The 335,895-nt window shown below is 55.5% G+C and carries 239 protein-coding genes, 3 tRNA genes and 2 pseudogenes; 102 read left to right on the top strand and 142 right to left on the bottom strand.

The window, feature by feature from the left end:
• Nucleotides 1-332: 332 nt before the first annotated feature.
• The 3 genes from Poly41_RS22085 to Poly41_RS22095 are packed head-to-tail and all read left to right on the top strand — an operon-like array spanning nucleotide 333 to nucleotide 5,323.
• Nucleotides 333-2,537 carry an HAD-IIB family hydrolase gene (locus Poly41_RS22085; protein ID WP_146528992.1) on the top strand — a complete coding sequence of 735 codons (2,205 nt, stop codon included), beginning with the start codon at nucleotides 333-335 and terminating at the stop codon, nucleotides 2,535-2,537.
• The gene (locus Poly41_RS22090) at nucleotides 2,518-4,524 is read left to right on the top strand and encodes an alpha-amylase family glycosyl hydrolase (protein ID WP_146528994.1); all 2,007 of its coding nucleotides are present in this window, start codon (nucleotides 2,518-2,520) and stop codon (nucleotides 4,522-4,524) included. The genes Poly41_RS22085 and Poly41_RS22090 overlap by 20 nt, the downstream gene beginning before the upstream one ends.
• Before the next feature lie 4 nt (nucleotides 4,525-4,528).
• Nucleotides 4,529-5,323, top strand: a complete 795-nt coding sequence (locus Poly41_RS22095) for an HAD-IIB family hydrolase (protein ID WP_146528996.1) — start codon at nucleotides 4,529-4,531, stop codon at nucleotides 5,321-5,323.
• Nucleotides 5,324-5,921: 598 nt separating this feature from the next.
• Here the strand turns inward: Poly41_RS22095 and Poly41_RS22100 are convergent.
• The gene (locus Poly41_RS22100; RefSeq protein ID WP_146528997.1) at nucleotides 5,922-7,799 is read right to left on the bottom strand and encodes a glycoside hydrolase family 3 protein; all 1,878 of its coding nucleotides are present in this window, start codon (nucleotides 7,797-7,799) and stop codon (nucleotides 5,922-5,924) included.
• An 844-nt stretch (nucleotides 7,800-8,643) separates the two neighbouring features.
• Between Poly41_RS22100 and Poly41_RS22105 the strand changes: the two genes are divergently transcribed.
• The 3 genes from Poly41_RS22105 to Poly41_RS35750 all read left to right on the top strand — a co-directional run bounded on the left by Poly41_RS22105 (nucleotide 8,644) and on the right by Poly41_RS35750 (nucleotide 14,690).
• Nucleotides 8,644-11,976: a DUF7133 domain-containing protein gene (locus Poly41_RS22105; protein ID WP_456237825.1), complete on the top strand. Its 3,333-nt coding sequence runs from the start codon at nucleotides 8,644-8,646 to the stop codon at nucleotides 11,974-11,976.
• A gap of 107 nt (nucleotides 11,977-12,083) precedes the next feature.
• A complete protein-coding gene (locus Poly41_RS22110) occupies nucleotides 12,084-13,763 on the top strand; it encodes a U32 family peptidase (protein ID WP_197231518.1) in 1,680 nt (559 codons plus the stop codon).
• 750 nt (nucleotides 13,764-14,513) lie between these two features.
• Entirely contained in the window at nucleotides 14,514-14,690 is a 177-nt protein-coding gene (locus Poly41_RS35750; protein WP_390621469.1) for a transposase, read from the top strand.
• A gap of 30 nt (nucleotides 14,691-14,720) precedes the next feature.
• Here Poly41_RS35750 and Poly41_RS22120 read toward each other — a convergent pair whose 3' ends face one another.
• A complete protein-coding gene (locus Poly41_RS22120) occupies nucleotides 14,721-15,761 on the bottom strand; it encodes a hypothetical protein (protein WP_146529003.1) in 1,041 nt (346 codons plus the stop codon).
• 877 nt (nucleotides 15,762-16,638) lie between these two features.
• On the opposite strand from Poly41_RS22120, the gene Poly41_RS22125 reads away from it, so the two are divergent.
• From Poly41_RS22125 to Poly41_RS22150, 6 genes are all read left to right on the top strand, one after another.
• A complete protein-coding gene (locus tag Poly41_RS22125) occupies nucleotides 16,639-20,130 on the top strand; it encodes a TIGR04086 family membrane protein (protein WP_146529005.1) in 3,492 nt (1,163 codons plus the stop codon).
• Nucleotides 20,127-27,113 (top strand): hypothetical protein, encoded by a 6,987-nt coding sequence (locus Poly41_RS22130; protein WP_146529007.1) that lies wholly within the window; start codon nucleotides 20,127-20,129, stop codon nucleotides 27,111-27,113. Before Poly41_RS22125 ends, Poly41_RS22130 begins: the two co-directional genes overlap by 4 nt.
• 58 nt (nucleotides 27,114-27,171) lie before the next feature.
• The gene (locus Poly41_RS22135; RefSeq protein ID WP_146529009.1) at nucleotides 27,172-28,632 is read left to right on the top strand and encodes an FAD-binding oxidoreductase; all 1,461 of its coding nucleotides are present in this window, start codon (nucleotides 27,172-27,174) and stop codon (nucleotides 28,630-28,632) included.
• Nucleotides 28,625-29,746, top strand: coding sequence for an FAD-binding protein (locus Poly41_RS22140; protein ID WP_146529011.1), 1,122 nt, complete (start codon nucleotides 28,625-28,627; stop codon nucleotides 29,744-29,746). Before Poly41_RS22135 ends, Poly41_RS22140 begins: the two co-directional genes overlap by 8 nt.
• Nucleotides 29,736-31,013, top strand: coding sequence for a glycolate oxidase subunit GlcF (glcF, locus tag Poly41_RS22145; protein WP_146529013.1), 1,278 nt, complete (start codon nucleotides 29,736-29,738; stop codon nucleotides 31,011-31,013). Before Poly41_RS22140 ends, glcF begins: the two co-directional genes overlap by 11 nt.
• A gap of 127 nt (nucleotides 31,014-31,140) precedes the next feature.
• On the top strand, nucleotides 31,141-32,064 hold the full coding sequence (locus Poly41_RS22150; RefSeq protein ID WP_146529015.1) for an SMP-30/gluconolactonase/LRE family protein: 924 nt from the start codon (nucleotides 31,141-31,143) through the stop codon (nucleotides 32,062-32,064).
• A 40-nt stretch (nucleotides 32,065-32,104) separates the two neighbouring features.
• Here Poly41_RS22150 and Poly41_RS22155 read toward each other — a convergent pair whose 3' ends face one another.
• The 4 genes from Poly41_RS22155 to Poly41_RS22170 form a co-directional block, all read right to left on the bottom strand.
• Nucleotides 32,105-32,998, bottom strand: a complete 894-nt coding sequence (locus Poly41_RS22155; protein WP_146529018.1) for a hypothetical protein — start codon at nucleotides 32,996-32,998, stop codon at nucleotides 32,105-32,107.
• A gap of 88 nt (nucleotides 32,999-33,086) precedes the next feature.
• Nucleotides 33,087-34,895 carry a family 16 glycoside hydrolase gene (locus Poly41_RS22160; RefSeq protein WP_197231521.1) on the bottom strand — a complete coding sequence of 603 codons (1,809 nt, stop codon included), beginning with the start codon at nucleotides 34,893-34,895 and terminating at the stop codon, nucleotides 33,087-33,089.
• A 47-nt stretch (nucleotides 34,896-34,942) separates the two neighbouring features.
• Nucleotides 34,943-37,063: a HEAT repeat domain-containing protein gene (locus tag Poly41_RS22165; protein WP_197231522.1), complete on the bottom strand. Its 2,121-nt coding sequence runs from the start codon at nucleotides 37,061-37,063 to the stop codon at nucleotides 34,943-34,945.
• A 114-nt stretch (nucleotides 37,064-37,177) separates the two neighbouring features.
• Nucleotides 37,178-38,467 (bottom strand): Gfo/Idh/MocA family protein, encoded by a 1,290-nt coding sequence (locus Poly41_RS22170; RefSeq protein WP_146529024.1) that lies wholly within the window; start codon nucleotides 38,465-38,467, stop codon nucleotides 37,178-37,180.
• A 313-nt stretch (nucleotides 38,468-38,780) separates the two neighbouring features.
• Between Poly41_RS22170 and Poly41_RS22175 the strand changes: the two genes are divergently transcribed.
• Nucleotides 38,781-40,511 (top strand): B12-binding domain-containing radical SAM protein, encoded by a 1,731-nt coding sequence (locus Poly41_RS22175; RefSeq protein ID WP_146529026.1) that lies wholly within the window; start codon nucleotides 38,781-38,783, stop codon nucleotides 40,509-40,511.
• Between the two features lie 135 nt (nucleotides 40,512-40,646).
• On the opposite strand, the gene lpdA is transcribed toward Poly41_RS22175, so the two are convergent.
• The 6 genes from lpdA to rpsR form a co-directional block, all read right to left on the bottom strand.
• Nucleotides 40,647-42,089, bottom strand: a complete 1,443-nt coding sequence (gene lpdA / locus Poly41_RS22180) for a dihydrolipoyl dehydrogenase (protein ID WP_146529028.1) — start codon at nucleotides 42,087-42,089, stop codon at nucleotides 40,647-40,649.
• A gap of 95 nt (nucleotides 42,090-42,184) precedes the next feature.
• Nucleotides 42,185-42,793, bottom strand: coding sequence for a 30S ribosomal protein S4 (gene rpsD / locus Poly41_RS22185; protein WP_146529030.1), 609 nt, complete (start codon nucleotides 42,791-42,793; stop codon nucleotides 42,185-42,187).
• A 190-nt stretch (nucleotides 42,794-42,983) separates the two neighbouring features.
• Complete coding sequence (locus Poly41_RS22190) at nucleotides 42,984-44,792, bottom strand: ATP-binding cassette domain-containing protein (protein WP_146529032.1); 1,809 nt, start codon at nucleotides 44,790-44,792, stop codon at nucleotides 42,984-42,986.
• A gap of 95 nt (nucleotides 44,793-44,887) precedes the next feature.
• Nucleotides 44,888-46,645: an ABC transporter permease gene (locus tag Poly41_RS22195; protein WP_146529034.1), complete on the bottom strand. Its 1,758-nt coding sequence runs from the start codon at nucleotides 46,643-46,645 to the stop codon at nucleotides 44,888-44,890.
• Nucleotides 46,646-46,780: 135 nt separating this feature from the next.
• Complete coding sequence (locus Poly41_RS22200) at nucleotides 46,781-47,224, bottom strand: acyl-CoA thioesterase (protein WP_146529036.1); 444 nt, start codon at nucleotides 47,222-47,224, stop codon at nucleotides 46,781-46,783.
• 216 nt (nucleotides 47,225-47,440) lie between these two features.
• Nucleotides 47,441-47,719: a 30S ribosomal protein S18 gene (gene rpsR / locus Poly41_RS35010; RefSeq protein ID WP_231615850.1), complete on the bottom strand. Its 279-nt coding sequence runs from the start codon at nucleotides 47,717-47,719 to the stop codon at nucleotides 47,441-47,443.
• 524 nt (nucleotides 47,720-48,243) lie between these two features.
• Here rpsR and fusA point away from each other — a divergent pair.
• Together fusA and Poly41_RS22215 are read left to right on the top strand one after the other, a co-directional pair.
• The gene (gene fusA, locus Poly41_RS22210) at nucleotides 48,244-50,331 is read left to right on the top strand and encodes an elongation factor G (RefSeq protein WP_146529038.1); all 2,088 of its coding nucleotides are present in this window, start codon (nucleotides 48,244-48,246) and stop codon (nucleotides 50,329-50,331) included.
• A 617-nt stretch (nucleotides 50,332-50,948) separates the two neighbouring features.
• Nucleotides 50,949-52,739, top strand: a complete 1,791-nt coding sequence (locus tag Poly41_RS22215) for a hybrid sensor histidine kinase/response regulator (protein ID WP_146529040.1) — start codon at nucleotides 50,949-50,951, stop codon at nucleotides 52,737-52,739.
• 46 nt (nucleotides 52,740-52,785) lie between these two features.
• Here Poly41_RS22215 and Poly41_RS22220 read toward each other — a convergent pair whose 3' ends face one another.
• From Poly41_RS22220 to Poly41_RS22235, 4 genes are all read right to left on the bottom strand, one after another.
• Entirely contained in the window at nucleotides 52,786-53,685 is a 900-nt protein-coding gene (locus Poly41_RS22220; protein WP_231615851.1) for a tetratricopeptide repeat protein, read from the bottom strand.
• Nucleotides 53,686-53,738: 53 nt separating this feature from the next.
• Nucleotides 53,739-53,984, bottom strand: coding sequence for a hypothetical protein (locus tag Poly41_RS22225; RefSeq protein WP_146529042.1), 246 nt, complete (start codon nucleotides 53,982-53,984; stop codon nucleotides 53,739-53,741).
• A gap of 23 nt (nucleotides 53,985-54,007) precedes the next feature.
• A complete protein-coding gene (locus Poly41_RS22230) occupies nucleotides 54,008-54,829 on the bottom strand; it encodes a sugar phosphate isomerase/epimerase family protein (protein WP_146529044.1) in 822 nt (273 codons plus the stop codon).
• 157 nt (nucleotides 54,830-54,986) lie between these two features.
• On the bottom strand, nucleotides 54,987-60,128 hold the full coding sequence (locus Poly41_RS22235; protein WP_146529046.1) for an Ig-like domain-containing protein: 5,142 nt from the start codon (nucleotides 60,126-60,128) through the stop codon (nucleotides 54,987-54,989).
• Nucleotides 60,129-60,856: 728 nt separating this feature from the next.
• Between Poly41_RS22235 and Poly41_RS22240 the strand changes: the two genes are divergently transcribed.
• From Poly41_RS22240 to Poly41_RS22270, 7 genes are all read left to right on the top strand, one after another.
• Nucleotides 60,857-62,335: a hypothetical protein gene (locus tag Poly41_RS22240; RefSeq protein WP_146529048.1), complete on the top strand. Its 1,479-nt coding sequence runs from the start codon at nucleotides 60,857-60,859 to the stop codon at nucleotides 62,333-62,335.
• Nucleotides 62,336-62,413: 78 nt separating this feature from the next.
• Nucleotides 62,414-63,445 carry a hypothetical protein gene (locus tag Poly41_RS22245; RefSeq protein ID WP_146529049.1) on the top strand — a complete coding sequence of 344 codons (1,032 nt, stop codon included), beginning with the start codon at nucleotides 62,414-62,416 and terminating at the stop codon, nucleotides 63,443-63,445.
• 147 nt (nucleotides 63,446-63,592) lie between these two features.
• Complete coding sequence (gene obgE, locus Poly41_RS22250; protein WP_146529051.1) at nucleotides 63,593-64,753, top strand: GTPase ObgE; 1,161 nt, start codon at nucleotides 63,593-63,595, stop codon at nucleotides 64,751-64,753.
• Complete coding sequence (locus Poly41_RS22255) at nucleotides 64,750-65,586, top strand: type III pantothenate kinase (RefSeq protein WP_146529053.1); 837 nt, start codon at nucleotides 64,750-64,752, stop codon at nucleotides 65,584-65,586. Before obgE ends, Poly41_RS22255 begins: the two co-directional genes overlap by 4 nt.
• A gap of 144 nt (nucleotides 65,587-65,730) precedes the next feature.
• Complete coding sequence (locus Poly41_RS35015; protein WP_231615852.1) at nucleotides 65,731-67,119, top strand: hypothetical protein; 1,389 nt, start codon at nucleotides 65,731-65,733, stop codon at nucleotides 67,117-67,119.
• 153 nt (nucleotides 67,120-67,272) lie between these two features.
• Nucleotides 67,273-68,292 carry a D-2-hydroxyacid dehydrogenase gene (locus tag Poly41_RS22265; protein ID WP_146529055.1) on the top strand — a complete coding sequence of 340 codons (1,020 nt, stop codon included), beginning with the start codon at nucleotides 67,273-67,275 and terminating at the stop codon, nucleotides 68,290-68,292.
• Between the two features lie 38 nt (nucleotides 68,293-68,330).
• Nucleotides 68,331-68,531: a hypothetical protein gene (locus Poly41_RS22270; protein ID WP_146529057.1), complete on the top strand. Its 201-nt coding sequence runs from the start codon at nucleotides 68,331-68,333 to the stop codon at nucleotides 68,529-68,531.
• Nucleotides 68,532-68,700: 169 nt separating this feature from the next.
• On the opposite strand, the gene Poly41_RS22275 is transcribed toward Poly41_RS22270, so the two are convergent.
• A complete protein-coding gene (locus Poly41_RS22275; protein ID WP_146529059.1) occupies nucleotides 68,701-70,077 on the bottom strand; it encodes a mandelate racemase/muconate lactonizing enzyme family protein in 1,377 nt (458 codons plus the stop codon).
• Nucleotides 70,078-70,137: 60 nt separating this feature from the next.
• A complete protein-coding gene (locus tag Poly41_RS22280; RefSeq protein ID WP_146529061.1) occupies nucleotides 70,138-70,770 on the bottom strand; it encodes a response regulator in 633 nt (210 codons plus the stop codon).
• A 602-nt stretch (nucleotides 70,771-71,372) separates the two neighbouring features.
• On the opposite strand from Poly41_RS22280, the gene Poly41_RS22285 reads away from it, so the two are divergent.
• The gene (locus Poly41_RS22285) at nucleotides 71,373-72,575 is read left to right on the top strand and encodes an LptF/LptG family permease (protein ID WP_231615853.1); all 1,203 of its coding nucleotides are present in this window, start codon (nucleotides 71,373-71,375) and stop codon (nucleotides 72,573-72,575) included.
• Here Poly41_RS22285 and Poly41_RS22290 read toward each other — a convergent pair.
• The 4 genes from Poly41_RS22290 to Poly41_RS22305 form a co-directional block, all read right to left on the bottom strand.
• A complete protein-coding gene (locus Poly41_RS22290) occupies nucleotides 72,562-75,210 on the bottom strand; it encodes a serine/threonine-protein kinase (protein ID WP_146529063.1) in 2,649 nt (882 codons plus the stop codon). The genes Poly41_RS22285 and Poly41_RS22290 overlap by 14 nt on opposite strands.
• Nucleotides 75,211-75,325: 115 nt before the next feature.
• A complete protein-coding gene (locus tag Poly41_RS22295) occupies nucleotides 75,326-75,955 on the bottom strand; it encodes an ECF-type sigma factor (protein WP_146529065.1) in 630 nt (209 codons plus the stop codon).
• Between the two features lie 2 nt (nucleotides 75,956-75,957).
• Nucleotides 75,958-76,947 (bottom strand): CAF17-like 4Fe-4S cluster assembly/insertion protein YgfZ, encoded by a 990-nt coding sequence (gene ygfZ, locus Poly41_RS22300; RefSeq protein WP_146529066.1) that lies wholly within the window; start codon nucleotides 76,945-76,947, stop codon nucleotides 75,958-75,960.
• Between the two features lie 64 nt (nucleotides 76,948-77,011).
• On the bottom strand, nucleotides 77,012-79,456 hold the full coding sequence (locus tag Poly41_RS22305) for an HzsA-related protein (protein ID WP_146529069.1): 2,445 nt from the start codon (nucleotides 79,454-79,456) through the stop codon (nucleotides 77,012-77,014).
• A 294-nt stretch (nucleotides 79,457-79,750) separates the two neighbouring features.
• Here Poly41_RS22305 and Poly41_RS22310 point away from each other — a divergent pair, with 294 nt between their 5' ends.
• Complete coding sequence (locus Poly41_RS22310; protein ID WP_146529071.1) at nucleotides 79,751-80,857, top strand: PHP domain-containing protein; 1,107 nt, start codon at nucleotides 79,751-79,753, stop codon at nucleotides 80,855-80,857.
• A gap of 312 nt (nucleotides 80,858-81,169) precedes the next feature.
• Nucleotides 81,170-81,529, top strand: a complete 360-nt coding sequence (locus Poly41_RS22315) for a response regulator (RefSeq protein ID WP_231615854.1) — start codon at nucleotides 81,170-81,172, stop codon at nucleotides 81,527-81,529.
• Between the two features lie 199 nt (nucleotides 81,530-81,728).
• On the opposite strand, the gene amrA is transcribed toward Poly41_RS22315, so the two are convergent.
• A complete protein-coding gene (gene amrA / locus Poly41_RS22320; RefSeq protein ID WP_146529075.1) occupies nucleotides 81,729-82,385 on the bottom strand; it encodes an AmmeMemoRadiSam system protein A in 657 nt (218 codons plus the stop codon).
• Nucleotides 82,386-83,289: 904 nt separating this feature from the next.
• Between amrA and tnpC the strand changes: the two genes are divergently transcribed.
• Nucleotides 83,290-84,729, top strand: coding sequence for an IS66 family transposase (tnpC, locus tag Poly41_RS22325; RefSeq protein WP_197231524.1), 1,440 nt, complete (start codon nucleotides 83,290-83,292; stop codon nucleotides 84,727-84,729).
• A gap of 182 nt (nucleotides 84,730-84,911) precedes the next feature.
• On the top strand, nucleotides 84,912-85,166 hold the full coding sequence (locus Poly41_RS22330) for a hypothetical protein (RefSeq protein ID WP_146529079.1): 255 nt from the start codon (nucleotides 84,912-84,914) through the stop codon (nucleotides 85,164-85,166).
• An 823-nt stretch (nucleotides 85,167-85,989) separates the two neighbouring features.
• Here the strand turns inward: Poly41_RS22330 and Poly41_RS22335 are convergent.
• The 3 genes from Poly41_RS22335 to Poly41_RS22345 all read right to left on the bottom strand — a co-directional run bounded on the left by Poly41_RS22335 (nucleotide 85,990) and on the right by Poly41_RS22345 (nucleotide 89,301).
• Nucleotides 85,990-86,640 carry a PEP-CTERM sorting domain-containing protein gene (locus tag Poly41_RS22335; protein ID WP_146529081.1) on the bottom strand — a complete coding sequence of 217 codons (651 nt, stop codon included), beginning with the start codon at nucleotides 86,638-86,640 and terminating at the stop codon, nucleotides 85,990-85,992.
• A gap of 69 nt (nucleotides 86,641-86,709) precedes the next feature.
• A complete protein-coding gene (locus tag Poly41_RS22340) occupies nucleotides 86,710-87,075 on the bottom strand; it encodes a hypothetical protein (protein WP_146529083.1) in 366 nt (121 codons plus the stop codon).
• A gap of 1,188 nt (nucleotides 87,076-88,263) precedes the next feature.
• On the bottom strand, nucleotides 88,264-89,301 hold the full coding sequence (locus Poly41_RS22345) for a PEP-CTERM sorting domain-containing protein (RefSeq protein WP_146529085.1): 1,038 nt from the start codon (nucleotides 89,299-89,301) through the stop codon (nucleotides 88,264-88,266).
• 771 nt (nucleotides 89,302-90,072) lie between these two features.
• Between Poly41_RS22345 and Poly41_RS22350 the strand changes: the two genes are divergently transcribed.
• The 9 genes and pseudogenes from Poly41_RS22350 to Poly41_RS35020 form a co-directional block, all read left to right on the top strand.
• Nucleotides 90,073-90,981 (top strand): hypothetical protein, encoded by a 909-nt coding sequence (locus tag Poly41_RS22350; RefSeq protein ID WP_146529087.1) that lies wholly within the window; start codon nucleotides 90,073-90,075, stop codon nucleotides 90,979-90,981.
• 183 nt (nucleotides 90,982-91,164) lie between these two features.
• Nucleotides 91,165-91,413 carry a helix-turn-helix transcriptional regulator gene (locus Poly41_RS22355; protein ID WP_146529089.1) on the top strand — a complete coding sequence of 83 codons (249 nt, stop codon included), beginning with the start codon at nucleotides 91,165-91,167 and terminating at the stop codon, nucleotides 91,411-91,413.
• The gene (locus Poly41_RS22360; protein ID WP_146529091.1) at nucleotides 91,410-91,883 is read left to right on the top strand and encodes a hypothetical protein; all 474 of its coding nucleotides are present in this window, start codon (nucleotides 91,410-91,412) and stop codon (nucleotides 91,881-91,883) included. Before Poly41_RS22355 ends, Poly41_RS22360 begins: the two co-directional genes overlap by 4 nt.
• Nucleotides 91,867-92,436 (top strand): DUF669 domain-containing protein, encoded by a 570-nt coding sequence (locus Poly41_RS22365; RefSeq protein ID WP_146529093.1) that lies wholly within the window; start codon nucleotides 91,867-91,869, stop codon nucleotides 92,434-92,436. Before Poly41_RS22360 ends, Poly41_RS22365 begins: the two co-directional genes overlap by 17 nt.
• Nucleotides 92,433-93,404, top strand: coding sequence for a DNA primase (locus Poly41_RS22370; protein WP_231615855.1), 972 nt, complete (start codon nucleotides 92,433-92,435; stop codon nucleotides 93,402-93,404). Before Poly41_RS22365 ends, Poly41_RS22370 begins: the two co-directional genes overlap by 4 nt.
• Nucleotides 93,401-94,318 (top strand): DnaB-like helicase C-terminal domain-containing protein, encoded by a 918-nt coding sequence (locus Poly41_RS22375; RefSeq protein ID WP_146529095.1) that lies wholly within the window; start codon nucleotides 93,401-93,403, stop codon nucleotides 94,316-94,318. The genes Poly41_RS22370 and Poly41_RS22375 overlap by 4 nt, the downstream gene beginning before the upstream one ends.
• A complete protein-coding gene (locus tag Poly41_RS22380) occupies nucleotides 94,315-94,644 on the top strand; it encodes a helix-turn-helix domain-containing protein (RefSeq protein ID WP_146529097.1) in 330 nt (109 codons plus the stop codon). Before Poly41_RS22375 ends, Poly41_RS22380 begins: the two co-directional genes overlap by 4 nt.
• A gap of 187 nt (nucleotides 94,645-94,831) precedes the next feature.
• Nucleotides 94,832-95,083 carry a hypothetical protein gene (locus Poly41_RS22385; RefSeq protein WP_146529099.1) on the top strand — a complete coding sequence of 84 codons (252 nt, stop codon included), beginning with the start codon at nucleotides 94,832-94,834 and terminating at the stop codon, nucleotides 95,081-95,083.
• Between the two features lie 832 nt (nucleotides 95,084-95,915).
• Nucleotides 95,916-96,425, top strand: a pseudogene (locus Poly41_RS35020) (tyrosine-type recombinase/integrase); the annotation flags it as partial.
• A 270-nt stretch (nucleotides 96,426-96,695) separates the two neighbouring features.
• Here Poly41_RS35020 and Poly41_RS22395 read toward each other — a convergent pair.
• The 5 genes from Poly41_RS22395 to aroH form a co-directional block, all read right to left on the bottom strand.
• Nucleotides 96,696-96,769: transfer RNA gene (locus Poly41_RS22395), tRNA-Pro, on the bottom strand.
• 57 nt (nucleotides 96,770-96,826) lie between these two features.
• On the bottom strand, nucleotides 96,827-97,195 hold the full coding sequence (locus tag Poly41_RS22400) for a hypothetical protein (RefSeq protein WP_146529101.1): 369 nt from the start codon (nucleotides 97,193-97,195) through the stop codon (nucleotides 96,827-96,829).
• Between the two features lie 73 nt (nucleotides 97,196-97,268).
• Nucleotides 97,269-99,131 carry a sigma 54-interacting transcriptional regulator gene (locus tag Poly41_RS22405; protein WP_146529103.1) on the bottom strand — a complete coding sequence of 621 codons (1,863 nt, stop codon included), beginning with the start codon at nucleotides 99,129-99,131 and terminating at the stop codon, nucleotides 97,269-97,271.
• 190 nt (nucleotides 99,132-99,321) lie between these two features.
• The gene (locus Poly41_RS22410) at nucleotides 99,322-100,278 is read right to left on the bottom strand and encodes a hypothetical protein (protein ID WP_146529105.1); all 957 of its coding nucleotides are present in this window, start codon (nucleotides 100,276-100,278) and stop codon (nucleotides 99,322-99,324) included.
• A 3-nt stretch (nucleotides 100,279-100,281) separates the two neighbouring features.
• The gene (gene aroH, locus Poly41_RS22415; RefSeq protein ID WP_146529107.1) at nucleotides 100,282-100,707 is read right to left on the bottom strand and encodes a chorismate mutase; all 426 of its coding nucleotides are present in this window, start codon (nucleotides 100,705-100,707) and stop codon (nucleotides 100,282-100,284) included.
• Nucleotides 100,708-100,856: 149 nt separating this feature from the next.
• On the opposite strand from aroH, the gene Poly41_RS22420 reads away from it, so the two are divergent.
• Entirely contained in the window at nucleotides 100,857-101,108 is a 252-nt protein-coding gene (locus Poly41_RS22420; protein WP_146529109.1) for a hypothetical protein, read from the top strand.
• Between the two features lie 66 nt (nucleotides 101,109-101,174).
• Here the strand turns inward: Poly41_RS22420 and Poly41_RS22425 are convergent, their stop codons facing one another.
• The 14 genes from Poly41_RS22425 to Poly41_RS22490 all read right to left on the bottom strand — a co-directional run bounded on the left by Poly41_RS22425 (nucleotide 101,175) and on the right by Poly41_RS22490 (nucleotide 122,684).
• Complete coding sequence (locus tag Poly41_RS22425; protein ID WP_146529112.1) at nucleotides 101,175-101,687, bottom strand: hypothetical protein; 513 nt, start codon at nucleotides 101,685-101,687, stop codon at nucleotides 101,175-101,177.
• A 12-nt stretch (nucleotides 101,688-101,699) separates the two neighbouring features.
• Entirely contained in the window at nucleotides 101,700-103,748 is a 2,049-nt protein-coding gene (locus tag Poly41_RS22430; RefSeq protein ID WP_146529114.1) for a PulJ/GspJ family protein, read from the bottom strand.
• Nucleotides 103,749-103,762: 14 nt separating this feature from the next.
• Nucleotides 103,763-109,399, bottom strand: coding sequence for a hypothetical protein (locus tag Poly41_RS22435; RefSeq protein ID WP_231615856.1), 5,637 nt, complete (start codon nucleotides 109,397-109,399; stop codon nucleotides 103,763-103,765).
• An 80-nt stretch (nucleotides 109,400-109,479) separates the two neighbouring features.
• A complete protein-coding gene (locus tag Poly41_RS22440) occupies nucleotides 109,480-110,715 on the bottom strand; it encodes a hypothetical protein (RefSeq protein ID WP_146529116.1) in 1,236 nt (411 codons plus the stop codon).
• Complete coding sequence (locus tag Poly41_RS22445; RefSeq protein ID WP_231615857.1) at nucleotides 110,715-111,980, bottom strand: pilus assembly FimT family protein; 1,266 nt, start codon at nucleotides 111,978-111,980, stop codon at nucleotides 110,715-110,717. Before Poly41_RS22445 ends, Poly41_RS22440 begins: the two co-directional genes overlap by 1 nt.
• Entirely contained in the window at nucleotides 111,977-113,296 is a 1,320-nt protein-coding gene (locus tag Poly41_RS22450) for a type II secretion system protein (protein WP_231615858.1), read from the bottom strand. The genes Poly41_RS22445 and Poly41_RS22450 overlap by 4 nt, the downstream gene beginning before the upstream one ends.
• Nucleotides 113,293-114,435 (bottom strand): type II secretion system protein, encoded by a 1,143-nt coding sequence (locus tag Poly41_RS22455; protein WP_146529118.1) that lies wholly within the window; start codon nucleotides 114,433-114,435, stop codon nucleotides 113,293-113,295. The genes Poly41_RS22450 and Poly41_RS22455 overlap by 4 nt, the downstream gene beginning before the upstream one ends.
• A gap of 76 nt (nucleotides 114,436-114,511) precedes the next feature.
• Nucleotides 114,512-115,051 (bottom strand): Uma2 family endonuclease, encoded by a 540-nt coding sequence (locus tag Poly41_RS22460; RefSeq protein WP_146529119.1) that lies wholly within the window; start codon nucleotides 115,049-115,051, stop codon nucleotides 114,512-114,514.
• Nucleotides 115,052-115,197: 146 nt separating this feature from the next.
• The gene (locus Poly41_RS22465; protein ID WP_146529121.1) at nucleotides 115,198-116,634 is read right to left on the bottom strand and encodes a type II secretion system F family protein; all 1,437 of its coding nucleotides are present in this window, start codon (nucleotides 116,632-116,634) and stop codon (nucleotides 115,198-115,200) included.
• A gap of 81 nt (nucleotides 116,635-116,715) precedes the next feature.
• Nucleotides 116,716-117,072 carry a four helix bundle protein gene (locus tag Poly41_RS22470; RefSeq protein ID WP_146529123.1) on the bottom strand — a complete coding sequence of 119 codons (357 nt, stop codon included), beginning with the start codon at nucleotides 117,070-117,072 and terminating at the stop codon, nucleotides 116,716-116,718.
• A gap of 51 nt (nucleotides 117,073-117,123) precedes the next feature.
• A complete protein-coding gene (locus Poly41_RS22475; RefSeq protein ID WP_146529125.1) occupies nucleotides 117,124-118,842 on the bottom strand; it encodes a GspE/PulE family protein in 1,719 nt (572 codons plus the stop codon).
• A gap of 1 nt (nucleotide 118,843) precedes the next feature.
• Nucleotides 118,844-119,956, bottom strand: a complete 1,113-nt coding sequence (locus tag Poly41_RS22480; RefSeq protein WP_146529128.1) for a type IV pilus twitching motility protein PilT — start codon at nucleotides 119,954-119,956, stop codon at nucleotides 118,844-118,846.
• A gap of 332 nt (nucleotides 119,957-120,288) precedes the next feature.
• Nucleotides 120,289-122,049 (bottom strand): GspE/PulE family protein, encoded by a 1,761-nt coding sequence (locus Poly41_RS22485; RefSeq protein WP_146529130.1) that lies wholly within the window; start codon nucleotides 122,047-122,049, stop codon nucleotides 120,289-120,291.
• A gap of 176 nt (nucleotides 122,050-122,225) precedes the next feature.
• The gene (locus tag Poly41_RS22490; RefSeq protein WP_146529132.1) at nucleotides 122,226-122,684 is read right to left on the bottom strand and encodes a hypothetical protein; all 459 of its coding nucleotides are present in this window, start codon (nucleotides 122,682-122,684) and stop codon (nucleotides 122,226-122,228) included.
• Nucleotides 122,685-122,951: 267 nt separating this feature from the next.
• Between Poly41_RS22490 and Poly41_RS22495 the strand changes: the two genes are divergently transcribed.
• Both Poly41_RS22495 and Poly41_RS22500 read left to right on the top strand, forming a co-directional pair.
• Complete coding sequence (locus Poly41_RS22495) at nucleotides 122,952-123,485, top strand: hypothetical protein (RefSeq protein WP_146529134.1); 534 nt, start codon at nucleotides 122,952-122,954, stop codon at nucleotides 123,483-123,485.
• 5 nt (nucleotides 123,486-123,490) lie between these two features.
• Entirely contained in the window at nucleotides 123,491-125,221 is a 1,731-nt protein-coding gene (locus Poly41_RS22500; protein WP_146529136.1) for a DEAD/DEAH box helicase, read from the top strand.
• Between the two features lie 191 nt (nucleotides 125,222-125,412).
• Here the strand turns inward: Poly41_RS22500 and Poly41_RS22505 are convergent, their stop codons facing one another.
• Entirely contained in the window at nucleotides 125,413-128,049 is a 2,637-nt protein-coding gene (locus tag Poly41_RS22505; RefSeq protein WP_146529138.1) for a protein kinase domain-containing protein, read from the bottom strand.
• Between the two features lie 306 nt (nucleotides 128,050-128,355).
• Between Poly41_RS22505 and hemC the strand changes: the two genes are divergently transcribed.
• Nucleotides 128,356-129,336 carry a hydroxymethylbilane synthase gene (gene hemC / locus Poly41_RS22510; protein WP_315853742.1) on the top strand — a complete coding sequence of 327 codons (981 nt, stop codon included), beginning with the start codon at nucleotides 128,356-128,358 and terminating at the stop codon, nucleotides 129,334-129,336.
• A 3-nt stretch (nucleotides 129,337-129,339) separates the two neighbouring features.
• Here hemC and hrpB read toward each other — a convergent pair whose 3' ends face one another.
• Both hrpB and Poly41_RS22520 read right to left on the bottom strand, forming a co-directional pair.
• Nucleotides 129,340-131,946 carry an ATP-dependent helicase HrpB gene (hrpB, locus tag Poly41_RS22515; protein WP_146529140.1) on the bottom strand — a complete coding sequence of 869 codons (2,607 nt, stop codon included), beginning with the start codon at nucleotides 131,944-131,946 and terminating at the stop codon, nucleotides 129,340-129,342.
• Nucleotides 131,909-132,433, bottom strand: a complete 525-nt coding sequence (locus tag Poly41_RS22520; protein ID WP_231615859.1) for a DinB family protein — start codon at nucleotides 132,431-132,433, stop codon at nucleotides 131,909-131,911. The genes hrpB and Poly41_RS22520 overlap by 38 nt, the downstream gene beginning before the upstream one ends.
• Before the next feature lie 155 nt (nucleotides 132,434-132,588).
• Here Poly41_RS22520 and Poly41_RS22525 point away from each other — a divergent pair, with 155 nt between their 5' ends.
• A complete protein-coding gene (locus tag Poly41_RS22525) occupies nucleotides 132,589-133,962 on the top strand; it encodes an MFS transporter (RefSeq protein ID WP_146529142.1) in 1,374 nt (457 codons plus the stop codon).
• Here the strand turns inward: Poly41_RS22525 and Poly41_RS22530 are convergent.
• Complete coding sequence (locus Poly41_RS22530; RefSeq protein ID WP_146529144.1) at nucleotides 133,944-134,906, bottom strand: sugar phosphate isomerase/epimerase family protein; 963 nt, start codon at nucleotides 134,904-134,906, stop codon at nucleotides 133,944-133,946. The two genes, Poly41_RS22525 and Poly41_RS22530, sit on opposite strands and share 19 nt — an antisense overlap.
• Before the next feature lie 239 nt (nucleotides 134,907-135,145).
• Here Poly41_RS22530 and Poly41_RS22535 point away from each other — a divergent pair, with 239 nt between their 5' ends.
• Both Poly41_RS22535 and fliG read left to right on the top strand, forming a co-directional pair.
• Nucleotides 135,146-136,579: a vWA domain-containing protein gene (locus Poly41_RS22535; RefSeq protein WP_146529146.1), complete on the top strand. Its 1,434-nt coding sequence runs from the start codon at nucleotides 135,146-135,148 to the stop codon at nucleotides 136,577-136,579.
• Between the two features lie 132 nt (nucleotides 136,580-136,711).
• Nucleotides 136,712-137,731 carry a flagellar motor switch protein FliG gene (gene fliG, locus Poly41_RS22540; protein ID WP_261344907.1) on the top strand — a complete coding sequence of 340 codons (1,020 nt, stop codon included), beginning with the start codon at nucleotides 136,712-136,714 and terminating at the stop codon, nucleotides 137,729-137,731.
• 94 nt (nucleotides 137,732-137,825) lie between these two features.
• Here the strand turns inward: fliG and ppdK are convergent, their stop codons facing one another.
• From ppdK to Poly41_RS22580, 8 genes are all read right to left on the bottom strand, one after another.
• Nucleotides 137,826-140,483: a pyruvate, phosphate dikinase gene (ppdK, locus tag Poly41_RS22545; protein WP_146529149.1), complete on the bottom strand. Its 2,658-nt coding sequence runs from the start codon at nucleotides 140,481-140,483 to the stop codon at nucleotides 137,826-137,828.
• A 369-nt stretch (nucleotides 140,484-140,852) separates the two neighbouring features.
• A tRNA-Leu gene (locus Poly41_RS22550) sits at nucleotides 140,853-140,936 on the bottom strand.
• Nucleotides 140,937-141,022: 86 nt separating this feature from the next.
• Nucleotides 141,023-141,568, bottom strand: a complete 546-nt coding sequence (rplI, locus tag Poly41_RS22555; RefSeq protein ID WP_146529151.1) for a 50S ribosomal protein L9 — start codon at nucleotides 141,566-141,568, stop codon at nucleotides 141,023-141,025.
• 45 nt (nucleotides 141,569-141,613) lie between these two features.
• On the bottom strand, nucleotides 141,614-142,132 hold the full coding sequence (ssb, locus tag Poly41_RS22560) for a single-stranded DNA-binding protein (RefSeq protein WP_146529153.1): 519 nt from the start codon (nucleotides 142,130-142,132) through the stop codon (nucleotides 141,614-141,616).
• A 62-nt stretch (nucleotides 142,133-142,194) separates the two neighbouring features.
• Nucleotides 142,195-142,638 (bottom strand): 30S ribosomal protein S6, encoded by a 444-nt coding sequence (gene rpsF, locus Poly41_RS22565; RefSeq protein WP_146529155.1) that lies wholly within the window; start codon nucleotides 142,636-142,638, stop codon nucleotides 142,195-142,197.
• 137 nt (nucleotides 142,639-142,775) lie between these two features.
• On the bottom strand, nucleotides 142,776-143,345 hold the full coding sequence (gene pth / locus Poly41_RS22570; protein WP_146529157.1) for an aminoacyl-tRNA hydrolase: 570 nt from the start codon (nucleotides 143,343-143,345) through the stop codon (nucleotides 142,776-142,778).
• Between the two features lie 8 nt (nucleotides 143,346-143,353).
• Entirely contained in the window at nucleotides 143,354-143,983 is a 630-nt protein-coding gene (locus Poly41_RS22575) for a 50S ribosomal protein L25 (RefSeq protein WP_146529159.1), read from the bottom strand.
• Between the two features lie 291 nt (nucleotides 143,984-144,274).
• The gene (locus tag Poly41_RS22580; protein ID WP_146529161.1) at nucleotides 144,275-145,486 is read right to left on the bottom strand and encodes a methyltransferase domain-containing protein; all 1,212 of its coding nucleotides are present in this window, start codon (nucleotides 145,484-145,486) and stop codon (nucleotides 144,275-144,277) included.
• 150 nt (nucleotides 145,487-145,636) lie between these two features.
• Here Poly41_RS22580 and Poly41_RS22585 point away from each other — a divergent pair, with 150 nt between their 5' ends.
• Nucleotides 145,637-146,461: a DUF6690 family protein gene (locus Poly41_RS22585; RefSeq protein ID WP_231615861.1), complete on the top strand. Its 825-nt coding sequence runs from the start codon at nucleotides 145,637-145,639 to the stop codon at nucleotides 146,459-146,461.
• A gap of 57 nt (nucleotides 146,462-146,518) precedes the next feature.
• Here Poly41_RS22585 and Poly41_RS22590 read toward each other — a convergent pair whose 3' ends face one another.
• The 7 genes from Poly41_RS22590 to Poly41_RS22620 form a co-directional block, all read right to left on the bottom strand.
• Nucleotides 146,519-146,974 carry a response regulator gene (locus Poly41_RS22590; RefSeq protein ID WP_146529163.1) on the bottom strand — a complete coding sequence of 152 codons (456 nt, stop codon included), beginning with the start codon at nucleotides 146,972-146,974 and terminating at the stop codon, nucleotides 146,519-146,521.
• A 30-nt stretch (nucleotides 146,975-147,004) separates the two neighbouring features.
• The gene (locus Poly41_RS22595; protein ID WP_146529165.1) at nucleotides 147,005-148,252 is read right to left on the bottom strand and encodes a serine hydroxymethyltransferase; all 1,248 of its coding nucleotides are present in this window, start codon (nucleotides 148,250-148,252) and stop codon (nucleotides 147,005-147,007) included.
• A gap of 183 nt (nucleotides 148,253-148,435) precedes the next feature.
• Nucleotides 148,436-148,924 (bottom strand): DUF4430 domain-containing protein, encoded by a 489-nt coding sequence (locus Poly41_RS22600; RefSeq protein WP_197231525.1) that lies wholly within the window; start codon nucleotides 148,922-148,924, stop codon nucleotides 148,436-148,438.
• A gap of 86 nt (nucleotides 148,925-149,010) precedes the next feature.
• Nucleotides 149,011-151,506, bottom strand: coding sequence for a multiheme c-type cytochrome (locus Poly41_RS22605; RefSeq protein WP_197231526.1), 2,496 nt, complete (start codon nucleotides 151,504-151,506; stop codon nucleotides 149,011-149,013).
• Between the two features lie 400 nt (nucleotides 151,507-151,906).
• A complete protein-coding gene (locus Poly41_RS22610) occupies nucleotides 151,907-153,376 on the bottom strand; it encodes a GumC domain-containing protein (protein ID WP_197231527.1) in 1,470 nt (489 codons plus the stop codon).
• Between the two features lie 163 nt (nucleotides 153,377-153,539).
• Nucleotides 153,540-153,770, bottom strand: coding sequence for a hypothetical protein (locus tag Poly41_RS22615; RefSeq protein WP_231615862.1), 231 nt, complete (start codon nucleotides 153,768-153,770; stop codon nucleotides 153,540-153,542).
• Between the two features lie 71 nt (nucleotides 153,771-153,841).
• On the bottom strand, nucleotides 153,842-154,282 hold the full coding sequence (locus Poly41_RS22620; protein WP_146529169.1) for an HU family DNA-binding protein: 441 nt from the start codon (nucleotides 154,280-154,282) through the stop codon (nucleotides 153,842-153,844).
• A 377-nt stretch (nucleotides 154,283-154,659) separates the two neighbouring features.
• On the opposite strand from Poly41_RS22620, the gene Poly41_RS22625 reads away from it, so the two are divergent.
• From Poly41_RS22625 to Poly41_RS22635, 3 genes are all read left to right on the top strand, one after another.
• Nucleotides 154,660-156,018 (top strand): TlpA disulfide reductase family protein, encoded by a 1,359-nt coding sequence (locus Poly41_RS22625; protein ID WP_146529171.1) that lies wholly within the window; start codon nucleotides 154,660-154,662, stop codon nucleotides 156,016-156,018.
• Between the two features lie 114 nt (nucleotides 156,019-156,132).
• A complete protein-coding gene (locus tag Poly41_RS34255; protein ID WP_197231528.1) occupies nucleotides 156,133-156,678 on the top strand; it encodes a hypothetical protein in 546 nt (181 codons plus the stop codon).
• A 7-nt stretch (nucleotides 156,679-156,685) separates the two neighbouring features.
• Nucleotides 156,686-157,213: a hypothetical protein gene (locus Poly41_RS22635; RefSeq protein ID WP_146529173.1), complete on the top strand. Its 528-nt coding sequence runs from the start codon at nucleotides 156,686-156,688 to the stop codon at nucleotides 157,211-157,213.
• A gap of 679 nt (nucleotides 157,214-157,892) precedes the next feature.
• Here the strand turns inward: Poly41_RS22635 and Poly41_RS22640 are convergent.
• The 8 genes from Poly41_RS22640 to Poly41_RS22675 all read right to left on the bottom strand — a co-directional run bounded on the left by Poly41_RS22640 (nucleotide 157,893) and on the right by Poly41_RS22675 (nucleotide 167,074).
• Nucleotides 157,893-158,192, bottom strand: coding sequence for a hypothetical protein (locus tag Poly41_RS22640; protein ID WP_146529175.1), 300 nt, complete (start codon nucleotides 158,190-158,192; stop codon nucleotides 157,893-157,895).
• A gap of 13 nt (nucleotides 158,193-158,205) precedes the next feature.
• Complete coding sequence (locus Poly41_RS22645) at nucleotides 158,206-159,387, bottom strand: DinB family protein (RefSeq protein WP_146529177.1); 1,182 nt, start codon at nucleotides 159,385-159,387, stop codon at nucleotides 158,206-158,208.
• Between the two features lie 37 nt (nucleotides 159,388-159,424).
• The gene (locus Poly41_RS22650; protein WP_146529179.1) at nucleotides 159,425-162,742 is read right to left on the bottom strand and encodes a UTP--glucose-1-phosphate uridylyltransferase; all 3,318 of its coding nucleotides are present in this window, start codon (nucleotides 162,740-162,742) and stop codon (nucleotides 159,425-159,427) included.
• A complete protein-coding gene (locus Poly41_RS22655) occupies nucleotides 162,739-163,596 on the bottom strand; it encodes a sugar phosphate nucleotidyltransferase (protein WP_146529181.1) in 858 nt (285 codons plus the stop codon). Before Poly41_RS22655 ends, Poly41_RS22650 begins: the two co-directional genes overlap by 4 nt.
• Nucleotides 163,597-163,688: 92 nt before the next feature.
• Nucleotides 163,689-164,315: a LutC/YkgG family protein gene (locus tag Poly41_RS22660; protein ID WP_146529183.1), complete on the bottom strand. Its 627-nt coding sequence runs from the start codon at nucleotides 164,313-164,315 to the stop codon at nucleotides 163,689-163,691.
• Between the two features lie 5 nt (nucleotides 164,316-164,320).
• On the bottom strand, nucleotides 164,321-165,703 hold the full coding sequence (locus Poly41_RS22665; RefSeq protein WP_146529185.1) for a lactate utilization protein B: 1,383 nt from the start codon (nucleotides 165,701-165,703) through the stop codon (nucleotides 164,321-164,323).
• A 15-nt stretch (nucleotides 165,704-165,718) separates the two neighbouring features.
• Nucleotides 165,719-166,498, bottom strand: a complete 780-nt coding sequence (locus Poly41_RS22670) for a (Fe-S)-binding protein (RefSeq protein ID WP_146529187.1) — start codon at nucleotides 166,496-166,498, stop codon at nucleotides 165,719-165,721.
• Between the two features lie 144 nt (nucleotides 166,499-166,642).
• Entirely contained in the window at nucleotides 166,643-167,074 is a 432-nt protein-coding gene (locus tag Poly41_RS22675; protein WP_197231530.1) for a DUF4332 domain-containing protein, read from the bottom strand.
• 570 nt (nucleotides 167,075-167,644) lie between these two features.
• Between Poly41_RS22675 and Poly41_RS22680 the strand changes: the two genes are divergently transcribed.
• From Poly41_RS22680 to Poly41_RS22690, 3 genes are read left to right on the top strand one after another with little or no spacing between them, the layout of a single operon-like run.
• Nucleotides 167,645-169,456, top strand: coding sequence for an ExeA family protein (locus tag Poly41_RS22680; protein ID WP_146529191.1), 1,812 nt, complete (start codon nucleotides 167,645-167,647; stop codon nucleotides 169,454-169,456).
• A 9-nt stretch (nucleotides 169,457-169,465) separates the two neighbouring features.
• Nucleotides 169,466-169,930, top strand: a complete 465-nt coding sequence (locus Poly41_RS22685; protein WP_146529192.1) for a hypothetical protein — start codon at nucleotides 169,466-169,468, stop codon at nucleotides 169,928-169,930.
• Nucleotides 169,931-169,969: 39 nt separating this feature from the next.
• Entirely contained in the window at nucleotides 169,970-170,740 is a 771-nt protein-coding gene (locus Poly41_RS22690; RefSeq protein ID WP_146529194.1) for a polyprenol monophosphomannose synthase, read from the top strand.
• A gap of 172 nt (nucleotides 170,741-170,912) precedes the next feature.
• On the opposite strand, the gene Poly41_RS22695 is transcribed toward Poly41_RS22690, so the two are convergent.
• Together Poly41_RS22695 and Poly41_RS22700 are read right to left on the bottom strand one after the other, a co-directional pair.
• Nucleotides 170,913-171,179, bottom strand: a complete 267-nt coding sequence (locus Poly41_RS22695; RefSeq protein WP_146529196.1) for an acylphosphatase — start codon at nucleotides 171,177-171,179, stop codon at nucleotides 170,913-170,915.
• A gap of 28 nt (nucleotides 171,180-171,207) precedes the next feature.
• Nucleotides 171,208-172,977: a SpoIIE family protein phosphatase gene (locus Poly41_RS22700; protein ID WP_146529198.1), complete on the bottom strand. Its 1,770-nt coding sequence runs from the start codon at nucleotides 172,975-172,977 to the stop codon at nucleotides 171,208-171,210.
• 147 nt (nucleotides 172,978-173,124) lie between these two features.
• On the opposite strand from Poly41_RS22700, the gene Poly41_RS22705 reads away from it, so the two are divergent.
• A tRNA-Gln gene (locus Poly41_RS22705) sits at nucleotides 173,125-173,196 on the top strand.
• Here Poly41_RS22705 and Poly41_RS22710 read toward each other — a convergent pair.
• The 10 genes from Poly41_RS22710 to Poly41_RS22755 form a co-directional block, all read right to left on the bottom strand.
• Nucleotides 173,178-174,464 carry a tyrosine-type recombinase/integrase gene (locus Poly41_RS22710; RefSeq protein ID WP_146529200.1) on the bottom strand — a complete coding sequence of 429 codons (1,287 nt, stop codon included), beginning with the start codon at nucleotides 174,462-174,464 and terminating at the stop codon, nucleotides 173,178-173,180. The two genes, Poly41_RS22705 and Poly41_RS22710, sit on opposite strands and share 19 nt — an antisense overlap.
• A gap of 42 nt (nucleotides 174,465-174,506) precedes the next feature.
• Nucleotides 174,507-174,719 carry a helix-turn-helix domain-containing protein gene (locus Poly41_RS22715; RefSeq protein WP_146529202.1) on the bottom strand — a complete coding sequence of 71 codons (213 nt, stop codon included), beginning with the start codon at nucleotides 174,717-174,719 and terminating at the stop codon, nucleotides 174,507-174,509.
• A gap of 446 nt (nucleotides 174,720-175,165) precedes the next feature.
• Nucleotides 175,166-175,693 carry a hypothetical protein gene (locus Poly41_RS22720; RefSeq protein WP_146529204.1) on the bottom strand — a complete coding sequence of 176 codons (528 nt, stop codon included), beginning with the start codon at nucleotides 175,691-175,693 and terminating at the stop codon, nucleotides 175,166-175,168.
• Between the two features lie 136 nt (nucleotides 175,694-175,829).
• Nucleotides 175,830-176,042 (bottom strand): helix-turn-helix transcriptional regulator, encoded by a 213-nt coding sequence (locus Poly41_RS22725; protein ID WP_146529206.1) that lies wholly within the window; start codon nucleotides 176,040-176,042, stop codon nucleotides 175,830-175,832.
• Between the two features lie 117 nt (nucleotides 176,043-176,159).
• Entirely contained in the window at nucleotides 176,160-178,502 is a 2,343-nt protein-coding gene (locus Poly41_RS22730) for a DNA polymerase (protein ID WP_197231531.1), read from the bottom strand.
• Nucleotides 178,503-178,628: 126 nt separating this feature from the next.
• Nucleotides 178,629-180,527 carry a bifunctional DNA primase/polymerase gene (locus tag Poly41_RS22735; RefSeq protein WP_197231532.1) on the bottom strand — a complete coding sequence of 633 codons (1,899 nt, stop codon included), beginning with the start codon at nucleotides 180,525-180,527 and terminating at the stop codon, nucleotides 178,629-178,631.
• Between the two features lie 87 nt (nucleotides 180,528-180,614).
• Nucleotides 180,615-180,974: a hypothetical protein gene (locus Poly41_RS22740; RefSeq protein WP_146529212.1), complete on the bottom strand. Its 360-nt coding sequence runs from the start codon at nucleotides 180,972-180,974 to the stop codon at nucleotides 180,615-180,617.
• A gap of 1,247 nt (nucleotides 180,975-182,221) precedes the next feature.
• Nucleotides 182,222-182,593, bottom strand: coding sequence for a transposase (locus tag Poly41_RS35755; RefSeq protein ID WP_146529424.1), 372 nt, complete (start codon nucleotides 182,591-182,593; stop codon nucleotides 182,222-182,224).
• 55 nt (nucleotides 182,594-182,648) lie between these two features.
• Nucleotides 182,649-183,596 (bottom strand): hypothetical protein, encoded by a 948-nt coding sequence (locus Poly41_RS22750; protein WP_146529214.1) that lies wholly within the window; start codon nucleotides 183,594-183,596, stop codon nucleotides 182,649-182,651.
• Nucleotides 183,597-183,989: 393 nt separating this feature from the next.
• Complete coding sequence (locus tag Poly41_RS22755; protein WP_146529216.1) at nucleotides 183,990-184,277, bottom strand: hypothetical protein; 288 nt, start codon at nucleotides 184,275-184,277, stop codon at nucleotides 183,990-183,992.
• A gap of 328 nt (nucleotides 184,278-184,605) precedes the next feature.
• On the opposite strand from Poly41_RS22755, the gene Poly41_RS22760 reads away from it, so the two are divergent.
• From Poly41_RS22760 to Poly41_RS22810, 11 genes are all read left to right on the top strand, one after another.
• A complete protein-coding gene (locus Poly41_RS22760; protein ID WP_146529217.1) occupies nucleotides 184,606-184,974 on the top strand; it encodes a hypothetical protein in 369 nt (122 codons plus the stop codon).
• A complete protein-coding gene (locus Poly41_RS22765; protein ID WP_146529219.1) occupies nucleotides 184,971-185,168 on the top strand; it encodes a DUF2997 domain-containing protein in 198 nt (65 codons plus the stop codon). Before Poly41_RS22760 ends, Poly41_RS22765 begins: the two co-directional genes overlap by 4 nt.
• Before the next feature lie 61 nt (nucleotides 185,169-185,229).
• Nucleotides 185,230-186,717 (top strand): AAA family ATPase, encoded by a 1,488-nt coding sequence (locus tag Poly41_RS22770; RefSeq protein ID WP_146529221.1) that lies wholly within the window; start codon nucleotides 185,230-185,232, stop codon nucleotides 186,715-186,717.
• A gap of 121 nt (nucleotides 186,718-186,838) precedes the next feature.
• A complete protein-coding gene (locus Poly41_RS22775; protein WP_146529223.1) occupies nucleotides 186,839-187,057 on the top strand; it encodes a hypothetical protein in 219 nt (72 codons plus the stop codon).
• The gene (locus tag Poly41_RS22780) at nucleotides 186,975-187,433 is read left to right on the top strand and encodes a hypothetical protein (protein WP_231615863.1); all 459 of its coding nucleotides are present in this window, start codon (nucleotides 186,975-186,977) and stop codon (nucleotides 187,431-187,433) included. Before Poly41_RS22775 ends, Poly41_RS22780 begins: the two co-directional genes overlap by 83 nt.
• Nucleotides 187,434-187,557: 124 nt before the next feature.
• Nucleotides 187,558-188,526, top strand: a complete 969-nt coding sequence (locus Poly41_RS22785) for a hypothetical protein (protein WP_146529225.1) — start codon at nucleotides 187,558-187,560, stop codon at nucleotides 188,524-188,526.
• An 11-nt stretch (nucleotides 188,527-188,537) separates the two neighbouring features.
• Entirely contained in the window at nucleotides 188,538-188,786 is a 249-nt protein-coding gene (locus Poly41_RS22790; protein WP_146529226.1) for a hypothetical protein, read from the top strand.
• A gap of 98 nt (nucleotides 188,787-188,884) precedes the next feature.
• On the top strand, nucleotides 188,885-189,091 hold the full coding sequence (locus Poly41_RS22795; RefSeq protein WP_146529228.1) for a hypothetical protein: 207 nt from the start codon (nucleotides 188,885-188,887) through the stop codon (nucleotides 189,089-189,091).
• A 150-nt stretch (nucleotides 189,092-189,241) separates the two neighbouring features.
• On the top strand, nucleotides 189,242-189,937 hold the full coding sequence (locus tag Poly41_RS22800; protein ID WP_146529230.1) for an MPN domain-containing protein: 696 nt from the start codon (nucleotides 189,242-189,244) through the stop codon (nucleotides 189,935-189,937).
• A complete protein-coding gene (locus Poly41_RS22805) occupies nucleotides 189,934-190,497 on the top strand; it encodes a ThiF family adenylyltransferase (RefSeq protein WP_231615864.1) in 564 nt (187 codons plus the stop codon). Before Poly41_RS22800 ends, Poly41_RS22805 begins: the two co-directional genes overlap by 4 nt.
• A gap of 135 nt (nucleotides 190,498-190,632) precedes the next feature.
• Nucleotides 190,633-191,100 (top strand): hypothetical protein, encoded by a 468-nt coding sequence (locus tag Poly41_RS22810; RefSeq protein ID WP_146529232.1) that lies wholly within the window; start codon nucleotides 190,633-190,635, stop codon nucleotides 191,098-191,100.
• Nucleotides 191,101-191,860: 760 nt separating this feature from the next.
• On the opposite strand, the gene Poly41_RS22815 is transcribed toward Poly41_RS22810, so the two are convergent.
• The 7 genes from Poly41_RS22815 to Poly41_RS22840 form a co-directional block, all read right to left on the bottom strand.
• The gene (locus tag Poly41_RS22815) at nucleotides 191,861-193,498 is read right to left on the bottom strand and encodes an arylsulfatase (RefSeq protein ID WP_197231533.1); all 1,638 of its coding nucleotides are present in this window, start codon (nucleotides 193,496-193,498) and stop codon (nucleotides 191,861-191,863) included.
• Nucleotides 193,499-194,105: 607 nt separating this feature from the next.
• Nucleotides 194,106-194,795: a zinc metallopeptidase gene (locus tag Poly41_RS22820; protein ID WP_146529234.1), complete on the bottom strand. Its 690-nt coding sequence runs from the start codon at nucleotides 194,793-194,795 to the stop codon at nucleotides 194,106-194,108.
• Nucleotides 194,796-194,906: 111 nt separating this feature from the next.
• On the bottom strand, nucleotides 194,907-196,058 hold the full coding sequence (locus Poly41_RS22825) for a DUF937 domain-containing protein (RefSeq protein ID WP_146529236.1): 1,152 nt from the start codon (nucleotides 196,056-196,058) through the stop codon (nucleotides 194,907-194,909).
• Nucleotides 196,059-196,176: 118 nt separating this feature from the next.
• A complete protein-coding gene (locus Poly41_RS34260) occupies nucleotides 196,177-196,347 on the bottom strand; it encodes a hypothetical protein (protein ID WP_197231534.1) in 171 nt (56 codons plus the stop codon).
• Nucleotides 196,348-196,518: 171 nt separating this feature from the next.
• Complete coding sequence (locus Poly41_RS22830; protein WP_197231535.1) at nucleotides 196,519-197,520, bottom strand: PDZ domain-containing protein; 1,002 nt, start codon at nucleotides 197,518-197,520, stop codon at nucleotides 196,519-196,521.
• 205 nt (nucleotides 197,521-197,725) lie between these two features.
• On the bottom strand, nucleotides 197,726-198,061 hold the full coding sequence (locus Poly41_RS22835; RefSeq protein WP_261344908.1) for a tellurite resistance TerB family protein: 336 nt from the start codon (nucleotides 198,059-198,061) through the stop codon (nucleotides 197,726-197,728).
• A gap of 365 nt (nucleotides 198,062-198,426) precedes the next feature.
• Nucleotides 198,427-198,780, bottom strand: a complete 354-nt coding sequence (locus Poly41_RS22840; protein WP_197231536.1) for a neutral zinc metallopeptidase — start codon at nucleotides 198,778-198,780, stop codon at nucleotides 198,427-198,429.
• Nucleotides 198,781-198,908: 128 nt separating this feature from the next.
• Between Poly41_RS22840 and Poly41_RS22845 the strand changes: the two genes are divergently transcribed.
• Together Poly41_RS22845 and Poly41_RS22850 are read left to right on the top strand one after the other, a co-directional pair.
• Complete coding sequence (locus Poly41_RS22845; RefSeq protein WP_231615865.1) at nucleotides 198,909-200,060, top strand: mechanosensitive ion channel family protein; 1,152 nt, start codon at nucleotides 198,909-198,911, stop codon at nucleotides 200,058-200,060.
• A 143-nt stretch (nucleotides 200,061-200,203) separates the two neighbouring features.
• Complete coding sequence (locus Poly41_RS22850; RefSeq protein ID WP_146529244.1) at nucleotides 200,204-200,407, top strand: LapA family protein; 204 nt, start codon at nucleotides 200,204-200,206, stop codon at nucleotides 200,405-200,407.
• A 106-nt stretch (nucleotides 200,408-200,513) separates the two neighbouring features.
• On the opposite strand, the gene Poly41_RS22855 is transcribed toward Poly41_RS22850, so the two are convergent.
• The 6 genes from Poly41_RS22855 to Poly41_RS22880 form a co-directional block, all read right to left on the bottom strand.
• On the bottom strand, nucleotides 200,514-201,872 hold the full coding sequence (locus Poly41_RS22855; protein ID WP_146529246.1) for an urea ABC transporter substrate-binding protein: 1,359 nt from the start codon (nucleotides 201,870-201,872) through the stop codon (nucleotides 200,514-200,516).
• 37 nt (nucleotides 201,873-201,909) lie between these two features.
• Entirely contained in the window at nucleotides 201,910-203,271 is a 1,362-nt protein-coding gene (locus tag Poly41_RS22860; protein WP_146529248.1) for an ABC transporter substrate-binding protein, read from the bottom strand.
• 8 nt (nucleotides 203,272-203,279) lie between these two features.
• The gene (locus Poly41_RS22865) at nucleotides 203,280-204,068 is read right to left on the bottom strand and encodes a bestrophin-like domain (RefSeq protein ID WP_146529250.1); all 789 of its coding nucleotides are present in this window, start codon (nucleotides 204,066-204,068) and stop codon (nucleotides 203,280-203,282) included.
• 2 nt (nucleotides 204,069-204,070) lie between these two features.
• Nucleotides 204,071-205,414, bottom strand: a complete 1,344-nt coding sequence (gene pstS, locus Poly41_RS22870) for a phosphate ABC transporter substrate-binding protein PstS (RefSeq protein WP_146529252.1) — start codon at nucleotides 205,412-205,414, stop codon at nucleotides 204,071-204,073.
• A 120-nt stretch (nucleotides 205,415-205,534) separates the two neighbouring features.
• Nucleotides 205,535-206,224, bottom strand: a complete 690-nt coding sequence (locus Poly41_RS22875) for an AIM24 family protein (RefSeq protein WP_146529254.1) — start codon at nucleotides 206,222-206,224, stop codon at nucleotides 205,535-205,537.
• A gap of 192 nt (nucleotides 206,225-206,416) precedes the next feature.
• Complete coding sequence (locus Poly41_RS22880; RefSeq protein ID WP_146529256.1) at nucleotides 206,417-207,019, bottom strand: hypothetical protein; 603 nt, start codon at nucleotides 207,017-207,019, stop codon at nucleotides 206,417-206,419.
• 1,327 nt (nucleotides 207,020-208,346) lie between these two features.
• On the opposite strand from Poly41_RS22880, the gene Poly41_RS22885 reads away from it, so the two are divergent.
• The 6 genes and pseudogenes from Poly41_RS22885 to Poly41_RS35025 all read left to right on the top strand — a co-directional run bounded on the left by Poly41_RS22885 (nucleotide 208,347) and on the right by Poly41_RS35025 (nucleotide 216,102).
• Nucleotides 208,347-210,773, top strand: a complete 2,427-nt coding sequence (locus Poly41_RS22885; RefSeq protein WP_146529258.1) for a carboxylesterase family protein — start codon at nucleotides 208,347-208,349, stop codon at nucleotides 210,771-210,773.
• A 17-nt stretch (nucleotides 210,774-210,790) separates the two neighbouring features.
• Nucleotides 210,791-212,224: a hypothetical protein gene (locus Poly41_RS22890; RefSeq protein ID WP_146529261.1), complete on the top strand. Its 1,434-nt coding sequence runs from the start codon at nucleotides 210,791-210,793 to the stop codon at nucleotides 212,222-212,224.
• A 2-nt stretch (nucleotides 212,225-212,226) separates the two neighbouring features.
• Nucleotides 212,227-214,671 (top strand): alpha/beta hydrolase fold domain-containing protein, encoded by a 2,445-nt coding sequence (locus tag Poly41_RS22895; RefSeq protein WP_197231537.1) that lies wholly within the window; start codon nucleotides 212,227-212,229, stop codon nucleotides 214,669-214,671.
• Between the two features lie 322 nt (nucleotides 214,672-214,993).
• On the top strand, nucleotides 214,994-215,794 hold the full coding sequence (locus Poly41_RS22900; protein WP_146529264.1) for an IS110 family transposase: 801 nt from the start codon (nucleotides 214,994-214,996) through the stop codon (nucleotides 215,792-215,794).
• A pseudogene (locus tag Poly41_RS35760) lies at nucleotides 215,791-215,874 on the top strand (hypothetical protein); the annotation flags it as partial. The gene Poly41_RS22900 and the pseudogene Poly41_RS35760, both read left to right, overlap by 4 nt.
• A gap of 45 nt (nucleotides 215,875-215,919) precedes the next feature.
• Nucleotides 215,920-216,102 carry a hypothetical protein gene (locus Poly41_RS35025; RefSeq protein WP_231615867.1) on the top strand — a complete coding sequence of 61 codons (183 nt, stop codon included), beginning with the start codon at nucleotides 215,920-215,922 and terminating at the stop codon, nucleotides 216,100-216,102.
• 1,619 nt (nucleotides 216,103-217,721) lie between these two features.
• Here the strand turns inward: Poly41_RS35025 and Poly41_RS22910 are convergent.
• The 9 genes from Poly41_RS22910 to Poly41_RS22950 all read right to left on the bottom strand — a co-directional run bounded on the left by Poly41_RS22910 (nucleotide 217,722) and on the right by Poly41_RS22950 (nucleotide 238,068).
• Nucleotides 217,722-221,792 (bottom strand): serine/threonine-protein kinase, encoded by a 4,071-nt coding sequence (locus tag Poly41_RS22910; protein WP_146529269.1) that lies wholly within the window; start codon nucleotides 221,790-221,792, stop codon nucleotides 217,722-217,724.
• Between the two features lie 46 nt (nucleotides 221,793-221,838).
• Nucleotides 221,839-225,522 (bottom strand): serine/threonine-protein kinase, encoded by a 3,684-nt coding sequence (locus Poly41_RS22915; protein ID WP_146529271.1) that lies wholly within the window; start codon nucleotides 225,520-225,522, stop codon nucleotides 221,839-221,841.
• A 279-nt stretch (nucleotides 225,523-225,801) separates the two neighbouring features.
• Complete coding sequence (locus tag Poly41_RS22920) at nucleotides 225,802-229,080, bottom strand: LamG-like jellyroll fold domain-containing protein (protein WP_146529273.1); 3,279 nt, start codon at nucleotides 229,078-229,080, stop codon at nucleotides 225,802-225,804.
• A 291-nt stretch (nucleotides 229,081-229,371) separates the two neighbouring features.
• Nucleotides 229,372-229,938 carry an ECF-type sigma factor gene (locus Poly41_RS22925; protein ID WP_146529275.1) on the bottom strand — a complete coding sequence of 189 codons (567 nt, stop codon included), beginning with the start codon at nucleotides 229,936-229,938 and terminating at the stop codon, nucleotides 229,372-229,374.
• A gap of 844 nt (nucleotides 229,939-230,782) precedes the next feature.
• A complete protein-coding gene (locus Poly41_RS22930) occupies nucleotides 230,783-231,115 on the bottom strand; it encodes a hypothetical protein (protein ID WP_146529277.1) in 333 nt (110 codons plus the stop codon).
• Between the two features lie 383 nt (nucleotides 231,116-231,498).
• A complete protein-coding gene (locus Poly41_RS22935) occupies nucleotides 231,499-231,726 on the bottom strand; it encodes a hypothetical protein (RefSeq protein ID WP_146529278.1) in 228 nt (75 codons plus the stop codon).
• Nucleotides 231,727-232,545: 819 nt separating this feature from the next.
• On the bottom strand, nucleotides 232,546-232,923 hold the full coding sequence (locus Poly41_RS22940; RefSeq protein WP_146529280.1) for a hypothetical protein: 378 nt from the start codon (nucleotides 232,921-232,923) through the stop codon (nucleotides 232,546-232,548).
• A gap of 699 nt (nucleotides 232,924-233,622) precedes the next feature.
• Nucleotides 233,623-237,654, bottom strand: a complete 4,032-nt coding sequence (locus tag Poly41_RS22945; protein ID WP_146529282.1) for a M56 family metallopeptidase — start codon at nucleotides 237,652-237,654, stop codon at nucleotides 233,623-233,625.
• Between the two features lie 9 nt (nucleotides 237,655-237,663).
• On the bottom strand, nucleotides 237,664-238,068 hold the full coding sequence (locus tag Poly41_RS22950) for a BlaI/MecI/CopY family transcriptional regulator (protein ID WP_146529284.1): 405 nt from the start codon (nucleotides 238,066-238,068) through the stop codon (nucleotides 237,664-237,666).
• Between the two features lie 433 nt (nucleotides 238,069-238,501).
• Between Poly41_RS22950 and Poly41_RS22955 the strand changes: the two genes are divergently transcribed.
• A complete protein-coding gene (locus Poly41_RS22955) occupies nucleotides 238,502-239,923 on the top strand; it encodes an IS4 family transposase (RefSeq protein WP_146529287.1) in 1,422 nt (473 codons plus the stop codon).
• Here Poly41_RS22955 and Poly41_RS34265 read toward each other — a convergent pair.
• A complete protein-coding gene (locus Poly41_RS34265) occupies nucleotides 239,901-240,074 on the bottom strand; it encodes a hypothetical protein (protein ID WP_197231538.1) in 174 nt (57 codons plus the stop codon). The genes Poly41_RS22955 and Poly41_RS34265 overlap by 23 nt on opposite strands.
• 126 nt (nucleotides 240,075-240,200) lie before the next feature.
• Between Poly41_RS34265 and Poly41_RS22960 the strand changes: the two genes are divergently transcribed.
• The 4 genes from Poly41_RS22960 (at nucleotide 240,201) to Poly41_RS22975 (ending at nucleotide 241,935) form a co-directional block, all read left to right on the top strand.
• The gene (locus Poly41_RS22960) at nucleotides 240,201-240,455 is read left to right on the top strand and encodes a hypothetical protein (RefSeq protein ID WP_146529289.1); all 255 of its coding nucleotides are present in this window, start codon (nucleotides 240,201-240,203) and stop codon (nucleotides 240,453-240,455) included.
• A 57-nt stretch (nucleotides 240,456-240,512) separates the two neighbouring features.
• Nucleotides 240,513-241,190, top strand: a complete 678-nt coding sequence (locus Poly41_RS22965; protein WP_146529291.1) for an FG-GAP-like repeat-containing protein — start codon at nucleotides 240,513-240,515, stop codon at nucleotides 241,188-241,190.
• A gap of 84 nt (nucleotides 241,191-241,274) precedes the next feature.
• The gene (locus tag Poly41_RS35765) at nucleotides 241,275-241,607 is read left to right on the top strand and encodes an FG-GAP repeat domain-containing protein (protein ID WP_390621474.1); all 333 of its coding nucleotides are present in this window, start codon (nucleotides 241,275-241,277) and stop codon (nucleotides 241,605-241,607) included.
• The gene (locus tag Poly41_RS22975) at nucleotides 241,516-241,935 is read left to right on the top strand and encodes a hypothetical protein (protein WP_197231539.1); all 420 of its coding nucleotides are present in this window, start codon (nucleotides 241,516-241,518) and stop codon (nucleotides 241,933-241,935) included. Before Poly41_RS35765 ends, Poly41_RS22975 begins: the two co-directional genes overlap by 92 nt.
• Here the strand turns inward: Poly41_RS22975 and Poly41_RS22980 are convergent.
• The 5 genes from Poly41_RS22980 to Poly41_RS23000 form a co-directional block, all read right to left on the bottom strand.
• Entirely contained in the window at nucleotides 241,922-249,034 is a 7,113-nt protein-coding gene (locus Poly41_RS22980; RefSeq protein ID WP_197231540.1) for an FG-GAP-like repeat-containing protein, read from the bottom strand. The two genes, Poly41_RS22975 and Poly41_RS22980, sit on opposite strands and share 14 nt — an antisense overlap.
• Before the next feature lie 376 nt (nucleotides 249,035-249,410).
• Nucleotides 249,411-250,589: a TIGR03032 family protein gene (locus Poly41_RS22985; protein WP_146529299.1), complete on the bottom strand. Its 1,179-nt coding sequence runs from the start codon at nucleotides 250,587-250,589 to the stop codon at nucleotides 249,411-249,413.
• 695 nt (nucleotides 250,590-251,284) lie between these two features.
• A complete protein-coding gene (locus Poly41_RS22990) occupies nucleotides 251,285-251,614 on the bottom strand; it encodes a sensor histidine kinase (RefSeq protein WP_146529301.1) in 330 nt (109 codons plus the stop codon).
• Between the two features lie 5 nt (nucleotides 251,615-251,619).
• Nucleotides 251,620-251,805 (bottom strand): PAS domain-containing protein, encoded by a 186-nt coding sequence (locus Poly41_RS22995; protein WP_146529302.1) that lies wholly within the window; start codon nucleotides 251,803-251,805, stop codon nucleotides 251,620-251,622.
• Between the two features lie 465 nt (nucleotides 251,806-252,270).
• Nucleotides 252,271-252,885 (bottom strand): ECF-type sigma factor, encoded by a 615-nt coding sequence (locus tag Poly41_RS23000; protein ID WP_146529304.1) that lies wholly within the window; start codon nucleotides 252,883-252,885, stop codon nucleotides 252,271-252,273.
• Nucleotides 252,886-253,152: 267 nt separating this feature from the next.
• Between Poly41_RS23000 and Poly41_RS23005 the strand changes: the two genes are divergently transcribed.
• From Poly41_RS23005 to Poly41_RS23015, 3 genes are all read left to right on the top strand, one after another.
• A complete protein-coding gene (locus Poly41_RS23005; protein ID WP_197231541.1) occupies nucleotides 253,153-258,801 on the top strand; it encodes a protein kinase domain-containing protein in 5,649 nt (1,882 codons plus the stop codon).
• 86 nt (nucleotides 258,802-258,887) lie between these two features.
• Complete coding sequence (locus Poly41_RS23010; protein ID WP_197231542.1) at nucleotides 258,888-260,045, top strand: formylglycine-generating enzyme family protein; 1,158 nt, start codon at nucleotides 258,888-258,890, stop codon at nucleotides 260,043-260,045.
• 55 nt (nucleotides 260,046-260,100) lie between these two features.
• Complete coding sequence (locus Poly41_RS23015; protein WP_146529310.1) at nucleotides 260,101-260,706, top strand: hypothetical protein; 606 nt, start codon at nucleotides 260,101-260,103, stop codon at nucleotides 260,704-260,706.
• Here the strand turns inward: Poly41_RS23015 and Poly41_RS23020 are convergent.
• From Poly41_RS23020 to Poly41_RS23060, 10 genes are all read right to left on the bottom strand, one after another.
• Nucleotides 260,644-262,104 carry an IS110 family transposase gene (locus tag Poly41_RS23020; protein ID WP_197231543.1) on the bottom strand — a complete coding sequence of 487 codons (1,461 nt, stop codon included), beginning with the start codon at nucleotides 262,102-262,104 and terminating at the stop codon, nucleotides 260,644-260,646. The two genes, Poly41_RS23015 and Poly41_RS23020, sit on opposite strands and share 63 nt — an antisense overlap.
• Before the next feature lie 656 nt (nucleotides 262,105-262,760).
• Nucleotides 262,761-263,180: a hypothetical protein gene (locus Poly41_RS23025; protein ID WP_146529314.1), complete on the bottom strand. Its 420-nt coding sequence runs from the start codon at nucleotides 263,178-263,180 to the stop codon at nucleotides 262,761-262,763.
• A gap of 464 nt (nucleotides 263,181-263,644) precedes the next feature.
• A complete protein-coding gene (locus Poly41_RS23030) occupies nucleotides 263,645-264,004 on the bottom strand; it encodes a hypothetical protein (protein ID WP_146529316.1) in 360 nt (119 codons plus the stop codon).
• A 417-nt stretch (nucleotides 264,005-264,421) separates the two neighbouring features.
• Nucleotides 264,422-265,732 carry a tyrosine-type recombinase/integrase gene (locus Poly41_RS23035; RefSeq protein ID WP_146529318.1) on the bottom strand — a complete coding sequence of 437 codons (1,311 nt, stop codon included), beginning with the start codon at nucleotides 265,730-265,732 and terminating at the stop codon, nucleotides 264,422-264,424.
• Nucleotides 265,733-266,076: 344 nt separating this feature from the next.
• Nucleotides 266,077-266,328, bottom strand: coding sequence for a hypothetical protein (locus Poly41_RS23040; protein WP_146529320.1), 252 nt, complete (start codon nucleotides 266,326-266,328; stop codon nucleotides 266,077-266,079).
• Between the two features lie 505 nt (nucleotides 266,329-266,833).
• Nucleotides 266,834-267,976 carry a DnaB-like helicase C-terminal domain-containing protein gene (locus Poly41_RS23045; protein WP_197231544.1) on the bottom strand — a complete coding sequence of 381 codons (1,143 nt, stop codon included), beginning with the start codon at nucleotides 267,974-267,976 and terminating at the stop codon, nucleotides 266,834-266,836.
• Nucleotides 267,977-268,254: 278 nt separating this feature from the next.
• Nucleotides 268,255-268,548 (bottom strand): helix-turn-helix domain-containing protein, encoded by a 294-nt coding sequence (locus tag Poly41_RS23050; RefSeq protein ID WP_231615868.1) that lies wholly within the window; start codon nucleotides 268,546-268,548, stop codon nucleotides 268,255-268,257.
• Complete coding sequence (locus Poly41_RS23055) at nucleotides 268,541-269,167, bottom strand: hypothetical protein (protein ID WP_146529324.1); 627 nt, start codon at nucleotides 269,165-269,167, stop codon at nucleotides 268,541-268,543. Before Poly41_RS23055 ends, Poly41_RS23050 begins: the two co-directional genes overlap by 8 nt.
• Nucleotides 269,167-269,337 (bottom strand): hypothetical protein, encoded by a 171-nt coding sequence (locus tag Poly41_RS34270; protein ID WP_197231545.1) that lies wholly within the window; start codon nucleotides 269,335-269,337, stop codon nucleotides 269,167-269,169. The genes Poly41_RS23055 and Poly41_RS34270 overlap by 1 nt, the downstream gene beginning before the upstream one ends.
• Nucleotides 269,338-269,413: 76 nt before the next feature.
• Complete coding sequence (locus tag Poly41_RS23060) at nucleotides 269,414-270,106, bottom strand: hypothetical protein (RefSeq protein ID WP_146529326.1); 693 nt, start codon at nucleotides 270,104-270,106, stop codon at nucleotides 269,414-269,416.
• A gap of 317 nt (nucleotides 270,107-270,423) precedes the next feature.
• Between Poly41_RS23060 and Poly41_RS23065 the strand changes: the two genes are divergently transcribed.
• Both Poly41_RS23065 and Poly41_RS23070 read left to right on the top strand, forming a co-directional pair.
• Nucleotides 270,424-271,149 (top strand): ion transporter, encoded by a 726-nt coding sequence (locus tag Poly41_RS23065; RefSeq protein WP_146529328.1) that lies wholly within the window; start codon nucleotides 270,424-270,426, stop codon nucleotides 271,147-271,149.
• A gap of 1,746 nt (nucleotides 271,150-272,895) precedes the next feature.
• A complete protein-coding gene (locus Poly41_RS23070; protein ID WP_146529330.1) occupies nucleotides 272,896-273,828 on the top strand; it encodes a GumC domain-containing protein in 933 nt (310 codons plus the stop codon).
• 390 nt (nucleotides 273,829-274,218) lie between these two features.
• Here the strand turns inward: Poly41_RS23070 and Poly41_RS34275 are convergent, their stop codons facing one another.
• From Poly41_RS34275 to Poly41_RS23080, 3 genes are read right to left on the bottom strand one after another with little or no spacing between them, the layout of a single operon-like run.
• A complete protein-coding gene (locus Poly41_RS34275; protein ID WP_197231546.1) occupies nucleotides 274,219-274,359 on the bottom strand; it encodes a hypothetical protein in 141 nt (46 codons plus the stop codon).
• A 46-nt stretch (nucleotides 274,360-274,405) separates the two neighbouring features.
• Complete coding sequence (locus tag Poly41_RS23075; protein WP_146529332.1) at nucleotides 274,406-274,846, bottom strand: hypothetical protein; 441 nt, start codon at nucleotides 274,844-274,846, stop codon at nucleotides 274,406-274,408.
• 57 nt (nucleotides 274,847-274,903) lie between these two features.
• Nucleotides 274,904-275,383: a thioredoxin domain-containing protein gene (locus tag Poly41_RS23080; protein WP_146529334.1), complete on the bottom strand. Its 480-nt coding sequence runs from the start codon at nucleotides 275,381-275,383 to the stop codon at nucleotides 274,904-274,906.
• A 390-nt stretch (nucleotides 275,384-275,773) separates the two neighbouring features.
• Here Poly41_RS23080 and Poly41_RS23085 point away from each other — a divergent pair, with 390 nt between their 5' ends.
• The 6 genes from Poly41_RS23085 to Poly41_RS35770 all read left to right on the top strand — a co-directional run bounded on the left by Poly41_RS23085 (nucleotide 275,774) and on the right by Poly41_RS35770 (nucleotide 293,949).
• A complete protein-coding gene (locus Poly41_RS23085; RefSeq protein ID WP_146529336.1) occupies nucleotides 275,774-276,334 on the top strand; it encodes an ECF-type sigma factor in 561 nt (186 codons plus the stop codon).
• A gap of 90 nt (nucleotides 276,335-276,424) precedes the next feature.
• A complete protein-coding gene (locus Poly41_RS23090; RefSeq protein WP_146529338.1) occupies nucleotides 276,425-279,607 on the top strand; it encodes a serine/threonine-protein kinase in 3,183 nt (1,060 codons plus the stop codon).
• Nucleotides 279,608-279,989: 382 nt separating this feature from the next.
• Entirely contained in the window at nucleotides 279,990-281,219 is a 1,230-nt protein-coding gene (locus Poly41_RS23095) for a hypothetical protein (protein WP_146529340.1), read from the top strand.
• Between the two features lie 520 nt (nucleotides 281,220-281,739).
• Nucleotides 281,740-282,894: a TIGR03032 family protein gene (locus tag Poly41_RS23100; RefSeq protein WP_146529342.1), complete on the top strand. Its 1,155-nt coding sequence runs from the start codon at nucleotides 281,740-281,742 to the stop codon at nucleotides 282,892-282,894.
• Between the two features lie 161 nt (nucleotides 282,895-283,055).
• Nucleotides 283,056-293,417 carry an Ig-like domain-containing protein gene (locus Poly41_RS35450; protein WP_146529344.1) on the top strand — a complete coding sequence of 3,454 codons (10,362 nt, stop codon included), beginning with the start codon at nucleotides 283,056-283,058 and terminating at the stop codon, nucleotides 293,415-293,417.
• Between the two features lie 367 nt (nucleotides 293,418-293,784).
• Nucleotides 293,785-293,949 carry a DUF6597 domain-containing transcriptional factor gene (locus Poly41_RS35770; protein WP_390621472.1) on the top strand — a complete coding sequence of 55 codons (165 nt, stop codon included), beginning with the start codon at nucleotides 293,785-293,787 and terminating at the stop codon, nucleotides 293,947-293,949.
• Here the strand turns inward: Poly41_RS35770 and Poly41_RS23110 are convergent.
• From Poly41_RS23110 to Poly41_RS23155, 8 genes are all read right to left on the bottom strand, one after another.
• A complete protein-coding gene (locus Poly41_RS23110) occupies nucleotides 293,912-294,688 on the bottom strand; it encodes a PQQ-binding-like beta-propeller repeat protein (RefSeq protein WP_146529346.1) in 777 nt (258 codons plus the stop codon). The genes Poly41_RS35770 and Poly41_RS23110 overlap by 38 nt on opposite strands.
• On the bottom strand, nucleotides 294,689-294,925 hold the full coding sequence (locus tag Poly41_RS23115) for a metallophosphoesterase family protein (protein WP_146529348.1): 237 nt from the start codon (nucleotides 294,923-294,925) through the stop codon (nucleotides 294,689-294,691).
• 28 nt (nucleotides 294,926-294,953) lie between these two features.
• A complete protein-coding gene (locus Poly41_RS23120) occupies nucleotides 294,954-295,514 on the bottom strand; it encodes a prolyl hydroxylase family protein (RefSeq protein ID WP_146529350.1) in 561 nt (186 codons plus the stop codon).
• A gap of 779 nt (nucleotides 295,515-296,293) precedes the next feature.
• Complete coding sequence (locus tag Poly41_RS23130; RefSeq protein ID WP_146529352.1) at nucleotides 296,294-297,127, bottom strand: anti-sigma factor domain-containing protein; 834 nt, start codon at nucleotides 297,125-297,127, stop codon at nucleotides 296,294-296,296.
• Nucleotides 297,124-297,708, bottom strand: coding sequence for a sigma-70 family RNA polymerase sigma factor (locus tag Poly41_RS23135; protein WP_197231548.1), 585 nt, complete (start codon nucleotides 297,706-297,708; stop codon nucleotides 297,124-297,126). Before Poly41_RS23135 ends, Poly41_RS23130 begins: the two co-directional genes overlap by 4 nt.
• 154 nt (nucleotides 297,709-297,862) lie before the next feature.
• Entirely contained in the window at nucleotides 297,863-299,008 is a 1,146-nt protein-coding gene (locus Poly41_RS35945; protein ID WP_231615869.1) for a fasciclin domain-containing protein, read from the bottom strand.
• A gap of 411 nt (nucleotides 299,009-299,419) precedes the next feature.
• Complete coding sequence (locus Poly41_RS23150) at nucleotides 299,420-301,546, bottom strand: prenyltransferase/squalene oxidase repeat-containing protein (RefSeq protein WP_146529358.1); 2,127 nt, start codon at nucleotides 301,544-301,546, stop codon at nucleotides 299,420-299,422.
• 459 nt (nucleotides 301,547-302,005) lie between these two features.
• Nucleotides 302,006-302,947: a hypothetical protein gene (locus Poly41_RS23155; RefSeq protein ID WP_261344909.1), complete on the bottom strand. Its 942-nt coding sequence runs from the start codon at nucleotides 302,945-302,947 to the stop codon at nucleotides 302,006-302,008.
• Between Poly41_RS23155 and Poly41_RS23160 the strand changes: the two genes are divergently transcribed.
• The gene (locus Poly41_RS23160; RefSeq protein WP_146529362.1) at nucleotides 302,947-303,891 is read left to right on the top strand and encodes a hypothetical protein; all 945 of its coding nucleotides are present in this window, start codon (nucleotides 302,947-302,949) and stop codon (nucleotides 303,889-303,891) included. The genes Poly41_RS23155 and Poly41_RS23160 overlap by 1 nt on opposite strands.
• A 173-nt stretch (nucleotides 303,892-304,064) precedes the next feature.
• Here Poly41_RS23160 and Poly41_RS23165 read toward each other — a convergent pair whose 3' ends face one another.
• The 4 genes from Poly41_RS23165 to Poly41_RS34280 all read right to left on the bottom strand — a co-directional run bounded on the left by Poly41_RS23165 (nucleotide 304,065) and on the right by Poly41_RS34280 (nucleotide 308,371).
• A complete protein-coding gene (locus Poly41_RS23165) occupies nucleotides 304,065-304,400 on the bottom strand; it encodes a hypothetical protein (RefSeq protein WP_146529364.1) in 336 nt (111 codons plus the stop codon).
• On the bottom strand, nucleotides 304,401-306,395 hold the full coding sequence (locus tag Poly41_RS23170) for an acetyl-CoA carboxylase biotin carboxylase subunit (protein ID WP_146529365.1): 1,995 nt from the start codon (nucleotides 306,393-306,395) through the stop codon (nucleotides 304,401-304,403).
• 141 nt (nucleotides 306,396-306,536) lie between these two features.
• Nucleotides 306,537-308,069, bottom strand: a complete 1,533-nt coding sequence (locus Poly41_RS23175; RefSeq protein ID WP_146529367.1) for an acyl-CoA carboxylase subunit beta — start codon at nucleotides 308,067-308,069, stop codon at nucleotides 306,537-306,539.
• Between the two features lie 143 nt (nucleotides 308,070-308,212).
• A complete protein-coding gene (locus Poly41_RS34280) occupies nucleotides 308,213-308,371 on the bottom strand; it encodes a hypothetical protein (protein WP_197231549.1) in 159 nt (52 codons plus the stop codon).
• A 338-nt stretch (nucleotides 308,372-308,709) separates the two neighbouring features.
• Here Poly41_RS34280 and Poly41_RS23180 point away from each other — a divergent pair, with 338 nt between their 5' ends.
• Complete coding sequence (locus Poly41_RS23180; RefSeq protein ID WP_146529368.1) at nucleotides 308,710-312,744, top strand: outer membrane protein assembly factor BamB family protein; 4,035 nt, start codon at nucleotides 308,710-308,712, stop codon at nucleotides 312,742-312,744.
• Nucleotides 312,745-312,765: 21 nt separating this feature from the next.
• Nucleotides 312,766-313,740, top strand: coding sequence for a hypothetical protein (locus Poly41_RS23185; protein WP_146529371.1), 975 nt, complete (start codon nucleotides 312,766-312,768; stop codon nucleotides 313,738-313,740).
• Between the two features lie 132 nt (nucleotides 313,741-313,872).
• On the opposite strand, the gene Poly41_RS23190 is transcribed toward Poly41_RS23185, so the two are convergent.
• Complete coding sequence (locus Poly41_RS23190; RefSeq protein WP_197231550.1) at nucleotides 313,873-315,255, bottom strand: carboxypeptidase-like regulatory domain-containing protein; 1,383 nt, start codon at nucleotides 315,253-315,255, stop codon at nucleotides 313,873-313,875.
• Between the two features lie 294 nt (nucleotides 315,256-315,549).
• On the opposite strand from Poly41_RS23190, the gene Poly41_RS23195 reads away from it, so the two are divergent.
• A complete protein-coding gene (locus Poly41_RS23195) occupies nucleotides 315,550-316,560 on the top strand; it encodes a hypothetical protein (protein WP_146529375.1) in 1,011 nt (336 codons plus the stop codon).
• Here Poly41_RS23195 and Poly41_RS23200 read toward each other — a convergent pair.
• A complete protein-coding gene (locus Poly41_RS23200) occupies nucleotides 316,557-316,826 on the bottom strand; it encodes a hypothetical protein (RefSeq protein WP_146529377.1) in 270 nt (89 codons plus the stop codon). The genes Poly41_RS23195 and Poly41_RS23200 overlap by 4 nt on opposite strands.
• A gap of 201 nt (nucleotides 316,827-317,027) precedes the next feature.
• On the opposite strand from Poly41_RS23200, the gene Poly41_RS23205 reads away from it, so the two are divergent.
• From Poly41_RS23205 to Poly41_RS23225, 6 genes are all read left to right on the top strand, one after another.
• Nucleotides 317,028-317,915: a hypothetical protein gene (locus Poly41_RS23205; RefSeq protein WP_146529379.1), complete on the top strand. Its 888-nt coding sequence runs from the start codon at nucleotides 317,028-317,030 to the stop codon at nucleotides 317,913-317,915.
• Nucleotides 317,916-318,420: 505 nt separating this feature from the next.
• Nucleotides 318,421-319,884, top strand: a complete 1,464-nt coding sequence (locus tag Poly41_RS23210; RefSeq protein WP_146529380.1) for a sulfatase family protein — start codon at nucleotides 318,421-318,423, stop codon at nucleotides 319,882-319,884.
• A 22-nt stretch (nucleotides 319,885-319,906) separates the two neighbouring features.
• Entirely contained in the window at nucleotides 319,907-321,079 is a 1,173-nt protein-coding gene (locus Poly41_RS23215; RefSeq protein WP_231615870.1) for a DUF1553 domain-containing protein, read from the top strand.
• Nucleotides 321,063-321,242 carry a hypothetical protein gene (locus Poly41_RS34285; RefSeq protein WP_197231552.1) on the top strand — a complete coding sequence of 60 codons (180 nt, stop codon included), beginning with the start codon at nucleotides 321,063-321,065 and terminating at the stop codon, nucleotides 321,240-321,242. The genes Poly41_RS23215 and Poly41_RS34285 overlap by 17 nt, the downstream gene beginning before the upstream one ends.
• Nucleotides 321,243-321,244: 2 nt before the next feature.
• Nucleotides 321,245-322,576 carry a DUF1501 domain-containing protein gene (locus Poly41_RS23220; RefSeq protein ID WP_146529382.1) on the top strand — a complete coding sequence of 444 codons (1,332 nt, stop codon included), beginning with the start codon at nucleotides 321,245-321,247 and terminating at the stop codon, nucleotides 322,574-322,576.
• Nucleotides 322,577-322,720: 144 nt separating this feature from the next.
• Nucleotides 322,721-322,933 (top strand): ASPIC/UnbV domain-containing protein, encoded by a 213-nt coding sequence (locus Poly41_RS23225; RefSeq protein WP_146529384.1) that lies wholly within the window; start codon nucleotides 322,721-322,723, stop codon nucleotides 322,931-322,933.
• 135 nt (nucleotides 322,934-323,068) lie between these two features.
• On the opposite strand, the gene Poly41_RS23230 is transcribed toward Poly41_RS23225, so the two are convergent.
• Complete coding sequence (locus Poly41_RS23230) at nucleotides 323,069-323,749, bottom strand: MOSC domain-containing protein (protein WP_146529386.1); 681 nt, start codon at nucleotides 323,747-323,749, stop codon at nucleotides 323,069-323,071.
• Between the two features lie 486 nt (nucleotides 323,750-324,235).
• Between Poly41_RS23230 and Poly41_RS23235 the strand changes: the two genes are divergently transcribed.
• Nucleotides 324,236-325,798, top strand: a complete 1,563-nt coding sequence (locus Poly41_RS23235) for a sulfatase family protein (RefSeq protein ID WP_146529388.1) — start codon at nucleotides 324,236-324,238, stop codon at nucleotides 325,796-325,798.
• Between the two features lie 1,105 nt (nucleotides 325,799-326,903).
• On the opposite strand, the gene Poly41_RS23245 is transcribed toward Poly41_RS23235, so the two are convergent.
• Nucleotides 326,904-328,346: an arylsulfatase gene (locus Poly41_RS23245; protein ID WP_231615871.1), complete on the bottom strand. Its 1,443-nt coding sequence runs from the start codon at nucleotides 328,344-328,346 to the stop codon at nucleotides 326,904-326,906.
• A gap of 526 nt (nucleotides 328,347-328,872) precedes the next feature.
• Between Poly41_RS23245 and ric the strand changes: the two genes are divergently transcribed.
• The 5 genes from ric to Poly41_RS23270 all read left to right on the top strand — a co-directional run bounded on the left by ric (nucleotide 328,873) and on the right by Poly41_RS23270 (nucleotide 333,938).
• Nucleotides 328,873-329,595 carry an iron-sulfur cluster repair di-iron protein gene (gene ric / locus Poly41_RS23250; RefSeq protein WP_146529390.1) on the top strand — a complete coding sequence of 241 codons (723 nt, stop codon included), beginning with the start codon at nucleotides 328,873-328,875 and terminating at the stop codon, nucleotides 329,593-329,595.
• 5 nt (nucleotides 329,596-329,600) lie between these two features.
• Entirely contained in the window at nucleotides 329,601-330,353 is a 753-nt protein-coding gene (locus tag Poly41_RS23255; protein ID WP_146529393.1) for a YwiC-like family protein, read from the top strand.
• 286 nt (nucleotides 330,354-330,639) lie between these two features.
• Nucleotides 330,640-331,077 carry an RrF2 family transcriptional regulator gene (locus Poly41_RS23260; RefSeq protein WP_197231553.1) on the top strand — a complete coding sequence of 146 codons (438 nt, stop codon included), beginning with the start codon at nucleotides 330,640-330,642 and terminating at the stop codon, nucleotides 331,075-331,077.
• Nucleotides 331,078-331,446: 369 nt separating this feature from the next.
• Complete coding sequence (locus Poly41_RS23265) at nucleotides 331,447-333,159, top strand: acyltransferase family protein (RefSeq protein ID WP_146529397.1); 1,713 nt, start codon at nucleotides 331,447-331,449, stop codon at nucleotides 333,157-333,159.
• Nucleotides 333,160-333,311: 152 nt separating this feature from the next.
• Nucleotides 333,312-333,938: a hypothetical protein gene (locus tag Poly41_RS23270; RefSeq protein ID WP_146529399.1), complete on the top strand. Its 627-nt coding sequence runs from the start codon at nucleotides 333,312-333,314 to the stop codon at nucleotides 333,936-333,938.
• A gap of 150 nt (nucleotides 333,939-334,088) precedes the next feature.
• Here Poly41_RS23270 and Poly41_RS23275 read toward each other — a convergent pair whose 3' ends face one another.
• Nucleotides 334,089-335,720, bottom strand: coding sequence for a TlpA family protein disulfide reductase (locus Poly41_RS23275; protein ID WP_146529401.1), 1,632 nt, complete (start codon nucleotides 335,718-335,720; stop codon nucleotides 334,089-334,091).
• Nucleotides 335,721-335,895: the final 175 nt, after the last annotated feature.

Genomic DNA, 335,895 nt, shown 5'->3' on the forward strand with positions numbered 1-335,895 from the left:
GCTGTGTTGGTGATAGTCCAGTCCGACGTGATAGGTTATTTTCGACATTGCTCGTTGCTCCGAGTGAAATCAGGGGAAGTTAGATATCACTTGGTTTTACTCTGCAGCGAGCATTTCATCCCCATCTACCTGAATGTGAAAAGGGGGCGGGTAGCCAACGTGCGAAGCACGCTGCGCTGTTTCTGGTTTTTGGTGCCTGACACTCCTTTCGATCCTGTGCACAAAAGGTACCGGACACTTATTTTTCGCTCCGTCCTTAGCAGGCAAACAGCCTGAATTCCAAATTTAACTGCCACAGGCGAAAGCCTGAACTCCAACGCTACGATACGAGCATGAGTAACATCCAAAAGACCCTCGAGGCGAAGAATAAACGGTTTGGACTTCTTGATCGTGAGGACGGTCTTAAGATCACACTGATCAGTTTGCATGGTTTGATTCGTGCCAAAGATGCCGAGCTTGGACGCGATGCGGACACGGGGGGCCAGATCACCTATGTGTTGGAACTGGCTCGTGAGCTGGCCTCGCAGCCTCATGTGCGCGAAGTCGAATTGTTGACGCGCCAGATCATCGATTCCAAAATCTCGAGCGATTATGCACGGCTTGAGGAACCGCTGAGTGAGAACGCCAAGATCGTCCGTATTCCGTTTGGTCCGAAACGCTACTTGAAGAAGGAGGCGCTTTGGCCCTACATCGAACTCTTTATCGATCAAGCCCTGATGCATTTTCGCCGTACGGGCATTCCGGACATCTTGCACGGCCATTATGCCGACGCCGGGTTGGCAGGGTCTCAATTGTCGCGATTGTTGCACGTTCCGTTTATTTTTACGGGCCATTCGCTCGGTCGAGTCAAGCGGCAACGGTTATCGATTGGCAAGAACAATTTGGAGTCACTCGACCGGCGCTACAAGTTCACGCTGCGAACCGAGGCCGAAGAGATTGCCTTGGAAACGGCGTCGATGGTGGTGACGAGCACGTCGCAAGAAGTCCATCAGCAGTACGAACTCTACGACCATTATGTACCGGAGCGGATGGAAGTGATTCCGCCGGGCGTGGATCTATCGCGGTTTTCCCCGGCGGGTGACGATTGGCAGCGACCGAAGATCGCGGACGCACTGGATCCCTTTCTGCGTGATCCAGACAAGCCGATGGTCTTGACGATGGCGCGGCCGGACGAGCGAAAGAACTTGGCAAAGTTGGTTGAAGTCTACGGCGAAAGCGAGCAGCTTCAGCAGTTAGCGAACTTGGTGCTTGTGATGGGGACGCGCCAGGACATCCGTGAATTGCCCAAGGCTCAACAACGCATCATCAACGATGTGCTGCACCTGATCGACAAGTACGACTTGTACGGAAAAGTTGCCTACCCCAAGATGCACACGCCGAGTGATGTCCCCGACTTGTATCGTTTGGCAGCCAAGGGAAAGGGGGTCTTTATCAACCCCGCGTTGACGGAACCGTTCGGCTTGACACTTTTAGAAGCGGGTGCAACGGGGCTTCCGATTGTGGCGACCAACGATGGTGGGCCTCGTGACATTATCGCCAATTGCGACAATGGGCTACTGATCGATCCGCTCGACAGTGAGATGATCGAAAAGGCGCTGCTGCGAACCTTGACGGAACCGGATCAGTGGCAAGCGTGGTCCTCCGCCGGCATCCACGGGACTCGCGAGCATTACTCTTGGAGCCATCATGCCAAACGGTACCTCCGCGACCTCGACGACATCCTTGAACATGCATCGGTCCCCGCCTTGGTCAGCGCGCCGCGGGCAAGACGATTGCCTGAATTTGATCGCTTGATTGTCACCGATTTGGATAACACCTTGACGGGCGATAATGATGCGCTGGCGGAATTTGCCAGAATCTTGGATGACAACGATCACATCGGTTTTGCGATCGCGACCGGACGTCGGCTCGACAGCGCCTTAGAGTTGATTGGCGAACTCGGCTTGCCTCGACCGGACGTGATCGACACCGACGCAGGAACGCAATTGCACTATGGTGACAAATTGACGCCTGACCGCAGTTGGCAGAAGCAGATTGGGTACGCCTGGAAACCGGCGGAGATTCATGCAGCGCTCGACAACCTGCCCGGCTTCTTTTTGCAGGAAGACCAACATCAATCGGAATTCAAAATCAGCTACGAGATTGATACCGAGATTGCTCCCAGCACGACTCGCATCAAGAAACAGCTGCGCGAGGCGGGTTTACGTGCTAAGGTTATTTTGTCGCTCGGAATGTATTTGGACATCATTCCGGTTCGGGGCGGCAGCGAGATGGCAATCCGGCATTTGATGTGGAAATGGGGTTTTTCGACCGAAAACGTGTTGGTCGCTGGCGACAGCGGCAATGACGCGGGGATGCTACTCGGGCGAACGCTTGGCGTGGTCGTTGGAAACTACAGCCCCGAATTGGATCGACTTCGCAATCATCCGCGGATTTATTTCGCCGAGCAACCTCATGCTCGCGGGATCATCGAAGGCATCAACTACTACCATTTCTTAGACAACATCGTCATTCCCAATGATCAGATCGAACCTTAGTGGACTGCGCGGCGGTAACCTTTCGGCCGACCAACGCGAACGGGTCTACCAGGCGGATCTGACACTCAAGCGACTTGCGCCGCGATTGCAAGTGTTCTGGGAACAGATGTCCGTCGATCCCCAATTGCAGCACGAATTTGAAGTGCGATTGGATGAACATTGGTACGATTTGTTCGGGCTGCTCTACGACCTGTATGGCGCACGCTACGACTTCTTCTACCATCTTGAACAGATTCTGATCACCGCTGCGCTGGCATGGGTCAACCGCCCCGATGACTTGCGAGAACTCGATCAGCATCGCATGAATGACCCCGATTGGTTTGCCTCGCAAAAGATTGTGGGAGGAGCGTTGTATGTTGATTTGTTTAGCGAAAATCTTGGCAAGCTATGTGATTCGATCGACTACTTCAAAGAACTTGGCTTAACCTACTTGCATCTGATGCCGCTGTTTGCGGTCAGACCCGGTGACAATGATGGTGGCTACGCGATCAGCAATTACCGCAGTGTGGATCCGCGTTTGGGGACGATCGACGATTTGCGTACCTTGGCGACTCGGCTTCGCGAAGCGGGAATCGTGTTGGTTTTGGATTTCGTTTTCAATCACACCTCGGACGACCATCAATGGGCCCAATTGGCTCAATCGGGAGATTTGGAATACCAGAATTTCTATTACATCTACCCTGACCGGACGATGCCGGATCAGTATGAACGAACGCTGCGCGAAATCTTTCCGACCGTTCGCCGTGGCAATTTCACATGGCATGACGGAATGCAGCAATGGGTTTGGACGACGTTCAACAACTTTCAATGGGATTTGAACTACACCAACCCAGCGGTGTTTCGTGCGATGGCCGAGGAAATGTTCTTCATTGCCAGCACGGGGGTGGATATCCTACGGCTTGATGCCGTTGCGTTCGTATGGAAGCGGATGGGAACGAATTGCGAGAATTTGCCCGAAGCGCACCAGTTGATTCAAGCGTTCAATCGCTTAGCCAAAATAGCAACCCCCAGTTTGATCTTTAAGTCCGAAGCGATTGTGCATCCGGACGATGTCGTGAAGTACATCAGCCCGCGGGAATGCCAAATCTCGTACAATCCCACGCTGATGGCATTGTTGTGGGAATCGCTTGCGACACGCAACGTCACGCTGCTGTCGCGATCACTCAGTCATCGTCATTCCTTGCCGCCCCATACGTCATGGGTGAATTACCTTCGTTGTCACGACGACATCGGATGGACGTTTGATGATGCGGACGCAGCGGCATTGGGGATCAACGCCTACGATCATCGTCAATTCTTGAATCGGTTTTATACGGGCCAATACGAAGGATCGTTTGCGCGTGGCGTTCCCTTTCAAGAGAATGCAGCGACGGGCGATATGCGGATCGCGGGAACGTTGGCTTCGTTGGCCGGATTGGAGTTGGCGATTGAACAAGGTGACGAGGAAGAGAAGGAACTCTCGATTCGACGGATGCTGTTGTTGCAAGGCATTGCCCTAAGCATCGGCGGGATTCCGCTGTTGTACCTTGGTGAAGAATGGGGCATGTTGAATGACTATGACTTTGTCAAAGACCCCGCCAAGGCGGGTGACACGCGTTGGATCCATCGGCCAAAGATGAAGTGGGAGTTTTTGCAGGAACTTGATGACACCATTGGACCGGGTGGCGGATCGATTCGCCGACGGATCTTTCGTTCCCTGCAAAACTTAATTGCTGTTCGCAAAAACCAGCAAGCACTTTCAGGTCAAAAGATGGATTTGGTGCATACGGGCAATCCGCACTTGTTAAGCTTCGTCCGAATTTTCGAAAGCTACCGACTGATTGTGTTGGCGAATTTTTCAGATCAGCCGCAATCGGTGGACGGCAATCGATTGCGGACGGTTGGACTCGGGCGATTTTTTAAGGACGTGTTGACGGGCCAGGAATTCGGCACCAGCGAAGATATCGAATTGAGCGCCTACGAATTCTTGTGGCTGCTACGGATTTGATCTCATGATGTTGAAAGTACTTGCGACCGACCTCGACGGGACCTTGATTCCGCTTGACGGAAATCCCGACAATCCGCCCGACCTGAAACGGCTCGAGCAGTTTCTTGCCCAGCATCACCTCGAACTGTTGTTTGTGACCGGTCGGCATTTCCAATCGGTTCAAGACGCGATCGGACAACATGGATTGCCCCAGCCGGATTGGATGATTTGCGATGTCGGGACCACGTTGATGCACCGAGAAGATGGCCAGCCCCTGAAGGTCGTCCAGGCTTACCATGACCAGCTTGCTGGGCGAATCGAGTCGTTACCGATCGCAGAGTTGTCCGATCGGTTGAAGGGCGTCGCCGGGCTCCGCAAACAGGAACTCGAAAAACAGGGCCCGTTCAAGCTCAGCTATTACACCGATGCCGCTCGAATCGAAGCCATCGCCGAGGAAATTCAGTTGCGATTGGAAGCCTGGTCGGCGCCCTATTCCATCATTTCAAGCGTTGATCCTTTCAACAACGATGGATTGGTCGATCTCTTGCCATCCGGCGTATCGAAGGCCTTCGCGCTTTCCTGGTGGGCCGATCACACTCAGATCACTCACGATGCGATCCTCTTCGCCGGGGACTCAGGCAATGATTTAGCGGCGTTGACAGCTGGCTATCGAACGATCGTGGTTAGCAACGCCGCGGATGCGTTGATTCGCCAAGTGAGCGAATCGCACCGGATCGCCGATTGGGATGCCCGACTGTTCGTCGCGACGAAACAAGCCACCAGCGGCGTGCTGGAAGGGCTTCGTCACTTTGTGCGTTAGGCTGGGCTGCTGTCCGCATTTTCGCTTACCGGCGGTGAGTTGACACGCGCCCCGGCTACCCTCTTTGACCACCTGGGCCGTGCGAAAAACAACTTGGGTATCGGAGAAGTGGCGTAAGCTCTCAGCTAGCGATATTGGTAACGCAAGCTGGAAACTCTCGCTACTTATCTACTCACGTCCCTCGCGAACTCTCCCTCGCTGCGCTCGACCCCTCCCGCTGCGCAGGGCACACCACCCCTCTCCCTCGCTGCGCTCGACCTCTCCCAAAGGGCGAGGTACACCACCGTTCTCCCAAATGGAGAGGCAAACCACCCCTCTCCCTCGCTGCGCTCGACCTCTCCCAAAGGGCGAGGTACACCACCGTTCTCCCCAAATGGAGAGGCAAGCCACCCCTCCCGCGAGCGGGAGGGGTCGAGCGAAGCGAGGGGGAGGGCCCAGAACGCGTGGCCAACTTTTCGATACGTCTTAACACCGATTCGTCAGGCCACTCAGTCCATTCGCAAGCATCCTTGTGACACGCAGATCGAGTCATCCCGCTCGGTGTTAGCAAGGCAGTTTCGCAACTTATATATCGAACGTCCCCACCGCACCTAGCGCATCACTCGTACGTTAGTCCAAATCCGAACGGGTACAGCGGTGCTGCGTCATCGTCGTCCAAGTTCAGGGGAAGCTGAGCGACGCTTTTCGGCCATGAGAAAGAGAGCTTTCCGGTCGGTTTGAAGTCACCGAACAAAACATCTGCAACGCCTTGACCTTCCGAACCTGGCAACCATGCGGCGATCAGTGCCGTTGAGGAATCCAGCATGTCGCCAAGGATAACCGGGCGTCCGCTCAACAAGACAACGACCAACGGGATGTTGGCTTCTTTCATGTTTGCCAGCGTCTGCAATTGTTCGGCATCCAGGCTCAATTCGATGCTGTCGCCCATGAATTCGGCGTACGGTTTCTCTCCAATCACGACGACGCCGACATCTGCGTTCTCAGCACCGCTGCCGTCTGCGGAATAGGTGACGTGGGTGTCTTGCGAAACGGTTTGCTTGATGGCATCAAGCAGGGTGGTCCCGCCGGGGACGTGATTCCCCATGGACCCTTGCCAATCGGTGGTCCATCCGCCGCATTGCATGCCAAGGTCGTTCCCGCCGACGCCAGCAACATGAATTCGCTGGGTCGATTTCGAGAGGGGCAAGATACCATGATCATTCTTCAGCAGCACCAGCGATTCGCGGACGGCTTGTCGAGCAACGGCACGATGCGGGTCGGATCCAACGGTGTCGTGCAGCGTACGATCGGCGAGTGGCGAACGATCCTTGTCCATCAAACCCATCGCGTATTTGACTCTTAAAATTCGAATGACGGCATCGTCGATCCGCGACAGGGGGACCCTGCCCTCGCGAACCAATTCGGGCAACATTCGGCAATAGTCTTGGTATTTGTCCGTTAACATCACCATGTCGATACCAGCATTGATGGCCAGTTCGATGCACGTTTTGTAGTCAGGGTTCTTTGGATCTGGAGCCAATTGGTCGATCGCGTTGTAGTCCGAGATCAGAAATCCGTTGAACCCGAGTTCGGTTTTCAATAAATCCGTCAACAGGTCTTTCCGGCCTGTGCATTTCTGTCCGTTCCAGCTGCTGTAAGACGGCATCACGGTTGCGACACCTTCACGCAGCGTAGTGAGGTAGCCAGGCAAGTGGACTCGTCGAAGCGTTTCTTCATCACATCGCGTATCGCCTTGGTCCATCCCAAGTTTGCCGTCTCGCTCGGCGCTTCGGTAAGCGGTGCCGCCATCGCCGATGAAGTGCTTCGCACAGGCGGCAACCGACAACGGATCGGAGAGCGATCCACCCTGCAGCCCTCGCGTCGAAGCTGCCCCTAACACTTTAACCACATCGGGGCTTTCCGAGAAACCCTCGTAGGTACGCCCCCATCGTTCATCGCGTGGCACGGCAACACAGGGAGCAAAGTCCCAATTGATGCCCGTTGCACGAACCTCCTTGGCGGTCACGCGGGAAATCTGCTCGACCAGTTGCGAGTTCCGTGTGCATCCCAAGCCGATGTTGTGGGGAAAGATCACGGCACCGGGGATGTTGTTATGACCGTGTACTGCATCGACGCCGTAAAGCAGTGGAATGCCCAACCGAGTTTTCAACGCTTCACGCTGGTAGCCATCGACCATATCGGTCCATCCCTCGAGCGTGTACTTTGCCTTGTCTTTCGGGCCTGACCCGCCACCGCTCAGTAGCGAACCGAGGAAATACTTGCCGATGTCCGAAGGCTCTTTCAAGAACGCCTGGTCCGGTTGGCACATTTGCCCCACCTTCTCCTCCAGCGTCATTTCCGACACGACCTTCTTTGCTTGCACATCGAACGCCAGAAACAGCTCTTGTCCTTCGTCAGCCGTGGCGATGGACGCGAGCGGGATCGAGACAAAAAAAATAGCCGCAGCGAATTGGCGGAGAGTCAAATGGTTGCTCATCGAGTAGCCTTATGGGGGAGGGTGAAGACGGGCCGTAAGAAGCATTTTAGGCTTTGAGCTGCGAGGATGTCCATCAGCCCGGAGGGTTCGTATCCCAAAGCATTTGTTTTTCAGCGATACACAAGTGGTTCTGTCGATACGCTGGAGTCGTCGCCTTTAGACGCTGGAGTCGTCGCCTTTAGGCGATTGCGATTGGGGCTGCTTGCTTTGTCGGGCGGCTAAAGCCTGAACTCCAAACGACGTGCGCTGCGCCCGCACCCCTGGCACCCCTGCCTTCAAAAAATCGCTATTGCATCGGATTTGGGACACGCACTACGCTGCGCGGTGTTTTCTGAAATTCCGTTCCCCCCGAGTAGATGAAATTGCCATGGATGGCTCCCCAAAAACGTGCTGGCGATCGACCCGGTATCTATCCGCTGCCTTACTTTTTGCCTTGCTGGGTTTACCCAATGGCATCGCCAGCGGCGACGAAGCCCAGTGGATTTGGTCGACAAACACCACCGTCGACACTGCCATTCCGGTGGGTGAAAACTGCTTTTTCCGCAAGCCGATCAACCTGAAAGTTCGGGCACAGGGCCATATCGAAATTGCGGCCGACGACGAATATGAGCTTTTCGTTAACGGTCGACGAATCGGAGAAGGGAAATCGTCTCGTCAAATGGATGAGTACGAGATTACCGATCAATTGGAGGTTGGCCGCAATGTGGTTGCGATTCGCGTTGCCAACACGCATGGCGCTCAATCGGCATTGGCGGCTCGTGTTTCAGTGCTGCCCGAGGGCTCCGATCAGTGGTACACGTTCAGTACCGACCCGTCGTGGAAGACCAGCAGCGAAGAGGATTCGATGTGGGAAACGACGCTCTACAACGATCGGCTTTGGGGAACCGCTTCGTCGTTCGGCAAGCTCGGTGACACGTCGCCTTGGGATCACGACGAGGACGTTGAAGTTGCCGCCCAAACCGATCAGCGCGAGCGGTTCCAGATACAACGCGGTTTCGGTGTGCAACGCGTTCTGAAGGACGAAGAAGTTGGCTCGGTGATCGCGATGACGTTCAACGAATTCGGCCACTTGATTGTTTCGAAAGAAAACGGCCCGCTGCTGCTTGTGTTTGATCGCGACGAAGATGGTATCCCCGAACAGGTGCGAACGTATTGCGACAAGGTCAAGTCCTGCCAAGGCATTTTGGCGTTGAACGGCGATGTCTTCGTCACCGGCGAAGGTCCCGATGGAGTTGCGTTGTACAAATTGACCGATGCCGACCGAAACGGGACGCTGGAAAAGATCAAGACGATCGTTCGGTTCAAAGGGACAAGCAAAGAGTACGGGCCTCACGGTCTGACGCTTGGACCCGATGGGATGATCTACGTCACGCTCGGCAACCAAGTTCAAGTCTTGGGCAAGACCGGGGCTGGCGAGACGCTTCGCGACTACTACGAAGGTGACTTACTACAACGATACGAGGACCCAAGTGGTCAATCCGCGGGCGTCAAAGCTCCGGGCGGAACGATCATCCGTACGACAACCGACGGATCGGTTGTCGAACGAGTCGCGGGGGGACTTCGCAATGCTTACGACATGGTGTTTCATCCCTCGGGCCGTCTATTTGTCCACGACTCGGATATGGAATCCGACGCCGGCACGCCTTGGTATCGACCGACGGCACTGTTGGATGTGACCGAGGGCGCGGAATTTGGATGGCGTAGTGGATGGGCGAAATGGCCAGAACACTACATGGATCGATTGCCGAATCTACTCGATACGGGGCGAGCGAGTCCGACAGGGGCCACTTGTTACGAACACTATATGTTCCCGGTCCGCTACCAAAACACGATGTTCTTCGCGGATTGGGCCGGCGGACGTATCTTGAATGTGCGGTTGAAAGAACGCAGCGCAGGCTACATCGCCGATAGCGAGGTGTTTTTGAAGGGGCAACCCCTGAACGTGACCGACTTGGAAGTCGGACCGGACGGGGCGTTGTACTTTGCGACGGGCGGACGTGGCACCTCGGGCGGCGTCTATCGAGTCGTTTACAAGGGAGAAATTCCTGATCGCATGAAGAATCTGGGGACGGGTATTGCTGCGGCGGTGCGCCAGCCTCAACTGAATTCGGCCTGGACCCGGCAAGCGTTGGCGTCCATCAAGCGAGAACTTGGCAACGAGTGGGCTTCACTCGTCGCTGGCGTTGCCTACAGTGAGGACAATCCATCAAACTACCGTGTCCGGGCGCTCGATTTGATGGAATTGTACGGTCCGGTGCCGAGCGAAGAGCTGATCATCGAGCTGAGTCGTGCACCGAGTGAAGCGGTTCGCGCCCGAGCCGCCACCGCAATGGGGCTGCACCCCGGTAAGCATACCGCACAACGGCTGACGGAACTGTTGGTGGACCCGAGCGCTCAAGTGCAACGTTCGGCGTGTGAGGCGATGTTGCGCAGCGACAAGCTGCCGGAAACCGTGGATCCCGTTCTCGAGTTGCTGGCGTCCGAAGACAGGACCTTGGCCTTTGTCGCTCGACGAGTCCTCGAACGAATGCACTTGCACCTTTGGCGTGAAGAGGTGTTGGCGTCCACCGACACGCGGATCGCATTACAAGGGATGTTGGCGTTGATGAATTCGGATCCGACCGAGGCCAACGCGCTTCGCGTGGTTGCGAAGATCAGCGATATGATGACCGACTTTCTCAGCGATGCGGACTTCGTTGACACGCTGCGTGTGTGTCAGGTGGCACTCGACCGTGGTAAGGTCAAGCCAGAAAAGTTGACGGCGCTGAGAGATCAAATCGCCGAGGAGTTTCCTGCTGGTGAAAATCGGATGAACCATGAGTTGATCCGCCTAGCCGCCTACTTGCAAGCAAACCAGGTTGCGGATCGGGCGCTTGACTTTATTGAATCCGACGCGCCGTTGGCGGACCGTTCCCTGGTCGCAATGTGTTTGCAGTTCTTCGCAAACAATTGGAGTGCTGAGCAGCGATTCCGAATCTTAAAGTACTACGAAAACACGGCGACCGCGTCGACTCAAGGCTCCCTGTCGATGTACTTGGTTGACGTCACCAAGGATTTCGCGAAGTCGCTTTCGGATGAAGACGTTCACGCGATCTTGGAACAAGGCTCGGTTTGGCGAAACGCAGCGCTGGCGGCAATCTACAAATTGCCCCGTCCCGTCGATGCCGAGACGGCCAACCTGCTGATCGAATTGGACAAGAAATTGGTTGATGATCCTCAACGTGGCGATGTGGAGCGTCGGCTGCGAACGGGCATCACGGCCATGTTATCGACCTCGAAAGAGCCTGCCTCGGGCGAATACTTGCGGGCGACTTGGCGCAGCGAGCCGGAACGAAGGGCGATCATTGCCATGGCCTTGGCTCAAGCTCCCGAAGGTGACAACTGGGACTACTTGGTCCGTAGTTTGAACATCTTGGAAGGGGATGCTGCGTCGGAAGTGGTCGGAGCGCTTCAGGGCGTAGCGATCGCAACGGACGACCCGATGGCGATCCGCCAACTCATTTTGCTGGGCGTGCGTGCTCAATCGAGTGGGAAGCCGTTTGAGGATGTCGAACAACTTCTTGAGCATTGGACGGGGATGCAACGTCCCGAAGGGGCGAAGTTGTCCATGGCACCGTGGCAGAAATGGTATGCCAAAACTTACCCAGATCGTCCCGACGCGGTGTTGCCCAAGTCCGACGAATCGCGATGGGATCTGGAGCAACTGGTTCAGTATCTCGAAGGCGATCGAGGGCGAGTGGGGAATCCCGATCTTGGACACCACGTGTTTGCGAAAGCTCGTTGTGAACAGTGTCACCGCAGCGGTGTGGATGGTCAATCAGTGGGTCCCGATTTGACATCCATCGCTCGCCACTTCAGCAAACGCGAGATCGTCGAATCCATTCTCTACCCAGGTCACTTGGTCAACGAGAAGTTTAGCAGCAAGAAGGTGATGATGCTTGATGGCAACACCTACGTCGGCTTGGTGACCACCGAGAGCGACGGTTCGGTGCGGGTCCGTGACAGCAGCAATCGCATCGCGCGGGCGGAAGAACGCCAAATTGACCAGATTTTGCCGAGCAGTTCGAGTATCATGCCGAGCGGCTTGTTGGACGATTTGAGCATGCAAGAGATTAGTGATTTGATGAGCTATCTCGGCGTGGTTCAGCCGGTCGAGGTTGCATCGCGACCCGAGTAGGGGCGTTGGCGATCGATACAGCAAACGCCTGAGAGAGCACATTCCCCTTCCTTCGCCGACCTGCCACAATGGGGGCGGGTCGAGTCCGGTGTCGTGGGAACAGGAAGGTGTCCGGTTTGCTGAAGTCCGAATTGTTGATGCCGGCGGGTTCGCTGGAAAGACTTAAAGTTGCCGTGCTCTACGGCGCCGATGCGGTCTACTTGGGGACTCCGGATATGAGTCTGCGGACCAAATCCGATTTTGGGCTCGAAGAGGTCCTCGAGGGCGTTCGTTTTGCACACCAGCACAACGTTCGGGTCTATCTGACGTTGAACCTGTTTGCACACAACAAGGATGTCGAAAAGCTCGATGCGTTTGTGGACACGGTGCGGAAGGTTCAGCCCGATGGATTGATCATCGCGGATCCGGGCGTGTTTCAGTACGTACGAGACCGAGCTCCCGAGATCCCTCTACACGTGTCGACGCAGGCGAATGTTTGTTCGTCACTGGGTGTTCGTTTTTGGCACTCGCAAGGTGCCCAGCTTGTTGTTTTGGCGAGAGAAGTTTCCTTTGAGGAACTCTCGGAGATTCGACAAGATTGCCCCGAAGTCAAGCTCGAGGCGTTCGTTCACGGTGCGATGTGCATGACGTATTCGGGGCGATGCTTGCTGTCCAACTTCATGTGCGAGCGTGGGGCGAACCAAGGGAATTGCGCCAACAGTTGTCGTTGGAATTACAAGCTGCACCTGAAATTGAAAGACGGAACCATCAAGGATCTGGTGATCGATGATTCGAACCGCGAGATGTTCGAATTCTTGCTCGAAGAAGGGGTTCGACCGGGTGAGTTGATGCCGATTGTCGAGGATGAGCGAGGTTCCTACATCCTCAATAGCAAAGATCTCTGTCTGCTGCCGAAGTTGGATCAGTATTTGAAGCTAGGCATTGATTCGTTGAAGGTCGAAGGACGTAACAAGAGCATGTACTACGTTGCGGTGGTCGCGCGCGCCTATCGGATGGCGATCGATGCGTGGCAGCGAGATCCCGACCATTGGAGTCCCGATCCCTTCATGGCGGAATTGGAACGCGTCCCCAGTCGCGGATACACCTTGGCGTTCCATCACGGCCGGCTCACGAATCTCGCACACGGCTATCAACACACCGGGCAAGTCGCGGATGCGGAGTTCGCGGGATACGTCGTGGACCAACAAGAGGATGCGTTGATTATCGATGTCCGCAATCGCTTGGATGCAGGCGACGTGTTGGAGTTCGTACCACCCAGGTCGGAAGTGCCGGTTCGATTGCGTTTGTATGCGTTTGAAATTGTCGGGCGCCAGCAAACGCAAGAGGTCGTCCATGCCGGCCAAGGTTTACGATTGCGGGTCCCGTTGACTCGATTTGATCACGAGGATCGATCGACCCTTCGACAGCGATTGCCGGTGCTTACGGTCATTCGCAAGGAGAAGCCGCTGACCGAGGCAGAGCACGCGCGAGTGAAGTTGGACCGCGACGCGCGACGATTGGAAGCGGCAGAGCGGACCGATGGGAAGGATTCCGCCGAGCAAGACCGTTCACGCTACGCGTTGCACCAAATCCAGCTGCGGTCCGCGTTGGCAAAACAGGCGGAACGAGCCGAGCCGAAGTTTATTCGGCAGGGAAACCCGGGTTGTTGTGGTAAGGGCTGCAACGGATGCTTGGTGTTTTGGCACGATCCGGCGTATGCCAAGGGGCGAGAGTTGATGCAGCAGCAAAAGTTCGGCGAGCGTTTAAAGACAAAGGCGATTCGGCTCGGGGATTCGGAGCGGGGCTAGTGCGTTGTCCAGATAAAAAATTAGGATGAGACCGGACGGCTCGCGCCGTTCCGCTACAAGTTTTAGCGGTATTGGGCGCGAGCCCTCCGGTCCCTCGAACCCTAATGTTTTTGCTCCTCGGACGAATAAGTGGGTGAAAACCACCGAGAATTTGGCACTCGGGATCGGTGATTTGGAGTGCCTTTGCCGGTGCTCAAACACTCGCTCGGCGCTCCGCGGAAGGGGCTCATCCATACCATTTGGCTCTCCCACGCAATGGGTGGGTAGCTTTTTGCCATCTTCATTCCGATCCCCCGGTTTTTTAAGGCATTTCAGGGCAGAAAGAAGGTGTTCAGCGTCATTCCATCTCGAAGCCCAAAAAGAAACCCCGGAAAGACACGCTCGTTCGACCCTTTCCCAGCGAGAAACTCTGGCTCATCCGGCGGAAGCGTGCGCAGGAGGTTTTCGAGGCATCTCTCCGGTGTCCAATCATTGCTGGTAGCAGCTATTTTCACTTGTTTTATCGTGCAGTTTCCGGGAGAAACGGAGTGGAGCTCTGCAGAGGTGCAACTTGACAAGGGATATCCCGGTCGACGGTGCGCCAAGGGTGCTACCGGTTCCCTGCGGACGACCGTCCGTCGGGGACTCTTTTCTAAGACATCATTGGACACCGGAGCCATACCTCCAAAAAAACCTCGAGTCTGGGTTCCGCGCGCTTCCGTCGGATGAGCCGAAACTCTCCCCTTCCTGGCCCAGTTATCTCTCGGTAGGTTGCTCCGCAGCAGAGCCTGCCTCCCGTTTGACTGGGCAATCCTCAATAGGAAGGAGAACAGACATCCAATAGTTTGCAGTGACATGTGGCAGGCGTACTTGAAAGTGATTGCCAAGAAGGTCCCTCACGCGATTCGTATCCTGGACCGTTTTCACGTCATGCATCGGCAGGCGTGAAGAATCCGGGCTCGGTGCCAAACTGCTCGTTCATTGAGAGGCAATGGGATCAGCGGGCTTTGTATCGCACCGAATCAACAAGGCACCCTCGTCGTGCAATCGCTCGACGTTCTTTTCGAAGGTTGTGAACCAAGTCATCTTCTGCGCAGTTTGTTGCCACTGGATGTTGGCGACCTGCATGGAGGATTCGACCACAGCAAGGCGATTCTTGGCTTGTTTGAATGCAGTCAAGGGTTTGGGGCCTGGGCCCGTTAAAAATGCTTGCAGCTTGTTGCGTTCGATGCTCAGCGTGTTCAGATTTCGGCTCAACTGGTTGGCTTGTTTGTTCAAATAGAGCTGGCGGCTTTCCAGCCGGCTTAACGAAAACTGTTCCCGGGTCCCGCCGACGGCCTCGCAGGACCATTCCCCGCTGACGAAGAGCGATTCGGGGTCGTCGCTTTTTTCGAGTTGCAATTCCAACACCATTCCAATCGCTTCATCCAAGGTGATTCGCGTAACTTGATCGAACGATAGCTCGCCCGAAGTCGGAAACAACTGGATGGTGCTGGGACCATTCTTGATCGAGTCGACGTAGAATTTTCCGTTTGGGTTCACGTTGGGAACCGGGACAAGCCATTTGGAGGTTTGCAGACTGATTGCTAACGAAACAAGCTCTCCTGGCGAGTCGGATTCGGAAGACGGCGATTTCGGCTTTGCACCGATAAACGAATCAACGTCGAACCGTTCCTGGGCGGGGCGGTTGGCTTCGTTTTGCTGGGGGGGGTGCGCTGCGGTGCTCGAATCGATCCCTTCCGTTTTTTCCACAAAAGGCTGCGGCGGATCCAAGTTCTTTCCACCCCACAGGGGACGGGTCGGTGTTGCGGGAACCGATGGCGGCGCAAGGGTCACTGCGGGTTGGGTGTTAAGACGGGAAAGGGCAGGCGGTGAGGCATGAGTCTCGACGGCGGGCGGGAGCGGAACGGCAACCTTTTGAGGCTCCCTGCCAATGTACTTCGCAATCAATTCTGGATTCCGATAGATCAGCAGGGCTGGAATCGCCAAAATCAGTGGCGGCAAAGCGACTTGGAGCACCGTCCCAAGTGGGCTTGGTTGGCGTTTTTTCGATGGCTTTCGCGACTGGACCTGCGCGGGATTGACGAGTGGGGGACTGCTGCTGGGCGGCATGGAATCCGATCTATGAAGTCGATCGACCATCGAATCCGTCATCGCCTACGAGTGCAAGGAAGGTAGAATCCAAAAAACAAGGTGAGAGAGCGTTCTCTTACTCGCTCACTGCATCCATCCCTAAGAACCTATCCGAAAACGGTCTGACCCTCTCTTGGTCTGAGCGTATGGATAGCGATTCCATTGGAAAACAACGAGTTTTTGAGCAATCGAAACGTCGGTCGACAAAGGGTCAGACCCCTTTCCGGATAGTTTCTAAGCCATGCACTAGATTAGCACCTTGTGATTGCGTTCTCTACCCGCAAAATCGGGTTGGCGTGGCAAGCGGATTCTCAGAGCCGGGCGATGGCGCAAGAGCTTGAATCAGGATGTCGGTGGGAAAAGGGGATCCGCCCTGAACGCTTGCGCTCTTCTTTCGGCGTCGGGATCGACCCATCCGATCTTAGCGATCGTAGTGATTCTGTCTCTTTTTCCTTTGTTTCCACATATTCGTTGACAATTACGCTCTGATCGGCGCGGCAATTCCTTTTGCCGGTTACGGAGCCTGCGTAGACTGTAGGGTAGGGCGACCTGGATCGGTCGCCGCGCGTCGCTGAATTGGCTCGTCTCGTCTCATCCAACGCGCGTTTAGCGCTCATTTGGCTCCAAATCCCTGGTTCACATTGTGGTTCGAACGCACTGCAAATCGACGGTTTCCAGCACACCACGATGCCAGGGTGCATCTTGGCGCTGCAGGATCGGCTTCGTCGCAGGAGTCGTTGGGGGCATTGTTTTTGGGATCGGCATGGCTGCGATCCGGCCCGGCGTGGCTCAAGAGCTGGGGACGTACCCTCCGCGGTCGATGATTGGTCCGGACGCTTCCTCGGGGAAACCCAATCCCGACAAGCTGCGGATCGAAGGCTTCTTTTTCCTCGATCGATCTGGCACGCCCGTTTTGATGCCGGGGGTGTCTTACGAGGAATTTGACCGCTTGAAGAACCTGGAAGCGGGTATTGATTCTCGTAGCGACGTCTTCGATTTTCAGTCGCTTGAGATTATAGGGACGGCATCCGAAGGCAGAGCGGAGTTGAAGGTCGTGATCCGGTTGACGATCGATTCGACCGGTGGCCGGACCGTTGCAATCCCGTTGGGGATGCAGAACTTCCACCCGCTTGGGCCACCCGATGTGACAGGGCTCGACGATTTTCACATGGCTGGATCGGGAAGCGATTCGGGCCATCGCTTGTTGGTGAATACGAAACAGCGTCATGAAGCCGTCGTGACAATGAACGTTGCGGCGCGGGTCGAGCCTGGCCCACCGAGTTCGTTGGAATTTCGTCTTCCCGATGTGCCCTCGCAAGTTCGTATCGCCACGGATGAAAACGCTGTCACGGGCGAGATTGTTGGACGAGGCGATGAAGTGATCCAATCGACCGGTGATGCGGACAAACCCTCGGCGTTTTTGATTGAGAGCGGTGGTGGTACCTTCACGTTGCGGTGGGGAAAACTCGATCGGGATGGCGACAATTCGCCTCAGCTTGAGATTGACAATAGTAGCATTGTGTTGCAGTGGGATTCACCCCAAGATCAACCGATGGTTTCCTGTCAGATGATTGTTCGAAACGCTCGGGGTGTGGTGGACAAGGTCAAGCTGAGACTCCCTAAGAATTCGTCCTTGTTTGGGACCCCGACGCTCGGCACGAGCGAACAGGAAGTTGAGATGATTGGTCCGACGCCTTCGCCGGAGGGCGACACGATTGAGGTTCGGATCCCTGAGATCCCCGAACGACAACAGCGCGTCGATTTGCGATTGACTCTTCAAATGAACATCGACCAACCCTCGGCGGTAACGCCGATGGTGTTTCGTGTTCCTGAGGTGATCGGTGCCCTTCGGCAACGGGGCGAGATCCAGGTCATGACCGGAGACGATTATCGGTTGCGCTGGCGATCACGGCCTTGGGTGCAGAGCACGTTGGCTCAGCCGGACGACGAGAGCGGTCGATCCTACTTTTTTCGCTACGACCGTGCATCCTTTGACCTGCCGATGTGGTTGGCTACGACACGCCGCCAATTACGAGTCGCGACCGAAGCCGAGATTTCGTTGCATGATACCATCGCTCGGATCGACTATCGGATCTTACCGAGTGGGCGTGCAACCGACGGCACCGTTTTAAAGGTGGATTTTGGCGATTGGCGTTTGCGGTCGATCGAAAATTCTGATTCGGCTCAGCGGATCGAAGCGGTTCAGAACGGATCCTATTACGAAATCTATCTCGAATCGCTGGCCGGCGGTGATCCTGCGCCCATCCGGATGATCGGGGAACACGACCTTGGCCATAGCGACAACCGCAGCGTTTCGTTTGAATTGCCTCGAATCACCGAAATCGAAGACACGATGCTGGTCCAATCGGCCAACGTCTCGATTGCCAACCGGGGGCGGTCGCTTTTGGTTGTCGATTTGGAGGCATCGCAAAACGTGGACCGCTCGATCCTTTCCGAAACCTCCACGATTGGTGAATCGAGCCGGACACGTTATCGCGTGATTCCGCCTGATGCGTCAGGCAAGTTGGTGGGCCGAATCGTCGAACAGTCGCCCAGCATCACGATTGCCGGCAATGCCGCGATCGAAGTCGATCAAGAGAATTTGCGTGCGACACTAGATTGGACCGTCACCTCCTCGCTGGATTTGGAGGGGCGATTGCCGATTCAAATTCCGTCACTGAGTCCGTTACCGAAAAATTCGGACGTCTCACTTGCGGCGCAGCCGTTTCGACAACCAAGTCGGACATTGGATTTGGCGGAAGTCGATTCGATCAACGAGCAAAGCACGCGAGTCGGTGCGGGTGAGCAGGGGCAAGCCGGCGACTTGGAGGGTTTAGCGGAAGCGATGAGTCCAGCGGCGCCCGATGTCGAAACGGAGTTTCCGGCCCAATGGACGGTGTCCGTCAACAGTCTTCAAGCGGTATTGGAGCCCGTTGAGGGTGATCGTTATGTGTTGATCTCGGACCAGTTGGCGAGCGGTTCGATGTCGGTTCAATGGAACTTGATTCGGCCGCTTCGTCGCGATGTGCCACCGAGCGAAAAACGGCAGGCCGATTCGTCGAACGGCGAGGTCACCAGCGGCGACCTTGTTGACGAGGATTTGGCAAGTGGCACGACATCGATCGACCAATTGGAGACGATCACCATCCCACGCCCGGTTGCGGTTGATACAACATTTCGCGGAACCATGCGGGTTTCCTTACAAGGAGATCTTGATACGGAGCTGTTTTCCACCGATGCATCCGCGGAAAACATGATGGTGTTTGACGCCTTGCCGCGAGAACCGATCCGGTTACGCGTTCGTTCTCGAGAAGCCCAAGACCAGAATCTGTTTGTCTCCAAAGCGGTGCTCCGATCGGCCGTCGGCTACGCCACGCGAATGGAACAATTGTTAGCAGAGGTTCAGGGTGGCCGCGAATTGCGGATTGGCCTGCCGGTGGGTGATTTTGCGATTTCAGCGGAAGCGTTTGTTGACGCGCGTCCGGCAGTCGTTCGCCGCGATCGAACGACATTGGTGATCAGTTTGCCCGACGAAACAGGGACGCACTCGGTCGATTTGCGAGTCTGGCTGCCGATGGTGCTATCGCCGATGGCGGGCCGCGTGGAACCCGCTTTGACGCTTCCATTGGGGGTGGGAAGCGTCTATTGGGAGATTGCGTCCCCCGAGAGCAGTCATGTGATTTGGGCGTCGCCTGCGCTCGGACGATCGATGGCGTGGCGCTATGATCGTTGGCGTTTGTACCGTGAACCCACCCGCGCACCGCAATGGTTAGCCGATTGGGTGGGCGAGAATCAATGGGTGGAGATTCCAGAAGGCAATCGCTACCTGTACCTAGGATCGGACGTGCGGTCTTTTCAGGCGGTGCTGGTGTCGCGTTCGGTTTTATGGGCCGCGACCGCATCGATCGTTTTGTTCCTCGCCGTTTTGTTGACGTTTTTTCCCCAATCTCGACATCCCTTGACGGTGGTCGTCGCCGCAGTCCTGTTCGTTGGCATGTTGCTCGTTGCCCCCGATGCTGCGGTGTTGGCTGGACAGATCGGTATGATCGCGTTAGCCCTCGTTGCGATCATGCTTGCGATACGCAGCTTAATCCAAACCGGTGACCAGCACAGCGCGCTGTCATCACGCCCGCGTGGGCGTCGCAGTGATTTTTCGAATCGTCCGAGCCAAGAAGGCCCCGCGTCGGCAAGCAAGTCGTTGTCGGCAACGCGCTCGATAGCTGGATCGTCTCGGGTCAACAAGGTGTCGCCGTGAGTCGAAGGGACCGGACGGTTCGAATCGCGGTGAACCCGATTGGCCGCAGGGTGTGCGCGATCGTCTTGCTGATGTTGACCACTGCGCTGGGTGGTTTGCCGAATCGGAGCGCCGTCGCTGCCACTCAAGAGGCCACGGCTACGGAAGAGGCCGCTGCGACTGAAGAGGCCGCTGCTACCGAACAGGCCGCTGCGACCGAACAGGCCAGTGCTACCGAAGAGGCGGAGCTCGCGTTACCGACCCGGTTGCCCGATGGTCGTCGTTTTCGGCCACTGGCTTTGTACCATTCACAGTTGGTCGAATTGGTCCCGCGAACGTTCCAGCCGATTTCGATCACACGATTGCGAGCCGCGTTGGAAATCGCTGGTAGCTTGATTCCGGATGAGAATGCCACTCGCGTTCGCAGTTCACTTTACGTCGTTCAGCTTGTTGACGATACGTTGATCAGCGAGCGGTCGAGGTTGGAGATCGAATCGGATGTCGAAGGTCCTGCACGGGTGAATCTCGGCCCCGTCAATATGGCAATCCGATCCGCGGTTGGAGCTGTGCGTCCCACGCTGTCGGAGTCGATTCCTCGCTTGCAGTCCGATGACGGGAATCTGGTCGCCGTGGTCGATGGTGACACGCAAATTCCGTTTGCCTGGAGTTTGAAGAGCCAAACACAAGGTTTGTCCAAGCAATTCGATTTGCGAATTCCGGTGTCGCCACAGACACGTTTTGTGCTGCAGGTGCCTGGGGCGGTCTATGTCGAATCACTGCATGGCGTGTTGAGGCGGTCACCGGGGCCGCCACCGGAAATTGAGAATCCAAGCCGGTCCAGCGATTTGGTGTACTACGTATTGGATGCAGGCGGGCTCGATCACGTGACGTTGAGGACGCGACGTCAAGACGACACGGATCGCCCGTTGCCGACGTTGGTTCGTAGCAGTTCCACGCGATACGACTTGTACACGACGCACTTGGCTTGGACCTACCAAGTCTCACTACAGTTACGTTCGTTTGAATCTTTGCCGACGATGTTGATTGGCGGAAGCACGGTCACCTCGATCAAGGTGAATTCCGAAGAGACCGCGTTTTCTTCTGTTCCTATCTCCGACGGGGTCGAACGGATTGAGGTGGACGCAGAACGCGACGTTTCACTGAGTGATCTTGCACTGACGACGATGACGATTTCGGGTCAATCGGTTTGGCAAGCTGAGAACGGATGGTGCAATCTTCCGAAGCCACAATTGTTGATCGACTCGATTGTGTCAACGGAAGTCACCAGCTCCGTGCAATTGACCTGTATCACACCGCTGCGGGTTTTGCAGTGGCAGTTGCCTGAGGGTTGGGCGGTGCAAAGTGAATACGCGACCAGTGAGCAGAGTCGCACGTTGAGCGCAACAGGGCCGCCGATGTTGTCGGTCGTGGATCGTCCGTCACCGCCGTTTGAGGAATCTCCATTGACGGGCCAGCCGAGAACTGGCGATGAGATGCGTTTGCCCGTTTGGTCGCGAGTTCGTGTGGCAGAGGAATCGCCGCTACGTGAAGCGACCACAACGTTGCGGATGACGCTAAACGATGCGGTGGTTTCGGCGACAGCCGATTTGCGAGTTCGCTTGGATCCCCAGCGTATCGAGCCGGTTCGATTGCAGATGCAAGAAGGTTGGTCGATTCGGTCGATTACGTTGCCCGTTTCTGGACGCACGATTGAAACGCCCTCCATTGATCCGGCCAGTGGTCAGTTTCTTGTGTGGCCGGAGGCGTCGGACGTGTCGGATTCCGAACTATGGATTCGTGCAAGCGGCCAACGTCGGACGCGACCACGGCTCGGTCAAAACGATGCGGATGTGACGATTCCTGCTGCCTGGTTTTTGCGATATGTCGATGTGGAAGCCGATTTTTTTGCCTCGTTTGTCCCCCCGAGCGATCTGGATTGGTCGAGTCAGGTCTCGTTATTACCTCAACGCATCCGTCGCCAGGACATCCCCCAACGCTATCTTGAATTTTTTGATTCGCCGGACGACAAAACTCTCTATCTACGTAGTGAAACGGGGCAAACGCCGGCGCTGACCCTGCAACCGCCGAGTGTCGCGTTCGATGTAGCGTTGACCTTGTCAATGCGTATCGAAGGAAGCGAAGTGGATGAACAGTTGGTGATCGAGACCTCATCGACCAATCAGTCGCCTCCTCGAATCTTGGTGCAAACGGGGCCTGCCCTTGGTCGACCGGCATTGCATTGGAGCCTTCACCCGATCGACGGCGACGTTGCGATCAGCGTGCCTCGATCTGATGTGCGTCTGGAGAATCCAACGCAGGAAGGGGTTTATGACCTTGATCTTTCAGACACCAATCTTCGCGGTTATCGATTGATTGGCCGACGACACTTTGACAGTGTCGATGAATTGCCGATTCGTTTGCCCTTTGTTTCGAATGCAACGTCGCAATCTGCTGAGGCTTTTATTGGTGAGGGATTGACGGTCAAGCGTTGCGACCCGTCCGTGCTGCGAGTTCCTGCGGACCCCAGTTTCCGTTTCGATGATCGCTCGGTTCCCACTCCGATTCCGATGGCGCCGGCTGAGTCGTTTCGTCCACCCTCGTCGGTGGAAATCGATTCGATGGAGGCTACGGTTGTTCGCCGCGATGATCTCGTCGATCCCGTGATGAAGACGTTGACACGGCTACGCTATGATGCCGTGGATCAACCTTCGGTGGTGATAGCCGAAGCAGCCGCGAATCCGAATGTCAACTTGGTTTGGCGGCAGTGGGTGTCGCTCGTTGCGTCGAATCACGGGATCGATCGCATCGAAACGCTGCTGGACGTTTCCACGGAAGAGCCAATTTTGGTCCGCGCGGAACCCGATATGCGGCTCGCCTCCGTTGAACGCAATGGGGTGAGAATCGAGACGGCGTCCCCCTTTCCTGGTCCGCTCAGCGTCGCGCCGAGTGGTCGAGGAACGGTGGATCGAATCCGAATCATATGGACGCGGCAAGACATTCACGATCGTTGGTGGCGTCATTGTACGATTCCTCGTGTCGACGTGAACGCGGTGGTGATGCGCTCGGACTATCGAGTCAGTGCATCGTCCGATTCGTTCCTACCTTTGACTCTTTGGCCTGATTTGAGCGCCACCGACGGCACGGTGCCGATCGTTCCTGGTGATCAAGTGTGGTTGGTGCGACGCAACAATGCACTTGCGTTGGGGTCACTCATCGCGATCGTGGTTTTCGCCGGTTCTTGGTGGATCGCTCGTTACTCCCTTGTCGCGGTATTGCTGCTTGTGGTTGGGATGTCGGTCTTCGTGCTGTTGTGGTGGTCTTGGAACTCGGTCATCATCGGTTGGCTGCTGATTCCCGCAGTGGTCGCAGGATTGCTTGTCAGCAGCCTCGATTGGAAACGGGTGTTGCGGCGTCGTTGGCAGGAACCCTCGGACAACGCGGACAGTCTGTCGTTAGCCAACGAGGATTCGATGAGTTACGGTGGTTCGACCGTCCTTCGCGGTTTGTTGATCCTGTCGGCGTTGTATGGCGGACGGTTCGCAACCGGTAACCGTGTGGCCATCGCGCAGGAAAACGCGGCAACGATGGCTCCCAGGTCTGTCACCGGATTGGAAACACCGAACCAGCGCAATGGCGGTGCCGCGACGGATCTCAATGAGAGCGACCGCCTAATCGATCTGCTGCTGCCGGTCGACAGCGATGGCAACCGGGTCGGAGATAAAGTTTACATACCGGGCGATTTGAAAACTCGTTTGCTTGCGAGCGAGTCGACAACCGAGCCAGCGGACGCGCGTTTTGAGTCGGCTCAGTATCAATTGCAAATCAATGCGAATGATGATACCTCGCGTCCCTATACGCCGCTGATCGAAGCGGAGTATGTCGTCTACACCGACCGCGAAACCGATCGCGTCCGTTTGCCGATTGCGCCCCAAGCGATCCGTCGAATCGAATGGGTTCAAGACGATCAAGATCGGATCGCTCAGCACGTCGCAGAGTCGCTGACCCATGTCGTTGTCAACACGCCCACCGCGAGACGATTCCGGTTCAGAATCACGATGATTCCCGTTTTTACGATCGTCGACAACAAGATGCGTTTTTCGATGGCGGTCCCACCCATTGCTTCGTCTCGATTGACGGTCGAGGGCAGCGGCAGCATCGACCAAGTTCGTGTCTTGCAATGTGCCGGTCAGTTGGTTGGCCAACGACAATTGCAGATCTGGTCCGCAGATCTTGGGCCGATCACCCAATTGAGCGTTGAGGTGGAAACCCACCATGCGGACACGGCGGTCAATGCACGACCACTTCGCAGACGGTATTGGATCCATGCTGGGACGCAAGCGACGACCGTGGAGTGTCAAGTGGAGCCGACGGACTCGGTTGCGATGGGCGATACCGTTTCGGTGACGATTCGTGATTCGGGGATGCCAACGGTTGTTTCACCCAGTTGGCAGATTGAACAGACCCTGTTGCTAAGTCCAACACGTCGTGAAGTGACGGTGGCAGCCTTGGTGGATAAACCTGGCCCGATTCAGCTGATTTGGACGTTGGCGTCGCGGTTGAGTGACCCCGATTTGGTTGAAGACGCGGTCGCGATGGTCATCCCCGACGTCGTTGAATCGAACACCACCGAGATCGAGCCCGCTTGGATCGCGATTGATCATGACAGCAGCATCCGTGTGTCGCCTGTGACACGCGAGCCTTTGGAAGCCTTGACCGATGATCAGTTTCTGGCTGCCTGGACAGGGTTTCGTGGTCAAAAGCCAAATCGTACGTTTGTGGCGATTGGCCAATTGCCATCGCTTCAATTGGTCCGTATTCCCATCCGAGCGGCGACGATTCGACAGGCCCATCAGGTTCATGTCGGCGCCGAGTTGATGGAGATTCGTTATCAAGCCGATATCACGCAACCGGCCCCATCAAGCGAGCGATGGATACTGTCGTTGCCGCAGGGCGTTTCGCTGCGGACGCTGCGTATCGACGATCAAATGGTTCAACCACGGCCGATTCAATCGGGGGACGTGACCGAAGTGTTGCTGAGCGATTTGTCGGACCTCAATGTCACACGCATTGAAGCGATCGCCGTGGCAAAGTTGCAATCTCAAGGTTCGTTTGGACTGCCGCGACTGCGTTTGACGCCCAACGCGGCCACGTTCGATCGATATGATTTAACGCGTGATCAGGGCGTCGATGTCACGATGATTGCGGAGTTGCCCGAAACGATTAACGAAATCGCGACGGATGAAAGCCTTGACCATCTCGCGCGTGGTTGGGTCCCCGTGATGGCTTGCGAATTTAATTCTGAATTGACGGATGCTGGTAATCAGGTTCCGGTGGTTGCTTTTCAAGTGGCGGAGCGTCCCATCCGATTTGCTGCGGATCAGTTGATCGCGCTGTCGTGGAGCGACGGTCGATGGAGCATGAAGACGGCCGTCCGTTTTGGTCCTGGCAAGCTACCCGATTACGTTGATTTGCAAGTACCGACACGTTGGTGCGAGCAATTGGAGGTCAGCCCAGCGGTACGATGGTCGCGTCAACCGGCTAGCGATCTATCGATGCAGCTGGTGCGCATTTCGTGCGACGAACATGTTCGTCAAAATCGGATGATTTCCCTGCGCGGCACGTTGTTGGCGTCCGATAAGACACGCGTCAGCGTACCCCCCGTGACGGTTTTGGGTGACGGCAGGCGAACGATCCACGTTTCGGTGCCCAGCCGATTAACGACCGATCCGATTCGTTGGCGATCCAATTCCGTCCGTGCAACCAAACTGCCCCAAGCGTGGAGATCCCAGATCGAGACGGCAAACCCGAGGGTTAGTTTTTCGGTCGCGCAACCGGGGTGGTCGATCGACCTTGCACCCTTGCAGCAGCAAAACGTCGTCGCCAAAGCACTGGCGGCGGATACCCGTGTCTTCCCCAATCGCGAGCAGGTGTTGGTGATGACACGTTGGGATCTGATCCCTGGGACGCTCGATTCGGTCAACATCGCCCTGCCTGGCGGAGCCCGATGCGTCGCGGCTTGGACGGCGAACCAAGCCGTGTTGCCCAGCTCGCTTTCCCCACAAGAGTCGGCCGAGGCCGCACTTCAACCCGCCAACGTGATCCGCTTACCCCTTTCGCTCAGTCGTTTGTCCCAAGCGGTTGAGATCTTGGTCGAAGTGCCGACGCAAACGGCGCAGCGTGGCGATTATCTTCCCAGGCTGTTGCAGATCCCGGTATCACAACGATGGCTGTCGATTTACACGTTGTCCGAGGAACCGAATGCTCGTCACACGCAGACGCTCACGGCGACATCCCAAGACAGCTCGCTTGCTCGCAAACTCGATCAGCGTAGCCTTCAACTTGCGAGGTCGGTGGCGGAAATGATCGACAGTTCTAGCGATATCTTGGCCGAGCGACCTACAGCGGAAGTCAGTGTGTGGCTGCGACCGATGGTGGCTCGCTTTGAAGACGTCGCGGTCGAAGCCGGGCATCGAGTGGATTGGAGCAATGTCTCCGCTTTGCAGACGGATGCGCTTGAGGACAAGGTACAAACAGAGGGAAGCACGGAGGCAGGAAGCACGGACGAGGTGTCGCAAGTCTCGCTGGCGGAAACAGACGACGCGAGTTGGACTCGGATGGAGCAAGCGATGTTGGTTCACGTCCGCCGCTACTGTTGCGAGCAACCGAGGCCAGCTTTCATTGTCTCGAGCACATCGAACCTCGAAGGCTACCAGCTTGATCGAATCGAACTGGTTTCCGACACCACAAAACCTGCGGCCGTTTTGTTGGCTGACCGCAGCGAATCGAAACTTCGTTCGATGATTCTCTACTCCATCACGCTGATGGGTGCAGCGGCGGTTATGTTGATTCTTTGGCCCTTCCGCCACATTTTTGACACGATTGCGGCGCACCCCGCATTTTGGCTTGTCTTGATCTCACTCGGCGGTTTCTTTGTCGCCCCGGTCTCGGTTGCCGCCAGTCTTTTGTTGGTCGCCATCTCCTTGCCTGTTTTCCCGAGAAAATAGGTCGATTAGCTGAACAGCGCCTTTCGGAAACGGACGCTCGGCGTGCTACAATCGGAGCATGTCAAAAGTCGGATCCCCCATCGATAAGCTGAAGACGCTTTCAAAACTGATTCCGAGTGACCGCTATGCGAGTAGCGTTGCCTTTCAAGCGGCGTTTGAGTCGGATGGATTGACCGCGTTCTCGCAGCGTCCCTTGGCGGTCGTGATACCTGAAACGATCGAAGAAGTGGTTGCGATCGTGCGTTGGTGCCGCGATCACGAGGTCCCGTTTGTCGCACGCGGTAGCGGCACGAGTTTGTCAGGTGGATCCCTGCCAATTGCTGATGGAATCGTGATCGCTCTGAACCGGATCAACCACATCCTCTCGCTTGATCCACAGCAACGTACGGCGGTGGTGGAGCCGGGGGTCATCAACATCAAGGTCAGCCAACGGTCCAGCCCGCACGGCCTGACTTTTGCCCCCGATCCATCGAGCCAAACGGTTTGTACGATCGGCGGGAATTTGGCTTTCAACGCTGGCGGTGCCCATTGTCTAAAATACGGTATGACCTCGAACCACGTCCTCGGTTTGAAGGCGGTGCTCGGCAATGGGGAAACGGTCGAATTTGGGTCGCAGAGTTGCGAATCGATTGAACCCGATTACAGCGGGCTGTTCTGTGGCAGCGAGGGAGTGTTTGGCATCGCCACGGAGATCACCCTGCGGTTGCAAGCCAAGCCCGAGTGCTTTCATACCGTGTTGGTCGGTTACCAGTCCTTGTCGGTGGCTGGGGATGCCGTTTCGGCTGTGATCGAATCGGGGCTGCTCCCCGGTGCGATGGAAATCATGGACGCTTTGTCGATCGAGGCAGTTGAGGCCGCGGTCGGTTGCGGATATCCCAAAGGCTGCGAAGCCGTCCTGATCGTCGAATTGGAGGGGCCGCGCGAACGCGTCGAATTTGAAAAGCATCAATTGGACGCCGTGCTGCGCAAAACGCAATCCTTCTCGATTCATGTCGCCGAGACCGAAGCAGAGCGGCTCCGGATTTGGAAAGGGCGAAAGGCGGCCTTTTCGGCGGCCGGCCGGATCAGTCCCGATTTTTTGGTCCAAGATGGGGTCGTTCCGCGCAAACGGCTCGGGGAAGCCTTGACTCGCATCCAACAGATTTCTCGTGAAAGTGGCATTCGGGTTGCAAATGTCTTTCATGCTGGCGATGGCAATCTGCATCCCATGATTCTGTATGACGGAAACCGTGAAGGCGAGCTGCATCGAGCCGAACAGGTTTGCAGCCGGATCATTCGTGTTTGCATCGAAATGGGCGGATCGGTGACGGGGGAACACGGAATTGGGATGGAGAAACGCGAGTACCTTCCTGAAATGTTTGATCCGCCGACGATGGCCTTGTTCCATCGCATCCGAGAGGCGTTTGATCCGCAACAGATTGCCAATCGAGGTAAAATGTTCCCCGATGCCGAGGCGCCGTCCTTGTCGATGCGCGGTTTGCATCCGCTTGAGAAACAAGGATTGATCTCACGTGAATGACTCTAACCTTGTCTATCCAAAATCGCTTGATGAATCTGTCGCGGCATTGCGAGAGTCCCCGAACGCTCGCGTGGTTGGCAATCAAACAAAACCACCTCTTTGCGGAAATCGGTACGCCGGCGCTGGCGGACCGAAAATCTCGTTATCCAAATTGACTGGGGTGACGCAGTACGAACCGTCGGAGTACACCTTTACGGCGTTGGCAGGGACAACGCTCGCAGAATTGGTGGACGTTCTCGGCGAGCAGCGACAGTATCTGCCCTTTGACCCTATGCTGGTTTCCGCCGGTGCGACCATCGGGGGAACGATTGCAGCGGGGATGGCCGGACCCGGCCGGTTTCGCTACGGAGGAATTCGTGACTTTCTGTTGGGCGTGACACTCATCCTCGGCAACGGGGACGTCGTCAAAGTGGGTGGCAAGGTCGTGAAAAATGCTGCCGGTTTTGACGTTCCAAAGTTTCTGATCAATAGTCTGGGACGCTTTGGAGCGATGGTTGACGTGACGTTCAAGGTCTTCCCGAAGCCCCTCTCGCTGCACACGTATGCGATCGAGTGCCAATCGAGTGCCGATGCATCGAACAAGATCGCCGTCGCGGCATCAAGTCGATGGGAATTGGATGCGATTGATTATCGTGCGGACGACAAACGTTTGTACCTGCGGCAGCAAGGTCCCGATGAGGTGAACGAAGCGATTGCGATTGACATGCAATCAAAACTCGGCAGCATGAGCCGTTTGGGTGCGGAACAAGCAACGGCATTCTGGTCGGGAATCACCGAGTTGAGTTGGCAATCGGTGGATTCGATCGTCGCGAAAGTACCGACGACGCCAAGGCAGCTTGAATGCTTGTGCGAAACGCTTCGACGGATCGATGGCGTGAGTGTCCATCTGAGTGTCGCGGGTTCGGTCGCTTGGGTTGCGGCGCAGGACGTATCCTTGCTCATGGCGATTCAATCGTCGCTGATCGCAACCGATCATTCCGGTTTGCTGGTCCGCGGAAACATCGAAGGCATGACGGCGGAACGATGCTACATGAATCGAAAACCGCAAGGGTCGATCGAGCAATCGTTGTTGGCGGCGTTTGGCATGTTGAAAGTAGGAAACGATGCAACATAGGATCCCCGCTGGAAAGCATGGCCCGATCAGCGACGAGATGACGGCAGCGGTCAGCACGTGTGTGCACTGCGGTTTTTGTCTGGCGGCTTGTCCGACGTACGAGCAATTGGGCCAAGAACCCGATTCGCCTCGTGGACGGATCGTTTTGATGAAAGAGGTGCTCGAAGGGGAGTTGTCGATTGCGGATGCTTCGGACCATCTTGATCGATGTCTCGGTTGTTTGGCTTGTGAACCAGCGTGTCCATCGGGAGTCCTGTACCGCAATTTGATCAGCCCCTTTCGTTCCTGTGTCGAGCCCGAGCGAAAGCGAACGTGGATCGAGCGATTGTCGCGTGCGATGACTCAAGCGACCTTGCCCTATCCGACGCGATTCCGAATCGCGGCCAACCTTGGGCGTCTTGCCCGGCCGCTGGCGCCCATGATGCCAACATCCATTGCGTCGATGTTGCGGCTGCTGCCCAAACGATTGCCGAAGCGACAGTCCTGGGCCGCCGTCACACCAGCGTTGGGGAAACGGACGGCTCGCGTTGCCTTGTTGACCGGTTGTGCGCAATCGGTCTTAGATCCCGACATCAACACGGCCACGATCGACGTGTTGACGCGTTCGGGGATCGAGGTGTGTATCCCGCACGGTCAAGGATGTTGTGGGGCGCTAAGTTGGCACGTCGGAAACGGCCCTCAGGCTCAAAGGTTTGCGAGGGTCAACCTGGAAGCGTTTCCTGAAGGAGTGGATGCGATCGTGACGAATGCAGCCGGTTGCGGTTCAGGAATGAAAGAGTATCCCTTAATCTTGAAGGGGACGCAGTACGAGGAACTTGCGCGCTCGTTTTCCGCCAAGGTGATGGACGTTTCGGTGGCGCTTACCAAACTCGGCCGGGTGCCGCCATTTCCGCAACAACGGTTGCCGGTTCGGATTGCGTACCACGACGCCTGCCACTTGTCCAATGCGCAGGGGGTGGTTGAAGAACCTCGCGAACTGCTGCGGAGGATTCCGGGCGTTGAAGTGTTGGAAATTCCCGAGGGACATTCTTGTTGTGGGTCGGCTGGAACGTACAATGTCGATCAGCCTGAAATCGCAGCAGCGCTGGGCGATCAAAAGGTGTCCCACGCGATGAGTGTCCATCCCGATTTGATTGCAACTGGCAACATTGGCTGCTTGACCCAATTGTCGAAGCATTTGGAACAGCGGGGCGGTTCGATTCCCGTCCGGCACACCATCCAGGTGTTAAGGGATGCCTATCTTGATCGTCCGTTACGCAGCCCTTGATGCGGGTCCGCGTCTTTCGCATACGAAGGACACGGTTCGCGCTGCTTCGGAGGTTCTGCTATATTTTGTCGTTGTCCTCAGCCCGTTCGTTGGCACTTCATCCTTGCTGTTCCTTGGTGGAAATCTCATGCGTCGACCTTTCGTTCTTTCCGCACAGCTTCTTGTCTGCTCCATCGTTGCTGGGATCACTCCATCGGGATTCGCCCAGGATTCGGCATCGAGTGGTTTGATTGCTCCCGGCGCAACACCCGTACGGCTTGCCGATGGATTTAAGTTCACCGAGGGGCCAGCCTGTGACGCAGAGGGTAATGTCTTTTTTACCGACCAGCCCAACGACCGCATTCTGAAATGGTCGATCGATGGCGAATTGACAACGTTTATGCAGCCATGTGGCCGATCAAACGGCTTGTGTTTTGATGGGAAAGGGAACCTGTGGGCGTGTGCGGATGCGAAGAATGAATTGTGGTGCATCGCTGCGGACCAAACCGTGGAAGTGATTGTCAAGGATTACCACGGTAAGCTGCTAAACGCCCCAAACGATCTTTGGATTCATCCCGCCGGCGGGATCTATTTTTCGGATCCGTTCTACAAGCGTGGCTATTGGAACCGCGGTCCTAGCGAACAAGACGTCGAAGCGGTTTACTATCTGGCACCGGATCATCAGAGCTTGGTACGCGTTGCAGAGGACCTCAAAAGGCCCAACGGGCTGATTGGGACGTCCGATGGAAAGACGTTGTATGTGGCAGACATCGGAGCGAAAAAAACGTACCGCTACACGATTGAAGAAGAAGGAACGTTAACGAACAAACAGCTGTTTTGCGAGCTTGGCTCGGATGGCATGACGATCGACAACCAAGGCAATGTTTATCTGACCGGGAAGGGAGTCACGGTTTTTGATCCGGATGGCAAGCAGATCGAGCATATCGATATCGATGAAGGTTGGACGGCAAACGTTTGCTTTGGAGGCAAGAATAGAAAGACGCTTTTCGTTACTGCAAGTGATTCGCTCTACGGTCTCGAAATGTCGGTCCAAGGTGTCGACAGCCAATAGCGACTTTTGGCGGTCACGACTCCGCTGGTGGACCATGCTGCTAGCGGTACTGCTCGTGGCAAGCATCACAGCTTTGTGTGACGGCACCGACTTCGTTTCCAAGCTCGTAGGATCCCCGGTCGATCGCCTCCGCGACGGCGACGGCGGCTCGAGTCATGTTGAGACTCAAGGCGGCGTAGTCGGGGTCATCGGCCTCATCGAGGCCTTCCCGTGTGAGGACTTTCCCGACCATTGCCAGTAACTGCGCGTTTCGGCGTATGTGTTCGGCGTTTTGCTCAGCCGATGCTACGTCGCGACTTGCCGATTTCAGTTTTTCGGCTAACTGTTCTGCGTACTGCATCAGCGGCGATCGATCGACGACCATGGACCAATCGGTTTCCGGATCCGAGGCTCGGCTAGCGAGACCGGAACCGGCAACAAGGTCTTGCAGGTCCGCTTTCCGCATCTTGGCCTCATTGTAGACTTGCGTCGAACCCGCTTTGCAATTGAAAGCGGTACGCGCGATCAAGTCGCGAGCCGTGGCGGCTTGATCTTTCCAGCGAACGTCACCCGAGTATTCATCAATGACGGCGAACAAAGTCGCCAGAATCGATAGATCCAATCGAGCGTCCTGGAAGCCGCCACCATTGAAGGCTCCGGGGGTCGTGACGACGGAGTCGAAGTGCAGTTTCAGCCGTTTCACTTCATCTTCAATCGATGCCGCCGAGAGGATCGTATTCCAACCGAATGCACCGTTGGGGTCATCGCTGGGTACGCTGTTGTTCGGCTGGACGGACGCTTCCGCCGCGTCCTGCGAGGATTGGCGAACACTCGACCATGTCGGCCGCTGTCCCCGCAAGGCTTCCTCCAGCGAAGGAAAGAAGACTCCCTGAGTATCGGTCGCATCAAAGGTTGGGGGTTTTGCTCGACGTTCCTGGGCACTTGTGGTTGCCATCAAAAGCAATGCCAGACAAATCGGAAGCAAACGCCATTGGTCGTCGATCCTCATGTGCAACCCGAATTCGCTCTGCCGTTGAGATAACCTATTTGATCGGACGAACTTTGATATTGCGATACTCAACCACGTTACCATGATCTTGTAGCGCGATGTGCCCCTTCGTCGGCTTACCAAAATTCGGCATCTTGCCGAATTTGCTGGCGGCGACTCGTTGGTTCCAATCGTCACTGCCTTTGACGAACTCGTAATACTTGACGCCATTCATGTAGGTTTCACTTTTCTCGGGAGTGATCACCACGCGAAGATGATTCCACTCTCCCACAGGCTTGGTGGCATCCCCATCCGACTTGTACAACTGGTACAGCCATCCGGCTTTCTGAGGATCATGGCCATCTTGGTTGTCTTGGACTTGGATTTCGGGACCCGTCATCCATGGTTTCGCTTCGGTTTCCGTGACATGGAACATCAAGCCACTATTTCCGCCTTTTGAAATGTTGTACTCGAGTGACAATTCAAATGCTTCATACTGTTCATGGGTGACAATGTCGCCAGCTCCTTTTTCCGCTCGAACCATGGCACCGTCCACGACCTTCCAGCCCTTGCCAACGGAATCCTCTTGATAGCCTTTCCAAGCTTCCATCGATTCGCCGTCAAACAGCAGCTGCCACCCGTCGGCCTGCTCTTGGGCGGTCAAGGTATTAGGTTGTGAATCCGCAGCGGTGCTGATGAAAACAAACGTCCCCTTTTTGTTGCCAACCATGACATCCGGGATTTGGTCGTTATTCAAGTCGGTGGCGGCAACTTGAGTTCCAACTCCTGAATCATCATCGATTTGGTGAGGCACAAACTTGGCGCCCCCGTCGTCATCGCGAACCAATTCGAACCAATAGACGACGGCGGGAGCATTGGCTTCCACATCGCCGGTTGGCCCATGAGCCCAGAAGCGTTTTCCGGTCAAGACATCATCAAGTCCGTCGCCGTTCATATCGATCAATTGCAAAGCATGCAATTGGCTGATACGAAGCTCATCACGGCTGGAGTCCGGATCGGGCGTCAAGATCGTTTGCTGTTGAAATTTAATTTCTCCATCCGCTTCGCGAGTCTGCTTGTACCACACCAAGCCATAGAGGTGGCAGTGCCATGAGGTCACGACGTCATTGAGCCCATCACCATCGACGTCGTAAGCCAGCATTTGAGCGGCGGCTTCCGCGAACGGAAACGGATGCCAAATCCAAGTGGTGCTGGAGCTGAAATCCGCCGGCTGTTGCCACCAACCGGCGGCTTCCAAGATGTCAGTGCGTCCATCGCCGTCGATATCACCGATTCCCACGCCATGGGTGTATCGTTGGTAGCCGCGATGATCACTGACGGGGTGAAAGACCCAAGCCTTGTCGGGTTTGTTGGGATCCCAAGTTCCGTAGCCCAGGAAACCATCGATATTGTAAACCAAGTCGGGTCGATGATCGCCATTGACATCCCCCCACACCTGGGACTCATTGCCAACGTTTTTGAGGGCGTCGTGAGTCTTCCAATGGCCTTCTTTTCCCTTAGGATTTTCGCACCACCATGCATCCTTGCCGGGCCAGGGAACATACAAAATATCGTCCCAACCATCACCATTGAAATCGCCGGTGTAGGTTAAGAAATTATCCGAGTAACCTTTGGGGTCAAACGTCTCGGGGGTTCGCACTTCATGACGTTTTTCAAACGAGGGTCCTTCATACCAGTAAGGCCCCGACACGACATCTTTAATGCCGTCTTGATTGAAGTCGCCATAGTAGGCCCCTTCACAATGAAACGCTTCGGTGAGAGTCAATTTTTTATAGGTCGTTTCCGCCGTGGCGACATTGCTAAGCAACATGACTCCGAAAGACACGAAAAATAGAAGTCGCATGGGTGAAGTACCTCGATTGAGTTTTGGATGGCTAGACAGACGTTGTGTCATTCAGGAAGGGGCAGCACGATGGCGGAGTTTTCCTGGAAGACCGCGTCACCTTCTTTGTCGTTGATCTTGTATTGTACCTGCAGCAGCTTTTTGAGTCCCGGAGCGGGATCACCGCCGAAGGCCTTGTTGTACGATTCCGAGGGCAAGGCGATCACCGTGAAATCGCCGGCCGCTTTTTGGAGGATCTTCGTGACGTCTTTTTGTTGGTCACCCGCTCCGTAAATGGCTTCGACGATTTGGACCTTCATCGGTTCTTTGCCAAGTTGTTTCAGCAGCGATACCACTTCGTCCGAGCCACCAAGCTTCCTGGCGACCATCATCGCCGTGTTAGCGGCTTTGTCCTTCAAGGAAGGTGTTTCACCGATTTGCACCGCCAACTGCAACATTTCGAGGTTCGGATACCGCTGCACCGCTTCCAAAACCAGCTCCTTCTCTGCATCACGGTCTGCGGCCTCGAAGGCTTCACGTGCCATCGCGACTCGCTGGCTGTCTTCCATCAAAAATTGACGCACCAACCGCAGATGGCCGCGAAGCGCTCGGATGCGATACGGATGATTGGGCTGTTTCGCCAACTCGATCAACACGGGGCCTGCGTCGATGGTCATCCACTCACCAAGCAAGCGAGTGGCGATATCTTGAAGCTGAGCGTTGTCGCTGTTAGCTGCATTGCCGACGAGGTCTAGTGCTTTGGTACCGCCCATCGCAGCCAGCACTTCAAGCAGCGATCCTTTTGTGTCAAGGGAAGCGTCGTTCATTGCCTCGCCAAGCTTTGCTGCGCAGGCTTCGCGGTCCCCCATCCGCACACAGGCCGCCCGAAGGGCGCTCTGTGCCGGTTCGGCGTCTGACGCATTCTTAGGATGGTTGACGCGGTCGATCAGTACCGAGAGATCATCCAGTTCGGCCACTTGGCCCAACGCGGTCAATGCCGCCTCACGAGTCGCTGCATCGGAGGCGTCGACTGCCTTCAAGAGTGCTGGGACGGCGGCAATCCGCCGCATGCCGACCAAGTCGATCAGGACGCGTCGCGCGGCTCCATCGGCTTGGTCCAATCGAACGACAATCTCGTCGTCGACGTCACGACCAGCCAGCTTTGCGAGGGCCGTTTTGGCAGCGGTCGCCACTTCGCTATCTTCATCCGTTGCCGACTGAAGCAAACCATTGACGCAGGTGACGTCGCCAATGCTTTGTAAGGCTCGAATTGCAGCGACACGCACATTGGCCTCACCTTCGGCTGCGACCTGAGTCATCGCAGGAAGCACGGAGGCATCGCCTCGATCGGCCATCGCCAAAATCAGCAGCTCTTTGCGATACGCATCGACTTGGTCGAGTGCTTCGACGAGCCCTGCGGTCACGCCTTCCCCCGACAATTCGCGAGCCGTTGTCAGGCCAATTCCGAGCATCACGCGATCATCGGATTGGAGTTGTTCGATCAGCAGTTCAAGCCCATCGGCGTGCCGGGCCAAAATCGCACCACGCGTGGCTTCAACAATCCGTGGCTTGGGAAGGTCGGCTTGACGGATGGCATCGTACAGTTCGATCGCATTTTCGGCGTCGCCGTCTGCGACGGCGGCTTCCGCACACAGAATCAATCCCTCGGCCGCAGCGGATCTTAGCGCGGCCGTGTTTTCGTCCTCGATCGTTTTGCGAAGCGTTGTGACCACCTGCTCACCACCGATCTTTCCGAGTGCGACCGCAGCGGAGGTTGCCACCCCTTCGTCATCGTTAGCGAGTTGCTGGGTTAATCCGTCCACCGCATCCGGACTCTTGCGTACGCCAATCGAATTGATCACTCCCACCAACGTTCGGCCCTCGGTGGTTTCGAGTGCATCGATAAGAGCGGCGTCGGCGCTCGTGTCCGTAATGGCTTCGAGTGCAATGCGTGCCCACGAAGTCAATTCGGGATCAGCAAGCAGTTTGGACAATTCGGGCACCGCGGCGCCCGATCCCCAGACCGCCAATTTCTTGCACGTGATTGCTTTTTCCGCCTTGGGGGCGTCGGAGGCGAGGATGTCGATCAACGGCTGTTCGGCTTCATCCGCATGCAAAGGCATGGGGGCGATCGAGAGTGAGGTTGCAAGCATCGCAAAACAAATCAATGCAAGTCGCATTCGAAACATCAGGGGTGATCCTTGGTTGGGTGGGATTTGGGCCGGACGGAGCGGTAGAGATCGGGTCAGGGTGAAGTGGTTTTTGGGGGGGGGAACTCCCAAACGACGCATCCGCGATGCGGATCAAATACGCCAAGGTTCTCGCAGTGCTTCGCTGCGCAACCGATTCGCTTCCGCATCGTCGGTGAATTCATTCGTGACCGGGTCAAAGTGGACGGTACGATTCAGAAACGCAGCGATGTTTGCGGCATGACACGTGATGTGCGAATAGCAGGCTGCTTCGGCGTTGGCCTTCGGCTGGCTGCGAGTTTTGACACAATCGAGGAAATCACGCACGTGGAAGGTCGCTGGATAGCCACCGATTTCTTCGACTTTGCGCCCGGCGAGCAACTCAGGGGAACTGAGCACAAACTTCCCGCTGTCGCCTGTTTCGATCCATCCCTCGTCACCTTCAAATCGCACGGGGCACGATCCGAGTGGCAACCAGCCATCGTTGCGAATGATCAACTTCACGTCATCGGCATAGGTCGCGACCAATTCGCCTTTGTCGTCCGGCGGGTCATATTGGATCGGCGCGGTGCTGTCCGCGTTGGCTGCCCATTGACACAAGTCGACACAATGCGATCCCCATTCGAGCACACCGCCTCCGACCATGCCGCCACCCTTTTCAAAGTTAAATCCATCAAGCAGCTTCTCGTTGTAAGGTCGCCAAGCCGCGGGGCCGAGGTACATGTCCCAATCGACGACATCCTTTGGCGGTTCGGCTTCGGCTGCCACCCACCCGCTCATCTGTGTCTTCATGCCCGCAGGATGGGCGTAGATGGTGCGAAGTTTTCCCAGCCGTCCGGTTCGGGCCAGCTCACAGGCAAATGCAAAGTGTGGCAAATTGCGTCGCTGGGTCCCCGCTTGGAAGACGCGACCGGTGCGCCGCATGGTGTCGGCAAGAAGCAAGCTTTGGGAAATGTTCTTGGTACACGGTTTCTCGCAGTACATGTCCTTGCCAGCACGGGCTGCATAGCTCGCCGCCGTGCAGTGCCAATTCGGCCCGGTCGCGATCAGCACCGCGTCGATGTCGTCGCGTGTCAGCAATTCGCGAAAATCGCGATAGGTGTCGCAATCCTTGTTGTCATACTTGATGTCTGCCAGATTCTTGATCGCGTTCCGTTGCTTCTCTTTGATGTCACAGACTGCGACAAATTGTACGTCCGCTTGCTCCAAGAAGCATCCAAGGTCATAGGTGCCGCGGCGACCGATCCCGATGCCGCCGACCACAACCCGGTCGCTCGGAACCACGGATTTGCCAAGACCCAGTGCCGTGGAGGAAACGATCGTCGGAATTGCCATTGCGGACGTGGCGGTGGCCGCGGTTTTCAAGAATTGCCGACGTTTCAGTGAAGTGGGCTTGGCAGACATGCGAATTTTCTCCATAGGAGTGTATGAACGGGTCGTGTCGTGATCGTCAGAAATGGGTCGGGAGGGGGGCAAAGCGGTTCGGCGTTGAAAAGCCGATCCACTTTGCGTTGCGTGGGGCATTCGTGCACCGCACGGGACGCTCCATTCTGCAGTCGATCATCATGACCGCGAGCGCTAAAAGGTGGGAGGTGGGACTTGAACACGCCCTATTGTGCTCGCCAACGCGAGAAAATGCAACCATCCAAGTGGCGTCAAAAGTGGGTACAATCAGCTCGTTGCGCCCCAAGATGCTAAAAGAAAACGGAAAAGCGAAATGTCCGAGATGACGAAACAAGCCACGCAACCTGCGGTTCAGCCAAAGCACCCGCTCGGATCGGATGCACGTGTGCTATTGACGAGTGTATTCGGGCCTTACGCCGTCGATGATGGTGCGGGCAGCCGCTTGATCAATCCGATGGAACTGTATCACAACCAAGTCACACGAGTGCAGCAAGCCTATTCGTTGCGCACGTTTCAGCGATCGTGGGGTTTGATGTTGATCCAGGTGAACTTGAAAGCACCTTGCACGCTGTTGGATTTTCCGTCGGAGAAACGGTTCCTTGAAGAGATCAAGAACAACCGTTATGACGTGGTCGGTATCAGTTCGATCCAAACCAATTTGATCAAAGTCCGCAAAATGTGTCGGTTGATCCGCAAGCATTTGCCCGACGCTCAAATCATCATCGGCGGCCACATCGCCAACTTTCCTGAGCTAAGAGATTTCTGCGATTTCGATCATGTCGTCCGAGGCGATGGCGTTTGTTGGATGCGAGATTATCTGTCGCAGGACACCACCGAGCCGCTCAAGCACCCGCAAGTGATCGCGAACATTGGCAGTCGGATCATGGGAGTCAACTTGAAAAATCACCCTGGCGATATCGCGGCGACGCTGATTCCGTCAGCCGGTTGTCCGATGGGCTGCAATTTCTGCTCCACTTCCGCGATGTTTGGTGGTAAGGGCAAATACGTTAAGTTTTTCGAATCCGGCGAGCAATTGTTTCAGATCATGTGCCAGCTGGAGAAGAATCTGAACACGTCCGCGTTCTTTGTGATGGACGAGAACTTCTTGGTCGATAAGAAACGCGCCCTCGGATTGCTCGAGTTGATGGAGCAGCACAACAAGCCATGGTCGTTATACCTGTTCAGTAGCGCGAATGTGTTGCAGCAGTACACGATGGAGCAGCTCGTTGCACTCGGGGTTTCCTGGGTATGGATGGGGCTCGAAGGCAAAGGTTCTCAATACACAAAATTGGCGGGCACCGACACCCTTTCATTGGTGCGTCAGTTGCAATCCCATGGCATCCGTGTGCTCGGTTCGAGCATCATTGGGCTCGAAGAGCATACGCCCGAGAACATCGGCGAAGCGATTGATCACGCCGTTCTTCACAACAGCGAGTTCCATCAATTCATGTTGTACACGCCGATTCCTGGAACGCCGCTGTTTGCGGAGCACGAGGCGGCGGGAACGCTGTTGGACCGTCGCGAGATCTCCATTCCCGACATTCACGGTCAATTGAGATTCAACTTTCATCACCCCCATATCAAGGATGGGCAAGAAACGGAATTCTTGTTGCAGGCGTTTCATCGTGATTTCGAAGTCAACGGCCCCAGTGTGATTCGAATTGTGCGGACGAATTTGCGGGCTTGGAAGCGGTATCGAGATCACGCAGACAAGCGGATTCGTGAGAGATTTGCCCATGAATCCAAGAGCTTGCCGATCGGCTATGCAGGGGTGTTATGGGCGACTCGGCGTGCTTATCAAGATGACCCGGTGTTGGCAGCCGAGTGTTCGAAGCTGCTCGGCGAAATGCACGAGATGTTCGGTTTGAAATCACGATTGGCTGCGCCGATCGCAGGCCGCTATTTGTATCGCAAGCTGCGACAAGAGCAGCAGCGGTTGGAAGACGGATGGACGTACGAGCCACCCGTGTTTTACGAAAAGAATTCGAAGGCTGGCCCGGACGATGCGCTACTTGTCGAAGGAGCGGCGGCAGCGGCGTCTTAGAGTAGTTGCTTGTGGACCGTCAAGGTTATAACTGCGAGTTGGGACGTAGTGGACTTCGCCAGAAGTCCCTAAGAACACTCGAGTTACGGATTTCTGGCGAAATCCACTACCCTAAAATTAAATGATGACGGTCCACTAGGCCGACGGCGATGGTTTTTTTCGCGGTTTGAAGATCTCGGTGGCGGTGCCAAAATAGACCTCGCCAGCGTTCATTAGCGTCTCGCTAAGCGTCGGGTGTGGATGGATGCTATCGGTGATGTCATGCATCTCACAGCCCATTTCGATCGCTAAAACCGCCTCGGCGATCAATTCGCCAGCACCGGTACCGACGATTCCGCATCCGATCACACGATGCGTTTCGGGGTCAACCAGCCATTTGGTCAAGCCGTCCGTGATTCCAAGCGCTTGCGCCCGACCGCTGGCGGCCCACGGGTATGCTTCCACTTGGTATTCGACCCCAGCCTTCTTGGCATCGGTTTCAGTCAACCCCGCCCATGCAATTTCAGGATCGGTGAAGACGACTGCCGGGATCGCGACCTTATCAAACGCAGAGGCTTTCCCTGCGATCACTTCGGCCGCCACGCGGCCTTCGTGGGTCGCTTTGTGGGCCAACATGGGGTCACCGGCGACATCGCCGATCGCAAAGATGTGCGGGTCGGCCGTTCGCTGCTGTGTATCGGTGACGACAAACCCCCGCTCGTTAATGATGCATTTGGTGTTTTCCAGTCCAAGCCCTCGCGTGACCGGACGACGTCCGATGCTGACCAGCACGCGGTCAAACTGCTCGTGCCCGAAGTGCTTGGGACCTTCGAATGTGACTTCGATGCGATCATCGACCTCCGTCAACGAACCGACTTTTGTGCCGACCAGCACGCGTCCTTCACAGAGTTTGTCAATCCGTTTCGCAAGTGGTTTGACAAGGTCCGCATCGGCGCCGGGCAACAACCGATCCGCCATCTCCACCACCGTGACCTTGGTGCCGAAGCTGGCGTACACATTCAGCATTTCCAAACCAATGTACCCACCGCCGACGATCAGCAGTTTTTCAGGGATGTCGGGCAGCGACAAGGCGCCCGTACTGTCCATCACCCGATCGCTGCCGATATCGAATGCGGGGGGAATGGCGGGAACGCTCCCCGTCGCGAGAATGCACTGGTCAAACGTCAGCGTCCCGCCTTCGGGAATCGATTCATGGTCCCCTTCGAGCCGTAGGGTGGTCGAATCGATAAACGAACCTCGAGCCTGGATGATCGTCACGTTTCGGCGTTTCGCCAATTGGCCAAGCCCACCGGTCAACGTTGCAATCACCTGGTCTTTGCGGGCCCGGACCTTGTCGATGCTGACATTGGGTCGTTCGCCGTAATCGACTCCCCAATCTTGCCGCAGTTCTTCCACATCGCTGATGATTTTCGCGACGTGCAGCAGTGCTTTACTGGGGATGCATCCTCGCAACAAGCAAGTGCCACCGAGTCGCGTTTCCGATTCGACGATCGTGACTTCAAGACCTTCATCGGCCGCCAAGAATGCGGCTGCGTACCCGCCTGGGCCGCCACCGAGAACAACAAGTGGAGAGTGCATCAGGGAAGAACCGTAAATCGAGGGGCTGTTCGTTCCAAACAAAACGATTGGCCGCCAAGGCAGCCAATCGTGAACAAAACATCAAATTCAAGCGTTTAGCGAGACAAGAATTCGACGACCGCATTCGCATCAACCGGCAAGCTGATGTCGCTGGCGCCGGGCAATCCAAGCACGGTGGCTTTCAGGTTTTCGCTATCGAACGTCACCCAGTCAAGTGCGTCGGGCGATGCGTTCGAGATCACACCACGATAGAGGTTCTTCAAGTTCTCGCGGCCGCGGACTTCGACGATGTCGCCTGGGCGAAGCAAGTAGCTTGGCTTGGTGACCTTCACGCCATTGACCCGAAAGTGGCCGTGGGTGATGCCCTGGCGGGCTTGTGGCCGTGTCTTGGTGAATCCAACGCGGCGGACGACATTATCAAGGCGGCGCTCACACATCAACAGCAGCAACTCAGCCGTGTTGCCTTGTTTGCGGCCGACGGCGTCAAAGTAACGGCGTAATTGGCGCTCCCCCAAACCGTAATAGTGCTTGATCTTCTGTTTTTCCATCAACGCCATCCCGTAGTTACTTGGGCGGCGTCCTCGGACGTGCATCCCCGGCGGGGTGTTGCGACGGTCGAGTGCTCGGGCGGCACCGGCTGTTTCGTAAATCAGCGTGCCAAGTCGACGATTGATTCGTGCCTTCGGTCCAGTGTATCGGGCCATTTGAGAGTTCCTTTGAGTGCAGCGTTACGATCGAACGCCACGAGCCTTGTCGCGTGATCCGCTTTCGGACGGTTGCCTGAGGAGGCAAACATACGTCCACCGGTCTGGCTACAGAGCAGACCGGCCGTTCACGCATCGAATTTTGGAAGCCCGATAATGTCGCGATAATCTCGCGTGTTGGCAAGAGGTGCTAAGCCCGACTGTGGCGGTAAGGGTTGAAAAGCAGGTAATTCATATGCCGGTACAAATCACTGCTGTTCAGCAGCTCTGCGTGCTTACCTTCCCCCGCGATCCTCGATCCGTTCAGTAGCACGACGCGGTCAGCCATACGCAAGGTTTGCAGCCGCTTGGGCAACATCACGACCAAGGTTCCGTTTTCCGACAACTTTTTTAAACATGCTAAACAAGGGTCCTCGGGCAAATGCTCAGCCGGGGGGGCCGGTTCCATCGCGATCAGTACCGAGGGGCGGTGAAGCATTGCACGGGCAATTCCAATCGCATAGGTCGTTTCGGCTGGTAATTGCGTGTCACCAATCGTCATGTAGGTGTTCAGCCCCTCCGGCAACCGTTGCAATCGATCGTAAACATCGAGCCGTTCGAGCACGTTGACCAAGTCGGAATTGTTGATGCTGGCATCGCCGCCACGAATATTTTCTTCGATCGTGCCATCCCACAACGGCCCCGACGGCTCGACCCACATGACGTGCCTCGCCAATGCTTGTGGATGCACATCCACCAGCGGGATGCCATCGATCGAGACTTGGCCGTTCGTCGGCCGGCCAAATCCCATAATCAACTCGGTGAGCGCTCTCGTGGAAACCGATTCGGTCCCCAGCATCGCGACGAAGCTCTTCGGATGCAGCTTCAAGCTGAGGTTCTGCAAAATGGGCTTGCCGGTCGAGTCTTTCAGTGTCACATCGTCGATGCTGACCGAATCACGCAGCCCCGCCAAGCCAACTCGCTGCTCGCTGGGTGGGGCATCGTCGTTGCGGCGCAGGTACATGTAAATCGCATCGCTTGAGTCGCCGCTAAGTCTCAATTGTGTTGACAGTTTTGCCAGGCGGTCGGCGCTGGTCACCGCAGCGACAAGCGACAGCCCTAACACGAGCGCGGACGGAACACTTAGCCCGGTGTCACCGACCAGCAGATTTCCACCAAGGCCAAGAACCAAGACGGCGATGGCGACCGACGTGGCCAGGAACAGCAGCGGCCACAATCGGCCACGACGAGCTTCTTCAACCCCGAGTCGGCGGTACAGCGAATCGAGTTCGGTTTCAAAGGCACGATCCGCCAAGCCTTGGGTTTGTAGGCGCGCGAGCAGCGGAGCTTGGCCGACGATCTCTGCCATCCGGCGGCGAGAACGAGGCACTTCCCAATCGGAAACCTCTTTACCCTCCGCGTGTCGCAGCCAATGGTACAGCCACCAAAGCAAGACGCCGCTGATCACTGCCAGCAATGCCAACCAGACGTTTACGAGTAAAGCTAACACGACCGAACTGATCAGCATCAGGACGCTGCGTGGGATTGCCCGATACCACATCGACAGCCCCTTTTGGATCGATGGCAAATGGCTGCCAAGCAGTTGTTCGGCTCGAACATATTGGGCAGCGGCCCCTTCGATTTCCGCTCGCTTCAGACTTTGGCGAAGCACCTTACGGTGAAGCGCCTTGACGATATTGCGGGCACGAGAATCCGCATTACGGCGGAGCATCCAAATTGCCAGGGAAAACAGCGTTGCAATCAAAAACGTCACCGCCACCAATTCGGTCAATTGCAGTAGCGGTCGCTGAGCCACAAAACGCTCGGGTAGCAGTAGCGTCAAGTGCGATCCCAAGCGGACGCGGGTTTCATCGAGCCCACTTAAATTCAGCAACGTTGCGATCAATCCGACAAGCAGAATCAAGACCGGAACGATCAAGCCAGCCAACGCTGCCCACAGGTACGTTGTCCACACGCCACTCGCTTCAGGTTCGCTTCGGGGTGCGGCAAGTCGGCTCATCGGTCAAATCTCGTTGGCAAATCAGGGGGCAGAGGCGGCAAACAGGTTTCAGCTATCCGCTTTCCATTGCGTGCTGGCCAATCGCTAACCGTTTCCTATGCCAAATCGCGGTCTTCGAACAGCAGCATGGCAAGCATCCATATCGCGAAGGCGAAACATAAAAGATAGTTGAAAGCGCCGGCCAAGTAGATCGGTGGAATCGGATTTCCGGCATCTACGGCCGATTGGACGTTAAAAACGTTCAAATTGGGGATCACCACGGCGATTAATTTCCCCACAAACCCCACCAATTCGTTGTTGTCACGCGCCGACGCGACCAACGGGCTCGTCAAGTTGCCGATCACATAGATCATGAAGCAGGTGATGAAGTTCGCCAACAGCGGCAAGCGCGTCGCCAGAGCCACGGCGACCGCCCCGATCACCATGGTTTCCATGAAATACAAGCCGATCACCGGTAGCGTCGTCATGATCTCTTCGTGACCAATTTGCCAAGTGGTCGCTGCGGAAGCGTTTTCGCGAGCGTCGTAGATCGGCTTGTAGCTGATCACCACGGACAAGACAGCCGACAGGATCACAAACAGCACCAAAACCGCCAACATGATCCCGGCGTACTTACCCAGAATGAAGGCTCGGCGGCTGACCGGTTTGCTGAGCACCGTCAATGCGGTGCGGCCCTCGATTTCATCACTGACGCTTGTCCCTGCACTCCAAACCGCCAAGATCATTCCAAGCACCATGATCAACGTCACGCCGCTGTCCTTCAGCAGACGGATATCGTCACCGAGCGTGTTGAATGGGTAAATGCCAAACAGCAGCACGCCGAACAAACCGAGCGCCAGCAGCAACAGGTACAGCGGTTGTGCCATTTCATTCTTGGCTGTCGAAAGTGCAATGGCCCAAACTCGCGGCGCCGCTTGTCGAAACGCCATCATCGAAGTGATGAGCAGGAAGAACGCTGCGGCGACCCAAACGATCGAGCTGGCTTGCGGAACCAGCGGCTGATTCTTGAACGTAAAGACGACCGTTGCAGGGTCGATTTCGCGATTCTGGATGTGCAAACGCGTCGGATCGCTCGGAACCGGTGGAGCGTCGCGATCCTGATAGCGATACGTCAACGGTTCGCCTTCGTTGACGCGCACCGGATTGCGGCTAAAGCCCGCTGGCTCGGCGGCGTCACCGAGCACGATCGTGCGGTCGCTTTCAATGGTCAATTCCGAAACGTTGCGGAAATGGTAATCGATGTTTGCGGGGTGAAAGGGGGATTCGCTGCCAGGCATGTCGGGAGAGCTAGGCACCGGCACCTCGATCTTGCTGGTGCCGTCGCCGACGATGTTGACGGCGGCGATCGATTCCAAAATGCTGCGAGGGTCTTCGACAAGTGGTGTCGAAGCCAGTCCGATCAGCGCGAACAACCCGGCGGTCGATAATAAATAGGGGATCACGCCTTCGCTCAGCATGGCGAACCATTCGACTCGTGTCCGATGCCACATCCCGTAGATGATTCCGAACCCCAGAACCAATCCGATGCAGATCAGCGGGAGGAACATCACCCCGGAATACTCACCGGACAACGGGATGTACGTCGTGCAAAGCGCGGCGGCAATCAATCCGCCCACGACCAGTGACGCGGTGACGCCGGCGCGAGGATTGTCGGCCAGGTGTCCAAGCGGCTTGATCAGCGACAACGCGGCAAGCACGCCGAAGACCACCGCAGAGAGTATCAGGCCCAAGATCAAGCCGATCGATAGTACCCAAATCGGTGTCAACCATGTTGGCAACCAAGGCGCCATTTGGCCGACCGGAAGCGAAGTGAACATCATGCTGGACAAGGAAGGAGCAAGGCAAGAAGTCATGTCGAGCCGACCGTGGATGGAAAGACCAGTAAAATAGCGGAGATGCAAAAGACCGTTGAGCAACGATTGAGCCACGATGAGTGCGTACACTCACCGACAGCGGTTCTGTTGCTACGCTCGACTGCCAGAAAAGGTTTATCGATCGAGGTGTTTTGAGAGCAATTTTCGCACTGTCTCAGGAATCGGGGTCTTTTTGAGCACGCCACCGGTGTGCAGTTCGCAGCAGACGGTGGTTAGGGTGCCTCGGGCGACGGCGATTCGATCTTCAGGGCGGTCCGAAGATTGCCAGAACTGAAACCGGTACTGGACGCTGCTGCGGCCGAGGTTGAGGATCGCAACGTCGATTTCAAGCAGGTCCTCGAAGCGAGCCACCGATTGGTAATCGCACGTTGCTGCGACGCGCGGCCAGGTGAGGGTTTCCTCCGAAGGATCCGCTCCTCGGTCCGGCAAGACCGAAAGACCGAGCGATCGAATCAGGTCGTGCTCGGCGACTTCCATCATCGGAAAGAAAACCGAAAAGTGGACGATTCCGGCCGCGTCGGTGTCACGGAATTCAATGCGTCTTTGAGTGCGGAACATGCAGAGGGTTCGAATGGGGGCAAATGGGATTGAGCCTTCGCGGCGCTGCATCTTAGCCGGGATCGGCTGCGGTGGAACCGCGAACGTCGGTGAGGCCGCAACCAGAAGGAGGAACGCCCTCAGGCAGCCACGAAAAAAGGCAGCCACGAAAAAAGGCAGGCTCAAAGTGGAGCCTGCCCCGTGTCCTGGGTGAAATTCAAAGGAGGGTTCGTTCGGCTATTCGCCGACGTATGGCATCAGAGCCATGAAGCGAGCACGTTTGACGGCAGCCGAAACCGCGTGTTGGCTGGCAGCGGTGCAACCGCTCTTGCGGCGTCCTGCGATTCGACCTTGGCGATTGACCATCTTTTTCAGCAGTTCAATGTCCTTGTAATCGACGTACATCGGCCGCGGACGCTGGCCATCGACGAAAATCGGATCTTTTCTTTTCGTTCGGGTACGGACTCGTGAACGTTTGCGGGCACGGCTTCGCGTGCTCATGGGGCGTGGTGGCATTCGGTGCTCTGGTACTCAAAAAAGGGGCGAACGGTCTGCTCTGCTGTTTAGGGTTTGGCCTTACGGGTCAAAAACCCCCACAACGGCAAATGCGGTCGACGGCACTACACGCGGACGCCGACTCGCCTAGAATGGAAGCACAGCAGTATGGGGGCAAGAAAAGATGTCTGCAAGGGGATTTGTCGAGCTATTTGCCCTTTCGCTGCCGGCAAACGTTTGCCATATTTTCCAATCACTTCCTGCGACCCTTGCGAAGTAACCTGCGATTTTTGGCAACCATCGGCATCGTCCATGCCCGTTGGCACGCCTGAGTTGTTTGCAGGACCGACTCTTTGCAACCCCGCGGAACTGAGTCAACGTCATCACGTGAACCCACGAAGGCCGCGATCCCCTTTTCTCAGGTCCTGTCTGAACGTGACATGGTTTGTAGACCGTGTCCCTGAGAAAAAACTAGATTCGATATCGAAGGTTTCGACAACCTCATCGAGTTAAACCATCGCGTGCAATGCCTAGGTAGAAGATAAATGAAGCTGGAGAAACTGCGAAACATCGGAATCAGTGCCCATATCGACTCGGGGAAAACCACCCTCAGCGAGCGGATACTGTTTTACACCGGACGCATTCACAAGATTGAAGAGGTTCGCGGTGGTGGTGACGGCGCGACGATGGACCACATGGAGCTGGAGAAAGAGCGTGGGATCACGATCACCAGTGCCGCGACGAGCGTCGAGTGGAAAGGCCACCCCATCAACTTGATCGATACCCCTGGGCACGTCGACTTTACAGTGGAAGTGGAGCGATCGCTCCGCGTCCTCGACGGCGCCGTGTTGGTGCTCTGTAGCGTCGGGGGGGTTCAGAGTCAGTCGATTACGGTCGACCGGCAGATGAAACGCTACGCGATTCCCCGCGTCGCGTTTATCAACAAGATGGACCGTACCGGTGCGAACCCGTTTCGTGTGGTTCAGCAATTGCGTGAGAAATTGGGTGCCGAAGCCTTCTTGATGCAATACCCGATTGGCAAAGAAGACTACTTCAAAGGCGTCGTCGACTTGATCGAGATGAAGGCCTATCTGCATGGCGGAGAGGAGGGCGAAATCATCGTCGAGGCTCCCGTCCCCGAGGACATCCTGAGCGAAGTCGAAGCCGCTCGCGTCAACATGCTCGAAGCGTTGTCGATGTACAGCGACGAGATGATGGAGTTGCTGCTAAGCGAAGAGGCGGTGCCGAAGGAATTGATCTACAAGGTCACCCGCGAGGCGGTTTTGGGCGGAGCGACGCCGGTTTACGTTGGTTCGGCCTACAAGAACAAGGGCGTTCAGCCGCTCTTGGATGCCGTCATTCGTTATCTACCCAGCCCCTTGGATCGTGAGATTCGTGGACGCGACCCATCGGATGAGGAACGCAAAATCGATCTTCGTCCGGACTTCGCTCGTCCCTTTGTCGGCATGGCCTTCAAAATCGTTGACGATCCGTTTGGCCAACTCACCTTCATGCGAGTTTACCAAGGCCAGATCAAGAAGGGCGAGACTTACGTCAATCAACGAACCGGACGGTCGGAACGATTCAGTCGGATTGTGCGAATGCACAGCGACAAACGCGAGGAAATCGATGTCGCCAATGCTGGCGATATCATCGCCGTGATGGGAATCGATTCGGCCAGTGGTGATACGTACGCGACGGCTCGTGATTTCTGTACCCTCGAGTCGATGTTCATTCCGGAGCCGGTGATCAAGATTGCGGTTTCGCCAAAAACGCGAAGCGATGGCGACAAATTGGGCAAAGCCCTGCAACGATTCCGTAAGGAAGATCCGACGTTCCGAGTGGAAACCGACGAAGAAACCAACGAGATCTTGATCAGCGGGATGGGCGAGTTGCATCTGGATGTTTACGTCGAGCGGATTCGTCGCGAGTATGGCGTCGAGATCGAAGTCGGGGCGCCGAAGGTGAGTTACCGTGAAAGCCCGACGAAGTCCGTCGATTTCGATTACAAGCACAAGAAGCAAACGGGTGGTAGCGGTCAATACGCTCACATCAAGGGGACACTCAGCCCGATCGCCTCGGACAGCGAAGATAGTTTTGAGTTCGAAGACAAGGTGACCGGGGGGCGTATTCCAAAGCAATATATCCCTGCGGTTGAAAAGGGTTTCCGCGACAGCCTTACCAAAGGCCCTGTGGCGGAGTTTCCCGTGGTTGGAACCAAGATCGAATTGCTGGACGGAACCTTCCATGAAGTGGACTCTTCCGAAAAGGCGTTTTATACCGCCGCAACAGGCTGTTTCCGTGAGTACTTTAAGAAGGCCGATCCCAAGCTGCTCGAGCCGATCATGAATGTCGAAATCGAGTGCCCTGAATCCTTCCAGGGAACCGTTGTGGGTGATGTGATTCGTCGTCGTGGGATCATGACCAGCAACGACATTGTCGAGGGGAACAGCGTTATCAAAGCGGAAGTGCCACTTGCCGAAACCTTCGGCTACGCCACGGATCTGCGAAGCATGACGCAAGGCCAAGGGACGTTCACGATGGAGTTGGCTCTTTATCGCCAAACGCCGTCGAACATTCAAGAAGAAATCATCGAGAACAAAAAACGCCAGCAGCTCGTTGGTGCGAAGTAATCAATCGATTCCTTCGTTTGCTTGGCTATCGATGCGAAGCGGCAGCGTGCAAGACACGTCGCCGCGTCTGGTTTTCCCTTGTGGTATTTTCAGCGAGGTCGAGCCGCCGCAGGACTTGGGTCTTCCGGCGAGCTACCGACCCTCGTGGCGTGCTGAGGGCGTCTTCGAATCCCAAGCAAGACGGATTGGGGATTCCGAGCTTCTTTTCTTTGCTTCCTTGCTTCATCCGCGTGGGGCATCCGGCCGACGGATCGATGGAACTTGGCCCTTGCCCGCGACGTCAAATTGCGGACATCGGGCATTGCGGACATCGGGCTCCGACACCGCGTTGTCTTGGTGGAGGACGCGTTGTCTTGACGGAAAAAATGCGGCTAGCCGCAGCGAGCTGCTAGGTATTGTCGGTCCCGCGGCCCTTGGACGCACCCAAGGACGTTTCATTGAAAGAACGCCAGAAACTGTTAAGACATGACTATGACAGGACGGGGTGAATTCTTTATCATACGGGTTGGGTGCGCAATCGATTGGGTCTGCTGCTCAGTTACGAAGCGTTTAGATTTGACATCGGTGTCACACCATCCCTAAGCACTGACGGGATAACTGTCGGTGGGAGAGTCTCGATGAATCGGTCGACACAGACAACACAGAACGTAGCGATGGCTCGAAAACTGATCTGCATCGGTGACCCCATGACCATACCGTCCGATGTTTCGGAGGAGGACATCGTCGTTGTTGACGGATCGGCTGCGGTAGTGGACGAGTTGGAGGACCCGGCAGTTGAGGGAGTCTGGATTTCCCGCAATAAGCTGCCTGAATTGAGCGAGCTGCGGGGGATTTCGCAAAGCGGGGTCATGCTCCGCGATATGCCTGAGGGCGTTGCTTTGCTGGATTCGGACCTTCGGGTTCTGTGGGCAAACCGGAGGCTATTGCAGTGGGCGGGCAACCGCACCGAGTCGCCGGTGGGTCGGAATTTCTACGAAATTCTTTCGAACCCTGAGATCATGGGACCCGATTTCTGTCCGTTCCACACCGCCCTTGCAACGGGCGATGAAAGCAACAGCACGCTGCAAACGGCCGAGAACTGCTACTTCCAGGTCCATGTCGCTCCGTTGCAGCATCCCGACCATAGCCGCCAATTGGTCGTCACCGTCAACGATATCACCGACGAAATCTTACAGCAGCAAAAATTGGCTGCCATCCATCAAGCTGGTCGCGAATTGGCTGATCTGCGGCCTTCGGAAATCTTCATGATGGAAGTCGACGAGCGGATCGACTTGCTTAAAGAGAACATTCGGCACTACCTCAGTGACCTGCTGAACTTTGAGGTCATTGAAATTCGCCTGCTTGAACAAGCCACGGGCACGCTGATGCCGCTGTTGAGTGTCGGCATTGACCAAGATGCTGCGGACCGACAACTTTTTGCTCACCCCCAGGGAAACGGCGTCACGGGTTATGTGGCCGCCAGCGGGGTCAGCTACGTTTGCCACGATGTCGTCAACGATCCACTGTTCATTCCCGGTGTCGCCAATTCCCGTAGTTCGTTGACCGTTCCCTTGATGTTACATGATCAAGTGCTCGGGACGGTCAACATCGAAAGCCCCGAGGTGAATGCATTTGGTGACAGCGATTTGCAGTTCCTCGAGATCTTTGCTCGCGATATCGCTTTCGCGCTCAATACCTTGGAATTGTTGGTGGCACAAAAAGCGAATACGGCCCAGCAAAGCTGCGACGCGATTCATAGCGCTGTCGCACTTCCGGTCGATGAGATTTTGAACGATGCGGTCAACGTGATGGAGCAATACATCGGCCATAGCAGCGAAGTGACCGATCGTTTGCGGCGCGTCCTTCGCAACGCCCGGGACATCAAGCAGACGATCCAACAGATCGGGCAGCGGATGACTCCGCTTGAGGCAGTGCCGGTTGGAGCCCATTCGCCGCATCATGCGGCGCTCCGAGACAAGCGAGTCTTGGTGGTCGATGCTGACGAACAAGTTCGCGAAGACGCGCATGAACTGCTTGAGCGGTACGGTTGTATTGTCGAAACCGCTCACAAGGGCGACGAAGCATTGCTGATGGTACGCGGTAGCGACGATCCGGCCCATTACGATGTCATCATCAGCGACATCAAGTTGCCCGATTACAGCGGGTACCAATTGATGCTGCGGTTGGGCGAATTGATGAACCACGTGCCAATGGTGTTGATGACTGGATTTGGTTACGACCCAGGCCATTCGATTGTGAAGGCGCGACAAAACGGATTGCATCCCAAAGGTGTCCTGTTTAAACCGTTCCGCTTGGACCAACTCGTCGATGTTGTCAAAACCATCTTGGACGACAGCGATGATAAGCGAAAGAATCCACCGCCGTCGAGGGAATCGACATCGGATGGTGAGGAAATCATGGGGGCGTAGTCGGTCTCGCTAAGATTGGCTGACGTTTTTCCGCCGCGGTCGTGGCTTAGGAAGGCTTGGCTTGCTTGGCGAGGTCTTGTTCGAGGGTCGCCAAATGGTTTCGGTAGTGCTCAAGCGTTAATTCGATGCCTAATCGCTCGGCGGTATCGCACAACAAACGCAGGGCAGCCACTCGGATCGGCAAGGGTGCGACGACGGCGCGGCGAAGTCCAGCCGCGCGGAGTGACACCATCGCTTCGGCATCACGTCCGAGTTGCAACAGACAGCGGCCCTTCAACAACGACGCTTGGGACGAAAACTCGTCAAGCTTCAGCAATTCATCGAGTTCCACGATCGCCTCATCATGCTGCTCGCAGTCCATCTGGGCTTCTGCCAGCACCAACCGCAAATGCTTGTGCGACGGATCTCTTGCTAACCGCGCCTTGCAAATCTCGATGCGGCGGTACGCCCAATCATCTCGACTCCGTTTCAATTCGCGATCGACCTCCGGTGTCTTCAACCTCGCCGCCAAGTCGCTCACTTCACGGTACTGTTGTAGCGACCGTGCCAAGCGAGCTTCTTCGAGCTCCCAAAGCAAAGTCGGGTCATCCGGGAACAGTCGACCCGCTTCGGTCAGCACGCGTGCTGCTTCCTGAGGCCGTTCATCTTTGCGGTAGATCGCAGCCAATTCACGATAGGCCTCGATATCGGTGGGACACGAACGGACGTGATGTTCGAGCTCTTGGCGACGTTGACGGCGAACCTTAATGACCGGCTCCGCCGACCCGTCCATGTCAACCGATGGCGGGTTCTTTCGCAACAATTCCTCGGGGCGGACCGGACGCCAGCGACCGCCCTCCATTGGATTGGCCGAATCCTGTGGCGCCACGGGTTGGGCATCAACGGAGGCGTCAGCGTCGGCCGATCGAGGCGTTTCAGCCTCCGATGAATCGTTCGTGTTGGGCATTCGAACCGGTCCTCGATCCACGGCAGTATTTTTAAACTATTATCGAGCGGAAACTAAGTGTCGCCTTTTCGCTCAGCCAAAGTAGCGTTGATGCACTCGTTCGCGGAGTGAAAGACGACCATGAAAGGCCGCAGCATCCTAAGTCTGGCTTTCCAGCCCGGCGGAGCAGGATTTCCATTGTGGCCCATCTGGCCGTCAACGGCAACCTTGACGTTGCCGGGGCGTTGGGCTGGGAGGATCAAAATGCGGTGGACCTGTTCAAGCAGCAAACCGAAATAGATCTGGCTCCCTTCTGCCACGATTTTTGGGGGAGATGGGCACGCTATGTGGTTTGAGCTGCAATCATGTTCTGCATGCTTTCGGTCACCAATCGCTCGACGCCCGGTGCATAGTCAAACACCTCGACGCTCACCCAACCCTCGTAACCGACCTGATCGAGTGCGGCAAAGATCGGTCCAAACTCAACGTCCCCCATCCCTGGTCCCAACAGATTGGGGTCGTTCGCATGAAAATGAATCATCCAATCTGCGTTGTCGCGAATCACTTGGTCGATCGGCACTTGCTCGGTGCTCATCGCTTTGACATCCAAATGCAACCCAATGAGTGGGCTCGCGATCATCGACTGCAAGCGTCGTGCCTCGGCGGCGGTGTTCAAGAAGTTGCCTTCGGCGGGGCCGAGCGGTTCGAGCGCAATGCGAACGCCATACTGATGCAGCACTGGCACAACGGCCGCCAAGACCTCCGCGGCATTTTGCATTGCCTGGTCCATCGATTGGCCTTCGGTCAAATTCCGTTGCCCGGGTGAACCGAGTACCATCACGTCGCCACCGAGGTCGCTGCACCATTCAGCCAATTCGGCGAAATAGTCACTCGTTCGCCGGCGAACGTTCTCGTCGAGCGTTGTCAAGTGGAAGCCTTCGGTCTTGGCCAACAACCAGTGTAACCCGACGAGTTCCAAACCTGCCGATACCACGGTGTCACGGTAGTCGTCTCGCTGCGACTTTGAGAATTGGCGGGGACCGCTGGCCAGCATGAAGGGAGCGACTTCCCAACCGGTGTAACCCGCAGCCTTCGCATACGCAGTTGCCCGATCGAGCGTCCAGTCTTGAAACGTTTCATTGCAGATCGCATAGCGACGTGGCATTAGACCATTCCTTTGCTAATGAGTTTGATGGCAATGGTATCCGTTGAGGAAGCAAAGACCCCCGGACACGCTAGGCACCGGTGTCTCTGTGGCACGGTCTCTGCGGCGCAGCTTAGGCAAGGGGGCCCAAACTGCACCTCACGTCAACCCATCCTGCTCAGCCCCATAATCCAACGACGTCGTCGGCAAGCAGCGTGATCAGATCATCCTCATCGGAATCGGCGCTAGTGGTTGCTTCGAACTGCGGCATTGCCAACGATCCGCTGGCGGGTGCATCGCCGACCGAAACGACCTTGACTTCACCGCTGGACAACTCGGCGAAGACCGAATCCGAAGGCTCGACGTCACTGGACCCACTGTCGGCACTGGCCGATGGAAGGGCAAACGCAACTTGCTCGCTTTCACTTGATGCCGTTGGGATCGACTTATGAGCCGTCAAGTAATTGATCACTTGCAATGCGTCGATCGGAGACAACTTTTGATCACCGTTGACGTCATAGAAGTACTTGCTGGCTAAGATCGATTCGCCTTCTGCACCGCCGGTTGCAGCGTTTGCCATTGCGTTGATCACGATCAATGCGTCAATCGGCGAAACAATGTTGTCGCCATTCACGTCGGGTGCGAGCGCGGGATTCTGAATGAATTCGCCTTGCGCGACATTAGGAACCGTAGCCGTCAGTGCGTCGTAACGAATCTTCGAGACCGGGACCGGATCATCTTCTTGGAACAACAGGGTGTCTTGATACGGGAACGAATCCGCCGGCGATCCAAGGATCGAAATCGGGCCTGGTGCGACGACATCAAAGAACAGGGTCGCCAGAGTGTTTTCGGGTTCCGAATTCAAATCATCGTAGTCGCCGGGTTGAGCGTTGCCGCGATCCGAGAAAGTTCCAAATTCATCGATAATGCCTGCGCGGAGTGCCGTCCCGACGGCTCCCGATCGATTGTATTCGTCGCCGATGATGACGTCGAAATCAAAGTCGTCTACCAAGAAGGTGTCCGCGGGTCGAATCGTGTTGGCGGTGTACAACACATCCAAGAAGCCGGCGAATACAAACGTGCTGCTCGCACGCAAATCTTCCAGGTTCACCTGCACGCCAAATCGATCCCCGACACGGAGTGAGTCACCGCTAATCGGGTTTCCATTTTCATCAACAAACGACATGTCGATGTTGACTTCGTCGTCCAGATTGGCGTTGCCGTACGCGAGCGTCACCTGTGCGGTGCTGCGGAATCCGTCATCGGTGACGATCAGGTAGGTGAATTGATCAAAACCACTTGCCGCCGCATTCGTGTTGGGACGATACTCAAAGTAATCGTCGTTCAGATCGCTTGGCGTGCCGTTGGTGTTAACCGTCAATGTGCCTTGGGCAGGTTCGATCACCTGTTTGAATTCTTGGAGCGTCGCACCGACGAAGACATCATTCTGGAGGACTCGCAACACGGCCGGTGAACTCGATCCCTGCGAAATCACGTTGCCGTCCGAATCGACGCCGACCATGAATGCATCATCAATGGCGCTGACGTAGTTTCCATCACCTGCGAAGATCGTGAATTCGGCATTGCCGTATCCGATCACATTGCCGGTCACCGAATCGAGGATGGGCTGACCAAAACGGAGTTGGTTATCGGTCAACGCGACGTCTTCGCCGATCAGAACGGTTTCGCTTTGGGCGTCGTCCGCTGGGTCCGCCGAGAAGACGGCGACGCCGGGCGATAACGCTTCAAACGTGATGGTGAACAATTCCGCTGGGCCGGTGTGTGAGATGGGGTTCACCAAATTTTGTTGAACGCCGCCCACATCATCAATCAAACCTGGGGTTTGAGAATTGCCTTGTTGGAAGGTTCTGCCTTCGAAAAGGGGGCCAAAATCGATGTCGAAGGGGAACAGAGGATTGTTGTCGGTCGAAACCGTGGAAACCAATTCGTCGGTGAAAAGCAGGTCCAAGAATGCGGAGGCGACACCTTCCGGGTTGCCCGTATTGATCGTTCCCAGATCATCGACCGAGACGCGAACTTTGAAGCGGTTCAGCGCCGGATTGGTTGAATCGAGTCGCAGGTTCGAAATCGGCGTGCCATTGATGGGATCAAGGAACTCGATCGAATAAGCGACGACATCATCGTTAAGTGAGAGGGGCAACACATTGACGGTCACCTCGGCACTCGCTGTGTTTCCAGCTCCATCAATGACGCTGTAGACAAATTGATCGGTGCCGTTGTATCCGCTGGTGGGAGGTGTGTAGTAGATCGATTGACCACCGCTGATGATCTCAACCGTGCTTCCGTTGCCGCTTGGAACGACACTGGCAATCGAAAGTCCTCCTGACAAACTGGATAGGTCATTGTCAAGGACGTTCAACGCGCGTTTGGTCGAACCCTCTGGGATATGGAAAATATCATCGACCGCGATGGGAACGTTTGACTGATAAGTGACGTCGACTTCGACTCCGGCTGAGTTGAGGTTGCCGAATTGGTCGCGAACCGTGTAGCCGAATACATCACGCCCGATGAAGTTGGTCTTCGGGGTATAGAAGACCGATCGTCCGTCATCCGACACCCGCACGGTTCCTTGCGTGCCGTTGTTATTGAGCGACACGATGGTCAGTGGGTTCAGGCTTGTTTCAAAATCATTCGCGAGCGGGAAAAGCTGATTGCCGACACTGTTGCGCGAGACCGTTGCCATATCGTCGTTTGCAACGTTCGAACTTGGCAGAATCGAAACGCGATAGTCTTCCACTTCCCCCGTATCAACAAAACCAGCCGCGCCGATGCCGGACGATTGGCTGATTCGGAATCGAGCATAGGTGTCACCAACGACGGCGCCCGCGGGGACGGGGACGTTGACGATGATCGGCGAGTTGGTCAACCCGGTGCTGACGACTCGGTCCACGGCAAAATGTTCCCCCGGTCCGTTGAAGGTGCCGTCACCGTCGAAGTCCATGAAGCCTTGCAGGTATGCCTGTGCTCCGGTCGTGTTGGTCACGCTGACCTCGAATTGACCTGTCGAACCGAGGCCGAATGGCGATACTTGGCGGACACCGTCTTCGTCATCGATCACGATCCCGCCGCCTCCGACGGCACCGGTGATGTCGTCTCCGTCTGCTCCGACGCTTGGTGCACCGTCGGCTTCGCGGTCAACCGTCGCGCCCAACAGCAATCCCGCCAAGATACCGTGGCTGGCACCGCCGACCGAATCGGAGGTCAAGTAGGTGTTGGGAGCGTCACCGTAGTCTTGGGACGGTTGATTGCCAAAGTCAAAGTTATCGCCCAATGCGATACCGTTGTAGGTCACGGTGTATTCGTAATCCGAGGCTTGTCCGGGCAAGGTTTGCACATAACCGGGCTGAACCACTTCACGAATGGTGTAGGTCCCGCTTCCGGGGAAGTTGATTGAATAGGATCCGTCGGCCTTCGTCCGCGAGCTCGGTTCGCCGATATCGGGTCGGTTATCGCCGTCGAGGTCCAAGTAGATGTAGACCCCTTCAATCCCCTGTTCGCCAGCGTCCTTGATGCCATCGCCGTCGGTGTCAAGGAATTTCGTACCGGTGATATCCGATACGACTTGCGTGAAGCCGAAGTTCAACGGCCCACTGGTTCCATTGCTGACCGGAATCGAAGTCGGCGTGCTGGCGACGTATTGTGTGGGTGTGATCGCAACAATCGCGTCGGTGCCGATCACCATCGGCAACGTGAACGATCCATCGGCCGCGGACACGGTGCGGGACTCGCCTGCATCAAGCAGCCCATTGGAATTGAGATCGGTGAAAACGGTCACGCCCGCAAGTCCGACATCGCCTGTGCCATTACCGTCGCGATTGACGTCGCGGAAAACGCGTCCTGAAGCCGAACCGCCCACTTTGCCCGTCGAAAGCACATGTGAAATCTCTTGGGCGAAACGGGAATTGCCGAGCAACCCTTCATTAGCCGAGAAGCGGTCGTTCAAGAAGCGAGCTTCGGTATCATCAACCGTTCCGTAAATTCCGTCGGCCCCAACGCCCAAGATGTACGCGGCACTGACCAGCGAGCCACCTTCGTCAACCAGTGTTCCCTGGGCGTTGTCACCATTGGTATGCCGCATCCCGAGTAAGTGGCCCATCTCGTGAGCCGAAACCGCCGCCAATGACCGAGCGACTCCGTCCAAAATGCTCTTGCTCGGGTCAATGGGAAACGCCGTCGCCAAGTCGAAAACGTTTTCGTTTTCGAAAATGGCAATGCCGGTTAAATCAAAGTTGCCGATGTCGATGTTGCTGGCGATACCGACCGTCCCGATCCCAAACAGGGCCTCGGAACCTCCGATCAAAATCCGGCTGACGAGCGGATTGCTGCCTGGATCGGGGTGATCTTCGCTGTTCAAAATCGTCACACCGAATTCACCGGGAACCCCCGACGTCGCGAAATCGCCGTTGTTTCCGGTTTGAGCGATGCTGGCGAAGATCTCTTCGGTCTGGACGATGACCGATCGGACCAACTCTTGATATGCCGCTTCATTGGCAACTTGGACCCCGTAATCGGTCAAGGTGTCTCGCAAGCTCGGAACGAAAAACCGACCGCCGACCGGAATCCCACCACCACCGATGGAAGCATTGAAAATGTCTGCCGGCAACGAGTGACCATCAAAGTCCAAGAACACGACCTGATTCGCCCCAACCGGTAACTGTTCGGTAACGGGCCGATACGTTCTCAGCCCGATGGTGTACGATTGCAACGCATTGCTGGCGATCACTTCCATGTAGTAACGCCCGTCCTCGGGGATCACCTGTGCGAAGGCAGCATTCCCTTCGGTTTGCAAGGGCGAATCGAGCGGATACAAGGTCTGCAAATCATCCACGCCGTACCAAGCTTGGCCGTTTCCGTAAAAGAGCGTGTACGATTGAGCGGCGCCTTGGGTCGCGATGTCGAGGATGTCACCGGCCTTCAAATCGAAGGCGAACACGTCGACATCACTGCGGAAAGCGCCACCGGTTGTCACCTGCCCGAACGTCAACGTGCCCGTCAAATCGATCGTGTCGTGCTGGCCTGACTGATTGCCGAGCGGCACGTAGTTGGCGGTGGAGTAGGAGTCGTTCGCGCCGAACGTATTGGACGTTTCGGTTTCCGCAAACGGAAAGGACTGAACCGAACCAATATTCCGAGGCCCGTCGTAGGTGGGAATCTGGTTGGGTGACAACAGCGGCAAGTCACCCGCGAGCAATTGACGTTGCTCGAGCCCTTCAAGCATCAAGCGTCGCTTTTGCTTCCTGCGTGGCTTTCGGTTGCGAATGGACTTGGGAAAGTGGGTCGGTTCACTTCGTTTGATCATCGAGGGTCTCTTACCAAACGTCTGCCTGGGGGGCTGCAATCGCAATTCCGGATACTGCTTTTGCTAACCCCAGGGCGTCATTTGTATGACGCGGAGAGGGAAAGGAATACGTCGTTTTGTCGTGTCTTCGTTGCGATCACCATTGTAACGCCCCCCATTGCTTACGACTGCAAGGCTGGGCTCATTCTTGGTGTAGCATCGGTTCGAAGGATTGGGTGCCGTTTGTCAATTAGCCGACGCCTGCCTATTCCGAAACATAGATACAAAAGGAAAGATGGATCGAATAGGTAGAACGCATGGGAAAAGGGCGTGATGCGATTCTAGTTGCACCCTTTAGCGTGTCAACGAAAGGCTCCAGATGGGACGTCAAGATAGGGCGGAAGTTCCCAATCGGCCCCGAAAATCGATCGGATCGTCGCGATTAGCTCTTTTTTTTGTGCGGGCACCCCCCCCACAAAGGGTGAGGAAGCCTCAGCTTGAATCGCTTGGATCGAGTCTGATTTTGCGGATTGTGCCCGTTTTGACTTTTGCCACCCCCACGAATTGGACGATCTCAGCAGAAACGTCGTAAGCCAAATACGGCGGATGGTTGCGTTTCAGCCCTGGGCTGCCGCAGCTTGAATCCGCTTGCTGTGGCAATCGAAAGGTTGAACTTCAACATTCCGTTCGCGCTCAGGTTGGAAATGTCCCAAATCGATCATCCTTTGACTGTTCCTTGTGACGCTGCCGTGAAATCTGCCCGGCAGAGCCGCCGCGATTTGCTGCTGCTCGGTTCGGCATTGCTGGCCGGTGGGATCGCGCCGATCGGTCTCACCTACGCCGAAGAGTTGTCTCCGCAGTCTCTTGCGGTCGATCCGAGCCGAGTCTTATTCCGCGTTCGGATCGAGATCGACGGCGAGGGGAACGTCAACGTCCCCACCAATCCGTTGGTATCTCGCAAAAGTGACCGATCGCTTCCGCTGAAAAGCGATGTGGTGTTTGACTATGAAGAACGTCTGCGCCGAGCGGATGCTACGGACGTGGATTCCGTTCCGATCGCCGCGGAACGCTTCTTTCACGAGGCGAACAGCGACAGTGAAGTCAATCGATCGAAGATCCAGGCTGCACTTCGCCCATCGGTTTGCCAGTCGATCGTCCGTCGCGATACGTTGCCCGAAATCACCTATTCGAGCGAGAGCTATTTCACGCACGAAGAATTGGATCTCTTGCGGATGCCGGTCTCGAGCATCGCGGTCGATCGGTTGTTGCCGACCGATCCGGTTGTCAAAGGGGATCAATATGTTGTCGAATCGGAAAGCTTGAGAGCGTTGTTTGGCTTGTCGGCGGTCGATGCCTCGGAAGTCAAAGGCGAGATCGTTGCCTTGTCGACCAAGGAAGCTCGGGTGCAGCTTCGTGGTAACTTGGATGGCAGCGTGGATGGCGTACCGACCAAGCTGCGGATCGTGGGAAAGTTGACCTTTGACCGGACAATGGGGGTCACCACATGGTTGGCGATGGCGATCCATGAGACGCGTGATATTAGCAAGGCGGAGCCTGGATTTGATGTCGCCTCGACCATCAAGATGATTCGAAAACCGCTCGACAAACCGTTTGGATTGCAGGCCCAACCCGAGCCTCTGGATATCCGATCGGGGATCCCCGAGGAACGGCTCTACGTCGAACTGCAAAGTGATACGATTGGAATGAGCACGCTGATGGATCGACGTTGGCGGATGATGAGCGACAAGGCTGGCTTGACGATGATGCGGATGATCGAGAACGATCGCAGTATTGCGCAGTGCGATTTTCGCCGTCTGTCTCGTCTTGCTGGGGACAAGCAATGGACCATGAATGCGTTCCAGCAAGACGTTCGAAAAACGCTGGGCGAGCAGTGGCGAGAATTTGTTGTGGCGAACGAACGGGTGACAGAAACCGGCCTCGTTGTGATGACTCTGGTTGCTCGCGGCGCGGTTGAAGAAGTGCCGATTGAGTGGGTGATTCAACATTATTCGGATGATTCCGGCCGCCGCGTGCTCGCTACGTTTACAATGGAAGGCGATGCTGCGGACTCGTTTGCGGGTTCGGATGATCAATTGGCGAGTACGCTGCGCATGATCCATCAGCCCTCCGCTGCACAAGAATTGCCTGATTTGGCCGAGCAGGAATCCAGCAAACCGGAGGACCGGTTGAGCGACGAATCGATTCAATCGGCCAGCGACAGGCGATAGGAAGACCCGATTTGGCGTTTCGAATTCGCTGCCTTGGCACGCGATGTTTATTGCAACTCTTTACCCGATGGTATGACGATGGTTTCAGGTCGATTCATTTTGTCAACAGCGATCTGCTCCGCAGTTCTCTTGTTCTGCTGTTGTGCCGATGCGACGTCACAAGATTCGGCGACGGAAGCTGCAGCGAAGCAGAGCAGCGCGGAGAATGACCCGACGACGGAGGAGCAGACTGAGTTTGCGCCCGGCGTCTTGACGGTTGTCCCGCCTGCACCGAAACCCGACGAAACGACCGACGGTCCGCTTGCACTTCAGACCTTCCTTGATGGACATCCCGAAATCATTTGGGGTGGCGAATCCCATCCCGATGGAATGCCGCATTTTGATCCTCGAAGTCGGATGCTTGCCGAAATGGCCGAAGAGGTTTTCTTGCGTCGTGAGATCTACTGCTTGGAGTTTTCCTTCAAACCGCTACGACAAATTTTGACGGACGTGCCACGACCCGATGGTCGGATGCAACGCAAACTGGTTTGGTACATGGTGTTCCGGATCCGCTATCGGGGCGGTGACCTGCGACCCGCTGCGGACGAGGTGGGCGGCAAGGACGTGTACGAACGGATCGAATCGGTCAGCTACCAGTCGAGGCGAGTGTTCCCGATGTTGGTCCTGAATAACCGCATCAGCGGCAACCGTTACACCGATCGCATCTTGCCGACCGTGAAGCAGAAGATCGCGATTCGGGAACAGATTACCGCACCGCTTTACAATACCGTCGAGATTTCTCGCGTTGAAATCCCTAAATCCTCCGACACGGCAGCGCCCGGCGTTTGGGGTGTGGCGACCTGGGAAGATGTGGATCCCGATTTGGATTTCTTTTCCGTCGACGTCTTTGGGCTGACCAATGCGTTCGAGCAAGACGGCGAAGGTGCCGATGCTCCCTACCGAAAAAAGGCCCTACAACTGAATTTCTTTCGTCCCGGCGACAAGATTCAACAAATCAAAGACACCATCCGATTTGGCGTCCCCGCATACGAGAACAAGAAAGAGCAGGATTACGTGCTTCAGCAATACGGAATCGAGAAGCGACTCGACTATCGTTGGATTTTCCGATAAGATTTGCAGGGGCGGAACGATCGTTCCCCTCTTGCCACGAACAGCATGACGGCTGGCCGGCGCACAAGCGTGGTCAGCCGTTTTTTTTGTTGAAGTCTGAACGTCCAGCGAATCCCACTTTACGTTTCCCCATCTTTGTAACTGACTATGTTTGTTGATCGCGTCCGCATTGAACTGCAAGCCGGCAAGGGGGGCGATGGCTGCATGAGTTTTCGTCGCGAAAAGTTCGTTCCCCGCGGCGGCCCCGATGGCGGCGATGGGGGCGACGGCGGCAGTTTAATCCTGCAGGCCGGGGATGGTGTCAATAGCTTGGCGGCTTTCGCGAACCGGAGATTCTACCGAGCGCCCAAAGGGACAGCGGGCCAGGGATCGATGCGTTTCGGCCGCGCCGGTAAAGACCAACGTTTGTATGTCCCCACCGGCACGACGGTGATTGATGCCGAAAACGGTTTTGTCATCAAGGATTTGACGACGCCTGGCGAAGAATTTGTCGTCGCTCGTGGAGGCAAAGGAGGCCGGGGCAACGCGTCCTTCAAGTCGTCGACGAACCGCGCTCCTCGCGAACGCACGATCGGAGCTCCGGGTGAGGTTCGTGACGTCATCTTGGAACTCAAATCGATCGCCGATGTTGGCTTGGTCGGATTGCCAAACGCCGGTAAGAGCACGTTGCTGAGCCGGATTTCTGCGGCTCGCCCTGAAATTGCCGATTACCCGTTCACGACCAAACATCCGAATCTGGGGATCGTCGAAGTCGGGATCGAACGGTCGTTCGTGTTGGCCGATATCCCCGGATTGATCGAAGGAGCGAGTGAGGGGATTGGACTTGGCCACGAATTTTTGCGACATGTCGAGCGCGCAGGCTTGTTGGTCCATTTGGTGGAACCGGCTCCCGTGGACCGGTCGGATCCGCTGCAGAATTACGAAGCCATCCGAACCGAACTGGTCCAATACGATGCCTCGCTCGGCGAGAGGGACGAGATCTTGGTGGTGACCAAGTGCGAGATGCAGGGGGCCGAGGACGTGTCTGCACAGATCGCCGAGCAAACCGGTAAAGAGGTTTTTCTGATCAGTGCCCAAACGGGCGAAGGTCTCGAGCCGTTGGTCCAAGAGATCATGGATCGCGTCGAGCAGCGCCGTGAGTTGGCGGAAGCGGGACCCCAGGAACCGAATGTTGCCGGTGACGCACCGAAACCGGAAACGAAACCGAAGCCCAAAAAGCTGCCGCCGCACCTAAGCGGGTTAACGGCACAGTTGTCGGATGAGAATCAAGCGAGCGACTTTGATCCTGATGCGGAGACCTCCAAATGAATCGGTCTCGCGCTACGGTCGCGGTCGATGTAGGAAACACGGCAGTCAAGTTGGCGGTTGAATTGTCGCCGCACACCGCAGGCGACCACGCCGCGTGTCGGCAGCGGAACTTCGAGTCGTTGCCCTCGCGATCGTTCTCGCTCGATCACAGGCAATGGCCCGATCGACTCGTTCAGTGGATCAAAACGGAGGTCCAAGTCGAAGACGCGATTTGGCGAATTTCGAGTGTCCAGCGGCAAGCGGTGGAAAGGCTCCGACAACAGGTCGCTCAGTCCTTCCCCGATGCACATGTCGACCAAATCACTCGTGACCATTTGCCGATGCCGATCGATGTTGATGTTCCCGAAACCGTCGGCATTGATCGATTGCTCGGTGCGTTTGCGGCGATCAATCGATTCGACGGTCCCGTGATCATTGTTGACGCGGGATCGGCTGTGACGGTGGACTATGTCGATGATCGAGGCCATTTCGCGGGTGGAGCGATTTTGCCGGGATTGAACCTGCAAACCCATGCCTTGGCAACGGGGACCGATGCGCTGCCACCGATCGATTGGACTCGCAATCCGCCGCTGCGCGTGCCTGCAAAAAACACGACCGAAGCGATCCAGTTAGGTGTGTTGACGAGTGTGACCTCGGCAATTGATCGGTTGATTGATTGGTACAATCGCCATCCGAATCGCGGTCAGAACGGCGAGGCAATCGTCGTGCTTTGTGGCGGGGACGCGGCAGCCATTTCGGCACGAGTCGAGCGTCAGCACGTTGTGCATCATGGCCTCGTTTGTCAAGGAATTTTTGACCTGTCCCTCCCCCCCCGCCGCGAGATGCTACGATAGAGAGAGTCGCTGGGCTGGCCCCGCCCCCCGGTCCAAGTAACGGCGGTCCAAGATCCGTGCAAACTCCCCAGCAGCGGAGTGAGCGGTTGAAATTGCGGTCGGTCGAATTGAAGACAGCTTCCTTTTCCTTGCTCGGCATTTCCCATGACGGCAAACTCCTCCACCGATCCGCTGGCAGGCTTGTTGCCAAACGCCGATCCGCTAGCCCCCTATCGGATGCCGGTCGCGAAATCACCCGAGTTCAAGACACCGGTTTCAGCTGAGATTCCCCGGGCGAAGGTCGATCCCTCAGAGCCCGTTCCGTTTCCCAAGCCAACGCCTCGTCCCCAAGTGGATCCGGTGCCTGCTCAGGTCCCTGTGATTGCTATTGACGCTCAGCCGATCTCGGCTGGACCGATTTCGCTCAAGGAACCGGTTGACATCCAACCCGTGCCGCGAGCGACGCGAAGTGGCCGCCGCAGGTCGAACCATGCCGTTCCGTTGTTTGCACTTGCGGTCATGGCGATGACAGGTCTGATCGTGGTGTTGGTTTGGATTTTGATTTGGGGACCAGGATCGATTGCAAATCAAACGGAAAAGGGGCTGACGATTGCCACCCGACCGTTGGCGTCCGAACCCATTGCTGCTTCCCGAAACGGCGCTACCCCAGTGGTTGTGGATCGGGCGATTGGAAGCATTCCTGCGGTGCCAAGGCCGACGCCCGGCGTCCCGGTTTCGCCCCGTGAGTCGCTTGCCTTTGATTTGCAAAACCGCACGCCGACGGAACCCGCGCCGTCGACGAGCGTCGCAGCGCCGCCCGAGGATCCAAACTTGGGCGAGGATCCAAACTTGGGCGAGGATCCAAACTTGGGCGAGGATCCAAACTTGGGCGAGGATCCAAACTTGGGCGAGGATCCAAACTTACCCGGGGATCCACCCTTGAGTGGGGATCAGGCGATGACACCCCAGCCGATACCTTCGGATGAGGAGATGGCAACGCCCGCATCACTTGCTGCACGCGAGCAGTTGATCCAAGCGGCTCGCGATGCGATTGCTTCAGCAAATTGGCGACAGATGAAGTCGCTCGCGACCGCTGCCATAGAGGCTGACGGGGCGGAGGAATCGCAATCGGAAGCGGAATCGCTCTATCAAATTGCCGATCTGGCAACTTTTTATCGTGGAGGGATCGAACGGGGCCTCGAGACGCTCAAGACCGGTAGTGAGTTCGAGTTGGTGGATTCGTTACGGGTGATTGTCGTCGAAGCGACGGCCAATCGGTTAGTGATCCGCTTCAATGCACGCACGATTCCCTATGACTTCGACGACCTTCCGCTCACGCTTGCTCACAAAATCGCTACGTTCGCAATGAGTGGGGATGATCCGCAGACGATCGCGGGCAAAGGGGCGTACCAGGCAATTTGGCCAAAATCAACACTCGAACACCGTCAGCAAGCGGTCCGCTGGCTGCAATCCCTACCCGATCAAGTCGAGGGGGCCGATCCCGAGCGCATGGCGGTCAGGCTCGCGGAGATCTTTGATCTTCCAAGCCCTTGAAGCAGGGGGCATGCTCAGCGAGCAGGCTCGTTTTCGCGTGTGGCCTATCGAGTACAGCCGAGCGATGTCGAAGGTCGCCACCGTGGATCGCCACCTTCGCGATGGCGCTCCGCGAGAGTAGATTAGATTGGGTGCTTCCAACGCTTTTTTTCGATGAGTCCTTTTCCTATCATGCGAATCGTACTTTGCTTTCCGGTCCTCGATAAACATCTCCAACAAATCCAAGCGGCTGCGCCGGACGCAGAAATTGTCAACGCAGGCCAAGAACGTATCAACGAGCTGTTGCCGACGGCGGATATCTTCATCGGACATGCCAAGGTTCCGGTCGACTGGGATCGCGTGCTACGGGCGAACAAGCTGCGCTGGATCCAATCATCGGCCGCCGGATTGGATCATTGCTTGGTCCCCGGTGTGATCGAATCCGACATTCCGGTTTGCAGCGCCTCTGGGCTTTTTGCGCCGCAGGTGGCGGAGCAGACGTTCGCTTTGCTGTTTGGGCTCTTGCGACAGATCCCGTTGTTTATCCGGGCCGAAAGGACGCGTGATTTTTCACGTTTGCCGACCGATGATTTGCGTGGCAAGACCGTTGGGATCGTCGGTTTCGGGGGCAATGGGCGGATGATTTCACGGATGCTCTCCCCGTGGGAAATCCGTATGATCGCTACCGACTACTACCCGGTCGACAAGCCCGCTGAACTTGCCGAACTGTGGCCCGTCGATCGATTGGATGATCTACTCGGCCTCAGCGATATCGTGATTTTGACCTTGCCGCTGAATGCCGAAACCGTGGGCGTCTTTGACGCGCAGCGGATCGCCAAGATGCGATCTGGGGCGTACTTGATCAATGTGGCGCGCGGCGCGGTCATTGTCGAATCGGCATTGGTGGCTGCCTTGGCGAGTGGTCAGATCGCGGGTGCTGGCTTGGACGTCACCGAAGAAGAGCCGTTGGCAGCGACCAGTTTACTTTGGGACGACCCCAAAGTGATCATCACGCCGCATGTGGGGGCACAATCTTATTGCCGAGTGGATGACACGGTCGATCTGGCTTGCGTGAACTTGCGGAGGTTTCTCGCAGGCAAAGAACCCTACAACATCGTCAACAAGCATCTCGGGTTCCCCCACCCCTCGGTCGTGTATCGCGGCGAGTCCACAGCCAACAACGACGACCGTTAAAATGGCTCGTATGGTTTTCTGAAAGGGAGTGAGCAGGAATGAGCAGCAGTCATCGAAACGTGGGCCAATGTGCTGCCGTGATCAAAAAGGATGCAACGGCGAGAGGCGCCGTCGTCTTGCCTGAGTCGGAGCCCGAGTCCTTCATCTGCGAATTCAATCGTACCTACGCTTCGATTGGATGGAGAATCGAGTCGCTCGAGCCCACCAAGTTGATTCGCAAAGATCGGCCAAGAGAATAAGGGGCGATCGTCGTGGACCACCGGCTAATGGCTTTTACCACTTCGTATTCCGCCGCAGCTCAATTTTCGGGAAGGGCCGTTTCCTACCGGCCACACTCTCAAGTGATTTGGCCCGTGGGAACCGGCCCTACTCCGAACGCCTACTCGCAATCCAAGCTGAGTCGGAATACTAGGGCTGATTCGTTAATCCGGGATCGTCGCCATAGCCGAGTCCTGGGCCATCCAGCAGCCGGGTGGGTACCTCGCCGCCGCGCACCTCGAAGAAATCACGGAACTTGCCAAGCCATCGCTGGTTGGCTGCTGGCGCATACTGCCGACCATTGCTTTCGATTGCCGTCACCCCTGGGATGTGGGCGGCGAGCGATGCCGAATGCAACAGCGAGGCGCCGACGCACGTCAGGTCTTGCACGCATAAGAACAGCTTTTCGTGGCGAGCGACCGCACCAAGCAACAGCGCTTCGGCATGTCCCTTGCAAGCCTTTAATGCGATACCACTGTAGCCCTGTGAAATGGCGGTCCGCAGACTGCGCAAGTTCACCAACGATTCATCAATCACCACCGGCAAGCGTTCGCGAACGCGATGCATCGTGATCGTTGGCAACCGATCCAAGTCGCGATGGGTGGGTTGCTCAATGTAGGCGATCGCTTGTAGCGAATCAGGTTGCACACGCGTGATTTTGTCGAGTACCGCTAAGACGTAATCCTCGTCCTCACATTTTTCGTTAAAATCGAGTGAAAACGCCCATGATCCAGGGCGAGCCTCGGTGGCCACGCGATACGTTTCGGCAATCCGGTTTGTATCCCAGTCCGAGTCATCCCCGTTGAGCTTGATTTTCAGATGGGTCAAGCCATCGCGAGTGATCCAATCGGTCAGCGTTTCCGGCAGACCATCGCCAACCGGCGTGTGGACATCCGCATTCGTCAAGGGATCGAGCGCACCGACCAAGTGATAAAGCGGCATCGAGTCAACTGGTTGGGAAGCGATCAGGTCGCCAAGGTAAATGTCCTTGTACGAGGCTTCACCTAAGTAGTGTGACAGATCGTGCTTCAAGTGATCCCGCGTCAATAAGGCGTAACTGCTGCAACCCGCCGCCTTGCCATGCGCGTCGAAGAGCGCCGCCTCAATGGGGGAAGCAGCCAATAGCAGCACCAAATCGGGGATCGGTTCCGTCAGCCCGCGTTCCGCAGCCAACTCCGCGGCCAAACGTGTCCGCGTCGCCGTCATTGCGTGACAAAGGTCCAAAGGATGTCCCGACATCTCGCTGTCGTTAAACGCTCGGGCCAATCGGTGGCAAAGTTCGACCACGATTTCCAATTTGGCAGTGTTGGAAATGTCGGGACTTGGCCAAGCCCACGCAACGCCCATGGTCATGGAACCAAGGCCGCGAGCGTTCGCAACGCGGCTGGCTGCGTCGCAATCGACCGAAAGAACGGTGACATCGGTAACCACACGACCACCGAACTTCATTGGAGTTCGATAGTCGTACGTCTCGCTTCGCACCTGCAGTTCGAAGCGGATCAAATCAGTGCTGAATGTGTTTGCCATGGCGAAGATTGTAGCAACAATTCTCGCCGGTGGAAAACGCCGTCGTTCGTCCGAACGGTATCAGACCAAGTTTTTGCGAACGGCCCAAACAGCGGCTTGCGTGCGATCGCTTACACCGATTTTGCGAAGGATGTGCTGGACGTGTTCCTTGACCGTCTCGTAGCTGATCCCCAACATCTTAGCGATTTCTTTGTTGGTCAAACCGAGAGCCATCTGGCGAAGAACTTCGCTTTCTCGCTGCGTCAGCGGCACTTCAATGTCGGTGCTCAGCCGTGGGGTGGCAAGTGCACCGGTTACTCGTCGTAGTTCCTCGCGAGTCCAGGCCGATTCACCAGCGAACGCCAGTTGAAGCGCATCGATCAATCGTTCGCGAGGCGCCGACTTCAGTACGAACCCGGCAGCGCCCAAGGCTACGGCTCGAGCAATGTAGGTCGGATTGTCGTAGGCTGAGTAAAGAACGATCGGGAGCTCGGCATGGTCGAGCTTAATGCGGCCGAGTGCGTTGAGCCCATCGCCCCCTTCCATACGAATGTCCATCAAAATGGCGTCGGGTGAAAGCTTCTCAACTTGGCTCAACGCTTCCGCCGTGCTGGCCGCTTCCCCCACGATCTTCATGTCGGTGTCTTCAAGCATCATCCGAAGCCCAATGCGAATGACTTCGTGATCGTCGACAATCAAGAGATTCTTAGTCATTTCTATTTTCCTGTAAGAGTGAGAGGATGGAAGTGGATTTCCGCGACGCTGACGCCCCTCTGTGGGATGTCATTTTAGTAGCCCGTCTAGTGGATGCGAATCCAAAAAGTGAAGGGTGCGTCGAATCGCCCTCCCCAGACAAATGTTCAAATCCGCTTCTGGCATACCGACCCATTGTAGTCGCGTTCGCTAAAAAGTGTATTCATTTCGACTGCGCTTTTCTGCGGAGGGGTCTGGGAACACCAGGTCCCTTGAACAATGGTCATTGTGACTACCAAGTGAGGGGGAGGAAAGTGGGCGGTTCCCGCCAATGGGGTTGAAAGGGGGTAAATAGGGCCCTTCTGCTTCAATATGCCGCAGGGGAAAAGCGGTCTCGTCGTGAGTTTGGCCTTCGGGTCGCTGTTTCAGACGGGCTCATTTCTTATTTGGGGGGGATCGAATACCTTCGTCCGAAGCCAAGCAGTGCCGCTCTCAAGGCATGCCTCGCTTTGGGGGAGGAAGGGCTAAGCTGCGGCGGAATCTCCTCTACCCACCACGGGGATCGTTTTGTTAAACCCGGCGAGCGGACTTTCCCACATTTTCCCAGTGTTTTTTTGAGCCAAATGCTGCTGCCCACCCGCCTGACCCGATACGTCCTGTTCGAAATCCTCAAGATTTTCATCGTTGCGGTGATCGCGATGACGATGTTCATTTTGATGATTGGGGTGGGTCGGGAGTTGCTTCGCCGCAATCTCGGGATTGTCTCGGTGGTTCAACTGCTTCCCTACGTCTTACCGATCGCGCTGCAGTTTTCGTTTCCCGCGACGGCGTTGTTTTCGGTTTGCTGTGTGTACGGGCGGATGGCAGCCGATGGTGAGGTTTCGACCGTCAAAGCCTCCGGGATTTCGCCGCTGAAGGTGCTTCAGCCGGCATTGATTTTTGCAGCCCTGCTGAGTCCCCTGTCCGTTTACGTGTCGGATCTTGCTGTTTCGTGGGGCAGGCCAGGTATCAATCGAGTGGTTCTGATGTCGGTCGAAGACATTGCCTATCGAGTGCTGCGAAGCCAGCATTCGTACACGTCGGACCATGGTTTTTCGATTCATGTCCGTGACGTCCAGGGTCACAAGCTGATTCAACCGACCGTTACGGTCCACAACACGGGATCTGCCGGGCCGATGAAATTGACCGCTTTTAGCGGGGAGCTGAGTCTTGATCCAGAAACCTATCATCTTGTTTTGAAAGTGGTGGATAGCCAGATCGAGACGGGACAAGGCATCCAGGGAATTGTCCCCGGTGAGCAGGAGTACAAGATTCCGCTGGCCGAAGCGATGATGGATCGGTCGCCGGAACACCGTAGCCCCAGTTCGTTGCCCTTGAGGCTGATTCGAACCGAGCGTCTGCATCAAGATGCGCGGGCTCACGCGGCGGCGGGTGAGTTGGCAGCTCACGTTGGGTTCTCGATTCTGAGTTCGAGAAGTGAAGAGATCGCCGGGGGGGCTGGCCAAGCGATCGAGCATACGTTGCGGACGAGCCGCAAACGGTTGACGCGATTGCACACTGAGCCGTGGCGCCGATGGGCCGAAGGATTTAGCTGTTTCTTCTTTGTGGTGGTCGGAGCGCCGCTGGCGATGATCGCCCGAACCAGTGATTATTGGACGACCTTTGGGATCTGCTTCTTGCCGATCCTGATCACCTACTACCCGCTGTTTATCTTCGGGCTTGAACAAGCGAAGGACGCAACGATTCCGCCGTATGGCGTCTGGCTCGGCAACATCGTGTTGGCCGTGATCGGTACCGCGTTGATCGTCCGAGTCAGACGGTATTGAAATCCGAATGGGGTAACGTCTCCTGCGCCCGTTCGAGTTGGCGTGCGGAGGCGAAACAGGGATGCGTTGCCAACAGCAAGGGAAGCATCGGGGGAGTGGAATCCGCCAATTCCCCTAGTTTCGCGTCGTCGATTTCGCGACCACTTCGAGCCTGCAAAATCGCTTGGTTCAATTGGACGCCGAATGGCCCGTAGGGATATTGCTGTATATCCAATTCCGCACGTCGGCTGAAGTAGCGATCGGCATTCAGCGCGTTGCCAAAATCGACACCTTCATGTTCCGCTGCTGCCATGGCAAATTGACGTTGGGACTCATACAAGTCAATCAGCAACCCTTTCGCAAACAAGCTCTCGCCGTGACGAGATCGAATACGTTGCGCATCGGTCAGCGCTCGGCGAATACTGCCAGAGTGCCAATACGCCCGCGCCTGGTCGACTTTCGCGATCACCGACAGCGGATTCAGTTGTGTCGCTTCGCGCAGAAATTGGAGCGCCGGGTTTGTCCGACCCTTGGTGAGTTCGAGCAGTCCGAGTTGGTGGCGAATTTGCCAATGATTTGGGGCATCGACCAGCAGCGTCCGCAAGATCTCCGTGGCCTCATCGTACCGAAACTGCGTTTGCCATTTCAACATGGCGTTGGCCAATCGGGCATCGACATTTTGAGGTTCCAACGCCACCGCTTCGCTCACCGCCTGGCGAGCTTGTCGGATCAATTCGATCGATTCATCCGGTGTGGTTTGTGCCGCGAGCATGATCGATGTCAAGCCAAGTCCCGCCAAGGGCGCGGCGAATAATTCGTCCTGGCTGTGGGCAGAATGAAAACACTTCAGCGCCTGACGCAAGCCTTCGGGGCTGTCTGGATCGGACCGCGCCGAACCATCGACGAGGCATTTAAACGCGCTCACGCTTGGGCGCTGCGCCCCTTGGTCGGTCGATGTCAACGATCGTTCAAGCGCCGTTGCGATTTCCGAAGCAAACCGCGCCTGCTTCAGCAGGCTTTCACCGGTTTCCGAATAGAAACTGTCGCCCCACAGTTGCCAGCCGGTCCGCGAGGAGACAATTTGCAGGCTGATTTCATCGTACGTCTTGGTTCCCCGAACGATTTGCTGGAACGTCCCGGTAACCAAGGCATCGACGCCAAGTTCGTCACCGACTTGCATGTACTGTTCACGCGTGTTGGCAACGAGAGGGCGGAAGGGGGTCACGCTGACATCGGACATGCGGCTCAGCTCATCCACAAGCAGAGCGGCCAGTTGATCGCCACGAAAGATGGCCCGATCACCGACCGGTTGCCCTTGCGTTCCCTGGGCCAGCGTCGCCGAAGGATCTTTCTTGTCGGTAAACGATAACACGGCTAACGAGCCGATCGAGCGAAGGGAATCGCCTCGATTGGCGTCAATGACGGCGGCCGCCAATGCCCCAAGCAATCCACCGCCGACCCATTCGACAAACCTGCGACGTGTGTATCCCTTAAACGCATCCTGTTTATTTGCTTCCGATGCGATCGCTGTTGGCGGCTGCCGAAGTCGCTGCACCACCTCTGCGGCCGAGCTGGGGCGATCGGCCGGGTCCTTTTGCAAACACTGTTCAATCAATCGTGCCAGCGGCACATCCTGACAACGCCGAGTAGGGTCCGGTTGAGGTGTGCTTTCCAGCGTCGACGCAAAACGGGCGGTTGCCGTTTCGCCTTCAAACGCGCGCTGCCCATAAAACGCTTCGTGAAGCAAACAGCCCAGCGAAAACAAGTCGGCAGCAGGTCCTGCTTGCTCGCCTCTCGCTTGCTCGGGTGCCATGTAGCCGGGGGTTCCCATGACCACGCCCTCGCGAGTTTGCTCGCCCGTTGTCTTGCCGAAAAGATGGCCCTCGGCGCGGGAAAGCCCAAAGTCAAACAGCTTCACTCGAGGGCCAAGTAACGAGGCGGAGCTCGTCGAATCCGAGCCGCCGCTGACCGACTCACTCGCTCGCCCCAGCACCATAATGTTGTTGGGTTTTAGATCCCGATGCACGACCCCGCTCGCATGTGCTGCGGTCAGAGCGTCTGCGATTTGAATCCCAATCGAGCGAACCTCTTCGATCGTCAGACGCGACCGGCTGAGGAATCGGTCGAGCGTTTCACCCTGCAGAAACTCCATCACGGCGTAGGGCGAGGAACCCACGATGCCGACGTCAAACAACTCGACGATATTGGGGTGACTAATCGCCGCAACCGCGCGGGCTTCACGCTGAAATCGTTCACCGAGCTTTTGGTGTTCTTCACCCTCGATCGCCATCATCTTGATCGCAACCTTTCGATGCAGTCGCGTGTCCGTCGCGGAATAGACGACTCCCATCCCACCACGCTCGATCATCGACGCGACCACATACGGGCCGATTTGGGTCCCTGAGGTCGGCAACGCCCGATCCGAGACCGTAGCTCCGTCGGCGATCGTTCGGTCGGATCGGTGCGAGTGACTTTCCTCAATCTCCTGTTTCACCGCTTCGAGCTCCTCACGCAACAACCCGGCATGGATCTCGCGATGGGCGCTGACGACCTCATCGATCGAGAGCGCATTGCCGCTGCGGAGAGACGATTCAAAGTCGAGACAAATCGCATCGAGTTTCGTCAATTCGCTAGCCGACAAATTGCGAAGTTCCATAACCTAGGTCCGCGATACGTAAGAAACGGCCTCCAACTGCGTGAACGCAGCACTCCATCGATGCTTCAATTGGAACCTTTTCGCCGAACGATGTCCAGTGAAGGGGCCGACCCCGTCATTCCAGGGAATCTTCGGCTTCCTTGGCCTCCGACCAGATACGGCGAATCAGCTGCAAACGCCGCTCAACCGCACGTTTGCTCAAGTCCAACCGTTCGGCAATCTCGTCGACTAAAAAACCATCCATCCGCATGATGGCGATCTGTTTGATCTGTTCGTCCCCCAATTGGTCGAGCAGTGTTTGGCACGCTTCGGCGAGTTCTGCACTCAACTCGGGCGAGGGTTCGCCCCCTGCAACGCTGCCGATTCCCAATTGCCGATCATCGGAATGCGCATCAACGAACACCGATTCACCACGGATGTTGCCGCCACCCCGCTTTTGGCGAGTGTGATGGCGAAGGTGTGCGTTGACTTTGCGGGACGTCAACGTGATCAACAATCCCCACAAATTCTCAGGTGCCTTCAAGTCGGGGAACTGGTCACGTCGGACACCCGCAATGAAACTCTGAAACGCGGCGATCGCAATGTCTTCTTCGTCTGCGGTGCGTCTTAAGTTGGTGGGCATGCGTTTGGCTGCCAATTGCACCAGTGATTGGTAGTAGTCATGCCACAACGTGGCGATCGCGTCGTCATCGCCATGGCGAACACGCTCGATCAACTCAAGGAACTGTTGGCGCGGCTGGTCCATCGTTATTTCAGCACCGTTGCGACAAAGGTGGTTTGAGTGCTCTCGTCGATGCCCGATGCGATCGCCCCAGGATCGAAGTGAGTGCGACGCGCAAAGCCCAAGGCACACGATTCTCCGCCGCCAGTGCTTGCAACACTTGTCAGGCGGCCGACGGTCTTTCCATCACTCTGCAGCGTGGTGGAGGGTGCTGGGGATGCTCCTTCGATAGACCAGCGAACCAACTTGCGTTGAACTTGACCCATCGCGTCAAGCCGAGCCACGGTTTCCTGACCAAGGTAACAGCCTTTGGTGAACGATAGGGTTTCTCGATCCCGATTGATTTCCTGTGGCAAATTGCTTTCGTCAATGTCGATGCCATACCACGGAAACCCGCGCTGAGTCCGTAACCGATGGAAGCAGGCTTCCTCGTGCATCTCAAACCCCAGCTTTTGCAACTCATCCGAGGCGACGGCCGCGTCGCCAGCGGCAACAAGCATCAAGCGACTGTCGTCCGCGAGCCAACGAACGTCAACAAGCTGCGCATCGATACCGCCAATCGATACCGTTGTTGCGTCCAAGGGGTCGTTAGGCGAGTTCGAGCCGTCGGCCGTTGTCCGTCCTTCGGACCCGCTGGCTCCCCCCGGTCCGACGTCAAGCGACTTTGCTTCCATCGCTTTGAGAACCGCCGCCGATGACAACAAAAAATACTTGAAGTCTTCGTCGCGAATCTTGGGGATTGCATCTTCGCGGATCGTGTAGCGGTCGACATGGGCGGCGATGCGCTGCGATTGTCCCACTGCTCCGATCATGCGAAAGGCGTTTTCTTGACGAAACACATGCACATGGCCAACGGTTTTCCCGCGGACGTCCGTGATGAAACTCTCGTGTCCTTGCCCCTGGTTCAGCGACAGAACCTCTTGGGTCGTTAAGTTGTTGACAATCGCCGGCGCATCGGCACCAACCACGTCGATGACGGAAACGGCGGGCAGGACATAATATTCGGGTGTACTCATGAGGCCAGCATAACAGCGGCAACCGACTCGCAAAAGCGAGGCAAATGAATACGAAAGATTCGTCTCAATGCCTTAACGGTTGCCGATACCAAAACGATCGCCAATACGCTTGGTCGGTCGCATAGACATCGACTTGATCCGATCCGGGAATCAACTGCGGTTCGATCTCAAAACGCCGCATTTCTCGAAGGTAATGCTCATTTGGCTGAAAGCCGGGCATGTCAAATCGCTTGCGAATTCGCAGTTGGTCGGCCGCTTGGTCAATCGTGCGAAGCAGTTCTTGATAGTCGACGTCATCGGTGTTTGTGAAAACCGGGCGACCACACAGCTGCAAGCCACCGGCCGATTTCGCCAAGGGAGCTCGCAACAAAATCGACAACTCGGGGTTCGTTAAGTTGCATCGCGATTGTGGAACCATTGGGTGTTGCCACGGCGCGTTGGCCAAGTAGGGTGGCAGCTTGTTGTCTTTGGGGCCAAAATGGGTGTGGAAATCAACGTAGTGTTGATGGGGCCGTTGAATCGGCGCAACATGATGACACTCGCCGCAGCGCCGCGACAGCATTTCGTACGGCAACTCCACGGCAACCGCACCGCTGCCCAACGCCGCATAGGTCCCTGGGTAGGGCGCGCTGGTGTCGATCCACAAACGAATCAATTTGCGTTGCGGATCGGTCAGTTTTGCGTCGTGATGGGACCCATCGATCAATTGCATCAACCGGCTCGCTGAACTTCCAATGGTTCGAGGTGCTTGCAGCGAATAGGGGTTGTTGCGACCGTCGGCGACAAGCCCCAGTTTGGTGAGGGTCCAATAACTCACGGAGAACACGGGAGTGTGATCGCCACTGAGATCGATTTGCCCTTCAAAGGCTTTCGCATTGTGGCAGGTGGCACAGTGCTGGTCGAGAATCGGTTGAACATCGCGAACGAAATCGATCACGTCAGGCACATCGTCGATCGGCTGGATTTTCTGTGCAGGCTTCGCCAGGGCAGCTAACCGGCGATCGGGCGGTGAGGTTTCGGAGCGATGCTCGTGGCAGCCGACACAGCCAACGGTTTCGCCTGGTTGAAGCGTCATGAAGCTTTGCATTCGGCGAACGGAAAGGTCGTTTTCATCGAGTGCGACGAAGAACAGCGACCGCAAGGCCGGTAGCTCGATCGACGCGGACCCGTCCGGTTCGACGGGGACCGTGCCCAAAATGCGAGCCAACGTAAAGGTCCCACCGATGCTGATGGGATCCTGGCCACCCGAGAAATTGACCGGTTTGGGCAATTGCTCGAGCACGAGCAGTTTCTTGATCTGCCCCACGGCCAACTCACCCATGGATCGTCCGTGGTAGATGTCGGCGAGCACGACATGGGCGGTCGGTTCGTCCAGATCCACCTGCGGCGCGATGACCGGTTCACGAGGTCTTGCCAGAATCGGGCGAGGTTCGTGGCATTGCATCGAACCGTCCGATTCCGAGACGCGGTAGATCGCTTCGGTGTTTCCATCACGATCCATCACGTGGATTCCTTTGGCGTCGGCCACCAAAAAACAGTTCTCGTCCATTCCGTAAGGGTCACGGAAGAGCTGATTGCCTTGACTCACTTGGCGTACCATCGAGGACACATCGGGGCCTCCCCGAAGGTCAACGACCGCGACCGACCCCATGTGTTCAGGGCGTCCATGGCCCGGCGAAAAGGAAGCAACGATTTTGTCGCTCGAGCGAATCGGTTTCGCATCGAGCATCGCAACCCCGCCTTGCTGATTTCCAAAGCTGACCATCTGTCCGGTTCCATCAGGATTGGTCGTCCAAAGATGGTGGAAGTGGACTTGGCTTCGGTCCACATACTCCCAACGCATGTACAACACGCGACCGTCCGGGAGCGTCCAAGGTGTGTTGTCATGATCGTTGTTGCTCGACAGCATGCGGATGTTGCTGCCGTCGGCATCGCAACGATAAAGGGTGGTCACACGCGTGATCCAACAATTCACCATCCGTCGACAGCGACTCGAACCAAACACAATCCCGCCATCAGGAAGGTAAGTGGGTTCGATGTCATCGTCTGGCCCAAACGTCAATTGTCTCAGCCCGCTACCGTCGGTCTGGATCTCGTAAAGATGGTAAGTCGGGGTGCCCCCTTTTCGATAGGAGAACAGGATTTTATCACCATCGTAGTGCAATTGCGGATCACGCACGCCACCGAGTGGATCGTCAAGCAGCACATTGAGTTTCCCACTTCGCAGGTTGAGCCGACAAAGTCGCCCACCCTCGCCAAACCCCATCTTCTCGGGTTCATTGCAGTAGTAACCAAAGTTGACGTACCAATGATCGTTGCACGCAATGCGCATTGCGAAGACGATCTCGTCGACTTCGCTGAGTGGGCCGTCAAGCATCGATTGCAGCAGCGGGCCGGGTTGAAACGAATCCGGTTGTGGGGCGAGCCAAGTGGATTCCGCGCCATAGGAAGCTGCCAACGTGAAACCAAGGAACAAGGCGAGGCAGCAAGCGGTGCTTGATCGCATCATGACGTTTTCTCTCTCGGCGTGGCCCGCGGCAAGACGTCGCATTGCTTGGCGATGCAGATCGCGAGGTCAGCCGGACGTTGCTGGGAAAAAGGCGGGAGGGGAGCACGGAAGGGGCACCCGCATTGTATCGTCGTGCGACACCCGATCGCAAGGTAATTCGAAGGAATCGCAGCGCGAATCGGATCGTTACGCTTTCGCACGCTGGGTCGACGTGATAAGAACTCTATGCCAGAGAAAGCCTGCGCTTTTTCTAAAACAGCCCCCCCTCCCCCCCTCCTGAGGAAATGGTGAGTCATGAGAAGCCTTTGTCTTTTTCGTTCTAGCCTTATCGGGGCGACGGTTTTGTTGTTGTCGTTCGTCGTCAACGCACAGGAAGTCCGTCACGAGATCCATTTTCCTGATTTGCCTGGCTACCAGACGTTGAAGTGCGACTTTCACATGCATACCGTTTTTTCGGATGGGAATGTTTGGCCAACGGTGCGAGTGGAAGAAGCGTGGCGCCAAGGCCTTGATGCGATTGCAATTACGGATCATCTCGAGTACCAACCCAAATCGAGCGACCTTCCCACCAATCACAACCGGCCCTACGAGTTAGCCAAACCAGCAGCCGATGCCTGCAGTCTGATTTTGATCCGCGGCAGCGAGATCACTCGAGACACGCCCCCGGGGCACTTCAACGGGATCTTCTTGAGCGATTCTCGGCCGCTCGATACGCCCGAGTTCTTCGATGCGGTGAAAGCGGCCAACGATCAAAATGCTTTTGTGTTTTGGAATCATCAAGGATGGAAAGGAGAGGAAAAAGGACGTTGGATGGAGGTACATACCACTCTGTTTGAAGCGAGCATGTTTCAAGGTATGGAGGTCGATAACAACAACAGCTACTTTCCCACGGCCCATCGCTGGTGTTTAGAAAAAGGACTGACCCTGCTTGGGAATTCGGATATCCACTCCCCCGACCTGATCGTCGAAAATCGATCGGACCACCACCGAACGATGACCTTGGTGTTCGCGGCCGAGCGAACCGCAGAGTCGATTCATGAGGCGCTGCGCGATCGCCGAACGGTCGTGTGGGGTCAAGGGCATTTGATCGGACGGCAAGAGCACCTCGAACCACTGTTTGACGCAGCGGTGAGCGTGACCCAGCCCATCGTGCGAATGGGGAAGCAGGTCACGTTGCAGATTCGTAATCAATGCGAAGCGGAAATCGTACTCGATCGCAGTGCCGGAAACGGTCCCCAGTCGATCAAGCTCTCGCCATGCGCGACCACACTTGTCACGTTCCGAACTCCTGACTCCGAGACCCCCCTTGAGCTCCACTACACGGCAAGCAACTTATTGATTGCACCCGAAACGGGGTTGCCGGTGACGCTGACGACCGAAGCATCATCGACCGATTTGTAGTGAGACGGATCCGCACACTCCAAGGATCGGCCAATCAAGAAGTCGCACACTGAGGTCGTGGGTTGATTCCAGATCTCGGTGCTGGGCGTTATTCAACAAATCGATTGCATTCGTGGTTGATTGAGCATTCCTTCGTGAAACCCGCTAGGTCGAATGGGATTGCGGTCGACGATTCAAGAGGTTTCGCAGGCTCGAAAGGAATGCGGCATGATTTTTGCCCCGGTTGTCTGCTGTTAAACAATCAAGAAACTTGCCGCGACTCCTCGATGAAGTCGCGGTTTCCATGCTGACATAAGGTTGAACAGAGTGAGCTTGCATCTATTGCTCGTGGATACCGACACGGATTTGTTGGCAACGCTTCAGCGGTACCTCGAGCGAGCGGGGTATCGGGTTTCGACGGCCGAGAGTGGTCCGCAGTGCGAAGAACAGATACGCGAGTGCCGTCCTGATGTCTTAGTCCTTGAACCGGCGTTACCCGATGATTGGGGCATCAAATTGCTGAAGCGATACAGTGACGCGAATGCATGGATCTCGGTTCCGGTCGTCGTGCTTTCGCGAAGGAGTCCCAAACATTTTTCGATCCAGATCGAGCCCTATCATGTCAAGCCGATCTCCATGAGTGTCTTGATCGAAAGCATTGAGAAAATGGCACACGGTTCCTTCTTGATGTGATTGTCCTGAACCCCGTATGATTTTCGCCTCGTATGATTTTCGAGCGTCGCCTTCCGCTCGATGCTAAGAACCTATCCGAAAACGGGTCTGACCCTATGTCGACCAACGTTTCGATTACTCAAAAACTCGTTGTTTTCCAATGGATTCGCTACCAAGAAGTTCAGACCAAGAGAGGGTCAGACCCCTTATCGGATAGGTTCTAAGTCACCTCTGCCATGGAATCGACCGGTTGCGTGCTGCTGGCTGATGGACGGCTGGCTCGTGATTGGCGTCGCGACCGAATCATTCGTTGGGTTCGATAAGTTGAAACCCGAATTCGCGGCGACCATCGGTCGGGGTCCAGACCTGCCTTCAAGCGTAAATGCCGAAAAAACTCGACCGGATCCTGCAGCGTCTCCCAAACATCTGGCAAAAACGTGGCAACATGGCCACCTAATCTCAGCACCACCCCATCGACACCGGGCTGGATGTACGCGATCACGTCGCCGAAGGATCGTGTAATCAAATGCCGCAGTGGACTCAAGACGGTGATCTGGATGATCAAGTCGTCGAATTCCGCTTGGTTCAAGGAAGGAAACCGGCCGTTGTTGAACGCCGCGCGCGACGCGTTGCAACTGACGTCTGAAATCAGAGGTACGGTTGCTTCGATGGATCCCGCCGATCCGCGTAGCTGCTCCTGAAGCCGAAGTGTCACGAACGAAGATTGCACGTGGCGAAGATCCTCGCTGTACGAGGCCACCTCGGGTTCCATGATCCGCCGTGTCTCCAAACCAATTTCGATGCTTTGTTCGGCAACATCCAGCAACGTTTGTTGGTCAGCATCCGTCAACAGGATCGATTCGGGGGAGCTTAACATTTCAAATTCTTCCCAACAATAATTCCGGTCCTAGGATCGAGGCGTTCGATCGCTAGCGATTTGGCTGTGGTACGACACCGCACATTCAGCGAGCAAAAATGGCACACAGCTGTATCGAAGTTCATTGTACAAAAACTGTCCGTTAAAAATACGGCAACTTGATGAATTAACGGTTTGCGTGATCCACGCAGCGGCGCACCAGCCGACTTGGATCGCAGTCGCGGCCGGAGATATCGAATGCAGCAAATGGCGTACCTTCAATCCGCCGTCGGACGAATGCCTCGTCCTTTGGCAGCTTTTTGATCCTGCCCCATCCACTGGATCTTTGGGTCATCGAATGCAGGCTGGCTCTGCTGCGGGGGACGTTCGATAAGCAACTTTCGGATTTCACCCTGCCGCGAGGAGGTCGTGCAGTTTTAAGCTCTAACGACTGGAGTGTTTAGGTATCCAACCCCCCCTGCCCACGCGGAGGTCGTCCGGTTTTTAAGTTGTGACGAACACAGTGTTTCGGTATCCAACTACCCCTGCCCGCGCAGCGCTCGTTGTACCGCGCATCTCGGGTGGTGTCTAATACATCTGCGGGGTAGCTGACGAGATTTCGCTCTGGTCTTTCGACAAACCGCTGCGAATGATTGTTGCCTTGCGGTCCGCGCTGGTGCTGCGAACATGGGGAAGCCTGTTGCACGGAGGTGCGGTTCATGGGTGCGGTGGCTCTCGGACTCCTCGGTCAAAAAACCGGCTCATCCGACCGAAGCGCGCGGAACCCAGACTCAAGGTTTTTTGGAGGTATGGCTCCGGTGTCCAATGATCTCTGTCCAATGATCTCTTAGAAAAGAGTCCCCGACGGTCGGTCGTCCGCCGGGAACCGGTAGCACCCTTGGCGCACCGTCGACCGGGATATCCCTTGTCAAGTTGCACCTCTGCAGAGCTCGACTCCGTCAGCAAGGATCGGTCCAACGATCTGAGTGATCCTGACCAGCCGCCCAAACCCAAAAACCGACGTGGGCAACAACCCGGTCGTCCCGCTCCCAATCGACGAGACTACTCTCACTTGCCCGAGCGTGAGCAACTCATTGAATTGCCCGAGGACGCAAAAGTCTGTGCATGCTGCGGCGAGCCACTGGTAGGTCTCGGGCAAAGTGATCCCTGCGAGCAGATTGAAATCGAGACGATCCTTTACCGTCGAGTGGTTCGCCGTGGACGTTATCGCCGAACGTGTCAGTGCCATGCCCAGCCTCGAACGGTGACAGCCCCGTTGCCGCCAAAGCTGCTTCCCAAAAGCATTTTCGGCACGAGCCTATGGATTCATTTGCTGTTGGAGAAATTTCATTTACAGCGACCGACTCATCGCACGATTGAACAACTTGGGCTTCTTGGAGTCGACCTTGCAGCGGGAACCATTGCGGGTGGATTGAAGCGAATCGAGCCTCTGTTGACGCCTATCTATGACGCGATTTGCGATCGCCAGACGAAGTCAAACTACTTTCAGGCAGACGAGACGCGATGGAAAGTATTCGTTGAAAAGGCTGGGAAAACTGGGCATCTTTGGTGGCTATGGCTGTTCGCCGGTGAAGATTCGATCGCCTATGTGCTTGATCCAAGCCGCAGTCACGATGTTCCCCAGTCGCACTTGTCCGACGACGTGCAAGGCGTGCTGATGGTTGATCGCTACAGTGCTTACAAAGCGATCGAACAAGTCAAAGAGGGTCAGCTTGCGTTGGCGTTTTGTTGGGCGCATGTGCGTCGGGACTTTGTGAAAGTCGGCAAAGGCTATCCTGAGTTGGTGCCATGGGCTCTGCAGTGGCTCGGTCGTATCGCGGAGCTCTATCGACTCAATCGCGAGCGAGTGAAACACCCGATTGACAGCGAGCCATTCAGGGAAGCCGACGCAGCTTTGCGTCAGCACCTTGATTCGATGTGGGCTCAGCGGGACGTCGAACTATCGACTGAAAAGCTTCGCGATCCCTGCTGCAAAGTGATCACGAGCTTGCGAAAACACTGGGGTGGCTTGACGTTGTTCGTCGACGATCCACGGATTCCGCTGGACAACAACTACGGCGAACGTTTGATTCGCAATCCAGCATTGGGTCGTAAGAATTACTATGGCAGTGGAGCGGAGTGGTCAGGTCGCTTGGCAGTGATGATGTTCTCGATCTTCGCGACGCTTGCACTTTGGAAAATCAATCCCTACAAGTGGCTGAGTTGGTACTTCGAAGCGTGTGCAGAAAACGACGGCAAGATCCCCAGCGATCCGTCCTCCTTCTTGCCCTGGAATCTATCAACCGAACGCTTGTCCGAACAGCGAAGTTCGCCTGCAACCGCCTTGACGAGCGATACTTCGTAAATCATCCCGTCAACTCGGCGCCAAGTTGGCTCGATCGAGTCTCACCGCCCCCATCTCGACCAAAAGTGAACCGCTGGCCGTTGACGCTGCGCACAGCCTCCACACCTTCCGCGAATGTTTACACACCGAGCGACATAAGTCGTTGAAGGGAAAGAAGATAGGAGAAGTCGGGGCGACAAGATTTGAACTTGCGACCTCTGCGTCCCGAAGGTACGAGTGAGCAAACGCAAACACCGGAAAACGCCGAACAAAACGACGCACCAGCGAACCGTTACCACGACGGTTACACTCGGAAACAAACTTTGAGTGAACTTATCGAGGACTTACGAGAACAATTGACAGACGGAGAAATAGAAATACTTGCCCATGCATTGGCCGCTTCGCTCGGTTCTGACGCTCTCGGACGACTTGCCGACGCATTGAGCGAACAAGCCTAGGCCGAACGAATACGACGCGACACAGACGCTGCAACGGAACGCTGAAGGGAAATCATTGTTGTAGAAGGCTTCGCAACATGGCGGACGCAACGAACGCCGGTTTCATTGGACCGGGGGACTGTCGATTCTGGTGATGGTATGGCGGCATGGACCCCATGCCCCCTTCACATAAAAAAATGGTCGATTTAAGAACTCTGAAGCGACGATGCGTTTGCTCATGGACTAAGTAGGTACTACTTTGAGCCAAAGGTTGGGTTACTCCAAAGTGAACAGGCACGAAAACAACTATTGACCCCCATCCAATGCCGCGGCAGGTACTACAAAAACTGAGTAGCCGGGGGAGGGTGGCATGATGCGGGGCAGGTATCAACAGCTAGACCGCATGCCCACTTGCTTTTCTGTCGACAATAGTGAGGGGATTGCATCAATTGATGGAACTCGAAGGAATTGGGCAACAAGGGAACGCACCTGAGATCGCCGCATTATTGGCCGCCATGCCGAACGTTACAGGTCAAAGGTGTGCAACAGGACGCACCGACATGGATAACCAGCGGGGGATGTATCAACTGCCAGCGGACAGACCACTGGCAGCAAACCTGGGCTTGCCTTACTCGACAGGACCACCACCCGTGTGGAGCGGATTGGGTTTAGTTGGAAAGCCAACTTAGACGTACGTAGACGCGATACGAACGGCTCGCAGAACGAGCCAAGCCTTCCAATCCGGCATTGCCACGGTAGTGGTTTACCACCTATCACCGACCCCACCAAAGAGGACGGGCGACCCGAAGGACGCCCGTGATGAGAATCGATAGTTGCGCTAGTGCTACGCCGTCTGCTTTTGCCTTCGTCGGCGGATGCCACTAGCGACTAGGCCAAACGCACCGAATCCGAAAATGGCGAGCGAGGTGGGTTCTGGGACGCTGGCGTTCACGGCCTGGAGGGCGTATCCGTTAAAGTACCCCCCCCCGGCGATGGAAGTGAATCCGGTGCCGGTAGGGGCGTTGCTCACCAGACCGGAGCCATCGTATCCCCAGGCGGTGATAGAACCGTCGGCCTGGAGGGCGAATCCGGTGTAGTCCCCCGCAGCAATGGAGGTGAATCCGGTGCCGGTAGGGGCGTTGCTCACCAGACCGTAGCCATCGTATCCCCAGGCGGTGATAGAACCGTCGGCCTGGAGGGCGAATCCGTTGTAGTACCCCCCCCCGGCGATGGAAGTGAATCCGGTGCCGGTGGGGGCATTGCTCACCAGGCCGTAGCCATCGTATCCCCAGGCGGTGATAGAACCGTCGGCCTGGAGGGCGAATCCGTTGTAGTTCCCCCCAGCAATGGAGGTGAATCCGGTGCTGGTGGGGGCGTTGCTCACCACGCCGTTGCCATCGGATCCCCAGGCGGTGATCATCCCTGCCTTCACCTGCTCCGCCGAAGCGACTAGCATCGCCAAGCACGCAACCCCAAGTCTTATTTTAAGTGTCATTATTTTGCTCCAACACTAACACTAAATGTGTTCCGAAAATTGATTGTCGTGTCAAAAATTAGAATTCAACTAGACAACTTCAATCGGAACCTTCAGCAAGCAGATCGGTATTGGGCTGGGAATGAGCAGATTGCAATAGCTGACAAGCCATTGACAAAATTCGTCTTGAACGGACGGGTAGTCAAGGATACCGACAAAAACTGGGGGCGTGTTATCAACGCCAGCACTAGACTGACGACTCATGCCGAATGTCTGCTGCAAAGCACGAACAAGCTCCGGATCTTCTTCAGGATTTGTTATTGGCAACCTGCTCGCATCGACATTTGCGAACGAGTCCACTTCAAGCGGAGAAGTCATAATCCCCGCTGACGCGCTGCCTGCACCAGCGACCAGCGTCGCTAAGCAGACTATCACGATTGATGTGGACCTCTTCATTTCATGAGTCGGTGTGTTGTTAGGCTACAAAAACCACATATGCGAACCCGCTGCAATCCGTATTCCCAACCCCCGCTATCAGAATGTCGCTGCGACAATAGGTCACTCCTTGGACGGCAGTTTTACGGTAGTTTCTATGATTCCATTCACTGGATTAGTTTTCGATTCGCCTGGTCGGTGAAGATCGATTTGTGTTCTGTGCCGTTTGAACACATCGCAGCGTGCGAATGAGTGCGGGTGCACACACGGGCAAAGGCATATTTTGTCTTCGGCCGACAAGGGCAAGGAAATGGACAAATGGCCGGCGTCGTTTCCCTATCCGTGCCCATCACCCCGGGATTGTTCGAGCTGATGGAGGCTTGCAATCATTGAACGAAAGGGGATGGCCGGACTTGCTGCCCGTGGAGAGAGGATGGCCAATCAATGATGGCAATCTCATGCCCACTATGATCGTGGGAGTGTCTATTTCTAGACATGGGTGCAAAAGCGAGATCGCATGCCCGGTTACTTTTCTGTCCGTAAAATTGAGAGACGGTCTCCCCACGCACCGGGTTGGGTCCCTCTGACGTTTTGGTTTGCCCAGCGGTGAAGATAAGCCCACAATGAAGCAAACACAGTCCGTCGGCGTGATGGCGGGGGCCCGTGCGTGAAACCTTGAATTTTGCCAAAGTTAATGCAAGCTTGGGTAAGCGGCAATTGAAAGGTGATTGCCTGAGTTTTTGGCTACCCCCGGGCACTACCATGAAAACGCCAAGGTACTTTCGGGGACCTATTACAACCGAGCGGTGGAATTAGCCCCGATTGTTTGCAAGAAAGTTAGTTTGGATCGACGCTGCGGGGGTTGGGGGCGGTGTGTTCCTGCCCTACCGCCCCCCGGGGCGATAGGTACTTGGTTTCGATCACAACCGAGGGTTTCCCACCACGTTCTGACCTACTTTCGCATAGGCAACGGTTAAACTACCACCACCACCTTTGCTTGGGTCCTCCTAAGGGGGTGGGCGGTCATCGCGGGAAAGGTCTCCGAGGGTGTCTCGCTGAAATGGTGCTGTTTTGCGAGACACCACCACCTTTTACTAGAAGCCCGTGTTTTCGCCGTTTCGTGCTGACGGCAAGTAAGATAACACGACCCACCACAGCCCAGTACAGAACCAAAGATGGCGGGCCAGCGACGTGACCGTCGCATGAGTGCTACGTAGTGTGCTTTCGCTTTCGAATGCGAATACTGCTGGCGGCTAAGCCAATGGCTCCGAAGCCGAAGATGGTGAGGGAGGCGGGTTCTGGAACGGGAGAAACCACCGTATCGGCCTGTAGGGCGTAGCCGTTGTTGCAGCCCGCAGCGATGGCTGTGAAGCCGGTGCCGGTGGGTGCGTTGCTCACCTGGCCGTAGTGATCCCATCCCCAGGCGGTGATGGAACCATCGGCCTGGAGGGCGTAGCCGTTGCGGAAGGCCGCAGCGATGGCTGTGAATCCGTTGCCGGTGGGGGCGTTGCTCACCTGGTCGCTGTAGTCATCTCCCCAAGCGGCGATGGACCCATCGGCATGGAGGGCGTAGCCGTTGTAGAGGCCCCCACCGATGGCTGTGAAGCCGGCGTCCTTGGGGGCGTTCATCGCGCCGTTGATATTGGATCCCCAGGTGGTAATGGACCCGTCGCCCTGGAGGGCGTAGCCACTGGATCGCGACCCAGCGAGGGCTATGAATCCGGTTCCGGTGGGGGCGTCACTTACCAGGCCGCCGCCACTGTATCCCCAGATAGTAATGGAACCGTCGGCCTTGAGGGCGTAGCCGTTGAAGTCCGCCGCAGCGATGGCTGTGAAGCCGGTGCCGGTGGGGGCGTCGGTCACCTGGCCGTATTCATCGTTTCCCCAGGCGTTGATGGACCCGTCGGCCTTGAGGGCGTAGCCGTTGTCATTCGCCGCAGCGATGGCTGTAAAGCCGTTGCCGGTGGGGGCGTTGCTCACCTGGCCGTAGCGATCGCCTCCCCAGGCGGTGATGGACCCATCGGCATGGAGGGCGTAGCCGTTGTAGCAGCCCGCAGCGATGGCTGTGTATCCGTTGCCGGTGGGTGCATTGCTCACCACACCGTAGCCATTGGCTCCCCAGGCGGAAATCATCCCCGCCTGCACCTGTCCCGTCGTAGCGACCATCGTCGTTAAGCAAACAAAACCGAATCTTAAGAAGTTCATCATTGCGTTTGTTCCCATATCGATAAATCGAGTCTTGAACAACTTTGTGTTCCTTGAAAACGTCTCCGCATAGCAATTTACTTCCCCTCCGCTCGCTGCGAGTACCCTGCGACAATGTACCGCTCTCTTGCGGATGCGTTTACAGCAATTCTAACGGTTGAAGTCATTTCCCCTCGCAATCTCGACTGGATAGACGCAGCCTAAACTACTACCACCACTACTACCCTCCTCCCATGCAACGGGTCCTTTTCACCGTAGTCGCAAGGCTGTTTCCCACCCTGCCTCCGATGTCAATAGAGACAGTCCGTCCGTCCCGAAATCGGTATGGGTCCTTCCGAGGGGAGGGGTGGGGCGTTTGCTGCGGGTCTGTTTCCGAGGGAAACTCGCTGAAACGGGGTGCGGGACGAACACCCCACCACCAGTCGACCCGGGGGTGGGTAAATTCTGAACTACCTTTGTCGCCACGATATGAGTGCCCGTTTCTGTCTATTCGTGCGGCAAAATGAGATTTGTGATAGAGATGGGGGCAATGCGTTCTGATTCTGTTTGCCGGTAGGGACCGCCCTGTAATCCTACGCCCGCAAAAACCACGATGCGGGAGTTCTCTGTAGCATTCAATGTCGATGGTTGTCATCTGAGCTAGCATTTGCACAATAGATCGACGTGGGCCAGTCACCCACAATTCAAGCACTGTCGGTTGACCCCGACGGTTTCGAGGGTAGGCGTCCGACGGGATGCCGCACGATTCACCGGCCGCTTGCGTGTCCTTCTCGCTTCGGCCGTTGAATCGTCCCCGCAAAAAGGAGGATGGTTTTGAAAACCGGTTTTGAACCGCTTGTCGACACTTGGTTACCCAAGGCGGAGCGGTGGCTCGAACAAGAACGAGATAAACCTATTGAGTGTTTGCTCGTTTGGTATATGCGTGGCGACTCCGAAACAGACCGGAAACATGGTTGGGATGACCTGCCCAAGTACTACCGAAGCCACTTCGCGGACGGAATAAAATCTTGGCACTGCATAAAGAAAGAGCAGGAGTTCTTGCAAATTGCATATCGCGGCAGTTTGACGGGCTGGCGAGAAGTGTTTGGAAACTTCGACCTTTACTGCCGAGACTTTGTTCGCATTGAGCCTAGCGACTATCTGGATGGTTGGTGCTCGCTTGACCGATGGACCATTACTCTATTCTTTCTCTTGCAGAACGGTTTAATAAGCGAAGCGGTTGGTGGGCGGCGGATGAACCTTGACCCTCGCTTTAAAGTTGCCTCCGAGAGTTGGACGCCGACGGATACTCGGTTCGCTGTTGATAAACCAATGTTGGGACCGCTAAAGGAACTCAGTGATAGTTTAAAAGATTCGGCTGACCAGTACGGTTTCTACGCTCACATCACTGACCTACGAATCGCAAGTGTCGACGCGATTCGGTCGCTGCAAAAACGGAGAGAAGAACACGTACCACAAACGCCCGGCCACGCAAACGTTGAGAATCATCACGACACATCCCCCCCCGAAGTTGATCGCCCCCAAAAAAAGTCAACCAGAGGACGAAAACCGAAGAAAACTCTTAGTAAGCAAGAAAAGAGGGTTCGAGAGGCCTGGAATACAAAGGGTTATGAAACGTACGCGGACCTTGACCGTGAACTAGGAGAACCCGAAGGAACAACGAAAACGATTCTTGACCGCTTGCGAAACTGGGAAAAGATCCGAAAACAAAACGATTGCTAATTTATTCCGACGCACTAGGCAGGAAAAACTTTTGTTGCCTGCTACTGTCATTCGTGGGCGATTCTTGACGCCCCAACGGAATAAAATCGGAATCAAATATTTTGTTCCGATACGGGTGCTTTATTAATGCCGTGGGCTTGAAGCTGTTTCAAGCCAATTTAGACACGACATTAAGGAAACACGATGTCTACTCAGACGAAAGCACTAGAGCGAGTCACCGACGGTCGGGGCCGCTCGATGTTCTCGGTCGATGCCCTAGCGGAACGCTGGAATTGTTCGGCAAGGCACGTTTACAGAATGGCCGATTCTGGCAGGATGCCGCGACCGATTAAACTCGGTTCGCTTGTCCGTTGGCCCATTGCCGTAATTGAGCAATGGGAACAAGACGGCTGCCCCAATGTCCGCAACGCGAACAAAAGGGACCAACGATGATTCAGCAAACATTGTTTGACGCTGGCCTAACGGTCTATTCGGTGTTCATCGGAAATCCCGTCGAACTGCGAAGTATGGGCGACCGGAGCCGAGCCGCACAACTAGCTTTGCTAACCGTTCTGCAAAAGAGCCGAAGCGGCAAAGCATCGACCGACGACATCGTTCGTGATTCGTCGAAGGCCTACGGCGACGGCGGCAAGTGGCTTGGCCCAGCGGTTCGGGAACTTGTAAACAATGGCGTGATTCGACAATGCGGGGCAGACCGTAGCAAACGAACCGCACGGCATGGCGGTTTGTTGACCGTTTGGGAAATCGCTGACCGAGCGTTGGCAAGACAAAAAGCGGCTCGGCTTAGACGGTCCCTCTCTTTTTACAAAAAAACCGGCTCGATGGCTGCAACCGTCGAGCCGGCAAAGGATTCTAGCACTAACCCAAAAAGTAAGGAAAGCAACAATGGGCAAGCTCACTGACATTCTACGCGACCAAGGCAAACTTGACACTATCGAATCGGCTTGGGGAACGACCGACGCCGCCGCTGATTTTGACACGTTGCCAAAGGGTGAATACATCGCGGACATCGTTAAGGGTGACGCGATGGAAAGCCGCTCGAAAGGGACGCCGGGATACCGGCTGACATTTGAAATCGTTGACGGGGACCATGCGGGCGGCCGATTCTGGCACGAAGTATGGTTTACCGAAAACGCAATGTCGCGGACCAAACGCGATTTGCTCAAACTTGGTATCAAAGAATTGCGGCAACTGGAAAAGCCGCTTCCCGCTGTGTTCCGATGCCGAGTCAAGTTGGTCATTCGACGCGATGACGACGGCAATGAAGGCAACCGAGTACGCCGATTTGATGTCATCGAAGTTATCAAACCGGAACCGGACGCTTTCGCACCCGACGCCGCACCTGAACCGCAAACCGCCACCAGTGGCGACGACGGCAAGGATGACGACGACAAGGCGACCGCCGTCGATGCGTTTGACGATGGCGACACCGCCGCGGGAGATTTGTTTCAGTGAATAACGACGCGATGCCGCTAGGGTATCGCATTGTTGGACCGTGTGACCGTGAACGCCGGTTGGTCGATTACGACCGGGCGTTTGCGGCCTACGCGGCTTGCGATTCACTGGCACATACTGACCAACAAGGGTTCTTGTCACCCTTCCAATACGACGACGCGATTCGTGAACGGATCGTGAAGTCTGATTTGACGCTGAATGTCCGCGACTACAACGGCCGTTGCTGGTCGCGGTTCGTTTGGTTCGACATCGACGACGACGGCAACATTGACGGGGCCGCCGCTTCGGCGAGGGTATTGTGTTCCTTAATTCTGGACCGATACCGGCTCGATGAAACCGAGTTGCTTATTTTCTTCTCGGGGTCAAAAGGGTTTCACGTTGGCTTGCCGTTGTCACTCTTTGCACCGGAACCATCGACCGAGTTTCACCGAATCACCCGACGACTTGCTGAAGGGTTGGCCGCTAAAGCTGGCGTGAAGATTGACACGTCGGTCTATAGCATCGTTCAACCGCTTCGGGCTCCGAATAGCCGACACGGCAAGACCGGACGTTACAAGCGATTCTTTACGCTCGATGAACTGCTGAAGCTACGGCCGTCGGCAATGGTGGACCGAGCCGCCGAACCATTGCCGTTTGAATTACCAGAGGATCCATCGCTTGACGACCAAGCGGTTCTCGATTGGAACGCCGCGACGGAACGGGTGAAAAAACAAGCCGAAGCGCTAAAGGAACGGGGCACCGACCGAACGGACCTTATGCGAGTCGTTTTCGATGTCATCGAAGGCGACATTGAAAGCCCAAGACGAACGGCGGTTTATTCAGCCGCCGCAAACTTGGCGGAACTTGGCGTTCCGGCCGTAGCGGTTCACGCTCTGCTGACGCCGGGGGCGTTGGATAGTGGTTTGCCACCGTCGGACGTACGACGGGCAATTGATAACGGACTATCGAAAGGAGCAAGAACGGAATGAGCAACGCAAACTATATCCGCTGTGACCGATTGTTTGACGACTGGCAGGATGACGTGTTACACGGTGAACCGCCGCGACGGTACGACATCGGTGAAGGACTTGACCATATCCGGCTCGGTCCTGGTTCGGTGTCCCTGCTTGGCGGGGCACCTGGCATGGGCAAGACCGCTTTCGCTATGCAATGCGTCGTCTCTGCAATGGCCGCTGATGCTTCGCTTCGGTGTTGCGTGGCGAATGTCGAGATGCCTCCGGAACGGCTGCTAGAACGCCAATTGAGTCGTCTATCGGGCGTTTCGCTCGATGACATCCAAGATCGTCGGCTAGTCGATAAGCAACGCGACAAACTCGATGATGCGTTTGACCTGATTGACGACATCGCTGAACGGTTGGTTTTCGTGAAAGCACCCTTCACATTGGAAAACGTGGCCGCCGCCGCTGACGACATCGACGCGGAATTGATTGTTCTCGATTACGTCCAACGTATCCGACCCGTCGGCAAGCACGACGACAAACGCGGCTCGGTTGATGCGACGATGGATTCAATACGCCGGTTTTCGGCTGCGGGTTGCTGCGTTATCGCACTATCGGCCGTGGGGCGCTCGAAAGACGCCAAGGGACGCACCAGCTACGCGGGCGATGGTCTAAGCCTTGCCTCTTTTCGGGAGTCGTCAGAACTCGAATACGGGGCGGACGATGCCTATTTGTTGGTCCCGTCGGCTGAGTCAGACGCGGACGATGACGACGCGGTTATTGATGTCACCTTGAAGCAACTAAAAAGCCGCTACGGGAAGCCGACGGATTGTGAATTGTCGTTTGACCGTTCACGTCAATCGTTTGAACCAGCCGAGCCGGTTATGTCAGACGCTTCGCGGCACCTGCGGGATACGCTTGCCGACTTGTGGGGTGACACATGACGCGGACGACGACCAAGCCGAAGCGAAAGACCGCTGATCGGTTCGCGGTCCTGAATGCGTTTGTCGATTTTACGTTACGCGGATTGACGCGGCCGGACGTGGCGGTGTGGTTGGTTTTGTACCGGGATACCCGCGACGGTATCGCCAAGACATCACAAGCGGACATCGGCAAACGATGCGGCATGTCAGACCGAAACGTCAGACGGATTATCAAGCGGCTCGAATCGCTCGGGCTGCTGATCGTGGTTCAAGTTGGCGGAATCCAAAAGGGACCATCGAGCTACCGAGTATTGCCAATGTCGAAACAGCAATTCGACAAACTGTGAACACATCGTCACCGGACAGAGCTATGTCCGGTTATCTGCGGACATCTAGGTGTCCGGTTAATGCGGACAAAACGGCTCATTCCCTGCGGACACCAAGGTGTCCTACATCCCATAAGGGACCATAAGAGAGTCTGTCTCTCTTTATGGTCTACGACCAAGAGACAGACTCATAGAAAAGGCAATCACGATGCCGGCACCGACCGCCGCCGAACTACAAGCACTCTGGACGCTGGCACCGATCACGCCACCGCCGGAGCGATCACCAGCGACACCACCCGAAACGGCTCGATGTTGTCACAGCGACCGCCGACGGTGGATCGACCGACCGGACAAACGCCGCTCGGGATGGATTCGGACGACTTGCGGTTTGTGCGGTGGGTTTGTGGGATACCGGCCGCCGGATCACCAGCGAACTAAGCAAACGAACGACGACATTTGATTTGTACCGACGCTTCGGTCTATGATGACCACACCGAAGCTAGGCTTAGCGGCCGAAAACCGAGCAAAACCTACTCGGCTGCTTCGGCTTTCTTCACTTAGGTTGTGATAGGGGTTATCACGCAATGGCAATTTTCAAACAGCGAGTAACGCGACCCATTCCCGCGAATGCGACAATCTTCACTCGGAATGGAAAACCGTTTGCAAAGTGGAAAGACCGCAAAGGAAAGCAACGAACCGCCGAAGTTGCCAAGAACGGCAACCGCATTCTGACCGAGGCGGCAACGTGGACGGTCCGATACCGCGACGGTAACGGCCTTGTGCAAACGGTCGCAACGGGTTGCCGTGATAAGACGGCAGCAATGACGAAGTTGACCGAACTGGAATCTATCGCCGACAAGGTTCGAGCGGGTTCACTTACAAACGCAGATTTGGAAATTGGCGAACATAGCAAACGACCGCTGACCGATCACATCGCCGACTACATCGCTGATCTGAAAGGGCGTGGTGTGAACTCCCAGCGAATCAAAACGAGCGAGACACGTTTCGCGGCGGCCTGTGACGGTTGCGGTTTTCGCTGGCTTCGAGATTTGAACGCCGAGTCACTTCGGAAGTGGTTGCGGGATCAGTCCGAGATGTCGGCGGCCACCTACAATTGGCATTCCGGCTTGTGGGTTGCGTTCGGCTGGTGGCTTACCGGACGACGCTTGGAAGGCAAGCGACAATCCCAAACGGGTGAACGACGGTTGTCATTCAATCCGTTTGACGGTTTCGGCAAGCGAAACGAGAAGGACGACCGAAAACGAATTGCTAGAGCGTTGACGCTTGGCGAAATGCGGCGGCTACTCGATTTTGCCAAGTGTAGGCCGCTTGAAGATGCATTGACGGTGCGACGGGGAAAAAACAAGGGACAGCAAGTCGCGAAGGTATCGGACGGACGGAGGGCCAAACTAGAACGGTTAGGATTCGAGCGGGCGTTGATCTACAAAACGCTGATCTTGACCGGGCTTCGGTCTAATGAGTTGCGGACGCTTCGGGTCGGCGACCTTTCTTTTGGCGATATTCCGTTTTTGATTTTGCGTTCGAGCAATGAAAAAAACCGGAAAGGGTCCACAGTACCGCTGAAAAGCGATCTTGCCGCCGAACTTCGTAAGTGGACGAAGGACAAAAAGTCGAACGAATTGGTTTTCTATGTTCCATCGGGGTTACTTCGGATCCTGAACCGCGACCTAGAAGCGGCCGGAATCGACAAGATTGACGAAAACAAGGGTAGGGTTCACTTACACGCCATGCGTCATTCGACCGGCACCCACCTTTCGGCGGCGGGCGTGGCACCTCGCACCGCCCAAGCAGTGATGCGACATAGTGACATCACGCTGACGATGAACACCTACACCGATGAACGGCTGCTCGAAACTTCCGGGGCGGTCGAACTGCTGCCGGAACTGCCGATCATGGCTGACGGACCGCGAACGGTTACCACGACGGTTACACTCGACACTGACAAAACGAGTGTAACGGAGTCAATTACTGGCAAGATGGGTAAAGTTTCTGGTTCACCTCAGAAACGTGAAAACCCCACAAAACGACGTGTTTTGCGGGGTTTTCCGAAGTCGGGGCGACAAGATTTGAACTTGCGACCTCTGCGTCCCGAACGCAGCGCTCTACCAGGCTGAGCCACACCCCGATCTGGTTCTCTATCGTCGGATTCGATGGTCGGTTCGTCAACGGGGGAGGAGGGGACTTACCAGAACTTCCACCACGGGCGGGGTTTCGCGGGCGGGGTCGCGCGAATTGCCAAGACGCCTACTTCTTCTTGCCCTCCGCTCCGAACCGATGCCATCTTGAGCATCGACTTCTCCGCCAACTGGTTCAGCAGCGACATCGTCCTGTCGGTCTTGGAAACATGCAGTTTGCACTTAAACTGCTTGGTCGCCGCCAACATCGCAGACACCGCGACTCGCGTGGTTGCCTTCGCTCCAAAGTCCTCAATGACGAACGTGTCGGCCCCTTTCTTGTGGCCGTAAACCTCTGCAAACTTCCATGTTCCCTTTTCTTCGTCTTCAACGTCCCAGCCGTGATACTCCTCGTGCATTTCGGAAACCCTCGACATACGCGATCGATCAATGCAGAATGTGGAAATCCACCCCGCTATCATACCTGGGTGCGGCGGAGCAAGCCACTACCTATCGCTTGATTTCGTATTCGGTGATCTTCCGATAGGCCGTTGCTCGACTGATCCCCAACAACCGGGCCGCTTCCGGGACGCTGCCACTGGTACGTTCGACCGCTTTTCGAATCAGCCGCTTCTCCCATTCATCAAGCCGCAGCGTATCGAGCCGGCTGAGTCCGGCATCCCGCAGCCCCAGGTCGCTTCCTTCGATCGCTGGGTCGTCCGCCATGACAACGGCGCTATCGATCACATTGCGAAGTTGGCGGACGTTACCGGGCCAAGGATACTCGAGCAGTCGGCATTGCGCTTCGTCGCTGAGGCCCAGCAAGGGGCGGCCATGTTGGCGACGAAAGTGCTCGAGAAAATGATTCATCAACAATTCGATGTCTCTGCCTCGATCACGAAGCGGGGGCACCGCAAGCTCAAAGACACTTAACCGATAGAACAAATCCTCGCGAAAACGTTTCTCTCGTACAAACTCAGCGAGATCGCGGTTGGTCGCTGCGATCACACGAACATCCACCAACACTTCTTCGGTCGCCCCGACGGGCAAGAACGGATGACCTTCCAGGATCCGTAACAACTTGGCTTGGCCTTCAAGCGTCAATTCGCCAATCTCATCGAGAAACAGAGTTCCCGTGTGAGCTTGTTGAAACCATCCGATATGGTCACTGTCGGCACCCGTGAAGGAACCTTTGCGATGGCCGAACAACTGGCTTTCAATCAAGTCATGGGGGATCGCGGCACAATTGACCGTCAACATGGGACGCTTCGATCGACGGCTTGCGCGGTGCACGGCACGCGCAACGAGTTCTTTTCCGGAACCACTCTCCCCTCGAATCAAAACCGACCCGGTCGCGGAGCCGACCCGGACAATCCGCTCCTTTAACTTGACCATGATCGGACTCGATCCAATCAACTCATCGGAATCCGCATTGCGATCGGCAATCCGATTCCTTTCGGCTTTCAACGAGTCTCGCTCAAACGCTTGGCTCAACCCAATCGCCAACAAGCGTGCCGCCGCGACCGCTAACTCGAATTGCGATTGTGTGAACTTGGGTTTGCGGCGATACAAATGCAAGACACCCAAGTTGGTGCCCTCGCAAATCAGTGGCGCATAAATGATGTCGGCCCATGGCGGTGCTTGCGACGGCGACCTCGATGATGTCGCTGAACTCTGTACCAGATCATTGATCCAAATCGCCTCGCCCTCGCGAACAATCCTTCGCACCAGAGATTTTTCAATGACCACCTCGTCCTGCGCCTCAGGAGGCTCCACGCGCCGTGGTTTGAGTTGCCCGTCACCCGAATCAAATGTCAATCCGACCACATCCGCTTGCGTTCGATCTCGAAGCAATTTCACCAACGTATCGATCACCTCGTCCGAATCGTTGCAGCGCAACAGACTGAGGCTGAGTGAGTACAAGTCAATCAAATAGCCGGTGGCGGCAACATGGGCCAACGGGTCCTCATCGCCGGCAAGCCAACTTCGCTCGGTCTTGAAGTCATCGTGCGAAAAGGTTTCGGTCAGCGACGTCTCCTCACTCGATTCCGTTTCCAGTTCAATCATCTGCAACTCGGTCGCACCGATCGTGACGGTGTTGTGATGAACCAAACGGGCGTGGTCCGTCTTTTGGCCGTTGACGAGCGTGCCATTCCGGCTGCTGGTGTCACGAAGATGCCAGCCACCTTCCTCATGAAAAATCACCGCATGGAAGCGACTGCTGATGGGATCGGTCAGCATGATCTCACAGTTCTTTCCTCGTCCGATATGCATCGGGCGATCCGGATCGAGCGTGAACTGGCGTCCTTTCTCGGGACCACTCTGAACACGTAAGTAGGCAATCGTCGTGTCGTTCTTCACTTCAAGTGACATGGGCTTACGCGAAAAGGGCTTGCGGCAAATCGGGGCGTACGGGCAACGCCGAAGAGCGAGCGGATAGAAGAAGCCACTCGCCCCTCCCCCGAGAGTCTCATTTTAAGACATCGGCAAGTGGTTGTGGAGCTTGAGCGGGAAAAAATATCCGGTTTATGGCTATTAAAAGCCCCGTGCGTGCCGCTTCGGCCTATTCGCCGCCCCGCTCGAGTGCCTGGAGCAACGTCTTGAGGGCAACAGGCAGCGGAAGGGGATGCGACTGAAAATCGTTCCACCAGCGTGAGACAATGTCACCGGCCATTGGCCCCTTTGACAACCGCCACCGCTCGATCGCTTCGGCGATCGGTAAATTCTCAGCAGGGATCATGTCGAGTTCCGCTGCGGCGTGGAGGGTCAACGGAACGGAGGCAAACGCCCACGCTGGCAGCAATCGAATCGGGCGAATACCGGAGGCCGTTCGGGAATCGGGAGTCGCCGCCGGCACGTCGGTCGATTTTTCCGCCACGTGCTTCTCGATGGCTCCACGGGTGATCAACCAGGCCACCCGCAACACCTCGGGGACCCTGGGATCGACATCGGTCAACAACGCTTCGATCCAAAAAGCGATGCCCTGAGGACCAAATCCGCCATCACCCCCTCGAACAGGCTGAACCAACCGTGCGTCCAATCGTGGTGACCACCACGTTTTGGGAGTCGCATCCTTCCAGATCTGTTTGGCAATGGCGTTGAGCAAGCCGGGGCCGACACTTTCCCAACGATCCTTGATGGGATTGGCCCGCAATTCCAATTGATCACCGAGCCGCGGAAATCGCTGGGTCAGCGCCAATCGGCACTCGTCGAGTTGTCGAACAATTCCACGACTGGTTTGGTCGGCCTGCAATTCGCTGCATCCCGAGGCGACCAACGACGTTTCACACGCTCGGTCCACGCTGTCGAATCGGAGAACATCGCTGACCAATTGGTTCCAAAACAGACGAATGTCGATCGAGGAAGTCAACAACCGGCCGTTGATCTCGGTCACGAAGGGAACCAGCGCGCGTTCCAGTTTTTCGTCGTTGCAGGGGGCTCCAACCGCAACGACGCGAGCGGCGTGGATGGCGCTGAGAGGGACGTCCGCCTTCCATCGAATTCGTGTCGCAGCAGCCACCGGCTATTCCTCTCGCAAATGATCTTGAATCCACTGTTCCAGCTCTGCGAAATCCACAGGCGGGTACTCAGCCAGATCGGGACGCAGCCGTTTTGCGTCGTGCAGGTAGACGTGGTGGATCGCCGTTTGAGGTCGGTCCGTGTTCCACATCAACATCACTCGAATACAACGCGGCAACGATCCTTCGACAGCAATTTCGTAGCCACAGATCATCGGAACTTCCAACCATCCCAATTGCCGGGCGGCCAAAGCGGGAAATTCGGCTTTGAGGTCTGCCGTGACCGTGAACTGAGCGCTTGCAATGTCCGCGGAATCAATCTCGTTTTGGCGGATCATCAATGCGAGCAATTGACGCGTCGCGTTGAGGATTTGGTGACGATCATCGCTTTCCACAGTCGTCGCGCCTCGGACTCCACGGCAAACAGTCATTGTTAGCAGGCTTTCAGATAAAACGTTGATTGGGGGATGCGGGAGAGGATTTTGGGACCGCTCATCCTGCTATAGAATACGCACCGGTCAGCCGATAATCGAGGGAGGGCATCCGGATCGAGCCAAATTCCTATTCGAAAAGAGCAAACATGGCAGAACACAGTCGCCACCAAGAAAAAATCATTAAGAATTATTACCAGAACCGCGATGCGATTGGGCTGCAAAAAGCCCAGGAAGCCGTCACGGAGCTGTACCTGAGCGAGGGGAAAAAACGGACTCAAGTCTGGAAACGGCTGGCCAGCCACCTGGGAAAAATCGGCATCCCTGAGAAGCAGATCAAGCAGATGCAGGAAGAAGACGACGCCGCAAAGGTGGCCAAATTGCTCGAAAAGTATGTTTAGGCAGCGGACAGATGACAGATGACAGATGACAGCAAATGCTCACTGCTCACTGACATCTGCTCACTGCTACCTGTCCACCATCCAGGTCCAGGAGGCATCGCCGGTTTGACCTTGGACGATCCAACGTCGCCGCGGGCTCTCGTCGGAGCGGTCGCCGGTTTCCGGGACGAAGCAACCGAGGCTCAGCGTTCGGTGCGCCCGATCACTGGCGAGCCAGCCGTCGTAATCCGCATCGGCTGGCGTCAAACAAATGTCATCACCACGAAACGCACCCAGTTCCGAGTTGTCATCGATGACCTGATTGAAGTCATCATCGAGGCCCGCTCGCCCCGGCAGCCCATCGGCCCCGGACGTAATCATCACCGCCGCGGCAGGATCAAAGACCAGATTGACGAGCGTAGTGGTCTCACCGAGCAGGTCCTCCCGTTCCGTGAAGTCATGCGGTCGTTCGGCCGGTCGATTCGCCAGCGAAGCCACGACATGAACGACACGCAACGTGACCATCAACAAAAACGCCGCAGCAAACAGCGCGATCGCAATCCTCTGAAATCGTTCGAAACCGAATGGGTTCTCATCCATGCATCAAATCCACTACTGACCCGAATGCGTTACCGAGGTCTGGCGGATCTGTCGAGTCTCTGGCGTTTCTAAACGAATGGTGACACGAATCGCTTCGGGTTTCTCGACAAAGGGGGCACACACTTCTTTCTCGCCAACGTCATCCACGCCAAAGCGTCCGTCGTCATCAAGACCGTTCGCCCCCGCATCCACACTCGGGCTGGTTGCGGGCGTCGTCGTGCTCCAACGGGCCCCTCGACCATTCCAATTCCCCTCCATGAACCCATCGTGTTCGTAAACACTCGAAAAGGTGTCGAAGGTGGGTTGGAACAGACGAATCGAATGTCCCCCCGTGCCTGAGGTCGTCGTGACCAGTTTTCCTGAGGAATAGAGACAATCCGTATACGCGGTGTTGGGAAGGGCTCCCGCGGTCTGATACCTCACGCCAGAAAACGGCGTCACCAGAAAATCAGAATCGAAGTAACGGGTGTCCCAGGCTACGGCAATATCGGCCGACGTGCTACGTCGATCGACAGGTCTCGCTTGCCACCCTCGTAGCGATCCTCCGGCTAAAACGGGATAACACAGGTCGACAAAATCGCCTTGCACTCGAGTCACAACGGCATCCACGGATGTAAGACCGCTTGGCGATTGAGCCTGTAAACTCAACACTGCTTCCTGCATGGCTTCGCGATAACCGGCATCGTTGGGGCCAAGCACCAATCCGTTCGTTGTTGTAAATAGCGACACTTGTGGATCATAGATTTTCAGATCAAAACCAAGCGTGTTGTTGGTCAACACATCCTCACCCAGGCGCTGGAGCCCCCACTTGTCATTGAGACTATCGCGATGCGAGAGGTCATATCCGAGAACGAATTCCGGACGAAGAAAACCCGAAAGCGCAGTGGGCGTCACGACCGAAGCTCCCGCCACCGCGAGCGGTGGCGCGATGCGATCACCGTTGGCGGCCAACATGTTTAAAACCGTCGGCGGCGTGCCGAGCGCCAAAACCGGCATCGATGTCGGCGAGCTTCCACCCGATCCGTGAATCAATGCCGACGGAACTCGAATGTGACCAAACCGGTTGTGCGGATAGGCAAGATCTTGAATCGAATTGGCTGCGACCACCTGAGTCGGCAAACCGTCGCTGTCGAGCACGCGCCGCAGCGACAAGTCACATTGCTGGTGGACCGCCGCCATCCCGTACATCCATGCATCGGCCGCAACGGCACTGCTCGTGATCGTCGCCGAACTGGCGGTGGGCCAAGCATCGGCGAGCATGTAAGCCAAATTCCCATCTCCCGGATTGAACGATCGAGATTGGATCGTGCCGTTCGACATGTTGAGGTCGGGGCGGATCAACAGCACCCGGCGATGCAATTTGACTCGATCCGGATATCCATTCTCCGATGCCGAACCGCTTCCCAAGTCGGTATCGCCGTCGACATCAATGTAGACGGGCGATGCGGGCAGGCTGACGGGTGCGTATTCCGGACTGGCGTAGTAGACGATCTCCGCATACTTCGAACGAATCACGACGGGATCCCACGCGCTGCCGGGGAAATTCGCGGGATTGTAGAGGATGTTGTTGCTGGTGTCGGAGTCGTTGTTGACCGGCAGCAGTTCGACCGTTTTCTGATCCAAGACAAAACGCGGCACCTTTCCCGAAAACCAGGTCCCTGGTTTCGCTACCGCCGTGAAGGCCAGCACATCGTCAAGGTCACCGTACTTTGCATCGTTTAGTACCGTGTCGCCGGCTGCATCCGTGAAGACGCGAAACAGCGATGAGGTTGCGTCCGTGAGCGGGCCTTCGTAATACATGAAGTAGCCCAACGGATCGGTGCCGCCACGGGCCGGTTCCATCGTCACGGTACATTGTTCCAGTTCGTCCTTCAAACGCGTCGTGATATCACGCAGCTCGTTGGTCATTTCAACATCCGCACGACTATCACGCACGCGTTCGCCAACGAATGCAAAGGCACGGGCCAGCGCAGCCATCATCAACAAGGTCACGGCCATCGAGACCAACATCTCGACCAACGTGAATCCGCGTTGAGGTTTTTGATTGTTGAGTTGTTTCATGGGATTCACCGGGGTCATTGTGCGTAGCTCTCGAAGAGGACGGTGTCGCGAGCATTCAAATCGACGCCGGGAACAAAGCCGACTTCTCGAGAACGGTCGATAATGAACAATGCCTTGTAACGTTGATTTTGTCCTGTTTCTTCATTGTATTCGCGTCCCAAACTCTCGGTTCCCGAATCGACTTCGAACAGACCAAGTGTCAATCGCAGAACAAAAACCTGAGAGTTATCCGAAACCAGATTCGGCATTCGCATCAACGTTTGGTAGCGAAGGAATGGGTTGCGTTTGCGGTCGAGGTGGAGGTCACCGGTTGGATTGATACCGACCGGAAGATCCAAGTTCTGAGTTGGCAGTTGCCCTTGGGCACGAACAAACATCGGGGTGACATTGGCTGCCCCCGTTTCGTCGGGGTCATTCGTCGCAACCGTTCCAAGGCCTCGCAACAGAGTCCCGTTGACACCTCGACGACGCAGCAGCCCGGTTGCGGCGGGATCACGCAGTTCCGGTGCATGTTTGGCATTGATGTTGTTGGTAAACAGTCCCGCAAACTGAGTCGGGAACCGCTCATCCAGCAAATTGGGGGCGTAGTTAAATGGCCCCGCGGCGGTCACACGTGCTGCGGTCCCCGTACCCGGTGTGTAGCCACGTCGGCTCTCTAGAAACTTGGCAAATGCCAGTTGATTGGCAGTGGCCGTTCCACTGACACTGGAAAACTCATCCGTGTTGAGATGTCCCTGCATCAAGCCAGCCCAGACGGGAAACTCTGCCAACGTGTTGAGGTTGATTGTTCCCTCGCGCAGATCGTCAAAGGTCAAATTGAAAGGGGGAAGCAACAACGATCGGAGTTCATTGAGTTGAGCGTTTTTGACCGGATCGCTGGCGAACAATCGGTCGCGATTGATGTACTCGACTTCGCCACGGAATCGTGGCAAGGTGTGGACAAAATCAAACAGCCTGGCAAAGTGAGCCGCATCACCCGCCGTTTCGCTGTCATGAAAGAAGTTTAGCAAATGCCGGAACGGCGCATTGAAAAGATCCGCATCGGCCGATGTCGCCGAGGTGGGATAGACATCGGGATCCGTAGCGCCCGTGGGATCAAAACTAAACTCCTCGAACAACCGGCCTTGAGAACATCCCGGCACCATCATCAATTCCAAGTGGGAAGCGAAGGGCCGATTGAGCCACGGGTGAATCGCAAAAGGAACTCGTGGCAAGCCGCGATCATGGCCGACGACGTTGTTCGCGATCGCACCAGGCAGGCTACCGATCGTCGGCGCAAAACCAACGAATCCAGCATTGATGTCACTGGCCGGAATCATCAGCGCCGTATCGGTATTCAAGAAGCTGAAGGAAGATTGCAGATGAGCCGCATTGGGTGCAACCGAGAACGAGAAGTAGTCCGGCGCGGCAGCGTCCAGCGGTACGGACGGGTTCGCAAAGTCCGTCTCATAGGAGTAGAGGGAATGACCTTGCACGGGCACTCCGCTGGTTCGTTTCACAAAGCCATTGCGTTGCCGCGTTCGACGTGTGTAATTCGCGGCGCCCGAGATGTTGTTTTCTCGATCCTCACCACTAAAAATGGTCAAATCGATCGGAATCCAATCGACCGTTCGGTAGGGATTGGTCACCGGATCATGCGGCAGCGTGGGATCCGCAAGACGCTGCAAGAAAGCGGAACAGTATTCCGGCAAGGTGCCGAGTAATGGCTCCGGCCCGGTCGCCGCTCCATTGTCAGGAATGCGTCCAATACCGACATCCAACGGGGTATCACGTGCGGAGTCGAGCAAAGCCTCGAAATCGATATAGGCATCCGTCAGCGGGTAGTCCATCCCACCGGCCCCGTCCAGATCCTCCATTCCGTTGTAAGAGAACAGAGGTTCCGGATAGTAACTGCCACCGTTCGGTAGTGGTTCGGATACATTCAAGCCGACGATATCGTCGGCGAAGACATTGGCTGCGGGTCCCCAGCCGGTGATGGCCGGGATGGGTCTTGGCGCACCGATGATGAGCGGCAATGCCGGTGAAATGGGTCCGGTCCCGGCGACCATCGCTGGCGTCAACGGCAATCCATCTTGTCGTTTTTGCATCAATCCCTGGCCATCGACGACGTAGAGCCGCTGCTCGCTGGGGATTCCGGGGAAGGTGCCGACGGTCGGGTACTCTTTCGACCCCAAGGCTGTGGTGGCGCGTGGAGCGAGGCAAAGGTACTGTCCCGGTTCCAACGTTCTATCGGAATTGAAACCCCCGACGAGGTTGGGCGCAAAGAAGACCTGATTGGCATTCATATCCGCAATCACGTTGTCGGTGATCACATTATCCACCAGCGTCATCGATGCAGACGGATTGGCAACCGGATCCCCAAAATTGTTGAACCAAATAAAGCGATCGTAGGTCAAGTCGGACGCCGTTGGATCGAGTTCATCCTGGGCATCGATTTGGAAAGACGCAGTGTCCGGTAAAGTCGTGCGGAGCGTTTCGGGATTCGCGTTCGTCTTTGCGGCTGCTGCGGGGGGTAGCAACGCGTCGTGACGCTCGGAGATGGCGATGCGCCAGACCGGTGCTCCGGGGCTGCCGACAATGCGAGGTGGAGCCGTTCGGGTCAGATCAAGCTGATAGGCTCCGGTCATCGCATTGACCGAATAAAACTCTTGTGGCACTCCCGCATGGGTGGTCTCGTCGCCGAGCGCGGACGTGGTCGACAGCGTGTTGACGGTCGGACGAGGGCAATAAAGTTCTAACAACAGCGAGCCCTGGGGCATCCGAACTTGGTCCGAATCTTCATCCGGGGGCGTATCGCTCTTGTCCTTACCTGAACTATCTCGATTGGTGTCACGGAGCCGTACATCGTGAAACGCCATCGACTCGCTAAACAGCAACTCGGGTGACTCAACGCCCCAGACAACCGATGTCGAAGGAGGATTCCAGCCTGAGGCATCAAACGGATTCGGGTCATAGACAAACCGGGTCATGATCGCATCGGGATCACGGTAGTCCACGACATTCACGGCCCACTGTGCAATCCGACGAGCACGATAAAGATCCGGATCGAAACTCGTTGGTGGCGTACTTGATACCGATGGGAACGAATACCCGTCATCGGTGAGAGCCATCATCAAGGTGTAAAGGTGCCGCGCGAGTAGCGTTCGGCTATTCACCACTGGGGGAAATGGCGGTGGCGGGACCGAGGTTTCGTCATACAGATACTCTGGAACGAGCGTTCGAAAATCACTCGGGACCGTTTGTCCCGACGAGGGGGACGCGGCAAACGTTTCGGTTTCATTGGCGACTTCGTAGGGTTCGTCGATAACGCCGTTGCGTTCGTCCGGCTCGTCGGTGCTGCCATCACCATCGTCATTGACCCGCAACGTTCCCAAGTCATCGATGCCATTGCCAAACGGACGATTCACATCCAATTTCCTGCCCAATCGAAACTCAGGTGCAACCAGACGCTTCACCTGATTCGCATTGAGCGCCGACGTCGGGTCCATCAACTTGACCAACGTCACAAAAGCACTCTCTTCCGAGGCACTCGCCCCCGGCAATGCATCGCTCGATCGGCTGTGGGTTGTCAACGCTCGCGAAAACTCTCGATAGTTGGCCAATAGAGCCAACGTTCGGGTCCGCAATCGCTGTGGCAGCATATCGGAGTCAAAGTCAGACGATCGCAAAATCGCTTCCAAATCGGCCAAGGAAAAGGCTTGGTCGCCGTTCAGTTCTCCACTTGGATCCATTTCGTAGGGATCATTGACCGCCTCGTTGATCGTTGCTTCCACCGTGGCGGTCATCGTATCATCGGCACGGATCAGCGTTCCGGAATCCGCGGCAACTAGGTGGCCACTGCGGCCGATCCCGATGCCTCCCCGACCAAACGGATCGATGGAGTAACCATAGCCATTCGCGTTGTACTGCGACCTTGGACGTGGCCCGGTGCGCAACACGTCAAGGGGATCGGCATTCCATTGACCTGGAACCGAGAAGGTGTGGCCCATTTCACCGGCATAACGTGCTGCACGAATTGCATTCAATTCGGTTCGGATCGCTGCATTGGTGATCAAGCCACTGCTTGAAGTCATCGGAATCGTGATTTCCGCCGGCCCATAGCCAACGCCGCGAAAAGCAGGTTCGCTATTTGCCGCGTTGTTTATCGGTTCGCGGGTGCCAGCCCATTCGGCTGCGTCCGACGACATCGCCGCGGCTTGGAATTGCAACTGTGTATTGCCGTGAGCGTTGACGTTTAAACGGCCACTCAAATCTTCGATCATCGCAGCGACCATGGGACGCAGCAGTTTGCCTTCGCGTGAAGTCACCAACGGCAAACCCAGATCGACCCAAATGCTGTCGGGAATCCCATCTCCATCATTGTCCACGTCATATTGTCCGTTGATCAAAGCACGGACCAACTGGTCAAGTCGGTTTGCCGCATTCGGCAACAGGTTGCCGTCATCGCGGAGCAAACGAACCGGAGTTCGCAATGCAAATTCCGCGTTGCCACCGGTGAACCCCGCGTCGATCGCCCTGCTTTGCGTGGCAACGGTTCCTCCATTGAGTAGTTGTTTCTCGGCGATCGGGATCGGGCGAAACGTCCCCCGTGCCAAGCTCACCAAGACATTTCGGTAATCCACGGCCGTGGCATCAAGCTCAGGAGAAACCGAGGGTGTCCCCCACGCGCCTCGCTGGTTCAAAATGTAATTCAAAACCGACGGTCGGTGAAACGACGGAATCACATTCCCCGCCGAATCGCGGTAACTCAAGAACCAATTGTTAAAGTCCGGTGCATCATAGCCTTCATCAAAGTCTCCCTTGATCGTCGATTTATTGACGGTCCGCCGTAGATGGTTCGGTTGCAGTGCGGCTGGCAAATCGGAAAAACCGATGTTCGTTCCGGCAGGAATGTTGGCAACCGTATCGGCGATCGTCGGCATCACCACCGTTGCATCCACTTCGGTTGTATCGAAACCAATCCCTTTCGAATTGCGTGGTACGCCGTTGATGTGGATCCGGTATCCCGAAGCCGTTGTCGAAGTGGGGTTGGGATAGAACAACTCGCGTACCTGAGCCACGGTCGGCGTGGTCGTCGCAAACCAATCTTCTTTCAACTCAATGAAGACATCGTCGTAAGCCGGTTGCGGTGGAACCCCAGTCGTCGGCGGGCGATAGACCGAACGCAGGATGCGATAGGTTCGGTTGCGCAGCGGTCCGGCAAGGAACGTGATCAATCGTCCGGTCAAGACATCATCGTAAGGTTCGTCAATCGGGCGAACGTTGGTGGTGGTTTCAATCGGCAAACGGATGAAACTGCCACCCGAATCGCCAAGCAATATCGGACCGGTCGGCGGCGTTGCCGCCGAATCGCCCTCTTTCACTCGGCAATCATGCGCATCGCCGCGACCATAATAATCGCTCAGCAAGTCCTCGCCGTAAAAGGGATTCTGCGGATCATCCGTGCCACGTACCAACATCATCAATGCTTCATCAAGCAAGGCATTCGGATCGGGCCCGCGCGTATTTCGACTGGCCATCGCGAATGACGACTGACGCGAGTTGTTGCTGAACACCAAATAGGTCGCAATCAACACACTGAAAAACGTCAAGGCGACAAGGACCACCAACAGAATAATGCCAGAGCGCCGTTTGCGTTGAAAACGTTTCATGGTAGTAGCCTCACAGGCTAGCGAATTCGATGGAAGATGAGATGAACAAGAGGAAGGGTGGATCATGATTCGTCACTGCCTCATAGATCGCTCAACAGCATCACGCGTTCGGTGACGCTGACCACGTTCGGAACGATCGTGGCAAAGGTGTTGTCGACCACCGCTCCGTCGGCGGAACCGGTAAAGCCGAAGGTAAAATCAGGCCCGTCGAGCACGACTCGTCGGAGCCACACCTCGCTGTTTCGGTTTGCAGGGGAGGGGTCGGGCAACGGCACCGTTCCGTTCAGACTCGTGTTGCTGGTCGGAACCGCTTCCTCCGCATCGATATCCGCCGACGCGACGCGATACCAACGATGCTGGGACACCAAGTTTGGCGCCGGTGATCGTCGCGACAGCAGGACCCAATCGTCGGTTCTCAAACGCGAAATCGTATTGCCCGCACCCACAAGGTGCACGGTGCCACCCGAACCTCCACTAAATCCTTGTGCATAGCTGACGTAGGCCAACCGCTCGCTTTCCGCATTTTCGCGAGGGGTCGCTGCAACGGTCGTTGGGACTTCAAACGTCCGCTCACGGTCGCGGATCACGACGATTGAAACCGTGGCGTAGACATTACCCGGCAACGGGTTCACCGTTGCGATCCAACTGAAGTCACCCGTCGGCACTCGTTTTCCATAGTCCAATCCGCTCGACACCGACTCCATCGACTGGTACGTGGAATTCAAGGAACGATCCTTGGGCCGAAAAACGGGCAGGTCGTCTTGATTCTCTGTCAACATCAATGCCTCTTCGATGTTCAGCATGGCATTGAATAACTTCAAGCGGGTGACGCCGACGCGTAGCATTCGCGGCTGAGGAAACGGCCAGACGGTTGAGTTGGATGACGAGGGATCCAGCAGTGGATCATGATTGACTTTGTAAAACGGAAACAGCGTCGGGTCGTAGCCGTTGGTCGAAAGCGTTCGGGAGTTTGCATCGGCATCAAAGGATGCAAACATCGGATCGATACAGAAAGGTAGCATCGTCGGCGTTGTCATCGTCGGAACGGTTAGCTTTGTGAGCGCGGCGATTGGGCGAATCGATGGAACTTGTCCCAATTGGCCGTTGTTGAGATACCGTCGAGATTGCAGATCCGTCAGCACCGATTCGCTCAGCGCCGATCCCATACTGAGGCTAATCGAATCCTGTGCCCGTCGGCCCGCCAATGGCATCACCGACAACAGTCCCAACAAGCCAATCAGCACAACACCGATGGCAAACATCACCTCAACAAGGGTGATCGCACTACGAAATTGTTTGGTCAAAGAGAATCGCATTAGTTCGCTTCCTTTGTGTCAGACAGGAGCGCCAAAGAGCGAGCTTGGGCGAGCGCAACATCGAGCGAGACATCGGTGGGGTCGGTCACAACCCCCGTGGGCAACGACGACACCGTCGCAAAGGGAGAAACCGAAACGCTGCCTGTATTGGGATTGATCACAATCCAACTCGAATCGAGATTCAGTAAATTTGCAGTGGCGCGATTCTCCGTCGAAAACAAATCGTCGCGGCGGATACCATCGGTCTCGCCCAAACAAAGAAAAATCAAACCCGTCGGTGAACGAACCAATCCATCCGAACCGTTGACGTATTCAACCTTGCCATCAATTCCAAAGATCAAGTCGATCGGACTGTAAGCACTGGTCCCCGCTGCAAACTGATTGCCATCGACACCGATTCCCGAATAGTTCAGATCCACCGCGATCCCCTTCGGCAAGTCAAACGGCGCCGTAGAGGAAACAGCGGGACTGCGATGAATCAAATACCGAATCGATTCCCCCACGCCATAGGAGCGTGTCGACGAAGGAAACTCAAAGGTCGATGCCGAGGTCGCCACATCGATCGCATTCCGCAGATTGAACGTCAAGAAAACCGTGCTCGTCGGATCGGTCATCGGCGGCGATACCGAAATGCCAGTAATCGGAACCGTCCGTCCACCGGGCAATTCCAGCAAATCACCGATTTGAACCGGAGGATTGGCTTCACCGCTACCAATCATGGTCGCGCTCAGCGCTAACAGCTGATTATCGCGTGAGGAAAGCTCGATGCTATCGACCCCCGGAATTGTGGTGTCGATATCGCGTAAAACTCCGTGGGCGTCAGCCGATTCGCCTGAATAGGGTGGCACACCGGAAATTTGTCGAATCCGAATCGATGCCGAGCTTCCGTAATCATCGTAACCATCAACCACGGGAACGATTCGCTCGATTCGGATTCCCATATGCCGACCTTCGGAAATCGCTCGACTGCGAACCGTGTCGATATACGATGCGAACCCGCTGGCCGCACGAGTCCCCTTGCCATCGGAAATCAAAGCCCGAACTCTCGGCAAAGCCACCGCCGCAAGCAACAAGAAGATGAACATCACCACCAAGACTTCGACGAGCGTGTAGCCGCAGCGGAAGGTTGCTTTAGCAAAGCGGGGCAAAGCCCCCTCCGTTTTTCGTGTTACCGATGCCGACGGCATCCAAGCAGGTAGCCCACGATCGCTGACTGCGTCGCGATCATTTCGATGCCACAAGTGATTCGCTATTGACCAACTCATTGTGACGCCTGCAATTGGTAGTTTGAAACGTTGTCCGCGCGATTCTCTTGCTCCGTTGCTCCGTCGAGATTTTGGCCCGGCAGCTTACCGGTGAAGATCCCTGAATCCAAGTTATTCGCGATGAACTGACGCAAGTAGGGATCAGGGTAAGCGATCGACGCGCTTCGGCCGCCCACTTCAATCCCCATGTGATCGGTGTCAGCGGGCCAGTTCCATGCGGGAGCAACATAACTGTAGCCGGTCTGCTCGACGCTACCGTTGCTGACGGCTGTAACCGGGTTGAAGGTGATTCCGAATTCCCCGTCCGCACCAGCGGAAACGACCAAGGGCCGGATGGACCAAGGTTTCCAGCGTGCTTGCGGAATGGAATTAACATACATGGCTTCCACGCTCGTCGGCGTCGCACCCACCGCGTAGGAAAAATCAGTGCGAAACAGATCGAAGTCATCGGGGTTGGTGATGTCAACGGATGCTTCCGTATCGACAATTCCAACGGGCCAACGAACGAACCCGAGTGGTTGGCCCCAGCCGTCGAGGATCTCGAGCATCCCGTCACCGTCGGTGTCTCCGATGTTCGAGCTTGGAATCGCGTCGATCGCCGGGGTTCCGCCAACGAAGGAACTCGCCATGATCAGGTACAGGCACTCGGCCCCTTGGTGCGTTTCCGCCAGTGCGCGATCCGCCGCTGTGATCGACACCCAAGTGGGTGACATGCGATTGCGGTACGAAGCGGTACGGCTGGGCAAATTATTTCCCCGATCGTACCAATTGACGGAAAAGGACTTACGGCTCGTCAGGTCCGCTCGAGTCCCAATAATCTCTTCGGTATCACCATCCCCATCGAGGTCAGAGGTGTCAATCATGACCGGGTTGGCGGCGGCGGTCAGGGACGCAGCCACAGGCCCGCCCACGACAAGCTCTTTGATATCCGCGACCCGATCAGGCAACTCCATGCGCTGCAAATCTCGGTTCATGATCAACCGCATCCTTGCCGCCTCGGTGGACAACACTTCAAAACCGACTTCGCTGCCCGTTTGCCGAGCGACGTCATAGAGATCGGGAATCTCGACCGAAAACGCGCGATACTTGTACGACTCGTATTGTTCCTGCAACACACTATCAATCGACGCGATAATCGATTGGGTTCGCGCCTTGCGAGCACTGGTCGTCACGCCGCGGACTGCGGTCACGACCATGGCCCCCATAATGCTTAAGATCGCCATCACCATCAGAATCTCGACGAGCGTAAAACCGAACGCTGGTGAATCGTGGTGCCGAGATCGGCTTCGGTCGATCACTACAGATCGAAGTCTCACTGCATCTCTCCTTCGAGCGTTGCGGCTTCGGCAAAGTTGGCGGCATTATCAAGGTGTCCATTGACCGAAATACTCGAGGACATATCGCGGTCCTGGTATCCCTTGCTGGTGATCACATACAAGTCATCAGGACTACTCACGCCCGATCCATACTCGGGTGCAACCGCACGTCCGGTTTCGGTGACGAAGTGCACCGGAAATGGCGTCGTGTGCCCATGAGGATCGTTGACCGCCGCTCCAAACACCCCGTCGAGCCCCGGTGAAATGACTTGGAACGTATCCGGGTTGTGGAAAGGAACCGCAGCGAACGCTTCCGCTTCCGTCGCATAGTTGGTGCCGTTGGCCGGCGTTTTGATCGTCAATTCGGTCTTGTAAGGCCGAACGCCGCCCACCTCTCCAAGCCCCGACAGGTAACCGTTGTAGCTACTGACCGCAATGGCTCCGTACGTCCGCGAGTCAAAATAGACAATCGGTGAATCTTCATCTCCATCGGCGTGATAGGCAGGTAACAAGTCGTTACCACCATGCAGCGCGTCCACATAGCCAAACAACGTCTCATCCGTGCTGAGCAGCGGGCTGGTGTCCGTCACACGACCATAAGTCAATCTTTCCGGCTTGAAATCGAAGAAGGAATTGTCGCGAGTTGCATTGACTTGGTAGTTTGACAAATCGGTGAGGTCGCTGCTGGCTCCAGGCAGCAGCTCCAACGGCCCCCCTTTGCCTGTAATCGGGTGCTGCTGATCCTTGCTGAACCCCCCTAAAAAGAAGACCAACGCTTCGGCTCGGTCCATCGCAACGGGGCTGAACACCGTCGCACCCGTCGGGGCACCGGCCGCCGAGTTGTCCGTCAACCGGTCCAAGAGCGTCAAATCAGGCTCTGCCATACGAGGAAACAGCTTGCGCATGTGACGGACGATGACCGCTTGGTCGCTGCCATCCGGCGGGTAATCACCATGTTCGTGCAAGTAAGCGTCCACCGCTTGACCGAGCGTGTTGACTTCCAACTTGACCGCCGTTTGACGAGCACCCCGGATGCCCATCATCACCGCAGGAATCCCAATCCCGGCTAAGATTCCGATGATGACGATCACGACGAGGACTTCAACAAGAGTGAAGGCGTGGGGTTTAGTGGTTTGCATTGGATTCGGGTCTCAAGGGGAAGTGAGCGTTTGGCGATCGGCGATCAGCTGTCGGCTGACCGCTGAAAGCTTCTTTTCAATCTTCAATCGTGTTGGGGAAATCGGGACAAAGCGTTGACTGGTTTCGTTTCGTTTCAGGATCGGTCGACAGGTAGTAACTCATGCGGCCTTCGAGATCGCACTGCCAACACTCTTGGGCGCCCGCGTCAAAGTACAATTGTCGTTTGATCCTTAGCTCGAGTTCGGTATTCCGTGGGCTCTCGACTTCCACGCAAATTTCTGGCGCGAGCTCAAATGCCAACTGGCCTCGGACGTGAGCGTATCGCTCGACGGAGTACCAACCGACATCGGCCGCTCGGACCCCGTCGCTTGTTGAAATTGGACATTCCACCAAGCCCCGGCCTCCGCGTCGATTCTGCAACCAATAAGCAATCTGACTCTGCCGACTGCTATGCGGTCCGCCTGCCGGTGGTGTCATGATGACTTGTCCAAAAGCATTCGTCTCCACTCGATAACCATGCACCGCCAACTCTCGGTCTGCCAAGACCTCAGCCCAACGCTCGCGATTGCTCGCTAACGTTTCGCTGCGGTTCGGTAATTCGATGGTGAGGTGCATGTCAGATGTCAGATGTCAGATGTCAGATGTCAGATGTCAGATGTCAGATGTCAGATGTCAGATGTCAGATGTCAGATGTCAGATGTCAGATGTCAGATGTCAGATGTCAGGCTGCTGCCTGACATCTGCTCACTGCTCACTGCTCACTAGCTAAGCCCTGTGATCAAGTCGACCAGCGGCATGAATAGGCTGATCACGATGAATCCGACCGCGAACCCCAGGAACACGATCATCAAGGGTTCCATCATGGCGGTTAATCCATCGGTTAACGTACGGACTTCTTCGTCATAGGTATCGGCGACCTTGTACAACATCGTGTCAAGCTCGCCCGTCTCTTCGCCGACGTCGACCATGTTGACCACCAGGTCATCGACGACTCTTGATTTGATTTTTGTCATGTAGAACAAGCATGCCAAAGCGACGCCGCCGGTGATCATGTACAAGGACATATTCATCAGGTTTTGGACCATCACGCCGTCATCGATCTTGGTTCCCGCCGCAGTGACGGCGACGCTGAGCACCATCGCCCCTGGGAACGCTGCAAACAAGGCCCAAAAGAACATCGCCATCGGATTGAACCCTGGCTCGCTGTGTTCGCGCAACGGTTTGCTGATCACTTCGCCTTCGCGAATTTGATCGTTGACTTTCGTGAACAAACGTTCGAACATCGCATTGCCCGAGGTTTCGCGAGTGATGTTGATCGCTTCCAAAATGGGCACGCCGCTACTGACCAGCGTCCCGAGTGTTCGAGTGGTTCGAGCCAAAATGTTCTTTTCGATCAAGCTGCCAAAGATCGGCACCTTGATGATGAATTGGTCAAAGCCAACTCGACCATGTCGGAATTTACGCACAAACTTGACGAAGATCAGCAAGCTGACCGGCATGGCGATCAGCAGGAACCAATAGTTCGCGATGTAGCTGCTCATCGCGATCAGCAACACGGTCGGCGTCGGTAATTTCAAACCGAACTCGTCAAACATCTTTTCAAACGTCGGCACGATGAACAACATAATGAAGGTCAAGATCAAACAGGCGACCGTGACCACAACGCACGGGTAAATCAAGGCACCTTTCACCTTCTTCTTCAGCGATTCGGCTCGCTCCAAGAACTCCGCCAACCGCTGCAGAATCGTTTCGAGTGCACCACCGGCCTCGCCCGCTTTGATCATGTTGACGTACAGTCGACTGAATACCTTGGGGCATTTACTCATCGCTTCGCTGAGTGTCGCTCCGCCTTCGATTTCCTCGCAAACATCCTGCAGCGCAAACTTTAGTTTGCCCCCTTTTTGGTTGTTCTCCAAAATCTTTAGCGAACGCAAAATCGGAAGCCCCGCATCTTGCAAAATCGATAATTGGCGTGTGAACGCGCAGATGTGCTTGGTCTTGGCACCCCCAATCGCGAAGCCACGTTTTCGTTTGCCTCCCCCCGCGGTTCCTGCCGCCTGCTTTTTGACGGAAATCTTCGTGACGAAGTATCCCATCTGGCGAATCGTGGTTTGCGCCTCTTCTTCGCTGGCAGCATCAATTTCGTCCCGGATCTCTTGTCCGGCCGCGTCCATCGCTTCGAATTGGTAAACAGGCATAATAAAAGCTCTCAGCAATCAGCAATCAGGTGTCAGGTGTCAGATGTCAGGTGTCAGGTGTCAGGTGTCAGGTGTCAGGTGTCAGGTGTCAGGTGTCTCGAGTTTGTTGATCAGCGATTGAATCATTCGAGCAAGTTGCTTCGTTTCATCGACAATCGTGTTTGAAGTAGGTAGATCGATCAGGTTAAGTCGTGATGCGATGTAGGCTTGAGTTCGGAGTTCTGCTGCCGACCCGATTGAATACTTAAGGAATCGAACGAAGTCCTTGCTTGACCTCTCGGACCCCTCTGCAATGTTCGACGGAATGGACACCGCAGCCCGTTGCATCTGATCTCGCAGTCCATAATCTCGTGAATCGCTAAGCGATTCATAAACGACGACTGCCAATTTGCAACCGCGTTTCCAAATCTCCAGGTCTTCAAATGACTTCCAACTCACCAGCAAATCTTCTCGTCTGCTAACTGTGATCTGCAAACTGTCACCTGCCCGCTACTCCTCCACCGTTTCGCGAATGACTTCGTCGAGCGTGGTGATCCCGTCGCAGGCGAGTGCCATTCCGTATTCTCGGAGCGGAATCATCCCGTTCTTTTGCGCTTCATCGCGAAGTTCGTCGGTCGATGCATTGACCATCACCATTTCGCGAATGGTGTCGTTCATGATCATCAATTCAAACAACGCGATTCGACCTTTGTAGCCGGTGTTGTTGCAGGCGTCACAACCGGTGCCTTTGAAGAACTTTTTGTCGGCAATCTCGTCACGATCCAACCGCAGATCGAACAACATGTCACTACTGACCCGCGTCTCTTCGCGGCACTTGGTACAGATCCGGCGCACCAACCGCTGAGCCAAAATCGCTTCCACGGTGGCGCAAATCATGAACGCTTGGATGCCCATGTCTTTCAATCGAGTGACCGTGGCCGCAGCACTATTGGTGTGCAAGGTGCTGAAGACCAAGTGGCCCGTCAGCGAGGCTTGGATCGCGATTTCCGCCGTTTCCAGGTCACGGATCTCCCCCACCAAAATCGTATCGGGGTCCTGTCGCAAAATCGCTCGCAAACAGGCGGCGAACGTGACACCGACGTCGCTGTCGATCGGAATCTGGATGATGCCGTCGATGTCATACTCGATCGGATCCTCGGTCGTCATCAATTTGTCTTGGATGTCATTCAATTCGGTCAGTGCCGAATACAGCGTCGTCGTCTTTCCGCTTCCCGTTGGCCCGGTGACCAAGATGATCCCGTTGGGCCGATCAATCGCGCTGCGGAAATTCGCGATGGTCGCATCATCCATCCCAACATTCTCGAGCGACAAGTTCACGACGCTTCGGTCGAGCACCCGCATAACAACGCTTTCACCAAAAATGGTCGGCAACACGCTGACGCGAAGGTCCACGGGGTGACCGCCGACCATCAATTCGATTCGTCCGTCTTGCGGCATCCGCCGTTCGGCAATGTCCAAGCTTGCCATCACCTTGATTCGCGTGGTGATCGCAAACGCCAAGTGACGTGGCGGGGGCACCATTTCGTACAAAACCCCCTCGGCCTTGATCCGAATTCGAAACTCGTCCTCGAACGGTTCAAAGTGAATGTCACTGGCATGATCTTTAATGGCCAACAACATCACCATGTTGAGCAGCTTGCGAACCGGCGCCGAATCGGCCAACGCCTCGGCATCGGTGATGTTGAACTTTTCCGTTTCGAGTGCCGAGATCACCCGTTTGAGTTCCTCGTCATTGGCCAGTTCCGCGACCAATTTCTCGACGCTTTCGGCGGCGCTGTCAAAGTGCTTGGTGATCGCCTGCAACACATCGCGTTCGGTCGCCACGACCATCGCAATGTCGTACCCCAAGAAGGTCCGCAACTCGTCTTGAATCGTCAAATTCTGTGGGTCACAGGTCGCCACGGTTAAGCGATTCAAATCCTCATCGAACTGGATCGGCACGACCCGGTACAATTGGGCCATCGTTTCCGAGATTTTCGCCAACACTTCTTCCGGAATGTTGGCTTCCTCGAGCGACACCGTTTGCATCGCCATCTGCTCGCCGAGCGCTTGAATCAACTGCTCGTCGGTGATCAGCTGCATGTCTTCGGCGATCTTGCCGAACAACGATCCAGGCTGTTGTTCCTGTTCTTCGAGTACGATCTCCAGCTGCTCGTCGGTGAGAAAACCGAGGTCAACGAGGATCTGTCCGATTCGACGTGGGGCCATGCTACTTGTCGTCTTCAGGAATAGGGATCGGGTTGTCGCCACCGCCGTGACGGAATTGAACGATACGTTTTGCCAAGTCATCCGGCCGGTGCGCTTTCGACAAAGCATCTTCGACCGTGATCTTCTCTTCCTTCCAGTGGCTAAACAGAGCATCATCCATTAATTGCATTCCGAACTTGGCACCGGTTTGCATCGAACTGTTAATACGAAACGTCTTGTTCTCGCGAATCAGGTTGGCAATCCCTGGCGTCACCACCAACACTTCGTAGGCCGCAACTCGACCGCCACCAATCCGCGGGATGAGCGTTTGAGCCACCACACCGATCAACGTGCTGGCGAGCTGCGTTCGGATCTGGTCCTGCAAGTTGCCGGGGAACGCGTCGATGATTCGGTTGACCGTGCCCTGAGCACTGTTGGTGTGCAAGGTCCCAAAAACAACGTGGCCCGTTTCCGCCGCACTGATCGCGGCTTCGATCGTTTCCAAGTCGCGAAGCTCGCCGACCAGAATCACGTCCGGGTCTTGCCGCAACGCTCGCCGAATCGCCTCGGAGAAACTCGGCACGTCCACTCCCACTTCGCGCTGGTTGATCGTGCTCTCAATGTGGTCGTGGTAAAACTCGATCGGGTCTTCGATCGTAATGATATGGTGGTCGACCGTCTCGTTGAGCAGATTGACCAAACTGGCCAGCGTCGTACTTTTCCCCGAACCGGTCGGCCCCGTCACCAGAAACAATCCACGCGGACGATGAATCAATTTGACGACAACCTCAGGCAAACCGAGTTGCTCTGGGGTCAATTTGTCATTGGGAATCTGCCGCAGCACCATGGAGATGAAACCACGCTGCTTGAAGACCGACACGCGGAATCGTGCCAGCTCGCCGAAGGCAAAACCAAAGTCGGCACCCCCCGATTCTTGAAGCTCTCGTTGACAGCGTTCTGGGGTGATGCTCTTCATCAATCCCACCGCATCTTCCGCCTCAAGTGTCTTTGTGTCCAGCTTTCGCATTCGCCCGTGCAAACGGAAAACGGGCGGCTGGCCGACCACGATATGGATATCGCTCGCACCTTGCTTGATCGCGGCGTGCAGAAGCTTGTCAATTAAGAGGGTGGCCAACGGAGGACTCCCGAAAGGCTTATTTATGAGACGAGATGAGTCGCCACGCGATGTGGCGTAATTGTGCCGGCACCCCCATTATCTCCGCCTAACGCGAATAATCCAAGGAAAGATGCGAATTTGCCGCAAAAGGCTCCAAATTTGCATGGGCTCGGCCACGGGGCAATTCACCACCGGTGGCATGCGATCGACAGGGGTGCGACCACCACCCGATTCGGGGTCGCGACGCCGGATTCGGGAGCTGCCTAGGCGGGCCACCCCGATCCTGCTCGGTCCATCACGGGCTCGTTTCGAAGACATCCGAGCCCTCGCTTTGCCAGCGGAACCGGGGTCTACAACGATGCCAAATCCTTGACAATGTGCTGCAGGGCCAAATCCTCTTGCTCGGTCCGTTTTGCCACCCGATAGACCTCTTCAAAGGTCGTGATTCCGCGGATGACCTTCAACATCCCATCGGCGTAAAGCGTTGACATACCGTTTTTTATGGCTTCGGTTCGGATCACGTTGGTATCTTTTCCCTTGAACATCAACTCGCGTAAACGGTTGTTCACAAGCATCAGCTCGTAGATACCGATTCGACCCCGGTATCCCTTGCGGCCACAATACGGACATCCCTTGCCTCGAGCGAACTCGGCCTGCTTGACCATCTCGGGTGGCAAGCCCGAATCTTTGATCACGCTTTCGGACGGCTGGTACCTCACCTTACAGCGGGGGCAGATCGTCCTCACCAAGCGCTGAGCCAAGACCGCAATCACACTACTTGCGACCATATATCCAGGTACACCTATGTCAACCATTCGTGATATAGCACTGGGCGCATCGTTCGTGTGCAGCGTACTGAATACCAGGTGTCCTGTTAATGAAGCCTGGATTCCCATCGATGCGGTCTCGTGATCTCGCATCTCACCGACGAGGATGATATTCGGGGCTTGGCGCAACATGGCGCGAATGATCAGGGCGAAGTCGAGTCCGATTTTGTGCCGCACCTCGACCTGGTTGATGCCGGGCAAGTAGTACTCGACGGGGTCTTCTGCGGTAATGACTTTGCGGTCCGGGCGGTTCAGTGCGTTCAGTGATGCGTACAGTGTCGTGGTCTTGCCCGACCCCGTCGGGCCGGTGACCAGAATGATGCCATTGGGGCGCCGAATCAGCGAATTGAAATTGCGAAAATCGCGCTCGGAAAGACCTAACTGTCGCACCCCGACCTTGATGTTGTCTTTGTCGAGCAGACGCATCACACAAGATTGGCCATGGTTGGTCGGAATGATGCTGACCCGCAGGTCCAATTGCTTATCGCCAACGGTGATCTTGATTCGCCCATCGGTTGGCCGCCGTTTCTCGGAAATGTCGATCTTCGAGAGGATCTTGATACGGGCAATCACGGCCGATAGCATTCGCCGCGGCACACTCTCTCGTTCCACCAAAACGCCGTCAATTCGATAACGGATGCGAACTCGCTCCTCAAAGGGCTCGACATGAATGTCGCTGGCACGAAGCTGGACCGCTTCTTGGATCATCAGATTCACAAGCCGGATGACCGGAGCGCTGCTGTCGTCAACCGTCTCGTCCATATTGTCCGAATCGGCATCGGACGTTTCGGTAAAGTCAATCGCGGTGTCGGTGAATTCTTGCAGCATCGAGTCAGCCGATTCCCCTTCGACTTGCCCGTAATACTGGTTGATCGCCCCCAAAATCGCGGATTTTGGCGCGAGCGCGGTTTCAATCGTCCGGTTGAGGATAAATCGCAGCTTTTCGATGGTCCCCAGGTCAAACGGGTCCGAGATCAGAATCCGCAACGATCCGGTGTCTTCACTGTACGGAAGAATCGTATTTTCGCGAGCGACCGATTCGGGGACCAATTCGATGACGGATTCAGGGATACGCTCTTGCCGCAGATCGACGAACGGGATCTTGTGAAAATCGGCCAGCGCTTTGGCGACTTCTTCGGGCGTCGCATACTCCAACTGAACCAACACGTCGCCGACATCGGCTTTGGTGTTCTTCGCGATTTCTTCGGCTTCCGAAAGCTGGTCAAGGCTGATAATGCCTTTCTTGAGAAGCAGGTCCGTGAATTCTTTCATCGCTTGGCTCATGACTGGTCAACTCAACGCGCGGCGGGAATGGAGAGAAGTTGGAGAAGAAGCGGAAGACGCTCAAAGCGCACCTTCCCCGTCTCTACAAGATACCACGCCGGAATCGGTTTCGCCATTAGAATCGGCGAGGAAGCGGCTATCGGCTGACTGCTGACTGCCGACCGCTATTCTCCGTCCTATTGATTTTGGACGGGCTGGCCGGTCCCCAGTTGCGCCAACACTTGCAGGACTCCGTTCAGATGGGCCAAGCGGGGACCAAATCGGTCGACAAACTCGTTCAGCATGAATTCGCCTTCCATCAGATGCTCGTCATTATCGAGGATATCTTCGGTCATCGTGTCGAGGAACCGCGTTTGCACGCGGCTAAGCGTTTCGGCTGCTTCTCGGCAAGCTCGCGACAATTCCGGGTTGGATTCCTTCCACTGCTGCAGTTCACCGGCGCGTTGCTTTTGCATGGCCGCATTTTGCTGCATCAATTCTTGCAGGAGCCGGTTCTGCTGGCTCTGGCCCGTCACCAACTGGCGCAGCAGCTCGATCATCACTCGGCCTTCGGACACCGACGCTTCGGACGACCCCGCTTCGGGGGAGACATCGATGCGGAACATGGGGGAAACTTGTTCGTGATCGTATGACATTTCTGCTGATTCCTAACACTTCACATGATGCTGAAACGGTCGCTGAGAATCCTGAGTATAACCCGGTAAAAATGGACTTGTCCAACAATCTTGCTGGGACTGCAAAATTTCCGTCTCAGCCCCCCGAACTTGCCAAACCACCCTCCTGGCTTGCCCGACTTCCCAGCCGTCCTTTTTACCCTCCTGGTCGCTAAAGTCGGCACGACCGGAACGCCGAATAGGTTTGCTAGTGCGATCCTCCTCCCTCTTCCTCGAAACACCTTTTGAATGCCCGCATCGACCGAATTGACGATAGGCTACTTCACTGTAATTTTCGACGATCGAACGGGATGGACCGGTGGGCTGCTCGTCCTCAACCGGGGCGGTCGTCCGGTCGAGTTTCAGTGCACGCTTCCGGTCCGTCCGTCGCGTGCCCACGAGATCTTGTTTGGCGCCACGCTCCGCGATCATTTGATTGGCGAAGTGATCGGCCCCATGCTGATCAAGAAATGCCGCACCCCACTGTCGCTGGTCTGCTGTGACCAAATTGAAGCCTTGGTGCTCGGATCGACCGCGGGCGTACCGGTTGCATTGGTCACCGAGGCAGCCGAAGAGGAGGAAGGCCCGATCCGCAGCGACATGCTTGTCGGCGCCACCTCCGTGAAACTGGTCAACGCATCCTTGCAAGTTCCGATCGAAAACGCGGCAGCCATCGAGGCCATTGCCGACCGGTTTGTGGACTTGCCCGATGCGGTCGAGCCCTTCGAACGGATCCGCGAAGCGATCCGCGAAGCCCAATCGCAAATTGCCCGGGCAGGCTAACCGAAATGATCGACATCCAAATCAATGAGTCGGCGGCGTGGCATATCGATGACTGGGTCCCGGCGGACACGATTTCTTGGTCACTTGAAACGATCGAGCCTCGATCGCTGCCGATTCGTGTTTCTCCGTTGAAAACACGAGTGACCGGTTTTTTGTTCCCCGAATCCAGTCGCTGGACCCCGCCGTCCGCGATGGCGCCGGCTGCGTCAAACGACAAACCGATCGGTCTCCATTGTGAGGCCGAACCGGTCCCGCCGGCGAAGCCAGGCAAGCGTCCCCAAAATCGGCACCGTATCAAGCCACCGAGCGACGTCGTCAAGCTGCAAGACCGGCTGTACTACCTGCTGCAGCCACCGCTGGATCAGTTGGTCGGCAGCGGCCAATTGAATTTTCCGTTTGAGCCCTTTCCTTACCAGTTGGACGGAATCGCGTTCATGTTTCCGCGATTCGCCTGTGTGCTTGCCGACGAAATGGGGCTGGGCAAAACCATGCAGGCGATCAGCACGATTCGGTTGCTGCTTTGTAGTGGCGAAGCGCGCGGCATCTTGTTGGTTTGCCCGAAGCCGCTGGTGTCGAATTGGCTTCGCGAGTTCCACGTTTGGGCGCCGGAGATTCCGGTCGCTGCCATTGAAGGCAGCGCTGCAAAACGCGACTTTCAGTGGCGTTCACCGAGCGTGCCGGTCAAGATCGCAAACTACGAATTGTTGATGCGAGACAAGGAAACGGTTCTCGAAAGTGGACTGCATTTTGACTTGGTCGTCCTTGACGAGGCCCAGCGAATCAAAAATCGCAACAGCACAACCAGTGAAATCGTGCGGGCGATTCCGCGGACACGATCGTGGGCATTGACAGGCACTCCGGTCGAGAATTCCCCCGACGATTTGGTGGGAATCTTTGAGTTTTTGTCACCCGGGTATTTGCGTGCTGGCATGCCGATGCCGCAAATGGCCGCCGCTGCGAGAGAGTATATTCTGCGACGCACCAAAGACATGGTACTCAACGACATGCCGCCCAAATTGTACCGCGACGCGGAATTGGATTTGACAGCCGAGCAGTGGGCGACTTACGAATCGGCAGAATCGGAGGGCGTGATCCACTTGGAACAGCTCGACGAAATGCTGACGATCCAGCATGTGTTTGAGTTGGTCCTGCGGCTAAAACAAATCTGCAACTTTGACCCGGTCACCGGCAGCAGTTCAAAGTTGGAGCGATTGGTGGCGGATATGGAAGAGGTCGCCGCGAGCGGAAAGAAGGCGATCGTGTTCAGCCAATGGGTCAAGAGCATTGACCAGATGCGTCCCGCACTGGAGCGATTCGGTCCGGTCGAGTATCACGGCCGCATTCCGCACAAGCAACGCGAAGGGGTGATCGACAAATTCAAGAACGATCCGAACAGCCATGTGATCCTGATGAGCTATGGAGCTGGCAGTGTTGGGTTGAACCTTCAGTTTTGCGAGTATGTCTTCTTGTTCGATCGTTGGTGGAACCCGGCGATCGAAGACCAAGCGATCAATCGGGCCCATCGGATTGGCGCGGCCGGAGCCGTGACCGTGACCCGGATGTTAGCCATGAACACCATCGAACAACGCATTGCCGATGTGTTGGCCCAAAAACGAGAGATGTTCGACGCCCTGTTTTCCGACCAAGCAGCCCCGGTTGCCGGCGGTGGGCTGAGCCGCGAAGAGATTTTTGGGTTGTTCGACTTGCGCGCGCCATGCGGCAAGAAGGTTGCCTAACCCGGATGATTCGTTGGAGTGGACTCTACTTGGCATCGACGCGATGAATTCAGCAGTCTCATTAGGGGTTGGAGCTGGTTTGCATTTCCTACCCCGGATGCGCTATCCGCGATCCAGGGCTTATTGCTGAAATGCCTGCGGCATGAACGATAACCCAAATCTGTCCGTCATTTGCTTAACGCCACCAAGGATCAGTCCAGCTTGTCGACCCAACGGGTCCATGCGGCGACCGCTTCGTCGGAGAGATTCGGCTTGGGCAGGGTTGCTAACTTGGTACTGCCCGGCATGCCCGGGGTTTGCGCACGGACGGTCAATAGGCCATTGACGTTGATCTCAAAGCCAATCGATCGTGCGCGGCTTTCGCTTCCATGCGCTTCATCGTCGATGGTAAAATCGTATCGACCGAGCGATTGCCAATCGTCTTGCTCAATGCCTGAAGACTCGACCAACGACAAGGCCATCTTTTCACGTCCTTCGCCAACCGTCAAACGACGGTTAGCGCGAGCTGGCAGCGGAGTGCTTTTCGGCAGGATTGGCAAAATGCGTCTGCGACCACGGCCATCTTCGACCAAAATTCCAATGGTTTGGCTGGTGACCCCCAGTGGCGGCGTTGCAATCGTACTTCGACCGGGTAATTCCCCTGCCAAGCATGCAGCCGCTCCACGAGCCACGTCGCTGCGATCGACCGCTTGAACCGAGAGATTTTGGCGCAACCCACGAAGCACTTCATCACGAATTTCTTTGATACGAAGCAGTGGCCCCAGTGTGACAAGGGTATCGATTCGCCGCCGTGACATCCCGGCGGTCATGCAGGCGACTTTGATCGAACGTCGCAATCCTTCAAGCAACCCCTTGCATCGCGTAAGCCATTGACTACGGCGGATCGTGATCGGTTGTTTGGTTCCATGAATTTCAACTGTGATTTTGGCTGAGGGCAGAATCATCAACGCATTCATGGCGCTTTCACACGCGACCTGCAACATCGGGGCTTGGGAAGTCTTTCGCGGATCGACGTTGAAGGCTTGCAGGTAGATGTCAGCGGCCAATTCCACTAATCTCTGCTGCCACGGCAAGGTACCGGTATTCCAATGTCCCGCGGTCGCCAACTGCTTGAGCCGGTTCGCATCTCGTTGAAAGACGGCCGTTTCGGTCGCTTGACCGGTCAGTCCGACAAACAGAATGAATTGATCGGAGGAAGCTTCGACAATCGAGTGCCCACCCGATACGGCTGCGTCCGCCGCCGAAGGCTGTTCGGAATCGAGTGAATCAAATGCCGATTCCAGCAAGGCGGATTGGACCGCAGCGACGCTTCGATCGACCAAGCGGACCGACGAGAGCCCCGCGATTTGAGCCGCTTGCAGGACCGCTCGACGATGAAATTGGTCGTAGCTTGCGGGGACCGTCAATGCAACCGCCGCCGGGGCAGCGTCGATCTCCCAAGCGTTTTGCGTCAGCTTTCGAATCATCATGCCCAGCAAAACCTCGGGCGGACATTGCCGACCAGCGATTTCACGCTCGATGACCGGTTTGCCAATGTACATGGCGGCACAGTGGGCAAGGTTCCGCGCATTGGTCGTCCGGATCTTCATCGCCTCGTCACCATAAAACAACTCGTTGCCGTCACTCGACACGGCCATCCGGAACAACGATCGACCTCCGCCGCCTGCGGTCAATAAATTGACGCGTCCGGCCGGCGATGCTTCGGCAGCCGCAGAGAAGAACATGCCCAAATCAATCGCCATCACGTTGGCGACTTGGCCCGCAGTCGAACCACCGGCAAGTGTCGATCCGGTTTCACCAACCGGTTGTCGCATGCTGAATTCGGCAAGCCACTGCGGTTCGCTGGTCTTGTCGGCATACTCTCCCAAGTCCTCGATCACTTCATCAAGTGATGCGTATCGCTCCTCAGGCGTCTTGGCCATCATGCGACGAAAGATATTGGCAAATTGCAAATCCACGTCGCGACGCATTTGCATCAAGTCAGGAATCTCGCCGTGCCGATGCCCATACACCTGTTCCAAATAGTCTCCGGCAAACGGTGGTTGAGCTGTCAGCAGGAAATACAGCGTTGCCCCAAGCGAATAGATATCGCTTCTCGGGTCGGCGGAATCGGGGTCTTCCAATTGCTCGGGTGCCATAAAGGGCAACGTACCGATCAGTCGTCCTTTGTTCGGTTTTTCTTCGACGGCCCTTTCGTCCGTGTCGTGCTTGATGATCAATCCAGCGGTGCTCAGACGCGCCAACCCCAGGTCAACGACTTTCACCGTGCCGTCGATCGATCGCATCAGGTTCCCCGGCTTGACGTCACGATGGATGATACCGACACGATGAGCATGCAACAGTCCCATCGCGGCTTGACGAATCACCGAAGCCGCTTGACCGACAGACATCGGACCGCTGCGCGACACCCAACGCGTCAACGTCATGCCATCGACATATTCCATCGCCAAGTAGTGGATGCCCTTGTCTTCACCCGCGTCGAAGGCAGCCACAATATTGGGGTGCAGCACTCGCGAGGCAGCTCGAATTTCGTCATAGAAACGGCTGACCGCTCGCGGGTCCTTCATCAATTGGCCTGGCAAGGTCTTGATCGCCACGATTCGCTGCATGCGAACGTGTTCGGCCAGATAAACCTGGCCCATGCCGCCAGCGCCGATCATTTCCTTAATCGCGTAGTCACCCAGATGGTCGGGCATCGCCGGGACGGGAAACTCCGCCGTGACTTCGCCCGCGAAGTGAAAATCATCACCCGAACCATCCTCGAATTCTGCCGCGCGGGTCGGCAACTCCGGTGGAACCGTCGGATTGGATGAGGGCGATTCAGACACGTTCGACAAGCAACGGAGAAAAGGGTTGAAAAAGGGGGCGAAACAGGATGTCCGGGACCGTTTCTGTGAGGCACCCGCAGGGCCACTTTGAGGGAAACGGTCCCGGACACCTTATTTCCCCAACGCATTCTCGTATTATAGGCACTGCCGCGTCGAACCGTCTTTTGAATTCCGGTCACCGGCCGCACGAGAAGGGCGAAAACCGCCCGGATCAGCAAGGCGATGCCGATTGGCGCGGTTTTTTCGGATTCTTGATGTGTTTCCTCGCTGAGCATCCCCGTCGACCTCTTTTTTTGGAATACCAAATTGTCCACCCAGCCACCGACTCCGCCATCCAGCGAACCGTGCTCCAGCCCCAGCCGGAGCGTTCGGATCGCGACGCGTTACAGCGCCTTGGCAATGTGGCAAGCCGAACATGTCGCGAATTTGCTTTCAAACGCGGGGGTGGCGACGGAAATCGTCCCGTTGATCAGCAGCGGCGATACCGACATGCGGCCGATCGATGCGACTCGGCAAGTCGGCGTCTTCACCAAACGGATTCAGCAAGCGTTGATCGACAACGAAGCGGACATCGCGGTTCATTCCTTAAAGGACCTGCCCACCGAAGTCGACTCGCGGCTGACGTTGATTGCAGTTCCCCCACGAGAAGTGGTCAACGATTGTTTGGTTTCGCCCGCGCGATGGACACTCGATTCCTTGCCCGCAGGGGCCTGTATCGGCACCGGCAGCCGCCGGCGTGCCGCACAACTAAAGAATCGTCGTCCCGATTTGAACATTCAGCCCATTCGCGGCAACCTGCAAACTCGACTCGAAAAACTACAAACGGGGGACTTCGATGCCATCATGCTGGCCTCGGCCGGCTTGATGCGTCTCAAGATGGACTCGGTGCCTCGAGTCGAATTGTCGCTCGTCGAAATGATGCCTGCCCCCGGGCAAGGCGCTCTGGCGATCGAGGTGCGCAGCGATGCTACGGAGATACAAGCCGCGACGCAGTGCCTCAATGACCTTGCTACCCGAGCGGCCGTTACGGCCGAGCGATCCCTGCTCGCCAATCTAAACGGCGGCTGCCTCGCACCCATCGCCGGCTACGCTCAAATCTTGGAAGGGCACCTGCGACTCGATGCCCTTGTCTTGTCGGTCGATGGCAGCAAGCGACTCGAGGACTCGCGGAGTATCCGATTCGATGAAAACCATTGGCAAACGTGCGCGGAAAGAATCGCAGCAGAAGCCACCGAAAATTTGGCCAGCCGAGGTGCACGAGAACTCATCGCGGAGGTCCGGCTGTAAAGTTCACCGCGGCTTCAATCCGTTTCGTGTGGCCTGGGCAATCAAGGGGTCTTCGGGCCAATGATGTTTTGGGTATCGGCGACGCAAGTCTTTTCGCACGTTCGCGTAAGTGTGCTTCCAGAAACTGGCCAAGTCCTCTGAAATTTGTTGCGGTCGACCATTCGGGCCCAGCAGATGCAATTGAATCGGCACCTTTCCTGCTGCGATGCGTGGAGTTTCGCCCCACCCAAACAACTCTTGCAATCGCACTGCCATGATCGGAGGTTTCCCTTCTTGGTACTCAATTCGTATCGCGTTGCCACTCGGCACGATCAATCGCTCAGGAGCATGCTTGTCGATCCGTTGCAGAGCTGGATAGTCGAACCGGCTTTTCAAATGTTCCAGCCAAGGCGCGGTTTGCAGCGATCGGATGGTGGTCCGGGACTGACACAGCTGAACCAACACGTCGTCAATCGCATCATCGTCGAGCCGTGGAAGATCGGCCTCAGGCATCCAGTGTGCAACAAAACGCACTCGAGTGACAAACGCGATGGCAGAACGTTGATTGTCATTCATCCATTCCCAAAGCATTGGCCGAGCGAATGTGGCGAGCTGTTCTGCAACCGCGGGACTCGGTTTGCACTCCAGCGGGGATTCGGTGAGTATCAAGTCATGAAAATAGTCGCGTCGCCGTGCGATCACCGCTTGGCGTGTCGGGTCGTAAAAGGGTTCGTCAACCGACTGCATCCAATCCTGACTGAGCCAATCCCGTTCGATGGGCGCCGCCATTCGGACGACGGCATCGGTTCCCTTGTCGTCGACATCGATACACACAAACAACTCCGAGGCCCCGATCCGATTGGCTGCGATCATACGTACCCCTCGACCTCCAACCATCAAACCCTTATCGCTATCCCTACTGCGACGCTTGGCAACGCGATCGGGGTAGGCTAACAACAACGAGCGACGGAGCCGTTCTTCCTTTTCACCGAGCGCAATGGGTGCAACATCGCCGCGATCCTCCGATCCGGCACCAGAACGTGACGACGCCAGGATTCGCAACAATTGATCGGCAACACGTTGAATGTTCTTCGTCGCTGCAACCAAAAGGTTCGCGACCGGTTTTCTCTGAAAGAACTGCTGCAGCGTTTCCACTTGGGAAGCCAAGTCCGAGGGAACGTTGCCGGAAACAAACGGCGTGCGTTCGGTCAACAGCGCCGCCGCAATGGCAGCGTCTTCGGCGACCTGTAAATCCTCCGCTGCAATCAGGAACCGAGCCACACGCGGGTGAACCGGCAAACGCAACATCCGGCTACCGATCGCTGTCAGTTTGTCCGCCGAGTCGATCGCACCGAGCCACGACAACAGCTGCTTTGCGCGGGCCACGCTTTCGACCGCGGGAGGTGTCAACCAGGGAAAATCAAAGGGGTCGCGTTCGCCCCATGCGGCAAGCATCATCGCGGCGGCACTGAAATCGGCTCGCTGGATCTCGGGCAAGTCGTGCTTGGGTCGTGCAGCATGCGACGGCTTCGGCCAAAGACGCCACGCGGCCCCCGGCGCCGTTCGTCCTGCTCGGCCTGCTCGCTGCTCGGCAGAGGCCTGGGAAATGGGTTGCATGCGAAGACTCGGCATCCCCACCGCGGCGTTGAACGTCATCACTCGAGCCCATCCCGTGTCAATCACCGCCGTGACCCCGGGAATCGTCACCGAAGTTTCCGCCACGTTTGTCGCCAACACAATCTTGCGATGCTCCGACGGTGCCAAGACCGCGTCTTGGCTTTCCGCCGACAAATCACCATACAATTCATCAACCTGGAAATCCGACGCAATCCCTTGTGAATCGATTCGTTGGTGGACCCGTTTGATTTCGCCAACGCCAGGCAGAAAAACCAACACGTCCCCGCTGGTTTGGTCCAGCGCGTCGGGAAGCGTTTCGACGACGCTTTGTTCGATCGGCTGCCGTGATCGTGACGGTGTGTAATGAACGTTGACGGGGAATGATCGACCTTGGCACTCCACACTGATGGGCGGAACCGACGACGAGCGAAGGAATTTCAGAAGTGGGGCCGGATCGAGTGTTGCCGACATGATGATCAGATTCAACTCGGGACGCAGTGTCGAACGAATCCGATCGATCATGCCGAGCGTCAGATCGAGTTCGAGACTGCGTTCATGAAACTCGTCCAAGATCACGCAGCCCACATTTTCCAACAGCGGATCCTCCGCAAGCCGACGCAAAAGAATCCCCGGTGTGACGACCAACAATTTGGTTTGCGGCGAGGCACAGCGATCGAAACGAACTTGGTAACCAACTTGTTGTCCAAGCTTCGAGCCGGTCAGATGGGCGATGCGACGGGCGGCACCCCGCGCAGCCAAGCGGCGTGGTTGAACCAACACAAGCTGACCGTCGGCAACGAGGCCCGCTTGCAGCAGCGAGATCGGAACCAGCGAGGTCTTGCCCGCACCGGGAGGCGCCTTAAGAATCACGGGCGCCGATTTTCCAACGGCTTGAAGGATCGCGGGCAAAACGCCAGCAACCGGCAAGTCTTCGCTCCCAGGGTCATGCGGGTTTAACACACTACGCGCTGCGGATTCATGCAGGTCCAAGTCCCATCGCTCGTCGCCAAGCACTGGTTTGCCCCATGTGCATCATGAAATGCCCGCCAACATAAAACCCCAACATCGCACCAGTCGTCGGAAATTGGCCACGCATCGCTTCGTTCGGGTTCGGTTTCATGAAGACCGAGTCGTCGGCCGCTTCGAGCGATTCGATCGCAGCCGTGTAATTTTTGACCAGAGCTGCTACCACTTCGTCCATCGCCGGGTAGATCGTGCCATCGGCGTCATCAACGCATTTTGCATCTTTAGAAAATACCTTCTCGAACGCGGCTGACGGCTGGTAGGGTGTCGCATCTCCCCCAACGGCTTCGATCACTCGGCAAGCATAAAGGCTGAGGTGCCCGTAGTTGAATGCGGCATGATTCGACTCAATCGTGGTGCCATCGATCTTGGCGAACCTTGCGAACTGTTCCACCGTCACATCTTTGAGCAATCGGTCGGCATAGCCGAGACCTAGACGAGCCGAGGCGGCGATCATGGGGCCAATGTTGTTTTGCATGAGACGGTGTCCTTTAATCAGGGGCGTGGGGTGCGAATTTGACCATGGTAAAGAAACACCCTGGGAATCGTCTAGCCGATGGCTATGTTTAAAGCGGACAGCGAAGTGACACGCCCCCCGATCGTTCTTACACACACAGACCACACCGCGACCCCATGCCCTCATCGTCCCCCGTTTGTCCTATCGAGCGTCGTCCGATCGAGCCTGCGAACCGCGGACCCGAGATCGCTGATCCGGCAATCGCCAAGACCCCGGATCGGGACGAAGTGGAATCGGTTGTTCCACAGAACGACCGGCTTTACGATCGCGATTTCGTCATCGCATTGGTCAGCCAAACGTGTTTCGTGATGGCCAACACGTTGATGGCGCATTTTTCAAGATGGATTGAATTTCTCGGCGGCGATCTCCGCCAAGTCGGTCTGATCATGGGATCCGCTGCAATGCTAGGCTTGCTGCTGCGTCCATGGATGGCTCAATGGATCAACCGCATCGGTGCGCGAGCCATGTGGGGTGTCGGCTACGGCGTATTTGCGATCAGTTCGCTATCCAATCTGTTCCTTCACGAGCTCGGCCCTGCCATCTACCTCACTCGCGGTGGTATCGTGCTTGGGGCCGCGATCGTATTCGCCAGCGGATTGACGTTTGTCTCACAAACGGCGCCTGCTCATCGACGCACCGAAGCGATTGGAATCCTTGGCGTCGGTGGCTTTTTGGGCATGTTGCTCGGACCGGCGATTGGTGACATGTTTCTTGGCAGTGACGTTCGTCATCGCGTGGATTTTGTCTGGCTCTTCTCCGCTGCAACGATTGCCAACCTTCTTCCGGCTTGCTTGTTGTTGTTTCTGCATGCACCCCACAGCGTCGGCGATCAACGACCTGCGAGGCTCCGTGAATTCTTCGCGACCGTCCGCGCGTATTGGCCCGGGACGATTCTGTTGGTCGATCTCGCGTTCGGTGTCTGCATCACGGCGCCCCTGATCTTCGTGGCCAGCTTTGTCGATACCCTGCATTTACAGATCCCGGGCCTGTCGGTGATTGGTCTGTTTTTTTGGTGCTACGCGGGAGTGGCCATTGTGGTCCGGGTGGGGTTTCGCCGCTTACCGGATGTGGTAGGTCCCGATCGAGTTTTGTTGGTCGGCACCGTCTTCATGTCGCTTGGGATGTTCGCGTTCTCCGTTGTTTCCACCGAAAAACCTTGGCTGATCGTGATACCAGCCCTCCTCGGTGGCGTCGGTCACTCGTTGATGTTTCACACGATGGTCTCGTTGACGTTAATCCGGTTTCCTCGTAAAGCCCATGGAACCGGATCCACGTTGGCGCTCATGATGTTGGATTTAGGAACAATCCTCGGTGCCCCGATTTTGGGACTGATCGGTCAATCGTTTGGCTTCGGTGTCCTGTTCGCCGCGATTGGTCTGTTTTGCCTGGGATCCGCAAGCGTCTATGCAATCTCGCGCAGGAGACATCGAACCCCTGTTGAACGTACTGGCCCGAAATCGATCGGATCGGATCAGCCACTGGTTGCTTGAGCAACCACGTTCCTCGACTTTTCCAGTCCTTCCTTGGCAACATCAAGTGCATCTCGTTTCCAGTACTCGGGATTAAACAGCTCGAGCGAAAACGTTCCCATGAATCCGTTCCTGACCAACAGCTTGATCGTTGGCACCAACGGGCAAACGCCATCACCTGGGAACACGCGGTCCTTATCGCCAATCGTTTCGCAAGGCATGTCGGGATAATCATTGATGTGGAAGCAGTGCATGCGAGAGGCTTCGATCATACCGAGTGCCGCGAAGTCGTTTCCGCCCTTGTAGATGTGATAGAAATCGGGAAGCACACAGGCGCTGGGGTGCTCGGTCGCTGTCGCAACGTAGACCAGTTCGGCCAGCTTGCTAATCGTGGGTGAGAAGCCCCAAAGCTCTAATTGTGGGACAACCCCCGTTTCATCACCCACTTGAAGTAACGCACGAAAGCGATCTCCGATCACTGCGAGGGGTGGCGAGGCAGCGTCTTTTTGGTGGGCTCCGATGGGCGGTGCGGCAATGTGCGTGCCACCGATCGCTTTGAGCAGTTCCATATCACGCCGAGCCACTTCGAGCGCTGCCGCACGAGCTGCTTGATCCTCGACGATCCAATGCGCAAATCCAATCCCGCTGGGAACGGTCAATCCCGCATCTTCAATTCGCTTCCGCAGGTCCGGTAAGCTTCCCCCGGCGGCAACGTATTTCTCCAAATCTCGAATCCAGGGCTCGATCCCGTCGTAGCCAGCTTTCGATGCGATGTCGATTTGGTCTGTGATGGATAAGTCTTGGCCACGAATGGTGGCGGTATTGAGAGCGAAGCGAATTGGTGCGCGCGTGGACTCTGGCTCGGCGGCAGCAACCTCCGTCACCGGAAACGCGGCGGGGACGGCAGACGTTGTGATGGCAGCCGAGGCGGCGGCAAGGGATAGAAATTGTCGGCGGGTTGTCATCGATGAAAGGCTCAAAAAGGCGTAATTCAACAAGAAAGGGGACGTGGGGGCTCCAAAGAATCGCCCGCGGTCCATGCCATCAAGTTAGCAGACTTAGCCGTCTGCACACAATTCACCCTGGCGTCACCAACATTTTAGTTGCATCGCAACGTCAAATCAGCACAATGAGGGTTCTAGTCGATTTTTGTCCATCCAGCCGGTCCTGGCCGCTGGATCCCACGATCGCTGGAACCGTACCCGTGACTGACGATTCCCACCCACCCGAAACCACTCGCTCAGACGGCTCGGACCCATCGAGTCCCAACACAACCTCAACCTCGCAATTGCGGAATCTGCAACGGCAACGAGGGGCGTTGGAATTGGAGTTGGTCCGCGTACGCCGCCAAGCCGAGGCTGCCAAGTGGGATGCCAAGGCGGCCGAATTGGAAATGGAAATCCGCGCCCTTGCCCAACAAGAAGGCGCGGAACAAGAGCGGATCGAGCGATCGGAAGTCACTCGAGTCGACGATCTACCCTGCGGTCGTCCCGATCCGCAACGTCCCCACTTCCTGAATTGGGACCAAGTTCGATTGGCGCAAACCGCCTCCAGCGGGCAACCCAACGTTGCCCCGCATCGCTCGAGCTTTCGCTTTGATGCGGCACACACGACGACTGCGGAGCCCCATTTTGATGACTCCGAATTGGAGGAGGCTGTTTCTGAATCCCGCGTCGACAGGCTGGACGTTGGCTTGGACTTCGACGAAACACGACAACTGACGCGCCAAGATAAGCGTCGACGACCGACCGCGGTTGCGATCAGCTTCTTGACGCACGTCGCGATTCTGGTCGTCCTCGGATTGGTGACCTTGCAGAATCATCGGCCACGGGATCAAGTCACCCTCTCGGCATCCCCCACAAGCGAATCCGATGTTTCGATCGAGACGTTTTCGATCGAATCCGCGGAGATCCCTAGCGACAGGGTTGAACCGACCGAAAGCAAGGTAGACGAAGAACTTCGCATGGTCGATGAACTCGCTCCATCAAGCTTCACTTCACCCACGGCATCAAACGCATCAAGTTCGCTAGCCGCGATGTTATCGCATTCCTCGGATGCTGCGGCTGCGATCATGAACCCACCCTCACCCTCCGATGCAAAGATGCAATTCTGTGGTTTGGACGGCGGGGGGAACCATTTTGTTTATCTGGTCGACAGCAGTGCCAGCATGGGAGGTGCCTTCGCATCCGCACGTCAAGAACTGCTGCGTTCGATTCATCAACTGGAGCCCACGCAGCGGTTTTATGTCATTTTTTTTGATAGCGAACCCGATTTCATGCGACTGAGTCGGCCGGATCAAGACGAACCGCGTAGCGTCTGTGCCACACCGGCAAACAAAGCGGCCCTACAACGATGGGCCATGACCATCAAGATGGATCGAGGCAAGAACCCGAACGGCTTGTTGCCGTTTGTATTGGGACTTCGAGCCGATGCCATCTTCTTGCTTTCCGATGGCGAGTTTCCGCAAACGACCGAGGACTTGCTGCGAGAACAGAATCAACGACACAACCTGTTTGGCGACGGCGGGATCATCAGCATCGTCCACACGATTGCTTACCACAGCCGCGAAGGCGAAAGCCGGATGCGACGCATCGCCCAGCAAAACCAGGGGCAATATCGATACATCGCCGAACCGTGACAATCATCACAATCGTTAGGACACCACGACGACGCACGTTGAACCTTGGACCCTGCCGATACCAGATCGAGAGGTGTTGGTATTTTTCAACCATCGCCATTTTCCTCATCGGCAGATCGCACAGGGTGTTTCGTGTCCACAACCACGTCAATCTTCAACGAGGCAGGGCTCCAAAAAGCAGCGGTTCTTTTGATGTCGATGCCGACAAAAACCGCCGCCCGCGTCCTCGGGCAACTGCCGCCCCGAGCGATTGAAGCGATCAGCATCATGATCGCGAAAATCGATTCCGTCGGTGGCGATGAACAGGAAGTCGTGATTGCCGAGTTTTTGACCAGCAAGGCGAGTTCGATTTACGCGAGCCCTGGGGGCTTGGAACGCGCGAAGGAGTTGATCAAAGAAGCGCTCGGTCGTGACGCAAGCGAGATGATCGGCAATCTGCAACAAACGATCGAGTCGATGCCGTTCGGCTTTATCAAGAAAGTCGACTCGCAAACGTTGCTTCAATTTATCGGTGACGAACACCCCCAAACCATCGCGCTACTACTCAGTCACGTTCCGGCAGGCTATGCCTCGGAAGTCATGAGTGGATTGTCGCCCGACAAGCAACTTGAGGTCATTCAACGGATTGCATCGATGGGACGCTGTAGCCCGGATGCGGTGGCCGAACTGGAGTTTGGACTTGAGATGCGGCTTAGTAGCATGGTCAATCAACAGCATAGCAACACGGGCGGTGTGGAGAGCGTTGCCGAGATCTTGAACGTCGTCGAACGCTCGGTGGAACGAACGATCATGGAAGCACTCGGCAACGACGACCCTGAGCTTTCCGATGAAATTCGCCGCCTGATGTTCGTTTTTGAAGATATCTCGAAACTTGCCGATCGCGACATTCAATCGCTATTGAAAAACGTCGAAACCGCACAATGGGCGATGTCGTTGAAGGGAGCGAGTCAGGCGCTGCAGGATAAGGTCATGCGAAACATGAGCACGCGAGCGGCCGATAATTTGAAGGAAGAAATGGAGTACCTGGGCAGCGTTCGTGTCAGCGAAGTCGAGGCGGTTCAGCAGAAAATTGTCGATATCGTTCGCCACCTCGAAGACACCGGGGAAATCTCGCGACCGACCGGTGAAGAAGAGGAAGAGTACGTCAATTAGTATTGCCCCACCCTTCGGCCATCAATCCATAAAAGAAGGGGAAGCCGTTGTCGGCTTCCCCTTCGCGAGAAGAGCTTCGCTACATCCGCCGTGCTTACGCTTTTTGTAACGCTGCCTGTGCGGCGGCCAAGCGTGCGATCGGAACTCGGAACGGGCTGCAACTGACGTAGTTCAATCCAACCTTGTGACAGAACGCAATGGAAGCGGGGTCACCGCCATGTTCGCCACAGATGCCGACCTTCAAATCCTTCTTCGTGCTGCGACCTTTTTGGCATCCCATTTCAACCAACTGACCTACCCCGCTGGTGTCGAGTGATTGGAAAGGGTCGACTTCCAAAATGTCTTGCGACAAGTAATCGGGCAAGAACGTGTTGACGTCGTCACGGCTGTAGCCAAACGTCATCTGCGTCAAGTCATTCGTGCCGAAGCTGAAGAAGTCGGCGAACTTGGCGATCTCATCGGCCGTCAAGGCAGCACGCGGGATTTCGATCATCGTACCAATCAAGATGTCCAACTTGCCGTCATACTTTTTCGCTTGCTTGGTCTCTTCGATGGTCGCTTCGACCTTGGCACGCAGAAACTCAAGTTCGTTCGCGGTTCCGACGAGAGGAATCATGATCTCTGGCTGGGCCTTGATCTTCTTCTTCTCGCAATTGATCGCCGCTTCGACGATCGCGCGAACTTGCATCTCGAGGATTTCCGGATAAGTCACACTCAAGCGGCAACCGCGATGGCCGAGCATCGGGTTCGATTCGTGAAGCGCCTCACCCCGTTTGGCAACCTCAGAGGGTTTGACACCCAATTGTTTGGCAACCTCTTTTTGGCTTTCCGCGGTATGCGGCAAAAACTCATGCAGCGGAGGGTCAAGCAAACGAACGGTGACCGGCAACCCGTTCATCGCTTTGAAAATTCCCTCGAAGTCCTTGCGTTGGAAAGGCAACAACTTTTTCAATGCGGCACGGCGGTCCTTTTCGTTTTCGGACAAGATCATCGCTCGCATGTCGGTGATTCGTTCACCTTCAAAGAACATGTGCTCGGTACGGCAAAGGCCAATGCCTTCCGCACCGAAGTCGCGAGCCCGCTTGCTGTCGGCCGGCGAGTCGGCGTTGGTTCGGATCGCAAGCGTGCGATACTCATCGGCCCACTTCATCAACTTGGCAAAGTCACCCGACAATTTTGGCTCTTGCGTTTCGACTTCACCCGACATCACTTCGCCTGTCGTTCCGTCCAAGCTGATCACATCGTCGACGCCAAAGGTGCGTCCCCCGACTTTGATCTTTTGGGCTTTGGCATCGATGTCGATCTCGCCTGCTCCCGCAACACAGCACTTGCCCCAACCGCGGGCAACCACGGCTGCATGCGACGTCATCCCGCCGGTGCTGGTCAAAATGCCGGCCGCCGCGTTCATGCCGTCCACGTCTTCGGGACTCGTTTCTTTTCGCACCAAAATAACGCTGTTGCCCATGTCCGACTGCTCACGCGCCGCCTCGGCGGTGAACGCCAACTTGCCAACTGCGGCACCCGGCGATGCGGGCAGCCCGCGACAAAGCACATCGGCAGCGTTGCGTGCGGTGGGCTTGAAGCTTGGCAGCAACAATTGAGTCAAATCGTTCGCAGGAACACGCAACACCGCGGTTTTCTGGTCGATCAGTTTTTCCTTGACCATGTCACAAGCGATCTTGACGGCGGCAACACCGGTTCGCTTCCCGGTTCGGGTTTGCAACATATAGAGCGTGCCGCGTTCAATCGTGAATTCGATATCCTGCATTTCGGCATAATGGTTTTCAAGTGTCTTCTTGATCTCCATCAATTCCTTGTGTACCGCACGATTCCACTTGGGCATGTCGGCAACAGGCTGCGGGGTTCGAATACCGGCAACCACGTCTTCGCCTTGGGCGTTGATCAAGAACTCACCGAAGAACTTGTTTTCACCGGTGTTGGGGTTACGAGTGAATGCCACTCCGGTTCCCGAGTCTTCGCCCATGTTTCCGTAGACCATCGACTGGACGTTCACGGCGGTGCCTAACAACCCGCGAATCCCTTCGATCTCACGATAGCGAACCGCTCGAGCCGTATTCCAAGACCCAAAGACCGCTTGGATCGAAAGCTCCAGTTGCTTCATGGGGTCTTGCGGGAACGCTTCGCCAGTGTGCTTCTCGTAAACGGCTTTGTAGTCGTCGCAAAGCTGGCGAAGTCCTTCGGCGGGAACGTCGGTGTCTTCCGTCACTTTGTACTTTTTCTTGACTCCGTCGAACGCCTTTTCAAAGACATGATGGTCCATTCCCATGACCACGTCGCCAAACATATTGATCAATCGGCGATAAGCATCGAAAGCAAACCGTTCGTTCTTGGTGGCCTTGGCAAGCCCTTCGGTGGCCGCATCGTTGAGCCCAAGATTTAAGATCGTGTTCATCATCCCCGGCATACTGACAGCCGCACCACTGCGGACGCTGACAAGCAACGGGTTAGCATCATCACCGAACTTCTTGCCTAGCTCTTTTTCAAGCGTCCGCACGGCATTGTTCACTTCATCCATCATTCCAGCCGGCAACTTCTCACCGGACTTATAGTAAGCGTCACAAACTTCGGTCGTGATCGTGAAGCCGGGAGGAACTGGCAACCCGATCGAAGTCATTTCCGCAAGATTCAAACCCTTACCGCCAAGAAGTGCTTTCGCTTTCCCTCTGCCTTCGGTTTTCGATTTGCCGAAGTAATAGACCATTTTGCTAACGGATGGAGCTCTTTTTGCCATTTCAAATTCTCTGTTTAATCTCGTTTGTATCTACGGTTTCAAAACCGTCGAGGGTGGGGTCTAGATGGTCAATCACGATTTAATGTCAGGATAAGGGAGCAATCGCTCCATTCGATCGAGTCACTCGAACGATCCCCGCATCGACCCTGAAGGAGGGCCCGCTTTGGCCAGCGTGAAAAAACGTTGTCTTTTAGGGACAAACTGTATTTACAAAAGCCGTTTGGGTCAATGACCGCGACGGTTGGAAGCGCAATTTCCTAAGCATTGTCCCGCTCGGTGTCAACGCAGCGCACACGCTGGAGACAGGGTGAAGCATCCATCCCAAAACACTGAGCTTGAGGGTGCCCCTCGGCATCCACAATAGACAAATAGGGCTGACAGGAATCGAACCTGCACTCCGATAAAGGAACTGGATCCTAAATCCAGCGCGTCTGCCAGTTCCGCCACAGCCCCGATCGAGCGATTTGCGGTTGGCTTGCCCCGGCCGGACCCTGCCCGGCGGAGTTTGCCACGGACCGCTGCTCGCTCAGCAGATTCTCTTACGACTCGCCGCCTTCGGCAACAACGGTCGGCACGACCCATACCTTCAAACTGGCGTCGACTTCACCATGCAAGTGAATCTTGACGGTATACAGTCCAAGTTCTTTCAGCGGGCCATCGAGGCGAATCTGGTCTTGGGCAAGCGTAAAGCCCGCGCCTTTGAGTGCATCGACGATCTCATGAGCACCGACACTGCCATACAGGTGTCCTTCGTCGTTGGCGTTCGCCTCAATCGTGATCGATTGCTTGCCCAATTCGTCGGCCAAATCACGATAGCTCTTCAGCTTTTCGAGTTCGATTTCGCGCAACTTTTCACGATGCTTATCAACCATTCGTGCATGGTGATCGGTTGCAATCGTCGCCAAACCTTGCGGCATCAAGTAGTTCAACGCATAGCCCGAACGGACTTCAACGATGTCTCCTTGCTTGCCAAGATTTTCGACGTTGTGGATCAGTAGCAATTGAACGCCGCCGTTGGGTCCCTTGGGCAAACGCTTGTAGGGCCGTTTGTATTTTCGGCCGCTTTGTGTTTTCGCTTTTGGCATGAGAAAAAACTCGAGTGATTCAGATATGTCTTAAACAAATGTGTCTTAAAAAGGAATATTGGGGTCGTCGTAGCCAGGACCGTTTCCGGTCGGCTGCGCCTCGCGCGTTCCCGGGGGATCGCGATGTTCGGCGGGATGCTGCTCGCCCGAATCATAATGAACTTCCTGTGCAGCGGGGTTCGGCGTCGAACGTGTTCGCGTCGTCCCACCACCACCACTACTGCTGCCCACCCCTGGGCTTCCAAGCATCTGCATCCGTTCTCCGACGACGCGGAGCTTGCTTCGTTTTTGGCCGTCTGACTCCCATGTGTCGTACTTCAGTCGACCTTCCACCAAAAGTGGCGAGCCCTTGCTCAAATACTCGCTGGCAACTTCGGCCGTCCGCCCCCACAATGTGACATCGACAAAGGTCGTCTCCTCAACCCACTCGCCAGTGGTCGACGATTTACGGCGATCATTGACGGCTAAACCAATATCGGTAACCGCCATTCCACCCGGGGTGTAGCGTAATTCGATATCGCGAGTCAAATTGCCGACCAAGATGACTCGGTTATAACTTGCCATGGCTTCCTCCCGATCGAGTTTGCGAGAAGCAGTTCGTGAGATCTGAAACGAGTGACCGCCGACTACCGCGAGGCAACCGCGTCGTCTCTCGAGGCATCCGCCCCGTCCGAGTCATCGCCATCCTCCGCATCCTCCGAACCTTCGTCGCTCGAAGATGTCAAAGACGGGCTAAACGATTGCCCCCGAGCATTGGCCAACATCGGTTCGACCAATCGCGGATCCAATTTCAACGTCAACTCTCGGACCACCGGTTCGCACAAGGTAAAGGCGCGAGCCATTTTAACCAAGCTGTCACCTTCGGCTTCATAATACGTCAACCAATAGGTCCCCTTTTGATGCCCGTCGATGGGATAAGCAAGTTTCTGCTCCATCCAAACGCGATTCACCAAAACGGTACCCCCGTTTTCGGTCACGATCTGTTCCAATTGCTTGCTGACGCCGCCGGGATCGCGAGCGTAGTGATTGCTATCGAGGATGAATAGCGTTTCGTAAGTGTTTTTCGCCACGGTTCGTTCGTCTCTTTACGGTCTAAATCTCGATCACGAAGCAAGGTCGGGATTCGACCTCTCCGCTTCTGCCATAGTACGCTTTTAAAAATGCTTCGCTTCCATTCCAACGGGTCGAATCGGCACGACCGCTTCACTCACTCAGCCGGAGCATTGAATTTGGTCATCGCCGGTGTCACACCGAGAATCCCCCATTCGATTGCCGCATAAGCCGCTCGCGTGGTCGCCGCTTCGATCGTTTCCTTTTCATCCTTGTTGAACTTGCCCAACACGTAATCAACCGCTTGCCAACCTTCGGGCGGTCGATCAATCCCGATTCGCAGTCGCGGAAACGACTCGGTACCGAGATGCCGGACAATATCCGCCAACCCCTTCTGGCCTCCTGCGGACCCTGACGGCCGCAACCGCAGTCGCCCACAAGGAAGGTTCAAATCGTCGCAAATGACAACGATTTCTTCTGGTGCCAGCTTAAAAAAATCCACTGCCTTTCGCACACTTTGACCACTCGCGTTCATGTAGGTCCAAGGGCAGAGCATGGCGAACTTCTCACCGCCATGGTTCCCTTCGGCCCACTCCCCCTCAAAACGTTCTTTCGAGGGACTTGCCGAGATCAAAGCTGCAAATTTCGCAGCCGCCATGAAGCCAACGTTGTGTCGCGTTTGTTCGTACTTGCGACCGGGATTCCCCAAGCCAACGATCAACTTCATGACAATGATCAGTCTTCTTCTTCGCCTTCCTTCGGACCACCCTTGCTAATCACGTCGGGCTCCACTGCGACATCACCGATTTCTGTTTCGGGCTCTTCGCTGCGAACCTCTTCAACATGCACGACAGGCGAATCCGCCGGAGTCATCAACTCGACACCCTCGGGCAACACCAAATCGGCTGCCGTCAAGGTGTCTCCGATCGCCAACTCGGTGACGTCAATCCTGAGGTTCTCAGGAATCCCACCTGCCGAGCAACGAATATCCACATCGTGGCGATTCTCGATCAACACACCCCCTTCGCGGACCCCAACGGGCTCGCCATGGACCTGAATCATCACGGTCACTTCGACCTTTTCCGACAAATTGACTCGCATCAGGTCCATATGCAAAACATCAATCCCCAAGGGATCCCATTGCATATCGCACAGCATCGCCGTCTCTTTGACCGCCCCAGTTAGGGAAACGGTACGAGCACGATGGCGCAGCAGGGCCTTCACCTGGTCAAGAGAAACCGACAACGATTCCGTTTCTTGACCATGTCCGTACAAAACAGCGGGAACGCGTCCGCTCTGACGCAAACGCCGAGTGGCTCGCGAGCCCAATTGCTCTCGCTTCTCGACTTGCAATACGTCTGCCATGGCTGGACTAACCTTCCAGTCAAATTGTGATTCGGTAATAAATTATTTCGAAAGCGAACTTGATTCGCATTTCTGACGCCGAACGCCGGCGCGATTTTCTCGGTTGAATGCATCCGCCAAAAGTTTCCAGCAACCGACGAAAGCGGCGCAGAAAATGCCTAGACGGGGATTTCCCCCAAGGGAAGCGGGGTAGTATGGCGGATTCGTTTCTTCACGCAAGCCCAAACAAGCACCGTTTTCCTGCCATTTTTGGCCTCGAGCTAGGCCCATGCCCGCAATTTCGACTCGGGATCACTCACAGATCGCGGCGAACACCCGCCCCGCAGCCCTGCCGATCCACAGCGTAATCGGAATCGTCCCGCACGAGCGAAGCTGCTGGGACCACTTGGCTGGGTCATGCCCCGTCCCTCGAACCTTGATCACTTCGGGATAATAATCCCGATTCCGCAATTCCCGCCGCAGCTTCCGATGATCGCAGCCTCCTGCCCAAATCACCCGGCCCACAACCGCCATCACATCTTCGCTCAACCTCCCTACCTCCGATGCTTCACAGGTCAAGAAGCCTGCGGGGCCGCCGAGCAGCGACAAGGCATGGACCTTCGCGAACGCGTCGGTCAAACCGGCTGCCCGGACCGATGCATCGGGATCCACCAAAACCGCTCCCGGCCCGCTGGCTTCGTGGCTTCGATCGTTCGCACCCTGCTGACGCTGATGGGCCGATAGCGAAAACGTTCGAAAGCTACCGTCCGCTCGAACCGAGACGGCCGAGCGTGTTCCCTCGACCTGCCCCGACCTCTCCACCGCCTCGCCGACCAAGACCACCTGCTCTCGCACACGTCCCGACAACGAGATCCAACACCGGTGCGTTGCATCCGACATGGCCACCGGGACCTCTGCCGCGGGAGCCAATTTGATGATCGCCGATACCGCTGGACGGGCCACTTGAAGGACCTGATCCAATCCAGGCTGATAGTCTTCCGGTCGCGTGGTTCTTTTCCCACCGCTGCGTCGATCCGGATCGATGTGCACTCCGACGCCAGAAGGCAACGGTACCTCGGTGGCATCACCACATCGGACTTCCGCTTTCCCGAGGGGCCCGCGAGAGGCCATCTCCTGCAAGTTCGCTTCGGCAAACGTCGCCATCACGGGATCCAAGTCGATCGCGACCACGTCAGCACGGCTGGCCAATTGCATGGCATCCCCTCCGATGCCGCAACACAGGTCGTAAACCCTTTGCTGGCCGATCCAAGCAGATTTGATCTTCGCCACTTGCCACGCAGTGGCTTGTTGCAGCGACTTCTCCGTGACCCACCAAACGCCATCGCCAAATTTCTGGCAAGCCTTTTTCTGTAGCGACGCGACGCTCAACAATTCGTTCACTCGGTCTTGCCCAAATTGCTTGCGCAACCGTTTCACCTCGGCCGGCGTCGGCGAGGCCCCCGCCCCCAACGACGACGCCAGCTCAGCAATGATGGCTCGATAGGTTTCGATCGATGCGGACATCTGCCCCTTTCGTGCTGCGGAGACGCCTGCGAACCGGTCGCAATCAGCGTCCTTGAAGCACCGATTAAAACGATCCTGCGTTTTCTCCGCAATGCTCAAGGGTGCCGACTTCAATGAAACTCGCGGATGCACGAAAGTCGATAGCTAAAGATGGACCCCTCCCCCCAATACCACGGTCGTGTCATGTCTCTGCTAACTCCGCTTCGAAACGCAGCGATTGTTGTCGTCCTTGTGGGCGGACCGTACGCTGCTTCGGAAACCGAGTTTGGCCGTGATGCGATCACGAAAATCAAGCAATCGTTTGCATCGAGTGACGGATCCGATGGGCTAACATTAGCCAGCACTTCGTCTGGTACCCTGCATTCGCATTACGAGCTCGAACAACTGCGCCGTGCCGATCCGGATCGCTACCGCTACGACGGCGCAACCGCGCGACGACTCGGGGCACTTCCCTCGAACGAGGAAGAGGAACCCCAACTTGTCGGCAGCACCGTGCAAGACATCCGCGAAGTGCTCCGTTTTGACATCTCTCCGGACTGGGTCTTGCAGCGATTCTCGCGAGTCAGCACCGTGCTTGCCGATCTACACATGGAAGGCCTGAGAGTCCCAATTGTGACGGGCACTCGAGCGGACGATTTGGCGGGTACCCTAACGTACTACTTTGACCCCAACGGCAAAGTCCAGCGAGTCTCGATTCATGGATTCACCGGTGACCCGAATCGAATCGCCGGCATCATGATCGGCTATTACGGACTCAAACGCGAACCCTCGCTTGAAGCCGGCGTCTTCACCCGTCGTTGGAACGGAACGCCGGTGCAATTCATGCGATTAACGCACGCACCGGTTGTCTACAGCGATGCGGTCCATCAAAAATTCACCGTTTTTGTCGAGCTGAACGAACCCAGTTTGGCATACGGCATCAGCCCAGAGGCTCAGCGCATCGTCCAATCCGACCGCCACAGTGGACGCTGGTAAGCCGCAGCTCGATCCGATGCACGAATCCACCTCTCAGCGGTCGAGCGAAAGCTCAGGCTACACCGCGTTGCGGTCCGACTTATCGTCGTTGCCGTCTTCCATTTCTTGAATGTAGCGACGCAGCCGCTCCAGTTCGTCTTCGGTCCCCTTCAGCTTCAGCATGTTTTCGACACGCTTCAGCAATTCGATCTTGTTGACCGGCTTGCTTAAAAAGTCATCGGTCCCCGCGGCGACGGCGCGCTCGATATCACCAAGCTCATTGAGCGCAGTGACCATCAAGACCATGACCCGACGGGTTGCCGGATCCTTTTTGATCTTCTCGCAAACCTCGAAACCACTCAATTTCGGCATCATCACATCGAGCAACACCAAGTCGGGTTGGAAGGAAGCGACCTTGTCCAACGTGTCTTGGCCATCAACCGAAGTTTCAAAGTCACAATCGACCTTTGCCAAATACGCTTCGAGCAACTCGCGGTTGGCGACATTGTCATCAGCAATCAGAATGCGGTGCATGATCATCTTTCCAAAGGGGAAATGCGGGGACTAATTGCAACGTTCGGCAGGTACAGGGAAGCTTTTACAAAGCTCGCAGATCTCGCTGCGGATCGTTTGGTGCAGTGCCGAATCATCGGGATGGGAAAGCCCCTGATGAATCCAACCGCCCACGCGTTTCATTTCCTCGGTCCCCATGCCACGCGTGGTCAAAGCGGGCGTTCCAATACGAATGCCCGACGGATCCATCGGCTTTCGTTCGTCAAACGGGATCATGTTCATATTGACCGTGATACCGCACTGGTCGAGCACCGCCTCGGCCTTCTTGCCACCCAACCCGAGTGCCGTTACATCGACCAACATCAAGTGGTTGTCGGTCCCACCACTGACCAGTGGCAAGCCGGCCGCGAGCAAGGTATCGGCCAGCGTCTTCGCGTTCTCGACCACGGCTTTGCCGTACGCTTTGAACTCGGGCGTCATCGCCTCGGCAAAGCAGACCGCCTTGCCCGCGATCACGTGCATCAGCGGACCACCCTGTGTGCCTGGAAAAACATTGCGATTGACGAGTTTTAGATTTTCTTCCTTACACAGCACCAAACCACTCCGCGGCCCGCGAAGCGTTTTATGCGTCGTGGTGGTCACGTAATCGGCATAGGGAACAGGGCTATTGTGCTGCCCCGACGCGACCAAACCGGCGTAGTGAGCCATATCGACCATCAATTTGGCCCCTACGTCGTTGGCAATTTCAGCGAATCGATCGTGCGGTATTTCACGAGGGTAAGCGCTTGCACCAGCAACGATCAACTTCGGCTTCTTTTCCCTTGCCAACTTCGCAATCTGATCGAAATCAAGCCGATGGTTCTTGGGGTCCACCCCGTAAGAGTGGAAATGGTACAACCGGCCGCTGATGTTCAGCTTCATGCCGTGAGTCAAGTGGCCCCCTTGGGCCAAATCCAACCCTAAGACCGAGTCACCGACTTCCAGACACGACAAATACACGGCCGTGTTCGCCTGCGAACCACTATGCGGCTGGACATTCGCCGCTTCGGCGCCGAACAGCTTCTTCGCTCGTTCGATCGCCAACGTCTCGATGACGTCGACATGCTCGCAACCACCATAGTAACGGCGGCCTGGGTAACCTTCGGCATACTTGTTGGTCAACACACTGCCAGCCGCCTGCATGATCGCGGGACTGGTGTAGTTCTCACTGGCAATCATCTCCAGCCCCTCCCGCTGGCGAGTTGCTTCGGCTTCGATGGCGGTCCAGATATCCGGATCCTGCTGCTGCAGAAAATTCATTGGCTTCTTTATCGGTTTCGGAGTGCAAAAGGAATTGGACGCCAGGCTTTCGAACCGGACCACAGCATCGAGGCCGGAACGGTGAGCCGAAGCGGTACGGAGTAGCGGGCTGCGACCGACGGGCATTGTCGACGGGAATGGGAAACCCGTCAATGTCGCCAACTCGGGTTTCGTGAGTCCGGCTTATTCTGGCCCCACCAATTCATCCTCCGTCGATTCGGCTTCGCCCGAATTGAGCTCGCCCGAATTGAGCTCGCCCGAATCCGGTTCCTTGCCCATGGTTTGGTCATAGGTTCCGTAGGTCCACGTCAACGTTGCAGGCGGGACCAACATCACGGACCCGATCCCTTTGTCGGCATACTCTCCATTGACCTTGTAGGTCCAACCTTCGCTGGCTTTCGTTTCTACGCCATCCATGCTGCTGACAAAGGCCGTCACACCCGAACCATTGACCGTCACCGGAACCTCATCGATTGACTGCATCACGGATTCGACCGTGCTGCCGGGCAACACCCCTTGAACCACGATTTCCTTGCTGGAGTGCGGGGTCTGGATGATCACGGTGACGGCGGCGGCGTCCGCCGTCACCTCCAATGGGGGTCGTTCGGTAGCCGATCGGCCACAACCCGATAGAGAGAGCGTGACAGACAAGGCCAACAGCGAGTGAGTCATTGAGGTGTTCATGCAAACCATGATAGCGACCCAGGCAACACGGTTCCAGGTTACCCGCGGCGGGAACAGGGCTCAGCCAGCGTCGGTCACGCTACCTTTCGCCGACGACGAAGGAACCATCCTGCCGCGAACAATCCGACCAAGGGCCCCCCGACCATCACGCCCGCTTGCAGCCAAGCACTCGACAACACGATTTTATTCACCAGCGAATCATGCTCCCCGGGTGTTTTGGGAATTTGCCCGGTGTACTCAGCAACGTGATGCAGCAAACTCACCGCCAACGATGCTTTGGGAATCTCTTTGTGACAAGCGATGCAGGTGCCTTCGCGACGGATCCGATTCAACTCCACCTGATTGAACGCTCGCGACAACTGAAAATGATGGCCGACCGTCGCCACTTGCTTTCCTTTCTCGTCCACGATCTGCGACCAATCGTGATCCAGATTTTCAATAGCCAACATTTGCGGCTGTGTCTTGTTCGGTAGAATCTCGCCATCGATCGTTTCCAGATCGACGTTGTGCTGCTCGTTCCACGGTCGCGTTGAGGTGATCCCCAACCCCAGCGCCTTGTCCGAGGCGTGGCATGACTCACAGGACCGCGCATTCTTGGTGGTCGTATGGGGCTGCGTCGGGCTCATGTCGATCGACAACTGGCCATCGGCCCCCGCACCTTCGCTGTCCGCTTCGGTTTTATAAATATGGTTTAGCAGCAGCGGCTTGCCATCCTGCCCAATCACCGTCACGGACACCTGACAGCCGGGGGCAAGAGGCGTGACCCGACCTTCGCCATTGATTCCCAGCATCGGTTCTTCCCAGCGTTCATAGCTGCGTTGCTCGCTGACCTTACCAGGGATCACGGTGTCGTAGCCGCTTTCACCGCGGTCGTTTCGCAACGCGTCCTGTTGGTGTGAGCGGCCGGCTGCGACCCAATCAAATCCCGACTTCGACTCTTCACACTCGGGACACTTGTCCGCTTGCGAAAAGTCAATTTTCACATGGCATCCATAACACTGCGGTGTCCAACTGGTATGGCAACTGTAACATTCCATTCGCTCCAAGTGCGATGCAACACTTTGCATCGCGACGCGCCCACGCTGGCTGATCTGGTCCTCTTCGAGCAATTTCTTCAACGGTTTCATCCGTATATCCGCACCCGCGGCGGTATAGACGACCACGTCGTCTCCGTCGCGAACGACATTCTCGTAGGGATTGCCACGAGCCGTGAGCAGGTAGCCATCAAGCTTGGCAAAATCCGTTCCTTGACGTGTGTGCGGGAGCGGATCGTCCGTCACGCCACGCATTGCACCCGAGGCAGGCGATTCGTCGAACTCGTCCATGAACCCTAGCGGTAATTCCCAAGGGTACTTGTCGGGCGTCCCGTGGCAATCGGAGCATTCGATCTGTACCGCAGCAAGGTTTGCAGCAGCCAAGAAACCATCGCCGTGCACGTCGAGTGACGTATGGCAATCTTGGCACGTCATCCCCTTCTGGTAGTGCACATCCTGGTCCATCGCGATGTAGTGCTTTGTATGCAGCTTCGGTTGATCGCCGCCATCGGCGGCATAAGGTGACGTGAACGGCGTTTCCATCAAACCCTGAAACGAAACACCAATTCGCTTGCCACGGTCGTGACACGTCGTGCAGGTCTCGACAGGAATGCCGCTGTAGGTTTTGTCGTGGACCGTCACCTTGGCCTCGCGAGTCCCTTGGATCGAATGCACCAACGCGTGGCCAGGTTGGTCGCTGGGAATCGATGGATCCGCCCCTTCATAGAACCCCTCATTGCCGTAGGGAATGTGGCAGGAAGAGCATCCCATCCCACGATAGTCGCCTCGCGTTTGGCGACCTTTCACCGCGTGGTGACAACGCTGGCATTCCTGCCGGATGTAGGTGAACGCCGACAGCGATGGATCCTCGTTAAGCCGATCAAGCTCACTCGCCTTCAAGGCTTCCGGAAGCGCCTCGTGACGATCGACAAACACATTGGGCTCTTTCCTCGAGAGCACCTGCATGTAGGCTCGATAGGCGTCGGTGCCAAGCCGTTGCGCCGGATCGTCCGGATTTTCAACAGCATAGTTCGCCCAAAGGTGCTGATAACTGGTCATCGATCCGAAGGCCCAACAAACGCCTTGGATCTTGCCAGCCTCGGTCATCATCAAACTATGCCATTGCACCCGGACTTGGTCCTGATGACATTGACCGCACGTTTCCGAATTGACCCAGGGGCTGCCCGGGTCAGGGAAAAAATCGTCACCCCCGTGAGCCTTTTCCTTATCCTTCGTCTCCGATGGATCGCCATGATGGCAAACAACGCATCCAGCCGGATCGTCCAATTCCTGACCAAGCGACATGATCTGGTTGAGCATTTCGGATCCGAATTCGCGAATCGGCTCGATTTCACCATGGCACGCCATGCACCCCGATTTGCTCGCCTCGGGAAAAAAGTCCACCAATCGACCACGGCCATCCGAATCGGCTCCTTGCAGCGACGAAACGTTCGTGTTTTCGTACAACAGATGAACCAAGAGGATCAGCAGTAACCAGCGCAAGGGGAAAAGACGACCAACGGAAGCGATAGGCATAAGATCTGCTTTTGGAGTCAGAGGAGCAGACCTACTCTACCACCCTCACGCTGCCAACGGTGAAGGATTGCTCAGGGGACAAATGTTTTTTCGCAAGGAAACGGAACGTTTCCAGACCCCCGACGGCCGAACCGGTCGGGCTGTGCCATAAACTCAGATTGTGACACTACGCCACACCCTGATTGGGGTATTATTGCGTCCACGTGGCTTGTTTATGCGACATGGGAACCCGCGATGTACGATATTCAACGTGTCGGACGAGGGCTGCCCCACCCAATTCGACGCAGAGACGGGTCTCGCGCTCGCGATTCACGTTTTGGACCTCGGGGGCACCGCGTGGTGAACCCCGTCGTACGGTAAGAACTCTTTTGCCTCTCGCCCAAACGACGCCCTCAAGCGATCAAGCGTCGCGAGTTCGACGATCGACGGCAACGCCAGCTCCGCCCGTCGCCGCCTTTGCAACGACCGCTTGATCAGCGGCTCGTCGTCCGCTCCGCTGAAGAAAATCGGTCCAGCGACGGCCACGTCTCGTTTCGCTCGGTCCAGGTGCGATGAGGAAGACGGCGCCCAGTCCGAAGAGCAGTCCTGCGGTTGCCGATCCAAGCGTGACGACGGTTCCCCCGGGGCCAATGGGATGGTCGGAAACCCGCGGTGGGCCCAATTCCGCGACCAAGTTGGTCGATAACGCCGCCGTGCGACTGGCGTGGGCCTCGGCCAGTGCCCGCTCGGCTTCTTCCAACAAGGTCGTGCGGTGTGCGACTTCGGCGTCGACCGTCGCATAGTCCATCCGGGCCGCGGCAAGCGCCTCGAGCCGCTTGCTGAGTTGTTCCTTCTTTTCGGTCAGCCGTGAAACTCTCGCTCGTTCCAGCCGCAGCACCGGCTGCATGGCTTGAACCACCGTCGTGGCCTCGTCTTGCATCCGACGGCGGATTTGTTGCTCAGCCGCGCGGGCATTTCTCACTGCCGGGTGGTTTTCAGTACGGCTGGCACTGAGTTGGCTACTCGCAATCTGAGCATCAATCAGTCCGTCCTTCAATCGAAGCAACGAGGGCTGAAGCGTCAGCAGGTCGCTGCCGCTGACCAAAAGATGATCGGGATTCTTTGATCCCGCCATCAGAAGTTCGTGGAGTGATTGAAGCTTTTCCAGTTCCAATTCGGCGACCTGTAAGTCCGAAACGGTCTGTTCCAATGTACGACGGTTGGTTCCATCGCCAGCAATCGCATCATTCAAATTCCGCAGTTCGCCCAAGTCGGTCGCAAATCGAACCTCGATTTCGCGCATCCGTGATGCGGCTTCCTGAAGATTCTGCCGAGCTTGATCGCGTGCGTAGGTCAATTCCGCGATCACGCTGTCGGCACGAACTTGGCGAATGGTTCGCAGGTGCCGCGTCAGGCTTTCGAACATGGACCGGCAGAACTCGACCGCGCGGGGTTGGCTACTGGCTTTGACTTGCAAGTAAACCACTTCCGTGTTGCCAAACTCGGATCCTTGTGCCGCCAGCAGATTGACGGCGTTGCTTGTGACCGAATCAATCACTTTGGTCGACGGCCAATGTGGGTCCTGTTGACCCGATTCGGGGCCAATCTTCCGCAGGGCTGCCGCAACAACCTCAGGGTTCTGCGTCATTTCCAGGATGGTTTCCTGAGCCGCTTTCAATTCGGATTGACTACTAAAGCGTCCCATCCGATCGATGCTGCTGGCCGCCTCGTTCCGTACGACCAAGGGCTGACGCGCCGAATAGACATCGCTGCTGAAAAGCGCGTAACTGACGCCAAAAAAGGCGAAAAGCAGGGAAGCCCCGCCCCACAGAGGAGCGAACACGACAAGTACGTTGCGGACATGTTTCCAAGGAATCGGCGCAGTCGACATGGCAAGGATTCAACCAAAGGGTTTAGGGACGATACCTTGAACCCTAGGTTGTATTTTGTGCAGCGATCGCGATTCCTGCGGCACCGAGCAGGGGACCCCTGCGAACCGCGCCGAGGTTAACGGTCCACGCGATTGTGCCGATTGTCGGGTAGCGGATCGCTACCTACATGATCCCGCCGTGTGTTCGAATCGGGGTCATATGGCTCGGCGAATCGAGGAACCAGAACCGTTCCCACTCGGCGACCATCGAGCGAAGGTCCTCAGAAGTGTACAAAAGCTGCTGCACCCGTCGCTCGGGGCGAGCAGAGTAAATGGGGACAAAGCATCCCACACTGGTGGTCATCGCTGCAGCCAACACGGTCAATTGCACGATTCGTCGCATCGATTTTCGCATCGAACGTTCCTCCATGAACGGTCATGGCCCTAAGTCAAAAAAGGTCAGGCCGGTGATTGATTTGCCGATCCTTAGCTCTCGCCCCACCGGCCGCTTGGGGCGTTGGGAGGCAAAGAATCCGTGTGATGGCTTGTGTCTGTTGGTCGTTTGGGCGGCAGTTCGCTGCCCTTGCTTACTTTCGACTCGCTCGTGTCGACCTGGTCGACTCCTCGTGAAGTGTCCGGTTCGGTTTCGTCTAAATCCCGAACCTTCGCTTCCATGTACTTCCCCGGCTTGAACGTGACGACATGCTTACTCGGAACCTCAACCTGCTGTCCAGTTCGAGGATTCCGGGCTTTGCGAGCCGCTCGCGGTTTGACTTCGAACACGCCGAAGTTCCGCAGTTCAATCCTTCTCTCTCGTACCAAGCTTTCCACGATCGCGTCAAATGTTTTTTGGACAATCAGCTTCGTCTGCTGTTGAGTCAGTCCAACCTCTTCCGAGATCGTTCGCACGATATCTTTTTTGGTCACTTCCGACTCCCCGCAAGCACCGCACCGAAGTGAGGCGATCGTTGTAAACCCTTTGCTACTTTAAACTTAAACGCTAAAGGAGTCTAAGCTGCAATTCCCGGGTCGTCAAGATCGTCCACACAAAACTCGATGAGATACCAACAAAGGCAATTCATCCACCATGCTTGATCGGCCATTAATACCGACATTCTTAAGCTAAACGGCATAATCCGCACAAAACCCTAAACATGAACCCTGATGGGGGGGGATGGTGGCACATTCCCCAAGTTGAGGGCTTCCATCGGACTCACGCGAGGAAAAGGGCAACCAACTCGCCGAATGCGGTATAATCCCATTCGCCTGCTTCCCTTTCTCGGCCACTATCCCCGCGAGCAACCATGAAACGCACGCTTTCCTTTTCCCACATCCGCCTGATGCTTCTTGCTGCTTTCACGGTTGCGGTCCTCTCACCGTCGATGCTCTATTCCCAATCCGGCGAGCCAGCCGACGAAAAGGCTCAAGTCGCGGATGCCGATACGGACACCGACGACGAAGCCAACGCCAAGGAGGAAGCCGAGCAGGAAGAGGAGCAGGAAGTCAAAACGTTGACCATTGGCTCCGTCGCTCCGCCGCTTGATATCGAAAATTGGATCCATGATGGCGACGGCCAATTCGCTCACGTGACCGACTTCAAACCGAACAAGGTTTACGTGGTCGAGTTTTGGGCGACATGGTGCCCCCCCTGCATTTCCGCAATGCCGCATGTCGTCGAAATGCAAAAGACCTATGCCAATCGCGGCGTCCAAATCATCAGCGTCAGCGATGAACCGACCAGCACGATCGACCGGTTCCTCAAGCGAGACGTGCCGGGGATGAAAGTGCCAAACGAAAACGACGAAGACGATGGGGAAGCAGAAGCAGACGATGACGAGGAGGACGAGGAAGGAGACGATGACGACGAGGAAGCGATGCGAGCGGTGACGTTCGACGAGTTGACCAGCAGCTATTGCCTCACCTCGGATCCGGATGGCTCGACATCAAACGATTACATGAGAGCCGCTGGCCGAAACGGGATTCCGTGTGCCTTCATCGTGGGCAAAGACAGCCATATCGATTGGATTGGTCACCCCATGTCGATGGAGGAGGTGTTGGAACAGGTGGTCAACGACAGTTGGGACCGCGATGCGTTTGGCAAAGAGTTCATCGAACAGCAAAAGGCGGATTTGGTTTCCCGCGATGTCGCGATGGCAATGCGCGCCGGCGACAACGACAAAGCACTCAGAATTGCCGACAAATTTTTGGCGACCAGCAGCGGCGGCTCTGCGGTCAATCAGATGCGAATGGCCAAGCTACAGATTCTCTCCAGCGATCCCTCCTACAGCGAACCGTTACAAGCGTTCGTTTCGAGTCTGCTCGATGATGAATCACTCAACGCCCAGACGGCCAACATGATCGGATGGACATTGTATCGCCAAGCTACCGAAAAGGGCTTTGACGATGCGACATTGCTGCGTCGGGCGCTCGAACGCAACCAAGATAATTTAAGAACCGCCGGGCCGACCAAACCGTACATCCTGGATACGGTCGCGCACCTGCAACATGCTTTGGGCGAAACCGAGGCGGCGATCGCCACGCAAAAAGAAGCCGTTGAGTTGGCCGATAGTCGCACGAAAGCGCGTTTGCAGCGGTTCCTGGACGAATTGACGGCCGAACCTGAAGACGACGCCGAAAAAGACGATGACAAATCCGACGAGTGAATTGCACCCGGCATGATCGGCGAGTGGTGTATTTCCTAGCCTCGCCGCTGAGCTTGACACACCACGAGCCCTGTCCACCCCGATACCACCGAACTCGACTTGAAAGAAATCTCAATGCGAAAAACCTCACCCCTCTACCTACTGCTGCTGGCCGCCTGTTACGTGACCTTTGCCAGCGGCTGCAACCAGCCCGCTCCCCCCGCGGCGCCTGCGGAAGAACACGACCATGACCACGAAGGACATGACCATGACGGGCACGATCATGATGATGAGGATCATGAGGGACATGACCACGAGGGGCATGATCATGATGCTGCGACGATCCCCGACAACTTTGATGAATCTGTCGCGGCGCTCGTCGTGATGCGAGACACGATTCGTGACGGATTGATCGCTGGGAATGAAGACGTTGCCCATGGACCGCTGCACGCTATCGCCGATTTACTGGAAGCGATCGAACAGCAGGCGAAGGATTCTTCCACGTTGACCGACGAGCAACAAGCGCAAGCCGCTAAGGCGGTCGATTCACTCTACGACCAATTCGGCGAGATTGACGCCCGACTTCACGATGAGGAAGCGGGTGATTTCGAAAAGAATGCCGAAGCCATCGAAGAGCAGATCCAAACGCTGATCCGTTTGACTGCGCAACCACAGGAGTAAGTCGGCGATGCGATGCTTCCTAGCGGCGGCCGGTTGTGCCATGGCCTCGGCGTGCTTGACCTTCCTCTCCGGCTGTGACCAAGAATCACGCCCGGACGAGGGTGCTGTGGATTCGCGGTATGTCTTGGCCAGCGAACCGGCCGATGCGAAGACGCCCACCGAATTGAAAGACACACTTGTAGACGCGGCCGACGTCGTGGTTGCAGGACGAATCGATGCGGGGGACTTAGAACCTTTCGAAGAGGGCAAAGCGACCTTTGTGTTGACCCAGCTCGCTGACGAAGAACATGCCCAAGGAGATCCCGACCACGCCAACAAGTGCCCTTTCTGCAAACGCGAGTTACTCAACGCGCCCAAAGTCGTTGTCGAGTTTCGCGACGATGACGGTATCGTGATCGCTCAAGACGCGCGGCAAATGCTCGGCATCCGCAAGGGAGATGCTGTCGTCGTCGTGGGCACTGCCGACTACCAAGAACCGATCAACATGATCCAAGTCAACGCAACGGGCGTCTTCCGTCGCAGCCCCGAAAATTGACGGTCGACGAGTGCGACAAACCGTAAGTTCCGTCCGGTCGCACGCTAGCCTATCGACACGGTATTGCTCGTACGGTAGGTGATGGATCCTAAAAGGATCGCAGAGGGTAGCCGTTGGTTAAGCGCAGCGATACCAACGGACAACGAGGCAAATTTCCCCTGCCGACCCTGTCAGGGTCGCAGCGATCCGTGATCTTCGACCCTTCCAGTGTCGGGCCTGATGGTTGTTCCGTGTACCCGCGCATGCACCGCTTCGATACACAAGGGTCCCGTGCGACGGGGAGATGAGCCGTCGGCTCACAAACAGGACCGAACGTATGGCTTCTCGCACTTACGTCTTGCCGCTCCCCCAGGCAATTCAGAAATCTAACGGCATGGCCTCAAAGTTGAGCGAGTGACACCCAACGCCGCAAAGGCGAGTTGAGGAGCGGCGGACAAAAAGCACTTCTTTTTTGACGCGTCGCGAGCATCGAAATCGCTCTTTGAGTCGAGGGTTCTTTTTGCCGAGGCCCCATGTCGCCCGACCCTGGATGCTGGAGATCGCTATGCGCCGCTGCGTGATTGGCCTGTTTCGGAAATGTCTGTGGATAGCCACGGCATGCATCGCCCTCGTCTACATGGTCCAGAACCTTCTCACTTCCCGCTCGGACGACTCTCGACATGGGCGTGAGGGGCGTCGCTCACCGTCGTCGCGCCGTGAATCCGACGAGGGACGAGCGGAAAAGCAGAACCGGGATCAGGATCGGAAGGAAAAGCAGGATCGCGAACGGGAAGACCGAGACAAGGAGGAGGACCACGATCAGGATGAAGACAGAGAAAAAGGGAAAGAAGGCGACAAGAAGGAGAGGGACGATGACAAGAAGGATCGCGATGAAGAGGACGAAGAAGATGAAGACGGTGGCGGCGGCGGCGGTGGTGGTGGAGGAACGAACACAAGCGTGACTGACGGACGGGAGCACGCTTTGCGGACTCTCCAACATCAATCACGTTGGTTCACTGGGGCCAATCGGGCAAGTCAAATTTTTTGAGCGTGTTCGCGGTGTGTTCGGCATAGTGTCGATCCATCTGTTTGAGGAGGGCTCGCAAAACCCATCGACTTCCAGGCGGCTTCGCGTCCAAGTCGAGCCCTTCAAGCAGATAGGCGAAGCGGCGTGTGAATGCACTGACTCGCTGCATTTGCCGAGCTTCTTCGGCCCCGTTCCATGTGGGATGCGCCGCCAGATAATCGGAAGGCATCTGCTTCGGATTAAAATCCATCACGGCGATGGCGGGTTGCTGAGCATGATAGATTTGCGAAAAGAACAAGAGTTGACGGCCCATCATGTGTTCGGCATTCCATCGCGGCGTATGAGTTCCATTGCTCGGCTTGAAATTCAACTGCTCAATCGATAGTTTTCCAAACACTTCCTGCGACTGCTCGCACGATGCTTCCATGGTGATAAACAGAGCTTCAAGTCCCTCGGGCATCGCCCAAGGTTTGCTTGGCATCACCACCCACGACGTAGGGGGCGTCGGATCGAGTTCCGTAGCCGAGATCGCAAACGTGTTGTGTTGGATGTGGATCACCTCGCCCACTCGCTCTTGATTCAAGATTGGGTCGCCGGCATCGAGGCAGACAACACGAGGTTGAGCGTGCTTGATCTGGCCCAATATCGCTGACGAATCCTTCGTTGGAACGCCGACGCTACGGACCCACAACAAATCAAGTTGACTGGCGAGCATTTCGTCATCGCGAAGTGGGGTGTCGACTCCTGCGGTCGAAATCATGATCTGCACGCCGTCGACCATCACAATCCAAGCCAACGTCTTACCAGCGCGTTGAATCGACTTGACTCGCACGGCGTCAGGCGAGGGAGGAAAACGGTCGGCGACGGGCACCCAAGAAACCAGCGAGTCATTCGGCTTCCGAAACAACCAATGATCGATCGCTTGGCTGGCAGACATGACAATCGTCTGATCGGGCGATCGTGCAAATCGCTGCTTCGCCACCGACTCAGCCGTAGGGCCGAAGACCACCAGCAAATTCCATTGTGTTTCAATCGCAACCACACCGTCACCCCAATTGCGAACAGCGATCGGATCGCCCTCGCGAGCGTCCACATCGGAGGGGACCAAAGCAATCAAGAACAGGCAAACAGAACACAAAACGTAACGAGTCGCGAAACAAGGCATCATCAGGTCCCTAGAAGAAGTGTGGGCGAGTCGTCGCGTCCTACCACTTGCAGATCGCATCAATGTAGTCGGAACTTCCGTCGCGTTTCCATGGATCGAGTTGAGCCTGCGACTTGAGCTGCTGTCCTCGACGAAGCGGCACGACCCAAAACCGACAGCCTATCTCGGGCAGTGAGGTCATATCTCCCCAGAGCTTTTCAAATTGAGCCACCGGGAAGACATCTTCTTGAGCGTTGCCCCAACGCTTTTTGACGTCTTTCAAAGTGATATACGTCGGTAATCGCAGCGCCATCTTACGAACCGCTTGATCCACTTTTGATTGCACCGCAAGGTCGGCACGTGTCAACCCAAACGAGTCCAGTAGCCCATCGATCTCAATCCACGTCGTCATCGAGTTGTAAAACGGCAATTCAAACTCGACTTGTTCGTTGGGCATTGCCAAGCCTTCTACCAAACGCGGTCGACCATTGACCAAGGCCAATCCGCCGCCACGGTCTTCGAGACGGCGCGTGATGACTTCAAAGCCAAGCGTCGTGCCCGAGTCCATATGCCGACCGAGCACGCCGGGATCGACATTGGCGCCAAGTGTATCGATGTTGTGAAGCATCAGATGCTGCAATTGGCTCTGCCTGTCGAGCATTTTCCCGAGCACGCCACTACGTAGCATGTTGGGAATCTCGTACCAATGACCAACCGGATGGATACACTGACTCGGCACGTTGTCGGTATAATCCATGGCTTCACCGGACGACTTGGCCCATCCAATCAACGCCGCCCGAAGACTCTCTCGCACCTTCTGCTGCTGCTCGTCAAGGATCTGTTGAGAGGTTTCCTCCCACAAAAATCGCAAGTCGCGAACGGTAGGGACCATTCGCAATCCGACGCTTTTTCCTGTCGACACCATCACGTTATCACCAAATCCGAACGACTCGTGACGATCTAAGTATTCGCGAATCGGCCCGTCGGTAAGATGACTGGTCGTAAAAACATGCGGGATCGAGCCACCATGTTTGGCAGTCATCGCACGATTCTTAGCCAGATGAACTTCCAAGAAACTGCGATGACGTCCAGCAAAACGGCTAAAAGGGTGGAGTGCCTTACACACGCCCGCTCCTTCGGTCCAGCGACTACCGACACCCGCTGCCAAGCTTACCACCGCGACGCGTCCCTCGTTGATGGCTTGGCGGCCCAGATCCACGTACTTCTTCTCGATTCCTTCCCGCAAATCTGTCACATGTTCTGGATGCACGTTTTCGATCGTCGTGTTGACTGGCAACCGATTTTGGGCTAACCCAATCCGGCCGCTCAGCAAGTCGGAACGAATCTGCTCGTGCTCGACCCGGTCAAACCCAATCTCCGCCAAGACCTTTTGTAACGACCGATGCTCCTGTCCCTCCGCGGTTACCGATGGCAACACGCTGCGAAGCAACAAGCCAGCTGTGTTACGGCCCGACGGTGAATCGCTAACCCGTTGGCTAATCCGTTGCAGTTCATTTCGCGTACTCAGCGTCAACTCGCGTATCGGTGTTCGCAGCAAAGCCGGCAACACCAGCGCGTAGTACCGATCAGGCAACATTGCTTCCTCACCCGACAACAACTCGGCATCGGTTCCTTTGTCATTGATCGAAAAATCATAGACCACGGGGTCCATCGCAAAGGGCAATGACGTCGCCAAAGACTGTTTCGTCTCCACCATCGCTTGACCAAGCCACTGTTGCGCTTCGGGCTTGATGGCGGGATCAAAAATGAAGCCCATGCCACCGCCGGCCATCCCTCCGAGCATCCAAAATCCCCAAAACTGTTCGCCGTACCGGTCTCGGCACTGTTCGATCAGCAAATCGGTGAAACGATTGGTCGCCCAGGGGATAATGGTTTGCAGTGGCCCTTCAAAATTCCGCGTGGTCACGTCACCCACGTGTCGGATGTCGCCTGCTTGAAGCGACGCAACGACTTCATCCAAGATCGCCATCGCTTCTTTGCGTCCCTGCCATTCCTTCTCACTACGTAGAAGGTAATGTTCCGTCACCATTTCCAAAATCGGTCCGACGTTTTGAGCCATGCCGCCGTGAACAAGCACGAGGCTATCTTGGATCTTTTGACGCGTCGCATCGCTAATCGTTTCATGATCCAAGACATGATGAACCGGCATCAAGCGACCACGACTGATACCGTATTCCGGATCACCGGACTCGGCCGCGGTACCACAAATCAATTTGATGCCGGGCCACACGCCACCCGAATCCTGCCACCCGCCGCCGCTGCCACCAATCCACTCTCCGAGAATGGCACGCGCCGCGACAAGCCGACGATCCCGTTCTTCTAGTGTCCCCGTTAACGTTTTCACTTGCCCCGTGGCCCGCATCAGGATCGAAATCAACGATCCGAGCAGATTGGTGGACACCGCCAACCGCGACCCTTTCGGAATATCGTTGACCTTGCTGACCACCTCCAAACCGCGACCGGGGCCGAGCATCACACCGAGCAGATCGGCGATCGATTCACGGCAACCTTCTAGCCCCGGAGGGACGATACCGGATGCGATCAGTGCAGCCTTCAACAACCCGAGGTAGTCTCGCGCGAAGTCGAAGGTTTCCGAGATCGAACCAATACTGGTCGTCGCCCCAAGATCGACGCTCGCCAAACGAATCACAGGCTCATCGATGACACGCAAGTAAGTTTCGATCGGCGGCTTGGTTTCGGAATCACGACCGCGGACACCAAGGTCGACCGACACATTGAGAACGCGCGCACCTTCAGGAAAATCCATCCCCAGAAAAAAAATGTCGCTCCAAGCGCTGTGCGAAAAATCCATTCGTACAGCCGTCGTTTCCTTCAGCAAGGGTGTGGTGTGGGTCGTCGGGTCGATTTCAAGAAGCTCGGGGCGAATCCTCAAGGGATGATCGGCGGGATGACCGACGCGAAACATCCATTGATTGCCTCGAACCGTACGGACGCTACGGCGAACCTGGTCGGCGAGCGTCTGAAACCCCAGTTGATGGTAGGCGTTGGCGAGTGCACTCGACAATGCGTCATTGGGTCCCTGCTGCTGCTGAGTTGCCAGAAAACAATCGATCGCCTCTTTAAACCGCCGCGACAACAAATGCTCATAGCCCTCGTAGGGAATTTCGCCCAACTGAGTGATTGGCAACCGGTTTGGTAAATGATACCGATAAATCGCGGACAGAAAGAACAACGCCCGCACGCGTCGATACAGGTTGCTCTCGTTCCGCCGGAACGCATCCAATTGAGCGATGTCGCCCAACAAGGCTTCCAACGTCGCGTCACGACAACAGGAATCGAGTGATTGGTTTCGTATCGAATCGTCATCGGAGGTTATGATTTGGATAAGCCGGTTCACTTCGCCCGTTCCTCCTCAGTCCGGCTGGCAAGCAGGTCCACAAGTTCCGTCAGAATCTGGTCGCGATCTTTGCCTGAAAGACCGATCGCCAATTGTGCATTGAGCAGCCCATAGGTCAGCCCTAAGTTGTACCGTGAGCCATGCACTTTATAGGCCAAATAACGTTGCCGAGACGAAAGGATCGCGAGTGCGTCGGATAACGTCGCTTTCGGCCGTCCGCCTTCAGCGAGCAACTGCTCAATCGCAGCCATCACCTGACTGGTCAGCACATGCATGCCGAAGAACCCAAGGTAATGCCCCGATCGCAGCCCAGGCGTCACCAATTCTTGCTCTGCAAAGGTCGGCGTTGGTTTCTCGACAACGCGTTCGACTTCGTAAACGTCGCTACGACGAGGAATGAGTGGGCCGCTGACGATTCCAAAATAGGGCAGCTTGTTTTCACGAGTCGACTGGACCGCAGAGACCGAACACTCAAATTCGTTAGCGACTTGGATCAATTGCCTTGCACAAGGCACCGCTGCGGAAGTCAAATACAAATGGTCGCCGACCAGGTGCAAGAAGGGATCATCGCCGACAAAGGACTTCGCCTGATGAATGGCATCTGCATAACCGTTGGGCTCAGACTGTTCCACAAACACGATGCTGCCAAGGTGCGTCCCCGCGGCCTGTTCGTAGGCATCCTGATCGCCAGGTCGAATCACCACACAGATCTCCTCAACGCCTGCAGCGGTGGTTTCCTCCACGACAAGTTGCAGCGCCGTTTTCACCTCACCCTTGCGATCGACCAACTGCTGCAGCGGTAAGGTGTTTTGATTCGGGGCGGCCGCAGTGATGACGGCTTTTTGGACCTGCATGGTGTTGGAACACTCCTAGTGAAAACTCAATCATCGACAGGAAACAATCACCCGGAACTCGCTGCCGAAGCGAGACACCGGTCCGCTTCGTGCTAAGGGGTCAAAAACACCTGCAAGGCACGGCACCCATGGGCTCCGAGCACAAGCGATTGTTCGATATCCGCGGTCTTGCTCGGACCCGCTACGAAAACGCCAAATCGCGAGATGGGTGTGCCAAGTCTGGCGTACCCTTCGTGCATATGGTGCACCATTTCTCGCCGCGAAAGCACAATCGCAAGATACTGTGCAATAAACAGCAGCACGCGATGAGGTAGCGTCGAGCCATCAATCCAGATCGCACCGTTTTCGGCAACACCGAATTCGCCTTTCGCAATCGTCCAGTCGACCGCGGCAAGGTCGTGCGGGTCATGGATCTTGGAAAGATCAAAACTGCCTTTGACGGCTTCGGGAACCAACGACACGACCCGCTGGGCATTCGAAAACACCTCAATCTGATTCAAAATCTCGGTGACTTGGTCAGGCTGATCCACCAAATGGACCTCACCACCCACGCTCTGCAACATCTCTGTGAATTTCGCGAGTGGCTCCTCGAACGAAGTCAGTTTGGAAGCATCGACCGTGGGAAGGCCAGCGGAGCGAACCGGACGCAGAGTCAAGCGATCCAAAATGGCTTGTCGACCGGTTGTGTCAGCCGCTTGAGAGGTGAGTTGTGGCGTCATGGGTCTCATTTTCGGTTCTTGGCATACCAGTGGCGGAAACTCTCTTTGGGCGGCTCGGGCAACTCGCGAGCGATCGTCCAGGTGTTCAACCGATGATGCGTTGCCCAATGTGGCAGCACCTTTAACGACGCTCGACCGACCCAACCGGCAAACGAAAACAGCCGTGCACTGCGAAACAATAATGATGCCATCTTCATACTGATTCGCTTGTCGTAGGAAAGCAGCTTCAGGTTGCCGATCTCTTTTCGCCACGCCAACAATTGATGATGCAATGGAATCTTGACCGGACAAACATCCGTACAAGACCCGCACAAACTGCATGCGAAAGGCAGACTTTTGTGTTTTGATGAATCACGAGTCGGCGACAAGACGGAACCGATCGGGCCAGGAATGGTCGCCCGATAGCTATGCCCACCACTGCGTCGATAGACTGGGCACGTGTTCATGCAGGCACCGCAACGGATACAATGAAGGGCATCACGAAATGCGTCGCTCTGACGCAATCGACTGCGTCCGTTGTCGACAAGCACGATATGCAGTTCGCTGTGGCTGTCTCTCGGACCATGGAAATGGGACGTGTACGTCGTAATCGGCTGGCCAGTGGCCGAGCGGGCAAGCAGTCGCAGGAAGACTGCAAGATCTTCGAAACGGGGAACCAATTTTTCGATCCCCATGCAGGCAATGTGGACATTTGGCAACGAAGCCCCTAAGTCTGCATTGCCCTCATTGGTGCAAACCACAAATCCCCCGGTTTCCGCGATCGCAAAATTGACTCCCGTGATACCAACCTCACCAGCCAAAAACTTGTCGCGCAAATGCCCTCGCGCCGCTTCCGTCAAATACTTTGGATCGGCCGCTCCCTCGTCCGTTCCCAAATGCTCGTGAAACGTCTCACCAACCTCCTCTTTCTTCAAATGGATCGCTGGCAAGACGATGTGACTCGGCGTTTCATGTCGCAATTGAACAATGCGTTCGCCAAGGTCCGTGTCGACGACGTCGATGCCATTGGCCTCGAGAAAAGGATTCAAACCACATTCCTCGGTAAGCATTGATTTGCTTTTGACGATTCGGTGGGTGTCATGATCACGAAGGATCTTTAAGACAATTCGATTGTGCTCCTCGGCATCCGCAGCCCAATGAACGACGGCTCCCAGAGCAGTTGCGTTGCGTTCGAATTCCGTCAAGTAATCGCCAAGATTCGCGATCGTCGCCGTTTTGATCTGCGACGCCAACGACCGCAAATATTCCCATTCGGGAACCGACGATGCTTGCTTGTCCCGTTTGCTACGAACGAACCAGAGCGCCTTGTCATGCCACGGCGCACGATCGGGGTTGGTGACAAAGGGGCGAGCGGCCGCGGGATGGTCAACAATTGGAAGCATGTTCATGGTTTCGTCCGACCTCTACTTCGCATTGGTTTTCTTGAGTTTTCGGCCAGCCAGAACCTGAGCAACATGCATCACCTCAATCGGGGATTTTTCACGGCGAATCAAACCTTGCAGATGCATCAAACAGCTCATATCGGCCGATACAATCACCTCGCTGCCCGATCCGACATGATCGGCGACGCGGTCGCGCCCCATAGCGGCGGACACGTCTGCCTCATTGACCGCAAACGTCCCACCAAAACCACAGCATTCATCCGGTCGACTCAAGTCACACCACTCAACGTCTTTGACAAGATTCATCAACTGACGCACCTTGTTGTCGCGCACCGTCATGTTCTCGCTCGAGGGACCAAGCCGCAGTTCGCGCAGTCCGTGACAACTCTGGTGCAGCGAAACCCGGTGCGGGAAACAAACGTCCTGTCCTTCGATTTTCAGTTCCTGGATCTGCAATTCGTCATACAAGAATTCGCACAGATCGAAGGTGCGCTGCTTGACATGCAGGAACGCATCGTCATCCTCGGCAAAATAGTCATCGTAATGGTTGCGAACCATCGACGTGCACGAACCGGACGGACAAACGATCGAATCAAACGGGGCAAAAATGTCGACAAAACGGCGTGCCACGGGGGCACAATCCGCGGTACAACCGGTGTTGGCCATCGGTTGACCACAACACGTTTGCTCGGGCGGAAAGACAACGTCCACTCCGAGACGCTCGAGAAGTTCGAGCGTTGCGATCGCCACTTCGGGGTAGAATTGGTCGAGGTAACAGGGAACAAAAAGTGCAACAGTCATTCGCATCTCGTCGCGGAAAATGCCTCACCGACGGGCCGAGTTGCCACGGTCGGGCAGTCAGTATAGCCGCTGACGAGCGAATTGGCGAAGGTGGAAGGGGGAAGAAGGTCCCTCCACACGAAACGACCCCGCTGAACCCTCGGTTCAGGCCGCGTCGACCGTATAGAAACTGCGACTGGAAAGCTCGGCTTCGCAGGCATGGATCCAACTGCGGATTCGCTTGACGCTCGGTAACCGCCGACCCCGCACCAATCGTTGCCCCGTGCTGCTGTCCGCGAACCGCTGCAGGTCGCGATACAGCATCATCGGCGATTCCATGGCCAATCCTCGAACACTGCGGCGATGGATGCTGATCAACAGCAACGCGTCGCGAGGCATCATCCCGGGAACCGTCGCCGCGAAACGGATCGCATGCCGGTATCGCTTGATCAGTCGAACGGCCTTTTTAGGGGAATTGAACTTTGTTGCCAACGACTTCAGATCCGCGGCGATCAGGTCGCCAGCGGTTTCGATACCGAACTGTTGAAGTTGTTCGCATCGATTCGAGGGACACAACTTGGTGTGCTCGAGCCTCATGCTCAGAAGCCATTCCCGATGATTCTTTGTCGTCGCCCCCCCCAACGTCCTGTCCGGCAACGAGGGGAGGTGAAGCGTGGAATTCGGCGCTCGAGTGCTAGCACGGTTCAAGTGTGCAAATAAGACAACATGGTCTCTCGACGATGGGTCAACGGGCATCGGAGCTTGCGGGGACCGAGAAAACAGTCGAAGAAAAGATCGCAGCATGGTTGTGTTCCGAGTGAGAAGAGAAAAGAAAGTGGGGACACTCGAAATCAGCGATTACCCAACCGAAGCGTGGCGACGCCAGAGGAATTTCGGAAAAAGTTGCACAAACGGAACCACTTCGCTCAAGTCGCCGAACACCACCTATTCAGAGTCGCCGCCCCCCCCGCTTGGTCCTGGCGCTCGAAAACATGGCTTCTTGATACCGGAGACCGAATCGACTCAGGATTGGCGTCGACTTTGCCGATCATTCGGATTATAGGGAGCACTGCATGCGCCGCTTCGATGCTGCAGGTTTCCAAAGACTGATCAGCCCAACCCTAAATCACGCTGAAAAAGACACTCCACACAAGAGACTACTAAGCGATGCGTCCTTCGAATCCGCAATACGTCGTTCCTCCCTTTCCGGCCTTTCCGAGCGTGACGCGATACGTTCCGATTGGATCGATCGCCGATGCCGTGGATCGTGTTTGCCGCAGCGTCGATGCTCGTGAGGGCCTTTCGTTGGTGATCGGGCCTCCGGGAACTGGCAAATCCTTACTGTGTTCGCTACTGGTCGATCGCTACCAAGAAAGTCACGATTGCGTTGTGCTTGGCGAAACACCCATCGAAAACCGGGCCGGCTACCTTCGCCACATGCTGCATCATCTCGGTGCGGACTACCGCAATGTAGACGAATCGGATTTGCAACTCGCGCTGGTTGACCGCGTCTGCGACCAGGCTTCTGACCGTGAAGGTCTATTGATCATTGTCGACGAAGCGCAAGCGCTCGCACCCGAGGTCCTTGAAGCGATCCGGATGTCAACCAACATTCATCGCCAAGGCGAACCCCGCGTTTGTGCCGTCGTTGTTGGCGGAGTCAAGTTGGACGATACCCTTGCGGAACCGACTCTGGAACCCTTTACGCAGCGAATTTCCGCTCGCTGCTACCTCCATCCGATGAATGGCGAAGAGACCCGCCACTACATTTCTGAAACCATCCAATCTTGCGGAGCCGATCCGGAAAACACGATCACTCGCGAGGCGATCTCAATGGTGCATCACGCTTGTTGTGGCGTGCCCCGATTAGTCAATCAAGTCATGACCGAAGCGATCGACATCGCTGAGGAATCGGACGAATCTCTGATCACCGAACAATCGATCGATCGAGCTTGGGCACAATTGCAGCAATTGCCGAGCCCGATGCTGGAATCTCCTAAGCTGAATGCGTCATCCAATTCTATCGAATTCGGCGAATTGGACGAACTCGGCGGGCTGGACGAACGGAACGGGCTGGACGAACGGGACAGGGACGAAGCCGTTGCGGAATCTGACGTCGACCCTCTGGACCTCAAACAAGATCCGATGCAAGAAGAGCCAGAGGAAGCCAATCTTGAGACGCTAGCATTCGACGAAGAAGAACTCATGGATGCCGCTTCCGCTGTCAATGCAATTGCTCGTGAGAACTGGCTCAGTGCCGAGATTGTCGCAGGCGATGAAGCCACTTTGTATGAGGAACCCGACGGAAGAGGGCCCGTCACGGTTCCGGCCGCAATCGGTTCACCCCCCAAGACCGCAAGCACACAAGCGATCTTTGGCGATTTCGAGGATGAGGAAGATGTCTGTTTGGGCAGCGGTGTGATTCCGTTTGCCAGGGGAACCTCAGCGACGGGCACGAAGAATTCCGATCCGACCGTTGACAACTCCCGCCACGACCTGCCTGCCGAAAATCCAAGCACGGAATCGAGCGACCCGTGCAGGGATCGAGACCTGGAAACGATCCTGCACCAAGAAATCGTTGGCATCTCCGATATGGCCGCGGCATCCGAATTGTATGCGATGCATGATGCGGCAACACCGCACTCTTGTTCAAGTGACTGTGCCAATTGTGAATGTCATGACCGAACGCTTGACCATCACGTGATCGAGGGCAGCGACGACTCCGAGGAAACCTCCGACATCGTTGCGATCCAACTCCACCAGTCCAGCGAGGACGCTGGCGCCGTGGACGAACCGCTGGAATCTGACGAAGCGCTCACCGGCATCCTTCTTCGCGATGACAGTGACCTGCTGATCATTGAAGAAGATCTGGATCTCGCGGGCGAATCAAAATCAACGTCGAATGACGAAAGCGAACAGAAGGTTTCGGTTGATTTTCAAGCGATGCTTCAACGGATGCGTACCGGTACGGAGGGTTAGTTGACCGCCATGTCCCTTAGAGCCCTTACGGTTGAAATGATACGAATCGGGCAGGACACCGCGACGACACCCGTGTTGGTGACTCCAAGCTTCCTGTCGTTCCGGGCCAACTTCTATGTCGCCCTTGCGTCTCAGTTCGCCGAGCACCGCATCCGATCGGTTCGCTTTGATTTGGCGAGTCCGGTAGGAGGCTTCTGGCAAACGTTGAAGAACGGCTGCCTGGCTTGGCGCGTCCATCGCTACAACCGCATTCTGGCCCGCGCTGGCTCGCAATGGCATGCTCGTCTGGTTCAGACTGCGACCATCGGCCGCACCGCCCGTTCCGGGATGAACCCGTCGGGCTCGGCCCAACACGCCGATGCCCCGTGGATCATCGGAGTGAGTCCTGAGACGCTTGCCTTGCCGGCGTGGACGACACCGATCCGTTTAGCGGGGTCGCCAATTCCTGCGGTCAGCCTACAATCAAATGGATGATTCCCCGTCACGCGGTGCCCCAAAAATCTATCCACTTTGATGATTGCTCGTCCTTCTCCCGCTGCTGATATTGCCTCCCACTCGCGGAAAAGCGGCGAAACCTGCCGTGTGCTTGTCGGCGTTTGCACCTACAACGAAGCATCGAACATTCTGCCGCTCGTCGACCGAATTCGAGCTGCGCTTCCGGATGCCGACCTACTGATTGTGGACGATAATTCGCCGGATGGAACGGCAGCACTTATCGAGGATTCCTTTGCCGACGATGACGCCATTCGAATGATCGTTCGCAACAACGAACGGGGGCTCGGTGGTGCAATTCTTCGCGCGATGGAAGAAGCGATCGAGGGCGAGTACGAGTTTTTCCTCAACCTCGATGGTGATCTCAGCCACGATCCGGCTCAACTTCCCTCACTGCTTGAAAAAGCAGCCACCTCACCGCAAATCGATGTGGTGATTGGATCACGATACGTCAGCGGTGGGCAATTGCTGGGATGGCCATGGCATCGTCGCTTGATGAGTCGATTGGTGAACCAATTTGCGACACTTTGCCTACGACTTCCCGTCCGCGATTGTAGCGGATCAATGCGTTGCTACCGTGTTTCAACACTAAAAACAGCGGACCTCGCTGGTCTCCGCAGCCAGGGCTACTCGCTGCTCGAAGAACTGCTGGTTCAACTGAATCGCCAAGGCGCCAAAATGGCGGAAGTCCCCATTACCTTCACCGACCGTGAACGGGGCTCCAGTAAGTTGACACTTCAAGAAGCGGTCCGCTCGATTGTGCAAATGCTTCGCCTTGGTTTCACTCGCTAGTGGTCTGGCACACCTTAATAGGAGGGTTGCCGCGAATCTGTAGAACGGACTTGCCGTCCGTTCTTTGTTGATCGCAAGGCCTCCTCAGGATGGGCCTCCTCAGGATGGGCCTCGTCAGGATGGGCCTCGTCAGGGGTGAAAAGCTCAAGGCGTCGTCGGAACCCATCAAAGCTCATCGGATGCGGAATCCGCTGGGCCGATCCTCAGCCGTGCGGCTTTCCCGCTGAACCTCCGTGATGTTCGCTTGCATCGTGGTTCGGATCCGCTTGACCAACATTTGCAAATCACGCTCGGGACCCACGACATCCAACAACACCGAGCCGTCCGCCTCGTTACGGACAAAACCACGCACGTCGAGTCCCTTGGCTTGCAGCAAGGCGTTTGCTCGGAAGCAGACGCCTTGAACATGACCCTGAAAACGAACGATGTAACGAATCATGTGTACGGGACCTCGCCCCGAAATCGGCTCAACCAGACAATCCATCCTCAAGATCACCCAACACATCCTCATCGACCGTATCACTCGTGTCGCGAATCACTTCTTCGGCATTCGAAATTCGTTCGACCACGACCAAGCACATGTCGTCAAACGGCGGTGTCGGACCGATATGATTGAGCACACCTTCCACAAGCCGGTCCTTGATTTCCTCTGCCGAACCTCCGATTGCCGTCAATTGCCGAACGCTTTCCATCCCATACTCTTCGTCATTGGCATTCATCGCTTCGTTGATCCCATCGGTATACATGACGGCAACGTCACCCACATGCATCGGAACCTCTACGGCTTCATAAGACATTCCATCATCGATTGCGATTGGCAAACCCGATTCCTCTTCACCTGGCTCACTAATCGTGCCGTCGCTTGCCAGTCGGACCACCGGAGCCATATGACCCGCATTGACAATCGTCGCGGTATCACTCTTGGGGTCGATTACCATCAACAAGAAGGTAATGAAACGTTCGACATGCAATCGACTCATTCGATCATTGAGCCGTTCAATCGCACGGGCAACGTTGTCATCACTTGCTAAACAGAAACGCGTTTCGGCTGACAATTTTGCCATGAACATAGCTGCCGCGACCCCATGGCCTACGACATCCGCAACAACAATTCCAACACGGCCGTCTGCCAGATGAATGTAGTCGAAATAGTCGCCACCAATGTGGTTGGCGGCTTGATAGTAACTACACACGCGATAGCCAGGAGCATCGGGCGGCGATTGAGGCAAGAACGCCGCTTGAACTTCGGTCGCCAATTTCAAATCCTGCTCGACCTCGCGTTGATGCAGCGCCTGTTCGTAGAGCCGAGCGTTATTGATCACGATGCCAGCTTGTGCTGCAACACCGCTCAGCAAATCGGTGTCTTCATCACGAAATTGACCACGCCCTTTCAGCGAATCGATCTGTAAAGCGCCGAACGCTTTGCCCTCTCCGTCGAGTAGCGGCGCACAAATCATCGAGCGAATCGAAAAATCGGCAATCGATTGGCTACTGTCAAAACGAGCGTCTTCCGATGCATCAAGCGATAGAATCGCCTCGCCTGAGTTCATCACCTCGCGAATAATCGTCCGACTGATTCGAACCGTCTCCGTCTCGTCGCGAGTTTGCCGAGTTTTGACCCACTGCGGAACGAGGTTTCCTTGGCCGTCTTCCATGACAACAAAACCGCGGTCCGCCGCAGGAAAAATGTCGAACAAACTGGTCAACACCTTCGGCAAGACCTCATCGAGCCCAAGCGCATTGCTGAGGTTGCTATTGATTCGCATCAAGGCCTCCAGCTTGGCCTCAGCCGTCGCCGATAACTTCAGCCCATCGGTACTGCTACGAAATTCGACTTTCGACGAACTGACCCGTTCGGTTTCAGGTTCTTCGACCATCATGATGCCGAAATTCGAGCCATCAAAGGTCATTTGGTTTTGGTCCTGAGCAAATTCAGGCACCGCATCGTGGTGAAAAATCAGCTCCACATCACTGATTCGCACACGGTCACCCTCGCGGAGGACCTCGGGGGCTGTCAACAATTGACCGTTGAGAAACGTTCCATTGCGGCTGCCGGAGTCCTCCACAAGAAAATCGTTGTCGCGCCGCACGATTTTGGCGTGGTAGCGGCTCACCGCTCCCGCATCGACCATCACGTGACAATCGGGGTGCCGGCCAATGCTGGTTTCGCCGTCCTGCAGCTCAAATCGCTCCGCGCTGCTATCGTCGCCGATGGTGCTAGTCGATAAGTAGGCCATGGCGTGGAAAACCCCTCGAGAGAGTAAAAACGATCATTGTAGGTTTTGTTGCGACCGACAACAACGCGACGGGGCACACCCCGCAGAAAAGGCCGCTCGGTTGCCATCTTGACGCAAATCCAAAAAACGATCTAAATAGCAGCAGAATGTCCCATAGTGTAATTGGCAACACGACAGATTCTGACTCTGTTATTCTAGGTTCAAGTCCTAGTGGGACAGCTTGCCAGGGGGGCGCCGCTCTCGCCAAGATAGGACAGATCGAGTCTGATCACGTCTTTCCCCGTGTGAATCGCTGAATTGCCTTTTCGCACACGCTTGTCTGTCTTACTCTGACTTCCTCTTTCCTGCGCTGTCTGAGGTGTTTTATGAGGTGTCCTGTGCGGTGTCGGGCTGATCGTCTTTTCAATCAAAGCCTTCGCGAAAGTGTCGTCGGTGGCCATTGCGTAGTGCTTGTGGGCTACCGTCGGCGAATTGCCAAGCCAGCTGGTAACGTCCTTTGCCGGATATTTGCCTAGAAGCTCCGTCTCTCTTGAAGCTCTGAGATTCTGAAGAAGCTTCGGCCAAGGCTTCAGCCCCGTCTTCTCGATGATCTTTCGAAGAGTGGTCAAAGGATTCGCTTCGGGCTTGTAACGGTTCTGAAGCATTGTCGCCCCGTCGGGAGCCATCTCCTTAGCTCGCATTAGGTGAGGCCTAAGCTCGGGGAAGATAGGGCAGCATCTTACAGCCGGCGATTTATTCGACCGGATCAGCATCCTACCTTTCACGAGATCAATGTCTTCCCATTTCTGAATCCGCGTTTCGTGACTTCGCAAACCGCCGTATCTCGCCATCGCGACGATGATCTTCATATCCTCACAGTCGGTTTCTCGGATCAAGTGCTCGATCCATTCCGCAGGAACGAAGAGCATCCTTTCGGGATTCGCTCCGACGGTCGAAGCCTCACCTTGAAACGGATTCTCCGTGATCAACCTATGCTTGATCGCTGAGGAAAAGAATTGTTTCGCCCGGCCAATCCGTCGGCGGATCGTATTTGTTGCAAGTTTTCTCTTTTCGAGCGATCGTCGAAAGTCCTCCGCGTCGCCAGCGTGAATATCATCGATCAATCGATCATCGCCGAAGAAGTCGCAAAGACCCTTTGCCGACATTTTTAGCTGTTCGATCGTTGCAGGCTTCCCGGTATGCTTCTCGATATAGCTATCGGTCCAAGCCTTCAGCGTAGGCTTCGCCTCTTCAGCCTCTCGGGCTTCGCACAACCCCAGCTTCACAAGCTTGGAGTAAAAGCTGTTCGATAATCCAGCGAGCCAGTGAGATAGATCGGGATCGACTTCGTACCCTTGAACTTGTCGCGATACGATCGCTTCGATCTTCACTCCGATCGACTCCGCGTTACGTTTGCTAATCTTGCCAGCGTAAAGCGAGCGACGCTTTCGATCTCGATCGAGATACTGAATCTCTTTGTAGCCGTTCTTGTCCTTGATGCTTGCCATTACCAAGTGCCCTTACCTTTCTGATTCATAGTGTTGGGGTTGTTAGTTGGATTGCTTCAGATCGAGCTTCAAGATCTCGCAGATCTTTTCCGCGTTGCCAAGCGACAAGTCCCGAGTCCGGTTTACGAATTGACTGAGAGCACTCTGAGAGATCCCGGTCATAAGCGACAATCGGTAGCGTGAAAGCTCCGATGTCTCGATGGCTTCGATCAATTGCTCTGCGATCGTCTTTCGCTTCTTCTTGCGTTTCGGCATTGTGGGTTTCCTTTCGTGCTATCCGTTTACGTACAGCATCAGCTTTCGCTTGTCAAACGGAAAGGCAAAGCAAGTCATTGCCAGCAAGGCTTCTATTTGCGTCCCTGTGAGCATTTCGTCCTTTCGGGACGGAACTTCGACTGATCTTTCGATCGGCGACTGTGAGCGATCCTACTAGCTGATCTTGGCACTTCCTCGGCTTCCAAAGCGACAAATCGCCGGAAACGTCGAAAACGGTTCCGGCCTACGGTTACCAGCAACCCGAGAGGGAAGACTCGTGCAAGGCCCACTCACCCCCGCGAATTGCTCCATTGAGTTCAAGAAGATCTTGTTGACCTCTTCCGCTTCTCACACATGCGATCCAAGGCCATTTCCCCCAACTCCTCATCGCGACTGGTACGTGACGGAGTCGTTGTGTGTGCGATCAAGACTTCTGCCAAGACTCCTTACAGGCCGTGGGCATGCAGGCGTCGTTGAATTCCATCGGCGCGGTACGTATGCGAATTCAAAATTGCATTCATCTCTTCGAGTTCGACATTCATCTCTTCGAGTTCGACATGCACCTCTTCGAGTTTGACTTTCACGTCTTCTAGTCCCCACTGCTGAGCATCATCGCCAAGCGAAAGCATCTCTATTTCAGTCGAAACCCGATCGACGATTTCATCAAACTCCTCACGCGAAACGAATTGGCTCGCAACACGATTGAATATTGATTGAAAGAGTCCAACAAGTTGATCAAGTTGGCTTTCCGTTAGTTCGATTCCGGAGTCATCAGACGCGGCAATATCCGTGCGTCGATCCGGCAACGCGATTTCTTGCGGGTACGCATCTCCGGCCATGACCACGACCGCATGGCCGCTTTCGCCGAGAGTGGAGGATGTGGTGATTTCGTACCACAGGTCGTCGCTGTTAGCATGCATCGTCGTATCCGTGGGCAAGAGAAGAGAACCGATTTGGTCAGGCTGTTCTGGCATAGTTGGGCCTTGTGGTTGAGTGACGTCGTTAATTGGACTTGCTCCTTTATTGAAAGGGATCGGGTCACGGCAAACGGTACCGTAGGACCTGGTAAAACGCGTGTGTGGAAGTACTGCTAGTTGATGCCGGCGGCGCTTATCCCGATCGCCGGCGGCTGAGCTTGCTGATGTGGTCCTCGAGTACCGAAAGCCGGAACCGTACGGTCCCACCTATGTTGACCCTCGCTGCCTCAGGAAGAGTGCCTTCCAAGAGCCATCGATCGATTGTGCGCTCCGACACCGAGAAATACTCGGCTGCGTCTTTCTTTGTGAGCAACTTTTGGGACGGCTGGAACTCGTTTGCTTCCATAAGAATCTCCGAATGTGTTGTCGCTACCTTGGTGGCTGCATGTTTGAGTCACGTTGCGGCGACGGGATTGATGAATAAGGACACGACAACCGATGTCGTAGCCTCGAGAATGTGTCGTCATGATTTGGGCCGCCAGACCAACAGGCGTCCCTGGGTGTCGTAGACTGCTTCGGCGTCCTTATGCCATCGATCGGTCAGCGCGTATTGACAGGCGACAGGGATGTCCCCCGTAAGCTCTTCCATCGACTCACACAGGATTCGGTCGATTGTTCTCGCATGCTCGGTGTGATCGCTTTCAATCGGCAGCTCGATTACGACTTCGTCGTGGATGAAGGCGACGCAGCGGTAACCCGCAAGGCACAACCTCCAGAGAGCGAGCTTGGCTCCATCGGCCGCCAGTCCTTGAAAGGGCGTGTTGCGAGCCTGAGAAAACCCGACAGCACCACGGATCCTGCCGGTGGGTGTACAGACGGGGCCATTGAAGAGGTCGCGGCTAAGTTGCTCTCCGGCGTCACGATTGGCGATTCGGTCCCGAAGCTTCGCGTTCTGGTTGAGGTCCTTCAGCGAAGCCCAGGTCTGATCAATGAACGCGTCGCCGTACGATTCCCCATTCGCCCTGCCTTTTCCAGCAACGATTCGTTTGGCAGCACCCAAGCGACCATCGGTATCGAACTGGCTCCTCACGCCAAACGGGGTTGCCTTGAGGTTCCAGGCGAGTGTCTGAGGGAGGTCATCGTCAAGATACTTTGATAGCTCAGGATAGACATCGACGACAAGTTTTTGACGAAATTGTTGTGCCTCCTCGATGGTCATCGAAACGCCATACGTTGATTCGGCATAGGCGACAAGCGACTTCGCACCAAGCCCTCCAGGTATACCGAAGTTCAGCGCCTTGGACCTCTGGCGAAGCTCCTTCTTGTTCGGCAGCTCCTCAAAGGCGTCGAGGGCCACCCCCTCAAACATTGCAGCCGTAAACGCGTGTGGGTCGTCCCCCTTCCGGATGACGTCGCCCAGCCTTGATGCCCCGTATCGCCGCTGACAAATGGCGGCAAGCGTCCGAAGCTCGATCGCCGAATAATCAATCGTCAGGAAGTAGTGCCCTTGTGTGGGCACGATCATCTCACGAAATCCGCCTGATCGTGGCAACTGTTGGATGTTGGGCCTCGAACAGCTTGTCCGGCCGGTTCTTACCAGGGGCATGTACCGCGGATGAATCCGGTCGCTGTTGAGCCCCGTCAGAAACTGGCGTAGCTTTGTCGTTTCTTCTAGCCGAACCCAAAGCGACAGGAAAACTGACAGTGCGACGTGTTGACTCCAAAACTTGACCGATGTCGAAACATCATCAGTCTTTTCGGTACGCGGAACATCGATGCCATGATCGCTGGCGATGCCCGAGAGGATCTCGATTAGCTTTGAACGATTGATAGATGGCTTTCCGGCAGCCGTCCATGACAGATCTCCACAGCTGTCAACCTTGAAGAAGCCGTCTGTCCCTGGCAACGTTTGGATCTGATGGATTACCCGTTCTACTTCTGCATCAAGCGTCTTCTTTGTCCGTTCGACTTGCCCTTGATCAATTGACAGCCCCGTTCGCTCGATGTGGGCCAAAGCAATTGCACCCCGTACCTGTAGCGACTCAGTCAACAAGCCATAGCGAGACCGGCAATCTGGAAGCATTTGCGATGCAAACGGGACGGCCAACTTCTCGGCGATCGCCGAGAGAACCTTGTACAGGCTCCATGTTACGATGGCATCCTTGATCGCGTACGTGAAGAAACCCGGCTCGGCGTTGTCCCATGGCTGGCCGATCAGCTCACCGTATCGCAGCCGGTATGGATCGTCTTTGTCAATCGCGATTTTCAAGTAGCTTTGGGCGAGGGTTCCAAGGTCACGATTGGTGGGGAACTCGTCTGAGCGTGCTAGGCGAACTAAGGAATCCAGTAGCATCGTGTCGTGAAGCCGTCCGTCATCGCACGCTTGGACCCAATTCGCAGGGTCGCTCAAGGCCTTACGAATCACTACAAAGTCGAAGGCTGCGTTGTGACAGACGTAGTGGCAATCGGAATGAGCGTCGATGAAGGCTTGGAGATCTGCGGGGTCAATCAGGCGGTGTATCGTGCCGTCAGAGACAGACGCAAGTGCGATCTTCGGGATCTTCCTTCCTTCGATCAGTTCTGTCTCGGTGTCGATGGCGATGGGGGAAAGGAGTCGTTCCGACAACCCCCAATTGCCGAACGAGTAGGTCTCGTTCCCCAAACGAACGTTTCGAAGAGCTGTAGGTCCGTCGCTAAGGACATCGGACAGAACGTCGATGAAAAGTTGCCGGTGCTCGCGAAGTGCCTGCTTGACTGGATCGGTGAGCTTGCGGATATCGCCAACCACTTCCGGTGCTCCGGCCGTGTTTAGCTTGACCTGCAAGCCCAGCGACGACAGCGTATCAAATAGTTGTTGTGTTCTCATAAGCATACGGAGTTGCGTGGAATGGGAGTTCGTTGTCATCCGACAGACAATATTGAACAGGCCGAGGGACTTAAGATGATCAACTTGATCAAGTTGGTCACACGACTGGTATTGATCATCTTGGTGTCAGAAGGCAAAGGACTCGGCTTCCGGCGGCTGCTCCCCGTCGGTAACGGTGTCATCATCCGTTTTTGCAGCGGGAAGCTCCCACCACCACGCTCTGTCGTCCGAGTACGGCTTGATTCCGAGGTTCTTACCGGCTCGTCGAAGCGTGATTTCTGCGACTCCGTCACGGCGGGCCTGGGAGAGGAGTTCTCGAGACTTTGCTCGACCGTCGGCTAGAGCTCCGCGCAGCCACTCCATAGCCTCTTCAAGGGACGAACGTTCTACGCCACCCTCACCTTCAATGTCATTGATCGAAACATCGACCGGTTCTTTTTCCCAAACGGCAAAGCCTGCACCCTCGCTGTTGCCCTCGATCCGATACGCCAAACCGTCAGCCGCGGCCAGGTTGTTCTTGACCGGCAGTAAGAATCGACGCTCAGCATCTTCGGGGTCTTCACAGACGCGCAACTCGATTCGGGCAACATGCACGAAGGCACCGGATCCCAACGAGCGGTTTTTTGGACTGCGTCCGCCTTTATTCAAATGGTTGATCGCTAGAATGCCAACATCATGTGTTTCCGCCAGTTCCCGCAGTGGCGACAGAACCTGTCGGACATCGGTCGCTTTGTCGGAATTCGTCGCGGCGCCGAGAAAGTCCATAATCGGGTCAATAACAATCAGCTTTGCATTGGGATACTCTTCCAACATGCGATCTAGCATGTTGATGTGCAGTGACAGATCGACCGACATGGCAAACTTTTGTCCCCGTGGAATCGGCCCCTTGACCAAGTGCACGCGAGCCACGTCGGCGCCAGCAGCGTCGAGCCGAGGACGAATGGTATCTGCCGCACCATCTTCACCAGTGACGAAAAATACGTCTCCCAGGGGACAACAGCTACCGTCGCAGAACGGCTCGCCCCTACTTATTTGCGATGCAACGTAGCAAGTGAAAATCGACTTCCCGACACCGCCGTCACCCGTCAGAAGTGTTATTTTCCCTGAAGCGATTCGCCTCTCCCAAGTCCAATTCACAGCCTTTGCCTCGATTTCGTTGAAGGGAGTCACGTCTAGTTCAAGTGTCTCGCCCTTTCTGATTGTGTCCGCCCCGCCTGCCCGATGCTTTGCGGTTAGTGCAACAACGGTCCTCTCCGTTTCCCGCCGACCGAACGGTGGGTCGCACTTTTCGCCCCATTCCGAAGCCAGTCGAATTAGATCGTCGGTCTCGCCGTACCGAGCGAGGTGGCTTCCAACGAGGCGGCAAAGAGTGCCGTTTCGCTCTCCCTCAGAAGCACCTGGGTGGGTAGCGAAATCAGACGGCTCTGGCACCGTAAATATCGTGCCGCTTTGCGTACGCTCCCCGGTTACAAAGCGTATCAGCCACTCTGGCGCAACCGCGGTTTCCACCGCCTCAGGCGAGACGAGCCATCGATAGGTATTCCCCGACATATGCCGGCTTGGAGGTGCGACGATCGCTGAGGTAGCACCGGCCTTCGTGTCAATTGACAAGCCGCCAATTTTCGTCCGCGACTTAACGCGATGGTCGGCTTTAAAGAGGAAGTGCATGCCTCCTCCGCCCGTCGCCGCAGTCGGCGTCCGTGGCAACGGGCCGTGCTCCTCCTCCATTGCGGCGAGGTCTTTGATTCCCTGTGGACCATCGACGTCAAGGACCAAGAATGAGCCGCACAACAGCCCCAAGTTCGCCTCGTTGTTTGAAAAGATATCTTTTAATTGGGACGGATCTATCGATGCGGATTGCATCCCACCCAGTGCGTGGTACGGGTGCTTGCCTGGTGAGTCGCACTTTGCGCCTTTACTACAACTGCAGCCTTTGCCGTTTGGCGGTTGCACGGGATAGACCGGCCAGCCCATTCGGGCATATCGCATCGCTGCATCTGCTAAACCGGAACGTTCAGAATTCAATAGGTTTTCCCCCGATTCTTTTGAAAGGATTGAAGAAGCACGGGGCCCAGGCATAGTTGTTCTGGGCCCCGTGCATAAAACGTCCGCTTACATTGCGGACCTCAAAAATGAAGCAACCCGCGTCGACCCGCCTTCGGTTTCCTCGACAACAACCATGCCTTTGGTGCCGATGTAGTCCGCAAAGTCAAAGGATTCACCGGACTCCAGCTCGCGTCCCGCCAAAGCCTTCGCGAATCGATACAGGTTAGATTTTGGGGAAAACTTCTGCGAACAGATCCGCGAAGCCGATTGGCTATCGTGCTCTCCTCCGATCACACTGAAGGTAAGCAGCACGCCCTCACCATAGCGTTCGACATTTTCCGTGAACGGCGAGAGCTCGGAGAAACAGCAGTTGTAGGTCCCCGCAGGGACGCCGCCGTTTGAAACAGTGAACGTGGTCAAACTCAAGGTTCGACTCCTTTTTGTTAGTGGAGAAACGTTGCAAAGAAACAGGAAAGAGCTTTCCTGTTGATCAATTGAAAAAGTCACCGTTGATCGAAGAGGTCATTAGTACGAACGAATCAACGACGGCTTCTGGAACGCTGATTTGATGAAGGCCCTCGACAGTGAACCAGCTGATTTCAACTACGCGCTTAGGAAGTACGTCAAAGCAGCTCTAAACACGTTGAAGGTCAGCATTTCGCCGCCGATTAGTTGAGCGATTTCAACGTCAAGGTCTCGCGACTCGGCAATTCGTCGTAAAACCTCGAATGAAGTAACAGACCCGCCCACTTCGTCGTGTTGTCCCAATATGCCGGGGCATAGAAGTTCGATTGTCCCAATGGGAATGACCTCCCCGTCGTGACACAGTTCAATCAAATTTAGGCATGCCTCGTTTGCCTTTTCATCTACGGACGGCAGTGGTACGGGGAGCAACTCAACGCCCTGCTGCTCCGTTAGTGGTTCTGCTCTAACTACCATAAATATCCTGAGGTTGAGGGATTCGTTGCCGACAGCTCTATGTGAAAACTGCTCGGCAGACAAAGAATGACAAGAACTCGATATCGCACTCAGCGTGCCAGTTCTCGGGGCGTTTTAAAGGGCGTTTTTGGGCGTTTCTGGGCACCACGCAAATACGCGCAGATGCATAGATTTGTGCGCCAAATGATACTGGTGTTTTCTCGTGAACGCCCAGTTTTGCCCAAATCAATATGTTATGGGCGTCTTCGGCCCATCCCACGTCATGTCAGATAGGCAGGTATTGAAGCTAACCACGGGTTCCGAACCACGAGCAGCATGCCAGATAGGCAGGCATTGAAGCCGACCACGGTTTCCGAACCACGAGCGGTACGTTCTTGTGTAGAAAGCTAACCGCGTGTTTTTTGCTCAATAGACTTCCGAACGAATCGGATGATTGAGGGATGTACCCGACGGGTGAAATCCTGGAGATGCAAGGAACTGCAAGCGTACACAGCAACCAGGTGGTACGAGCGTTGGTTGCTTTTAACTCCAAGGGAAACCCATGGCATGCTCGCCTGATTCGAAACGACGTCGGTTGTGGACGTGGGGCATCGAAAATGCTCAACCCGGGCGCTGAGTGGTAGCGGATTGCTGTAGTTGGCAGGACGGCTCGCTCGCTTCCTTTTGTGCCTAGCAAATAGGATTCGTGACGATCCATCATCGGGTTCAGCGACCGTCGAATCTGGCACTGCAGATCAGTTACTCCGATGTAACCATCGAGTTAATCCCCAATATTTCGACAGGATGTTCAAGTGCTCATACTGACCGACCTGGTCTTGGATGCAGCAAACGCCCGGCAAACTCAGTGCTATCGGGCGGCCCCGAGGGTGTGGTGTTGGCTTGAAGGAACTTCTTTTGAAATAGTGAGTGTGCTGCCGTTTACGTATGGACCGGCAGTATCGCCACCGACGAAGAGCCAAGACCGCGACACCAACGGCATCTGCCGCTGCATTGAATGAGTAGCCCTGATTGACAATCCGAGCGACTGCGTTCTGCTTGAATTCGTCACTGAAAGTGCGGCGTTTGGCTTCAATATTTTTTCTACCATGAGAATCTCCTGTGAGAATTCCTGCAAATTCTCAGGAGCCCACCAGTCGTGGCCAACGCAGTTCAGCCAAGCGATTAGGAAGATGCGTCTTGTCCCTCAAACCATGTCTTGTATTGATTTCGGTATCTATTGGCGCTCGTACGACATTCTTCGTAATTGTCGCTGATCCCATCCGCTATCTTCGTCTCTATCTCTCCCACGTCCGAGCTGCCGATCTTCCACCGTTTGTTGGCTTCCCTGAGAATTTCCCTCCATTTAAAGCGTTTCGATTCACGAGTCCAGTACAGCCAGCGGTCCCGTTTAAGGATATAGGTCGTGCCTTGGACGTAGGAGCTAGTTGGCTCGGATGGGTGCGGAGGGATTTCGTCACTGATCTCGCGGGTTTCCCAGTCTTTGGGCCATATATCCGAATGAGTTGTCGGCTGACTCCCACTTAATCCGTCGTCCGACTCGCTCTCGACAAAGCCATGCACATGATTCGGATGCGAACCATCACTATCAAGCCAGCCTCTCGCAATAGCAATGTTCTGGAACACATGCAATTCAGGATGATCTTCTAAGACCTCTGGCCAGTGCCTACAGTAAAAGAAACCAAGCTCCTCAAGACGGTTGGCAATTTTCTGGTTTGCCGTAAACGCTGGGTCGCTAACTATAGTTATACTACGTGGCGGGTTTTTGGTGACAACATGTTCATGTTCGAACCGCACGCCTTCTGGCTGCGATTCATTTGACCCGTTATCATTTTCAAAAAAAATAGCCCTTGGCCGATTCCAGTCACGGGTAAAAACGTCAGGATCAGTGTCACCAGTCAGTTCTACCCACTGGCCGTTTCGTTGCAGCACTAGTTCCCAAAAGCCTTCATTCTCCGGCTCACCTTCAATCAAGCTTGCGACCATCGTGTCTTGGGAAAAATCAACAATGAGATCATCGCCTTCGCCTTGGGCGTATTCTTGTATTAGTCTTTCCCGCAGACTGAACGGGACCTCAATTCCGTCATGATTTGTCACGTGACTACGCATCATGATTATGCGTCCGCGTCCCCCGACGCCCGGGTGAGTACCACACCATACCCAGTTGCACATCGTTCACCCACTTTGGTTTCTAGTAGTTTGGACTGATTATGCCGCACTCATCTGCTTTTCCGATGGAATCAATGCCCTATCATCCGACGTGGAAATAGTTGGCAGCGTTGGCCACTACTTTACTGGCAAATCTTGGTTTGATGTTGTCATGTCACGAGTAACTGTCAATGTCGTGTATTGAGTAGCTGAGCTCTTTCAATATTTCCTCCTTGGTCCTTCTTTGATGACGAACGTGGCCTTTTTCGCAACAGCTTAACGGCTCACATTTCTTGGAAGCTAGTTGCGCCACAGCCTTATCAGCAGCGATCGTTTCTGCAATCCGCCAGCACTCGCCTAATCGCTCACGACTGTCATCTCCATCCGGCATACCTTAGTTCTAAAAACGGCTTTATCGAAGTTTGGCGGCCAATATTGATTGTGGCGGAAATCAGGTACTAACGACGTCCCCGCCGAAACACCGCCCAGGCTGCCATTTTGGCAGCCTGGGCGTGGGTCGCTGGTGTCTGCCAAGCTAAGATGATCAAGCTCGCTCACGTGTGACGGCGTGATCATCTTGATCAAGTAACGGTCGTTGTCCTCATTTGTCTCGGCTTTCTTCCATTGTTGATCGACCGATCGCACTCTCTGAATCGGTCAATGACGCACGATCCGGAGCAGAACACTTCGCCAAACTGGCAGTCCGCAAACAAAGCATTGTAGGCCACCTGTTGTGGCATACCGCACGTCTATTGGTAAGGTGAGACCTCTCCATGCCTCAAACAACGACGACGTAAATCTAGGGAACCGGAACTGCTTTCCAGGTTTCCTTGCCTCTCATCGCTTCTCAGCCTGGCTCGACGGAGTTGATGACCTAAGACTGCTAAATCCCGCCCACTTTTGCGCTACATGTCGGTGACGGGGGTGACGTAGCTGCCGTCACCTTCCTTTTTCACTTACAGGAGACGTGCGAATGTCGCATGTGGTGCAGATTCAGACCCAGGTGCGAGACGTAGCTGCGGCTCGGGCTGGGTGTCGACGGCTGGGGCTCGAGGAGCCGGTCGTTGAGACGGTGAAGCTGTTTAGTGGGTCCGTTACGGGACTGGCTGTTCGGCTTCGGGATTGGCGGTATCCGGTGGTGTTTGACACAGCAACCGGTGAAACCAAGTTCGATAACTACCAGGGACGCTGGGGAAAACAACAGCGGCTCGATGAGTTCCTGCAGGCTTATGCGGTTGAGGCCACAAAACTCCAGGCTCGACGCAAGAGCTACTCGGTCAGCGAGCAGTCGCTTAGTGACGGCTCGATCAAGGTGACCGTCCAGGTCGGAGGTGCCTCGTGAAAACGATCGAAGTGATTGTCTCGCCCGATGGTTCAACCAAGGTCGAGACGAAAGGGTTTACTGGCAGCACGTGCCAGCAAGCGAGCGAGTTCCTGGAACAAACCCTCGGCAAGAAACGCAGCGAACATCGTACGGCTGAGTTCTATCGAACCGAGGCCAGCCAAACACAACAAGCCCGGCAGCAGTCTTCCTAGAGACGCTCGCCGGGCTTCTCTTTTCGCCATTTCAAACCCCCAATTACAAGGAGACCAGTGCATGACACTGACTCAACGAATGAGGGAGCTCGTCGATGCCTGCTTTACAGGCATATGGATCGAGTCCCAAGAACATGAAGACGCCATCGGCGAATTGGGCCGACTGTGCAGCGAAGAAGACTGGCAGCTTGCCCTGTGGGACGTTAATCGTGGACTGCATAGCTTCAGCGGTGGCGACCTTGGCGCCGAGGCCGCTGACCCGTTGTCGGCGGTGGAATCGCTTCGCACGCTCGGTCAAGGCGATGGCACTACGCTGCTGGTGCTGAAGAACTACCATCGCTTCCTGCAGTCGCCCGAGATCGTGCAAGCGGTCTACCGGGCCGTTGTCGATGGCAAGACGGCTCGTACGTTCGTGGTGATCCTGTCACCAAGCGTGCAGCTACCGCCCGAACTGGAAACCCTGTTCGTCACGATCGAACACCCCCGGCCTAGCCGCGAACAACTTGCGGAGATCGCCCGTGGGGTCGCCACCGAAGGCAATGAATTGCCAGACGGTCCCGAATTTGAAGCGGTGCTTGATGCCGCTGCCGGGCTGACTCGCCTGGAAGCCGAGAATGCGTTCTCGCTATCTCTTGTTCGTCACCAATGCTTGCGGCCTCCGGCGATTTGGGAGATCAAGACCCAAACACTGAAGCACTCCGGTCTGCTGTCGCTTTATCGGGGCGATTCGGACTTCAGCTCCCTCGGTGGCCTGTCGGCCCTGAAAGCGTTCACACGACGAGCGTTGCTGCGATCACGAACGAGTGGCTCGGTGCATGCTCGGGGAGTGATGTTGTTGTCGCCCCCAGGCTGCGGCAAATCAGAATTCTGCAAGTGTCTCGGCAAAGAGGTGAATCGACCGGTGCTGATGCTCGATGTTGGCTCGCTCATGGGGTCACTTGTCGGTCAATCGGAAGAGAGAACCCGCCAAGCATTGGCGACCGTCGATGCGATGGCACCCTGTGTGCTGATGATCGACGAAGTGGAGAAGGCGTTTGCCGGTGCTTCGGGCGGAGGCAGCAATGACAGTGGCGTGTCGTCGCGGATGATGGGAACGGTTCTGACGTGGCTTAATGACCATGAATCGGATGTCTTCGTTGTCTTGACCGCGAACGCCGTCCGGAAACTACCACCGGAGCTTAGCCGCGCCGAACGCTTTGACGGTGTGTTCTTTCTCGACCTACCGAGTCGGCAACAGAAGGATGAGATCTGGCGGTTGTATCGCGACCGCTATGGGATCAGCGATGATGAGCCTTGTCCCAAGGATGACCTTTGGACTGGGGCGGAGATCAAGTCGTGCTGTCGACTCGCTACGCTGCTGGATACGCCCCTCTCGCAAGCAGCGGACAACGTTGTGCCTGTGGCAGTCACTTCGGCTGAATCGGTGGAACGACTGCGAAACTGGGCCGATGGTCGCTGCTTGGCGTCAGATCATGCCGGCATCTATCGCTCGGTCCAGACAACGTCGAATCGTCGCCGACGTGTTTCAACACAGCCTTCTGCGAACTAGACGACCATGCCCGCCCGCTGCTCGAGCCGTGAATTGGCCATTGTGGCGGGCACGTTCCCATATTTACTTCTGAGCCCATCTCCGACCGGGATGGGCTCTTTCCCTTAAATAGGAGAAACCTTTGGCTCCAACCCTCATGGTGTGTCTGATTCTCTCGTTCGCATTGGCGATTGTCTCGCTGATGGTGTTGCAACTGAGGCGACAGCGGCGAGGGCTGCAGGCACTGCTCCATCAACTCTTGCGAAAGGACCCACTGCATGCGGAAAGCAATGCTGCCGGAGAATCGGTTCCGATTCACGACGGCGGTTCTCGTTTGGATCCCGATCATCATCGTCCTTAGTGGCTGCGGACCATCGGGCCGCGATCTGAGCGACTTGCAGTGGCTCGAAATCCAACAGGCCCTCCAAGACGAACGGGCCGAGGTGGGCAAGCAGCGTGATCTGCTGGAGGCCGATCGACGCGAGTTTGATGAGCGAGAACGGAGTGAGCCGGTGTTGGCTGCCGTGATCTCGGCATCTGCATTGTTGATCTGCTGCTCGTTACCCCTGCTACTGGTTGCCGTGCTGCTCTGGCCACGTAAGCGAGAACAGGAATCGCAAGCAGTATGCGAAGCAATGCTCGATGAGGTCGTTACGGTCCGTAACCTTACTTCGGGGGACACAAAGCGAATCTCCGCTTCACCCACCCCAAAACGCCTCGCTACTGGCGGGGAATGACACCCGGCTCTGCCGTGTGTTCTATGACTGAAACCCATACTTCCGACCCAACGTATCGCCCCATCGGTTGAAACAACCGGCGGAGCGTTTTCGTTGGCACTCAATTACAAACAAGGACTCGACCATGAGCGTAGCCCTCGAACCGGCGACGCAGCCAAATGCCAATGCTGCGATCGTCAATCCAACCGCCACTGTTGGTGAGCGACTGCAAGCCGAAACCACTGCCGTACGGCTGCATATTCGCTGGCCGGGTGTTCGCAAGACACTCAGTTCCGATCAAACCCGGCAAGCGGCTGGCACGTTCGACGCCGACACCAAGTCGGTGTCGGCATCCAAGAAACTGCTCGACACCAGCCATCCGGCATTTCGAGCAGTCACCGCAGTGAAAACCAAGGCAGCCGACTACTGGAAATCGAACACGTTGCCTTACACCGAGCCTGGCATGCGATTGATTCGCCGCGATGATGTCGCTGCGTTTGACATGCAGTTGACGTCGGCGCGAGCGGAATTGACCGAGGCGGTTGAAGAGCTCGAACGTCACTATGACGAGCTGGTCGATCAGGCACGTGAGCGACTGGGCGATTTGTTTGATCCGGGTGACTACGATGCCAATCTGCGTGATCAGTTTGCGATCGAGTGGGATTACCCCAGCTGCAATCCGCCGGAATACCTGTTGCAGGTCAGCCCGCAGCTGTACTACAGCGAGTGCGCTCGCGTGCAGACCCGTTTCGATGAATCGGTTCGTTTGGCTGAACAAGCCTTTGCCGACGAGCTGAGTCAATTGGTCAACCATTTGGCCGAACGACTCAGCGGCAGCAATGATGGCTCACCCAAAGTGTTTCGTGACACGGCGGTGACCAATCTACTGGAATTCTTCGAACGGTTTCAACGGCTCAACATCCGATCCGATGACCAGCTTGATCGGCTCGTTGCCGACGCCCGGCAAGTGATTGGCGGAGTCCAGCCCCAAGATCTTCGTGACCAGGCCACGATGCGGCAACAAGTCGCTCGGGACCTGACTCGCGTCGAGGCCTCTCTCGACGGCTGGATGACCGACCGGCCACGTCGCAGCATCCTGCGGCGCTCCAAATAGCGAGGCCATCAATGCAACTGGTCATTACCCCCGATGGATTGGTTCGCTGCGTCTATGACGAGGCGATCGATCTGTCCCAGCTTGGAGCAGTCGATATCCGTCGTGGCTCTCACGTCGAACCTAATGCCGCGGGCCAGTGGACAGCAGATCTGTCACCCGTTGAAGGTCCTGTCCTCGGCCCGTTTCCAACACGTCGACTTGCTCTCGAAGCGGAAATCGCTTGGCTGGGCGAGCACTGGTTAACGGCGACAAACCGTTAGCTTTTCAGCACCAATTGTTACTTCCCTAGCCCTCTTCGCAATCGTTTGCGGCGAGGGCTTTTTCGTTTCTGTCCCTAAACCCACTGGAGATCCCTCCCATGACCCAACTCGACCTCTACCGCAGCGTTTCACGAGCGACCGGCGAATCGGTTGCCACCATCAAACGACTTGGCTTTCTGATCGCCGATCCTTCGCAGCCTATCAGCGACCCGGAAGCCGAATTCCTCGGACCCCATGTCCTCGACTGGGATGAACTCGATGCATTTCGAAGTGAAGAACCCGAACTGGACTTCGTGGTGGGCTAATCCCTCGCGTCCCCGGTTCTCAAACCCAAACGCACGGCGTGGTTGGCAGGCATCCGCATGTCAGCCACGCCGTGGTCGGCGACGACTCCGTTTTCGTTGCCGCCGTCAAAACGAACCAAATTCCACTCACAACCCCAAGAAGACCAAACGATGAAGATTCGTTACATCAATAACGACGAAGCCTGGAAAAGAAAGAGCAGGAAGAGGCCGGTATTGAATCATCGGCGCCGGTCACGGACGAAGATACGGTTCACTCCCTATGCGTGGGCGAAGCTATTGTGTCTGCGTGACGCTGGGCCAAGTGAAGTGGGCGGATTCGGCATCAGCGACCCCGACGATCCGCTTTTGGTCATCGATATTGATCTGGTGAAGCAGTCCTGCACGACGGTCACGGTCGAGTTCGATGACGAATCGGTTGCCGATCTGTTTGACCGACAAGTCGACTCTGGACGCACTCCAGACCAGTTCGCACGGATATGGATCCACACCCATCCCGGATGTTCGGCCATGCCTAGCGGAACCGATGAAGAAACATTCGATCGATCGTTCGCTACTCCCGACTGGGCCGTGATGTTCATCTTGGCCAAGAGCGGAGCAACCTACGGCCGTTTGCGTTTCAACACCGGTCCCGGTGCCTCAGTGCGATTGGCAGTCGATGTTGACTACTCAACTGACTTTACTGCATCGGATACCGACGGCTGGCTGGACGAATTTGACGCCAACGTCCGCATTCATGACCCGTTCGCCAGGACACCATCCACCGTGGAGGATCCGTTTGCTCTGGAGTGCGATCCGATGGAGATTGACGCACTCCGCTGGCACGCAACGGAGTGGGTGGCATCATGAAAGAGGCTCAAGATCGCTTTGTACGCCAATCTGCTCTCGTCCCGGCAGACCGTTTATCAGGGCTTACAGTCACAGTGATCGGAGTCGGAGCCATCGGGCGCCAGGTTGCATTGCAGCTGGCGTCGGTCGGTGTGCGTCAGATTCAATTGATCGACTTCGACACGGTTGAACCGACCAATGTGACGACACAAGGCTACCTGGCATCCGACATCGGCAAGACAAAAGTGACGGCAACGTCACAAGCGATCCGGCAGATTGATCCCATTATCGAGCTCAACAAGGTGCTCGATCGCTACCGAGCCAAGCAGAGCACCGGCGACGTGGTGTTTTGTTGTGTCGACTCGATCACCGCACGCTCCGCCATTTGGCGGTCTGTGCGGGGCCGAACCGAACTGTTTGTTGACGGACGGATGCTAGGCGAGGTCATTCGCGTACTAGCTGCTCATGACCTCTCATCGTCGGCCCACTACGCTCGAACCCTGTTCGCCGCTCAGATGCCCAGCAGGGCACCTGCACGTCACACGGCACGATCTACGCCGCTTCGATCGCAGCAGGGCTGATGGTCCACCAGTTCACGCGCTGGTTGCGGAATCTGCCTCTCGATCAAGACACCACGCTGAACCTGCTCGCCGGTGAGCTCGTCGTTCACTGACGCTTACAGCCTTTCAAACACACCTAGCATGGAGAACCTCAGAATGTCGACCCGAATTACGGTTGGCCTAAACCGAAAACGAGGCCAGCCTGACTACAGCAGTCACGGTGCAAGCTGCCATATCGACTTTGAAATCGACGGCGACTCGCTGTTCGGCCAAAGCGATCAGTTGGCTGTACGCATACAAGAAGCCTACCGACTGTGCCGGCAAGAAGTGGAACTTGAGCTTGGGGGTGATGCACCGAGTGCGACACCGCCCTCGTCGCATCGTACATCAAACGATGTTCCTCGGCTCAACGGGCATACTACAGCCAAAGGCAACGGAAAGTTGCGGATCCGTGAAGCAACCGACGCTCAAATCCGAGCAATCCACGCGATCGCAGCGAAAGCGAACGTGCATTTAGCAAGTCAGCTGGAACAAAATTTCGGGGTAGCGTCCCCCAAACAACTGACCATCCGCCAAGCCAGTGATTTGATCGAATCGCTCAAGGGACGGCTCGAAGCGAGCTAACACTTCGGCCATCACAATCATGGGGAACGCCATTGATTGTGATGGTCTTTTTTCTTTAGCCCCTGGTGGCTCAATTGTGATTGAAACGCGTCGTCGAATTTCAATAACGCGAAGTCGAAGTCAGTTGTCGGTCACTTGCTTTGTCGCTCCTTGTCCGAATACCTGACAAGCCACAACCCCGCCCCAAGAACACAACATGATCATGATCGGCCCGCCGGGAAGCGGCAAACCGGAGCACATAGCGTGACCCCGTCCCGACGATGCTGCCGTACTTGAAAACGGGGGTTTCTGTACGGATTGAGCAAGTTGGCCAATCACAGTTACTCGCTTCGGTCTCCAACACCGAACGCAATCGCCTGATCGTGAAATCTGCCTCGGATGGTCCAACCGAACGCAGTTGAGACCGGTTGAACCGAGTTGCACTAGGGCGACTTACTCGCCGTTGTCGCTCCTGTGGCCTCGGCTAACTAGCTCGCTGTGATGGGCCCGGCCCAACGCAATTTGTGCAGGTCGCGAATTCGCCGCGGTCAGTAAGACGGAATTCAACTCGGCAACTTCACAGCCCGCTGCATATGCATTGACCGGATTACCTGCTTCACGAGATATCGAACCGGGATTGGAAATTGGATCCTAACAGTCGAGGATCGTTTAAAAAGTAAAAGAGCCGAAGGCGATCACCGCCTCGGCTCTCTTTTGTGTCGTGCACCTCGGTGAGATGCAGTGGTACGCATCGTTCTGAATTCAGCTTTCGCCGACGCAGCTAGTTACTACTGCCATTCGGATTGTCCATTTTCTTCATCGCTCCTTCAATTGCCTTCTTCATGCTGAGCGAATCCGCCCCTTGCCGGGGTGGATATTCTTGCAAGCTCTTGAGATGAGCTGCCAGGAACGGGCCAGCAGCGGTGGGTGCCCACATTTTTTGCGCGAAGAATTTCCGCCCCGCGTAGCCCCACTCGTGGCTTTGCGGATCCATCTTTTCCATGGGGTCCATCAACAGATTGAAGACGTAAGGCACGCTTGGGTAGTACTTTTCATCCCACCAACTGCCTTCTGGCTTGACACCGATATGCATTTTCCAGGCATCAACACGGATAGCCATCAAGTCGGTTTCGTCGTAGTAGAAATTCGCACGCCGGGCCGATTTATCGGATTTACCAGTCCAGTAATCGATGTTGTCGAATCCGTCGAGGTGGACTTTGTACGTCATGTCGCCGATCTTTTTGCCCGAGAGCAATTCAGATTTGAGGTCCGTCATTCCCGCCGCGGCGGCGAGACTGACGAACAGGTCCTCGTGGCTTTGGACACCGTTGAGCGCGGTCCCAGGTGCAATCTGGCCCGGCCATTTCATGACCAACGGAACGCGAACACCGCCTTCCCAGGTCGTGCCTTTCTCGCCGCGGAATGGTGCATAACCTCCGTCCGGCCACATCATCAATTCATTTCCGTTGTCGGTGGTGTAAATCACGATGGTGTTGTCATCGACGCCCAATTCCTTGAGCTTCTTCAGCAGTTCGCCGACCTGATCATCATGCTCCAGCATCTTTGCCCGCACCACGTCCTCTTCGGCCCGCCCTTCATCGACTGCCTGCTGAACATATTTGTTCTGGGGATGAGACCAGATGTGGATCGCCGTCGTATTGAACCAGCAGAAGAAAGGCTGATCGCCCTTTCCGTTTTTGTCCAACCACGTCAGTGTATGCTCCAGAACCTCGTTATCAAACGTCTCCATCCGCTTGCGGGTCAGCGGGCCGGTGTTCTCGATCCGTTGCTTGCCGACGCGGCCAAAGGTGGGATCCGCCGTGGGGTCATCCGAGTCCGTGGCCCACGCGTGTAACACGCCTCGCGGTCCATATTTCTTCTTGTAGTCAGGATTCTTCTGTCCGGGGTAGTCGAGTTCCTCTGGTTCCTCTTCCGCGTTCAAATGGTAAAGGTTGCCGAACCATTCATCGAAGCCATGCACGGTCGGCAGAAACTCATTGCGGTCACCCAAATGGTTCTTGCCGAACTGTCCCGTTGCATAGCCTTGGAACTTGAGCACCTCCGCAAGCGTCGGATCTTCTTTTTGGATTCCCCGCGTTGAACCCGGAATCCCAATGGTCGTCATGCCGGTGCGAATCGGCATCTGACCGGTGATAAATGCTGCGCGGCCGGCGGTGCAACTCGGTTGGGCGTAGTGGTCGGTGAACAGCACTCCCTGCTTGGCGATGCTGTCAATGTTGGGAGTATGTCCCATCATGCCATGCGTGTAAGCGCCGACATTCCACATGCCGATATCGTCACCAAAGATGACGAGAATATTCGGCTTCTTTTGCTGGGCGAAAGCGGCGTCAGATAGGCTGCCGACGATGGCAGCTGCGAGCAGCATCATAGCAAAGAGATGACAATTTGGATTCTTCATGGTGCAAATAAACTCCGGTCTTGGTGTCAGAACAGCGTCAGAAAAGGAAAGAAAAAGGATCTTGGGAATCCGTCCTCAGATATCGGATGAAAAACGGTTGGTGAGTGCACGAGATACCTCAACGATCACACGCACGAGATGCATTTCGCAACGCTCTCGAATCGGGCAAAATGATCTCAGGGAAACTCAAAAGTAGGGGCCAACAAAGCAGTCTTCGGTTCCCCACAGGACTGTTTTCGGCTCAGAGTATAACACACACAATTCACCACGTCGCGAAAGTGTCAGGGCCGCCCAGACCACGATCCTGAGCGAATTGTCGAGAATTGGGAGACCCGACGTCGACGCGAAAGCCGACTTCAGTAACTTGCCAAGGTTGCCCCCATTAATCCGACCGAAGACCTTGAATCAGACCGCAACCAGAGAACCGCACCGGTCGCTTCGCATCGGCTGCTTGCTCGAATCTTGAGGCCATACTCGCGTCGGTGTCCGCGAGCCAGAGACACCGATGCGACGAACGGAAATCCCTGCGTGCGTGAAACTGGTCTACCATTTGCATTGAGAAGCAGGGGGAGTTCCGACGCTCCGGTGAGTCTCCAATCAAAAATGTCTATTTTTGACGCCCGCGTCCGAGAAACAGTGTGGCGAAGTAGAAAGCTTGGGCGATGGCACCGAGTGCGCCGACGACATAGGTCATCGCTGCCCAGAACAGCGCTTTTCGAGCACCTTTGTAGTTGCCCTCCGCCATGCCGGAGTCCTCCAGCCAGTTCAACGCTCTTCGACTTGCGTTGAATTCAACCGGCAACGTTACAAGACTGAATAATGCGGGGATTCCGAAACCGGCCAAACAAAGCAGCGCAGTTCCTTGATTCCCTGCCAGCTGAGAGATTCCTGCTCCGCCAAATGCCAACAGCGGAATCGCGACATTGCTCAGCTTCATCAGCGGCACCAGACTGGACCGAACCGACATCATCGGATACTCCGAGGCATCTTGCACCGCGTGGCCACATTCGTGCGTTGCCACAGCAACGGCCGCCACATTCCGTTCGTTAAAGACGACCTGGCTCAGGTTTACTGTCTTGTTCGTTGGGTCGTAGTGATCGGTCAATTGACCGTCGGTTGAAATCACTCTGACATCGTGAATGTTGTGACTGTGGAGCATTTGCTCCGCTGCTTCACGTCCGGACAGCGGCATCGGATCGCGAGAAAACTGCACAAAATGTCTTCGCATCTGTGACGAAACGAATTGGGCGATGATCGGAATGCCAATCAGTAATAGCAGGAAAAGCGGATTCCCCATTTCAATCTGCTCGCTTGCTTGTACTCGTTGGAATGAGCGATCCGATGACAAACGAAACGGGCGTGCGCCGTGGATGCACAAGCCCGCTTTCTTGTTCACACTGTGGCAGCGTTAGGCAGATTTGGTGAAGGCCGACACCGTCTTCATCAAGCCGTCGGTTGCAGGCTCAAGGATTTCCTTGACACCGGGAATCTTGTAGGCGAGCTCAATCGCTGCCTGCAGTTTTTCGAGCAATGGTCCCACGACGGTGCGGAGCGTCGTGGTCGCTTCCTCCGGCATCTTGTCGAGACTGTAACCGCTGAACTGCTGCTGGAATGCATTGATCTGCGGCAGCGTCTCACGCGCTGTGGCCTCGTCGGTGACTCCAGAAATGGACTTCGTCAGGTCCGTAACGGACGTGCCGAGCGTACTAGCGAGAGATTTGAGATCAAGCGAGGGGACCGCCGGCTTATTGAGGTTGATTCGATCAGCCGCATCGACGACGTCAGCGGCGGCGTCTTTCGTCGCATCCACAGCCGCGCCGGCGACCTCGGCGGTTTTCTGTGCAACTTCCTTAGCCGGGGACGAGAGTAGCTTCCAGGCGAGCAACCCAATTCCAACGACAAGCAGCACAGGAACCAGCGTCTTGAGCAGGCCCGCGCCAGTATCCGCTGTCTCCCGCGTGGCGCGGGTTAACTTGGCCCCGGCGTCATGAATCGCATCGGCGCCCTGGTCCAACAAGTTGGCGATTCCCAGCTGTTGAGTGGCTTCGGACGGTAAGAACTTGGCAACCTGCGCCTTCTGGCCCAAGATCAGGCTGACCAGACCGCTGAGATCAAGATTCCCCGACTTGACCTGTTTGGCGATCACGCCGAGCAACAGCGGGGCCAGCATGCTCAAGAGTGACTTGGATGAGCCCTGGCCGATCCCGGCACGCTTGGCGATCATCCCGATCAAGGAGCTTTCCTTATCTCCCAGCAGGCTGGAGATAAGTTTGCCACCCATCGACGCCCACGACGAAGCCTGCTCCTGGTTGCCACCTCCGCCGATTCGTTCGCTCAGATTATCGAGCAATCCGGTATCAAACTTGCTAACTTGACTGAAGACATCCTTTGCGCCCTGCGGTGACGACACCTTCTGCATCAAGCCGCCAAGAATCGCCGAGCTTGCGATATCCATCGCAGACTTGGTCTTCTCTTCGCTCTCGCCCAACGAACCGGCTATCTGCCCTAGGGCGCCCGAGCCAATCGCGGTCTTGGCCAATTCCATCAAATTAACATTCATGATTCACTCCCGTATGGTTGATTTCTATTCGTTGTAAAAAAGAAGCAGGGCACCGGCGCCAGCCGAAACGCTGACCGAAACAATGTACGATAATGGAAAGTGTCAAGTGATAGAACACTCACGTGGAACGAACCACCCGCAGCGCTGGTACCACCATCGCTAGCGACCGCATGGCCAACTCGGCAAGTGCGTTGGGCGTTTTGCGATAAACGACAATTCCTGAATCTCTGCGAGCCAAAAGGTGCTGAGAAACCGCGACGAAGACTGAGATAAGATAAGTGACAGACATTCAAAACGCCCTCGTGGAACTTGGCCGAACCGGGCCACCCTCCACACACCAAGATCGTCCCGCATTGCCGGTCGAGCGTCAAGCAGCAAAACCCTCCACATGCACAAGTTTATTTTTCATGCAGGAACTACTCGGTTTTGCTTGCTGGCCAAGCTGACTTTGGGGGGGGGGTTAAAGCCTGACTTGTACGACTCGCTGGCGCCGGTCGCTGGGGTCCACAATCTCCAACTCGAGGCTGCCGCGCGATGCCACTTCGGCGTCTCGGAGCACTTCGGGACTGGACACAGGTTTGCCGTTGGCTTTCACTATCAACAGACCTACGGCGATGCCCGCAAGTTGCGCGGGGCTGCCAAGCTTGACGTCGGTCACCTTGACCACAGCCTCGCCACCGTAGAAGGCCAATTCGGTTGTCACGCCCAGCGGTTGCAGCTTGTCCGCCATCCCCGATCGCAAATTCGGATCGAGCGACACGCCAACTGACTCGACTTCGACATCGACGTCGCGACCACTGCGAACATCGTGAACGGTCAGCAGCAACGTCCCGCCACTGTTGCGGACGGCGTCTTGCAGTTGTTGTTCACTGCTCAACGGCACACGATTGACTTCTACCAGGACGTCGCCCGGTTCGATGCCAGCTTTTGCGGTGGGACTGTCCGGCGTGACCTGCACGACCTTCAACGCCGTGCTGCGTCCCAGCGTGACTGGCTGAGTGGAAATTCCGATGGTAATTCCGGCCCGGTCCATGGCCACCTCATTGCGATCACTCGGGTTCTCCTGATACCAGTCGCGACCAATCGTTTCCCATTGGCCGGATCGTCCGACCGTTAGAAACGCCCTGACACGCGTCTGCGGCCCGGGAAGCGTCCGTCTTTCCGATGCATTTCTCTCTGGGCCCACATGCGCATAGACATACTCACCAGGCGCCGGGTATCTCGCTGCGACGCCGCGATAAATTCGCGGAACCTCGGAACGCTGGACCAAAATCTGCACCAAATACTCGCCATCTGCCTGAAACACATTCTCAACATTGCCGTCGACGATCAACGCCGTCGCTTGAGCGGCGCCAGCTTCCTGTCCCTGGACCGAAGGAATGACAAGGGACGGCATCATGCAAAAAAAAAACAGCGCAATCGACACCGGCGACGTGGAACGCCAAAGCACACTCTTAACCATGGGATAACTCGCTCGTAGATGCTGTGGGAAAGTACAAAGGACGGGGCCGAATTCGAACTTCGTCCACATGTGGCGGATCACCCGCCATCGAAATTGGATCGATTCTGTGTGACAGCGCTTCACATGTTGCTGGCACGGATCAAGTGCCTTGAAATGCGATTGGCATTTGACGAAGACGTCACCAACCGTGCTATCAAAGCGGCCATCAGTAGATGCTCGGCACTCCGAGTCGCTGATGAATCTGCTCACGGACGCCTGCCGGCAAGCGTAAATTCTCGGCTAATTCCATCAGGTATTTCGCTTCCTGACCCGTATCCAGATCGATCGCGATTAAGGATATCGTGTAGACCTGTTGCTCCATGCCGACTGGCACCGACAGAGCGAAAGCGCGGGCATCCAAGGGACGCTGGAATTCCTCGCGGATAAACTGAAGATTCTCCGGAGTCGGGTTGCTCAGGTGTTTCAGGATGTTCCCCTGTTCCTTCTGATCGAGTTGGCCATCGGCCTTAGCGGCGTTGATCATGGAACGGATCAGAATCAAGGCTTATTGATCGCCGCCCTGCGACTGTTGGTCGGCGGGCGCAGATTTCGTGGGCGCCGATGATGAGGGAGCACGGTCCCCCGAACCGGAGTTCGAGTGACGATCTTTGGCCACATTCAGCAGATCCTCCAGGTCCTTTCCTTCTTTACTTATGTCAGTTGACTGTGATCCGCCTCGCGAGACCCCCGAGCCACGGCGGAAGATATCGTTCAATGCATCGCCCCCCCTTCCGCCACCGCTCGTTTTCTGTCCGAGTAAACTTCCGAGAAGATCGATCATGTCCATGGAGATCCCCTGCTGAGTAGACGCGAAAAATTGTATCGATCAGGCAAGTCCATTGGTAGCTTAGCAGGTCAAAGCTGCGCCTAGTTCAAGTTAAACAGTTTTTGGCAACCGTTCAGGTCGCCTGAGGCCAACCCATCCTTGAACCAGCGAACGCGTTGGGCTGACGAGCCACGCGTGAATCTCTCGGGAATGACGATTTCACTGAAACCGTTTAGTCTTCGAACGTGATGCCCCACCTCGTGAGCGAGCACGTCGGCCTGGGCAACGTCGCCCGGAGAATTGAACGGGCGTTTCATTTCCTCAAATAAAATAACACGGGAGACCTTTTCAGCAGCCGGGCAGTCGAACGGTCCCATTTTGGCATTCGCGATGCCACAGCCGCTTCGATTGGCACCGGCGAGGTTGCCACCACTATGCAGGTAGTGGCATTTCAAGACAATTACGGACCGCGGCGGGTCTGGAGCACCTCGCCGCCGTTCGTCCCGAGCCGATGTGTGCCTGGGAGAAGTTTGTCCGCACAACGTTTCACACGCCTGACGAGGCATCGAGGGAGTTTTTGGAAATGCAGCTCGACTCGGATCATCCATTGTCGCTTAGGGTTATTGCCAATCGCCGACGTTATCGAGGTGCGTTCCTTGGTTTCTTAATCATGGGGCTGGCCGTTTCTGCGTCCGCCCAAGACAATGCCGCGAGCAACGAGACTTCCGCGAGTCAAGCCGCTGCCGCTGAAAATGCCGAAGGCGGTGAGACCGCACAGGCTTCTGAGTCAGCCGGGGAAACGGGCGAGGAGAAGAAGCTTGATTCACCGGAAGCCGCCGAATCGGTTGTGAAACAGGCTGCCGAAGACGCCAAGGAGACCACCGCCGAGGCGGTGGACGCGCTGAAGTCCGGTGATTTGACAACGGCGGCCAAAAAGAGCGGGGAGCTTTTCACTCGCTACGGGATTCCAGCCATCACGGTATTGGTGGTCTTGATTGTCGCCTTTTTCGTGGCCACTTTCCTGGCTCGCATCTGCAGTGCACCGTTGAAAAAGGGTGTCGACGAAACGCTGGGGAAGTTCGTTGGCAAGCTTGTTTTCTACTTGGTCATGGTGAGTGCTCTGCTGGGTGTGCTGCAGTATTTCGGGATTGGCATCGCCAGCTTTGCGGCGGTGATTGCGGCAGCGGGTTTCGCAATCGGCTTAGCGTTTCAGGGCACACTCTCGAATTTCTCCGCAGGCGTGATGTTGTTGGTATTCCGGCCCTTCAAAGTCGGCGATGTGATCAACGCAGCTGGAATTACAGCCAAAGTCGATGAAATCGACCTGTTCACAACGACATTTGATACGGCAGATAACCGTCGCATCATCGTTCCGAACAGTGCGATTGCCGGAGGGATCATCGAGAATATCTCGCACCACCAAGACCGCCGTGTCGACATCCCCGTGGGCGTGGATTACTCCGCCGATTTGAAGAAAACACGAAACTCGCTGATGGCTGCTGCGGAATCGCAGAAAGAGTTTTTGGTTGAGGGTGAGGGACGTGGATACCAGATTGTGCTGGGCGAACTCGGTGATTCGTCCGTCGGCTGGACCGTGCGGTTTTGGACCAGCGCCGGCGATTACTGGACGGTAAAAGAATACCTCACAGCCGCGGTCAAAGAACATTTGGATGACGCAAACATCGGAATTCCCTATCCTCAAATGGACGTCCATTTGCACCAAAACGAAGCTTAGTCACGAGGGTTTTTAAAACAAACAACGATTTACTGAACAAGATCAGTGATTCGGAACGCCGCCCGGCAGTGAACACCCGGTAGAATCTGTTTCGACGCCTTCAACCGACGGTAACAAAAGCATAGCCAAATCAGGAACTTGCCGTGAAGTACGTAACCAGTGTCCTCGCCGGGATCGCGCTGTTAGCGATCGTCATTTTTTCGATTCAAAACCTGGAAGCGATCGATGTGTCCTTCCTGGCTTGGTCGATGAGCATTTCTAAAGTTATCGTGATCGTCGGAGCCTACTTGCTGGGTATGATATCTGGCTGGGGGCTGGTTGAACTGACAAAGCGAGCCATGCAGTGATTCCGCTTGTCGACGAAGAACGGTTCCTCACTTCCTGTAAAGGACGACTCGACGCCGGACGGAATTGCCATCCGCAGTCATTTCGCTGGCAACTGCAGTACTCGCATTACGCAGGATCGCCGTCGTTGTTCGGTCGAGAGATGCGAACTTGTTCGCCTTGCGTGATCCCGCCGCGGGTCCAGTCGCAGTTCCACCCGGGAAAGGCGACGCTAGGATAGGGATCGGGCGTAATCAAATCAGACGACTCGTAGACAATGTCGAACTGACCATCGCCGCGGGCACGCCCGATTCGGCACCGCTTGTAGGCGTGAAAGGTCTTGGGGTCGAGTTTGAGTTTGCCGCCCGGAGCAGAGAATTCGATCTCCGAAGAGAAGGCGTCGCGAATCGCATCGACCTCGAAACTCTCAGCTTTCTCGACGGCACTTTTCCATAAGTAAACCTGTGAGTAGGCCGCTTCCATCGGATCGGACAGCACACGGTCTTCACCGTGCGCACTCTGAAACCGACGTACAAATCTGCGGTTTCTTGGTGTGTCAATACTCTGGAAGTAATGGTACGACGCAAGCTGACCTTCCACGTGTTCCGGCGCCATCCCTCGCAATTCATCCTCTCCCATGCTGGTGGACAGCACCGGGACTTTCTCGGACGAAATCCCTTGGGCAGCTAACTCTCGAAAGAAAAAATGGTTGGTGATACCGTTGATGGTACTGAAGATCACGTCTGGCTCGGCTGCTCGGATCGCCCGCACCGATTCTTTGAAATCGCGAGGTCCCAAATCAAAGTACTGGAAGCCAACGATCTCGATATCGCTCCGATCGAGACTGTCGATGTACTTCGTGAGAATGTAGTGAGTTGTCCAAGGGAAAACGCGGCCGGACCCCACCAGGTAGAATCGCTTCTTCGATCCTCCCTGTTCCCTGATCAACCAATCCACCGCAGGCAACGTTTGCTGGTTTGGGACGGAGGCGGAGTAAACTGCGTTGTAGGATGATTCATTACCCTCGTACTGAAGTGGATAAAACAGAAGACCATTGAATCGCTCAAAGATCGGTAACACGGCCTTTCGACTCCGCGATGTCCAACAGCCGAAGACCGTTGACACGCGATCCTCCGATAACAACTCAATCGCCTTCTTGGGGAAGATGTCAGTGAAGCCGGAACGTGCATCCTTGACGACGGGATCAATGAGGTGCCCCAATACGCCACCCGTCACATTGATCTCTTCGATGGCCATCATCTCCGCGTCACGCAGCAAAGACTCGTTCATGCTCATCACTCCGGTTTGCGAGTGCAGGATTCCAACCTTCACCCTTGGAGTGGCAGGCGAGACAACACGTTTTCGACACCCAGAAAAAAGAAAGGGCGATGACGCGCCGGCAGCAGCCAGTGTCAGCGCCGCACTAGTTTGTCGGAGCAAGTCGCGTCGGCTGCAAGACGCCACGTTTCGCTGTTGTGCTGGTTTCATCAATCGCCCTCATTCGCTGGTAAACGTAGCCCTGGCATCACGACGTCGCGCCGTCGTTGTTCGGTCGAGAGATGCGAACTTGTTCGCCTTGCGTGATCCCGCCGCGGGTCCAGTCGCAGTTCCAGCCTGGGAACGCCACGGTCGGGTAGGGGTCGGGCGGAATCACACCAGGCGATTCGTAGACAATGTCGAACTGCCCATCGCCGCGGGCACGCCCGATTCGACACCGTTTGTAGGCGTGAAAGGATTTGGGGTCGAGTTTAAGCTCGCCACCTGGAGCATGAAATTCGACCGCCGATGAGAAGGCGTCGCGAATCGCATCGACCTCGAAACTCTCGGCTTTCTCGACAGCACTTTTCCATAAATAGACCTGTGAGTAGGCCGCTTCCATCGGATCGGACAGCACACGGTCTTCACCGTGCGCACTACGGAAGCGACGAGCAAAACGTCGATTTCTAGGAGTGTTGATGCTTTGGAAATAGTGCCAAGTCGCCAATTGGCCTTCCACATGCGACGGCATCATCCCCCGCAGTTCGTCCTCGCCGACGCTGGTGGATATCACAGGTGTTTTCTCGGCCGATACCGCCTGGGAAGCCAACTCGCGAAAGAAATACTGGTTACTAATGCCATTGATCGTGCTAAAGATGACATCTGGTTCAGCTACTTGGATCCCGCGCACGGTCTCTGCAAAGTCGCGATGACCCAGAGGGAGGTAGCGAAAACCCACGATCTCAATATTTTGCCGACCTGGACCAGCGATGCATGCTTCAAGAATGTGGTGGGCGGTCCAAGGAAATATGTAATCAGAACCAACCAAATAGAATCTTCTTTTCGAGCCACCTTCTCGACTGACCAGCCAATCGACCGCCGGAATAATTTGTTGATTGGGAACCGAACCGGAGTAAACCACGTTGTAAGAAGACTCGTTCCCCTCGTACTGAAGTGGATAAAAAAGCATCCCGTTGAATCGCTCGAAAAGCGGGACCACCGCCTTTCGACTTGACGACGTCCAGCAGCCAAATACGGTCGAGACTCGATCGTCCGAAAGCAACTCGGTGGCTTTCTTAGGAAAGATGTCGGTGAAGCCAGAACGAGTGTCCTTCACGATGGGATCAATATGGTGTCCCAGGACGCCACCATCCGCGTTGATCTCTTCAATCGCCAATAATTCGGCATCGCGCAGGGACGACTCGTGCATGCTCATCGTGCCGGTCTGTGAGTGCAGAATACCGACCTTTACCTTCGGCACCGACGGCAAGGATGCACGCTGACGACTGCAGCCCGAAAAAACGAACGGTGCAAACGTGGTCGCAGCCGTCATCGAAAGCCCCACACCTGCTTGTCGTAGGACATCGCGACGGCTGCATGTCGAAATCGTTCGTTGTTGCGTCGAATTCATGGCAATGGTCAGTCTCGCATTCTGTTCCAGTACAAGGACTCGAACGCTTCCGGCTGGATGCTCACTTCGCCGCGGAAAGGATTATCCATCGAGGCGATGAGCAGAATGACAGTACCCAGAAAGAAGGCAAGTACGCCTCCGAGAGCCAGGTGACTGAGAAAATCGATATCGAACAGCCAGACAAGCATGATGTTCAAAACCGCTCCGATAAGCACGACGTACCACATGATCGCCGGAATCCCGGTGGTCACCGCTTGTTGCGATATTCGATGCTTTTCCATAAAGGCATTGAACTGCCGCAGGGATTCGGCGTGCACGATTTGTTCCGCCGTGGTTTGTGGTTCAAAGACCAACAGCCGCTCGTGAAACGCCCTGAGTCGCACTTCCGATCCCTCCGGAATCCGCCCTTGCTGGTACTCCGGCCATCCGTAGCGGATCGTGTAACGGCAAAAGTCCCTCAGCAACCAACGCAGATCCTGTCCATAGGGATCCTGGTAAACGGAAACATCTTCATAAAGTGCCGCCAAAGCGGCCGCTTCATTCGACACACTGGCTTCGACTTCCGAGTAATTCTGATAAGCAGCAACGGCTATTAAGCCCAGCAGCAAGCCGTAGAAGACGCAGAAACAGGAAATGATGTATCCGACCACATCGTTGGTGTCTTCGCGCCTCCGTAGCACAAACAACCGCATCAATGGACGTACCAGGATGACGCCTGCCCAGGAGAATCCCACAAAGACCAGCGACATGAGGATGCCAAGCTGATGGGTTGGGATGTCGTAGATCCAGTAGAACATGCTCAAAATTCTCCAAGTTTCGGCTGCTCGGAGGAAGAAGTATCGTTCCCCTGTTTCTCCGAAGCGTTTTTGACAGAAACATCGTCAGCATCGTCGGCCTTCATATCGGAAAGGTCTTCGGGTGTCGTTTTCGTGTTCTCCGCGCCGTCGACTTTATGCACTGTGTCGATCACCGCTTGGGAGATCGGGCCGGACGCCGATTCGCTGTCGGAAACCGGAATCGCGGTGGCGCTATCGGCGCTGGAAGTCACGGAAATCGAGTCCAAAACGCCTTTCGCATTTTGGGCAACCGGGTCGATCAATGCGACATAGCCCAACTCTTCGCTTGCTTCTTGACCCTCGCCAAGACCATAGGAGAAGAGTTTTTTCAGCATGCCAACCTTACTCGGATCCTCGTAAACGCGGTAACAAAGAATCCACGAGTACGTGACAATTGGGTAGGCGGTGTCACCAAGGGGATCGGCAAGGAACGCTCTCGACTTGCTGATATCCAAGTCTAATTCACTCAAGGCGAGCTGAATGGAATTCAAATTTGGAGCGATGAATGATCCCGCTTTGTTCTCAAGAATCGCCATCGAAAGGCCTTCCTGCCTGGCATAAGCATAGCTGAGGTAACCGATCGACCCAGGCACCTGTTCCAATCCCCGCGACACCCCGCGACTCTTAGGCATTCCAGCTCCGACGGGCCATGTCACCATCTTCCCAATTCCGGGTCCCTCCTTCCATGCTTGGTTGATCGCGGACAAATGTCGCGTCAGTGCTGAAGTCGTGCCGCTGGAATCCAATCGATACTCCACTTGAATCGGTAAATCGGGAAACGCGGTTTTCGGATTATAACGCGTGATCTCCTCGTCCAGCCAGGTTCGAATCTCGCCCAAGAAAATTCCTGCGTACGCCTTTCGCGACAGTCGCAAGTCGGTAACCGGATTTCCATTTGCGTCGCGAAGATTGTAGGCGAGTACGATCGCCCCGGAGGTCATCGGCAACTGTCGTACGCCACGATCCACCTGAGCGATCTCCTGATCGGACAAGGGATCATCGCTAGCGGCAAAATCGACCAATTCGTCGATGAACTGCCGGATACCGGATCCACTACCAATTTCATCATACCTAATCGACAGGCCGGGATGTTCCTCAGCCATCCGGTTGAACCAACGCTCATAAAGTGGCGCCGGAAAAGTTGATCCCGCACCATGAAGTTCGACAACCGACGGCTCAAGCGACTTGTTCTCACATCCGGCGGACGGCAGGCTGAGAAAGCCAAGTAGAAAAGTCCCAAATATCGATCGTCGACCGTAGCGACTTGCGCTGGTTTGGCGGGTGATCGGACGTAAAGCAACGCTCATGTTAATATCTGCCTGAAAATGATCATCGTTGCGGCGTTGATTTCGGAGTCAATCGAGTCGTCCATTCCATTCCGCATCACTGCTAGCACTGTGTTGACAGCCTGCAACTGGCAATCCTGGCTAGCAGGTCGTGCGTGAAGGATCCTCTGGGTTTTTCCCTCGTTCATTGAACATTCGGTATCGCCAATAGGGCGCGGGATTCAACAAGATCCGGCCCGGACCCTCGTAGACTCGCGCCATACCCTCCCCCGAAGTGAAGCGTCCGAAGAAGTTCTTGGTTGGTCTCCGCACCGTGAATTTCACCTCACCGGTCCGACAGATAACATACTTTCCTTCAGCGACAACTCGTTCGCCTTCTTCCAACGTGTGCTCTTCAACCGGCCCTCGTGTGGCCAGAGCTATTTTTCCATGACCGGTCACTCGAGTCTGCAGGTAAAGCGGCCCCTCACCCGCCCAGATCGCGGTCTGTAATCGCTCGCGGTGATACTTCACTTCGATATCTCCCTCCGAGGCCCAGAAAGCGCCTCGTTCTAAAAACCAAGACTCACCATTGAGATCGAGGATGTGAAATCCGCCCAATGAGGATTCAAGTGTGATCACCCCGGAACCAGCATAAATCGGACGATAGATCGCTTGACTGGCTAACGCCGACTTGATCATTCCACCAACGGACGGCACCAATGGGGAATGAATACTGATATCACCCTTGAGATAGCTAAGCGCACCAGCTTCGACACGCACCATCTCGTGATTCAAGTGAATCTCCACATAACGTGTGCCTTCGAGTTCGTGAACTTGGAAATCGGCCATCAATTATCTTCCTGCCTCAATCGCGTGATTCTGATGGAACCGACGCAAGTCGCCAATCGTGTAAGAAAGCAGACTCTTCGCTTTCGAGTCACCGAACAGAATAGCACATCGATATGAGAAAAACCTCGACTCCACTCAAAGCCTGTGACAAGCACGCCCTTGAAGAAGAACCGCGATCATTCGTCATGATACTCACTTCGCCTTCGAGACCTGTTTGACAACCTCATCGCAGCGGATACAGCTATGGTACGCGCTCTTTCGCTGCTGCTCGACGATTCGGTTTCGACCAAATACATTCACACCCAGCATGTGCAGCAGGCCACCACCGAGCACAAAAACGCCTGCCGCCGTCCAAGCCGCAGCCTGCAACGAACTGAAATACCAAACGCACCCGAACGCAATGATCGCAAACAGTAGCCACCCTGGCCAGTAACCGTCTTCCGGCTCGGCATACACGGTCGGTGCTTCCTCTCGTTCATGCGAGACGTCACAGACATCGCAAACCAGTTTTCCGTAGTAATCGCACTGCTGATTCACACACTGCAACTGTGTGTCTGGCGGGACTAGTCGAGAACGACAGTGAAAACAGAAGTAGTTTCGACACGAAGCACAGTGATAAGCTTCCGCGTCGACCTGCGATCCGCAAACGGGACATTTCTCAACATCCCCGCGACGCTTCAGCTCTTGCGGCTCGCCAAAATCACGCCCATCGGAATCATGTGCGTCGGTATCCTCGACGGTTGCAGTAGTTTGATCAGCCGGTGATTCATCAGTGCAATGTTCGTGCTCTTCCACGGCGTACTTTATCCTTAGCTCTGGTTGAGTGTTCCGGACCTAGCCACCCGATGGCTGACGCTCTGCAGGATCTCGCCAATCGACACCCAGTTCGCAAGCTCTTCCGCATTTACCATCACCTAACGGCTGCAAAAATGTATCGAGCTCGGCGACGGCTGAATTATATACGATACCGAGCTGCAAAGGGGCGCTGGCCAAGAGTCGCCGGGATAAACCGGTTTGCGATAGGGAAAATTGATAAGTCCTACGAAGAAGGTTTAGCCAACGACTGCGGCCGCAAGCAGAGGTGCGAGGGCGGTAACGTCATCGTGCTAACCGTCTGTGCGGAGGGGAACGCAGGCCAGCCATAAAGCCCCGAAATCAGCACTTCCGTGTGTCGATCTAGTGTGGACAGGGGGAAGTCAATATCGTTCGGACCCTTTATCGGCGAGTTGCGGGCAGACACGGCGGAGTCACAGACCAGGTGCAAGCGCCGAAATCTCGAACCTGGAACCGGGAAATCCCATCCGACTCCCCAGCAGAGCCGATCGGTGCAGAGCCGAAAGACTAACTTCGGGTTTCGTTTCTCAACCGTTTGGACCGAGACGGACGGTAGACCTTCGTTCATAAGATGAGCGGACTTGCCAAAGTCAGCCGCAGGAATTTAAGGGCGCGGATTGAGCCGTAGAGAATCGCGGCATTCGGTCCCATAACTCATCTCGGGTGCATCGCCCGCTAGCTTGAAGCCCACTGCGCAACTCGCAGAGGTGTCTCCCGGCCGAGGACACCGCCGCGCTGCACCGAGATTTCTTCGTGACTGCGAGTGGTCCAGCCTATGCGCCGAATAAGAACTTGAAACTGAACGAGGTCGATCTCACCTACGCGTGCAAAGTCGGTCCGTGAGGCTGCCGGGATCGGCATGTGCTACAGCGCTGGGTCCACAACCCTTGGTGGTTTTGGAGGGAGAAATGCAGTAGGTCTCATTGGAAGAAAGGAGATGAAATCGGAGCCAGCATCATGGCGAGTCGGCTCGGGCTAACATCGCAAGCGACGACTTGTTAGCGCGCCTCAAGCGGCTGCGGCACTGGGAATTCGCGACCTGGGACCGCGATCTAATGAAACTCAAATCGTGCTCCTCGCGTGACATTCGGAACATTCTGCCCTTGCCGGTGTTGCATTACTCGTGTGGTCGATCTCAGCAAGCGACTTCCAGCGATGAGGTGGTCGTGATGCCGCCTATAGGAACATGGCCAACGCATTTCGGGCTCATGGCCATTCAGTCGTCTACTTAGAAACCATTATGGGCAAAGCGATGAAACAGAAATGCTAAAGATCTCGAGGACCGATAGTGAAGAGACTTGTCACAATCACCGCTCTCTGCTGCTTGCTGGCGATCCCCAGCACCAGCACCTTTGCGCAAGCGCCAGCCGCTGACGGAGAACGATTCCAGCAGTTCGACAGGAACGGCGACGGGAAGATCGCCGCGGACGAGCTCGACATGCCTGTCGTGTTTAAGGCCGCGGACAAGAACCGCGACGGTTTTGTGACTCCGGATGAATTCGTCGGCTACCTGCAGCAACGTCAGGGCGACGGTCGAGGCAAGATGTCCCGCCGACGAGCACCCGTATCAGCCGCGGCTGCGGAGGGTCTTCACATAAAACGCAACATCCGCTACCGCGAAACTTCGGGCGTGGAGCCCAATCTTCACTCGCTGGACATCTACACGCCCAAGGACGCAAAGAACCTGCCGGTGATGATCTATATTCACGGCGGCGGTTGGAAACGCGGCGACAAGGCGGCGGTGGGATCGAAGCCGGCCTACTTCTGCAGCCGAGACTGGGTGTTTGTCAGCCTCAACTACCGCTTCGTTCCGGCCGTGGATTTGCTCACCCAGTTGCAGGACAGCGCGGACGCCATCGCCTGGGTGCACAAGCACATCGCGGACCACGGCGGCGACCCGCAGCAACTGCATCTCATGGGACACTCGGCCGGCGCGCATCACGTGGCCATCTTGGCGACGAACGAACGTTTCTTAAAAGCCGCAGGCAAGGAACTGTCGATCCTCAACAGCGTGGTCGAACTCGACACCCAGGCGCTTGATGTGCTAGGCATGATGACCGGCACCAAGAATGCCACTTATGTCCAGGCATTCGGCAAAGAAGAAAGCCGGTGGCGACAAGTCTCGCCCTTGCACCACGTCGCAGTGGGCAAAGGAATTCCGCCGTTCTTACTGGTCGTAGCGGACAACCGCGAGCAAAAACTTCAGCAAGCGGCCGCATTCCAGAAGTCCCTGCAGACCGCCGACGTGCGCTGCGAATTCGTCGAGGCACCGGAACACAACCACGGCTCGCTCAACCGCGCGATCGGTGAGCCGAACGATAAGGTCACCCAGGCGATGGAGAGGTTCCATGATTCCGTTCGCCGTTTGAAAACTTCGCCCGCTGCTCCGGACGACAAGGATGATTTCAGCTGGCAGCCGTCGCTGAAGTTTGATGCCGAGAAGACCAAGGAAGGCCCGCTGCCCGTGAACGCCATGCAGCTTGTCGTGCATCGTGGCAAGCTGTTCTGCGGCATGGCAACCTCGTTTGAGCGTGACCGATATTCCCGCAGCAGTTCCTATATCTACTCGAAGGCCAGCGCCGATGCTCCATGGAAGCTGGAGATCGATTTCGGTCCCGGCACCTCGCGGGTTGGACAGATGTTTTCTGCACGCTTCGAGAATGATGGTGATGGTCAGCCGATTGAGGGTGGTCCGCAGGAGATCCTGGTCGCGTTTACAATGAGTTTGGCTGGTCGCCGCGGCAAGGCACCGCTGCAGGTGCGCGTGCGTGACGATGCCACCGGCCAATGGCTCACCGTCGACCTTCCCACGCCCAAAGTCGCCGGCTCGAATGTCCGCGAAGTCTGGCTTCACCGCGATAGCGTCAGCGGCGCGGACCTCTTATTTGTCGGCGCAAACCCGTCGCCGCTTGGTATTTTCTCGGGCAGCTACGACCCCAAGGCACCCGGCCGCATCCGTTGGAAGACAACACCGGAAATCTCCGCTCAGGGTCGACGTGGCACCAGCAAGTGGTTTGGCATGGCGTCGGTCAACGGTGCGCTATTCGCCTCTGACGTGGATTCCGTTTTTCGCCGCGTGGATGGCCCCCAGCCGCGCTGGGTGAAGGTGCTGCAATTCCCGCGTGGTGTCGGTGACGAAGGCGGCGCGGAGGTCCGCGGATTGACGGCTGTCCCCAATCCGCAGAGCCTCACCGCTTGGCCCGAAGAGGAGATGCTCGTCCTCGCGACCCAGATGAAGATCTGGCGCATGCGGGTTCCGGCCGATGCGGACGAGACCCACGGACACACGGCCGAACTCGATTTGCTTCCTTGGCTCGGCCAGCGGCTTGGCGAGCCAGTGATTTTCGCCGAATCCGCCTTCAACCACCTCACACCTTTTCAGACTGCGTCGGATGCCACGCCTTTGTGGCCCATCGGTTTCCAAATTGTCTATCCCGTCCCCGGCAAGAAACTGTCAACGCGCGACCCAGATTCTTATCGCCTGAAAGATGATGTTTGGTTTCTTTTGAGAGATGTGCAGGCGAACTACACGTTGCATCGGATTGACAGCGATGCCCGCCTCTTTCTAGCACGAGATTTCAAGCCATCGCCGTTCGCCAACGAACCGCACATCCTGTATGCCTGCGGCTACAACGGTTCGCACTTCAAAGGCTCACTCGGCACGGCATGGGTTTACAGAGGCGCACTGTCGGAACCCAACAGGCCCCCCCGGTAGACATCCTGCTCGACAACATGAAAACACAACTGGCTTTCCTGCTCGCTTTGACGTTCGCCACCTCCGCTCTGGCACAACCGCCCGTTCCCGGTGCACGCTTGTCGCGTTTGGGCGAGAACAGTGACGGCGTGAACGCCGCGCCGTCCCTGAAACCCCAATTCGTGAAGGACTATTTCCCCGGTACAGTGGATGTCGCGGGGGAACCGCTGGCCGGAACCGAGACAATGAGCTTTGCGGTGCACGCCGGAAAATTGTTCGCCGGACTGGGCAATCGCAATCTCCCTGACGACGCTTCGGTGAAGGTGGGCGCCCAGGTAATCGTGAAGGACAGTGAGAACGCCGCATGGCGTTTGGAACACCAGTTCGAGAGCACGGCCCCGCGCGTCAACGCACTGACCTCGGCCACATTCACGACCGACTCCCTGGGCAATCCCTTGAAGGACACCACGAAAATGCTGGTTGCCGCTCCTTCCGATGCCAGCAGCGATACGGACGACGAGGCTTTACGCTGGGCGACCGCCTGGACGCGAGATGATGTTTCCGGAGATTGGACCGAAACACGGGTTTACTCCGCCGAACGACGCAAGCCTGCCTGTCGCTCCTTCGGCGTGTATCGCGATCCGGTAACGAAGGTCTGCCATCTGTTTGCCGGAACTTCCCACGGATCAATTCATCGCGCGGTTTACGATCCTGCCGCCCCAGGACGCCTTATTTGGAACGAGTCGGCCGAGTTAGACAATGTCGGTCGTGTCGTGGCATTTGCCGAGTGCAACGGGAGCCTCTACGCCGCCTGCGGTTTGCGGCGGACACGCGAGGGCATCACGGGGGGAATCTATCGACGCAAAAATGGTCCGAATGCACACTGGGAGTGCGTTTTTCAAGGGCCCTGGCCTGCACGGCGTGGGGGTGCCGACGAGGCTTTGCTGATGCGTGGGCTGACTGCCGTGCCGGCGCCCGACGGCGATGGTGAAGTACTACTCGGAAGCCGCGCCCAGGCTGGTGTCATCGAGCGAATCGATCCCCATGCGGAATACGCCGTGACCGTTGAACTGGATCTGCGCGAGCATTTCGCCAAGGTCTGGAACCTTCCGGAATACCGACGCGCCGCTCTCTCGGCCTACAACACGATGACCCCGTGGAAGAATTCGGAAAGCGGCGAACAAGTGCATCTTGTCGGTGTGGCGGTCCTTCACCCGACGCTCGCTGACACGCCGCCTCACAACGGCGCTTGGTACCTTGTTCGTCACGCTGACGGACGCTACTCGACCGGATACATCGACGATAACGAGCATCCGGTTGCCTCCGGCACGAACCTTCGTGGTACGCGCGCGATGATTACGTCGCCATTCGACAACACCACCGTCTTTGCGGGCGGAGGCGACATTGGCAAACAAATCTCTCTCAATACCGCTTGGATTTATCAGAGCACAATCTCAGATGACGAAAAATGAACATGAAAACCCGACTTTGCTCCCTGAGCATGATCGTACTGGCTGCACTGTCAATCGATACCGCCTGGGCTCAATCGATGGTCGAGCGTTTTGACCAGCTCGATCGTAATCGAGACGGCAAGGTCACACGCGAGGAAACGGCGGACGCATCGTGGTTTGACCGCATGCTGCGGGGACTCGACCGCAATCGCAACGGCGTCCTTGAGCGAAACGAAGCTGCCGGTAGAGGACGACCGCGAGGAAGCGATCAAACGGGCGATTGGCAGATGCCAGGGATGCCCGAGCACGCTGCACATCGGGATATTCGGTACGCCGAAATCGAAGGTGTTGATCCGAATTTTCTCAGCCTCGATCTCTACGTCCCCAAAAATATCGATACATCGACGCCGTGCCCCGTGATGGTGATGATCCACGGTGGCGGTTGGCGTGGAGGCAACAAGACGAATCCGACCATTGTTGGCAGTAAGATGCGACACTTTGTGGGCCAGGGTTACATCTATGCGAGCATCAATTACCGGCTTTCGCCGCAAACGCCGGACGGCGAGGGCGTGCAACATCCGGTCCATGCCCAAGACTGTGCCAGGGCCATCGCCTGGATTCACGATCACATCGTTGACTACGGCGGCGACGCCAATCAGTTGCATCTCATGGGCCATTCGGCGGGTGGGCATCTCGCGGCAATTCTCGGCACCAACGAAAGCTTTCTCAAAGCCGAGGAAAAGGACCTGTTGCTTCTGAAAACCAACGTTCTGCTCGATCCGGCTGCAATCGATATTCCGGGCTACCTGAAATCGGTGGATGGGCGGGGGATGACGGCTCTCTACCAGAACGCCTTCGGCAAGGAGAAAGCAAACCATCGGGACGCCTCTCCACAGGATCATGTCGAAGCCGGAAAGAACATTCCTCCGACCCTTCTCTTTTACGCAAGTGAGCGGATGGCGCTCGATCAGTTTGGATGTATCTTTGCCAAGTCGCTCACCGAGGCGGGTTCGCCATCCCGTGCGGTGGATACCGTTTCTCTGGAGCACGGCCAGATCAATTCGCATATCGGAATGATTGACGAGCCGATGACGAAACTGATCATGCGGCTGCACGCCGGCGAGGACGCGTCGAAATTCCCGGCCGTCTTGCCGAAGCTCGACGAAGCGCCTCATGAAAACGACCGCGCGGAGAACGAGGGTGACCACGAGCATGATCTAAACGGACTCGTCCGCTTCACCCGCGACTACGTGCCCGGCACGCGTGATGCGAATGGACAGTTGATGGGAGGCACCGAAACCCTGCGGTTCGTCGCCCATGACGGAAAGCTGTTCGCGGGCAACGGATTTTGGACCGATCAGCCCGGCGATGACCCAAGTCCCGGCGCACAGATCCTCGTCAAAAGAGGCCCGAACGACCCGTGGGAAGTTTCCCGGAGTTTTGCCGGGACCGTGCGCATCAACGCCATGGAGTCGTTCACCTTCACAACCGATCACTCCGGAAAGAAGCTCGACGATCCGGTCACATTGCTCCTAGCCGATGCCGGCCTTGTCCGAGCACGAAGGAGCGGACGGCTCCGTTGTTTGGTCCACGACGACGCCACGGGGAAATGGGAAGAGAGCCTCATCACTCCCAATGGGCCGCGCGCGTACATTCGAGCCTTTGGATCCCACCGTGATGCAGAAACCGGAATAGAACATGCCTATGCAGGAACGGGCGCAGGAGAAATTTACCGTGGCGGATTTGACCTCGCCGCGCCGGGCCGGATTCGATGGAACGCGGAACCCGAATACGCCAATCCCGATTTCGATGGCGGTGCTTTCAAGCGTTGCCAGGGCTTTACCGTGGCCAATGGCAAACTCTATGCCTCTGTTTCTCCGCGACTTCTTGAGCGGCAGGACGGCCTCAAGCCAAAATGGAAGGAGGTCTTCCGCTGGAATCCCGAGCAGCGTGCCGGGGCGGGCCTCCGCGGCATCACCGCCGTTCCCGCCCCAAGTGGGGAACATGAAGTGATCATCGGTTCGCGGGAGCAGGAGGGCCGTATTCTGCGCATCGATCCGATGCGTGACTACGCGGTGACCGACGAACTGAATTCGCGCGACTTTTTCGACAGCCAATTTGGCAACTTTCGCGGTGGCAGACTCGTGGCCTACAACCGCTTCGTGCCCGGCGTCCACCCTGCTACAGGAGCACCGATCCATTGGTTGACGGCACATGGAGTCCGGGCGGGTGATGTGCAGGCAGCATGGCTGTTGATTCGACACTCCGATGGTCACTATGAGCCAGTCCGAGTCTTCGATCGGGCGCTCGCCTCACATCCTGTTCTGGTTTCGACACGCACGATTGAGTTCGCGCCTTGGAACGACCGCGAGTTCTACATCGGTGGTTACGACGGAGCAGCGAACAATCGAACGAACCACAACACAGCGTGGATATTCAAGGGCACCCTCATGTCCACGAATGATTAGTAATTGACGCAGCAGTCCATTGCCGCGATCTGCCTGACTCAGGAATCTACACGAGCCTGTCTGGAGGGAATTCACAGCAACTCACAAAGCAGACCGTATCGAAAGTCAATTGCTCTAAAGACTCGTAGCACAATCCCATTGCCGAACGGCAGACACTAACGGAATACAAGTCGCCGTAAACCAAGCCCACTCGGTCGCTTTCAACCTGCAGCGGTTGATTCGATGAAAGAGGCGACGGTTCCCAAAAAGTAGGTTCTCCTGGTGATCATTCACGGTGTAGCCGTGTTGGCTCGCCAATAGTCACTCCCAGGAGAACCCGTCAATGTTGTACCTCGCCATCGATCAACACGCAAAGCAAATCACTGTCTGTGTCCGCAACGAAGGGGGGGACACGGTGTTACGCCGGCAAGTCAGTACCCGTCCCGAAAAGATCCAGGCGTTCTTTCAGCAGCTCACCGAGATGGACAGCCAGTTCATGGCGATCCTCGAAGTCTGTGGTTTCAATGATTGGCTGATCGAATACCTGCGAAAATGGAACTGTCAAGAAATCGTGCTCATTCACCCTGAGAAGCCTGGTAAAAGGAAAACCGATCGACGTGACGCTCAAAAATTGGCCGATCTGCTATGGCTCAATCGTGAGCGGTTGGCCGAGGGTCAAACCGTTCATGGTTTGCGGCGTGTCTACATGGTGTCCCAAAAGGAACGCGAAGACCGTCAGCTCACGTCTCTACGGAAGACTTTGGGACAACGCCGTACTCGAACCTTGAACAAGATCCATCGGATCATCAATCGCCACAATCTGATCTGGAACTATCCGACCAAGACCTTTCAAACCCAAGCCGGTCGCCGCTGGCTGGAGAAGGTCAAGCTGCCCCAGATCGATCGGCTGGAGATGAACATGTTGCTGGAGGAATGGAAAACATGGGATGAGCAAATTGTTCAAGTCGATGAACAGATCGTCGAGCGAGCGCGTCAGGTCGAGCCAGGCAAGACTCTCAGCGCGACACAAATTCTGATGACCGCCCCCGGTGTGAGCCACTACAGCGGTCTAACACTGGCCAGTCGTATTGGACCCATCGAAAGGTTCCCAGCCCGCGAAGTCTCGCGAACTATTTTGGGCTGACTCCAGGTTGCCACAACTCTGGGAACGCCCAGGACCGACTCGGTTCGATAACCAAACAAGGCAGTAAGATTGCGCGGTCTATCCTGGGGCAGTTGGTGCTGCACTTCTTAAAGCAGGATCCGAAGATGCGCCAATGGTACCGGAGAATCAAGCTGCGGCGAGGTTCGAAGATCGCTCGCGTGGCGGTGATGCGTCGGATCACGACCATCTTCTGGCACATGTTGACTCACGAGGAAGCGTACTGCATTGGCGGCCCACCAACTCGATTGCGGTCCAATTCCGCGGACACAAAGAGTCACGCCGCATGAACCTCAATGCCATCGCTCCCGCCGACTCGGGCTCAAAGAATAGTGCCAGGGTGTTCCCTTTCGCTTCGGCAGCCTCTGCCGTGGATCGCTCGCCACCTTGGTCCCCACCAAAGTCGTGGGCCTGGTCAATCGAGACCCGTGGTCACCGCACGTGGCCCACCGACTTGTGGGGGGACTGCGGTTATCGGCGAAGCGACCACGGCGACGGCGACGAGAATAGCTCCAGGGAACAAAGCCTCCCTATTGGAGGAAACAAACGGATCCACGTCAGTAGAGGACAGAAGTTGAAGTAAAGCAAACTGCGAAGAGACGGTTGTATTAGTCGCTGCGATGCAGCGACTCCTGTGGGCTTGGCTCAGTCTGAGTTGGTCCGTAGATCGAGGCATTGGCCTGCCAACGTCCTATGACGTTCGGTTGATTGAGACGAGCCATGTCCCGCAGGGCGGTCGCATAACGAATAATTACGTGCCGGCCGAAACGGTCGGGTGACTCCTCCGATGCAGGAGCAGGATCCACGAAGAGATGTGTTGGGTGCAATCGGAACATCAAAAGAACGTTGCAACGAACTCGAGAAAGAACCGTAATCAATCCACCGCGCAGGACGAGCTTGATCAACCGAACATCATCACAGCTTGGGCCGTGACCGCTAAACGAATGCGCTAACCACATCAAAAACCAGGAAAAACCTGCTTGACACTTCAGCCTCTTTCAGAGATGGACCAACCGCTAGCCCGAAGAGATTCCGCTTCGCTGCTTCGGTCGCGCGACCGAAGCAGATTCGGAGTTTCGGCGCAGTTTCCTCTCAATTTGGTCCGAGATTTTGAGAAGTGTGCGCCGCAGCGATTTCCTAACTCGCGCAGGGCGATGCAACCGAGGCGAGTTTGGGAACGCTCGAACTCGCGTCGGTGTGTCGGACGTGTATCGGACCGGAGCGATTCGGAGCCGCTTGGTTGCACGCTCAGGACACGCCCTCCTGTGCGCGCTGGTGAAGTTGCGGTTGTATCAATTTGACTACACGCGCCGGTGGATTCCTTGGTGCGCCGTAATGAAAGTCCTGGTTTGCCTCGGTCGGCTCTCAGTCACATCCACAGATGCAAGTTGATGGTCTCCCATTTGCGGTCGGAAGATGCAACCTCCATCACGATTCAGATTAGCTTTCAGCACAAGGTGCGAGAAACTACCCTCACTTCTTGGAATTGGTGCCAAAGAGCCTTCTCGTCTCAACGTAGAGGCTATAAGTCAGCCACTCGCAAGCAGCCTTAATAACAACATGCTTGCCCAAAGTCACTGCTGCCGATCCGGTCTCTCGTTCGCAGTTGGATTGCGCTACATAGACGGAGTTGCACAGTCACATCTGTAAGTGGGCTAGCTCCCGCGCTTTTCTGCGCCGCCAACAAATGCTCGACGCGCTGTCGTAGGCCTTCGTCCTCGACCACTGCGTCATGACACTGCTCAAGCTGTTCGCCATCGGTTATCTCGCGTGCAGTTAGAAAAACATTTCTTGTCGAACGACGCTCAGACGCCGTTGGGATTAGCGAAGTTGCATTTTTGTTCAACGATCTTTTGTTGAGAACAATTGGAACGAGCCGCGGATTGCAACCGGAAATCAGGTCAACCTGTCAGGAAAGTAATGGATATTTTTGACGGATTTGATCGACCGTTCGTGAGAAAGTCGCGACCGCTTCCTGAGCTCGCTCGACTTCAGCGGAGCCGCTGATTCCTAGTTTGTACCTGTACTGGGAACATGCAGATTCTGACAGTGCCAGTTCGAGTCGCGCCTGCTGCCGCTCGGCTATCCGACAGCTCTTCTCGGTCACCTTGAGTGCCTTTTTCATCTTCCCTCGCATCGCGTAGTAATGTCCCATTTCTCGCAGCGTGTTCGGGTAGTCCGGAAACTTCTCCGTGATCCGCACGCCCCACCGAGCGAGTTTATAACCCCGCTTGATCAGTCGATCAGCTTCCGCACGGTCGTCGGCTCTGACTGTCTCCGCGTGCAGACGTAGTGCTTCGAGCAACAGGGGGAAGTTGGGCATTGAGATGTGATTGATCACTAGGTGTTTCTTGGCAAGATCGAAACCTTGCTGAGCGAATTCTACACCCTCGCGAGTCCGGCCGTGATAGAGATGCCAACGTGCTTCTGCTTGGAGTCCTTGATTCGTCGCCTGGTAATTATCGGGAATGGCAACCAGGGCCGCTTTCATTTCTTCGAATCGAAACGCTCCGCGAGTGACCATAGCGGTCACGTTGATGAAATCATGCGCCGTGTTAAAGTCGCCGAGACGAACGCTCGCATGAAAAGCGTCCAAAGTCGTTTCGAGTGCTGGTTCCAAATTCCCAAGTCGGTAGTCGGAGAGTGCGATGTGGAGCCGCATGATCATAGCTTTGAACATGTCGCCCGTCCGCTCGATCAGCTGTAAACCGGCGGTGTGTATTTGTTGGCATTCTTCAAAACGAGCGACGCAATAGAGACCGACACCCCGAGCGAAATGGTTCATGAGCAAGCTTGAAAGATCACCCTCCTCCACTGCCTCCAATGCTCGGTCCGCGTAGCGAAAACCTCTTTTTTGCAATCCAATAGGTGCAAGAAAGGCCGAGTGATAGGAATAGGAATCGTGAACCGCTTCGGATCGTCCCAAAGCCTCGGCTCGGTTCATGCTGATCAAATGGCACCAGAAGAGTGTTGGTGTGCTTCGAAACCAAACCGACATGATCAGTCCATCGAGCAATTGAATGATGAGCAATTCACGCCTTGTCGCCGTTCTGCTTGTACGTCGCGGGTATCGAGCGAGCGTATGTAGGGCCTGGACCGCAGCGGACTTCATAATGCCGAAGACAAGCCCCAGTTTCGTTCTGGGAACCCGAACATTGAGGCTCCTTAGCGTCTTCGTATAACGCTCGGCGCTCGCACCATAATGACAATCCGCAATCAACAGTCTTCCCTGCAGCAGTTCAATTTCATATTGGTCGAGCGGATCCTCCGCGAGTCGGTGTGCTTCGGTGAGCGCTGCGTCAGCATCGGGGTAATTAGCTAAGAGGGTGGAGATTTCGCCGAGGCTGAACTGAATTCGACGGACAGCGGCACTTTTTAAATATTCTCCGTTCTCCAACGCTAATGCATATTGCGTAGCGGCGACATCCAACGCGAATTGTCGCCTTGCTTGTTCGGCCGCCAAAAAGGCGTATGCACATCCGTTGCGTTTATCACCTGCAGCGTCAAAGTGAAAAGACAAGTCGAACACTCGATGGGAAGTGATTGCAGCTTGGGTATCAAGTATTCCCTCTTCGAACTGTTCAAGCTGACTTGGACTCAAACCGCCGCTGGCACTTTCAATGAAGCAAGCCAAGTCGCGGTGCAACGTCTGTTTGGTCGACTCTTCCATCTCCGCCAACAACGTCTCGCGGATGCAATCGTGGTACGTGTCGACACTTCTCGCGGTTTCCGGGCCGAGAAACCGGATTAACCGTTCACTTCGCATTCGCATCAGCGTAGATACAGGCATCACATCGTGCCCCGCCACACTTGAAGCCTCTTCCATGTCGAGCGCACGTCCGGATACGGAAATGACGTTCAACAGTCGCGTTGATTCTGCGGGTAAACGATTCAAACGGTCGGCGATTACATCTTGGATCGGTTGCGGTCGAAACGAGTCGGCGTGTGGGTCGAAGCAGCCAATCAACTCGGTCAGGAAGAAAGGATTGCCTCCAGTTTCTTGATGGATTTCTGCAGACCGCTGTCGAATGCGTTCCGTATCCTGATGCAGTAGATCGATAACGAGTTGCGTGCATTCCTCCACGGTAAAGGGGCTCACCGCGATATTGCGTGGCTCGATGTTGATGTCACGGGCTTTGCCGAACTCGCCCCATGCTCTGAGGAATGGACTGTCATCTGCTTCGTCCGAACGATACGTTCCCAGGAACAATATTCGGGGTGCTGCGGGTGGCTTGAGCACCTGAAGTAAAATTTCGGCACTGTCCGAATCGCCCCATTGCAAATCATCTGTGAACAGAATGACGGGCTTGCGACTGCTGATTCGGCAGAAGAGTTGACGAAGCGCTGCGGTGGCACGCCTGCGTACCTCTCGTTCTTCCAAATCATCCATACGGATCGATGGTCCGGTGCTGACTGCATCCAAACGCTGGAAAATGGGAAATAGACGTTTGAGGAACGCCATGTCAGGTGGAAGAAAGGCCGCAACTTCCTCTGGCGGGAGTGAATGCAGGTAGCCACACATGGCATCGATGGTGCTGTCGAGCGCCTTGAATGGCACCGATTCGCGATCGTAGCAGCGACCAGCCATCACCGCATAAGCGGGATCGTTGAAGAGCGGATTCAAGAATGCATTGGACAACGTTGTCTTGCCTTCACCGGAACGACCGCTGACGAATACGACGACCGGACTCTGCGTCTCGTTCAGCGTCTCCAGCGCGCGATTCAAGTCTTGCAGTTGCTGGTCCCGGCCAATGATTCGATCACCAGCGGTCGATGTGGACGACTTGGCCATAGCGGTCTGGGTCGAAACGACTCGGGCAATTTCCATCGCGTCTGGGCGATCGTCACCATGACGCGCAAGCAAGGCCATGCAGAGATTGCATAAATCGGTCGGCAAATTATCGGAATCCGGAATGGCGGGCGCGTCCTGAGTTTGCTTGTCATGCATGACTCGCAGCGTGTTGCGGCGAAACGGCAGATGCCCTGTCAGAGCTTCGTACAGCATGACGCCTAGTGCATACCAGTCACAGGACGGTCGAACGGACTCACCTCGAGCCTGTTCGGGGGACATATAGGCGGGAGTTCCCGCAATTTGCAAGCTCTCCGCGGATTGGTCATCCTCGTTGAAGTGCAACACCAAGCCAAAGTCAAGCAGAACCAGATGGCCGTCCTGGCTGACCATCACGTTCGATGGCTTGAGGTCGCGGTGGATAATGTAGTTGGCATGCAAGGCCATGATGCCAGTGACCAATTGCCCCAAGGCTAATCTTAGCCGCGCCTCATCCAACTTTCCGTTCGGGCGCACGAAATCGATAAAGTCGGTTCCATGGAAAAGATCCATGGTGAAGAACCATTGTTCTCCGTCGGATTCCAGCGAATGCAGTCCAAGTAGATTGGGATGATTGATATTGGCCAGAGATCGGAATTCGTTCTTGAAGTGATGCAGTCGCTCGCCATCCACTTTGGGCAGCATCTTAAGAGCCGTATGGTCGTGACGTACCGCGTGAACCGCTTCAAACACCACGCCCATTCCCCCCTGCCCTAGCTCGCGTACGAGGTGGTAATCACCCAGTCGCCGCGCGGATGGTGGTTCGTAAACGCTCGCTGCGAAAGCCTCCGTGTCATCATTGGGATGAGATCGCGAGGAGCCGAGCCAGAGTGTTGATTCTGCGAACTCCTGGCGGATCAACGCCTCCTGGCTAGGGAGCGTCGCGATGTAGTCGGCAGCTTGCGGTTGATGGCCTTCGCCGCGACGACGCTCGATATCAATCTGCAGAAGGTTTCTCAGCAGCGTTGACCGCGTGGCTTCGTTGACCTTCTCAAGATAGCCGCTGAGTGATTGATGCGAGTCCGACTGCCAATCCATCGTGAAGGTCTGGCACACGGCCTGAACACTATTGAACGGATAGCTCCGAGTTGCATTCTCTTGATCGTTTCGCATCCGCCGACGGCTCTCGCATAAGGTCGTGGTAATGGCCATACAGATTTACTGCAATGACTCCGCAGGGTTTTGCACTTGCTAGCTGCTATTTGGGGATGTCACTTTGGGAGGGCGACTTGAGCAGGGTTTCTGCTTCGCTACGGAGTAGGTTTAAAGTCAGCTTGCGGTTCCAGGCCGGAGTAGCGGCAAGTTCTTGCAGAGCGGATTCATTAGCCAAAGTCAGTTGCTCTTGGGCGGCGTCCAAGTTGCCAAGCTGGAACTCGGTCATTGCTAAGAAGTAGCGAGCATTGCTGGAGTTGGTATCCGAGTCCTCGGTTGCTTCCAATGCGTCGTCAAGGTGCTTTTTGGCCTCAGTGAATTCACCGGCCCGCATGAGAATTGCACCTAGGCCCACAAGATACTGTTGCTTGTCATGCTCTGTATCAACGGATTGCCGAGCCAATTTGATCGCGGTGGAATAGTCGTCAAGAGACTCGGGGGCGAGCGAGCACGTCCAGGCAGTAAAATAAGTCTCCATAGAGATGTTTGAATCAGCAAACACATTCAGTAACTTTTGGCAGTGCTTTCGATAATTGGGCATATCGTTGGAGTGAATGGCAACGAGTGCTGATAGGTAGATGTAGTATCGTTCGTTGGGTTTAATTTCTCTCGTGACTTGCAATTCAGCTTTCAAATCATCCCAGCGTTCACGCTCCCCAAAGAACTTAACTCGCCAAGTCCGGCACTCATAATCGTTTGGGTCTAATTCCAATACCCTGTCATAATCCAACAATGCCCCTGCATAATCACCGTTTGCCGCCCGCAGGCTCGCTCGGACCATTCGGACATCTGCTCGATCCCGAGACGCTAGAGATTTACTGGCTAGTCTTATTAAACCGTCACGGAATGTCCGATCGGTACATTGTAAAAGCTGCGTGGTGGGAATCCTGGTTAAAGCGCTGCTATCGTCTGGCGAGACTTCCAGTGATCTTTCAATGTCTGCTAGGGCTTGATCGTAGTTCTCCATTAGAAAATGCACGAACGACCGACGTTTATTCCAGTGCACTTGAATGGGCATTTTCTCAATCGCAAAGTCATAGTCTGCCAATGCTTTCTCGTATTCTTTCAGATTGAAAAACACGAGGCCGCGACTGACATAAGTACCCAAGTCGTAAAAAGTATCCTCCTGGCCGTCCTCCGAAATGAGATTAATTGCTGTATTGAAATCTGCCAGTGCATCGTCGTATTCACCTCGATCGCGTTTGATAATACCGCGGTATCTGTAATACGCATTGACCGTAGGAAATTGCTTAATCATCCCTGATAGCGCGGCGTCCGGTTCTGCATTTCCAACAATAAATTCGGCATAACGCTCGTGCAGAATTTTGACGCACGCCGGGGGGAATTGCCGCATTTCAGTGATCAGTTGCTGATTCGCCAGGCCAGGATCATTAAGACTTGTCATCTCGAATTTCGCGAGACAGGCTAGACTGAATAGATGCCTAGGTTCTGATTCATCGGGAAAATCAGTGATGATCTGCTTGGCAATTTGAAACGCTTCGGATGTCATCTCATTTGCTTTTTCGATATCCCATCTGCGGAAAAATGGAACAGCCTGCAACAGATAACGAACATAATGCTTCTTGCTTCGTCGGCTGTTTTCAATCTCGGGTCGAATCATTTCTAGGTAATCCAACCATAGCTGCGCCGCTCGTTCTGCATCTTCATCTTCCAAAAGCGCCGCGAGTTGCGGGGTCGATTCGCCGGTCAATTCGAACACTTCAAAAACGAGCGCGCGATGCTTTTCGAGATGGCCTTGAGTTTTGTGTACTACTGCAAGATCCATCAAGAATTGCGGGCGATTCGAAGTGTAGGCGGACGGCGGAAATAATTCTGTCAGTTCCTTATCAATTTCAAGGGCCCGCTCGAACGCTTTTTGTGCTTCCGCGGGAAGGCCCACGTGATATTGCTTGATCCAACCCGCCGCCTCGACCGCGATGGCTAAGTTTGCTCCGTAGCGATTGTCGTCTGGAACTTCCCTTGCGAGTTTGTCCAATTCAGCAATCGCGTTCTCGTACAAAGCCAAACCCGCCATAACGTCGCCGAATTGCGATGTCATATTTGCCAGCCGCATACGGGTCATTGCCGCCTTGAAGCGGACCTCGTGAGCGTCTGCTTTTGAAACCTCGAATTTGTCGTAGAACTCCAATGAGTCGGCTACGATGTCCTTTAAAATTGGCTGTAATTTGGGAATTTCCAGCAGCTCAGGGTTGGATGCGTGTTCGAGCAGTTTATCAACGGCATTGAGCGCGGCGGCAAGGTTAGTTTCCGATATCTCTTTTGCCGCCACGGCTTGCTGCTGCGCCTTCTCTGCATACTCTTTTCGCGTTTCGGCGACCTGTTGTGCACCCTTGGCATCGGCAGCAGATTTATTGGCCGCGGCTTGGGCCTTGCTGGCTTGAACGGCAAATACTAAGCTCACGATCGTGGACGTCGTCAGTATGGTGAGTAACAAAGCCGCGGCGGTCAGCAGCCCTTTGTTTCGTTTAGCAAACTTCTGGAGTAGATAGACCATCGATGGTGGGCAGGCTTGGACTGGTTCATCATTAAGATATCGCTCGATGTCTGCGGCGAGTGCATTTGCGGATTCGTACCTCCGCTCTCTGTCTTTCTCCATCGCCTTCATAGCGATCCAGTCGAGCTCCTGCCTGAATTTCGTAGCAGTTTCTTCAGTGACGAGACGGCGTCGATCTTCAATGGTCGATTGATCCTTCGCCCTTAGCGTACTAATTCGAACACTGGGACGCTGTGGCACATGTTCCTTGATCAGCTTGCGAACGCCACCAACGCAGAGTTGCGAGAGGGAATTTCGGTCGAAGGGTGTTGTTCCGGTTAGTAGTTCGTACAACACCACACCGAGAGAATAGATGTCTGAACGGGTGTCGATATCGAGGCCGCTCATCTCCGCTTGCTCCGGTGCCATGTACAGCGGCGTGCCGATCATCTGCGAAAATTGGGTGAACAGGGTACGCTCGGTGAGTTCCTGATTTAGAGCCTTGGCGACACCGAAGTCGATGACCTTCACCACGGGGACTCCGTCGTGCAGCGTCACGAGCAAATTGCTCGGTTTTAAGTCGCGGTGAATGATTCCCTTCTGGTGCGCATGCTGGACCGCTTGGCAGATGTTAACGAACAGCTTCAGACGCTCTGGCAACGCAAGTTTCTTCGCGTTGCAAAACTCGGTTAGTGGCACGCCGCGAACCAATTCCATCACGAAGTAGGGGCGACCTTCCGGGGTGGTGCCGGCATCGAGTACTTTGGCGATGTGCGGATGGTCCATCATCGCTAGCGCTTGTCGCTCGGCTTCGAAACGCGCGATCACTTCGCGGGTATCCATTCCCGGCTTGATGACTTTCAACGCCACCTTGCGCTTGATCGGATGCGTCTGTTGAGCCATGTAGACTGCACCCATTCCGCCGCGGCCGATCTCTTCCAACAGCTTATACGGCCCGAGCATGGGATGGTCGGAAATGTTGATCCTCTCGGGCGTATCCAGCTCACACTCCGCTAGCCGCAGCTGCTCGGCCACATCCGCTAATGGGCTAGCTCCGGTACCTTGCTGCGCCGCCAGCATCTGCTCGACGCGCTGACGAAGCTCTTGGTCGTCGCCAACCACCTCGTCGAGATACCGCTTCTGTTGGTTGACGTCGGTAAGTTCGCGTGCAGCTAGAAAAATATCTTTCAGTGACGGACCTCGAGCTACCGTTGGATCTAACGCGTCTGCATTCATAGTTCGATGGTCACTTTCATTGGTTGCAAGCCACTTCTCAGTTCAACAGGCTTGATGGGCAAGCGAGTGACTCAATCAATCAAAAGGAATTCACTCGCTTGCGCGTTTTGATGTTGCGCATTTCGTTACAAGCTCGAAGCGCCAGCGAGTGGGTTCCTAGCTTTTTGAGGCATGCAAGAGCTCCGGGCGGCCGAACTGGTAGACCCACTCGCTGGCGCGCTTGCGCGTTGTGCCTGTATTATGGCATTTTCATCGGATTGAAAAATGGCTTCCCTTGCTCTACAAAGTCGCATCCGGTAGGCCATCGCCGTCAGAATCGTCTTCAAGGTCCAGTGCGAGTGGATCCCAGGTGAAATCCGTCAGTGCCAAATCGACAACTTCGGCATAGGTACCGCTGCTGACATTTTTCCTCCAGCTGGTGACAAAAACACCATTGGAATCCGTTGTGCCTGAGTAGGTTCGACCGTCAAACTGAACCGTAATCGCAACGCCTGATGCGACTGCATCCGCCGAACTCCCTTGTCCATCGGAGTTCGAATCACTACGTATCTCGAATACGGCTCTGTGATACCTACCACTCCTGTAAGACTCGAAGCGTATATCGTAGACATACAGCGCGGTCACGTTGGAAGGCTGTTCAACGGTGACGACAACGGAATCGCTCGAGGTCGCGCCGCCGTTGTCTGTCACCGTCAGCGTCAAGACGTGGGAACCGACGTTGAGCACGGGAGAGATACTGCTTGAAGTGCCCAGGACCGTGCTGCCTTCGCTCCATTCATAACTCGCGATCGTTCCGTCCGTGTCGCTGCCTGCTCCGGTCAGCGTTACCATTTCGCTGCCATTGTCGTCCGCGTCAGACACTGTGATATTCGACCCAGCATTCGCGGACGGACCTTGATTCGGATTCACGGTTACCACGACAGTGTCGCTACTGGAAGCACCCTCGTTATCGATGGCAGTGAAGGTGAGTGTATGCACGCCGACAGTCAGCGAAGTTGTGAGCGTGGTTGCATTGCCCAGTACCGTGGATCCCTCGGTCCATTGAACGGAAGCGACCGAGCCGTCGCTGTCAGAAGCCGTACCGACTAGCGTTACCAACTCAACTCCGGATGCATCGCCGTCACTCAATGTTTGATTGGCACCGGCATCAACCACTGGCAGCATATTAGGTACTTCATCATCAACGATCGTTCCGACTGCGGAAGCATCCGCGATGGTTGCTCCGACCGCATTGCTCAGGCTGACAATGAACGTCTCATCGCTTTCCAGTTCCGAGTCATCAATTACCGAAACGGCGACTGTACCTGTTGTCATGCCGGGATCGAATACGACGGTGCCTGAAGCGGAGGTGTAGTCGTCGCCCTCGGTGGCTGTGCCGTCAGTAGTACTAAATTGAACTACGATAGACTCCGGACTTGGCGATGAAAGTCTGACGACAAAAGCAGCTTTTGCTACTCCAACAGCTTGACCGTATCGCAGTACTTGGTTGGTAGTAACACTGCTAACCAGTAGATCTCCGTTAGCGTCGATCAGCAATGAGTTTGGATTTCTTAGACCACCAACACTAGCCGCAACTATTTCGCCCACGAATTCGCCAGATGTTTGAGCAAAGGCCAAGACTGAATTGGTTCGATTGCTTGCAACTAGAAGTAGCCCGTCGCGAAACAAAAGACCCGTTGGTCCATCCAGCCCGGCCGACCCCGGACTGACAAAAGTATCAATGAAATTTCCGCTAGTGTCGTAACGCAAAACGGAATTACTAGCGACATTAGGACTCGATACGTAGAAATTGCCGTCGGGACCGAATACCATGCGAGTCGGATTGTTCAGTCCACCGTCTCCGCTTGAAATAAACTCGTTAAGAAACGCACCCGTGGTGGCATCGTAACGAAGAATCGCGTCATCGTCGCCCCCGCTGGCTACATACAGATCACTGTTCGATCCGAACAGCAAACCACGAGGTTTCTCGAGTCCACCCGAGCCGGATGTAATGAACTCGCTCAAGAACGCGCCGGTCGCTCCATCGTAACGCAGGACCGAATTTGTTAGGTCACTAGAGACAAACAAATGACCATCATGGAAAGTCAGATCTCTGGGGTAGTCGAGCCCGCCTGAACCAGCAGCTACGAATTCGTCTATGAACGTTCCTGTCGTGCCGTCGTAGCGTAGCACACTGTCGGTGTCAGAACTCGACACATATAGATTCCCGTCGGGGCCGAAAGCCATTCCGCGCGGAGACCACAGACCGCCTTGGTTGACATCTACAAATGCGTCAAAAACTGGGTGCGTCGATTCTCCCTCTTGCACAGAAACGTCGTCGATCGATAGCTTAGGCGTCAAGCTACCTTTGTTTGTGGTGAAGTTTGCGAGAACTTCGGTGCTCGTTAACGCAACATCATGAATTTTCAGTTCGTCGATTACACCATGGAATGGGAAATTGTGAGGTGAGGTTGAGCCTCCGCCGTGATTCCCGATTCCCAGACCAGGGTTTTGCGATGGGTCGAGGTTTCGGAATGGCCTTACGTCGGTTTGCCCTTTCGACATGAGCACGCCGTTGAGGTACAGACTCATCTCCCCTGTCGCATCATCGAGCGTACCGGCGAGATAAACAAATTCGCCGAGCGGCATATCCGTTTTCAGACCCGCTCCCGCGTTTTCGTCGCTAATTCCAAAGCGTATCGTTCCATCGGAATTAACGTACAACTGGTATGGATCGACACCGCCGCGATCATCACCGCGAAACAGGATCATGCCATGTTGTGATGGTAACGAATCAGCGCGCACCCACGCTTCAATGGTAAGTGATCGTGTCAGTTTAAGGCTCGATGAGTCCTCAAGCAGTATGCCATCATCGACTCCATCAAACAGAAACCCTTGACCAACTTGGCCTGCGGCATAACTAGTCCCGTTGACCGTCAGGCCATTGTTTCTACCTTCCGCGTCCAAAGCGGTGTTCTCCGCCGTCCAGTGACTGATCAGTCCAACGGGTTCCGTGTTCGCAAGCGTGCCTTCGACTTGGACGTTGTCGATATACCAGTAGTCGCCGCTGCCGCTCATGCCGGCATCGAAGCGAATGTGTAGCGTGTTACCTACGTCTGGAACTGCCAAGTCGTAGTCGTGGTATTGGCCGTCGTCGTCACCATCAAAGAAAGACTGAATCGTCGTCCAGTTCGTGCCATCGCCGCTGACCATGACATCCGCTCGGTCCGAACCTTCGAACGAAATCAGCTTGGTGGAAAACTGGAGTCGGACATCAGACAAGTCTGTCACATCGACTGTTCGCTGCAGATCGCCCGAACTACGCCGTAGCCGAGCATGGTAACTGCCGCTGGCGGGTGAGGTGTCGCTGCGAATCGTCGCATCGCCGCTCGAATCCCAACTGCCGACCGCCCATTGCTCGCTGCCCCCCGAAAAATTGGCTGTCTCAAATCCATCGGCGGCTACCACGGCCAGCAGCCTTCGCGCCTCCAATGTCTCCACGCGCAGACCACGACGCGCCTTGGATCGAAGCTGCTGACGTCGGCGGTCTTTTTTCAAGTTTCGCAGTGGGTTACGCATGGGTTTGATTCCTGTTTTCCGGGGGGCCTCTTGAGGGTTAAAAAATGGTCCTCACATAACAATGCGAAATCGAGCCATAATTTTTCCCAAGAGCTCGCCAGCGGGGGGCAAGCCAGTCACGACAGACGCAGTGTCTGGCGGCGTTTCCGTCGAGCAATGGCGTCTCGTTGAGGCGTTCTGTGTTTCGGAATACCCGCAAAACCGCGTTGAATCGTTCTGTTTTGCAGAAGATTCACAACGCGACGAAAAGCCGCGAGATCGATGGCAGCGGGTCTAGATAAAGTTGACCATTTAAGCGCCGGTTTGTTTCAACCACACGGCGAACCAAGCTTCGGCAAACTCCCAGGTTTCATACGCTTTGCGTTTGCTTATCCCCAAGGCTTCGCCCGCGGCGGTGATGGATAGACCCGCGAAAAAACGCAGTTTCACAAGCTCGGCCGCCTCAGGTTCCTCCGCCTGCAGCCTTTCGATCCCCGCGTTCAAATCCAACAGCAGATCAGGCTGAGCGTTTAAGGTCTGCTCCAAATTGTGGTCAAACTCGACGCGCCGCAGATCCCCGCCGTTGCGTAAAGCCCCCCGTCTTTGAGCCGATTCGATCAAGATTCGACGCATCGCCTCAGCAGCGGCAGAGAAAAAGTGACCGCGAGAATCCCACTTCTGAAGGCGCTTTTGATCAACCAACCGCACATAGGCTTCATGCACCAGCGCCGTCGACTGCAACGTATGATCCGCCCGTTCGTGGGCCATCCGCGCCGCAGCCAATCTGCGTAGCTCCTCATAGACCAGCGGTAACAGGTTCTCGGCTGCCGAGGGATCGCCAGATTCGATTTTTAAGAGAATTTGGGTCACGTCGGACATAGAGAATTGTCTTCCGAAAAGGAAAAGGACACGAATCAACGGATTGTAGCATCCCTCTGACGCGATTTTCCATCTTGGCGGAACCCAATCGCCGCATGATTTTTCGACTGTGTACTTCGCCGCGGCGGTCGTCTCAGCGTCTTTTCCATCGAAGGGCCTTCATCGGCACGCGAACTGCAGGCATTTGGACATCTCCGCAGCTGCATATCAGTGCTCATTCGCGTCTGTTCTTGACCTAAGCCAAAAAATCAGCCTGCAAATCTGCTCGGGGCACTTTGGAAGTGTCGTCATTCTGACTGCGCGGAACGGTCGGTTCTCAGCCCGAACGCGACTGCCGTTGGTGACACAGGTCGAACCGTCCTGAGTCATTCACGACCAAGTTGCCAGCCTGCTTCGGTCACTTCGACCGAACGCAGTTCGCGAGTTCTCAAAATGAACGAGGTTGGACCACGTTCTATCTCGAAGCAAATCCGCTCGGCTGCTTCGGTCTCAACACCTCTGGCAGTTGCGCCGCTTCGCTGCAGTTTCCTCTCAATCTAGTCCGAGATTCTGAGAAGAGTGCGCTGAAGCGATTTCGCCAACTCCACGAAGCCGATGCAACCGACAGCACGAACATTGACTGAGACCGAGTGAGTTTATGGCCGACTCCAACCCCTTGGAAACAAAAGAAACGGATGTTGCCGCGGACATAGCCAGAATGGAACTGAAGGCCATTCCGAGCGAGTTCACTGAATCACTCGCGATAAGGGTTCCACCAGCGTGAATTTGTGAACGCATTGACGATCAGGGCGAGGATCCCCGAAAAGAGGGCTGCGGGGAATTGGAAGACGATAATCATGGCGGCCTATACATCTCGTATGCTGAATTGCCAACAGGTCGTGATCACCAGTGCAATCAATGACAAGAACAGCAGGGCTTTGGCGGACCAGTTCGTGACAAGAAAACTAAACGCGCCGATGATCAAGTAGGGAAAGACTGTCAAGCCGACGAAAAGCAGAGCAGCGGGTGGGAAAGCAGGGACTCTCCTTACCATCCAGACCGCAATCGCAATTGCGATCACCACGGATAGTATACCGATCCAGGCCCCGCTGTCGGCCCACTTGCGTGGGGTGTGGCGCATGTTGGGGCGTGCATTATCCTTCTCGGCCTGCGGTGTTTCGTAAGGATTGGTATTCACGACTACCAGCTTCGCAGCCGCTGCGAACATTGTCCACTCGCTGAAGGTTCCTCGGAGGCTGGCTTCCTGTGAGGCCTAACGTTGCTCACGCTACGGGTCGCTGCATGTTGCTCTCAAGATAGTCCAGGTCTCGCAGCAAACTGGATCAAAACTCTCGGTTGAAGACGCGCAGAGCGATGCAACCGCCGAGGCTTGCGAAGAAGAAGGGACAACGGCGATCATGGCTGGCTCGATGTCCTTGCGATTACATCGTCAACCCGCTGTGCGGTTCGCATCAACGGTACGAGCGCAAACGTCGATCAGCGCGGCAAAGCGAACCACGTCATCTGGGTCTTCTGTCTTCGCTGAATGCCGTTGCTCGTCAACTGGTGCTGCCGCTGCATTTACCGCCGCTTCGACGTATTCGGTTCGGAACGGTCGAGCAAGCGGCCTCCAAGCCATCCGCCAATCATTGCGGTTACGCAAGCGCTCAGGAGAAACGGTATCACCAACATCATGCTGTCGACTTCGTTCTCGGGCGGAAAGAACGTGTAGGCAACGAGATAGAATCCGATGAATCCAGCGGGAGTTCCCAGCAAACGCCCCGCAGCAGCCCAAGTGACAATCTTCATCGCGTTCTCCAGGACTGTCGGAGGCTGAGTGCTTTGGTCACTGTGATTGCGTCAATTCAGAGACTTGACCAACTTGGGAAAGCGTCGATATGTCTGGTTCAAGAGTGTTGTCCCAATTCTAACTTGATACTCATAGGTAACGCAAGCATTCCGCGATCGAGAGCCCGCGAGCATGATCCGACATCGCTGGACACTATCTGTGCGATCTCAGCGCGAATTCGAAAAGTACCGAGCTCGGCCCAATTCGAAATGCATTTTTGATTATGCGAAATAGTAGTCGCCCGGCAATTCAATTCTTCGCAAAGCCCTGGTACGATCCACGATAGCGAGCGTTTGGCGGCAGCGGTTGGTTCGTCGCCAATGCAAGCGGCCGAGTCATTACCTATCTGAGCGGTTCCAAAGGGGTGTGCACGCCGTCCAGCGAATTCTTAACCCCGTTCCCGCCCGACTTAAAGTTCGGCCACCGCCGTGACACGCACAAGTAAACGCTTCACTCCTGTGTGGACAGCTTCGGCCTTGTTCAAGCCTCGTTAGTACAATTCGAATTTACGGCGTGGTGTGCTTCGTTAAGGCAGGCGTCACGAATGCCTATTGTTTGCAGACACAGGTAGATCGTCGCTGCCAGTTTTGCATGCCGTATCTGATGTTTCGTCGTGCGATGTCCAGTGCTCGCTCTGACGAAGAAAACCAGTCCGCCGGTCACAAGTCGCCGCATCGTGTCTCTCCCGCCAAAGTCACCGATTCGGGACGGCCAATTATCCATCCATGAAACGACGCAAAGCGTGACTCACAATCACGACTGATTCGCCATCGCGAGTATCAAGGCATATCCAAAACCCAGTATGGGAGTCCGATTAAGAACCAGCAGATAGCTGCGGTCGCAGCGTAGACAGCCGCGAGCGATGCAGCGATCCAAAACGAAGTTATTGATGCGTGCCAACGGTTGACGACCGTCGCGACGATCCAGATCGCTGTTAAGGTCAGAGCATGAGCGCCAAAGGCGAAATAGTAGATTATGTATGGATGGCCTTCTACGAAACCATAGAGGGACATCGAAAAGGCAAACACAAACGAGACGATTGGCGGGATAACAAAGAGTCCGAATCGAATCGATAGCAAGAATTGTGCAGCTGATTCTGTGTCGGGCGTCGGCGCATTTGAGCTGGAAGTTGTCTCATCAGGTCCATTGTCGGTCATCACTGCATCTTAATCAATGCAAAGACGCGCGTCGTGTCCGCCGCTGGCTCCGTCGGCGAACTTACGAACTTAACTATCTTGTTTAAGACGATGTGTCGTGCCGCTGCGATTGTTCATCGAGTGCTTCGCCGAGACAGAGCCCGAGGAGGCAAAATGGGAGGCCGCCGATTGGCACTCCTTGCGACAATCCGTTCGAGAATGCAAAGAGTCCTCGCCAATGGTGTTCTCGCCAGCTCAAGGGCGTGATGTAGAAAACGACGTGGTAGCCAAGCAAGGAGAACGCATCGCCTCCTGACGGGATGCCCACGAAGAGCGCGATTGCAGGGGCCGCATCTCTGGCAGCTCCCTTCAGCCCTATTGTGACGCTGAACAGAGCAAAAGCTCCGAACCGCCGGGTCAACAAACTCTGTAGCAAACCGCATTCAATCGCCGAGGTGAGGGCCAAGACTAACGGCGTGCGATGTGCCCTAAAGTACTGACGCGAGCAAACTCACAACTGACAGTCGGTTGGACCATCCTCAGCATTTTAGGCGATCCCCGAACTGCAGGAGGTGCGTGACACCGAAGCGGTTTTCGGCCTGCTGCTTGCGCCACCCGGTGGCCGACTTCGGATTGTCAAGTTCGAGCTACCGGTCGATGAAACCGGAGCAGCATCCGGCGTCGGCCACCGAAGCGGATTGAAGCAAATTCACCTCGGATTCACCGTAGTGCGTCGTTTATCAGTGATTCGAGGTTCCTGCCGGAGAATTCTTCGAGGGGATGACCGCGCCAGCGAATTCGGCCGTCGGGACCGATGAGGATGGCTTCCGGCACGCCGGAGAGCACGAATTCTCGAGCTGCGGTGGCTTCAAAATCCTTCCGCTCATTAGTGCCGGTCCAGAAGTGATCCAGGCTTGTCCAACCACGTCTTTGAACATGTGAGTGAACTCGATCCCGGTTGCCGTCAATGCTGATGGGTATGATGGCCACTCGGTCCTTCCAGTGGGTGCTCTGTTCTGCCGCCAGAGCATTCAGTTTGTCCATGGGTCCCTGACAGGGACCACACCAAGTCGCCCAGAACTCAAGGAGAACAACCTTACCGCGAAAACGGCTCAGATTAATCTCGTTGCCGGTTGCCAGGTTCGTCAGCTTCACGTCTGGTGCCAGATCTCCGTCAGTAGGAATCAGGAAGAATTCAAACTCTTCTGTCGTATCCTGATTCCCAAAGCCAAACGATCCCAGCATTTTGCCTTCGCAAGCAACCGAATACGCGCGGTTTGCCGGTGAGAACGAGGGCACTTTGTCTGTGATACCGGACAACACGATGTCACCCGAAGCTGGCACCGGGCCTTCGAAGACAACCTGAGAACCATAATGTCCGTCGAAGAAATTGACTTGTATGTTACGGTCTTTCGCCGGCTTCCTATCAGGTGTTTTGATTCGCAGAACAGCGGTCCGAGAACCACGAAAGGCATTAGGCTGATAGGGCACTGAGCGAAAATCGATTCGCTCGCTTTGGCCTGCTGAGAGTGCAACCTGCTTGCGGTCGAAGTAAGTCCCGGGATTGATCATGGAATCGGGAAGCGACTTGCGTTCGTCATTCGGCTGCGTGCGAAGGTCAACGAGATAGTTGCCGGGAGCCAGGTCAGTCACTGCAAGCTTCGGTTCCAATGTGTCAAACGCAGAATTAGCAACAGTCAAGTAGGAGTCTTCCCGAAGCTGCCGCATCAGGCTGATGGAAGCCGTCTTGAAAGGGGCGTTCGTAATCGCATGTTCGCCAGGCTCGAAAATCACCTCCATCGATGCAGGCTTCGGAACTTCGACCTTGATGCGGTCGTTTTTCACATCGGCCAATGTAAACGAGCCTGCCTCAAAGAACTGCAGAAAGCCGGGTGCGTGGATAGCCGCATGAAACAGCGGCGTTTTCTCGGCGAGGCGGAATTCAAACCTACCGTCGCCGATATCGCGCAGGTTCAGGATGTTGAAGTCCGGGTGAGAACCAGAGCGGCGATTGACAGACTGTCGCATGGTCCGCACGCGTTCCTGCATATTGTCAAAGTACGTTTCGGGTAACGTCTCTTTCGGCCATGTCATTCCCGGGGGCAGTTGGAATTGTAGTTGAACCGGAGTCCCGCGATGGAGCGTGATCGTTGCTTCGTCCCTGCTTAGTTTATTGCGTTGTTCGCCTTCGAATCGCGTCAAGGCGGACGCAAATCCATCTGCTCGAACCAACACGTCAACAATCTGCGCGCGGTACTGCGAAGGTCCGCCCAAGAATACGATCCCTTCATCGCCGTCAACCCAGGGGCTGTAGCCTGCCGTCGCCGTATGGATCATTGCCTGAAGTTTCGAAATTGGTTTGCCGTCTTCGTCTTCGGCGCGAATGCGAAGATCGGTCACCTTTGAGAGATCGCGCCGAGCACTTTCTTTGGCGACAATTTCGACCTTAGGCATTTCGCTCTGCTCCGGTACGATAAACGACGTGTGCCCGGAAAAGTCCGCTGACTGAGTCGATAGTTTGGGAGTGGACGCACGAACTGCGAACAGGCTGGCACGGTATTCACCAGGTGGTATAGGATCGGTCGTGAAATGCCCGTCAGGATCAATTGAAAGGACGTCGAAGGCGACGTATCTTCTGCCGCGGCGACCGCTTTCATCGAGGACTTCTTCAGGCCCTGCATGACGAATTGTCAGCCTCGCATACTTCAATTCGACGTTTTCCAATCCAAGGATCCGGCCGGAAAGCGGTCGCCCAACGTTCCGATCAAATCGAAGGGCGGACTGTTTCTCTGCTGTGACCTCAACCAACTGTCGATCCATATCCGTCAACAATCTTGAATTGCCGGTCTTCGACTCGTTATAGAGCTGGACGGCATAGTGTCCGGGAGGCAAGTGCTCAAAGACCCTTTCTCCCGGATTGACCAGCGAATAATTCGACGTGTGAAATCTCAACCGGTCACTCATCCAGGTGACGCCGTCAAAAGACGTTGATTCAATCATCACAGGTAACTCGGACGGCTTGTTGGGCAGATCGCAATGCACAGCCAGCGTACCTACTGCAGGCAGCTTTAACTCTATTTTGTCCGCTTGCTTCAGGCCGTTGCGAGGAACCACCCAGAAAATCGGATCTTCGGCAATCACGGCAATGCGATCCGCCTCGCCATGTTCTCTTGCAATCCTGAATTCGCCATTGGAATTCGTCCGAGTGGATGGGGGTTTTCGGCTGTTGCGTTCGAGGTTAAACCAGGTCTTCCTGTCAGCGTCAACAATAATCCGCTCCTGCCCCAACAACAAAACTTCGGCGTTCTCAACAGCAATGCCACGATGGTCGACAACGCGACCGGAAACCGTTGTACCTTCGGGCCATCCCAATGTTGTCTGATCTGCGTTTGGGGCGTCGGCGTTGACGGCCTCTTGGACGGGATTACCAATCGCTGTTTCATCGGCATTCGCAGGATCAACGCTGGTCTCCTCTGGTGCTTGCGCTTGCGTGGGCGAGTCAGTCGAAGACGCCAAGGCTTCGTATCGCATCAGCGGAACCAGTGATGTACCTCCCAAAACGAACACAAAAGCCGCGAGCAAAGTTCGCGACCTGCGATTCATCGTGATTGTTGCTGGTGGTCCAGCCGAGGTCAGTATCGAAACACGATGTTCAAGGCCTTTCTCTTCGAGCAGCGTTGCAACGAGTGGAAGTTGGCTCCACCGATTGGACGACCACTCGGCAACCAGAACCAGTGAACGAGCGAGAGTCAGTCCATCGCCTCGTCGATGTACGACATAAGCATCGCAGAGTTGTTCTCGAAGATTGTTGATGAGCCTATTGGTCACACGCAGCATTGGATTCCACCAGAAGGCAACGGCGGCTAGATGCTGCAGCAATGCCATTGCCGTGTCATGCCGGACAACGTGAGCAGCTTCGTGGGACAGAACACAGTCGAGTTCTTCGTTGTCAAGCCACGCAACTAACCCCTCGGGAATTAAGATGACCGGCCGAAAAAATCCCATCGTCAGCGGTGCCGGAGCAAGGGTGGATTCGACGACGGACGCAGATACCTTCCATTCACTCTGAATCCGTTTTGCGGCGTCGCTTAAACGCGGACTAGTCGACGTGCAGATGGAGTGTTTCAGCCGACGCAAAACCAGAAGGCTGCGAACAAGCCGGAATATCAAGCCTATAGAAACGATTATCCAAACCATGGCGAACGCAGATACGCTGATGGCGAGCACGCCGCCGGGCAAATCATGATTCTCCGGTCCGGCAGCACTCTTCAAGCCAGCGTCTTCTATTTTTGGCGATCGACTCTGTGATTCAAAATCGCGCTCCGGTGACACGCCCGGGTTCTGCAGACTCGACGAAATCTCCGTCGATAACGGCACTTCCTCGACGGCCCCCAAGCCCTGCGGCTGAATGCTCCCGGAATCTTCTGCGGTTCGTGAAACGACTTCACTGGCCTTAGTGAGACTCTGCGTAGCCGGTGAAATCAGCATGAAGCCCATGCCCAGGCTGTTCATGGCCGCAATTGAAAGCGGGCTAAACCCCATCATAAGTAACGCAACACACAGAATGCCGTGCCGGAGTGAATCGGCATGTCGGAGTGAATCGGCATGTCGGAGTGAATCGGCATGTCGGAGTGAATCGGCATGTCGAATCATGCGGGCTGCCGCCAGTGCGACAACGCTGATTACCAGCGATGCTGCAACCAGATTCAGAACGAGCACCCCCGAGCCAGGTGAAAGTAACAAGAACTGCATTGTCGACTCCTATTGTTTTTTTGGACTACGGGTTCCTGGTCGAGATTCAAGTAGCTGCCGCAACTTCGCAATTTCTTCCGCGTTGAGTTTGCGGGAGCCAAGCAGACTCATCACCAGTTCACTGGCTGAACCGTCGAAGAACTTGTCAACAAATTCCTCGGCCAGGCCTCGCGTGGCCTGCTTGCGGTCTTTGGACGCCATATAGCGAAACCCATCGGGGGTTTTCTCGCGTCGCAGCCAGCCACGCTTCTCAAGGCGGTCCACCTGATTAAGCACGGTTGTACGTCCAATCCCTCGCTGTGCGCCGATGGTCTGCCAAATCTCCGTCACCGTCGCTCCGCTTTTCGGAGCGTTCCAAATGACCTGAAGAATCTCATGCTGAGCCGCAGTCAGGGTTCCTTCTGGGTCCGACATTTTTTTGAGTCCTGCTCATAGGTTAACGACACGTGTCGTCATTGTAGGTTAACGACACGTGTCGTCAACCCAGCTGCCACAGGAATCGGAAACAGAAGCTGTTGCCGGTACTGACTTACCGCCCGCTGATATCGGATCGCAACACCGAAGCGAGTTTCGGCCACTGCTTTGCGCGCACCGGCGGCCGACTTCGGATCGCTGCCCCGGTCGTTAAAACGGAGCACTTAAGGTGAGGGCCGCTTCGGCGCATCGGTGCCCGGATTCTGAAGACACCGACGCGAGTTTCACCCCGACCGAACTCGCCTCGGTCGATGCAACGAATGGCACTTAGAAATGCCGCAAGTCGTTTGCAGGAAATGACATATACAGAAAAGGCCTCGCTTGCGTAGATGGATGTAACCACACAATCCGTCAACGGCAAGGAGGCCCAAGAATGGGATATTCTAGCGAAGGTTGGTTTCGGAACCAGTTTGGATTCCTGCGGCGACAGTTTCTTCAAGACGGCGAACTGCCCTTCACAAATGTGCTTTGTGAAGACAGCGTCGCGCCAGCATTAGACGGCATTGAGTTTGCCTGGAAGGACCGCATCTACACACCGCTGATAACACTCTGGGTGTTCCTTGGTCAAGTGCTAAGCGCAGACCACTCGTGCCGTGCCGCAGTCGCTCGCTTGCTCGCGCATCGAGTGGCGCGAGGTGACAGCGCCTGTTCGGCGGAAACGGGAGCCTACTGTCAGGCACGCAAACGGCTACCCGAGAAATTCTTCTCAAGTGTAGTTCGCAACGTCGGCCGAAAGCTGGAAGCTCAAGTGCAAAAGAACTGGCTTTGGAAAGGGCATCACGTCTACATGTTTGACGGCACCACAACGCTGATGCCAGATACACCCGAGAACCAAGAAGCATACCCTCAAACATGGAACCAGAAGGCTGGCGCTGGCATGCCTCTGGCGCGAGTAGCGGCAATCATTTCATTGTCCTGCGGCGTCGTTCTCGATGTCGGTTTCGCCAAATATGCGGGTAAAAATCAAGGCGAAGTGTCGCTGCTCCACAAGTTATCGAGCATTTTTTCTGCTGGCGACGTCTTGCTTGCCGACTGCCTGATGTGCAACTGGAGAGTCCTATTTTCATTTAAAGATCGTGGTGTCGACGTCGTTACGCGACTCAACAAGGCTCACCGAAAGGCAGATTTTCGGCGTGGAAAACGCCTCGGAAAAGATGACCACATTGTTCGCTGGAAGAAACCTACCTCGATCAGGTCGATCGATTGGCCGACTTACCATACCTTCCCCGATTCGATCGTTGTTCGCGAGGCTCGCATCCACATCACGCAACCTGGCTTTCGCACTCGATCCATCGTCGTTGTCACGACGCTCTTGGATCCTGTCCAGTACCCGAAAGAGGATCTCGCATTGTTATACCGAGCTCGCTGGCACAACGAGTTGGATCTGCGCAGTATCAAGTCCGTCATGCAAATGGACTGTCTTCGATGTAAAACGCCAGAACTTGTTCGTAAAGAAATCTGGACACACGTTCTCGCCTACAACCTTATCCGAACCATCATGGCCCAGGCCGCGAGCCGGTCTCAGTTGCTTCCACGCACGATCAGCTTCAAGGGGACGTTGCAAACACTTGAGGCGTTCCAGCCCATGCTTGCCATTCCAGGAGAAAGTAACCGACTCTGTCGGCAACGACTCTACGAACAACTGCTCACAGCGATCGTTACTCATCGTGTAGGTGATCGTCCCGACCGTATTGAGCCGAGAAGGATCAAGAGACGACACAAACACTATGTTCCACTATCAGTCCCACGCGCGGAAGCGAAACGTCAAATACTCAAAGGACTTGCGAAAAACTAAGTGCCATTCGTCGATGCAACCGACGCGAGTTAGAAAACTGAAATGGCAAGACTGTTAAGGCCGGTTTCGCACCATCGCCATCTTCGATATTCTCGGCCATCCGATCGCCGCTACACGCATAGACGGGGGTGACAAAATGAAATTTGATCATTCACACGATTCCTTTCTTTGCCACGAATTCACTGATAACTGATAGCGATTTGAATCTCTCTTGTCCCCCACTGGCAAAGTAATTTGAGCAAACGCTCGCACATCAACAGCGAAGACGGACGAACCCATGAAACGCATATCTGCAGTGTTGATAGTGTTGCTGGTCCTGGCCGGCCTTGAGTTGTCCCCTATCGGCGCTCAGGCTGCCGGTCATCCCCTCGAATGGGCCGGGGCCGGGCAGCTTCGCTTGATCATTCGTGTGGATGCTGAATCTGAATCTGACGAGCGGGCTGCTGGATCGAATGTTCGCAGGACCGTCGAGCGTCCGGCCGACATTGGCCTGGACCTGGCTGCTGAATTGCGGAAGCTCGGGCTGCAATAACAACCGGAACTGAGTTCCATTCAGGTGATTCGGCATGACGAAACAACGGGAAAGCCCATGGCTTACTCGAAGTATGCTTATGGCCGCAGCCCGTTCGATCGGCCGTTTCGCTGGTACGATGACTCGATTTCGTATGAGTTCCCGGGGTTCGCGGATGCTGTTTCGCGTGCGAAGGGTCGAATCGTCCGCCGTCCGAAAACTCGTGGCGGATACTTTTTCAATGCGATTGGTGACTGGCGGAAAGGGCGACTCGCATGGATCCACACGAGCGTCCGCAACGAGTCCGCCACGTATGCGGTCTACTTCGATCTCTTGCGACGGGAAGAGGAGCCCTCGCGAATTCCTCCGCGAGGCTGGCTGGGTGACGGGCTTCCGCGTTGCGATCGCAACGGCGTGACAACAATGGGTGCCGATCACTCACGCGTCGACCTCGACGACTGGAACGGTGACGGGCTGGTCGATCTTGTCGTCGGCGAGCATTACGGCCACGTGTTCTGGTGGCCGAATGTCGGCACGAAGCAAAATCCGGAGTTTCGATTCTGCCGTTTTATGAAGAACCAGGACGGCCAGCCGCTGGATGCCGGACTCGGCGCTGCCGTGAAGGTTGTAGACTGGGACGCTGATGGCGATCTGGATTTGTTGCTCGGCGGTTACGTTACCGGCAACATGCCAATGCATGTGAAGCCTGAAGAATGCGCGCAACACGAGCAAACCTTTCTTCAGTTCTTTGACTAGGCCCGTTCGCCCGGAACAGATTCCAGGCACCGGTCGCTGACGCCCAAAGCGTTCCCGTGCGAGGGCTCCTTTCCGCATGCGCGACTGGCGACTCCTCGCGCGTTCGACTGGGATAACGACGCTGACCTTGATCTCATCGTCAGCTCCCGGATGAACGTCTACCTGTTTGAGAGCCAGGGTTCAAAGACGGCGCCACGATTCGCCGTCCACGCGAATCCGTTGAAGGTCGAGTGGGGACTGGCTGCGTTGTCTGTCGATCACTTTTGTGACTGGAACGGGGATGGTCTCCCGGACCTCGTCAATGGATATTCGGTGCGACTGAACCATGGAGTCGGCAATCCGTATCGCTGGACGAAAGTTGAAGTCGGTGCTGCCGCGAGGAACCATGATCACGCACCGGTCAGGCGTCGGCGATGAATGGTTCTGGCCGTTTCTCGACGATTTAGATCAGGACGGCCGCGTTGACGTTCTGTTTGGCGACTGGTCGGGCCATGTCTGGTTTCACAAGAACGATTCAACAGCGAAATCAAAGCAGTTCGACGTTGACGGATTTCGTCTAAAACTTGCTTCGGGGTCACCCATCAAAGTCGGGCCAATCAACAAGGATCCGACTCGCGACTTCGATGCTTTGCAGGTGGCCCGCGCGGTATTAACCACCTCGGACTGTGATCGCGATGGCCAGCGAGATTTGATTGTTGTCCCCTATCAAAACGGTTGCCGAAACAAAGCGATCAATCCAGGCTAAACCAATCCGTGTCGATGCCGAAGATGTCATCCTTGTGATCTTTCACACGATCACAATCAATCTCCGTATCGGCAATGAACCAGTCCGATCCGCTCCCTCCGTCCAAGTAGTCCCTTGAACCGTCGCTGGCGTTCATGCCAACGAAGTAGGCGTCACGAATGCTTGCCGCACGCAAGGTCAGGTCGTCCTGGTCATCATCGCCATCCATGTCGACATCGGTCTGGGTCCACAGGTTCATGGTGTCACAAATCGAAGCCAGTCTATTGTCGATCGGCGTTTCGCCACCGATAAGAATATCTTCGTCTCTCTGTCCCCTCAGCCTGTCGGCACCGAGGCCGCCAATCAACAGGTCGCGGCCGCTTTTTCCGTCGAGTTTGTCGTCGCCATCCCCGCCAATCAGGACGTCATGCCCCTTGCCACCTCGGAGCTTGTCGTTCCCATCACCACCAAAAATCCAGGCGTCGACATCTAAATCGGAATGCACTTTGATGTTGTCGTTTCCATCGAGCCCGTAGACGATCACCTTGTTGATCGCCGCATCGCTACCTTTGAACTTGAACCGTCCCATGTCTTTGGGCCCATCCATCGACTTGGTTTTGATATAGACCTTAAAATCACCATCGTGAGAGCCGAACTTCACGTCAATCTTGTCATCGGATGCGGAGCCCTTCACAAGCAGTGCTTTACCGTTTCCGCCGCAGAAGCAGTCAATGATCGTGACCGAGACTTCGGCCAATGAGTTGACGGTGATTTCGACCGTGTCGGTGTCTTGCTCGCTCCCCGCGCCGCCTGTCAAGCCAGGATCAGCGCCCGTATTTCCTTGGTCATTAGTGGTGATCGTCAGCGTATCACCGCCCGTGAAGCCAACGTTCGCGAGATACGTGACGTTGTTGCCAAGCGTCGCGTTGATCGCACTGAGCGTCCCGGTAAGCACCACAATATCGCTGTTGTTGCCTACCACGCTGCTGAGACCACTTCCCGAAACCGTCAACGTGCCTTGTGCGACTGACAGGGTTGTCACCATTTCACCGAGACTCGTTTCGTCGACATCGACGTCGCTGACACTCAGGTCACTGATAGTCAGTAGACTGATCTCGTCAGTGGTCTGTCCCGCTGGCACCGTGTGGGTCGGAGCATCATTGACGCTGGCGATATCAATCGTCAGCGTGTTGGGCGACAGATCGAGATTGTTTCCACTGCCATCGTCTTCCACCTGGAAGGTGAACGAGGTGCTGCCGTTGCCGTTGGCAGCTGGTTCGTAAGTCAGGTTCGCAATGTCAGCCACGGTCACCAAGTCGCCGGCGGATACGGCCGCGCCGCTCAGCTTCAGTGTTCCGGTTGCCGGCAGCGTGGTGATGAGGACACCGTTGAACGCATCGGCGCCCGCGGCGGAACCGCTATCGATCGGATCGGTGAATCCGAAGTCGCTACTTGCAAAGGTGTACGTCGTATCCTCATTGGTCGCGACGTTGCCGTCGGTACCGGCCGGCGCGTCGTTGACGCTGGCGATGTTGACCGTCAGGGTGTTGGGCGACAGATCGAGATTGTTTCCACCGCCGTCATCCTGGACCTGGAAGGTGAACGACGTGCTGCCGTTGACGTTGGCGGCCGGTTCGTAGGTCAGGTTCGCAATGTCAGCCACGGTCACCAAGTCGCCGGCGGATACGGCCGCGCCGCTCAGCTTCAGTGTTCCCGTTGCTGGCAGCGTGGTGATGAGGACCCCGTTGAACGCATCGGCGCCCGCAGTGGAACCGCTATCGATCGGATCGGTGAATCCGAAGTCGTTGCTCGCGAAGGTGTAGGTCGTGTCCTCGCTGGTCGCGACGCTGCCATCGGTGCCGGCCGGCGCGTCGTTGACGCTGCCGATGTTGACCGTCAGCGTGTTGGGCGACAGATCGAGATTGTTTCCACTGCCATCGTCCTCGACCTGGAAGGTGAACGACGTGCTGCCGTTGACGTTGGCGGCCGGTTCGTAGGTCAGGTTCGCAATGTCAGCCACGGTCACCAAGTCGCCTGCGGATACGGCCGCGCCGCTCAGCTTCAGTGTTCCGGATGCCGGCAGCGTGGTGATGAGGACACCGTTGAACGCATCGGCGCCCGCAGCGGAACCGCTATCGATCGGATCGGTGAATCCGAAGTCGCTGCTCGCGAACGTGTAGACCGTATCCTCGTTGGTCGCGACGCTGCCGTCGGTGCCGGCTGGCGCGTCGTTGACGCTGGCGATATCAATCGTCAGCGTGTTGGGCGACAGATCGAGGTTATTCGCACTTCCATCGTCTTGGACCTGGAAGGTGAACGAGGTGCTGCCGTTGAGGTTGGCAACCGGCTCGTAAGTCAGGTTCGCGATGTCGGCCGCGGTTACCAACGCGTCTGCGGCGACGGCCGTGCCACTCAGCTTTAGCGTTCCCGTTGCTGGCAGCGTGGTGATGAGGACGCCATTGAACGCATCGTCATCGAGATCGCTGAAGCCGAAGTCGTTGCTTGCGAAGGTGTAGGTCGAATCCTCGTCGGTCGTGATGCTTCCGTCGGCACCAGTGGGCGCCGTGCTGAAGTCATCATTGGCAATCGTGCCAATGGCTGTCAAAGCGGATACCGGGATGCCCTGATTCAACCAGACTTCGTTCGGGTTATTATAGTTCGCGACGAAAGCATCCAGATCACCGTCCAGGTCCAGGTCGCCCAGGCTGACGTTGAGGCCATAAGAACTGCCAAGCTGTTGTGAAGTGACGGTATAGACCCCGGCACCATCGTTCAGCCAGACGGTATCCGGAGTGCCACCTTGGTTGATGCGGCTTGCGAGGAAGGCGTCAAGATCGCCGTCCCCATCCAAATCACCGAGCGAGACTCCGTCGGCTCGACCCAGCACCTGCCCCGAATCCACGAACTCGCCTTCCGTACCGTTTTGGCTTCCGCCCTGGTTAATGAACAATCGGCTATTGATTGCCACCGGGCCACCACCATCGTTCGCGACGAAGGCATCCAGATCACCGTCCCCATCAACATCGCCAAGGACAACCTGGCCTCGAGCATCTGAATCTCCAATACGCTGGCCCGAATCGGTGAAGACGCCCAGGCCGTCGTTGGTGAATACTCGATTCGGGCGGTCATATTTGTTGGCGGTGAAGATGTCGAGGTCACCGTCGCCATCAAGATCCCCCACGGCGACGCCTCCCCAGGTTCGAGGACTTTCTAAATCCTGCCCCGAGTCGACGAATTGACCGAGGGTTCCGTTCTGCCGTCCGCCCTGGTTGAACCAGACTTTAAGTCTGTCACTGACCAGCACGGCATCCAGATCGCCGTCCCCATCGACATCGTCCAGCGAGACGCCAAAGTTACCAGAGCCAATATTATCGAGAGCTTGCCCCGAGTCGATGAACTCGCCGGGAGTGCCGCCCTGAGATCCTCCCTGGTTGATCAACAGTTTGTCGGGGCCAAAACCGGTTGCCACGTAAGCGTCCAGGTCGCCGTCCCCATCGACGTCGCCCAGCGCGACGTCGCGGCTGAGGCTATCGCCAATGGCCCGCCCCGAGTCGACGAACTGTCCCGCAGTGCCGCCCTGAGATCCTCCCTGATTGATCAACACCTGATCGGCCTGAGCGGGGGAAGTTGCAGTGAAGCCGTTTGCCACGTAGACGTCCAGGTCGCCGTCGCCATCCAGGTCGCCCAACACGGCTTGTTGAGTGACATCGCTTCCGAACGACTGTCCATTCGAAATAAATTCCGCCGGACTGCCTGTGCCGACCAGCGTCACGTCGCGGCCGCCAGCCTGCAGGTTGTCCAGGATGATCTGCAGCGTCTCGTCCAGTTCGACGTCGTTGTCGCCGTTGACCGTGATGTCGATGGTGCCTGTGGTTGCACTGGCAGGAATCGTGAGCGTTCCGCTTTGAAAGACGTAGTCGTTGTCTTCGGTAGCGGGATCGCTATCCTGAGCCGTGCCGTCCTGCGTCGTGTAGTCGACTGACACAGGAACATCGACAGGATAGTCCAGCGTCACAGGGAAGCTGAGCACGGTCGTCCCCGTGTTGCCTTCGACGATGGATGCATCGCCGATCGATACGACAGCGCTGTCGTCATTGGTGATCGTGCCAGTAGCTGTCACACCGGGGACAGGGATGCCCTGATTCAACCAGACTTCGTTCGGGTTATTATTGTTCGCGACGAAAGCATCCAGATCACCGTCCAGGTCCAGGTCGCCCAGGCTGACGTTGAGGCCAAAGGAACTGCCAAGCTGTTGTGAAGTGACGGTATAGACCCCTGCACCATCGTTCAGCCAGACGGTGTCCGGAGTGCCACCTTGGTTGATGCGGCTTGCGAGGAAGGCGTCAAGATCGCCGTCCCCATCCAAATCACCGAGCGAGACTCCGTCGGCTCGACCCAGCACCTGCCCCGAATCCACGAACTCGCCTTCCGTACCGTTTTGGCTTCCGCCCTGGTTAATGAACAATCGGCTATTGATTGCCACCGGGCCACCACCATCGTTCGCGACGAAGGCATCCAGATCACCGTCCCCATCAACATCGCCAAGGACAACCTGGCCTCGAGCATCTGAATCTCCAATACGCTGGCCCGAATCGGTGAAGACGCCCAGGCCGTCGTTGGTGAATACTCGATTCGGGCGGTCATATTTGTTGGCGGTGAAGATGTCGAGGTCACCGTCGCCATCAAGATCCCCCACGGCGACGCCTCCCCAGGTTCGAGGACTTTCTAAATCCTGCCCCGAGTCGACGAATTGACCGAGGGTTCCGTTCTGCCGTCCGCCCTGGTTGAACCAGACTTTAAGTCTGTCACTGACCAGCACGGCATCCAGATCGCCGTCCCCATCGACATCGTCCAGCGAGACGCCAAAGTTACCAGAGCCAATATTATCGAGAGCTTGCCCCGAGTCGATGAACTCGCCGGGAGTGCCGCCCTGAGATCCTCCCTGGTTGATCAACAGTTTGTCGGGGCCAAAACCGGTTGCCACGTAAGCGTCCAGGTCGCCGTCCCCATCGACGTCGCCCAGCGCGACGTCGCGGCTGAGGCTATCGCCAATGGCCCGCCCCGAGTCGACGAACTGTCCCGCAGTGCCGCCCTGAGATCCTCCCTGATTGATCAACACCTGATCGGCCTGAGCGGGGGAAGTTGCAGTGAAGCCGTTTGCCACGTAGACGTCCAGGTCGCCGTCGCCATCCAGGTCGCCCAACACGGCTTGTTGAGTGACATCGCTTCCGAACGACTGCCCATTCGAAATAAATTCCGCCGGACTGCCGCCGATAGGCAGAGTGCCTGTGCCGACCAGCGTCACGTCGCGGCCGCCAGCCTGCAGGTTGTCCAGGATGATTTGCAGCGTCTCGTCCAGTTCGACGTCGTTGTCTCCGTTGACCGTGATGTCGATCGTGCCCGTGGTTTCACCGGCGATGATTGTCAGTGTTCCAGTGTTCGCGATGTAGTCGCCATCAGCCAAGGCCGAACCATCTTGTGTCGCATAGTCCAGCGACACATTCACATCGACGGGAGCACTCAGCGTTACTGGGAAGCTCAGGACGGTGGGCCCACTATTGCCTTCGACGACGGAAGCATCGCCGATCTCTAAGGTCGCTTGGTCGTCGTTGACGATCGTGCCTGTGGCGAAGACTACCGCGTCATTGACCCAGACTGCATTAGGACCGCTGTTGCCGACGAAGGCATCGAGATTTCCGTCACCATCCAGGTCACCAAGTGCAACGGAGAAACCTGCGACGTTACTGCCCAGTAACTTCCCGGAATCGGAGAACGTGCCCGAGCCGTCGTTCAGATAGACCACGCTGTTGATTGAGCTGGGAGTCACATTGCTGAAAAAGGTGACCAGGAAGGCGTCCAGATCACCATCGTTGTCCACGTCGCCAAGCTTGACGTCGCCGGTCTTAAAGGTTGTGCTGGTGGGATCACTGGGATAGGCTGTGAGGCTCTGGCCGGTATCGACGAATTTCCCAGAACCGTCATTCAGAAACACCACGCTCGGCGCATCCAGAGACGTGAAACGACCGGTCTTGCTTCGACCAACGAATGCATCAACAAAACCATCGCCATTCAAATCCCCCAGCTCCAAAGCTGTCACATACGAATGGGGCCCGAAGGTGCTGTCCAGGACAAATGTCCCCTGCGTCCCTCCCTGACTGAAACCTTGATTGAGGTATACCTCGTTCCCAAAACCGGTCCCGTATCCAAACACGACATCGATATCGCCGTCGTTATCAACGTCCGCAGAGCCGATGTCGATTGCCTGAAATCCCTGGGTCGGGAAGGAGAATTCCTTTGCGAATGTCCCCGCCTGATTGAGCCAGAGTTCGGCTAATCCATTGGCCCCCCCCAGGATGGCATCAAGCGAACCGTTGCCGTCGACATCGGCCAGTTCCACCGACTGTCCAGAGTTGTTCGCCGACAATGCTTGCCCGGCCGTGAATTGGCCCGAGCCATTATTCAGCCAGATCTGGTCCGGTACTATGGCTTCAAACCGGCCGGAAAAGTTGGATACCAGCACATCCAGGTCGCCGTCGCCATCAATATCCCCCAGGGCCCCATCCATACTGATGCTGCCGCCGCCGAGGCCCTGGCTGTCAACGAGATATTCTCCTTCAACGCCTAGCTGGTCGCCGCCCTGATTCAGCCAAACCGAATGGCCCGCACCGAGCCGATTCACTGCAAACGCATCCAGGTCCCCGTCGCCATCCAGATCACCCAGCAGCACGTCAGTAGATAATTCCGATCCCAGCCTCTGACCGGAATCCACAAAGCCTTCGGAAACCAGCACACCCGTACCAGCCAGCGTCACATTCGTTCCGTTGGTTTGCAGGTTGCCCACGATCAGCTCGAAGGTTTCGTCCTGCTCGACCGTCGCATCACCGTTGACCGTAATCTCGATAGAGCCCGAAACCTGTCCGGCAGCCATTGTGAACGTGGCCGGAGTTGCGACACCCTGGAAATCGCCGCCGGCGGTGGCTGAGCCATCTTGGGTTTGGTATTCGAACGAAATGTCGACCGCTGCGGCCTCACTGAGGGTGACCGGAAAGGAGAGGACCGCCGTGTTTCCGACAGGTCCCTCGGTCGCCATCGCATCGCCGATCGCCATGACAGCGAGCAATCTGCGATCCTCCATCCGTTCGAATTGGATCTTCCGAGCAAGTACGGATCTGTTTTTGTCGCGACGGGTTTCGCGGGATCGACGGAGAGAGAGTAGTGACTTTCGAACACGTTTCATGGGGATTAAGCAGCTTACAGCGAGTAGTTTTCTAGAAATCGCCCCTGAAGCGAAGACAATCGCGTCTTAGGCCTCAATGGACGTATGGCCGTCAGCCCGAGAACTGTCTCAAATTTTCTTTTGGTTGCGTCCTGGCAGGGATAAGACTCTGGTGGGAAGCCCTTCAGGAGAGACTGCCAGCGTCAGAGGCGCCGTAGCCACGGCAACGGCCATGAATGAGCGTCGGTGGAATGTGAATGAGGGTCGAGATAAGTTCGGACTAGTGGGAATCTTCTGCGGGCTGGTTCATCCTTGTTTCGGGAGCGATGACGCAGGCACGCCGGATGGTGTCTTTGTCGAAACCGACGACCGCCGGAAAGCGAACGCCGGTCAACAGCTGAACATCGAACAACTCCTGGACGGTCGCCTCGAATTCGAGGCTGCCCACGATTTGCCCGTTCCGCGTGTCGACGACGGTCACACCGCAGGGCCGTTTCTGCTCGCCTTCCGCAATCGGCACGCCGCCAAAAATCGCCGTCTCGCGGATCTGGGATTGACCGATAAAGGCCAATGGACCGGCAAAGGCCAGGCCGCGCGCGTAACCATCGGACTGGGCCACGGTCTCCGTCTGTCCCTTGGCCGGATCGACCGTGACCAGTCGACCGCGTCCCGAATCGAGGACCCACAAGCGGCCGTTGTGGACACGGGGAGAATGTGGCATCGCAAATCCGCGGGCGACGGTCTCGCCACTGTCCACATCAATCACCACGCCGCCGTCGGCTTTACCCGGCCGCCAGCCTTCCGGTGTATCCGTCTCGCCAAACGCGGTCACGTATTTCGGTCGGCCATCCACCATCGCCATCCCGTTCAAGTGGCAACGATCCTGGCGTTTGATCTCGCTGATAAAGCGAGGTTTCCAACGAGGTACGAAACTGTAGTCGGGATCGAGTGTGCACAGACAGGAGAACAATGTATTGACGACCCACAGCTGAGGCGTCTCGCCATGCGTGCCGTTGGCTGAGCCGGTATCTTGCTGGAGGGTGGTACGTGGGTCGTCCGTGCCCCAGGCAATTTCATGCACGTCGATATCGCCCGTGACATGGCTGCTGCGAGGCAGGAAACAAGCATCGTGCTGCCCCGCGGGTTTCATTTTGGCAGCAACCTCAGGCGAATTTCGCAGTGTCCAGATCTGGTATTCGCCGCCCACCGCGATGCGATCGCGGCGCACCGCCAGCCCCATCGCGTTGCCGCAAGAGCGCATCAGCATCGAAACGTGCCCGTCACACGCACGAAACGCCACCAACTTACCGGCCTGATAAGTTGTTACGAAAAGCGTTCCGCCGAGCGCCTCGAGCAACTCGGCGAATCCTTCACTATGCACGAACTGAAACGGAGCTGCGTTGCCAGCCTCAGCGTCGTCGTTGCTCACCGACTTTTCAATCAACTCAGTGCTGGTCATTCGATCCGGACCAGCAGCCAAATCCTGCGCTATCGAGATTCTTTCTCATTGTTGTTTTTCTGGTAGGGGGATTTCGCGTTGGTGAAACGCTCAGTCGCACATGCACTCAGTCACCAAGTTTCACCGTCGCTAGGGGCTTAATGGCCATCCGGTGGTGAACTGTCGCAGCGTCTGATAGCAAAATCGCCAAAAGTTCCCATTTTCTATGATGGAGCTGGCGAATCGAGCCGAGGACCTGTTCGCCGATCAACCGGCGAGTGATCACCCGGCAAGCTGACAACCAAATCTCGCCAACCCGTTGACATGCATGCCTTTATGGCGACTGTCGGGCACAAGAAATGGCAGCTGGAGTGCCTTGTCCGCTCGCCGTACCACTTCCACAGGTCAGCGGTCATCCTTCTCGCCGTGGAGGATCGTCTGACTGTTTGTCCGGCTATCCGGGCACACCGGTTAGTTCTGATACTGGAGGCTCATCCGAATCTTGTTCGGAGAATCCCAGAGCATCTCGCAAAAAATCGGCCATCGCTTCGAGGTCCTACCGATTCGAACCCATCGCAACTCGGTGTTTCCACCGGCTGCTTGCCGCGTTTTCGACCCGTGGAGCCGGGCCTACTTTGCTGCACCCTCTGAAAGCCTCAATACGCGAGTGGCTAGAAATCGACCGCGGATATCCCGTCGAGGCGATGATGGGCTGATTACAGCTCACTCCTTGTCCGCGCCACCGGAAGCGTGATGTAGACCGAAGCACCTCCACGGCATGGATTGCCAAAGTGAATTTGTCCACCATGCGCCGCGATAATTCTTCGGCTGATGGCCAATCCCAAGCCAGTTCCGTGCGTGTTGGTGGTGTAAAACGGATCAAAGACCTTTTCTCGATCCTGGCAAGGAACACCGGGACCATCATCACTGAGAATGACGGTGACAGCAGGACCAAAGTTCAGCTCGTCCATCCTCAATGAGATCGCAACCAAGGTTGCACCACTGGCCAGAGCATTATCGATCAGGTGAACGAGCACTTGACGCATTGCGGTCACGTCGACGCAACAAGTCGAATCCCAGTGGCTGCCGGCTCACCGCCATTCTGATGAGAGAATCGCCGCCATGTCTCGTTCACGGCGCAGATGGTGCCGTCCTTATCAAGGACCGCGATCCCGGCCATGAGCGAGTCGAGGACGTGTACGGACAAATCTTGGTCCGATTGTTTTTGATCCTGCATTGGAAAGCTCCCGTAAAATGTGACTAGTGCTTCGTCAACTCTTAATTTTGGGGTAGCTGAAGTCGCCAGACTTCAGGTCGTATCCGAAAACCCGAACTCTGGCGAGTCCGGCTACGATCGCCAACCCTAACTTTTAAAGTTGACGAAGCACTAGGAACGCCGCCTCATTTCCGCCGTGTGCGACTCGCTCACTTCAGGGCGATCAAGCGATGAAATCCAGGCCAAGAGACCGATGCAGCCGACGTGCCATTTGGTGCATCATTCTGATGATGCCAGGATCGCGATCGCGTCTTCCTTCAGGTATTCCGTCAATTCGGAATCGACTTCGGCGATCAGCTTGTCGAGGAATTCGGAAGCTTCTTCTTCCGCCAGCTTCACGCCAAAGCCAAGTGAAGCGTGTCTGGTGATTCGTCTGCGGTGTCCAGACGGCGAAAATCCGATTCAGTGCAGCGAAGCACTCTCGATCTAAACGTCGTTTTCATCAAATGATAAACACTCGCGACGAACGATTTCCAAACGGCGTTGGACGGTACTGCGTGAACAATCCAAGTGCTTTGCAATCTCGCCGTCGTTGTAACCCTCCATCCGCAACACAGCGATTTCTTGCAACTGGGGATCGCCGAGTCGTTTGAAGAACCTGTCGCAGGTCTCGGTAAACGACGCCACAAACTCGGGGGTGGGTTCGCGTGCCTTGATATGGTTGACACCTAAAGCTGCCGCATCATCAGCATCGGTCATGAAAACCGAACCCGTCATGGTTTGACGTACATCCCGCTTCTGTTGCTGGTCATACCGATGCCGTTGACGCACCTTGCGCCCCGTGATGACCAGCAGCAAACGCAATAAGCTCTCGCGATCATTCAATTTGGGAAAACGACCCGCCGCAAGACCGTTTGCAAAACTGTTGAAGGCGCTCAGCGCTGCATCTTCCTCATCGTACAAAGGCCGCGAGTCGGAGCGTAATTTGCGACGCGCTGCGGCGCACAATTGCGTCCAGTAGTGATTCCAGATCTTGTCGGCAGCCGCTTCGTTGGCACCTCGCAATTCTCCGATCCATTCAGTGATAGGGTCATCCGACATGATTGCCAACTGCTTTTCTTGATACCGGAAATACCGACCGAGTGAGAATTCAAATCCAGCTATTGATAGACCGTGATATATTAGGGTACTCTAATGGCGTAGATGCCTCAACTAATTCACGGGGTGAAACTGCAATCGATTTCCGCATCTTCGGCAAGCTTTGGTGTTTGCGCGGCATAAGGATACCGAGACCGGTCCTCTGTGTTTCGTGTCGTGTGCACGTCATGCGAGGCCAGCCTTCACCACGTCTTTAATGGCCGAGGGAACGTGACCGACCCGCGCTTTTCCGATCTGAGTACCGAAGAACTGCGAATCGTCGACGCGGCATGCAAAGCGTTTGAGGAAGACTTTGCACAGCAACGTTCCACTCTCGAACAGCACCTCGCCCAGGGAACGATCCGAATTCGCAGCGTGCTTTTTGAGGAGCTGCTCGCAATTGAGATCGAGCTGCGAGCGCGGGGCGGATCGTTGCCTCCGATCGCCTCTTACGAAACACGTTTCCCGGATCGAAAGGAACAGATTCAATCGGTGTTCCAGCGTATCGCCGATCAAAGCTTGCAGACACGAGAGCTCTCCGCCGCGAACTCAAAATCAAAAATCCAGTTGCATCCCAGCGGTGCCGATCTCCAGATTCCTGATTCGATTGGACGTTTCCGTATCGACGAAGTGCTTGGGCAAGGCGGGTTCGGGATTGTTTACAAAGCTCGTGATGAGGGATTGGAGCGAGCGGTCGCCATCAAAGTACCGCGTGCTCGATTCCTTTCTCTTTCTCAGAACGAGACCGAGGCGAAAATCGTCGCGAAACTGGACCATCCAAACATCGTGCCGGTTTATGAACTTGGCAGCGACGAAGATTTTCCCTTTTACATCGTTTCCAAGTACATCGATGGATTCAGTCTCGCGCAGCAAATCAAGTTGGGCCAAGTCGGCAATGCATTCGCTGCGGCTGAGCTGATTGCGACGGTTGCCCAGGCATTGCATTATGCCCACGAGCAGGGCCTTGTGCACCGCGATGTCAAACCTGGCAACATTCTGATGGATGGTGATGGCAATCCCTTTGTGATCGATTTCGGACTGGCGCTCCGAGAACAGGACATCGGTGAGGGACCCAAACATGCGGGAACTCCCGCCTACATGTCGCCAGAACAAGCCCGTGGAGAAGGCCATCGTGTTGATCGTCGCAGTGACGTTTTCAGTCTCGGCGCGGTGCTCTACCAGTTGCTCGCCGGTCAACTCCCCTTTCACGGTGAGACGAAGGCCGAGCTTCTCGATCAGGTGACAAACGGTGAATCCAAACCGCTCAGGCAACACGATGCAAGTCTGCCGAAAGAATTGGAACGCATCTGCACGAAAGCGATGGCAAAGCGAGTCACGGAGCGGTATCCGTCGGCCCGGGACTTTGCCGAAGATCTGAGGCTTTTCTTGGCTGAGAATCCCGCGTTGGCTCGTGGGTCGGCGAACGGTGGGCTTGCGGGAAAGGTTTCGGAATCACAAAGCTCGACACCGCCGTCCTCTCCTGACTCCGCTACGGCGTCTTCCGGCGCGGTGGGCTTGGGATCGTCCGGCAGCCAGGCAATCAGTATCGTTCCGAAAGGTTTGCGTTCCTTTGACGCCAGTGATGCGGACTTCTTCCTGGACTTGCTTCCCGGGCCGAGAGATCGCGAGGGTCTCCCCGACAGTCTGCGGTTCTGGAAAACTCACATCGAGGAAACGGATCCGGATCATACGTTCTCGGTTGGTTTGATCTACGGACCATCAGGTTGTGGCAAGTCGTCATTCGTGAAAGCCGGCTTGATGCCTCGGCTTTCCAATGAGGTGGATGTTGTTTACATCGAAGCCTCGCCTGCGGAATCCGAAACACGATTGCTGCACGGATTGTGGAAGCAGTATCCCGCACTCCGGGGAATCGATAGTCTGAAAGAGGCACTGACTGCCTTGCGACGAGGACGCGGTGTCCCGGTCGGCAAGAAAGTGCTGATCGTGCTCGACCGATTTGAACAATGGTTGCATGCCAAAAAGGAAGAGGAGTACACCGATTTGGTGGAAGCCCTGCGGCAGTGCGACGGAGGTCGGGTTCAATGCATCATGCTGGTGCGGGACGATTTCTGGTTAGCGGTCAGTCGCTTCCTCCATGAGTTGGAGGTGCGTTTGGTCGAAGGTCACAACACCGCCTTGGTTGATCTTTTTGATCTCAAACATGCCCGCAAAGTTTTGGCCGCATTCGGTCGTGCGTTTGGCAGACTGCCAAAGACCTTCGGTGAAACCACGAAAGCACAAAAGAAGTTTCTTCAACAAGCAACCGTGGGACTCGCCGTGGATGGCAAAGTCATTTGCGTGCGTTTGGCATTGTTCGCCGACATGATGAAGGACAAGCTCTGGGTACCTGCCACGCTCAAAGAATTGGGGGGAACCAAGGGAGTGGGGGTCAAGTTTTTGGAGGAGGTCTTCAGCGCTCCGTCGGCAAATCCAAGTCACCGCCTGCACCAGAAAGCTGCCCGAGCGGTGTTAAAGGACCTGCTTCCCGATTACGGCACTGATATCAAAGGCACTATGCGATCTCATGCGGAGCTCATGGAAGCAAGCGGCTACGGTGATCGACCCCACGACTTCGACGATTTGATCAAGATTTTGGACAGCGAAATCCGACTGATCACGCCGACCGATCCCGAAGGAAATGGCGCCAATGATCAGTACGTGACTCAGGCCCCAAAGGGGCAGCTGTATTTTCAGTTGACCCACGATTATCTCGTGCATTCGTTGCGGGATTGGCTGACCCGCAAGCAAAAAGAAACCGCTAGCGGCCGAGCAGAGCTGAAGCTGTTTGATGCTGCATTGCTGTGGAATGCCGAACCGAAGAACCGCTTCCTGCCATCGTGGTGGGAGAATCTCAACATTCGGTTGTTCACGGATAAGCGGAAGTGGACTGAGCCGCAGCGGAACATGATGGCCAAGGCGGGACGCACGCATGGAATTCGCACGGGAATGGTTGCCTTGTTGCTAGTGGCCGCCAGCTTCATTGGTCTGAGCATTCGCCAATCGGTGGTCGAATCCCAGCACTTAACTCGTGCCACAGCCTTGGTGGGTTCTCTCGGGAGTGCTGACATCGCTCAGGTTCCCTCCGTTATTTCCGACTTGAATCAACACCGTGAATGGGCTGATTCGTTACTCAAGGCCAAACTCGCCACGGCCAGCGATGGTTCCTCCGAGAAACTTCATTTGTCTCTCGCCCTACTGCCTGTTGACGAGAGTCAACTCGAATATCTACGAGATCAACTTCTCGTCTGTTCGCTGACCCAGTTCCCAGTCCTGCGAACAGGATTGCTGCCTCACAAAGACAAGCTGGTCGAAACGCTGTGGATCGTGGCGAAAGATGAAGAGCAAGAAGCTGTGGTACGTTTTCAGGCGGCAGCGACCTTGGCGGAGTACGCCCCCGACGATGAACGCTGGCGGGCGACGGCTCCGTTTGTCTGCGCACATTTGACGAGTGCCGTTTCGTCCGTTTACCTCGGCCCGTGGCGCGAACTTTTGCAACCGGCGAGCAAGCCATTGATGGAGCCACTCACCGCCATTCATGCCGATCGCTCCGTTAGTGGAAAGCGGCGAGAAGCTGCAGCGTTTGCCCTGTCGGACTATCTGCGAGAGCAACCCGACAAGCTGGTGGATGTGGTCTTGGTAGCTGATGAATTGGCCGAGTTCACCTTGTTGTCCAATGCGCTGACCCCACACGCCGCCACGGTGCAGCAGAGGTTGCTGGAGGAAATGCGGGCATTGCTTCCTGTCGAACTCGACAAGACCAACGAACACCTCGCAGAATCAGATCAGATACTTCGAGACGCTCACTGGAAACGCCAATCGTTGGCCGCGGTGACACTTGTGCATCTCGGAGTTGGTGACGAGGTTTGGGCGCTGCTGAAGCTAACGCCTGATCCCTCGCTACGAAGCTTCGTGATCCACCATCTGGGTAAGTTGGGCACGAATCACAACACACTCGCTGCCCGATTGAATAGGGAGAGTGACGTTTCGGTTCGCAAAGGGTTGGTTCAGAGTCTGGGAGGGCTGAATGCGGCGATGTTGCCGGCGTCCGACCGCAACCGCATCGCTGCGCAATTGAAATCGCTGTATGTCACCGACCTCGATTCCGGCATCCACGGTTCGGCCTCGTGGACGTTGCGGCAATGGGGCATACCGTTGCCAAGGTTGCCTGTCTGCGAACCCACGTTGAATGAAGGACAGTTAGCTCGGGCTGCGAAGCTGAATGCGGAAGTCGACGAGATCCGACAACGGATCACCACCGATGAGCAAGCCGGGCTTCTTGCCCGACAAGCCGCCTGGGAACGGCAATTGCGAGAGCAAGCAGCGCCATCACTGGATTCACTCAAGGAGGGACTGGTGGCCCATTACCCACTGGATGAAACCGAAGGCAGAGAAACAGCGAACGCGGTCGAGGGCCAGCCAGTCGGAATCTATGAGGGACAGGGCCAGCCGGAGTGGAAACAGGGCGTTGTCCGTAATGCGATACGACTCGACGGCAAGGGCGGACACATTCGTTGCGGCCAAATATTCAACCCTGACCGCGGGGATGCATTTTCATATGGGTGCTGGGTATTCAGTGAAAACCAGGGCCGGTATGCCACCTTGATCGGCAAAATGGATTCAGCGAAAAACTTGCGTGGCTTCGATTTATTTTTGGATGCTTCTGGGCGCATGGAGGTTCATTTCAAACATCACTACCCAAGTAATTTTTTAAAGACGATGTCCGTCGATTCACTTCCGCCAGGTCAGTGGCACCATGTCATGATGACCTACGACGGTTCATCAACCGCTGCCGGTGTGATGCTCTATCTTGATGGCCAACCGATCGACACCAAAGTCGTCACCGAGAGCTTGTCAGACACGATCCAGAACGATGCTCCACTGAACATCGGGATGCGTGACATACAGTACCCGTTTTTGGGCGCTATCGACGATATGCGAATCTACAATCGCCTCCTAAGCGACGGCGAAGTGCAGCAGTTGTACGCAACGGGACTGCGGGCGTTAGCGGGCGTGGCGACTGAAACTCGCACGACCGAACAGCAGGCCCTGCTGTCAGCGGCGTACCGTCCACAGGATGAACCGCTGCAACGCCTTGAAAATCAGCTTGCCGCATCTGAGACCGCATTGAGTGAAGCCCGCTGGAACGGTGTTCGCCGCTGGTACGTTAATGGTCAGGGCCAGACGATGGCGGTGATCCCGAACCCTGCGGCTTCAAGTGAGAGTTCGATCAATTACAGCTTTGCGATTGCCAGCCATGAGGTGACGGTGGCCGAGTTTCGCCGGTTTCGAGGCGACATTGCTGCTGATGAAACCAATGCCCCCACGGAGGACTGCCCGGTCCACAAGGTCAGTTGGTACGATGCCGCTGCCTACTGCAACTGGCTGAGTCAGCAGGAAGGAATTCCGGAACATCAGTGGGTATACGAGCCGACAGAGAATGGGCAATATGCGGACGGAATGTTGATTCGAGAGAATGCATTGGAGTTGACGGGCTACCGCCTGCCTACCGAAGCGGAATGGGAACACGCGGGCCGAGCGGGTAGCACCGGCACTTATGGTTTCGGGGAATCGTTGTCGCTGCTGGAACGGTACGCCCGTTACGATCACAGTTCGTCTAGTCGCAGACACTCGGTTGAATCGTTGCTGCCGAACACCTTGGGACTGTTTGACATACACGGCAACGTTTGGGAATGGACTCAAACTTCACTGTCGGGTTCAATCTCCCCGGTGAGAGACGATGGTACCCGTTTATTGCGTGGCGGCTCGTTCCTCTATTCTTCGTTGAACGTCAGTTTCGCCAATCGCACCAGCCTCCAGCCGACGTATAGGGACCGCTACGGTGGTTTCCGTCCGTCGAGAACTCTCCTCTTCTCCCATTAAGACCGTTAGCCTTTACCCAACGTTACGAACAGGAAGCCGACGTCTCGATCAAACGGGCCTTGCTGTTGTGCCTGGGCGGATTGGACGTGACGCAGTTGCCTCCCGTGCAACGCGATCGTCTGTGCGATCAATTTGCCGAGGTCTATCGCAACCATCCCGACGCCGGGATTCATGGGGCGGCAAGATGGATGCTGACAAAGTGGGGGAAAGGCGAACAAATCGTTTCGATCGATCAAGAGTTGCGGCAATCGGAAGAGCAAATTCAAAACGCAACCGACGATCCACGTCAATGGTTCGTAAACGGGCAAGGCCAGACGTTTGTGATCCTTGAGGCCGATCAAGTCGCGTGGAATAAGACGATTCCCGACGAGGCCAGCGTGCACGGTCACCTCAAAGACGGGATGACGCGCGAGGAAAAGGAGTCATTGGGATGGTACGATACGCCGATAGCTAACGCGGAAACGCGCGACTGGAAAGGGCGGCGATTCCTGCGTGCGCAGCGACGGATCGAAAGGCGTTTCGCCATTGCGACAACAGAAGTAACCAGGGCACAGTTTGAAACGTTTGAACAAAACGCTGACTACGTACTTCGCGAAAATCGTGAAATGAAACTTCAGAGGATGAAAGGATTACTCCCCAGCGAAGACCAGCCAATATACCTGTCTTGGTTTCAGGCTGCCCATTATTGCAACTGGCTGAGTGCAAGCGAAGGCATTCCAGAGGACCAATGGTGTTATGAGAAAAATGCCGCCAACGAATTCCATGAACGAATGAGGGCCAAGGATCATTTCTTGGAATTGCAAGGCTATCGTTTGCCGACCGAAGCGGAGTGGGAATTCGCCTGTGCCGCTGGTGCAAAGACACATCGTTACTGGGGCAATTCCGAAATTTTGTTGACAGATTACGCCTGGTGTGAATCAAATGCAGACGGACGTTCTTGGCCCGTGGCAAGCCTGAAGCCAAACGATTTCGGTTTGTTCGATATGCACGGCAATCTATACGAATACTGCTTCGATTACTACTTAAGAGATTTGGTGAGCGGGGAGGATTCTCCGAGTACGCGTCCCTGCCTGCTCGGGGATTGTAGGGTCAGCAAAGGCTCGAGCTTCGATAGGCCAATAGGTTGGTGTTCTACAGAAGCCAGAATTCACTTTGACGAGTGTAACAAATCGTACCCAAAACCAGGATCAGGATTTCGTCCGGTCAGGACCTATTTTCCCCGAGCGTCTGCGGACTCTCGATGATTCCTATGCGAAGCTGCATGCAGCCGTCGAGACGCTTTCAACGGCGGATGAGTCGGTGCTGCCATTCCTGCAGCAGCAATTGCTGACGGTCACTGCTCAAGAGTTTCAACGTGTTCGCGATTCTCTCGAAGAGCACAAAAGCAAATTCATTGCCGACTATTGGGAGACCACCAAAAAGAGCGACTCTTCTGCTCTTCGTTTCCACGCAGCCTGTGCCCTGGCGACCTATGACCCGTCGATTGCATACTGGGAGAACGAGGATTTCTGTCAGTTTCTAACCGAACAATTGGTAAACGTGCCGCCTGCTGATTTACCTGACTGCCATGGGAGTTTCAAGTCCTATTCGAAAAATTTTTGCGATTGCGTACATTCCTTGTTCCACCGGCTGGTGGTTTTCAGAAAGGGTCGTAGGAGTATCGACCGATCCCATGTGAGGATCCTCTCTGACGTTGGTGATCACGTTATCGCCATACAGGTAATACATAAGAGGGACGACCCCAAACTGCCGTATCAGGCGGTGATGATCCGTCAGAGCGCCACGCACCGGAAAGGCAGAGATGCCGCGGCCGACGAAGGCGGTGTGGATCCTCACACAGGCTTAGGGTCGATCCCCAGATTTAATTGTATTGGTTTTGTCTATCTCATTGTCGTTGATTCCTAAACGGGCAAGGACTGCGGTAAGGAGTTCGCCAAGTCCGACCTCGCGACGTTTTCGAGATGCTTTTTGGCGCAGCACTTCCGCAACAACTTTTGCTTCATGACCTTTCGCATATTCGGGCAGTTGCTCTACCGCTTTGCTTAGATCAGCGAGCACTTGGTCCAAGGGCGTCTCATGGAGGCGGTGAAACTCACGGAGCTTTTCTAGAATCGAATCGGGCGCGCGGAATGCCGGGTGTCTCATTGGTTGGTCACCAGCAAGGCAAGCGAATGCAAGACGCGTGAACTTCTTGGTCGTTTTGACTCGACTAGCTCGGACCGCGACTCCGCGTGCAAGATCCTGCTCGGCAAGACCGCGATAGTGGGCGCAGTGACAAGCGAGATTGTCAGCGATCCTCATCAGTGCGCATCGCAAACGTCGATTGGCTTGGCGGATGATCGGCCCACTTGTGTCAGTCTGGTCGCTTTGGTGCCGGCACGGGAATAGTCCACTTCGTCCTGTGATTGCGTTTGCGTTTGCGTACGCATCAATCGGTCCCATCTCTCCAGCCAAGTCGGCTGCAGAAACAACATTGATTCCAGGAATCGACATTAGACGAACGTAGGGCGTTTGAACCAACTCACCTGCAAGAACTCGCTCAATTGAAGTGATTTGGCGTTGAATCTGCCGAAACAGCTCTTCTAAATCAGTCCAGATTGCGTGGTGGACAGCGCCATCTTTGACCATCTGATTCTTTTCCTGAGACGCCCAGGCAAGAACCTTGTCAATGGTGCGTTGCTGGCATCGGATCCCTTGTTTACGCAGCCGCTTGCAGATTCCCGTCTGGCCGAGCTTCACAATCTTCGCTGGGGACTCGCAGCAACGGCCGATGCCCATAGCAATTCGGTGCTCGAGTAATCGATCAAATAGAACTGAGTAACCTGGCATCGAAAGATGTAAATGTTCTCGCACCTGGCATGCAAGCGATGACGCCTTCTCGACGAGGTTGCGCCGGTGACGCACTCTCAGTTGTAACTCACGGTAAGGCGATTGCAGCTCTCGCTCACAAAGACCAAATCCAGCGACAGCAGCGCGGTGTTGCGCGTGAAGATCGGTTTCATCTGTCTTGTTGCCTGGGTCGGCAGGCATCCGGTATTGCTTCGTCGCAAACGGATGAACAACACGTGTTTCGAATCCTGCACTGGAGAAAGCATGCTTGGGCGCCAGATGGTAGTTCCCTGTTCGTTCTACAACCACGATGAGATCGCGTATGTCATTTTGCTTTTGAGATTGTTGAATCTGAGCGATAGCAGCTTTGAAGTGACCTGACTGATGCTCAAGAGTTTGTGGCGCGATGAGCAGCTTTCCAAAGTAGTCAGCCATCATCCACTCGGATCGATGCTTGGCAGGATCAATGCACACGATTGCGAATCTGTCACCGCCAACCTTCGCTACGCGAGGTCCAATCAGCCCGGATGGCTTTTGCAGATGAACCCGATTCTTTGATCTGCGCTTCGATGGGCGTCGACGACGACTGCCAGTGAGTTTACCGGCCATTAGACTCTCCAATTTGGGGAAAGGAAGCGAATCCTGAATTCTCCCAATCGCGATCCGTCGCGGCGATTCCAATCCCAAGAAAGGGATTTTCTCTCTTATAAGTGTCATACCAGGCCGACACCGGCAACCGAATATTGCACTCTCCTCGATCGATGAAACCAGATGCAGTTGGCTGAATGCCATTCGTGCAGGCGGAATGACCATACGGATGGAGCGGATCGAAATGCGGAATGTGTCAGCAAGTTTGAGACGACATGTTTTGCAATTTAGTGAATGGAGCCAGCGTTATCGGGTGCCAGCCCTCCGAAACCCCCATAAGCATCAAGTTAAGACATAGCCAAGTCGGCGCGATTTTTCGCCGCATCTCGCGCTACGCAGTGAGGAGGTTTCTGTGCGGCAACAACACAATCCCTTTCTGTAGACATGTTGACGTGTAGACGGGGGAAAGAACTCGGTGGCCCACCAGCCAAGGTGATCAAGTTGATCATCTCATCACACGTGACAAAGTTTGATCAACTTGATCAACTTGAATATCCTGTCTCGATTTGTCTCTCCTGCTCCCATTGCTTGAGCAGACGCATCGCTGCTCGGTTCCGTTCTTGCTGGCAGACGTAATCGCAACAACTTGGATACTTCGCTTGTAGCTCGGGGGACTTATCCCATTTTGCTGCTTGCCTCCATCGCCAGCGTACGTCTTTGTTCGTCGCCACGGGGTAGGCGCCCGTTAGCATGGCCAGCGAATCGAGGACTTCGTGGGTGGCGTACTGTGTCTTTCGGTTAGCAAAGTCAGCGAGCTGTTGTAGGGAGCAGCCACACCATCGTGCGTATTGCCGAAGTGTTGGCATTGGCCTGCCTCCAGCCTGCCGGCTCTTCCGCTTGGCGGCGACTCGCAAGTCTTGGCGTATTGAGTCGGTGAGTGAGAGGGATTTTGAAGCGTTCATGAGCCTCGATCGATCAATAGAGAAGCGACGGGAATACTGGGCGAGGCGGAAATCACCATGCGACCAAACGTGTTGGGTTCTCGGTTTTCTGAGCCAATCCTGCGACTTCTTCGGTACATTTGCAACCATCTGCCGGTGAAAACGCGACACGAAACGATTTCGCCAGTTCTGCAGCCTCAAAATGGTGATGCGATGGTTACAAACCCCGAATCCTTGGTTTCAAACTTGCGTGACAGCAAACATTTGGCGACGCTTGAGACGACAAACCTTTGGTCCTACTGTTTGCGACACCGAATAAGCGAGGCAGTAAACGCGTTTTGATGCTTGTGCGAAAAGTGGTGGAATTGAGCCAATTCCACCTGTTTTGGAAGGAGCAAAATACGGGGTATCGGAATCTGGTGGTAAACGGAGTTGTTTTCTCGAAAACAGAAAAGCACTTCGTCGCAGGCATTGCTTCGGGGTTTCTACCGCAGAACGAAGTGGCGAACTCGAGGAAACTCGGCCCGTAACTCCGGCGACGCCATCCATATGTCGGCTTGTCGTAAACGAACCATTCGTTGCTCGCGTGTGGCCGAGGGGAACAGCCCAGTCAGTGCCGCGAGGTCGTCGACGATCTCATGCCCCAGACTTTTCGATTTGCCATTGGCGAACTTGCCGAGCAGTTGAGGCGTGCAGCCGCACCAACGGGCGTACTGGCTGATTGTCGGGTGCTCTTTTGATTCATGATGACGACTGCCTTGGTGAGCACTGAGTCGGAGGATTTGCCGCAGGTCATGGACGATTGGGTGTATGGTTCGGATGGGGACATCAACGGACGTGGACATGGTCTTACCTGTGAAGAAAACTTGCTTAACGAACTCATCTTTAAAGATACAAGGATTGCTAGAAACACCAAAAAGATGGGTGGATGTTTGACGACGGGACTAGCTACCATCTAATTCGACAACCGAAGTTTCTGTCGGTGGATTGAAGCGATGTCCCCACTACACCACGAACCGCCACATAGAAGGTGTCGCTCCGAATCGTCCTAGGAGAGAACCGTCTACAAGCAAGCAGGCTACAGCAGCAATGGAACTCGAACGCCGGGCCCATTCGCATCCGATGTAGTGCCTACGCCTTTAGTGAAGCGACGATCGCTTCAAGATCCTCTATCGGAAGTGACGACTTTAGCAGTCGAGACAGCTGATCGATCCCCTCAATCGGCAGTGAGGCTTCCTGTGAGGTGTCGTCGGGGATGATGGCTAGAATCCCCGTGTTTTGGCCGACAATTCGTGTCCTAGTGGGACAGCTTGCTCACCCATCAAGAAGCATCCCGAACCCTCTTTTCCCATTGTTTTCGCAGATTGGTTATTCGCCGTGCGAGCTCGGGATGGGTCATTAGCGGCAGAGATGACACCGCCACGGACACCGCCGATCACTGCATCGAAATCAATTGCTTCGCCAGTAAGTGATGACGCCCCCGCTGCCCAGTGATCATCGTGAACTTGCAGGTAGTGTTTTTCAGCCGTCTTGCTTGAATGGCCGAGCCAAGCGTTGATGACGTGATCCTCCCGATGCTCCTGAAGTTCTGTCCTTCTAGTGGCCCGCAAGTTGCCGAAAGTCTTCTCCCAAGGAACTATCCCCGCTTGTTCGATGATCCGGTTCATCTGCGTCCCAAGGTTCGCCCTGCGGTGGTACCGCCGAATACATCGTGTTGCCCCGTCTGGTGCCGATTCAGATGATGCCAACAGAAACGGCATCAACTCGGGGAAGATCGGACAGAACCGCAAACCCGTCTTGGGCGAATCAATTCGCAATCGGTCGATGTCCCAAAGGATGTCCGCCCAGGTCATCACAAGAATCTCGCAACGACGTAAACCCGCAAATCTGGCAAACGCGAAGATCAAACGCCAGTCGTCATCGGGGCAGGCTTTCAACACTTCGATTGCCGTCGCACGGCTAATGTAGTGATCGCGAGTCCTATTCACGTCGCTACCCGGCTTCACGTCGGCAAATGGACTTTCAGGTATCAGACGATCACGAACCGCATCTGCAAAGATTGCCTTCGCTTTTTTTGTGTACTTTGAAACCGTCGCTTCCGAGTGCCCTCTATCCGATACAAGCCATCGTTGCCAACGGATCGCATCGGCAGGTGTAATCGTAGTCAGCAGGCACCTTTGGCCGAAACGATCAACAAGAAAGCCCTTCACTCGTGTGTAGTCTTCAAGAGTCACCGCAGCGATGTCCGTTCGCCCTGCAATGTACTTGTCGCAGAATGGCCCCAAGAATCGATCAGAATCAGCGTTGCGGTTCTGGATTGGATCAACCAAGCCCCAACCACAAAGCGTATCCCGAATCCGCCCGTCAACCCCCCTCGCCCACTTAGCTGCATCTGGTTCCGGTTGCACGTTGGATGCCCTCGCCCGTACCAACTCCTCAACATGCCGAGCAACAGCATCTGCAGCCCGTTTGCTAAGCGGTCCCAGCCACAGCGAACGCCGCTTCTTTTCATGCCGAAACTGCAGACGCCAACCAGTACGCCCACGGTCAGACTCTTTTCTTAAACTCGCCATCTATAACTACCATCAGTTAAACCCATGAACAAGAAACACAACGGCGGGCTGGTCATGGGAACCAGTGTTCGCCCCGTCGGGCTAGCCGCTGCGTAAAGAAATGTATACATCCAATTCCCTCAGGGCCAATCACCACCCATCAGCCGCAACTATTTCCACTCGTTTCGGATGCGTCTCGTGCAAGGGGACGTCTCGTGATCAGTCCAGATGGTCAACTACCAATCTCGTGCATCACCAGCACGCACATAAAACGACCACCCAAAGCATCCACCCAAAACCACCACCTACGTCAACAACCGTAAACCCCAGGGCAAGAACCCAGATCCATCGAGACAAGAAGCACATCAATCTCCGCATCGGTAGTCCTCCATCGTGTCGGTCAATCGCATCGAGCCATCAGGTCGCCGAGGATCGCGAGTAAGGCCCTCAGCCTGCTCGGGTGCAATCTGGCTCACATCGACGCACCGGAGCCCGTAGGATCGCAATGCGGCTTTCAGGAAGCGGCGCATCGAGCGAAGCACCGCATCGTCATCGCCCACCCACGCCTCGGGCCTAAGGGTGACCGTCCAGTGAGTTCGGTCTTTCGGTTTGATCATTGTTCAACTCCATTTGGTCAACCGCGTGAACGGTCGTCGTCAATTCCGTATTCGGGAGGCACTCATAGCGAAGCGTGCATGAGTGACGCTCGTAATGTGTCTGTGTCTGTATGTAGGCGCGGTGATGTCCCCACTAGCGGACATGAGAGCGCCGTCTATTGGACATGAGAGCGCCGTCTAGCCTTAGTAGGCGCGGTGGTGTCCTCACTAATCACTTTTCCCGTGATGACGAACACCCTCGGGATCGTCCCCTGCTTCGGTTTGACGAGCTTGATTGCCTGCCATCGTTCGAGGTCATCGAACAACCGTCGCGCGGTTCGTCGATCAACTCCAAGAGCTATTGCCAAGTCCGATTCGGAAACTCGGAATTGCCGGTTGGCCTGCGCGTGCCGGTAGCACACTAACATCGCAACACCATGCCGTGCCGGTAGCTGACGCAACAGCTTGTCAACGATGTGATTCAACTGTTCGAATCGACGCTGAGATTTTGATTTTGAGGTGGCCATTAAAAGGACGCCTCCTCGTAGCTCTCGGCAGCAAACGGATTCGCGTCGCCATAGTCGAGGAACTCGCTGTGTGGTTCCACAACCGGCTCAGGACGCTCAAAACGCATCGCTGGCATGTTGAACACCAGGTCATGCGGAACACGTTCTCCGTGCCGGTTCTTACCGCATTGCAGGTCTACCTTGCGAACCTTGTCGTTGTCATCGACTGGGCCATCGTCGCAAAGCAGGTAGATCGAATCAGCCATGAACTCGATTTCGCCGGATTCCTTCAACGATGCCATCGACAACTGACTCGACTCGTAACTCGAACCGTTCTTATTACGCCCGCGAGTGACTGCCGAAACAGCTAAGACACCCCAGTCCCGGTTCGCCAACTGCCGTAGCGACCTCATCACCTGATTGACACCGACGCGGGCATCATCCCCGGGCGCGAACAATTGCAAGTAGTCGAGCAACAACAACCCACAACGCCCTTCCGTAAAGCTCTGCAAGTCACCTAAACCAAAAGGCCCAGGCATAACCTCTATACGATCCAAGTAGGGTCTAATATCATCAGCCGCATCTTCAACCGCTTGCATCTGGGAGGGGGTCAAATCCGCAAACCGGAGTGCCTTCGCGGGCACCCCTGAACGACGTGTCAATTCCCTACCCAGCAGTACGTCAAAACTAGTCTCAGCGTTTGCAACGAATACAGTGATCTCACTATCGTGATCCAATACATCGAACACATACTGCATTGCAAAGGTCGTTTTGCCGAAACCAGGGGGGGCAGCAACAATGGTGATCTTATTTGGCCCACACTCAAAACCATCAATCCAATCACCAGTCGGATAAAGGTAATCGCCCTCCTTGCGTCTCAATCGATCCAATAATGAATCCAAGCATTGAACCGACTCGGAAACCTCACCCGGTAGCACATACCCCTCGGGCACCTGCATAGGCGCTATGCTCAAAGCCCGATACCGCTCATGAACAGTCGCGGAACCGTACTCGGTAGCAATGTCCTGTAGTCGATGGGAGTAGTCCCACGGAGTCGCCCCACCGAACACCTCGACGCCCCACTTTCTTGGAACTAGCTCATTGCCTGCATCCCTTGCACCAATCAGCAAAGAGTCAATCTCCTTCGTAATCTCAGGAGCCATTGTCTGAACCCCCAAAATCACGAATAAAATAATAGGCCGCGAGACTGCGACAAAATCCATCAGGCACTACATTAAAACGCGCTAGCCGCGCCTGCATTTCGCATGCGTGACCACCCGCGACGACCAGTTGGCCATCCTCTATACACGCGTGATGGGTGTAGGCCACTGCACGCCATACAGTGCCCTCGGCTTCCCAACGCAGTTCGTCTATCTTGTCTGCCGGGTACTGGTTGTTAGAATGTGAATGGCGGGTCGCATCGTCAAAAACGCTTTGGGAGTTAGCCATTTTTGGTTGCCTCCCTTTTTTCGTCCCTGGTCTCCAGGGCAGCAATCGCAGCATCGGGTCGGTACAGCCGACGCCGACCGATCATCACGGATGGGATCTTGCCATCAGCTCGCAGTCGGTCCACGCTGCAACGAGACACCCCAAGCAACTCCGCCAACCGGTCGCCGTCGACGAGGCGGGGTTCGGATGACTCGTGCAGAAGGCTCCCCAATTGTCGCATCACGTCGGAGACGATCGCTCTGCGGAATTCATCGGGATCAATGTCTTGCAAATAAAGACTAGGCATGGTGATCCTCCATGCGAGCTTCAATCCAGTCGCGAACGGTCACCAATTCGTGCTCGGCAAGCTCGGACACAAACGTCCTCAACTTGCTCATGCGTCCGGTGTCTTGCGGTTCCTCCACATCCTCGTACTCGTCGCCGCATTCTTCGTACTCGTCTTCCGCGCCATCGTCGGAGACTTCATTCACATCGTCGTCGTCAACGATCTCACCTTGAACGACTTTCTTGCGTGCTTCACTAACGATCTTCGCCGTGACCTTCGTGCCGCGTTCATCAGCTATCTTCTCAGCCTCATCAACAACTTCCTGCTGCTTCTCGGCTGGTGCTTTCGCAAGTTCACGAGCCTGACGCTCGTTCTCGATCTGTGCACCATGGTGCACACTTTGTTCACTGTCCTGTACAGCGTCACTCGACTCGATTAGATAGTAGGCGTATCTCCGCTTGAACCCGAATCGCTCCTCGGCATACGCCACAAAACTTCTGTGGGTCGCCCTGTATAACTTGCTGTCGCGGATTTCCTTCAGCGCGGAGCCGACCTTGAGAAATGTCTTCTGCCCATTGGCAACAATCTTCTCAAGTGACCGGAGACGGTTTGCGTCTTTGGGTGTGATTGACCTCTGCATTAGGTGCCCTCCGACGGTGCGGGGACAGGTCGCATTGCCTTCGCTTTTTGCGATTCTTCGCGATGCTTTGCGAGTGCTCGCTCAATTGTGCGCAGCAATTTCAACTCGCGGCGACGCTCCGCGATGCGTTGTCGGATGGTGAGTTCATCCAACAGGTTTTTCTCGTCCATTGTTTCTCCATCGTTTGAGTGACGATGGAGGAACGATGACATAGCTCATGGACGCCTCGACCGACGACGCATCGGTTTATACGTCGGTCGTTACATCGACCAACTTTGCCCGTGATTTATCAAACTTCACAGTCCATTCAGTATCCGCCAAATCTGTGTTGAGCTTTTCTAAGGCTCGCTTTACAGATGAATCCTTAACACTTCCCTCGTAAACGTCGTCGTTCAATGTGCCGAGCGATACGAAGTGCTTGTGTTTGCGAAGTGCCTCAAACAAATCAAACGAACGTCCTTCGAGCATCGAAGCGATTTCATCGAGTCGGGTATTGTTATCATCCCCAACAGCAGCAACTTCATCTGCCGGAAGATCAATTCCCGCATTCGTAACAGCTCGCTCGACCGCTTCCAGGGCATCCTGCAATGCCTGGGCGGTATCGCGTCGCATCGTCCACAGGTGCAGTTCTCGCTCGTCCTCAGGCGTGTTGTGCGTCACGAGCCAATCAGGCGTTCCCCACCAATACGAAAATGCTTCTTGATGCTCCCGCATTTTTGGAAAACACTCGATCAGCCGTTTCGCATTTCGTCCCACGCTTGGAATGACGGGCGAGTCAGATTTCGAAACGTCAATGCCAGCCTCGACCGCAGCAATACGGGTGACGGCATTCCCAACCAGCGACTCAAGCGACTCCAGATACTCGCCGATCTGTTGAAGGCACAATTGACGTGACGCTTGATCATCAAGCCACGCAAGACGCGATTCGATTTCGTTCATTGAGATTCCCCGTTGAAAGATGCCATCGCGGGCAACCCACGGGGATGGGTCGCCGCGACGGCGATTGAATGCGGCTCATGACTTCCGCAACCAAAATCTTAGCCGATGCCAAAAAGAGCGGTACCCATTGGAGGCCGCGGTTTTTCCGAGCGAGCGCCGACGCGACGAAAAACCGTTCTCTCCTTTCTCTCCTGTTCCGTCAATCGCAAGAATTACCGACGACTTGATCTATCCCGGTTTGCCAGAGATAACTCATTCTGAACTCAACTGAATGTCTTTGCATAACTCACGGTACCTTCCTGATACAATGACGAGCCATGAACCTAAGAGAATTAGTCGAAGCGAATGACACAAAGGTTGGACGGACATTTGATCTGTTCATCCAGGCTCTTATCGTTGTCTCGATTGTTACGTTTTCACTGGAAACTCTCCCGGGGATCAGCTTCCGTCAAAGAGAGATCCTAGGCATCATCGAGACTGTTTGTGTTCTAATCTTTACTGCTGAGTATCTAGCCCGTCTTTTTGTCGCAGACCGGAAGCTGCAATTTGCAACGAGCTTTTTTGGCGTCATCGATTTGCTTGCAATTTTGCCGTTCTATTTGTCACTTGGGGTCGACCTTCGTTCGATACGAGCGTTCCGTTTGCTCAGACTGTTTCGGATTCTGAAGTTAGCTAGGTATAGCAAAGCAATCCGCCGCTTTCACCATGCGCTTCTCATAGCAAGAGAGGAAGTTGTTCTCTTTGGATTTACCGCATTGATCGTGCTGTACTTGGCTGCGGTCGGCATTTACTACTTTGAAAACGAAGCACAACCAGACGCGTTCGCCTCCGTTTTTCATTCTCTCTGGTGGGCTGTCGCAACACTAACCACTGTCGGATACGGCGACGTCTATCCAATTACAGCTGGAGGTCGATGCTTCACGTTCTTGGTGTTGCTCGTTGGGCTTGGCATAGTATCCGTTCCCGCCGGGTTAGTTTCTGCCGCGCTTACAAAAGCACGAGAGATTGAAGACCAGGAATCGGTTGATTCGGAAACTCGATAGACCCAACTAACGATACATTGTACCATAAGGCAAAACCGTTCTCCCTCTGCCGCCATCTGGCCTACGGTAGGGCAAAATAGTTTGAGATGGACATACAATAGGGTCTGCGGTCGGCTTGGGGTCGGGGCACGGGCTTCCGTCTGCAACAGGACATTCGTGCGTCCGCCTTGGGATTGAAGATCGTCTCAGCGAATCCATCTCTCGCGGCCAGTCGTTTCGCCTCCGAGTCGTTTGGCCGGTAGACCGCTTCGCCTTCGCAACCGCAGTTCGTTCCTCACAGCGGATGCTTGGCTTCGCTACCTGATTGACAGCACCACCGGTCTACACTGGCGTCGCTTCAACGTTCCGTTCGCCGCCGACTTCGTTGCGCTGCGCCACATGTTCGTACCTCACATGCCGCTTGCTTCACTTCGCGTCGGACTTGCAGCCGGGCATTCGCACCGTCGCGGCCTCTAAATAGCGGCGTTCGCGATCCATCGCTCACCCGCTTTACTCGGCATCCTGCCTCGTTCGTCGCCGTGTCGCATCGTTCAGCCGATGACGATGGTTCTCGGATCGTACCGCGAAGTAGAACACGTTTGGCTCGAACCACCCTCATCGACTTCACGGGCTCGACGCCATCACTCATCCTTCGTTCGGCTACGTCGACTCACATCGACCGCCTCGCCCCGCTTCGCTTGCTCGGGTCGATCGCTACGCCCATCCATGAGCTTCGCTCACGACGGGCTTCCGTGCCCCGGTCGGGCTTCATGCGCGGACGTCCATGTCCGCGTACTGGTACTCAACATTGCGGTGGCTCTTGGCGGCGATGGGTCGCTCGGTGTAATGGATACCGTTTGTCGCCGCCGCTTCGTGTCGGAGCCTTACGCGAGGTTTCGCGGGCGTGGTTGATCGTTTGGCTACGGGTTGCCGGTTACGCCCGCGTGGTTCGGTCGCCATCGGTTCCCGCAGACGACAAGGCCACGTTCCACCCGGTTGCCGGGATTGCGGCAAAATGTCGCGACGTCCCGGGCTTGGCGACTTGGACGTTGGTTCGCCGCTTGATCCTAGCGACCCACAGGGACGCTTCACGAAGGCCTCACGGCCTTTCTTTGGAATGAGCAAGGCATTAACGAGAAGGAACAAGCCGAAACTTGTTTGGGACTGCGTCCACCTCGGGGAGCCAAGATTCGATTATGCTTTTGGCTGATGTTCGCAATCTCTGGCCGCAGGGGTACCGAGATAAACTCAATGTTGGCAACAGTCGGTTGCCTCCGTGCCAACGATTTTCAAGCAACTTGCAGGGAATTTGCAATGAGAAGATTTGTTTTCGTGACACTCACATGCATGCTCTTAGGCGGCCTTATCGGTTTGACGTCTGCCGTATCCAATCCGACATTTCGGTCCACATCACGTGTGATGATCGAACAGGCACCCAATCCCAAGGACCGAGACGCAAAGCCCATTCCGTTCGAGATTCTGCGATCGCACTTCTATAGCGATTGGGTGTCGTCTATGGCTTTCCGAGATCGGCGAATGCTTCCGTTTCACCGTGAATTTTCCGGTCACGCTGGCATCTTTGCTCGACACGCACGTGAAGCCCTTATTGTGGAACCAGAAGTTACCAGCAACCAGGACTTCAGAATCGCAGCCTTAGTTCACTACGATTCCAAGAATAGGGAACTGGCAGAAGCGGGCGTTAAAAGTTTCGTTCATGCGTTTCAAAATTGGGCGAATCAGAGGCAGCACACTTTACATGGTGATTTGATGCGCACGATCAGTGTCGCGATCGAGCAACTCTATCCAAAGCTTGGTGAACTAGAACGTCAATACCGTGACTTTCGGCGCGATGCTCCATTAGTGTGGAACAGCGACGGCAAAGCGATTAATCCGCATCGTGAGCGTCACTTGTTCTTGACCCAAAAGCGAAGTGAAACAATCGAGGAATTCCGCAGAGTGGAACTTATGTTGAAACAAGCGGAACAACTGGCTGAACAAGCCAAATCTGCGGTCGTTACACTTCCCATCATCGCGAAACTGTTGGATTTTCCAATAGCCAACGTAAAGGTTGTGGAACCCAGTTCGACGGATCCCTCGATTGGCAAACTATTGGTAGAAGCAATCGCGGAACGCAATCGAATCGCCGAGGAGTTGGGGGAAGAAGATTCACAAGTCGTCGAACTCGATCGACGTATTGAATTGCTTGAAACGGAACTCAAAAAGATCGCCAAGAACCAAATTGACCAAGCCTTTGCCAATGCCCTTAAAGAAAGTTCGTCCCAGCAAGTAGCCGCGAAAGATTCTACCATTTCCGCGTCAGAGGTCATTGCCACAATGCTCGATGCTAAAAAAGCGGAAAGCAGTATGCTGAAGGCCTATCGCGCTGAACTTGAACAAAACATTGAGTCTGAGAAACAGGCAAGTGCTAAACTCGCAAAGCTTGAGCAGGATGACGCAGGAATGCAGCGAGAAATAGAACGTAATCGCGAACTACTGAATCAGCTTGAGGAGCAAATGTCACTCGTCGAAATGCAGACGGAGGAAAGCCAATTGAGGATCGTCGAGCTGACAGCACCGTCTGTGGGCCACGTCACTGGCTGGCGTAAGGTCGGAATCGCTACGCTCTTAGGACTTGGGGTCGGCAGCGTGCTATCGCTGTTCTTGGGACTGCTCTCACGAGGAAAATCGGCTGCTGCATAGCTAGTCTGCGGAGGCTACCTCGTGAAGTAAAATGTCGAACGATCACTTAGGGTCTGCGAAAACCAAGGTGCGTCGTCAGATGCGATTTAATAGGTCGACATCTGGCCCCAGGAAGGGTGGAAAGAACTCTGGAGAGTGTTGTCCGCCATCTGGCTTTGGGAGCGGGAAATACTAGCAGGGTGCTATACATCAGGTATCGCGGGAGGCTTGGGGTCGGGCTACCCGGGCTTTCGATGCCATTGCAGTGCCTACAGCAAAACACTCTGCATAAGCCACTGCCGTTTCATGGACACTTTGGTTTATCGCATCCCCACAACAACGTCCGTGAATCGCTTGTAACGCTCCGTCGTATCATCGTGACATCGATGCGTCTCATTGCTTGCGATCGCGTTAGCGTTGATCCCTGTCGCCCCGATTCGATGCAATGCCTTTTGCCACGTTCAGCAGATCACCCTTGGCGGCGTCATCCATCGATTGCCAGATCGTTAACAATTCGGTCGTTTGTTCGTCGGGTTGCTGCGACAGTGACACCGCCCACGACACCGCCGCTTCACCCGTTTGCTTGTTTCCTCGTGTCTCAGACGATTGTGACAGTCCTAGTGGGACAGCTTAATGGCAAGCCAGCCAAAGACTCCACGAGACAAACCCAGATATTCCGGGGGTTTGCAACTTCGGCCACTTTTCGTGTCTTGGAATCTCCGCCCTTGGCTTGCACCGTCGGTGGTGTTTTAGAATCCACCACTTCCGCGTCATCGCCCTTTGCATGGGGTATCGGCTTGGGGGCTGCCGGGAGAGTTGTCATGCCAATCATCTTGGCACCTTCGGCGACGGCTCGGTCGAAACTCGCCTGCATCGTCATCGCGTAGTGGTTGTTCGCGACCGTGGGCGAATTACCAAGCCAGCTTGTCACGTCCTTGGCCAGATAGGAACCCCAAATTCTGCGAACCAGAAAGTGGAAACGTTGCCCAAGGCGCAGGACCCGAGTCAACCGAGTTCCTTGAACAGAGCCCTTGAGCATCGGCTCGTTCCTCGCGATGTCAAAGACTTAATTGTCATACGGCTCGTGGGTGTTTGGCTACCACGGACGGAGTAGCGATATGAGACTGCTTGTGTTTCCTGAGTCGAGTGTTGTGCCGGTTCCGTATTCTGCCCACTTATGTTGCGGGTCAAGCTCGGCTCGGAAATCGCTGGTGGTTAGATCAATGGAGGCGCCGACTTTCCCATCGGACTCTACCCAAAGCTGGCTTCCGGTTTTGTTGTACTTTAGGACCACGTGTTCGAAACCACCGTGGACTCGATCAACCCAGTAGTATTTTGGTGCCATGTTGGGAGCAACCACGGTCAGGCGGTCGTCAGTTTCAAAACCTCCTGGACGTGCTTGAAAATAGACTTCGGTGCCATTGGGCAATTTGCCACCGATTCTTGGCCCCCAAGGTGCATGGCCCGTCAGCACGCGTCCAATTGTGAAGGGTATCCATAACACAAAGAGCACAATGAGCGTGCTGAAGATAAGAAAGTATGTTCTCTTTGTGCTCTGCTGGGTTTCCGAGGCCATGCGTGTCCTTGCCGTATAATTTGGTAATTCTGTGGCGCTCGCGCCAGAACACGAGTCTATCCCGTCGATGAGATCCGGTGGGCTCCCGGTCGTCTTCGCCCTCCGAAACACGTGATTTACCTGCGAATCATTTCATGTCCAAGTGATTTGCCGAGAAATATTCGGCGCATTAGGCCTCGGCGCAGTCTTCCCAGATTTTGGTCCCAGAATTCGAGAAGAGTGCGCCAAGGCGATCGCTGCTATCCGCTTCGGGCGATCCACCCGCAGCGGGTTAGACGGAGAATTGCTGAGACTGCTAAAGGCCGGTTCCGCACCCCTGGCGTCGTCCGGTGTCGCGCCTGCGGCAGAAGTTCCAAGTCGTCCTTGACTAAATTCGGTTATGCTACGCATATGAGCGAAGTAACGAGAATTCTCTCCGATATCGAAAACGGCGACTCAGCTGCATCGGAACAGCTTTTGCCGCTGGTCTATGACCGATTGCGCAAACTGGCAGTTCACAGGATGGCTCAGGAGAAACCGGGCCAAACATTGCAGGCGACTGCCCTCGTGCATGAAGCCTATATCCGCTTGGTGGATGTCGAGCAGGCTCAGCATTGGAATAGTCGCGGTCATTTCTTCGCAGCGGCTGCAGAAGCGATGCGTCGACTGTTGATTGATAACGCAAGAAAAAAGCACGCATTGCGTCGCGGTGGAGACATGCAACGACTGGAAATCTCTTGTTTAGAACTACCGGCGACAGAATCACAAGTCGACTTGGAAGCGATCAGTGCGGCTCTGGATGGACTTGAAAAGGCGTTCCCGCAAATTGCTGCCGTCGTCAAACTCAAGTACTTCTGCGGGTTTACGATCAATGAAATCGCCGAAGCGCTTGGAATTTCGGTCTCCACAGTAAAACGCCACTGGTCCTATGCTCGAGCGCGTTTGCACGCGGAGCTAGATTCGAGTCCATGAGTGCATGCTCAAGAACTCTTGACAGAAAACTTCAGCTTTGAATGAGCGCATTTTTACCTGGAATCCGCACTGACCTTGAGGAGACCAGGAATGGCACTAGAACGAAACGAAGCAGACCTATTTGCCGCGGTTTTGGATGTAACTGAATCCGAGCGACCTGAATTTTTGCAACAAGCCTGTGGCGATGACCTCGAATTACGAGCGCGTCTGGATCGATATTTGCGCGCGCATCAAGCTGACAATGGTCCGTTGGACGCCAGCCCAGCGGATATTACCAGCGTGATGAACGACCTAATCGCGGACTGTCGGGTTGGATCGCGAGTTGGACCTTACAAGTTGCTTGAGCAAATCGGCACCGGCGGGATGGGCGTGGTTTTTATGGCCGAGCAGCGCGAGCCGGTCAAACGGACCGTAGCGCTGAAGATTATCAAGCCAGGCATGGACACACAGCAAGTGATTGCCCGATTCGAGGCCGAACGTCAGGCGCTAGCGCTGATGAACCACCCCAATATTGCCAAAGTCTTGGATGTCGGCACGACCGATTCTGGATTGCCGTACTTTGCCATGGAGCTAGTCAAAGGCATTCCGGTCACGGATTATTGTGACGAACATCGGCTCGATACTCGACAGCGGCTGGAGTTGTTTGTCCAGATTTGTCGAGCCGTCCAGCATGCCCATCTCAAGGGTGTGATCCACCGCGATCTCAAACCATCCAACGTGCTGGTTGAACTCCACGACGTTCATCCAGTTCCCAAAGTCATCGACTTCGGCGTCGCCAAAGCCGCCCATCAATCTTTGACCGATCGGTCCCTACATACCGGTTTTTCGCAGATGATCGGGACGCCAGCGTACATGAGTCCCGAACAGGCCCAGTTGAGTGGACTGGATGTCGACACCCGCAGCGACGTTTATTCCCTGGGGGTGATCCTGTATGAACTGCTAACCGGCGAGACGCCCTTCGATCGCGAGACGCTGCGTCAAGCTGGATTCGACGAGATGCGGCGGATGATTCGGGAGGACGAGCCACCGCGGCCGAGTCATAAAATCAGCACTTTGGTGGCTGAGAATGCCACGACGGTTGCCACGCGGCGCATGACCGATCGGCGCGGCTTGAAGGCCGCAGTTCGCAATGAGCTGGATTGGATCGTGATGAAGGCTCTGGAAAAGGACCGCACGCGGCGTTACGAATCAGCCAGCGCCGTGGCGGTTGATGTTCGGCGTTATCTAGACGGAGACGCTGTTCAGGCTTGCCCGCCCTCCAAACTTTATCGACTGAAGAAGACCGTATACCGACATCGGACGATCACCCTAGCCTTTTCGATTGCGATGTTAGGCATGCTTGCTGGCCTAGCCTACGCTTCCGTAGCAGCGGTATACGCAAAGGATGCACAAGCGCTGGCTGAGCTGGAGAGAGCTCGAGCAGAATCGAATTTGACAATCGCGCTGGCCGCCTTAGACGAACTTTACATCCCCGGCGGCGTCTTCGCTGGAGAGGAACCATCGGCAGACAGACAGCGTCAGATCAAACGCGGCATTGCGTTCTATGAGGCCTTCGCGAAAAACAACTCGAGCCAGAATGCCACCCACTGGGAGGCTGGCAAAGCGTACTACCGCGTCGGGCAACTATTCTCAATCTTGCATGACGAACTAACTGCCGAACAATACATGCTCAAAGCACTCGAGCACTTCGAGCACTTGGAATCGGTGCAGCCTACCGAGATCATCTGGCGTCTCAATCGCATTGTCGTCTTGGAGAATCTAGGTTGGCGTTACAATTACCAGCATCGCATGGAGGAAGCAGTCGCCTACCAGCAGAGAGCTGTCCGACTGGCTGAGGAGTTGCAGCGACAGTATCCAGCTGACGATTTGATCCTCGCCGCTGTCGCACGCACCAAGAAGTCGTTAGCGTTTTGCTGGAACGATCCGCAAAAGGCCGAGCAGATGCTCAACGATGCCCTGGCTTTTTACACCAGCGGTAGGAAAATAGAGTCTCGCCTGATCCAAACAGCTGACCCTCGATACTTAAGCTTCTACGAAGGTGAAGGGGATCCTGAGGATGAAACGGCACTCGCCTGTGCATCAATCTATATCGGCATTGGACACCATCATGTTGGTTCGCAACAGTTGCTGTTAGCGGTGACAGATTACCAGAAGGCCAAAGAGATTTTACGCGAGCTGATGAAAAAGTCGCCCGAAAGTGCATCCTTGGGGAATCGTATATTGTTGGCATTTACTCGGCTTTCGACCGTGCATGAACAATTAGGAAATAACGTCGAGGCCACTAATGAGCTAGAAGCAGCAGCAGAGCTATTTGAAACCCTGCATTCCCAAAATCCCCAGAGCATTGACTTGGCGCAAAAATCGATCTGGACTGCCAACAGTGCGGGGCAGAAATTGATTCAGCTCCATGAGCTTGATCGCGGCAGAGTATTGCTGGAGCGGGCGTTGAACGAAAGTTCGCAACTGCCTAGTTTGGATGAAAACGCTCTGCCAACTATTCAACTCAATTTGGGACATGCGTACCAACAACTCGATCGGACGTCCGAGGCTATTGAACTGTTCCGCGCAGCCTATTCACAACGATTGTTGGTAAACGGATGGAATGGACCCGCTCTCGCATTGACCTTCGAAGCATCACGGTCGTTGAGCCGAGCGCTCTATCTCGCTGGCCAATATGCCGAAAGCCTGGAGGTCATTCAGCAGGAAATTGACGAATTGCGAGAAAACCCCGACCAGTTTTCGCCCAGCGAAACACAGCATGCCTTGTTGCGATACGCAAGCACGCTCTTGGATGTTGGCAAGCACGAGGAGTACATGGTCGTTATCCGCGAAGCGATCGAGAATTTCCGAGACAAACGCTTTGTGGAAGATATGAAGGAAGAGAGAGCGATTCTTTTTCCTAACGTTTTGGCGAATTATGCCAGGCAGCTTTTGAAAGCGGATCAAGTTTCTGAGGCGATAACGTGCCTAGAGGAATGCGTTGCGCAAAGACAGGTGCATGCGGCAGAGCACTGGTCGCTGTTCGATGCTACGTCAATGCTGGGCGAAGGCTACCATAGGCAAGCGAAGATTGAGGAAGCGCGGGTAGCACTTACCGAAGGATTCGAAGGCATGTTGGCTCGACGAGCATCCATTCCACCAGAGCGTTTCGCTCGGCTCGTGGACGGAGCGATGCGGCTGAAGCAATTCCACGAATCCATTGGCGAGTTAGACCAGGCCGAGCATTGGCAGGCGAAAATTGAGGCGCTCCAGGTGTCTGACAAATCGGAATAGCGAGACTCTTAGCCGGTAGGAGTAAGTCCCCCGGCAAACAAGACCGTCTCCAGGCGTGAATACGCCCTCTGCTCCCGCGTCGTATGAATCGCGTGCGCATCTGCGGACTCAGGATTATCCGTGGCAGCGCTAACTTTAGCGCTCGCGTGCCAGAAAGCTTGAGTGCCTAAACCACGAAGGTTCTCACGGCAACGAATCATCCGTCACCCGCCAACGCTATGTTCTTAAAAAAATTTCTGCGGCAATTTGAGCCAATTCTCTCGCCAAATCCGCACTGTCTTATGGCGGCGAAAGGGTTGATTCCGAAGCATCCGGTCGGGAAGGACCAGCGTCAGCCTCGACTCATCCATTTCGATCAGCACAACTCCACAGGGAAACCACGATGAAACGTTTACTTCAAGTTCCGTTACAGGCTTTCGGAGCGATCTTGCTGGTCATGTTCACAGTCAGCCTCGCCTACGGCCAGGCAACGGTCCAATATCGCTTGGAGCAAGTACCTATTCCCGAAGGATTTTTCGTCAACGATTTCAATAATCAGAACCTGGTGGTTGGCCATTCTCGGTATACCGACGGGGAAACCGTCGTCCTCTACGACCATGATGGCGTACTTGGCGCACCAAGATCGACATGGTCGCTTGACGATCTAATCGACGTGTCCGACGAGTTTTCGAGTGCTTCGATCCTGGATATTAACGAATCTGGGCAGTTCGTCGCATATCTGAAACGCGATGATGGCACCGACGAGAGCATTCTCGTCGACCTGTACGACACCGGCGGCAGTCTCTCGCCCACTTGGCGATATCTCAATGTGCCAGCCTCCAGTGGATTGTCGTATGCAAAGCGAATTAACGACCTGGGCGAAGTCCTGGGGCAGTTTGTGGATGATGTCTCGGGAGACACGCACGCCTTTCTCCTGGACTCGACCAACCCAAGTTCCACGCCCGTCGTCTTAACTGATCCTACGACTGGAATGCCCATCGCAATTAGGGCACCCGATCTTCTACGACTTAACAATTTGGGGCAAGTCTCCGGCAACACCTATATAGAAACAGATTTCGGCTACGGCATTTCGTTCGGTGGTTTTCGATTGACACCAAGCGTCGAGATGCTGCTAACTCCCCTCAGTGAGACTTTGAGAACTGCAACGATTCGAGACATGAATGACTTTGGCGAAATGACGGGAGAAGCGCTGGTGGCTGTGACCGGATCAGGCCGCAAGGGCAAGACAACAACAAGTCTGCGCGGGATTCGCTTCGATGAGACCGGCTATGAATTCCTTCCCCCAGCGGTCCCAGTCCGCGGGAGGGATATCAATAACGCAGGCGATGTTCTTGGCTCGATAGACACGACTGACGGTTCGCGGGAGGCTCAGTTCCTTGTGCACGACTCGAATCTGATCTATCTGGATGACGTCGTGACCGGTGTCCCAGGCGATGAGGATTTCTGGCACGCGGCTACAGACTTCTACCACCAACACATGAATGATCGCGACGCGACAGGTTACGGGCACGTGTTCGCTAGGGCGGGAGTTGTCGTTACTACCGGGAAAGGCAGGAATCAAACGACCACCTCCGAAACGCGTTACTTCATACTCACACCCGAGCTGCCATAGTTCCGTCTACGCATTGCTCAGGCGGATGTGATCCGGCCTTGAAACGAAAGAGTGTGGCAGCGAATGCTCAACCAATCCTGCCACAACGTCTTGCGGGATTCGTTATCCGATTGGCATTCTTTCTGGGCATAGAATTACATCGGTACTCACCTGCGCGTCCCCTGACGAATGAGTCCCAAAAAGCTTCGCGAGTTCCACGCTACTGAACTGTCTGGCTAATAGCACGAGCATCTCGCATCGCGGTATCCAGCCCACGAGCCAACACGCGAGCCAGATGGCGATTCCTTGCGCCGTTCGTGGCGTTGTGGAGTGTCCGATTTCTTTCCCTCGGACCTGCCGCAGTTCGGCCTCTCCAATCTCGTTCTTGAGAATTTCTTGCTAGTCGTGAGCCGAATTATCCGTGCATTACGCACTATCTTGTAGTTGCATATGTTTGGTGGTCGATTCCCGTCCCATCCCGTCCCGTTTGGACGGATTGCCCATCGAAACTGGCGCCCCCTGCCAACGTGCTCACACCTCAATGATCCGGCACAATCCGCCGACCACTATTGGAGAATTAGCCATTCAACCTTTGCAAGGGATTGACGAATCGAATGCGGCCGCCTCATCCGCACTACGGCTAACGAGTTCACAATTCTTTACAGATTGGTTGGCAGAGCTGCGGGTGAGTTTGGCGTTTACGACCTACCAAGCCGGCAAGCTCTTTTTAGTCGGTCATACGCCAGCCGGAAGACTCTCTGGATTTGAACGTACTTTCCCTAGATCAATGGGACTTTGGACGAATGGACAAACGATGTGGTTGAGTTCGCTCTACCAGCTTTGGAGGCTGGAAAACATGATCGATCCACAGGACGCTATCGAAAAATATGATCGCGTCTTCGTTCCGCAAGTTGGTTACACGACAGGGGACATCGATATCCACGACATTGCAATGGATGGCGGCGGCCGCGTTGTATTTGTCAACACGCTCTTCTCGTGCCTGGCCACCGTCAGTGAGCGTTTTAGCTTCGAACCCGTGTGGAAGCCTCAGTTCATCAATCACCTGGCCGGAGAAGATCGATGTCATCTGAACGGCCTGGCGATGCGGGACGGAAAACCTCGGTACGTCACCCTATGTGGTCTCTCCGATGTCGCCGGAGGTTGGCGCGAAACGCGTTTGGGCGGCGGCCATGTTATCGATATCGTCAGTGATGAATCGGTATGTCAATCTCTCACGATGCCGCACTCTCCCCGTTGGCATGACGATCGCCTCTGGCTATTGGACTCGGGCACGGGTTACTTGGGTTATGTGGACGTCCAATCCGGGAGCTTCGAAAGAGTGGCGTTTTGCCCCGGTTATGCGCGCGGGTTGGCCATCGTTGGCAACTGGGCAGTGGTCGGTCTCTCTCGACCTAGAAAAGATACGTTTGTTGGCCTACCGCTCGATGGCGAGCTCGCGAAGCGAAACGTGAATGCAAAGTGCGGGCTACGAATTATCAATCTGCGCACTGGAGTCGCAGATCACTGGCTGCACATCGACGGGGCAATCAGCGAACTGTATGACGTCGCCGCGATTAACAAGTCCATGCGTCCAAGTGCCATGGGATTCAAAACAAACGACATTCGGCACAACGTTTGGTTCAAGGATGGAATCGGCAATTCCACTTGGTCCTGCAGTGAAAGCGACCGGGGTTAGCACTGATCAGTAAAAAACTTCCGCGCTGCCAACATAGCCATAACGTTTCGTCGCGATGATCACAAACGCAGGACAGTTCATAATCGCGAAAAGCTTGGCACAACCCATTTACACGATCGACACATTTTTTTGCAATTGATAAACGAGTATTGGAATTCAGCATGTTTTCTCGAAGACCTCATCGAACCGCAACCACTCGGCGTACGCAGCGCCGCAACTTTCGTCGCAGTATTCTGGAGTTGCTCGAACGCCGAGTCATGCTTGCAGCGGATATGGACTTTGGAGATGCGCCTGCACCCTATCCAACTTTGATAGCCCAGTCGGGTGCATCGCATTGGGCCGTCGGACCGAAGTTAGGAGCTCTGCGCGACGTGGAAGTTGACGGTCAACCCTCTTTGTCCGCTGATGGTGATTCCGTAGACGAAGATGGCGTGACGTTTGGCACCTACCGCGTTGGTCAGTTGGATGCGAGTGTCGTCGTCGACGTGCAAAACGCAGCGAGCGGCGCTATGCTGGACGCCTGGATTGACTTTAATGCTGACGGATCATTTGATGGCGCGCGCGAACGCATCGCCGATAGTACTTCGGTGATCAACGGAGAAAACTCAATCCTTTTTGACCTTCCGAGCGACGCCGTTAGCGGAGTTCCGCTCGTCGCGCGCTTTCGACTCAGCACCGCCGGAGGACTTGGACCAAGGGGTACGGCGGCGGATGGAGAAGTAGAAGATCACTTGATCGTGATTGCTTCGCCCCTCGGCACCGGATCGTTCATCCAAGGAGGGCAAAATCTTGGATTCTCGATTACAGCAGCTCTGGGTGATCTGGACAATGATGGCGATCTAGATGTGTTCGCCGTCGGCGATGACAGCATCGTATTGAATCAGGGCGGGGCACAAGGTGGCCAGCTAGGCGTTTTCGTTGCCAGTGGGCAATCCCTGACCGATGAAAACTCTACCAGCGTCGCGTTGAGCGACATTGACGGTGACGGCGATATCGACGCGATCGTAAGTAGTGTAGGAGCGAACGCCAATCGCATTTTGCTTAATCAAGGAGGCGCACAAGGAGGAAGTTTGGGGGCCTTCTCTGAAGCCGCCCACGATCTTGGCAATCAAAACGTCATTGATATCAAACTGGGCGACTTCGATGGCGACGGTGACTTGGACGCATTTCTGGTTCGTGAGTTTGAACCAGATCGAGTTTGGGTCAACCAAGGCGGAGGCCAGGCTGGAGTTGAGGGCACATTCATAGACAGCGGCCAGTCCTTGGGAGGCGGTTCCGTTAAAGTTGCACTTGGCGACCTGGACGGCGACGGCGATTTAGATGCATTCGTCGTCAACAAGGAGTACTACTACAGTCGCAATAAGATTTGGTTGAATCAAGGCGGCCTACAGGGTGGTCCTGCAGGAGTTTTTGCGGAAAGCGGTCAAGTTCTGGCGGATGCGTACAGTCGTGATGTTGAGTTAGGAGACGTCGACGGCGATGGCGACCTCGATGCAATGATCGCCAATGGTGATGGGGCATCGCGACTCGTCTTGAATCAAGGTGGCATCCAGGGCGGAAGCGAGGGAGTCTTTGTGGACAGCGGGCAATTGTTTACGGCCAGCGTCCAATCTGCTGAGATGGGGGACATTGACGGCGATGACGATCTCGATCTTATTCTTACCGGTAGGAATCTACCGGGATCGACACATGTCTGGATTAACGCTGGCGGTGCGCAAGGAGGAAGTCTCGGATCCTTTACCGAAGTATTCCATGGTCTGACTGATAGCCATTCGTGGGATGTCGCTGTTGGAAACCTGAATGGCATCGACGGACTGGATGTTCTTTTCGCAGCCGCCCAAAGCACTATATGGTTCAACGCGCCGCCATCGAATCTTCCGCCAATAGCAAACGCGGATAGCGCTTCGGTTGCCGAAGATGATGTGGTGGTGATTGACGTGTTGGCGAATGATTCACCCGGCGCAGGCGAATCGGCGCAAACGTTGCGGATCCTTCAAGCCAATGCGAACAATGGCACGGTGTCGATTAATGCCAACGGCACGCTCAACTATGCGCCCAATGCAGATTACTTTGGCGCCGACCAAATCGATTATGTGATCGAAGATGACAATCTCGATGGAAATCTTCCAAACCCGCTAACGGCAAACGGCGCTGTATTCATCACCATTACGGAAGTCAACGACCCGCCGGTAGCGAATACGGTTTCACTCGGCCTGACGAGCAGACAGGCATTGTTCTTTGTCCTGGGGAATGACTTGGCTGGACCCTCCAATGAGAGCCAGCAAACATTGGCATTGGTCAGCGCATCTGCAAACTTTGGTTCAGTGACCATCAATTCCAATGGAGCGCTAACGTACACCGCCAATGAGAGCTTCGTCGATCAAGATACAATTACTTATACAATTGCCGATAATGGAACGACCTCTGGAGTTGCTGATCCGAGAACGACGTTGGGGACCATTGACGTCACCGTTGCTGTTCCGCCGGTTGCTGCTGAATTAGTTGGTACAGACCTGCTAGCGCAGCTTTCCCCTTTCTCCGGTGGCGTTACTGTTCGCCAGATCGATGGAATCATCTCATTCGATGGACTGGAAACCGGCTTTGACGCCAATCTCGTAAGTGACATTACCATAACTGGCTCCAGCTACCACGACGACATACGCATCATCGATGCCGACTCGGTTCACGAGCCGTTTCAGGCTTGGTTTCACATCTATGGAGAGAATGGCGACGACACCATAACTTTGCCCACCACTCAGTTCGCTGGAGCGGCAGTTCCCGAGGGTAGAAATGAAATCTGGGACCTCCACGGATCGAGTCATATTTTTGGCTCGAACGTCGCTGACTTCATCGACGTCAGCGGTCCGTTTTCCCAGAGTAGTCTGATTTTCGGCAACGCAGGCGATGACGAAATCATCGGAGGGCGTCGTCGCGATGAGATCTATGGTGGATCGGGGAATGACAACATCACAGGCGGACCCGCTTCTTCGATCTTGATCAATTCTGGCGATGTAATTGATGGCGGTGAAGGTAATGATCAAATCCACGGTGGTGGTGGACCTGGGGACGTCCTTCGCGGTGGAGCCGGAGACGATACGCTACGCGTTGATTTCCATCAGAACACCAATGGGTCTGATTTTCTGTCAGCTAGCGTTTACGGTGATGATGGTAACGATGTATTGATTGCGGCGGACTATGGCGTGAACCTGCTCTACGGAGGAAACGGTAACGATCACTTATACGCCGGGGTCGACGGACTGCAATCGCTCTTAGGAGAAGACGGAGACGACGTACTCCATGGCAATATCGGCATTGATGGATTGCATGGAGGAGATGGAAACGATGAACTGCACGGAGGGGCTGGTGATGACTACTTGTCCGGCGGTGCTGGGAATGACAGCTTGTTCGGTCAATCAGGCAATGATCGCGTTTTCGGTGACGGTGGAGCGGATATCTTGCATGGCGACGATGGAAATGACGAATTGGATGGCGGCGATGACGATGATGTGATCTACGGCGGTTTAGGGCTCGATTTCATCCAAGGTGGCAGCGGTAACGACCAACTGTTCGGCACCCTGTTTGATCCATTGCTTAATCCTGAAGACGATTTAAGCGACGACGACAATCGCATCGAAGGAGGAGCGGGTGATGACACCATCGTCGGCGGCGCTGGCAACGATGTGCTGCTGGGAGGCGATGGCACCGATACTATTGTTGGGGGCAAGGGCGAGGATGCTATATACGGCCAGGATGGCGACGATGCACTTTACGGTGGCGATGGCAACGATTGGTTAGTCGGCGGACCGGGGGCCGATTCCATCGAGGCGGGTGCTGGCGACGATACGTTTGCATTCTACGAATCTGGACAAACGGGCGATCTCTTAGCTGGAGACGATGGCTTTGACACCGTTCTCAATACAGCACGCTTTTCCGGAAACTTGCAATTGGCTGAATTTCATAGCTTCGAGTGGGGAATAGAAGCAGTTGATGCCGCCGGGCAGAGAATCGTTGGCACGGACGAGGCAAACGTACTGGACTTTTCCGAGGTCGCGCTAGTGAACGTCCTAGGTGTTTATGGTGCTGGCGGGGACGACGTTATTTCCGCCTCCGCTGTTACACCCGGCATTTCCTATTATGGTGAGGCGGGCGCGGATGTCCTGAACGGCACTGACAACGACGACCACTTCAATGGAGGAGACGGCGACGATTCGTTGTTCGGGCGTGCTGGCAACGATCTGATCGACGCAGGCTACGGCGATGATTACGTCGATGCCGGCAGCGGCGACGACGAGGTTTTCGGCGATCTCGGTGATGACACTATCAGGGGTGGTTTAGGCAACGATGTTATCGATGGAGGCGAAGGCAACGACAACATCAACGGGAATTCGGGCAACGATATCGTTGATGGGAGTTCAGGCGATGACCTGCTGGATGGCGGTGATGGCAACGACATCGTCAGCGGTGGATTGGGCGCTGATCTCGTTGCCGGTGGTTTGGGAGACGACCTGCTGTATGGTTCGGTCGAGGGAGGAACGAAATGGGACGACGACACGCTTGTCGGAGGAAATGGCAATGACATTTTGCGTGGTGGCCCCAATTCCGTTTTGTTCGGTGATGAAGGCGACGACGACGTCACTGGTTTCATCTGGCGCAGTAACTTCAGTGGAGCCGTGTATGGTGCCTCGACGATTAGCGGAGGGCTGGGAAACGACACGTTGCGCAATGGTTATTTGCTGGAAAGCGGAGACGTTAACTTCACGCTGACCGACAACTCACTGAGTGGCCTCGGAACCGACACGCTTTCCGAGATTCTAGCCGCTCAGCTCACCGGAGGTCCAAGCCCAAATAGTTTTGATGTAAGTGGTTTCTCTGGCAGAGCAACGGTATATGGCGAAGGTGGCAATGACCTCTTTGTCGTTGACCTGACATTTGCAACCAAGACTCCGTACGTTCACGGCGGCGGTGGTTCGGACAAGATTCAAGTAACAGGCCAAAGTATTAACCTGAGCGATAGCAAGCTTAACGGCGCCGCGTTGTCATCTATTGAATCGGCAAAGATGCTGGGCACCGAATCGGGTGATTCTCTGTTCGCATATTTCTTTAGCGGAACCACAGAAATTTGGGGGCTGGGAGGCGACGATCACCTGACTCCCGGGTTGGGCAACGCGATCATCCATGCGGGCAATGGCGATGATTTTGTTCAAGGAGGAAAAGGGACTAGCGATGTCGTTGTCTACGGCGGCGAGGGTGATGATACTCTATTTGGTAACCCAGGTAACGACCAACTCTACGGAGAGGGAGGACAGGACTATCTTTTCGGCTCGTTTGGAGACGATCGGCTTTGGGGCGGTGATGGCAACGATTACATATACGGTGAACAAGGCAACGACACGGTTTACGGCGGGCCGGGTGATGACTCCCTGCATGGAAACGAAGGCAATGACACGCTGCGTGGCGAGGACGGGAACGATGAGATCTGGAGTGGAGCAGGCAACGACACCGTTTACGGCGGAAATGGGCATGATCAAATAAGAGGTGAGGGTGGCGGCGACACGATCTATGGCGATGCGGGCAACGATTTACTTTACGGCAATGACGGCGGTGATGCCATTTACGGCGGACCGGGCAACGATGAACTTCAAGGTGGGAATCACGATGACATTCTCTACGGCGATGCGGGCAACGACTTACTGATTGGCGATGATGGCAATGATGTCATTCGCGGCGGATCGGGCGACGATCAGCTTCAAGGTGGGAATCACGATGACGTGCTATACGGAAACGCGGGTGATGACACACTTTTTGGCGAGGACGGTATTGACCAGTTGTTTGGCGGCTCCGGTAGTGACCTGCTGTTGGGTGGATCTGGAAACGATGTTCTGGATGGCGCTGAAGGTCCCGCTACTCGCGGCGGATTTTCGCTAACGGGCGGACCGGATATCGACGAACTGCAGGGAGGCCCCGGCGACGATCTTCTGCTCGGGAGCGCCAGCCGTGATCTACTCTTTGGGCAAGATGGGAACGATAAGCTCGAGGGCTGGAGTGGGAACGATCAACTCATTGGCGGGTTCGGGAATGACGTGCTGCAGGGCGATTGGGGTAATGACATTTTGCTCGGGGGATTTGGAAATGATTTTCTTGACGGTTCGACTGGGTTCGATTCCATGTACGGGAACCAAGGTTTCGACCAAATAATCTCCGAAGGAATTGGGGACATCATCGACTTTGGTCCGGATGATCTCCCGAAGGCGGATCTAACGAATGCAAGCGTAAGAAACGAGCTGATCGAATATTTGGACAACTATTCAGGGAATAGCGGTTCCGTCGATCTGGGAACGCTGGTCTACGACAAAACAAACAGTTTGGTCAGCGGCAGCTATACCGTGCACTATAAACACAAGTGGTCGTCAGGGATCACCGTACTATCGGGATCCTACTCCGGTCGCTTTGATTATCGTTGGTCTGACAACACGATGGTGTTTGCCGACGTCAATATTAAAATTGCCGGGCAACTCGTCGGCAAGCTCTCCGTTGACACCATAATCGATATTCTGATTAACCTCGGAACCGACATTGCATTCTTGAATACTCAGCTTGATGTGTTTGCAGCAGACGCCATCGACTGGGGTATTGCCGGCCAAAATTTTCTTTGGAATTCTTTGACCAAAAATAACTACCCTGAAAAGCAAACTCAATTTCTGCGAAACAACCCCAGTTACTCGGCCAACGACGTCTACTTTGCGTCGGAGAGCCTTGTCAACTGGATGGGCCCAGAAACGATTGCCAAGTATGCTGCGGCCTTTGCTACGACGGGCGGCGTAGGTGCGAGTTACATTGGACTGGAGATCAAGCAATACGCCGTTAACGAAGCCAAGTCCATGGGCATTTGGCTGGTAAGTAAGGGATGGGCGGGTGGCGCGCTACTCATCCAAAGCCTTTCCGAATACGTTGAGCACGCGATCAGTATCACATTGGGTAACGGTGGGACTCCCATCGACAATCCATTTTTCAAGGGAGATTCGTTTGCTGTCTCATACAACTATCTACTTGGGGGCGGGTCAACCCACAAGGCATTCGGATTCGTCTTCAGCAATTCAGTACCCAGCGTGGATGGGGGCGGAAAGGCCAATAACGGTTATCTAGTCGGCAGCACCGCCTACTTCGACAGCAACCTGAATGGAGTACTCGACCCCAACGAGCCTTGGACCCTAACCGATTCCAAGGGAGACTTCGAAATAAAAGTCCCGGCTGTCTTCGATAGTAATGCCAACAATTTGTTGGATGACGATGAAGGACAATGGGTCGTCTTCGGGGGTACTGATTCATCGACGGGATTACCTGCGGTCAGTCAGCTCAGTGCACCTGCAAGCTGGAGTGTCGTATCGCCCTTGACGACCCTGGTCTCCTTGCTTAGGACCAACTACGGAATGTCATCCAGTGATGCCACGGGCCGCGTACGGCAAGCATTGGGGCTGGCCGAAGTAGATCTAAGCACCTTGGATCCAATTGCAGGAACGATTGCTGGCCAGCCGGATGCGCCTGAAGTGTTTGCAGCTCATGCGCGGGTTCAAGATACGATTGCGCAATCCGTCGCTGTTCTCGAACGTGTGGCAGGTTCTTATGGTAGCCCGCAAATGGCTCAAGAACTGCTGGCTACCCTGGCGAGTCGAATTGCTGTTTCAGGATCGATGCTCGATTTAGGTGACGTGGCACTTCTTGAGTCCATTCTTCAGGAAGTTGAAACCAACCGCGGGGTTGCCATTCCGGACGAAATGCGTACTGGTACCGCGGCGGTGATCGCGGCTGGAAATCAGTTGATTGATGCGATTCCCGTCGTGGGCGACATTAGCTACCTGACGCAAGTCGCAAAAGTGAAAACGTTGTCGCAAGGCGTTGCATCCGAGGAGCTGAAACAAGCGGCCCTTGGACAACAAGATGTAGCAGCTGTTGTTGCCAATTTGAGCGGAGAGTCCCTTGCGGCTCAAGTCGAAGCGATTGGTCCCGTGCTATCGCTCGTCGCTCCCTCCTTCGTTCTTTTTGAAGCCACATCTGCAGTTGGCGCTGCAGTCAGCTTTACCGCTACAGCGACCAACCTGGCTGGACAGTCGGTACCGGTCAATTGCGCGCCCAATTCAGGCGCTGTTTTCCCATTGGGTTCGACGACGGTAACCTGCTCAACAACTGAAGGCGGAGTCGACGGCTTGGCAAGTTTCGAGGTCATGGTTCAAGACACCACGGCACCTGAGATCACCATTCTATCGAGCGTGTACGTTGAAACTAGTGACACCACTGGGACTTTCGTCGATTTCGATGTTCCTTCGGCCGTTGATTTGGTGACTCCCAATATCACTGTAGAATGCGATGCTTCGCCAGGCCTATTCCCCGTCGGAACTACGCTTGTGACTTGCACGGCCGTCGATGCAGCTGGCAACGTGAGCAGCGAAAGCTTTACGATTACCGTCGTGGCCATCAATCACCCGCCGCTTGCTTCAGACATCTCCCACATCACACATGAAGACTTCGGTACTATCAGCCTGGATCTATTGGCGGCTAGCGGCGCGATGGACACGGATGCGATGGATACCCTGTCTCTCAACGGTCTTTGGCAAGTATCGGGCAGGGCAATCGAATTCATTCAGCTGGGCGATAGTTTGCTGTTTGATACCAATCAGTTTAACGATCTGGCTGCTGGAGAAACGCAGACACTGTTGTTCAGCTTCACGATCAGCGACGATAGTGGCAAAGAGAATGCGACGGCCACGGCTTCTGCGACGGTAACCATTGAGGGACGGAATGATGTTCCTGACGTGGTAGTGGTTGCCAATGCGGTGACGGTCGATGAGGGTCAGATCGCATTGAATAGCGGCAACTGGAGCGATGCCGATACCAGCGACATCGTCACGTTTACTGCTTCGGTGGGAACGGTGGCCAAGGACGCAGGTGGTGGCTGGAGCTGGATCCACAACGCCAGCGATGGACCAGAACAGTCACAAACGGTGACGGTCAGTGCGTCGGATGGCAATGGAGTTGTAACTGATACGACTTTTGAATTGACGGTCAAGAACGTTGCGCCAGCTGTAGGGACGATCATGATACAAGCGGACCCCGTCGCCGCGACGACTCTGATCGACGTTAGCGCCTCCTTCTCGGATCCAGGCTCAGCGGACACGCATACAGCATTCTGGGATTGGGGCGACGGCAGTACTTCAGTCGGTAGCGTTAGCATGACTGCGGGTTCTGGGTTGGTTAGCGGCAGCCATGCGTACGCATCTGCTGGTGTGTACACGGTCCAATTGACGGTAACGGACAACGACATGGGTTCTGCTCACTCGATATACCAGTATGTCGTAATTTACGACCCTTCCGCAGGCTTTGTGACCGGCGGAGGTTGGATCCAATCGCCAGCTGGAGCCTTTGCGGCCGATCCGACCCTGACGGGCAAGGCGAGTTTTGGATTCAATTCTAAGTACAAGAAGGGCGCTTCAGTTCCGGTTGGAAATACAGAATTTCAGTTCAAGATCGCCGACTTCAAATTCAAAAGCACAAGCTACGAGTGGTTGGTGGTATCCGGCGCCAAGGCCCGCTTCCGTGGCGTGGGTTCAGTCAATGGAGTTGGCGACTATGCCTTCGAGTTGACGGCTTGGGACGGTCAAGCCAACGGGGGCGACGGAACTGACCGGTTCCGGATCAAAATCTGGAATAGCAATCAAGGCAACGGAGTCATCTACGACAACCTGCTGGGCGCTTCCGATGACGATAATCCCACCGCCCTCGGCGGCGGAAGCATCGTGATCCACAAGGAATCCAAGGCTCTGATGGCAGAGGCTAAGGCGGCGACGAAAAAGCCCCAATCAGTTCTGACGCAAGCGATGCTAAGCCAAGCAGTGGACCAGGTAAGCAAGGCTTGGCGAGACGCCGGAGTTGACGCACACACCTCTGTCGAACTGCAACGAATCCACATCGAAGTTGCTGATCTTCCCGACGCGACGCTGGGTATCTCTTCGGACACGGACTATGTTTGGATCGATCGTGACGCTGCAGGCTACGGCTGGCGGCTAGACACCATGGGCGGGTGGGATTCATCTGTCAGCGACGGAATGGATTTGCTGTCGGTCGTCGCCCACGAAATGGGACATAAGGTTGGTTTGGATCACAGTGATGATGAACGCGACGTCATGGCAGCGACGCTGGCAGCCGGCGTACGTCGATTGGCTCTCCCTGAAGAACACGTAGAAGCCTTTTACCTCGAATTGGCCAGTCCGCAGAGTCTCTCCGCAAGTGTCTCGCGCTCAAGTCTCCAGCACGATGTGCGCCTACGACAGAAAGAATCAAAAGAGTTCCAGGCCCATGACCAATTGTTCGCGACGCTCATCGCATCCTCACGGAAACCCGATTTGCGGGCTCCGGCCGTCAGGCTTGGTTCTGTGTTCCACAATTGGAACGAATTCGACTCAGGCGACGAAGGATTACTCCCACAGGATCTCATAGAAGAGATCGCAATGGTTTGCCTGAACTGGCGGTAATGAAATGTGTTGTTACCCCGAACACCGAGGAGTTCATGACGGCCTGAAACTCAGTTGGGAATCGTCGCAAGTGCTTTGGCAGCATTGGTTAAGTGACCAGGCATGTCGCGGACGCCTGGCCCAAAAAGTTCAATAGCCGTCTTGTGGCCCCGATTACTTACATCAAATCGTTGCTCAAAATAACTCTGCAAAGCATCCGCGGGTTCGTGTGGATCTGACTCGTATTCTCATAATCGCATGAAGAGACCAGTTGCTATTGAATATCCGCCGATTGTCATCAGAAACTGTGTCCGAGCATTTTTGTTGCCAACTACGACTACAGAATTCCAAAATTGCAGCGACGTCGACTAAGTGAACGAATGCCGGAATGCGATACCAAGAGTACAAACCGACAATCGAGCTTGCTTCCTGGATCAAGTTGTTCTGGGTTTTTGAAAGTCGTTCGAACGATCCGGTTCCGGAAAAAATTGTTGCCGACGGCTTTCCTGAACTCGTCATTCATTTTCGTTCGCCCTTTGCAGCAGTAGTCTAGTTGCAGGACGCCACGAGGAGGCGAGCGAGTTTGCCAAAGAAACATTAGCCTCACCACGACTGGATGCACCATAGACCAGACCATTCACACACACCGTGCCGCCGTGGCTAATCGTCAACTTTTTGACCCACGTCTTCTTTCCCGTAGTTCCATCCATAGCAACACCAAAAACAGCTCCATTTCCGCGACTGGCGTTCGTAATCATCAGTTTATTCTCGGACAAGACGGGAAGGGTGCAAACGGTGTTTTTGGGATCTTCTTGGGGCACACTCCAGCACAACTCGCCAGTCTCTGCGTCGACGGCAAAAACGTTCTTTGTCGCGCTGTTAATCAGAATCTCTCGCCCATCGCAATTAACGAGGATTGGCGAAGAGTAGGAAGGCGTCTCGTCGTCTAATGGCGGCGTTGTCCAAACGGTCTCGCCGGTGTGCTTGCTCACGGCGACAACCATGGCCTTGCTTCCCGCCGGAGTGGCGAAGACCAAGTCTCGGTGAACAATTGGCGACTCGCTGATTCCCCACATGATGTTTTGGCCGCCGAACTGTTCCAAAATGTTGACGGCCCAGACTTCGGCGCCCGTTTTGGCATTGAGACACACCAAGCGACCGTGAGCATTCATGTGATAGAGCTTGCCTTGATCGTAGGTGCACGACGATCGAGCACCAGGAAGCGAACCCGTCCAGGACTTCCCGTTCTGCGTTTGCCATTTCAGTTCGCCGGCGAGCGAAAATGCGCTGATCTATTCCCGTCGATTCTCGTCGCTGACTTCGTAGCAGAGTCCGAAGTCATGATTGCCCCAGACGCCGATCACACCGGCATTGGAAAGCAACTGGCACGTCTCTTCAACTCGCTCACCCGTTTCAACGACATCGCCCACCATGACGATCTGGTCGACAGCTTGCTTGTCCAACTCATCCAGCACTGCCTGCAACTGTTCGACGTGTTCGTGAATATCGGTGATGATGCCAAGTTTCATAGCAGAACGAATTCCTCAAAATGTGCATCTACTGTTCCGTTTTCCCAAACATGACATCGGACCGTAACACATACTTGCGGCCTTGCCGCACTTCAGCGCCCATGTGCTTGAGCCAGTGGCAAAACAGAAGTGCCATGCCAACTTGAGGCCTGATTTTGAGTCCGCCGCTGAATGCGGTTTCGCCACCAGAAAAATCGTCGTTCAAGTAGACGAGGAACGTAAGAAAACTCTTTTGGCCATTTTCTCGTCGATGAATGCCGTCGGCATGCCATCTGAACCTCTCGCCGACGTCGTAACGGTAAAACCGCATTCGCTCGTTCAGTCCCACCGACGTCCAACCCTTTGCAACGTTGGGAACATTTTGGGCGATGCGTTGCCATAGTTCATCGGATTTCTGCTCATCATCCAGCAGCACGCGTGCATTGTTCCGAACGTCCACTTGTCGCTCTGGTCCGGACTGAGTGTTGATCGGAGCCGGCTGGTAGCAGAGCGACTCGCTCAACGCGATCCATTGTTCGCATTCCTGCGGTGTAAACAGGTTCGCGATCGTGAAGATGCCTTCCTTTACCCGTACCAGATTTCTCAACATGCCTTCAGTACCTTACGTCGTTACGAAAAACCTGCACGTCCCAAGTTAATGCTCTATTCACGGTGCCGGGGCAGGCCACACGAATAGAATGCAAAGGCCGGATACTACCGCAGCCATTGACCAGCCTATGCTTGGACTGCAAACCGATATTCGAGCACGGAGCTCCGTTTCTTGTCCCCTACCCTCTGATTCCGTCATCTCGTCCTCCGAGCAATTTCGATTGGACGATGAACCAATCTGTATCCTAACCTAAAGCAAAAAGCAAATTGCGCGCCGGAGCACGATGAGATCGATCGCGCTGTAAAAACCCAACTCACGCTGCCAAGCTCCTCGTCGCAGACAATGCAATGCTTCGAAAATCCCGTGGAGACACTTAACCACATAAACCCGGATGCACCCGAAGACATCCCTGCGTGGGATTCGCTCGACGAACAATCTCGCGACTTTGAAGACCTTCGGATGGCAACTTATGCCGCGATGGTTGATTGCGTCGATCTCGGAGAAGTTGGCGACATCGCTGAAATCTGGTGCAACGGAAGGCGAGTCGGAACACGTTGGGCGCCGCCCTTCGTGTTCGAACTCTCGGGACGTTGCGAAAGAAACTCACCCGCTACGGATCGTTCTGTTCGCTTGACAATCTGCAAGACTGCATCTTACGGTTCATCAATTACTATAAGGACACAATGGCAAAACCTTACCGCTGGACGTGCGATGGAGTCCTGCTGTGCAAGTAGGTAGCCTGTGTGACCTCCATCCAGCGTCAACTCGATGATCTAGCACTAGCTATTCTTCTGCACAGCAGCCAGCAACGGAAGCCTTTCCTGTGTGGACACGACGACACCACCGGGTTTTTCGATGGTAATCGCGAAGGCGGCGGGCTCTAAGACCGAGAGCTTCGCATCGATCGGAATGATCACCTCACCGGCCTGGGAAATATCGAATACGCCGCCATCAATGGGTTCGTCATCGCGAGCCGGATCAATAATCCACAGTTGGTATTGCTCCTTGGTCGGTTGGTTGACTGGCATTTGCACAAACCGCATGAATCCCTTCTGCTTCTTCGTGCTCCAAACAACGTCCCCGCGGACAGGATCAGCGAACGGATGTTTACCCTCGGACCAATCGACTTGAATGACGTCGGGATCACTTGCGATTAGCTCGCTTCGCATTTCGGCAAGCGACAGTTGTACGTTTGGGTTGGGCTGTGCGTTCCAGAATCCAAATGCCAGCAGCAGAGCTGCGGCGCAAGTAAGCCAAGCAATGACTTCGCGTCTACCGATCCAAGCCGATCGCTGGAAGTTTGAAGCGGGCTGGACAAGATCCGTAGTGCCACTGGTCGAAGCGTCTTCCTGCGGGCCCGCTTCCTGCTCTATGTACGCTACCGCGTCACGAATAATCTTCGTGCGCAGATCATTTGGCATGCTCTCGTTGGGTTGCTGAAACGCCAGTTGAACGCGTGCCAACGTCGTCTCCAGTTCGCCGAGCAATTGCTGATCCTGCGCCGTCAACGACGCTGCTTCAAAATCAGCCAGCTCTTCGCCCACCAAATCCCCAAGAACATGGCCAGCCAGCAGTTCATCCCACTGTGGCGAAGAATCATTTGGGTCATTCATGATGTACCTCCGTCGCTCGTCGCCAAAACGGGATGTGTCATACATTCACGCAGTTGCAATAACGCCCGCCGCGCAAACGATTTCACCGTACCCAGCGGCATCGACAACCGCTCGGCAATCCCACGATGTGAGACGCCTTGATGGATCGACAACTGAATCACCTTCTGCTGATCGGCGGACAACTTCCGTACACAGTCCAACGCCTTGTTCGCCTCGTCAGCCAATTCCGCCGGTTCGGCGGGTGCATGTTCCGGAATCTCAAACGCAACCGTTGACATACTCTGAGTGTCCACGGCAGCTGACCCGCGTCGTCTGCGGTCGATGATCCTGCGGCGTGCTATTAGCGTAACAAAAGTTGATTCACTGGATTTCGCGGCGTCGAAACTCTTCGCCTTTTTCCATATCTCTACAAACACTTCCTGGGCCACGTCCTCCGCATCCGTTGCGTTGGCCAGCAGCCGATTGGCTAGAGACCAGACGAGACCGCCATATTGCTGCAGACAGTCCTCAACCGCTGTTTGATCGCCCGCCGCGATTCTTTCCAGAATGGTCGCTTTCTGGGACAGTCCTTCCATTGTCATGTTTGCGTCATCTCTTGATGGAGCTGCGATCGACATATAATCAACCTTGTTACTTGCTCATTTTAATAATTAGAGCAACCAGCTCAGCCAACGACAAGGACGCGAGCCGCTCGTGCGACCGCGTCCAGAGAGTCTCGGCAGCTTTTTCAAATGTTTACTGAGCACTCAGCTGAGCGTACATTTGATCGATGCCGCGACGAAGCGTCCAAGCTCGTTGCGAGTCGCACTTTTGCTGACTGGCCGACTGAATTACGGAAGTCATGTGGTGCTGGAGCGACTGGTCGATGTCGGCTGACATCAGTCCGTTCATCGTCTGGTGGTACAGATTGGCACATTCTGAGTGATAGCCCGAGTTGTAGAGGGAAGCTCCCTGAGCGACGGCATGCTCAATTACCTGGCGAGCCGAAGCGGTTTTAGAGGGAGGCATCAGGACCGAATCGATGATGTGGATGACGCCATTCGATGCGTCGACATCCGTTGCAATCAGCTTGGAATCGTTGATCATCGCACCAGCGTCGGTGACGCGGATCGAGATCGCCGAACCTTCCAAGGTTTTGGCGGACTTGGCGGCGACGGCATCTTCGGAGTAAACCCGACCCGACAGAACGTGGTACTTGAGAATGTCGACAAGCTTCTGCTTGTTTTCTGGCTTGAGCAGCGTTCCGACAGTGCCTTCTGGCAACTTGGCGAAGGCTTCATCGGTGGGTGCGAAGACCGTGAACGGTCCTTCGCTTCCGAGTACTTCTGCCAAACCGGCGGCCGTGGCGGCTGCGAGCAGTGTTTTGAACTGTCCGGCTTCAGCAGCAGTTGCTGGAATGGTTTTGTCGGCTGGTAGAATGACCGAGTCGATCACGTGGATCACCCCGTTGTCGCAAACGATGTCGGCCGTGACGACGGTTGCACCGTCGACCATGACCTTTGAACCGTCAACCTTGATGTCGACGCGTTGGCCGTTGACGGTCTTGGCACCCTTCAGGTCTACAACCTGTCCTGCCATGACTTTACCGGGTACGACGTGGTAGGTCAGAATGCCGGCTAAAGAGTTCTTGTTTTCAGGCTTTAGCAGAGTTGCGATCGTTCCTTCGGGCAATTTGGCGAAAGCATCGTCGGTCGGTGCGAAGACAGTGAAAGGTCCATCGCCCTTGAGGGTTTCCACTAGGTCAGCGGCACCCAGTGCGGCTGCTAGGGTCTTGAACTTTCCTGCTCCCACTGCGGTATCGACGATGTCGGCAGCCATGGCCGAGGTGGATAGCAATGCTCCGAACGCGACAGCCGCGAGGCCCTTCAGTTGAATCTTCATGTTTGACATCCAAATAGTTGTTGAGTTGTTGCAAAAGTTTCAGGTGACCGGCCGGGTCACAGTACTATTCGCAAGACAGGTCCAACTGGATGCAAGATTCTAAAATTCTTTTTGGAAACGACAGCTTTCGCATGCATTTCAAGGGGTTTCGCACGTTTCGGTCGTACACCGCCCCGTCAATCGCAAGCGGTTTTTGGCAGAAAGCCGATAGCCCAAGTCCAATCCATGCCGAAGGATCACCAGTACCTTGCCGCCCGCCATCACGGCTGAGGAAGTTACTCCTTCGCCCACAGTGGCAAGGGACCTGCCTTCTCCAGCCAGCGATACAGGGAGCCCCATCGCCAATCCTCGGCACGATCGACATGGCTTGCGAGTGGTGCGTTGCGTTGGGAAGCATCATCGTCTTCTGGCTTAAAACCGAATGGACTCGATGATTTGTTCGCCCGTTGAGAGGACGTGAACGCGGGCCTCGGCCTGATGTTGGCCTCTCACTCCCTCGGGCATCTCGTACAGATCGTGGATATCATTCCATTTTCCATTTTTGGACTGGCTGCGGATTTCACGCGTCGGGACGACTTGCCCATCCACGGTCAGGCTTAACAACTTGGACAGGGGTTCCTTCAGCAACCCTTGACCGGTGTTGGACCAGGCACAGCGGACTCGGATCGCAATCCCCTTCGCTGGGCAGCCAGTTTCAAAGGTGTCGTCTGGACCAATCGCGACGAGAGAACTCATCGGTCTCGAATTTTCTCCCTCCAGCCACCAGCTCCATTGCTCCTGCCTCTGTATGACATAGTCTGAGAGTGACTGAGACGCTGAGTGCATGATCAGTTGGTTGTCAGTCCGTGCGTCGCGGCGAACAGCGATCGTCCAGTTGTATTGGAGTGCTTTGAGCCAACCGTCCCAACTAGGTTCCTCCGCCAGGAACAGCGTGCGGAAGCCGGTGGTCATGTCGGCAAACCACCACGGTTGTGGGCCGTGTGCGTCCTGCAGTGCGACAAATGGAATCTGCCCACGATAAAGATGCAGGAACGGTTCGGTGTCGGTGAAATCGGGGTTGCCGAAATGAAACGTGCTGATCGCGGCGAATCCCCCACGATCCAACGAGTCATCCAACAACAACCGCACGAGGTCTTCGTTTTCCCCGAATTGCCATATCAAACGTCCACCGGCTTTCTCCAGTGGCTGCAATCGTTTCTTTCGATACTCGTCCCAAGTCAGTACTTTGCCGCGCGTCAAAGCACCCTCCGCCGCGCTGGCGTTCTCCGCCATGATATCACTCATGTGACTGTAAGTCCCTTCGCCGGGAACCTCGATCCAAGTCCCATAGTCTTCGTTGGCAACCGCGAACTGAACCGCCACGCCGTCTTGATCGGCGATCCGCTGGGCCGCCGCAATCCATTCCGGCTTCGCGTTCTTCGCGCCCCATAGGTGGATTCCCAGTCGCTGAGCGAGCAACACGGCATCGCGAGGACTGCCGGTTCCATGGGACTGAATTTGAGCAGAGAAAACTCTCAACTTTTGGGGAAGTGGGACCGCCTGGGTGGCACCGGAAGTTTGAGTCCTTTGGAGACGCAGCCGATCTGCCTCTGCGGCGATTTCCAAGCTGGCGAGTGCATCAACGGCGTGATAGGTCGACAACGGATTGGACAGCCAACCCGGCCGCTCCGCAAAACCATCATCGGGATTCTTCAGGCTGCGAAGAAACGTTGCCGCAGCCTGTTGGTCGAGCGGCTTGGCATTGAACAGTTGGAGTGAACGCAGAGCGGCTCGCGTGTAGGTGACCGTGCTCCGTGCGGACATGGATGGGTTGGGTTGCCAGGTGAATCCCCCGTCGTTTTGCTGACACGCTTGCAACCATGGGACCAGACGCTCTCGCAATTCACTGACCTGCCCGAACAAACTTGCCGCTTGCAACCCCCACCATGTTGCGACGACGTGACCGTCGCTGCCATCGTCGCTGGGTGTGTTGTTGAAGCTGCCGTTGGGACGTCGGCGCTGAGCAACATACACTCGCATGGGTTCGTTCAAATCATCCCACGACAGATTTAATTTGTCTCTGCAAAGCAGGGTTGCAATCTGCTTGCAGAAGATTGGATAGGCATGCTTCTCATATTGGTTGGCGTAGGGAATCGGCGCTTTCCAACGAACGGCCTTCGCATGAAACGCCGAAACATCCTGGCCGAGCCACTGCAACGTCTCGATCTGTTGCAAATCGAATTCTCGATAGTGCTGCTTCGGCGGCTTGAAAGCCGCCGGATGTTCGCGTCGCACAAACTCCGCCAGCATCTCGACGTCGGTCAACTCAATTTGTAACGCGACGCAACAGCCAACCACGGCATGCGTCGCAACCAAGTGAGAGCCGGGCTGATCACTCCAGCCGAAACCGCCATCGGGTTTGCGAAGCCCCATCAGGTAGTCTCGGAAACCCGACTCGGCGGCGTTCAGGCGTCCGCCCGTCACCCCAACGCAGCCAGCAAACGCCAAGGATTGCAACGCAACACGTCGCGAAAGTCGCGCACCCGATTGATCGATCATGTCCTGGCACCGAAAGAGTTTGTATCGTTTGTCACTTTTTAGGCCTCCACGGGAAGGTCTCGATGTCGACCCGTGCTTCACTCATCCGTCGTTCCGCTTTAGCAATTTGATCTGGGCTGTTCTGCTGGCCCTTGTTACCTATCGTAACCAACAATCATTGGACACCGGCGCGTCCCTTCAAAAACCTCGGTTCTGGGTATTACGCATGTTTCCATTGGATGAGCCCTTGTCTAGCACGCCCGTCGAAGCTTTGAGGACGTTCAGTTGCCACCAACCGGCTTGGTCGTTGGCTGGTTTGATCTCTTGTCGATCCACGGAAACCTGAGTGCCGATGTAATTCGCCACCTGTCGGCCACTTGAGTCCGTCAATGTGGCGGAGGCGGTCTCTCCCGGAGGAGATGCTTTTCTAGCTCTCTCAACTGGCCGGCTTCGGAGGAACCCTAGCATTATCGACCGGCGCTACGCCTTGATCGTGTACGGCTCGCGCTGCGGCCGAGCTACCCATGTGGCCGCCTCTTTGTCACCAACGATTTGCTCTTCGGTCGAATCCCACGTTAGCTTCCGTCCCAGTCGAAGCGAGATGTTCGTCAAGTGACACGCGGTAATCGTTCGATGCTGGATCCGGACGGGCGAGACCGGCTCCTCTCGCGTCGAGCAGCAGTGAAAGAAGTTCCCCATATGATCCAGGCTTGGCTTGGCTCGCCATGCGTCGCTTGGCAGGGGCGTCTCCTTCAACTCTTCGACCGGGCCTCCGTAGACACCGCCCCGATTGACGAAGACACGTCCTTTGTCGCCGATGAACATGATGCCGTTTCGGTCGAAGGCTTTGATTTCGTCTGGACAGTCCTCTCCGAAGAGGGCGTTGGTTTTTTCTGGCGTCATGGCTTCGTGCCCAAGGGCGACGCCGCCGTAGAGTCGCCGATCGTTGATCGAGGAGAAGTAGAGCAGTTCGACGCCGCCGGGATAGGTCATTCGGGAGAAAAAGCGATCAGCCGTATTGAAACAGCCCTCGCGGCCTTTGTTCGGGAATATGCCGCGCGCTTCGATCGACGTCGGGCCGGTCAATTCGCAATCAGCACCCCAATGAGCAATATCCATATGATGGTTGCCCCAGTCGGTGATGATCCCTCCAGCGTATTCATACCACCAACGGAAATTCTGATGGGTCCGTTGTCGACAATATTCGTGCTGCGGTGCTTGCCCTTGATAGAGGTCCCAATCGAGTTGCTTCGGCACGTCGGTCGCTTCAAACGGGCCAGCCTTGGTGCTGTAGTACGGCAGCGCGACCCTTGGCCTCCGACACCAATCGCACCGATTCGTGGCCGATCGTTTTTCGATGTCGGCGTTTGGGCACCAGCTTGTCTGGCGGTTAGCCAATAGGGAGCTATCAAAGCTTACCATTGAGTCCTGGTCAGTACCCAGTCACCGTACTTGCACCGGGCTTCGCGCCTCAGCAGGTCAACTTCGATCTCGATCCGTCGTCAAAGGACCTCGATTTTGAGTTGAAAGTCGGCAACCCTCTCACTCTTGAAATCGTTGACCACGACGGTCAGCCGATCCCAGATGTCTATGTTGGGATCGGCCAGTGGCGAGGGACCGAAGCGATCTACAACGAAAAGCGCTCCAGTGTTCCTGAGAGTGGGATTCCAAGAAAATCGGATTCCAAGGGGATCTACCAATGGGACTGGGCTCCCGAAGACGCGGTTGTCTATCGCCTCGGCAAACAGGGGTTTGTAACGACGGAAGTCGGGTTGGTTGCCAGGGAACAGCCACACCGAATCGAATTGTCGCCGCAAATGAAAATTTTTGGCACGGTGACCGACAAGCAAACAGGCAAGCCGATCGGAGAGTTTTCGGTCGTGCCTGTGAAGGCTTTTCGACCCGACTTCTACTCAACCAGTTTTCAAGATCGCCTCCAAGCGAAGGAGGGTAAGTTCGAGATTCCAATTGAAAGCCATGGGCAGACGGGCAACCGCTACATGGTCCGAATCGAAGCCGACGGTTACCGGACCGCCTTTTCAAACAAGTCGATGGAAGTTGGAGACGCTCCACTGCGTGAAGACTTTCAATTAGAGTCTGCGGCGCCAATTGAAGCTCAAGTGGTGAATCCGGATGGCACACGCGCCTTCGATTTCATGGTGGCGGTCGGTACACCAACGTCGGCTCCGCAATTTCGAATGGAGCGTCCCGATTCCAGCTTCGGAATTGCGATGAAAATCTCTGGCAATAGCCGATTTGAGCTTCCTGCCACATTCGAGCCGCAACTCGTCAGGGTTTTCAACGATCGCAGGTTCGCAGAGATTGACCTGCCATCGGATGGAACCCTTGGGAAGGTTCGCCAATGACGTCGAGTCAGTCGATCGCAGTCAAGCTGCAGCCAGGTGAAACGAAGAGCCTACGCTTGGGCAGTGAAGGCAGGCGAGTTGTGGGAAAAGTCATCGCGACGGGGCGCGACAATGACGGTTTAAGCAAGCAGTGGTCAATCAACTATCTCATCAGCCGCAAGCCTGGGCTGCCGCTACCCGAAGACGCTGAATCGCAGAACATTGCTACCGATCAAATGGTTGATCAGTCCATGCTGCAAAGTGACGACTTCTCCCCATGGCTTGGTACAAAGCCGCACCATTACGTCAAACTCAGCGAAGACGGAATGCTGCAAATCGACGGCGTTCCACCCGGCCAGTACGACTTGGTGATCCAGTTGTACGAGCAACCAGCGGGTTGCTTGGTGGAAACGATTGGCCAAGAGATCCTTCCGGTTTCGATCGAAGCCGGATCGAGCACGAAGGATCTGGCCGAAATCAAAGTCGAGTGTCGCAGCGGACCGAGGATCGGATTGTACGGGAGGATTCATTCAATTCGCCGATTCGTATTCCAAGATCGGTTGATCCACTGCCAACGTGTCACCAACGTTGGCAAGGACCTTCGCCACGATTCCATCCTGCTCAGCCAGCAACACATTCTCCATCTTCATCGCCTCCACCACAGCCAGATCCTGGCCGGATCGGACTTCACTACCCGGCTGCACTTTCAATTGGGTGAGCAGACCCGGCATGGGAGAAAGCAAGAACTTCGACATATCCGGCGGTTCTTTGACCGGCATGCAGGCCAACAGCTCTGCGGCGCGAGCTGTCAAAACCATGATGTCCAACTGCGATCCCCGATGAAACAGGCGGTAAAACAGGTTTCGCCGTTCCACCTGAATACAGCATAACTGACCATTGACCGTTCCACGGAACAAGGGTTGGCCGAACTGCCAATCGCTCAACACGAGATACGACTCGGAACCGTAAATCACTTGATGACCACCGTCGACGGGTCGGATCTCAACCAGGGACGGATGACCGTCGAACAGGATGACCCAGTGATCATCCGCCTTTTGTTCATACCCGGGCATTTGGCCGCTAATCCCGGCGGCCCGGTCCATGTAGGATCGGTGAATCGCCGCCGCCACGACAATCAGTAAAGCGGGATTGTCGTGGACCAGATCGGAGGGGTGGAATCCGTCTGGATAAACTTCCGCGATCATGTTCGTGCTGATGTCGCCTTTGCGGAACCGCGAATGCTCGATCAACGCAGAAAGAAAACTGATATTGTGCGACACGCCGCGAACATAAAACTCATTGAGTGCTTCACGCATGTGGTCGATCGCGCTGTCGCGGGTCATGCCAAAGGTAATCAGCTTGGCGATCATGGGATCGTAGTGCATCGATACTTCGCCACCCTCAAAGACGCCCGTATCCACGCGAACGGTATCGGAGGCAGGTGGCGCCAAGTATCGGACGAGTCGCCCGATACTCGGCAGGAAGCCGCGTAACGGATCTTCGGCATAGACTCTGGCCTCAATGGCCCACCCATTGAGCTGGACGTCCGACTGAGCCAAGGGGAGCACTTCCCCGGCAGCGACACGAATCATTAACTCCACCAAATCGAGTCCGGTCACAAACTCGGTCACCGGGTGCTCTACCTGAAGCCGAGTATTCATCTCCAGAAAGTAGAAATGGTGGTCACGATCGACAATGAACTCAACGGTGCCAGCCGACTCGTAGTGGACCGACCGCGCCAGTGCCACCGCTTGGGCCCCCATCGCCGATCGCGTCTCATCGTTCAGGAAGGGGGAAGGCGCTTCTTCGATCACTTTCTGGTGGCGCCGTTGCAGCGAACACTCTCGCTCACCAAGATGAATCACGTTACCGTGTTTGTCGGCTACGACTTGGATTTCAATGTGCCTTGGCTGTACGATGAACTTTTCGATGAAGACCCGATCATCGCCAAAGGATGTTCTGGCTTCCCCGGTGGCGCGTTCAAATCCCTCGCGGCACTCGTCATCGTTACTCGCAGTACGCATCCCTTTACCACCACCTCCAGCGCTGGCTTTGAGCATGACGGGGTAGCCTATCTGCTGGGCAACCCGAACGGCTGCATCGGCCGACTCGATGATGTCGGCACATCCGGGGACGGTATTGACTCCTGCCTCATGAGCCAGTTTCTTCGAGGTAATCTTGTCTCCCATGCTTTGGATTGCATGGACATTCGGACCGATGAACACGATTCCCTCGCTTGCCAGTCGTTCGGCAAAGGCGGCGTTTTCGGACAGGAATCCGTAGCCGGGATGAACCGCTTGTGCGCCCGTGTCCAAACACGCTTTCACAATCTTGTTGATGTCAAGATAGCTTTGTGCCGAAGGCGGAGGACCGATGTGGACTGCTTCGTCGGCCATCGAGACGTGCAGCGCGTCACGGTCCGCATCGGAATAGACTGCCACCGTGGCAATGCCCATGCGGCGGGCGGTCTTGATCACACGGCATGCAATTTCACCGCGGTTGGCGATCAGGATTTTGTTAAACATGAATAGTATCTTGCGCTCGAATTTCGTTGTCCGTCGATCCAGGTTGCCTGATCAACAAAGCATGGCCGCAAAAAGGATGTCGTGGGATGGCTTCAACAGGCCGTCCTACAAACGAAGCAGAGATTCAATTCTGGCACGATCCTAAAGCGGAATGTTTCCGTGCTTTCGCCATGGATTTTCAAGTTTTTTGGTTCGTAGCATTGCCAACGATCGGCAAATGCGTTTGCGGGACATTCGCGGCATGATGACATCGTCGATAAAGCCACGGTGGCCCGCGATGAAGGGATTGGCAAATTTGACTCGATACTCTTCGGTCAACTCGGCAATTCTCTCAGGGTCTTCCAATTCCTTGCGGAAGATTATTTCAACAGCACCTTTGGGCCCCATGACGGCAATTTCCGCACTGGGCCAAGCAATGTTGACGTCGCCTCGCAAGTGTTTCGATGACATCACATCATAGGCCCCACCGTAAGCCTTGCGTGTGATCAGAGTCACCTTGGGCACCGTCGCTTCGGCGTAAGCGTATAGCAATTTTGCACCGTGCTTGATGATTCCGCCGTATTCCTGAGCCGTGCCCGGCATGAAGCCGGGCACGTCAACAAGTGTCAACAAAGGGATATTGAAAGCGTCGCAGAATCGAACGAAACGGGCCGCTTTGATCGATGACTTGATGTCGAGACAGCCAGCCAACACAAGCGGCTGGTTGGCGACGATTCCGACAGGATACCCCTCCATTCGAGCCAGTCCTGTCACAATGTTCTTTGCGTGTTCCGGCTGCAGTTCAAAAAAGTCGGTGTCGTCGACAATCTTGAGAATCAGCTCTTTGATATCGTAGGGCTTGGTCGGTGAATCAGGCACCAGCGTGTCGAGCGAGGGTTCGATCCGGTCAGCAGGGTCAGGGGTTGGCCGACGCGGTGCCGCGACGCGGTTGTTGGCAGGCAAGTAATTAATAAATCGCCGCAGCATCGCGAGCGCCTCGACATCGTTTTCAAAGGCCCGGTCCGCAACACCTGAAACAGTCGAATGCGTAACGGCACCACCAAGCTGTTCCTGTGTCACTTCCTCGTGAGTCACCGTCTTTACCACGTCGGGTCCGGTCACAAACATGTACGAGCTGTCCTTGACCATAAAGATGAAGTCCGTCATGGCAGGAGAATAGACGGCTCCTCCCGCACAGGGCCCCATGATCAAAGAAATCTGCGGCACAACCCCCGACGCGAGGACATTCCGCTGGAAAACATCGGCGTAACCACCCAACGAAGCCACCCCTTCCTGGATCCGGGCGCCACCAGAATCATTGATGCCAATAATAGGGGCTCCGACTTTGATCGCATGGTCCATGACTTTGCAGATTTTTTCCGCGTGCGCTTCGGAAAGCGATCCTCCAAACACGGTAAAATCCTGACTGTATACAAAGACGACTCGCCCGTTCACCGTTCCGTACCCCGTGACCACGCCATCACCGGGAATGCTCTGTTCGTCCATGCCGAAATCCTTGCAACGGTGCTCGACGAACATGTCCCATTCCTCGAACACACCGGGATCCAGCAGCAACTCGACTCGCTCGCGCGCCGTCAGCTTGCCTTTCTTATGCTGCGCGTCGATCCGTCGCTGTCCGCCACCAAGTTCGGCGGCGGCACGCTTTTCTTCCAGCCGCTTGATAATCTCTTGCATAATCGTTTTCTATTTCCAAATTGCCAGGGCTTTTAAAACTTGGCAACGAAAGGGTTCCTATTCGAGTGGAGTGATCTGCAATCCAATTCGCCCCCCGCGGCCACATCTGCCCATTGATCAGTTGGTTCTGTGGACGAAGCATTTTAACATCCTACATCAAAACCGATCGCTTCTTGCGTTTGTGGATCATCCCACTTCAATCGTGATGACGAAATGCCATCGACGTGCAGGAAATCTCCGCTGTGACACGTCGGGTCACGGCGTGGGGTCAATAAGATAAAACCGGCGTTTTTGGCGAACAAATCTCGAACATTCCTTGCCCGAGCCGGTCGGATTGTCTGTCGAGACGTTTGGGACGCGAGGTCAGGAAACCGCGATTTTCACGACGTCGGAGCGTCGCTTGAGTCGTTCGGCCAAACTCGGTTATGCTAAAACACGCCGCAGTGCGGAGCCCCTGGGTCGTCGGGGGTCTATACTGGAGACGGCGTTTGCTACGGCTTTCCCGCCACTTTCTCTTCGACGAAACTTCCTGCTGCCTGACCGCGTTTGGCTTGGTTACGCAGTCGACGCATCTCGATGCCATTCACAATTGATGAATTGGGAACGAATGCTCGAAACAATCAATGAATAATGCCTACCTATGCACCTAACCCCTATTTCTGTTTGTGGCCGCATCAATCTGCTGCTGGTAGCCGCGATCGCTGTAGCTCAAGTTCCTTTTGTCGCTTGCGCCTCGGACGACTGGCCCATGTGGCGCAGTGATGCGCAGCGTTCGGCGGCAAGTACCAACAGCGTATCTGATTCGCTCAGCCCGCTATGGCAGCGAGAATTCACACAGCGGGTGCCCGCCTGGGACGATCCGCTCAATAGTGATTTGATGACCTACGATCGCATCTTCGAACCGATCGTCGTCGATGGACGAATGTTCGTCGGTTTCAATGATCAAGACAAATTGCTAGCGCTGGATGCCAGTACCGGACGCGAACTGTGGTCGTTCGCTACGGAAGCTCCTGTGCGTTTGCCCCCGGTGGGATGGCAGGGCAAAGTCTACTTTTGCAGCGACGATGGCTTCCTATACTGTGTTAACGCCGCAGATGGAACGCCTGAGTGGAAATTCAGCGGTGCACCCAATGCTCAACATGTGATCGGAAATCGACGGCTAACCTCCGCTTGGCCAGCTCGCGGCGGTCCCGTGGTGCGTGAGGGTCGAGTCTACTTCGCCGCCAGCATATGGCCCTTCATGGGCACCTTCATTTATGCACTCGATGCGGAGTCCGGCGAGATCCGGTGGCTCAACGATAGCACCGGAGCCCAGTACATCAAGCAACCGCATAGCGCACCTTCCTTCGCCGGCGTGGCGCCTCAAGGTGCCCTGGTGGCAACGGAAAGTGAGTTGATCGTGCCGGGCGGTCGATCGGTTCCCGCCGTCTTCGACCGGGCCACAGGCGAACTGCGCTATTTTGAGTTAAACGAGGGCGGCAAGGGAACGGGCGGATCGTTTGTCGCAGCGGCAGACGATCGCTTCTATGTGCACACTCGTGAAAAGGGAACACGAGCCTTTCAACTAACCACCGGAAAGAAAACGGCCTTTATGCCTAACGAACCCGTGTTGCATGCCGGTATCATCTATTCGGCAGAGATGGCCGACGACCAACCCATGGTTCGCGCTTTTGGAACGGACGAAAAGTTGATCTGGGAAATCGCCGCGGATGGACGCGGCGATTTGATTCTGGCCGGTGATAAGTTGATCGCTGCGGGCCACAACCACATCACCGCGATTCGCTTGCCCACGCAAGACAAACCGGCGAGCATCGTCTTTCAGTTGCCTTGTGAAGAGCACATCGAGCGATTGCTGGTTGCGTCCGAAAAAATCTTCGCGGTCACGCTCGACGGCAAACTGCTCGCCTTTGGCGACAGTGCGACTTCCCCCGCGCCGCCCGCCGAGTTGCCGGTTGAGGGAAATAGGGTCAAACCCAAAGACGCAACGGACAGCGGTCCGACAGCCGACTGGGAAACCAACACAGCTGACCTGCAAATCGTAAAAAGGATGCTCAGTAGCTCTTCGGCCGAAGGTTATGCTTTTTGGTATGGCTCAACCGATTCGGGCATTGCCCGCACGTTGGCCAGCGAATCACCGTTTGTGCAATTGGCCATGGTCGATTCTGACATCCGCCGTGTTCATCGGATGCGGGATCAGCTCGATTCGCAAGGCATCGAAGGTGTCACCGTTCATCATGCCCCGGCTGCTGCCTTTCGAGCGCCGCAGTACGTGGGGCACATGGTGTTCATCGCACCCGATGTTGTGGTGGAGATCGTAGATGAGATCACAGCCGGAAGTACGCAGTCGGCGAACGATGCAAACAAAGTAAGCGGTCAATCCGAAACGCTAGCCAGCTTGTATCAAACGGTGCGTCCCTATGGAGGAACGATGCATCTGATAACCTCCGATCGCAGTGGGGATGAAAGTGCTGCTGAGATTAACGCGGAGGACTTGGTAGCGCTCGTTGATGCACAGAGGCTCGAAAAGGCTCAGGTGGAGGATCGCGATGATGGAGTCTGTGTCAGCCGCATCGGTGCCCTGCCAGGTTCCTCCAATTGGACGCACCAATATGGGGACGTGGCCAATACGCTCAAATCCAACGATAGCCGAGTCAAGCTACCCTTGGGCGTGCTCTGGTTTGGCGGCAACAGCAATACGGACGTGCTGCCGCGGCATGGCCACGGACCACCGGAGCAAGTCGTTGATGGGCGGCTGTATATCCAAGGTATGAATAGCCTTAGCTGCCGCGATGTCTACACGGGCCGTGTCATCTGGAAGCGAGACTTTGGTGACCTAGGAACGTTCGACGTCTATTTTGATACGACGTACGAAGATACGCCACTGGATCCCAAATACAATCAAGTTCACATCCCCGGCGCGAATGCCCGAGGGACAAACTATGTCGTGACCGAAGATCGAGTTTACATGCTGGTCGGCAACGCCTGCCTGGCACTCGACCCGCTGACCGGAGAAACGCTCCATCAAATCGAACTGCCGCGCGATGAAAACGGCGATCAACCCGAGTGGGGCTATATCGGCGTCTACGAAGAGGTGCTCCTTGGCGGTTTGGGTTTCGCCAAGTATCGCGAACGTCATGAATTGGAGTTCGAGTCGGACGAAGGCCTGACTCTCAACAAAGCTGGCTTCGGTTCGAAGAGCTTCGACCGCGCGGCGAGCACAGGACTGATCGGTTTTGATCGGCATACGGGCGAACAAAAATGGCAGGTCATGGCCAAGCACAGCTTCTGGCACAACGGCATTGTCGCTGGTGGCGGCAAACTCTATTGCCTGGACAAAAACCCCAAGCCAATCGAAGAAGCCTTGTCTCGCCGTGGCCAACCCGAGCCTGACGACTACCGGATCCTGGCCGTGGATTGTCAAACCGGTCAGACATTATGGGAAGTTGAGGAGGGGATTTTTGGAACGTGGCTGGGCTATTCGCCTCAGTTCGACCTGCTGCTTCAAGCTGGCGCAAAAGCCAGCGATCGTTTGGTAGCAGAAACCGGCCACGGCATGACGGTCTACCATGCGGCCGATGGGACGATCAAGTGGCAGAACCCGGACCTGGACTACTCGGGACCCTGCATCCTGCACAATGATTGGATCATCACCAACGCCAACTCCTACACGGAATCGGCGGGCGCCTTCCACTTGCTCAACGGCAAGCGGAAGATGATTCAGAACCCGCTGACAGGAGAGACACAGCCATGGAGGATCACGCGTGCTTACGGTTGTAACAACATCATTGCCAGTGAAAACATGCTTACTTTCCGTTCGGGCGCCGCAGGTTTTTACGACCTGTTGACCGAAGGTGGCACGGGCAACTTGGGTGGCTTCAAATCAGGCTGCACCTCCAACCTCGTCGTGGCCAACGGCGTGCTCAATGCGCCAGACTACACGCGAACGTGCAGTTGCGCGTACCAGAACCAAACCTCGTTGGCCCTGGTTCACATGCCTGACATCGATGTGTGGACGATTGACCTGATCGCAAACAGCGCAACGCCAAATCAGTTGTTCAAGCGTTTGGCGCTCAACTTCGGTGCGCCCGGCCATCGCCGACAACCCGACGGTCAATTGTGGATGGAGTACCCCGTCATGGCTGGCGACTCCATTCCCATCGATATCGAAACCAATGCCGAGGCCAAGCCATTTCAACATCACTCGTCGCTGGTCAAAGGCGTGGATCGGCCATGGGTGCTGGCGTCGGGTTTGGAGGACCTGACCGAATTGCGGATTGGCATGCGAATCAAGTCGCCTCCTGCGAAGGCGGCGACAAAGAAATCGAATTCAAAAAAGACCGACGCGACATCGAAAGCCGAAGCGGTGGCGAACCCGCGCAGTAAGCAACCGGTGGTTGCCACGGCGGCGGATGTCGACGATCCCGTTCACCGCTACGATGTGCGTCTGCATTTCTCGTGCTCGCCAATTGCCAGCCAGGGGCGAAGAGTATTCGATGTTCATGCACAAGACGAGTTGGTACTGAGCAACGTGACGATCGATCCAGCCGATGGTTCGGGCCAGCAGACCGCCGAGCATTTGCTAGAACAAATCCCCATCGCGGGCAATCTACGATTGCGGTTCGTTCCCAAACAGGGGACCGCCGTCCTGTCGGGTATCGAAATCGAAAAACACTGAAATCGGCAAGAGTTCGTTGATATGAAGAAGCCTTTACCCATTTTTCTGTTGGCCGCCGCAGCAGTTGCTGCTTCGGCCGCCGCTTTGATGGCTTGCCAAGTCCCGGTGTTTCGTTACGCACTTGAACGTTGGTCGGCCGATAAGTACCAAGTGATCGTGCTTTCGTCCGGACCGCTCGACGCGACTTCACAGTCCAGCCTAAAGCGTTTGCAAACGGCCGAGGCGGATCGCGGAGCCAATTTTGAAGTGGTGACAGCCGACGTGGCGGCGATTCGCGACGAACGTATGCTCGCGATGTGGAAGCAACATCAGCCCAACGGCTTGCCACTCATGATCGTGCTCTATCCGCATTCGTCAGAGCAGGTGCCCGATCGCGTGATCGAGGCAGGCGCGTTCACCAGCGACGCTGTCGATCGAATGCTGCATTCGCCCGTACGAAAGGAAGTGGCTCAGCGGCTCGGCAGTGGACAATCAGCCGTCTGGATTTTTGTTCCCTGCGGTGATGCGGATAAAGACAGCTTGGCAATCCGCACACTGGAGCAACGCTTGGCCGCCGGCCAACAAAAGCTGACGGTACCCACCGCAGAAGAGCTGGACATTGACCCGCTGCGATTGGAAAAAAACCAGATCCCCCTCCGAATCGAATTCTCGATCGTGACGCTTGACCGCCAAGATCCACAGGAAGCATTTTTGTTAGCCGCACTGACGCGTAGCGAGCCTGACTTGTCGCAGACCGAGCCGCAAGCATTTCCTGTTTTCGGGCGTGGCCGAGTGTTGTATGCGCTAGTTGGTCGAGGGATCAAGCCCGCAACGATCGATATGGCCTGCACATTCATGGCTGGCCCTTGCTCGTGCCAAGTCAAAAACATGAACCCGGGTTTTGATTTGCTTTTGTTCCATAACTGGGATGACGTGGTAGCCGGATCGATGATTTCTGACGCCTTACCCGACGGATCGTCTGAACCCTTCTTGCTGACCATTCCCCCAGGCCGCTAAGCAGGTTCGGAACAGCTTCCTCTTCAGAGATCGGAGGCCACCTACCGACATCGGGTGCCACCAAGTCCGACTCGCACTTTAGGTCACCTCTGGGCGTGTGGTCACGAAACGACCCCCGTCCCCTTTTTCACGTTACTCCAAGTGCAGCTCGATGGTGTGTTTGTCGTCGCCGGCAATCGTTACGGGATGAACCTTCGTTTTCGCATCGGCTCGACCCGGGTTCGGCTTGCCCCACACATGGTACTGTCCCGGCGGAATGCCCTTGAATGTGACGGTTCCGTCATCACCAACGTTGGACGACCCTCCCCAACTGCCGACTCGTAATCCGCCTTCGGGCTCCAGTTCCACAATGAACTTTGATGTGATGGGCAAGCCTTGAGCATCCACGACGCTGATGTCGACTTGTCCCGACCGGACCATCTGTAGCGTCAGCGGACTGTCGTCGATGTGATGCTCGTTGAGGACCGAGTTGTAGTAATAGCCTTCTTTGTGACAGGCCAATTGGACGATTCCCTGCGGCAGAGCACCAAATACAAACTGGCCATCGTTGTCGGTCATCACGGTCGATTCACCGCCCGATGGATATCCCAATCCGTTCACGGCGACGACGTTCGATAGTCGTACCTTGACCTCCGAAAGCGGTTGACCGTCGACATTGACGACCTGACCTCGAAGCTCTTTCGCTTCGGACAAGTACACGTCGAAACGCTGAAACGAAGTCCTCGTGACCGTTGTCCATTCGATTCGTTTTGGGGCGTAACCATCCGCGTCGATCACAATGAAGTACCCGGCCGCTGGTATCCGCTCGATCGTGAAACGGCCATCCGCATCGGTTTCGCCGGTCACGACATCGTCGCCGACACGAACACGAGCCGCCGCGATTGGCTTCCCTGTCGCCATATCCCATACTATTCCTTGAATCACGCCACCGGCATCGGGTGCGAAACCGTTCGCTTCGAGCCGCGAGTCCGTAACGACCACGTTAGACGGCAGGCGTATCGCTTTCCAATCGATTTGACCACCGACGTACACGTCCAATCGCGGTGCGGCCACGGGCTGGCGGAAGTTGGGCTGGTCGGCCGAGAAGTAACTGCGAGGATTGTTGTACAGATGGTTCCAGTTGGCCGGTACCCAGACGGTGAACACCCAATTCACGGACGCGTCAGCCTGTTTGTCGCTGGTCTTGATCCAAAAACTCTCGTGAGTGCCGTCATGCACGACCAGCTCCAGCCGCGGGGCTAGCACGTTGGAGAAGGCGTCGACTGCCGCCTGCAACTCGGCTGTCGTACCGCGATACTCGAAATGCCACTCGCCGCCGCCGAATGGTGGCCCCTCCCACCACGCAATTCGCGTCGTCAGGTTCGCAACCTCGATCGCCCCCCGCGGCCAACCCGCGTCACGAACCGGTTTGTTACCCGTCCCCCCCATGATCAACGCAGAAGCCAATTGGCAATCCAACGCTAGCAGCAAAAACGCGGACAATAGAAATGACAGGTGTCGGAGGGAATTGGACATACGTGGACTCTTCATCAGTTGTCGATAGGGGGACGTAACGGGGCTCGGATTGAGATAAAACTGCGAGAAAATATCGCCCGTTTTCGAAACCGCTGTACACAAAACTGTAGCGACTTACGGTTTAAGTCATAGAGAGCAGCTGGACAACGCCACTTTGGAGCGGACACGTTGCAATTACAAGCACGAAGCGCGCGATTGGGTTTTGACGTAAGTGATCCACTCGCTTGCGCTTCGTGCTTGTAGGAAGATAATAGGGCCGCTATCCAGTTAGGGACGCAGCCCACGGAGTAAAGATTGCAGGAACGTGATTTGGACCGGCCGAAAGACGATTTTGAGCATATTGTGCAGCCAATCGAGCGGAACTTGATGCGTATTGCCTGGAATATTCTCGGAAATGCCCATGATGCTCGTGCTCGTCAAAGACTTTCTGTCTTACTTCAACACTTAGCGCCGAACGGAGAGGCAAAGGATGAACAAACAAGTGATAACAAATGGGTAGATGAACTCGTTAGTCAGCACCTGAGCTCACCCGTTCCAAGCGTCGTCGAACAACGACTGAAAAATGCGATCGGCACGGGAAAAACTCATACGGAGTTGTCTACGAGATCTCACCTGACTCGACGCAGAGTACTCGTCGGCGCAACGGTTGCTGCCGCAACCGGGATGGTACTCGGAGTTCCATTGCTTCCGAAAAGCACTCCACAAGCATGGGGGCAGGTTGCAACGCGGGTGCAGCAGAAGCCATGGGTGCATTTTTCGGGTGTCCATTTCAATGGCGACTCCATGGAGTTGTGGGTTTCTTTCAAACCTCGGGTGTTCGCCGCTAAGTTTGGTAACACCGAGTTTGCGCACTTCCAGCGAGCGAGTGATTCCACAAGCTGTTGGTATCGCGAATCCGAGCATTTGTTGATCGAAGACGACTATCGCCCAATGCCAGGTGAGTTCGGTCACTTAGAGCATCTCTTTAACGAAATGACCACAGGCGCACCGATTTCCAATTTTTCCGGACCCGATGAAATTGTCTCACAGACGAATCGAGTTATTGAGTCAGATGGAACTCAACGTTGGGAATATGAGTTTCAAATTCGAGCAATCGATGAGGGTAGCGAAGAGACGTATACGGTTCTTTTTCAAGTCGATCCAGACACGAAATTGCCCGTTCAATGGTCGAGATTCAAAGTAGATAGCAGCAAGCGACTTACCATGCGGATCGACTACCCAGATAGCGGGCCAACCTCAATCTTCGAACTTGGTGTACCACTCGATGTGGAACGAAAGCAGCGTAACAGCGAGATTGATCGCTAGCGATCATCCAGCGCCGCCGACAGGTACTCGGGATCGTCAAACAACCGCCACGCTCGCAGCACCGTCAGCGCATCGTTGGTGGGCCAGGCACCGTTTCCGAATGACACGCCGACCCAGCCATTCTTGAGTGCTCGAAACGGCGATCGTTGTGTGCTGCCTTCCAGGTAATTCATCTTGATGATGTGCTTCACGGCCCCAGAGAACCGTTCACGCTCGCGATCGGTCAGCGCTGAATTTTCAGCCGGAGCTTCCAGCAGGATGAGCAACGCCGTCAGGCTTGTCGGGATAGGGCTCGAAGTCGAGTTTTGTTACACTCTTCCATAGAAACTCAGTGGAGGGCAGGAGAGGCGACGAACGCTGCCAACGAGCTGACGGCGGCGTCCTCGTCGTGCAGACCGCCTAAGATGTTACCACCGAGAGCAACACGTCCCTCGCAGAGCGAAAGACGACAAACCAAGGCCAACGCTATGAGCCGAACGACGATCCTTGCACTTGTGATTGCAACCGCCGTGGTTGGCAACGCGAAGGCTCAACGGCAAGCGGAATCGTCGGAATTCAAGGCAGGCGAAATGGGCCTGTCCAACGTCATGCTTCATCGCAACATCGACTGCTACCGCATCACGACACCGAACGCGACGTACGATCTGGATAAGGTTGGCGCGGGGCTGGCGAGTATGATCGATCGCGACGGAAACGACTGGATTGGGTTTCATCCGGAGTCTGGCTCCGGCGCAGCGGGCGAATACCGTGGCTTTCCCAACGCGGTCTTCAAACAAGCGGGCAGCTACTTTCATGCTCGGAATTCCGGCACCGATCCGTGCGAGACGAAGATCGAAGAATCGTCACCCGATCGCATCGTCATTTCTGCCGTCGCCGAGAACGGTTTGTGGGCCGGTCACTACACCTTCACGCCGACAGCCTGCACGTTCACGATGACGAAAATGCCGAAAGGTCACAGCTATTGGGTGTTGTACGAAGGCACGCCGGGTGGGTCCTATGACGATTCCGATTGGTGGATGACCGCGGCGGATGAGAAGAAACACCCGCTGACCAAAAACTTCGAGGGTGATTTGGCAGGAGGAAACGGAGATGGCGAATGGATTGCATTCGGAGACAAGCTAGAACCGCGGATGCTGGTGCTGAGTCACGCAGAAGATGACTCACACCCGGATCGATTCTATCAGATGGAGAAAAAGATGACCGTGTTTGGCTTCGGTCGAGCCGGCATGAAAAAGTACCTTCGCTCGGTGCCTCAAAGTTTCTCCATCGGTTTCGTTGAATCGACCGAACAAGCCGCTGCAGCGCAATTCGCAGAGAACATGACGCTTGCTCTGTCGCCACCTAAACTCCCATGATCTCCAGCGGCTTACGGGTCTTCCACTTGCCTTGGGTGAAGTCGGGAAAATCGACGGCCAGCTTGAAGCCATCCGACGCGGCGGTGATCCGTTCGGAAGATGCCTGGCAGCATTGGGCAATCCGAAGCTGATCTCAACGCAATCAACCTGATCGGCCGTTGATAGGGGCTGGCAAAGGCATATTATCAGCAATTGGGCCTCTTTCGCGGGATTGGTGGGTGATCGTATCCAGGCTGGCGGTTTTCTTCGGCATGACAATGCAGAAGGAATGTCGAGGGAGGATGATACACATTGGATGTCTCTCCTCCGATAGAATCGGCATGACGATGGCAAACCGCTACCCACCAATTCCGTGGCAGAGGCAAATTGGAACGCCTCATGTTGAAAAAAACCTTCGCGCGCATTGCCTGTCTCCTAGATGGACAGCGCCACTTTGGAGCGGAAACGTTTTCATCTGCCGTTCGCCTGACAGCCCAACCGTACCCGTCTAAGTTTGGAAAATCCCATGAAGCTTCTTGCTAGTTTCTTTCTCGCTCTCGTCCCTTGTTTCGCAAACGGAGCAGAGAAGCCAAACATCGTATTCATCCTTTCCGACGATGTCGGTACAGGCGATATCAAGTGCTACTATCCGTCATCGAAGGTGATGACGCCTCATATCGACCAATTGGCTTCCCAAGGAATGAAGTTCACGCAGGCGTATGCCAATGGAGCGGTCTGTTCACCGTCGCGATATGCTCTGTTAACAGGAGCCTATCCGTGTCGCGGCCCGTTGAGAAGCGAGCCCGCCAGATACACAACGCCTTTGACGATTAACCCCAACGCATTGAGTTTGCCACGGTTCATGAAACAGCAAGGCTACCGAACCGCTCACATTGGCAAATGGCATCTCGGTTACGGAGAATCCGGTATCAAGAATTGGGCGGGGCTGATTAAGCCGGGACCACTTGAAATCGGCTTTGATTACACGCTGGGTCTTCCGACAAACCATAGCGATGGCTTTAAGACCTATGTCGAAAACCATCGTTTGAAGTGGCTCAAGGACAGCGTGCTGCATTTGGACGGCAAACCTGATACAAGCCAATTGACCGAGATCCGCTACGATGACGAGGTCGATTCGACACTGACAGCCAAAGCGATCGAGTTCATCAAAGAAGACTCTACCAAACCCTTCTTTGTCTACCTCGCTCTCGTCGCAACGCATACGCACATCACTCCACGTGCAGATTTCCGTGGCACAAGCCAGATCGGTCAACTCGGTGACTACATCCACGAACTCGACTACCACGTCGGGGAGATCATGGCGACGCTCGACGAGTTGGGGATTGCCGATAAGACGGTCTTGATTTTCACGAGTGACAATGGGGGCATGAAAAGCGATGTTGGTGGAGCCGGCAAGAACTTGAATCTCAGGAGCGAAGCGAACGATGTCGCCTTAAAGAGTAAGACAGCGAAGACGGACGCGCGGGAAAAATTTGGTCACAAGACCAACGGTGACCTTCAAGGGTACAAGGGCAGCAACTTTGAAGGCGGTTTCCGCGTGCCGTTCATCGTGCGCTGGCCTGGCAAAGTCGCTGCGGGCACCGAATCAAACCAGACAATCACACTGGCGGATACACTGGCAACGACGGCTGGAATCCTCAATCAACAACTCCCAAAAACCGCTGGTGTCGATTCATTTGACTTCAGTCCGGTGCTATTGGGTAAGCGTGTTGGTGAGCCGATTCGTACAACCACGATTTTGCAAACCGGCCACGGCCTGCTGGCGTTTCGTCATGGTGACTGGAAGCTTCGCTGTACGCGAGCACCCGACTGGACCGGCGAAAAGGTCACGCTACCCAAGGATTCCCCTGAGCTTTACAACCTAGCGACGGATCCTACCGAAAGCACGGATTTAGCGGAGAGTGAACCGGAACGTGTCCAGCAAATGCAGATGCTCTTGCTGAAGTTGCTGCGAAAAGGACGCTCATAATCAGCCTTGGTGGCAAGCAACATTGATACACAGGATGATGGATGCGTTCAACCGCGTCCCCGAGAGCGGAACGCCTCAGTTCTACTCATCAAGAATTCGAGTCGGTCGTCCAGTTCTCGAGCTACCCACGGAAGAAAATCGACAGCGGATTGCAGCCTTTGAATCTCAGATTGCAGCATTGGAGGCGGAAGCGAAGCCAGCGATCGAAGTCGCGCTGGCTGCTTGGAAAGCGGGGCTGAAAGCGGATGGCAATGAAAGTGATGCTGCGGGGTTGCCGGAGCCGCTTGTCACGTTGCTTGCGAAGCCAGCCGGTGAACGAAGCGATGAGGACAAGCTTGCCATCGATCAACAGTTGCAGGCCCACTTTGACGCGAAGGTACGGGGGGAATTCAGCGACAAAATTCCTCCATTGGCCAAGCTCGACCGTTTGCGGAAGAATTTGTCCGAATACAAAGCCGATCAAATTCCGCGAGTGATGGTGATGAGCGACGCGCAGCCTCGCCAAACGCATGTTCTCGATCGAGGTGCCTATTTGAGTCCGCGCGACGAAGTGAAGTTCGCGACGCCTCAGTTCTTGCCTCCGTTGCCCGACGGTGCGCCCGCGAATCGATTGGGGCTTGCACAGTGGTTGGTTTCACCTGAGCATCCCTTGACGGCGCGCGTACAAGTGAACCGGATTTGGCAGCACTTCTTCGGCCATGGCATCGTCAAGACGGCAGAAGATTTCGGTGTCCAGAGTGAGTATCCGATCCACAAAGACTTGTTGGATTGGCTGGCGGTTGAATTTCGCGAACATGGATGGAGCATGAAGCACATCATTCGCGGCATCGTCAACAGCGCAACCTATCGCCAACAAAGCCGCATCACCACGGAATTGCTCCAGCGCGATGCAGAGAATCGCTTGTACGCGCGAGCCAGCCGGTTTCGGTTGCCGTCGATGGTTCTGCGTGATTGGGCATTTTCCGCCTCCGGACTATTGGATGCTAAGATTGGCGGTGCACCGGTTTATCCGTACCAACCCGGCGAGGTGTGGGAAGCACTCGCGATTACGAAAGAGCGCGACTTCACTTACCCAAGCAGCAGCGGCAAAGACTTGTATCGACGGAGTCTCTACACGTTCTGGCGGCGTACCGTTTCGCCCGCGAACATGTTCGACGCATCGGATCGACATCGCTCGATTGCGCAATGCCTATGACAAACAACTGAACATCTATCGTAACGACTCGAAGGCATCCGCTGAGCTTTTGTCGGTCGGCGAGCAACCACGTGACGAATCGCTCGATGCTGCCGAGCACGCTGCACTCACGGCTGTCTGCTTGGCGATTTTGAACCTCGACGAAGCCATCACCCGAGAATAGAGATGCATCCGATCCTTCACGAAAACATCGCGCGCATCAATCGCCGACAATTGTTCGGTCGCACGGCCAGTGGTATCGGAGCCGCTGCTTTGGCCTCACTGATGAAGCGTGACGCCGACGCGAGCGAGTCGGCAGTCCCAGGAAGTACGGGACTGCCGGGAATTCCCCACCATGCCGCCAAGGCCAAGCGAGTCGTCGTGCTGTGGCAAGGTGGTGGCCCATCACACGTCGACCTGTTCGATGACAAGCCGGTGCTACGAGACATGGCGACCAAGGATATTCCTGATTCCGTACGTGGCAATACGCGGCTCAGCACCATGTCGTCGGGATACGGGAAATGGCCCTGCGTTCCGGCGATCAAGCCGCACGCGAACTACGCCGCATGTGGAATGCGAATGAGTACAATGTTGCCCGACATCGGCGCTCTCGCGGACGAGATCTGTTTGGTCCGCAGCCTGCACACCGAAGCGGTCAATCATGCACCGGGTGTGACCTTTTTCCTGACCGGCTCACAGGTTCCCGGTCGACCGAGCATGGGGGCGTGGTTGGCTTACGGATTAGGAAGCGAAACGGAGGAATTGCCGACATTTGTGGTGATGACCTCCAGCGACAAAGGCAAGACGTGCGGGCAATTGTTTTACGACTACTACTGGGGCAGCGGTTTTTTGCCCAGCCGTTTACAGGGCGTTCGGTTTCGCAACACAGGTGATCCCGTTCCCTATTTGGCTAACCCTCCCGGCGTCAGTGAGACCGCTCGAAGACTGTTACTGGACGACATCGCCGCGATGAGCCGTGCTCATCTGGAAGACTACGGTGATCCCGAGATCGATACGAGAATTTCTCAGTATGAGATGGCCTTTCGGATGCAGACCAGCGTTCCTGAACTGGTCGATTTCTCCGACGAATCGGCTGCGACTCTCGAACGTTATGGCCCGAACGTCCAAATCAAGGGGACATTCACCAACAATTGTCTTGTCGCTCGCCGGTTGCTTGAACGAGGCACTCGCTTCGTGCAATTGATGCACTCGGGTTGGGATCAGCACAACAACTTGTTTACTCAATTGGAAAAGCAGTGCATCGATACTCAGGCACCTTCGGCGGCGCTGGTTCATGATCTCAAAGAACGGGGGATGCTCGATGACACGCTCGTCATTTGGGGTGGCGAATTCGGACGCACTCCGTTCGGGCAGGGCGACCCGGCCAAGCCGACTGGCCGCGACCATTTCGGAAAGGCGTTCAGTTGGTGGTTGGCTGGCGGCGGCGTGAAGCCAGGTTTTGTCTACGATTCGACCGACACCAAGGAAAACTTGCAAAATTCGTCAGTGACTTTCTGATCCGCACCTATCCGCGACATCACATCACGTCCTATTCACGTCCACTCTACAAGACCGCGGAGTTCTGTGGCGGCTGTCATAAACAGTACCTCGACAAGGAAGTCAACACGGACATTGGCAAGGTGCAAGGCCAGAAGGGTCCAGATGATGCAGGTCGGAGCGGAAGGATCCTACCTATCGCAAAGTCCCACCGATTTGCATTTCGGTTTAGGCGAAGCAGAGAAAGCTGATTTGATCGAGATCGTCTGGCCCGACGGAAGCGAAGCAAAACACGAAAATGTTACGACTGACCAAATCGTCGAGTATGTTGGCGCGGTCCAGCCTAGACTCCTGCGCCATCGCGACGAATCAGATTGAAATCCACCAGAAAGGTTTAGAGGCTGGGGATTACGAGCAGCACGAGTACCGTCGATGCATTGATCCGAACGCGATGCTGACGGACTGCTCAAGCGGGCAGAAGGTCAACAGGGATAGAGCCCAGCATCAGCCACACTAACCAAGGCGTTTCGCTTCATCGGGTTGTTCACCGGTATCGGCTCGTTTCGACAAGGTTGCTTGCCAACTTGGCGACAGCTCCGGCACTGCGGCCAACCTCGCTGCCGCAGCTTGATTGTGCTTGTCATGATGCATAAGCTGATTCGCCGCCTCAATCGTCCACTCGGCATGCAAACGATCGACCAGCCTTAGCTCCATGCCGCGCTGAACATGGCCTTCGGTTAATACGCGAAAGTACCAACCAGTAAAACCGGTTTGCTGGACCTGCAAAGCAAGATCCTTGATGCCCCAACGCCGAGCCAATTTCCAACAGGGCTGGCGAGGTTGCGATACTTGAACCACACAATCGCCAATCGTGAATGTATCGCCGATGCAAACGTCACATTCTCGTAATGCTGCGACCGTGAAATTCTCACCGAAATCGCCTCCCAACAAGTCAGGCAACTGCAACTGCTTTCGCCAATACGGATAGTGAACCGCCGAGTAAACACACACTGCTTTGTGCGGGCCACCGTGGTGGACAAGATCCGCTTGCGCATCCCCTTGCAGGTTGGTCGTGCCGAGCCACAACAGCTCGGTGATCGATTCTTTTAAGAATCCAGAAGTCCACTCTCGCTCATCCGCCATCACGCGCGGCAAGCCAACTTGAATCGAAAAGATGCTGGGGACTTGACGCATTTACCAGTGTAGATAGCAAGGCTTTTGACAAAGGACGCCCAAGATTACACCTCTCAGTGTACGGAGTCCATGAGTGACGTTTAGAAATCCTCGCACACTTGTGGACTGTCTGGCAGTCGTGTTAAGCCGTTTTTATGTGACTGGCATTTTGGCTGATCACCTGTCTAGGGCACTGGTAAGATTCCGCAAGTCGGAGGGTTGACTCACAAAGACCACCGTTCTGGGCTCAAGACCCCACGCCGAACCGTCTGACGGCCAACGGTGACGAGAGGCGCGGAATGAAATGGGCCTCGATGTTTCCGCTCGATACGCAAAGGCACACAGAAGGGCACAAACATTGCCTTCGCAAACAATCTTGCTAAATTGTGTTCTTTCGTGATCCTGAATTCCTACTCAGCTGCGCCGATCTACTGATCAGGTAACGTTTGACGTTTCAAGTCAAACCAACGCATCCATTTCCCCAAGGATCGAAGGGCCCATCAGGCGATGAAGCTTTCACCCATCTCTCCGCTTATCCTTATTCTTCTGTTCGCCAACGTCGGAAACACGCTCGCTGCCGAACGGCCGAATATCTTGTTTCTGTTCTCGGACGATCACGCGGTCAAGGCGATTTCGGCATACGGCGGGGCACTCGCTCCGATCGCGCCGACTCCGAACATTGATCGCATTGCCAACGAAGGCGCGGTATTTCGCAATTCGTTCTGCGCTAATTCGATCTGCGGGCCGTCGCGAGCTACCATTCTGACCGGTAAGCATAGTCATGTTAACGGTTTCATGCGGAACGGAAACAACTTCGACGCGACACAGTGGACTGTCGCCAAAGCACTGCAAAGCAGCGGCTACACGACCGCCGTGATCGGTAAGTGGCATCTGAATTCCAACCCGGTTGGCTTCGATCACTGGGAAGTGCTGCCGGGTCAGGGAAACTACTACAACCCCGACTTCCTTCAAATGAATGGCGATCGAAAGCGGATCGAAGGCTATGCAACCGACGTGACCACGGACAAAGCCGTCGCCTGGTTGGAATCGCGAGACACTTCAAAACCGTTCTTCCTGATGTGCCAGCACAAGGCTCCTCATCGCACATTTTCGCCCGCGCTGAGGCACCTCGGCGCTTTCGACGACGTAGAAATCCCGGAGCCGGATTCTCTGTTTGACGACTATTCGAAGAGGTCCGATTTGCTGGCGAAGAACGAAATGGAAATCGATCGCCATTTCGACTGGGCGTACGATGCAAAGGTTCGCAAAGACGAACGAGGCGACGTGAAGCTGCCGGCTCCGGACCGCTACGGGACTCCCGAATACAACCGCATGACGCCCATGCAACGCAAGGAATGGGATGCATACTTCGGCCCGAGGAATCAGTCGTTCCTTGCTGACTTCAAGGCAGGGAAGCTCGAGCACCACGACATCGTCCGCTGGAAGTATCGTCGCTACATGAGGAACTACCTCAGCACGGTCAAAGCCGTCGACGAAAGCGTCGGCCGCATGCTGAAGTACCTGGATGACAATGGCCTGGCCGAGAATACGATCGTGATCTATTCGTCCGACCAGGGTTTCTTTCTAGGCGAACATGGCTGGTACGATAAACGCTGGATGTTTGAAGAATCGTTTCGCATGCCATTTATCATCCGCTGGCCCGGCATGGTCAAAGCGGGCTCAAAACCCGAAGAACTCATTCAAAACATCGACTATGCTCCGACGTTCTTGGAAGCAGCCAAGTTGAAAATACCGTCCGCCGTGCAGGGCCGTTCGCTCGTCCCGTTGCTCAAGGGCAACAACAGCAACTGGCGAGATTCACTATACTATGCCTATTACGAGCTAGGCGAACACGCCGTGCCGCAGCACTTCGGGGTGCGAACCGATCGCCACAAGTTGATGTACTTTCCGCAAAGCGACGAGTGGAATCTATTCGACCTGCAGACCGACCCGCAAGAGATGCAAAGCGTTCACTCGGACCCTGCCTACGAACGAACGCGTGAAGCCTTGACCGCCGAATACCATCGCCTTCGCGAAAAGTATGACGCGCCGGAATATGAAAAGCGTTGACGGCTTGCGACAACCGACTCGAGGTCTGAGTCGGCACCCTTCCGACGATCTGTGAACTATTCGCACGGCCAATCGTCTGTGCGAAACGACGATGGTGTCCCCGTCGATTACAGCGTTGGCTGTAACGAAGTCTCGATCCTCGGCGGCGATCGTAAAGTGAGTCGGTGACATGCCGTCTCGCGTTGCCAGTCCGCTGCCAAGTTCTGTGAAGTACAGCCGAATGCTTGCTCCGTCGACTTCGTGGTATTGGAAAAGCGGGCCGGAATCCACGATATGCTTGCGACCGTAGTCACGTGACAATGCCAAGCCGGCAAGCCGTTCGCCGACGGGCTTCTTCTGTTTCGGGTGGATATTGGTTGGGTCGCCAATATCCATGGTGACCACCATGCCAGTGTTCGGTTCGGACAAGGCCATCATCTGAACTTCCCGAAGAAACGCGGCGCTGACCGGTTCCTGCTTGTAGGCGAACGGGGCAATCTGCACGAAGTAGAAGGGGAAATTTCCGGCTCATCCGACGGAAGCGCGCGGAACCCAGACTCGAGGTTTTTTGGAGGTATGGCTCCGGTGTCCAATGATCTCTTAGAAAAGAGTCCCCTACGGACGGTCGTCCGCCGGGAACCGGTAGCACCCTTGGCGCACCGTCGACCGGGATATCCCTTGTCAAGTTGCACCTCTGCAGAGCTCGACTCCGTTTCTCCCGGCAACTGCACGATAACAAGTGAAAATGGCTCCTACAAGCAATGATTTGCGGAACGTCGCAAAAGCGAATCCGCGGGTACTTTGCTTTGACAACATCCTCTTTGAAATGCTCGACACCGAGGAGGGGAACACCAGCCCCAGCAGCAAAGCTGCAAGAGGAAATCGAGTCTTTGGAGACGGGCAATCTATCCTCGTGTGGCACGGCCTTAAGCGAGGCGATCTGCCGCTCAGGTTATGTAAGCACACTCCCATTGGTCGTTGTAGTTTTGTCGTCATAACATCAAATTAAGTGATCATTGAGATAGGAAGGTCGGCGCAAGGCGAGTCGAACTCTACAAGCGTATTCGATGAATCGGCCGCTCGACTGGTAAAAATGCACGCAGCTTGACATCGACTACACGGATGGTCACGGAGCGGTGTGACCTTTGAAACCAATGCTCGGATCTAAGACCCCGCCCGACGTTGGAGCCGAGTGTGCCTCGGCGGCTTGAGATTTCATCGTCTCCAACACGTCGGGAAAGCGCGTGGCAACGTTGTTCCTCTCTTCGAGATCTTTGTTCAAATCGTACAGCTCAAACGGAGCTGATTGACTCGGTCGGACTGCTTTCCAATGGCCCATCCGAACCGCCACGCTTTTACGGTCTTCCCAGTACAGGTACGAATGCTCCTGCTGCTCGTGGCCGACGACGGCTTCGCCCAACAAGGTCGGCAGAATCGAAATTCCGTCGGCGTTTTTGTCAAGCGGAGCGTCAACCAGCTCGGACAAAGTGGCCAGGATATCCGGAAAGTAACCGAGATGGTTCGATATTGAACCCGGAGCAATTTGACCTGGCCAGCGGACGATGAACGGAATCCGCAGCCCGCCTTCATAGAACGATCCCTTGCCTGCTCGGAATCGCTCGCCCGTTTTTGGGTTAAGGTTGGGCCCCAAAAAACCGTGAGGGTATCGTTCATTCTGAAAGTAGGCTTGCCCGCCGTTGTCCCCACAGACAAAGACGATTGTCTTTCGATCGAGATCAAGTTCACGCAGCAGTTGGAAGATCTCGCCAACTTGACGATCAACCATCTCCACCATGGCTGCATAGGTCTGAGCGTCCAGCTCGCCACGTTGGTTTGTCGCATCCCACGCCTTGTCGCGGTACTTGACGAAAGCGGGATCGTCCTTGGGCATTCCCCAATGACCGTGAGGTGCTGTCCATGGCATGTAAGCAAAGAAGGGTCGCTGGGCATTCTCTCGGATGAAGTCCAATCCCGCCTTGTGAATGAGCTGGTCCGCAAACACATCGCCGACATACGGATCACCTGTGTTCCCCTGTAGCGGAATCTTGACGCTGTTGCGCAGTAGATAACGCGGGTAATGGACGTGGGCGTGAACTTGGTGGTAGTAGCCAAAGAAGGTGTCAAAGCCGTGATTCTCAGGAACACCCGTCGTTCCCGCGTCACCGAGTCCCCATTTGCCGAAGCCGCCCGTAGCATAGCCTCGCTCATGCAGCATGTCCGCGATGGTGCGATCTTCCGCACGCAGAGCCGCCCCTCCGCTATTGAGCCTCACGGTCGTGTGCCCCGTATGTTGCCCGGTCATCAGCGTGCTGCGGGTCGGAGCACAAACGCTTCCGCCGGCCAAGAATTGGGTGAACCGCATTCCCTCGCGGGCCATGTGATCGATATTTGGCGTCTGCAAAATCGGATGCCCCATTCCCGACGATTCAAAGTAGCCCCATTCATCCATCATGATGTAAACGATATTGGGCTTGTCGATTGATTCAGCTTTGATGGTCGTCGGTGACCCGATTGTCAGCAGGAGCCAGAGCCCAAGCGTGCCGACCCATCGTAGGAGCAACCGCATCATTTTTCCTTTTATTTTGGATAGGGAAGATCGTCTCAGCGAATGCTCTGGGGATTCCACGGGAACGGGATTCGAGCGGTAATCAGTCGTCACGGAAGTAGCCGATGATGCCCACGCCCCTGCCATCCTTCCCATGAATCGGTAGCTTTGTCGTCAAGCACCAAACAGGTTCGATTGACCGACCAACAAAGACACATTGTATCTTCTGCCATAGCATGTGCGGCAAAAGCCCAGCACGCATCAACCCAAGTCATTCACAAACAAATGTAGCAAGAAGAAACCCACCACGCGATCTGTTACGTCGAGGGTGCGATCCAACGACTTTCCAAAAACGACCAGGAACACGCGATCGGTGAAGCACAAGGTTCCTGGCAAAAACAACAGAAAAATAGCCGCCTCCCTTTTCTACACATTGACATGCACGTTCCTTACGTATACCTTTAGGTGCAGCATGTCGGTTTTCTCTTTTACCGCATGGGTGGCCATGCCGGGGAAGCCGATTTCTGCGACATTTTTTTAGGTGATCACGATGGAAACGATCTGTTTTGCGGATACGGCGGTTGGCGAACTTGTCCGTCAGCGACCTCAGCGATCGCGGGTTTTTGAGCAGTTTGGAGTCGACTATTGCTGCGGCGGCAAGGTCTCGTTGCGCCAGGCTTGTGAAAAAAAGAACGTCAATCTGGATGAGGTTTGCGAGAACCTGAAGACCTGTGATCAAGCTCCCGATCGTAGCGAAGGTCTTGTCGATGCGGACTTGATGACATTGACAGAATTGGCCAACCATATCGAAAGCACGCACCACGCCTATTTAAAAGAAGAGATTCCACGTTTGGAATGGATGACCGAAAAAGTCGCGCGTGTGCATGGTGAAAAGGACGAGCGATTGCATGCATTACGCAAAGCGTTCACTGCGTTTCGTGCGGAGGTTGAGCCGCATCTGATGAAGGAAGAACGAATCTTGTTTCCAATCGTTCGGCAACTCGAAGCCGCTGATGGGCCACAGGAATTCCATTGCGGCAGTGTTGCGAATCCCATTCGCCAAATGGAGCTCGAGCACGATCATGCCGGTGATGAACTGGCGACCATGCATGAAGCGACGGACGGGTTTGTCCCGCCGGAGTGGGCTTGCAACACGTATCGTGCGTTGTTGAGCAGTCTCGCGGAACTTGAACAAGACATGCACCAACACATTCACAAAGAAAACAACGTGCTATTTCCAAAAGCGATCCAGCTTGAATCACAACGTGGATAGTCGTGATGGAACATAAGCCTAAGGAACATGGTGCGTACGCTATTTTGATCATACCGATCCTGACGTCACTTGCAGCGGGCGGCGTGAGCTGGGTGGGCGTTTGTGTTGCGGCGGCCTCGGTCGCTGGTTTTCTGGCGCACGAGCCACTATTGGTGATGATCGGTCATCGCGGACCGCGAGCGAAACGTTCCGCGACGACCGCGACTCGCTATTTGGTGGCGTTAACAACGATCTGCTTAGCCAGCGGAGTTGCTGCAATGCTTTTCGGCAATGTCGCGGTTCGTGTTGCACTGATTGGGTGCGGAATTCTCGCGACGCTCAGTTTTGGAATCGCGTTTGCCGGTAAGCATCGAACGGCACTCGGACAAACCGCTGGCGTGATCGGACTTTCAGCCCCTTGCGTTCCTATCTTGCTTGCCGCGGGGATAGGGACGGGTGATGCTCTGAAAACATGGGTGGTGTGGTTGCTGGGATTCGCCGCGACCACGCTGGCGGTTCGCAGTGTGCTCGCATACCAAAAGCATAAGAATCGGATTCTGCATTGGAGCGGACTGACCACGATCTCTGTCTTTCCACTCTTGATTGTTGTGTGGTGGATTGAAGCAACCGATTGGATCTTGCCAGTGATCCCAATGATCTTGGCGAGTTGGTATCTGATGATTCAGCCTCCGCCGGCGAAACGACTAAAGCAAATCGGTTGGAGCCTCGTCGCGGCTACCGTTGTAACAGCAATCTCGGTCGTTGCCGTTGCCCCGTAACCCTCGTTCGAGTCTCACTGGACAGCAATCTCAAACTACAAATCAAGACAACAACAAATGCAATACAAGAAGTTCTGGATCGGTTTTTGGACTGTGATCGTCGTATCGTTCATGGTCCTTGGTTACTACGGAACCGAACTCTATCGACTCGCACCGGTTAGCGATTGCAGTTCGACAAGTTCCAATTGGAACAGCCTATTGGTCTTCTCTCCCGACTTGACGGATGGTGTATACTTGCGCATTCACGAAACAGCTGTCACCATTTCCACAATTTGCTCTTTACCAAATGATTCACCAGAAGACCTCGCAGAACGCGATCGCCGCGATGAGCCGCTTGGCGGAATTGTATGCAGTGCGTCCCACCTGCACTTTGTCGTCGCGAGAAATCGCTGAAAGCCGGAACTTGCCGACGCCAATCGTTGCAAAGATCCTGACCATTCTTTCACGTGCCGGCTACGTTACCGGATCACCCGGCCCCGGCGGCGGTTACCGACTTGCCAAAAAACCCTCTTTGATCACCTTAAAAGAAGTGATGATCCTGTTCGAGCGTGAATCCGAATCCATGTGTCCATTCGGCCCCGGTTGGTGCGGCAACCAAGAACCCTGTCCGCTACACGAAACGATTGCCGATATGGAGAAACGCGCACAAAAATTTCTGACGAAGACGACCTTCGCTGCATTCGTCAAAGGTGAGCCAAGCGTGCCGATTACCGGTTGCAAATAGCAGGCTGTTTTACGTCTTGCCCTATCGACTTATCGGTTCTTGTTTGAATCAGAAGCGTGGAGCGTCCTAACGTGATTCAGACAACCTTAGTGGTGACAGTAAGCGGCATAGCAAGTGAACAAAAGCATTGAGTTGCGAAGTCCACTCGTCTGCATCTACCTCAAGAATATCCAGCAATTTCCTCGTAAATCACATCTTCAAGCGGTTGCGGTCCTCCGTCGCAGTCCTTCTTTTCTGCTTTTTTCTATTTTTCATGAGGCAACTTGGTCCAAAAAATCGCATTGAATACCGAGGTGACTTCATCCTGGTTCACAGCAGCAATGCTGTGCGGTGTCGAGAAATCGACCAACCAACCTTGCGGAGAGAAAAATGCAAAACGATGCCCATACCGATCGTCTTCACTCACTCGACGCACTTCGTGCCTGGGCAATGCTGTTGGGGATTGTACTTCACGCCGCGTGGTTTATGTCGACTCGGTACTTTGGGACTCCGATCACCGACGCCGATGGCAGCTATTTCTATGAGTATGTGCTCTACTTCATCCACATCTTTCGACTGCAAGCCTTTTTCTTGATGGCCGGCCTGTTCGCTCATTTGGTGTTTTCTCGGCGGGGAACTTGGCGATTCATCTGGCACCGAATTTCTAGGATTGCAATTCCGCTACTGATTGGCTGGTTGCTGCTCTATCCCGTCATGATGCTACAGTACGCTTGGGGTGGCATCGAGTCAGGCCGAATTCTCACGGATCAAGGCCTCGGGGCGACCACGCTGCAAGAATTGGTCAGCTCGCTTCAAATGAATGCATCTGCCTTCATCCACCTCTGGTTTCTTTACGATCTGCTCGTCATTTACGCGATAACGCTGATCGTCGTGCTGCTGATGCACAAAGTGATCGATCGATCGGGACGGATTCGTCGTCAAATCAGCCGGGGGTTTCGCTGGTTGTTACAGTCCTGGTGGAGCATCGTGTTGCTATCCATTCCTTCGGCGATTTTTCTTTACTTCGAAGATTGGTGGTGGGGACTTGGTGCCTATCCAATCAACTTCATTCCCGACTGGCCTGGTTTGATGGGGTATTGCCTGTTCTTTGCCGCCGGTTGGTTGCTGTACTCGCAACTCAACTTGCTGAGCGACATCAGCAGAAACTGGCGTCGTAAGCTGGGCTTGGGAGTGGCACTTTCGATTCCCTTGTTTGTCGTCTCAACGGTACTCGACTATTCGGTCACGCCCACCTATCCACTGTTGGACTCGAACAGTTTTGTCAGAGACCACCGAGACTTGTTAGCCGCCGCCGATCGTCACGTTGCTGAACCAAACGGCGCTGACCAACTCTTGAATCCTAGCCGAATGATTGTCGATGCGTTGTCGCCAGAGTATCTAGCCTTGCTGGAGAACCACGATCAACTGACACCGGATCAGAAAGTAGGCTTGGCCACAGAGATCAACGACGCTGTCCTTTCGAGCGAATCGCTGGCAGCACCCGAGAATTGGACGACGGCGAAGCTGCCAAAGGAAGTAGCAGAGATGCTGGCAGACGATTCGAATCGCAGTGATCCAGCCAAACTACAACTGCTAAATAAGAAACTCCTCGAGGCAACTCTGCCCGGCATGTTCTTGACCGATTTTAAGGATCGCCCCAGAGTCAGGATTTACAAAGCCGTTTTTAGTGCTGGATACGCACTGGCGATGTGGTTGCTCGTGTTTGGCGCGATCGGTCTCTTCACTCACTATTTTAGTCATCCTAGCCCCGTCTCGCGCTACATCGCCGATTCGGCCTATTGGATCTATCTCGTGCATCTGCCAATTTTGTTTCAGATCGAAGTGTTGGTCGCACCCTATCAATGGGGCCTCTTTGGCATTCCCAAATTCCTTTTCTATACCGCAGTGACAACGGTGCTCTGCTTTGCTTCCTACCACTATTTGGTTCGATCCAGCCTTATCGGCCGAGTACTCAACGGGCGAACGTACCCGTTTAAGCCACTGATCAAACCGCGGATCGTCTCGATGCCTGGTGATGTTCTCGCGAACGAAGCTTTCGACGTCGAGCAAACCAACCCCGTTCCTGGCCAAGAAATCCCCTGATCTGAATCGCAGTTTAGCTGAGTCGGCTGACCGTGGCTGGTTGAAGCTGGAATTAGAAAAAGATCCGTAATTTTCAGAATTTGATCGGAGAAATTTGGGACCTGCGTCGCATTGACTATTGGCAGTCAACCAACTGACAACAAGGAGCCACCATGAACCGTCCGATGCCAGGCGAAGACGAGATCTTCCGAATTGCCCGCGCCATTGCCGATCCCGATGCTCGAGCTGAGTATCTAAAATCCTCGTGCGGCGACGACACTCCATTGCACGAACGAGTGCAGGCAATGCTGAAGATCGAGCTTGAGAACGATAGTTTTCTGGAGGGACTTCCCCCGGGGTTGACCGCAACCTCAGCGCTGCCGCTCAGCGAGGAGTCAGGAGACACGATCGGTCACTATAAGCTACTGCAAAAGATCGGATCGGGTACGAACAAGCGGAAATGGTTACCGGGCGATCACGCGATTTCGACGACGTTGGAATCCATTGAACAGGGTGCGAAAATCAAAAGTTCCGCGATCAGCGGGTGGGACGCCAAACGAAACCAGTTAGTGGAGCGATGGTATTCGTCCGACGGATTGTCGTCCACGATACGCTACCCACTTGACCAAATCAAAGCGAAGACTTGGAAAGGAAATTTTACCGTGACTTTCGGTGATGGAACGGAGTTTGACGGCGATTGTTTGCTTGAAAAAAACGACGACGGTTTCATCTGGACCGCGAAGTTCATGAAAGACGGCAAGGAACAAGTACGAAAGAGTATTGCCCGCCGAATCAGATAGCCTGCGGCTTCGCCGCCTGTTTTAGGTCAATCGATTTTCAACATCCGATTTGGCTTGGACGGCTCCCTTTGCTGCAAGGAGCGAATTGACGGTTTGCTCAATACGACCAGTCGCAAGTCGGCTGGTGGTCGCTTTTGGCACATCCTGATTTCATTCAAACATCTCGCTGGCTTCCGCTTGGATCACTTTGGCAACGGCGCAGCATATCCAGTGATCGGGCATCCAGTCGTGAAGTGGCTCGCCGTAAAAGTCACTCAGCTTTTCATTGACGATTTTCGAGCCTTCACCGAACGCCCTGTTCGCCTCGTCCATCCGATTCACTTTTTTTGCGGCCATCGAACGGAATAGGAAGACCATCGCTTCCTGAAGGGGATCACCACCTTCGAATCCTGCGTCGATGCATTCTTCGTATTTGCCCGATCGATACAACGCCATCATCTTTGCAAGTTTCATTTTGTTGTTATCGGATTTCTCAAGTGCCTCGGTAGCGAGCTCGTTGATCAACTCAACCTCGATTCCAGCATCCTCCGCAAGGCAACATAAGGTAACCAGTCTCGTCTGCGACCACATTTCGAGATCTCGGGTCTCTTTCCATGTCTGCTTACAGGTCTCCTTGAACGCATCCGCGTCGCCATGGATCAGTTGCGCAGCCCCCAGACCCCAAGAATCATACTGGCCCCCGGGATGGTCGGCCAAGTAACGTTTCATTTGCTCGGCAACTCGATCCCATTTACCTTCCGCGGCTAATTTGCGGGCGACGTGTGTTTTGGGGCCGAGCAGTTTTTCGAGCTGTTCACCAAGTTCAGAGCCTCGCGCTCGCAACGAGACGACTTTGCCTGCTTGGTCGACAAGAAACACCGTGGGTATCGCGTGGATACCATATTTAACTGCCATCGGATGCTTCCATCCGACATCATCTTGAAAGAGATTCACCCAGGGAATCTCTTGTTTCTCAATGTATCCCTGAAGCGCCTCCTTCTTTGAATCGAGACTGATCCCAACAACCTCAAAACCCAAGTCATGGTACAGCTCGTAGTGTTTACGAACGTTGGGTGTTTCCGCGATGCAGGGACCACACCAGGTCGCCCAAAAGTCGACGAGGACCACTTTGCCGCGATACGATGCCCAATCAAATTCGGTACCATCGTGCAGGGTTCCTTCCAGTTCCAGCTCGTTGCCCAGCAATTCCAATCGGCGTACGGTTCCCTCGAACGCTTCGGCATACTGCTTTGCTAAAGGATCGTCCGCATTCTTTAGTAGGTCAGCAAACGCTCGGTTCGCTTCCAAAGAGAGTTCGTTCTCGGCATAACGATTCAGATAGCTGATCAACCTATTGACGTTCGTGAGATCGCTACGCTCAATCCCTCGATCCGAAGCGATCATCAGTTGCCGTTTTACGAGCTTGAAGGTGTGACGTTGCTGCTCGGGATTCGCGTTGCTGAGTCCACGAATCCGCGCGGCCAAGCACACATTTGCGATGGTAGTAAATTGCTCGTCCGTCAACTTGTCAGCTTCTGCTAGAAGCTGATTGGCCGCCTTCTCTCGAGCCGCCATAATCGTGCTCATGGCCAACTGGTAGTCGCCGGTGATCTGCTCCTGCAACCGGTTCATCTCCTCGAAGTACTCCAACACGTCAGCGATCTCTCCTTCGGGATCGTCGATCTGACCGATATCAAACATTGACTCCCGCTTTGTCTTGGTTTCGTCGCTCACACCTTGAGCCAAGACCGGCAGACACGCCAGTGAAATCAGAATTCCAGCAAACACTCGTTCAGCGATCATGGTAACCTCCAGTTAAATTGACAGCGCGAAGTAGACCTATTTCCTATTGCCTCGTTAACAAAATTGGTGGGCCAAGTCATGCTCCGGAAGTTTCCCGAGTTCATGGTATAGCACAGTTTCATAGACTTCGTCGGTTTTGAAGCCGTACGATTTTCTCAATGCCACTTTTGCTTTC

The organism is Novipirellula artificiosorum (assembly GCF_007860135.1).
Classification (GTDB): Bacteria; Planctomycetota; Planctomycetia; order Pirellulales; family Pirellulaceae; genus Novipirellula_A; species Novipirellula_A artificiosorum.

Bases quoted from the DNA above. Each gene is read 5' to 3' on its own strand.
- Poly41_RS22710 (WP_146529200.1), bottom strand. From the start codon at position 174,464: ATGGCAAGCATCAAGGACAAGAACGGCTACAAAGAGATTCAGTATCTC.
- Poly41_RS22355 (WP_146529089.1), top strand. From the start codon at position 91,165: ATGTCTACTCAGACGAAAGCACTAGAGCGAGTCACCGACGGTCGGGGC.
- Poly41_RS22940 (WP_146529280.1), bottom strand. From the start codon at position 232,923: ATGACCGACAATGGACCTGATGAGACAACTTCCAGCTCAAATGCGCCG.
- Poly41_RS22455 (WP_146529118.1), bottom strand. From the start codon at position 114,435: ATGCAAACCACTAAACCCCACGCCTTCACTCTTGTTGAAGTCCTCGTC.
- Poly41_RS23135 (WP_197231548.1), bottom strand. From the start codon at position 297,708: ATGACAATGGAAGGACTGTCCCAGAAAGCGACCATTCTGGAAAGAATC.
- Poly41_RS22725 (WP_146529206.1), bottom strand. From the start codon at position 176,042: ATGGAAGCAAACGAGTTCCAGCCGTCCCAAAAGTTGCTCACAAAGAAA.
- Poly41_RS23000 (WP_146529304.1), bottom strand. From the start codon at position 252,885: ATGTCGGATGACCCTATCACTGAATGGATCGGAGAATTGCGAGGTGCC.
- Poly41_RS22730 (WP_197231531.1), bottom strand. From the start codon at position 178,502: ATGAGAACACAACAACTATTTGATACGCTGTCGTCGCTGGGCTTGCAG.
- Poly41_RS22830 (WP_197231535.1), bottom strand. From the start codon at position 197,520: ATGGTTAAGAGTGTGCTTTGGCGTTCCACGTCGCCGGTGTCGATTGCG.
- Poly41_RS35015 (WP_231615852.1), top strand. From the start codon at position 65,731: ATGACGGCAAACTCCTCCACCGATCCGCTGGCAGGCTTGTTGCCAAAC.
- Poly41_RS23255 (WP_146529393.1), top strand. From the start codon at position 329,601: ATGGAACATAAGCCTAAGGAACATGGTGCGTACGCTATTTTGATCATA.
- Poly41_RS22160 (WP_197231521.1), bottom strand. From the start codon at position 34,895: ATGCGACTTCTATTTTTCGTGTCTTTCGGAGTCATGTTGCTTAGCAAT.
- Poly41_RS23235 (WP_146529388.1), top strand. From the start codon at position 324,236: ATGAAGCTTTCACCCATCTCTCCGCTTATCCTTATTCTTCTGTTCGCC.
- Poly41_RS35025 (WP_231615867.1), top strand. From the start codon at position 215,920: ATGCGCCAATGGTACCGGAGAATCAAGCTGCGGCGAGGTTCGAAGATC.
- Poly41_RS22615 (WP_231615862.1), bottom strand. From the start codon at position 153,770: ATGCGAAAATCGATGCGACGAATCGTGCAATTGACCGTGTTGGCTGCA.
- Poly41_RS23095 (WP_146529340.1), top strand. From the start codon at position 279,990: ATGAAACGTTTACTTCAAGTTCCGTTACAGGCTTTCGGAGCGATCTTG.
- ssb (WP_146529153.1), bottom strand. From the start codon at position 142,132: ATGGCAAGTTATAACCGAGTCATCTTGGTCGGCAATTTGACTCGCGAT.
- Poly41_RS22595 (WP_146529165.1), bottom strand. From the start codon at position 148,252: ATGAATTTTCTGCAGCAGCAGGATCCGGATATCTGGACCGCCATCGAA.
- Poly41_RS23210 (WP_146529380.1), top strand. From the start codon at position 318,421: ATGAAGCTTCTTGCTAGTTTCTTTCTCGCTCTCGTCCCTTGTTTCGCA.
- Poly41_RS22795 (WP_146529228.1), top strand. From the start codon at position 188,885: ATGACCCAACTCGACCTCTACCGCAGCGTTTCACGAGCGACCGGCGAA.
- Poly41_RS22965 (WP_146529291.1), top strand. From the start codon at position 240,513: ATGGCTTACTCGAAGTATGCTTATGGCCGCAGCCCGTTCGATCGGCCG.
- Poly41_RS22910 (WP_146529269.1), bottom strand. From the start codon at position 221,792: ATGGCCATTACCACGACCTTATGCGAGAGCCGTCGGCGGATGCGAAAC.
- Poly41_RS22255 (WP_146529053.1), top strand. From the start codon at position 64,750: ATGAATCGGTCTCGCGCTACGGTCGCGGTCGATGTAGGAAACACGGCA.
- Poly41_RS22975 (WP_197231539.1), top strand. From the start codon at position 241,516: ATGGAGTCGGCAATCCGTATCGCTGGACGAAAGTTGAAGTCGGTGCTG.
- Poly41_RS22400 (WP_146529101.1), bottom strand. From the start codon at position 97,195: ATGTCGAGGGTTTCCGAAATGCACGAGGAGTATCACGGCTGGGACGTT.
- Poly41_RS22295 (WP_146529065.1), bottom strand. From the start codon at position 75,955: ATGGACCAGCCGCGCCAACAGTTCCTTGAGTTGATCGAGCGTGTTCGC.
- Poly41_RS22460 (WP_146529119.1), bottom strand. From the start codon at position 115,051: ATGCACCTCACCATCGAATTACCGAACCGCAGCGAAACGTTAGCGAGC.
- Poly41_RS22170 (WP_146529024.1), bottom strand. From the start codon at position 38,467: ATGTCTGCCAAGCCCACTTCACTGAAACGTCGGCAATTCTTGAAAACC.
- Poly41_RS22175 (WP_146529026.1), top strand. From the start codon at position 38,781: ATGTCCGAGATGACGAAACAAGCCACGCAACCTGCGGTTCAGCCAAAG.
- Poly41_RS22085 (WP_146528992.1), top strand. From the start codon at position 333: ATGAGTAACATCCAAAAGACCCTCGAGGCGAAGAATAAACGGTTTGGA.
- Poly41_RS22155 (WP_146529018.1), bottom strand. From the start codon at position 32,998: ATGGCAACCACAAGTGCCCAGGAACGTCGAGCAAAACCCCCAACCTTT.
- fusA (WP_146529038.1), top strand. From the start codon at position 48,244: ATGAAGCTGGAGAAACTGCGAAACATCGGAATCAGTGCCCATATCGAC.
- Poly41_RS22815 (WP_197231533.1), bottom strand. From the start codon at position 193,498: ATGAAGAATCCAAATTGTCATCTCTTTGCTATGATGCTGCTCGCAGCT.
- Poly41_RS23225 (WP_146529384.1), top strand. From the start codon at position 322,721: ATGATGCAGGTCGGAGCGGAAGGATCCTACCTATCGCAAAGTCCCACC.
- Poly41_RS22420 (WP_146529109.1), top strand. From the start codon at position 100,857: ATGGCAGAACACAGTCGCCACCAAGAAAAAATCATTAAGAATTATTAC.
- Poly41_RS34265 (WP_197231538.1), bottom strand. From the start codon at position 240,074: ATGATCAAATTTCATTTTGTCACCCCCGTCTATGCGTGTAGCGGCGAT.
- Poly41_RS23180 (WP_146529368.1), top strand. From the start codon at position 308,710: ATGCACCTAACCCCTATTTCTGTTTGTGGCCGCATCAATCTGCTGCTG.
- Poly41_RS23100 (WP_146529342.1), top strand. From the start codon at position 281,740: ATGATCCGGCACAATCCGCCGACCACTATTGGAGAATTAGCCATTCAA.
- glcF (WP_146529013.1), top strand. From the start codon at position 29,736: ATGCAACATAGGATCCCCGCTGGAAAGCATGGCCCGATCAGCGACGAG.
- Poly41_RS22645 (WP_146529177.1), bottom strand. From the start codon at position 159,387: ATGATGCCTTGTTTCGCGACTCGTTACGTTTTGTGTTCTGTTTGCCTG.
- Poly41_RS22230 (WP_146529044.1), bottom strand. From the start codon at position 54,829: ATGCCACGTCGCTATGCGATCTGCAATGAAACGTTTCAAGACTGGACG.
- Poly41_RS22660 (WP_146529183.1), bottom strand. From the start codon at position 164,315: ATGACGCCACAACTCACCTCTCAAGCGGCTGACACAACCGGTCGACAA.
- rpsR (WP_231615850.1), bottom strand. From the start codon at position 47,719: ATGCCACCACGCCCCATGAGCACGCGAAGCCGTGCCCGCAAACGTTCA.
- Poly41_RS22715 (WP_146529202.1), bottom strand. From the start codon at position 174,719: ATGCCGAAACGCAAGAAGAAGCGAAAGACGATCGCAGAGCAATTGATC.
- Poly41_RS23065 (WP_146529328.1), top strand. From the start codon at position 270,424: ATGAACCTAAGAGAATTAGTCGAAGCGAATGACACAAAGGTTGGACGG.
- Poly41_RS22405 (WP_146529103.1), bottom strand. From the start codon at position 99,131: ATGTCACTTGAAGTGAAGAACGACACGACGATTGCCTACTTACGTGTT.
- Poly41_RS22760 (WP_146529217.1), top strand. From the start codon at position 184,606: ATGTCGCATGTGGTGCAGATTCAGACCCAGGTGCGAGACGTAGCTGCG.
- Poly41_RS23070 (WP_146529330.1), top strand. From the start codon at position 272,896: ATGCGCACGATCAGTGTCGCGATCGAGCAACTCTATCCAAAGCTTGGT.
- Poly41_RS22220 (WP_231615851.1), bottom strand. From the start codon at position 53,685: ATGCCCAACACGAACGATTCATCGGAGGCTGAAACGCCTCGATCGGCC.
- Poly41_RS23170 (WP_146529365.1), bottom strand. From the start codon at position 306,395: ATGTTTAACAAAATCCTGATCGCCAACCGCGGTGAAATTGCATGCCGT.
- Poly41_RS23185 (WP_146529371.1), top strand. From the start codon at position 312,766: ATGAAGAAGCCTTTACCCATTTTTCTGTTGGCCGCCGCAGCAGTTGCT.
- Poly41_RS22960 (WP_146529289.1), top strand. From the start codon at position 240,201: ATGAAACGCATATCTGCAGTGTTGATAGTGTTGCTGGTCCTGGCCGGC.
- Poly41_RS22685 (WP_146529192.1), top strand. From the start codon at position 169,466: ATGTCCCTTAGAGCCCTTACGGTTGAAATGATACGAATCGGGCAGGAC.
- Poly41_RS23075 (WP_146529332.1), bottom strand. From the start codon at position 274,846: ATGCTCAAGGGCTCTGTTCAAGGAACTCGGTTGACTCGGGTCCTGCGC.
- Poly41_RS22955 (WP_146529287.1), top strand. From the start codon at position 238,502: ATGGGATATTCTAGCGAAGGTTGGTTTCGGAACCAGTTTGGATTCCTG.
- Poly41_RS23045 (WP_197231544.1), bottom strand. From the start codon at position 267,976: ATGGCTCCTGAGATTACGAAGGAGATTGACTCTTTGCTGATTGGTGCA.
- Poly41_RS22245 (WP_146529049.1), top strand. From the start codon at position 62,414: ATGGTTTCAGGTCGATTCATTTTGTCAACAGCGATCTGCTCCGCAGTT.
- Poly41_RS22945 (WP_146529282.1), bottom strand. From the start codon at position 237,654: ATGCAGTTCTTGTTACTTTCACCTGGCTCGGGGGTGCTCGTTCTGAAT.
- Poly41_RS34270 (WP_197231545.1), bottom strand. From the start codon at position 269,337: ATGGACGAGAAAAACCTGTTGGATGAACTCACCATCCGACAACGCATC.
- Poly41_RS22435 (WP_231615856.1), bottom strand. From the start codon at position 109,399: ATGAAACGTTTTCAACGCAAACGGCGCTCTGGCATTATTCTGTTGGTG.
- Poly41_RS22985 (WP_146529299.1), bottom strand. From the start codon at position 250,589: ATGACCAGCACTGAGTTGATTGAAAAGTCGGTGAGCAACGACGACGCT.
- pth (WP_146529157.1), bottom strand. From the start codon at position 143,345: ATGAAGTTGATCGTTGGCTTGGGGAATCCCGGTCGCAAGTACGAACAA.
- Poly41_RS22440 (WP_146529116.1), bottom strand. From the start codon at position 110,715: ATGCGATTCTCTTTGACCAAACAATTTCGTAGTGCGATCACCCTTGTT.
- Poly41_RS23165 (WP_146529364.1), bottom strand. From the start codon at position 304,400: ATGAATCCTCCCGTACAATCCGATCCTCGGTCCGCTGCGACACTCGAC.
- Poly41_RS35450 (WP_146529344.1), top strand. From the start codon at position 283,056: ATGTTTTCTCGAAGACCTCATCGAACCGCAACCACTCGGCGTACGCAG.
- Poly41_RS22125 (WP_146529005.1), top strand. From the start codon at position 16,639: ATGGCTGCGATCCGGCCCGGCGTGGCTCAAGAGCTGGGGACGTACCCT.
- Poly41_RS22785 (WP_146529225.1), top strand. From the start codon at position 187,558: ATGAGCGTAGCCCTCGAACCGGCGACGCAGCCAAATGCCAATGCTGCG.
- Poly41_RS22380 (WP_146529097.1), top strand. From the start codon at position 94,315: ATGACGCGGACGACGACCAAGCCGAAGCGAAAGACCGCTGATCGGTTC.
- Poly41_RS22135 (WP_146529009.1), top strand. From the start codon at position 27,172: ATGTCAAAAGTCGGATCCCCCATCGATAAGCTGAAGACGCTTTCAAAA.
- Poly41_RS34255 (WP_197231528.1), top strand. From the start codon at position 156,133: ATGCGAAAAACCTCACCCCTCTACCTACTGCTGCTGGCCGCCTGTTAC.
- Poly41_RS23115 (WP_146529348.1), bottom strand. From the start codon at position 294,925: ATGAAACTTGGCATCATCACCGATATTCACGAACACGTCGAACAGTTG.
- Poly41_RS22265 (WP_146529055.1), top strand. From the start codon at position 67,273: ATGAGTCCTTTTCCTATCATGCGAATCGTACTTTGCTTTCCGGTCCTC.
- rplI (WP_146529151.1), bottom strand. From the start codon at position 141,568: ATGCCAAAAGCGAAAACACAAAGCGGCCGAAAATACAAACGGCCCTAC.
- Poly41_RS22865 (WP_146529250.1), bottom strand. From the start codon at position 204,068: ATGTTCTACTGGATCTACGACATCCCAACCCATCAGCTTGGCATCCTC.
- Poly41_RS23120 (WP_146529350.1), bottom strand. From the start codon at position 295,514: ATGTTGAGAAATCTGGTACGGGTAAAGGAAGGCATCTTCACGATCGCG.
- Poly41_RS22285 (WP_231615853.1), top strand. From the start codon at position 71,373: ATGCTGCTGCCCACCCGCCTGACCCGATACGTCCTGTTCGAAATCCTC.
- Poly41_RS22640 (WP_146529175.1), bottom strand. From the start codon at position 158,192: ATGTTGGAGAGTCCGCAAAGCGTGCTCCCGTCCGTCAGTCACGCTTGT.
- Poly41_RS22800 (WP_146529230.1), top strand. From the start codon at position 189,242: ATGAAGATTCGTTACATCAATAACGACGAAGCCTGGAAAAGAAAGAGC.
- Poly41_RS22195 (WP_146529034.1), bottom strand. From the start codon at position 46,645: ATGACTTCTTGCCTTGCTCCTTCCTTGTCCAGCATGATGTTCACTTCG.
- Poly41_RS22575 (WP_146529159.1), bottom strand. From the start codon at position 143,983: ATGGCAGACGTATTGCAAGTCGAGAAGCGAGAGCAATTGGGCTCGCGA.
- Poly41_RS22990 (WP_146529301.1), bottom strand. From the start codon at position 251,614: ATGCGTCAAGTGCTCGTTCACCTGATCGATAATGCTCTGGCCAGTGGT.
- Poly41_RS22845 (WP_231615865.1), top strand. From the start codon at position 198,909: ATGCAGCTCGACTCGGATCATCCATTGTCGCTTAGGGTTATTGCCAAT.
- Poly41_RS22695 (WP_146529196.1), bottom strand. From the start codon at position 171,179: ATGATTCGTTACATCGTTCGTTTTCAGGGTCATGTTCAAGGCGTCTGC.
- Poly41_RS23030 (WP_146529316.1), bottom strand. From the start codon at position 264,004: ATGTCCACGTCCGTTGATGTCCCCATCCGAACCATACACCCAATCGTC.
- Poly41_RS22820 (WP_146529234.1), bottom strand. From the start codon at position 194,795: ATGGGGAATCCGCTTTTCCTGCTATTACTGATTGGCATTCCGATCATC.
- Poly41_RS35945 (WP_231615869.1), bottom strand. From the start codon at position 299,008: ATGAAGATTCAACTGAAGGGCCTCGCGGCTGTCGCGTTCGGAGCATTG.
- Poly41_RS22605 (WP_197231526.1), bottom strand. From the start codon at position 151,506: ATGCCTATCGCTTCCGTTGGTCGTCTTTTCCCCTTGCGCTGGTTACTG.
- Poly41_RS22475 (WP_146529125.1), bottom strand. From the start codon at position 118,842: ATGGCCCCACGTCGAATCGGACAGATCCTCGTTGACCTCGGTTTTCTC.
- Poly41_RS22375 (WP_146529095.1), top strand. From the start codon at position 93,401: ATGAGCAACGCAAACTATATCCGCTGTGACCGATTGTTTGACGACTGG.
- Poly41_RS23230 (WP_146529386.1), bottom strand. From the start codon at position 323,749: ATGCGTCAAGTCCCCAGCATCTTTTCGATTCAAGTTGGCTTGCCGCGC.
- pstS (WP_146529252.1), bottom strand. From the start codon at position 205,414: ATGAGCGTTGCTTTACGTCCGATCACCCGCCAAACCAGCGCAAGTCGC.
- Poly41_RS22500 (WP_146529136.1), top strand. From the start codon at position 123,491: ATGATCGACATCCAAATCAATGAGTCGGCGGCGTGGCATATCGATGAC.
- Poly41_RS22270 (WP_146529057.1), top strand. From the start codon at position 68,331: ATGAGCAGCAGTCATCGAAACGTGGGCCAATGTGCTGCCGTGATCAAA.
- rpsD (WP_146529030.1), bottom strand. From the start codon at position 42,793: ATGGCCCGATACACTGGACCGAAGGCACGAATCAATCGTCGACTTGGC.
- Poly41_RS22465 (WP_146529121.1), bottom strand. From the start codon at position 116,634: ATGCCTGTTTACCAATTCGAAGCGATGGACGCGGCCGGACAAGAGATC.
- Poly41_RS22525 (WP_146529142.1), top strand. From the start codon at position 132,589: ATGCCCTCATCGTCCCCCGTTTGTCCTATCGAGCGTCGTCCGATCGAG.
- Poly41_RS22150 (WP_146529015.1), top strand. From the start codon at position 31,141: ATGCGTCGACCTTTCGTTCTTTCCGCACAGCTTCTTGTCTGCTCCATC.
- Poly41_RS23150 (WP_146529358.1), bottom strand. From the start codon at position 301,546: ATGATCGATCAATCGGGTGCGCGACTTTCGCGACGTGTTGCGTTGCAA.
- Poly41_RS22780 (WP_231615863.1), top strand. From the start codon at position 186,975: ATGCGGAAAGCAATGCTGCCGGAGAATCGGTTCCGATTCACGACGGCG.
- Poly41_RS22665 (WP_146529185.1), bottom strand. From the start codon at position 165,703: ATGAACATGCTTCCAATTGTTGACCATCCCGCGGCCGCTCGCCCCTTT.
- Poly41_RS22610 (WP_197231527.1), bottom strand. From the start codon at position 153,376: ATGTCGACTGCGCCGATTCCTTGGAAACATGTCCGCAACGTACTTGTC.
- Poly41_RS22385 (WP_146529099.1), top strand. From the start codon at position 94,832: ATGCCGGCACCGACCGCCGCCGAACTACAAGCACTCTGGACGCTGGCA.
- Poly41_RS22335 (WP_146529081.1), bottom strand. From the start codon at position 86,640: ATGACACTTAAAATAAGACTTGGGGTTGCGTGCTTGGCGATGCTAGTC.
- Poly41_RS22190 (WP_146529032.1), bottom strand. From the start codon at position 44,792: ATGAGCCGACTTGCCGCACCCCGAAGCGAACCTGAAGCGAGTGGCGTG.
- Poly41_RS22770 (WP_146529221.1), top strand. From the start codon at position 185,230: ATGACACTGACTCAACGAATGAGGGAGCTCGTCGATGCCTGCTTTACA.
- lpdA (WP_146529028.1), bottom strand. From the start codon at position 42,089: ATGCACTCTCCACTTGTTGTTCTCGGTGGCGGCCCAGGCGGGTACGCA.
- Poly41_RS23085 (WP_146529336.1), top strand. From the start codon at position 275,774: ATGAGCGAAGTAACGAGAATTCTCTCCGATATCGAAAACGGCGACTCA.
- Poly41_RS22690 (WP_146529194.1), top strand. From the start codon at position 169,970: ATGATTGCTCGTCCTTCTCCCGCTGCTGATATTGCCTCCCACTCGCGG.
- Poly41_RS23025 (WP_146529314.1), bottom strand. From the start codon at position 263,180: ATGAACGCTTCAAAATCCCTCTCACTCACCGACTCAATACGCCAAGAC.
- Poly41_RS23270 (WP_146529399.1), top strand. From the start codon at position 333,312: ATGAACCGTCCGATGCCAGGCGAAGACGAGATCTTCCGAATTGCCCGC.
- Poly41_RS22215 (WP_146529040.1), top strand. From the start codon at position 50,949: ATGAATCGGTCGACACAGACAACACAGAACGTAGCGATGGCTCGAAAA.
- ygfZ (WP_146529066.1), bottom strand. From the start codon at position 76,947: ATGAGTACACCCGAATATTATGTCCTGCCCGCCGTTTCCGTCATCGAC.
- Poly41_RS22585 (WP_231615861.1), top strand. From the start codon at position 145,637: ATGGACCCCTCCCCCCAATACCACGGTCGTGTCATGTCTCTGCTAACT.
- obgE (WP_146529051.1), top strand. From the start codon at position 63,593: ATGTTTGTTGATCGCGTCCGCATTGAACTGCAAGCCGGCAAGGGGGGC.
- Poly41_RS22200 (WP_146529036.1), bottom strand. From the start codon at position 47,224: ATGTTCCGCACTCAAAGACGCATTGAATTCCGTGACACCGACGCGGCC.
- Poly41_RS22495 (WP_146529134.1), top strand. From the start codon at position 122,952: ATGCCCGCATCGACCGAATTGACGATAGGCTACTTCACTGTAATTTTC.
- Poly41_RS22340 (WP_146529083.1), bottom strand. From the start codon at position 87,075: ATGAAGAGGTCCACATCAATCGTGATAGTCTGCTTAGCGACGCTGGTC.
- Poly41_RS22600 (WP_197231525.1), bottom strand. From the start codon at position 148,924: ATGACTCACTCGCTGTTGGCCTTGTCTGTCACGCTCTCTCTATCGGGT.
- Poly41_RS23130 (WP_146529352.1), bottom strand. From the start codon at position 297,127: ATGAATGACCCAAATGATTCTTCGCCACAGTGGGATGAACTGCTGGCT.
- Poly41_RS23090 (WP_146529338.1), top strand. From the start codon at position 276,425: ATGGCACTAGAACGAAACGAAGCAGACCTATTTGCCGCGGTTTTGGAT.
- Poly41_RS22280 (WP_146529061.1), bottom strand. From the start codon at position 70,770: ATGACTAAGAATCTCTTGATTGTCGACGATCACGAAGTCATTCGCATT.
- Poly41_RS22425 (WP_146529112.1), bottom strand. From the start codon at position 101,687: ATGGATGAGAACCCATTCGGTTTCGAACGATTTCAGAGGATTGCGATC.
- ppdK (WP_146529149.1), bottom strand. From the start codon at position 140,483: ATGGCAAAAAGAGCTCCATCCGTTAGCAAAATGGTCTATTACTTCGGC.
- Poly41_RS22275 (WP_146529059.1), bottom strand. From the start codon at position 70,077: ATGGCAAACACATTCAGCACTGATTTGATCCGCTTCGAACTGCAGGTG.
- Poly41_RS22915 (WP_146529271.1), bottom strand. From the start codon at position 225,522: ATGAATGCAGACGCGTTAGATCCAACGGTAGCTCGAGGTCCGTCACTG.
- Poly41_RS22090 (WP_146528994.1), top strand. From the start codon at position 2,518: ATGATCAGATCGAACCTTAGTGGACTGCGCGGCGGTAACCTTTCGGCC.
- Poly41_RS22305 (WP_146529069.1), bottom strand. From the start codon at position 79,456: ATGATGCGATCAAGCACCGCTTGCTGCCTCGCCTTGTTCCTTGGTTTC.
- Poly41_RS35770 (WP_390621472.1), top strand. From the start codon at position 293,785: ATGCGATACCAAGAGTACAAACCGACAATCGAGCTTGCTTCCTGGATC.
- Poly41_RS22445 (WP_231615857.1), bottom strand. From the start codon at position 111,980: ATGAGTTGGTCAATAGCGAATCACTTGTGGCATCGAAATGATCGCGAC.
- Poly41_RS22635 (WP_146529173.1), top strand. From the start codon at position 156,686: ATGCGATGCTTCCTAGCGGCGGCCGGTTGTGCCATGGCCTCGGCGTGC.
- Poly41_RS22920 (WP_146529273.1), bottom strand. From the start codon at position 229,080: ATGCGTAACCCACTGCGAAACTTGAAAAAAGACCGCCGACGTCAGCAG.
- Poly41_RS22360 (WP_146529091.1), top strand. From the start codon at position 91,410: ATGATTCAGCAAACATTGTTTGACGCTGGCCTAACGGTCTATTCGGTG.
- Poly41_RS23080 (WP_146529334.1), bottom strand. From the start codon at position 275,383: ATGGCCTCGGAAACCCAGCAGAGCACAAAGAGAACATACTTTCTTATC.
- Poly41_RS22675 (WP_197231530.1), bottom strand. From the start codon at position 167,074: ATGAGGCTCGAGCACACCAAGTTGTGTCCCTCGAATCGATGCGAACAA.
- Poly41_RS22890 (WP_146529261.1), top strand. From the start codon at position 210,791: ATGAAAACACAACTGGCTTTCCTGCTCGCTTTGACGTTCGCCACCTCC.
- Poly41_RS22875 (WP_146529254.1), bottom strand. From the start codon at position 206,224: ATGGCCGATTTCCAAGTTCACGAACTCGAAGGCACACGTTATGTGGAG.
- Poly41_RS22805 (WP_231615864.1), top strand. From the start codon at position 189,934: ATGAAAGAGGCTCAAGATCGCTTTGTACGCCAATCTGCTCTCGTCCCG.
- Poly41_RS22860 (WP_146529248.1), bottom strand. From the start codon at position 203,271: ATGAATTCGACGCAACAACGAACGATTTCGACATGCAGCCGTCGCGAT.
- Poly41_RS22900 (WP_146529264.1), top strand. From the start codon at position 214,994: ATGTTGTACCTCGCCATCGATCAACACGCAAAGCAAATCACTGTCTGT.
- Poly41_RS22105 (WP_456237825.1), top strand. From the start codon at position 8,644: ATGTGGGAAACGACGCTCTACAACGATCGGCTTTGGGGAACCGCTTCG.
- Poly41_RS22490 (WP_146529132.1), bottom strand. From the start codon at position 122,684: ATGTCATACGATCACGAACAAGTTTCCCCCATGTTCCGCATCGATGTC.
- Poly41_RS23050 (WP_231615868.1), bottom strand. From the start codon at position 268,548: ATGCCTAGTCTTTATTTGCAAGACATTGATCCCGATGAATTCCGCAGA.
- Poly41_RS22925 (WP_146529275.1), bottom strand. From the start codon at position 229,938: ATGTCCGACGTGACCCAAATTCTCTTAAAAATCGAATCTGGCGATCCC.
- Poly41_RS22855 (WP_146529246.1), bottom strand. From the start codon at position 201,872: ATGAAACCAGCACAACAGCGAAACGTGGCGTCTTGCAGCCGACGCGAC.
- Poly41_RS22580 (WP_146529161.1), bottom strand. From the start codon at position 145,486: ATGTCCGCATCGATCGAAACCTATCGAGCCATCATTGCTGAGCTGGCG.
- Poly41_RS22750 (WP_146529214.1), bottom strand. From the start codon at position 183,596: ATGATGCGTAGTCACGTGACAAATCATGACGGAATTGAGGTCCCGTTC.
- Poly41_RS22100 (WP_146528997.1), bottom strand. From the start codon at position 7,799: ATGAGCAACCATTTGACTCTCCGCCAATTCGCTGCGGCTATTTTTTTT.
- Poly41_RS22825 (WP_146529236.1), bottom strand. From the start codon at position 196,058: ATGAATGTTAATTTGATGGAATTGGCCAAGACCGCGATTGGCTCGGGC.
- Poly41_RS23040 (WP_146529320.1), bottom strand. From the start codon at position 266,328: ATGATCAAACCGAAAGACCGAACTCACTGGACGGTCACCCTTAGGCCC.
- Poly41_RS34260 (WP_197231534.1), bottom strand. From the start codon at position 196,347: ATGTCTGTCACTTATCTTATCTCAGTCTTCGTCGCGGTTTCTCAGCAC.
- Poly41_RS23055 (WP_146529324.1), bottom strand. From the start codon at position 269,167: ATGCAGAGGTCAATCACACCCAAAGACGCAAACCGTCTCCGGTCACTT.
- Poly41_RS22700 (WP_146529198.1), bottom strand. From the start codon at position 172,977: ATGGCCTACTTATCGACTAGCACCATCGGCGACGATAGCAGCGCGGAG.
- Poly41_RS22790 (WP_146529226.1), top strand. From the start codon at position 188,538: ATGCAACTGGTCATTACCCCCGATGGATTGGTTCGCTGCGTCTATGAC.
- Poly41_RS22995 (WP_146529302.1), bottom strand. From the start codon at position 251,805: ATGCAGGATCAAAAACAATCGGACCAAGATTTGTCCGTACACGTCCTC.
- Poly41_RS23190 (WP_197231550.1), bottom strand. From the start codon at position 315,255: ATGTCCAATTCCCTCCGACACCTGTCATTTCTATTGTCCGCGTTTTTG.
- Poly41_RS23275 (WP_146529401.1), bottom strand. From the start codon at position 335,720: ATGATCGCTGAACGAGTGTTTGCTGGAATTCTGATTTCACTGGCGTGT.
- Poly41_RS22290 (WP_146529063.1), bottom strand. From the start codon at position 75,210: ATGGAACTTCGCAATTTGTCGGCTAGCGAATTGACGAAACTCGATGCG.
- Poly41_RS22430 (WP_146529114.1), bottom strand. From the start codon at position 103,748: ATGAAACAACTCAACAATCAAAAACCTCAACGCGGATTCACGTTGGTC.
- Poly41_RS22950 (WP_146529284.1), bottom strand. From the start codon at position 238,068: ATGTCGGACCCAGAAGGAACCCTGACTGCGGCTCAGCATGAGATTCTT.
- Poly41_RS22625 (WP_146529171.1), top strand. From the start codon at position 154,660: ATGAAACGCACGCTTTCCTTTTCCCACATCCGCCTGATGCTTCTTGCT.
- Poly41_RS22720 (WP_146529204.1), bottom strand. From the start codon at position 175,693: ATGCCAGAACAGCCTGACCAAATCGGTTCTCTTCTCTTGCCCACGGAT.
- Poly41_RS23035 (WP_146529318.1), bottom strand. From the start codon at position 265,732: ATGGCGAGTTTAAGAAAAGAGTCTGACCGTGGGCGTACTGGTTGGCGT.
- Poly41_RS23245 (WP_231615871.1), bottom strand. From the start codon at position 328,346: ATGATGCGGTTGCTCCTACGATGGGTCGGCACGCTTGGGCTCTGGCTC.
- Poly41_RS22680 (WP_146529191.1), top strand. From the start codon at position 167,645: ATGCGTCCTTCGAATCCGCAATACGTCGTTCCTCCCTTTCCGGCCTTT.
- Poly41_RS22935 (WP_146529278.1), bottom strand. From the start codon at position 231,726: ATGAAGATTGTCACTTGGGCTGCTGCGGGGCGTTTGCTGGGAACTCCC.
- aroH (WP_146529107.1), bottom strand. From the start codon at position 100,707: ATGACTGTTTGCCGTGGAGTCCGAGGCGCGACGACTGTGGAAAGCGAT.
- Poly41_RS22365 (WP_146529093.1), top strand. From the start codon at position 91,867: ATGGGCAAGCTCACTGACATTCTACGCGACCAAGGCAAACTTGACACT.
- ric (WP_146529390.1), top strand. From the start codon at position 328,873: ATGGAAACGATCTGTTTTGCGGATACGGCGGTTGGCGAACTTGTCCGT.
- Poly41_RS23265 (WP_146529397.1), top strand. From the start codon at position 331,447: ATGCAAAACGATGCCCATACCGATCGTCTTCACTCACTCGACGCACTT.
- Poly41_RS22235 (WP_146529046.1), bottom strand. From the start codon at position 60,128: ATGATCAAACGAAGTGAACCGACCCACTTTCCCAAGTCCATTCGCAAC.
- Poly41_RS22895 (WP_197231537.1), top strand. From the start codon at position 212,227: ATGAAAACCCGACTTTGCTCCCTGAGCATGATCGTACTGGCTGCACTG.
- Poly41_RS23060 (WP_146529326.1), bottom strand. From the start codon at position 270,106: ATGAACGAAATCGAATCGCGTCTTGCGTGGCTTGATGATCAAGCGTCA.
- Poly41_RS23175 (WP_146529367.1), bottom strand. From the start codon at position 308,069: ATGCAAGAGATTATCAAGCGGCTGGAAGAAAAGCGTGCCGCCGCCGAA.
- Poly41_RS22310 (WP_146529071.1), top strand. From the start codon at position 79,751: ATGAGAAGCCTTTGTCTTTTTCGTTCTAGCCTTATCGGGGCGACGGTT.
- Poly41_RS22670 (WP_146529187.1), bottom strand. From the start codon at position 166,498: ATGACTGTTGCACTTTTTGTTCCCTGTTACCTCGACCAATTCTACCCC.
- Poly41_RS22530 (WP_146529144.1), bottom strand. From the start codon at position 134,906: ATGACAACCCGCCGACAATTTCTATCCCTTGCCGCCGCCTCGGCTGCC.
- Poly41_RS22655 (WP_146529181.1), bottom strand. From the start codon at position 163,596: ATGCAGGTCCAAAAAGCCGTCATCACTGCGGCCGCCCCGAATCAAAAC.
- Poly41_RS23260 (WP_197231553.1), top strand. From the start codon at position 330,640: ATGATTCACCAGAAGACCTCGCAGAACGCGATCGCCGCGATGAGCCGC.
- Poly41_RS22485 (WP_146529130.1), bottom strand. From the start codon at position 122,049: ATGAGCCAAGCGATGAAAGAATTCACGGACCTGCTTCTCAAGAAAGGC.
- amrA (WP_146529075.1), bottom strand. From the start codon at position 82,385: ATGTTAAGCTCCCCCGAATCGATCCTGTTGACGGATGCTGACCAACAA.
- Poly41_RS23220 (WP_146529382.1), top strand. From the start codon at position 321,245: ATGCATCCGATCCTTCACGAAAACATCGCGCGCATCAATCGCCGACAA.
- Poly41_RS22520 (WP_231615859.1), bottom strand. From the start codon at position 132,433: ATGCAAAACAACATTGGCCCCATGATCGCCGCCTCGGCTCGTCTAGGT.
- Poly41_RS23155 (WP_261344909.1), bottom strand. From the start codon at position 302,947: ATGGTAAGCTTTGATAGCTCCCTATTGGCTAACCGCCAGACAAGCTGG.
- Poly41_RS22810 (WP_146529232.1), top strand. From the start codon at position 190,633: ATGTCGACCCGAATTACGGTTGGCCTAAACCGAAAACGAGGCCAGCCT.
- Poly41_RS22590 (WP_146529163.1), bottom strand. From the start codon at position 146,974: ATGCACCGCATTCTGATTGCTGATGACAATGTCGCCAACCGCGAGTTG.
- Poly41_RS22165 (WP_197231522.1), bottom strand. From the start codon at position 37,063: ATGTTTCGAATGCGACTTGCATTGATTTGTTTTGCGATGCTTGCAACC.
- Poly41_RS23205 (WP_146529379.1), top strand. From the start codon at position 317,028: ATGAGCCGAACGACGATCCTTGCACTTGTGATTGCAACCGCCGTGGTT.
- Poly41_RS22095 (WP_146528996.1), top strand. From the start codon at position 4,529: ATGATGTTGAAAGTACTTGCGACCGACCTCGACGGGACCTTGATTCCG.